Below are 461,373 nucleotides of genomic sequence, written 5' to 3' on the forward strand. Positions count from 1 at the left end.
GACTACGCTTTACTCGCTCTTTCTTTGAAGGTCCCATCATAAGTCTCCAATATGTAAACTTATTTCAGGACGCGACAGAGCTTAGAAAAAAGCCAAATTATTTCTTCTCTCCTTTTAATCGTCTCTATGATTCTTTAGAGAGAGAAGGCAAGATAATAGATCAGCCATGTAACTTTTCCCGATACACTAAAACTTCAGATAGCTCGGAAATAACGGCATCATTTTTTCTGATCAATTTGAATTCGAGTAACCACGTGATAGGGAATTGTTTTTATCAATTTCTTGTTGTGACACTGGGACTCCTTCGGGTTCGGGAAATTGATGTTGATAGTGGTGTTTATTTTCATGCTAAAGATTTGGAAGCTCTTAACGTGCTCTATGATAAACGATTGCCTATTGGTGCAAACCTAGATGAGGTGGAATTATTTCTTCAAGAGTTCTACGCGAATTGAACCAAAAAGATCTGAAAAATAGCTACAAATCCCGTCCCATAGAATAGAACTCATCGTTGGGGCGCATGGAGGTGAACTTGGCCATGCGGTTGCTTAGGCCGAAGAGAGCGGTTATGGCGGCGATGTTCCAGATATCTTCATCCGTGAAGCCATGGGCTTGGAGCTTTTCAAAATCCTCGTCGTTTGTTGCCAGGGCATTGCCATTTCCCTCATTGACAGTATATGGCGAGAGTACGTATTCAATTTCCCTGAGAAGCCCTGGAAATATTTTGTACGCCATTGCAAACTCATCATCGAAACTACATCTTAAAGTTAAGATTAATTGATCTAGCACTATCGGAGAGATGTGTTATGAGACTTAATGCAGCCGTGTGGGTATCGGGCCTCGTCACCATCGCCGTAATCGTATTCACTTACTTAATCATGACAGGGGAGAGAGGCCTTTCCAGGTCATCTGCACCAATGCGTGTTCTTGACATAACGCGTCTCAGTGATGAAAGAGTTCAACGTTTGGGCTGGTCTCCAGATAAGCTTACTACCGTCTTTGATCATGTCGCAACACTCAGTACCGATAGTTTCGTCATTGTTACGAACAATGAAGTCGTAGGTGCATTCGGTGATCTCTCAAAACCATATGCCACCCACTCAATGCGTAAGTCTTTCCTCAGCGCTCTTGTTAGTCAGCACCTTGGCAAGGAACAAGGGTATATTAACTTAGACGCTACACTGCAGGAGTTGGAGATTGATGATACCCCCTCGCCACTTACGCCCCTTCAGAAGAAAGCTACAGTATTAAATCTACTCAGAAGCGTTTCAGGCATCAATCACCCTGCGGCGGCCTCGGGTGGATTGCAAGCTGACATAAACAAACGATTGGGCCATTCAGAGAACAAACCTGGTACAGTATGGGCTTATAATAACTGGGATTATAATGCCTTAACGACGATTTTTGAAGATAGCACTGGCTTAGGAATAGCAACGGCTTTCAAAGAGGGTATTGCCAAACCTACAGGGATGAAGGACTTCGATGTTTCGGCAGTATCTTATGTCGTTGATACAGACATATCTATGCATAAGGCTGCAGCTTTCCGTATGTCGGCCCGGGACCTTGTTAAGTTTGGGCGGCTTTTCCTCAACAATGGTCGGGTGAATGATCGACAGATTTTACCAGCAAGCTGGGTAGATCGCGCAACAAAAGACTACACCGTCACTGGAATGAGCGGCCTGAGATGGGCGCATGGGTATTTATGGTGGGTTCCTGGTCCTGAAACAGACTTGCCAGAAGGATCGTTTTGGGCTTGGGGGCTTGGAAATCAGGCTCTTTTTGTTGTGCCTGCATGGGACACGGTAATCGTTCATCAATCAGATTCTACCGAATTTTTAAAACGCTTCCTGCCAATGATCGAGGCTGGTGGTCATGAAGGAGAAAAAGCTCTCGAGAAGCTCATTCTGTCATGCCGGGATAGCGACAACAGCAAGAGCGAATATTGCATCGAACATCGTTTTATCACTCGGCGTGAGTTTAACACGCTTATTTCTCTCATTGTACAGGCACATACTTAACCCTTTTTCATGATGGAGGAATATGCACAGGAGCCTGTATAAGATAAAGAGTTTCTAAACAATGTCTTGTTTTAGCTAATCTCCCTAGCTGTGAGCATCTTTCCGTACATTTAGCTCTAGAGCGGGAAAGCTATATATCCCGCCCCATAGCATAGAACTCGTCATTCGGGCGCATGGAGGCGAAATTGGCCATGCGGTTGCTCAGGCCGAAGAGGGCGGTTATGGCGGCGATATCCCAGATGTCTTCATCGGTGAAGCCGTGGGCTTGAAGCTTTTCAAAATCCTCGTCGTTGGTTGACTGGGCATTGTTGGAGACCTTGAGGGCAAAATTCAGCATTGCCATTTCTCTTGGGGAGATATCAGCTTTGCGATAGTTGGTGGCGATTTGGTCGGCAATCAGGGAGTTTTTCGCCCGAATACGTAGAACCGCGCCATGGGCGACAACACAGTATTGGCAGGCATTGTCGCTGGAGGTTGCGACGATGATCATCTCTCGATCTGCTTGGCTCAGGTTGCTCTCTTTATTCATCAAGGCATCATGATAGGCAAAGAAGGCGCGGAATTCTTCCGGTCGGTGGGCGAGCACCAGAAATACGTTGGGAATAAAGCCTGCTTTTTCCTGAACGGCCAAAATCTTCTCTTTGATATCATCAGGAAGCGCATTCAATTCTGGCACGGGATAGCGGCTAATCGGGTGAGAAGACATTGATCTGTTTCCTTATTGAAGTGTGCGTTCGAGCAGAGAAGAGAGGATTGAGAGTGAAGAAGTGCGTGCTGTTGGTATCAGCTAAAAAAGCCCGACATGAATGCCGGGCTTTCGTAACTTTAGCTAGGCCTCAGTCTTAATCTCTGAAGTTTTCGAATTGTAGGGGCTGTTCGATGTTCAGTTCCTTAAGCATGGCGATGGCACCCTGAAGGTCGTCGCGTTTTTTACCGGTTATGCGGACTTCATCGCCCTGAACGGCCGCTTGTACTTTGAGTTTGGACTGTTTAACGGCAGTGGTGATCTTTTTGGCCAGTTCGCGGTCAATGCCTTGTTTCAGCGTGATGTGCTGACGAACCATGTTACCGGATGCAGCTTCTTCTTTGCCAAAGTCCAGTGCCGCGGCGTCGATACCGCGGCGGGTAACATGACCTTTCAGCAGTTCTTGCATTTGGGTCAGTTTCAAATCGTCATCGGCCAGAATGGTGATGACCTCGCCTTCAATGGTGATTTCACAGCTAGAGCCTTTGAAATCGTAGCGTTGGGTGACTTCCCGACGCACACCATCAAGCGCGTTGTTGACTTCTGGCATATCGGTTTTGGAGACGATATCAAATGATGGCATCGTGAATTCTTCCTTATTTATTGCTGTCAGTATTTACTGATATTTGACGTTATAGTGTGTTTTAAAGCGCGAGCAGTGGGGCAAAACAAATCCCCGTACCGTCGGCATGCTATGTGTGATCACAAAGCAGAATAGCCGAACTGTACGGGGGTTAAAATATAAAAGTCTTCACTTTAACAGCTTGGATCGTTTGTTAGATAACGGCCCGGACGGATGAAAGGAAACTGTTTACCTCGGTGTTGAGAACCTCGCCCTGCTTTGCAAGCTCGGCAGAGGCGGTTAAGACGTCTTTTGATGCATGACCAGTTTCGACAGCACCTTGGGTTACCTTTTGGATATTGCTGGTGACTTCTGTCGTTCCGGCAGAGGCTTCGTCTACGTTGCGAGCGATTTCTCGTGTCGCGGCTCCCTGTTCTTCGATAGCGGCGGAAATGGCGGTGAAGCTTTCATTGATCTGCTCAATAACCGATTTGATTTTATCCACGGCAGCAACTGCATTGTTGGTGGCGTCCTGTACGCCTGAAATCTGTTGTGCGATTTCTTCGGTAGCTTTGGCCGACTGGTTAGCGAGGTTCTTTACCTCTGAAGCGACCACCGCAAAACCTTTCCCTGCCTCGCCGGCGCGTGCGGCTTCGATGGTTGCGTTGAGGGCAAGCAGGTTGGTTTGCTCGGCAATATCCTTGATCAGGTGCATCACTTCACCAATTTTTTGTGATGAATCTGACAGTGTTGAAATCATGGTCGCAGTTGCCTGTGCCTCTTTGACAGCCTCAATCGACACGCCAGAAGATTGAAGAACCTGCTGGTTGATTTCATTGATAGCACCGGACAGCTGATCCGCGGCCGAGGCAACGGTCTGGACGTTAACCGAAGCTTCTTCGGCTGCGGCGGCAACCACCGTGGCCTGTTCGCTTGTTTGGCTGGCTGTGCTGGTCATGGTCTCTGACGTGGCATTTAGCTCTGTCGAGGCTGAGGAGACAGTAGATACAATCGATCCCATCGAGGTTTGGAATTGATCGATAATATCAGAGAAAGTAGTGACCCTGGTCTCCATAGAATCCATAGCCTGATTGATGGTTCTACTGGCGACACCAAAGGATCCGACCATGCCCTTTTCGGCAATACGGCGATAGTATTTATTCTGACTGGCATATTCCAGCGAAGCCGTTGCTTCGCGCATAAAAGCATCTGTACGGTCAATCATCAGGTTGACTGCGTGCATGACTTCTGCGGTTTTACCTTTTGATTTTATGTTGGTAATTCTGGCTTCGAAATCACCGTTGGAAACGGCGGTGCATACATCCAGTATTTGCTGCAGCTCTTTGTCGGAACATTTTCCAAACATAACCTTACCCCGCTTTCCGCATGATTTTTGCAATAAATTCGTTATAGGCCAGCCCTTGATCCTGCAGGACACTGGCCAATTTGTTATAGGAATTTTCCAACCCGGTTTTTCTGTCCGATTTTTGTTCAATCGCCAGAAGTTCCCGGTATAGGGGGATAATTGTTTCATCCAGAATGGATCGATCCGGGACCCGCCGGTTGGAATGATATCCTGTAATTTTCCCTTGGGCATTCCTGCTGGGGGTAACATGGGCTATGACCCAGTAATGATCACCGTTTTTGGCACGGTTTTTTACGTAGGCGAATATCTCTTGCTGATTCTGCAAGGTATCCCACAAGAGCTTGAAAACTGATCGCGGCATATCAGGGTGACGAATTAGGCTGTGAGGCTGACCCAAGACGTCTTGTTCCTTGTAATCAGCGATGGCCAGGAAAGTTTGATTGGCATAGGTGATGCGGCCTTTCAGGTCGGTTTTGCTGACGATTATGTCATCATCGGCAAAAAAACGTTCCTTATTTGTAATGGGCAAATTCTTCATTTGGACCTCGGCAAAGGGGTGGCAAAAATAGTGTAAGATCCAGTCGTACTGCGAGCACTAAAGTGAACGATTCGTTACGTTCAGTTTTCCTGGTTTAACGCACTTAGGTTTTGGTACCGCACATGTTAAGATTTTATGAAAAAAAGTCATGATTTCACATATATTTTTATGTATAAAAAGGTATATGTGAAATATGGGTTTTCTGCGATTTTCGACCCTTCTTTTCCACGAAAAGAATAGCCTGTAATCCCTTAATAAATAACTACTTAAGGGAGAAATGTTATTGTTACAATCCCTTTTTAATTGTTTTTCGCGTTTTGCGGGTGCAGATTTTTACACAGAAATCTGATAGGGTTCTCAAAACTCGAAAAGGGGCTGATTTTGTTTAGGTGTTTTTTTCTCGTAAAGCGTTCTTTAAAACTGATTGCTTTTCTTGGTTCTCTTGTTCTGTTTTTTCCAGATGCGCCGTCTGCGGCCCCGAGCCTTTTGATTGAATCCGGTGATAATTATGTGGGGGATCTGGATGCGTTAGTTGAAAAGCGTACTATCCGTGTTCTGGTAAATTACAGCCCGACAAACTTCTTTATAGCTGACGGAAAACCACGCGGATTTGAATATGATTTGATGGAAGAGTTCCGTCAGTCGCTTCAAAAGCAAATCCCCAAAGATAAGTGGCCCATCGTTTTCATCTATAAACCTGTGGCTTTTGGCGATCTTCTTCCATTACTCGAAGCAGGTTACGGTGACATTGCTGTTGGAGGCCTGACCATTACCAAAGAGCGCAGGGAAAGTATCGACTTTACCAAGCCCTATTTGCAAAATGTTGCCGAAATTATTGTTGGAAGAGCTGATTTTCCTGCGATTGATAAGCTGGAAGATCTGTCCGGAAATGCCATTTTTATCAACCCGGAGAGTAGCTTTGCCGAGCATCTCGCGTTGATTAACCAAGATTTTGACAAGCGCGGTCTTTCACCTATCAAGATGATTCCTGCGAATACAAAATTAACCGATGAAGACATTTTACAGATGGTGAATTCGGGGATTGTTGATTTTACCATTGCCGACCTGCATGTTGCTCAAAATTGGGCGGAAATTCTGCCAAATTTGAGAGTTTATGAAGACATCACGATCCGAGACGACGGTAAACTTGCATGGGCCATTCGCAAAGATAGCCCACAATTGATGACGGCGATAAACAAATCAATGAAATCTGTGAAGAAGGGGAGCTTGCTCGGAAATATTTACTTCAAAAAATATTTTGAGCAAACAAAGTGGATCGAGAATCCTCTTCATAGCGGGGAGAGTAAAAAGCTGAAAACCAAGCGGAAGCTTTTTGAAAAATACGGTCTGGAGTACGGTATAGATTGGCTTGCACTTGCCGCACTCGGTTATCAGGAATCAAGGCTGGATCAATCCGTCAAAAGCGATGCCGGGGCGATTGGTATAATGCAGGTTTTGCCAACAACGGCAGCCGGGAACCCGATTAATATCACGAATGTTGATGATATTGACGGTAATATTCATGCTGGTGCAAAATATCTTGCTCATCTGCGTGATGTTTATTTTGATGATCCTGATATTGCTGACGATGACCGTCTGGACTTTATGCTCGCGGCTTATAATGCGGGGCCAAACAAGGTTCAGTCCATGCGGGAGCAGGCTGCAAAAGAAGGGTTAAACCCTAACAAGTGGTTTTCCAATGTCGAGCAAATTGCGCGTAAGATTATCGGGCGCGAAACCGTAGATTATGTGGCGAATATTACAAAATACTACAGCGCCTATCGGCTTGCCTTTGACTATCATGTCAGTGATCTGGCCAAAGATTAGACGTTTGTGCGCTATTAGAATTCTAGTCGTTTAAAACCGTGGGCCAGTTATTGTCGCCTTTTTGGATGTTGCCCGTAATATCTCGTTCCCATCGACTTTGAATATCAGCGCTATAGTTTAAATAGAGTTTATTATCGACAATTTTCCAGGCATGGGGATCTGTCGAGGCTGTATCTCCCTGTGCCACTGCCCAAGCGCAATAGCCGCCGTACTGTGGGGCAAAGGTCTCTGGCATTGCGATAAAGGTATCCAGATTTTCCTTGCTGGAGAAGTACCAGGTTGCCCCCATCCACTCAGTTTTGTGATCTTTGGATCCTTCTACCGGCTTGCCCGCTTTAAAATAGGCGACGGGATCATAGCCATTAATCGCAACAGAAGAGAGAAAGCTGGTGTAAACCGGGTCCTGCGCGGCATAGGACCTTGTCGGCACCGACATAAGAAAGGCCGCAGCAAACCCTGAACCTGTGACTTTCAGGAAATGGCGTCTGTTTATATCGTGGGAACGAGGCATTGTTTCTTCTCCTATTATCTTTGCTAACAAGATAAGTGGTGTCTGGATAAAGTACATATCACATTTCGTTGAGTAGCGGCTGTCGTGTGAGGATTTTTGGGACAAGATATTGTGTAGGGTATTCCCGATAATCTGTTCATGTACATCAATTTTTTTAATCCTGCTCTCTATACGGATCAGTCCGATTTGATTTAATGTCGGGGATCATAATTGGGCAGAAAGATTTAAGAATGACAAATCAGAGAAAACGGTTACGTGATCTAGGGATAACAGTTGGTGATTTGCCTGTTGGTTCCCTGAATGCAATCACCGATGTTCCTGGTCTTGAAGTCGGGCACTGTTCCGTTCTGAAAGATAGCCCATCAATCTTGCGCACGGGCGTAACGGCGATCTTGCCGCTGGGGAAAGAAAAGCTCTGGAGTCATGGTGTCTTTGCCGGATCAAGTGTCTTTAATGGTTATGGGGAAATGACGGGACGGGGTTGGTTGGAAGAAGCCGGACAACTGTCGTCTCCTATTCTTTTGACGTCTTATTACGGGGTCGGCGCGGTTCACCGGGGAATCAGTCAGCTTTGTGATGACAAGGACACGCATAGTGGTACGCACCCGATTGTAGCTGAGACCTGGGATGGGTGGTTGAGTGATCCCAACGCCTTTGCTTTGACCACCCAGCATGTTGCCCATGCCATGGATGATGCTCATTCTGGTTCTGTGGAAGAGGGGTGTGTCGGTGGTGGAACGGGTATGGTTTGTCATGATTTCAAGGCGGGGATAGGGACGTCTTCTCGAAAGGTGAACATCTTGGGCGAAACCTATACCGTTGGTGTGCTGGTACAGGCGAATTATGGCGACCGTAAAGATTTTCGTGTTAACGGTGTTCCGGTTGGCGAGCAAATACCGAGCTCGGAAGTTCCTGTGCCAGATCATAAAAGAGTTCCCCATGTCGAAGATGGGTCAATCATTATCGTTGTCGCAACCGATGCGCCACTTTCATCCAAACAGTGTGATCGTCTTGCCCGACGAGCTACATTGGGATTAGGGCGAACAGGCGGTTTTGGTCATAACGGCAGTGGCGATTATGCCATCGCTTTCTCTACGGGGAATATTTTAAAGTTGCGCGAAGAGGGGATGCACGAAGGTTTAAAGATTATTCCAGAGAAAGACACCAATGTGCTTTTCCACGGCGTGGTTGAGGCCACCGAGGAAGCTATCGTTAATTCTCTATGCAAGGCGACAACGACCATTGGCTATAAAGGGCGAGTTGTTCATGAGCTACCGCTAGAGCGACTTGCAGAGATTTTGAAATGATTTTTACGCTATAAGTATATGGTTAAAAAGATAATTTATAGAAATAGGGTCATTAAAAGTCAGTAAAACTGTCATCATCAGTTGATATCGATTCTCACCATGAAAAAGTAAATATTTTGATTACATTGTGAGAGTATTATGTTTACCGCTATAAAATCCCGAATTGATATCAAACTGATTATCGCTTTGATCACGGTGCTTGTGCCCTTGATGGCTGGACTGCTTTTCGGTTTTGAGCTTCTGATGAAAACCATCATGCAGAAAGAAGAGGCCCGTACCCAGCTTTTACGTGAAATGAATCAGACATTGCGGGCAGAAATTACAGACCTGCAAACAAGTTATCTTTCCATCGGGACCCATCTTGAAGTTAATGCCTCGAAAGAAATCGAAAACTGGGCTCTGTCTCAAGGGGCAAGCGTAACAATTCATGATGGACGTAATGGCATTAAGGCGCGTTATAAAAAAAGAAATCAGCGCAGAGATCTGTCCAAGAACGGTTTCTTTGTTATTGATGAAGGCGTAGGGAAACCTGCCGTGTCTCTGGGTGTTTTCGCCAGCAATAAATATCAGGACAAGGTAAAGGAATTTCGTTTTGACAGCCTTTCTGTTGCAGATATTGAGGGGGAAGTAGCGAGAATTTCTCAGGAAAATTCCGGTGACGATGCTTTGGGGCGCAAGGTTTTGTCCCTCAAGGGAATATTGGCGGATGCGACATTAGAAGCGGAACAGAAACGGATTGCTATTCTTGAGCATGTCGATGTTATTCGTGAAAAAGACGAAGAAGTAAAAGCTTTTGCTGATTTGGCATTTTTCATCTCAATTGGCCTCGGTAGTGTGGCGGTTATTTTGATTCTCGGTGTTATCTTTGGCGTAAATCGTAGTCTGGTAACCAAATCTCTGGTTCGCTTGCAAACAGCGGCTCGGGAAGTTGCTGATGGTGGAGATGTGAACTTACGCGAGACTGGCCGTGTTGATGAAATCGGCTCTCTTGCTCGCGGGATTGAACGTTTTCAACAGGCTAGAGAGGAAGCTGCTGTTCTGCGTGAAGAAAATGAGAGAGAGCGTTTACGTAATCAAAAGGCTGTTGAAGACAGACTTATCAATGTGGCATCACAACTTGAAAGTGGTATGAACTCCAGCGTGAAAAGCGTTACTTTGCATGCGGATGATCTTGCCGTTATGTCCGATCAGCTACAAAACTTTGCGACGAACACCAACCAACAAGCCGGTGAAACAATCGAACTGGCAGATATCAATGCCAAAATGGCTGGTGAAATCAGGGAGCTTTCCGAAGATCTCATATCCTGTAGCTCGGAAATGTCGGAAGCTGTTGATCAGCAGATCAAGCTGACATCTTTGGCAACGAGAGATACTAAAGAGGCACATTCCACCGTTGAAGATCTTTATGAAACGGCTAATCAGGTGGAAGAAATTATTGAGATGATTCAAAAGATTGCCGGACAAACACACTTGTTGGCTTTGAACGCAACCATTGAAGCCTCGCGCGCCGGGGTGGCGGGGGCGGGTTTTGCTGTAGTGGCTGAAGAAGTCAAAAAGTTGTCTGCAGAAACATCACAGGCCACAGATGCAATTGCTGTCAGGGTTAAATCTATTCGTGATGTATCCGAGCAAGCCGCACAGGGCATTACCACTATCGAAGGGCGTATCAATCAGGTGGATCAATCAATGCGTGGCCTGGTGCAACTGTTTGAAGCGCAGTCAAATGCATCGAACGGGATCGCCCGCTTTGTTAAGGACTCTGTGGAAAATGCCAACAAAGTATCCGGCAGTACGGCAGCCATGCGGGATGCTTCTCGAACCACTGGGGATGCAACTGATAAATTGATGAAGACTTCTGATATGATCAAGTCAGCCTTAGGTCATATGCAGAACGACCTAAGGCTTATTCTAAACGCGGCATCATCGCCTGTTTAGAGATTTTGTTTGCACTAAATTCAACTTAATGTGGAATAGGTTATTGGCGTCATATATCCTCTCTAAATAATCATAAAATTTAGGGAGCGATATCATGGACCTCAAACTTGGACCTATTTTGAATTTGAGAACAGCAGAGGACGACTTTTGGGATCTGTCGATATTGGTTGTTTCTAAGACATCGACCGCAGACTTGGTCTTCAATCTGGAAAAAGGGAAATGTGTATCTCGTTCTACATTGTATGAAACAAAAGGCTTTGTTGCATCGCGGTTTGATATTCGTGTGCTACGCGAAAATGATCCTATAGAGGTTAAGTATTTTATTGGGTTTGATTTTTGGATGTTCAGTGTTCCTGCCCGCGATACTGATCCTCAAATGACCTTTCTTTCCTGTAATGGTTTTTCTTCCCCGAGTGAAATCAAAAAAGTGGATGATAAAAATGCTATGTGGAAGACCCTGCTCTTTCAGCATCGGGTGACGCCTTATAATTTGATGATTATGGGCGGTGATCAGGTCTATGCCGATGAAATCTGGGAACGGTGTTCCGAGATTAAAAAGTGGGTTGAATTACCGAGGGGTGAACGCAGAAAACGTAAATTTACCGCTGTGATGCGGGATCAGGTCGATCGTTTCTATTTTGATCTCTATTGTCAGCGGTGGAAACAGCCTGTTGTGGCTGAGGCGCTCGCCTCTATCCCCACCATTATGATGTGGGACGATCATGATATCTTCGATGGTTGGGGGTCCTATGCTGTCGAAGATCAGGAGTGCGAGGTTTATCAGGGAATCTTTAGTATAGCGCGTAAGTATTTTGGCCTGTTCCAACAGCAACTATCAATATCAGAGAACGAAAAGCATCCCGCATCTTTGCCGACCAAAGGTTTTTCGACGATCCACCAGACTGGAAATTATCTGGTGCTTGCATTGGATGCTCGAACGGAAAGAACACAAAAGCAAGTTCTCTCTCGGGAAAGTTGGGATTTGATTTGGCAATATCTTGATGGCTTGAAGTCTGTTGGCGAGGGGGGACCAAGGCATTTGCTCTTTGTCTCTCCAGTGCCTGTCGTACACGCGGATTTTGGGTCTATTGAAAGTCTCATGGGGTGGTTGCCGGGTGAGCAAGAACTGGAAGATGATTTAAGAGATCACTGGCAAAGCCCTAATCATCGTGCAGAGCGTTTGCGGATGATTCATCGATTACTTGGACTCATGACTGATAAGTCTTGTCGTGTGACCATTCTTTCTGGCGATGTGCACGTTGCTTGTCTGGGCGTTATTGAAAGCGAGCGGGGAGAACCTGCCTCTGGGCGATCAAAGGTTATAAACCAGCTCACAGCCTCTGGAATTGTTCATCCTTCCCCACCAAAGCTGATGGGGTGGTTGTTAACGCAATTAAGCGATGAAGTTGAGCCGATTGAGCAAGGCATTACAGCACGGATGATGGAGTTACCAACACAGCGAAGAAAATATATGCTTGCCCGGAATTTCCTGAGCCTGGAACCGGATAAGGAAAATCGCTTGTGGGCGAACTGGTATGTCGAAGGCTTGGATACCCCTGTTACAAAAGTAATCCATGCTATTGAGTGATATGTATTTAACTGATTGGCCTACAGGTTTTAAACTGTGCGAGTGACGTACTCTTCGATCATGGGATGAGCTGGACGTTTTTGATAACCTTGCTCAGTAATGCCTCGAAGGATGAAATCAGCTGTTGTCCGGTTACAGGCAACAGGTGTCTCATAAAGGGTAGAAATTCTAATCAGGGCTTTGACATCAACATCGTGTGGCTGTGGAGTCATGGGGTCGACAAGAAAGAATAGCGCATCCAGTTCGTCGTTGGAAATGAGCGCACCAATTTGCAGATCGCCGCCAAGTGGCCCGCTTTTAAAGGCCGTTATGTCATGCTCAGGAAGGTTTTCTGCCAACAAGCGGCCTGTTGTTCCCGTTGCAACAATGCGAAACTCTTTAAGCTGTTCTTGGTTTTCGTCGGCCCATTCTAAAAGAATTGGTTTCATTCGGTCGTGGGCAACCATTGCAATTGTGCGTTTGGGACTGTTGGCGGAACTGCTGGACATTATTATCTCCTTGTTTGTTGGGGATAATATCGCGTTAATAGAGACCATTGTCCAAGGAATTTTGCGAAGAAGTCAACCAGTCTCGCACACGTTCCGCCTGTGGGCTTAGCGGTTTATGGTTCGGCCATAAAACCCAAAAGTCTCCACCAAAGTGAACTGGCTTATCATCCAGCTTTACCAACAGACCGTGTTCTACGAGATGGTCAACCAGATGCCACCAACCCAGGGCAATACCACCACCAGCCAGTGCTGCTTGGATAACTAGGGCGTAGTCATTCAGGCGTAAACCCTCGCCGTAATCTTTCCAGACCAACCCCTTTGCCTGAAACCATGTGTTCCAGTTTGGGCGGTCACGGTAAGGTTCTTCAAGATATATCAAGCGCCGTGCAGCTAACTCAACCGCGTCTTTCGGACGCCCGTTTTCAGAAAGATACCGAGGGCTGGCAACAGGGTATACTTCTTCACTGGCGATTTGAATGGCATCGTGACCGGGCCAATCGCCTGTGCCGCGTCGTATGCCCAGTGGAATCCCTTCGATTGCTGGGTCTATGTCCTTATCAGTGGTTTGTAATCGCAGATCAATTTCAGGGTTCTTGGCCCGGAGTGTGCCTAGTCTTGGCACGATCCAATAGTTGGCAAAGGCCGTTGAGCAAGAAAGCGTTATGCTGCCTTCACTATCCGAACGCGAGAGCTCTTCGGCAGAACGGTGAATATGGCCAAGACCCATGGTCACATCGTTGTGAAAGCGTTTACCCGCATTTGTCAGTTCAACCGAGCGATGCCCACGATAAAAAAGCTGCACATTCAATGCACTTTCAAGCTGTTTGATCGCGTAGCTTATCGCGGCTTGGCTGACATTGAGTTCTTCTGCAGCCCGGGCAAAGGATAAGTGCCTGCCTGCTGCTTCAAACGAGAAGAGGGACGCTGGAGATTGGATAAGTGATTTTAATTTTCGCATAAATTAAACTTAGCCTAAGAATAAGATTTTTAGTCAGTCACAACTATATTGCATAAGTATACCATATGCCTATTCCTATTATTCTCGGAAGAAAGTAAGGCAATGGAACAGTCGGTTGATCGTGTTGATAGTAATGAGCATCGCGTAGGAAGAGCTCGAAATCGCGGACGTGCTGCCAGACAAGCAAGTCGAATGGATGGGGCAGGGCAGAATTCGCATCTGCAGACTCCCTTCATAAGTCGTAACATTCCAACCTATGATCTGCTCAATGAAGAGAATCTGATAAAAATCGAGAAAGCCGCAGATACTATTCTGGCAGAGATAGGTATTGAGTTTCGAGAAGATCCCGAAACAGTAGAGCTATTTCGAAAAGCGGGCGGACAAGTCACAGATATTTCTGCGGACGCCTGGAATATCAAATTCGAACCCGGCATGATCCGCGAGCTTCTCAAAACGGCCCCCGAGCGTTTTACACAACATGCGAGAAATCCGGCGCAATCAGTGGAAATCGGTGGTGATGCAATGGTTTTTGCCCCGGCATATGGTTCACCTTTTGTGATGGATATGGATAAGGGGCGGCGTTATGGAACCCTTGATGATTTTGAAAATTTTGTGAAATTGGCACAATCCAGCCCATGGCTTCACCATTCCGGAGGAACGATCTGTGAGCCAACGGACATCCCCGTGAACAAACGGCATTTGGATATGGTTTATGCGCATATTCGCTATTCTGATCGACCGTTTCTGGGGTCGATCACGGCCCCTGAACGCGCTGAAGATAGCATTGAAATGTGCCGCATTCTGTTTGGCCCCGAGTTTGTTGATCAGAACTGTGTGATCATGGGGAACTTTAACTCTACATCGCCCTTGGTTTGGGATGGAATTTCAACCCAAGGCATTCGGGCTTACGCCGCCGCTGGCCAAGGCTCCATCCATTTGCCGTTTTTGCTTGGTGGGGCTGTCTGCCCGGTGACAATGCCAGGCGCGGTGGCGCAAGGCTTGGCTGAGTCCATGGTCGGATGCGCTTTGACACAACTTGTCAGACCCGGTGCCCCGGCCATTTTGGCTTCTTTCTTGTCGTCCATGTCTCTGAGATCCGGTAGCCCGACTTTTGGAACGCCAGAACCGGCGCTGGGGAGCCTGGTCATGGGACAGTTGGCGCGTCGATTGAAATTACCTTTGCGTTGTGCGGGTAATTTCGCGACGTCAAAACTACCCGATGGTCAGGCTATGGTACAGGCCATGATGTCGATGATGTCTGCGGTACAGGGCGGGGTGAATTACGTATTGCATTCTGCGGGATTCCTCGATGGTTTGCTTTCAATGTCCTATGAGAAGTTCATTATGGATACCGATCTTTGCGGGGCATTACACGCTTACCTCAAAGGCCTTGAAATCAATGATGACACCTTGGGGATCTCTTCTTTGCGTGAAGGGGGGCCGGGACAGCATATGTTTGGCACGGCGCATACGCTTTCTCATTATGAAACGGCATACTGGGATACAGAGCTCAACGATGATCAGCCATTCGAAAGCTGGAGCGAGCAGGGCGGGGATGATGCAATGGTCCGCGCCAATCGCAGATGGAAAAAGATATTGGCAGATTATCAGGCGCCGCATTTGGCCGAAGATACAGACAAAGCACTGCTTGATTTTATGAACCGACGGAAAACTGAAATGAAAGATGCCTGGTATTAGAGGTTACTTTGTCAAATTGGATGGAAGTTGGGGAATTGATAAGGCCTGGTCATGAAAATCACAGATATTAAAGTCACTCATGTAAATGTACCTTTTGATGCGCCTTTCTGGTGGACAGCGGGGCTTTATCCCGGGGCATCAAAATCGATCATCGAAGTTTTCACCGACGAAGGTGTTGTCGGGCTGGGCGAAGCACCGTGGTGGCATTTTGGTGAGATTATCAAGGAAGAGATTGCCCCAGCTCTTATCGGCGCTGATCCATTGGATATTGCCAATTGTGAAGCGCGTTGTGTGCCGCCGTGGCAGATAACGGCAAATACAGGCGAAAACGCAATCTCAATTGCTTTTGGTGCGTTGGAACTGGCACTTTGGGATATTCGCGGAAAAGTCATGAATATGCCGCTCTATAAATTATTAGGTGGGGCAATCCGGAAAGAAATTCCCTTCACCGAGTATTTTGCTTTTCGGCCAGAAAATAATAGTGCTGGAGGGGAAATGACCCCCGAGGCCATTGTTGATTACTGTCTGAAGATGAAGGAAGAACACGGTTCTAGTTATTTTGAGGGTAAGCTTATTCAGGGAGATCCCGAGCTTGAAATCAAGACTGTGCGTCTTTTGAGAGAAGCACTTGGGGCTGATGCCATGTTGCGTCTTGATTCGAATATGCAATGGTCGTTAACAACGGCACGTTGGGTCTTGAGAGAGCTTGAGCCCTATAACATCCGGAACTATGAAGACCCCGTTGCGACCTTTGAGGAAATGGCCGAATTGCGTCGTCATTCGATTATTCCGTTTTCGACTCACGTGCCGGATTTGCGGCGTGCAGTTGCTCTGGGCGCACCTGATTATTTTGTTTGTAATTTTGCTGCGCTTGGTGGCATTGGGAAAACAATGAAGTTCATTGCAGCCTGCGAAGCAATGGGCAAAGGCTTTTGGTGTTATTCAAATGATTTGGGTATTATGACTGCGGCCTATCTGCATGTTGTTGCCGCAACACCGTGGATCACAGAACCTTCTCAATCGCTGTTTCGCTGGCAAATTGGAGATGTTATTGAAAATGGCCCCTTCCGACAGACAAATAACACCATAGCAGTACCGGAAGGACTTGGCTTGGGCGTAGAGCTGGATCCAGAAGCGATGAAGCGCTGGCATGGGCACTTTGTTGAACATGGCCCCATGAGCCATTTTAACGATCCAGATAATCCCGGTCTGTTTCGTCAATTGCCGCTTAATTAACCAATTGAGCTGGGTAAAAAACGTCTGCCAAGCTTCAGCTTTGATATAACCTTAATGAAAACTCCGGACAGAAAAACAGGTAAAAGCCAGATAAAACTGAACCGGAACAAGAATAAACAGGAGAGAGAAATGGCCAGTAATGATCCTTTGTTGCAGCCCTACAAGCTGAAGCATTTGACAATCAAAAACCGGATCATGACCACAAGCCATGAACCAGCTTACCCCGAAGACGGAATGCCCAAGGACCGTTACCGTGCCTATCATGAAGAGCGGGCAAAAGCAGGAGTTGGTATGACCATGACTGCGGGGTCGGCCGCCGTATCCCGTGATAGTCCGCCTGTGTTCAATAATGTGTTGGCTTACAAGGACGAGGTTGTCCCCTGGATGAAAAAAGTTACGGATGCATGTCATGAACATGGATGTGCCGTGATGATCCAGCTGACGCATTTGGGACGTAGAACAGGATGGAACAAAGGGGATTGGTTACCAGCCGTTGCACCATCGCACCACCGTGAAGCTTCGCACCGAGCTTTCCCGAAACAGATGGAAGACTGGGATATCCTTCGAATTATTGAGGATTATGCAGATGCGGCAGAACGAATGAAAGCTGCCGGACTGGATGGCATTGAACTGGAAGCCTATGGTCATCTGATGGATCAGTTCTGGTCGCCGCGCACCAATACACTGGATGGTGAGTATGGCGGATCGCTGGAAAACAGAATGCGGTTTTCGCTCAATGTGCTTGAAGCTATTCGAAAGCGTGTAGGCGACAAGTTTATTGTTGGTATTCGTTATACCGCGGATGAAGCGGACAAGGATGGAATATCTGTTGTAGAAGGAATTGAAATTTCAAAGCGTTTACAGCGTTCTGGGATGGTCGATTTTCTCAACGTTATTCGCGGGCATATTGATACAGATCCCGGCCTAACAGATGTCATTCCCGTACAGGGAATGAAATCAGCACCTCATCTGGATTTTGCCGGGGAAGTTAAAAAAGCCACAGGCATGCCAACCTTTCATGCTGCCCGTATTCCCGATGTTGCGACAGCGCGTTATGCAGTTGCCGAAGGGCTTTTGGATATGGTTGGCATGACCCGTGCTCACATGGCTGATCCACATATTGTAAAAAAAATCATGGCGGGTCGCGAAGATGATATTCGCCCATGTGTTGGGGCGACCTATTGTCTGGATCGCATTTATCAAGGCGGAGATGCCTTGTGCATACACAACGCGGCGACGGGTCGGGAGCTGACAATGCCCCACGATATTCCGCCCGCTGATCAAAAACGTAAAGTTGTCATCGTCGGGGCAGGGCCTGCGGGGCTAGAGGCTGCGCGTGTTTCTGCTGAACGTGGGCATGACGTCGTTGTCTTTGAAGCTGCCCCGGAACCGGGAGGGCAAATTCGTTTGTCTGCGCAAAGTCAACGGCGGGCCGAGATGATTTCGATCATTGATTGGCGCATGGCGCAATGTGCTGCGCGGGATGTCGAGTTTCGATTTAACACTTGGGCAGAGGCTATAGATATTGAGGCGGAAAATCCGGACGTTGTCATTATTGCAACGGGTGGCTTACCCCATACAGAAGTTTTGAAAAGTGGTAATGAATTGGTGGTTTCCAGCTGGGATATCATTGCCGGTGATGTTAAGCCGGGACAGGATGTGTTGGTCTATGACGATGCTGGGGATCATGCTGGATTGCAGGCCGCGGAAGTCATTGCAAATACGGGTGCAAAAGTTGAAATTATGACACCGGACCGTAGTTTTGCACCTGATGTGATGGCAATGAATCTGGTCCCTTATATGCGGTCGATGCAAGAAAAGGACGTGACCTTTACCGTTACCTATCGCTTGAAGGATGTCGAGCGGAATGGCAACCGACTACGGGCCAAAATTGGTACTGATTATAGCGATCTAATCAAAGAAAAAAACTATGACCAGATTGTTGTCAATCATGGAACTATTCCGATGGATGAGATCTATTTTGATCTTAAACCTCGGTCAGTAAATCTTGGTGAGCTTGACCACAAAGCCTTTATTTATGGGCACCCACAAAGAATTGCCACCAATGCGGATGGCAAGTTTCAGCTGTTCAGAATTGGTGATGCGGTTGCCGCGCGAAATACCCATGCGGCGATCTACGATGCGCTCAGGCTCGCAAAAGATTTATAAGGAAAATTATACGCTTAGGGATCTACCGATTTATCCTGTTTGAGCTTCTCGTGGATAACATTTTGGGCTGATTCCAAGTGTTTTACGAGGAGCTCTTTTGCCTTGTCTCCATCGCGGTCGATACAAGCTGTAATCAGTTGTTGGTGTTCTGCATTGCTTCGGGTTTGAGATGATGGTTCTTTTAGGCTCAATCTCAAATAGCGTTCTGATGTTGTAAAGAGAATGGTTTGAAATTTATACCCGATGGTTTCTTTGGCGCCAGATAGAATGATTTCGTGAAACTGACGGTTAAGCTCGCCCAGTTCTTTCTGGTTTGTTGACTGAGCTTCGCGGGTAATCAGATTTTGCGCGCCACTTAAATCTTCATCCGTAAGGTTCGGGATTGATAGCTGTAACAAATGCGGCTCGATCACTTTTCTAAGTTCAAAGATTTCAATCATTTCCCGAATTGAACCGGGAAGAACCCGTGCGCCTCTGTTCCGCTCAAAGCTAATAAGGTTTTCACCTTCCAATGTTCGTAAAGCTTCTCTGACCGGGATTTTGCTGACGCCCATTGAATCGGCGGCTGTATCTTGCCGGACGAGGCTGTGCGGGGGCAGGGTGCCTGAGATAATCGCTTCACGTAGGACGTTGGCGACAAAAACAGGAGTCGATACCTGCTCATCAGTAAAACGAGAGACGATGCTTTTTAAGTCGCTGTGATCACTAGTCATAGAGTGTTTTTATCAAACCTTCTCGTTTGAAATGCTTTGGTAGCCTTATCGGACTATAATACACAAAATCTGAAGATTAATATCTCACGAAGATTGCGGAAGCCTTTTACGATAGATGCCCATCCCAATCAAACAGCCCGTGATAATGATGATCGCGCCGAGCGCAGTGTACCAGCTCAAGTGTTCGCCAAAGAGCAGAAAGCCTAACAGAGCAGAGAACAAGATCGAGCTATAGGTTAAAGGTGTCAGCAGAATCACATCTGCTTTTCTGAAGGCAAACAGATTAAGCGCTTGTCCGAGAATGGCAATTGGTCCCATAAGAAGAACGGGCCACCAGCTATCCAAACCTTGCCATTGTCCCCATATGAGGGACGGGGTCAACAACAAGAGACTTGCAAGGCCGTTTACGTACAACAGAGTTACGGGGATAGCTTCGCGTTCACTGACAAATTTTATAACGATTATCTCAACGGCCATACAACATGCGGCAAGTAATGCAATAAGAGCCGCAGAGCTAAAGAAGGAACTTTGCCCTCCTTCCGCGCTTTGAGAGGCAACAAGGCTTGCTCCGAAAATCGTGATGATGATCGACGCCCAATGGCGGGGAAGAACCCGTTCACCTAATATTATCCCTGCAAGAACAAGGACGATGGCCCCATTGGAGAAGCTGATAGTTATGACATCAGCAAGGGGGATTTGTGAGGCGGCAATGACGACACAGGCAACAGAGCCAATGCCTGCAATTGATCGTCCGATGTGTAAAAGGCCGAAACTACTTTTGAGACTGTTTCCTTTGTAGTGCCACCGCCATACCGTCGGCAGCAGAAAGATTAATCCCCCTGTATAGCGGATAAAAACGATCTGGAACCATTGCAGGTCTGTGGCGGCGCCTTTGGGAAGAGCAAACATGGCTGAGAAAAGAAAGGCAGCAAACAGCACGGCCAACATCGCCTGAAAGTTTGTTTTATTCTGGTTTGCGTGCGCGAACATTTGTCTTTCCTATAGTTCTTCGGCCTATAGTTCTTTGGCCTTAGCTCGTGTGATTTCTCGTATTTCTATAAATAGATCTATTCATATATGTATGATATAAAAATTATTGTAATTATGATGTTCATTATTGAATAGGTGTGTAATGCTTAAATCCCCTTATGATTGGGATGATATAAGGGTCTTTCTTTCTGTTTATGAAATGAGGTCCTTTTCTGCTGCGGCAAGAGAATTGGGCATTAGCCAACCTACTGTAGGGCGCAGAATAAAATCATTGGAAGATGGATTGAAGAATCGTCTGTTCGAGCGATTGTCCGAAGGTCTATCCCCTACCGAAGCCGGTGTGATGTTGGCGTCAAAAGCCTTTCCCATGGCTGAGGCCGCTGAAACATTAAATCGCCAAAGCACACTTTTGGCGGCTGATTCTGTTGGCACCGTCAGAGTTTCGATGAATGAACAGGCCGGGATGTTACTGTCGAAGCATGTCCATCACATTAGAAAAACACTGCCCGGGATCGAACTGGAACTAATCACGACGCACGTGGAGGCGAGTCTTTCAAGGCGCGAAGCGGATTTGCTCATTCGTTTTTGCAAACCCAAGCAAGGCAATCTCTATACGCAGAAGTTAACAGAGATGCCCTTTGCTGTCTTTGCCTCCAGGGCAAGTGACGTTGCTCCTCTGCCCCAAGAGGAAGATTTGGGGGCATGGCTTTGGCAAAAAGATTTACCATGGGTCGGATGGGATGAAGAACATGCCTATCAACCCGATGCAACATGGATGCGGTCAACGCTTAAAATGGTGACGCCTGTTATTCGGATTAATCATGCGATGATGATGCAAACAATGCTGAGGGAAAATCTAGGTGTTGGATTGTTACCTTCCGCGGCTGGTGATCATGACATTCAACTGAAAAGATTAACGCCAGATATTCCGGGGTTGGTTTCAAACCTTTACCTGATCGTGCATGGTGATTTGCGCTTTGTTCCCGCCATTAGATCGGTCATGAATGAGCTTCTGAAAATCTTTAAGACCGCACACGTTATAAACTAGTGGAATAAATCATTCTTGAAGTCGTTTGGTGACAGGAATTCATAAATAGGTCACATGCCTTTCATCCTGTTGATATTTTTCTGACGTATCTATCCCCGTGATATGAAACACGATCATATAGATCCAGAAATATAAAACCGGACACACAAATCCTATCATCCTTAAACAGATAGTTGTTCACAAAGGCTTTGAATAATGGCGCAAAAACCAGTTCATATACTTTTTCTAAGTACGGCTAATTCCGCTAGAAGTTTAATTGCAGAGACGCTTCTGAGGGATTTTGGGGGCGGGCGTGTTCGATCTTTTAGCGCGGGAACGCAGCCTGATGGACAAATGTTGCCAATGGTCGATCAGTTTCTTGAAGCCAAAGGATATGACACTGCAGGTCTTTTCTCAAAGACACATAAACTTTTTATGGAAGATGGGGCCCCGGATATTGATCTTGTTATTAGCATTAGCGCGCCGGATGAAAATCAACCTGTTCTAGGTCCGTTGGGTGCTTTGAGAGTACACTGGCAAATGCCGAGTATTCACGCGCTGAAAGCATCTTCGGATCAAAAAAACTTTATTAGAACTATTTATAAGCAGTTGGAAGATTCTATCTGTCAGGCATTACAGCCGTCATGGGATGGTTTGTCCGTACGCGATGTCCAACGCCTTTTTGAACAGGTTGGGCCGGTCACTCAGAATAGTGATAAGTCCTATGACGCGATTGTTCCTGAGCGCTACTTTGGGGATTTTGCGGGTACAGAATTGGCCTTGGCTTAATATTAGTTCCTATTAAATCATAACGGTCAGTCCTCTGTCAGAAAGCCCTTGTATAACCACGATATATTTTCGTTGTTTAATGAGGGACTCATGCTTAGGCACCGCTCTATATTTTTTTATATGTCTTCATCTGTAGCTAGAGGCACAGGTGTTAAGGCAATCAATGTTATTCAAACCAAGCTGACAAAGTTTGTACTGTTCACGTCTGTTGTGTTTTTGAGCCTTGCCTCGCCGACCAAAGCTGATGATCAAGCTGGAGCAGGTAGTACAAAACTAGATAACTTCGTGGATGCAGCACTAAGTGACTGGGATTTTACTATTGGTGCGGGGGCCGGGTTTGGACCTGATTATGAAGGTTCAGACGATTATGGTGTCGGGGCAATGCCCGTTCTTGAAGCATCCTGGCGAGACGACACGTTTTTTGTCTCGGTTGATCGTGGCATTGGTGCAACTTTACTGCGTTCAGAGCATTTTAGCGGTGGCGTTTCCTTGAATTACGATTGGGGCCGGGATGAAGGTGATAACTCTGCTCTTAGAGGGTTAGGAGATGTTGAAGCCGGGCTTGAGGGGACTGCGTTTGCTGAAATTGATCTGGGAACGTATGCGTTCGAGTTAGATATTACGCAGGATCTAAGCGGTGAAGACAAAGGTCTTTTGGCTAATTTTAGTGCCGAATATCGTCATAGCTTTTTTGATGAGCGTCTTTGGATCTCAGCGGGGCCATCTGTTAGCTGGGCATCAGAAGATTATATGCAATCCTATTTTGGCGTGAACAATAAGCAAGCTTCCAGAAGTAGATATAGCCAACACGATACCGATGCGGGCTTCAAGGATGTCGGATTAAATTTGGGTGCCATGTATAGCTTTGATGAGAACTGGGCCATGATCGGGTCCGTGGGCTATGCGCGTTTGTTGGGTGATGCAGCCGATAGTCCTTTCGTTGAAAGTGAGAACCAGTTCTCTGGTGGCCTTGCGATTACCTATAATTTCTAACGCACTTATTTTGGAACAGGATTTTCGATCCGCCAACTGTCCCGGAAGTTTTTTGATTAGAGCTTCCGGGAACTTTTTTGAAACAAAAGTTATGTCCTAAAATTCTTGTGCTATACTTTAAAGACAGCAGAACACAAGGAGGATGATAAATGCTATTTTCCGGTGATTTCAGGGGCGCAGTTTATCAAAGTGATAGCGGTTCTGGCTCAGGGCAAACAGGGGGATCTTCTGGGGGAACTTCCGGCGGGGCGGTTAAGGATATTCTAGCCGATAAAGGTGGCGAAATTCATACAATCACGACAGGTCACACTGTTCAGGAGGTCATCGACACCCTGAATTCTTTTAAAATTGGTGCTTTAGTCGTTGCGGATGATGATAAGCGTCCAATTGGTATTGTATCCGAGCGTGATGTTGTAGTTGGAATCGGGCAAAAAGGAAAAGAACTTTTTGCGGATAAGGTTGATACAATTATGACAGCCAATCCTGTGTGCTGTGCACCGGATGCGCGTGTACACGAGGTAATGCAAAAAATGACCGATGGCCGTTTTCGCCACATGCCTGTTGTCTCTGATGGCAAGTTATGCGGTATGATTTCTATCGGCGATGTGGTGCGTAAACGCCTTCTAGAGCTAGAGTATGAAAATGAACAGATGATGGCTTATATGTCGGGCTAAATCTGTTATGATAAACATCTGGTTGGGTTTTATAAATAAGCGGTGGACTCTATAGCTGAGCCCACCGCTTTGTTGCTTTATTGCCTGCTGTTTTTGCAAGGCTGATTTTCAGGATATGGTCCTTTAATCAGGTGTGTTTACTGTGGCATGTCTTGGGTATGAACCCAAATCAATCCACCTTCTTCGACCTGTGCTTCTGACCCATCCGGTGCTGGTAATGTTTTGCCGTTATCAACTAAAGCAGCAAAACCCCACCACCCTGCTTTTGGCATTGCGTAGTTAAAGACACCGTTTTTGTCGGCACGAACAACCTGGGTAATAAAAGGTGTCGCAGGAACATCAACCTTTCCTTCACCCCGATACTCGATTTCTATGAGCGCGTGGGGTTCCGGTTGTCCGTTATTGAGGACCTGACCGGAAAAAAGATTATTGGTCCACAGGCCATAGGGTCTGCTCAGGGGAATAATTTCAACAGGTAATCCGACAGGATCTTCCCATCCATTTTCCAGACCATGGGCATTCACAACAACTTTTGTGTAGTGGATAATCATCGCCTGTTCTTCAGGTTCCCAATAAGGTTTGGGAACGAGGTAAAAACTGTAATCTCCGGCACGTTTTATTTTGTGGTCTGCCTTATAGGACGTGGCATTCGCAGGATTGAGTTTTCCCTCTAATTTTGTGGCTTGAAGAGATTTGGTTAAGTCGTATTTTTTGCCAGCGATTTGAACGCCAAATAAATCAGGACGTTCCATCTCCATAAGTGGTGCTCCCTCCATAGGATGCGTAAAACGTATATCAAATGAAAAGTCATTTTCAGCACTCTTGGTTATCAGGGGAGAAGAGGGAATTAACTCGATGAAATGAGCGATGGCCTTCTGAGAGAAAAGTGTTGTTAAGGAAATAGTTAAGAGAAGAACTCGCGAGAGTCTTTTTTCTTTAGATCGTATAAACATGGTACGCGCCTTGTCTAAAAAAGTTATGACAATGACAGTGCACATTTAGGTACTGATTTTTAAATCAGCATAAACGCGCCTTGCCAGTATCGACAGGCACGTCACTCGACGGAAAACCGCCCCAATGAACACCCCGTTCATCAGACAGGTGACGTTAAATCGGCAGGTCTCCTGGCTTACAACATAAGAGCATTGTCCCTTCCCGATATGAACATCTAGAGATTTGAATGCCTCTAAAAAATACCAGTGGTTATAACAAGCTTTAAGCTGTTTACAGTTGCGGGGGCAGCCACGGTTCAAGATCCCCTGATGGGTAAATCTCTCCGTGTTCCCTATTATCTTCGGATCAAATTTTCATCCGAAGAACCGATTCCGGCGCAGTGTGTCTTTTTCGTACAGGCAGATCAATTTAATTGTGCCTCGATAGACAGGATTAAATTTTACCACCGGTCATTTTACTGTCTGCAAGAAGAGATCTTGTTTGGATAGAAGCCAGATCACGCGCCCAGCTATCCGGTGCATCGGGAAACAGGCTATAGAATCCGATGTAGCCTGTGTAATCGATGACAGCGTAATTACGGGCCGCGTCCTCAGACAGATCAGAAGCTTTTTGATACATATCGGCCAGAATGTTAATGCGCATTTCATCGACTTTAGAGACGACGTCTCTGACTTGATTATCGGCCTGTGCCCACGAACGTATAGCGAGATCTACGGCAAGATCTTTTTCAAAGGCGAGGTTGAAGAGCATTTCATATTTGGCCTCGGGATCTTCGACGCTATTAATTTCTTCAAAGATGTCTTTCGTGAAATCCTTTTCCCAAAAGGCAAGTAACTCTTGTTTGAAGGCCGCAAAATTTTTGAAGTGGTGATAAAAGCTGCCTTTGGTTAACTGAAGTTTCTGACATAACCGGGGAATATTAAGTGTCTGAAAGCCTTCTTTGGACAAAATTTCCATGGCGGCATTAAGCCAGCTTTGACCGCTGGGGATCGTTTTTGACATGGCTTGTGAAGAAGTCATTACTTGTACTCGCATCGAAGTCATTTAAAGGCATACTCATAAGTATGCCGATTGGGGGGAGATGCCAAGTGAATTACCAAGTTAAATTCTTTATTAAGCCCCAAATCGATGATTGGATTCTGCCTGATCTTTTGAAATCTTGGGCTTGCAGGATTTTCTTTCTCCGCATAAACTCGCTGCATGCATGGTTCCCCATGGATGAAGTCGTCCGGGGATTAAAAGGGAACACGGAGAGATTTACCCATCAGGGGATCTTGAACCGTGGCTGCCCCCGCAACTGTAAACGGTGAGTTCTTACCAATTATGACCACTGGTATGGCCGAAAAGGTTTGGTACCGGGAAGGTTTGGTGATTGAGCAACGATCCGTGAGCCAGGAGACCTGCCGGCATAATGTCACTAAACCAAAGGGCGGGGAGTACCATTGGTGACGGACATCCGTTTGTGGCGTGCCTTTGAGCCGAGCTGCTGGAATAAGTGTAATCAGTAATACCTGTTTATGCTTTGACGAGATGTCTTACGTATCTCTCGCAATCCAATCAGCTTAATTTAGGAACGTTGTCTTCAGTGTGTACATTGAAGATAGGGGATAGTTAGAACGTGATGAAAAAAGTTCTTTTTTGTGGGGTTGTTGCCGCTGGATTGGCAACATTTATTTCTGGGGCGCAGGCACATTTCCAGTTGATCTTTACGCCTGAAACAATGCTTGAAAAAGGTGGGGAATTAACGCTGAAGATGCCGTTCACACACCCGGCAGAATCTGGCCATGTGATGGAAATGGGTACACCAGAAGAGTTTTATGTTATTCGCAAGGGGAAAAAGAAAGATCTGATGGATAGCTTGAATGTTATCGAATGGACCAGCAGCGAAAATACAGGCAAGGCCTACGAAGCCTCTGTGAAATTACGCGGTCTTGGTGATAACGTTTTTGTTCTGAAGCCAACGCCATTTTATGAGGCAAGCGAAGATATTTTTATCCAGCAAATTACAAAGTCTTATGTAAATGTCGGTGATCTGCCAACTGATTGGGCAGAACCTCAGGGGTTAAAAACAGAAATTCGTCCTCTGACAAAGCCTTATAATGTTATTTCCGGGGGAACTTTTTCCGGGGTGGTGTTGTCCGAGGGAAAACCTGTTCCTTTTGCCGAGATCGAAATTGAATATCTCAACTATCCGGCGGATCCGGAAAACAATCGCTTTGAAAGCGAAGGCAAGATTTCTTCACCTGTTCATGCAATTTTAGCGGATGCATCCGGCACTTTCACCTTTGGTATTCCCGAAGAAGGGTTTTGGGGCTTTGCAGCTCTTGGTGTGGGGCCGGATAAAGAGCATGAAGGCAAAGAGCTTTCACAGGATGCAGTTATCTGGGTTCAGGCCAGAGATATTGATTAGGGATAAGTAACGATGCACATCGTTGATGGTGCCTTATCAAATCCAGTTCTCATCGGTGGCGGTGTTATTGCCGCTGCCGGTGTGGCCTATAGCCTGAAAAAGCTGGAACCGGAAGATTTACCCCGCGTTGGGGTCCTATCTGCTGTTTTTTTCGTGGTTTCCTTGATTCATGTGCCGCTTGGATTTTCTTCTGTTCATCTTATCTTAAACGGGCTGTTAGGTATTATTCTGGGATGGGCGGCTTTTCCTGCACTCGTCGTTGCCTTGCTGCTGCAGGCCGTTTTCTTTGGCTTTGGCGGATTGACCGTATTGGGCGTGAATGCTGTGAATATCGCTTTTCCCGCCGTAATGGTCTTCTTTATCTGTCGGTGGGGGATTACCGCTCAACAACAGAACCTAGCCAAGCTTGTGGCTGATGTGCTGTTTGCTATTTTCTTTATTCTGTCTATTTGGGCGGGTGTTTCTCTTTATGAAGCCTACCAAACCGAAGGGGCAACATGGCGTGTTTCTGTCAATAGTATCTCCTTGGCACTTTTTGCTCTGGTGATGATTTATGGTTATATCCTGTATCGCCGGAAAACCTTGTCTGTTGCCGGGTTTTGGGGGTTTTTGGGTGGATCTTTATCGATCTTCTTTACCGCTGTTATGGTTGCGATTTCGCTGGCTCTGTCCGGAGATGAATTTGCCAAGGCGGCGGAATTTGTCATTGTGGCGCACTTCCCGGTTATGGCGGTGGAAGGCATTTTGACAGCTGCGACTATTCAATTAATTACAAAAGTTAAACCGGAGCTGATCAATGCTGTGCGGTAAATTAAGATTTGCAGCATGTATGCTTGCATCATTTCTTTTGCTTGGCCTTTATTCCAATGCATGGGCACACAAAGTTATTTCTGCGGCTTATCCAGATGGAAATCTGATTGAAGGTGAAATCGGGTTCTCCAATGGGGATATGGCGAAAAACCTTCTTGTCGAAGTCTTTGACCCTGAAGATAACAAGCTGGGTGAAACGACAACGGATGAAGAAGGTTTCTTTGTCTTCACAGCTACAAAAAAGGTTGATCATATTTTTCGCGCAAATTTAAGTGCGGGGCATATTGCGACGCTCACAGTAACTGCAGACGAGCTGCCTGATAATCTCGAAGGTGGTGGTGTTGCTGAGACCTCATCGAGCCAAGAAGCTGTATCTTCTGAAGAAGATGCAGCCGTTCCGTCGAATTTATCTGATACAAATGCTCAACTCGTGGTGATTAATCAGGTTGCGTTAGAGCAGCTCGTTTCAAAAACCTCAAAAGAAGTTCGGTCTTTACGAAAAGAGCTGGCGCAATATAAAGAAGAACGTCGCATGCAGGATATCCTGGGGGGCATAGGCTATATCCTTGGGATCTTTGGTATAGCATCTTTCCTTCTCGGTCGCTTCAAGACAACTAAGGGCGCGTAACATGACACAGGTTTTGGGCGAAGTTTCGCAATCCTGGACTGTTAAGAATGATCAGAGCAGATCTGAAGCATTTTTGAAGAGTCTGGACCCACGCGTTCGCCTTGTTTCCTGTGTATCCTTTGCGTTTCTTATTTCAGCAATGCACGATTTGGGTGCCCTTACCCTTGCACTTGGTATCGGGTTGGGGCTTTCTCTATCATCACGCTTGCCGCTATGGACAACAATCCGCAAGGTTATTGTTGTCGACTCATTCATTGTTGTTTTGATGCTGACACTCCCCTTTACGATGCCAGGGGAAACCCTTTTCTCTGTCTGGGGATGGGATGCCAGCAAAGAAGGCCTCTATCGCGCAGCAGAGGTTGGGCTCAAAGCCAATGCGATCTTGTTTTCCCTGATGGGATTAGTTGGCATTATGGAACCATCTGTCCTGGGGCATGCACTCTATCGCCTTAAAGTGCCAGCAAAGCTGGTACATCTTTTCCTTTTTACGGTGCGTTACATCGATGTGTTCTACAAAGAATACAAAACGATGCGTATGGCGATGAAAGCCCGTGGCTTTGTTCCCCGGACGAATATCCATACACTCAGATCCATTGGATATTTGATCGGTATGATGTTGGTCCGAAGCCTTGAGAGATCGGATCGTATTATGGAAGCAATGAAATGTCGGGGCTTCGACGGACGGTTCCATATTCTTAATAATATGAAGATAGAAACACGCGACCGTATTTTTGCCGGTTGTGCGGCGGCGGTTATTTTGAGCCTGATGGCTGTGGAGTATTTTTGATGGCGTCGCTAATTTCGCTACGTGGTCTGCATTTTTCCTATGCAAGTGGATTGGATGTCCTCAAGGGAGTGGATTTTGAACTCAATGCAGGGGATCGTGTGGCCTTAACAGGTAGTAATGGCGCTGGTAAGAGCACCCTCCTTCGCTTGATAAATGGTTTGGAAACTCCCAATAGTGGTGAAATTCATGCTTTTGGTGCGGTAAGGCGACAAGAAAAAGATTTCCGTGATGTCCGGGTGCGTGCCGGACTGGTTTTCCAAGATCCCGATGATCAGCTTTTCTGCCCAACGGTTGCCGAAGATCTTGCCTTTGGTCCCTTGAATTTGGGGAAATCATCCGAAGAAGTCGGCGAGATCGTTGGGCGCACACTGGAACTTTTGAGGCTGGAACATCTGGCGGATAGAATTACGCACAAGCTGTCTGGTGGTCAAAAGCGTCTTGTTGCCCTAGCAACTGTTATGGCCTTGGAGCCTGAAGTTCTTTTGCTAGATGAGCCGACAAATGATTTGGATAGGGATACGAAACAGCATTTGATCTCGCTTCTGACAGAGCTTCCACAAGCCATGATCATTGTGTCGCACAACCATCATTTCCTGAACAGGGTTGCGACCCGGCAGGTTGAACTTTCAGATGGTGTTCTTATGGAACAGGCGGCCTGATTATCTCGGTTTACCAATTACTGCCATAATTATACCTACTCCTTGTCATTATTGATTGCTATCTTCTGGTAGGCAGTAAAAGTCGTGTGAAAAATAGTCTTATTTTAATGCGGCTTGATCTTATCAGTTGATATCTTGTAGTGCTGGATTTTTGGGTAATAAAAAAATCGTTAGTGACGCAAGGTTATAATTAACTTTTAACTAGTTATGTCGTAGGATAAGAAAAGCTTCCCAGCGACTAATCTGTTATAAGAGAAAGGCAGTCGGTTGTTTTCGACGTCCTCAGAGTACCGTTCCTTTTTAAAGAACTTTCAAAAATTCGTTTTTGTCGCTTTCACTTTATGTTTATCCATCTTCTCGAGTATAAGTTTTGCTCAAGATACACCTGTATTTCGAATAGGAACCGGGGCCACCATTGGAAATTATTTTCCATTGGGAGGTATTATTGCCAGTTCTATTAGCAAACCTGTTGGATCCCGAGCATGTGAAAAAGGCGGTAGCTGTGGTGTTGATGGCCTTTTGTCCGTCAGTGTCTCGACACAGGGATCTGTCTCTAATGTCATTGGTATCTCGAATGGCACGCTTGAAGGGGGTTTTGCACAAGCTGATGTCGTCTTCTGGGCACTTCGGGGCGAACATGTTTTTCGGACACGCGGGGCGATTGGCAACCTGCGAAGTGTTGCTAATCTTTACCCGGAAGCAATGCATCTTGTTGTTGGTATCAACAGTGGTATTCGTACGCTCGAAGATCTTGCTGAGAAAAAGATCTCTATCGGACCAGCTGGGTCCGGTACAAATGCTGCGGCTCAGTTGTTGCTGGAAACCCGGGGTGTCAGAGTTCCGAAGGACAATATGTTCACCTTGTCTGATAGCGAATCATACGAAGCAATAACAAGCGGTGAAATTGACGCTTTCTTTATTATTGCGGGTACACCAGCCCGGTTGGTGACGGTTCTGACTGAACGACACAAGGCAAGGCTTCTCTCCCTCAGTAAAACAGATGTAGAAATTTTGGAAGAAATCTATCCTTTCTTTTCCGGTGGGACGATTGGCGTGGGAACCTATAAGAATACATCTGATACTTTGGCATTGATGGTTCCGGCGCAGTTTTTGGTGCGTGAGGATTTGGATGCAGATTTGATTTATGGGATAACCAAAGCATTATGGCATGAATCAACCGCTGCAAACCTTGCTAAAGGCCATTCGCTGGGACGTTTCATTACCAAAGAAACTGCATTGGATGGATTGATCCTGCCTTTGCATCCGGGGGCAAAAAGATTTTATCAAGAAATAGGTATGATCCCGGAAGAGGAAGAAACCTTTGAAGATGAAATTTTAGATGAAGAGTCGGAGGGGGCTGTCGAAGATAATCAGGCAGTGGATATCAACGGTACATCAACAGGTAATGAGCTAGTCGATAATGAAGAGGCCGTTGACGAATAACTCATATCAGCAGCTTTTGTTTCTGAGCTAATCAAGAAACTCTGGACCCAAACAGTTCTAATTTGGTTACGTCGATTAAGCCTTCGGGATTTTTCAAGAATTTTGTCACAGATTTATAGCGTCTCGATTATCATGCCTTGAGGGGTAAAAAAAACTGTGCACTCACCCCATCTGACTGTAATATCTACGGCATTCTTTTCTATGTGAGCGTCATCTTGCTACTCACTATCCGGTAATTTATAGGTAAAATATGAGTTTTCAGCTGACTGATTCTGCATCAAAGCAGACTATTCCTTTAGTATTTTTGAATAAAAAGAAATTTGACGAACAACGCCAAGATGGTGTCGACGGAACATCGTGGATGGCGGCCAATGGATTTAAGGCAGATGAAGGGGCCGTTTGTTCTCTTCCAGATCAAAAGGGTGATATCAAAGCTGTTGTCGTCGGACTTGGGGATCGTGATGTTCCCGGCATCTGGACGGTCGCAGGTTTGAACCATAACCTGCCGGAAGGCAGCTATTGTCTTAAAGATGATCTTCCTGCCGATATTGCAACAGAGGTTGCGTTGGGCTGGGCGATCGGGACGTACCAATTCACGCGCTATAAAGAGAGCAATAAAATCCTGTCGACACTGGTTTGGCCAAAGGGGGCGGATCAGACGCAGGTTAATGCCCTTGCCAGTGGTGTCCATCTGACACGGGATCTTATCAACACACCGAGTAACGATATGGGGCCGGAAGAGCTTGCTACAGCAGCATCTCAACTGGCTGGTGAGTACGAAGCTGATTGTAATGTTATTGTTGGTGACAACCTCATAGAGGCAAATTACCCGGCGATTTACGAAGTCGGTAAAGCTTCTGTGCGGGCGCCTCGGTTGATTGATTTCAGATGGGGGGATACAGGACCCAAGGTGACATTGGTGGGTAAAGGCGTTTGCTTTGATACCGGTGGTCTGGATCTGAAATCGCCCGCTGGTATGCTGTTAATGAAAAAGGACATGGGCGGTGCCGCACATGTGTTGGGGATTGCCGCAGCTATCATGCAAAGTGATCTGCGGTGCCAGTTACGTGTTCTTATTCCTGCTGTTGAAAATGCTGTTGCGGGGAATGCTTTCAGACCATCTGACATCATTAAAACACGGAAAGGTCTAACTGTTGAGGTCGGGAACACCGATGCCGAGGGGCGTTTGGTTCTATGTGATGCTCTTGCTGAAGCAAGTCGTGCCAAGCCAGATCTGATTATTGATTTTGCCACCTTAACAGGTGCGGCGCGAGTGGCGCTGGGCACTGATCTACCCGCGATGTTCTGTAACGATGATGCGACCGCAGAAAAGCTACGCCAGCATTCTGTCGAGACTGGGGATGAAGTTTGGCGTATGCCGTTGCATCAACCTTACCGTAAAATGCTGGATAGCAAGATTGCTGATCTGAACAATGTTGCCACAGGTCCCTACGCAGGTGCGATTACGGCGGCTTTGTATCTGCAGGAATTTGTTGAGAAAGATATTCCGTGGGCACACTTTGATGTCATGGCCTATAACAATGCATCCTCACCCGGCAAGCCGGAAGGTGGAGAAGCTCTTGGTCTGAGAGCTGTTTATGCCATGATCAAAGAAATGGTTGGGAAATAAATCACGAATGGCACAGATACTTTTTTGCATCTCTTTTATGCACTTCTGGGTTGCTTATTGAGATTGGGAAAATTCTCTTATTTTGTGCTAATGTTCTTTTGAATTTGGTTTTAATAACTGTCTTACAGATGGAGTATGACAATGTTCAATAAAATCCTTTGTGCGGTTGATGGTTCCGAGCACAGCATGCGTGCTGTCTCAAAAGCTGCAGCCCTGGCCCTTAAGTTCGAAGGCGAGCTTGTTTTCCTAACAGTTGCAAAGGCTGTGAAAATGAATGAAGGGCTGCGTCGCTTTATGGAGGTTGAGCATGTGTCTGGTCAGGACGCGCAATATGTTCTTGATTCCTTTAGTCAGGAAGTCCTTAGCGAAGCAAAGGAAATTGCGAAAAAGGTTGGGGTGGAGAACATCAAGACCGAAGTCAAAGTTGGCCCGCCTGCCCGAACGATTGTTGAGTTTGCCGATAAGAATAAAATTGATGCGATTGTGATGGGAAGCCGTGGGCACGGAGATCTTGAATCTCTTCTTCTCGGATCTGTGTCTCATAAAGTTGCAAGTTTGAGTAAAGTGACCTGCGTTACTGTTCGGTAAGGTAGCTTTCATAGAAGCTTTTTGCAGGAATGTCTTGAGTTCGATCAGGATTGTGTTCTAGAATCATTGCGATTGCGGAACGTTTGGGAACGATCGTGGACATACCAGCGAAACAGGCTTTAGAATTATGGCGAGGCGTAATGGTCACAGCTCTGCAAAAGGGGCTACCGGACCTGACGTCTCGCCAATTTACTTTATTGCTCCATGTCTATCTCAAAGATCAGGCGCATACAGTCCGCGGCTTGGCCGAAGAGCTCAATATGTCAAAACCGGCCGTAACGCGCGCTTTGGATCGTTTGGGGAAATATGATTTTGTTCGCCGTAAAACAGATGAGAATGATCGGCGGTCAATTCTTGTTCAGCGGACGATCAAAGGATCTGTTTATCTACGCGAGTTTGGCGATATGGTCGAAGATTACGCAGAAGAAGTTTAAGTCTTACGAAGTTTGAGTTTGGGAAGTCTGGACTTAGAACATTTAAACAGAGATTTTCCGGTGACTCAAAACGATGTACTCGAAGATCGGGCATAACTAGATTTAATATCCTCGTTTCATATCCACAACGTTCAATAAATCTTCCCCGCTTTCAAAGCGCCGGATACCGTCAGCGACATTTCGTGCGCTAGAGCTTGGATGTGTCGTGCTGGCGGCATGGGGTGTGATGGTGATTTTAGGGTGTTCCCAAAAGGGGTGATTTTTATCCAGTGGTTCTGATTTGAACACATCGAGAGTTGCTTCTGACAGATGGTCTGAATCCAGTGCTTCTATCAAGTCTTCTTCCACTAGATGACCGCCTCTTGCTGCGTTTATAACGCTCGCTTCTTTGGGGAGCATGGCAAAAAGATCTTTATTGAGGATATCTTCTGTTTCGTCCGTAAGAGGCAACAAGCAAACCAATATTTCGGTTGTTTTTAGGAAGTCTTCAAGTTGTTCTGCCCCAGCATAGGTTTTTATCCCCGGCCGTTCACGGTGTGTCCTGCTCCATCCTGCGACGTCAAAGCCGAGATAACTGAGCTTTCCTGCTACATCTGATCCCAAGACGCCCATGCCCATAATGCCAACCCGTCTATCCCAGGTTACAGGTGGTTCATGTAACGTCCACTCTTTACGGTTTTGCTGTTCACGATACAGCCGCATGCTTTTGTGGTGATTGAGAACAGTCATGACGACGTACTCTGTCATGCCCGACGTCAAAGACGAATCAACCATCCGCACAACGGGGACGTTTACCGGTAAATCCGGATCCGAGGCGAGATGATCAATGCCGGCCCCCAGCGAGAAAATAACTTTCAGATTGGGAAGAGTTTTGAGCAGCCCTGCGGGGGGGCGCCAGACAAGGGCGTATTCAATATCTTCTTTATTTCCAATTTCTGACAACAGACGCATATCAAGATCTGGAATTTCAGCGAGTAGATACTTACGCCATAAGTCCAGCCTGTCTGTCTCGGAAATAAAAAGCAGTGCCATTAAAAGCCTCTAATAATCAGTCTGTTGAATAGACAGTGTAGGGGATGGGGGAAAGGGATGGCAATCCGGCAACAAAAGTTTTTTATTTCGCAGGGGGTTATCTCCAGAAAATATCTCTCTGGAGTCCTGTGAAACTTTATCGTGACGTAGAGTGTTTTCTAAGCACTTATCGCTTCTTGATTGACAACCTCCAGATCAAAAGCGGCTTTGATCAAGGCCTGAGTATAGGCGGTTTGTGGAGCTTCAAAAATTTCCTTTGCCGTACCGGTCTCGACTGCTTTGCCATCTTTCATGACGATGACATTATCTGCCAGTGTGCGGACCACCTTTAAATCGTGGCTTATGAAAAGATAGGTGAGGTTATGTTTGACTTGTAGGCTGCGCAGTAGGTCGACGATCTGTGCCTGAACAGACATATCAAGCGCCGAAGTGGGTTCGTCCAGCACTAGAAAACGAGGTTTCAGGACCATGGCACGAGCGATCGCAATTCTTTGGCGTTGCCCCCCTGAAAACTCATGAGGATAACGGTGGCGATTTTCCGGATTAAGACCAACTTCGTTTAAGGCCTCTACAATCAACGCTTCTCTTTCTTTGGCGTTGCCGCCCAGTCGGTGAACCTTCAGCCCTTCTTCTATAATTTGTCCTATAGAGAGACGAGGACTGAGTGATCCGTAAGGGTCCTGGAAAACAATTTGCATTTCCTGCCGAAGTGATCTGAGTTGTGATCCCTTGGTCTTGGCAATGGACTTTCCGTCAAAACGGATTGCGCCTTTACTTGATATCAAACGCAAGAGGGCAAGGCCTAAAGTTGTCTTTCCAGATCCTGATTCGCCGACAATGCCAATTGTATGCCCCTGTTGCAGGGTGAGGGATATGCCATCAACAGCCTTGATGTAACTGACGGTTCTTCGCAATATTCCTCGCTTAACCGGGAAGTGAACCTTGATATCTTCACAGGCCATTATTTCTGGAGCTTCAGAATTGGCTTCGACAGGTTTTCCCTGAGGTTCTGCCGCGAGTAATTCCTGGGTATAAGCATGTTCTGGCTGCGAGAAGATTTTTTCTGTCGGGCCTTGCTCGACAATTTGCCCCTCTGTCATGACGCAAACACGGTCAGCCATTTTTCTGACAATACCAAGGTCATGGGTAATCAACAGAATAGACATGCCCAGCTTGTCTTGGAGCTCTTTCAATAGTTCAAGAATTTGCGCCTGAATGGTGACGTCCAGCGCCGTTGTTGGTTCATCTGCAATCAAAAGATCCGGTTCATTGGCGAGTGCCATGGCGATCATGACACGTTGGCGCTGTCCTCCAGACAGCTCGTGTGGATAGGATTTGAGACGTCCGGCCGGGTTTTTGATGCCGACCAGTTTCAGAAGCTCGAGAGTACGTTTCCGTGCTTCTATCTTACTCATGCCCTTATGCACAAAAAGGACTTCGTTGATTTGCTTCTCGATTGTATGTAGCGGGTTCAACGATGTCATGGGTTCCTGAAAGATAATCGAAATCTTGTTCCCACGGATATCCCGCATGGTGGCATCATCAGCACCAATGATTTCCTTGCCCCTGTACTTTATAGAGCTTCCTTGTGGATGCTGGGCCTGAGGGTAAGGCAGTAATTGCAATATGGACAGTGCGCTGACGGATTTTCCTGATCCGGACTCTCCCACAAGAGCAACCGTTTGCCCTTCCATTAACTTGTAAGTAATGCCTGCGACAGCATCGACAGTTTCTTCTTCCCCGTGAAACTGTACCGAAAGGCTGGTGATGTCCAAGAGAGCTTGTTCTTCTTCGGTGGAATTATCAACGAGAACACTCATGAGCGATCTCCATTAAAAAGCTTTCTGGGGTCAAAGGCATCACGGACCGCTTCACCAATAAACACCAAGAGGCTGAGCATTATCGCGAGCGAGACAAAGGCGGTTAAGCCTAACCACGGTGCTTGAAGGTTTGCCTTCCCTTGAGCGAGGAGTTCGCCCAGAGATGCTGATCCTGCTGGAAGACCTAGCCCAAGAAAATCAAGAGAAGTTAGCCCCGTAATTGCTGCCGTTAACGTGAAGGGGAGAAAGGTAAGTGTCGCAACAATAGCATTGGGGAGAATATGGCGGTACATGATCATTCTATCGCTAACCCCCAGCGCTTTTGCCGACCTGATGTAGTCATAGTTTCGTACTTTGAGAAACTCGGCCCTGACGACACCAACAAAGCCGACCCAACTAAAGAGCATTAAGATACCCAGAAGCGTCCAGAAACTTGGCACGAGAACGGAGCTGACAATAATGAGAATATAGAGGGTTGGAAGACCGCTCCAAATTTCAATAAAACGCTGGGCAATGAGATCAAGAACACCCCCAAAGTAACCTTGGATAGCGCCAGCTGTTACACCGATAACGGCGCTGATTGCTGTTAATAACAGGCCAAATAAAATTGATATACGCATACCGTAGAGAAGACGAGCAACAACATCCCGAGCCTGATCGTCTGTCCCGAGCCAATGATCAAAATCAGGGGCAGAAGGCGCGGGCGTGGGGAGCTTGTAGGCCACAGTTTTGTAGTTGTATTGAATTAGCGGCCAGATCATCCATCCCTTAGCTGAAATCAGGTTTTGAACATAGGGATCGTGATAATCCGTTTCTGTTTTGAATTCTCCACCAAAATGAGTTTCAGGTAGAGCTTGCACAATCGGGAAATATGCTTGGTCGTCATAGAAAACGATAATCGGTTTATCATTGGCAATGATTTCTGCGAGCAGGCTCAATCCGAAAAGAACAATAAAAATCCAAAGAGACCAATATCCACGGCGATTTTTTTTGAAATTCTGCAACCGCCTTTGATTCATCGGGGCGAGTGTTATGCCAAATAATTTTTGTGAATCACCTCGCATCAATCATCCCTCTCTACTTTCAAAGTCAATTCTGGGATCGACAAGCATGTAAGCAAGATCACCAATGATATTCATAAGCAGCCCAACAAGGGTGAAGAAGTAAAGTGTGCCAAAAATAATAGGATAATCACGATTGAAAACCGCTTCAAAGCCTAGGCGACCTAGACCATCCAGAGAGAAGATAACTTCGATTAATACTGATCCCGTAAAGAGAACACCAATGAAGCTTGCGGGGAAGGCTGCAATGACGATGAGCATGGCATTTCGGAAGACATGACCGTAAAGAACGCGGCTTTCCGTCAGGCCTTTTGCCCGTGCCGTTGTGACGTATTGCTGACCAATCTGATCCAGAAACGAATTCTTGGTCAGCATTGTCAAACTGGCGAAACCACCGATCACCATAGCTGTGACAGGCAGAATGATGTGATGCAGATAGTCAAGTATCTTATTGGGTGTCGAAAGCTCATCCCAGTTATCTGATGTCAATCCACTAAGAGGGAAGATTGTAAGGTAACTGCCCCCGGCAAACACAACGAGTAGAAGAACTGCAAAGATAAATCCGGGAATGGCATAGCCAACGATAATGATGCCACTGGTCCAGATATCAAAAGAAGATCCATCGCGAATGGCCTTCTTTATGCCAAGAGGAATAGAGATCAGATATACAAGTAATGTGGTCCAGAGTCCCAGAGAAATAGAAACAGGCATTTTGTCGATAACAAGGTCAATAACTTGCCGATCCCGAAAGAAACTCTCGCCAAAATCGAAGGTTAAATAGTTACCCATCATGACGATAAACTGTTCATGTAAGGGCTTATCCAGGCCAAATTGTGCTTCGAGTTCTTTGATTAGTTCTGGGTCCAGCCCTTGTGCGCCTTTATACTTGCTGGTGTTCGCGGCTTCCGTATCACTGACCGGGGCCAGATCATCTTTGTTTTGAGTTATGCGTTCTGATATTTCTGCGCCTTGGCCTGACAGCTTGGCGAGAACCTGCTCTACTGGTCCACCTGGAGCAAGCTGAATGATGGCGAAATTCAAAATCATGATTCCCAGAAGTGTTGGGATCATCAGTAAAAGTCTGCGAACAATATAGGCCAGCATTAGATTTGCCCCCTGTTACGTCGACGTCTTCGAATAAGCCAGCGACCAATAATCAACAGGCTGATGCCGAGTGCATAGGGCCGCCAGTTATCTTTTTTGAAAAAAGCATTGGGATCGGCGAAGATCTGAAAGGTGAAAAGATCTTTCAGTGTTTTGGGGTTCAGGCCCAGTTTTTCGAAGTTATTCAAAAAGGTATCAACAATTAACGGATCAAAAAATGGCTCATTAGTTTCTGATGTTTCGGTAACGGGTGGTTCATTAGTTTTAGTCGCGTCAGCTTCTTGTGTAAGTTCGTTCTTTGCCATTGAGGTCATCAATGCAGCTTCTTTATCGCTATCAAACCACCAATAAGATGTACTGGTTCCACGCCAGGGCGTTACTTCAGGGTGTGAAAATTTATCCCAGTAAAGCACACGATCATCTTCGGTATGGAACTGTGGAATAACGTAATAACCCCAGAGTAAAACCCTGTCGAGGGCTCTAACGGTTGCGACCAATTCCTTACGATCATCAGCATTCGCGATGGCTTCTACCAGTTCATCGATAACAGGATCTTTGATGCCTGCAAAATTGCCGCTTCCCTTTTTATCTGCGGTTTCGCTTGTCCAAAATCCACGCTGCTCTGTGCCGGGGGTGATGCTGGCAGAAAGTTTAATAATAACGATATCGTAGTCAAAATCTCTGATACGGTTTATGTATTGGGATCGATCAACAAGCCGAATTCTGGCATCGATACCAAGCTTGCTTAAACTTGTTACGAAGGGAAGTATGGTTCTTTCCATGCCTTTGGATGAAACGAGCATTTCAAAGGCCATCTGCTCGCCGGTTTTATTATTTACCAGTTTCAGGTCCTTTACGACCCAACCTGCTTCGGCGAGAAGTTCGAAAGCTTTGCGATAGTTATGCCGGGGCCATCCATTTCCATCAGATGTGGGGACATGAAATGTTTCGGTAAAAAGGCTATCAGGTATTTTGCCGCGATACTGTTCGAGTATTTCCAACTCGCGACCCTTGGGAATTCCTGTTGAAGATAATTCTGAGTTTCCAAAATAATTTGTTGTGCGTGTTAACAGACCGAAAGATAAATTCTTATTGGACCATTCAAAGTCATAGACATATCCGATGGCTTCTCTGACTTTAGGATCTTTGAAAATGTCCCGACGCGTGTTGTAGAAAAAACCCTGAATTCCCTGAGGGCGTTTATGAGGGATTGATTCTTTTTTAAGCCAGCCCTTCGTTATAGCAGGGACATCATAATCTTGTGCCCAGGCGCTAGATGAACGTTCGTTCCGATAGTCTATTTCCCCTGATTTGATCGCAAGCTTGATGACATCATCATCATGATAGTAGGTGGACTTTATCTTATCGAAATTATCCTGCCCTTTGTTTACAGGTAGATCTTTTCCCCAGTAATCTTTTACGCGTTCTTGGACTACATATCGGCCAGCTTCAAAGTCGGTTATTTTATAGGGGCCACTTCCCAGAGGTGGTTCGAGCGTGCTTTTGGAAAAATCTCTGCTTTCCCAATAATGCTTGGCAAGGATTGGTAAAGATCCGGCACGAATGGGGAATTCTCTGTTCCCCGGTTCACCCGAAGTAAACTTAACCTGATTATCTCCGACCTTTTCGACATTCTTTAGGATGGCGTAATAGTTTTTTACGTAAGGTCCGGCGTCATTGCGTATCGTTTCCCATGAAAAGATAACATCGTCGACTGTTATGGGAACGCCGTCGTGCCATTTTGCTTCTGGGCGCAGGGTGAAGATGACCCAGGATCTGTCTTCCGGCCATTCAAGACTTTCAGCGATTAATCCATATGCGCTGGCTGCTTCATCAGCACTCGAGACTAAGAGGCTTTCTGGCGTAAAGCCTGGACCAGGGACCCCCTTAATAATGTAGGGGTTAAAGCTGTCAAAGGTGCCTTCGCTGGCAATACGAATCTCACCACCTTTTGGCGCATCAGGATTTACATAATTAAAATGGGTGAAGTCAGCGGGGTAACTTGGTTCCCCATGAATCGCGATGCCGTGGGATTTTGTCGTTTGTGCGGTAGCTGAAAACGGCAAGAAGACGCAGAGGACAAAGTTGACCAGAAAGAGTGCGCGCATCGTCTTGTCATAACCCCCGGAATATTTGTTTAGAGGGCGAAGGCCCCTAGGTGGACAGTCTGAGGTGTTTTGGTTTTATGATCAAGGACTTCGTTAACCATTTTTCGTACCTCAAACAAAGTTGAACGAGGATATTGGCAGGTGAGTAATGAAAAATGGTTAACAAAACTAAATTCAATTTTAGGGTGAGGTGACCATAAAGGCTGATAGAACCTCTATGATTAAGCTTCAGGTCGTTCTGCTGGAGTAGAGGAAAAAGGCAAAGACAGGACATAAATACTCAGTGCTGCGATAATGCCAGGAAAGCCTTCATACACAGTTGCATTCAACCCGGTTTCCCGCCATAGGAGGGCAACGCCCATCCCTACGGCCATCATAACCAATGTAGTGGCTTGAGAAGGACGTCCGCCAAGTGCCAAGACAATGACAACAGGCCCAATAGAGCAGGCAAGAGCAGACCAGGCAAAAATAACAAGGGTAAAAACATTAGCAGATGCGACAAGCCCCAAAACCAAGGCCAGGATAACGACTATGGCTGTTGCAATTCGACGGGCACCGATACCACGACCAACAATTTTGAAGTCTTCGCTCAAAACAGCGGAGCAGCTTAAAATTTGACTATCAGCTGTGGACATTGCAGCTGCGAAGACGCCACCAATGATGATCCCTACGGCAAATCCGGGTAACAGAACGTCAGCTAACATAGGTAAAACCAGCTCGGCATCCAAAGAGCCTGTATCTGGTATATATAACCTCGCAGCTAAACCTACTGTTATTGAAACCAATAGGAAGATACCGCTCCAGGTAAAATAAATTACACCGGTTTTGCGAATGTGGTCGGGGTTATCCAACGCCATAAATCGCACCATAACGTGGGGTTGCCCCACAACGCCAATCCCATTGAAAAGCCATCCAAAACCAAAAAGTGCCATTGCTTCTAAAGACCCGAAGCGCTCACTTCCCAAGTCCAAGAAAGAAGGCGACACATTATTAAGGGCCTCATGAAAAGGAACGAGACCTCCATTGGCGACAATGGCGGAAACCAAAAGCAAAGCCATTGCAAACATCATTAGAATGGATTGCCCCGCATCAGTCCAAATCGAAGCTCTTAATCCGCCTGTAAAGCAATAGGTAAGTATGACGCCGGCACCGACAATCGATCCGACATAATACTCCCATCCAAAGAGGACATGAAGAGCTTTACTACCAGCATTGAATTGTGCGGCTGCGTAGGTCAGAAGGAAGACGAGCGTGATAAGGGCTACAGTAACGCGAAGGATGCGATAATTTCCCCCAGGCCAAAGGGAGATAAGTTCTGCAAAGCTTAAAGCGCCTGTTCGGGCTGTGGCTTCACTGACCTTCTTGTGAACAAAAAAGAAGGCCAGAAGATCGCCAAAAAAGAAACCAAAGGCAATCCATATCGCAGAAAGACCGTGGGTATAAACATATCCCATCAGCCCAATAAATATATATCCGCTATATTTGGTCGCGGCAGCAGAAAGCGCTGTTAGAAGGGGAGAAACATCCCTTTCCGCCAGTAGATAATCTTGTTTTGTTGGAGAGGACCATCTTGAGGACCAAATGCCGATAATGGCAAACAAGCCAAGACAAAGCACAAAACTTATAATGTCCATCAAGAGATCCCCGTAAAAACTCAATCATCCAATGTGCGTAAATATGTACAATAAATGTTATTGTTGCAAAGAACTTGCACAGGACACAGAGGCTAGAGAATACATATCCAGATTATCTTGCTGCTATGCGTTGATCAGTTTGCAAACTTCTTGATGCACACGAACATCGCCAGCTGCGATGACTTTACCATCAGAATGCATGCCAAGGGCATTGCCTTCCCAATCCGTCATGATCCCCCCCGCACCAGTGAGGATAGGGACTTGCGCCAGAAAATCATAGACCCCCATACCAGCCTCAACCGTTAGATCAATCAAACCACTACTAACGAGGCCATAGTTATAACAATCTCCTCCGAAGAGAGACATTTTGGTATTTTTGCGAACCCTGTCGAACTTTGGAAACTCATCTTCTTTGAATAGATGGGGCGAGGTGGTTGCAATTGTGGCGTCAGATAGTTTGGCACAATCGCGTGTGGTTGCCTCAGTGATACCCCTGAAATCCTTAAAAAGGGTTTTGTGTCCTGTTGCACCGACCCAGCGTTCCCCCAGAACAGGCATTGCCAGAATACCCATGATAGGCTGGTTGTTACGCAAAAGAGCAACAAGGGTACCAAAAATAGCATGCCCGGAAATAAAACTCCGAGTGCCGTCTATTGGATCCAGTGCCCAGACAAATTCTGCATCCAGTTTTTCCGATCCATGTTCCTCGCCAACAATCCCATGATCTGGATAGGCAGTGTTGATGAGGTCACGCATGGCGCTTTCTGCATTTCTGTCTGCGATCGTAACCGGTGAGTCATCGCTTTTCCCCTCAATATCAAGTGGCTGCCTGAAATGTTTGAGGATAACGTCCTGCGCTGCGTCGCAAAGCTTTTCGCCAAGCTGTATAAATTCATTGGGACAAAGGAAATCGGAACTCATTGTATGGGGATCCTGTTTGAAATCTGATTTAGCTCGTCGTAATCAAATTTTTCTTTTAGTTGCGGGACATAAAAAAGGCGACCCGTTGGGCCGCCTTTTCGAAGACTTAAATTCTCAGCTTACTCAGGTAGAGCCGCCGGATTGTCACTTTGCTCACGCATGTAGGCGATCAGGTTCGCACGGGCATCAACTTTTTTGAGGCCTGCAAAACCCATCTTTGTTCCCGGTGCAAAAGCTTTTGGCTTGGTCAGGAATTCGTTGAGAGCTTCATAGTCCCATGTTTCAGTATTCATTGCAGTTAGGGCATCAGAGTAAGAATAACCATCTACCGCAGCACGTTGTGCGCCAACAATACCCCAAAGCGCAGGGCCAACTTTGTTTGCTCCCCCACTTTCAATCGTGTGGCAGGAAGCACATTTCTTAAATCCTTTTGCGCCTGCAGCAACATCAGCAGAAGCAAGAAGGGCGCTTACAGGTTCAATAACCGGGCCAGCAGGGGCTGTAGATGCTACTTCAGCACCGCTATCAGCGACTTCAACCTTATAGGCATTTTCTTCCAAATCTTTTGGTTGGTAGAGCATATTTGCTGCAAAACCAGATGCCATTAAGATGATGCCGGCAGTTAGTACTGAGGCAAAAGCCTTATTATTCTCTAAAGACATTCTTCCTGACCCTTTGGGCTTATATTTGAATTTCCGGCAGACAATAGCGTTCTGAAGCCAAGCATTCAATAGTTTCAATTGATTTTTGCCAAGCTTAAGCAGATTTTTTGAATAGTTATAGTGAAAAAAGCGCAAAGCACTTTGTTTCGAAGCTTTTTCTTAACTATGTTAGCGCGAAGAAAAGGATTCTCTCCGTAAACAAAGCAGAGATGAATCCACGCGTTAAATTCAATTGTTAAAGGCCTTTCATGTCCTGTCCGCAAAATCCTGTTGTTCTTATCCCTGCCCGTATGGCTTCTTCGCGCCTGCCAAATAAACCTTTGGCTGATATTGCTGGCTTGCCGATGATTGCCCAGTGTTATAACCGCGCGGTTGAAGCTGAACTCGGACCTGTTGTGGTTGCTTGCGCAGAACAGGAGATTGCGGACGCAATTGAAAAAATCGGCGGATATGCTGTTTTAACAGACCCTGATCATCCTTCTGGCTCAGATCGGATTCACGAGGCCCTGCAAAAGTTTGACCCGGAAAAAAAATACGATGCAATCATCAATGTGCAGGGGGATTTACCCACTGTTGAGCCGAGGTTGATCAGGCAAACGTTTGAGCTTTTGGCAACGAAGGGCGTCGATATCGGCACCTTGGCAGTTGAAATTTCTGAATTGGCTGAGCGAGATAACCCAAACGTTGTAAAGGCTGTCGCTGGCTTTGAAGAGGGGCAAACGGTCTCGCGCGCCCTTTATTTTACAAGAAGCAAGTCGCCTTGGGATGAGGGGAATGATGATCAACCTCTCTATCATCATATTGGTATGTATGCCTATCGCCGGGAAGCTTTGGAAAAGTTTGTTACCCTGCCTGCATCGCCTTTGGAAAAACGTGAAAGATTAGAACAGCTTCGAGCACTGGAATCCGGTATGCGTATTGATGTTGCTCTCGTTGACACTGTTCCTCTCGGGGTTGATACTCCTGCGGATCTTGAGAAGGCGAGGCAGATTCTCGCAGGATCTTGAGAGCTTTGAAGATCCAGGTGGTGGTATAACCAACGACCTGATTGAGCTGAGAAGCCAAAAACGATTAACAATATTATTAAGGCCTAAACCAATGACCGATGCTGATAATCTGATCGCCTTTCAAGGCGTTAAAGGTGCAAACTCTGACATAGCCTGTCGTGCGGTATTTCCAGATATGGAAACACTGCCGTGCTACTCGTTTGAGGACACCTTTGCAGCAGTTCGGAATGGGAAAGCCCGCCTTGCAATGATTCCGATTGAAAATTCCAGTGCGGGACGCGTGGCCGATAATCACCATTTGATGCCAGAATCGGGATTACACATTATCGGTGAACACTATCAGAAAATTGAACATCAATTGCTTGCCCCTAAAGGCGCGACCCTGGAAGGCTTACGTCAGGTTCACTCTCATGTTCAGGCTTTGGCGCAGTGTCGTGAGTTCCTGCGAGAACACGATATAGAGCCGATTGTTGCCGCTGATACAGCAGGGGCTGCCGAGCAGGTTTCGTTGTGGAACAACAAGGATGTTGGTGCTATCGCAACCTCTATGGCTGGCGAAATATACGGCCTCGAAACATTGGGCACGGATGTAAACGATAACGCAGATAACACCACCCGCTTTTTGATTATGGCGCGGGACCCGATTGATCCCGATCCTAAGGGCGGTATGGTTGTGACGACCTTCGTTTTTAAAGTACGATCAGTTCCTGCGGCGCTTTACAAAGCTTTGGGTGGCTTTGCAACGAATGGTGTCAATATTACCAAGCTTGAAAGCTATATTACGGATGGAAGCTTTTCTGTGGCGCAGTTTTATGCGGATGTGGAGGGGCACCCATCAGAACGTCTGGTACGATTGGCGCTGGAAGAACTGAGCTTTTTCTCGAAAGAAGTTAAAATACTGGGGGTTTACCCTGCCAATTCTTTCAGGACACCATCTTGATATTTAAAGCTTCACTGAGATTGAAGACAAAAGAAAAACTGGGTTTTAAAGCCCAGTTTTTTAATTTGAGTTGAAGTTATTTCTCTTTCAACCAGTCATCAACAAGAACGCGGGAAATAGAGTCCTTACGTGGAAGGTTGAAGGTTTCGTCTTCGGGAGAAGCAAGTAGTTCGTCGCGGTGAAACCATCTGGCTGCTTCAATTTCATTTGAATCCAGAACCAGGGGATCGTGCCGCGATCCTTCTGCAGTAAAGCCTACCATTAAAGAAGCGGGGAAAGGCCAAGGTTGGGACGAATGGTATTGAACATTCCTGACTGGGATGCCAACTTCTTCTTTTACTTCCCGAATAACGGTCTGTTCGAGGCTTTCGCCAATCTCAAGGAAGCCAGCTAAAACAGAGTGCCCTCCCGGACGCCACCCAGCATTGCGGGCAAGCAGGCACCAGTCGCCGTCGGTGACACGCATAATAACGGCAGGGTCGGTGCGCGGATAGTGGAGCTTGCCACAGTTGCTGCCCGTGCATTCCAGAACGTGTCCCCCTTCTGTCGATCGGGTTGGGTTGCCGCAATGGCCGCAAAAACGATGATGTTTGTGCCAATGGTTAAGGCCACGTGCATAGGCCATGATTGCGGCGTCTTCTTTGTTTAGAAGTGACCAATGGTCCCGTAAATCAAGAAAAGTGCCTTGCGAAAATTCCAGAGGCGAAAGCTTCGGGGGTGATTCACCGTGGGGCAACATGGCAGCCAGAACAGGCCTGTTGTCACGAAGACCCAGAAAAACGATCTCTTCCGCCTGATCAAAAATTTCCCCGGCATGACTGGCGGGAATAAAATAGGGCTCGATACTATCGCTGGAAGTAAATAGCCCCATATGACGCCAGACAATGGCCACGAGACTGTCAGGAGAGCTTCGATAGCTTTGTAGAGTGTCGGGATGAACGCGCAGATGAGCAGCACGGTCAAGCTCGGACGAAGAATAGATATGTAATTTTGTGGTCATGATCAGAGGGTGTACCAGAGACGCCGATCTGTAAACATTTAGAACCATCTAAAATTAATTTCCTGCAAAAGGGCTTGCGTTCGCGGCGGAGAAGTCCGATATAGGGGGCGAGAGGTTGGCTATGGGCGTAGCGCTCGCCAACCCGGTCAGGTCCGGAAGGAAGCAGCCGTAACGAGTTAGCCGCGGGTCGTGGTTCAGCCTCTCACCTTCTATGCTTATGATAAGTAGCTGTATTAACGAGCTTTTGGCTCGTTTTTTTATGTCCAGTTTCCTCTTTTTCAAGAACTTTGCTGTGGATGATTGCCTTGATGCTTCAATGGGGTAAAGTGGGGCTAATCGAGATAAATCTAGCAGTGGTATGAGCGATATTTCTACAGAATCAGGGGACTCGGAAAACGAATCCAACGCGGCTTATCAGGTCTTGGCGCGAAAGTATCGACCTGCCTCTTTCAGTGACCTCTACGGACAGGATGCCCTTGTTCAAACAATAACAAATGCGATTGTTACAGATCGTCTGGCCCATGCGTTCATTTTGACCGGTGTTCGTGGTGTTGGGAAGACGACATCAGCCCGTATCATCGCCAAAGCGCTCAACTGTATAGGTGCTGATGGACAAGGTGGCCCGACGGCTGATCCTTGCGGTGTGTGCGAGAGCTGTACATCTATTGCCCAAGATCGCCATGTCGATGTGATGGAAATGGATGCGGCGAGCCGTACAGGCGTGGGTGACATCCGTGAGTTGATTGAATCTGTTCGCTATCGCCCGGTTTCTGCCCGCAAGAAAGTATACATCATCGATGAGGTTCACATGCTTTCTAACAGTGCCTTTAACGCGCTGTTGAAAACACTGGAAGAACCACCAGAGCACGTTGTTTTTATTTTTGCGACGACAGAAATTCGTAAAGTACCTGTAACGGTTCTCTCACGCTGTCAGCGCTTTGATCTCAGACGTTTGGAACATGAGGAGCTCATCAAGCTTTTCATAATGATCCTTGGGAAAGAGAAAATCGGATTTGAGGAAGAAGCCATTGGCCTTCTTGCTCGTGCGGCTGATGGTTCTGCGCGTGATGGCTTGTCTCTTTTGGATCAAGCTATTGCCTTGGGTGGCGGTGAAAAAATAGAAAGCGAACCTATTCGCCATATGCTTGGTATGGCGGATCGAACCCGTATTTTCGATCTTTATGATGCTTTGATGCAGGGCGACTGCCCGGAATCCCTGAATATTTTGTCTGATCTCTACAACGGGGGGGCTGAACCTCTTGTTGTCATGAAAGATCTTTTGGAACTGAGCCATCTTTTGACGCGTGCCAAACTGGTTCCCCAAACTCTGGAGGCACCGGGTATACCCGAGGCCGAGCGCGTTCGAGGTGGCGAGATGTGTGCAAAACTCTCGATGCCGCTTTTGGCGCGAACCTGGCAAATGCTGTTGAAGGGATTGGGTGAAATTCAAATTGCGCCCCATCCTTTGCAGGCAACTGAGATGGTCATTATCCGTCTGGCTTATGCGAGTAATCTTCCTACGCCGGGGGACCTCATAAAAAAGCTCCAGGACGCTCCAGCGGGTAACGCCCCTGCTGGCGGCGTCCAAAACAGAGTTGGCGGTGAAGGCACAAGAATAACAACGGGCTCACAAATATCGGCCCGTGGAATGGTAAGTGGTGGTCAGGCTGTCGCGGTAGATCCCGGTGTTGCTGTTTCATCTGGAACTGTAACAAAACCAGAACTAGTGGTGGATAATACTTCTTCGAATGTGGAATTTGAAGAAGAGGTTTATGCCTCGCCGCAAACCTTCCGGGATGTCATTAATCTTGCACGGGATAGGGGCGAGAGAATTCTATCTGCCTATCTTGGGAATGATGTTCATCTAATTCGCTTTAACCCCGGCGAAATAGAATATAAACCTGCTGAGAATGCGCCTCGTGATTTATCCGCAAAAATTCAACGTCATCTGAGTGAGTGGACGGGCGATAAGTGGAAAGTTACTGAGACTGCGAAAGAGGGTGTTGATACCATTCGAGCGCAGGAAAAGCAGATCAATCAGGCGCTTGACGATAAGGCGATGCAAGATCCGCTTGTTTTATCTGTTCTCAAATTATTCCCAGGTACAAAATTAATCAGCCGAAAAGGCTTGATGCCTGACAACTATGTAGTAGAAGGCGTGGATGAAAAGTCCTTGATTGATCAGATCATGGACCCAGATATGGAAGATCCGGATCTTGATGATGCGGAGTTGCTACAGCGTCTTAATAATGGAGATGAAATCTGATGAAAAATTTGGCCGGCTTAATGAAGCAAGCTCAGCAAATGCAGAGCAAAATGGCAGAAATGCAAGAAGCGTTGGCTGACTTGGAAATCGAAGGTGCTGCTGGCGCAGGTATGGTCAAAGTGGTTATGAGCGGCAAATATAACCTGCGTTCTATCAAAATCGATCCATCGCTTGTTAATGCTGATGATGTTGAAGTTCTCGAAGACTTGATCCTGGCAGCAGTGAATGACGCAAGTTCAAAAGTTGAAGTGACCACACAGGAAAAAATGCAAGACGTGACCGGCGGTCTTAATCTTCCTGCAGGCATGAAACTACCTTTCTAGGTCTGCATGCATGGCTAAAACCGAGATTGATCGCCTGACACAACTTCTTTCGCGCTTACCCGGACTTGGACCTAGGTCAGCGCGAAGGGCAGTGCTTTTTTTAATGAAGAAGCGCGAAAGTCTGATGTTGCCTTTGGCCAAGGCAATGACTGATGCGGCTTCAAGCATTACAAACTGTCAGACATGCGGAAATCTCGATACTGAAAACCCCTGCGCCATTTGTCAAAGCCCCAAAAGAGACCACAGTAAGATCTGTGTCGTTGAAGAAGTTGGTGACCTCTGGGCTTTGGAGCGAAGTGGTGCTTTTAAGGGGATGTACCATGTCTTGGGGGGAACACTGTCCGCGCTTGATGGGCGTGGCCCAGCGCAACTTAATGTTAACCAGTTGTTGGATCGTGCTGGCGAAATACATGTGCAGGAAATCATTCTTGCCCTGAGTGCGACAGTAGATGGGCAAACAACAGGGCATTATCTCACAGAATGTCTGGCCGGATACGAAGTTGATGTTTCCAAACTTGCCCATGGTGTTCCCGTAGGGGGAAGTCTGGATTATCTTGATGACGGAACTCTCACTGCAGCATTAAAAGCACGGCGATCAACCGGCTAAGTTATTGATCAAGATATGTGCTGCTGAGTTATTCTTCAATTAGTAATTGCAAGTAGATATAATTCTCAATACGTAATAGATGCCGAAGCTTATCTATTGCATTATATTTGTGGGGAAATATGTCTAAGTTTGCGTTATCTGTATCAGCAGCTTCGTTGTTGATCTTAAGTGCTTGTCAAACAACAACTGGTGGCTGGACAGATTGGGAGGGAATTCCGAAAAATGAAGCTGTGCTTAGCTGGAATCAAACCAAAAATGCTTCTCTTTATGCTCGAAAAGTGACCCATAGTGGTACCTATCAGGAAGAATGGATTTGGGATGATGGTAGTATGTTGGTTACAAAAGCGGGGCATGCTCGCCATTATAGAATTAAGATAGATCAAAAAGAGTTTGGTAAACTGATGTCAGATTGGAATGATTTTGAGAAAAGCGCCCCAAAACTCAATCCCTCCGAAGTAAAAATCCTGACTAATCAGTATGGCAGGTTTTACTATGCTGAATTAGAAAATGATAAAAACGCAGAGTGTATTACTTTTATGCAGACAATAAAATCACCGACACCAGCGGGCTATAATCACACTCCTCACCCTACAGGTTTCTTTATGGGGTTTGACTGTGGCGATGGGCGTTTTACTGTTTCTGATGTCGCAAATTTTGCGAATACTCTGAGTTACAAAAAAGGTCATATCAAAACTTTAAATTAATTTTCTTCGGATTAAAGGCGATGTTTTGTATCTTATTGTTGACATGCTTTTGTCGTAATCAAACAGCATCTTGGCAATCAATCGAAATAACTTCAAAGCTGAGGAGCTAACATAATGACCCCCTCAAGATTATTTTCTGCTACCTGTTTTGCAGGTGCTTTATTGGGTGTTTTCTCTTTGAGCACTCTTGCCAGTGCTCAAGAGACTCCAATCGGTGCAGATACTAATCAATCTACGGAGTTGGTTTTCTACAGTAATAACCTTGGGCAAGTGAGTCAGACGCGTCGCAGTAAGCTGTCAGCAGGCGGCAGTACTTTGGCGCTGGAAGATGTTAGTCCTCACCTTTTACTTGATAGTCTTTTTATCGCGGGAGAGGGGCTTCGTGTTCGAGAACAGCGTCTCGATCAACAAATCCTCTCTCCGCAGCGGCTCTTGGAAGCTTCTTTAGGTAAAACCGTCACCTTGATTCGTACCAATCCGGAAACAGGTGAGGAACGTGAATTAAAAGCCGATGTTTTGGCTGTTCGTGAGGGCGTCGTTCTCAGAGTTGAAGATAAAATTGAAACCGGTGTTTCTGGACGCCTTGTATATGATTCAATTCCAGAAGGTTTAAGGTCAGGACCAACTCTTCTTGCTGTCGTCGAGAGTGCAGAAGCTGGCAACAAAGATCTCAAATTGACTTATTTGACCGGTGGTTTGGATTGGCGGGTAACCTATGTTGCTGATCTGGACCCCAGTGGTGAAAAATTATCATTGAAGGCAATGGCGACTTTAACAAATCAAACTGGTGTTGAGTTCGTAGATGCTGATGTCCGGCTGGTAGCAGGTAATGTAAAACGTGTTCAATCTGCACCTGCGCCGAGGATGGCCATGATGGGGGCGGAGAGCGATATGATGTACTCAGAGGCAAAAACAGCAATGCCTCAGCGTCAATCCGTAGCTGATCGGGATGTCTATCGACTGCCGGGTAAGATTGATATTGGTGGCATCGAAACGAAACAGGTGACGTTACTTGAAAATGATGCTGTTGAAATTGAAAAACGATATCGTTTTCAACAATTGATCCAGCCCTATCCAGGTGCTGATGAAACTGGTCGTCAGCAAGCAGACATCGTTTTAAAAACAGAAAACACGGAAGACAAAGGACTTGGACAACCTCTTCCCGGAGGCACAATCCGTGTTTATCAACAGGTTAAAGATGCAAATTTATCCATTTTTATGGGCGAAGAACATATGCGGGCAGTTCCCAAGGGCGAAGAAGTTGAACTGGTCATCGGCTCTGCCAATCAAGTGACTGGAAGCGGCAAGCAACTCTCCTATGAAAATCTCTCTCGTAATAGCTACCAGTTGACGCAGGAAATTACTCTGAGAAATAGCGGTGACAAAGCAGTGTCCGTTGACGTTGTAGGAAACATGCCACGAAACTGGAAGATTTTGAACGAAAGCGTCAAACACGAGAAAAAGTCAGCGAACAAGGTTATCTGGACGCTTGATATCCCGGCTGAAGGTAAAGTTTCTTTTGACTACAAACTAAGAGTTTCTAACGAGTAAGCTTTATTTAAGATTTTAGGTTATAGATCTATCGATCAGAAAGATCATCAGCAAGAAGTGTTGGTTCTTCTTGCTGAACGTCTTCTGTATCTTCGCTTTCCAGAAACTCTGTCAGGCTACCTGGCAGAGTTTTATTGGTTTTTGCGCCCATTTTTTGAAGTTGATCGACCTGCTTGACGATGTTGCCCCTACCATTGGACAGCTTTTTGAAGGCTTCATCGTGGCTATGCTGTGCTTTGGTCAGGAAGTCTCCAACCTTGTTCAAATCTTCTGCAAAGCCCACAAACTTGTCATAGAGTTTTCCTGCTCTTTCGGCAATTTTCTGGGCATTTTGATTTTGGTCTTCATAACGCCAGATATTTTCGACTGTTCTCAAGGCGAGCAAGAGCGTTGAGGGGGTTACAATGACAACATTCTTTTCCAAGGCTTGCCCTACGAGATCGGGCTGATGCTGGACAGCTGCACTGAAGGCGCCTTCAATGGGCATGAAGAGCAGAACGTAATCAAGCGAACGTATAGTTTCCAGATCGTGGTAGGATTTTTGTGACAGGTCTTTTACGTGATTTTGGATCGATGTGACATGTTCGGAAAGAGCGATGCTTTTTTGATCTTCTTCTTCAAAAGAATGAAAACGTTCATAAGCCGTTAGGGATACTTTTGAATCAATCACAATGTCTTTGCCATTGGGCAGATGAACAATGACGTCAGGGCGGTAGCGTTTTCCTTCTTCCGTATTCATTGATTGTTGAACGTCGTATTCCCGCCCTTTACTCAAGCCGGATTTCTCAAGAACCATTTCCAGGATCATTTCCCCCCAGGCTCCCTGGGTTTGACTTTGTCCTTTGAGTGCTTTTGTCAGGTTATTGGTATCTTCGCTGACCTGTTTGTTGAGATCCGCCAACCTTTGTACTTCTTTATGAAGAGAGAAGCGTTCTTTTGATTCCTTGTCATAGGTTTCTTCAACACGTTTTTGGAAACCCTGAATGTTTTCTTTCAAAGGATTCAAAAGTGTTTCCAGACCTTTTTTGTTTTGCTCGGTAAACTTCTGTGATTTTTCATCTAGAATACGGTTCGCGAGGTTCTCAAACTGTTCGGTAAGCTTTATCCGAGCTTCGTCCAGAATTTGTAACTTCTCCGTTTGCGCTTCACGTTCTTTGGCGAGTGTTGTTCGCATTTCAGCTTTTTCGGCTTCTAAGCGTGCCATGAGGTTTCGTAAACTCAGATTGTCCTGTTCAAGTGTTTTTATTTGGTTGGTCAATTCCGGAATACGTGATGCTTTTTGTTCTTCAGTGGCTGCGCGAGTTGTGGCATCGCTGTAGGCTTCATGCAGTTCTTCTCGCTCAGTGCGTAGTTTTATGTACTCTACCTGCTGCTTTTCAAGCTCCTGAGATAGCTCTTGTTTCCTGTCTGCAAGGCTTTGGTTTAGGGCGCCTAATTCGGAAACCTGCCCCCTTGTTTTGAGATTAAAAAGAAGGCCGATGATAAGAGCGATACCGAAACCAGCGGTGCCGCCAGTCAGGAGAACAGTGAGATCCATAGGTTATCCAGTTGAGTGTAAAAAGAGCATTTCGCGATTCGAAGGTAAGTCTAGCATGGGCTTGTGGGCTTCGTCAGTAAGGGCTTTTGATCAAGGCTTTGCTTGACCTGACGGCTATGAGGCAATACCTAAGAGAAAAGGGCTGAAGCTTCTCAATTTAGGGGCATCAGCATATCAACTTCAATATGTGAAAATAGCGAGTAATCATGGCTATTCTTGATATCGTCATTGCCCCGGATCCGGTTCTTAAGGTCGTTTGTGAACCAGTCAAAGAAGTGAACGATGAAATTAGTGAGCTGCTGACCAATATGCTTGAGACAATGTATAAAGCACCGGGGATCGGCCTCGCTGCCTGTCAGGTTGGTGTGACCAAGCGGGTTATTGTTGTCGATGTCAGCGATGATAAAGAAGAAAATCAGCCTTATTGTATGGTAAACCCTGAAATCACTTGGGAATCAGACGAGTATTCGGTTTATCAGGAAGGTTGTCTTTCTTTACCTGAACAGTATGCAGATGTGGAGCGTCCGGCTGCGATCAAGATGACTTATCTTGATGAGACAGGGAAGAAGGTCGAGCTTGAAGCTGATGGATTGTTGGCAACCTGTATCCAGCATGAAATTGATCATCTTGATGGTGTACTTTTTGTCGATCATATCTCAAAGCTAAAGCGCGGCATGATTATGAAGAAGCTGAAGAAAGTCGTCGCGGCAAAGGAAGCGGGATAATCGCTTGGTTTGCCTGCGGCTCGTAGCGCGGATTTAAGCAAACAACATGATAAAGAACGAAACAAGGAACATGGGATGAAACCGTTACGTATCGTTTTTATGGGAACCCCGGATTTTTCCGTTCCTTGTTTGCAGTCCCTGGCGGAAAAAGGGCACGAGATTGTCGCTGTCTATAGCCAGCCACCGCGCCCAGCTGGACGAGGGCAGAAAGAAAAGCTGTCCCCTGTTCACGCCTATGCCGCCGATCAGGGCTGGCCTGCCTTTACACCCAAGACATTCCGGAGTTCTGATGTTCAAGATGCTTTCAGAGAACACAATGCTGATGTGGCTGTGGTGGTTGCCTATGGCCTTATCTTGCCGACAGAAGCCTTATATGCACCGAAAATGGGATGCGTAAATGTGCATGCTTCACTGTTGCCCCGTTGGCGCGGGGCGGCACCTATCCAGCGGGCGATTGAAGCGGGTGATGCTGAAAGTGGTGTTTGCATTATGCAGATGGTTGAAGAGCTTGACGCGGGTGATGTCATTCTCGAAGGTCGCATCGATATTACAGCAACAACAACGGCATCTACGTTGCATGATGCACTTTCGGTGCTTGGTGGAAAGTTGATTGTTGAAGCTCTTGATGGTCTTGAGAACGGTGCTTTGCTGCCAACAGCACAACCCGAAGAAGGTGTGACCTACGCCAAAAAATTATCCCGTGATGAAAGCGAATTGGACTGGACGCAACCAGCCCAAAGCCTTGAACGGAAAGTACGTGCCTTGACCCCTTGGCCGGGAGTGCATTTCACCTATCAAGGGGATCGTTTTAAGGTTCAGCAAGTTTCTTTTGTTGAGAAGGCTCAAACCGCGGTGCCGGGAACCTTACTCGATGATGATCTATTGGTTGCTTGTGGAGAGAACGCACTTCGAATTGAGCGATTGCAGCGTCCCGGCAAAGGCGTGATGGATCGCAAAGCATTCCTGAACGGGTTTCCTCTCAAAAGGGGAACAGATTTGACGCAGGCGAATGAGGGTAAAGGCAGATAATGCCTCGTTATAAACTGACTATTGAATATGACGGAACAGATTTTTTTGGCTGGCAGCGCCAAAAGGAACAAATCTCTGTTCAGGAAGTTTTGGAAGAAGCTATTTTCAAGTTCAGTGGTGAGCGAATACAAGTTTTTGCCTCGGGACGGACGGATAGTGGGGTGCATGCCCTTGGGCAAGTTGCATCTATGGACCTGGAAAAGAATTTTCCTGCTCACAAAGTCAGAGAAGCCATTAATTTTCATATCCGCCCGGCTAAGGTAGCCGTGCTGAATGTGGAAATTGTCGATGGTGATTTTCATGCAAGGTTTTCCGCAACGGAACGAAGTTACCTCTATCGTATCATTAACCGTCGGGCACACCTTGTTCTTGATCATAATAAAGCGTGGTTTGTTCCCCAGAAATTGGACGTGAACGCGATGCATGAGGCGGCACAGGTTCTGGTTGGGGTTCACGATTTTACGTCTTTTCGCGCCAAGGATTGTCAGGCGAAGTCTCCGGTTAAATCCATTAACCAGATTTCAGTCACCCGGCATGGCGAAGAAATTCGTATCGAACTATCTGCTCGTTCATTCCTCTATCACCAAGTGCGAAACATCACGGGGTCTTTAAAGAAGGTCGGGATAGGAAAGTGGACAAAAGAAGATCTTAAACGGGTCTTGGAAGCAAAAGATCGCGGTCAGGCTGGGGAGATGGCTCCGGCTTGGGGGCTGTATTTTGTATCGGTTGGTTTTGATCCTCTATCTGAAGATGATGTTGCTCATGATCCGACTGTTGGGAAAAATTCTACGGTGCAGTGATTCAACTCCGACAAACTAAGTTCATACATATACTCTTTTTGAAATTTTACCTGTTGTTTCTTTCAACCACGCCAAAGCTTATTTTCTATCCGGTTTCATCTTTCTCGATGTGATCATATTCAACTCATTTGCTGATTATTTAAATATATGAATTTAGATGAATTTCTTCAGGATATTGTTTTATTTATATAAATCCAAAAGGCAGGATTAATGAAAGTTAGTTTTATCAAAGCTTTTATCATCTTTTTAAATATCATTTTTATTGAAGGGACTCATGCTCAGGATTCAAGGTCCTTCGAAATACCGCGCTCAGGAATTCATGAAATAAAGTCAGAGGTTTTAGGGCGAGCCTATGATGTCTTCATCCAGTTACCACGAGGATATCATGAAAATATCCAGCAATATTACCCTGTAATATATAGCAACGACGGGCCCTATCCTTTTCAAATCGCTGCTGGTGTTATGCGTCTGGCTGCGCCGGGTAAAGCAATTCTTGTTGGTGTTTCGTTTGCTAAAAATGAAGATGGCATGTCCAGTCGGGTAAGAGATTTGACACCTGTTCAAAATAAAAGTTGGGTTAAGTACCAAACAGGTGGGGCAAAAAAGTACTTCCAATTCTTAGAAGCTGAAGTGATTTCTTTTGTAGAAGAGAATTACAGAACGAATAGCACCCGAATATTTACAGGGCAATCTCTGGGAGGTTCCTTTGGCACGTGGGTTTTACTCACAAAACCAGAATTGTTTTCTCATTACATTCTGACAAGTCCTTCGCTCTGGTTTAAGGACAATATGATCTTTGACATAGAAAAAAGTTATGCAAAAGAAAACAAAGATCTGGCCGCCAAGGTATATTTTGCAGTTGGGGAGTTTGAGACCAGAGAAAAAGGGATGCGGAATGATATGGTTCAGGATTTGCACAACTTTACAGAGCGACAAATTTCGAGGAATTATGAAAGCTTCGAAATGAGGAGTGAGGTTATTAAAGGCACAACACATGAGACGACCTATCCTGTGGGTTTTATCAAAGGCCTGTTATGGTTTTTAGATGATCTTTAGCTCAAAATAATATTGAAAAATTAAATTCTGAGGTAGTATTACAAATACATCATGCCCTGATTAAGAGCGAGTATCGCCTGTGCCAGAACAATATTGAAAAAGACAAAGGCTGTGGCAGAAAACCAGCCTGTTTCGAGTGTTATTTTGGTCATATAGGCTTGTGCCGCCAGAATATATAACAGGCTCATCAAAGAGAGAAAGCTTGCTAAAGCATCAGGTAAAATATGGCTTTGTATGAGAATAACCAAGAGAAAGAAAATTAGAGATTGCCATACTTGAAGCCAATTATAATGGACTATAAAAATACCAAACTGTTTCTCTTTTTTGTGTAGAACTAACAGCAGATGCATCATGACTGGATAGGCAACCCAGCTAATGATGTAGAAAAGTGAATCGATAAGAAGCAGAGCAAAGAGATCTATTGTTGGCGGTGTTTCCAGTGGCTGAGCAATGCTTATATAAATTGTACTGGGTAAGCAGAGAACAGCGGCAAAAAAGGATTTCCAGAAGAGCCCTGGAGTGACAGTTTTTGGCGTTATTTGCGCGCTGTTGAAGCGCATATACTGCAGGGCGATGCCAAGATTGAGTTTTATTTCTGCGAGAGTTGGGATCACGCTTTGAAATATCCCTTCAGCATTGTTTCATAGATTCTGGATAAATCTTCCAGTTCCTGAACTGTACAGTGTTCATCCACTTTATGAGCAGTATCGTTTAAGAGGCCAAATTCAGCAACTGTCGCGTAATCTTTGATAAAACGCGCATCTGATGTACCACCGGATGTGCCTAATTCAGTTTCCACGCCGGTTACATCCAAAATTGAGCTGCTTATCAGATCGCTGAGGGGACCAGGGGGGCATAAAAATGACTCTCCCGACACGCGAATTTTCAGGTCGTAGTCAAAATCGGCCCGGTGCAGACGTTCTCGTACCCAATCTTCAACTTGTTGAGAAGTATAGAGATCATTAAAACGCACGTTGAAGTTGGCGGCAATCTCTGCCGGGATAACGTTTGTTGCCGGATTCCCCACATCAACACTTGTCAACTGAAGACTGGAAGGAGGGAAGTGTTCTGTACCGCTATCCAAAGGCTCCTGCAGCAAGTTGTGCAGCATGTTGATAGCGGGGTGTAATGGGTTGTTGGCCAATTGTGGATAGGCCGTATGTCCTTGAATGCCGCGGACGGTGAGCGCGAAATTCATTGATCCACGGCGGCCAATTTTGACCATATCGCCGAGAATAGTATTACTGGTTGGTTCGCCGACGAGACAAACGTCCATCTTCTCGCCTTTGTCAGTCATCCAGTCGAGAACTTTGCGGGTACCGTTCAGACCAAGACCTTCTTCATCCCCTGTTATAATCAGGTTCAGTGAACCATTCAGGTTTTGGCCTTCAGGCGAATTCAAGAAGCGGGTTAAAGCTGCAACGTAGGCTCCGATTGAGCCCTTCATATCTACGGTGCCGCGACCAATTAGTTTACCATTAACGACACTTCCACCAAAGGGATCAACGCTCCAGGCATTTGCATCGCCAACGGGAACCACATCGGTGTGCCCTCCATAGCCAAATACAGGTCCACTCTTTCCCAATCGGGCATAGAGATTATCGACGCCATATGTTTCTTCACAGCTAAAGGGAAGACGATGGCACTCAAACCCAAGGGGATTGAGAAGTGATTCCATGAGGTCGAGAGCCCCGCCTTCCTCTGGGGTGACAGAGGGGCATTGGATAAGTGCCCGGCTGACTTCTAAGGCAGAGGCAGGGTTCTCGACAGTCATTTATTTTGCTCCGGTCTTATTTAGTCGCGCAAGAGATCGTTGATTGATGTTTTCGAGCGCGTGCGCTCATCAACACGCTTTACAATAACAGCACAGTAAAGGTTTGGCCCGGGTGTTCCATCCGCAAGAGGTTTACCGGGCAGTGTCCCGGAAACAACCACGGAATAAGCGGGAACGCGACCCATGAAAATTTCACCAGTTTCACGATCAATAATTTTAGTGGATGCGCCGATATAAACCCCCATGGAGAGGACGGAACCCTCTTCGACAATAACGCCTTCAGCAACTTCAGCGCGGGCACCAATGAAGCAGTTATCTTCAATAATGACCGGGCCAGCCTGTAGAGGTTCCAAAACGCCCCCGATACCTGTTCCGCCGGACAGGTGAACGTTTTTACCAATTTGTGCGCAAGAACCAACGGTTGCCCAAGTATCAACCATGGTGCCGCTATCAACATAGGCACCCAGATTGACAAAGCTTGGCATCAGGACAGCACCAGGGGCAATATAGGCAGAACGGCGTACGATACTGCCGGGGACAGCACGGAAGCCCGCAGATGCAAACTGTTCGCCTGACCAGCCTTCAAATTTTGACGGTACTTTATCCCACCAGTTTGTTGCTTCACCAGGGCCGCCAGCAATAAGCGACATGTCGTTGAGACGGAATGACAAGAGGACGGCTTTTTTTAGCCATTGATTGACGATCCAACCGTCAGGACCTTTCTCTGCTACGCGACGCTGACCTGAATCCATAAGCATAAGAGCTTCGTCTACGGCTTCGCGAACTTCACCTGTTGTTGTGGCGTTTACCTGGTCTCTATTTTCCCAGGCACTTTCAATGGTATTCTGGATATCAGCGTTCATAATGATATGTCCCATCGTCGACTATTATTTGATTGAGCCCTCACGGCTTTGGGGGGACAATGCGGCAGAGGTTATTCCCTTGTCAAACGCTTACAGGCCTAGAAGCGGATGTTATACGATTCACCTCTTCTCAGGTGCGGTATTTAAGTCGTTTTTATGGATCGTTTGATGTCGTACAGTTTCAGAATTTATAAGGCATTTAGCCATTTAACCAGATCATCAGTATGATGATGGATGAAATCGGCAACCTCTCCTTCTTCATTTGTAGCACCAACCGATGCCCAATCTGTATCCGTTTTAATCCATACTGTCGTCATTCCCATCTCGGCGGCAGGCTTTAGATTTTTGGCAGAGTCTTCAAAAAACACTGATCGCTTTGGGTCTATCCCGTGTTTCTTTATGATGTCGTCATAAGGGAATTGCGCCGGCTTCGGAATGTAGTCTGCATCTGCAATATCGTAAATGCCTTCGAAATGGTGGCTAACGCCCAAGCGATCCATCACGTTAGAGGCATGAATGTTGGATGCATTGGTAAAGATAAGTTTTCTGCCCGGTAGATTGGTTAATGCTTTACTGAGAGCCTCGTTCGGAGAAATTACGCCAAAATCAATATCGTGTACATAGTTCAGATAGCGATCAGGTGTAAGATCATGATTGACCATGAGGCCTTTGAGTGTGGTGCCATATCGGTGGAAATAATCTTTTTGAACTTTTTTTGCTTCAACAGGATCCAGGCTAAGAAACTCCTGAATAAAACTTCCCATACGTTGTTCAATTTGTCCGAACAAATTGGACGAGGCAGGATAGAGCGTATTATCCAGATCAAATAACCAAACATCTCTGTCGTCTAAACTTGCCATTTTGTTACTTCCAACTGTCAAACGTTTCATTGCTTACTACAGAATCCCTAGTCAGATTTTTGCGATTAGCCAAGCGAGAATCGTCTTTGCAGATTTAAATATGCAAAATTAGAAGTTTAAGTCGGTGTTAACTGTGCTGATTTAGACTTGGGCAGGAATAACTTCTGCGAGCTGCTGTGAAAGCATCACCAGGAAAAGAATAACATGAACAAGAGTGGTAATTTGCCGAATAAAACCGATAAGGAACAGTGGGGTGTTACAATTCCTGGCGGGCCCTTTTCAGACTTTCCTGGGGCTGTACTTTTTGTTGAAAGAAATGGCACCGTTTCCAGCGCGAATGAGCAAGCTGATTTGCTTTGCACCTTTATCAAACGTGGTGGATCAGAAGAGTATCACGACGCCCTGCAATCAGCACTGAGCGGACGAGCGGCTCAAGTGAATCCTTTGCTGGTTCGTGCAGGACGTGATGAGGCAAGTAGGGTTCTGGGTGCCTTTGATCTTGCTCTGTTGCCTTGGTCCGATGGCGCATCAGCTCTTCTACTTGGCCGTAATATTTCTCTGGAACGAAACCTTCGTGCTGCACTTATTGAATCCAGACAACGCTACCGTGATCTTTTGGAAGCCGCCTGCGACTTTGCCTGGGAAACAGATAAAGAAGGGAAGATTAGCTTTATCACGCCCGAAGGGGGCGTGGGGTTCTCAGCTGCAGAGCTATCAGGATCAGATGCTGTAGGTCTTTTTGCTGACCCGTCATCAATTATCACTAATCCCTTTTCTTGCAGAGTCCCTTGCGAGGAAGAAGAGATATGGCTCAAAGACAGCTTTGGTGACGAACGTTGTTTACTCGTGACGTCGATGCCCCTTTGGGGAGATTATGAGACATGGCATGGGAACCGGGGCTTTTGTCGTGATATCACTAAGTTACGTCATGACGAACTATTACAGGCAAACGAAATTCATCGGGAGCGGGTGTATAATCGAATCCTGGAAATTGCCCGTAGCGAAATGGTGCCGATGCGTATGTTGGTATCTGTTGCATCTTGTTTGATCCCGGCACTACCGGTTGATGCCGTTATGATTAGCCATTTTGATGGGGAAATCTGGCAAAGCGTTGCGGAAGAAGGCGAAGCCCTGCAACTGGACGCGATTGCCCGGGTACAGGCTGCGTTGCAAATGGGCGAAACCGTTTATCAGGAAACCAGCTCTGACGGTGTTCTGGTTGCTGTAAGCACAAAATTCCGTGGTCAAGTAAACGGTTCTATATGTCTGTGGCGTAAAGGTGGGCGGGTGTCCTGGTCACCGGGTGAAGGTGAACTTCTTGAACGGATTCAGGTTCAGATTGGTATTTCTTTACAGCAATTTGGCCACCACAAAGAACTGCAGGCCCTTTCCAGTACAGATCCGTTAACGGGACTTTTGAATCGACGTCATTTTGAGCATCTGCTGAATGGCTTTGTCGAAGATAACCTAGGAGATGAAAGAACACATTTATTACTCTATCTTGATCTGGATAATTTCAAGTATGTAAATGATGCTTATGGGCATCAGGAGGGCGATAAGGTTCTCAAAGATTTTGCTGAGGTTTTAAAAGGCAAAACAAGGCGCAACGACTGGATTTCCCGTCTGGGTGGGGATGAATTTGTTTTGTTTTTACCTGCAGTTCCTGAAAATGAGGCAACAGGAAAGGCGCAGGACCTTCTTGAGGCATTGATCCCGGCCTTTTCAAGGGATGATGATCCCGAGTGGTCATTGAGTGCTTCAGTTGGAGGGTATCTGTTCACTGCACGGGAAGGGGTGGATTTAGCTGATTTGCTGCTTCATGCGGATGAAGCTATGTATCGTGTAAAGAGATCTGGTAAAAACGGCGTTTATGTCGTGAAAGAACAAAATGATGAGGTTGGAGCATGACGAAACCAACTGATTCATCAAAGGGTGGTAAGGGAATGCAAGTAGCACTGGCGTATGAAGACGCAAAGGAAATGGCTGAAAGCAAGGATAATGAGGTTAGATTATCCTTGGCTAGTCGTAAGGATATTCAGCCGGAAATTCTCTATTATCTGGCTGATGACGATGATGCGAATGTACGCCAGGCCATTGCGTCTAATGAATTAACGCCTAAACAGGCTGACTTGTTACTTGCCAAGGATAACGATAGCAAAGTACGGATGGAGCTTGCCGAAAAGATCGGCAAATTGGCACCTGATCTTGATCAGAAAACACAACGAAAGGCCCATGATTTTGTTGTTAAAACGCTCGAAATCTTAGTTGAAGATCAGCAAGATAAGGTGCGAGAAATCATTTCTGAATCAGTCAAAGAGTTAGACACAATACCCGTGTCTATTGTCCGTACACTGGCATCTGATGACGTGGATAGTGTGGCAACCCCGGTGTTGCAATCATCCCCGATCTTGACTGATGAAGATTTGTTGAAAATTATCTGGGATGGCGTGAGAGGATCACGCTTGAAGGCGATCTCCCGACGTTCCAATCTCGGTGAAAAAATTACAGATGCGATTGTTGAAACCAATGATCATGATGCAATTGCATCTATGCTGGATAATCAATCCGCACAAATCCGCGAAGAAACCCTGGACCAGTTGGTAGAACAAGCACCAGGAATTCAAGTTTGGCACGAACCACTCGTGAAGCGCCCAAAACTTTCACCCCTTTCGCTGAAACGATTGGCTGGTTTTGTTGCAGAAACTTTGCTGGAAAACCTCTTGGACAGGCCGGATATGGATCCGGAAGTTTCTACGGCCATAGGTTTGGAAGTTCGCAAGCGGATGGAAGTTGATAACGTTCTGGAAGAAAATGTCAGTTCCGAAGATGAAAAGGCGGTAGAGGCCGAAGTTGAGAAGCTGTATAAATCGGGAAAACTGACTGAAGACCGTATTACGACGCGGTTACATTGTGGCGACCGGGAATTTGCTATTCAGGCTCTTGCGAGGGTTGCCGATCTTCCTTCGCTTGTTGCGCGTCGAATGGTGCTCTCAAGAGCCGCTAAAACGGTCGTCGCGTTGGTTTGGAAGGCAGGATTTTCCATGGAGCTTGCGAATATTGTTCAGCTACGCCTTGCGGGAATTCCGCCACAACAGTCCATTAAAGCGGATGAAAATGGCGAGGTTCCGATTTCGGACAAGGAACTGGACTGGCAAGTTACTCTGTACATTGATGATGCAGAGTAACTCATCGATTCCGATTGTATCTAGCTAAATGTTTTATCTCAGGCTTGTTTGATCATTGTACCGATTCCGCAATCGGTAAAGATTTCGAGTAGCATGGAATGAGCAATGCGGCCATCCAGAATAACGGCTGCATCGACACCACCACGAACGCTTTCAAGGCAAGTTTCAAGCTTGGGAATCATCCCGCCGCTAATCGTACCATCCTGTGTCAGTTCTTCTGCTTTTGGAATGGTCAGTTCTGAGATCAGGGTTCCCTGTTTATCCAGAACGCCGGCAACATCCGTCATTAACAACAGGCGGGAAGCTCCAACAGCTGCGGCAATGGCGCCAGCGGCTGTGTCGGCATTAATGTTGTAGGTCTCTCCATTGGGGCCGTAGCCAATTGGCGCAATAACCGGAATCATGCCTGATTTGTCAAGCTCGAGCAGGAAGTCAGGATTAATTTCTTCCGGCTCGCCGACAAAGCCAAGATCAAGAACCTTTTCTATATTTGAATCCTGATCTTTAACTGTGCGTTGTAGTTTACGTGCCTTGATAAGGCTCCCGTCTTTTCCGGAAACGCCAACGGCGGTGCCACCAGCCTTGTTAATCGCAGCCGTAATACTTTTGTTGATCTTGCCTGAGAGAACCATCTCAACGATTTCAACAGTCTCGGCATCTGTCACGCGTAAGCCGTCAACAAACTCGCTGTTCACAGCAAGTCTTTTCAACATCTCACCAATTTGCGGGCCACCACCATGAACCACAATGGGGCTTATGCCAACTTGCTTTAACAGAACAATGTCGTGGGCAAACTTGTCTGCAAGATCTGCGTCGCCCATGGCATGGCCACCGTACTTGATGACAACTTTTCTGCCGGAATAACGTCGCATGAATGGCAAGGCCTCTGAAATTGTCTGAGCTGTTCTAAGCCACTTTCTGGGGTCCTTGGCATGTTTGCTTGTCATCTTGGTGACCTTTGAATTCGTTATCTTGGTTGTGGAATTAGGTACTTGGTAGGTATGCGATTGTTATCGTGTTAACAGCTTATAGCGAAATATTTCGCGAGTGAAAACACGGACGTTTATCCGTTTGGTTCTGTAAGGGCGGCGATGCTTGCCCTAAGCTCGGCGATGCCCAATGATTTTGCGGATGAGGTTTTCATGATCTGCGGATGTGCTGCGGGACGTTTGGCAAGCTCTGCAGCGAGCTTTTTCTCGACTTCAGCAAGCGGTGTTGGTTTGATTTTGTCGGTCTTTGTCATGACTACCTGATAGGAAACAGCTGAGGTATCGAGTTCGTCCATGATTTGACGGTCACTGTCTTTTGCGCCATGCCGTGAATCGATCAAAAGCAAAATTCGTTTTAGCTCTGCCCGGCCACGTAGATAGTTGCGAGTCAGATTTGTCCAATAGGCAATGTCAGATTTTGAGGCCTGCGCATAACCGTACCCTGGTAGGTCAACCAGAATCAGTTTTTGACCGAGGTCAAAGAAGTTCAATTGACGGGTGCGACCGGGCGTGTTTGATGTGCGCGCCAGTGTTTTTTGGCCTGTCAGCGCGTTTACCAGACTTGATTTTCCGACATTGGAACGTCCGGCAAAGGCGATCTCTGGTAGTCCGTAATTCCCGATATGTTCATCTTTTGTCGCGCCGAGAATAAAGTCACAGGACTTCGCAAAAAGCAATCGACCAGCTTCCAGCATCGCGGGATCGTCTTCGGGATTGTCGAAGCGAGTGCCAGAATCTTGAATATCGTCAGTCATTTTTCTCTCCTTTGACCCTGCATCTCAGTCCAGCATTTCAGTGTGGGCAATATACTATTACATTTGAGAGCGGGATGATGAATAGTCTTTGTTCCGGCTTTCAGCAAGGATTAACACAAAAGGCCCTGACATCAACGTCAGGGCCTTCTGAAAGTGTGGAGCAGAAACGTTTGATTAGCTTTTGGTTTCTGCAGCTGCTCGTCCCAAAGGAACGCCAGCTTTTTTCATAATCACAGCTTGCTGAATAATGGAAAGCAGGTTGTTCCATGTCCAGTAAATCACAAGTCCAGCCGGGAATGTTCCGAGAAGGAAAGTGAAGAACAGTGGCATGAACAAGAACACTTTTGCCTGTACAGGATCTGTCGGCTGTGGGTTCAACTGCTGCTGCAGGAACATGGAAATACCCATCAGCACAGGCCAGATACCAATGTTCAGGAAAGCAATCAGCGTGTCTGCTTCTGGAATTCCCCATGGGAAGAGACCAAAGCCGTTTACCAAAGATGTTGGGTCAGGAACAGATAGATCATGAATCCAGCCGTAGAATGGTGCCTGACGCATCTCCAAGGTCACAAAGAGAACTTTGTAGAGAGAGAAGAAGATCGGGATCTGGATAATGATAGGCAAACAACCAGCCATCGGGTTGACCTTCTCTTGCTTGTAGAGGGTCATCATTTCCTGATTGAGCTTCTGACGATCATCACCAAATTTTTCGCGTAAGGTGACCAACTTTGGTTGAAGCTTACGCATTTTGGCCATGGAAACATATGATTTGTTAGCCAAGGGAAAGAGGAAAAGTTTGATGATAACGGTCAGGGCCATGATTGACAGACCAACATTACCAACAATTCCTGTTAACCAGTGCAGGGCATAGAAGAATGGTTTGGTAATGTAATAGAACCAACCAAAATCCACAGCAAGATCAAGGTCCTGAATACCAAGGTTGTCAGTATACTGGTCGATCAGAGGAACTTCTTTTGCACCAGCAAAGAGGTTACTGCTGAATTCCAGCGTTCCACCAGCTGGAACAGCCTCTACATTGTAAAAGTAATCAGTTTGATACCGATCTGGACCATTTTTACCGCTATAGATGAAACGTGTGCTGACTTCTTTGCTTTGATCCGGGATCAATGCTGTGAGCCAGTACTTATCTGTGATGCCGAGCCATCCACCTGTGCTTGGAAGGGCAACGTTGCCATCTTCTTTCAGGTCAGAATAATCAACTTCGGTCAGACTGCCACCAAGAACACCGATTGGACCTTCGTGTAGAATGTAGTATCCAAGCGTGTCGGGCGTGTTGGTCCGAGAAACAAGACTGTAAGGAGCCAGATCGACGCGGTCGCTAGATGTATTCACAACGCGTTGCTTGATGCTGATCATATAGCCATCATCAATAGACAGTTCACGTTCGAATTCTAGGCCAGAACCATTATTCCATGTCAGAGTGACAGGGCTTTCTGGTGTGAGGTTTGTATCTGTTGTGTTCCAGATAGTCTTGTTATCAGGAACAGCCAGTTGTCTGTCAGAAGAGATCCAGCCAAAATCCGCATAATAAGGATTCTTGGTCTGTGCTGGCGATAGAAGAACAACGTTCGGGCTGCCTTCTTCAAGACTTGTTTGATAGTTCTTGAGAACCAGATCATCGATCCGACCACCTGTGAGGGAGATACTGCCTTCAACCGTTGGTGTGTCGATTGTTATCCGCTTTGCATCGGCCAGAGCTTCGTCTCTGGGGCGACCTTCGATGAGTTTCAGAAGGTTATTCGTCCCGCCCGGTACTTCCGGGATAGAACTATCAGAAGCAAGGTTTGCTTGTGACTGTTGCTGTTGTTGCGCAGCTTCTCTGGCAGCAATCTGTTCCGGACTTGGTGGGAAGAAGTATTCTTGCGCAAAGGTCCAGCCAAAAAGAATGACGGCGGACAAGACGACAGCAAGAAGAATATTACGTTGATCTTCGTTTTGCATCAGTGATCGGCTCAACGGTTGTTCGTGACATGGCAATCATGAGAATGATTGTCGTCAGATGGTTCTGGTACAGGGTCATATCCGTAACCACCCCAGGGGTGGCAACGAGAAAGACGTTTCAGGGCTAACCAACCACCCCGTAATGCACCATGCGTGACAATTGCCTCGCTTGCATATTCAGAGCATGTGGGATGGTAACGGCAGCTTGCGGGAGTATAGGGAGAGATTCCGTATTGGTACAGCTTTACGAACCCTAAAAGGAGTGCACGTAATATTTTCAATACTGTGTCCTCTCGTTAATCGGGTATCAGCTCTGTGGTCTTTTGGGACCTGATGCTTTCTTTCGATCTGTTTTAACCCGTTGCAGGGCTACTTTAAGATCGTTTTTAAGATCATCATATGGACGAAAAAGTGTTGTTTTTCGTCCTATCAGAACATAGTCGTGTTCGGCTTTCCCAAATTCGGAAAGTATTTCTGCTGCAGCAGCACGTAAACGGCGCTTCACCCGATTTCTAATCACAGCGTTACCAACTTTTTTGGTAACTGTGAAACCAATGCGAATAGCGCCAGACCTATAAAGCTCTTCTGAGTTAGAAGAGCTTTCAGGTTGACGCCGCATGGCTTGAAGAATCAAGCCGGGTGTGACCCATTTGTTATGCGTCGCTGCTACCCGAAGAAATTCGGATCGCCTTTTGAGCTTTCCGATTTCGAGCATCATAGTCTTAAGCGGATAGACGCTTACGACCTCTTGAGCGACGGTTAGCTAGGACGCGGCGACCGCCGACGGTAGCTTTACGGGCGCGAAAGCCATGGCGGCGTTTACGAACCAATACGCTCGGCTGAAAAGTGCGCTTCACTTTAATTCTCCGTTATCCGGAAGGTTGTCGAAAATAGTGGTCGGTGTATAAGCGGGCACTGAGCATCTGTCAACGCCTGTCAGCCAGATTCAATGGATTCCCTCGAAAAACAGAAGTTTTTTCCTGAATTTTCACTGGAAACATAATGAACGAAGACTGTTACTAACCACCGTTGGGCAGGTTCTATCAATGTTTTAAGGTAATTCACAGCACTTTTTACTGTTATAAAGATAAAAGTAGGAAGTTTCGTTCTAAACTCGGGGTTTAACCCCTCTCGTTTGATCACATCCCTGTGTGATTGGCTTGATAGACTTGTATTTTAAGTTATTACGTCAAAAATGTATTCTCATGATAGATACCGATACCAGTATGACTGAAACAAATAACGATAATAAACAACAGGCTTCCTTGCTGAAGCGTATGTTGCCCCTGCTTATATTAGTTGTAGGCTTGGTTATCGTATATTCATTGGGATGGCATCAATATCTTAGTTTTGATGCGCTGAGAGAGAACAGAGAAGCCCTGAACGGATTCGTGGAAGACCGTGCGTTTGTCGCAATCGTGTCTTTTGTTGTTCTTTATACAGTGGCGATTGCCTTCTCTATTCCAGGTGGATCTTTCTTGACCATCGCTGGCGGGTTTCTCTTTGGGACCTGGTTCGGCGGCACCTATGCGGTTATTGCGGCGACTATTGGTTCAACCTTGGTATTCTTGGCTGCTAAAACTGCATTCCGGGATATTCTGCGTGAGAAAGCACAGGGGTACCTGAAGAAAATGGAAGAGGGATTCCATGAGAATGAGTTGAGTTATCTTCTGGTTCTTAGATTGGTACCTTTGTTCCCGTTTTGGCTGGTCAATCTGGTTCCTGCATTTGTGGGCGTTTCACTGCGGAATTATATTGTTGCGACATTTATTGGTATTATTCCCGGAACCTTTGTCTATGCATCTGTCGGGAATGGTCTGGACGCTTTGTTCCGGAGTGGTGGCACGCCAGATTTGGGCATTATCCTAAAACCAGAGATACTTTTGCCAATTCTAGGGCTGGCGTTACTGTCTCTCATTCCTGTCCTTTACAAAAAATTCTACAAAAAGAAACAGACCTAAATTTCGACGCTAACGGGTCATTGAAGTTGCTTGGTAAATTTCAGGTAAGTTGTTTGGGGTGTTGCTGATCAACTTATTTGGGGTAGAGAGCGGCGTGTTGTGTATAGTTTGCAAAAAGACGCACATATGGGGAATAACATGATCAAAACAGATATCTGCGTTATCGGTGGCGGATCGGCAGGTTTATCTATAGCCGCTGGCGCTGTTCAAATGGGTGCTGATACGGTTCTTGTTGAAGCGGGCAAAATGGGTGGTGATTGCCTGAATTACGGCTGTGTTCCCTCTAAAGCTTTGCTCACAGCTGGAAAGGTTGCGCGGAGTTGGAAAAAATCACCTGAATTCGGCGTTAATTACGAAGCTCCAGCGGTGGATTTTCAGAAAGTCCATGATCATGTGAAAGCAGTAATTGCAGATATAGAGCCACATGATTCGGTGGAACGTTTTGAATCGCTGGGTGTCAAAGTTATCCAAGCGCCAGGACAGTTTGTCGATGCCAAAACTTTAAAGGCTGGCGATGCGACAATTCAAGCACGGCGCTTTGTTATCGCAACGGGCTCTCGTGCAATGGTGCCGCCAATTGAGGGAATTGAGAATGTCCCGTTCCTGACCAACGAATCAGTTTTTGATCTAACAGATCTGCCAAAAAAAATCATCGTTGTTGGTGGCGGTCCAATTGGGTGCGAATTGGGGCAAGCCTTTCGTAATCTGGGAAGCGATGTCTCTATTGTTGAGATGGCAAGCATCATGCCCAAGGATGATCCTGATCTGATCTCTGTTATTCGTGATCGTCTAGAGGGTGATGGTATCTCTCTCTTGGAGCAAACCAAGGTTCTTTCTGCAAGTAAGACCGTAGAGGGTGTCAGTCTTCGTGTCGAAACCAATGGCGAACAACGCGAAATCAACGGAACACATCTTCTGTTGGCTGCAGGGCGCATTCCAAATCTTGAAAAGCTTGGCCTTGAGGCTGCTGGGGTCAACTATGAGCGGCAGGGTATAACTGTTGATAAAGGCCTTCGAACGTCCAACAGGAAGATCTATGCCGCAGGAGATGTAACAGGTGGATATCAGTTTACGCATATGGCGGCCTATGATGCGGGTATTATTATCCGAAGCGCTTTGTTTCGATTGCCAGCAAAGGTTTCATACAACGCGGTACCGTGGGTAACTTATACAGATCCTGAACTGGCCCACGTTGGACTATCTGAAACGGATGCGAAAAAGCAGGGTGTTCAGTACAAGGTTCTTAACTGGTCTTTTGCGGATAATGACCGCGCCCGGGCAGAACGTCGAACTGAGGGCAAGATCAAAGTGATTACAAGTCAGAAAGGTAAAATTCTGGGGGCATCTATTGTAGGGCTTCAGGCTGGCGAATTGATATTGCCTTGGGGGCTTGCCTTGTCCAAAGGAATGAAAATTGGCGACATGGCAAATGTGATTGCTCCTTATCCAACCCTTTCTGAAGTGAGCAAGCGCGTGGCAGGAAGCTACTATACAGAATCGCTCTTTAGTGATCGTGTGAAGAAGGTTGTTCGTTTCCTTGCCAAATTTGGATAAGCTTCACTTAATCTTTAAATGAGATAGTGATCCCATGGCCGGAAAAATTCAACTGCCTCCCTTTATTACCAGTTTGTCGGCAAAGCTTCTGGTTTTGACAGCGATCTTTGTTCTATTGGCTGAAATCCTTATTTTTGCGCCATCCATTGCCCGGTTTCGCCTGGTTTATCTTCAAGAGCATCTGGCGGATGCGCACCTTGCCATTCTTGCATTGGACGCAACCGATGACATGATGGTGAGCGAAGATCTGGAAAAAGAACTTCTGAGTCACGTGAATGCCTTGGCGGTAGCTTTGCAGAGGCCAGGACAGGGAAAACTCAAACTGATGAGCAGCGCGGAAGTCGAAATTGATGCAACTTATGATCTAAGGGAAGAGAGTTTCTTTGGTTTGATCAAGGATGCTTTTGTTGCGCTGGGCCAGACGCGCCATAGAGTCTTGCGAATCGTAGGTCCTTCGCCAAAGAATGGTGATGTCCTTGTCGAAGTGGTGATGAGTGAAACACCCATGCGTTGGGATATGTATGAATATTCCTGGCGTATTTTGGCACTTTCTCTCGGCATTGCGTTGATGACTGCAGCGCTTGTTTTTATCAGCCTGCATTGGCTAATGGTGCAGCCTTTACGGCGAATTACCCGTAGTATGATCCGCTTTCGTGATGCGCCGGAAGATGCAACGCAAATTATCAGGCCTTCGACACGTACAGATGAAGTGGGGGTTGCCGAATCCGAATTGGCATCCATGCAGGTGTCTTTGCAGTCTTCTTTGGGGCAGAAAACCAGATTGGCGGCGATTGGGACGGCTGCGGCCAAGATAAATCACGATTTGAGAAATGGTTTGGCAACCGCTCGCCTTATTTCTGATCGCTTGAATAGGAGTGAAGATCCCGAGGTTCGTGAAGTCGCACCGGTTTTACTCGCGGCAATTGATCGGGCCGTGCATATTTGTGGGCAGATGCTGAATTTCTCCAAAGAGGGGTCGCCTCAGCTTGATATTGTGAATTTTGATCTTCATGAATTGGCTGGTGAGGTTGCTGATACACTCCAAGTTGCCGAATCCGTTGATATCAAAGTGCAAAATCATATTCCTCCGGGAACAAGTGTTTCCGGTGACTGGGAACAGCTTTATCGAGTTTTCGAGAATCTTGCCCGGAATGCAGAGCAAGCCGGGGCTAAAACCGCTGAAATTCGATTACAGACTGAGTTGGATTGCTTGATTGTCTCAATTGCGGATGATGGCCCCGGAATTCCGCCGGAAATTAGATCTAACCTTTTCAAACCTTTCAAAGGTTCTACGCGTAAAAATGGGTCCGGCTTAGGTCTTGCTATTACCCGTGATTTAATGCGCGCACACGGCGGGGATATCTGGCTCGATGTTTCCGAGTTGGGCGGAGCCTGCTTCTGTTTAGAGCTTCCCATCAAGTCCAGTGTCTCGAGCTCTAAGTCACAGATGTTCGGCTAATTTTTAACTATGAGAGTTCGATATTCATAAGAAACTGATTATCACCAAACGTTTCTATAATTTTCCAATTCATTGCTCGGTATATTTCGGGTGTAAGAGTGTATAGGAATAGTTGCTTCTCGCCTCGATCACGTGCGGTTTTTTCGGCAAATTTTACTAACTGTCGAGCAACGCCTTTGCGTCGATGGCAAGGATCAACATATACAGCAGCCAACCATGGACGGTGTCGTTTGTAATCTTCGTGATCGTTTTCAATCAAGAGGGCTGTCCCGACAGCCTTGTTCCCCGATAAAGCGGACAAAAGCTTGTTCAATATTATTGTCCTCGGTCATCGCGTGATAGCTTTTGAGAACGGTTTCCTTCGTCCAGCCGTAACTCTTTCCCCAGGTTATGTATTCCCAATCAGCACAGATCTCGACGCAATCTGGATGATTGCGAAGGAAATCTATGCTGACTGTCTCGGGGGGTGTCCCTGGAATTGTCCCTGGAATTGTCCCTGGAATTGTCATGAGGGTTAATCCAGTGTGTAGAGTTGAAGTTTTAGATATTCAGATTCGGGCAAAAAGGGATGCACGGGATGATCTGGTCCGGCACCCCTAGTGAAGAGCAGACGAGATTTTCTGTTTGCATCCAGAAGTCCTTTGCGTGTTTGATCCGCAAAGTTGTCGATATCCATGTGGTGAGAACATGACGCAACAACCAAATATCCACCAGACTTAACAAGCTTTGCAGCCAGTCTGGCAAGCTTTCTATAACCTTTCGACCCCTGCTGGATATCTTTTTTACTTTTCACAAAAGCCGGGGGATCGACAATAACAAGGTCAAAGCTTTCTCCATCATTTGCCAGTTTGGCAAGATGATTGAAGACTTCGGCTTTTACAAAGGTGCACTTATCAGCAACGCCGTTTTCGGCTGCTGCTTTGGCAGCCAAGTCCAGTGCCGTTTGGCTGCGATCGACTGTTGTGACTGATTTTGCGCCTGCCAATGCGGATTGGACTGTGAAGCCACCAGCAAAGGAATAACAATCGAGGACATCCGCGTCCTTGGCAAAGCGGGCGGCGAGCTTTCTGTTATCACGCTGATCAAAGAACCATCCGGTTTTCTGACCTTCCTGAAGCTCTGCAAAGAATGTGGCATCGTGCTCAATAACTTTGATCGGACCATTTAATTCGCCTTTGACCACTTTGTCATAGCACTCGAGTCCTTCCAGTAAGCGGGAAGGGGTATCGTTGCGAAGAACAACTGTTTTGGGCTCCAGTACACGATCAAGAGCAGTAAGCAATGCAGTGAGTAAATTTTCTATACCTGCTGTATTTACCTGTAAGACAAGTGTATCCCCATAACGGTCAATAATTGTTCCCGGAATGCCATCCGCTTCGGCGTGTATCAGGCGATAGTAAGGGACATTAAACAGGGTTTCGCGAAGCGAGAGCGCTTTTTGCAGAATTTCTGTGAAGAAGTCTTCATCGATAATCGTTTTAGCGCTAGGGCTAAGCAAGCGGGCAGAAATCAGTGGCTGACGATTATAGATTGCTGTGCCCAGTGGTTGCCCGTCATTGGCTTCAATTCTGACGATTGTGCCGGCCGGGATCTGTTTTGTTTCTGCACTGACCTCAATTTCGTTGGAAAAAACCCAGGGGTAACCATTCAACAGTCGCTTCTGTGCCTTTGGTCTCAGGCGAATGGTGGGACGTTGTTTGAGATCGAGAGCAGCGCTCATAATAATACTTTCTTTCGTGTGTGAATTTCACGGCAGTCTAGTCAAATCTGCCGTACCTGCAAGCTAAGGCTTATAAGTCAGTATAGCGGATGGTGGGGAATAGGTGGAATTGTTGCGGTGCAATAAGTGCTTTGTTAGGATTTACGGCAAAGCTGTTTGTGTCGCGATTGACGTTTGTTTATAAGGTCGCGCAAGTATTTCGTTTTAAGGTAATGCCCCCTTATCAGGGTTTAATGGGAAGAGTAATGCGTATTGTAAAGTCCAAACGGGATCTTCGCGCTCTGGTTTCTGGCTGGAAGACTGATAAACAGGAAATTGGCGTGGTGATGACCATGGGGGCACTGCATGAGGGGCACCTCTCTCTCGTTGATGCTGCAAAAACGGATAATGATCGCGTTATCGCTACGATTTTTATTAATCCAAGACAGTTTGATAATAAGGCGGATCTGGATACCTATCCTGTGGATACTGATGCTGATCTTAAAAAGCTTGAAGATGCGGGTGTAGACTTGGTCTACTTGCCGCAGGTTGATGAAATTTACCCCAAAGGTTACAGCACGACAGTTGCAGTTGGCAGCATGCAGGACTGCCTTTGTGGAGCAACGCGTCCCGGCCATATGGACGGGGTTACAACAGTTGTCTCAAAGCTGCTTATTCAGACATCGCCTGATCGGGCCTATTTTGGGCAAAAGGATTTTCAGCAGTATCTATTGATTCAACGTGTCGCCAGTGATCTCGACTTGAACGTTGATGTGATCGGTGTACCGACAGTGCGTGAAGACGATAATCTGGCCCTGTCTTCCCGGAATCGCAGATTATCAGAAGAACAGCGCATTATTGCACCAACCCTATATAAAGTAGAGAGCACCATAGCGGATTTGATTCGTCAGGGCGAAGCCGTTGACCATGTCCTGGAGTGGGGGCGAAAGGTTATTCTGGATAGCGGATTTGATCGAATCGATTATCTCGAGATCAGATCAGAAGAGGATCTTGAGCTTTTGGGTGATGTTACCGATAGGGATAATCTTTTGGGCGGACGTGTTTTTGTCGCTGCCTGGCTTGGCAATACCCGGCTGATTGATAACTATCCAATCAGCCGGTAGAGCCGAATATTTTACCACCCAGGAATCTACGCTGAAATTTAGTCGTATTTACCCTGAACCAGTGGTGGAACAGTCTGTAGGGCAAGGTCCCAAGGAAAGTAAATCCAGGTATCTTGGCTGACTTCTGTAATGAAGCTATCAACGATATCACGACCGGCAGGTTTGGCGTAGAGGGTCGCGAAGTGAGCATCTGGCATCATCTCCCGCACGGCGCGAGCCGTTTTCCCTGTGTCCACCAAGTCATCAACAATCAACCAGCCTTTGCTTTCTTTTGGCGAGTCTTTCAGAACTTTAAGCTCTCCCTGTTTGTTGTCGCTGGAATAGCTTACGATACAAACGGTGTCGATAAGACGAATATCCAGTTCGCGTGCGATAATAGCCGCAGGAACCAGCCCGCCACGGGTAACAGCAAGAATGCCTTCAAAAGGTCCTTCGTTCATCAGACGCCATGACAAGGCTTTGGCATCACGGTGTAATTGCTCCCAAGATACGGGAAAAGTTTTTGGTTGTTCGGACACGGTTTTCGACTCCAATTTCAAATGATGCCGGAATAAAGCAGAACTGGCGAAAAATCTCAACCTTTAGAAGGGCAAACCTCGTCTACCCAGGCTGCAATGCTAGAAAATTAGTGTAACAGAGGTGCTGCAATGGATGAAAGAGAGCTTATGGCAAGGATTGAAAAGGCAATTGTCCGCAGTTTTTCCGGGGAAAAAGCATGGCCCAGTTTGACGCCTAAATGAGAGCCCAGCGCGATCAAGGGAGAGAAAGCTAGGCCGTAAAACATAGGGGAAAAGACGCTGTCACCAAGCACGAAGTAGAGTAGGACTGCATTTATTGGGGCGGATGCGAGAAAGCTGGCAAAAAGAAAGCTTCTTATTTGTCCATTGGTCCATTTATGGGCCATGACCCATAAAACAATTGGAGGACCACCTACAGCAATGAGGCCTGCGGTATAGCCACTGGCGCCAAACGCAAGAAAGGTCCAAACAGGATGGAGCTTTTCTTTTGGAGTTGGCCTGACGAGGAGCTGAAGGCCTACAATTCCGAGAATCAGAATACCGACCAGCTGTTCTATCTGGGCTTTGTCGATAGTCGTCGTGATATAACCAAGAGAGAGAATACCCAATGGAAGGGTGATATACCTGATAATTGACCCTTTTATGAGAGGTTCGTACTGGATGTGATCATGCAACTTGTATACGCCAACAAGAAGCTGTGCGAGTCCGGCAGTTAAAAGCAGTGGTACAATTATTGTCAGTTCAATACCGAGCAAGGTCAGGAAAGTTAGGGCAATCAGCCCAAAAGCAAATCCCACAGCCCCTTGTATCAAACTGGATATAAACAGGATAAGGGCGACAAAGGGTAATAGATCTGGAGACAAGGTAGAATCCAAGCTGCTAAATGAATAATTAATCAGGGGTATATCGTGGGCATGCTCTGTCGTATTTTTTCAGGCTGGTCAATAGTCTTTAGAGGGAAGAGGCATTGCGGAAGTTTGTATCGTTCCGATAGTAGGCAAAAAGGAGGAGGCAGATTTCTCATAAACTTATGTTTTTTTTGGTGCCAGTAACTTTGGGATGCGAGTATCTAGCCACAAAAAAAAGCGGCATCAAATAATGATACCGCTTTTTTATAATTATTAGATTCTGTTACCGAAGGTAAACATGAACCTCTGGAACCTGGGCACCCGGGTTACTGGTTGATGAAAGCGATACGTGAGAAGCAGGCAAGCCAAGCTTCGTCAAAGAGCGCATAACATCTTCACCGTATTTGCGAGATTTGCTTGTTGCCAATGCAACTTGAGCTGAGTTCCCACGAGCCGGTGCAACCGTTACCAAGTCAAAAGCTGAACTTGGGCGACGGTCCAGTGCGCGGCTTACGGCAGTGAAAAGTGCCTGTTCATAATTTACATTTGGTTGATCAAAACGAATGATCGCCAAAGGTGGTTGGCGACCAACAAGGCCAGCTGATCCACCTGGTGGAGGAGGAACAGGAAGGCCAAATGTTCTGCTGCCAAGATTACCACCGATGAATTCACCGTTATCAACTGCGACTTGAAGAGCAGTCAGATTTGTACGTTCAGCAGAGAAGTAGTTCTGCGTACGTGCAATATCTTCGGTTAGCTCGTTCATAAGGCGATCGAGAATAACAACGGTTTGATTGGCTTCATCTTCCAGAACAGCAAGCTGTCTGTGATCTTCGTCCAAAGCGCCACGCAGTTCGTAGGTAGATTTCGCTGAATCCAGAACAAACGCTGCAAGCGCGGAAGTCGATCCGGCCTCGTTTGAAAGGCTGTTCAAGTTGGTGATACTTGCACCAACGGCTTCGAGTTCTTGCTGGGCTTTATTCCAGCCGTTCACCATCTGCGGGTTACCCGGCGTGGTGCCAACCTGAAGACGTGTATTCATTGCGGCAATAATGGAATGATAAGTTCCGGCACTGCTGCGCGCGTTGTTACGCTGTGTCTGCAAGTTATTATTATGATGTATCAAGCGAGCCTGAAGTCTCGAAAGATCACCGCGCAGCTCTTCAACCTTTTTACCAACATGCGTTCCTGTTGGTTGACCTGGAGTAACACCAGGAGATTCAAAAATGGTTGAGCCTAATAAGGGCAAGCCAGAGATGTTATCGGTTACAACTGTATCAGGAACGACAGGTGCCTCTGCAGCATTCGTCGTTGCTTCTTCCGCAGTTTCTTCCCCGACAATAGAAGGCCACAAGGCTTCTTCGGTGAAAGAACAACCATTTAATAACATCACCGCAGCCAAGGCTGTAACGGTATTACGCAAAACAGAGGATTTAATGGATCCCATTGACAAGTCCGCACTGTTGATTGTGATCAGCCAAATATATCTTCTCTCAAATCTAGTATTATTACTATAATTGATACGGGAAAAACGCCCGAAAAGATACACGAGTTGACCAACCCCCCAAAATACTTAGGCCAGATACTACTTGAAGGGAGTCTCAGGGACAAGAGTTTTCCCACCAAGTAATTGATAGTTAGGCATGAGATTAAAAAAAAATACGAATCTGCGATTTAGGGCTTGCGTCCTCACAGAAGCAGGAGTAAGTTCCGCCTCGTTTTCAGGGATCTACTCTGGAAACGCTTTGAAACGCACCCGTAGCTCAATTGGATAGAGCACTTGACTACGAATCAAGAGGTTTCAGGTTCGAGTCCTGACGGGTGCGCCATTCTGATGAAGCTCGGCCTAAAGCCGGGCTTTTTTCGTATCTGCTACTTGTGCTTTTTTCTCCTCGCTCATTGTAAATTGACTGTTGTATCTGATCAAAACGAAAATTTTTGTTTGCGATTCATATCGCGGCTTTTTTTTATGCCCAGCTTCGGGCTATAAGTCTTGCATCACACTATAAGGCAGATATTTCTGCTATAGTTTCGTAATAAGACAGTTTTGAAGAAGCTTGCGAGGTTAATTTGTCCGCTTACGACCTGTCGGGTTTGAATGTAATGGTTATCGATGACAGTGTGCATATGCTGCGCATTGTGAAGACGATTTTCAACGCGATGGGGATCTTTAATGTCCAATATATTCGTGATGTAGAGGCCGCCAGGGCAGAATTAAAATTTAAGAAACCGGATATTATAATCACGGACTGGGAAATGGAGCCTGTGAATGGCTTGGAATTTACCCGTGATCTTAGGAAAGAGGGCGGCTTTTTTAGTCGTGTACCTATTATCCTTTTAACAGGGCATACTGAATATGAACGCGTGATGGAGGCAATTCAATCTGGCGTTAGTGATGTTCTGGCGAAACCTGTCTCAATTGAAATCCTTCACCGACGGCTATGCCGGATTGTAGATATTTCGTCCATGTCTGTTGCTGATGATTCCGACGATGAAGAATTTTTAGAAATAGGGTAATAGCTTCAACCGCTTGTTCGTATAAGCTGATGGCGTGTTTTATTTTTTGTTCTTCTTGTTTCTCACAAATCCTATTTTACTTGAGGCCACTCAATGAGTGCAGAGCAGTATTGGAAAGATAAGCGGATTCTTGTGACCGGTGGTGCCGGATTCATAGGCGCAGAGATCGTTCGTCAGCTAAGTTATTTAAATGTCGAAAAAATTGTTGTTTTGGATAAGTTGACCTACGCAGCTGATCTCTGCAGGTTGGAAAGCTTTCAAGACTGTTTTTCTTTAAAGAAGGTTGCCCTTGAAAATAGCGAAGCCGTTAAGGATGCATACAATGAGGCTCAACCGGATATTGTGATTCACGCAGCTGCAGAAAGTCATGTGGATCGGTCAATTGATGGCCCGGGTGATTTTGTACAGAGCAATATCGTCGGAACATTCAACCTTTTACACACAGCGTTGAATTTTTGGCGTGAAAAAGAAAAGCCGAACCAGTTTCGCTTTCTCCATATTTCAACTGATGAAGTTTATGGATCGCTTGGCGAGAATGGCTTTTTTAGTGAAAAAAGCTCGTATGATCCTAGGTCACCTTATTCAGCATCTAAAGCGGCATCAGATCACTTGGCGAAAGCGTGGTGGCATACCTATGGATTGCCAACAATTACGACAAACTGTGGCAATAACTATGGGCCATGGCAATTTCCGGAGAAATTGATTCCCTTGATGGTTGCCAATGCGATCGATGGCAAAGCATTACCTCTTTATGGTGACGGGAGTCAGATTCGAGAGTGGATACATGTTGCCGATCATGTTGAAGCTTTGCTTCTGGCCTTGGAGAAAGGTGATGTTGGCGAAACATATTTAATCGGATCAGGAGAAGAGCAATCAAATCGGTCTGTGGTCGCGGGGATTTGCGATCGCATGGACCAGATTTATTCAGATCGTGCGCCCTTTTCCGGTTTGATTAAAAGTGTTGAAGATCGCCCCGGACACGATCAGCGTTATGCTCTTGATGCTTCTAAATTTAATGCAAAAACGGGTTGGCTTCCCAAGGTCGCTTTCGACCAGGGCTTGGTTGATACCGTTGATTGGTATGTTGAAAACCAATTCTGGTGGCGCCGGATTCAGACTGAAACATATAGTCAGGAAAGACTGGGCGTTATTCAAAAGTGAAGCCGGTAATGATCAGATAAATTTAAGATGAGATAAATATCTGTCATTACCGTTTTAGAAGCTGGTATATTTGATGTTTTAAGCTGCTTCGGGGTCCGATGACAGTGCTTGCTCTGACAAGACTCTGCACAGCATGCTTAAAGCGTCCTGATGTTTTTCATTCTTAATATTAGTGAAGTTCCGGGCCAGGTCCAGGCACATGCGCTGTCGTTCGCTAACAGCATCTTGATTGTTATCCAGTCCTTCGTAAAAAAAACTTACTTCAACACCAAGTACCTGAGAAATCTCGAACAGGCGTCCTGCAGAGACCCGGTTTATACCGCGTTCATATTTATGGGCCTGTTGATATGTAACCCCGATTAAATCTGCCAGCTGCTGCTGAGTCAGACCCAACATGGTTCTGCGTTCGCGTATTTTTTGCCCTACATGGTTTTCAATACGATGTGTGTTAGACGAATTTTTTTTTACACTAGTCACTAAACTTACTCACTTAAACCAATGCTTACATAGCAGGTGTTTACATTATTTTTAGTGTGAAATAGACCTTTTGAGAATAGATTTCAATAGATGCTGTATAAAATATTTAAAAAATAATATTTTATACTTATTTTGGGTGTGTATTAACTTATCGTTAACTAATATTAATGAGCTGATTTGTTTTTGATATTAAGTATGTTGGTTTTTATTGTCTTTACTTATTTTACGAACCGTTTAGCGTAATTTGTTTACTTGCTATGTATTATATTTGGTTTTCTAAGGGTTTGTTCCCAAAGAAAAAATAAGTTTCTTGCAACTCAGTTGCAAAAAGCCAATATACAAAAACAATAGTTTGTTTTTCTGCGATTAATTCTGAGTAAGATTCAGTATTCGTTAATGACTCAATCGCTATTATTTAATGAAATTTAACGTGAATATCAGTGTGTCGTACGGGTATTTATAGTTGTCAATCTTCAGGTAGGAGTAGACAGACCGTGCTCCGGTCCGCTCGTGATAATAATATAGATCTTTCTCTTCTGGATCAGATGACGACCGCATTGGAGTCATCTGGCGATGTCATGTACGAATGGGACTTGGCAACAGATAGCCTGTTGTGGTTGGGCAGAGCAGCGTCACTTTTTGGTCTGGAAGACAATTTGATTCCAGCTACCGGCGAGACCTACCATAACCGTATTAATCCAGAAGACCTTCCCGCAAGGATGCGGAACTTGACGGATCACTTTGCTGGTGAAGCCTATTACGATTGTGAATATCGCATCCGTGACGGGGCCGGTAATTTCCAATGGGTTCATGACCGTGGGGCTGTTGATGTTTCCACCACGGGAGCACCTACGCGACTTACAGGCGTGTTGCGTCCTGTAACGGTGAAGAAACAGGCAGAAGCACGGCTTGAATATCTGGCGAGTTATGATGAGCTTTCTGGACATTTTAATAAGCTGAGATTGCGGGAGTCTCTCGATTTCTCGTTGGAACAGGCTATTCGTTATAGCAATGTCGGGGCATTTTTGGCCGTTGGTGTTGATCACCTTGGGATGATTAATACAGCCTATGGCTTTGAAGCTGGTGATGCTGTCCTGGTTGAAGTTGGCGAACGACTGGATAAAAGCATCCGCGGTGCAGATATTGTTGGCCGTCTCGGCGGTGATCGATTCGGTGTGATTATGAGTGTTGCTTCTCATGAAGAAGCGGATGCTATTGCAGACCGGATCTTGCAAACGGTTCGTGAGACGCCTTTTGAAATCAATAACGAACGTATCTATGTGACTGTCTCGGTTGGCTTTGTCGACTTTCCGGAGCAAACGAAAACAAGCTTTGATGCTTTTGCCAAGGCAGAGAGTGCTTTGCTGGATGCAAAATCAAACGGACGAGACTGTGTTAAGCCCTACAAATTGACAACGGAACAATGCGAGAATTACCGAACCAGTATGATTATTGGTGAGGAAGTGAAGCTTGCTCTGAAAGAAGACCGTATTGCTTTGGCTTATCAACCGATTGTGGATTCTGAAAGCCACGAACTGGTTTTGGTCGAAGCTCTTTTACGTATGTTTGATCGCGATGGCAAAGTTGTACCAGCGGGCAGGTTCATTCCGGTTGTTGAACAACTGGGTATGATGCGGGTTATTGATCGCAGGGTGTTGGAACTCGCTTTGGAGGATCTTGCGCGTTATCCGAATATTACGATGTCTTTGAATATATCAGGCTTAACGGCATCAGATCGTAGCTGGTTAAGAGCCTTGTCTTCGCGTGTGAAGTCGCGGCCAGATATTGCCAAGCGCCTGATTGTAGAGATCACGGAAACAGCAGCGCTTCATGATTTGGAAGAATCGGCACGCTTTGTTTCTGCTGTTCGGCAGTTAGGATGCAAGGTCGCGATTGATGATTTTGGGGCGGGATATACGACATTCAGGCACCTGAAGACTCTAACGGTAGATATCATCAAAATTGATGGCTCTTTTATAGCCGGTATTCTGGATAATGAAGAGAACCAGATCTTTGTTCGAAATCTGCTTGGCTTGGCAAAAGCGCTGAACCATACAACAATTGCCGAGTTCGTTGAAACTGCGGAAGAAGCAGCATTTCTTTCCCGCGAGGGCATTGATTTGCTTCAGGGATTTTATTTCGGAAAACCGGAAATCAATCCTGGCTGGCTTGTTGAGAATACAGCTTCGAAGAAGCCAATCGTTTTTCCTGGTTAACGTCCGCGTGCTTAGCAAAAATAAAAGGGCTCCGATGATATTCGGAAGCCCTTTTTGATCTGGTTTATCGATCGTTCTTCTATCCGTTATTTCTTTTTGCTGAGGGCATCAAGTTGCTTTTGCAGCTGTTCAACCTGTGTTTTCAGATTGTCGAACCCGCCGTTATCAGCCTGAGGCGCGGCCTGTTTTTCAACCGGCTCTTCTGCGGTTTCTGTCGAAGACGGCTTGGCACCTTGGAAGGGTGTTAACATTTGCATGGCATTTTCAAAAAGGGCCATGTTTTGTTTGTTCATCTCATCCAGATTGCCAAAGGGAAAAATGCCGCCAAAGGTCTCTTGCATAGACTGGCGCATTTTATCCTGATTTTCTGAAAAGCCTTCCATCATGTGTTCCAGATATTTAGGAACAACCCACTGCATAGAATCGCCATAAAGGCTGATCAGCTGACGCAAGAAGGAAATGGGCAGTAGATTTTGCCCTTTGGCTTCTTCTTCTACAATGATCTGGGTTAAGACTGATCGTGTAATGTCATTTCCAGATTTTGCATCATAGACAACAAACTCGACATCGTCTTTGACCATCTGACACAAGTGATCAAGAGTGACGTAACTGCTTGTTGCTGTGTTGTACAGACGTCTGTTTGCATATTTTTTTATGACGATTGCGTCGTCGGTATTCCCTGATTTTGAGGTCGCCAAGATCCTCGCCTCCAATGCTTATTATATCCGCCAGTTTCTAGTGCTGGCTCATTGCTGTTTGTGCACTGCTTATTAAATATTGCTGCGCTGCGATGGTCTCTGTCAATGAATAGGGCGTAAAAGCCTTAAAAAAAGAGAATTTTTTGTCTATTTTTCTCATTGCTTGTGCGAATATAGCTTTTAGCCAACGCAATACGAATGCGTATATTATGTGAGAGAGGGCTTCTTGGACAGAGAAAAAGACATTGATCTGCTTGCTGATGAGTATTTGGATTTATGGATTACCCATCTTTCCAGGCTACAGCTTACGCCATGGCATTTGATGGAAAATTTGTCGGCCGATCTGGATCCGAGCATAATTGATCTGTACAGACAGTGGGAAGCTTTCTACCATAATACTTATCGTCCAGGTGCAACGGAGGGGACTAATCCTTTCCAAATGATGTTGAAACAAGGTCTGGGGCAAGAAAAAGGGACTGAAGCTGGTGGGAACCAATCGCAAGACAAGTCCGATTCCGTTGCCAATGCACACGATGTCTGCCCTGATGACATTGCAGAGCTCAAAACTCGGCTTAGGGATCTTACAAGACAAATTGCCGAGTTCGAAGCTGGTTCCAAAGATTCCGGAAACGATGAAGGCACAAATCGCGGATAAGATCGCAGGATCAGATCCGTTGGAATTTCCACAGGCGATAGATCGTGCCATTGCGCGCCGATTTTCTTTCTATCAAGAAGGCATCAAAAAATATCAGGATTCTGATTTTGTAAATACGCGAAATGAAATGCCTGTTGTTTGGTCGAAAGGTTCCGCTTCTCTTTTGGATTATTCGGAAGGAAAGGGAGGATACCCTCTCTTTATTATTCCTTCTCTGGTTAATCGCTATTACATTCTCGATTTAATGCGAGAGAACAGCTTTCTCAGATGGCTAACCAAGGAAGGATGGGCACCGTATGTTATGGACTGGGGGCAACCCGGTGTGGCAGAAAATGATTTCGGGCTTGAAGAGTATATTATTCAATACTTACAGCCTGCTTTAAAAAAGATTGCAGTACAATCAGATCAAAAACCAATAGTTGTTGGCTATTGTATGGGGGGGACCTTAGCGACGGCTCTGACTGTTTTAAGCCAGTCGATGATCCGCTCGTTGGTCTTGATTGCCAGTCCATGGGATTTTCACGAAGGTGAAGACGAAAGAGCTGTTCAGCAGGGGGCGTGGCTTCAATGTATTTTGCCCTCGGTTCAGGCTATCGGACATCTGCCGAGTGAAGTACTACAAGGTTTGTTTGCCTCGCTAGACCCTACATTGTCTTTGCGAAAGTTTTCGGGTTTCAGGTCGCTTGATGATAACACAGAGCAAGCCAGAACCTTTATATCTTTGGAAGATTGGCTGAACGATGGTGTGCCTCTTACACAGAAAGTTGCCAAAGATTGCCTTCAGGGATGGTATGGAGAAAATTTAACTGAAAAAGGTCTCTGGTCTATTGCAGGTGAGGCGATTACCCTAGACAGAGTACAATTGCCAACACTATCTGTTGTGTCTGATAATGATCGTATTGTCCCAAAAGCTTCGTCTCTTGCTGCGGCGGAATTAATCGCGAATAGCACCGTTCTTTCTACCTCTTTGGGGCACATTGGTATGATGGTTAGTCGCGGCGCACAATTAAAATCATGGATTCCAGTGTCTGGCTGGATGAAACAAATAATAGCATAAAAATGCAATATAATTTCAATATTTATGCATATAAATAAATTTTTATGTCATGTTAGTGTAATAATCTCTTGATTTTTCATAGCTAGCCTCGTTATGGTTTGTGTAATAATTTTGCAGTGCAGCATGCGCTGATGGGTGAATAGGGTAGTGCGAGCTAGGTGCTCTGACAAAACGAGCTTCTGGTTTTATTTGATCATAATGTTTGAGATACAGCTTTTCTGAAAGGTATCTGTAATGTCTGGTGTTGTTATTGTTGGGGCCGCAAGAACCCCGGTTGGCGCTTTCGGGGGCGGGCTTTCCACGGTTCCGGCTGCGGAACTTGGAACGGTAGCTATTCGCGAAGCTCTTGCACGTGCAGGTGTTTCGCCTGAAGACGTTGATGAAGTGATATTGGGGCAAATTTTGACTGCAGGCGACGGGCAAAACCCGGCCCGCCAAGCTGCTTTGGGCGCTGGTATTCCAAACGAAAAGACTGCCTATCTTATCAATCAGATTTGTGGGTCGGGTTTGCGGACTGTGGCTTTGGGGTATCAATCCATTGCTTTGGGTGATGCAGAGGTTGTTGTTGCTGGTGGTCAGGAGAATATGAGCTTGGCCCCGCATGTTTCCCATATGCGCACGGGGACCAAAATGGGTGATGTCAAACTTGTTGATACTATGATCAAGGACGGGTTGTGGTGTGCAATGAATGATTATCACATGGGAAAAACAGCGGAAAATATTGCCACGAAGTTTAATATATCCCGCGAAGATCAGGATGCTTTTGCTGCAGGGTCTCAGCAAAAAACCGCGATTGCTCAGGAAGCTGGATATTTCAAAGATGAGATTGTTCCCGTTACAGTGAAAACGCGTCGTAGCGAAGTTGTTGTTGCGGCTGACGAGCATCCAAAACCGGATACTACAGCCGAAGGCTTGGCCAAACTAAGAGCTGCTTTTGATCGTGAAGGTACGGTCACCGCAGGTAATGCATCTGGTATCAATGATGGTGCGGCGGCGGTTGTGATGATGTCTGAAAGCAAGGCACAAGCCGATGGTATCAAGCCATTGGCGAAAATTGTGTCCTGGGCGACGGCTGGTGTGGACCCCGCCATTATGGGGACTGGCCCTATTCCGGCCAGCCGCAAGGCATTAGAAAAAGCAGGATGGTCGATTGATGATGTAGAGTTGGTCGAAGCCAATGAAGCGTTTGCTGCACAAGCTATTGCCGTTAACCGGGAACTTGGTTGGAATGAAGATATTGTGAATGTAAACGGTGGCGCAATTGCCTTGGGGCATCCAATTGGGGCTTCTGGAGCACGTGTTCTGGTAACGTTGCTTCATGAAATGCAGCGACGTGATGTTAAAAAAGGGCTTGCAACCCTTTGTATCGGCGGCGGACAGGGAATTGCTCTCTGTGTCGAGCGCGATTAAGGAAATCAGGGAGACTGTCGATGAAGCAAAAACAAAAATATCATCGGCAGCAACTCTTTGTGGATGGGCTGCCTTTGTTTTTGGGGCGGCCTTTTTTTGTAGATGCCTCTCGATTTTATCAAAAAATCCTGGGTTAAGTTACAGAAAGTTAGGGCTATGCCCTGAGGCAGCAAATAACGAAGGGAAATAAAATGTCTCGTGTTGCTCTTGTGACCGGAGGTACCAGAGGAATTGGTGCGGCCATTTCGATTGCCTTGAAAGAGGCTGGGTACAGTGTTGCAGCCAGTTATGCTGGAAATGACGAAGCTGCGCAGAAGTTCCGGGATGAAAATAAAATTGCGGTTTTTAAATGGGATGTCGGCGATTTTGACGCCTGTCAGGAAGGCATTGCCCAAGTAGAGAAAGAATTGGGTGCAATAGACGTTCTCGTGAACAATGCGGGTATTACACGGGATACAACTTTGCATAAAATGGATCAGGCCAAGTGGCAGGCCGTGATAGATACCAATCTTACTTCGCTGTTCAATATGACGCGGGGCGTTATTGATGGCATGCGTGAGCGTAAATATGGACGCGTGATCAGTATTTCATCGATTAATGGGCAAAAGGGACAGTTTGGTCAGGCGAACTACGCTGCGGCAAAAGCTGGTGTCATTGGATTTACCAAGTCTGTGGCTCAAGAGAATGCGAGTAAGGGGATCACAGCAAATGTTGTGGCGCCGGGATATATCGGCACTGAAATGGTGCGTGCTGTTCCCGAGGAAATTCTCAATAGCAAGATTATTTCTCAGATACCTGTTGGACGTTTGGGAGAGCCGGAAGAGGTCGCGGATTGTGTCGTCTTTCTGGCCTCTGAAAAATCTGGGTTTGTGACTGGATCTACCCTTAGCGTGAATGGCGGCCAGTATATGGATTAATCGTGATCGAGCGCGATTGCCTAAAGAAACGAAGTGATAGATATACTTAGGCTATGATTAATGCCCCGTTGCCTCAGCCCTCTACTGAGATAACGGGGTTTTCTTTTATCTGTCTTGATTAAGCCATAAACCACAGGTAATTCTCTGGAATATCAGAACTTTATTGGAAGCGATAAGAGATCTATGGCGATTTTTCCCGAACTTATTATTTTCGATTGTGATGGTGTCCTGGTTGATAGCGAAGCACTCGCGGCCCGAATTGTGTCCCAGACGCTGGCGGATTACAACATTGTGTTAAACCCGCAAGAGGTCGCCAATCAATTTGCGGGATATACCGATGAGGCTATCAGGGATCATTTCAACAAGATTTCAGATGCAAAATTGCCAGAAGACTTTGCACAGATTGTTGAATGTGCCACGATTGATCAGATGGCAGGTGAGCTTGAAAGGCTTCCCTTTATCAAGGAAACACTTTCTACACTTGAATATCCCTTTTGCGTAGCTTCAAACAGCCGAACCGATCGGTTGGATAGTGCACTCGTTAAAACAGGCCTGGGGGACTTCTTTCCCAAAGAAAGACGGTTTAGTTCTTCTATGGTCAAACATCCCAAGCCTGCACCCGATTTACATCTGATGGCTTGTGAAATGATGAAGGTTAAGCCTGAGCAGGCTTTGATCATCGAAGATACTGTGGCTGGTGCTACTGGCGGCAAGAATGCGGGTATTGCTGTTCTTGGCTTTGTTGGTGCAGAGCATATTGTGGACAAAAAAGGTCAGGGGCAAAAGCTTATAGAAGCTGGCGCCTATGCCGTCTTTGACGATATGCGCCAGCTTTCAATGATGCTAAAGGACTATGTCGCTGCGTAAAAGTATGTGCTTGGATTAACTAGATCAGAGCTATTCCCCCGGTGTCCAATCGGGGGGAGCCAACTCAAACCCATCAAATTCAAAAGCTGGGGCGACGGTACAGCCGACAAGGACCCAACCCTGCTCTGCACTGGCTGCTTGCCAGTGATCTTGGGGGATGATGTGCTGTGGTGTTTGTCCTGCAATAACGTCAGGCCCTAAAGTAACCGTAATTTCAGCTTTCTCGTCATGTGACTTAAGGGTAAGCGGGCTACCTGCGTACCAATGCCACATTTCAACAGCATCAACTTTGTGCCAATGAGAACTTTGGCCCTTTTCCAATAAAAAGAAAATTGCAGTTTGATTACCTCGGCTGCCATCAGAAGGTTGGTGGCGATAGGTTTCTTTGTACCAACCACCTTCCGGATGAGGCTGAAGGTCAAGATGTTTGATTATCTCTTGTGCAGAATAGCTGTCCATATCTTCATGATCCCGCTGGCGGGGATGTTTTCACAAAGGAAGGACGTTCTGAAACATCTTTGAACCAGTTGGAAAGGTTTGGACGGTTTGCGCGCCAGTCTTCATCTGCATATCTAAAGTCAAGATAAGCCAGAGCACAGGCGAGGCTGATTTCTGCGAGGCCAAAATTTTCCCCGAGAGTTTTGTCTATAATGGCTTGTTCAAATACATCCAATGTTGTGTCGATTTTGAACTTCTGTGCTTCGTGTACAGAATCAAGCTGATGTTCACTTGGGCGTTGACGGCGCTCCATCGTCCTCAAGAGACTGGCATCCATAATGCCATCTGCAAGAGCATGAAAATTCAGGCTTTTCCAACGGGCATCACCCGATGCGGGAACGAGGGCAGGAGACTGGTTCAGGCTTTCCAGATATTCACAGATCAGAGGTGAATCGCATAGAACTGTTCCTTCACGTGTTTCAAGCGCGGGAACCTTGCCTAATGGGTTCTTCTGCCAGATCTCTGATTCTTTTGTGAAGGTTCCCATGGGAACGAGATCAAGCTCACTCTCCAATCCTTTTTCCATGGCAAGTATAAGCACTTTGCGGACGTAGGGAGAGGTGGGGGAAAAACATAAATACATAGATGGCTCCGATACTAGGATAGGGCTAAATGCCTGATTCGCTTTAAATGAGGGGCGTTAAAAGTTGTCTTTACGTTTACGGATTTCCTTGAACACATCTGCATCTGTCGCGGAAAGCATGTTCAACTTTTTTCTAATTCCGATATCGTTGGGTCTTAGGAAGGGGTTTGTTTTTAATTCTTCGCTCAACAAGCTTGGTACTGTCGGTTGGTTATTTTCCCGCAGTCTTTTGATCTTTTCAACTCTGTTTTTGAGATCTGAGTTATCAGGATCAATTGTAAGCGAGAATTCTGCATTTGAAAGTGTGTATTCATGCGCTGAATAGATAAGTGTCTTTTCGGGAAGAGAGAGGTATTGTTGTAGGGATTGCCACATCATTTCCGGTGTGCCTTCGAACAAACGACCACAACCCAACGAAAACAAGCTGTCACCGGGGAACAGGATATCCTCGTCCTCAAACCAATAGGCGATGTCTCCCAAGGTATGACCGGGCACGTAAAATACTTTTGCTGTTTTTGACCCAAACTCAATGCTATCTCCGCCGTCAACCACAGTATCCATACCATCTATACGATGTTGATCTCTTTTGGGGCCTGTTACCTTTGCGTTGGTTTTTTGTTTTATGTCAGTCAAACCATCAATGTGGTCATAATGATGGTGTGTCAGGATTATATCTGTGATCTGCCAGCCGAATTCATCTGCTTTTTCAAGAATTGGGTCTGAAACACCGGGGTCAATGACAGCGACCGCGTTGGTTTCTGTATCTTTGATCAGGTAGCTATAATTATCGCTGAGGATGGGGATTTGTCTGACATCAAGCATTATCTATTATTCCCAATTATGGCCTGTAGGGGGATACAGGCTAGACGTGTTTTTGGCTTTTCATTTGTTAAGGTGATCTTAGCGCCCTATGTTTTAAAGATCGACCATCGTTTTTATTTTTGGTTATGATCTCTATCGTCGGTTTTTGGCGACATAAAGTACCAAGTGGGAAGCAGGGAAAATAATGTGGACTGACGTTGTTGATCTTCAGGGATTCTACGGCACCCGATTGGGAGAAACTGCCGCGCACGTCATACGTGGGAATATTCGCGAGCATTGGAAAAACCTAAAAGGTAAGTCTGTTCTGGGGCTTGGTTACACCACGCCCTATCTCACACAATTTGAAGACGAAGCAGATCGAGTGTTGGCTTTTATGCCGGCATCGCAAGGTGTGTGTCATTGGCCCCGCGGTGGACCAGGAAAAACATCATTGGTGGATGAAACAAAACTTCCCTTGCCAGATTATTCAATTGATAGGGTCTTGTTAGTCCACGGGCTGGAAAGCAGTGAATATTTGCGGGATATGCTGAGAGAAATATGGCGTGTTCTGACGAGTGATGGTCGGCTATTAATCGTTGCGCCGAACAGACGGGGTATTTGGGCGCGAGTGGATAAAACACCGTTTGGGTGGGGGCATCCCTTTAGCCGATCCCAAATATCACAGCTTTTGAACGACACATTGTTTGTGCCGATGCGGACCAATCGCGCGCTTTATGTCCCGCCAAGCCAGCGTTTGACATTTCTACAATCCGCACCAGCCTGGGAGAGGATGGGGAAAAGATTTTTCCCGACCTTTGCGGGAGTTTTGACCGTTGAAGCTGGCAAGCAGTTATATGTTCCGGGGACACCAAAAAAGGTTCAGAGTATTCGCCGTCCGAGTCTGGTCAGCGCCCCTCAGGCTTTTCAAAATACGTCAAATTCTCAACGAGCACCAAAGCCACAAAAAAATTTGTGATCTCAAGTTTTATCTTTGACTTGGAACATCTGGTTCTGAACCCGATTTTGAACAAGCCACATCTTTGTTTCGTTTCTTTGTTGAGGATGTCTCAGGATAAGTTTGCGCATCAAAAAAATCTGACCCGTTGAAGCTTCTTGCGATCTTGCGAACGTTTGGTGATAATCAGATGTGAAACAGAGCTAAATACCTGAATCTTTCCTTTTACTTTTTAACCCCGCTATGTCTATCTCTTCTCTGGAACAGAGAATCACAGGCCTGATAAAAACTATGTCTGAACAAGATAAACTTTCTTCTTTGCGAAGCCAGATTGATGAAATTGATAATCAGCTTCATGACCTACTCATGAAGCGGGCAGAGGTTGTCCAGTCGATCGTTCAGGAAAAAGGAAAATCTTCTACAAGTCTTAATGCGGGAAGGGAAGCGGAGGTATTACGCTGCCTTGTCGAACGGCATGACGGTATTCTTCCTAAATCGGCGATTGTTCGTCTCTGGCGAGAGATCTTTGCAAGTACATTGCAGCTTGAAAGTAAATTTTCAGTCTCTGTGCATGTCCCCGAAGGAGATAACACCTATTACGATCTGTCTCGGGAACACTTTGGTATGGAAACGCCAATTTCCAATCGGCAGACAGTGATGAGTGTTCTGCGTGAAGTCACAGATGGTGCGGCAACTGCTGGTATCCTCCCCTTACCACAGGCTGGGGAAGGCAACCCCTGGTGGCTTTCTCTTGCGCAGGGTGAGGGGGCGACCAATGCCAGAATTATTGCGCGGTTACCGTTTTATCAAATGTCTAATACGGATGGACCCGAAGCCGTTATTGTTGGGTTAGGGGCACAGGAAAAAACAGGCCATGATCGCAGTTATATCGTAGTCGAATCTGCAGAGCCCCTGTCCCGTTCAACCCTGACCAGTTTGTTGGAAAAGTCCAGTTTGAAACCCGTTAATATCCAGATTCATACACCCGATCCGTCAGTTTGTTTACAACTGATCGAGGTGGATGATTATGTGGCCCCAGGCGATGAGCGCCTGGCCAAACTAGCCGAATTGTCTGATCAAAGGATTACGCATGCCTGGACAATCGGTGGTTATGCCGTTCCCTTAATGGACGCATAATTTCATCGGCACGTTGCCGATAACTATTCAGTAAAATAAGAGAGTTTTTACAATGGCTTTAAAACCGCAACCCGGAATTATGGATGTATCCCCTTATGTTGGTGGAGAATCTAAAGTTGAAGGTGTCGATCGGATTTGCCGCTTGGCTTCGAATGAAAACCCACTTGGTGCTTCAGACGCGGCTAAAAAAGCTTATCTAGCGATTGCAGAAGACCTTCATCGATATCCGGACGGTGGCTCTTATTTACTGAGAACAGGTATAGCGGAAGCAGAAAACCTGGATGCAGACAGAATTGTATGCGGGGCTGGTTCTGATGAATTATTGGGCCTTTTGATCAACGCTTACGTCGGCGCTGAAGATGAAGTCGTTTATAATGAACACGGCTTTTTAATGTACCCGATTGGGACCAAAATTGCTGGGGGAGTCCCCGTGAAGGCCCGGGAAAAAGATTTGCGTATTGATGTCGATACCATGTTGGCAGCCGTGACCGATAAAACACGCATTATGTTCCTGGCGAACCCGAACAATCCAACAGGAAGCTATGTAACAGAGACCGAACTGCGAAAGTTGCGCACTGAGTTACGGGATGATGTGCTTCTGGTTATTGATGCGGCCTATTGTGAATATGTAGATAACGCGGATTATATCAGTGGTGCTACCTTGGTCGAAGAGAATGATAACGTGGTTATGACCCGTACTTTTTCCAAGATACACGGTCTTGCGTCGCTTCGCTTGGGATGGGCTTATTGTTCAGCAGAGGTTGCTGATGTTCTTAATCGTGTTCGCGGCCCTTTTAATGTCAGTTTGGCTGCACAGTCTGCTGGCGTTGCGGCGATCAAGGATAAAGAACACATTACCCGGTCAAAAGAGCTTAATAATCGTCTGCTTAACTGGTTCCGCCAACAGGTGTCTGAACTGGGGCTAGGGACGCATGATTCTGTCGGTAACTTTGTGCTTGTGAACTTTGGTTCCGGCGAACGTGCTGCAGAAGCTCTGGCATTCCTGAAAAACAAAGGTGTTCTGGTGCGTGGCATGTCTGCCTATGGATTGGCTGAACATATTCGCATTTCAATCGGAACCGAAGATGAGATGAGGGTGGTGGTCGATAGTCTCACCGCATTTATCAATGACTGAAAAAAAAGATCCACTTTTTAATAAAATCGCTTTGGTCGGGATTGGGCTGATTGGCTCGTCTCTGGCCTTGGCAACTCGTAAGAATGGCTTGGCGAAAGAAATTACCGCCTGTGCCCGCAGCCAAAATACACGCGATACAGCGATGCGTTTAGGGTTGGTCGACGCTATCTATGAAACACCGGCTGAAGCAGTTGTTGATGCTGATCTGGTTATCCTTTGCACTCCGGTTAGCACTTATGATGATTTAGCGTGTGCAATGGCTCCGTCTTTGAAGGAAGGCGCTATTGTCACAGATGTTGGTTCGGTCAAAGAGTCTGTTATTCGCGATGTGGGACCACATCTGCCTGACGGGATCCACTTTGTCCCGGGGCACCCGATTGCAGGTACGGAGCATTCTGGACCAGAAGCAGGCTTTGCAGAGTTATTTGAAGGACGCTGGTGTATCTTGACGCCGGTTCCCGGAACCAATAGCAAAGCCCTTGATCGCATCACAGATTACTGGGCTGCCATGGGGAGCATGGTCGAGATCATGACGGCGCATCATCATGATAAAGTTTTAGCCATTACGTCTCATTTACCACACCTGATTGCTTACACAATTGTGGGAACGGCAACTGATCTGGAAGAAACTCAGCAGGCTGATGTTGTGAAATTCTCTGCGGGTGGTTTTCGTGATTTTACACGAATTGCCGCCTCTGATCCCATTATGTGGCGCGATGTGTTCTTGAATAATCGCGAGGCCGTTCTGGAAATGCTGCAAAGGTTTTCCGAAGACCTGTCCGTATTACAGAGGGCTGTGAGATGGGGCGAGGGCGATGTGCTGGAAGATCGCTTTCGAAAGACCCGTGATATTCGCCGCGGCATTGTTGATGCTCATCAGGCGGGTACTTTTGATGCTCGAGAGCCTGATAGTGTTCAGGACTGATAACTATAAAAAAGCTCACTTCAATAGAAGTGAGCTTTTTTGTTAGAGCTTTTATTGTGCGATTGGTGGAAGCCGAAGCAACGTGACAGGGCCAATTGATAGCCATCCATCTTTCATAATCAGTGGTACGTTTATTTCATGACGCCCGCGCTCATTTGTCTTTCCCAATGCTGCCAGTGATAGCTTTATGCCAAAGCTCTGGCCTTTGTTGATAAGGCCAGTTTTCTCCAGTTTTTTGACAACGGCACCTGCGCCTTCAATTCTGCTATCAAGGTTACCTGAAGGCCTTAGCAGATTGTCTACCGTTATTTTCCCTCTGGCATCCATCAGGAGAGGACCCCAGCGTAAACTCATGTCGTGTAGAGACAGAAAGCCACCTGTATCCCGCCATATATGGAGGGCTTTTTTCAGCTTGGTTTTTGGAACTGCGCCATAGAGTGTGCCATCCAGATTTAATTGAGTAATGGGGCCCTTTAAGGGAGTTTTATCCAACTCGGGATGATTTATATCCTGGGCTTTAATGAGGATATTGAACTCTTGAAGCGGGGTTGTGGCCGAGGCTGGCTTCAGAGGACCAAGTGTTGTGTCCAATGTTGTCACGGTAAGAGGGTGATGACTTTCACGAGTTACAACAAGTTTATCAGCTTGAAGGCGGGCGTTGAGCAACTCACCTTCAAGTGTCAGTTGCGCGGTGGATTTTGCCCGATCGCTTTCGATCGTTATCGCGGGATGATTATTAGGAAGACCATCGATGATGTGTTTTGCGCTCAGATCCACTTCCATGCTCAAGGGGGACCAAGGTGTTGCTTCTGCGCTTAGACGAGATGTTTGCCAATACCATCCTTCGGGGGATTTGATCCGTGGTTCTTCTAATTCAGCCCGTACCAAAAAGGGAAACCCGCTTATGGATAGAGGGCCATGAGATATTTCAAATCCTCGGGATCTTTGCTTTTCACTCCACCTATTCAGGCTTGTTTCCATCTGGTTTGCGGCCCAGAACCAAAAGGCAACAGAAAAGCAGATGAAGAGTACGCATAATACAAGACCGGATGAGATCAGTTTCTTTGCAATACTTGATGACTGACGGGAGTTTTTGTCAGTATCTACAGGCATTTTATGTCGACCCTTGGTTTCTGTGGAACTAAATTATTTTAATTGAGGGCGTCGCTTTTCGTTTTGCAAAGCAATCGTTACACTCACCTTTCCTTAGCCATAGACGATTCGGAGAACCAGAGCAATGTCGACCCCTGAATTAAGGGCCTTTTATGATTCGAAATTACCGCTCGAAGAGGGCCAGGATTTTTGGGTGTTTGGTTACGGCTCATTAATGTGGAATCCCGGCTTTCCACATATAGAAGTTCAACCTGCTGTGTTGGATGGCTTTCACCGGCATTTTTGTATCTATTCTTTCTTTTATCGTGGAACTCCAGAATGTCCGGGACTTGTTCTCGGGCTGGATGAAGGCGGTTCCTGTGTTGGAATGGCTTATAAAGTTCCTGCGGCAGAACGCGCTGTGGTGATGGATTATCTTTTTGAACGAGAGATGATTTCAGGTGTGTATCATCCCGGATGGTATGAGATCTCTCTAAAATCGGGCGAGAATGTAATTGCGGCAACTTTTGTCGCGGACACAAAACATGATCAATATGCAGGCCGCTTAAATAATCAAGAACTGATCGCGCACATTCTTCAGGGTGTCGGCAGTAGTGGTAAATGTATTGAGTATCTTGAAAATACCGTCTCCCATCTCAAAGCACTGAGTATTGATGATCCTGGCCTTGAAGACCTTTTGAATAACGTGGTTGAAGCACAAAAACACATTCCCTGATATCAGGGGAGACAGTGATCTAAAGAAAACTCCCGATACCCAAAACGACGGCTATAGATTTATTTCTGTTGCCTGTGCGTTTTGAATGTTTTGGGGGCGTCTTGTTTCATTTTCCCGGTTTTATTTATCGGGGATACTTTGCATTACGTATTGGATCAGTGCATCAAAATCAGTCAGAAGCCAGAAGAGACCAATAACAATAATGCCACCTACGGGCATTATGTACCAAGGGTGGTTAAAGGGAACATTCTCACCACAGGCATAACAGATGTCTTCGTCGATACCGATTTTGGTTGAACATTTTGGACATTTCCGTGGCTTTGCCATTTACGCCTCTTGTTTCTGTTCAGCTTCACTCATAAGACGATTGCTGGCGTCTTCGATGGTGTCCTGCATTGTTTTCATGAAGACTTTTTTATTGAGCCCTGCAGGAATGACAGGAAGGTATTCGAGCACAATGTTACCTGGTTTTTTAACAAAAGCGTCTTTGCCCCAGAAGAGGCCGGAGTTAACAGCAGCTGGGCAAACAGGAACATTCAATCCACTGTAGAGGGCAACAATGCCCGTCTGATAGTTTGGTTCCTGATGTGGAGTAGCACGTGTTCCTTCGGGAAAGATAATCACCGGGCGGCCATTGTCTAAAGGTTCTTTTGCTTCTTTAATCATCTGGCGGAGCGCCTTTAATCCGGCTTTTCTATCAATAGCAACAACACCACCTTTCCAAAGATACCAACCAAAAAATGGTATCATCAGAAGCTCTTTTTTGAGAATAAAACAAGGGTTATCGGAAAAAGCCATTAGGGCAATGGTTTCCCAAGCGGACTGATGCTTACTCACTAGCAGAAAGCCACCTTCTTTGGGGATATTTTCTTGCCCACGAATTTCATAAGTGGTGCCACATATGACTTTCAGAAGCCAGAAAATCACAAGCGCCCAGTAGTGCCCTGCTTGCAACATGAAACGTTGAGGAAAGATCATGAGTAAAAGGCATGGCGTGAAGAAAATGGCACACCAGATTAAATAGCAAATATTGAACGTTAGGGATCTTAAAAAAATCATCGAGTCTTTATCCAATCAATATTGCCTGTAAACCTTCAAGCCAGATTCTGACATGAGCCATCAGAAACTTAACATATTCTGATAAAATCAAGGTCATGCTACCGGGCCAGAGCCACCAGTCTTTTTGTTTCACATGTTGCGGAAAGACAGGGTGAGGCAGAATTTTAATGTTCGGCATCGCATTTCTGAATTCCAGAAGACTTCTTGGCATATGGTAGGCGGCTGTGACAAGCCGTAATGAGCTGTAACCTTCTTCTTCGATCCAGTTTTGGCTTTCAAGGGCATTTCCGCGTGTATCGTCGGCTTGATATCCCAATTTGACACAGCATTCCAAATTTTTCGGGGCGCGTTGCGATAATCTGAGCAGTTCTTGTACTTCTACACCTTTGTAAACACCTGATATAAAAAGTTTTTTGGCTGTACCAAGTTCCAGTAAATCAAGGCCCGTGTTTATGCGATCACTCCCGCCTGTCAGCACGACAATAACATCGGCAGCTTCGGCGTCGTTTGTCACTTCTTCCGGTAGATTGGTTGCAAACCAGAAAAAGCCAAGTGCCCATGATAACAGAGCTGCGACTGTTATGAAGGACCCGAGCTTTAAAAGAACATATCTTTTACGAATAGGCTTGTGGAACAACGATCAATTTTCCCAGTTCGTCATAACATCATTCGTCATGGCATGAGTGCCAAGCTTCTTAAGACGGTTAACCTTGCGGTCATCATCGCAATTAAAGAAGCAGATAATGGCATTAATAAGAGCAAACCCCATTCGCCAGCGGTAAATGTAAGTGTTGGAAGAATGGCACTGTTGGCCTGTCCTAACAGAGAGCTGAAGCTGGCAACGGTGATCCCTGCGAGAAGTAATCCAGAGAGCCCTCCAACAATACTGAGTTTGAGGGCGTGAAACTGAAAGCGTGAGGCGATGTATGAATCGTGTGCACCCATGTGATGAAAAAGCTCAACAACCTGCCGGTGGATCGCAAGACCCATACGTGTGACAAGGATGACCATCAAAGCAGCAGCTCCACCAACGAGAACGACGACGAGAAGAGCAATAATTTGTATGATTTTGGTCAGACCCAACAAGTTACCAAGCCAGCGTTGATGATCATCGACGCTGGCGCTGGGAATATCCTGAGACAGAAGCAGCTTTATTTCGTCGATTGTTTGGGCGCTGGAACTGTCGAGTTCAATCGAGATTAGGTAGGGAATAGGTAGGTCATGAAGCAATATGTCCTTACCCAACCAAGGTTCCATAAGTTTGTTTAGCTCAGTGTCGTTCAACAGCTCAACTTGGGAAACATTATCCAGACTTTCGATCTTTACAATAAAGGTCTTTAGCTGTTGTTCGAGGGTACTGCGTTTTTCCACTGAAGGTTCGGAAGGAACTTGTATGGTCAAACTGCTGGAAAGTCCTTGATCCCAGCGGTTGGCAAGTTTGTTCATCGTTAGTGCGATAACCAATGACATAGTTGCCAGATAAACCATCATGGCGATTAACCAGGGCAGAAATCTACTGGATGCATCTCTGTCGAGGGGGACATCGTTCCTGTTCCCAAACATTATACACTACCTGCTGTTGGTGCTGCAGGAGAACTCTGTTCGCTTCGTATCAACCTGACTTCACCATTTACGATTTTAAAAACCGGATGATTAAAGCGGTTCACAAGTCCTTCGTTATGGGAGGCGACGACAATCGTCGTGCCACGTTTGTTGAGTTCTTCAAACAAAAAGAGCAGCCGTTCTGCGATTTTATCGTCCAGATTTCCTGTTGGTTCATCCGCTAAAAGCAGACTGGGACGTGCGATGACTGCGCGTGCAATCGCAACGCGCTGCTGTTGCCCCCCGGAAAGTGTTGGTGGTTTTGCATCCAGATAATCAGCCAGACCAACCCAGGACAGCAGTTCACTTACATTCCGTCGGACTTTATCAAGCGACTGCCCGGTAATGGTGAGAGGTAGAGCAACATTTTCCAATGCAGTCAGATGGTCAAGTAATCGAAAATCCTGAAAAATAATGCCAATACGCCGTCTTAGCATTGTCAGTTCTTTACGGTCCTGTTGGGATACATCTCGTCCGAAAATACTGAGACGGCCAGATGATGGGCGGTGAGCCAAATACATCAGACGTAACAAGGATGATTTCCCTGCGCCACTTGGCCCAACCATAAAGTGGAACGACCCTGGTGCGAGAGTTAAATTTACCTGATGCAGGACATCGGGACCAGAGCCATAACGCAAATGAACATCTTGAAAGCGGACCAAAAGTTTGAAATCCATAGTGGTGAATGACGGGGAAACAATGACATATTTTGTCTGCTAGCGTAAAGCCTTGTCCCCTGATAAATCATTGGCGGGGGAACAAAAACTTCCGTTGTGTAAGGCCTTACTTGCCATCGTATTTTATGGACCGTATAAATTAAGGCCAATTTAGTTTCTTCGCTGGTGAAAAATCGTATGATTGTTTCTTGTCCTGAATGCAGTAGCAAATTCCGAATTGCCCCTGAAGCCTTGGGGGATTCTGGACGAAAAGTTCGATGCAGTAGCTGTCGGCATACATGGTTTCAAGAACCCGAGCTTGAATTTACTCCTACAGATGCGGATATCTCAGCAAATGAACCCGCTGATGAAAGTGGTGGTTCTTCAGATGTGGAGAATGTCGCAACACCTTCTGAAGAGGCTCCCTCAGCTATTCCACCAGAGCCTTCGCCGCTGGATGATGATTTTGTCGAGCCAGGAAACGTACGTTCCAAGCGCCCAAAAGGGTTTGCCCCAGACAAAAAGAAAGAGAAGAAAAAAGGCAAAGGCGGACTTATCGCCTGGCTAATACTTCTGATTTTGGGTGGTGGCGTGGGATATGCCGTTGCTGACCAGTCTGCACGCATTCAAATTGTGAACACTGTCCCTGAGGCGATGAAGGTTTATGATTTTCTTGATCTCCAAGTTTATCCTGTGGGTTATGGACTTGCGATTGAAAATCAACAGATTGAACGGGCTACCCGGGATGGTCAAAAACTTGTTGTCATAACAGGTGAAATTCAGAATACGACCGATAAGAAGGTTGTTGTACCCAAGTTGCTAGGGGCAATGAGAACCGAAAATGGTGAGGCTGTATCTCGTAAAACCATTTCTGCTGATGTGGCCTATCTTGAGCCGGAAGAGAAAATTACGTTTTTGATTGAACTGGCCAACAGCTCAAAAGCAAAACTGGTCAATGTGAATTTTATATCCGATGAGGATGCCTTGCAAAATCCGGACTTTTCTCCTGTTGAAGAATAAAACGGCTGGTCGTGAGTTTTTAAGGCTTTATTTTTCAAGCATGGCATCATTCGCAACTCCGTGATATCTTCGATATTAACGTAGTGTTAACTATAAGTTTAACGTGATAGCGGTGGGCCTGTATGTCGAAGATTTTGATAGCCGAAGATGATAATGCTGTTCGTAGCTTTGTCGCACGGGCTTTGACGCATAAAAATCACGAAGTGAGAGCCGTTGGTGACGGTATGCAGGCGTTAGAGGCTCTTGGTGAGGATAAATATGATTTATTGATCACTGATATCGTGATGCCGGGATTGGATGGTATCGGCCTTGCCCTGAAGGTCGCAAAAGATGCACCTGATATGCCTGTGTTGCTTATGACCGGGTACTCGGCAGAAAAACAACGGGCACATAATTTGGAAGAGTTAATTTTTAAGGTTGTAACAAAACCTTTCAGTTTGCAGGAAATTTGTGATGCTGCCGAAGAAGCTTTAGGTGTAGAAGCAAGTTAGACCTGAGCGGTTCATTTTTCTGAGAAGCGGCCTCTAAAAGCGCTCCAGCAGCTTCTGAATATAAGTTCTTTCTTCTTGAGATCGTTGACGATCATTGCGCCTGTTTCTTAGTTCTTCCAAGATAGATCTACTTCTCATCACATCGGTTTCATTTGGTAGGGGAACACCTTGCTTGGCGATGCTTCCTCCCTTGTTTCCTATATTTCGTCCAAATGGGTCTCGGCCAGATCCATCTTTGCCTCTGACCCAGCCACTTCCACGTTCGGGTGCCTGGCTGAGCATTTTTAAATATTTTTCAGCGGCTTGTTCAGTACCGTTTTGCAGTTTTCGCAAGCTTCTGGTTTGTGCGCGAACAGCTTGTTCATTCTCTTTTCCTTCACCGTCCTGACCTTGAAGAGCATCACGGGCAATTCCCATGGACTGTTCAGCCTGATCAAAATCTTCGGGTAAATTACCAAGAAGCTCCTGAATATTTTCCATCATTTGCTCAAGCTCTTGTCTTATACGTTCCTGGCTTTTGGCATCACGATAACGTTCGTCTTTTTGTTCTCTGGCTTGTTCACCCGGGCGACCATCGCCTGGCAAAGTTTGGGGAGAAGGTTTTGATCCATTTCCTTCTTGTTGCTTCTGCGCGTCTTGTTGTCGTTTATAGCTATTTTCAAGAAGTTCTTCTTGTCTTTTTGTTAGCTCTTGAAGCTTCTCGAAGGTTTCTCGTCCGACGTCATTGGCATTGTTACCAGGTTGTTGACCTTGCTGGAATGCAAGGTTTTCGAGCATATTTTGAAGCTGAGACAGCATCTCCATTGCTTCTTCCATTGATCCATTCTCAGCAAGCATACGAGCTTGCTCGATCATGTTTTGGAGATCTTTACCTTCAATTGTTTGAGCATTTTCTGAGGGCTGTGCGGGTGCTTTTTTGTCGGCGTTGTTCAAAAAGTCTTCCAGCATGTTTGTCAGCAGTTGATCCACAGCCTGTTGCAGCTGATCCATAAGGCGGGAAATTTCGTCTTGATCTGCATTTGAGCTGAGGGCATCGCGCAACTGTTGTTGAATGTTTCTAAGTTCTCTTTGCGCAGTACTGATCCGACCATCTTCAAGATGCAGAGCCGTCTTCCAAAGAATACTCTGGCTTTCTTTAACAGCCGGGGGCGTGCGGTCAAAAAGAAGGTGCTTCCCGGCGATACTCATTGTTAACGCCACAAGACTATCGTGATTGTAGGCTTCTGGCTCTTTTACCAATAATCCCAGCGTTGCGATAACATCCAGTTTGTTGCTGGGGGTGTTCAGGTCTTTACGAAGCTTCACAAGTTGTTGGGCCAAGGGGTGTGTAAAATCACGTTCAGGGAGTGTAATTTTTATCGCCTCAGTTTGACTTTGTTGCCCGATGACATCTTGAACAGAGAGTTGAAACCAGACTTCTTCTCCGGCCAGAATATTATCTGTGAGGTCCAGATAGTGTTGTCCTTTATATTCAGGGACTTTACTTGCGGGTAATGGCAGATTTATCAGTGTTCTTTCAGTGTTTTCCGCATTTTTCGTATTATTATCCGCATTTTTCGTATTATTAATAGGCCAAAGCCCTATGGTGAGCAGGTTGGTGCCGTAGTCGTCATGGGCTTCGTAACTGATCCTGAGTAGGCCCAGTTCGTTACCTTGGGGCTGTTCCGTCAGGAAGATTTTTGGTGGAGAATCTTCGATAAGGTTAATCTTGGTGCTGAGGAGTGACGTAAATGAACTCCCAATCTGCAATCTACCGCTTTGTTCGATTATAAATTCACTTTGATGGTTGAGTTTACCTGTCTGCTCAGTTGGGAAAGTGTACGCATCCAGTTGAATATCCGGGGCTGTTTCTTCGCCGTGGAACTGAGCAATGACTTTACTTCCCTTTGGAAGATTAATTTCTGCAGGTGGTGCAAAATTCTGATCATAAAAAAGCGGGGACATGCCAGTGTAATCAGGCGGAGTTAACCACAGACTAAACGTCGTGCTCTGTTGAGTTGCCAGAGATGTTAATTTTTTGAATTCAAAGGTAGCAGCTAGGCGGTCTGGCCATTGATGAAATGAAAAAGAGGCAACGAATAGCCCCATAACAATCAATGATCTTAACCCATAAGGATCCAGCTTGAATAGTTGAGGTTGGGGTGGTTTCAGCTTTAGTGAATTGAGTGAAGCAGCTAAACGCTTTTTGTTGTCGAGCCAAAGACCAAGACCTGTTTTTGAAGCTTTTACGGGGCGATCTTCCAAACTGCTCAGAGGGCGATGAGCTAACTGATTATCTCGTTCAAGGCGGCGCAAGGCTTGATGGCGAGTTGGTATCCTTGTGGATAAAAGAGCCTTAACTCCGCCGTAGGTGATTAGGATCCCTGATACCAAAAGGAAGACAATATGCCCCCAAACTGGGATTTGAGCAGGGAAATCAAGAAGAATGAGTGTAATGGCAGCACCAAGTGGTCCCCAAAAAATCCAGGATGCCTTCCAGAAATTTTCCCAAAAGAGGATGATTTTGGTCAGGGTGGTTTTAACTTGTATTTTCCACGGTAACCCAAGCTCAGGCCTTGTTTTCGGCCTTGTTGCCTGCTTCTTTAACTGAGGTCTTCTTCGGGCGGTACTATCCATCGGTCCATATGTTCCTTTGGTAGGCTCATTTGGACATACCGCCCCTTTAAAGAAAAGAGAAAAGGTCGCTTATATTATTCTGACAACCACTGAGGCAGAATGTCCTGTTTTATCAGTGTATCATAATCAATACGCTTACGTACAATTGCATATTGATCACATTTGACCAAAACTTCGGGAGCATTCAGTCGTGTGTTGTAGCTCGACGCCATAACAGCACCATAGGCACCCGCTGATTCCATTGCCAGTAAATCACCTGCTGCTATTTCAGGTAGAGGTCTTTGCGTCGCAAAGGTATCGCCTGATTCACAAATTGGCCCAACGATATCACATGGTGTGAGTGTTGCACCGTCAACAGGTTGTTTCAATGGGGTGATGTCGTGCCAGGCATCATAAAGTGAAGGTCGGATTAAATCGTTCATGGCTGCATCAATGATTAGAAAGCGGCGGTTTGTGCCGTCCTTAACGTAGATGGTTTCTGTTACCAGAACCCCTGCATTCCCAACCAGAAAACGACCGGGCTCAAAGATACATTCCGCGTCTAACCCCTGCATGGCTTCGCTCACAGCTTGTGCATATTCTGTTAGGTCAGGAGGCGTTTCATCATTGTATTGAATGCCGAGACCACCACCAAAATCGATACGTTTCAGTGGCAGACCAGCACTTTGCAGTTCGCTATAGAGACTTGCCAGTCGTGCAAAGGCATCTTTGAAGGGACTGGCGTCCGTTAGTTGTGACCCAATGTGGACAGCCAGACTTTCGACCGCAATATTCGGGAGTGCTTTGGCTTGCTCAACAAAGTTTCGGACGCTTGGAATATCAATCCCAAATTTGTTTTCAGCTTTTCCTGTTGAAATTTTTGCATGGGTTTTTGCATCGACATCAGGATTGATTCTGAAAGCAACCGGGGCAGTGACACCCATTTTCTGGGCCATAGTGGAAAGGGCTTCCAACTCTGGTAAGGATTCAACATTGAACTGTAGGATACCTGCTTTTAACCCAACAGCCATCTCTGACGGTTTTTTACCGACGCCGGCAAAGACAATTTTTTTAGGATCGACACCAGCTTCCAAAGCACGGCGCAATTCTCCTTCTGAAACTACGTCTGCTCCTGCCCCTGCTTTCGCAAGTGTTTGGATAACCGATTGGTTAGAGTTTGCCTTGAGTGCGTAACAGATTGTGCCTTTAACCCCTGCTTTTGCGAGAGCATCAGAAAAAGAGTTATATGCATTCACCATCGCTTGGGTGGAGTAACAAAAGAAAGGTGTTCCAACTTCCCGGGCGATTTCTTCCAGTGGCAGGTCTTCGACATGAAGCTGACCATGGCGGTATTCAAAGGCACTCATAATTTTTACTGTCCGTATGTCTTTGTCTTGACCTTCGAATTTTTACGTATTTGTAAACTCTCGGGTATAGCGTTTTGTTGATCCGTCGTCTGCGTGCCAGTTGTCGAGGAGTTTGGTGTTACAGCAGGTGGATAAGGGTACTGCTGTGGATATTCCCAATCTCCGCCAGGGCGATCAAGGCTGCCGACTTTACCGCACGCGGCAAGAAGCAAACCTGCGCCAATAAGAGTTGCCGTTGCAAGAGATCTTTTACTGAAAACTTGTTGTCCTAGTACAATCCAGGTTTGTTTCATGACAAAAATCTCTCTCTGGCAGCTTTCGCAGCGGCCTTAACATTTTCAGGTGCCGTGCCGCCAAAACTTGTTCTGCTTTGTGCAGACTGTTCAACAGTGAGAACTCTGAATATCTCCTGAGAAATGCGGGCTTCTACACTTTGCATTTCCTCTAAGCTCAAATCACTTATATCACAGCCTTTGTCTTCGGCCAGTTTAACAATTGTACCTGTGACGTGATGGGCATCCCGGAAAGGAAGATTGAGTTCCTTAACCAGCCAGTCAGCGAGGTCTGTTGCTGTAAGAAAACCATCCGCTGTTGCGGCATGAAGTTTGTCCCGGTTAGCAACCATATCGCTGACCATGCCAGTCATGGCTGTAACACTCAATATCAGCGTGTCGGCAGCATCAAACACAGGCTCTTTATCTTCTTGCATGTCCTTGCCATAGGTCAGTGGCAGACCCTTCATGACAACAAACAGGGTGTTCATTGAACCTATGACGCGCCCAACTTTACCGCGAATGAGCTCCGCCGCATCCGGATTTTTCTTTTGTGGCATGATAGAGCTGCCCGTAGTGAAGGCATCGGAAAGTGTGACAAAGCCGAAACCTTGAGAGCACCAGATCACGAGCTCTTCTGCAAAACGCGAAAGGTGAGTTGCCAGAATTGCGCCAGAGGACATAAATTCTAATGCGTGATCTCTATCAGATACTGAATCAAGCGAGTTTGCCGTTGGACGGTCAAAGCCAAGTGCTTCAGCTGTCATATGCCGATCGATGGGGAAAGATGTTCCGGCTAAAGCGGCAGCACCCAGAGGGCATTCATTCAATCGTTTACGGCAATCCTGTAGTCGGCTTCTGTCACGCCCGAACATTTCTACATAGGCGAGCATGTGGTGACCAAATGTCACAGGTTGAGCAGCCTGAAGGTGAGTATAACCCGGCATAATAACGTCGAAATTTTCTTCTGCCTGCTTGATCAAGGCTTCGATCAGAAGACCCGTTTGTTTATCCAATTCGTCAATCGCACTGCGAACCCAAAGCTTGAAATCCGTTGCTACCTGGTCGTTTCGCGAGCGTGCGGTGTGTAATCTGCCTGCGGCATCACCGATGAGTTCACGCAATCTGTTTTCAATATTCATGTGAATATCTTCCAGTGCCGCCGAGAAGGTAAAACTGCCGTTTTCAATTTCTCGCGAAATTGTGTCTAGACCCTGAAGTATTGCATTGCCATCTTCTGTGCTGATAATACCTTGTTTAACCAACATGCTACAGTGAGCTTTTGACCCCGCAATATCCTGTGCGGACATGCGTTTGTCGAAATCGATGGAAGCGTTGATCTTTTCCATAACTTCGGAAGGTCCAACGCTAAAGCGTCCGCCCCACATTGCATTCGCAGATGTCTCACTGGTTGTTTTTGGTTCTGACACGGTATTCTCTTTCGCCTTATTCGGTCTTACGACTTTATGGACTTGTACAAATGATCCAGATTAAAGCCCTTCGCCTGTCCGGTTTTCTTCACATGCTATTTGCAGCATCTGTAACGCTTTTGATGAGCGTGTCATTTGCTGGAGCAGTAGATAAACCTCCACTTGAAGGGCGACTCGAAGGGAACTTTACTCTGTTCGATCCACCTATTCCAGTGCCGATCGAAACCTTTCAGGATGAAGAGGGGAAACTCCGCTCATTCAAGGAAATGGAGGGGCAGGTTATTCTCTTGAATTTTTGGGCAACATGGTGCGCACCCTGTGTGAAGGAAATGCCGGATTTGGACAGATTGCAGGCTGAATTGGGCAGTGATCTCTTTCGGGTTGTCACGCTCTCAGAAGATAGAGCGGGACTTAAAAAAGTACTTCCCTTTTTTGCGGATAAAGATCTGAAAAATTTACCAGCCTACGTTGATCCCAAAGGCCGGGTTTCTCGAGCTTTTGGATTGCGGGGCCTACCATCAACTTATTTGATTAGCAAAGAGGGGATGATTGTCGGGGCGCTTATCGGGCCTTTTGAATGGGATGCGCCAGAAGTAAAGACACTGGTTGATTTTTATACGGCGAAATAGAAAACCTGTATTAAACCAAATCTCGGATTGGGCCGAATCTGACTGGTCTATGCGGTAGAAATAAAAAGAGCCATCTGTGAAAAACACAATGGCTCTTTTATATTGGTATTTAAATTCGTTTTAGCGTGTTGGAACGGGGGTGTCGCCGCCGTAATCATAGAAACCGCGGCCTGATTTTTTGCCAACCCAGCCTGCTTCTACATACTTTACCAGCAGAGGGCAGGGGCGGTATTTGGTATCCGCAAGACCGTCATAAAGGACGGACATAATAGCAAGGCAGGTATCGAGCCCGATAAAATCGGCCAATTCCAATGGTCCCATAGGATGGTTCGCACCCAGTTTCATGGCAGTATCAATCGAATCAACTGTGCCGACACCTTCATAGAGGGTGTAAACGGCTTCATTGATCATAGGCAGAAGGATACGGTTCACAATAAAGGCTGGAAAGTCTTCGGATGAAGCAGATGTTTTGCCCAGCTTGTGGGTCATATCCTTTATTGCTTGATATGTGTCTGCCTCTGTTGCAATACCGCGAATCAATTCCACAAGCTGCATGATTGGTACAGGATTCATGAAGTGCATGCCCATGAATTGACCCGGGCGACTTGTAACTGCAGCCAAGCGCGTGATGGAAATGGACGAGGTATTGGAGCAGAGAATGGCTTCCGGCTTCATCAAAGGACAAACTTTACGGAAGATATCCTTTTTTATTTCTTCGTTTTCAGTGGCGGCTTCAATAACGACATCACAGTCAGAAAGGCTTTCCAGTTCTTGTGAATTTTTAATTCGGCCTAAAGCTGTGGCAATGTCAGATTCGGATATCTTTCCCTTGGAAGCCTGGCGCTGCATGTTCTTTTTGATGGTGGCGAGTGCTGTATCAAGTTGATCTTGATTGACATCGACCATGTGAACATCAAAGCCAGCAATGGAGCTAACGTGTGCAATACCACTGCCCATTTGCCCTGCGCCAATAATGCCAACGGATTTAATATCCTGAATAGTCATACTCTTCACGAGCCTTTCCGCTACTCTATAATTTAAAACAAGACGCTACCATGTTTGATAGCGTCTTGTCGTAGGGTATCATTGCAGATCGATCTTTGAAATATCAAGTCTCAATAAGTGAGAGAGATAAAGCAAAAGATTTATCCAAGCTCGGTTTCAAGCTCGGGAACTGCATCGAAGAGATCCGCAACCAGGCCATAGTCAGCAACCTGGAAGATTGGAGCTTCTTCGTCTTTATTGATAGCAACGATGACCTTTGAGTCTTTCATTCCGGCAAGATGTTGAATAGCGCCGGAGATCCCTACTGCAATGTAGAGGTCTGGTGCTACGACCTTACCTGTCTGACCGACCTGGTAGTCATTTGGTACATACCCGGCATCCACAGCGGCACGTGATGCGCCAACAGCAGCACCAAGCTTATCAGCCACGCGTTCCAGCATTGCAAAGTTTTCACCGTTTTGCATGCCGCGACCACCAGAAATAACAACGCCAGCGGTTGTTAGTTCAGGGCGTTCGGATTTTGTCAGCTCTTGGCCTTCGAAAGTAGAAAGGCCCGCATCACCTGTTGCATCAACAGTTTCTACAGCGGCTGATCCGCCTTCTTCTGCTGCAGCATCAAAAGCAGTACCACGAATGGTAATAAGTTTGATGGCATCAGAAGACTGAACAGTTGCCAGTGCATTGCCAGCATAGATCGGACGGACAAAGGTATCTGCAGATTCAATTGCTGTGATCTCTGAGATCTGCTGAACATCCAACAGTGCAGAAGCACGTGGAAGGATATTCTTGCCATAGGTCGTTGCAGGTGCCAGCACGTGGCTGTAACCAGAAGCAAGATTAACGATCAATGGCGCAATGTTTTCTGCAATGTCCTGAGCATATTCAGGAGCATCAGAAACAAGAACCTTGGAAACACCCGCAATCTTTGCAGCAGCTTCACCTGCTGCGGCACAGCCAGAGCCCGCAACAAGAACGTGAACATCATCACCCAGCTGTGTCGCTGCGGTAACAGTGTTTAGGGTAGCAGGCTTGATGCTTGCATTGTCGTGTTCGGCGATAACAAGAATAGACATCGTTAGATCACCTTTGCTTCGTTCTTGAGTTTGTCGACCAGTTCAGCAACGGAACCAACGATAACACCGGCATCGCGTGCAGGAGGCTCTGTTACCTTCACCGTGCTGATGCGTGGAGTTACGTCAACGCCAAGATCAGCAGGTGATGTTGCGTCGATAGGTTTTTTCTTCGCTTTCATGATGTTTGGGAGCGACGCATAACGTGGCTCGTTCAAACGAAGATCAACAGTTAGAACAGCTGGCATTTTGAGGCTTGCGTTTTGCAGGCCGCCATCAACTTCACGAGTGATGTTCAGCTTGTCACCAGCCACTTCAACGGCAGAGATGAAAGTGCCTTGTGACCAACCAAGAAGGGCAGATAGCATCTGGCCGGTTTGGTTGTTGTCACCATCAATTGCCTGTTTCCCAAGGATTACGAGACCTGGCTCTTCATTGGCGACAACAGCTTTTAGCAGCTTGGCAATCGCCAATGGCTGTAGATCTTCATCGCTCTGAATGTGAATGCCACGATCTGCGCCCATAGCAAGGCCAGTACGGAGAGTTTCTTGAGCCTGGGCTGGTCCAGCTGAAACAACAATGATCTCACTGGCGATGCCAGCTTCTTTCATGCGTACAGCTTGCTCAACCGCAATCTCACAGAACGGGTTCATCGCCATTTTGACGTTTGTTAATTCAACGCCAGTCTGGTCAGATTTAACCCGAACCTGCACGTTCGCGTCTATAACGCGTTTGATTGGGACGAGTACTTTCATCTAGAAGTATCCTTAATATTCGCGCTTTACCTAAGCAAAATGACAAGAATCTATAAGTCCGTCACTTTACTCTCTAACAGCCAGTCGCCGGGAACCTTAGGCCCGCCGACATACACTGTCAATGATCCCTGAAGACTTTCTCCCGAAGATCATCGGTTTGCCCCGGGTACCCAGAGCACGTCCTTGGCACCCTTGTCATTGACATGGCGAGCCAGAACAAAAAACAAATCGGAAAGACGATTTATATATTTCAATCCTTCGGGGTTGATCTCTTCGGTTTGACTTAGGGCTGATATCAATCGTTCAGCTCTGCGTGAAACTGTTCTGGCTTGATGCAGGTAAGCTGCAATTTCACTCCCCCCGGGAAGAATAAACGATTTTAAAGGTGCTAAATCAGCATTCAAATCATCTATTTCCTGTTCAAGCCTCTCTACCTGTTCGGCAGTGATTCTTAAAGGAGGGTATTCCGGATCTTTTTCTTCCGGGCAACAGAGGTCTGCGCCAAGATCAAAAAGGTCGTTTTGAATACGTGCCAGAATGTCATCAACAAGATCTTTGCTGTGTAATCGTGCAATACCTACTATGGCGTTGGTTTCGTCAACGGTTCCATAAGCTTCAACACGGAGGTCGTGTTTATGGACGCGTTTACCTGAACCAAGCGACGTTTTACCTTTGTCGCCACCTCTTGTGTAAATGCGTGTCAATTGAACCATTACAGCAAGCTCTCTTTCTAAAGGGTTGAGTTTATCGTCCTTCCTTTTCCTTTAACTACGGGAAAGAATACCTTGGAAGGAGTTGAATGATATATCACCGATGCGACTGACTTTTGACGAATAAAGCTGAAATTTTTCTTATCGAGGAGTGTTCAGCGGTTTTAACCTGTTCCTATTGGTTCTTGGCCCAAAATGCGATCAGGAAAATAATAAGTGCAATTCCTTGTGCTAAAACACGATACCGCATGAATTTGTTGGCGTGTTGTTTGTTGTATTCACCGCCGCGGGCCATGCTGATAAGCCCTGCAAAAAGGATGACAACGACAGCAACAAGGGAAAGCACCATCAAGATATTTAAAAAACTGTCCATAAGTATGTTTCCGAATTATTTTCTTGGAATTATCTCTGTGTCTAGTATTCGTTTGTCTGGTTTTACGAATTATTACACAATGTCTTGGCGGTGCATGCCTTCGATCAGATCTGAATAGGTCTCGTGATCAGGGGTGAGATAACCTTCTCTGATCAGAAAATGTATCAAAACAAGGCTGACATTGTATTTGAAATCATCCGTAGTTGTGATGCGATCGATGACTTCTTCTATTGACCAAAGGTAAAATTCTTCGACTTCTCCGTCCATGTTTTGTGGAACAAAGCTCTCATCCAGATAAAGATCATATGTATAGAGATGGTCATTTTTTAAACCATCGGGCCGTTCACAACGATAGGTGACCATCCCTGTTGCTTTGGCGGTTGATGATATTGCGCGTGGTATATTGGCTTCTTCTTCAGCTTCTTTGATCAGATTTTCCAATATACTCAAGCCATAGGGTTGTCCCCCCGCGACGATATGATCCAGTTCTCCTGGTGCATTGGGTTTGGACAAGGAGCGTTTTCCAATCCAAACCTTCAATCCTTGTTCCGTTTGAACGAGGCCGTTGACATGAACGCCGTAGCTACGAATGCCAAAATGGCCAGAAGCCCCGCGATCCATTTTGAATAGAGGGGGGCGGTGCCAGCTATTGGTTACGGCGTATTCTTCATCCCGCCACCTTGGAATGGTGCCTTCTTTTACCAGCACTTTGATCACGTTCTCGACTTCGCTGGTGCGGCTTTCAAATGTTGTTAGTTTATCTGAGAGAGTGACGCTTTGTGATGACACATTAAAGGCAGAGCTGAAATCTTTTAACCTTGTCGCCAAATCATGCGTGATATGCCCATGGACTTCATTATTGATAATGAAGGTACGGTAATTTTCCGGTTGCCAGAAATGACAAGCTTTGACGCGCTCTAACAGAGACAAAGAGAACTCCTGAATTATTTGCTGCGGGGAGGCATTATTTCAGGAGTATATTGCGGTTTCCCCGATTTATTGGCAATGAGATTTATGTGTAAAACTTTAAAACAAAGCAGGTGGTCGGATTCAAGCCCGTTTTGAAAAGTTTATATTAACCGTGTTGAGTTGAGCTTGGTTTTTTTAGCTCCATTAACTCTTTGGGGGCTTCAAAGGAACTTTTTGATTCAAGAATAGCTGTGGGTTGAACGCTAGGTGCGTGAGATCGTCCAAGGAACATGACGCCAAAGACAAGGAGGGCAGCTGAAAAAGCGATGCGAAAAATAAGGTTCATTTTGATCTCTTTGCTCATTAATTGAGCTGAATAGTACTGACAAAACAAATGTCTAAGTACGAAAAATTGAATTTGATGATCTATGTATGGATGGCATCAACTATTACAAGGGCCATGCATAAACTTTCTTATGGTTAAATGGGAGCAGTCTTTTGTGATTAGAATTCACTTTTTAGTGAGCACGAATTACAACTCAAATTTATCTCCTTACCTTTTGAAGGAAAATCACTCGACTTAATTCTCTCTTAAAGCTGTTTTCCCGTCTAATGAAACGGATATAGGAAGTTACTCTGCAGCCGTTTTATAGGGCGCAGACAAAATGTTTGTTATGTCGCTCAGGATCGAACCGAGATCAAAATCCTTTGGTGTATAGACTGCGGATACACCCAATTTCAGCAGGTGTTCAGCATCTTCTTTTGGGATAATGCCTCCGACGACTACTGGGATGTCGGGAATTCCTGCCTTTTCCATTTTCAGGATGATTTCTTTTACCAAGGGAAGGTGAGATCCGGAAAGGATGGAGAGACCTATAATATGAACACCTTCTTCCAGCGCGGCGTTTACAATCTGTGCTGGTGTTAAACGAATGCCTTCGTAAACGACTTCATATCCAGCTTCTTTTGCGCGAACCGCAATTTGTTCTGCGCCGTTTGAATGACCATCAAGACCCGGTTTGCCAACAAGCATTTTGGGGCGACGGCCCAGTTTTTCCGTCAACTGATTCAGATCTGCGCGTATCTTTATGAGGCTGTCCCGATCATTTTCGTTTAGCGTGCTCTGGCCAACCCCGGTCGGCGCGCGAAACTCACCAAAAATTTCGCGAAGCGTTTGCGCCCATTCGCCTGTTGTGACCCCTGCATGCGCACAGGTAATCGAGCTTTCCATGATGTTCTTGTTTTCCATGGCCGCAGCTCTTAGCTGGGAAAGTGCCTGTTTGACATCATCAGCATTTCTGTTTTGACGCCAGAGCTTTAATTTTTCAACTTGTTGAGCTTCTGCGGCGTCATCAGTTTTTAGGAAGCCGCTATCCTCCCCTGTGGTGAGGGGAGAGGGTTCTGTTTCTGTATGCTTGTTGACCCCGATTACGGTGAGATCGCCGCTTTCTATATCTCTGAATCTCTGTGCGGCTGATTCAACCAATTTCCCCTTCATGTAAGAGCTTTCAACGGCGGCGACTGCGCCCCCCATTTCGTCTATGCGGGCAAGCTCTTCTTTTGTTTCGGCCATGAGCGCCTGAACTTTGTTCTCGATCTCTGTAGAGCCATTGAAAATATCGCCATATTCAAGAAGGTCGGATTCAAAGGCTACAATTTGTTGCAATCTCAGTGACCATTGTTGGTCCCAAGGCCGTGGAAGTCCCATAGCTTCATTCCAGGCTGGAAGTTGGACGGCACGGGCTCGGGCATCTTTGGAAAGGACAACGGCCAGCATTTCGAGCAGGATGCGATAGACGTTATTTTCAGGTTGTTGTTCCGTGAGGCCAAGAGAATTGACCTGAACGCCGTATCTGAAGCGTCGGTATTTTTCTTCGGTTACGCCGTACCGTTCCTGACAGATTTCATCCCAGAGTCGTGTGAAGGCTCGCATTTTGCAAAGCTCTGTTACAAAGCGTACTCCCGCATTTACAAAAAATGAAATTCTGCCAACTACTCTTGAAAAATCTTCATCCGGCACTTGTCCTGATGCCTTAACCGAATCAAGAACCGATATGGCTGTTGCCAAGGCATAGGCAAGTTCCTGAACGGGTGTCGCACCGGCTTCCTGAAGGTGGTAGGAGCAGACATTCATGGGATTCCATTTAGGAACTTCGTTATAGGTAAAGGAAATCACATCAGTGATAAGGCGCATTGATTGCTGCGGTGGGAAGATATAGGTACCGCGAGACAGATATTCCTTGATCAAATCGTTCTGTGTCGTTCCGGATAATTTGCTGCGGTCCACACCTTGTTTCTCTGCGCAGGCGATGTAGAGCGCCAATAGCCAAGGGGCAGTCGCATTGATGGTCATGGATGTATTCATTTGATCCAATGGGATCTCGTGAAACAGTGTTTCCATATCCCCCAGGTGAGAGATGGGAACACCTACTTTGCCCACTTCACCCTGAGCTAAAACATGATCCGAGTCGTAGCCTGTTTGCGTTGGAAGATCAAAGGCGACAGACAAGCCTGTTTGCCCCTTTTTCAGATTCGTTTTGTAGAGTTCGTTGGATGTCTTGGCCGTGGAATGCCCGGCATAGGTTCTGAATAACCAAGGGCGATCAATCGTTTTTGCTGCATGTGCGTTGTTGTTTGTTTTTTGTGAGCCCTCAGACATCCGAAATTTCCCTGAATTTTTCGTTATTGTCGTTATTTTGTTAAAATATAGACATAAAATTACTATATTATCTAGTGTTTAGTAAAAATATAATAATTGTGCGTTGCAAAAAAATCAACTCGAGCTAAACTGATTTTCAACAGTGAGAAAGTTTTTGCCATTCCGGGCGACATCAAAGACCACCAGAAAGGTGGCATGAATGGGGATAAGGCTAAGATGAGTGAAACAGCACAAGTCGTGGACATTACGGCACACCAGGAAAAAAAAGATCTCTATGAAGTTGGGGAAATTCCCCCGATGGGACATGTACCAAAGCAGATGTATGCCTGGACCATTCGCCGGGAGCGTCAGGGTAATCCTGAGCAGGCGATGCAGGTTGAAGTCGTAGATATCCCAAAGCTAGAAAACAATGAAGTTCTTGTTCTCGTGATGGCGGCAGGCGTTAATTATAACGGTGTCTGGGCTGGTCTTGGGAAGCCTATTTCAGTTTTTGATGTCCATAAGGAGCCCTATCACATTGCGGGATCTGATGCGTCCGGGATTGTCTGGGCTGTGGGGTCAAAAGTTACACGCTGGAAAGTTGGCGATGAAGTCATTGTTCATTGTAATCAGGATGACGGGGACGATGAAGAGTGCAATGGTGGTGATCCCATGTTTTCTACCTCCCAACGTATTTGGGGTTACGAAACACCTGATGGATCTTTTGCGCAGTTCACGCGGGTCCAGTCTCAACAGCTTATGCATCGTCCCCGTCACCTGACATGGGAAGAGTCCGCTTGTTATACCCTGACCCTGGCAACGGCCTATCGCATGTTGTTCGGGCATCGTCCTCATATCTTGAGGCCGGGTCATAATGTATTGGTTTGGGGGGCTTCTGGTGGTTTGGGCTCTATGGCTATCCAGTTAATTGCCACGGCCGGTGCAAATGCAATCGGTGTTATTTCTGATGAAACCAAACGTGATTTTGTGATGTCTCTTGGTGCCAAGGGGGTTTTGAACCGCCGGGATTTCGATTGTTGGGGGCGCTTGCCCGAGGTGAATGATGTCGAAGGCTATAAGGATTATATGAAAGAGGTTCGTAAATTTGGTAAGGCAATCTGGGATATTACCGGCAAGGGTAATGATGTTGATTTTGTCTTTGAACATCCGGGCGAACAAACCTTCCCGGTAAGCTGTAACATCGTTAAGCGTGGGGGCATGGTTGTTTTTTGTGCTGGTACAACGGGCTTCAATCTGACGTTTGATGCGCGATTTGTATGGATGCGTCAAAAGCGAATTCAGGGTAGTCACTTCGCCAATCTGAAACAGGCGTCCCAAGCAAATCAATTGGTTATTGAACAGCGTCTGGACCCTTGTATGTCAGAAGTCTTTTCATGGGATGATATCCCACGGGCACATACCAAGATGATGAACAATGAACACAAGCCTGGAAATATGGCTGTGTTAGTTCAGTCAACACGACCAGGGTTACGTACACTGGAAGATGTGATTGACGCTTAAAGTTTCCTGCTGCCGATAAGTGTGATGGTTATGCAAATACGGGTGCATATCTCTGTCGCTCTTTGTGATAGAGGCGTTGCGCTTATCGGCCTTTTTTTATTGTTAGATCTTGTTCCGATAGATTTCTGCTCAGCTATTTGATCTCTGATATTTGAGGGGCAGTTTCTTTGAGAATCTATGACTGGTTAATTCTATAAGAGGCAGAAAAATGTCTGAAAACCATGTGTTTTTTTCTTGTTGTGAAAAAGCGATTATCTCGGCCAAATCCTTGCAGGAGAAGGCGCGTGATTATTTGGTGAAGCAAACGACTGATGGTGATCGTATATCAGCAAGCTTAATCGAAGAGAACCAGTTTGCAGCCCATGGCTATGCCTGGATGGCGACGTATGTATCTGCATTGGAGAATATGCTGCTTTGGGCGCAGCGGTTGGATAATGAAGCTGAGTTTCGCGAACTCGAGCAGCTCATCCTCAAAATAGCCTTTGGCGAATATCTGTCTCAACTATCTGGTGGGATTGCAATTAGCCAGGTTGAAATCCTGCGTCCTCAGGATTTGGGACTAGAAGAAACTGATGTATTCAATTTTCATACAGACGATGTCCGCGCGTTGATTGCGGACGGGAATACAAAAGACAACAGAAAAGCCTTGGCCGACCTGTTGGTGAATAGCCTTGAGAGCAAAGATTTCGGAGCTTTGGGGCTTGGTGATGAGACGCTGGAAATGGTCCGGGATCAGTTTGGAAAAGTCGCCGATGATTACAGTGATGCCGCCCATGAATGGCATTTGAAAGATGAGCTCATCCCGATAGAGGTTGTTGAGCAACTGGCGGAGTTAGGTATTTTTGGGTTAACGGTTCCCGAAGAATATGGTGGCCTTGGCATGGGGAAAACGGCGATGTGTGTCGTGACCGAAGAGCTATCCCGTGGTTACATAGGCTTAGGATCTTTGGGAACACGGTCAGAAATCGCTGCTGAACTCATTCGCTTGGGCGGCACGGAAGAGCAAAAGCAAAAGTGGCTCCCTCAGATTTCGTTGGGTGAGGTTTTACCGACAGCTGTTTTTACTGAACCCAATACTGGATCAGATTTAGGATCCTTAAAAGCACGGGCAGTACTATCGGGAGATTGCTATAAAATAACAGGTAATAAGACCTGGATTACACATGCTTCGCGAAGTGACATCATGACCTTGCTGGCAAGAACCAATCCGGATGAGCCTGGTTATAAAGGTCTTTCCATGTTTATTGCGGAAAAGCCCCGGGGAAATGAGAACGAAGATTTTCCGGCTGAAGGCATGACCGGTGGCGAAATTAAGGTACTGGGTTATCGCGGCATGAAAGAATACGAACTTGGCTTTGATGGTTTTGAAGTCAAAAAAGAAAATTTGCTCGGGGCTGAGGAAGGGCAAGGGTTCAAGCAACTAATGGCAACTTTTGAATCAGCAAGAATTCAAACAGCTGCCAGAGCTGTTGGGGTTGCGCAGTGTGCTATGGAACTCGGGATGCAATATGCGCACGATCGTATCCAGTTTGGCAAATCACTGTACAATTTCCCCAGAGTTTACGGAAAACTGGTTTGGATGGCTGTCGAAACCATGATTGCGCGTCAATTGACCTATGCTTCAGCACGGGAGAAAGATTCGGATCGTCGCTGTGATATCGAAGCCGGCATGGCTAAGTTACTCGGGGCGCGGGTTGCATGGTCTAATGCAGATAACGCACTGCAGATTCACGGCGGCAATGGTTATGCGGAAGAATATAAAATCAGCCGTGTTCTGTGCGACGCACGGATTTTGAACATTTTTGAAGGTGCCGCAGAAATTCAGGCACAGGTTATTGCGCGTGGGCTTTTATCTAGTCGTAATTAAGTTGCCTTTTAATTTCGCGATCCTCATCCCTGATCGATTATCCCAACCATTCTTTTGATGTCTTCAGGACTTTGCCCCTGATCTCTGAGTTCTCTGATGGCGAGGGCATTGTGTCGTTTTGCGAGCCGATTTCCTTCTTCATCGTGGATCAGATCATGGTGGTGCCAGATTGGAACCGGTAACTTTAGCAGGGCCTGCAGAAGTCTGTGAATATGAGTGGCTTCGTAGAGATCTGTGCCTCGAGTGATACAGGAAATGTTTTGGAGCGCATCATCAACGGTAACAGATAGATGGTAGCTTGTGTGAATGTCTTTTCTGGCAAGGACAACATCGCCAAAAATTTCTGGTGTTGCCTTGATCTTTCCTCTTCTTACATCCTGCCAGTATAATTCACCTGCTAGGTTACAAGCCTGTGCCATGTCCAAACGTAGGGCGTAGCTGTCTCCCTGTGTTATACGCTTCTCTCTTTGTGCCAAGGATAGGTTTCTGCACGTTCCAGGATAAATTATCCCATCTGGCCCGTGCGGTGCACGGCCAGACTGCTGGACTTCGTTTTGAATTTCTTTGCGTGTACAAAAACAGGGATAGAGAAGATTCTGGCTATGTAATTTTGTGAGAGCCTTATGGTACTCATCCATATGTTCAGATTGAATACGCGGAGGCTCAGGCCATTTCAAGCCGAGCCATGAAAGATCTTTGTAAATCGCTTCCGTGAATTCCTTGCGGCATCGCGTGGTGTCTATATCTTCTATTCGCAGAATAAACCGAGCACCGTGTTCTCGCGCTTGCACCCAGCTAAAGAGGGCGGAATAAGCATGCCCTAGATGGAGATGCCCGCTGGGCGAAGGCGCAAAACGAAAGATCTGTTGGGGCAATGTTGTCACCAAAGGAGTAGTCATCAAATGGAATGTGCATTGAGAAGAGGGAAAAAGTCCAGTCGTGAGTGATAAAATAATACCGGATGAAGCTTTACGTGCTCCCTTGGAAGCGCTTTCCAAACAAGATCCTGATCTAGCCAAAGCATATCTTGAATGTGGTTTACCGCCAACACGATCGCAGGATGCCGGGTTTAATGGCTTGGTTGGGATGATTATTTCCCAACAGGTTTCTGTGCAATCGGCAAAGGCTATTCTGGGGAGGTTGCTGGGGCAGGTTGGCGAGATCACGCCGGAAAACATTTTGGCTTTGGATGATGATGATATGAAAGCGGCAGGTCTGAGCCGGCCAAAACAACGTTATACGCGAGGGCTGGCAGAAGATGTTTTGGCGGGACGCTTAAAGCTGGAACGTTTATCTGATATGTCGGATGATGATGTTGTTGATCACTTGATACAAGCCAAGGGTATCGGACGGTGGACATGCGAAGTGTATCTTCTGTTTGCTTTGAAGCGTCCGGACATTATGCCTGCTGCAGATCTGGCTTTGCAAGAAGCTATGAAGCATCTGAAAAACTTGAAAAGCCGCCCATCGCCTAAGGAAATGTATGAGCTTTCTGAAGGTTGGCGCCCCTATCGGAGTGCCGGTGCCCGGTTTTTATGGCACTATTATCGCCACGCTGGTATCGCCTGATTTTAGAGATTTTAACTTCTTTAGATGGCTCTATTGTTGAGAATTTGTTAACCATTTGGCTAAAATAGATGACCTGCAGAAAAAAATCGTGTAAAAGTAGGTAGTTATTCATGGGGGGCATGTAAATGTCAGAGGTAACATTAACTGGACCTCGTCACGAGCCGAGCTCGGGTGGGCCAGCAAAAGAACTAATAATCATGCTGCATGGTCTTGGTGCAGATGGGCAGGATTTAATTGGTCTTGCGCCTTATTTTGCGAATGCTCTGCCCGATGCTGCAATTGTTTCTCCTGATGCGCATCAACCTTGTGATATGGCCCCTATGGGACGTCAGTGGTTCAGTTTGATGAGCAGGGATCGCGATCTTATTCTCGATGGAATTCAAAAAGCCGCACCTATCGTGCAAGCTTTCATTGATGAAGAAATGGCGCGCTATAAATTGCCGCCGGAACGTGTGTTCCTTATGGGGTTTTCCCAAGGAGCCATGATGGCCTACCATCTCGGGTTCCGACAAAAATCGCCGCTTGCCGGCATGATGTGCTTTTCCGGTATGCTGGTTGCGCCGGATTTACTTAAGGACGAGCTATCAAGCAAATGTCCAGTACTGGCGATCCACGGTGATCAGGATGAAGTGGTGCCCCCAGAAGCTCTACCTGCGGCTGTTGAAGCTATGACAGAGCATGAGATTACTGTTTATCAAGAAATGATCTCCAAGCTTGGACATGGCATTGATGAAAACGGTATTCGAATGGGTGTCGGGTTTGTAACTGAAATTCTCGGCTATGCTGTTAAAGATGAGTAGGCTTCGAAAAACGCACTTTTTGCGGTGTTGAACAAGGGCTCTTTTTCGTGCTGAAAAAGAGCCTTTTTTGTATCCGATCGATTGCAGTTTTATGAATTGAATTATGACAGTTGAATCTGAATTTTGTGTTTCTTTTGTTACTCTGACACAAAATGTTGTATGTTGGTGAAAAGAGCATTACTTTTAAATAGATACTTCAGTATCGTTCGGTTTAGGTGCTTTGGTATCATTCGCCCTGGTGTTTTGAGATCCCACGGAGGAAAAACGTGGTTTCCTTTTCAGCTAATCCGGCGTTGGTCCTAAACGCGGACTTTCGTCCACTCAGTTACTTCCCCCTTTCTCTCTTGTCCTGGCAAGATGCCATCAAAGCTGTGTTTCTTGACCGGGTTCAGATTGTTTCTGAATATGAGAGCGAGGTTCATTCGCCGTCGTTCCAAATGCGTATTCCAAGTGTTGTGGCCCTTAGGAGTTACGTTGAAATGGATCGGCGTCCGGCATTTACGCGTTTTAATGTATTTTTACGAGATGCATTTACCTGCCAATATTGTGGCGTGCAGGAGGCTTCTGAATATCTGACCTTTGATCACGTCATTCCCCGGTGTCAGGGGGGCGGCACGTCATGGGAAAATATTATTACAGCCTGTCAGTCTTGCAATCTGTCCAAGGGGGGGCGGTCACCATCAGAAGCTCGGATGATGTTGAAATCCTGGCCTCGTTGCCCGACTGTGCATGAACTTAACCAGAATGGTCGTGGTTTCCCGCCAAATTACCTTCACGAAAGCTGGCACGATTTTCTATATTGGGATGCTGAACTTGAGCGGGATAACGGCTCTTTGTGTCTGGATTGATTAGTGGGTGCTGTGCTCGGGCATTGAAATGAAGCTGTTGTGCAACAGGCCTATTTGCTTGCCTTGATTGTCCATAAGCAGAAGAAGGCCAGAGACAGTGATATAATTATGTTGTACCCCGCCATTGATATGCCAAAGAGTTCCCAAGGCACAACATCACAACGCACAATTGGCTGGTCCATAAGCTGGCTTGTCAGGTCTTCTATAGATGCAGATAGATCAAGAGCATCGCCCTGACACTCACTGGTGCCTTCCCACCACTGTTTTTCTACACCAACGTGAAAGCCAGCAATGCCAGCGCCAGCAAGAAATGACAAACTGCTTGCGCCAAGTGTCAATCGGGCGAAGCTTGGATGCTTCCTTAGAATCCAGGCCAACAGGGCGAAACCTGTCGCGACAACATAGGCCCAGCGTTGATACATACAGAGAACACAGGGATAAAGGCCGCCAATATATTGGAATGCTAAGGCGGTCCCCAGAACGGCTGCACTGGATGCAATGGCAACCAGTGCCATTGATCCTGTTTTGATATCTTTAACAATCTCGATAAGTGCAGCCATTTTTGCTGACCTGTAGTTTTTAGAGAAGATACTTCAAGGCAACGAAGCCGCCGATCAGTAGTATGCAGAAGATTGTGGCAAGAATATTGAGGTATTTCTCAATAAATATTCTTATGGGTTGTCCGAAATACCATAAAAGTCCTGCGACAAAAAAGAACCGGAGCCCACGGGCACCAAGAGAAGATATACTGAAAACAGTAAAGTTAAGCTCAAAAAATCCAGAAGCAATCGTAATTACCTTGTAGGGGAAAGGTGTTACCCCTGCGATAAATACGATCCAGGCGCCCCAGTCGTTATATCGTGTTCTGAAATCCTCCAGATACTCTGTCTTTCCGTAGAACTCTATGATTGGTTGTCCAATAGATTCAAACAGGAAGGCACCAATTCCATAGCCAAACATCCCCCCCAAAACAGAAGCGATTGTGGCAACAAGGGCTATTTTCCAGGCTTGATCACGTGCCGCCAAGACCATTGGAATAATCAAAATGTCCGGTGGAATTGGAAAAACTGAACTTTCAATAAAGGCGATAAAGCCAAGAGCTAAAAGCGCATGCGGGTGCGCTGCGAGACCCATGGTCCAGTTATAAAGGCTACGAAACACGGTGAGCTTCCTTTTGTTAGTCAGGAAGCGAAGAAAACAGGACTAAAGCGTGAAGGTCAAGCAGAGATACGAGGTAAGAGGGTACGCCGTATCTCTAACTCTTAAGGAATGTGGTTCCTAAGTTGCTTTGATGCTGACCAAGATGAGCAGTATTCATTCAAGGAGCTGAACAATTGTTGCTAAGGGGCCTTTGTCGCCATCCTCGGTTTCCATCTTGATACGTTGATTCTGGGCGACGCGGTAAATGCCTGATCGCTCTAGAATTCGTGCAGAAATAAAAATATCCCTGCTGCCATCATCTGGTGAAACAAATCCATAGCCTTTGTCGGCATTGAAAAATTTCACAATACCTTCGATGGTTGGCTCGCCACTTTCACTGCCCGGGGGCGGTGGCGGTTCCGGCATGGATTCGACACTGTGAATGTGTTTGACCTGCAGTCCTTTATCACCGTTAGTCAGATCACAGATTAGTTCAGCCCCTTCGGGCAAAGATCGGTGTCCTGCTTTTTCTAAAACGGATATATGAAGGAATGCGTCGGGTAATTCTTCCCCGGCCTGGACAAATCCAAAGCCTTTAGTGGCATTAAACCACTTTACGCGTGCCTGTATGTCAGGCATCTCATTTTCTGTTTGATCTACTATTACACTGGTATCCAACATGGCGCACGGTTGCTCCAGACTAACCTAAATGTAGAACTCAAATATAACCCCTCCCGAGGGTGTAATTTGAGCTTTTGGGGGAAATTTTATGATTTATGGGCGGCCATTATTTATGAAATTCTTCCCCCCAAGAAAGAGGCCGTTTAAACTAATAGTAACCTTAATCAATGGTTAAGTTCTAGTCATAGTTTACTAAAATTCATCTGGAAAAGCAAAAACCCCGGATTTCTGTGTTATTTTTGTGCCTAATTTTAGATAAATTATAAAAATGAAATCGAGGCTTGCCAAAGGCGTAAGCATCAGTAATATGCGCATCCACAAGTGCCCCCGTGGCGGAATTGGTAGACGCGCGTGACTCAAAATCTCGTATCTTCGGATGTGCCTGTTCGACTCAGGCCGGGGGCACCATTTATTTCCGCAAATCGCCGTTGAATAGGCGTTTAGATTCGTTTCTTCGACAGCGGACTCACCCAGCAACATTATAAATTTAAATTTCAGTGGAATTGGGAAAGTATTCCCTTTGTTTCCTTGAGGTTGGGAGAGGTTTAAATGCTCGAGATTGATAATGTAAAAGCACACGTTCTGGCAGAATTGGCAAAAGAACAGGGCGAGCAGTTGAGATTTATGGCGAATCTGGACCTGCGTCTTGTTTTTGGATACCTGACAGCTCAATTTATTTTGGTTGGGTGGATTACGAATCAGGCTGAACTGGCTGTTCAGTTGGTCAGTGCGATTCTTCTGGTTAACGGACTTTTGTTTGGTGTTATCGTGATGCTTTTGATCCGTCATGGACGCCGTCGACATCAGGCGTCTCAAACTTCCCGAAATATCGATTCGGCATTACAACTTTATGATACGGGAATCTATTTCGAAGGCAGCATCAAGAATCCGGATCGGCAGCGAGAAAAGAATCCTCTCTTACTCTATTGGCATCCGATTTATATTTTTATCTGTGCTATCGCATTTGGCGGCGTAAGCCTTTTGATTGCTGTTACCTATCTGGTTTGAGGGGAATTAAGTAATTTTTCGAAATAGGAAATAGCGGTTTCTTTCGCTGTCGAAATTTTCCGCAGTAAAATTGTTTTTCTATAATAGCGTGTGTCTTTGATTGTTACCTTGTTGAGATCCAAGCCTTCAGGCCAAGGCCCTTGCCAATCAGGGATAAGGGCGAAGCCAAGATCAGAATTTACGAGGACAGTTATGGCTTCTAAAGCATCCAGCTCACAAAAATCATGAACTGATATTTTATGGTCACGTAAAAACTGGGTGACCAGTTTACCACCCCATGCCCGGTGATCGTAACGAATAAAAGGTTTTTGCCGAAGCTCAATGATTAGTTCAGGTGGAAGTTTGGTACCGGCTTTTTGCCATAGATGTTCAGGCAAAGATCCTTTTGCACTGATAAAACACAGTGGCTCTTGGGTTATAACCCCAACTTTAAATTCTTTCGGCAGAGAAAAAGGTGGTGCACTTATGATGATTGCATCCAGGTCGTCCGAAAGCAGACGATTGTAGAGTTGCTTTGATGTCCCTGGATGTAACTTTACATCTAGATCATGTGACTCATTTTGTAGAAGATTCAGCGCGCCGGGGATCATGCCTGTCATAGCTGTCGAGATGACGCCAAGCTCGAGCTGACCAGATATTCGATCTTGATTTAAACCATTGATCAGATTTTGTTCAGCCCTGATCAACTGCCTTGCGTGGGGTAGAATGCGTTGTCCTGCTTCTGTTAGTTGAACTGTTTTACCTGATCTTATGGTCAGGCAACATCCCACCTGCTCTTCAAGTGCTTTTATCCGTTGGCTTATGGCTGTAGGGGTCAGCCCCTGAGATTGTGCGGCCCGTACAATAGACCCTTCTTGGGATAAAGCGATTAGGCTTCGGAGAAAATTACTGTTCAAAACAAAGATATCCTGTTGTTTGAAGGAAGAATAATACAGTAATTCTTGTTTGTTGTTCGTGCTAGATAATATTCAAATAATAAATTTGGTTCCGGCTCATAGGAGAATTCACGATGCGAAGTCTTTTTCATCTCGCTTACAATGTCCAAAATCTGGAAGAAGCACGTTCCTTTTATAGTGGTGTTCTCGGTTGTGCAGAAGGGCGGTCATCTGACACTTGGGTGGATTATGATTTTTTTGGTCATGAGATCTCTTTACATCTTGGTATCCCTTTTGATGTGCGAGCCACGGGAAAAGTTGGGGAGCATCTGGTGCCGATGCCGCATTTAGGCGTGATCCTTGAATATAACGATTGGGTTGATGTTGCAGAAAAACTGAAACAGGCTGAAATTGATTTTCTATTGGAGCCGATGGTTCGCTTTGAGGGTGAGCCCGGAGAACAATGGACAATGTTTTTCTTTGATCCATCTGGTAACCCGATAGAGATTAAAGGTTTTAAGTCTATGGATAAGGTTTTTGCATCATGAGCATTCTTTTGCTGACATCAGTATCTTCGGAAGAAGAGGCTATGTGGTTAAACAAACTCAGATCTGCTTTGCCAGAGGAAGATGTCGTTCTTTGGGCTGAGTTGAGTGATAAAGCTGAGGTTGATATGGCGATTGTTGCCAATCCACCTCAAGGCGTGCTGCACACACTTTCCAATTTAAAATGGATTCAGAGCTTATGGGCGGGGGTTGATGCATTGTTGGTTGATCCGACATTGCCCGAGAGTGTTCCTCTTGTTCGTTTGATAGATCCGACCTTATCCGCCTCTATGGCCGAAGCAACGGCCACACATGTTCTGGCCTTGCACCGGGATTTGCCACGTTACGCTCGACAACAAGAACGTCAGGAATGGCGACAGCATGAATTGCGACGATCATCTGATCGTACGGTTGGTATTCTCGGCTTGGGGGAAATGGGTGTTGCTTCGGCCCAACAGTTACGGGCATTAGGCTTTAATGTTCGCGGATGGAGCCGATCCCAGAAAAACATTGAAGGTGTTGGATGCTTTGCAGGGCAAGATGATCTCAAAGCGTTTCTTAACGGGCTGGATATATTGGTAAATCTTTTACCCCTGACACCAGAGACAAAGGGGATTTTATCAGCAGATCTGTTCTCTCAGCTTCCCAAAGGGACTGGGTTGATTAACTTTGGTCGTGGCGGACATCAAGTGGAAGGTGATGTTATTGCAGCGTTGGACGAGGGGCAGCTATCCCATGCTGTACTTGATGTATTTTCACAAGAACCACTTCCGGCGAACAACCCTTTGTGGGGGCATTCACACATTACTCTTTTGCCACATGTTGCAGCCCCCACCAATCCCGGAACAGCTGTCGAGATTGTCGCTGATAATATTAGAAAATACAGAAAAACAGGACAGCTACCAAAGCAGGTCGAGAGGTCTGCCGGGTATTAAATATCAGTTGAGTATTAATAAGCTATCTAAACGGCGCGCCCAGCGGCATGTCCAGATGCCCACGCCCACTGGAAGTTAAACCCGCCGAGATGTCCGGTTACATCGACGACCTCGCCAATAAAGAAGAGCCCGGGTCGGGTTTTGCTTTCCATAGTATTGGATGAAAGGTCTTTTGTGTTCACCCCACCAAGTGTTACTTCTGCTTTGGCGTAACCCTCATCCCCTGATGGGGTGATTATCCATTTGTGGATAGCCTCGGCTGCAGCTCGCAGTTTTTTGCTTCCCATATCAGCGGGTGTTCTGTTTTCGCTAAACCTGTCTACCCACTCCTGTGCAAAGCGTTTGCTCATGAAAGGAGCAAGAGCATTAGTCAGCGTCTTTTTTTTGTTTGCGTCAGCTATGAGTTCTTCTTCGATGTTCTGGCCGGGTAACAAATCGATGGAAAGTGATTTTCCCGGTTCCAGGTAAGAAGAGATTTGTAGAATAGCGGGGCCACTTAGTCCGCGGTGAGTGAACAGCAAGTTTTCCCGAAACTCTTGTTTCTTGACCGAGGCAATACAATCCTGTGAAACGCCGCTAAGGGTTTTGCAGAAAGCTTTGTCATCGGCGTTTAGGGTCAAAGGAACGAGAGCAGGTCGGATTGGCGTTACGGGAATATCAAATTGTTTTGCAATCCTATGGCCAAAATCTGTGGCACCGATCTTTGGTATAGAAAGCCCTCCCGTTGCGATGACTAGGGACTGACATGTTACAGCACCATTGCTGGTTTCGAGGGAAAAATTGGGCGCATTGGACTTTTCTGGTAAAGGGCGAATACCATTAACTGATACAGGGTTTTGGATCTCGACACCTGCGTCACGGCACTCTGCGAGCAGCATGTCGATAATATCCTGCGCAGAGTTGTCGCAAAAAAGCTGTCCAAGTGTTTTCTCGTGATACTTGATTTCATGTTTGGCCATCAAATCAAGGAAGTCATAGGGGGTATAGCGTGCCAAGGCCGATTTGCAGAAGTGTTTGTTTCCGGAAATAAAGTCGTTGGCTGTGGTGTGAATATTGGTAAAGTTGCAACGCCCACCGCCAGAAATGCGAATTTTCTCACAGAGTTTTTTTGCATGGTCGATGACCAAGACACGTCGGCCTCTTTTCCCGGCTTCAATTGCACACATAAGGCCTGCTGCACCGGCACCGATGATGATAACGTCCCATTTTTCCGGTTCTTTATATGGGGAGGCGTTTTGCATGGATCTCTCTTTTGGCTTTATGCTGGTTCAGGTGCCACAATGATGTAGAAACGTTAAACGGGGTCATACCTGAATTCAGAAAAAACGCCAAGCTGTAACAATATTTTGAGATAGCTTTAAATTAGAAATCTGATATGGCAATCGATATGAACCTTTATTTTAAACAGGCGATGAGTGATGCCGTTGCTATGTTGGGTTTTATTATATTTAAGAAATAGAAGCTGATGCAGAGTGTTGGATAATGGGGAATGAAGTGGCGATTTATATGATTATTGGCGGGATTGTCCTCTTCTCATTATTGCATCTGGTAACGGCAGCGCGAGACCTGAGAACCGCTATCGTTGGGCGATTAGGTGAGTTGCAGTACAAGGGGCTTTTCTCCTTTGTGTCTTTAGTCGCCTTCGGCATGGCTGTTTATGGTTATACCAAAGGGTCTTATGTTGAATATTGGGCGGCGGGCAGTGTCCTTATTCTTCTGCAAAGCTTTGTTTTGATGCCTGTGGCAATCATTCTTCTTGTCAGTTCCTACGTTACTAAAGGGACGCAAAGGTTAACCCGACACCCTATGCTCATGGGGGTGACAATTGTCTGTTTCAGTCATGTACTTGTGAACGGCGATCTTATTTTTATCCTCTTTTTTGGCGGGCTAGGGATTTATGCTGTTTTTGCAATGATTTGGTCGGATCATCAGCGCCGTATATCAAAAGATCTGCAGGATAAGCTGTTTTTAGCGCAGACAGCCTACCTTCCTTCTTTAAAGCGATTACATCAAAACAATGAGGATGTGTTGCCCAGACTGGGGGCGCTGGGGCCTGTTATCGGTGCTGTGAGTTATGGGTTAGCAATAACATACCACGGGCAGCTTTTAGGGGTGTCGCCCCTCTCTTCGTTGTTGGCGTCGTAACGTTGTGAACTGTAAAGGTGGCCAGACGGTTAGCTGGATACAATTTTATGGGTAAATTTTTTTTGCAATGGTTATAAGGCCGGCGCGACGGTAACAACGCGCGAGAGGACAAAATGTCTGGCTTGGGAGCGGTCTATCCTTAAAGACCTTTATCCGAAAGATAGGGATCTTCAGCCTGTCTTAAATGTCTGTGATCGGTACCGATTTGGTAACAAAGATCCTTTCGTAAAATAGAAGAACTGCGAAATTTGGTTAGGTGCTATGTCTGGTGATATGACAACTTTACTTGCATTTCGTGACCAGAAGTTTACCTAGGTGTCAGAATTTATTTATGAACGGAAAGATTGATGATCAAACTCTATGGAATTAAGAACTGTGATACATGCAGAAAGGCACTCAAAACATTGTCTGCTGCAGGTCTTGATCATCAGTATCATGATTTCCGTGTGGATGGTTTGTCTGTAGAAGATCTTGATAAGTGGATTGCTGCGGCAGGGTGGGAAAAGCTTCTTAATAAAAGAGGCACGACCTGGCGGAACTTATCTGATGATATCAAAGAGTCCGTGAATGAAGCTGTTGCCCGTGATTTGATGCTAGAAAACCCTACGCTCATCAAGCGTCCGGTTTTTGATGCACCCCAAGGTGTTATTGTCGGGTTTACAAAAACCGAACAAGCCCTTTTAGGTCTTTAGGAGCGTATTGTGGCTGATCAATCTAATGATAAAAAATTTGCTGGTAGCAAGGCAAGTTCTGAGAAACAGCAGGCGCGTAAAGAAAGATTTTTAGCGCAAAAACACGAAAAAGATAGCGAGCAGTCACGCAATACCGACCATCAAAACAAGCGACAGCATAGCAGATCGCGCGATGATCGTGGAAGAGAACAAAATCAGTCAGGTGAGAGAAATTTCTATACAAAGCGATCAGATGTTGAGCCGGTAAAAAGTGGTGCAAGACTGGCGCGTGGTGCGGAGCGCGTTGACTTGCCTATGGGGCGTTTATTGTTTCACGTCCTGGCTGTTCTGGAAGAAGCCACGAACTCTGATAGCCCCATAGATCGAGCGCTTGCGGCGCATTTTTCGAATATAAAAGGTCGATTAACTCCGCGTGATCACGATCGTATCCGCGATATGGTATGGGGTGTGGTGCGCCGTTATCGGCGCTTGTTATGGTGGCTGGAGATCAATGGGCAAACGCCACAAGTACGTAAGCTCCTTCTTGCAGACCTTGTTCTTACCCATGGTAAGAATGTTCAGGACATTACGCATTTTTGCAAAGGTGGCGGCGGATATCTCAAGCGTTTGACGGATTCAGAAGCGCGTGCGTTGAGTGCAATGGATGGGAAGCGCCTTGCAGATGAAACCATGCCAGAGGCTGTTACTTTAGAATGTCCAGCCTGGGCAGAAAAGGGATTGCGCGAGGTCTTCGGAGATCGTTTTTCTGAAGAACTTGACGCTTTGCGAGAACCTGCTCCATTGGATATTCGGGTTAATCCTTTTAAGGGAAATCGCGACGATTTGATTCCAAGATTGGAAAAGGCGGGATGTACAGTCGAAAAACTCGATTGGCTTCCCCATGGACTAAGGATTACGGACGCTGGGCGGAAAGCACACTTACCTTTCTATGAACGTGGCGAGTTTGAGATTCAGGATGCCGGATCACAGGTTCTGGCGGCAATGGTTGCGGTTGAGCCTGGGCAGCGGGTTATTGATTTCTGTGCCGGAGCTGGTGGTAAAACCCTGGCATTGGCTGCAGAAATGGATAATCGCGGACAACTTATTGCTGCAGATGTTCATAACAAACGTTTGGCCCGTGCAGCACAACGCTTGAAGCGCGCCGGGGTTTTTAATGCTGAACGCAAAGTATTGGATAGCGAGCGGGATCCCTGGGTGAAAAAGAACAAGGGTAAATTTGATCGCGTTCTCGTTGACGCGCCTTGTAGTGGCACAGGTTCCTGGCGCCGTGCCCCTGATTCGAAATGGCGCAGAGATGAAAAGGATTTGGAAGAACTGGTAGCGTTACAGGAAAGTATTCTGACATCTGCAGCCCGTTTGGTTAAGCCCGGTGGACGTTTAGTCTACGCTACCTGTTCTCTCTTGCCTGTTGAAAATGAAGATCAGGTGGCAAAACTGCTCCGTTCCCGGCCTGATTTTAAGTTGGTACCTGTGAAAAATGTATGGGAAGTGAAAATGCCTTCACCCATGCCTGAGGCTATGGGGGATATGCTTCGTTTAAGTCCGGCCACAAATGATACAGATGGATTTTTTGCGGCTGTTCTTGAAAGAGATACAGATTAAGTTGTTGATTTACCCACTATAGGAATGGTGAACATCGCTATTCAGGTCGATTATTTGTACTCAAGACTTATGAGTTGTGTGACCACGAAGTAGAAGTGTTGGCGATTACGCGGGCAAACCTTTATTTTAATTTTGATCGGGGGCTAAAAGTTTTTGCCCCTGAATTTCTTTTAAGGCTTCTGCTTCGGGAATTTCCTTAATTGCGTGATAGCTGCGGATGACGGATGTCGTGCCATAAGCTTTAAAATAACGCGCTTCTCCGGGTTTTAAGAGTATCAAAATAGGGTTCTCTATATCAGATGATATTTTGATCTCATAATTGCCGGGTTGAGCATCACGGTAATGAACCTGATTGATTTTAGCTGTTCCGACAGACTTTCCGTTCACAAGGAATTCTGGCTCGATGGCTGCGAGAAAAGGGACCTGAGAGCGATAAAAATATATGCGAGAATTTTCTGGTGAAATTGCGGGTAGGCTGCCAGTTATTGGTTTTGCTTGCTTATTCGCTCCACAGGCAGCGAGGAGCATTAGAGTAGCGAAAATTACAAACGTTTTTGTGAATGAGGGCACAGGGTTAACCTTTATATGAAATTCGCTTCTATCCTAAATCACTTTTCAAAAAATGCCAAAGGTGGTTTGTCGTGCGCAATAGCATATGTTGCGCTGCAAAATAATGCTTGTTTGCAGGTGCGAAACAACGTAATTTTTGTGAAGTTATCCAAAGACTGATTTTTGAGAAAGAATAATACAAATCTCAAGGTTATATAAATAATAATAAACTGAAAAAATAGACCTGCGGCGAAGGGAAGAGCTTATGTTCGGGCAACAAGGGTATTATATCGAAGATCTGAATGAGGGAATGGAAGCATCATTCTCCAAGACAGTTACCGAAGCTGATATTGTTTTGTTTGCGGGTGTATCTGGCGATACCAATCCAGTTCATATTGATGAAGAGGCCGCAAAGCAGAGCGTTTTTGAAGGACGTATTGCTCATGGTATGCTCACGGCGTCTTATCTGTCGACTGTTTTGGGAACCAGATTACCGGGACCGGGGTGCATTTATCTCTCTCAATCTCTCAGATTTAAGGGGCCTGTTCGTATTGGTGATACTGTCACGGCTATTGTGCGGGTGAAAGAAATAATGGCGTCGAAAAAACGCGTGATTCTAGAGACACTTTGCCAGGTCAGAGGGAAAGATGTCCTGGATGGTGAAGCAATCGTAATGGTGTCTTCGCGGGATCAATAAGATCGTTGTTGCCAAATCTTTTGATAAAAAAGCTATAAGGCTGTTTTCAAGTAGCCTTTGACCTAGTATTCATAGGCCTTTCGGACACATTCGTGGTGCGGTTGTCCATACCTACAACCCATCAAGAGTCTTTTCCGTCTGCAGTATGGAATATTTCTGGAGCTTAAGGGCTGAAGGCCTAGGTTAATAAATGGCAGTTTTTCATAATTTTACCAATCTTTCGGATGACGCACGGGGAGCCGTCGTTGCTATTGGCAACTTTGATGGTGTTCACCTAGGGCATCAGGCCGTGATTCGTCAGGCAAGAGTGATTGCGGAAAAGTTGAATCGCCCTTTGGCTGTCTTAACCTTTGAACCTCATCCCCGATCACTGTTTAAACCTGACCAACCTTGTTTTCGATTGACGCCAATGATTGCGAAAGCCCATGCCTTGAAAAAGGTCGGTGTGGATCATGTTTATATTCAGGATTTCACTCTTGATTTTGCCAAGCAGTCAGCTGAATCGTTTGTTCTAGAGACCTTGGTACGAGACCTCGGTGCGAAGCATTTGGTTATGGGCGGTGATTTTTGTTTTGGTAAAGATCGTCAGGGCAATGCAACCCTGCTTGAAGCCATGGGGAGAGAACATGGTTTTGGTGTGACGGCTGCGACACTGGTTGAAGACCAAAACGATGTCGTGTTGTCATCATCGCGCATTCGGGAATATCTCAAAGTGGGCAAACCAGCGGATGCGGCAAGAATTCTTGGTCGCTATTGGGAAATTGACGGCACTGTATTACATGGATTTAAGCGCGGAAGAACAATTGGCTTTCCGACCGCGAATCTATCCATGGAAAATTATCTCATTCCCAGTCTTGGTGTTTATGCTGTACGTGTTGCCAAGGCCGGGGTTGAAGGTTTTGGATTAACCCATTGGTACAATGGTGTAGCAAATATTGGCGCCCGCCCGACAATGGATGGCGAGGGTGTAAACCTAGAAGTTTTTATCTTTGATTTTGACGAAGATATTTATGATATGGACCTTCGGGTGCAAATCGTGGAATATCTGCGCCCTGAAAAGAAATTTGATGGCCTGACGGCTTTGACTGAACAGATCAAAAAAGACAGTGACCAAGCACGTAAGCTGTTACTGGAATTATCTGATCACCCAATTGACCCCGTTGTTTCGACAACAGACCAACAACAAGTATAATTGTTAAATACGGAAGAGTGGCTCCATGAGCACGGACTATAAAGATACTGTTTTTCTCCCCAAGACTGATTTCCCTATGCGCGCTGGCTTGCCTAAAAAAGAGCCTGAGATTTTGCAGCGTTGGTCAGATATTGGGCTGTTTGAAAAACTGCGTGCGCAAAGCAAAGGTCGTGAAAAATTCACTCTTCACGATGGCCCTCCCTATGCCAACGGTCATCTTCATATGGGGCACGCCCTCAATAAAGTCTTGAAAGATGTAATTAATCGGTCCCAACAGATGTTGGGGAAAGATGCACACTATGTGCCGGGTTGGGATTGCCACGGCCTGCCAATTGAATGGAAAGTTGAAGAAGGCTATCGCGAACGCGGTCAGGATAAAGACGAAGTTCCTGTTGTTGAGTTCCGTAGGGAATGTCGCGAGTTTGCCGACAAGTGGATCAAGATTCAAATCGAAGAATTCAAACGTCTCGGTATCGAAGCCGATTGGGAGCAACCTTATAAAACCATGAACTACCAATCAGAATCTCTGATTGTTAAGGAAATGGGTAAGTTCTTGATGAACAAAGGTCTCTATATGGGGACGAAGGCTGTTCTGTGGTCTGTTGTTGAAAAAACTGCTCTGGCGGATGCTGAAGTCGAATATCACGAATTGAAGTCGCCAACCATTTGGGTGCGGTTCCCCATTGCCAGCAGTAATGACAAACTGCTTGAAGGGGCATCAATCATCATCTGGACAACGACACCATGGACAATTCCTGCAAATAGGGCTGTGGCCTGCGGTGACGAGTTTGAGTATGTCGTTTACGAGGTTACCGAACTGGGTGAAAACAGCATCGCCAAAGTTGGCGAGCGCTTGGTTCTGAATCGGGAACTGGCTGAGCAGGTTAAGATTGATGCCAAGATTGAAGCATGGACCGAAGTTGGCACCGTTTCTGACCTCTCAGATGTTAAGGTCAAGCATCCACTTAACGGTCTGGATGGTGCTGATGGCGGCTATGATTACGAAGTGCCTTTGCTGAACGCAGACTTTGTTACGAATGACGCTGGTACAGGATTTGTTCATATCGCGCCAAGTCATGGTGCGGACGATAATGAGCTTGGTCGACAACAGGGACTGGAAGTCCCGATGATGATTGACGAAGCTGGCGTTTATTATGATCACGTTCCATTCTTTGCCGGTGCCTGTGTTTATACACAGGAAGGCAAGGCTGGTGATGCTAATGGCCGTGTGATCAAAGCTTTGATCGAATCTGGTTCTTTGCTGGCCAAAGGATCAATGCGTCATAGCTATCCGCATTCCTGGCGTTCCAAAGCACCATTGGTCTTCCGTGCTACGCCTCAGTGGTTTATTTCAATGGAAACCAATGAGCTGAGAGATAAAGCACTTAAAGCTATTGATGATACGCGGTTTATTCCTGAAAAAGGATCTACTCGTCTTTACAAGATGATTGAAGGTCGCCCGGATTGGTGTGTGTCTCGTCAACGGGTCTGGGGTGTTCCACTACCAATCTTTATGGAAAAGAAAACAGGTGAACCCCTACGTGATCAAAAGGTTCTTGATCGTATCGTTGATGCTTTTGAAAAAGAAGGTGGTGATGCCTGGTTCAACAGTCCACCCGCACGCTTTCTTGGCAACGAATATAACCCGGATGATTACGAGCAAATCCAGGACGTCATCGAGGTTTGGTTTGATTCAGGATCAACTCATAGCTTTGTTCTGGAAGCACGTCCGGAGTTGAAATGGCCAGCTGATCTCTATCTGGAAGGATCAGATCAGCATCGTGGCTGGTTCCATACATCGCTGCTGGAGTCTGCCGGTACACGTGGCCGTGCACCCTATGATGCTGTCCTAACCCATGGCTTTGTGCTTGATAACAAAGGCCGTAAGATGTCCAAGTCTTTGGGCAACATTACGGCCCCAGCAGAAATCAATGCCAAATACGGTGCTGATATCTTGCGTCTTTGGGTGGTTGCTTCTGACTATTCTCAAGATCTGCGTGTTGGCGATGAAATCCTGAAGTATCAGGCAGATGCCTATCGTCGTTTAAGAAACACACTCCGTTTCCTACTGGGAAGTCTTGATGGCTTTAGCGATGCTGAGCGGTTGCCTGTTGAAGAAATGCCAGAGCTTGAGAAATGGGTTCTGCATCGTCTGACTGAGTTGGATACTATCGTTCGCAAGTCCTGTGACGATTATGATTATCACGCGATGTTCCAGGCTCTGCACAACTTCTGTGCGCTTGATCTTTCTGCGTTCTATCTCGATATCCGCAAAGATACACTCTATTGCGATGGTAAAGATACACTGGAACGCCGTGCATGCCGGACCGTTATTGATACGCTGTTTGATGCTTTGACGGCATGGTTGGCACCAATTTTGTGCTTTACGACAGAAGAAGCATGGTTGGCGCGCGGCAAAACAGATGAAGCTGAATCTGTGCATTTGCGTACTTTCCCTGAAATTCCTGCGGGCTGGAAAAATGATACTCTGGCTGAGCGTTGGGACAATGTGCGTGAAGTTCGTCGTGTAGTGACCGGGGCAATCGAAGTTTTGAGAGCCGAGAAGAAAATCGGTTCTAGCCTTCAGGCACGTCCGGCAGTTTATATCAATCGTCCAGAGCTACTTTCTGCTATCGGCGATCTTGATATGGCTGATATCTGTATTACCTCTCAGATTGAGTTGGTCGAAGCTGATGCGCCGCAGGAAGCTTATCGTCTGAATGATGTGGATGGCGTCGGCGTTGTTGTTGATGGTGCCGAAGGTGACAAGTGTGAACGTTGCTGGAAAGTATTACCTGACGTGGGAAGCCATCCGAATGCGGAAGGTACCTGTAGCCGGTGTGCCAGTGTTCTTGCTGAGAATGTTCTGGGTGCATCTTCATAAAGCAAAGGTGATTTGGTGATGATACTCCGGGCTTTGATGCTGGCACTGTTGATCGCTGGAATAGATCAAGCCAGTAAGTGGTATGTACTACTGGAAGTGATGAACCCACCCCAAGTTATCGAGGTCACAAGTTTTTTTGACCTCGTTCTGGCCTATAACACCGGGGTCAGCTTCGGTTTGTTTGGTAGCGATTCAGAGTGGCGGCCTTTCTTGTTGGCGGGGGTTGCTATTGCCATCGTGATTGCATTGTTTGTCTGGCTCTACAAGGAACCGGGTAAAATGATCGCTGTCTCTGTCGGGCTGATTAGTGGTGGTGCAATCGGCAACGTGATTGATCGATTTATCCATATTGGCGTGGTTGATTTTCTGAGTTTCAGTATCTCATTCTTGCCGTGGCGGATATTTAACCCCTGGCCTGCATTTAACCTCGCAGACAGCTTTATTTTTATCGGGGTGATGGTTTTACTCTATGACGGCTTGTTCTTGACGCAATCTAAGGGTAATAAGTAGGGACCTTGAAAAAGGATGCGGATCGAAAGCATGAAAAATATCAAGTTTTTTGGGTTGATTGTTCTCACCCTGGCCATCACAGGATGTAGTGATGGATTGAAAGAACAGATTGGACTAGGAAAGCGTGCCCCCGACGAATTTAAAGTCGTGTCCCGAGCACCTCTTAGTCTTCCTCCGGATTATAACCTTGCACCACCTCGCCCGGGTGCACTTCGTCCTCAAGAGGGCTCTGCCCAAGGGCAGGCAAAGCGTGCCGTCTTTAATCTTGATGGAACAGCTGGACCACAGAAGAGTACTTCTCTGGAACAAGCCGGACGTAGTGATGGTGAAATGGCTCTACTTGAATCTGCGGGTGCAGATGAAGCGCCTGATGATATTCGCTTACTTATTGATCGCGAGACCCGTCAGCTTAATTCTGAAAGCGAACGCGTTGTTGATACGTTGATTTTCTGGAAAGATCAGCCTAGACCTAACAGCGTTGTTGACCCAGTTAAAGAAGCCAAGCGTATTCAGGAAAATGCTGCTCTTGGTACGCGTGGTAAAGGCGAAACGGAAAGTATTATTATTGAACGTGAGGCACCACTTGAAGGGGTTTTTGATAACATATTCTAGTGTTGTTGCGACTTCAGTTGACAAGAAAAAGCTCCGATGAAATCGGAGCTTTTTTTGTTTCATTGAATACATTGTTATAAACTGGCTTTGTTGCCCTAGTTTTGCCAGATTAATAAGTCATCTATGCCATTAACTGATCGTATTCTCTATCACTTGTGATTATGTTCAATGCAATTTCCTAAAACGGCCTGACTGTTCAATCATATGCTTACCAGATTTCATTATATCGTTTCTTTCAAAATTATTGTTTGCAGCTTTACCCTGTTTTTCTCGTCTGCTCAGGGAGCTGTCTTTAATCCAGAAATTTTTAAGTTGGATAACGGACTTGAGGTTGTTGTCATTCCCAATCACAGGGCCCCAATTGTGACGCAGATGCTGTGGTATAAAGTTGGCGCGGCGGATGAAGATGTTGGTGAATCAGGTAATGCTCATTTCCTGGAACATCTTATGTTCAAAGGAACTGAACGTTTCAAGTCTGGTGAATTTTCAGCACTGGTGGCCAAGAATGGTGGACAGGAAAATGCTTTCACATCCTGGGATTATACAGCCTATCATCAGACAGTAGCCAAGGATCGTCTTGAGATGGTGATGGAACTGGAAGCTGATAGAATGACAGGACTTGTTCTTGATGATGAAAAAGTCTTGCCGGAACGCGAAGTTGTTCGAGAAGAAAGACGCAGCCGTGTGGGGAATAGTCCCGGGGCACAACTAGGCGAAGTCATGCGGGCAAGCCAGTTTCTTAATCATCCTTACCGTATTCCAATTATCGGTTGGGATCATGAAATTGAGGAATTGAATACGGAAACGGCACTTTCGTTTTATAGAAAGTGGTATGCGCCCAACAATGCGGTTCTGATTATTTCAGGTGATGTAACCACTGATGAAATAAAACCTCTTGCCGAAAAGTATTTTGGCGTTATTCCCAAACGGGATGTGCCTGAGCGAAAAAGGATCTCGGAGCCGCCGCAAAATGCAGCTCGACGCGTTATCAAAGAAAGTCATTTGGTTACAAATCCATCCGTTACGATCAGATATCTTGCGCCGAGTTATCGAACCGCTGAAAAAAATGATGCCTATGCTCTTCAGATCTTGGATGAGATTATTGGCTCCGGAGCAACCAGCAAGCTTTACAAGAAGTTGGTTATTGAAGAGAAACTAGCAGCATCTGTCGGCACTTCCTATAGTCCAAATGCGTATGATTTGAGTACCTTTACACTCTATATCTCTCCACGCCCGGGCGTGGAGATTGATGTAGCTGAAAAACGGTTACGTGAAGAGCTTTCCAATTTGGTAGAGCTGGGTGTGACAGAGGATGAGGTTAACAAGGCTAAAACTCGTATGGTGGACGCAGCTGTTTTTGCGCGCGATTCACTTTCGGCGGCACCTAATGTAATAGGGCGTACTTTGACAACAGGCGGAACTGTTGCAGACATTGAGGCTTGGCCTGAACGGATTTCTGCTGTTACACCTGAACATATTAATGGTTTGTTGAATGAAATTTTCATTGAAAACCAATCTGTTACCGGGATTTTGTTGCCTGCAGAGGAGTCAAAACAATGAGATCTTCTGTAAAACTTGGAATTGCTGCTGCTCTATCTATTTTGTTGAGCTTTTATAACCTCTCTTTGGCCTTTGCTGTTGATATCACAGAGGTTACAAGTCCTGGCGGTATCAAGGCTTGGCTTATCGAAGATCGTAGTAATCCGATTATCTCTATGAAATTCGCTTTCTCAGGGGGCTCATCTGTTGATCCCAACGGTAAAGAAGGTTTAGCCAATCTTGTGGCGGCAACAATCGATGAGGGAGCGGGAGACCTTGGTTCACAAGCTTTTCAAGCCAAACTGAATGATTTGTCGATTTCACTTGGCTTTGATGCAGGACGTGAATTTTTTAGCGGTGAGCTTGTTACACTGAAAAAAAATAAGGCGACAGCATTTAAATTACTTAACCTGTCTCTGACATCCCCAAGGTTTGATGAGGAGCCTGTTGAGCGTATTCGAACGCAAATCACGCTCGTTCTACAACAGCGACAGGATGACCCAGGATACAAGGCTCAAGCGACGTTACGTGACCTTTATTATCCTAGTCACGTTTACGGACGTCCAAATGACGGTACGCCAGAGAGCCTCAAAAAAATAGCAGTTCCAGATATGAAAAATTATCTGAGAGAGAATATCGCACGAGCTAACCTGACGGTAGCTGTTGTTGGTGATATTGATGCCGAGGAACTCGGGAGCCTTTTGGATCAGGCTTTTGACGGAATTGCTCAGAAGGTGAAGTTATTTAGCATTCCAGAGGCGAAGCCCGCGATTAAAGGTGGCACCATCATTTTGGATGAAGACATTCCACAGAGTGAAGTCTTAATGGCACAAGCTGGCATTGCTCGTGATGATCCGGATTATTACGCAGCTTTTATTGTGAATCATATTTTGGGGGGCGGTAGTTTTTCGTCACGTCTTTATCAGGAAGTTCGGGAGAAAAGAGGATTGGCCTATTCAGTAGGGAGTTATCTTTCTTTGTTGGATCAAGCGCCCCTACTTATGGCGTCGGTTGCCACGCAGAATGAGCGAGTGGCCGAAACGGTCCGTATCATGAAAGAACAATGGTCCTTAATGGCAGAAGAAGGGCCAGGTGAAGAAGAACTTAGAGATGCCAAAACCTATTTAACAGGTTCGTTCCCTCTTAGTTTTACCAGCACGGGACGGGTTGCAAATATTCTTTTGGCCATGCAGTTGAATGATCTCGGAATTGATTATCTTGATCGGCGAAATGAATATCTGGAATCCGTATCTCTGGCCGATGCAAAGCGCGCCGCAAAAAGGCTTTTCGATACAGATGCACTTACCGTCGTTATTGCTGGCCGTCCTGAAGGTATTGAGCAACAAACACCGTTAACAACAGCCCCGTAAAGGTTCTTTTTGGGGCAAAAGGTCAATAGTTACGTTTTCAAAAGATGAAAGCTTTCGTAGTCAGTTACAAATCGGTAATACTACAGGCTTATTTGTAGATAGATAAAAGAGACTATGTCTTATACGCATGATGCAGAATTTTGCCTTGCCAGAACACTTGGTGAGGGTGGCTTGGAACAGCAAATTTTTGAAGAGCAACTTCAAGGCTGCAAAGCCAGTCTGGCCCGTCTTAAAGATGATAAAGACAATGGGCGGTTGCCATTCCTGACGGTTCCTTACGAACGCGATGATCTCGTCGCCTGTCAAACGGTTGTCTCTTCCTATCGCGATAACTGCGATGATGTCATTGTGCTCGGGACTGGTGGTTCTTCGCTGGGTGGGCGGACACTTTATGGTCTGGCGACCAGCGCGTTTGGACCGATTAATGGCGGCCCTCACCTTCATTTCATTGATAATATCGATCCGCACAGTTTTGATGTTCTGCTGAAGCATCTGGATATTTCCCGTACCGGATTGATTGTTGTGTCTAAATCCGGATCAACTGCGGAAACAGTTTCCCAGTTCATGGCTTTATTGCCGATATTCCAGAAAGAGTATGGCCCGGATAAGCTATCAGAGCGAGTGACTGTTATCACTGAACCTCGTCCGAACCCGCTCAGAAAGCTTGCCAGAGATCTGGGACTGGAATGCCTTGATCAAAACCCGTTAATTGGCGGACGGTTTTGTATTCTAACCTTGGTCGGCTTACTTCCGGCAATGATTGCTGGGCTGGATGCTGCAGCTTTAAGAGATGGTGCCCGGAAAGTCGTGGATCAGGCTTTTTCTGATACTTATATGGAAGATATTCCGGCGGCTGTTGGAGCTGCGATTGCAACGGGGTTACAGCGTCAGCGGGGTATTCGCCAAACTGTTATCATGCCTTACGAGGACAGGCTTGCAGATCTTGGGCTCTGGTATAATCAGTTATGGGCCGAAAGCTTGGGCAAAGAGGGTAAGGGAACAACACCAATCCGCGCTCTTGGAACTGTGGATCAACATAGCCAGCTGCAACTATATTTGGATGGTCCTCAGGACAAGATGTTCACCATGATTTATCATGATGCCAAGGGAATGGGGCTACCTGTTGATTCTGTGCTGCCAAAAGGTGAAGATTCGCTGAGTTATCTCCGGGGGCGGACGCTTGGTGATTTGCTTACGGTGTCTGCTGAGGCAACCACGCAGACCTTGGCAAAAAATGGTCGCCCAGTGAGAAAGTTTTTGCTGGATAAAATTGATGAAGAAACCTTGGGTGCCTTGACCATGCACTTTATGTTGGAAACTGTTATCACAGCCGATCTTCTTGGAGTGAATCCTTATGATCAACCTGCTGTTGAACAAGGAAAAGTTCTTGCTCGCCGCATGCTAAAAGATCTTTAATCAGGAGCCTTTTCAGTGCTTATTCGCCGTTTACCTAACACCCTTGTTAATCAGATTGCTGCTGGTGAGGTTATCGAGCGTCCTGCCGCGGCAATTAAAGAGTTGGTTGAGAACGCACTGGATGCAGGATCACGCAACATTGATGTGGTGATGCGCGATGGTGGGCGAAGTTATATTTCGGTTACGGATGATGGCTGTGGGATGAGCTGTGAAGGGCTTGGCATTTGTATCGAGCGTCATGCAACCTCAAAGCTTCCCAGTGATGATCTTGTTCATATTAAAACGCTGGGGTTTCGGGGCGAGGCCCTTCCGTCAATCGGTGCGGTTGCTCGCCTGCAAATCACCAGTCGTGAAGCTGGTGCCGAGGATGCCTGGACAATTAAGGTCGAAGGCGGTGTTGTTATAGATCCGCAGCCTGCAGCGTGTAACGCCGGGACGCGGGTCGAAATCAGAGATCTGTTTTTTGCAACGCCTGCCCGGTTGAAGTTCCTAAAAGCAGCGCGAACAGAAGTCAGTCATGCCGAAGATGTCTTGAAACGTTTGGCAATGGCCAATCCGGAAGTGGGCTTTTCGCTGTCGGATGAAAAAAGAACCATTCTTCGATTACCAGCCAGTAGTGGTGATTTGTTCGAAGTCAGGTTGAAGCGTCTTTCATCCGTCATGGCGCGTGAATTCGAAGAAAACGCGCTGCCTATTGAAGCTGAACGTGAATATCTGAAACTCTCTGGTTATATCGGATTACCGACCCTTAATCGTGGGAATGCACAGCACCAATATCTATTTGTGAATGGTCGCCCGGTAAAGGATCGGCTGTTACAGGGTGCCGTTAGAGGCGCGTATCAGGACTTTTTGGCACGAGATCGTCACCCTCTTCTTGCTTTGTTTCTGGACCTGCCGCCTGAAATGGTCGATGTGAACGTACATCCGGCCAAGACGGAAGTTCGTTTCCGGGATGCTGCCTTGGTGCGCGGCCTGATTGTTGGCGCCTGTAAACACGCACTTGCCGAGGCAGGGCATCGGGCTTCAACATCTGTCGGGAATGCGGCTTTGGGAATGCTGGAAGCTGCGCGGGCAAGGGGTGAACAAGGTGGGGGATATGCGTCCCCACGCCCCAGCACCGACTATACGTGGCAATCCAAACCTTCAGTTAATTACCCCTCAGGACGGTTGTCTGATGCTGTTATGGATTACCATGCGCCACTGTCAGATGGGCAGACGGGGGCAACGCAATCTGCTTTACCAGGGGCAGAAGACTTTATTCCGCAAGCAAGACAGGAACATTTCCCGCCGGGGCTTTCTGAAGGACCAACGGCATGGAACGGGGAAATTGCGGTATCTCAAGGTTATACTACTGATGTTGATAATTTTGACCATGCATCTCACCCTCTGGGGGCTGCACGGGCACAATTTCACGAAAATTACATTATAACGCAGACTGCGGATGGAATTGTCGTTGTTGATCAGCATGCCGCCCATGAAAGGCTGGTTCTTGAGAAAATGAAAGCGCAGATGGCGGAGCAGGGGGTTAAAACCCAGATGTTGCTTTTGCCGGAAGTTGTCGAACTGGATGAAGATGCGGCTCACAGATTGGTCAAACGAGCCGATGAGTTATCAGAATTAGGACTGGTACTTGAAGGTTTCGGTGCCGGCGCTGTTGTCGTTCGAGAGGTTCCTGCAATCCTTGGAGAGCGCGCCAATGCAGCGGCATTAGTGACTGATCTTGCCGATGAACTTGCTGAGTTAGGGGAAACCCTTGCGCTGAAAGAGCAAATTGAACGGGTTTTGGGGACTATGGCATGCCATGGTTCCGTCCGGTCGGGGCGTCGCCTCAATGGGGAAGAGATGAATGCTCTACTGCGGCAGATGGAAGTTACTCCGCATTCCGGGCAATGTAATCATGGACGTCCGACCTATATTGAATTGAAGCTCGCTGATATAGAAAAACTCTTTTCCAGAAGGTAATCGTTCCTATTTATAAGCTGTACTCTTTTTACGTCTTAATCGTTTGAGTGTTGACTACTGGGAAGTATTCAAAGGCTTTTCAGGAACAAATTGCGTCAGGAGAATCTTTTGAGTTTTGACTTTTTAAGCCTGAAACCTGCCACCCGATTCTTCCATGCCTTTAGTGACGATTATTATCAGGAAGTTCCCGATGACTGGTGGGTAATTGTCACGGATGTTGTCAGTTCTACCAAAGCTATAGAAGCCGGGCGCTATAAAGATATCAATATGCTGGGGGCTGCCTGTATTACGGTAGTTTTTAATACAGTTGGTGGGGCGACAATTCCCTTCGTCTTTGGGGGCGATGGTGCATCCTTTCTGTGCTCGTCTAATGATCGTGAAGCGTTGATTGATGAATTGCTTGCGGTCAAAAGCTTTGGTCAGGACTTTTATGATCTTGAATTAAGAGTTGGGTGTGTGCCTGTTTCACAGATCAAAGAATGTGGCAAAAGTATTCAAGTTGCTCGATTAGAGCTATCACCCGGCAATAGCCTCGCATTATTCAATGGTGGTGGATTAGCCTTGGCCGATTCCATTATAAAGGCGGATAAAACTGGAGAGTTTTGCAAGCTGCATGCTGTCACACGGTTACCTAATCTGGAGGGGCTCTCCTGTCACTGGCAGCCTTTGAAATCGGTTAATGGGCAGATCATTACATTGTTGGTACATGCGATTCATGATCACGAATATCCACGTATCGTTGATAATATAGAACAAATTCTGAACAGGGAAAATTCAGATACAAATCCTGTGAAAATTCAACATATGAAACTTAGAGGGCTTTTTGAGAACTTTTTTTTGGAAAAATTTGCTGCAAGTAAGGGAAGAGGAACTCACATCTGGCCTTCTCTGAAGAGTCTCTTTCAAAAGATTTATTTGCGGGGGGCTCATTTTATGAATTTAAAGTCAGGCCCTTATCAACCGGAAACCTATCTCACAGAGTTACGCAATAATTCTGATTTCAGGAAGTTTGATGATATGGTGCGGATGGTTTTAGATTGCGATTTACAGGTTATCCAAGAACTCCATATGTACCTGGAGCGTGAACAGGCCGAAGGCAAAATAGCCTATGGCACACATGTTTCTGACGAAGCATTGATGACTTGCCTGTTGCTCGATTTACATTGTGCGCAACATATCCACTTTATTGACGGAGCCGATGGTGGTTACGCAATGGCTGCAAAAAGCCTGAAAGCTCAGATGGCGCAATAATTATAAATCCTCTAGAAGCTTTCGTGATGAATTGAAGCTAAAGCCCTTTTTTAACTATCCTTTTATGTGCCGCCGTCTAATTGATGAGCGGTCATTTTTTATGAAAGGATGAGTTGCTTGGTAGAAGTAAAAGAAAGTGATCGTGAAAGGCATGAGAGAATTCTCTATCCGCAAAAAACTGAACAGGAAGGGATGTTTGATCAAATCGGTCGTGGCCTGAAAACACACTTGAAAATTCTTTTTCCCATTTTAAATGAAAATCCAACAGAACATGAACAGCACGAGTTTGAGACTGAACTAGATGCGTCTTTGGATCATTGGGGAATTAATCCAGAGATCCCCGGGATAAAAGATCCGAATACAGGCCCTTTGGTTTTTATGTTCCTAAAGGAAATGGAAAAGTTTCCTCACATGTCTGCCCCAGAGAGAGATGAGTTTTTTGGCAGCTTAGATAAGTTTGGAAAGCTTCCCGGACAAGGCGCAATTGCTCAAACAATTCGGCTGAAAAGCCAAAGAATTGAGCGCAAGGGTGACGAAGCTATTAAATTTCCACGAACCATGACGGACACAGAACTTCTGGACGAAATAAAAAATAATTATGATCGGATCGATCAAACAAAACAGCTCATGGATTTATTGGAATTTAAACCAAAGAAATCTAAATCCAAAGCAAGTAAACCTAGAACACTTAAATCTAAGAGTATATATGGAGTTGGTAAAGAAATAGCCGAGAAAATGGCTGTTGTTAATTTGAATAGAGAAAATAAAGCAAATGAGCGTCTTTTTGAAGAGTTAAACAGGAGGCCGTCGCTGAATTTTGGTGATGAAGAGGCTCGAATCTTAAAGCAATCATCATTCCGATAATCAGATATGCCAAGTCAGTTATGTCTTTTCTACTCTCAAGAAAAAGAAAATTCTGGCTTTGCCGTATTTTCGGTTATCGACCTCTTCAAAATCTGGCGGGGCGGCGATGTTTTCTTTGGCATCACACTCGGCAACGATCAGGGCCGTTTTTGCAATCCAGCCCGCTTTGTCCAGTGCGGTGATTGCAGGTTCGGTCAGATCCTGATTGTAGGGGGCATCCATAAGAACAAGAGAACAGGCTTCTCGAGCCTTCGGAGGGATTAGGGCATCGCCTTGAAGAACCTGGGTGGTCTGTTGTTCTTTCAGGTTTTTTATATTGTCCCGGAGAGCTGCGAGGCTGTCCGGGGCTTTTTCCATAAAGGTAACTTTTTGTGCGCCTCTTGAGATAGCTTCAAGACCCAAGGCACCTGTGCCGGCAAACACGTCCAGAACATGGCAGCCAATAAGTAGTGACTTTGTCCCGGTAGGCAGCAGGCCATTACTGACATCGCCCTGCAAAAGGATGTTAAAGAGCGATTCGCGTGTTCGATCAAGCGTTGGGCGCGCTGTTTGCCCTGCTGGACAGGATAAAGATCGTCCTCTGTGTTTGCCTCCGACAATCCTCATGCCAATATCATTACCTGAATGTCATTATTTAAACGCGTTTGCCTCGTGAGCCTGACGCGGGTTTTCCACGGGAAGGGCCTGTCTTTTTACCTGTTGGCTTAGTAGATGCCTTATCCGCAGGTTTTCGGCCAGCTCTACCTTGTGGCTTCTTCCCTGATGGACCTTGTTTACTCGTTTTGTCTTTTGGTGCACTTGCTTTGCCCTCAAGACCAAACTGATCCTGGATAAGCTTGGCAGGTAGCTCGACAATATCGCCCGGCTCAATTTCACCAAGCTGGAAAGGACCATAGGAAACTCTGATCAATCTGTTTACGATCAGGCCAAGGTGTTCACAAACACGACGAATCTCACGGTTTTTTCCCTCTTTCAAAGACATTAACATCCAGGCATTGGTCTTGGCTTGATGAGAAATACTGGCTTCGATAGGGGCGTAGTGAACGCCATCGATTGTAATACCTTCTGCAAGGGTTTTGATATGCCTTTCATCGACTTGACCATGTACCCTGACACGGTAGCGACGAGTCCAGCCTGTGGCTGGTAATTCCATTTTACGCTTCAGGCCACCATCATTGGTAAAAAGCAGTAAACCTTCCGAGTTATAATCCAGCCGTCCAACGGGCTGAAGACGCGGAAGATCTTTGGGAAGATGGTCAAAAACAGTGTCCCGACCTTCGGGGTCGCGTGCAGCTGTTATTTGTCCCTTTGGTTTGTGGTATTTCCACAGGCGGGGACGTTCCGGCAAAGGAAGTGGTTCGCCATTGACTTCGATGGCATTGTCCGGACCTACAACAATCGCTGGTGTTTCCAGTACTTTACCATCAAGTTTGACACGACCCTCTGCAATCCAGCGTTCTGCATCGCGTCTGGAACAGAGCCCTGCACGTGCGATCACCTTTGCAATTCGTTCTTTCTTATCCGAAAGTTCGATTGTCTCAACAGCAGGTTTCGCCTCTTGCTGTGTACTTTTCCCAGAAGGCTTTCCTTTGTAGGGGCGATTAACTCCCTTACCCTTAAAAGCATTTCCTTTGGTACCAGGACCTTTGGAATCTGGGCGGGATTTCTGGCGATTTAGTCGTGTCGATTTTGAGTTTGTCATGGCCGGAATGTATGCTCGACTTTCGCTTCTGTCTACTGTGAATAAAACAAACGTCCTATGCAATTGTGATCTTTGGGGTAATCTCTCGCTCTTCTGCTTGACCAATCCATGATTTCACAAGAGAGTCCCTTGCTATGGACAAGAAAAAGAAATCTCAGGTTTGCAAAAAGCCGGGCGAAGCTATGGCGCTTGCTTTGACGGAAGCAAAAAAGGCGGCCGAGGCTGGTGAAGTGCCCGTTGGTGCTGTAATTGTGGATCGTGATAGCGGGCAGGTATTGGCCCAAGCACATAATCGTGTGGAACGGGATCATGACCCGACTGCGCACGCTGAAGTTTTGGCCATCAGGGCTGTTGGAGGGCAACAAAGCAGTGCCCGTCTTGAAAACTGTGATCTCTACGTTACGCTAGAACCATGCCCCATGTGCGCGACAGCGATTTCTTTTGCCCGTATCCAACGAGTTTACTACGGTGCTTATGACCCTAAAGGTGGCGGCGTGGATCATGGTCCCAGAGTTTATGAGCACTCAACCTGTCACCATGTACCCGAAGTATACGGGGGGATTGGTGAAAAAGAATGCGCAGAAATACTCAAGGCTTTTTTCCAGAAGCGCCGATAGATTATCAATCTTTATGTATTTTTTTGAGGTGTTAACTAGGCGTTACGCGCTAATTCTCGCCATCCAATATCGCGACGACAGAAACCCTGATCCCATGTGATTTTATCCACCGCCTGATAGGCTTTTTTCTGTGCTTCTTTAATGTCCGATCCCAAAGCGGTTACACCTAGAACACGTCCTCCGACAGCCCGCAGACTATTGTCTTCACCTCTGGCTGTGCCTGCATGGAATACTGTGACGGATGAGTCAGAACCTGCGTCGACAACACCCTCTATGACAGTGTTCTTTTCATAAGATGCGGGATAGCCTTTTGCGGCCATGACAACCAAAAGGGCAGTTTCGTCATACCATTCTAGCTTGATATCTTCTATGCCTCCCTGTGCTGAAGCTAATAATGCAGGCAGGATGTCAGACTTTAGGCGTAAGCAAAGGGCCTGACATTCCGGGTCGCCAAAACGGACATTATATTCAATCAACCTTGGCCCGGTTTCGGTCAGCATAAGGCCGGCAAAGAGAACTCCTTTGTAAATGTGTCCTTCAGATTTCATGCCTTCAATTGTTGGCTTGATGCACTGTTCGAGAACCTGTTGTTCAAGTTCTGGTGTCAGAATAGTCGCCGGAGAGTAAACGCCCATGCCGCCTGTATTCGGGCCGGTATCTCCTTCGCCAACACACTTGTGATCCTGTGCTGATGCGAGAGGGAGATAATTTTCGCCATCGGTCAAAACAAAGAAGCTGACCTCTTCTCCCTGCATGAATTCTTCAATGACGACTTCTGCACCTGCAGCCCCAAATGCGCGGCCAGAAAGCGCTTCTTCAACGGCGGTGTGTGCTTCTTCCAATGTCATCGCAACGGTAACGCCTTTACCTGCTGCAAGACCATCGGTCTTGATAACAATTGGTGCCCCTTGTTCGTCGAGGTACTTCTTAGCAGCGGCAAGATCTGTAAAGCGCTGATAACTGGCGGTGGGTACATTGTACTTTGCGCAGATATCTTTCATGAAGCCTTTCGAACCTTCCAGTTCGGCAGCGGCGGCTGACGGACCAAATGCAGGAACATTAATGGCATTCATACGATCGACGAGACCGTCCACAAGCTGAGCTTCCGGGCCAACAACAACAAATTCGATGTTATTCTTTTGTACAAAGGCAACCAGAGCATCCAGATCTTCTGCCTTGATAGACAAGCATTCTGCAACGTCGGAAATTCCAGCGTTCCCAGGGGCACAATAGAGTTTTTCGCACAGAGGGGATTTGGCAATAGACCAACACAGGGCGTGTTCACGGCCACCAGATCCAACGACGAGAATTTTCATTTTGTGCTCCCGAGTATTAGGGTCAATTAATCTGGCAAGCTTATGCCCTATTAACTCTCAAAATACCAGAACTTGTCGGGAAAAGTTTTATCGAAAGTACTGTTTGAGAAATTGATCTTTAGAAGTGAATTTATTTCTATATAAAGAGATAAGAAAATACGCACTATACAGTCATTGGTCTGTCGACTTTGCGGGGGCGGATGTTTAGGATAGCCGAATGAATGATTTGTTTTCGACATCCCAACCTAAACCAGCAGTTCCTAAAACGGCTGGTAAGACCAGTAATCCGGCAGATACACGTGGGAACAATGCACCTGCGTTAAGTGTTAGCGAGATTTCCAACTCCATCAAGCGAGAACTTGAAACCCGTTTTGACCGCGTTCGTGTGCGTGGCGAAATCTCGGGTCTTAAGCGTGCTGCATCAGGGCATATCTACATGTCCCTGAAAGATGAAAATGCCGTCCTGAGCGTGATTTGCTGGCGGGGGCAAGCCAGTAAACTGTCTGTCGATCCCCAAGATGGTCTGGAAGTCATCGTAACAGGTCGAATTACCAGCTATCCCGGGCGGTCCAACTATCAGATTGTTATTGATAGTATGGAAGTTGCAGGCGAAGGCGCTTTGCTCAAGCTATTGGAAGAGCGTAAAAAGAAGCTGGCTTCAGAAGGGCTATTTGCGGATGAACGCAAGCGAATTATCCCGTTCCTGCCAGAAGTCATCGGCGTTGTAACCTCGCCGACGGGGGCAGTTATACGTGATATTATGCATCGCCTGTCGGATCGGTTTCCACGACGTGTTCTAGTTTGGCCCGTGTTGGTTCAAGGGGAAGGTGCTGCTGAACAGGTTGCGAGAGCAATTGACGGGTTTAATGCATTGGACCCCGATGGAGATATTCCCCGGCCGGATACGCTGATCGTCGCACGTGGTGGTGGTAGTCTTGAAGATCTATGGGCCTTTAACGAAGAAGTGGTGGTTCGGGCGGCAGCAAACTCTAAAATTCCTCTGATTTCAGCGGTTGGCCATGAAACGGATACAACGTTGATTGATTTTGCATCTGACAAACGTGCGCCAACCCCGACAGCTGCGGCTGAAATGGCGGTGCCTGTTCGAGCCGAGTTAATCGGTGAGGTCCAAAATATCGGACGACGGATTTATGCTGGCGCAAATCGTTTGATGGGGGAGCGCCGGATGCAGGTCGAAGCCCTTGCCAGAGGCCTTCCAGATCCAAGGCGTTTGATTGAAGAAAAGACCCAAAGATTGGATGATCGTGTTGAACGCATGCGTAATGCCATGAAAGGTTTCTTGCGTCATCAAACATCGGAATTATCTGAACTTTCAGCTCGTTTGCCCCACCCCAAACAACAAATTTTGCTTGCATCGCATCAGCTGTCGGCACTCCGTGATCGGTTCGAAGGTACTGGCGAACAGATTGTTCCCATGCGTCAGTTTGAAATGGAAAAACTTGATTCTGGGCGGCGTATGGCATCTGCTACAGCCTTACGATTGGAACGAGCAAAAAATACACTAACGTCGCTGGATCGTGTTCTTGAGGGCGTTTCCTATAAAAACGTGTTGAAGCGTGGTTTCTCTGTTGTCCGGGGGAGCGATGGAAATGTTCTTACGACTACTGATATAAGTGATGGTACAAAGCTAAATATCGAATTTGCGGATAATGCTGTTATTGAGGCGGTAGCTGGTGGCGATGATATTAGTGGCGGTTCATCAAGTCCGCAGACACCGAAAACGCCACCCAAGTCAGGCTCACAGAAAACGCCGAAGAAAAAGAAATCTGAAACACCAGATACTGCCCAGGGAAGCTTACTATGAAGCTTGTTATCGTGAGACGTTTGTTTGCATTTCTCTCCATAATTTTGGCAATGGTTTCGACTGCATTTGCTGATGGAAGCTATTCTTTACGGGGAGAGTTTATTCAGGGCGGGATCATTATTGGCAAAGCGCCAAGCGGCACAAAGGTTTTTCTGAACAAGGAAGCGATAAAGGTTTCTGAACAAGGGAACTTTGTTCTTGGATTTGGGCGTGATGCAGAGGGACAAGTTGAAGTCAGCATTCATAAGCCGGATGGAGATATTCTGACCGAAAATTATGAAATCAAAAAACGCGACTATGCAATTCAGCGAATAGAAGGTGTTGCCCAAAAATATGTGTCGCCCCCCAAAGAGGTCGCAGACCGTATAAGTCGCGATGCAACAATTGTTGCCAAAGCAAGAACATCAAATTTTGATGAACCGATGTATGCATCTGGTTTTATCTGGCCAGCTCAGGGCCGGATATCCGGGGTTTATGGGAGCCAACGCGTTTTTAATGGCGTTCCTAAACGTCCACATTTTGGTGTGGACGTGGCGGCACCAGTGGGAACACCTATTGCTGCTCCTGCGCCCGGTATCGTGACGTTGGCAGAGCCAGATCTCTATTATTCCGGTGGGACCGTTATTCTTGATCATGGGCATGGTTTGTCATCTACATTTTTGCACATGGATAGTGTGACGGTTGAAGTCGGTGATTATCTGAACCAAGGAGAGAAACTGGGAACACTTGGGGCAACAGGGCGTGTGACTGGACCGCATCTGGATTGGCGAATGAATTGGTTCAAAGAACGAGTGGATCCTGAAACTCTTGTTGGACCAATGCCGCAATAAAACATCGGGATAAAAGGTTAAACCCGCTTTAATATGACCTTACATATTTTCTTTGAGTTTTTTGTATGCGTCTTTAGGCCAGCGACGGTGGAGCCATAGCCAGTCACCGGGCTTTTCTCTGATCCAGCTCTCTATAATATTGTTAAGCTCTGTCATTCCTTTGATCCCAGCTTGTTCACGACTGACATCATCTGGAAAGTCAATTGCAGAATGGCACACAAGATGAAAGCTGGCAGGGCCTGTTCTGATGCACTGGATCGGAAAGACAACCGCGTTTGGTTTACTGCCGAGTAAGGCAGGTGCAGCAGGTGTCATTGCCGGAATACCAAAAAACGGTGCTTCAATCCCGTCGTTCATTTTTTGATCGGCAAGAATTCCTACGGCAGATTTATTTCTAATGGCTTTTAAGGATGCCCGTGCACCTTCGACACCCTTTGCCGCGGAAATATTGCCCGTAGAGGTGCGAATGTTGTCGATAGCTGCAGCAACAAGCGGGTTATTCGGTTGGCGAACAATAATTGTTTGCGGATAACCACGTAGTGCGGCGGTCATAGGCAAAACTTCCCAGTTGCCTATATGGGCTCCAACAAAAATCAGGGCTTTATTTTTAACTTCCGGCGCTTCAAACTTCTCAATACCCTCGACGGTAATGTAGTCGCGATCCGTACGGACGATTTCTTTTAGATGCGGGTATTCGAAAATAACGCGGCCAAGGTTATCCCACATGTCATGGATAATCTGTTTGCGTTCTTTCTTTGATAGCTCGGGCATCGCGAGACGCAAGTTGAGATCTGCTTTGCGTGTTATACCGAGACGCGGACCGATTGTTCGCCCAAGAAACCCACCAAAATTTGAACAGGATTTTACAGGAAAGAGGCCGACCAGACCGAGCAGAAACCGAAACCCGAGAGCTTCAATTTTATGGCGAAAGGTGACATCTTTTGTCATGTGGTTCCTGTTAACTTACTCAATAGGGAATTTATAAATTGTGGATTATCCCAAACGGCATGAATGGGCAAGTAAGAGATTTTCCCTTTAAATGTTTCAGGAATTTTCACGAAGTCTTTTTCTGTCGTAAAAATGCCGTCTGCGCCTGCTTTTCTGGCAAGGGACAGGATTTTGTCCAGATCATTTTTACTATATTTGTGATGGTCAGGAAAATCAGTGGTTCCACAGATCTGTGCAGAGAGGGTTTCCAGCGTATTATAAAATTTTTGCGGATAGCCAATTCCGGCAAAGGCAAAGATTTTTTTGTTTTTCAGTTCTAGTTGGTTCGTTTCGTCAGCAGGTTTTATCGTGACACAGGAAACAGCTTTTATTGCGAAAATGGTTGCTAGCTCTGGATTGATAGTCTCGTTAGGCTGCTTGATGATAAAAACAGCGTCAGCGCGTTTTATGCCATTGGTTATGCTTTCTCGGAGAGGGCCAGAGGGGATCAGGCGTCCGTTTGAAAAACCAGTTTTGTTATCGACGACGATAATTGATAGATCTTTTTGAAGGGCAGGGTTCTGAAAACCGTCATCAAGAAGAATGACGTTAGCTCCCTCTTTTATTGCTGCTTTTGCGCCGTCGATCCTATTTTTGCTGACCCAAACCGGCGTTGTTTGTGAATGTGCAAGGGCCATCATTAATGGCTCATCCCCAACATCACGTGCAGAGTGTTGTGATGGTAATACACGCAAAGGACCTTCTTGTGTGCCCCCATATCCACGAGAAACGATGTGTGGATTTTTCCCCATTTGTTGAAGCGAGCTTGCTAAAGAAAGAGTAATGGGTGTTTTCCCGCTACCACCTGCGGTTAGATTACCAACGCAAATGACGGGAACATCAATTTTTGTCGAAGAAGTGAGCTTTTGGCGTAGGATACTGCCCAGATAATAAAAACCGGACAAGGGGAGCAGCAAACTACTGATAAGGCCGCGATGCTTCCAAAACTCAGGTGTTCGCATCTGATGTCTCTGGCGTGTGATTGAGATGTGTATTTGCACTTGAAACAGGTAGAGGATCAGGTTGGATTAGATTTTGCCCAAATGACTGATCAGCCATCTGTGTTAGGTTGTTCAGCTGATTTTCTAGCTCCAAGCGGTATGCTTCCTGTTGCTCTTTAGAAGCATCCCGTTCAACATAAATCGGCGTTCCCCAGATAATAACGCCCTTGGTAAAGGGGGCGGGCAGTACAAAACGATCCCATGAGTTAAAAACTTTTCGCTTTGCGACAGTTCCCGTGACAGGGAGTATGGGGCGTCCGGTCATCTGTGCGGCTTTGATGGCTCCGGTTTTGGCACGCATTCTTGGTCCTTTGGGGCCATCAGGTGTGATGCCTATGGCGTTACCCTTGTCGAGTGTACGCTTAAGGTTCACCAGCGCAGTGGCTCCGCCTCTACGACTGGACCCCTCCACAGTATTGAAACCGAGGTTTTCAATAGATTTCGCGATGACACGCCCATCTCTATGGGCTGAGATGAGCATATGAAATTTGCTGCGATCACTGTCTTTCCAGGCATTGAACATCATGATCATGCGTGCATGCCAGAAGCAGCCGATTATGCTGGAATCACCGTTCAAATGCTTCCGGGTCTCGTCGGGCACAATTTCCTGCCAACGTACAGTGCTACGGACAAGCGATATGTAGCTAGAAATCAATCTGGCGATCAGGTTTTGGAAGAAGGTTGAACGGAGTATCCGTTTTGACAGCTTCATAATATTCGTTAAGCACGCCTTTTCAGTGACCGTTTAAGCCGGCAAGGAAACATCATCGTTCGTTTGAGCTTCTTCTGCAAATTGTAGTGCATATAGCTTTGCATAGGTTCCGGATTTTTCCAGTAGCTGGCTGTGTGTGCCTTCCTCGATAATCTTACCCTTATCCATTACGTAGATCATATCTGCATCGATAACGGTTGAAAGACGGTGCGCAATCACAAAAGTGGTTCGGCCTTTCATCAGAGTATTGAGCGCTGTTTGAACGTGTCTTTCTGATTCTGTGTCCAGGGCTGAGGTTGCTTCGTCCAAAAGCAGTACAGGTGCATCCTTAACCATTGCGCGGGCGATGGCGACACGCTGGCGCTGACCGCCAGACAATCTGGAACCTCTTGGACCGACTTGAGTGTCATAGCCTTCTGGTAGCGAAAGAATAAAATCATGTGCATGCGCATTTTTGGCTGCTTCGATTATTTCTTCCTCGCTAGCCTCGGTTTTCCCATAGGCGATGTTGGCTCGAACTGTATCGTCAAAGAGCTGAATTTCCTGACTGACCAAAGCCGTAGCCTGTCGAAGGCTGCTTAAACTCACATCACGGATGTCTTGGCCGTCAAAGGTTATTTTTCCTTTGGTAACATCGTAAAATCTGGGAATGAGATTGAGGATTGATGTTTTTCCTGCCCCTGAAGCTCCTACCAGCGCAATGGTCTTGTTGGCTTTTGCCTTTAGATTTATGGCCTCGAGTGCTGATGTATTGTCATCGTAATTGAAGTAAACGTTTTCGAAGACCACATCGCCTTTTGTGATTTTCAGTTCTTTCGCCCCTGAAGCATCTTTGATGTCTGGTTCGCTATCGAGAATCGAATATACTCGGTGGGCAGCTGCCAAACCTGTTTGCATGTTTGCATTGAGCTTGGATAGCTTCTTAATCGGCTCGTAAGCAAGTAATAGTGCGGTGATAAAGGCAAAGAAAGACCCAGGATCTTTAGTGCCTTGGATAACTTCATTCCCGCCATAGAGGATAACAATGGCAATGGCTATGCCGCCGAGTGTTTCCATGATGGGGGAAAGGATAGAACTGGTTCTGGCCGCTTTCAGGTTCAGGCGTAAAACGGTCAGGATTGTTTCTGAAACGCGCTTGGTTTCATGGTCTTCCATGTTGTAGGCTTTTACGTGGCGAATACCCTGAAAAGCTTCGTCCAGCCGTGTGGTTAACAGCCCCATAGACTCTTGTGTATTTGTGGACACCTTGCGTATTCTGCGACCTGTTTTTGCGATTGGTAAAATCGCAGTGGGAAAGGCTGCGAAGGCAATCGAAGCCAAAAGCCAGTCCTGATAGAACATCATGCCGATCAGACCTGCGGCGGTTAGGGTATCCTTACCGATAGATGTTAAAGTGTTAGAGACGACACCTTTGAGCATATTGGCATCGTTCATAAATCTGGAAACCAGATTACCGGGGGATTCCTCGTGAAAATAGGCGAGGTCGGCACGCATCAACTTTTTGAAAAGTTGCTCTTGAATTGTTGCAATAATTTCCAAACCGACGTGTTGCATCAGCATTGACTGAGCGTATGTTGCAGCACCCTTTACAAAGAAAATACCAACGACCCCCAAGGCAATCGGTAGCAATAAATCTTCCTGACGCTTCAGGAAAATATCATTGATGATGGGTTCCATTTGTTTGGCGAGCATGACTGTCGAGCCAGCAACAAATGCCATGGCAATCATCGCGCAGGCTATTTTGACAAGCTGCCCGGATACATAATCTCTAAACAGGCGTTTGATTAGAAATTGTGTGGAGGCATCTCCTAATTTCATTTTGTTCGATTTTGTGCTCGACATTTTTGCCTGTATCAATCTGAGAAGAATATTCTTGTGGTTTGGCTAAGCTGTTAGTTGCCTGCGACGGTCATGCCATCAATACGAATGGTCGGGGCATTGCTACCATACCGGAAGACGAGATCACTTGCGGGGGTAAGGTTCAAGAACATATCTTTGAGGTTACCTGCAATTGTTGCCTCTGATACAGGATAGGCGATTTCTCCATTCTCGATCCAGTATCCACCCGCACCACGGCTATAATCACCTGTAAGACCGTTGACGCTAGACCCCATCATCTCGGTGACAAAGAAACCTTGTTTAATATCTTTGATTAACTCTTTCGGGGACAGCTCGCCTGCTTCCATGTACAGGTTGGTTGGGGAGGGAGATGGGTTTCCGGATGTTCCCCGTGATGCATGCCCGGTACTTTGCAGACCAAGCTGTCTGGCTGAAGAAAGACTGAGGAGCCAAGTTAACAGGACGCCATCTTCGATAATGTTTTGTTTTTTATTTCCCAAGCCCTCGCCATCAAAGGGCTTGGATCTTAAACCCCGGTGAAGGTGGGGATCGTCAACAATATTGATACCATCTGCAAAGATCTTTTTGTTCAGCGATTCTTTTAGGAAGCTGGTGCCTCTGGCAATCGCCGGGCCAGTGATTGCGCCCATCATATGTCCCATAATACTGGACGAAACGCGTGGGTCATAGACAACACTGATGCCGTTTAAAGTATCTGGTTTACGAGGATTTAGACGTTTAATAGCTTTATTGGCTGCATTTTGTCCGATATCTGCTGCGCTGGTTAGATCGCTGCCATACACGGCGCTTGAAAAATCATAATCCCTTTCCATCGTCTCTTTTTCACCTGCGAGTACAGAGACTGAGATGGAATGTCCGGATGAATTGTAAGAGCCGGAGAAACCGTTGGAAGCTGCCAACGCGATAGAGGCTTCTCCCCAAGAAGCTTCTGCGCCACCGGAATTGGTAATGCCTGCAACACTCAAAGCAGCTTCTTCGCATTCTTTTGCGCGATTAATGAGTTCGTCTGCGGAAGGTTCTACTGCATCATAAATGTCTAGCTGAGGAAAAGACTTTGCAATCTCGTCTTCACCTGCGATGCCGGCGTAGGGATCTTCTGGTACAACCCGTGCCATAGAAACAACACGCTCAACCAGTTCGTCTATCGCGGCTGGTGAAGCATCGCTGGAAGAGACGACAGCGTTTCGCTTGCCAATAAAAACACGCAAGCCGAGATCATTACTTTCTTCCCGTTCCAACTTTTCCATCTTCCCGAGACGCTGGGCATGGGAAACCGATACTGACCTGAACATCAGGGCATCAGCGGCGTCCGCACCGGCCGCTTTTGCTTTTTTAATCAGATCTTCTAGCAGGTTCTGTGAGTCACTGGACGAAGGCATAAATGTTCCTAGCTTTATAAAGTTACGGCTACATATATAGGCTACCAACTGGAAGTGATAAAGCCGCAGGACTTGGATTATTTCGATTTAATAATATAAAAATGCTGTCGTCTTCTTTATGAGCTATCTGATGACAGTCTATTTTTATGTGAATAACTAACTAAAAATGCAAACAGCGCCAGAAAATCTGACGCTGTTTGGTTGGATATATCAACTCTAAGGTTGAATTTAGTTTTCCAAGATCTGGTTCGTGGCAGAAACAATTGCCTTGATTGAGGCCACGGTTGTATTGGCATCAATGCCAACGCCCCAAACTGTTTCGCCTTCAGAGGTTTTCAATTCAAGATAAGCGACAGCCTTTGCATCTGATCCGTGGGTGAGAGAATGTTGATGATAGTCTTCCACGCTCAGGCGGACACCCAAATTCTCGGCAATGGCATCTGTGAACCCGGCAACAGGGCCGTTGCCTTTTCCTGTAATTTCTTTTGCTTCGCCAAAGTGATTAATCTTTGCCGTTAGATGACGAATCTCGGCTGCATGGGTATCCGGCACTGTTGTATGCGACAGAAATTCGACCGGGGATGTGGTGCGCAAATAGGCTTTTTCGAAGCTATCCCAAATGATTTGAGGTGTAATTTCCTTGCCGGTTGTCTCGGCAATATTCTGAATTTTCTTCGAAAAGTTTACTTGCAGATCACGTGGAAGATCCATGTGATAATCATTTTGCATGATATAGGCGACACCACCTTTACCCGACTGGCTGTTGATTCGGATAATCGCTTCGTAACTTCGGCCAATATCTTGGGGATCTATTGGCAAGTAAGGGACTTCCCATTGATCCGAGTTATTGGCTTTTAGAGCGACCATTCCTTTTTTAATGGCGTCCTGATGAGAGCCAGAAAAGGCTGTGTAAACCAACTCTCCAACCCAGGGATGTCTTTGGTGAACGGGAAGTTGGTTACAGTATTCTGCTGTTTCTTTTATTTTGTTGATATCAGAAATATCGAGCTTGGGATCCACACCCTGTGTCATCATGTTGACGGCAAGTGTGACCAAATCCACGTTACCTGTACGCTCCCCATTCCCGAAAAGAGTTCCCTCTACACGATCGGCACCAGCCAACAAACCTAATTCTGTTGCGGCGATACCTGTGCCGCGATCATTGTGTGGGTGAAGGGAGATAATGACTGAATCACGGTTTCTGACGTTGTTGCAAAACCACTCAATCTGATCTGCATGAACGTTTGGCGTGGACATTTCAACAGTTGCGGGCAGGTTCAGGATAACCTTGTTTTCTGGGCTGGCTTCCCATACGTCCATGACAGCTTCGCAGATATCGCGGGCGAACGGCATTTCGGTGCCGGTAAAACTTTCTGGTGAGTATTGGTGCACAATCTTCGTTTCGGGAACTGTCGGGATCAATTCCTTGATCAACTTGGCGCCGGCGACCGCAATATCGATGATGCCTTGTTTGTCTTGTCTGAAAACAACGCGGCGCTGCAGTTCTGATGTGGAATTGTATAAATGCACAATAACATTTTTGGCACCGCGAATACTTTCAAAGGTTCTGCGAATCAAGTGCTCTCTTGATTGTGTCAAAACCTGAATACTGACATCATCCGGGATCATGTCTTCTTCGATAAGGGTTCTTAAGAAATCATAATCTGTTTGTGATGCAGAGGGGAACCCAACTTCGATTTCCTTGAACCCCATATCCAAAAGCATGTTGTACATCTTTAATTTACGGGTCGTATCCATTGGCTCGATAAGAGCTTGGTTGCCGTCGCGCAAATCGACAGAGCACCAGATAGGTGCTTTCTCTATGGTTTTTCCGGGCCAAGTGCGATTGTCCAATTTGACAGTTTCAAATGGCTGATAACGTTCAAATGGCATCTTGTTCATTGCTTTGTTCTTTCTCTGTTTCGGGGCGCTCTCAAAGATGGGCGCAACATCCGAGTATTAAATTCTATAGTAATTTTTTATGGTTTTAGCGGCAATAAATACGATCACCGGGGGCCGCTTAATGGCCTCGATGATCGTCAATAAGTCGTAGAGTGTTGAGGAGTAAGCTGCAGAAATCGCGCTCGAACTGCTTCAGTTGAGACTGTATTGCTGTAAAATCTTTGGCGGTCACGTTAGGGCAACCTGTTATGTCGTGTGATGAAGTAAACATCTTGCGGTTCCAGTTAATTCCGAGCTGCGAATAGCATAAACCCCGGCTCTCTCAATCAGGAGGCCGGGTTAATAAGTCGCTCTAGTAGGCTCAGAGTTTTTCCGCTTTTTGTCATAGGTATTAAGATGCGTTGCATTTTATCCAGGGTCAAGTGAAGAATTCGAAATAAGCTGGTCAGTGTAACTTGCTGTGGTCTTTCAGAAAATCAACACCAATGAAAAGCATATTGACGTTTTTGCCATCTGCAGACAGGGGAAGAATAATATCTTCGATGAATTTAAATTCTTTATACTGCCCAAGATAAGGTGGGTTGGCGATAACGGGGTGTTTGTTGGTGACAGCATCTTCCAGAAAGCCCCAAAGTTTGCTGGGCTTCTTTTGATGCGGTATTTGTGACATCCAGGTTCCCGTGGGGTTCTGGCTTATATGACGTACGATTTCTGAGCCAACCAATCTGTATCTAAAGTCCAAAGGTTCTGCCTGAACCTCATGAATTAAGATGTTTGGTAGCAGATGGCTGAGGTCTGCTGGATCAAGGTCAGCGCGTGCAGGCATTAACTTGTCGCCCTTTTGCTGATTCCAGTACTGATAGATTTCGAAATTTTTAACAGATTTCAGTTTCTGCGGATCAAACACTTAATTTACTTTCAGTACGTTATTTTTTCCAGATGGCTTTGCCGGAACCGGGAAGCCCTAGATCAGCCCAGATATCATCGACCTTATCTATCACTTCTTGGTCCATTCTGATCTCTTCCCCCCACTCACGCTTGGTTTCTGGTTCCCATTTGTCCGTTGCATCCAGACCAATTTTGGATCCCAAACCGCTTTCAGGTGAGGCAAAGTCGAGATAGTCGATTGGCGTTCCTTCGATCACGGTAATGTCTCGAGCGGGGTCCATCTTAGTTGATACGGCCCACATTACATCTTTCCAATCGCGCGCATTAATGTCGTCATCTACGACAATAACCCATTTTGTATACATGAACTGGCGCAAGTATGACCATACGCCCAGCATGACACGCTTTGCATGTCCGGGGTATGCCTTCTTCATGGATACAACTGCAATCCGATAGCTACATCCTTCGGGCGGAAGCCAGAAATCAGTGATTTCTGGAAACTGTTGTTGAATGAGCGGGATGAAAACTTCGTTCAAGGCTTCGCCTAAAACAGATGGCTCATCCGGTGGACGCCCCGTAAAGGTCGAGAGATAAATTGGATTTTTCCGCATGGTGATGGCGGTCACGGTGAAGATAGGAAATGGCTCTACAGAATTGTAGTACCCGGTGTGATCACCGTATGGGCCTTCATCACCATATTCATCGAGGCTGACAAAACCCTCGAGAATGATTTCTGCATTTGCAGGAACCTTTAGAGGAACCGTTTTACAATCAACAAGCTCAACTTTTTTTCCACGTAAGAGGCCCGCGAATTGATACTCTGAAAGTGTATCTGGTACGGGCGTTACTGCAGCAATGATTGTTCCGGGATCAGAGCCAAGAACGACAGCGGCTGGCAAGGGATCAGGTTTTTGGTTTTTCCAACGGGCGTAGTGTTGTGCTCCACCCCTATGTTTGAGCCAGCGCATGAGCGTTTTGTCTTTGCCCAGAACCTGCATTCTGTAGATGCCCAGATTATAGACGTCTGTTTTCTCGTCTCCGGGGCCTTTGGTTACGACAAGTGGCCAGGTAATGAGCGGGGCGGGTTCTCCGGGCCAACAGGTTTGAATCGGTAGCTTTGCGAGATCTATGTCATCGCCAGTCAAGACAACTTCCTGACAAGGGGCGGAGGAAACGTTTTTGGGTTTCATTGCCATCACTGTTTTGAGGAGTGGCAAATTGCTCCAAGCCTCTTTCAGACTTGCAGGTGGTTCCGGTTGGCGAAGAAAAGCAAGAGTTTCGCCGACTTCTCTTAACTGTTCCGGGGTTCGTTCCATGCCAAGAGCGACACGTTCAACGGTCCCGAAAAGATTGACCAGGACGGGAATACCATAGGGCGTTCCGTCCTGGTGCACGACATTTTCAAAAAGGACAGCGGGTCCTTCTTCTGCCAACAACCTTGTTTGTATCTCGGTCATTTCCAGTTCAGGAGATACCGGATGTGAGACTCTGACTAAGCGACCTTGGTTTTCAAGGTGAGAGATAAAATCCCGTAACGAGGCGTATGGCATTATATGAAATCATGCTTCTTCTGGTTCAACGATTAAGGCTGTGCCTTCAACGCTGGTTATACTCACCTTCGTGCCCTCAGGTAAATCCCTACCTTTGATTTTCCAAAGAACGCCATTGACGGTTTCCCGGCCCATACCGTTTTTCAGATCAGCAGTGAGCGTGAAGCTATACCCAATCAGGTCTGAACCGCGTTTGTTCAGGTTGGGATTATCGGACGCAGGCGGGTTCTTGCGGGCATAGATACGCCAGACAGCCACGGAGACAACGGAAAGAACGGCAAAGATAATAATCTGCTTTTCCCAGAGTAAATCGGGAAAGATGTAGAGTAATCCGCCAACAATTCCGGCGGAAATTCCCATCCACAAGGCAATTGCGCCGGGAGCAAAAACTTCGACCGCTAACAGGAACAGGGCAAAAACCCACCAGTACCAAAATTCGACGCCAGATAGATCTACCATCTGATTTAAGCTCCGTCTTTATTATCAGTTGCCCAAGGCGATTTGGATGATGTTGTACTATCATCCCCAAGAGCGGTTTTGGCCAATTCAGCAACGCCTGCGATAGATCCAAGAATGCCAGTGGCTTCCATTGGCAGGATCATGGTTTTCTGGTTTGGTGAATCTGCGAATTTGCCAAATGCTTCGACATATTTTTGGGCAACAAAGTAATTGATGGCCTGAATGTCACCTTCGGAGATAGCTTTGGATACGGATTCAGCAGCTTTTGCTTCGGCTTCTGCTTCACGCTCACGGGCTTCAGCATCACGGAAGGCAGATTCTTTACGTCCTTCAGCTTCTAGGATCGCAGATTGTTTAAGACCTTCTGCGCGAAGGATTTGCGCCTGACGGACACCTTCTGCTTCGAGAATGTTCGCACGTTTGTCACGTTCGGCCTTCATCTGTCGCGCCATGGATTCAACCAAGTCAGCCGGTGGGGTGATATCCTTGATATCAATACGTGTGACTTTGACTCCCCAGGGCGCTGTTGCTTCATCCACCACGGTAATCAGTTCTGCGTTGATTTTATCGCGTTGGGATAATAGTGAATCCAAGTCCATGGAACCCATGACAGTACGGATGTTTGTCATGGTTAAGTTCAAAATAGCACGTTCCAAGTTTCTAACTTCGTAGGCGGCCATGGCAGCGTCAAGGATTTGATAGAAAACAACGCCATCAACCTGAACCGAGGCGTTATCTTTGGTGATCACTTCCTGAGATGGAACATCCATGACTGTTTCCATCATGTTAAGTTCAGCGCCCACACGATCAACGATGGGAACGATTAAGTTCAATCCCGGGCTAAGGGTTTTTGTATATCTACCAAATCGTTCAATTGTATATTCGGTTCCTTGGGGTACGGACTTTACCCCCATAAGAACAAGTATGACCGCGAGCACGACGACCGCGATGGCAAAAATGGAAAAAGCCGAAAGCATGTTAACCCCTTGAATGAATTTTTTTAATTTATGCAACCTGTGCGACGAGTATACCCAAGCTACGCAAAATTAAAATTCTTAAAAAAAACTGGATGGAAACTGTATCTACCCCATAGCATTACCCCCATATTTCCTAGGGATTTTCGCCTTTGATCTTCTATTACGATGAGATCATTTGTTTTTTTATAGAATTTTCTGAATTTTTTTCTATTACTCTTTTGTTAAGGGGCCTATAGTACCCAGAAGTGCGTATGTACCGAGACAATTTCGGCGATTAGTATAGAGTAACAGTGATGGCACAACAGTTTTTTGTGGTAGGCGGCGAATATGCAGATACTTCTTTCTGCGAAGCCGTTGGGGGGGACGAAGAGTGGATCGGCCCGTTTGCAGATTATGAATCCGCAAAAAAAGAGTGGTCGCGCAGAGCGTGGCTGACGGTCGATGAGTGCACAACGCGTTTCCGGATCGAGAGAGTCGATAAAGACGCTCCGCCGCCCTGTACTGACTAGATAACGTATCTTATGCCCTGGGAACTTCCGCGTGACCAGAGTGATAGGCTTCGCTTGGCAAAAGGATATCCCTTTATTGCCCCTGAAACGTCGTATCTATTTATAGATGGACGAAGCGAGGACTTTTCCAAAGTTGCTGAATACGGTATTGCCCTTTCTGATCGAAAGGCTGTTATTGCGCATGGTTCTAATCGTGCGCCAGAACAGCTGGCCAGAAAGTTTGTCGGGCATTCTTCCGGGCAAGATCCGATTCCCCTAACGGCAATTTGGCTGCATGACCATGATGTGGTTTATTCCGCACATGTCGCACGCTACGGGTCGGTTGCAGCCGAGTTGGTGTCCTGTCCGGGAACCAGTGTCCAGGTTTTCCTGTCTTGGTTAACGGGGGAACAGTTAGACCGTATGCACGATACCGAGCTGCCGGGCGGTAACTATTCTTATGGACATGTTCAGTGCCAATGGGAATCGTTAGAAGGTTTTGATTTGCCGACTGATCCTGATAACCTTGCTGTTTATCGAAGCTCGTTTGGAGCCCTGAACTTTCAGGGGGAGCCGCTTGCCTTAGAAGCGTTACCCGCAAAGAATCGTTCCTATCAATCTCTTGGGCAGGAAGAAGTTCTCAGGCTGGTTCACCAAGGGCACGAGCATGAGGCAGATCTGGATACAGCGATCTTGAAATCTATCGAATCATCACAATATCGAAAGCGAGTTGTGGAAGCTGTCAGAAAACAATCATTGGATGTTTTCCATCCTTCCTATAGTATATCCGGTTAATACACGCATTCATTGCAAGTGAGTTTTTTCCTTGCATTTGAAAACTAGGTTCTTTAAGACCGCGCAACATCGTGGCTTTACAGGGGTTTTTTGCATTCGGCATTAGATCGCGATTGAGCCAAAGTCATCTACTGGTTGGGGAGGACGCTAAGTGTCTACTGCACACGCCCTCTTCCAATTGGGGATGGACTTGAATCAAGGTTCAAGCACCACCCAAACGGAAGAAAACGGATCCGCTTGTCGGACTGGTATTGAAACTAAAAATGTCGAAGCTTCGAATGTCGTTGGCTTGGATGAAGAGCAAAAGGATTTCTTCATTGAGCGTGATGGCGAGAGGTTTGCCGGTACCCATTTGATTATTGATCTCAAAGGGGCTAGCCGGTTAGATGATTTAAAGTTTGTCGAAAATACCCTTATCGAATGTGTAGAAAGGTCCAAAGCGACACTTCTGCACATACATTTACATCACTTTACCCCTAACGGCGGCGTTTCTGGTGTCGCGGTTTTGGCTGAATCACATATTTCCATCCATACCTGGCCTGAAAAGGGCTATGCGGCATTGGATGTGTTCATGTGTGGTGATTCAGAGCCTCATAATTCAATTGATGTTCTGAGAGAAGCTTTTGGGCCTGATGAAGTTCTGGTCGATGAAATTCGGCGCGGAAAAGAAATCGCGGTAAACGAAATCGAGGATGTAGAATGAAGGACTGGGTGACAGAAGAACTGCACGCAGACATTCATTCGAGTTTTCGTGTTAAAAAAGTTCTTTTCGATAATAAAACAGAACATCAGAATCTCGTTATTTATGAGAACGAGATCTATGGCCGGGTTATGGCCTTGGATGGTGTGACCCAAATTACGGAACGGGATGAATTCATATATCATGAAATGCTTGCCCACCTTCCAATCTTCGCCCACGGAGCCGTTAAGAAGGTTTTGATCGTGGGTGGTGGTGACGGAGGCATGCTGGAAGAGGTGCTAAAACATCAAACTGTTGAGAAGGTAACGATGGTCGAGCTTGACCGAACTGTTATCGAGCTTAGCAAAAAGCACCTTCCGATGATTTGTGGTAATGCGTTTGAAGATCCGCGATTGGATCTTGTGATCAAAGATGGTTGCCTCTTTATGAAGGAATGTTCGGAACAATACGATCTTATCATCGTTGATTCGACAGACCCGATTGGTCCTGGTGAAGTTCTTTTTACCGACAACTTCTACACAGATTGCAAATCATGCCTTGAAGAGGGCGGTATCCTCGTCACTCAAAACGGGGTTCCTTTTTTACAGGCTGATGAGCTGAAATCCACATTGACGTTCTTTAAGCCAATCTTTGCCGAGGCGACATGCTATCTGGCCACAGTGCCAACCTATGTTGGTGGTCCTATGGCTTTTGGTTGGGGGACTGATCAAAAGGGTTTGAAGGATATTTCTCTGGATCAACTAGAAGCACGGTATAAAACGGCTGCTATTGAGACGAAGTACTATACGCCTGAGATCCATCGAGCTGCCTTTGCTCTTCCTGGATATGTTCAGAAACTGGTTGCATAATCTAACGGATTAGCCTGTTTCAAGGCGTTCGGTTTATATACGAAGGGAGCTTTCATGCTCCCTTTTCTATTCTCTACGAAATGCGCTGAGCGGGCATTAGATTGCGAACCGAATTTCCAAAGAAAACGGTATCTGCTGCTTCAAGATCATCAAGTGTTAGAACTTTTTCTGCGATGTCTTTGTAACCTGTTTTGAGCAGGTGCGTTCTGAATGTACCGTTTAATACGCCACTGGAAATAGGCGGTGTGAACAGCTTGCCATCAATTTCGATAAAGACATTGGTGCGTGCGCCTTCTGTAATCTCACCATGTTCGTTGGTGAATAAGACTTCTGTGCAACCTGTTAGCTGATTTTGCCTGACAAGCTCGTCTTCGTAAAACTCTCGACGGGTTGTTTTATGGTAAAAGAATATATCACTGCTATCGACAGTCTTTTTTGAAACGACATAGCCTATAGGCTTTTGAGGATCGGGTTGCTCCATTGGTGTGGCTGTGACTGTTGTCGAGCCATCTTTATGCAGTAAAAGTCTGACACGCTGTGTCCCTTTGAGTTCTAGGCTTTTCAAAGCCAAACATACATTTTCTTTCTGAAAAGGATAAGCGAAGAAACCCGCCGAATTTTCAAGACGTTCAAGATGTTCTTCGAGAAGGAAATACCCCGTTTCTTCTTCCCAGCGTAGTGTTTCTATCAGATCAAAAAGGGGTTTTGCGTATCCCGCCAGATTGCCTGACAGGAACTGTCCTTTGAGAAGGCATTCTTGGTATTCAGCTTCAGGACTGGAATCGTACACAATGCCACTGCCAATACCCATTTCACCTTTACCCATTTTGTCCATCATCAGGGTACGAATGGCGACATTAAATCTGGTGTCTCCATTGGGGGCAATGTGCCCTATGCTTCCTGTGTAAACACCGCGAGGCTGTTCTTCCAATTCGGAAATAATTTCCATCGTGCGTACTTTAGGTGCACCCGTAATTGAGCCACAGGGGAATAGCTGCCTGATCAGATCAGCGGGGCTTATCTCTGGTCGAAGTTTCCCGATTATATTCGACGTCATTTGATGGAGAGATCGATAAGTTTCTACCGTAAATAGCTCTGTGACCTCTATGGAGCCAACTTCACATACGCGTCCCATGTCGTTTCTCAAAAGATCAACAATCATCAAGTTTTCTGCGCGTGATTTTTCGTCCTTTGTTAGCCAGACCTTATTATCGGTGTCTTCTTTCGGGGTCTTACCACGCTGCACAGTCCCCTTCATTGGTCGTGTTCGGGCCTTGGGCCCTTGCGTTGATAGAAATATTTCAGGCGAGAGCGAGAGAATGGTGTGATGCCCTGTTTCAATATAGGCGCCATTACTTACATTTTGCCGCTGCCTTAGTTCCTGAAACAAGGCTATCGAATCACCGGATATATCAAAATGGTGCTTGAAAGTGTAGTTGACCTGATAAGTGTCACCGGCAGCAATATAATCCTGAACTTTGTGAATGGCCGTGCAATAGCTTTGCTCATCCATCGAAGGTTTCAAGTTTGTAAGGCTGTAATCACCTGAACGCTGTTTCGCGAGGAATTTATGAGCTTCGGCGGGACTAAGCGTGATGGCTTTCTCAAAGGATCCAAACCATAGCAGAGGAACATTACTGTTTGTATCGCACGGTAGTAAATTTGCCAGTTTATCTTCAAGAAGATAGCCGAGTTCATAAGATAAGAAGCCAGCCAGATGTCTCCCGGCTTGTCTTTCCCTGTCCATCAAAGAGAAGGCCGCATCCAGTTCTTCTGGGGTCGTGCAGCTAATGATCTTGCCGGGATTAATGAACAAGATTGACCCTTTGCCAGAGAGAGTGTCATCCAGCAGTACAAATGGTTTTTTTTGTTTTTGTAGGTACTCGTTCATCGGGCCAACAGTTGGTTCAATTTAGCAAGAGAGCTTTAACGCGCTCGTACATCAAGGTCCAGTTTTAAGCGTACTTGTCAGAAGTTATCGTCAAAAAAACAAGATGTAATCCTAATCTGAATTCATCAGCAGTCAGATTGCGTCTTATTATGATGCGAAACCGTAGTAAGGAAAAGTTTAACGTATTTTATGATGCCTGTTTATTCTGATGGAATTCCCAAACACAGGCATTTCTAACATCAGTATCTTCCAGGGCAGATGAGGTTTGTACACCATAGGCTATTAATTTCTTTAAACCCGATTTAGGCAGATAGGTTCTGCCCGGATCTCCCATAAGAACGATTGTGCTTGCGGTGGAAAGTTGCCATAGCCAGGATGTGATTTCTTTGGCCATCGGTCCTTCATAACAAACGTCACCAGCCAGAATGACATCCCAACCCAGGTTGTCTTTTCCCACCAGATTTTCTGTCGTTGTTGCGAGTGTTATTTTATTGAGCTCAGCATTCAGTTCCGTAGCGGCGATGGCAAAGGGATCTATATCAGCTGCAAGGACGTTTTTTGCTCCGGACATCTTTGCTGCAATGGCCTCTATGCCGCATCCACAGGCAAAATCGAGTACGCGTTTGCCACGAACAATGTCTGGATTGTCCAGAATGTATTGTGCAAGTGCCTGTCCACCGGCCCAGGCAAAAGCCCAAAAAGGTGTGGGAAGTTGCAGGTTATCCAATTCTTCTTCACCCAGTTGCCATAGCGGAAGATCCTGGTAGGCAAGATAAAGTTCAATCTTATCCCCAAGAAGCGGTGTGCCCGCTGGTCTGGTGTTTTGGGTGATAAAATTTTTAGGGTCGGATATCGGCGTCATTTAATACGAAATTTATTTGATCGTGGCTGCGAGATAAATCCCGGCAAGAAAGATCCAGCCGATGTTCCTGTTCGATTTGAATTTGTTTAGGCAGTCCATCGGGTCATCAATGCGAACAGTGGTTATTTGCCAGAAAAAATGAAAAATCATGCCCGCGATACCAAGCCAAAAGGGCCATTGTAAGCCCATGATCCATCCTGCGGCGGCAAAGCAAAGAGTGCAAATACCATAAAAGAAAAACAGCCAATGCTTTGTTTTATCGCCCAGCTTTAATGCTGTGGATTTTACCCCAACCAAGGCATCATCTTCTTTATCCTGATGAGCATAGATCGTGTCATATCCAAGTGTCCAGGCAATCCCGCCGATATAGATAAGAAAAGGCGGAAGACTGAGGTCGCCGCGTATTGCGGCCCACCCAACCAGAGCGCCCCAGTTGAACGTAAGGCCCAACCATGCCTGGGGCCAATAGGTGATCCGCTTCATAAAGGGGTAACAGATCACCAGAAGTATGGCAGATGAAGCCAGAATAATAGTGTAGTTGTTGAATTGTGAGACGACTGCCAAACCAATAGCAAGTTGAAGAGCCAGGAAGACAGTCGCCTGTTTCATGGATACTTCGCCGCTTGCCAAGGGGCGTGTGGCTGTTCGGGCTACTTTTTTATCGTACTCTCTATCTGCCATATCGTTGATCGTGCAACCAGCCCCTCTCATGGCGAGGGCCCCAATTGCAAAGAGAATCAGAAAATAGAGAGGAGCGAAAGGGCTGCCAATTTGATAGCCGGGCGCACTGGTTGCCAATAACATTGACCACCAACAGGGGAAGAGTAACAGCCAAGTTCCAATAGGGCGATCCAGCCTTGCCAGACGCAGATATGGGCGTATCCATGCAGGGGATATTCTGATGATTAAATGGTCATTCGCGATGTCACTGGCATCGTCGCGGGCATTATTGGTCATATCGACGTTGTATTATCTCTTTAGGGGGTGTTATCTACTTGTTTAAATATGAGTGATACACCTGAAGTACTGCTTTGTGAAGGTAGGTTCGAGAGATGGAACGTGTCGTAACCAGACTCCATGTTAAAGATAGCTTGAGCCAAGGGGCTACTGTTGGCCTTGATGCCGCTGGCGCGCATTACTTGCGGTCTGTCTTACGACTTAACGCGGGCGCCCGAATCGGTCTTTTTAATGAAAGAGACGGTGAATGGCTTGGGGTGATCGAAGGTTTGGGTAAAGGATGGTGTTCGCTAGAGATCCAAGAACAGCGTCGGCAACCTGCACCGGAACCTGATATCTGGCTCGTTTTTGCCCCGATCAAACGTTCGAGGATTGATTTTCTCGCTGAAAAGGCAGGTGAGCTTGGTTGTTCCCGTATCTTGCCTGTCTTTACCCGTTATACAGATGTTAAGCGAATTAATCGCGATCGGCTTGCGGCGCATGCAAAAGAATCTGCTGAACAATGTGAACGCTTGTCGGTTACGGAGGTTGATGATGCTGTGACGTTGGACAAGCTTATTGATAAATGGCCTGATGACAGGCGTTTAATTGTTTGTGCAGAATTTGGCGATGCAAAGCCAATTGCAGAGACTTTAACAGAAATACTGGTTAAGGAGCCAGATGCCGGTCAACGCCCTTGGGCAGTTTTAATCGGTCCGGAAGGCGGTTTTGCTAAAGAAGAACTTGAAGCTCTTCGTCGTCTTCCTTATGTGACACCAATAGGTCTTGGTCCAAGGGTTCTACGGGCTGATACTGCTGCTGTTGCAGCCCTGTCTTGCTGGCAGGCGATATTAGGAGATGGGGGTATGCGCCCACCAAAAGGTACAACACCGGTCACTGTTGCATGAAGCCAAGCTATCTGAGCCCAGATAACTTGAGTTTATGATTTTAAACTTATGACCGAAATTATGGCCGGATTTCATGGCCCAATATATGGAATGTAAAACATGTCCGACGCTTCTTCCTCATCAACCGTAATTACGGATAAAGCTCAACTGATTTCCTATCTGGAAAGTGGTAACAAACCAAAAGACCAATGGCGTATTGGGACAGAGCATGAAAAGTTCGCTTTTTGTGATGAAAGTTTTAAATCGCTTAAATATGACGGTGAAAAATCAATCAAGATGATTCTCGAAGGCCTCGCCAATCGGTTTGGCTGGACACCAGGGTACGAGGGCGACAATATTATCGCGCTGACGGACAGCGGGGCGTCAGTTACATTGGAGCCTGGAGGACAGTTGGAACTTTCTGGTGCACCTTTGGAAACTGTGCATGATACCTGTCGTGAAGTGCATGCTCATTTGCATCAGGTAAAAGAAATCACCGAGCCTCTCGGTATCCATATGCTGGGTATGGGCTTTAACCCCAAATGGGGACAAGAGGGTGTCAACTGGATGCCAAAGGGCCGATACAAGATCATGCGCGAATATATGCCAAAGCGCGGTAATCTTGGTCTGGATATGATGACATTGAGCTGTACTGTGCAGGTTAATCTGGACTTTTCCAGTGAACAGGACATGATTCACAAGTTCCGTACCAGCTTGGCATTACAGCCTATTGCGACGGCTCTTTTTGCGAATTCACCTTTTAGCAACGGTAAACCCAACGGGTTCTTGAGCTATCGTAGTCATCTTTGGACTGATACTGACCCTGATCGTTGTGGTATGCTTTCCTTCGTTTTTGAAGATGGGATGAGCTTCGAACGCTATGTTGATTATGTTCTCGATGTGCCGATGTATTTTGTTTATCGCGACGGTAAATATTTGGATGCCAGCGGTGAATCCTTCCGTGATTTCATGCAGGGAAAATTGAAAATTCTCCCCGGTGAATTGCCGACATTAAAAGACTGGGACGATCATATCACCACGGCGTTCCCCGAAGTTCGGATGAAAAAGTTCCTGGAAATGCGTGGTGCTGATGGCGGTCCGTGGAAGTCCTTGTGCGCTCTACCTGCTTTGTGGGTTGGCCTGCTTTATGATCAGTCTGCGCTGGATGCGGCATGGGATCTTGTGAAAGACTGGACGGATGAAGAGCGCCAACTATTGAGAGCCGAAGTTCCTGAAAAAGGATTGTCTGCTGTTATCAGGGGGCAAAAACTTCAAGAGGTTGCCAAGCAAGTTGTTGAAATCGCTGCAAGTGGTTTGGAAAACAGAGGGCGTACAGATGCCCAAGGGCGGGATGAAGTACACTTCCTGAACACCTTGATGGAAACAGCTGAAAGCGGTGTGACGCCTGCTGAAGAAAAGCTTAAAGCCTATCATGAGCGCTGGAATGAATCTGTTGATCCTGCCTTTGTTGAGTATGCTTATTAAGTAAAATTACTCCCAAGTCTTGTGGGATTTATATTTTAGAAGCTGATCGTTCACATAAAGAACGATCAGCTTTTTTATTGGAAAATGCTCAAAAAAAACCCCGGTAAAAACCGGGGCGTAAAGATATCGATACAAGGGTCGATAGGAGGTTGTACACAAAATACTACTTCAGATTGCATTAAGGAAGTGTTAATTTGCAACCGAGTAACTTTTTTTAGTTTAAGCTGTCCCGCCAACAGTAATGCCATCGATCAATAGGGTGGGCTGCCCAACGCCAACGGGAACGCCTTGGCCGTTTTTACCACAGGTTCCAACGCCCTCATCCATTTCCATGTCATTGCCAACCATCGAGATTTTTTGCATGGCATCGGGGCCATTACCAATCAAGGTGGCACCCTTAACTGCTTCACCAATGATGCCGTCTTTCACTTTATAGGCTTCTGTGCAGGCAAAAACGAATTTGCCGGATGTTATATCAACCTGACCACCGCCAAAGTTCACGGCGTATATGCCGTCCTTCACAGATTTAAGCATTTCCTTGGGGTTGTGTTCGCCGTTTAACATGACTGTATTTGTCATCCGCGGCATGGGAATATGGGCGTAACTTTGCCTGCGGCCATTACCTGTTGAGTTTTCTCCCATCAGTCGGGCGTTCTGGCGATCTTGCATGTAACCAACAAGAATACCGTCTTCGATCAAGGTTGTGCATTGTGATGGTGTGCCTTCATCGTCAACCGAAATGGATCCTCTACGATCTGCGATGGTGCCGTCATCAACAACAGTAACACCCTTTGAGGCAACGCGTTCACCTACACGATCACTAAAGGTCGAGGTTTTCTTACGGTTGAAATCGCCTTCCAGGCCATGACCAACAGCTTCATGAAGAAGAATACCGGGCCAACCAGGGCCGAGGATAACCTGCATTTCGCCGGCGGGTGCCGGGACAGCATCCAAATTGACCAGGGCACGTCGGATAGCTTCGTCAGTTCCTTTTTGCCAGTAAGCTGGATCAAGCAGGCTGTCATAGACAAAGCGACCACCACCGCCATATGACCCGCTTTCCATTTTATCACCCTGAGCAACGGTAACAGAAATATTCAGCCGGACCAGCGGACGGATATCTGCGACTTTGTGGGCATCTGCGCGGATAATCTGTACAGCCTGCCATTCGCCAGAAATAGAGGCACTGACCTGGACCACCCTTGAATCTTTTGCGCGGGCATAGGCGTCGATGTCGCTAAGCAATTTTATTTTTGTTTCAAAAGCACAGGCGGATAGTGGGTTGTCTTCTGTATAGAGCGCTGAATTTGTTCCTTGTGGAGAGCCTGCCATTGTCCCTGAATGTCCGCTGTGAACGGCTTGAACTGTATTAACCGCACGTTTAATGGCTTCTTCACTCAGATCGCTTGCATGGGCATAACCTGCACTCTCGCCAGCGATTGCACGAAGTCCAAATCCTTGAGATGTGTCAAAGCTGGCGTTTTTCAGGCGTCCGTCATCAAAAACCATACCTTCTGATTGGCGGTATTCAAGATAGAGCTCGCCATCGTCGGCACCTGTTAGTGCATTATTGACAATGTTCTCCAACCGCTTTTGGTCCAGATCGGTGCGGTTGAAAAAAAGATCGTCGGTTGTGGCAATGTAGCTCATAAATGGATTCCTTCAATATACCTTTGAAGACAATATAGGTGTTCAAAGTGAGAAGGCCAATGATCTTGGCTTCCAAATTAAAGAGAATCTTGCCACACTCCATTTCGTCAAAAGACAAAAAACGCTTCAAAGCAAGAAAGCGGACAAAACGAACTCTGTAAAAATACAGAAATCAGGTCGATATAAGGAACAAAAATGTTGCGCGATCATCCCTTGCGGGTTGAGCTCTGTAACGAGTTACATGCAAGGCCATTTACCCAGCTTACTGGCCCGGAAACTATCACACACATAGGAATGTTATCAGGAGAGAACAAAGCCGAAGAAGAAAGAGCCCACGTTGGATTATTGTGCCAGCGGTTTAATGTGGCAGCACCAGCACCGGGAACGAAACACTTTATGGCAGACCTTGGCCACTTTTACGTGGTTTGGGAACGTCATACCGAATTTTCCACCTACACTTTTTTTCGCAACAGAAAAGACCCGGATCGAAAGCAATACGATACGGCACCCACTGTTTCACAGGTAAAACAGAAATATCACGAACCTTTCTCGAAGACGGCAATTGAATTGGTTCCCGTGGATTGGCTCAATGCCGTGCCGGGGCAAAGGTTGGTTGGTGTTCACCTTGAGCTTGAAGGGCATGATGCCCCTGAGCGTACAATGCAAGAACAGGTAGCTTTCTTCCCCACCGGGAATCTGTCTGCCTGTACGCTACGGGGTGGGCTTGCAGCTGTCTGGATGGATTTCAGCATTAATGAGGATGGTTATGGCAGGATACTCATCAAGGATTACGGCCTTAAGCCTCGGCAAATAGGACGTGCCGTTCAGCGTTTGCTTGAAATTGATACCTATCGAATGATGGCTCTTCTCTCTCTTCCTTTGGCGCAACAATATGGTGATCGCTTGGCGAAAGCTGGGCGTGTGCTCAAAGATATTACAACGCGCATGACTGACCGCCGCGATGTGGATAACGAAAAGGAACTGTTGGGTGAGTTGACCGAACTGTCGGCGGAAATTGAGCAGGCTGCGGCGGCAACTAACTATCGATTTTCTGCTTCAAAGGCTTACCACGAGTTGGTTAAACAGCGAATTTTGAAGCTGAAAGAAGGGAATATGGATGGTTTCCAGCGGATGGAGAGTTTTCTCGATCGACGACTGACACCGGCAATGCGAACTTGTGAGGCCATGGCATTGCGTTTGGATACTCTTTCAAAAAGGGTCGCCCGCGCAGGGCAGTTATTGAGGACGCGGGTTGATATTCAACTGGAAGAACAGAACTCTGCACTTTTAAAATCTATGGACAAAAGAGCAAGCCTACAGCTTCGATTGCAAGAGACTGTAGAGGGGCTCTCCGTCGCTGCTATCAGCTACTATGTTGTTAGTTTGATTTACTATTTGGCAAAGGGCGTCAAGACAACCGGAGTCGATATAAATGCATCTATTGTCGCGGCTATATCTATCCCGTTTGTGGTCTCTGCCTTGTGGCTTGGTGTTCGTCGTGTTCGTAAAATAGTTGAGCAAGAAAGTCGGAATTAAAGCTGCGGATTTAATGTGAAAAGCGCAGATTTACGCGACAAAAAGTGTTGTGCGTCATAAGGTCGCAACCCCAGGACGGGCCTCACAGAGAAGGCTATTGTTTGCTTAACGTTTATCTTTTGGTAGCTTAAAGCACCTAATATGCGCAATTCTTCTGTATCTGGGGCTTGTCCTCTCGGGTTTCAATAGGGTAGGTTGCGCCAGAATAACTTTGGAGTCCGGCTAATGGCAGAATTATCCATTCTGCATATTAGTCCTGGAATCGGGAAAGATGCTTTGATCCTGATCAATTCAGGAACAAAAGTTGAAATAAAAAAACAGGATGTTGAGTACATGACGTTTCTGAAACGGATTGCCTATCTAATTAGTGCTGTTGCACTGTTCGGCGGTTTGGCTGCCTCTGGTCACGCCTCACAGCCAATTGAGTGGGGTCTTGGTCTGCAAGATGCCGCTTCTCCGACAGCTGTTGCATTGGAAGAATTCCACGAACTATTGCTTTATATCATCGTTGCAGTTTGTGTCGTTGTTTTGGTTCTGATGCTTTATGTGATGTTCCGTTTCTCTGAGAAACGTAACCCTGTGCCATCAAAAACAAGTCATAACACGCTTCTGGAAATCATCTGGACGGCTGTGCCGGTTATCATTTTGGTGATTATCGCTATCCCATCGTTCAAGATTCTTTATGCGGCGGACAGTAATCCTAATACCGAGATGACGATCAAAGCGATCGGGAAACAATGGTATTGGTCTTATGAGTATCCAGATCAGGGTGATTTTACATTCGACGCTTATATGAAAGCTGAAGATGAACTTGAGCCTGGTGAGCCACGTTTGTTGGCGACTGATAATGCGATTGTGGTTCCTGTTAATACCAAAGTTCGTCTTTTGGTGACCGCAGATGATGTTATTCATTCATTCGCAATGCCATCCATGGGGCTAAAGCTCGATGGTGTGCCTGGTCGTATTAATGAGACATGGTTCGAAGTGAATGCTGAAGGTACATACTACGGTCAGTGCTCTGAGATCTGTGGTACAGGCCATTCCTATATGCCGATCATGATCAAAGCTGTTTCCAAGGAAGAGTTCGACAAATGGGTCGACTTTGCCAAGGACGAATTTGCTGCGATTGAAGATGATCGTTCCGTACAGGTTGCTCAGCTTAACTGAGAAGCTTCAATAGATTTCGCCGTTCAATCGGTTATAGCGCCAAGAGAAGCGCTTAAAGAAACGAAATGAGGATATGAGATATGGGTACTGCTGCTGAAGCCCATCACGACCATGATCACATGCCGGGATTCTTTACCCGTTGGTTCTGTTCGACCAACCATAAAGACATCGGTATTTTGTATCTGGTCTTTTCAGTAATTGCTGCTTTGATTGGCGGCGCATTTTCCGTTTACATGCGTTTGGAACTTCAAGAACCAGGCGTACAGTACTTTTTGACTGATGGTGAGCCAAACGGTCAGTGGTGGAACGTTGTTGTTACAGCACACGGTTTCATCATGGTTTTCTTTGTGGTGATGCCTGCGGTGATCGGTGGTTTCGGGAACTACTTTGTTCCTTTGATGATCGGTGCGCCGGATATGGCTTTCCCGCGTATGAACAACATTTCCTTCTGGCTGATTGTTCCTGCGTTCCTTCTGCTTCTTGGCTCTGCGCTGGTTGGTGAAGGTGCCGGTACAGGGTGGACGGTTTATCCGCCGCTCTCGTCCTTTGGGCAATCGGGGCCGTCGGTTGATATGGCGATCTTTGCGCTTCACTTGGCGGGTGCTTCATCCATCCTCGGAGCCGTGAACTTCATCACAACAATTTTCAACATGCGTGCGCCGGGCATGACCTTGCACAAAATGCCTCTTTTTGTGTGGTCCATGCTTGTGACGGCTTTCTTGTTGCTATTGGCTGTGCCAGTTCTTGGTGGCGCGATCACTATGTTGCTGACAGATCGTAACTTCGGAACATCTTTCTTTGATCCGGCCAAAGGTGGCGATCCGATCCTGTATCAGCACCTGTTCTGGTTCTTTGGGCACCCCGAAGTGTACATCATGATCCTGCCTGGATTTGGTATCATTTCACACATTATCTCTACCTTTAGCCGTAAGCCTGTGTTTGGTTATCTCGGCATGGCTTATGCGATGTGTGCGATTGGCTTCGTTGGCTTCGTTGTTTGGGCACACCACATGTACACTGTCGGCCTCGACGTGAACACTCGTGCTTACTTTACAACAGCTACCTTGGTGATTGCTGTTCCAACGGGGATTAAGATCTTTTCTTGGATTGCGACAATGTGGGGTGGTTCACTCCGTTTCTCTGTACCAATGGTTTGGGCGCTTGGCTTTATCTTCCTCTTCACTGTTGGTGGTGTGACAGGTGTGGTTCTTGCGAACTCTGGTATGGATCTGGCAATGCACGATACCTATTATGTTGTTGCGCACTTCCACTACGTCCTCAGCCTTGGTGCTGTCTTTGCGATTATCGCTGGCATGTACTACTGGATGGGTAAAATGTCTGGACGTGATTACCCTGCGTGGGCTGGTCACCTTCACTTCTGGCTGACCTTTGTGGGCGTGAACATGATCTTCTTCCCACAACACTTCCTCGGTCTGCAGGGTATGCCACGTCGTTACGTTGATTACCCAGATGCCTATGCTGGTTTCAACGCGATTTCTTCTTATGGCGCCTATCTTACCTTTGGTGCGACAATCTTCTTTGTTCTTCTTACAATCTGGACAATGAAATTTGGTCGTCGTGTCGGTGATAATCCATGGGGCGAAAGTGCAACGACGCTAGAGTGGACAGTATCTTCTCCACCACCGTTCCACTGCTTTAACGAGCTGCCAAAAATCAAATAACGGTAGTTAAGTATAGATCCGGCCATTTCATCGTACTATCCGATGCTAATGGCCGGATTTAATCAGGAGTAAATTTGTGACCGATACATCTATGGAAAATACAACAACAACGGATACTGCTTCTTTGAGTGGTGTTGCGCCGGTTGCTGATTTCTGGGCTTTAATGAAGCCAGGGGTTATGTACCTTGTTGTGTTCACAGGGTTCTCCGGTTTGATGGTTGCTCCGGGTACTATTCATCCCTTCCTCGGGATTATTGCCCTGTTCTGTATCGCGATTGCATCCGGTGGCGCCGGGGCAATTAACATGTGGTATGACCGCGACATCGACGCGATCATGACACGGACTAAGAAACGCCCGATCCCGGCTGGTCGTATGGCACCGGACGTTGCCTTGAGCTTTGGAGTTATTCTGAGCCTGTTTTCAGTGATGATTATGGGGTTGGCTGTGAACTGGACCGCAGCAGCACTTCTGGCTTTAGCCAACGGATTTTATGTTTTTGTTTATACAATGTTCCTAAAACGCCGCACGCCACAGAACATTGTCATTGGTGGGGCCGCGGGTGCTTTCCCTCCGATGATTGGATGGGCGGCTGTAACTGGAACCGTATCTATTGAATCTATTGTACTGTTTCTGATTATCTTTATGTGGACGCCCCCTCATTTTTGGGCTTTGGCGCTTTATAAAGATGGTGATTACGCCGCTGCCAAGGTTCCCATGCTGCCAGTGGTTTCCGGTCGCGAGAACACAAAGTGGCAAATGTTGGTTTATACCATTGCCCTTTTCCCGGTTGTACTAGCGCCAGTATATTTCAATGTTGCAGGTCTGTTGTATGGGGCTGTGGCATTGATCGCGAGCGCTTATTTTCTATGGCTGAACATCAAGGTGCTTCGTTCTGAAGAAGATCGTCATGCCCGCAAGATGTTCTTCTTTTCGATTTTATATCTCTTTGTTCTCTTTGCCGTGCTGATCATTGATCGGACACCGGGCATCCTGAGTTTGATTGGTGGTTGATATGTCCATAAACGAGTCTGAGAACAAAACACAGAAATATCAAACTGTGGAAAACTCCGAAGAAATTCACAAACAGAGAAAGCGTCGTAACTGGGCTATTCTGGGTGTTTTGATTGGGTTTATCCTGTTGGTTTACACTATTACGATCGTCAAGATGGGGCTGAAATAGAATGTCTGTCGCTGGTGGTAAAAATGCACGCGTTGCAATCATCCTGGGCGGTGTCGTCTGTGGAATGGTGGCGTTGGCCTTTGCGTCTGTACCACTTTATCGGTTGTTTTGTCAGGTGACTGGTTATGGCGGGACAACTCAGGTTTCTGATGTTGGCGCGACAGACGATTTGGTCGCAACTGATCGCGACGTGACTATTCGGTTTGATTCCTCAGTAAACGGGGACCTCCCTTGGTACTTTAAGCCTGCGCAGCGCGCGGTTGATATTAAAGTCGGGGAAGAAGGAATTGCGTTTTATCGCGCAAAAAATACGTCTGATGATAAGGTCAAGGGTGTTGCCACATTCAATGTGACGCCGCTTAAAGCCGGTCAGTATTTCGTAAAAGTAGATTGTTTCTGTTTTTCAGAGCAGACTCTGTTACCGGGACAGGAAGTTGACATGCCTGTTACTTTCTATGTTGACCCGGAAATAGAGAATGATCCGAATCTCAGTGACGTAAAAACAATCACTCTGTCCTATACTTTCTTCCGGGATACAGAAGAAGAGGATAGTATGGATGTGGGTGATTTGGGTAATGACACCGGAAATAAACCGGTTGTAGAGATCAATTAACAATACGCAACAGCGTCTGGTTAAGAGGGATATCATGAGTGCAGGGCACGACGAAGTAAAACATCCGTATCATTTGGTTGATCCAAGCCCTTGGCCTTTGCTGACAGCTTTTGCTGCCGGCTTAATGGCAACAGGTCTTGTGATGATGATGCATGACTATACAAACTTGGTTCTCTATGCGGGTATCGCATCGGTCCTTATTTGTGCGTATGCCTGGTGGCGTGACGTGGTGAACGAAGCATATGTTCGTCACCTTCATACCCCAGTGGTTCGTATTGGTCTGAGATACGGCATGGTGCTGTTCATCGCTTCTGAAGTAATGTTCTTTGTGGCATTTTTCTGGGCGTATTTCACAGCTGCCTTCTATCCTAGTGAAGTTATTGGGGGCGTTTGGCCGCCAGCTGGGGTTGAAACGTTTGATGCATTTGATCTACCGTTCTTGAACACATTGATCCTGTTGCTATCTGGTTGTTCTGTGACATGGGCGCATCATGCGATCCTGAACAGCCAACAGAAACAAGCTGTTCATGCCTTGATGATTACTGTCGGTCTTGGCGTTATCTTTACGGCACTTCAGGCTTTCGAGTACAGCCATGCTGCATTCGGTTTCACAGACGACATCTATTCTTCTACCTTTTACATGGCGACCGGTTTCCACGGCTTCCACGTTATTGTTGGTACCATCTTCCTTTTTGTATGCTTGATCCGTACGAAAAAAGGTCACTTTACGCCTGAAGCGCATGTTGGCTTTGAGGCTGCGGCCTGGTACTGGCACTTTGTGGACGTTGTTTGGTTGTTCCTGTTTGCTGCTGTTTACTGGTGGGGTGGCTAAGCCTTTCCAATCGGGGAAACCTGAAACAGTTTCGGTTTAAAAAAAAGGCCGTGCCTTAGACGAAAATGAAATTTACATTTCATCCGTTAAGGCGCGGCCTTTTTTGTATGTTCTTGGGTATGCGGCTGGCCTTTGTATCTTGCATATGTTGAAGGGATTTTTTCTTGCCAGATTGGCTCAATCGCTTTGCTCTGTTCTTGCAAAGGCCTTATGGTGGCGCTCGAATACTATTAAAAGCCAGCGACACAGGATTTGTCGATTATGACTAAAGGCACAGCACGCCGTTTTCAGCCAACTTTTTGGCCCACGATGTTTACCATTCCAGTTGTTTTGATTGCTCTTGCCCTTGGCACGTGGCAGCTATCACGTATGGAGTGGAAAAAAGATCAAATTGCCTTACGCACAGATCGCGCTTCTGCTGCGGCTATTTCTTTTTCAGAAACCTATCCCGGCGAAGTTGCGGAACCCGAAACAGACGAGTTTATCAATGTTTGGGTAGAGGGTGAGTTTCTACACAATAAAGAGCTCATCATGGGCGCACGATCATTGGATCGACAGTTGGGTATTCAGGTCATTACGCCTTTTGCAATGACGGATGGACGGCAAATCTTGATCAACCGAGGTTTTGTGCCTTCTGATTTTAAAGACCCTGCCTTACGAGCAGAAGGCCAAGTTGAGGGAACTGTCAAAATAGAAGGCCTTCTTCGTGTTGGAGGATGGAAGGGCTATGAATTTGTACGTCCGGTCAATGATCCTGAAGATAACTTTTGGTTCTATACAGATATCCAGGAAATGAGCCAGCAGACCGGTTTGTCTAATCCAGTTATGAGTGTTTATCTTGATGCAGGTCCCACAGCTAATCCGGGGGGATATCCACTTGGTGGGCAAACGCGTATCGCTTTAGTGAATAATCATCTGGAGTATGTCATTACATGGTATGCGATGGCTTTGATCCTTGCCGTGATTTATTTCATCTATCATTATCGCCCTGTTGAAAAATTGGAAGACGACTAAACTGTAATCGTTCGTCGTGTGAATGGTTAGTTGCCTGATTGGGAATGTGAAATGTCAGCTTATCTTGCTCTTGAAAAAAAATTCCGTCGTATGAACGCCATCGGTGAAGCCAGTGGTGTTCTCGGTTGGGACATGTCGACGGTAATGCCAGCCGGCGGTGCCGAAGCCAGAATGGAACAGCTTGCAGCCCTAAGCGGTGTTCAGCACGAAATTTTGACCAGTAGCGAAATGGAAGATCTGTTTGCTCATGCGATAGAGAGCAAAGGTGATCTGGGTAGCTGGCAGTTGGCTAATTTACGCGAGATGCAGCGAATTTGGCGACATGCTACAGCACTTGATGGTGATTTTGTCGAGGCGCAGACAAAAGCTGGTAAACGTTGTGAGATGATTTGGCGCGAAGCACGTCCAAATAATGACTTTGCTTCGATCCTGCCAGCAATGAAGGAAGTACTTAACCTTACGCAGCAAGAAGCGAAGATCAAAGCCGAGCTGTTTGAATGTGACACCTATGATGCCTTGCTGGATCATTTCGAACCCGGCGGAAAGTCAATGCGCATTGACGCAATTTTTGATGATCTAGCTGTGTTCCTGCCAGATTTTACACAGGCCGTGTTGGAGAAACAGGCATCAGAAACTGCGGCAGAGATGCCTGATGGGCCGTTTTCTGTCAAAGCGCAAGAAGCACTTGGGCGTGAAATGATCAAGGCTGTGGGCTTTGACTTTAATCACGGCCGCCTTGATGTGAGCTTGCACCCTTTTTGCGGTGGTGTGCCGGATGATATCCGAATAACAACACGGTATGACGAGACTGATTTTATGACGTCGCTAATGGGCGTTCTTCATGAAACCGGGCACGCGATGTATGAGCGTAACCTACCGAAGGATTGGCGCCTCCAGCCTGTAGGCTCTGCGCGCGGTATGACTATGCATGAAAGCCAATCGCTTATTATTGAAATGCAAGCGAGCCGAAGCGAAGAGTTTGTTTCATTTGTTGCTGAGAAAGCAAAGGTGGCTTTTGCTGGCAAAGGGGCAGCATGGGCACCGGATAACATGCAGCGCATTTATAACAAAGTTAAGCCAGACTTCATTCGGGTCGATGCGGACGAAGTAACGTATCCTGCACACGTGATTTTGCGATATCGTCTGGAAAAGGAATTGATCAAGGGATCTATGGGTCTTGAAGATTTGCCTCAGGCATGGAATGACGGCTTAGAGGGTTTGCTGGGTATTCGTCCACCAAATGATACTCTTGGCTGTCTGCAGGATATTCACTGGTATGACGGTGCTTGGGGATACTTCCCGACCTATACTTTGGGCGCTATGGCTGCGGCACAGTTGTTTGCTGCCGCGAAAGCGGCTGTGCCTGGAATTCCATCCGCACTGGCCCAAGGGAATTTTGGCCCGCTTATGGGTTGGTTAAATGAAAATGTTCACGCTTGGGGATCATTCCTTTCAACAGATGAATTGTTGACGACAGTGACTGGACACCCGCTTGACCCTCAGGTGTTTAAAGCGCATCTGAAGGCCCGTTATCTTGACGTTTAATCTTGATGCTTGATCTTGTCAGAAGAAAACCATAGTAAAATTGATCTTACTTGCTGCTATGGTAAAGGCGCAGTAAGGTTTTTGGCTTTAGCCCGATGGGCTTATTACGTTGCAAAAGTGACGGTCTAGGAAATCATGAAATACATCAGCACGCGTGGGCAGGCAGAAGCCCTTAACTTCGATGACGTACTCCTTGCCGGATTGGCTCGGGACGGCGGACTTTACCTTCCCGAAAGCTGGCCTCAGTTTTCGGCAGAAGAAATCCGTGACATGGCCGGGCAACCCTATACGGAAATTGTCTTTCGTGTTGTAAAACCATTTGTTGCTGGTGTTATACCTGATCCAGACTTAAAGGCGATTGTCGAAGACAGTTATGCTGATTTCAGACATTCGGCTGTCGCACCTCTGAAGCAAATAAACGGGCGTATCTGGGTCATGGAGCTTTTCCATGGGCCGACGCTTGCGTTTAAAGATTTTGCCTTGCAAATGCTCGGGCGTCTTTTTGACTACGTTCTCAAAAAACGTGGTGAGCGAATCACGATTGTTGGGGCAACATCAGGTGATACCGGATCCGCGGCGATTGAAGCATGTCGAGATAGGGATCAGATAGACATCTTCATTCTGCATCCTCATGGTCGTGTTTCCGAAGTGCAGCGACGCCAGATGACAACGGTAACGTCGCACAACGTTATCAATGTTGCTCTTGAGGGAACATTTGATGATTGCCAGGATCACGTTAAGGCGATGTTCAATGATCAAAATTTCCGTGATTCGGTAAATCTGTCTGCAGTAAATTCTATTAACTGGGCACGAATTATGTCCCAGATTGCCTATTATTTTGCCGCAGGGGTTGCCCTTGGTGCGCCGGATCGTCCGGTAGGCTTTTCTGTGCCAACGGGTAATTTTGGTAATGTTTTTGCGGCCTATGCAGCGGGTAGAATGGGACTTCCGGTTTCCCAGTTAATTGTTGGCTCTAACCGCAATGATATTCTCACTCGTTTCTTTGAAACAGGTTCAATGACAATGAACCCGGTTGAACCAAGCCTGTCTCCGTCGATGGATATTCAGGTTTCAAGCAATTTTGAACGCTTGTTGTTTGATCTGCTCGATCAGGATGGTCAAGCTGTTGAGGCAGCGTTGACCTCGTTCCGGGAGAATGGAAACTTTGATCTGGAACCTGCGCGCCATCAACGTGCACTCAGGTTGTTTGATGCCTATCGTCTGGACGACGATCAAACGCTGGCAGAAATTAAAAAGTACTATGAGCAAACGGGTGAATTGTTTGATCCTCATTCTGTGATTGCGGTTGCCGCAGCTGTCGCCAAAGTACGTGATGATGTCCCTGCGATGGCGTGTATGGCAACGGCACACCCAGCTAAATTCCCTGATGCGGTTCATAAGGCTTCCGGTGTAACGCCTGAGTTGCCGGAACACATGGCAGATCTTTTTGATCGGGAAGAACAATACAAAGTTATGGAAAATGATTTGAGTAAATTAAAAGATATGGTTCTGGCTCGTCGGAGAAACAGCTAATAATGACGATTGAAATCTCTACGCTGTCCAACGGACTACGTGTTGCGACTGATCGACAGGATGCAGTCGAATCTGTTTCCCTGGGGGCATGGATCGGTGTTGGTGCACGGAATGAAAGCGCTGATGTCAACGGAGTTGCCCACTTGCTTGAACACATGGTGTTCAAGGGTACGGAAAAACGTACGTCTTTTGATATTGCTGAAGAGATAGAGGCTGTTGGTGGACAATTGAATGCCTATACGTCTCGGGAAAATACAGCCTTTTATGCGAAGGTACTCAAAAACGATGTTCCGCTTGCACTGGATACAGTTGCGGATATTTTACAGAAGCCTCTTTTTGACGAAGAGGAGCTCAAAAAAGAACGTCATGTGGTCCTGCAAGAAATTGGTCAGGCAAATGATACTCCTGATGATATTGTTTTTGATCACTTTCAGGAAACGGCTTTTGCATCTCAAGCTCTCGGGCGTCCGGTACTTGGGCGTGGAGAAATTGTTAACCGCCTGAGTGCTGATGATCTTCGCAGCTATCTTACTGGTAATTATGGTAGCGATACCATGGTGGTTTGTGCTTCTGGCAATGTTGACCACCAGACCTTTGTAAAACTCGCAGAAGAGCAGTTCAGTAATCTTGGGAAAGCTAATCTTGGTCCCTTGCCTCAGTCTGAATATACCGGGGGTGAGTTCAGAGAAGACAGAGATCTGGAGCAGGTCCATTTTCTTCTTGGTTTCAAAGGTGCTGAGTTCGCTGGGCAGGATTATTATGCAGCCAATGTTCTCTCTACTTTGTTTGGTGGGGGAATGTCTTCGCGACTATTCCAGGAAATCCGCGAAAAGCGTGGACTCGTTTATACGATTTATTCTTTTGCCTCCAGTTTTATGGATAATGGTCTTTTTGGCATCTATGCAGGTACCGGAGAGAAGGAAGTTAGCGAACTTGTTCCTGTGGTCTCGGATATGTTGATGGAGCTTTCTTCAACCGTTACGGAGGAAGAAATTGTCAGAGCTAGAACACAACTGAAAGCATCGATTCTGATGGGACGGGAAAGCACGGGTGTTCGTTGTGAACAGCTCGCCCAGCAGCTCTTGATATTTGATCGCGCCATTCCGGTTGAGGAAACAGTTGCGAAAATTGATGCTGTTGATGTGGATATGGTTCAGGGTTTTGCTCAGCAGCTTCTGAAAAGCCCTATGACGCTTGCTGCTATGGGACCTCTTGGCAATCTGGAAAGCAAAGAACAGCTGCAAAAGAGGTTTGTTGCTTAATGTTTCTAAGTGGGATGAGCCATTGGGATATGCGGAAATTACGCTTGATGAACGAGCGGATTTACCTGCGTGCCCCCCAGTCTGGTGACTGGAAAGAATGGGCCAACCTGCGACGGGAAAGTCGCGATTTTCTTGCCCCGTGGGAGCCGACTTGGGCAAGTGATAATCTGACCAAATCGTCTTTCCGGGATAAGCTTCGGGCATATAAATTGGATTGGCGTAGTGATGTCGGTTACACCTTTTATGCCTTTTCGCGTGACGATAATACGATGCTTGGCGGTATTACCCTTGGGAATATTCGCCGGGGAGCTGCCTATATGGGGACGATCGGTTACTGGATGGGCGAAGCCCATGCAGGTAAGGGCTATATGACTGAAATCCTGTCAGCTCTGATTGACTATGCTTTCGATGACTTAGGGCTTCATCGTTTGGAAGCGGCCTGTCTGGAACATAATGGCCCAAGCCAGACAGTGCTGAAAAAGGTTGGTTTTCAGGAAGAGGGCAGGGCCCGAGGTTATTTGAAAATCAATGCAATCTGGCAAGATCATATAACCTTTGCTCTTTTGCAAAATGATCCTCGTTTGTCACGCCGTGGCTGGATTAATGTCCCTCCTGTGACCCAGGTTAAGGCCTAAAGTTGGGTTCTTATCCGTTTTAGGCGTGCCCTGCTTCGCCGGATAATAGGGCGGGGTCGATGCCGATTTTGGACATAGCGAGATTCCATTTGTCCATCATGTTTGATCCAAAAAGTATTTCATCATCCTGATCGGCAACTAGCCACCCATTTTGGTGTAATTCGTCATTAAGTTGCCCGGGTCCCCAGCCCGCATATCCAAGTGCCAATAAGCTCTTTTCTGGGCCTTTGTTATTGGCGATATCGTTCAGGATATCAATTGTCGCTGTCATTGAGATTGTCTCGGCCACGATCATGGTACCGTCTTGTTGATAATCATTGCTATGCAAAACAAAACCACGACCAGATTCAACAGGACCACCAAAGTGTACCTTGATCTGTGAAGAAGACGCTGTGGGTGTTATTTCCAGTTGTTCGAGAAGCTCGACGAAAGAAAAGCTTTCAATAAGTTGATTAACAACGAGACCCATCGCGCCATCTTCATTGTGGGCGCAGATATATATGACCGATTTTACAAAGCGTGAATCTGTCATCTGTGGCATGGCTATCAGTAACTTACCGGTCAAATAACCGTTACTCTGAAAGCTTGTCATTGATATTTCATCCCTCCTGAGCAGATATTGAGATGTTGATGGTTATGTTGCCTCAAGGTCTTGTTGCGATTATAAGCCGAGGCATTCCGCCACATCGTCATAATTATTATATACTATATAGATTTACATCTTAATATTTATACAAGAGCAAATCTAAAAGAGAAAACACAGCATCGGTTTTATAATGTTGGTTCAAGTTAGAAATTAGGGACACATGCATTTTTTACGAGAAAAGATAAACAACAATCTGTGCAGGGTTCTGCAGGGAACATTTTTTGTTTTTTTTGCATTGTTTTCGGTGCCCTTCACAGCTCAAGGATCTTCTTCACCTTGGATTGAAGAAGAATTTTCTCGTGTCCGTTTGGTCACAGGGCAGGAAACGCTTGGTGATGCTGGGAAGGTGATGCTTGGCCTCCAATTTGAGCTAAAAGAAGGCTGGAAGACCTACTGGCGGTCACCGGGTGATGCCGGGTTTCCCGTTTCTCTTGATCTAGCCGGAAGTGAGAATCTGAAATCCTGGCAGTTTTATTGGCCGGTTCCTCATCGTTTTACGCTCTTTGGTTTGCAGACATTTGGCTACAGTAAAGAAGTTGTTTTTCCATTCGAAATTCAGGCAAATGATCCACAGCAGGATGTTACTTTACGGGGCACGGCGAGCTATTTGCTCTGCAAAGAAATATGTATTCCTTTTGATGCCGAAGTGACTATACGTCTTCCGGCCGGAGAAGCATTCCCTTCTCTGGAAGCGGGTATTGTCGATGCATATGTTCGCCAAGTGCCGGGGCTTGGTGCCGAAGCCGGTTTAGATATTACGGACAGTTTCCTTGACGGCGAAGGTGAAGATCTGGTTCTCAAAGTTTATAGTTCAACTAAGGAGCAAGGCTTCCAAAAACCGGATGTTATTGTTGAGGGGCCACCGGGCTTTTCTTTCTCTGCACCTGAAGTTGTTATCCTTGAAGATGGTTCCAAGGCAGAATTCACCATTCCGGTTTCAACCTACAAGGAAACCAAAGGAGTTCTGGAAGGCAAGCAAATTACGCTATCTCTTGTTGATGGGACAAAGGGCGTAGAATTTAAAACTGTCTCCAGATACAAAGATATTCCAGTCGGAACAAGTCTCGGAGTTTTGGCATTTTTACCAATTCTTGGTTTAGCTCTTTTAGGGGGCTTTATTCTGAACCTAATGCCGTGCGTTTTACCGGTCTTGTCCTTGAAGTTGATGTCGGTGATCAGGCATGAAGACGGCGATGATCAAGGCGTTCGCAGAAGCTTTATCGCAACAAGTCTTGGCATTTTAACTTCCTTCTGGATTTTGGCTGCGGCAGCATCTCTTTTGAAAGTGGCAGGTTTCTCTGTGGGCTGGGGCATACAGTTTCAACAACCCCTGTTTCTTATCGCTATGAGCGGGATTGTTTCATTGTTTGCAGCAAACCTTTTTGGCTGGTTTGAGTTCGTCGCACCGGGTGGGATGATGAACCGTGCCGTGAGCGCAAGTGAAAAGCAGGGGAGCGGAGGAGATTTTCTCAAGGGAATGTTTGCCACGCTTTTGGCGACCCCTTGTTCCGCGCCATTTTTGGGAACAGCAGTAGGCTTTGCTTTAGCGCGAGGGACGTGGGAAATCTTTGCGATTTTTACCTTCCTGGGTATTGGTATGTCGCTACCTTATTTGGCCGTAGCAGCGAAACCAAAGCTTGCGATGTTTCTCCCTAAACCGGGAATCTGGATGATTTGGCTGAAAAGTTCCCTTGGGTTGCTTTTGTTAGGGACTGTCGCTTGGCTTTTGTCCGTCCTTTTTGTTCAGATGGGCTGGCTGGCAACAACCCTTGTCGCCGGCCTTTTAGCTTTGGGTATGGCTATTTTGGCCATTAAATCCCTAACAATTGGAAAGCGGGCTTTAGCTGTTGTTTTCTTGGCGATCCTTTCTCTGGCGGTTCCTTATAAATTTTCTGTCTCTTCAGAAAATGTATCTCTTTCGGATTATTGGATACCGTTTGCTCAGCAGCAGATAGCAGGAGAAGTAGGTAGCGGTAGAATTGTTTTTGTCGACGTTACTGCTGACTGGTGTATTACTTGCCAGGTAAATAAAAAACTTGTGTTGGAACAGGATGAAATACAGTCCCTGTTACAACAGGAAAATGTTGTGCCAATGCAGGCTGACTGGACACTGCCAAGCGATACAATTACGGCGTATCTGGAAAGCTACAATCGTTATGGAATTCCCTTTAATATTATCTATGGTCCCGGCGCACCTGACGGGATAGTGTTATCAGAACTTTTGACCATTGATGAAGTTTTAAGTGCTTTTGAACAGGCATCCGGAAAACAGTGATCTGGAAAATAAACTTAACCTATTGATTGGAAATAACATGACGATTTCAGTTGGGGATAAAGTTCCTTCGGCGTCCGTATGGAATAAGAATGCGGATGGTATCGACAAGATTGATTTTGCAGAGTTCTGTGCGGGTAAAACAGTTGCTTTTTTTGCGGTTCCAGGTGCTTTCACACCAACCTGCCAAGAACAACATTTCCCAAGCTATAAAGAGAACGCGCAAAAATTACGTGACCAAGGTGTCGATGTTATTGCCTGTATGTCCGTCAATGATCCCTTTGTTATGAAAGCCTGGGGGGATTTGCTTGACCCAGAGGGGGACATCATGATGTTGGCTGATGGATTGGGTGAACTCGCAAATGGTGTCGGGTTAACCATTGATGCGTCTGGTGTCGGTCTTGGGCAGCGTGCCGCCAGATTTTCCATGCTGATTAAGGATGGTGTTGTCGCGTCGCTTCACGTTGAAGAAGCTGGTGCTTATGAAGCATCTGCAGCAGAGGTTATGTTAAAAGATCTCTAAAAAGTATTTTGGACAATGGGCAGGGGCGCTATTTCTCGGACGAGTTTTTTCTGGATAGCATATTCGTATGCTTCGTAGGAATTTGCTTTTATGACAAAGCTTCCCTGTCCGCCGATCACAGCATTTCGAAAGTAGTGGTGCAGGGTCGGGGTTTCGTTGATGATTGCGAGACCATTGACCGTTACACCTTTTTTTATGGCGACATCCCGCAGGAAGTGGGCGGGTACACCATCATTATTTCGCCCATCCCCAGATATATCCAAGACCTTTCTGTAAGAACGATAGGGGGAGTTGCTGAACATATGGAGTGATTTGGCAATAACTGCTGAGATCGACGTTGGCCCAAGAGCCACATGCCTAGGCAGTCGGCGAATTCGTTCAGAAAGATTGGTAACGGAGCTGGGGGAGCCTATCGCAGTCCAGGGAATTGAGACAATCTGGTTATTGGTTCCTGACCATTGAATTAAAGCAATTGATATTTTCTTATAATGCCCAGCCTGTATTGCTACATTTACGGCGGGTGAGCGCAGGGCACGTGCCAGACCGTTCATCTGCAGTTGGTATTCTGCATCACTGACACTGTAGGAGCAGTCCACAGCCAGTATAAGCTCCATATCTACGGCCAGACCTTCAGCATGGGTGGCACTCATATTGCCTGTCGTTACCATGAAAGTCATGAGTAACATTTTTTTTAAATAGAGGAATTTTGTCCGAGCTTTTCTCAAGTTTATATGGACCTCTTATGAGAGCGTTTTTACATCTTAGCTCAAAACAAAGTTTCATGTCTCTTTTTGTTTTCGTGTGCATGAAGTTTGGTTTTCGACTCTAAAGAGACAGAATTTTTATCCAAAGTAACTCTGATCACGTTCGTTTTTACGAATCCTCCAAGTCACTGAAAAATAATTTATTTTATAGGCAATGTACAAATTAGCTAAAATTTTATTAAAATGTAAGGTGGTTTGAATACGTAAATTATTGATTTTTTTCGCTAATAGGCTCAAAATAACGGGAATAGTATTGGTGCACTGCGCAGGTATGCGCGTAACACTCTCTAAGTATTGGAGACGGTCAAATGCCTACCGTTAATGGCGCGTCGATTAATGCGGCGTCACTGCAAAATTCACGTTTGCAGGAAAATAGTATCAACAAACTTGCTAGTGGGTCGAATATTCCAAGAGCTTCCGATGCGGCGGCTTCATTGGCGATTTCGACTGTTTTGCAATCAGACACTGTTGTTCTCAATCAAAATGCAGCAACAGCAGCGCAAGGGGCCAGTATTGGTCAAATCGCTGATGGCGGACTTGCCAGAATTTCTGATGGTTTAATGAGGATGAAAGAGCTTGCCGCGCAAGCTTTAGGTGGGACGCAAGATCCTGCCAGTCTTCAAGCGATAAATGCAGAATTCGTTCAGATTAGAGATGAAGTTTCTGAGATTGCAAACCAGACCACGTTCAATGGTCGAGGACTCTTGGATAATACCGATAGTTCTGATTTTCTTGTTGGAACAGATGTCGGCGACACAATTTCTCTTGATGGTGTCGATGTCACGGGTACAGCTTTGGGAATATCTGGGTTAACTGTAGATAGTGCCGCTAATGCGACGACAGCCATTGGTGCTATCGATAGCGCGATCAATCAGGTGAGTAATGCCAGAGCAGAAGTTGGGGCAACAGTCTCACGTTTTGAAGTTGCGGGTGAAAATATTGCGAGCCAAATTGAGAACGTGTCTGCTGCGAATTCAGCCTTGGCTGATGCGGATATTGCTGCACAGGTTACTAGCTTAGTCACCTCAAAGGTGCTGAACGAAGCCGAGCTGGCAATGCAAGCGCAAGCCAATAAAAATCCTCAGGCTTTGCTGAAGATTTTAGAAAACTAGAATCGGTTTTCTTACTGCATTTCCATAAAGGCATGGTCTTACTTGTATTCGGCCATGCCTTTTCGTGCGAGTTCATCTGCGCGTTCGTTTTCTGGGTGTCCAGCATGACCTTTAACCCATCGCCACTCCACGTCATGAGGTTTCAGGGCTGCAACTAAATCCTGCCAAAGCTCTGCGTTTTTAACGGGCTTCTTATTCGCTGTTTTCCAACCGTTCTTTTGCCAGTTAAAAATCCACTTTGTAATACCGTCTTTCACATAGACGCTGTCGGTTGTCAGAATGATGTAAGATGGTTTTTTTAGGGCGTTTAGTGCGGATATTGCTCCTTGAAGCTCCATGCGATTGTTCGTGGTTTCTGCTTCGCCACCGCAAAGTTCTTTTTCATTATCCTTGTATCTTAGTAACGCTCCCCACCCCCCGGGGCCGGGGTTACCTGAACAGGCGCCATCTGTAAAAATTTCAACAGGAGTTCTTTGATTCATAAAGTTATTCCATAATCAGCAATGCTTTTAACGGATTGGTGAAATTTCAATTTGTTCAGGTATTCGATCGGATCTTTTGGTTTCACAAAAGCACCTTCGGGATGGTTTACCCAGTCATAGAGTCTTGTTAGCAAAAAGCGCAGAGATGCGCCGCGAGCAAGAAGGGGAAGCGCCTCTAGTTCATCTTGTGTTAGCGGACGCACTTCCTGATAGGCCCGAAGCATAAGTTGGGCTTTTGTAATATTAAAAGAGTTATCCAGCTCAAAACACCAGGCATTCAGACAGATGGCGAGCTCATAAGCCAGTAGATCGTTACAGGCGAAGTAAAAGTCAATCACTCCCGAGAGTTTTTCATGGATGAAGAAGACATTATCCTGGAACATATCTGCATGGATAACGCCTTGAGGTAGATCTTTGGGCCAGTGTTTTTTCAGATACTGGTATTCTTCGTTCAATGTATCTGTCAGGCCTGGTTTCACCTGCTCACCTTTGCCTTCGCAAGCGTCCAGTACCTCTTTCCACCCCTTGACGGATAATGCATTGGGCCTGGTCAGAGAAAAATCCTGTCCTGCAAGGTGCATTTCAGCCATGGTTTTTCCCAAGGCACGACAATGGAATGGTTGAATTCGTCTTGGCCACATTCCGTCCAGAAAGGCGGTGATTGCCGCGGGACGTCCGCAGAGTTCTCTCAGATTGTTTCCGTCTTTGCCCGCAATGGGGACTGGGCAGGAAATGCCTTTGGCGGCCAAGTGCTGCATATAACCAAGAAAGAAAGGGAGATCAGCCTTCTCAACACGTTTTTCATAGAGTGTAAGAATATAGTGTCCCTCGGTTGTATTGAGAATATAGTTCGAGTTCTCGACACCTTCTGCGATACCTTTAAGGGAAAGCACATCACCAATGTCATATTCGGTGAGGAAGCTTTCAACTTCATCATCAGGGACTTCTGTGTAAACGGCCATTGTTATCTCAGTGAAAAGTAATGTTTTGGTAAAGCAATCTGATGGATGCTTTAGCGAATATCTTTTGTTGCAGGTGTATCAAGCAGTGTCTTGGGAACTTTAAAAACAACGTTTTCGTCACGGATATTAATTTCTTCGATTGATACGTTGTAATGTTCTTTGAAGGCATCAATAACTTCTTCAACGAGGATTTCCGGAGCAGATGCACCTGCTGTAATCCCCAGGGTTTTTACCCCATTTAAAGCATCCCATTTAATATCGGTAGCTCGCTGTACCAATGCAGCTTTTTCACACCCCTGTTTATAGGCAACTTCTACAAGGCGTTTTGAATTTGAAGAGTTGGGTGCGCCGATTACCAGCAACGCATCGCATCTTGTCGCGATTGCTTTGACGGCTTCTTGTCTATTGGTCGTCGCGTAACAGATATCCTCTTTTTTGGGTTCAAGCATATTCGGAAATCTGCGCATCAATGTTTTTACGATAGAAGCTGTATCATCCACCGATAAAGTTGTCTGGGTGACAAACGCGAGATTGTCAGGATCTTCAACGACCAGATTTTCAGCATCTTCTTCCGTTTCCACAAGGACAATGGACCCATCATTTAGTTGACCCATTGTGCCTATTACTTCGGGGTGTCCAGCATGTCCAATAAGTATGACCTGACGCCCGTCTTTTTCGTGACGTTCTGCTTCTCTATGGACCTTGCTCACCAAAGGGCAGGTTGCATCAAAGTATAAGAGTTCACGTGCTTGTGCGGCTGCTGGTACAGATTTAGGTACACCATGGGCTGAGAAAATGACTGGAAGTCCTTCGGGGACTTGATCGAGTTCTTTTACAAAAACAGCGCCCTTTTGCTCCAGAGATTCAACAACGTATCTGTTATGAACAATTTCGTGACGAACGTAAACGGGAGCTCCATGTTTTACGAGGGCCCGTTCTACAATTTCAATGGCACGATCTACTCCAGCACAAAACCCTCTTGGACTGGCAAGTAATATTGTAAGATCGCTTTTAGTCATTATTTTCGTCCGTGTAGCTGTTGATGAGAATAGCCCATCTGTTGTTATCGCGAAACTAATACAGTGCAGAAGCTGAGAAAAGAGCTAATCAGCATGATCTTAAACATCGTACGGCTTGCTTCTATCTTGGTATATTTGTATTTAGGAGTAACTGTATGAAAGATATTCATCAATAGCCAAGCTATGATCTCATTGTTTGGTTAGTTAAATCATTTTAATCCTTGTCAGATTAAGGGATAAAACATTTTATGGGTCGCCTGTTCTCTAGAGTCTTGTCGCGCGTTTCTTTCCAGTCAGGCGCTGTTGTGTTTGCATCCCTAATTCTTTCCGGTTGCGGTTTGATTGAACCTGAAGAAGCTCCACCCGCTTGCCCCGAGATTATTGTTCTTAAAGAAGCCGAAGAAATGACACGGTTTCAGGGGCAGGGGCGTGATTTAACGGATGTGGCATTTGAAGCGTCTATCAATAATTTTGCGAATGTTTGTGTTCTGGATGAAGAAACAAACAATTTGAATAATCAGGTTGTCGTCCGCTTCGAACTTACTCAAGGACCAGCAAGTGATGGTGGTGCTAAGTTCAATTACTTTGTTGCTGTCGCCACACATGATCGCAAAATCTTGAGCCGGGAATCTTTTGATCTTGTCGCGCCGTTTGAAGGTAACAGAACCTCGATTGCTTTGGTGGACAATATTTTTCCGACGATACCACTACGCAATGGCAAGACCGGAGCCGACTATATTATTTTCATCGGGTTTGAACTAACACGTAGCGAGCTTTATTATAACCGCACTAAAATATAACCTGTTTCAATATCAGCCTCCTTAAATTTGTCGCTTAAGAGTGTGACTTTTTGAACAAGGCTGAGAATTTAGTGCTGCTACGATAATAAAGCACCTATGTTTCTTATCGTGGACACGCAAGAATCTATGGTATGAAAATTTCCTATCGGAAATAAGTAATTGTATTTGCTTGCAATTTGTCGTGTTCACTAGAATTTGTGTCGTCTGTGGTTGACTTTTTTTCAGAACAGCGTAAATCTCTAGCCAAGTTAGGTTGTTATGATACAATCTAGCTATTGCTGAAATACCTCTCGCGGGAGAGATTGTTGTAAAGTTTCTTAACAGAAACAGTACGAGCAGCGCCGAAGGAGCAACCGCCCCGGAAACTCTCAGGCACATGGACCGCAAGAGGCAGGCAACTCTGGAAAGTTTTGCGTACCGCGAGACACCGACGGAGTAAGCAAAGGGTGCTAAACATCTTTTGTGAATCTCTCAGGTTCGAAGACAGAGGGGGATGCAATGGTTAAGTCACCGTTGTGTTTTACCTTTTGTGCTCTGGAGCTTGGTTATGTCGGAAGACCTTAAAAAAACACCTCTTTATGATCTGCATGTGGAACTTGGTGCCAAAATGGTTCCTTTCGCTGGTTATTCCATGCCTGTTCAATATCCGGCTGGTATTATGACAGAGCACAAACATACACGTGCGTCAGCAGCGATTTTTGATGTCTCGCACATGGGTATTGTTCGTTTGATGGGGGAAAATGCGATCTCTGCATTGGAAAGCCTTCTTCCCGCTGATTTGGAAAGTTTGGCGGAAAACTCTATCCGTTACAGCTTCTTCACAAATGATGATGGTGGCATTCTTGATGACCTGATGATCACAAAGGTGCCGGGCGGATTGAGCCTAGTGATCAACGCTGCTTGTAAAGATGCTGATATCGCGCACATCAAATCCAAAATTGGTGATCAGGTTGAAGTCGAAGTCGAATATGACAACGCTTTGATTGCACTGCAGGGGCCGAAATCTGTTGATGTACTGGCACGTTTTGATGCCCGGTGTGCTGATATGAAATTTATGACCTTCATGACCCTGGAAATCGATGGTGTGAGTTGCCAGGTTAGCCGTTCTGGCTATACGGGTGAAGATGGTTATGAAATTGCAATTCCTGCTGATAAGGCAGCTACGATTGTTCGCCGTCTTCTTGATGAAGCCGAAGTTGAAGTCGCTGGATTGGGCGCGCGTGATTCGCTGCGCATGGAAGCGGGCCTTTGCCTGTACGGAAACGATATTGATACAACAACCACACCTATCGAAGCTGGCTTGTTGTGGGCTATTCAAAAGCGTCGCCGTGTAGAAGGTGGTTTCCCTGGTGATGATATCATCTTGAAACAAATTGCCGACGGTGCCCCAAGACGTTTGGTTGGTATCCTTCCCGAAGGACGCGCCCCATTGCGCCCGGGCGTTGAAATTGCCAATGCTGAAGGCGAAGTTGTTGGTAAGGTCACTAGCGGTGGGTTTGGCCCTTCCGTTGGTGGGCCAATTGCGATTGCCTATGTGGCATCCGATTACAAGGCTCCGGACACAGCATTGAACGCACTGGTACGTGGCAAAGAGATGCCGTGTAAAGTTGTGAAAATGCCATTTGAACAGAAGAGTTATTTCCGAGGATAGTTCCGAAAAACGGAACGTTTGAGAAATATTTATAGTGGGAAAACCCACGATACCGCAGAGCAACGTCCCAATTACGCAGCTCTGAAATAAAAACAATTTGTTAGAGGATCAGGATTATGAGCGAAGTTAAATTCAGTGAAGACCATGAATGGATTGTTGTTGACGGTGACATCGGTACCGTTGGGATCACAGAATTTGCTCAGGAACAGCTGGGTGATGTTGTTTTCGTTGAAGTACCAGAAGAAGGCAAAGATCTTGAGCAGGGCGATGAAGCTGCTGTTGTTGAATCAGTAAAAGCCGCCAGTGAAGTTCTTGCTATCTGTGACGGTGAAGTGATTGAAGGCAACGAAGCTCTTGTTGATGAGCCAAGCCTTGTTAATTCTGCACCTATGGGTGAAGGCTGGTTCTACAAAGTGAAAATAACAGATGCTTCTCAGCTTGAAGAGTTGATGGATGAAGCTGGCTATAAAGCTTTCATCGCCGCCCAAGGTTAGGTGGCAGGGGTAATACCTGCGTCAAAGAAAATAAGATCTAAGTAAGTTTGATCCGCGCCAGCTTATTAGAGCTGGTCGCAGATCTGATGATTAAGGAATTCGCCATGTCTGATACTAATGTGTCTTTAAAAGACCTCGAACAAAAAACAGATTTTGTTCGCCGCCATATTGGACCAACTGAGGCAGAGCAAACCGAAATGCTTGCACTGCTGGGGCTTGGTTCTCTGCAAGAGCTTTCTGATAAAACAGTCCCGGAAGCTATTCGAGAGACCTCTCCACTTGATATGGCGGAGAGTCAGACTGAAGTTGACGTTTTGGCTCATGCCAAGTCCCTTGCGACCAAAAACAAGGTTTTCAAATCTTTCATTGGTATGGGGTACTACGGCACACATGTTCCTAAAGTTATCCTGAGAAACGTTCTGGAAAATCCTGGCTGGTATACATCTTATACACCTTATCAGGCTGAAATTTCCCAGGGTCGCTTGGAAGCGATTCTTAACTATCAGACAATGATCAGTGATCTCTCGGGCATGGAATTGGCGAATTCCTCTATGCTTGACGAAGGGACTGCCGCTGCTGAAGCAATGACTTTCTGTCGCCGTGTTGCCAAAAGCAAAGCAGAAGCTTTCTTTGTTGATCAGGATCTTTTGCCGCAGAGCATCGCCGTTATTAAAACGCGTGCAGAAGCTCTGGGGTATGAAGTTGTTATTGGTGATCCACGTAAGGATTTGGATCCGGCAGCTGTTTATGGTGCGTTGTTCCAGTATCCTGGTACTTCCGGTCGTATTGAAGATTACAGTGATCTAATCGCGGCTGTTCAGGATAACAAAGGTCTTGCCGGGATTGCTGCAGATATTCTTGCGCTGACACTTATCAAAAGCCCGGGTGAGCTTGGTGCTGACTTTGCAATAGGTTCTGCACAGCGCTTCGGTGTGCCAATGGGCTTTGGTGGACCGCATGCTGGTTACTTTGCAACACATGACAAGTACAAGCGTTCTATTCCTGCACGTCTTGTTGGTATGTCAGTTGATACGCATGGCGAACCAGCTCTTCGTATGGCGCTTCAGACCCGCGAGCAGCATATTCGTCGTGAAAAAGCGACCAGCAACATCTGTACGGCACAGGCACTGTTGGCAAACATGGCTGGTTTCTATGCGACCTACCACGGTCCGGAAGGTCTGAAGACAATTGCACGCAGAATATCACGACTTGCATCTATTCTTGCCGCGGGCTTGAAAGCTGGCGGCGTAAACGTTGTTCACGATGCTTTCTTTGATACGCTGACCCTTAATGTGAAGGGAAAAGCAGAGGCGATTGCAGCCAAAGCACGTGAAAACAAAATGAACCTTCGTGTTGTTGACGCTGATACACTGGGCGTTTCACTGGACGAAACAACGACACGTGATGATATCTCAACTCTTTGGGGTGTCTTTGGTGTTGATGGTCAAAGTGTAGATAGCCTCGATAAATCAGCTCCGAATAATCTTCCAGAAGCTCTTGCCCGTAGCACTGATTTTCTGACGCACCCGACGTTCAACAGCTATCATTCTGAAACAGAAATGATGCGCTATCTGCGTAAGCTTTGTGACAAGGACATTGGTCTTGATCGTGCAATGATTCCTTTGGGTTCTTGTACGATGAAGCTGAACGCTGCGACAGAAATGATTCCTGTCACATGGCCAGAGTTTGGTGAAATTCACCCGTTCGTACCCCTTGATCAGGCTGAAGGGTATCTTGAGCTGATAAAAGATCTGGAAGATATGCTCGTTGAAGTGACCGGCTATGATGCGGTTTCTTTACAGCCTAATTCTGGATCTCAGGGCGAGTATGCCGGTCTTCTGGCTATTCGTAAGTATCATGAGAGCCGTGGGGATACGCAGCGTGATATCTGTTTGATCCCGGCATCTGCACACGGAACGAACCCTGCTTCTGCTGCTTTGGCTGGTATGAAGGTTGTTGTCGTTAATTGTGATGACGAAGGTTACGTCGATAACGACGACCTCTATGCCAAAGCTGAAAAGCATCAGGAAAACCTTGCTGCTATTATGATCACTTATCCTTCGACACACGGTGTGTTTGAGGAAGAAGTTCGTAAAACATGTGGCATCGTTCATGACTTCGGCGGACAGGTTTACGTTGATGGGGCCAACATGAATGCGATGGTTGGTTTGGCTAAGCCCGGTAAGTTCGGTGGTGATGTTTCGCACCTTAACCTGCACAAAACATTCTGTATCCCACACGGTGGTGGGGGACCAGGTGTTGGGCCAATCGGTGTAGGTAAACACCTGGCACCTTTCTTGCCAAATCACTCCCTCGTTGCTGAGGCTGGACCAGAGACAGGACAGGGGGCTGTAACATCTGCACCTTGGGGATCTGCGAGTATTCTTCCTATTACCTGGACTTACCTGAAGCTGATGGGCGCGTCGGGTCTGAAAAAAGCGACACAGATGGCGATTTTGAATGCAAACTATCTGGCGAAGCGTCTTTCCGACCACTATCCGGTTCTTTACACATCAAAGAACGGTATGGTTGCACATGAATGTATCATTGATGTTCGTCCACTTAAGGATGATATCGGCATTACGGTCGATGATATCGCCAAGCGTTTGATCGACTATGGTTTCCATGCGCCAACGATGTCTTTCCCGGTACCGGGAACCTTGATGATTGAGCCGACTGAATCAGAATCCAAATACGAGATTGATCGTCTTGCGGATGCCATGATTTCAATTCGTAAAGAAATCGGTCGGGTTGCTTCTGGTGAATTACCTCTTGAAGACAACATGCTTTGTAATGCTCCGCATACAGCGGCATCAATGCTGTCTGAAAGCTGGGATCATCCCTATACCCGCGAAGAAGCAGCTTACCCTGTTGAAAGCCTTCGTGACGGTAAATATTGGGCGCCTGTTGGACGTGTAGATAACGTTTATGGCGATCGTAACTTGATTTGCTCTTGCCCTTCAATCGAGAGCTACCGAGACGCGGCTGAATAGGCCGCTGAAGCGGAGAGACCAGATGGGACCATTGCTGGGTGTCTCATTTATCTGATCTCTCCGTCCTCATAGGGCGTGTATGTTAGGCAAGGGACGGCTTAACATACTTGGGATAGGGCCGCACCCTGTTCCCGCCCATTGCTGGGACTGGAGTTCGTGTGCAAACACGGACTCCTTTTTTTATTTTATAAAATGCAGGATGTCTATTGCTGATACGTTGAATGAGAGTAACATACCGTTCATCTTTTGATGTATCTGGTTTACTTGATATAGATATCAAAAGGTTTGTTTTCACAGAACCTACAATTTGGAGCGATTTTATGTGCCGCTGGCTCGCCTATTCCGGGCAAGAGATTTTCTTGGAAGAGTTACTGTTCAAACCACAACATTCCCTTGTTGAGCAATCTCAACACGCAACTGAAGCAAAAGTTGCGACAAACGGGGATGGCTTTGGTGTTGGATGGTACGGTCAAAAGGAAGAGCCGGGTTTATACAGAGAGACCATGCCGGCGTGGAATGACTGTAATTTGCAACATCTTGCGTCTCAAATCAGGTCTGCTCATTTTTTTGCCCACGTAAGGGCCTCTACAGGGACAGCAACTTCACGCGCAAACTGTCACCCCTTTTCTTATAAGAACTGGATGGGGATGCATAATGGCCAGGTCGGTGGCTATGAACAGTTCAGGCGCCCGCTAGAGGCGTTCATCACTGACGAACACTATACAAAACGTATGGGAACAACGGACAGTGAGGCGCTATTCTATATGCTGTTTAATTTTGGGTTGGAATCTGATCCTGTTAACGCAATTCGAAGAATGGTCGAGACAGTTGAAACATTGCAGGCAGAACGAAATATCAAGGAACCATTTCGCTGTACGATGGCAATAACAGATGGAAACAAGCTTTATTGCCTCAGGCATTCAAATGACCGTTTTGCGCCTTCATTGTACTGGAGATACAAAGACGGTGATCTGGTGGTCGTTTCTGAGCCGTTAACAGACGATCAGGAGGGGTGGAACAAGGTTCCTGAATCTCATGTGCTTGTGGCAGAGAAATCCGATGTTAAAGAGATTGTCTCTCTTAAAATCTAATGCTTATTATGATCTGAGTTATCTGTAAGTCAGAAAATCATCGACACAAAGACACAAAAAAACCGGCTCAGATGAGCCGGTTTTTTTCATTTGCTTGATCTAAGAGAGATCAATGAAACTTTTCGCCAAGTGAGCCGATGGAATCATCCATCAACGCTTTGGCTTTTGCCTTGGTCATACTACCGGCCAGAATGTTTCTGGTTGCTGTGATTGCAACATCAACGGCCTGATCACGAACTTCGTTCAGTGCGGCTGTCTCTGCCTGAGCAATTTTGTCCATGGCTTGTTGTTCGCGACGCTTCAATGATTCTTCCAAATCAGCAGCAGCTTCTTCTTGAACACGCTTTGCTTCTTGCTTTGCGTGTTCAATGATTTCTTCAGCTTCTTTTAGAGCATCACGTTGTTTGCGCTTGTATTCAGCCAGTGTTTTTTGCGCTTCTTCCCGAAGATTTTGAGCTTCTTCAAGTGTCTTGCGAATGGCTTCACCGCGTGCGTCCAGTCCTGCAACAATGCCTTTCCCGCCTTTAGTAACGACAAGAAGTACAAAGATTGCAAAAGCAACGCCAACCCAAAATGTAGGATTTTGAAGTAATTCCATGATTAGTTCTGCTCCCCTAGTGCTTCGTCAACAGCTTTGCTGAGTTTAGCGTCGGTTACATCAGTACCAAGCAATTTACTTGTCGCGGCAGCGGCAACGTCTTTGGCAACATCCTTAATGTGTCCCATAGCTTCGCTACGGGCAGCATTAATTTTGTCTTCGGCAATCTGAACCTTTTCCGAAAGCTGGGTATCAAACTCAGCCTGGCGCTTGGCGCTAGTGGCTGCGATTTCATCCGCAGATTCTTTCAGAGCGGCAACAGCAGAAGCGCGTGCATCAGCAATAGCTTTCTGATAATCCGCGAGGACTTCTTCAGCTTCTTGCTTCAAGCGTTCTGCTTTTTCCAGATCACCAGAAACTCTATTTTCGCGCTCTTCCAAAATCGAGGCCAGACGTGGCAAAGCAACCTTGGCCATCAGGAAGTAGAGCACACCGAAGGTAACGATAAGCCAAAAGATTTGGCCTACGAACGTATCGATTTGTTCAAATTGTGGCATCGTGCTACACGCCTTGTTCAGTTATCAAAATCGGATCAGATAAAAGTCTGATAGGCCGACATATCATCAAACACCCATAGGGTATCAGAGAATATCGGCCTAACAATCTGTTCCAATTAAGCTACGAACAGAAGGATCAGAGCAACTAGTAGAGAGAACAGTGCGATCGCTTCTGTAACAGCAAAGCCAATCCAGATGTTCGCACCAATTTCGTCTTTAGACGCTGGGTTGCGAGCGATGGACTGGAAGTAGCTAGCCCATACGTTACCAACACCAACACCTGCACCAATCATACCTAGAGTAGCAAGACCAGCACCAATGAGTTTTGCAGCTTCTGCTTCCATAATTCTCGAGCTCCTTATAACGCTTGTGCGTTAGATAGATAAAAAAGTTACGATTTCCAAAAAGATCTTAGTGCAGATGGATCGCATCATGCAGGTAGATACAAGTCAGAATGGTGAAGACATACGCTTGTAAAGCCGCCACCAGGAATTCCAGCGCTGTAATGCCAACAAGCACGCCGAGCGGGATAAACCCAAACACACCGAGCATGATGACAAAGCCAGCGATGACCTTCAAAAGAACGTGGCCAACAACCATGTTCGCAAACAAACGAACAGAAAGGCTGATGGGTCGTGAAAGGTAAGAAACCAGTTCGATCGGGATAAGGATCACAGCCGTCCACAATGGCGCACCATGTGGGAAGAAGAGGCGAAGGAAGCCTGCTCCGTGGCGGGCGAACCCGATGACAGTCACAGCCAGAAAAATAATTATTGCCATAGCAAAAGTTACGACGATGTGGCTGGTGAATGTAAAGGTACCCGGTACGAGACCGATTACGTTTCCAAAGAGGATGAACATGAACAGTGTAAAGACAAACGGGAAGTACTGACGTCCGGCTGAGCCGACGTTATCCCGGAGAAGGTTCGCAACCATCTCATAGCTCATCTCTGCCATGCTTTGCCAACGACCGGGAACGAGTGCACGTCCACGTGTTGATCCTACAAGGAAAATTGTTACGAGTAGAACGCTCAGCGACATAAACAGTGCTGAGTTGGTAAAGGAGATATCGTAATTACCTAGTTGGATTGGTAAAAGAGTTGTTACCTCAAACTGGTGCATTGGGTCGATTGAACCACCTGATGCCACGAGCTTTCCCCTCTAATTTTACTCTGCGCGATCTTCGCGATTATCGCGAAAACGCTTTTTGTTTTCTAACTGTTTAGCAACCCTGACCACATTGGCAAAGGCTGCCCCGATACCTAGGAAGAAGAAAATGATCATCAACCAAGGTTTTGTCCCCAATAATTGATCGAGATAGTAACCTATCCCGAACCCCATTATCAGGGCTGCAACTATTTCTACCGATATGCGGAAACCTACCGCCATACCGCTTGCTGCATCAGCTCGGTTACTGGATTCAGGCTTGTTTACCTGATTTTGACGCTCGCGAGCCGCGCGCAGTCTTTTATCCAGGTCCGTCAAAGACGAACGATCTTCAGGTTCCGGCATTTGATTAAGCCTTCCTGATGGCTACCATTTGAGCTGAAGTAGCACCTGTTAAACGCGGGCGCAACATACGTGGAGCATCATAGTTATGTCAAGAAAGAATCAGCCTTGATTTTGACCTAATTCCTATGGGGTCTTCTTCATATCCCCTCAGAGCTAAATGGATCAAGGTTTTTGTTACCTTTCTGTCCGCTATAAGGTTTTGAAAGAGAAGTGCTTTATTGTGCAACGCGAAAGAGCACAGTAGAGAAAACAGCGGAGGTATCAGTATTAACTTTGTTGCTTCTTTTCCATCAAGTCATCTGCGGCTTCAAGGTTGACGGAAACGAGTTGGCTAACGCCTCGCTCACTCATCGTGACACCAAACAGGCGCCGTACCCGCGCCATGGTCATACGGTGGTGCGAAATGATCAAGAAGCGGGTTGATGTACTGTGAACAAGCTCTTCAACCAATTTGCAAAAACGGTCGACGTTAGCATCATCAAGCGGCGCATCAACCTCATCCAGAACGCAAATGGGGGCAGGATTGGTGAGGAAAACAGCAAACAGAAGGGATAAAGCTGTCAGAGCTTGTTCGCCACCGGACAACAGTGACATGACTTGCAAACGCTTTCCGGGAGGACTGGCCATAATTTCCAGACCTGCCTGCAAAGGATCTTCTGCTTCGGTCAGCGTAAGGTGCGCGCGACCGCCCCCAAAAAGCCTGACAAATAGATCAGAGAAATGCGCGTTCACTAGGTCAAAGGCCTTGAGAAGTCGTTCGCGCCCTTCTTTGTTTAGATTGGCGATACCCTGTCTTAACTTTCCTATCGCAAGCAAAAGGTCTTCTTTGTCGTTCAGCATACCTTTGATTTGTTGGTCCAGTTCTTCTGCTTCCTGCTCAGCGCGAAGATTAACAGGGCCCATGTTATTGCGTTCATTCGTGAGGCGGTCATGTTTGCGGGTGACATCATCCCGAGGCGGAAGATCTTCACCGATTTGAATATCAGCGATGGAGAGGGCCTTCTCCAATGAACATCCCAAACGCTCTCTAACGCGATCGATTAAAATCGCCATGGCCTGTTTGTTTTGTTCAACTGTAGATTCTGCACGTATCATTGCTTCTCGAGCCTGAGCAAGAAGCTGTTCCGATTCTCTCAATTGTCTGTCTGCTTCGGCTTGTTCAAGCTCAGCAGATCGTAAGTTTTCAGATGCTTTATTTCTTTCTGCTTCTGATTGGGTAATTACAGTGGCCAGTGCTTCTTTCTGTCTTTTGATTTCTTCAGGTTTGGTTTTCCAAACTTCTATTTCTGCCTCTGTACGTTTTATCCGGACATCAATTTCACTCAGATATTGTTTGGCTTCTTTTGTCCGGCGGGACCAAGAGCTCAATTCATTATCTATACTGACAAGTCGCTCACGTCGGGTTGTAATGTCACGTTTGATCTGTTCCAGCTTTCCGCGCTGGGATCCAAGGAGATTTCTTTCTGTCGAGAGCTTTCTTTGCAATTCGGCAAGTTGTTCTTTTTCCTGTTTTTGATCTGGTAGCGCTTCAATTTCAGCGATAATTGCTTTCTGCTGTTCATTAGTTTCCAGATTCTCACGAATTAGACGCTGTAAGTTTTCCTCTACGGCGGACAGTTGGGATGCGAGCTTTGCGTGCTTTTGAGCCAATGTTGTATGATGGTTATTGGCTGTCGACACTTTGTTATGAGCATTGTTCAGGGCTTGTCGGGCAAGCTTTTCATCCTCTAGACTTTTATCAAGTGCTTGCTTTGCAGCGATGAAATGCTCTTTCGCTTTTATACTGTGTGCTTCAATTCTGGTCTTTTCTTTCTCGAGCCCTTTCAGACGGTTTTTATATTCCAGTCTTACAGCTGCAGTTGAGGGGGCATCATCTCTGACGGTTAGTCCATCCCATCGCCAGAGGGTCCCTTCTTTTGATACCAGCCTTTGACCCGGAGCCAATTGGCTATAGAGGTCTTCATCAATACTGTGTGTTTCAACAATGCCTATCTGTGACAGCCGGGCATGAAGTCGATCTGGCGACTGCACAAAATTGAGAAGAGGCACGATCTCTTTTGGTAGTGATGGAAGGTTTGTTCGCATAGGGATGTCGTGCCAGTGGGCAACAGCTTCTTCTTCTGATCCTGCGTTCAAGTCTTCGCCCAGGGCTGCACCTAAAGCTTTTTCATAGCCGGGTTTGACCGAGAGTTCGTCCAGAATTGGGTGTGAAGCGGAAGATGACGTGCCTCGTAACAATTCATTCAGAGCACGAATTTCGGCAGAGATTTGATTGAGTTCGCTTTGGCTGTCCTGATTTGCATCACGAGCTTGTTCTTCCGCCTGACGTTTGTCTTGAACATCCTTTTCATGTTTATCCGATGTTTCTTTGGCTTGATTAAGCTTCTGTTCGGCAGTTTCCAGATCACGTTCTGCTTCGATAAGATTTGCGCGACTTTCTTGCTGTGAGACGAGATGCTTGTGTTGGGATTCTTGCTGGCGCAGTTGTGACGATTGACGGTTTATCTGGTCTTTCAGTTCGTTTTGACGTCTTTTCAGGGCCGTCGATTGTGCTTCATTGGCTGCGATTTGACTGTTGATTTTAGAAATGGAGCGATCAATTTCTGAAATAGTTTGTGCATGTCTCTTGCATTCACTTTCCAAATCTTGTTGATCTGTATGTACTGACTTGTTTTTCTCTTCAATATCAGCTTTTTCTTGTTTTAGCCGCTCTTCAGCCTCTAACGCATCGGCGTTGATGTTTGTTGCCCGTTCTCTGTCTTTCTTGAGTTGCGACAGGAGTTCTGTCGATTTGTTGAGGGCATCAATTGCTTGCTCTTCTTCTCTTTCAAGCGTTTCCTGATTAATCAGTAATCTTTGATGTCTTGAAGACTGTGATGTTTCTGCTTCTCGCAAGGCGGGTAAACTGGCGGCGATATCGACTTGGATACGAGATTTTTGTGCCGTGATTGTTGTTTTTTCAGAAACGTCTTTCTGGGCTGCTTTTAAGGTATCAAGGGCATCGCCTTGCGCTTTTTTTGCATCGACTGATTCGTAATGCAGAAGAATTGCTTCGTGTTGCCGAATAAGTTGGGCAAGATTTCTGTAGCGATTTGCTTGTCGGGCCTGTTTTTTTAAGCCCTGTAGCTGTGTATCCAGTGTTGTGATGACATCTTCGAGGCGTTCTAGGTTTGTTTCGGCTGCTCTCAATCGCAGCTCTGCCTCGTGTCGGCGAGAATGTAGCCCGGTTATGCCAGCTGCTTCCTCCAGTAGACCACGTCTACTTGTGGGCTTGGCGTTGATGATTTCGCCAATTCGGCCTTGGCTGACCAAAGCTGTTGATTGTGATCCGCTTGCCGCGTCAGCAAACAAAAGTTGAACATCACGGGCGCGGACATCCTTGCCATTTACCTTGTAATTGGAACCGCTCCCCCGGGATATTCGGCGAACCACTTCGATATCATCGTATTCGTTAAAAGCGGCTGGGGCTGTTCTGTCTCGATTGTCCAGTAATAGTGATACTTCAGCGATATTTCTTGCGGGGCGCGTGGCAGATCCGGCGAAGATAACATCATCCATTTCGCTGCCGCGCATGCGTTTGGCTGATGTTTCACCCATAACCCAGCGCAGGGCTTCGACGAGGTTTGACTTTCCGCACCCGTTGGGGCCAACAATCCCGGTCATGCCGGACGAGATCAGTAGCTCTGTCTGATCAACAAAGGACTTAAAGCCGCTGAGTCGTAGTTTGTTAAACTGAACCAACGATTGCGAATCCCTGATATGGTTTATTGCCCCCCCACAAGGTCAGTTTTATCATTGAGGCAGATATTCTGAAGCCTTGAGTAAGCACCGTTTTTTCGGTTGTCATGCTGAAAACTGTAACGCTATCAACAATCTTCTGCAACAGTCTCGGATTAGGGGTGCAAAAAAGGCCCCATGATGAACATGAGGCCTTTGCGTGTTTGAAATGGGATTTCTGTTTATTAGGAAGCGTCTTCCAGAAGGTCATTCATAGCATCGTAATCGCGTCCGCCAGCAAAGACTTCACCGTTGATGACAAAGCTTGGCGTTGAGTTAATACCAAAAGATGTTTTGCCTTCTTGTGCCTGTGTCACAATGCGGCGCAACGTTGCTTCGTCATTAAAACATTCTTCGAAACGCTCTTTGCTCATGCCTGCAAGAAGAGCCATTTTTTGGAGACCTTCTTTTGCAGCGCCGTCGAAGGCCCAAGTCTGTTGTTGCTGAAACAGTAAATCGAGGAAAGAGAAGTATCGATCACCTTCTAGGCATTCGGCAACGGCTGCCCCGCGCAAGGCGACACCATCCAACGGCATGTGACGATAAACCAGTCGCGCTTTTCCTGTATCTATCCAGTTCTTTTTGATGTCGGGCATCGTTTCGGTATGGAAAGTAGCGCAGTGCGGGCAAGTCAGTGACGCATATTCAATCAGTGTAACGGGCGCATTCTTATCGCCGAGAATACGGTCATTTTCTGTCACTTCGCCAGCGGCTTGGGCTGATGAAATATTGGTGAGGGAAGCGGCCAGCGGAAAGCTGAATGCAAAGGCCGCTGCGTTGCGGATAAAAAGCCGTCTGTTCATTGTCTGTAATGTTCCTGAACTGCGAAGTCTGAGTAGAAATCTATATAAATTTGTTCTTACCCTAGTCTAGAGACAACTATGGCGGCAATAGGGCAATGTGCCTCGTTCACTATTTGTTGATCTTGTTTTTGGCGCGGGTTGTCGCCGCCAATCGTTCCAGGGATGTTCGCAAGGCTTCATTTTCTACATTAGAGAACTCGCTTTTTATATCCTGTTGTTCTTTGGTGGTGAGCTTGGGGAGTTCTGGTGCTTGTTTTTTTTCAGGTTTATACAAAGGTCCCTGTTGAAGGGATATGCGCGCAATTGCGCGGTAGCCAAAGTGACTGTTGACGCGTTCGATGACCTGGGGTGTTTGCTGTTGGATTGCAAGTGCAAAAGCTGGGTCAGCCTTAATGAGAAGAGTGCCATCGTTTCTGATGCCTTGACTGGGGTAACGTAATTTTACGGGCAGGCATTGGTCCGCCAGCTCTTTGCCGACAATCATGGCCCAGTCTTCAATGAGGCCAGCTTCTGCAAAACCACGCTTGCCGGTAATTCTTTTTGTAAGCTTGGGTAGCGTTGCTGCGATCGGCTGCATGGATTTACGCCGACGGCTTGAAACCTCTGGAATCTTGGTTTCTTTTTTTTGCGCGCTTTTTGCTTTTTTAGGCTTGGTTGTTTTTACCATTGATGGTCAGAGTGCCTTGATCACCGAGTTTGTCGTGTTTTCTATTATTATTACGCTCTTCTTTAGTTGATCTAATCGTGGTTGGGAAGGAGTATAGCGCAGAGATCGGGTAAAAACAGAACCGATTCGTGAATTTAAGGCGTAAAAGCGGTTTGGGGCATATTTCCTAGGCTGAGATAAGTGAATACAGGTTACTTTTTTGGTTCAAATGATCGCAGAAGAACTCTTGCCTTGGTACGATAGGCATGCCCGTGAGCTACCATGGCGTCTGTCACCACGACAGAAACGTGACAATCCTGAAATACTTTTTGCAGATCCTTATCGTGTGTGGCTGAGTGAAATAATGCTCCAGCAGACAACGGTTGCGACTGTTAAGGGCTATTATGAAAAGTTTCTGACTTCCTGGCCGACGGTTCAGGATTTGGCCAGAGAAGAGTTGGACAATGTGCTTAGCGCCTGGGCTGGCCTTGGGTATTACGCAAGAGCGCGTAATTTGCACAAGTGCGCCAAGGTTGTTGCAGAGGAATTGGATGGCGTTTTCCCCAATACAGAAGTGGAATTATTAAAACTCCCTGGTGTTGGCCCTTATACTGCGGCTGCAATTGCGGCGATTGCCTTTGATCGCCCGGCTGCAGTTGTTGATGGTAATGTTGAGCGTGTGATTGCCCGATACTATGCGCTTGAAGATCCTTTGCCGGCTGTTAAGCCCGAGATGAAAAAATGTGCTCAGCAGCAGACGCCGAATAAGCGAGCTGGAGACTATGCGCAGGCAATGATGGATTTGGGGGCAACTATATGTACGCCGAGATCGCCGGGATGTGTGATTTGCCCAATTCAAGCTGCTTGTCTGGCGAGAAAGTCCGGAATTGCAGAAGCTTTACCCAAGAAAGCGCCCAAAAAAGAAAAGCCTACCCGTCGTGCCTATGCCTATCTTTTGTTATCAGAAGAGAAGGGGGCCCTATTAAGGCGGAGACCTGAAAAGGGGTTGCTGGGCGGAATGACAGAAGTACCAACAGGGGACTGGATAGAGCGGGGGGACGCAGAGCGAAATCCTGAGTTCGATCAATTGGCACAATGGACGGAGCTAGATGGTATTGTGAAGCATACCTTCACACATTTTCATTTCGAGATCACTGTTCTGACCGCAAAGCGATCTCAAAACTTAGATGAGGTGGCTGAGGCTGTGCAGGGAAAATGGGCACATAAATCAGATTTTGCTGCACTAGCCCTGCCGACGGTGATGAAAAAAATCCTTCGTCATGCTGATTATATGTAGAGGAATTAATGATTAATAATGGTGATGGGATGGATATTCTAAAGATTATCTTTCTCTGGATTTGCGTAATCTTGTAATTATAGAAGGTAGATTATGGCTATTCCGCAATGCAAGGAAGAGCTGATCGTAGCGATTCATAATAACCATGCAAAGTTAGATAAGGCTCTGTCACAGATTCCTCTGGATCTTGTCTATGAAAAAACACTCGATGGTCATCGAAAAAATACGAAGATGAGTGTGGCTAATCTTGTGTCGTATCTTGTGGGGTGGAATGAACTTATTTTGAAATGGTTATCACGATTTGATGCTGGGCAAGAAATTGATTTCCCGGAAACCGGATATAAGTGGAATGAGCTGGGCAAGTTGGCCGAAAAATTTTATATCGACTATGAAGACCTGACATACCCGTTGCTTTTAGAAGAACTTGGCAAGGTAAAAGAGCAAATCGTTAACAGTGTTCAAGGAAGGGCTGATGAAGAATTGTACGGCTGTCCCTGGTACGAAAAATGGACAATGGGGCGTATGATACAATTGAACACGTCTTCACCCTATAATAATGCCAGGCTGCGAGTACAAAGGTGGCGCAAAGAAAATATGCCTGCACCCAAATGATCCCTGTGATCATATTAATGCAGGCATACCATTGACACTGTCTAAAGAAATAAGAGCTTTAGTTTGTCATTTCGGCGCGTACTTGTTGGCGGAGGACGTCAATGCAAACCTCTCGACCTTCTGCGTCCATGTGCCAGTAGGTCCAGCCGTTACACGCTGATGCGCCCTGTACCATAGCGCCCACTTTATGGATCGAGCCTTGGAATTCATTTGATATCAGGCTGCCGTCGGCGCGTACTTTTGCGGAGTATTTCTTCTTGGGGCCGTAAAGCGTCGTGCCTGGCTCAAGTAAGCCACGCTCAATAAGCGTTCCAAAAGGAATGCGGGGCTGTTCGCGTTTTTGTTCTATCGAGACAAGGTTGATGTCGTCCAGTTGTTTAACCTGCGAAATGCGTTTCTTGGCGATTTTGACGTATTCCGGGTCTTGTTCGATCCCCAAGAAGTGTCTGCCGAGTTTCTTTGCAACAGCCCCCGTTGTGCCTGTGCCAAAAAAGGGGTCGAGGATTACATCACCGGGTTTTGTCGAGGACAAGATAACGCGATGTAGTAGGGATTCCGGCTTCTGAGTAGGGTGTGCTTTATCACCGTCGCTATTTTTTAAGCGTTCACCGCCATTACAGATTGGCAATAGCCAGTCGCTGCGCATTTGAATGTCATCGTTCAATGCCTTCATGGATTCATAATTGAAGGTGTATTTTGAACTTTTGTTCTTGGCGACCCAGATCATTGTTTCGTGCGCGTTGGTAAAACGTCTGCCACGAAAGTTCGGCATTGGGTTCGACTTACGCCAAATCACATCGTTTAGCATCCAGTAATCGAGATTCTGGAGGAGAGCGCCAACACGGTATATATTGTGGTAACTGCCAATAACCCACAGCGTTCCGTTTTCTTTTAGAACACGACGCGCAGCTTTGAGCCAATTCCAGGTGAACTCGTCATAGGCGCGGAAGCTATCGAACTTGTCCCAGTCATTGTTGACGGCATCAACTTTGGAGTTGTCCGGACGCGTAAGTTCACCCGCTAATTGCAGGTTATACGGTGGATCCGCAAAGATCACATCAACAGACTTTTCAGGTAAGCTGTTCATGATCTCGACGCACTCACCGAGATGGACAACATTCTTCTTCACTAAAGCAGACTCCTCTTGACTCGAGTCCCCTATCTTGAGTCACTGTGGAGTCGCGGTCAAGTATTTTTTACGCGAAGAGTCAAGTAAAGAGTCATTGGAGTCAGTCGTTTAGCTCGAGTCGTTCTCTTATTGGACGAAATGTGCGGCGGTGTGCCGGGGTAACCCCAAGATCTAGTAGTGCGGCCCTGTGTTGGGCGGTTCCGTAGCCCTGATTTTTTTCCCAACCGTAACCCGGGAATTGAATCGATAGTTCAAACATCTGATGATCCCGATTCACTTTTGCAATGATAGAGGCTGCTGCGATAGACAGGCTGATGCTATCCCCTTTTATCACTGCTTTTGCCGGGTAAGGGAGCTTGGGGATCTTGTTGCCATCAATCAAAATGGCCTGAGGAGTGATAGATAGGTTAGAGACTGCACGTTGCATAGCCAGCATGGATGCCTGAAGAATATTCAGTTCGTCGATCTCTTCACAGCTGGCTTCGCCTAGGGCGAGATTAATAACGCCTTGTTGATGCAAATCATAAAGCTCATCGTTTATATCTTCTCGTTTTTTGATTGAAAGCTTTTTGGAATCATCGAGCTTTGTGATCAGGTTTTGTGGTAATTTCTCGCGATCAAGCCATGCTGCCCCGGCAACGACGGGCCCGGCCCATGGACCGCGCCCGACTTCGTCAACGCCGACAACTACGGCGTTGTTAATCCCGAGGTCATGATCAAGCTCTTGTTCTCTTGAAAAGTCAGGCATTTGTTTGTGTATCAGCTTTTGGTTTCTGTCGGTTTCTCGTCGTTATCTACTTCAGTTTCACTTTTGATGGAGGTTGAAGTACTTTCCGAATCTTGGGCTGGATCTGGGGTATCAATATCAGCTTTGGCTTGTGGGCGAAGTAAGCGTTCCTGAAGTTTAGGAGACCATTTTAACAAGACGCTTTGTCCTGCTCTTGCCAGGATTTTTTCCACAAGACTGGATGTACGCATAATAGCGCCGACTTCCGGGCCGTAGGTCAGGCGCATAGTTTCGGCACCAGAAGTGATTCCAAGCTGAGCAATCTGGTGCAATCTTCTGGCGGTAAAAAGCCAAAAAGGACTGGTAAAGAGCGATATTACGGTAACGGATACAACAAGCCGATAATTTTCATCATCCAGGACACCTGCGCCAACACCAAGTGCAGCAAGAATGAATGAGAACTCTCCAAGTTGCGCAAGAATAGAACCTGACAGGAAAGCACGCGGCCAGGTCTCGCCGAGGAACCTGATCAGAGTAATGTTGAGCGCGGTTTTAAAGAGCGCAACAAAAAGGACCAAGAAGAACACAAGTCCGAGATTGTCCCATATGTACTGGGCGTCCAGAAGCATGCCGATGGACAGGAAAAACACCATTAACAAGATACTTTGAATCGGTGCCACCTGTCGGGACATAACTTTTTGACTGGCGGAATTTCCCAGTATAAGTCCGGCTAAAAATGCACCGTATGCCGCAGATAGCCCAATCAAACCAGAAAAGGCAGACGCGCCAAAGCAGAATGCCATTCCAGCCAGTGGGGTGAGGTCTTCGTTGTCGCCAATGGATCGGGCAAAGGGGATTTGCAACCCACGTTTTTTGCTTAAGAAGATAAACAGGAGAATGAGAATACCTATAGAAATGCCTACTTTTATAAAGGCTGATGTGCCAATGCCGCCTTCTGAACCAAAGGAGCTCACAAAAAGCATCATGGGAACCACGGCAAGGTCCTGTGCAATGAGAATGCCGATGGTTACCTGTCCAATGCGGGTTCCGTATTCATTGATTTCCTGCAGCATCTTGACGGCGACGGCTGTACTTGAGAGGGCAAAAACAAATCCGAAGAAAAGGATTAGCTCAAAACTCCAGCCCATAAATTGACCCAGCAGCCACATGCCGCCTACACCAACACCAATTTGTGCCGCAGTGGTGATTACAGCGACTTGCCATACTTCTTTTATACCGCGCAGGGACAGGTTCATGCCGATGACAAAGAGCAACATCAACACACCGAGTTCCGCCAAGGTGGAAATGTTGTCTCTGTCTTCAACAAGGGCGAGACCTGAGGGGCCTAAGAATACACCAGCCAGAATATAACCGAGTACAGGTGGTTGTTTGAATTTTCGCATGGCAATGCCGCAAGCTAGCGCTGCAACAACGACGATCGCGAGGCCTGTTAAACTACCGCTGTGATGTTCCATTATGCTTTGATGTACTCTTTTGTTTCGGGCGGTTGAGGGGTGACCCTAACTTAGCACACGATTTTGATTAATTGGATTTAATGCTGATTAGCTGTTTGAGGGCAAGTGCTCTTGCAGGCGAGGCATCAATTCAACCAAGTTACAGGGGCGGTGACGGTTATCCAGTTGGGAGCGCAGGATTTCTCCCCAGCCGTCTTTGCAGGCTGAAGGTGATCCGGGTAGGGCAAAAAGGTATGTGCCTTTTGCTACGCCACCAATAGCTCTACTTTGCATTGTCGAGGTGCCGATTTTGCTATAGCTGATCCAGCGGAACAGTTCGCCAAAGCCTTCAATTTCTTTTTCCATGACTTCTTTGAAGGCTTCCGGGGTCGTATCTCTACCCGTTACACCTGTGCCGCCTGTTGTGATGACAACATCTATTTCTGGATTATTAATGTGATTTTGAAGCTGTGATGTAATGGCAGCGATATCATCTTTGATGATGGACCGCGCAGAAACATTATGTCCGTCTTCCTTAATCATCTTTTCCAGAATATCGCCTGATCTGTCATCAGCTTCTGTCCGGGAATCTGAGATGGTTATTACTGCAATGTTAACGGGCAGAAACGGGCGGGTTTCATCTAGCTTTGGCATTCTCTGCTACATCCGATTCAGAGTTTTTGTTGTACGGGTCCTGTGCTTCATATCTGGGCCATTGACCTGCGGCAAGGGTGTCCAGTGAAGGAGAATATTGATCCAGTCTTGCGCGATAAATCCAGAGATTCGTCAAGACGCGTTCTATAAACAGTCGAGTTTCGTGTGAAGGAAGGCTTTCGATAAAAAGCAAGGGGTCATCGTTATAGGTGATCTTCCGTTCCCATTTACCCAGGTTTCCTGGGCCTCCGTTATAGGCTGTGGCTAATTTAAAGAGATCACCCTCAACATAGTTGTGGTTAAGTAGATAGCCTAAATACTTTTGACCCAAGGCCAGATTTAGAGAAGGATCGAACAGTTGGTTCCGTGTTTTACCACGGAAGCTTTGCCCTTGGGATATGTAGCTTGCTGTTTGAGGCATTAACTGCAACAGACCGCGGGCACCATCAGGGCTTTTTGCGTTGGGATTAAACGATGATTCCTGGCGCATGAAGGCAAAAACAAGGGCGCGGTCTATTTCAAACCCACCTTCTGGTTCCCATTTCGGGATTGGATACAGGGCTGCATCTATAACGCCCCTGTTTTCGGCGGGATTTTGTTTTTCCTGTTTTTCCTCGGCTGCCAATCTGGCGCCAAGACGAAACGCAAGCTCAGGCATGCCGGTATGTTCGGTGAGCTGCAGGAAAGCGGGTATTTCATTACCTTCGATACTGCCGATCAGGCGGCTTAATTCTGACTTAGCCTCTTTTGTTTGTCCCAGTTGAATTAGAGCTAGTGCCCTTTTGCTTGGTGCATGGCTCTGTAATGTTTTGGCTGTAATTTCGTTAAGCTGGTGTGATTGGTAATCAAACGCGAGCTCTAAACCAAGTGCTCTGCGTGCAAGGATACCGTAAAATGTTCGTGGGTATTCTGCGGCCTGATAGAGATATTTACTGACATCTTGTGGCTGTTTTAGTTTTAGGTTAGCACGGGCGGCCCAATAGGCTCCCGATGAACGCATCCAGCTATTACTGCGTGATGCTTTGGCGAGATGGGCGAAATGATCTCGGGCTTCTTTGGTCTTGTCTAGACGCCATGCAGCGAGACCTGCAATCCAATCTGCTGAAGGGACATATTTTCTAGATTGGGTCGCCTTCTTGGCCAGTTGATAAGCTTTTTTATCTTTCCCATAATAATACCAAGCGGCAGCCAGTTGTGCATAGGTTTCATTGATTTCTATGGGGTCAAGGAGCCGTTTTGCTTTCGCTGATTTGAGAGCATCCTCGGTAATTGACAGGCGTGTATTCAGAACATTACGGCGAAGCTGTCTTTTTAAACGGTTGGCTTGGGTTTTATCTGCTTTGGATAGTTTTTTACTTGAACGATAGTTGTAGTTTTTCCCGTAAGCGCGATATGGCGCGCTTTTAAAGCGGACAGGTTTCTGGGGGTAATTGTAATTTTTAGGACGTCTCTGCAGGGCTAGCTTGTAGATGATATCAGCTTGAGGATGGTCAGCGTATTGTGCGAGCCACGTTTTGAGTTCTTTGTATTTTGATCGGTAGGCCGTGGGGTGTAGATATCTTTGTGCCTGAACATGACCCAGTAATATTTTATTGTCGAGCTTGGGGATGAGCTTGTCAGCATCTTTCCAGCGACCTTGTTCTTGTCGGGCAAATATTCTGGTGTAGAGTTTTATATCCTCGTCACTGAGAATTTCTGGAATGATAAAATTTTGTGCTGCCTGGGTTTGAGGGCCAGTGACTTTATCGTCAACTTTGGTGGAGGCAAGGGCTGTGGCTGGAAGTAATAACAACAAACAGCAAAGCTTTGCTGCTTGGGTACGATGGTTAGCTGTTTCGAAAAGTGCGCGCATAAATGTCGTCATAACGAAATGAAATTCCCCCAGTAAAACCCCAAGAAGACCAGCGAACCCTGATAAGTAAGGTAACTAAGTCTGCAAAGCTACTTTTTACGTCTTTGTAATATCCCCGTTAACTATAATCGAAAATAGTTAATTGTAGCTTCCGGGGCAATAGCTCTTAAATGCGTCAAAAATTTGTCTAGAATTTTAATTACACCTGTTCTTCTTACGAAATCGTGAAGAAGCTGTGCTTAATTTCTCTCTGTATAGAAGGAGTTAAGGTGATTTATACAAGCTTGGATTTGATTTCACGTAAATCCTGCCATGCCAGAGCTTTTTGCCGAGGTGTGTTGAGCAGCATGTGGGGGGCAAAGGTCGCAATGGTTGGAATGGCATTACCTGTTGATGTACTGTACTCAAGCCACTTTCCTCTTTGACGGAGCAAACTGGCATCGGGATCAATGAAGCCTCTCAAGGTACTCTCTCCCATAAGGACGAGTGCTTTGGGGGCAATAAGATCAATCTGGCGATCAATAAAAGGTTTGCAACAGGCAAGGTCATTCGTCGTTGGCTTTTTGTCACCTGGTGGACGCCAAAAAACGCAAGAACTTAAATAAACATCCTCTATATTCAGCCCGATCGATTTGAGCATATTAATCATAAGTTTGCGGTTGGATCCGGCAACTGTTTTGCCTTCGCGATCTTCGTCGGCGCGGGGCGCGCCCATTATGATCATTAGATCTGCTTTGGATGGCGTTTGGTCAAAGACTGTATTTATTGCTGTTTTTTTCAACGAGCAGCCATCAAAAGAAGCAAGTGCAGTTGACAGACCGGCGAGGCTTTCGGCGCTACTCGCGAGCTTCAGGGCTTCGTTTAATGTTTTTTGGAGCGATTGCAGGACACGTTTATTTGCTACTGCTTTTGGTGGGGCAGGTGGCGCGGCTTGGGCACCGGGCTTTGTGGTGTGAGAAGAAGAGCTAGATGTTGGGGGGGGCTTCGCTGCCTTAATTTGTCCCTGACTGAGTTCATAGCTATCAATAGCTATATCACCAATAGCTTCATCGACCCCGGCATCGAGTTGCCAGGTTAGTGCAGCTAATAGTTCGTCACGGGTCCAGTCTTCGGCAGTCATGTTTCTCTGCTAAGTGTCCTAATTTTATCTTCGGCCTGTTGCATTACAAATAACGCATGCAGATTGGTTTTTATTTCCAAACTGATTTTTATTTAAAGCAAAGATCATGATTGATCCATTGATGTTTGCAAAATGGGTAACTTTTCTTATGACGACAGGCTGGCTGTTTAGGGCGTCGCAGCGAGCATTAATGAGAATGACTTTTGGAGGGCCTATGGATTTTTGCAAATCCTTTTCGTGGTTTTTGATTGTTCTGTGTCGTTATTGTTAAATTGCTGCAGCGCGATAATATCTATAAATTGATGTTGAAAACTATGTGCGAGTGATAGCTTCATCGCTAAATAATAAAAAATGTGGTCATTTGTGGTATTTTGTTGAATCATGTGGCCTGTTGTAAATTGAGGGGAAGCGGCAAGATAAGCCGCAAAGCTCACGGCTCGAATTGGAGAGAGGGCTATGGAACGCGAATTTATGGAATACGACGTTGTTATTGTCGGGGCAGGACCTGCTGGTTTGTCCGCTGCAATTAAACTGCGTCAGTTGTCTGCTGAACAGGGAAAAGAAGTCTCGGTCTGTGTTTTGGAAAAGGGCTCGGAAGTTGGGGCGCATATTTTCTCTGGCGCTGTGTTTGAGCCCCGGGCTTTGGATGAGCTTATTCCCGATTGGAAAGATAAGGGCGCGCCGCTTAATGCTCCTGTGTCTGACGAGAAGTTTATGCTTCTCAGTGAAAAAGGGTCAGTAAATCTTCCCGTTGCCCTGCTGCCCAGCCAAATGCATAACGATGGTAACTATGTTATCTCCCTAGGCAATCTTTGTCGCTGGCTTGGTGAGCGCGCAGAAGAGCTCGGCGTAGAAATTTACCCCGGCTTTGCTGCTGCAGAAGTGGTTTATCATGAAGATGGCCGCGTCAAAGGCGTTGCGACCGGCGATATGGGCATCAGCAAGGATGGCGAACAAAAAGATTCTTACATGCCGGGTATGGAACTGCATGGTAAGTATACCTTCTTTGCGGAAGGATGCCGAGGTTCCCTCAGCAAAGGTTTGATGGAAAAGTTTGATCTGAGAGAAAATTGCGATCCTCAGACTTACGGCATTGGTATGAAAGAACTTTGGGAGCTTGATCCGGCAAAGCATAAACCCGGAACGGTTGTTCATACCGCCGGGTGGCCAATGAAAAGTGATACTTGGGGTGGTTCGTTCATTTATCACCTCGAAAATGGTCAAGCCTATGTTGGTTATGTCGTCGGTTTGGATTACGAGAATCCCCATTTGTTCCCGTTTGGTGAGTTTCAGCGTTTCAAAATGCACCCGGCTATTGCCGAGATGCTTGAGGGTGGGAAGCGAATCTCATATGGCGCGCGCGCTTTGAATGAAGGTGGTCTGCAATCTGTGCCGGATCTTGCTTTCCCGGGTGGTGCTTTGATCGGGTGTTCGGCTGGTTTCCTGAATGTTGCTAAAATCAAAGGAAGTCATAATGCAATGAAGACAGGTATGCTTGCTGCTGAAGCTGCTTTTGATGCAGTGACAGCTGGTGAGGAAACACCGCCTGTTCTTTCTGCCTATCCGGACGCATACAAAAAGTCTTGGGTGTACGAAGAGCTTTATGCATCCCGAAATTTCCGACCTGCTTTCAGCAAGTTTGGTTTGTGGGGATCGATGCTCTATTCAGGTATTGATCTCAAGGTCTTTGGCGGCAAGCTACCCTGGACATTCAATCATAAACATTATGACCATGAATGCCTGAAGCCTGCGGCTGATATGCCACAAATTGACTATCCAAAACCAGACGGAAAGCTTTCGTTTGATCGTCTTTCTTCTGTCTTTATATCTGGGACAAACCACGAGGAAGATCAGCCTGTCCATCTAACGTTAAAAGATGCTTCTGTGCCGATTTCGCACAACTTGGCAATTTATGATGCACCGGAACAAAGATTTTGCCCGGCGGGTGTGTATGAAATTGTTCGGGATGATGATGGCAATAATCCACAGCTGCAGATAAATGCGCAAAATTGTGTGCATTGTAAAACCTGTGATATCAAAGACCCGACCCAGAATATTAACTGGGTAACGCCAGAAGGTGCTGGTGGACCGAACTATCCAAATATGTAAGACCAAAATACGTAATGTATCGGATTCTTTCCGGTATAATGGCGCATTAAATTAAGAGAAACTGACCACTTTTATAGACAAGGTGGTCAGTTTTTTTATGTAGTCACTTTATATTGTGCAGCAGATGCTTGGCGTTAAGCAGTTAGAGGGGTAGACTGCTGTCATTTCTTGTCTGGCGAAGAGGAGGACGATTTGCCTCGCCATGGCTCTATGTTCGTAAAACAATATTTACAACGCTTTATTTTCTCTGCGGGAACGGCGCTTATTCTTGGCGCGTGTACATCTGCCCAGAGTGATTCCGACGGCAAGCAAGGTTATGCTGATCTTGGTGCAGAGCACCCGGTTGTGCGGGCCAACAGCTCTGCGTCGGGAACCTATCTGGCAGGGATCGTTGCTGGTCATAACCGTGATTATGAGATTGCCACCGAGCTTATGCTTCATGCATTAGAAGCATCACCAGAAGATCCGCGGCTTCTTGCCCGTTCCTTTTTGCTTACAGCAAGTACCGGACGTGATGATCAAGCTCTGGATCTGGCAAAACGTCTGCTTGATGTGTCGCCAGAACAATCTCTCGCACATTTGGTTCTTGTGATCGATGCCGTCGAACGTGAGGACTGGGAAGCCGCAAGAGAAAGAATTGAGGCGACGCCCAATGTGGGGGTCAATACGATTCTAGAGCCAATGTTCTCGGCTTGGACAGATCTTGCACAAGATGATTTGGACAAAGCATTGGAGAATCTGGAGCCGCTTTCAAAGAAAGAAGGTTTCCAGTCTCTGTATGGAATACAAATCGCGCTTTTGAAGGATTTGGGCGGGCGTCCTGATGATGCGCGTAAAGATTATCTGGCCTTGTTAGGGGCATCAGAGCAGCCAACATTACGGCAGGTTAACATTGTTGCCGATTTCCTAAGTCGGCAGGGTGATAAAGAAGCTGCACGTGGATTGATTGAAACCTATCTGGAGCAAGATCCGGAAAATGCGATTGCCAACCATGCATTGACTCGCCTGGATTCTGACGAGGAACTCCAGAGAATTATTTCTAAACCTGGCGATGCCTTTGCTGAAATTCTCTTTGGGTTTGCCAGCTTGCATGCGCAGGAGAAGGCTTATGATACCGGTCTTGTTTATGCCAATCAGGCTTTAAAACTACGCCCGGACTATGAAGAAGCAAAGATTCTTGTGGGCGAGATCATGCAAACACAAGGGCGTAGCCGTGCTGCGATTGATCTTTATAAAACGATCCCGCTGGATTCTCCTTATGCCTGGACAATAGGACTAAGGATTGCGGATGAGCTGGATGCTTTGGGACTGGAAGAAGAAACTCTGGTTGCATTGGCACAGCTAGAAGATCTTCGCCCGGAACGCTTTGAGCCACATCTTCGAAAAGGTAATATGTTACGGGCATCAGAAAGGTATGCAGAAGCTGCTGATGCCTATGGCGAAGCCATTAACCGAATTGATGAAAACAACAGCCGCTATTGGTCTCTGTTCTATTTCCGTGGCATTGCGTATGAGCGCATTAAAAAATGGCCAAAAGCAGAAGCTGATTTTCTTAAGGCATTGGATCTGTCGCCGGATCAACCGCATGTCTTGAATTATCTGGCTTATTCCTGGGTTGAATTGGAAAAGAACCTGGAAGAAGCAGAGCAAATGCTGATCAAAGCGGTAGAGCTTCGCCCTGACGATGGATATGTGGTCGATAGTCTGGGGTGGGTATATTACCGTCTTGGCAAGTTTGATGAAGCCGTTAAGTACTTGGAAAAAGCCATTGAGCTAAAAGCAGAAGATCCTGTGATTAATGATCATCTAGGGGATGCCTATTGGCAGGTTGGGCGCAAACATGAAGCGCGCTTCCAGTGGCGGCGTGCCCTTAGCTTCGAGCCGGAAGAAGAGCAGGTCGAATTGATTCGAACAAAGATCGATAAAGGCATTGTGGCTGATCGTTCTGAGAGTTAATGGGATAGATCAGTTTCGATGAAACAGATTATCGAATTTGCCCCTGCAAAGATAAATCTATCTTTGCAGGTAACGGGGCAACGAGATGATGGCTATCATCTATTGAAAAGCCTGGTGGTTTTCGCAAATGCTGGCGATCGGGTTTTTATAGAACCTTCTTCTGATTTCTCTTTAGAGGTTACAGGACCTTTTGGTGATTGTTTGTCTGGTTGTTTCCCTCGTTGTTTCCCGGGAAAAAGTGACTATAAGGGCAATAATCATAAGGCCAGCAATCCTGAAGATAATCTGGTTATCAAAGCAGGGCGTAAGTTACAGAAGCTCCTTGGTGTTGATAAAGGCGCAGCTATAACGTTAGAAAAGAATCTTCCTGTCTCCTCTGGGATTGGTGGCGGCTCGGCAGATGCGGCGGCAGTTGTCAGGGGGCTTCTGGGGCTATGGGACATTGATCCTAAAAGACTTGTTGATAGTTTGAATGACCTGGCGCTGGAGATAGGTGCGGATGTTCCTGTATGCTTAAGAGGTAAGTGTTCGTGGATGGAAGGCGTGGGCGAGATCTTAAAGCCCGGTCCTCAATTGCCGGGCTTTTTCTGTGTGCTTGTTAATCCGGGATGTCCTGTATCTACACCGCAAATCTTTAAGGAGTTGAATGGCCAATTTTCACAGGCTGTGATTGAACCAGAAGAGGTCTGTAGTTTACCAGACTTACTTCATTATTTGAATGCTGCGGGTAATGATTTGGCCAATCCGGCCAAACGATTAGAGCCGCTAATTGCTGATAGTCTCAAAGCTTTAGAGGATCAGCAGGATTGCCTGTTTGCGGGGATGTCCGGCAGTGGTGCAACTTGCTACGGTCTCTATAAAGATATTGTTGCTGCGAAGATGGCGGCTGCAGCGATTAAACAAAACAATAAAAACTGGTGGGTCCAGCCAGCAGAATTGAATTCATTATAAACAAGGTGCTCTTTTTAGCGATAAGATAACCTTGTCATGTTTTCGGGTATATCTTTCGGTTAGTTACTGAGCATTTCATCTACGGCCTTTAGTTCGGCTAGTAAGTCTGGCGTCGGTTTCCCATCGACTTCAAGTCCAGAGATTTCTTGAAACAGACTTATCGCAGCAACAGCTTCGTGATCAATCTCACCGTCGATCCGTCCAGGATCAAAGTTCAGGCTCGCAAGCAACCCTTCAATTTCTTTCAACTGTTCAACCCGCATGCCGTAAGGCGAGCTAGCATTGGGGTTTGGCTCATCTTTTGCCTGTGCAACGGGGGGCGGAGTCTCTTCAGGGTTTTCAGTGAAAATCGAATCATTACCGACAAAGAAAACAGCCAATACTCCGAGGAACAGTACAGCTGCGACAGTAACCATCTTGGCGAGTGAATAGCCCTTCTTGGGTCGTGCGACCGCATCTTTGGGATCTGCGGTTGGAGATTTGATAGGCCCTTTAGCCTTACTTGTACTTTTATCAGACTGGGATGGTGTTACTTTTTTATTGGTTACTTTGTCTTCCGTTTCCTTTGTCGAACCAGATGCGGGGCCAACAGTTATTTTTGTTGCACCCTTTGAGGTTCCGTTTGCAGGTTCAGATTTACTCTTTTCCACAACTCTTTTTGCTTTTGCGGTAACTGTTTTAGCAACAGGTCCTGTCTTTTTTGTATCACCTGTCGTTTTTTCTTTCTCTGCAGGTGTTGCAGAAGCGGTTGTTTTCTTGGGTCCGGCTGCTTTCTTTGCGGCAGGCTTCTTTGTCGAAGCTGGCGTGCTTTTTTCTTGAGGCTTTGCCTTGGCAGAAGATTTCTTCGCAGTGGTTTTGCGTGTCGTCTGCTGGCGCGATTTGCGGCTGGTTGGCTTTTCGTCTTCAGACTTAAGCTTATCGTCGCTCATCAATTGCAGTTCCCTGTGTTCTAGATTCGGCGTTTTAAGAGCAAGAATTGCTCCGGGTGGGTGCCTTTAATTGGCATGTTTTATTTGATCGCCCCTCGTTATTTCAAACAAGGATAATCAATATCAGGGTAAGGGGTAAAGCATTCAGGTTTAAAAGAGGTAAATATCCGTAAAGAAAGGTGAAAAAAATAATTAAAAAAATGTGGTAAAAAATGTCTTTCTCCCATTGACTTCCTCGGAAGTAACGCTATTTTCTCTCCCACATCTGATGGGACGTCGCCAAGTGGTAAGGCACCGCTTTTTGGTAGCGGCATTCGCAGGTTCGAATCCTGCCGTCCCAGCCAACGAAAAAGATCCCTAATTTTTAGGGATCTTTTTCTTTATTAGCGCTATGACAACGTCGATGTGTTTTGTTATTGGCTATTAAGTATTTATTTTCGTTTGCTTTATCACCTGCACTAAGCTCGGTTTTATCCTGTTCAGGTTGTATCTGTTCATTTTCCCTAACTATGTTAGTCTTTTAAAAATATCTTTTTGAGGAAATGATCCAAAAAAATTTTCTGACTGTTATGAGGTAGTTCAAACTATCTCTATCATTTCAATGATAAAAAACGGGGATGAGCCATCATGTCTGCAGAGTTTCGAGTCGTACCGTTCGCTGGATTACCTGACTATTCAGAAGAGAGAAGGTTGCAATGTTCTCGTGAGTTTCTTTTGTTGATGCAGGGGCGCAGAACGATCCGTGATTTTTCATCAAGATCCGTTGACCGGAATATTATTGAGAATGCTGTGCAAACAGCAGGTTTAGCTCCTTCAGGGGCAAATAAACAACCTTGGCATTTTGCGATTGTCAGTAATCCCGAGATGAAAAGAAAAATCCGCGAAGCCGCGGAGATTGAAGAAGAAGAGTTCTACGCTGGGAAAGCCGGGGAGGTCTGGTTAAAGGATCTGGCACCGCTTGGAACCGATCCAAATAAACCCTTTTTGGAAATTGCCCCCTATCTGATTGTTGTTTTTCAACAAAATTATGACATTGATTCGAATACAGGCGACAAAATCAAACACTACTATATACAGGAATCAGTGGGCTTGGCCTGTGGGTTTCTTATTACAGCGCTGCACAATGCTGGTTTGGCAACCTTGACGCACACACCAAGCCCGATGGGATTTTTGAGGGATCTATTGGGGCGACCCAAACATGAAAAACCAGTTATGATTATCGTTGCGGGACACCCGTCTGACGCAGCAACTGTTCCCGAAGAAGCTCTGAATAAAAAAAGCCTGGATATCATTACGAGTTGGTTTGATTAAACCGTTTAATTTCTCGTTTATGCAGCCTGTTCTTGGCGTAATCATTGGCAAAATCAGTCAAGCTGGTGACCTGCTGACCGTCAGGTTTGAAATTATCTTTTGCTAGCCAGCGGGCGAAGGCCTGCTCCATGATCGGCCATTCTGAATCAAGGATAGAGAACCAGGCTGTATCTCTACTTCTCGCCTTAACCACGCCTGCTTGCCGAAAAGTACCTTCGTAAGTGAAGCCCAAACGTTTTGCTGCGGCTTTTGATCCCTCGTTCAGGGCATTGCACTTCCATTCATAACGCCGATAGCCAAGTTCAACAAAAACATGGCGCATCATTAGATACATTGCTTCTGTCGCAATTGCGGTTTTTTGTAACGTAGGCGAAAAGTTAATATGACCAACCTCTATTGAACCTGCTGCTGGTGTAATGCGAAGGTAGCTTGCTACACCGAGGGCTTTGCTCGTTCTTTTATCAATGATTGTGTAAAAAAGTGGATCGTTCTTTGCTGCCATATCAATGACCCACTCTCGATAATTTTCGAATTTTTCAAAAGGGCCATAGGGAAGATAGGTCCATATTTGATGATCTTTGCTAAGAGTGTTTGCTCCAAAGAGATCCTCTGTGTGGCGAAGAGGGTCCAGCTTCTCAAGTTTACAGTAAAGTCCATCAATCGCAGTGAACGTTGGGCGTTGCGGTTCTATCCAGTTCTGTACAATCGGGCCAATTGGTTGCCCGAGAGAGTTTTTACACATTCTTTGTTATCCGTATGGTGAGAATGCCCATAGCTAGCCATCAAATGGCTCTGGGGTGTAGAGCCATTTATTTATTAATAATAGAGCCGCTTTTCGTCAGGGTAATTAATATTACCCGACACATTCTCTATGATTGTGTAGTGGGGCGTGCTTTACTATACCTCGTTGATATTTTGAATGGGGGCAGATCATTGGCAGATAAAATCGATTTTAGTACATGGTGGCACGAAGATCCGGGAGCAATTGGCTTTACGCATGCCATGAAGATGGAGCTTTTGCACAGTGAGCAAAGCCCGTTTCAAAAAATTGAAATCTATGACCATAAGGATTTTGGGCGTGTTCTGGTCCTGGATGATTTAATTCAGGCGTCGGAAGCTGATGAGTTTATCTATCATGAGATGGCTGTTCATGTGCCTGTTCTTGGGCGCAAGCGAGAAAACTTGCGTGCGTTGATTGTTGGCGGCGGGGATGGGGGACTTCTGCGGGAACTCTTGGTTCATGACAATATTGAAAAAGTTGTCATGGCAGAGATTGATCGTCGGGTTATTGAACTCAGCAACGAATATCTGGCGATTAACGGCGATTACAATGATCCTCGGGTTGAATTGATTTGCGATGATGCTGCCCGCTATGTAATTGACGCACTGGGAAGAAAAGAACAGTTTGACCTTATCTTTATGGATATTACCGAGCCTGTAGGGCCGTCAGCCAGTCTCTTTACCGAGGAGTTTTTGGATAATCTGGTTGCTATTCTTAAAGACGATGGGGTCTGCATCGATTCTGATAGTATCTTTATTGGGAAAGATCGCATCAGGTTTTTACAGGAAGCTTCCAGTGAAGAAGAACACAGCCTGCTTGAGATTATGCGCAGTGGTCGTTTCTTCCCTCATTTGGATGTCTATCGTTCGATTGTCCCAATGTATCCCGGGGCAGAATTCGGCTTTTTCTTGTATAGTAAAGACGGATATAATTATTCGAACCCCTATGTTGAACATGATGGTAAGCATTATAACGCAGCAGTTCATAAAGGGGCTTTTGCTCTTCCCAACTGGTGGAAGAACGAACTGGGGTTCGGCAAAAAAGGCTAATCATCTTGCGTATTGAGTAATATGGTTGCCTTCAATGCAACGCTATAAAGAAAGTTCAGTATTAGGTGTTTAGGCGGAGACCATGGTGGAAATTTATGTAGACGGCGATGCCTGTCCGGTAAAGGATGAGGTTGTTAAGGTTGCCGAACGGCATAATCTCAAGGTTCATATGGTTAGTAATACCTGGCTCAGATATGGTCGACATCCTCTCGTCACGTCTGTGGTTGTTCCCGAGGAACCTGACGCCGCAGATATCTGGATTGCGGAAAATATCAAACAGGGGGATATTGCTATAACGGCTGATATCCCGCTTGCATCCCGTTGTGTAGCAGAGGGGGCAAAGGTACTGGACCCCAAAGGGAAAATCTTTACGGAAGATGCTATCGGGATGACACTCGCTGTCAGGGATTTGATGACAAATCTACGCGAAAGCGGAGAAGTGAAAAGTTATTCACCTGCTTTTACAAAACAGGATCGATCGCGCTTCCTGTCGTCCCTTGACCAGCTTATTCACAAGAAAAACTAACACGGTAATGATGCAGGATCATCGAACAGAGACTTGCCCGAAATGATATGTCTTTAATCCCCAGAAAAATTTCATGGAAAGTATTTTCGCTCTGGCTTGGGGGGCTTGGCTTCGGGATAGCCGTTGTTTATGGAGCTGGTTATTGGGTTGGACTTATTGCTGCGCGCGACTTGTCGACGATCGGGCAAGAAAGATTATCATTATATGAGGGTACGTTACGTTCTGCGCTGGAAAAACATCGCTACCTTCCTTTTGTTCTTTCGCGAGATGAAGGGATTAAAAACTTACTGAGCGAAAATGAGGGTCGAGAAGGTGTTGCGATAGCTGTAAATCGGTCATTGAGTGCAACCAATCAAAAAGCTGAATCAGACGTTCTTTATGTTTTGAATAGTAAGGGGACCACTCTTGCCGCTTCGAATTGGCTAGAAGACAGATCTTTTGTTGGGCACAACTATGCCTTTCGTCCTTATTACAAAGACGCCATCGCGGGGCGTGAATCTGGTTTCTTCGCTGTTGGAGCCACGACAGGTGTGCCAGGTTATTTTATGTCTCATGCCGTTCAGGATAATACCGGGGTCAGAGGTGTTATTGTTGCAAAGGTTGATATGAGGCCATTGCAGAAGCAGTGGCACGATGGGGGGGAGCATGTTTTTGTGGCAGATGAAAACGGAGTTATTTTTCTTTCCAGTCGGGATGATTGGCGCTATCGAACTATTTCCTCTGTTGATGATGTTGCGTTAGCTCGTATCAGGAGTAATCGCCAATTTGGTGGCGCGGAATTATTGCCGCTTAATTTGCGCTTTCATCAAACCCTTAATCGGAAAATTTTTGAAATTGATGGGCAAAAGTACCTAGTGTTGACGCGCAAAACCGGGAAGCCTGGGTGGGTAATGCACTTTTTAACTCCCTTGGCTCTTGTCGAAGAAAAGCAACGAACAGCTTGGATTAGTGGTACTGTTTTATTGATGCTGATTTTTATGGGGAGCCTTTTCCTGCGAGAGCGCCGACAAAAATTAAGGTCAGCTCAACGGGCGCGACAGGCTGATCGTTTTCAGGTTATCAATAAAAAATTACAACTGGAAATCGATGAGAGAAAGCGAACGGAAACACAACTTCTTAAAACACAGGAAGATTTAGTTCAGACAGGTAAACTCGCTGCCTTGGGGCAAATGTCGACCGCAATCGCCCATGAGATTAACCAGCCAATGGCCGCTATACGGACTTTCGCTGCCAGTGCCCGTTTACTTCTTGCCAAGGGGAAAAAAGACAGTGTGAAAGAGTCTTTGGTAGAGATCTCGTCATTGACGGAGCGAATGAGTAACATCACCGGGGAATTGAAAAGCTTCGCGCAAAAAGCCCCTGTTGAATATCATAAAGTTGACCTGAGAGAGGCTTTAACAAACGCGATTAATTTGATGGAAACGGTTTGGGAACCGGGTGAGATTAATCTGCATTTTCAGGATCTTGAAGCATCCGTTTTTGTCAAAGGCGATCTTATTCGCTTAGAGCAGGTTTTTGTAAATCTGTTGCGTAATGCCGCGGATGCTTTGGTAGAGCAAAAAGAAAAGAAAATTTCTGTTTATCTCCGGCATATTAATCAGGTTGCTATCGTTATTGTTGAGGATAATGGAACAGGTATCGATCCTAAGAATCTGGATCAAATTTTCGATCCTTTCTTTACGACAAAAGAGGTTGGTGAAGGCGTTGGTTTAGGTCTGTCGATCAGCTATGGCATTGTTAAAGATTTTGGCGGCAGCATCCGGGTTGAAAATACGGAAAAGTCTGGGGCCAGATTTATTGTTGAGTTTGCGTCTGTTGTTCCTTTATCCGCACTTGCTTTATAAAAGTTTGTAATATTTAGATTGGGGCAATTTTCTTATTGAAATAGAAGTTTAGGTTTTCGCAAAATTCCACATAATTAACTAAACCTATTCTTTGTAGACTATATTCAGCTCAATTGTGTTCAACATTGCGTAAATTACACTTGCGAAGCCATATTTTTGACTAATTAAATCTCCGTAAGGCTTTACTCTCCCTCTACATGAATCATCCGCAGATCCCAATCATAAAAATAATTATGGATTTGTATTTGAGCTGGGAGAGAAGGGCGAGGCAGATAACTTAGGGAAATAGTTACATGCTTTTCCAAAGTTATATTTAGTTCCTGATTATTTTACAGCGTCAGATTTGATTCTTTTGATTCAATTCGCCCCGATTTTGGGTGTTGCGAGTTGGAGTTTATCAAAAACAAGCACCTTAACTCTATGGGCCAAATTTGAGGAACGAAAATGAAAATATTATTAGCAGGGCTGCTTTCAACAGTAATTAGTTTTGGGGCAAGCGCAGAAACATGGAAATTTGCTTCAGAAGAAGATCGAAATGATGTTCAGGACATCTTTGCGCAAACTTTTGCGGATACGCTCAAAAAAGAATCTAACGGGGATATTCGTGTCAAAATTTACTATTACGGGCAACTGGGCACTGAAAACGATATTGTTGAATTAACAGCAAATGGCACTGTGCAATTTGTATCTGTTGGTACGGGGCACTTGGGTTCTTATATCCCTGAAGTACAGGCTTTAAGTGTACCGTACGTTTTGGGAACTGATACAGACACGGTTCGAAAAGTATTGACGGGTAGTAAAACGATTTATAATGATCTGGCGGATCGTTTTGAAGCGGCAAATCTGAAGCTACTGACAATGATTTCCGAAGGTGAAATGGCGTGGGGTGCGAACAAAGCAATACGCAGCCCAGAGGATTTCGCGGGTCAAAAAATTCGGACTTTTACCTCTACCATTCCAGTAAAAACCTATGAGACATTTGGGGCGACACCAACACCGTTATCGTGGGGCGAAGTTTATGGTGCGCTTCAACTCAAAGCAATAGATGGCATGGTGAACCCGATTTACTTCATCTATAACGCAAAGTGGCATGAAGTTCAGGATTTCCTTATGTTTCCCGGGCAGCAACCCTATGTTGGTACAGTTTCTACTAATAGTAAATGGTTCAACGACTTGCCCAAGGATAAGCAGGAAATGGTCCTTAAAGCTATTAATGTTGCTGAACAAGCTGCACATGATTACCAGCTGAAAATCAATAAAGAAAACATGGATAAGATAATTGCAGAACGCCCAAACATGACGGTCGTAACGCTCAATGCTGAAGAGCGTGCCCGTTTTAAGGAATTAAGTAAGGATTTACACGCCACTTACTATGACATTGTTGAGAACGCTTATAGTGGTGCTGAAAAGGCAACTGCACGCGACAATGCAAAGAAAATTCTGGAGAATTTGATCAAGGAAGTAAAAGAGGCTTCGTGATGCTGAAGCAATAATACTAAAAGCGTGAAGCTATTTTGTATCATTTGGTTTCACGCTTTTACCTTCAAATTTAAACGCCTGGATAGTTTCGGGTGATCAGAACCCAGGGGTAAAAGCTTGTGAAATACTTATTTGAAAAAATTAATAAGCTTACTGAAACGCTAGAAAAGTTAGTGGTTTTTTCTGCGATATTGTTGATGATGATTAATTCAACAGCGAATGCCATTGGGCGATATGCCTTTCACAAAAGTTTGTACTTTTCCGAGGAGCTCAATCAATTTTTAATTGTTACTATTACCTTCATTGGTTTTGCGTATGCGGTTCGTATGGGACGTAACATTAGAATGACGGCCCTCTATGATACCTTTGGGCCTGTAGCGAAAAAGGTGGTATCCACCCTGATTTCACTCACGACAGCTATGCTGATGTTCTATTTGGCCTACAAAGCGGTGTTTTATGTGGTTGAACTCCATGAAATCAACCGGTTAAGTCCTGCCTTACAGCTACCTGTATATACTGTTTACGCCATTATTCCACTGGGTTTGGGTGTTGCTGGGCTGCAATACCTAATCGCATTTTTGATGAACGTTACTCACAAAGAGATCTACCTCTCCTACGACGTGACAGATAGTTAAACGATAGATTTACGGTGGGTTACTATGAGTTTTGTGATGGATTTTCTTTCAGATATTATTACTGGCGAATTAGACATTTATGTCATCACTTTTACTATCGTGTTGGCGATGATTGTCTTGTTGTTTATGAGCTTTCCAATGATTGTTCCTTTGGTTGTTGGAACCCTTATTGGGCTGGTACATTTTTCCGGTGTAGATACAGGCGTTATTATCCAGCAAATGGTGACGGGTATTTCGCCAAGCGCTTTGATTGCCGTACCGATGTTTATTTTGGCCGCTGATATTATGACAAGGGGACATACAGCGCATAATCTCTTGGGATTGATTCAGGCATTTGTTGGGCATATGCGAGGTGGGTTGCCGATTACAGCTTGTATCAGTTGTACATTGTTTGGATCGGTCTCTGGCTCTACACAGGCAACTGTTGTCTCGGTTGGACACATTATGCGGCCTAAGCTAATACAAGCTGGTTATAAAGACAGCTTTGTCATGGCGCTTATTATAAATGCGAGTGATATTGCTTTCCTTATTCCACCGAGTATCGGTCTTATTCTTTATGGAACTCTCGCCAATACCTCTGTCGGAGAGCTTTTTATAGCGGGCATTGGTCCGGGACTTGTTCTAACCTTTCTGTTTTCTGTTTATTGTTATATTTATAGTGTGTATCAGGGGAACAGCATTACGCTCGTTGAGAAAACCTCTTTTGCAGAAAAGCTTCAGTCGATCAAAAAAGCGTTGTTACCTCTGGGATTTCCTGCCCTGATTGTCGGTGGGATCTATTCCGGGGCCGTAACGCCAACCGAAGCTGCTTCCTTTTCCGTGCTCTATGCGATCATTGTTGAGTGTCTGATTTACCGCGAGCTTGGGTATAAAGATATTGTCGACGCGGCTCTGAGCACAGGTTTGATTACGGCGGTTGTCTTTATCCTTGTTGGCACTGGGCAGGCTTTTTCATGGTACATTTCTTTTGAACAGATACCGCAAGAGCTTTTGGCGCCACTTGATCTTGAAGCTGCTTCAAAGGAATACATTCTTTTCATTATCGCATTGAGCTTCTTCGTCGGCTGTATGTTTGTTGATTCCTTAGTCGTTTTGGTGATTTTGACCCCAATTTTTGTTCCGATAGTTGCAACTGCCGGGCTGGATCCTGTGTTGGCCGGGGTGATGATCACGCTTCAGATGGCGATAGGCTCGGCAACGCCACCGTTTGGTTGTGATATCTTTACAGCGATTGCGATCTTCCAAAGGCCCTACATGGAAGTGATTAGGGGAACCTTGCCCTTTATCCTCATTTTGGGGGGAATGTCAGCCTTATTAATTTTTGTTCCAGATATATCATTACTTCTTCGCGACCTGGCATTTAAAGGGTGAGCTTTTCTTGGTTGGGAAAGCATACATTGTTAGAATAAGGAATGGTTTTGAACGCCACTTGTTTACTCGCGTAGTTCAGAGCTATTTCGTTTATGAGTACGAAAAGTACTTCTGTGGGCGGAAAGCTGCCGATCATTTATTTCCCGTTCGGCAGTTCTTCGCTCAGAGTTCTCTGTATTGATTAAAAACTCTTTTTGTTTCAGCAGCTTGAGAAAAGACAAATGTGGCATGCTCCTTGCCATATTAAACTTGAATTTATTTGTGATTCACTGTGCAATAAGAAAAACGTTGGTTTGGTTAACGCTGATCAAGCTATCGTAGATTCAAATAAGTGCAGTCATATTAATAATAAAATGTCTTAGGGAGGCTCTAATGAAAATGATGAAAGCAATTAAGGGTGTTGCTGCTGTTGCAACAATTTGCGGAACTTTGTCTGCTGGCGCTGTGGCTCAAGCTGCTGAAGCGCGTGACTATCTTTTGGCAACTGCGAGTACTGGGGGAACGTATTATCCGGTTGGTGTTGCTATTTCTACTCTCGTAAAAGTCAAATTGCAGCCAAAACAGAAAATTGGTCTGTCAGCAATCAACTCTGCTGGATCAGGTGAAAACGTAAAGTTGCTTCGTGAAGACGAAGCACAGTTCGCAATTCTTCAGGGACTTTATGGTTATTATGCCTGGAACGGCAAAGGTCCTGTTGAAAAAGACGGTCCACAAACAAAAATGCGCTCTGTTTCTATGCTGTGGCAGAATGTTGAGCAGTTTACCGTTCTTGCTGAACATGCAAAGACAGGTACTGTTGCTGACCTTGCCGGCATGAAGGGCGAAAGCATGGCGCTGGGTAAAAAGAACTCAGGTACCATTGGTTCAAACACTGTTTTGCTGAAAAACCTGGGCATTGACGCAAATGCGGATTACAGCCTTGTCCATGTTGGATATGGCCCATCAGCTGATGCGCTTCAAAATGGTCAGGTTGCTGGTATGGGAACACCTTCTGGACCTCCAACAGGTGCTGTAACCAAAGCAATGGCTGCAATGGGTGACAAGATTACCCTTCTGGGCTTTACTGCTGAGCAGGCGAAACAGGCTGATGGTGGTCTTGGTCTATGGACACCTTTCACCATTGCTGCAGGTACATACCCTGGTCAGGAAAAAGATATCACGACTATTGCTCAGCCAAACTTCCTTGCTGTACGTGATGACGTAGATGAAGATGCTGTGTATCAAATCACAAAAACGATCTACGAAAATCTCCCTTTCCTTAATGCAATTCACAAAGCGACCAAAGCAATGAGTACTGATGCCGCTTTGGCTGGTCTGCCTGTGCCATTGCACCCGGGTGCGGCTAAGTATTACAAAGAAATCGGTATTGATATTCCCGCAAATCTAATTGCGAAATAATCAACTGAAATTGTAATATTTCAATGCTTTATCGGGCGCTCGAGATTTCGAGCGCCCGTCTTATAAGTACGCTTTTCTTTCGGGGAAATCATGTCACAAGAAACAAACGCACCAGAAGTCGAGTTGGGCGAACACGAAGCTATTGTTCGCGGTGAAGAGGGATGGATAGGGAAAGCCGTTTTTGGGCTAGGGGTGCTTATTTCCCTTATGCATATCTATTTTAACGTCTTTGCTGTGATACCGGGGCTTTGGCAGAACGCGCTACACTTTGCGGGGTTCGTTCTGATGGGGGCTTTAATCTATCCCATGATCGGAAAGGGTAAAAGCAAGGGACTTCTTGTTTTTGACCTGACTTTGGGATTGCTAGGCGCTTTTGCTGCGCTTTATATGATCTCAATGGAAGATGCCATTTATGAGCGGGGTGTCCGCCTGGAAGCACCGGAGTGGATACTTGGTACTATATTGATCCTTGTGGCTATTGAATTTACCCGCCGTACCACAGGATGGATTATTCCTATCTTGATTGTTCTGGCCCTGACCTATATCGGGTGGTGGGGTGCCTTGATTGATGGCGTATTCAAATTCAAAGGTCTAAGTACGGAGACCATTCTTTTCCGAAGTGTTTATGGCGATGATGGGGTGTTCGGAAATATTGCCCGTATTTCATCCACCTTTGTCTTTATGTTTATCCTCTTCGGGGCTTTTCTTGTGCGCTCTGGCGCAGGTGAATTTATTATTGACCTTGCCCGCGTTGTTGCAGGGAAGACGGTTGGTGGACCTGGGCTGGTTGCTGTTTTTGCATCCGGTCTTACGGGGACAATCTCTGGCTCTGCTGTGGCAAATACAGCGTCTACAGGTGTGATAACAATTCCCTTGATGAAAAAGGCAGGGTTCCCAGCCCGTTTCGCCGGTGGTGTTGAGGCTGCGGCGTCAACGGGTGGACAGTTGATGCCGCCTATCATGGGGGCAGGCGCCTTTGTAATGGCGAGCTATACGCAGATTCCTTATACAACGATTATTGCTGTCTCCTTCCTGCCAGCCATTCTTTATTTCGCAACGGTTGCATTTTTTGTGCGTATGGAAGCCAAGCGCAGCAATGTGCACGTGGTCGAAGTTGAAACGGAAAGCGCCTTTGAAGTTCTTAAAAGAGGTGGATTACCGTTTCTAGTGCCAATAACAGTCCTAATTGGTCTGTTGATCTATGGCTTTACCCCAACCTATGCCGCTGGATTTTCTATCATCGGGGTCGTTGTTGCCTCGTGGCTGACGCCGAATAAAATGGGTTTGCGCGCAATTCTTGATGCCCTGGCTCTTGGGGCGCGGAACATGGTTATGACGGGGATTTTGCTGTGCGCCGTTGGTTTGATTGTTAACGTTATTGCGACGGCTGGGATTGGGAATACCTTTTCTTTGATGATTACCAACTGGGCAGGAGATAGCTTGATTATTGCAATGGTACTTATCGGGCTTGCTTCGTTGGTATTGGGCATGGGATTACCTGTTACGGCGTCTTACATTGTCTTGGGAACACTTTCTGCCCCGGCTCTTTATTCACTTATTGCGGATGGTTTGTTAGTCGAGGCCATCGCAGCTGGAAATTTAGCGGACGATGCTAAGGCGATCTTTATGTTGGCAGCACCCGAACGCCTTGCGGAAATTGGTTTGCCAATGTCCACTGAGGCTGCAAAAGATATTCTGGCGTTGGTTCCCCCCGATATGTCAGATACCTTGCGACAGATGGTGTTGGATAAAGATACTCAAATCTATGCGCTGTTATCAGCTCACATGATTATTTTCTGGCTATCTCAGGACAGTAACGTGACGCCGCCCGTCTGTTTGACCGCCTTCACTGCGGCAGCAATTGCGAAAACGCCGCCGATGGCAACCGGGTTGCAGTCCTGGAAGGTGGCCAAAGGTCTTTACATTGTTCCATTGCTTTTTGCCTACACGCCGTTCTTGGGCGGTGAGTGGCACGAAGTCCTCATGATCTTTGGTTTCTCTTTGGTTGGTCTTTATGCCTTCACCGGGGCGCTACAAGGATATCTGGAAGAGAAGCTGAGTTGGCTTGAACGAGCTGTGGTGTTTGTTCTTGGTGCCGGGTTGTTGTGGCCTCTTGGATGGGAAATTCACCTTGCTGTATTGGCTGTTTTTGTTCTCTTCTTCTTGTGGAACAAAAAAAGCGGTGGCGTTGTTCGGGTATAGTTCGAAGATAATTTCGGGTTATGCAGATATGAGAAAGGCCGGTATTGATACCGGCCTTTCTTACGAAGGGTAATTTTTGAAAGTGTTATTTTTACTTCTGAGCACTTTTCATAATGATATCCATTTGCTCGGTGGCAACTGCGAGGCCACCTTCATGGTGATACCAAACGATGCGCCCGTCTTTATCCAGATCTTGTCCCACAAAGATTGCTTTTGTTAGTTCCTGGAGTTCCTGTACCTGCGGTGCAGCGGCTTCTGCGGTTTGGCTTGCGAGTATCTTCTTTGACAGTTCAAGAGCTGCTTCCGCACGGCGTGTTGTATTCCGTCCAACTGACGCAACCATGATACCGGAAACGCGTATAATATCACTGGCGTCCTCTGAATCTGAAGCCAATTCTGCATGTGTCGCGACGCCTTGTGATGCCTTTATCAAGCCATAGCCAAGTCCGGGGCCTTTTGTTTCTTGTGCAGGATCAAGTGCGTGCAGAACATGGCGCGTATGTAGCTGCATGGAATTGAGGTCAGTTAAATCTGATGCGGCGAAGCCAGCGTGCGTTCTGACGACGTCTGCTTCTGCAGTGGCAACTGGTAATAACCCCTGTTCTTGAGGTGTGTCCGCCCAGTGGGTCATAACGTGACCAACATGCTTTAAGGCCTCATTTGCGGTCGCGGACAGGCTTATCGTTCCCGTAAGAAAAAGAGTGGTCATAAACATAGTTGAACGTAATTGATTGGCTTTAAACATCATTGTCTTCCAGATATTTACCTATTCAAGTCTGCATAACAGCTTACAGAGCTGGGTTGAAATGACGAGCAAACAATACTCAACTTGTTGTGAGTTGGTAATAGTTATCCCTACTGACACAATGCTGTCAGTAGGGATGCTTTAAAAGAAAAGTAGAAAAGAAATTTCCACATCAGACAGGATCATTATGGAGCCGTTTAAAGAAGTTTTTAATCTCAAATCTATTTCTAAAATGGCTGAGCACTTGGGAGCACGACAATGTGGCTTTGACCAAGAGGGGTTTGTTACCTTTGCCACTGAAGGTCTAAGCGAACTTGAATTAAAGCAACGATCAGAACGAATTACAGAGGCATTATATGAATTCTTACCGGATGACTTTTGCCATGCAGCAGAAATTTTGTTGGCGATTTTACACCCGGACGAAAATATTTCCATTAGTGATCAGGGGACATCTGATAAAGGCGTATCAGGGTGGTTGGTTATGCCAATGTGTCACTATGTTGCGCTTCATGGCACCGAGCATTTTCATCTGTCTATGGAGTTGCTCAAGGAGATGACAAAGCGATCAAGTTCTGAATTTGCCATTCGGTACTTTTTACTTTCCGCACCTGAGGAAACGATGGCTGAGATCCTGACTTGGGCTGATAATGAGAATTATCATGTCCGCCGATTGGCCTCAGAAGGATCACGCCCCCGGTTGCCTTGGGCCATGCAGCTACCAGATTTCATCAAAGACCCGGCGCCTCTGCTTCCTCTGTTGGAAAAGCTCAGGGATGATCCTGAAGAGTATGTTCGGCGCTCTGTTGCTAACAATCTAAATGATATTGCAAAAGATCATCCTGATCTCGTCGCTGACATTGCGAGGAAGTGGATGAAAGGTGCGTCCAAAGAGCGCCAAAAACTTGTACGGCATGCATGTCGTACTCTCATTAAGTCAGGACATAAGAAATGCCTGGAAGCTTTGGGATATAAGGATGCTCAAGTTGAACTCGTTGATTTTAATGTGCTGACGCCATCTGTAGCCTTTGGCAAGGAATTGGAATTCGAGGTGACAATGGCCTCTGAATGTGATGAGGATCAGGCGCTGATTCTTGACTTTGTTGTTCACCATAGAAAAGCCAACGGCGACACATCTCCCAAGGTTTTTAAATGGAAAACATTTAACCTTGCAGCAGGGGAAAGACACAATGCCAGCAAACGTCACAGCATCAAGCCGATAACCACCCGCAAGTACTATCCGGGACTTCACCAGGTGGAGATTATTGCAAATGGGAAATCTCTTGGGGTCAGAGACTTTGAATTGGTGATGGAGCAAGTCTGCGCTTGAAGCAGTAGTTTATAGGTAAAGAAAAAGCCGAGCTTTGAAGGCTCGGCTTTTGGGGAACTAAACTTGGTATGGTTTAGTGACTGCTGTGATCTTCCATTTTCATGGCGCCACCTTTTGCAACGTGGACCATCACATCAACGTTGCCAGCTTTTTCAAAAGTCAGAGTCAGTGGGAACATTTCACCTTCTTTCAATGGTGCTGTAAGGCCCATTAACATGATGTGAAGCCCACCGGGTTTTAGCTCTACCATTGATCCGGCTGCAACAGGAATACCGCCTTCCACTTCACGCATCTTCATAACACCGTCAACCATGGTGTGAGAATGCAGTTCAATACGCTTGGCAGCAGTACCTGTCGCAGCGACAAGTTTATCATCTTCAGCACCCATATTGTGCAGCGTCAGGAATGATGCGCCATTCTTGACCTGGCCAAGAGTTGCGCGTGCCCAAGGTTGTTTAACCATGACATCGCCGGCTTTGTAATCTTTAGCAGCAGCCAAGCCAGAGAAGGTAAGCGCAAGGAGGGCTGTGAGAGTAACGAGAAATTTTTTCATGATGACCTCATGTTGTTATTCGGGCTTAAAGAGCCAGAAAATAAAAAGAAAATGTATATGGAAGTAAGTGTCGTTGTTGCGCCGTTTAAGCGCTGGGCGGTGCTCTTGAGGAGTGTCTGTGCCCGTCAAAAAGCAATTTCGCCTGTTGTGCACCAATGATTTGCCAGGATAAAGAGCTTTGGGTCAGAGAGTGCACAGCTGTAATATGTGTGCCTCGTTGAACTGTGACAAACGCACCTGTCAGGCAAAAGTCACAGTGGTCAGCACCTGTTGAACCCGTTTTATCGTCCTGATCTAAAAGAATGCCGCCGGGCGTGCAAATAAAGCTCAGGGATTGTTCCAAGCTGTTTTGTGCATTGTGCGAAGTGTTTGGGACTGAGGCGGTTGCCTGATAGGAAATAAAAAAACTTGCGACAATCGGCAATACAATTTTGAGACAAAGCGCAAAGATAGAAAGCATCGCAATGCTTTGCTTATCCTGTCGTACGATCTGTCTGTTATGCCGGGACATACGATGCTCAAGTATATTTCAAATATGCCCTTGTATCGGAAGGGCTTTCATCCTTGATCCTTACCTTCTGGGAAGTGTCTTGGCAAGATCTTCGCCTGCAAGAACCTCCTTAGAAGAGATTTTCGCGCTTATTTGTCGCAGAGATTGTGTGCCGTATGTGTTTCCTTGAACAGAAGCGACTTTGTACCAAGCATAGGCTTGCACAAAATCAATTTGCACGCCACGCCCTCTCTCGTAAAAACGTCCTAAGTTCCTTTGGGCTATTGGGTGCCCTTGCATCGCAGCTTTTTTATACCAGAATGCGGCTTTTTCATAATTTACTTCTCGCCCAAGCCCGTTCTTGAAAATAGCTGCCAAGCTATTTTGGGCCGCAGGATCATTTGAATTGGCAGCTTTCTTTAACCAGTGAACAGCCAGATCGAAATCCTGATTAACACCAATGCCATCTGTATAGTATAGGCCAATAAAACTTTGTGCTTCTACGTTACCCTGTTTTGCCGCCTCTAAATACCAATAAGCGGATTGCTTGTAGCTTAACTCTCCGTTTATGCCTTCGCGATAAATATGTCCCATATAGAGTTGTGCTGTCGTATCGTCTTGCTTTGCGGGTTGGCGAAATTCAGACAGAGCAGTTTCTAAATCGCCATTATTGTAGGCCTCTAGTCCAAGAGACGTATCAGCAAGAGATTGAAGTGGGGCTAAAAATAACAAGGCAGAAATATAAAGGCGCAGCATAATATCTTCATTTGTTGGTAAACTGGATAATACCACTATAGGCGTATTTATGAGCTTACTTACAGAGAAAATTAAAATCCCTGATTAGCGGTACCTATGAAGATTAAATGGTAAGTTTTTATACGTCGGGCGCAATAATCAGGATATGATCATTGTCGTGATAAAGGGTCATTCCGTTTGCAAACTGACTATATGTTAGTCCGCCAACATCGGTACCTGAAGCTGTAATGTGTGAATCTTCGACAACACCTGTTTCAATCAAAGGTGTATCGGCTTCAATTTTGAGCGGTTCATCGCGGGCAAACAAAACCACTTCCCCTGCGTCATCAGGAAGAAGGTCGCCTAGTTGCAAGACAAGTTCATCGTCATTTTCAAAAAAATCGCTCATTCCTTAGTTTTATTCCTTTATGAATCCTGATGCAACGATTTTTTCTAGTGATTCCAGTGGCTTTTCTGTGACTGCCGGTGAATTTCTATGTGGCAGAAGTTAAATTAACCATAATAATCAGGGAATTGAAGATTATTATTCAAAGGACTTTTTCTTTTGATGGATAAATCATGGCCTAATTATTTGAAAAAAATAAGATATGTCGATTTTGATTATGAGTTGATCGAAGAATTCTCTTTGCCAGTTTTGTAACTTTCTCTTATAAGCACAGAAAATTAAAACTGGTCACATAAAAGCCTCCAGCACGACAGACCCGAAAAATCGGGAAATAAACATATAAAAGTGACCATGAGCTAAAGGTATGAAAGACATATTTGCGTCTGGGATACCTGCAATTATGTCGTGAATGGGAAGGTCAAAATTAATGGCAAAATCTAAAGCCTCTAAAGGGCTCGCTTTGGACGCGTTGTTTTCTCAGGTTAAAGGTGAGAAGCGTTTTACGGAAGCTTGTGCACTGCGCGATGAATTGGAATCTCGTCTGATTACCATGCGGCAGCAGACAACCAGCCATCCGCTGGGAAATCCGGTTCTGGAGCTTGCACACGATCTTTCCGAACGCTTGGCGGCGGGCAATCTGTCTGTCGATCTGCTTTCTCAGTTAGTACAATATTTATCTGTCGAAGCCTTTGGAGACAGAGCCAAGCGTGTTTCAGATTATGTTGGTGTAGAAAGCATCGCAGACAATAAATTCCGACTGTCAGAGCTTTTCAAAGCTTTGGCCTTTGATGATGCGAATACGCAGCTTTCGTTTGAAGCTTTTAAAGACAATCTGGAACGTGAAGCATTCGGAATTGTTATCACTGCCCATCCGACCTTTGGTTTATCTAAAGAACTTTATCAAGCTCTGGCTCAGTTTACGGCGAATGAAAGCTCTGAGGGACAGGCGCTTGATTCCAAGGCGATTGACGCACTTAACCAGCTTGTCATTGGTCGCTCTCATGAACCGGATCAGGCCATTGATTTACTGGCCGAACATGGGCAGGCGATGGAAGCAATTGCTTCGATACAACAGGCCTTGAGGGAAGTATATGACGTTGCTTTGGCCGTAGCAGAAGAGCTGTATCCTGAAAAATGGACCGAGCTTTCTCCTCGTGTTTTGTCGGTTGCAAGTTGGGTTGGATATGATCTGGATGGCCGTACGGACATTACCTGGGCGAATACCCTTCATACCCGCATGAAAGTTCAGGTTGTTCAGCTTGGGTACTATATTTCCAAACTGAACGAGATTATCGCGACACATAAAGGCGAGAAGGATGAGTTGGAAACCACACTTGCCTTGATCAAGAGCCGGGTGACGCTTGCTTTACACGTTGCCGAAAAAGAAACTGAATTTTTCAGTAACAACAACGCATCGGAAGAAGCGTTAAAAGAGGTCTCCCGCTCTATTGTAGCTGATGATGGCGCACGTCTTGTGCATACCGCGGAATTGATTGAAGCCATTAACCGCGCTTTGAGTTTAACAGATAAGGCTGATCTAAAACGGTCACTCATTATTCTGAGATCTGAAATTGCAAACTATGGTTTGGCCACATCCCATATGCACGTCAGACTTAATTCTGCACAGCTTCATAATGCCATTCGCAAGAATATTGCCATGGAAGGCGAACCGGATGATCCCGGACGTCGTAGAGGTAATTTCCGCGCGCTTTCCGGGTTGTTGGATGAGGTGCAGCCAATTCGCATAAACTTTGGCTCGTTATCTGCTGAACATACCACGGCAAAACGTATGTTTATGTTGATTGCCCAGATGATCAAGTATGTTGATGCATCACGTCCAATCCGCTTTTTGATTGCAGAGTGCGACACTCCTTTTACGATTTTGACGGCCCTTTATTACGCGAAGCTATTCGGGGTTGATGATCTCCTCGATATCTCTCCGCTCTTTGAAACGGGGACAGCGCTGGAACGCGGAAGTGAAGTCATTGCCGAACTTCTGGAGAACGAACACTACCGCGCCTATGTCGAAAAACGCGGTCGTTTGTGTATTCAAACCGGTTTCTCTGATGCCGGACGTTATTTAGGGCAGGTTTCAGCGTCGCTTGCGATTGAACGGCTGCATATGAAACTGGCACGGTTGCTGGCTGATTATAATGTCAAAGGTGTCGAGGTTGTTATTTTTGATACCCACGGCGAATCAATGGGGCGCGGGGCGCATCCATTAAGTTTTAATGATCGCCTTAAATATGTGTCTTCCCCGATGACACGTTCATTGTTTGCAGCAAATAATATTCCTTTAAAACAGGAAGTCAGCTTTCAGGGGGGGGACGGATATCTTTATTTCGGAACTCCCAAGCTTGCGCTGACCACCGTAACTCGTTTGCTGGAACATGCGCTGGGTAAGCCAACTGTGGATGACAAGGATGCTTTTTATACAAACACAGACTATTCACTGGATTTCTTTTTAACCCTAAAAGATTTTCACGAGAATACGCTGGAGAACAAAGACTACGCAGCGCTTCTAGGGTCTTTTAGTACCAATCTGCTGTACCAGACAGGATCCCGAAAAAGCAAACGTCAGCACGATAAACACCATGGGATTGACCGGGGACATCCGTCACAAATCAGAGCAATTCCGCATAATGCCATCCTTCAGCAACTGGGTTATCTGGCCAACACAGCGGGCGGTTTCGGTACGGCCATATCCAGAGATCTGGACGCTTTTGTGAAATTACACGGAGAATCAGACCGGGTTCAACGCTTTATGGATATGGTGTCCTATGCAAAAGGTCTAAGTAGTTTGAATACACCGGAAGCATACGCTGCACTTTTTAACCCCAGATATTGGTTAGCAAAGGCCTATGCGGTGAAACATACTGAACGTGCCCGCGATCAACTTCGTCTTTCTAATCTGGTTGGCGATACCCAGCGTTATGATGGCATGAACAGGATGCTACAGATTTTCCGTCAGGATGCGATCCATCTCCACAGTGGATTGGATGCGCTGACTGCTGATGGGCAAGAAAAGGTCTTCCCTTTTGATACGCGTCGACGAATAAACCTGATCATTCTGCATATTGTTCGCTTGTGCCTTATTCAGGAAATCTTCCTGTTGGCGATGCGTATTCCTGCCTTTGCCAACCGTGATGATTTAACACTTGAGGATTTGATTCAGGATATTATCGCGATGGAGATCCCGGCAGCATTAGAGGAGTTGAAAGCAACTTTCCCTGTTCACGAGGGGAAAACGGTTTTCACCGCTAAAGAGTATGGTGAACCAAGCGATTATAGCGATGCTGAAACCCGTGATTATTCCGATGAGCATGCAAATATCTTTGAGCCGATTGAAGAGTTGTATGATCTTTGCCGCAGGATCTCTGTCGGTATTTCAAATAGTATTGGTGCGCACGGGTAACGCATTGGTATAAATGGGTTCAGAATCTGCGATTTCTCATTTAGGGAGTACATTACAGATTCTGAATTTTAATGCGGAATGCTGGTTTCTTGAGGGGATATACTGTGATTGATGATGTTTTGGATTTTTGGTTAGCTGACGGTATGGATCGGAAGTGGTTCTTTAAAGATCCGGAATTCGATCGCGAAGTTGCCGAAAAACTCGGTCCCCTCTATGAAAAGGCAAGTGCAGGTGAGCTTGATCACTGGGCCGAGACAGCCAAGGGCTGTTTGGCACTTTGTATTTTGCTAGATCAAGCCCCGCGTAATTTGTTCCGAAATGATCCCAAGACCTTTGCCAAGGATAAAAAGGCATTAGAGATTGCTCAAAAAGTTATCAATAAAGGATGGCATAATGAACTTCCGCAACGAGAGCGAAATTTTATCCTTTTACCCTTTGAGCATAGTGAAGACCTTGCCATGCAGGAAAAATCTTTAGAGCTTTATCAGGATATGGATGAAAATCCTGATTGGCTGAGTTACGCGCAAAAGCACGAAGTTATCATTCGTCGCTTTGGCCGTTTTCCGCATCGTAATGAAGTACTGGGCCGGGAAAGCACACCAGAGGAAATTGAATTCCTCAAACAACCGGGATCTTCTTTCTAGTCTTGTTTCGAAACAGGCTATCTAGATTTTGACTTTTTGTGCCCGCCTTCGAAGGTCAATTTTTCAATAGAAGTTACTGATAATATCGGATAAAAGCTTTTTGTCCTTTGTGAAGAGGATGTGTTCTCGGGGCGGGGTGAAAGTCCCTACCGGCGGTAATTGTTTTTTGCATTAGCCCGCGAGCGCTTCTCAACCCATTTGTTGGGAAGGTCAGCAGATTTGGTGAAATTCCAAAGCCGACGGTTAAAGTCCGGATGGTAGAGAGCAGAATGACAAAATATCTATGCTTAATAGATGTCCGGTTGTTGTGTGCGCCCTGATTCTCGCTTTAAATTCGAACGGAAAAACGATGAATCAGATAAAAAATCAAACCATTGAAGGCAGTATGTCTTTTGCTTTGATCCAGGCAAAATGGCATGGGGATATTGTTGGTAATTGTACAAAGGCATTTATTGACGAAATTGAAAAACAGACAAATGGGGTGTCCAGTGTTGACGTTTTTGATGTCCCTGGAGCTTTGGAAATCCCTCTTCTTGCCAAGAAGTTAGCCGAAACAGGTAAGTATTTTGCTGTTGTTGGTACAGCACTTGTTGTCGATGGAGGTATCTATCGACATGATTTCGTTTCGCAAGCTGTTATTGACGGTGTAATGCAAGTACAGCTAGACACAGGTATTCCTGTTTTGAGTGCTATTTTAACACCGCATCATTTCCATAATTCAGACGAACATCATGGCTTTTTTCTTGAGCATTTTAAGGTTAAGGGGCGCGAAGCCGCTGATGCGTGTATAGCGATTACAGAACTCCATCGAGAACTGGCTTCCCAATAAGTTTTGATTATTAAAGAGGAAGCTTGCGGTTTCTCGTTTCAAGCTTCCTCTTATAGTGTTATTGCCAACTATGTTCTGTGTTGCTCATCTATTATGTGGCTGGTTAAAATCGATATCAGGTCCAACAGGGATGACACCGGTTGGGTTAATTGTTCCGTGACTACCGTAATAATGGGCCTTGATATGAGGAATGTTAACAGTTTCTGCGACGCCTTCGTATTGGTAAAGCTCGCGTGTTAGTGCCCATAGATTGGGGTAGTCCACAAGCCGCTTCTTGTTACATTTGAAGTGTCCAAAATAGACGGGGTCAAAACGTAACAAGGTGGTGAAAAGGCGCCAGTCAGCTTCCGTCAAGCGGTCTCCGGCCAGGTACTTCTGTGAATTCAGCCGTTCTTCCAGGTCGTCCATCACTTTGAAAAGCGCATGGTAAGCTTCTTCATAGGCTTGCTGGGTTGTTGCAAAGCCGCTTTTGTAAACGCCATTGTTGATATTGTGATAGACCAATTCGTTCACACTATCGATGGTTTCTCGTATGTCTTCCGGATAAAGATCAGGAACATCCTTCGTTGCAAAGGCATCAAAGGAGCTATTGAACATCCTGACGATTTCGGAAGACTCGTTTGAGATAATGGTTTGTTCCTTTTTATCCCATAGCACAGGAACGGTAACGCGACCCGTATAGTTTGGGTCAGCTTTTGTGTAGATTTGATAGAGATACTCAGACCCGTAAAGATGATCTTCGGTAGAGCCAAGATCCTCAGGTTTGAATTCCCAGCCATTTTCTTTCATTTCCCAGTGGACCACAGAGACTGAGATAACCTCTTCCAACCCTTTAAGGCTTCTGAAAATCAGGGCTCGGTGTGCCCAGGGGCAGGCAAGATTTACATAGAGATGATAGCGTCCGCTTTCGGCAGGATAGCCTTTTTCTCCATTGGGGCCTTTGGAACCATCCGCCGTCACCCAGTTTCTGAACTGCGCGTCTTTTCGTTGAAACTTGCCATTGCTGCTTTTGGTGTCATACCAGACATCATGCCATTGGCCATCGACGAGTTTTCCCATTTATCTGTTCCTTTTTTTTGGCTGCTGTCTTATTGAACCGTATCTGGCAGGTCTGCAAAAATTAACTCTGCGTTCCCGAGGGCTTTGATGTTTAAGTTGTCTTCGTTCGCGATCATCGCGCCATCTCGCTCATTCAGTTGCTGACCATTGAGTTCGATCGAACCTTTTGAAACCACAAGGTAGCCTAGTCGGTCTTTCTCTATGGGTTGGCTTATCTCTTCATTTTCTTTCAGGTGCGTCCCGTAAAGAGTTGCATTTTGATTTATGGGCAACGCATCGGGATGTTTTTTCTCTCCGGATGCCAGTGGTAGAAAGGCGCCCGCGTAATCAACTTGGGAAAAAGTCTTCTGGTTCCAGTGAGGTTTGAGGTAGGTTTCTGATGGGTGAATCCAGATTTGATAAAGGCCTGTTATCTCTGTTTCATGGTTATATTCACTATGAAGGATACCTTTGCCAGCCGTCATGACCTGTATATCACCCGCAGGAGTTTTTCCTTTGTTGGAAAGATGATCTTCATGAGAAATTGCGCCGTATCGTACATAGGTTATGATTTCCATGTTCCGGTGCCCATGCATTGGAAAGCCGCCACCGGGTTGGATTTCATCATCATTCCAAACCAACAAAGGACCGATGCCTGTGCGATCTGGGTTCATATAGTTTGCAAAGCTGAAATGATAACGGGCATTCAACCACTCATTTTGAAATCTGCCCAAACTATTAAAGGGTCTGATATCGATCATCAGGATCTCCTGTATTCTTAAAAATGACTATTCAGCTAAAGATAGTTATGTCACTTTAAGATTATAATATGTGAAATTAGAACAAGATTGTTTCTCATAGGAAACAATCTGCGTGAGTGAAACAGATGAACTTGAATGAAATGGCTGTTTTTGCCTCTGTGGTTGAGCATGAGAGTTTTACGGCTGCGGCCAAGGCATTGGGCATAAGTAAATCCGCTGTGTCAAAACAGGTGAGCCGCCTTGAAGATCGTTTGAGAATACGTTTATTGAACAGGACGACACGCCGCCTTTCTTTGACTGAGGCGGGAAACTTGTTCTTTGAAAAATGCCAAGCGGTTATGGATGTTGCAGAGCAGGCAGAGTATGCGGTTTCACGCCTGTCTTCGACACCTAGAGGATTGTTGAAAATCAATGCGCCGATGTCTTTTGGGATTAAATGTATGGCCCCAATGCTTGCGGACTTTAGAACGAAATTCCCTGAAATCGAGATAGATTTGGTTCTTAATGATCAAATGGTTGATCTGATTGAGGATGGTTTTGATGTTGGCATTCGCATTGGGCGCTTGATGGATTCCCGTCTTATAGCGAAGAAAATATCTGATTGTGGGATGAGTATTATTGCTGCACCGTCCTATTTTGCAAAAGGGCATACATCTGTAATCCCGGCAGAACTATCCGGGTATAATTTTTTGCACTATTCAAACTTGAACAGAGTATCCGGATTGAAGCTGATCGGAGAGAACGGAACAGTCACTGTTCCTTTAACCAGTGATCTCTCAGCCAATAATGGTGACTTTATTCTTTCTGCGGTTCAAGAAGGAATAGGCTTTGCCTGCATGCCCGACTTTATCTGTCATGACGCAATTAAAGAAAATCGTGTGGTTAAAATATTGCCAGATTGGAATGTAGATACAGACAATGCCATATACGTGGTGTATCCGATCAATCGTAACCTTCCGCCAAAGGCACGGGTATTTATTGATTTTATTGCAGATTACTATGGGGAATAGTTTTGATCTGTCATCTTCATTCGGCGGTGAAGTCTTCTTAAAAAAATGGTTCTGATATTTTCTTGCTTTGACAGTTAGAAAAATCGTGATATCGAAGATAGATAAATCGTATTCATGTTATTTAAGGTTTGGTCATTTAAATGCCCAACTGTTGTGAACATCTCCGACGACGACGCACCTGCCCTCGAACTTCTGTTCGCTGGGCTGTTAGTCTGTGTGTCGTGATGGATTGTTCAGCGACCTGAATATCAGGTCAACCTGCACTACCCAAAGACAGCAGTTAGCAACAATGTCTTTGAGAAATAAAAGTACAGGCTCTTTGAGCTGGCACTAATGCAGGAACTACGATGTGTGACTATACGATTACCTTCCAGAACGCTACAGATGAAACGCAGATTGAAGCTTTATTAGATCTAACGTTTGGTCTGGAACGTAAATCTCGTCCCTCGTACACTTTTCGGGCAGATGTATCTGCCGTGCCAGGGTTAAGTTTTTCTGTGCGATCCCCTTCTTCTGACAAGCTACTTGGTACACTCCGTTTTTGGCCTGTACTTGTCGGGGATGAAACGGCTCTGCTTTTGGGGCCTTTGGCTGTACAGCCAGATTTACAAGGCAAGGGTATTGGAAAGGCCTTGGTAACGCATGGGCTGAATGCGGCAAAAAAAATGGGATACCGTTTGTGTTTTGTTGTCGGTGAGCAGCCTTATTATGCCCCATATGGTTTTAAGCTCGCCAAACCTCTGGGTTTTGATATGCCGGTTCCCGTTAGCGTAGAGAAGTTTCAAGCTTTATCGTTACAAGGGGATGTTTTTCCAGATCTTCCGAAAGGTCTTATATCTCCTTGGGGAAATGTTTGTGAAACTCAGGCCGTACAGAAAGTTTAGCGACCTTCACGATACCATGCGCCAAATGCTGTTAACAGCAACAAGGACAGGAAAATCCAAGGGGGGAATAGCGGGCTTCGCGTCGACCCAACGAGCCTTTCGGCTTTTTGTGCAAGCAACCCGGCCCATTCTTTTCCAGCTAAAGAGCCTTTACCGCGAACCAACCTAAGTCTTGGCTTAAGTTCATTAAGGGCGTAGATGCCACCATTACTGGCTTCTATGACCGGTGTTAAAAGAGAGGGATCTGCGCGTACTCTTTCATGCTCGGGGCCACTGAGAGCCTGTTGAGCGACAACAGTATGGAAGCCATCATTAATCGTATAGAGCCCGGGCTCTGTGGCCTCTATTCTGGTCAATGCGTAGCCATGGGTGTCTGCCTGAAGTGATGTTTCGGTTATTTTTCCGGATGGACTTGTTATCGTCAAAGGAATTTCATCCTCTGACATGGTTTGCCGGGTGATCGCGAGCTGTTGATCTCTGAGTTGGGCTTTTAAAGTTTCTTCTTCCAACTCGGGTTCTTTCATAAGCCAGTGAACGAGACGTCGTATTAACTCTGTTTGTGGGCCGCCCCCTTCGATGTTGCGTCCCCACAGCCAAATATGGTCACTGGTGATTTGGGCTACCCGTCCTTCTTCGTAATGATCCAGAATAAGTAGGGGTAGTTGACTATTGCCGGTCATGAGAGTTGAGCCACCAAGCGTATCTGTTTCGACCTGCCTGAACCAACGTCCCCATCGAGGCTTTTCATCCTGTGAAAGGTTTGCTTTCGGTAAGCGTGCGGTGACAGGATGGCGCAAGCCCAATTGAGTGATCAGGGGCTGGAAAGCTTGTTCGGATACTTTACCTAAAGGTTCAGCCGGAAGAATGCTGCCCAAAGCTGTATTATAAAGCGAAGCCGGAGAGGCATAGCCGGGACCGCCAACCTCCAACAAGGCACCGCCCTGTTTAACATATCGAACAATATTCGTCAGATAGTGGCTGGGGAGAAACCCTTGGCGCTGGTATTGATCAAAAATGATCAGATCGAAGTCGGCCAGTTTAACCTCAAAGAGTTCATGAATAGGGAAGGCAATCAGGGAAAGTTCTCTGATCGGCGTACCATCTTGTTTGGTTGGATGGCGCAGGATGGTGAAATGGATGAGGTCAACGGACGGGTCTTCTTTCAAAATATTTCGCCACGCGCGTTCTCCTGGGTGGGGTTCCCCCGATATCAAAAGAACTTTCAGTCTGTCTCTGACACCGTTTGCACTAAAAACAGTTTGGTTGTTAATCGGTGTTATTTCTTCGTTCAAAACTTCGGCTGTTATATCGAAGATTGCTTCACCTCTATTCTCAAGAGTTAGCTCGTGGGTAATGGTCTGATTAATAGGAGCCTGAAACTCTGCAATGGTTTCTCCGTTTTTCCTGAGCGTGATGGCGGCAGGTACGCCGATCTCATTAATGTTTTCGTCAATGATTTTAAAGGTTAGTTCGGTTTTCTGATCAATAATCCCAAAGGCAGGGGCCTGTTCAACGACGATACGGCGATCCCCTTTACTGGGATCTCCGGCCAAAAATAGATGGAGAGGGATGTCTTGTGGAAACTGTGTATCTTCTAGTGCTGTCGGAATGTCGTGTATCTGCCCGTCCGAGATAATAATGATACCGGCCAGACGTTCTTTTTCTTCTGCTGTCAGGTAAACGTCATCGAATAGTTTGGTGCCGTTTTCGGCATCACCATTAATCTGAATGGTTTTAAGGATCAGGTCCGAACGTTGATTTACCTGTTCATGTAAAGAGGTCAGCGCATTTGCAGCTTGGCTTTTTCGCCCGCCATAGTCCATAGAAGGACTGTTGTCGACAATGGCGAGAACAAGTTCAGGTAACGCTTCACTGATTTCTTTGTGGAGACTGGGGTTCGCCAGAAAAACAGCAACGATTGCAAGGAAAATTGCTCTGAACTCTCCGCCTTTACTCCTAAGGAAAAAGAGCGATAACAGCGAAATTAATGCAAAACTGATGATCATATAGATCATCCACATGGGGACCAGAGGTTGCCATTCAATACCGTAGCTAGAGATCATTGGCCCAACCTCTCTAGGATATGAGGAATGTGAACCTGATCTTCTTTGTAGTTCCCGGTCAGGGCATACATTACGAGATTGATGCCAAAGCGATAAGCGAGTTCGCGTTGACGTTCGCCGCCGCGTACCATGGCATAAAGGGGACGCCCTTGCTCATTGATGGCCCAGGCACGGGACCAATCGTTTGAGCCAATTAATATTCTTGCCACTCCGTCATTTCGGTAGGGATCAGTGCTCTCTGTCCAAAAATCGCGGTTGTTATTGCGACCGGGAAAGCTTTCTAGAAGATAAAAGGAACGCGTTATGACATGGCCTGCCGGAACGGGTTCCATCTGCGGGATATTAATTTCGTCTGTCAGTATTTGCAGGTACTGTGCATTACCCTGTGAACCCAAGGCCGAGTTCAAGGTATTTGACGCTTCTCGGAGATCAAATAAAATCAGGCCACCGTTGCTGATGTATTCATTAAGTCGACGCTTTCCACGTGCGGTCAAAGGTTCCTGGATTGCAGTGATCGGCCAATAGAGAAAGGGATAGGGCGATATTTGATCCCTGTCCAAATCAACGCCGGTTACTCTCACGTTCTCTACGGCCGTGCGTCTGTGCAATTGAAGTGAGAGACCGGCCAGACCAGAATGGCTGTCGGAATCGACTTTATTATCCCCTGTGATGATATAGGCAAGATAGGTATTGAGGGTTGCTTCAATACCTTTGCTATCTAATGGCTCTTCGAGATCTTGAGCTGTAACTTTATGGGGAGATATCAAAGTGAAGGGAAGAAAGAGAACCAGAATAACGGTAACAGGTTTTCCAATGGCAATATTTGAAAACAGTCCCCTCAGCCACAGTGTCAGAGCTTGATCAAAAAAGAACAAAATAAGGGCGATGAAAAGTAACGGAAGCTGAAGCGGGCTTTCTTTTTTTGCGTTATAGATTTGGTGACTGTCGGCTTGAAAATTATTCTTCTGAATGTTTGCTAAATTTCCTGCCAGATTTATGGCCTTTTGCCTTTTATCTCTCCCGTAATATCCAGGAGGTGTTTGCGGACCAATATCCTGAACTGTTGTTCCCTTGTCGCGAGAGAGATCCAATGTAATGGCTGCATCTTCCATGGGGATAAGGTTGCCATAGGCATCGAGAATATCATGAATTGGTATTTTATTATCTGATGCGTTTGTGCCGCCCACGCCTTGTCCAAACTGTAAGATGCGCCTTAGGATATCGACAAAAGATCCTGATAGAGCCAGGTTTGACCAGCGCGTGTTTGATGAGGTGTGCACAAGAACGATCATACCATCGCCCTGATCATTAGCTGTGACTAGGGGGGTGCCATCCTGAAGTCTTGCCCAGGTATGACTGTCCAGCTCAGGCGTTGGTTGCGCAAGGAGTTGCCCCGATACCGTAATCTCCGGGTTTTGAGGGAGACCGAAAAAGGGACTGTCTTTCTCGAATGCTTCAAGGGTAAGTGGTTGTTCCCAGGTTAAGTTTCCTTCTAGGTTCCGATAACCACTGCGAAGAGGGACCGAGATAAAGTTGTCTCTTGTTTCTGCCAGATTGGGTCCGGAAAACCGTAGAAGTAATCCGCCCTGATTAATCCATTTATTAAGCGTTTCTCTATCCGCCGGCGGAATGCTTTCTTTATCTGTTACGACAACCGCAGAAAGCTCGCGAGACAAGAGCTCTTTAACAGATCCGTATCGGACATCTGTGAAAAGACTTAAAGCTCGTTGAAGGTAATAGTGTTCGCCAAGGAGAGATTTATTATCTTCCTGTCCGGCTGCTGTCAGAATGCCGACCGGGAAACGATAGTTACTTTGGTCGAGTAAGTAGGTTGTTGCAGCGGTATTTTTGCCAACGACAATTACTTTTTGCGCTTTGTTATAGAGCTCATTTGGCATGTTCAAAGTTGCTGAGACGGCCATCTCTCCTTGCCCGAAAACGATCTTTTCAGTGGCGAGAACTTCATTTTGTTCCGAAAGGGCAGCTATTCTCTCTTCGTTTTCCGGACCTTTGTAACCGCGCGCAATTGATACTTTTAATCCACTGCTCTCGGGCTTTACACCTGTTATCCATAACGGGAGTTCACTGCTAGATGGAAGGTAAATTTCTGACGTTGCAAAAACATCAAAGATGTCAGTGGACACATCCGGAGTTGGCGTTGAAAGTAGCCCATTGGAAAGCCACAAAATTTTTAGAGGATGATAACGCTCCAGTTCTTGTTCTATGGATTTTAAAGCATCCTTTGGATCTGACTGCCAGCTTTGGATTGAGGATAATTGCTCTATGTCGATCAAAAGATTTTCAGGCCTTTTAAAACCAGAGAAATTATAATGTCCGGTTGTGCCTTGTGCCGTGGTGAGAAAAGCAATCTGTTTGCTGCTGCCTTTATTCTGTTCGAGTACAGATTGTAAGGTTGCTAGTTGCTTGGTCCAGCTACCTGCAGAGGCCCAATCGTTATCTAAAAGAACCAATGTGTTATAAGCTGTATCTGTTCTTTTTACCGGCGCATAGATCGGTTCGGCCAAAGCCAGAATAAGTATGAGCAAAATCATTATTCTAAGAAGAATAAGCCACCAGGATGTTTTTTCCGGCTTGGATGTTGCCCCCTGTAATCCGAAGAGAAGTCGTAAGGCGGGGAAGGTAATTTTTTTCGGCGAGGGAGGCGTGATACGCAGGATAAGCCAGACTACAGGAAGAGTTAAAAGGCCTAACAAGAGCCATGGATTTAAAAAACCTATGACCCCTAAATTAAGCATCTCCTTTCCTCATATCCATTCCACTCAGTTTGTCTTCTCGAGTATGAACAAAGGTGTTCTGGCGTTCAGAGATACTTCGGTAGAGTGTTAGAAGTGTTGATTCCGGCGATTTATCGGTTGTATGAAGAATATGATTCCACCCCCATTTCTTGACGAGGCGTGAGAGATCTTTGTTATGGCCTCTGATGCGATCAATATAGAGATCACGTATGGATTCAACATCAGAATGTAGAAGTTCTCTGTCGCTGTTTGGTTGTTGAAACTTCACTCTTCCGACATAGGGTAAATTCATTTCTGCAGGATCCAGGACCTGAACCAGCCAGACCCGAAGGTTTCTGTGGGCAAGATTTGCAAAGATTTGTTTTTGTTCGGAAAGGGGGGCGAGAAAGTCTGAAAAACAAACGAGTGCAGAATGTTGAGAAAAGCGATGCCCATGCGGTAGTTCACAGTCCGCAGGTTGGACTTCCTGGTCATTGTCTTCTGTTATTTGACCTTCCTGCTGCTGGTTTTCCAATTGTCGGGCAATGGTGTAGAGGTTTTTTCGAGAGTTCGAAGGAGAGCTCCCTGATCCGGCTAGCGCTACTTTTTCGCCGCCACGAACCAAGAGCTGGGCCAGTGCGAGACTTAAGACGGATGCCCGATGTTTTTTGGTGACAAGGTTTTTGTCGGATGCCCAATTCATCCCGGGGCCATTGCTATTCCAGAGCCACAGGCTTTGGGCCGACTCCCATTCTTTTTGGCGAATGAATATACCAGAATTTTCAGAATTGGGGTCAGATTTAGCCGAACGCCGCCAATCAATTTTTCGCGGAGAATCCCCCGGGCTATAGTGTCGATACTGCCAGAATTCGTCGCCTTGACCGACATGCCGTCTTCCATGAGCTCCCTGAAAAACGGTTGCTGCAACACGCTCTGCTTCAATGAGAAGGGGAGGAAGTGTTGCCGAAAGCTTCTCTGAAGAAGTTTCCAAGTCAGAAGTTTTCAGGCCAGAAACTTTCAGGCCAGAAGTTTTGATAAATGATGTCCGTTTATTCATCTTAACCCTCTAGTTCAAGGGGGTGACGAGGCGTTTAATAATCTTTGGTATGGTGATGCCTTCGGCTCTTGCCGTGAAGTCCAGATGAATTCTGTGCCGTAATACCGGGGCGGCCAAGGCAACCACATCGTCCAGTGAAGGGCTTAATCTACCCTGGAGCAGACACCGTGCTTTACTTGCCATCAACAAGGCTTGACTGGCACGGGGGCCGGGGCCCCAGGCAACAAATTGCTTTACGAATTCATCGTCAGTTTCTTCAGGGCGACCACTTCGAACCAGTGAGAGTATGCCCTCTAGTACATCTTCACCGACTGGAATTTCTCTGACCAGCTTTTGTGCCGCCAGAAGTTCCCGTGCGGTTAAAATTCCCTCAGCTTCGGGTTCGTTTGTTCCGGTTGTGGCGAGAAGCATTTGTTTTTCAGCTTCTCTGTCGGGATATCCGACATAAATCTCTAAAAGAAATCTATCAAGCTGAGCCTCTGGGAGCGGGTAGGTGCCTTCTTGTTCAAGAGGATTCTGCGTTGCTAAAACGTGAAAGGGTTCTGGTAGTTTGTGGCTCTGCCCCGCAACGGTGACAGTATGTTCCTGCATTGCCTGCAACAGAGCAGACTGTGTTCTGGGGCTTGCACGATTGATTTCATCGGCCATCAAAAGTTGAGAAAAAACAGGCCCTTGAATAAAGCGGAAAGATCGTCGACCATCGTCGTCTTCTTCCAAAACCTCTGCACCGATAATATCTGATGGCATCAAGTCCGGGGTACATTGGATACGTTTTTCCTGTAGGCCAAACACAATGCCCAGATTTTCCACCAGGCGGGTTTTTGCCAAACCGGGGGCACCAACCAAGAGGCCGTGCCCACCAGCCAGTAGTGTGATTAGGACCTGTTCAATCACGTCTTCTTGTCCGAAGACGACTTTTCCCAGATTGTTGTTAAGTTGTGCAAGGCGGGTGCAGAGTTGATCTGCCTGTAAGGTTAGGTCTTCGGATAATGTAGTACTCGGATTTCTATCCGTAGTGTCCATTTTGCTTCCTCTTTTTGACGTAACTTTTAATGTTTCTGTCTAAGTAGTTGGCTTATGTCTTTGACCGTTTTTATCGTACGTAACTGTTTTCTTTTGCCTGTAACGGGGTCCTGTAACATGACCTCTAACTGGGGCCGTTGTTTAGATATATCCTGTGGTAGTATACATCAGTTCTTTGACATGTTGGTTAACACATTGGTTATAATGAACATAAAACGTGCGTTTGCATAGCGATATCCGATCAATCAACAGTGATCACATGCTAATAGGGCCATAAAAAGATGACAGATTGTCAGGACACATCAAAAAAAGATGATTTAGCAGAAGCGGCTCGTAAACTGCCGATAACGAGCGATGTTGATATGCGCATTGATCGTCATGGTACCTGGTATCACGAGGGGCGTGAAATTGAACGAAAAGCGCTGGCACGATTGTTTTCAACAGTGCTTCAACGTGACGATGCTGGCGATTATTGGTTGGTCACGCCTGTAGAAAGGGCACAAATTGTTGTCGAGGACGTTCCTTTTACAGTTGTGGAGTTAAAAAACACGGGGCAGGGGCAAGAACAGGTTCTTTCCTTTCGCAATAATATGGATCAATGGACTGATCTTGATAAGGATCATCCGATTCGAATTGATTTTAAAGATGAAAGTGATGAACCCTTACCCTATATATTGGTGAGGCAAGGTCTTGAGGCTCGTATTGTGCGGTCTGTTTATTATCAACTGATGGATTTGGCCGAAGTAAAAGATGACAAGGCCGGGGTATGGAGTTCCGGAATTTTTCATGTGTTGGGTGATCTTGAGTAATCGGGTGCAAACTAAGCGAAATTTATAGGAAAAGGGGTGTTATAAAAGCGTGGGGTTTAATTGGACATCTCAAAGGTTAACGCAGGTTTTTGCGCAACAAAAAACGGAACTATCTGAGCAAGATACTCTGCGCGGTGATCACGATTTGAATCCGGGTTTTTTTGATCCGACACGTAATAAAACGCCTGCGGCTGTTGTTGTTCCCCTTGTTGAGCGAGAGCATGGCTTCACAGTTCTTTTAACCAAGCGAACAGATCATCTTCATGATCATGCGGGCCAGGTTAGTTTCCCCGGTGGGCGTGTTGACCCAACGGACAGAAATCATTGTGATACTGCCTTACGAGAATTGGAAGAAGAAGTTGGTCTTCCCCGAAAACATGTCAGCATTATTGGCGAACTGGATACCTATGTAACTCGCACAGGATTTGTGATTACGCCTGTTGTTGGGCTAATAAAACCACCTTTTCCTGTCGAACCTGACAGCTTTGAAGTCGCCGAAGTTTTCGAAGTCCCTTTGAACTTCTTTTTAAAACCGGGCAGTCGTCAGCGACACTTTCGGGAGTTTGAAGGGTATCGACGATATTATTATGCCTTTCCTTTTAATGATTATTTTATCTGGGGTGCAACAGCGGGCATGCTGGTTAATCTGTGCGAAGTTTTAAGCCTGAACCGAGATAATAATATCTCTGATAACGATGTAACTTGTAATGGGGAATAACAACGGATGCTGACCAGATTACTTCTAATTCTTCTGCCAATTTTGTTGCCGTTTGCTCTCTATTTTGCCTATTACCTTGTTACCCGAAGATCTCGTTCTGAAGCCGATGGGGAAATGCGCGAAGAAGATTTACCCTGGGTCGAACGAGGACCTTGGGCTTGGTTGTTTTTAAGTGGCGTTGTCATGGCCGGAATTGCGATGGGAGTCTATTTTTCAAACTCTGGTCCTGCGCCGGGGGATAGTCTTGTGTCCCCGAGTTACCAACCAAAAGTTCTGGAAAATACTGACACTGATTCATGACGACGACTTATCGGTTAGAAAGCCAGCCATGGATGTTGGCAGAGGAAACTCAGCGTGTAATTGAGGCCCTGTCGCCTCAAGGGCAAGATGTTCGGTTTGTCGGTGGATGTGTGCGCGATGCAATGCTTGGGCGTGAAATCAAGGATATTGATATCGCGACGCCGGATCACCCCGAAACTGTTATTAAGTTGCTAGAAGCCGGTAAGATCAAAGCTATACCAACCGGGTTGGATCATGGAACGATAACAGCCGTATGCAATCATCAGGTTTTTGAAATCACAACATTGCGGTTGGACGTGGAAACCGATGGTCGCCATGCAACGGTGACCTATACAGATAATTGGGAAGAAGATGCTGCCCGACGGGATTTGACGATGAATGCGCTGTCCTGTCGTCTTGATGGGACTGTGTTTGACCCCTTTGGCGGCGTTGAGGATCTCAGGGAACATCGCGTCCGCTTTGTTGGCGATGCGGAAACACGTATCGAAGAGGATGCTCTTCGACTATTACGGTTCTTCCGGTTTCAGGCTTGGTATGGCACTGACGTTTTTGATCAGGAGGGAGTATCCGCAGCCAAAGCAAAAACCCATATGTTGAAAGGCTTGTCTGCAGAACGTATTCATAGCGAATTGATGAAACTTCTGTCGGCCCCGAACCCGTTGCCCGTCTTGAGGACTATGCAGGAAAATCAGATTTTTTCTTCCTTCCTGCCCGAAGTTCGTTCAGTTGACTGTTTGGCCGCGTTTATATCGCTGGAAGGACGAAGGGATCCTCTTGTCCGTTTGATTGCTTTGCTTGAGGGTGGGAAAGCCAACGAAAAAGTCACCATTCCTGATCGGTTACGCTTTTCAACGGCCGAAAAACAGCATTTTCTCTCTTTGATAAAGCCAGAGTATGAAATTGATTCTTCAACGGAAGAAATGCTGTTTAAAGAAGCGCTCTATCGTATTGGCGCTGGTTTGGTTTCCGATCTCCTTCGGCTACAAATGGCAAGGGATGGAGTTAATTTTAGTGATGAAAATGCCTGCTCACGTGCAAAGACTATAGAAGAGTGGCGTCCTGTGTTCTTCCCGCTCCAAGGACGGGACCTTATTCAATCCGGTGTCGAGCCAGGACCTAAAATGGGACGGCTTCTCAAGGCAACAGAAAACTGGTGGATTGAGCAGTCGTTTAAACCTGATCAGGAACAATGCTTGGATTATGCCTTGAAGATTTAGGCGCTGTTATTTGCTGGTCTTTCTGGAAACATAATACTTCGTTTCGGGGAGATCTTCAGACACCTTGATCATTTTTTCAAACACGAGGCCAATTTTCTCAAGAAGTTTGGCGGACCCAACATTATCGGGATTCACGATACCGACGATTTTATTGAGTCCGAGCTGATTGTGGCCGTATTTGAGAACGGCGTCTGCGGCCTCGGCAGCGTATCCTTTTGAACAATATTCTGGCAGTAAGGCGTACCCAATATCGGGATCGTCCAGCCCGTCGCGCTTAACCAGTCCACACATGCCAATCGAAGCTTTGCCTTCTTTCACTATAACAGCGTATAGGCCAAAACCGTTTTTACGATAGCTGCTGACAGGGCCAGAGTTAATATATTCACAGGCCTGATCAAGTGTTCTGACTTCTTTGTCGACGATGTTTTTAATGAAGGCAGGATCATTCAAAAGACGTAAAATAAACGGGGCGTCGGCCTCGCCAAGTTCCCTGATGATCAGGCGATCCGTTTCCAATATAATCTTTTGCTGTGCCGCGGGCATAATACAGGTCCTTGGATGGTTTTATCTATCTATCGGATTGTCTTTCTGTCGTCCATCTGGCGGGGTTAGGGCCAGGCTGCTTCCGGCGGCATGGACATAAGGATTGCTTCGACATTTCCCCCAGTCTTGAGGCCGAACATAGTGCCGCGATCATAGAGCAGGTTGAATTCTGCATAGCGTCCGCGGCGGAAAAGCTGATGTTTCCGTTGCTCGTCGTTCCAGTCTTTGTGCATGTGGCGGCGCACGATCTGGGGGTAGATATCCAAAAACGCTCTGCCGACATCCTGAGTGAAGGCGAAATCGGCGTTCCAGTTACCAGTATTCAGGTAATCATAAAAAATACCGCCGACACCGCGGGCTTCGTTGCGGTGGGGAATATAGAAATATTCATCACACCATTCCTTGAAGACTGGGAAGAAGCCCGGATTGTGTTTGTCACAGGCATCTTTGTAGGCCCGATGGAAATCATGGGTGTCCTGGTCAACAGGATACATGGGATTCAAATCGCCACCGCCGCCAAACCAACTGGTTGTCGTAACAATATGGCGCGTATTCATGTGCACTGCGGGTACAAGTGGGGAATGCATGTGGGCAACGAGGGATATACCGCTGGCCCAGAAACGAGGATCTTTGTCTGCGCCGGGAATGCGTTTGGAGAACTCTTCACTGAATTCGCCCATGACGGTGGATATATTAACGCCTACCTTTTCGAATACACGCCCTCGCATGATGGACATTTCACCACCACCTCCGCCGTCACGATCCCACTGTTTTCGCTCAAAGCGACCTGCAGCAGGTTCGCTTAGTTTTGCCAGTACAGTACCGGAAAGTTCATCTTCCAGCCGCTCAAATTCGGCACATATGCTGTCCCGGAGTTGTCTGAACCAGCGTTGTGCCTGTTCTTTATGGTCGTCTGGGGCGCCGTGATTTGGAAAAGGGCTTGTCGGATCTTGCCGCTGGTACATCTGTTACTCGTGAGGTTACGGTGTTCTAGGGTGGGGTAATATACAACGTTATACGGTGCTTGGGACAGGAAATCCACCTGTCTGTCGCAGTGCCTCGCCAAGAACCATAGCGGCAGATACCGCAATGTTCAGCGAACGAACACCAGTTGCCATTGGGATAAGTACGGAATGATCGACAGCCTGATGAACATCGTGGGGGACACCGGCTGATTCTCTGCCAACCATAAGTATGTCGTTGGGTTCAAAGCTAAAATCTATATAGGTTTCGGTGGCTTTGGTTGAAAGCAGAATTAGGCGTTTTGGTCGAGCGCTTTCCAGCCGATTGTTGTTAAAAGTATCCCATGACGTGTGGCGAACAAGCTCTGTTTGATCCAGATAATCCATGCCTGATCGTTTCATGCGTTTGTCGTTAAGAACAAAACCACAGGGTTCAATAATGTCGACTGCAACATCAAGACAGGCAGCCATTCGAAGTATTGTTCCTGTGTTTTGCGGTATATCCGGTTGGTAAAGAGCAAGACGCATGCTGTTCATCTCTAAAATGAGGTAATAATTTAGCCACCAATGTGGCTCATAAATACGGAAGTGACGGAAAAAACGTTATTTTCCTGTCCGACTCACACTTAGAGTCTTTGCCTTTCTATGACAAATCCTTTATATCCCTGTCACTAAATATAGGACTAGTCCTAAGTGCGACAGGATGTCACATCCGTTCTTGCATCCAGCGATGCTTAGATGGGGACGCAATTAGGGTTAGGCAAGGGCAATGGCCCAAAAATCCTGTATCGTATCGCAGCTCTTTGTTCTAGAGTTGTACGCTTGAGAGATGAAAATAGGGATTACACAAATGGCAGACGGCGCGAATCCTGAAAATTCCGCCCAAGGGTCCGGTGAGACCCGGCGTGAATTTCTGTACCTGACGGCCGGGGCTATGACCGTTGTCGGGGCTGCTGGTGCAATATGGCCGATGATCGATTCTATGAATCCTTCGGCTGATGTTCTGGCTCTATCTTCTACCGAGGTAGATTTGTCACCGATCGAAGAAGGTCAGTCCGTGACTATTACTTGGCGCGGTAAACCTGTGTTTATCAGACGTCGTGGAGCTGAAGAGATCGCTATTGCAGAGGAAACTCCGCTGGCTGATCTTCCTGATCCTCAAACTGATGATGATCGTGTTGAAAAACCTGAGTGGCTCATCCTTGTTGGTGTTTGTACACACCTTGGATGTGTTCCATTGGGTCAGAAGACTGGTGAATCACGGGGTGATTATGGCGGATGGTTCTGTCCTTGCCATGGTTCGCACTATGATACATCCGGACGTATTCGTAAGGGACCGGCTCCGAAAAACCTGGAAGTGCCACCTTATGTCTTCTTGACTGACAACTCTATCAAGATCGGCTAGGGGGAACAGGTCATGAGTTTTAAAACGAATAATAAAGTCGTCCAGTGGGTTGAGGATCGTCTGCCTCTAATCTCTATGGGACACCACACCCTTTACGAATATCCAATGCCAAAGAACCTGAACTATCTTTGGAACTTTGGATCGCTTGCCGGATTTGCTCTGGTAACAATGATCGTAACGGGCATCATTCTTGCGATGCAATATACGCCACATGTTGATATGGCTTTCAATTCAGTTGAACGTATCATGCGTGATGTGAATAACGGATGGTTGATCCGTTATATCCACATGAACATGGCATCATTCTTCTTCATTGCTGTTTACATCCACATTATGCGTGGGCTGTACTACGGATCTTACAAAGCACCACGTGAGCTTCTTTGGCAGCTGGGTGTTGTTATCTTCCTGTTGATGATGGCAACTGCGTTTATGGGATACGTTCTTCCATGGGGCCAAATGAGCTTCTGGGGTGCAACGGTTATTACGAACCTTTTCTCAGCCATTCCGGTGGTTGGTGAGAGCATTGTTACCTGGCTTTGGGGTGGTTTCTCTGTTGATAACCCAACACTGAATCGTTTCTTTGCGCTGCACTATCTACTGCCATTCATTATCGTTGCTGTTGTTGTTCTTCACATTGTGGCTCTCCACACTGTGACATCGAACAACCCGCTTGGTATCGATATGAAAGGTCCTCAGGACAGCCTGACATTCCAGCCTTATTACACCATTAAGGATCTGTTTGGTCTTGGTGTTTTCTTGATACTGTTTGCCGGGTTCTTATTCTGGGCACCAAACTATATGGGGCACCCAGATAACTACATTCCTGCGAACCCGCTATCGACACCTGCACATATTGTTCCTGAATGGTACTTCCTGCCTTTCTATGCAATTTTGCGTGCGGTTCCAGACAAGCTTGGTGGCGTTCTTGCCATGTTCGGGGCTATTGCCGTTCTGTTTGTTCTGCCGTGGCTGGATCGTTCAAAAATTCGCAGCTGTAAGTTCCGTCCTGTTGCTCGGGTCTTCTTCTGGATCTTCCTTCTTAACGGCCTTTTCCTTGGGTATCTTGGCGGTAAGCCAGCCGAAGGTTGGTACGTTGTTGCAAGTCAGATCGCGACTGCATACTACTTCTTCCACTTCTTGATATTGCTTCCTGTTATTCTGCCGATGATTGAACGTCCGCGTGAATTACCAAGCTCTATCCATGAAGCTGTATTGAAATCTTGAGAGAGGAACGACTAATGAAGAAAATTCTGTCTGGCCTCTTTGCTGCGGCCCTTGGCTTTGCAACAGTACCTGCTAATGCGGCAGGCGATGCTGTTCCTTTACCAGACTATGAATGGAGTTTTGACGGTGTTTTTGGCACCTATGACAAAGCTTCGCTGCAACGCGGATTTCAAGTTTACAAAGAAGTTTGCTCTGGATGTCACTCACTTGATCTGATTGCTTTTCGTAACTTGGCTGATCTCGGATATAATGTTGATGAGATCAAAGCTATTGCGTCTGAGTATACAGTTGAAGACGGCCCGAATGATGAAGGTGAAATGTTTGAGCGCAATGCTATTGCGTCCGATTATTTCCCATCGCCATTCCCCAACGAAAAAGCTGCGGCTGCTTCAAATGGCGGTAAAGCGCCACCTGATCTTTCGCTAATGGCGAAAGCGCGTGTTGGTGGTCCAAGCTTTGTTCGTGCTCTGTTGACTGGCTACGAAGATGCGCCAGAAGGTTTTGAGACTGGTGATCTGAGCTACAACAAATATTTCCCAGGACATCTGATTGCAATGGCGCCGCCACTTTCAGAAGATTCTGTTGAATATGGTGATGGCACTGCCGCAACTGTTGATCAAATGGCTGCTGATGTTAGCCACTTCATGATGTGGGCCGCAGAACCGAAGCTTGAAGCGCGTAAAAATACAGGCGTGAAAGTTATGATCTTCCTGATCATCTTTACACTGGTTATGTATGCTGCAAAGCGTAAGGTATTTGCTAAAGTTCACTAAGATACTTTCTTGGTTACTGAAAAAGGCTGCTCAAACTGAGCAGCCTTTTTTTATGTCATTTCCGAGGAAGTTATTGTGTTGATTATATCTGGTGGAGATGAGGGATTACCATATCCTTCTGGATAAGGTAGTCTGTAACTGCCGAATATTATCAAAGGAAAATTGAATGCTTTTCAATTCGTCTCTCAAGGGGATTGATCATCTTTTGATTGGTGTGCAGCAACTGGAAGAAGCGCGCCATCACTATCTTCGCCTTGGGTTTCGCTTAACACCCCGAGGACGTCATATTGGTTGGGGGACAGCGAACTACTGCATTATGTTCCCTAATGACTACCTGGAGCTAATAGGTATCGTGGACAAAAGTCAGGATACCAATGGACTGGATGTTTTCCTTGAAACCGGACAGGGCGGACTTGGACTTGCGTTCAGGAGTGAGGATATCGGTCAGACAGCGGCTTGCCTGCAAGAGATGAGTGTTCCCATTGATGGTCCAAAAGATTTGAAGCGCATTCTTGAGCTTGAGCATGGTGATGTGATGCCCGCTTTTGAGCTTTTGCGATATGATCGTCAGGTAAGTCCCAAGATCTCTTCTTTTGTCTGCGATCATAAAACACCGGACGTCGTGTGGCAAAAGCAGTGGCTTGACCATGCCAATGGTGCCTGTGGGATCAGGCGCGTGGTTTATGTTACGGAAAACCCAAGTGACGTTATTACCAAATATTCGGAATTCTTTGGTGAAGACGCTGTTATCGTCGCTGATGGATGTATTGATGTTCTGGTCAGTGATAGAAAACAGGTTTTACGCTTTATTGCCCCTGAAGATGCCAACCGTTTCTATCCGGGAATTGAAGTTAAAGATTCTGGCATTGATAGCTATATGATTGCCTTTCATCTATGGGCGAAGGATTTAAACGCCACACAGGCCTATTTTGATCAATACCGCGTTAGCTACCAAAGAGAAGGTGATTCACGCATCAGGGTGCAGGAAAACGATGCCTGCGGTGTGATTGTGACTTTTGATGCCCAGAAAGATTGATGCCCAGAAAGATGATTGAAGTTAAAATCATATATGCTGTTGGGGATGTTACTGGGGATACTGCTGGGCGATCCAATTCATAAAGCTGATGATAAGATCGTAATATAAAAATAGAACGATCAGTATATTTATCTTATGTCATCTAATGTCTGCAAACTGGATACAAGTATTGGGACTATAGGATGAAAAATTATCTCACGAAGTATTTGGGAAAAGGAACTGCTGTTCCTGCTGTTCCCAGTGCAAGTCATATCTGGTGGAGTTGGTTAGGTGCTTTAGTGGCGATTGGGGCTATTGCCTGGTTATCTGATCAAGCTGGTGCGCCTTTCTTCATGGCACCTTTCGGGGCGAGCTGTGTACTGGTTTTCGGTGTACCTAACAGTCCTTTGGCGCAACCACGTAGTCTTGTCCTTGGTCATCTGATTGCAGCATTGGTTGGTTTACTGGCCTTGGAGACCCTTGGCGTAAACTGGTTTGCATTGGGAGTGGCCGTTGCAACGACAATTGCTTTGATGCAGTTAACGCGAACGCTTCATGCACCGGCTGGGGCAACACCGCTTGTGATTATGCTCGAAGGGGCGGATTGGACTTTTATCTTTACGCCTGTTTTCAGTGGGGCGCTTGTTATCTTGTGTGTGGGGTTGATAACGAACAACTTGTCCAGAAATCGCTCTTACCCAGAGTACTGGTAGCTGTTTGAAAGTCATTCTTCTGAAGCAAGGTTGACTCGGCTAGCAGGCACAAAAAAGGCGGTATCTTGTACCGCCTTTTATTAATTCGTTTCTATACGTTGAAGCGGAAGTGGAAAATATCCCCGTCTTTTGCGATGTATTCTTTTCCTTCTGCACGCATTTTTCCCGCATCTTTCGCGCCCTGTTCCCCATTGCATTCGATGTAATCATCGTAGGCAATGGTTTCGGCACGAATAAAACCACGTTCAAAATCCGTGTGAATGGCGCCCGCTGCATTAGGTGCTGTTGATCCTTCGACCACAGTCCAAGCCCGTGCTTCTTTGGGGCCAACAGTAAAGAAGGTGAGTAGCCCCAGAAGGCCGTAACCTGCCGCGATAATTCTTTTCAGCCCCGTTTCTTCCAATCCCAGGTCTGCAAGAAATTCGGATTTTTCCTCTGGATCAGAAAGGGAAGCAACTTCTGCTTCGATTGCTGCAGAAATAATAACGCTCACACCGCCAGAGGCAGTGGCCATTTCTTCTACTTTCTTGGAATAATCATTTCCGGTTGCTGCATTTTCTTCTTCAACGTTTGCTACATAGAGGACTGGTTTTGCTGTCAGCAACTGAAGTTGATTGTATGTGTCGCGCTGATCGGAAGAGATATCTGCGGTTCTTGCTGGTTTTCCTTCTTGAAGGACTTCGACAACAATGTTCAAAACTTCAAGCTTGGCTTTGGCTTCTTTGTCGCCGCCTTTTGCTCGTTTTGCATTCGAAGTGATCTGTTTTTCAACAGATTCTAGATCTGCGATAAGAAGCTCTGTCTCGACTGTTTCGGCATCCCGTACTGGATCAACTGATCCGTCAACGTGGGTTACTTCGCCGTCAAAGCAGCGTAGGACGTGGACAATGGCATCAACGGAACGAATGTTACCAAGAAACTCGTTCCCCATGCCTTCGCCTTTGGATGCACCACGAACCAACCCAGCAATATCAACAAACTCAAGCTGTGTTGGAATGATCTTTTGGGAACTTGCAATGGCTGCAATCTTATCCAGACGGGGGTCCGGTACTGCAACCCGACCGACGTTTGGTTCGATAGTGCAGAAAGGATAGTTGGCCGCTTCTGCTGCTGCTGTTTCAGTCAGCGCATTGAAAAGAGTGGATTTGCCTACGTTCGGCAAGCCGACGATGCCGCAGTTGAAACCCATAGGTATTCCCTTTCACTGTGGTTCTCATGAAAGCATGGTGTGCGATGCCGAGAACAGTTGGTTATTTAATCAGCCAATGACTAAAAGTATCATTAATCTTGGGGGGTTTTACTATTACTGAACCAGTTCGCCAAGGTCGATTGCCATCCGTCTTTGCTATTTTTGACGTTGGCTTCAGCTTTGGTTGCTTCTGGCTTTGCTACTTTAGAAGTATTTTTGTCACTTTTGGACACTTCTGGGGATACTTTTTGTACCGGGGATTTCTTTTGCTTCGGTGGTGCAACGTCCTGAGCAACTTTAGACATAAAGCCTGGAGTATCGTTCTTTACAAGAAGATCTATGTGTCGGGAAATAGCATCGATTTCTTTTCCGAGCCAATCCTGATCAGTCTTTGAGAAGTCACCGAGTACATGACCAGTCACGCGTTCTTTGTGTCCGGGATGACCAATGCCCATACGCAAGCGCCAGTAGTCTTTACCGATATGAGCATCAATGGATTTGATGCCATTATGACCACCGGACCCGCCAGCTTTTTTGATGCGGAGCTTACCGGGAGCAAGATCAAGTTCGTCATAAAAGACAAAAATATCTTCGGGGTCAATTTTGAAAAAGCGAATTGCTTCACCAACGGCCCGACCAGATTCGTTCATATACGTTTCTGGTTTGAGGACCAAGATTTTTTCAGAACCGATCCTGCCTTCAGAAGTCTTGCCTTGAAAACGAGAACGCCAGGGCGAAAAATTATGGCGGTGGACAATATCGTCCACCGCCATAAAACCGATGTTGTGTCGGTTATTCTCGTACTTTTGACCTGGATTACCGAGACCTACAAACAATAGCATGTCAGTTTACCTCTAGGTTCAGATCAAAAGAGAGATATACTTACTCTTCAGTAGATTCAGCTGCTGCTTCTTCTTCACCAGCAACGTCTTCTTCGTCGCCTTCTTCATCAGCTTTCGCAGATTTAACAGAGCTTGGTACAGCAATAGTAGCGATCGTGAAGTCACGATCGGAGATTACTGGCTCTGTTCCGTCTGGAAGTGTAACGGAAGAAATGTGAACGCTGTCGCCCAGTTCGATGCCAGCCATATCAACTTCGATATTTTCTGGAATGTGATCTGCGCGGCAAGAAAGTTCGATGTCGTAACGCACAACGTTAAGAACACCACCCTGCTTAAGGCCTGGGCAGTCGTCTTCGTTGATGAAGTTGACAGGGATCATAACGTTAACAGATGTCTTCGCAGAAACGCGAAGGAAGTCAACGTGCTCAACCATGTCTGTTACAGGGTGCAATTGAATGTCACGTGGAAGTGTACGTTCTTTTTTGCCATTAACTTCGATTTCCCAAAGGCGGGTACCAAAGTGACCAGAGTTGTACTCTTTCGTAATTGGACGCGGGTCCAGGTTAATCATGACAGGGTCTTTTTTTGCACCGTAGATGACGGCAGGAACAAGACCTGCACGACGAGCGGCACGAGCGGGCCCCTTGCCGGCTCTATCGCGAGCTTCAGCGCTCACTTTTGTGATATCACTCATTTTAGTCTCCAATAGTAAAATGACAGCGGCAGAGCATTTGCTCCGCCGATGCAGTAACTGGCCAGCCTCCAGGGGTGCTGAGCCAGAGAATTCGCCCGTCTTGTATACGGACGAAAGCTATTCGTCAAATCAATCCGCAGTAATTAGGGGCAATCAGCCGTAATCAGTCAAACAGACAGGACACGGATTGTTCGTCACTAATGCGGCGCATTGCTTCACCCATCAGTGGAGCAACAGAAATCTGACGCATGTTGTGGGCTACACGAACGGCTTCAGTCGCTTGGATTGAGTCCGTTGTTACGAGCTCTTCAAGCGGAGAAGCGGTAACACGTGCAACCGCGCCACCTGATAAAACACCGTGAGAGATGTAAGCGGAAACAGCTGTTGCGCCAGCATCTTTAAGAGCACCCGCCGCATTACAAAGTGTGCCAGCCGAATCCACGATGTCATCAATAAGAATACAACGTTGACCCTTGACGTCACCAATGATGTTCATAACCTCTGAAACACCTGCTTTTTCACGACGTTTGTCAATGATTGCCAGATCGGCATCAAGACGTTTCGCGATAGCACGTGCACGGACAACACCACCAACGTCGGGTGATACAATTGTCAGAGGTCCTTTGGACATGCGTTCCTGAATGTCTTTTATAAACACAGGTGCCGCAAACAGGTTGTCTGTTGGAATATCAAAGAAGCCTTGGATTTGTCCCGCATGCAGGTCCATGGTCAGAACGCGATCCGCCCCGGCAGTTTGAATTAGATTTGCAACCAGTTTCGCCGAAATCGGTGTACGGGGGCTGGATTTACGATCCTGCCTCGCGTAGCCATAGTACGGCATTACGGCTGTTATGCGGCTCGCAGAGCTGCGTTTCAATGCATCTATTGTTACCAAGAGTTCCATAAGGTTGTCATTGGTAGGATAGGATGTTGGTTGAATAATAAATACGTCTTCACCGCGCACGTTTTCGTGGATTTCCACAAAAACTTCTTCATCGGAGAACCGTCGCACTGATGCTTTGGTCAGTGGTAGATTCAAATATGCAGAAATGGCCTCGGCCAATGGTCGGTTGCTGTTACCCGTTAAGATCTTCACGCCAAAATCCCCGGCTAGGCTGGACAAGCCATAACAGATGACTTGTCGGCAGTTTTCATATTGGACGGGCGGAACTTAGCAATCTCTGTCTTTTCTGTAAACGCCCATAAAGATTCATTTCTTTGTTATTTCAGAACAGTTTGATTTTGAAGACTCTTTTGTTGCAGTAGGTCCTTGATTCCCATGGCTGTTCCCTCTGCTATTGCTTCTGAAGCCGGAATCAGTATCCGGGAAAGGGGTAGGTTGGGAATTGGGTTTGTTTGGCTGATTTGCCCTACTTCTTCGCCGTTTGCACTATCTTCAAGACTCCACAGCAGCGAGAGAAAGCCTTGTTCGTTTTGTTTAGATAGATCAATTTCTAACCTGAGCTTGTAAAAAAAGGATTCAGTTGTTTGGCGCGTCAAATAAAGGCTTCTGATTTGAAATGAGGCTCTTAGTTCGTTTTCCAATATCGCCTTGGTTCTGTCGTCAATCTGGTCTGGCAGGGAAGCTAGTTGGATAGATATGTAATCTATTGATTGGGGCTCTGGAGCTATTTTTTGATCCAGTTGCGCAATCTTAAGGCTAACATTCTGTGATACTCTTTTGATCAGTTCAGCCAAAACAGGCTTCGAATTTTTTTCCAAGTGTATTGCGGGTATCTTTGTTTTTTCCTCTAATTCTATCAGAAAACGATCAGGCACTGCTGTTTCCGTAATCCTGATTTTGAGGCTTAGTAAAATCTGATTACCCGCAACACGTTCTGTTTCAAAGCTGCTGTACAGATGCAAACTATTTGAAGCAAAAGCATAGTTTGCTGCGGGTAGATCCTGATCGCGTAGTGCTTGGCTTAGATTATCTTGCGCCCAAAGTGTGAGGTCCGTGGTCTCGACACCTGTATTTAGTTGGAAAACGGGTGGTTCAACCGCAAGCGGGCGTGTGTTCTCTAACTGCAGGAGTGGATTACTATCAGGTTCCTGTGCCATGAAGGGGCGAGGCAAAGGTCCACAGGCAGTTATAAGCAAGATGAAGAGGAGGGGGAGAAACTTTATCATACGATTGAGCGATGGAATGGAAACATAGATATCTGAGCCAAATCAGTAATCACATGAAACTGCAGGTCGCGAGAATTCCGAGAATACACATTAGAAAGAAGAGAATTAGGTGAGGCATTAGCTTGTTCTCTCAAGTGATATAATGGATATGCCTCTGCCGTAATCAGCTTCTTTTCTGTGGCATGAGCGGCGGTAGCTGAAAAAGTGGTTCTCTTCAGCATAGGTATCATTCTTTGAAATGGACACCTGTTTTACACCTGATTTCTTCAATCGGTCTCCCACATATTGGCGAAGATCAAAAAGAAATTTTCCTTCTCTGGGGGAGGGGATGAAGTAAGTCATGTTATCATCAGTTTCTTCAAAGAAACGATGTGCAAATTCGGCACCTACTTCATAAGAGGCTTGCGCAATACAGGGACCTATTGCGGTGTAGATATTTGATCTGGTTGCACCAAGGCTTTCCATCGCATCAATCGTGCTGTCGGTCACACCTTTCAAGGCTCCTTGCCAGCCTGCGTGTGCTGCGCCAATCACCCGTGCATCAGGATCAGCAAAAAGCACAGGTGCACAATCTGCGGTCATAATGCCCAATGCGATCTCTGGTTGGTTGGTGACCAAGGCATCGACCTGTGGCGCATCTTCGGGGCAACTCCACGGCGTTTTGACAATCTCTACATTTGCGGAATGAATTTGATAGCCTGTGACAAGCTTTGCCTGATGACAGCCCATGCGCTCAAGCGCAATCGTTCTGTTTCGGGTTACATTTTCAATTGCTTCATCTGCCCCGTACCCACAGTTGAGCGATGAATATAGGCCTTGGCTGACGCCATCTTGCCGGGTGAGAAAGCCGTGTTTAATACCATTGTGTTGGTCCAGCGCAGGGCTTTTAATCATAGGGCTTCCTTTTGTTCTGGAAATGCAGCTGGTGTTGGCTGATCTGGTCTCGTAAGCGCCATCACTTTAAAGAGATCCCCCATCTGGCTGGGATCAGTTAAACGATGTTCCGCTGCGGTGATATCAATGGCCTGCTTTTGATCTGCATTTAGACGTAACATCTCGGCGCGCTGTTCAATCCCAAGGTTTCGTAAAAAATCTCCTTGGGTGACTGTACCATGAACAGAGACGCCATTTGCTTCGGCTGACTTTTGCAGCGTGGGAAAATCAACAAAGGCGGATAGATCGGCTGTACCCGGTTCCAGCAAGACATCGTGCTTTTTGTGATTGTGGATAGCTTGTAAACTTGGCTTTGCCGTTGGCGTTCCCCAGCCATAATCTACGAAAAGGGCAGCCCCGCCATATTGGGTAATATGGCTTGAAATCTGGGCTGAAACATTAGCGGCTATGGATGAAAGCTCGACGACCGCTCCCTCATGACTATCAACTAACTCTTTGGGGATAATCGTTTCAATTGCTTTTGAGGGAGGTGAAAGCGTAAAGACGAGACCTGTTTCATCTTCGTCCAAGGTGATTAATCGCTCGCACCAACCCGTGGGAGAACGTTCGAATTGTCTAATAGGCAAGGCATCAAAAAATTCATTGGCAATAAAGATGCAGGGTCCAGCAGGGAGGTCTGTTAAATCATCATACCAACTGACATTGTATCCGTTCAGGGCTTCTTTTTGTTTTTTTCTCAGCTTTGGGCTTACTTCTATCAGGTGTATTTTCACAGCCTGGTGAAAACCGGGGACCATCGCAGCGGCCCGCATAAGGTCGCTCATGAGTGTGCCGCGGCCCGGACCCATCTCAATCAAATGGATTTCAGTCGGGCCACCCATGTTGTACCATGTATCTGCGCACCAAAAGCCGATGAGTTCCCCGAACATCTGGCTTATTTCTGGGGCCGTAATAAAATCTCCGGACACACCAAAAGGTTCATTCGACATATAATAACCATGTGACGGTGCGATAAGAACATCAGCCATATAGTCGGCGACAGATATTGCACCTTCGAGTTTTATACGTCGGCGGAAGCTTTCAAAAAGAGATCCTTTTTTTGGTACTGTACTCATTTTTTATTCGATGGAGCTTTCTTTTTTGCTGCTTTATCCGCTTCTTTGGGAGAGATGTCTTCTGGTTTGAACTCTGGTCCGGTCGGCTGAAGTGGTTGTCGGAAAGCAAGAACAACAAGGCCGATACCAACCAGTATCATGGGCGATGACAGAAGCTGACCAATTGTTATTTCAGCAAAGAGGAAACCAATGTGGGCATCTGGTTCTCTGAAGAATTCGACAACTGTACGGGATAGACCGTATCCAACCAAGAACAACCCAGCTGTCAGGCCTCTACGAGGAAGTCCACCGGTGCGGGCAACGAGATAGAGAATAAGAAGTAAGGTAAGCCCTTCAAGACCTGCTTCATAAAGCTGGCTTGGATGGCGAGGCAGAGGTCCTCCGTTTGGGAACACCATGCCAATTTCTGCGGTTGTTACGCGTCCAAATAGCTCGCCATTGATAAAATTCGCCAGCCGACCAAAGAACAGGCCTATTGGGGTTGCACAGGCAATGATGTCGGCAAGTGCCAGAAAGTGTACTTTTTCTTTGCGGGCAAAGAGCACCATGGCTGTGATAACGCCCAGAAGGCCACCATGAAAGCTCATCCCACCTTGCCAGACAGCAAAGATTTCAAGCGGATTATAGAGGAAGTACGTAAAGTTATAAAACAGAACGTAGCCCAGTCTACCCCCGAGAATTATACCGAGCGTAGCCCAGACAATAAAATCATCCATGGCAATAGGCCGTAACTGTCTTGGGGCCTGAAAGCAGAGCCAGCGGCAATAGCGCCAACCAAGAATGATACCGAATATATAAGCAAGCGAATACCAACGTATCGCGATAGGACCCAAGCTAATTGCGATGGGATCAATTTCCGGATAGGTGAGAGCCGCGAAGACCAGTTCTTGTGTCATTTGTATGAGTCTTCCTGTGCAAGAAATTCTGTCACGTAACGCTGAACGCCTTCTTCCAGAGATGCGAAGGGATGATCATATCCAGCTTCTTTTAGCTTACTCATACGCGCTTCGGTGAAGTATTGGTATTTATCGCGAATATTTTCAGGTGTTGGAACGTATTTGATATTCTCATTACGGTTCATTGACGCGAAAACGGCCCGAGCCAAATCCACGAAAGATCTTGCTTGCCCTGTTCCAACATTAAATAAACCACTAACTCTTGGATTATCCTTTAGCCACATCATAACGCGAGCACAGTCTTCAACCGCAATGAAATCACGGAGCTGCCCGCCATCAGAATAGTCAGGGTGGTGAGACTGGAACAGTTTTGCCGCTTCGCCAGACATAACCTGATTGAAGAGGTGGAAAGCAACGCTTGCCTGACCACCTTTGTGATATTCGTTTGGTCCGTAAACATTAAAGAATTTGAGGCCTGCCCATTGTGGCGGCTGAGGCTCTTTGTTTTCTATCCGGCGGGCAACCCAGCGATCAAAGAGCTGCTTGCTCCAACCATAGCCGTTCAGAGGCTGGAGTTTGGTCAGATGATCGATATCTTCTTCGTCATCAAAACCATGTTCTCCACCGCCATAAGTCGCTGCGGAAGAAGCATAGATATAGGGGACACTATGTTTTGCACAGACATGCCAAAGATCTTTACTGAGTTTAAAGTTGTTTTCCATAAGGGCATCGCCGTCGGTTTCGGTCGTCGCCGAAATGGCCCCCATATGAAAAACACCTTCGAGCTTATCTGCATTTTCAGCTAGAAACGCAGGAAGTGCTTCGGGCTTTATAATGTCTTCAAGTTCATGTTTTGCCAGATTACGCCATTTGTCGCCATGGCCAAGCCAATCGCTGACGACCACGGATTTGCCTTGCTCAACAAGGGACGCAACGAGGTTTGAGCCAATAAAACCAGCGCCGCCAGTAACGAGAAACATGCTTGAAGCCTTTCTGATATATCTTCTGCTCCCCTATATATGCTTTTGAGAAGCTATAGAGAAGCTTTTGCATCGATATTTAAGGATATTTTTGTTTAAACGATAACGAACAAGGTTGAAGCCGGGGGATCAAAGGGCCATATTAGGCTCAAATAAAGTCAAAAATGTGAGTCAAAGTCGGATGGTTCTGGCCTGACTTACAATATGAAAGGCAAAGACATGCAAACTCAAAATCGTATCCTTGATGATCTGGCTAAAGTTGCCAGCAGCGCGATGGGTGCTGCCGCAGGTATGAGAGGGGAAGTCGAAGCTCGGATTCGTGAGCAGTTTGAACGCATTATCTCTCAGATGGATGTTGTTCCACGTGAAGAATTCGATGTGATGAAGGCTGTTGCAGTCAAGGCCCGTGAAGAAAGCGAAGACCTTGCCGAAAAAGTCGCTGCACTTGAAGCAAGGCTGTCCAAGCTTGAAGGCGCTAAAAAAGCAACTTCTCGGACAACACCGGCTAAAAAAGCAGCACCTAAAAAAGTTGACTGATTTTTTGGATTAGCAGATATGGCAGATTACGGATGAATCCCGGTTCTGAATAGTTTGTAATCTCTATGCGCATTTAAATAAAAGCCCGGATAATGTCCGGGCTTTTATTTTACGTTTTTTCTTGATCCCAAGATTCGTTCTGTGCCACACTATATTTGGTAGTATTCTGTCACATTAGTTCAATATATGGACTGTGACAGTAGCTATTGTATCTTGCTCAACTATACTTAGTGAGGGGTTAGTGCAATGAACTCAGAAACTACGAATGAGCGACTACCTTTCAATCCGATTGATGCTATCGAAGAGTGGATCCTGGACTATAACTGGGATTTTGAGCGCGAAAGTGATTTCGAGCTGTTAGCCGTGATTGAAGGACATTGGGGGCCACTTCATCTTCATTTCCAATGGCAAGGCGAATTACAAGCAATGTTTTTTGCCTGTCATGGTGAAGTTGTTGTTCCTCAACTGGCCAAAAGCCGTATTTGCGAACTGTTAGTTTCCGTGAACAATCAGCTTTGGCTTGGGCATTTTGATCTTGTTCCTGAAACCGGGGGGCCTGCTTATCGGCATACTGTGCCATTAAGAGGACAAGATGGTTTCAGTCAGGATCAAACCGAAGATCTGGTCGCGACCGCAGTTGCAGAGTGGGATCGTCTTATCCCTGCGATCCAATTGGTATCCTCTGGGGGGGATTCCGAATTAAATGCTGTTGATCTTGCCTTGATGGATACGGCGGGAGAAGCGTAGAGTTCTGTTCCCTGACTTTTACGGAATAGGACATTGAATATGCTTAACAATGGTACCTTGCTGCTTGTTGGTTGTGGCAAGATGGGCGGCGCAATGCTGCAAGGATGGTTGGATCGCGGTTTGAAAGGATCACAGGTTGCTATTGTTGATCCCTCTGCTCAAGCTGACTATATGCAGTCCTTTGTCAAACAGGGTGTTCGCGCTGTAGAGAGCTTGGCTGATTTGGGGAATTCATTTCACCCTGATTATGTTCTCTTTGCTGTCAAGCCACAGATGATTGACGCGACAATCGCCGATTACCAAGGCTATGCAGAGCAAGGGGCGGTTTTTCTATCCGTTATTGCCGGAAAACAAATCTCATTTTTTGAAGAGCATTTAGGGGCAGATGCTGCGATCGTGCGAACAATGCCGAACACACCTGCTGCCGTGTCGCGTGGTATGACCGTTTTGTATGCAAATCAAAATGTCAGTAAAGAGCAAGCCGATGCATGTGAAGGTCTCATGGCAGCTGTTGGTGAAACGGCTTGGCTTGATAACGAAGAGCAGATTGATGCGGTTACAGGTGTTTCAGGTAGCGGCCCGGCCTATATCTTTTATCTGGCAGAATGTCTTGCACAAGCCGGAGTTGATGCGGGGTTGCCGAAAGAATTGGCACGGAAACTCGCCGATACAACAGTCTTTGGTGCAGGTGAACTTCTCAGGCTTTCAGACGATAGCCCCAGCCAACTTCGTATTAACGTGACCAGTCCCAACGGAACAACGCAAGCAGCGTTAGAAGTCCTTATGGCTGATGATGGTTTGCAACCGGTTATGACCCAGGCTGTTGTTGCGGCGACAAAAAGAAGTAAAGAGTTGTCTTAGCCTGTGAAGCAACCCTTTTGCGTTGGGGAGTATTGGAATTACCAAGCTGTCTTTTAATCTCTACTTTTTATCCTATATAATAGAGATATCTTCATTGTGGGGAGAGTAGTGATGAAAAAGTCGGAAATACCCCAACATATTGTTTCGACGGCGATGTCGTTGGCTGTCGAAAAGGGGTGGGCAACTCTGTCTCTTGCTGAAATTGCCGTCACATCAAAAGTGTCGTTATCTGATCTGCATCAGATTTTTCCTTCCAAGAATTCTCTTTTGCGCTTTATATCTGAACAAGCAGATCAAGGCGTTTTGGAAGAGCATGATAACGATTATCTTCAACAGCCAGCGAAAGACAGGTTGTTTGAAATTTGTATGAACAGGTTTGATGCACTTGAGGCCTACAAAGAAGGCATTCGTGCTATTGTTAAAGATAGCCGTAAAGACCCTGTTTCTACGTTGTTACTCCTTTGTAACTTGAAACGATCAATGCCTTTGATGCTAGAATCAGCCGGTCTCTCAACATCGGGGCTTCAGGGAGTGTTGAGAGTGAAAGCTTTCTCAGTTGCTTATCTTGCGGCACTTCAAACCTGGCTAAATGATGATAGTGATGATTTGGGGAAAACGATGGCCAAGCTGGATAAAGTCTTGGGGCGACTGGATACAATGGCGAGGTGTTGTTCAAGGGCACGTACGGTGCCAACTAAATCAAAAGCTGCATAGGGTACCTTGCCTTTCAATGCGTTACGTATAATTATTTTGCTCTATCTTTTGAGGGAATAAGTTTTATGAGTAACGAATTGGCGTTTGAGGATTTTCTTAAAGTTGATATCAGAGCTGGAACCGTTGTTGATGCGCAGCCCTATCCTGAAGCCCGTCGTCCGGCAATCAAGCTTTGGGTGGATTTTGGGGGCGAGATAGGCGTTCGTAAGTCATCTGCTCAAATTACCGATCACTATTCGCCCGAGACTCTTATTGGAAAGCAGGTCATGGCTGTTGTGAACTTTCCGCCACGCCAGGTTGGTAAGTTTATGTCAGAGATTTTAGTTCTTGGTGCTTCAGATGACCAGGGAAGAATCGTTTTGCTCGCCCCTGATCATGATGTTCCTAATGGAAGCAGAATGCATTAAAGTTAAATAAGGGGATGGACAAGCCTAAAAGGGCAGAGAAATTCTTGCACGTAACCCACCACCGGGTGCATCTTCTAAAGCGAGATCGCCGCCATGATTACTGATGATGTCGTTGGCGATGGAGAGACCCAATCCAACGCCACCTGTTGCCTGATTACGGGATTGTTCCAAACGGAAAAAAGGTTTGAGCACATCTTTTCTGTGTTCTTCGGGAATACCGGGCCCATCATCATCGATAGTGATTTCAAGAATCTCATCTGTGGTGCCGATTGATTTTTTTCTGACGCAGACCATGACATGACTGCCATAACGTTGTGCGTTTGTGACCAGATTGCTAATAGCGCGCTTAAAATTTTCCTGCCGAAGCTGAATATCAATTTCTTGTTCAATGTGCAGGTCAATGGGATTGTTGTTGAAGCTTAATTGCTGCATCAGTCCTTTTAGTAAAGCAGACACATTGCAGGCTGCAGTTTGTTCTCGCCCTTCTCCTCGGGCAAAGGCAAGGTAGCCGTCAATCATCTTTTCCATTTCGGAAACATCAGTCTGAAGGTTTTTGGTATCTTCGGACTGTCCAGACATGGCCAACTGAAGTTTCATTCTGGTGAGAGGCGTTCTTAAATCATGGCTTACACCTGCTAGCATCGCCATGCGGTGTTCCACCTGCCGTTTTATTCGTGATCTCATACGGATAAATGCGCCGGATGCCTGCCTGACTTCCGTGGCACCCTCGGGCTTAAAGCCTTTCACATCTCGCCCTTTACCAAAACTTTCTGCGGCTCTGGCCAAGCGTTGAATGGGACGCACTTGATTGCGCATGAAGATAACTGCAACGCCAAAGGTAATGACAGATGACCCAACCATCCAAAGTATGACAAGGTAAGTTGTTGAAGTGAAAAGTCGTTTACTGGGCACCAGCACGAGTAATACAGCATTTTCCAATTCAATCTGAATCTTTACCTGATCGACCAAACTGGTGGTGTCAATTTCATATTGATAATTTGCGTTAAGGTTTTTTATGAGTTGATCATTAATGGCTTGATCAAGCCGGCGCTCAAGAACGGACCACCCCGGTTGCCAGTGAACGGGTGGCAACTCAATTCCGTGATGGAGTGTTAGGGACAAGTCAGCGGTTTTTTGCATGAGCTGGAAAACATTGGCTTTTTCATAAGGTGTTTCTGCATCATCAAGAAGCAAAATAGCCGTCGCAATATCGCCAGCAATGCCCTGAGCCAAACGCTTGGTGACCGTTTCATAGTGTCGGTCATAAAAAACCCACACAGAGATGGCCTGTACCAATAAAAGGGGCGTGATAATAATAATAAGGGAGCGTCCGAGAAGGGACTTGGGGAGAAAGCGTTTTAGAAAGAAAGGACGTTTTCTTTTTTGCGGCAGCGACTCTTCTTCATCAAGAATGGTTTCTTTTAAAGGGGCACTGGTCATTTAATCAGTTTTCAGTATATATCCGACACCGCGGATTGTTTGAAGGAACCGTGGATATTTAGGGTCTTGTTCAATTTTACGGCGTAGGCGGGTTACCTGAACATCTACACTTCGTGTATTAGAAAGCTCTGACCCGTCCTCAATCAAATCGTCGCGCCCAACGGCGGTCCCGGCTTGCTCAGCCAAGGTTTTTAAAAGAGCTGCTTCTACATCGGTCAGATGAATAAACTCATCATTATTCCAAAGCTGGGATTTACGAACATCAAACCTGAAAGATCCAAACACAACATTTTCTGCAGAAAGTTCGGTTGCGGGAGCTGTCGCTTGTATGCGCTTTAAAATCGCATTTATACGTAAAACGAGTTCTCTCGGCTCAAAGGGTTTTGAAAGATAATCATCTGCCCCCACTTCCAACCCGCTAATGCGGTCGTTTGTTTCACCCATGGCTGTCAAAAGGAGGATGGGGACATCATCTTTTTCTCTGAGGGATTTTGTCAGTTCCAGCCCGCTTTCGCCTGGCATCATAATATCGAGAATCAATAGATCGAATGATAAAGATGCTAATTTTGATCTGGCTTCTTCTGCGCTTGAGGCAGCAGTAACCATAAACCCTTGATCGGTCAGGAATTTTTGCAGGAGTTCTCGAAGACGAGTGTCATCATCTACGACCAGTAAGTGCGGGCAAATATCATTCATGTCTTACAGTATAACGTGTCGTTTTGGTATTCACAGATGTTAATTTTGAAGCCTAACGTATTGGAATTCAAGTTCGAACGATCTTTAACGTCTCGGTGAAGGAGGATGAGTTTTTTTTGCGAAGCGAGGGCGATCACTTTCTTCCATCATGTTGATCAGGACGGATCTGAAGCCTGCAACAGCTTCTGCGCCAGATTCTTTATAGGCTTTGACGATCCTTTGACGCTGGACGTTAAATAGCTTTTCATCCAGTTCCAGCCCTTTTTCAGTTAATTCAAGCAGTCGTTGTCGACGATCAATTTCGCCGGGTGTCTGTTTGATAAAGCCTTCTGCAACGAGTTGGGAGAGAACTCGGGATAAGGATTGCTTTGTAATCTGTAGAATCGACAATAGCTCGCTAACTGTCATGCCTGGGTGGCGTCCCACAAAGTGTATAACCCTATGATGAGCGCGTCCAAAGCCATACTGTGCCAGTAATTCGTCGGGTTCTCCTGTGAAATCCCGGTATGCAAAAAACAGCAATTCAATTGCCTGCATGATTTCATCTGTACGAAGGAAAAGGGGGTTCGGGCCGGATTTTATGTCAGTCATGTTGACTTATCTATCGAATTGGTATTATCTATGTTTTGTGATTAATTGATTAAAAGTACCAATTAATCAGTATTTTTGTAACAAACTTGCGTTGCAGCCGTTTAATACTCAATTGATGTTGAGTGTTAACCTTTGGAAACAACGCAAGAATAAACTCTATACCACCTTTAACATGAAAGCTATGGCTATGCTTCCATTTGACGATCGCGACGGTTTTATCTGGTACAACGGCGAAATTATTCCCTGGCGGGATGCCAAGATTCATATTCTCAGCCACGGTCTCCATTATGGGAGCAGTGTCTTTGAAGGAGAGCGTTCTTATAATGGGCGTATTTTCAAAATGCAGGAGCATCATGAACGGCTAATCAAGTCTGGAAAACTTCTCGGATTTGATATCCCCTATTCGGTTGAAGACCTGCATCAAGCATCACAAAAAGTCCTGAATGCCAATAATATCGTTGATGGCTATTTACGCCCGGTTGCATGGCGGGGGAGCGAGATGATGGCTGTTTCAGCACAAAAATCCCGAATTCATGTTGCTATTGCGGCTTGGGATTGGCCGTCGTATTTCTCTCCTGAAGATCGTTTGAAAGGTATTCGTCTGGATTTTGCAGAGTGGCGCCGTCCTGATCCGGCCACGGCACCTGTTCATTCCAAGGCTGCGGGATTGTATATGATTGCGACGCTGTCTAAACATGCTGCTGAAGCAAAAGGTTACAATGACGCCTTAATGCTCGATTATCGGGGGCAAATCGCCGAGGCAACAGGGGCTAATGTTTTTCTGGTACAGGATGGGGAAATTCATACGCCAGTTCCGGATTGTTTTCTTGACGGTATTACGCGACGCACAGTGATCGATTTGGCAAGACAAAAAGGTTATGACGTAGTTGAGAGAGCGATCATGCCAGAAGAGCTCGCAAAAACGCAGGAAGTTTTCTTGACGGGGACTGCGGTTGAAGTAACCCCAGTTTCCGAAATTGGTGACTATAAATTTACGCCGGGGAATGTAACAAAAGATCTTTTACTGGCGTATGACCAACTGGTTCGCGAACCTGCGGCATAAATCTACCTGATTGATATTAAAGAAATAGCACTGTGTTTCATTGGCGCGGTGCTATTTTTCTTTCCGAGGTTGAGAACTTACGTCTCTAACCATCTTGATGCTGCGGTGTCATCACTGTCTCGTGCATCAACCCATTTCCCTCCTTCGGATGTTTCTTCTAGTTTCCAGAAGGGAGCCTTTGTCTTTAAATAATCCATTAGGAACTCACAGCTTTCGAAAGCTGCTTTACGATGTTTGCTACAGGTGATGACCAAAACGATCTGTTCGCCTGGATCCATGCGCCCATAACGGTGAATAATCAGGCTGGCATCCAGGTCCCAACGACGGTTTGCTTCGGTCTCTATTTCCGCGAGCATTTTCTCGGTCATGCCGGGATAGTGCTCGAGCGTCATGGCTGAGATTTCTTCATCACTTGCAATATCTCTGACGAGGCCTAGAAAAGAGGCAACGCCGCCGATGGCATGATTCCCTTGGGTAAGCTTTTTGATCTCTTGTCCGACATCAAAGTCGCTTTCTTGAACACGTATCATCTCTAGCCTCCTGTTACTGGTGGGAAGAGGGCTATTTCATCGCCTTGCTCTATTTTCTGATCAAGATCGGCGTATTCCTGATTAATCGCGATACGTAAGAGATCTCTTTTTTCCTGGATGATAGAATAGTCTTCACCAAGGGAAGGTAGCCAATCAAGAAGCTCTTTCACTGTTTTAACTGTCTCGGGAGGTGTAATTTCCTCGAGAGGTTTGCCAATTGTTGTTCTTAACCAGGCAAAGTAGAGAATTTTCATAGCGCAACCTCGTTAAATGGCAAATAGGAAATTAAATCTCCAGGCTGGATAGATAAGAGTTCTTCGCTTAGGACTGCAAAGCCATCGGAATGACAAACTGATGAGAGAATGCCCGCGCCTTCTTTTGGATATTTATGTGCTTCCCAGTGTCCTTCAAGGTTTTCTTTCAAATGGACTCGCACCCACTCCTTGCGATCCTTTTTTTTCTTATGAGAAAAGGCGGCAACAACAGGGAAGGTTTTTGGTGTCGTATTTTCTGCCCCTGACAGCAGGTTGATCAAGGGGCGTACAAAGTTTGAGAAGGTGACAATGACAGCTACCGGATTTCCGGGGAGCCCGACAAAAGCTGTTGATCCAATTTGTCCCAGAGCAATAGGCCTGCCCGGTTTGATTGCCAACCTCCAAGCATGGAGTGACCCCAATGATTCGACAACCTGTTTAACATGGTCTTCTTCTCCAACAGATACGCCGCCCGATGTCAGAACAAGATCATATTGATCAATAGTTCTTTCCAGGGCTTTGTGAATGAGATCGGGAGTATCCGGAAGAATACCAAGGTCCGTTACATGGCATCCTAGATTGTTTAATAAACCATTTATTGTATAGCGGTTGGAATCGTAGACCTGCCCGCTTTCTAATGGCGTTCCTGGGTTTCTAAGTTCATCGCCTGTAGAGAAAAAAGCAACACGAAGAGGTTTGCGAACCTTGATGGTTGAAATGCCGACTGCGGAAATCAGGCCCATGTCTTGCGGTCGTACTGTACGCCCTGCATGAAGAATGACAGCGCCTTTTTCGACATCTTCACCTGCAAAACGTCTGTTTGATCCTGACTTAATGCCAACGGGAATAGATACTTCATCTGTTCCTTTAAGCTTACAGTCTTCCTGCATTAATACAGTATCTGCCCCGAATGGCATGGGCGCGCCCGTAAAGATCCGTGCTGCGGTGCCTTTGCGAAGTTTTTCCCGAACGTGACTTCCGGCGGTTATCCGGTCACTGATTTGCAGGATGGTTTCAGATGTTGTGCCTAAATCATCAAAATACACTGCATAGCCATCAACGGCCGAGTTGTCGTGTGGTGGTACATTGCAAGGCGAGATAATGTCTTCGGCCAATACCCTACTCAAAGTTTCAACAACGGAAATCGTTTCAGTTTCTGTAATACACTGAAGCTTTTCTTCCAGCAGGGCGAGAGCTTCGGCTGTTGTCATTAACTTGCCGCCGTGAGCAAAACAATCATCCGAAAGTTGAGCCATTAGTCCGCAGCCTTTCTGATTTTGTCATGAAGGTCACAAGACAGACAGATAAAATCAGCAATCGCTTCAATATCATTGAGATTAATTATTGGCAGTGAAGTATCTATTTCTTCGTCATCTGTAGCTATACCGATAATGTTAGGGTCATCTTTGTGAAGCATTCGCTTGCCAAGGGCAGGGCGAAACACTTCCAGCTTTTTATGGCTTTCTCTTTTGAAGCCCTCTATTAAAAGAATGTCCACGGGCGTCATATGAGGGACTAGTTCTTCAAGTGTTGGTTCTTTTTCATCCCGTAGTTCGTGCATTAAAGCCCAGCGATTTCCCGATGAAATCATCACTTCGCTGGCCCCTGCCTCGCGATGTTCGTAAGAGTCTTTACCTGGCTTATCGACGTCAAACTTGTGATGTGCATGTTTTAATGTCGAGACTTTCAAACCACGCTTGACCAAAGCCGGGATCACCTGCTTAAGAAGAGTTGTCTTGCCACTACCACTCCAACCTGCAAGGCCAAAAACCTTCATAAATAAATCCTCTGACGTATTGGTAAGTTATTACAAGCTGTATAACGCCCGGATAAGGCTATTGCTATGTTATAGATCAAATAAGGTGATGGCGACTATGGAATAGAAAGTAGCGAAATAGAGAACTGGGGAACAGAATATTTATTCGGTGTTGAAGTGGTCATAAATTGACTGTGCAACCACGCGACTGATTCCATCAACTGTAGCCAAGTCTTCCACACCGGCGCGCGCAACTGCATCGGCAGATCCAAAACGGAACAAAAGTGCTTTTTTGCGTTTGGCCCCAATACCGGGAACACCGTCGAGGGCAGATTTTAAACGGGCATTGGTTCGCCCCTTACGATGGGTTTCTATCGCATAGCGGTGGGCTTCATCGCGTAAACGTTGGATGAAATATAACACAGGGTCTTTTGGATCGACGAGGAACGAGGGGCGATTGGGAAGAAAAATTCTCTCTCGTCCAGCATTACGATCTTGTCCTTTTGCTATGGCGACAATTGGAATATCTGTCAGCCCTAATTCTTCGAGGACTTCAATGCCGACGGTTAGCTGCCCTTGTCCCCCGTCGAGGACCAACAGGTCTGGCCATTGGTCTGTCTGCCGATCAGGATCTTCCTTTAGGCTTCTTGAGAGTCTGCGAGTCAAGACTTCGCGCATCATTGCGTAGTCATCGCCTGCCTGATAGGTCGCGGGAGTTTTGTCGCCTTCATCTTCTTGGGGCTTGTCACCGCGAATTTTAAACTTTCGATAGGCTTTTTTCATAAAGCCTTCGGGGCCAGCAACAATCATTCCACCGTAAGCTTCGGATCCTTGTGTATGCGAGTTATCGTAAACCTCGACCCGCTCGGGTGTTGCTTCCAGAAACAGCATATCGGACAAGCCTTCGAGTAAGCGTCGTTGGCTCGCACTTTCTGCCATGCGTCGTGCAAGGGCTTCTCGGGCGTTGACTGTTGCATTTTCAACAAGCTTCTTTTTGGGGCCTCGTGATGGCTGGGTGACGTCAACACGGCGTCCGGCTTTTGTGGTAAGGGCCTCTGCAAGGATCGCGGCCTCGGGGAGCTTATGGCTCACCATTACCAACTTGGGAACAGGTTTGTTGGCATAGAACTGGGCGATAAAAGATGTGAGAACAGTTTCAGCTTCAATGGTTTTATCGTGTTTGGGGAAGTAGGAACGGTTTCCATAGTTTCGGCCCGCCCGAAAGAAAAACACTTGAATACAGGATTGTCCCGCCTTCTCAAAAAGTGCGAAAACATCCGCATCATCCAGTTCAGCTATATTGATTTCTTGCTTCGATTGAATAGCTGTAAGGGCGCGAATGCGATCTCTGTATACAGCTGCTTGCTCGTAATCTTGCTCTTCTGCTGCAGCTTGCATCTTCTCGGCCATCTTCTTTTGAAATTCGGATGATGAACCGCTCAGGTAACTTTCAGCCTCACGTACATGAGATGCGTAATTGGACAAGGAGACACGACCAACACAGGGGGCGGAGCACCGTTTAATTTGATACATCAGGCACGGTCGTGTGCGATTTGTATAAACTCCGTCACTGCAAGAACGAAGCAAAAAAGCTTTTTCCAGTGCTGTTATGGTCTGGTTTACGGACCTTGCATCAGCAAAGGGGCCATAATATTGGCCATCTCTTTTTTGGGCGCCGCGATGTTTTGTGATCTGTGGTGCTTCGTGGTCTCCTGTAATCAGGATATAGGGAAATGATTTATCATCTCTCAGTAAGACGTTGTAACGCGGGGCAAGCCGCTTTATCAGGTTGCTTTCCAGCAAAAGGGCTTCGGCTTCGGTATTGGTCTGCACGATTTCCATCGACCGGGTTTCCGAAACCATACGCTTTATTCGATAGGGAAGTTGATCAACACGAGTGTAAGACACGACTCGTTTTTTGAGGTTCTTTGCTTTCCCGACATAGAGAGGATTTCCCTCACTATCCATCATTCTGTACACACCCGGTGATCCTGGGAGCGTTTTGACAATCCCTTGGATTACGCCAGTACCAACTTCTATATTGCTGGTGCCTTCTGGTTGTTCGGCGTCTGATTGTGACCCTGCTTCCCAACTGATAGTGTCTTCAGACAAACCGGACACAGTATCAAGAGGGGTACTGGAAGCTGTCTGATCCAAATCTTCATGCGCAGCCATCGCTGAGCGTTTACCACCTTGTGAGGGATCTTTTTTTCTTGCTTTGCGCGAAGGTATTTTTGTCATGGCCGATTTAACTGATGAACTGATCTGACTCTCTTGGGTTCAATGTAACAGTATATAGATAACCTAAGAAGAGAATGAGTAAGTAATGACATCTTAGATGGCGTTTTATGTGGAACAGGTCAAGAACACTTTATTAACGTTTAAGAGGGACTCTTTAGAACTTATAGGATTCGTCTCATCTGTTGTTTTTCCTCTGTGAATCCACTGTAAATTATATCCACTGATCCTGTGGATAACTTTGTGGCTATCTTGTGAGCCTAAGCTTATACCCCTTGAAAACACTAGCGTTACAATAAACTGCTCAAAAAATAGGCATGTTTTGTAAGGTATTGATTTAATTGTTGAATTCAAAGTCAACGCTCCAAACTATAAAAAAAATTCTTTTTTATGGCTTGACGGTTACAGAAAGATTTCTCCTGTGCACAAGTCAGGGATTCTTGGAATTAAATCTCTTTGATTTCTATAGGTTTTATTCATGGCCTTCGTTATCGAAGATTGAATCTGTGTAAAAAATTACTGTTTGACGAGTCGTTGCCAAACATTAAAGTTGTGAATACTTCCAGATATGAAAAAGGCCAGAATTTCTTCTGGCCTTTTGAACTGGAAAGCTCTCTTATCAGGATCTGTGTCGGGTGATTTCGATGCCAACCCCGGCAACATCTGGATAGCGATCAAGCTTCTCGATGCGCATGTGAACTGTTTTAATTCGATCATCAAAGAAACAGGTTTCGGATATATCGTTAGCAAGCGTTTCCAAAAGTTTCACTTTGGTTTGCAAACATACATTTCTGACCTTCTTTACCAGAGTGCCATAGTTGATGGTTTCATCAATTTCATCGTTCAGGACTGGTAATGGATTTAAAGTGAGTTCGAGATTAACTTTCAATCTCTGTGGGCGAAGTCTCTCTTCTTCTGTTAACCCAATGTTGCAGCTGAGGGTGAGGTCTCGCACAGTTAATTTTTGTTCTGTTAGCTGGCTTCCGGAAATCGCTGATTTTTCGGATGTCATCCCGACATTCCTTTTCATTTAAACTGTCTATTCAAGCCCGGGTGACGGGCCATTTCTCGGGCGTCAATCTACGCCTTGTACTTCTGTTGGTCAAAAGCAATTCTTGAGTGGCAAAAGCTCCCTTTGCTAAGCCAGAAAGAGCTTGTCTTTGAACTGATAGAGAATGTAGGCAGCATACAGGGCGATAAAGACAACGCCTTTGGAGCGGCAGATTTTACCAGCGTGAAGCATTGTTGGTACGATCAACAGGCTGACGCCAGCCATTACCCACATATCAAATTCTATTACCGCCTGGGAAACACTAAAGGGTGAGACTATTGCCAGAACACCCAGGATCAATAATAGGTTAAATATATTTGAACCAAGTGCATTGCCAAGCGCAACATCTGTATGCTTGCGAAGACCCGCAACAATGGCTGTTGCCAGCTCTGGAAGAGATGTCCCCAGAGCAACGAGGGTAACGCCGATAACAGTTTCGGAAATCCCGGCGGCACGGGCGATTGTTTCTGCGCCATCAACAAGAAGATCAGAGCCAATGATAAGGCCTGCGACACCAACAATCAGAAGAAAAATTGATACGGGCACTGACCCCGGTGCTGCCTCTAGTTCTTCAGCGAGTTCCGGATCGGCTTCTTCTTTGGGATTGCATTTTTTCTCGCGGTAATAGCTACGCCAAATATAAAATGTAAGAGCGGCAAGCATAAAGACGCCATGCCAAACAGTGAAGGTGCCTAAAAAGGCGAAAGCCATAAAAATCGCCGTTGCAATCAACATTGCGATTGTATCGCGCATGACATCACAAGGTTTGGTCGCCAGTGGCGATATCAGCGCTCCAACCCCCAGAATTAAAAGGATATTCGCAATATTTGATCCGATAACATTACCAACCCCGATGTCAGTTGCACCATCAAGTCCGGCGACGAGTGTAACCATAAGCTCGGGCATTGAGGTTGCACAGGCCACAATAGTCAGGCCAATCAACATTGGAGATATGCCAAGCTTCCGAGCAATTCCCAGTGCGCCACGGAGGAGGACTTCACCGCCTACTGCTAATAGGACGAGGCCACCGCCTGCTGCCAGAAATGCTGTTGCTGTCATATGTATTTCACTCTTTAATGTACACGCCGGATCTCTCTCGGCCTATAGAGCGAGAGAATACAGGCCATTAAATGCCCCTCATTGAGGTGTATTTCAATAGCCTATCTAAAGGATTGTCAAATTTCGGCCTTATTTATCGGATTTTGGGTCAGCTTTCAGGTCTAGAGAGGCTGAATTGACACAGTATCTCAACCCGGTGGGTTCTGGCCCGTCAGGGAAAACGTGACCAAGGTGGGCGTCGCATTTTGCACAAAGAATTTCTACCCGATGCATTCTGTGCGAATGATCTTCTCTGGCACTGACATAGCCGTCACCAACGGGCGCATAAAATGAGGGCCAGCCACTTCCAGAATCATATTTAGCACTTGAATGAAATAAGGGTTCTGAACAACAGATGCAGTGGTAGGTTCCTGATGTTTTACAGTCATGATATTTATTGGCAAAAGCCTGTTCCGTTCCGCCTTTTCGTGCGACCCGGTATGTTTCTTCGTCCAGTTTGTTTAGCCAGATATCATTATCGTCCGACTGTTGGGGATCAGCTTTTTTCATCATGGAAAACATCCTCCTCTTTGTGTCCCTTCTATGTGAGATGAGGAAAGCAAAAATCAACTACTTGTTTGGTATAAACAAAGATAAATTCTCACGCTGATTTAAATGAAGAGGACTATTAAGCTTCTTTTAGACGGTTGTTGGGAATTAAGACCTTCACGGTTGTTCCTTGATTTATTTTACTGGCGATGGTGAGTGTTCCGTCATGAGCATCTATCAAACGTGATGCAATATACAAACCGAGGCCAACGCCTTTACCTGCTGCCCAGGAAGATGAAGCAGCTTGTGTAAAGGCTTTGCAGATATCAGGAAGGCGTGTTTCTTCGATGCCAATGCCGGTATCTTTGATCTCGAAAAGAAGATTATTGTCTGTGTCATAATCTATCTGTAACGAGACAGAGCCGCCTTCGGGAGTATATTTAAAGGCATTGCCAAGTAGATTGATCAATATTTGCCGAAAACGTCTGGAATCCCCTTTGATCAGTATGTCTCTGACATTGTTTTCTACAATGAGATTTTGATCTTTCTTCATTGCTTCTAGTTCAAAAGTGGCATGGCAATAATCAACAATATCATCGTGTTGAAAGAACTCTTCAAACAACTTTAATTCACCGCTATCAATAGTCGAGGCATCAAGGAGTTCGTTTATCAATTCCAGTAGGTGCTGGGCGCTGGAATGTATGTCATTCAGGGCGGCTGTTTGTTTGGCGTTTACGGGGCCATAAATCTGATGTTCGAGCATGTCCGAGAAGCCTATAATTGCATTCAATGGCGTTCGGAGTTCATGGCTCATTGTTGCCAGGAAATTACCTTTGGATCTATTGGCGTTTTCGGCTTCCTGTCTGGCAAGGGTCAGTTTATGGGTACGTTCAGCAACGCGTTGTTCCAGATTTAGATTAAGTCGTCTCAGTTCTTCCTGGGCTTGAACTCGTTCCGTTATGTCTTCTTCTGTTGCAACAATAACCTGCCTTGCTGAAACCGGATCAATGCCAATTTCAGCGGTTAGAGTATGCCATCGTTCTCCGAAAGCTGTGTGTACTTTGATGTCTCTTCTAAAGCGTTTGGGCGTATCATGACGATCCAGTATACGTTTACGTATTTCTGGGTCATTATAGCGTTCTTCAATGGTGGTCGATTTTTCCTGAATATTATAAGCATTCGCTGCCGCAGGATTTTGTGCCAGTAAGCTGCCATCACCATCAAACGTCGTAATCATCAGAGGCGTATGCCTAACGGCTTCTAAAATCCTCTTTGTTCTATGATCCAGTTCATCTTTTATTTGTGGTGTTGCTTCAATAAGAAGAGCTTTTTTACGGCTCTCAATCAAGATTGGTGTGAAGGTCAATATAGCCATTTGTGGTTGGCCATTTGGATAGAGAGTCCAGTTTTCTTCAACCCGATCACCTTGGGCAGACGTTTCAAACATTTCATGTAAGCGTCTTCTTACTGAACTGGAATCAGTTGAAAAATCTCTTTGCACCAGATCATCAAGAGTATCTGCGTCCCAGAATTTGAGAGCGGACTCATTGCCCCACCAGATATTATGATCTTCTATATCGAAGATCCAGATGGCCGTACTTAGCCTGTTAAAGGCTGATAAATCCTGCCAAAATTGAAACTCTGGCAGGTTTTCAGTCAGTGACGAAGTCATATATTCTACCCAGAAGTTAAGCGCAGGATATCATTGCGCGAAGAAGTTTGGAAGTTTAACTCGCATATCGGACTGCGAATGCTTTAAGTCCAAGCTATAATCTTACGCTTTTTTTCCTTTGCGATACTTCTTGCTTTTGGATTTTGCTTCGGCCATGGCCATACGATCAGACAAGCTCCCACCAGAAGTGTTCGAGAGACCAAGTTCATCATCTTGTAGCTTTTTGATTTCATCCCTGATTCTGGCGGCTTCTTCAAACTCCAGATCTGCGGCTGCTTCGTGCATACGCTTGGTCAGATCATCTATATAGGACTTGAGGTTGTGCCCAACGCGATGGCTGTCACTCGTATCGTTAAGATCAACGGTAACGTGATCGCTTTCGTAGACAGAGCCGAGTATATCGCCGATTTGTTTGCGGACAGACTCAGGTGTGATGTTATGTTCTTCGTTATAGGCCTGTTGCTTTTCCCTGCGACGATTGGTTTCATCGAGAGCCTTGGTTAGCGAACGTGTCATCTTGTCAGCGTATAGGATGACCTTTCCATCGACATTACGCGCAGCACGCCCGATGGTTTGAACCAGAGCTGTGGTTGAGCGTAAAAAGCCTTCTTTGTCTGCATCAAGGATACAGACAAGACCGCATTCGGGAATATCAAGCCCTTCACGTAACAGGTTGATCCCCACAAGGACATCGAACACGCCTTTGCGAAGGTCGCGAATGATTTCCATTCTTTCCAATGTATCGATATCCGAGTGGATGTATCGGACCTTAAGATGAGCTTCATGCAGATATTCCGTCAGATCTTCTGCCATGCGTTTTGTCAGTGTGGTAACAAGAACCCGCATGTTACGACTGACGACATTTTGGCATTCCTTGATCAGATCGTCGACTTGGGTTTCCGTTGGTCTGATTTCACAGACGGGATCAAGTAGCCCTGTTGGGCGAATAATCTGTTCAGCAAAAACGCCGCCCGTCTCGTTGAGCTCCCATGGGCCTGGTGTCGCCGATACAAAAATACTTTGCGGACGCATCGCCTCCCATTCTTGGAACTTAAGCGGTCGGTTGTCGATACAAGAGGGGAGTCGGAACCCGTATTCTGAAAGATTGGATTTACGGGCAAAGTCACCATTGTACATGCCGTTAAGTTGCCCGATAGTCACGTGGCTTTCGTCGACAAAGAGTAATGCATTATCTGGCAAGTATTCAAAGAGTGTGGGCGGTGGCTCACCCGGTGCGCGTCCGGTCAGATATCGGGAATAGTTTTCAATACCTGCGCAGGCACCGGTTGCCTCTATCATTTCCAGATCGAACATTGTGCGTTGTTCCAGGCGCTGGGCTTCAAGAAGTTTGTTTTCCTGATTAAATTTTTCCAGCTGAACCTTTAGATCCGCTTTGATGCCTTTAGCTGCCTGTAAGAGTGTGGGACGGGGGGTCACATAGTGACTGTTGGCGTATATTCTGACACCTTCTAGATCTGCGGTTTTTTCGCCAGTTAATGGATCAAACTCCTGTACGGTCTCAATTTCATCACCAAAAAAGGATATCCGCCAGGCGCGATCTTCATAGTGTGCTGGGAAAACCTCTAAGGTGTCGCCGCGTACTCGGAAAGTACCTCGGCCAAAAGCGATATCGTTGCGGGTATACTGAAGCTCTACAAGAGATTTCAGGATGTCGCGCATATCGACTTCCTGTCCTGTCTTAAGGCTAAGGGTCATCTGAGCATAGGTTTCTGGTGAACCAATACCGTAGATACATGAGACAGAGGCAACAATGATGACATCATCCCGTTCGAAAAGTGCACGGGTCGCAGAGTGTCGCATGCGGTCAATCTGTTCGTTGATTGAGCTATCTTTTTCTATGTAGGTATCTGTCCGTGCGACATAAGCTTCGGGTTGATAATAATCATAATAGGAGACGAAGTATTCGACCGCATTATCGGGGAAAAAGCTTTTCATCTCTGAATAAAGCTGAGCGGCAAGGGTTTTGTTGTGCGCAAGAACAAGGGCAGGTCGCTGTAATCGTTGTATGGTCTGCGCCATGGTAAAGGTTTTACCAGACCCTGTTACTCCCAATAGAACCTGACTTCGTTCTCCTTGGTTCAAGCCATCGCAAAGCTCTTGAATCGCATGGGGCTGATCCCCGGATGGAGAGAACTCTGAATCAAGGCGAAAAGGCTTTGAATCATCTTTAAAGAAGCTGTCTGAGATGCGTTCAATTAATGGAGACGTCATTCGTATTCTCTGGTCCGGGAATTGAGAAAGTTATGTAGGATCACTTTGACTGATCTTCAACTACCAGTTCTTGGTACAAAGATTGGTCCATAATACCCTCGCTGTTCATAAGAAGAATACGTGAATCAGGCGATAAGCCAAGTACTTCGCGTGTATCTTCATGGGTTGCCGTCATAATCAAAGCGGCAAGTCCGGCAATACTTGATTCACCGGCTTCCAATACAGGATCACCAAAAGGCGAGCTTGCGATTAACTTCATTGTTGGACCTGTTATCGTGTCTGATATGGTCATGAAGAAATCGGCTCCATGAGATAATATCTCCCATGCGATGGGGGAGGCTTCACCACAATCCAGCCCAGCCATAAGGGTGTGAACTTTCCCGGTTTCTTTGTCCCCAGTTGCTTTGGTTAAAGTGCCTTCTGCTGCAGAAGCGTATAAGCAGGCTGCTGTTTCTGGCTCAACAATGATAATTTTGGGCCGCCGTTCACCAAGATGAGCCCAGAAATACCCCGCCATCGCAGCAGCCATTCCACCAACACCTGCCTGTAAAAAAATATGTGACGGCGGAATAGCCTGTCGAAAGGGGCGCGTGAAATATTCTTTCAGGGCTTCTTCTGCAATGATGCTATAGCCTTGCATGATCTGGGCTGGAATGTCCTGATAATCATCCCATGACGTGTCCGAGATGATTTGGGCATTTTGTTTTTCTGCCTCTTTGGCACAAAGCGCCACTGTTTCGTCATAACTCAGAGATGTTTGGATCACTGTTGCCCCAAACTCTTCAATAGCAGTAATCCTGGATACGCTGCAGCTCGCAGGGACATAGATGGTGGCTTTGCATCCAAAAATTTGGGCCCCCCAAGCGACGGAACGCCCATGATTGCCATCAGTCGCAGTTGTGACTGTTAATTCAGTTGTAATATCACGGTACGTCGCGTTTCTTAAATCGTCTGACTCTATTTTTATTGCAAGTTTTTGTTCGATAGTGGACTTCAAAAAACGGTAAACTGCATAGGCTCCGCCAAGAGCTTTGAAAGAGCCGAGATTAAATCTTTTGCTTTCGTCCTTGAAACTGATGTCAACGAGATTAAGTTCTCTGGCAAGGCCAGGCCATGAGACAAGTGGACTAATCTTATATTCTGGCCAACGGGTTATCTCATTCAGTGCTTCTTTGCAGGTTTCCTTTGAGAGAATGTGATTGAGATTTTCCCCATAGGTCAAAGATCTGGACGCGTCAGGGTTAGGGAGAAGGTTGAATTGTGATCTTTTCCAGATTGATAAATAACGGTCCATTTGTGCTTAATCTTAAGTCTTTTAAGGTGTTTGGTTGCGCCTAGTTAAGCTTTTTTCCAAAGAGAGGGAAAGAGGGGAAAGATACAAAGTTAGTTGTTAATTAGAATTATTCTAAAAAAATCTTGACTTCGTGAATTTCTAGAGATTAAGTAGGCGCATGAAAATACCCTCTGCGCAGGGTCTTGCGCAATTAGATTTTGCATTAATACCGGCGCTCACAAAGTGGGCATAATTATGAGGACGTGTAAGCATGCTTACGATTGGTGATAAGTTTCCAGAATACGCTTTGACAGCTGTTGTTTCTAATAACCCAACGGATGGTTTTGTTGAAATCACTGACAAAAGCTATGAAGGAAAGTGGAAAGTTGTTTTCTTCTGGCCAAAAGATTTCACATTCATCTGCCCAACTGAAATTGCTGCTTTTGGTGCAATGAACGAAGAATTCGAAGATCGCGATGCGCAAATTCTTGGCGTTTCCACTGATAGTGATTTCGTACACATGGCATGGCGCAAAGATCACGAAGATCTTAACGACCTTCCTTTCCCAATGGTTTCTGACATCAAGCGTGAGCTTTGCGAAGGTCTTGGTATTCTCGACGCGGAAGCTGGTGTTGCTCTTCGTGCAACTTTCGTTGTCGATCCAGACGGTATCATCCAGCATGTTGGTGTAAATGGTTTGAACGTTGGTCGTAACCCACAAGAAACTCTTCGTATTCTTGATGCGCTACAGACTGATGAGCTTTGCCCATGTAACTGGAACAAAGGCGACGACGTTCTTAAAGTTGCTTAAGAACCAAAAGCTTTGGAAAGGGCGGGTCCGGGTAGCCGAGCCCGCCCTTTTTCGGTTGAGGCTTATTTAGGCCAAAGTTATTACATCACGCGATAAAGGGAGATATCAATCGTGTCTATTAGTGATTTGAAATCAGCAGTTCCTGATTATGCCAAGGACCTCAAGCTGAACATTACCAATGTCCTGACATCGACATCTCTGAATGACCAGCAGATTTGGGGAACGGCCCTTGCGTCTGCTCTTTCAAGCCGAAATGCATTTGTCATCAAAGCAATTAATGCCGAGGCAAAAGAAAAATTATCTGCCGAGGCTTATTCTGCGGCAAAGTCGGCTGCCTCTATTATGGGGATGAACAATATCTATTACCGTTTTGCACATCTAAGCGGGAATGAAGACTATTTGAAGCTCCCTGCCAGATTGCGCATGAACATCATTGGTCGTCCAGGCGTTGATAAAGTGGATTTTGAGCTTTGGTCCTTGGCTGTGTCTGCTATTAATGGCTGTGGTATGTGTATTGAATCTCACGAAAAGCAGGTTGCAGCTGGTGGCATTTCCAAAGAAGGTATTCAGGATGCTATTCGTATTGCATCTGTGATGCATGCTCTTGCGGCGACGTTTGATGGCGAAGATGCTTTAGCTGAATAGGAAAGCTAGCGTTTGTAACTTATGGCAGATTAAAAAAAGAGGCTATTGAGTCTCTTTTTTTATTTCGTCTCGCTTTTGGTCGGTCATTCTTTCTGCGAGGAAACTTTCCGGGGACAGGATTGCGGCTAAAGAAACGGATACGGTAGAAAGAGATATCAACAGCACCAAAAGGGCTGTCAGACCAACAAGGCCTGTTTTTCGGTCATTACTTTTGTATGAATCGCGGACATATCCTGTTCGATGCATCCCGCATACTCCCTGTGGTAGATAGACACAGCCTATTCCGACTAAAATTTCAGTCTTAAGGTTTGTGTGTTGTTTATAAAATCTCTGCTGACTACCTTTTTTAGAGATCAAGTGTGACAGCTATTTAGAGGAAATGCGGCAATTTGGTGTTTTCTGCTTTTGGGCATAGAAAATTTCGATGTCTTGATTGCTTCACGAGCCTTCTCTTTTTGTCATGTCCTGTTGACAGGTAGGTCGTATAAAATGGTTTATTCTGAGATTCACTGTTGCGATGTCTGTGTCGGTTATATTACGGTGCCGCTGTGCAACACCCCGTCTTGAAACTCGTAAGTCCGATCAGACCTATCTTGTCTAGATTCGGCGAAACAACAGGAGCATAAGGTCATGCCGCAACTTGCGGATCGCCTCTCGCGAATCAAACCCTCTCCGACTATTGCTGTAACTACGAAAGCCCGTGAGCTAAAAGCTGCTGGGCGTGACGTCATTGGCCTTGGCGCTGGTGAGCCGGATTTTGACACGCCGGATAACATCAAAGCAGCCGCTATTACCGCCATTAATGGTGGGGACACACGCTACACAGCCGTTGATGGAACACCAGAACTCAAAGCGGCTATCTGCGAAAAGTTTAAACGAGACAACGGTCTCGACTATAAGTCAGAGCAGATCACTGTCGGTACTGGCGGCAAGCAGATTCTTTACAATGCTTTCATGGCAACACTGAACCCTGGTGATGAAGTGATCATTCCGGCACCTTTCTGGGTGTCTTATCCTGATATGGTTCTTTTGGCTGACGGTGAGCCCGTTGCTGTGCCTTGTATGCAAAGCAACGGTTTTAAGCTACAGGCCGAAGATCTGGAAGAAGCAATCACTGATAAAACAAAGTGGGTATTGCTGAACAGCCCTTCAAACCCAACAGGAGCTGCCTATTCTTATGACGAAATGAAAGCACTGACAGATGTGCTTAAACGTCATGAGCATGTCATGATCCTGACCGATGATATGTACGAAAAGCTGGTTTATGATGACTTTGAATTTGTAACACCTGCACAGGTTGAGCCATCTCTTTATGATCGTACGCTGACCATGAACGGTGTTTCCAAAGCCTATTGCATGACTGGTTGGCGGATCGGTTTTGCCGGTGGTCCTGTGCCACTGATCAAAGCCATGGCCAAAATTCAGTCTCAGAGCACATCGAACCCTTGTTCTGTCAGTCAGGCCGCAGCTGTTGAAGCTCTTCGTGGGGATCAAAGCTTTATTCCAAAGCACAACGAGGTCTTTAAAGCGCGTCGCGATATGGTCGTCGATTTGCTGAATGATTGCCCGGGCATTAACTGTTCCAAGCCTGAAGGTGCTTTCTATGTGTATCCGTCTTGCGAGGGTACCATTGGCAAGACAACCCCGGATGGAAAACAGATTTCATCTGACGGTGATTTTGTGACCTACCTTCTCGAAGGTTTTGATGTTGCTGCAGTACAGGGCGAGGCTTTTGGTCTGTCACCCTATTTCCGTATTTCCTATGCGACATCGACAGAAGCACTGAAAGAAGCTTGTGAGCGTATCAAGCGCGCTTGTGAAGCCCTGAGCTAAACAAGGGCTAATACACGGCCAGTTCCTCGCTAGAGATCTGTGCGAGAAGATCTGGTCCAGGATTAAGAAAGGGTACATCATTGGATGTGCCCTTTTTTGTTTGGTATACTCGCCTTAAGCCCCTGTTACACGAGGTGTTAACGCAGCAGTGATTTGTTTGTGAGAAGGACAAAGAGTATCTCTGTAGGTGGAACATGACAGAGGATTTATAATGTTATTGAAATTTCGCAAACCCTGGGAACTGAAAGAAAGTCAGCTGACCGAGGAAAGTGTATATTTGAATCGCCGCCATTTTATGAAGCAGGCTGCTTTGGGATCGGCCGTATTGTCAGCAGGTCTTGTGACGGGGTGTGATGAACCCGCTGCGGAAGCAACCGCACCATCAAAAAAAACAACGACGAAATCCAGTCTTGATCCAAGTGCCAAATACTATCCAGCCAAAAGAAACGATTACTACAAACTGGATCGGGATTTGAGTTTTGAAGAGTTGGCGACGACCTATAACAATTTCTATGAATTTGGATCTTCAAAGAATATTCACGAAAAAGCTCAGGCCTTGCCCTTGCGTCCCTGGTCAGTTGCCATTGATGGGATGGTTGAAAAGGAGATGCAATTGGATGTGGATGATCTTTTCGCAAAGATTGAGTTTGAAGAGCGCCTTTATCGGCACCGCTGTGTCGAAGCCTGGTCGATGGCTGTTCCTTGGACAGGGTTTCCGCTAGAGAAACTGGTTGCACTGGCGCGCCCGCTATCCAGTGCCAAATATATTCGTATGGAAACGTTCAATTTGCCCGACATTGCCAGCGGGCAAAAAGCACATTGGTATCCTTGGCCTTATATTGAAGGCTTGACGATTGAAGAGGCATCCCATGATCTTGCCTTTATTGCGACGGGTATTTATGGCAAGCCGATGCCAAAGCAAAACGGTGCGCCGCTTCGGTTGGTAACACCGTGGAAATACGGGTTTAAATCGACGAAATCGATTGTGAAATTTACTTTCACTGATAAAAGGCCGGTCTCTTTCTGGGAGGAGATCCAAGGGTCAGAATATGGGTTCTGGGCCAATGTTAATCCTGAAGTTGCCCATGCACGATGGAGCCAGGCCACAGAACAACCTCTAGGAAAAAGCGAACGAGTACCAACGCTATTATTTAATGGCTATGCTGATGAAGTTGCCGATCTTTATAAGGATATCAAGGGCGAACGATTGTATACCTAAGAGCTAAATCATTGAGCTGGATTTATGAGGCAGGGCAAAAAAAATCGCCCTGCCTTTTTTGTTCTGTAGTCACTAATCTTGGATCAATAATTTTTAAATCAAATTCAATTTTACTGTAATGAACTTAAATAATTTAAATTTGACTGAATATTTGTGCGAAAGTTAAAGTAATATTTGTGTAACGTTACCAGAAAAAATGAAGTACTCTGATGTCAGCTATCTGTTTGAACTCTGTGAAATCGTACTTGGACTTTCTGCAAAGACATAAATAGATAATAAAAATACCTCGGTGTACTCGACTGCACCCGTTTTTGCCAAAAAATTGTTTTGAGTAATCAGAGTTTATATAGCTGTTACACGAAAAACGATAATAAAGATCTAAACGGGGAAACATAATGTCAATCAAACCACCATTCACTGATCTTGAGATCAAGACGGCCACAGGGGGCTTTTATGAGGGACACAGCATCCCCATTGCCTTGATCAGCAAAGTCAGTATGACTTTGCTGGTATTATGGGCGTTGATCTGGCCGGGTAATGCCAATAGCGTCCTGTCTGCTCTTAATTCCAATGTTCTGAACAGCTTCAACACCTTCTATATCATCGCTGTTGGTGGTTTTGCTTTCTTCTTGTTTATCATTGCCTTGATACCGGCAACAGGTAAGAAGAAACTCGGGGCGGAAGGTGTTGAACCCGAATTTTCCAACTTCTCATGGTTTTCTATGATGTTCGGTGCTGGCCTGGGTGTTGGGCTGATGGTCTTTGCGACCGCAGAACCCCTTGGTCTCTGGGGCTCAAACCCGGTTATCATTGATGGTACCGTGGTTCCAAATACCGAAGAAGCCGTTCAATCTGGTTATCGCTATACCTTCTTGCACTATGGTTTCCATGCCTGGGCTATTTATGTGACCACAGGACTGTCCTTGGCTTACTACGCCTATACCCGCGAAATGCCTTTGACGATCCGTTCAGCACTTACGCCGCTTTTTGGCAAGATGATCAATGGACCTTTTGGTCACATCGTTGATGTTCTCGGCGTTGTTGCGACCATTCTTGGCGTGTCTGTGACCATTGGTTTTGGTGTTAGCCAGTTTGTTGACGGGGTTTACGCCGTTACTGATATGGGGTGGCTTATGAACGGTGATGCCGAAGCGCCTAAGCCAAGTGTTGTTGGTTTGTTGGCTGCTCTGTTCATCATTATGGGGCTTTCAATACTGTCTGCGGTATCGGGTGTTGGTCGAGGGATCAAGTATCTTTCAAACCTCAATCTGGTACTTTCAATCATTTTACTTTTGACCTTTGTTTTCTTTGGCTCTTTTGCCTTTGCGATGACGACCTTTGGCTCAAGTCTGGTTGATTACATCCTTCACTTTGCTCAATTGTCATTCGGGGCATACGGTCCGCTGTCTGCTGACGAATTTGCAATGGCGCTTCCTGACGTTGCCAAAGGTTTACCAGCCGAAGATATCGCTTCTATCTTTAGCGGTGCGACCAATGCATGGGGATCTCTAGATGGTTTCAAAGAGACTTTACCTGCATCTGTAACTGTACTTGAAAATTCAGATGACGTTGCTGCCGCGCTCTATGCTGCGGGTACCGAAGGGCGTCAGTTTGGATGGCAAGCTGGTTGGACAACTTTCTACTGGGCATGGTGGATTGCTTTCTCTCCATTTGTTGGTCTCTTCCTTGCGCGTATTTCAAAAGGTCGCTCCGTTCGTGAATTCATCCTTGGGTGCGTTATTGCGCCGGCCATAGTTTGTTTCCTGTGGATGACCATCCTTGGCGGAACTGCGATTGATCTTGAATTGACCGGTACTGCTGATGGATCGATTATTGGCGCAAGTAATACAGCGAAGCTGTTTGTGACCCTTGGTCAGATGCTTTCTGGTGGTGCACTCTCAGGTCTGACGATCATGTGTGTTGTGCTCATTATGACCTTCCTGGTGACATCTGCTGACTCCGGTATTCTGGTGATGAATACAATCATGTCTGGCGGTGACCAGGATACAGGCATTAAACACCGTATTATCTGGGGTATTATTCTAACCAGTGTGATCGGTGCTTTGATTGTTGCTGGTAACAGCGGTGCAGAAGCCAACCCGTTTGGGGCACTTCAGAATGCGATGATCATCGGGGCATTACCCTTTACTATGGTTATGGTTCTGATGGTGATCTCTCTTGCGAAAGCTCTCTACAGAGATAATCACAGAGAGAAGATTGCAGAGACGCAAGCAGCTGAATAAATAATTTCTGCCTAAACCTAAAAAGCCACGCAGTAATGCGTGGCTTTTTCTATTGAGCAGCAAAATAGGCGGCAGGTGGTTTGCCCAGGGTGCGTTTAAACATGGCGATGAAGGCACTGGGGCTGTCATAGCCGAGATCAATGGCGACAGAGGTCACGGCCTCACCAAGGGCCAAACGTTCCATGGATGCCATCAGGCGACATTGGCTGCGCCATTGACGAAAGGTCATACCCAGTTCTTTGGAAAACAATCTTGCAAGTGTACGGCTGCTGGCCCCTACATCGCTGGCGAGATCTTCCAATCCCCGTGGATCAGAGGGGGTATGGATCAAGCACTCGGTTACACGGCGCAATCTGAGGTCCTGAGGAAGAGGTAAATGAAGGGGGACGGTTCTGGCAGCCCGGATTTGGTCCATAAGCACCTGCATCAGTCGCCCGTCTGGACCCTGTTCATCATATTCCACCGGTAGAGTAGCGGCATGGATCAGCATTTCCCTCAACAGCTTAGAAACCGAAATGACGCAACAGTTATCAGGCATACCCTGAGAGAATTCTTTGTCCAGATGCAGCGCCCGCCATTTTGAACCATGAGGTGAATAGACCTCGTGGTCTGTTTCATGCGGAATCCAGACGGCTCGTTGCGGGGGCACAACCCAACTGCCCTGATCTGTGTAGATGGCGAGAACGCCCTCGGCAGCATAGGCCAGCTGACACCAGGTATGACTGTGCGGCAAGACGCGTCTGCCGGGGCGCATATTGGCGGCACGAACCATGACTGGGCGGACCAGCTCTTTTGGTACATCATTTGGTTTAGACACCAGTGGCTGATTGGGAGGTGGTTCAATTCTCATGAAGTTTTAGTTGTTATTGTCCGTTTGTCGATATCATATGGCATGATAGCGCAAGACAGTCTTGCTCGCTATGCCTATTGTAGCGACAACAAAAAAGTCTTGATGGAAAATAACATATGAAACCCCTCGGTCATTATCTTAAACCGGAAGTCTGGCGCACGCCCGAAGGCTGTCTGATCATTCTCTCTGCCGCAATGCCGTTGGCTTTTGCGACATGGATGAGCCTTCTAAATAACTTTGTTGTGGAAAAGGCCGACTTTGGTCTGGCCGAAATTGGCATTTTGCAGTCCGTGCGTGAAATCCCCGGACTCCTGGTGGTGAGTGCTCTTTTATTCCTTCTCTTTATCAAAGAGCGCACTTTTGGTCTGATGGCTTTGATCTTGTTGGGCGTGGGTGTTGCCGTCACAGGCTTTTATCCCAGTGCATTTGGTCTCTATGTGACCACGGTGATTATGTCATTCGGGTTTCACTATTACGAAACGGTGCAGATGTCGCTAACCCTGCAGTGGGTTGATAAGGAAAGAGCGCCTCTGTCGATGGGACGGCAGCTTTCTGCGCGGTCCATCGCATCGATTATTGCTTACGGTATGATTTGGGTAATCTTTACTTTCTTTGGTCTTGATTACAAATGGGTCTATTTGGCGGGCGGCACGATGACCATCCTGATGGTTCTGTTTGTTGTGCTTGCCTTCCCGTCCTATACGCCAAAGGAAGTGCAGCATAAAAAGATGATCTTGCGCAAACGCTATTGGCTCTTTTATGCCCTGACCTTTATGGGCGGTGCGCGTCGTCAGATTTTTGTCGCTTTTGCAAGCTTTATGATGGTGGTGAAGTTCGACTTTTCCGTTGCTGAAATCACCATGCTCTATTTGGTGAACCAAGCTATTAACTTCTGGTTGGCACCAAAAATCGGGAAATTCATCTCTCGTTGGGGCGAACGTCGCGCCCTGATCTGTGAATACATCGGGCTTATTTTGGTGTTTTCCGGTTATGCCCTCGTCGGAGAGGCTTGGGTTGCTGCTGTTCTATATATACTCGATCATCTGTTCTTTTCCTTTGCCATCGCGCAGAAAAGCTATCTGCAGAAGATTGCTGACTACAAGGACATTGCCGCTACCTCTGGCGTCAGCTTCTCCATCAACCATATTCCAGCTGTCTTTATTCCGGTGCTCTTCGGACATGCCTTCCCTGACGAAGCCATGTGGATGGTCTTCGCCGCCGGCGCGGGTATGGCGGTGGTATCCCTAATCCTCGCCTTCAACGTGCCAAGAGATCCAAGACCCGGTAATGAGGTTGTCATAGGGGGAACAAAACCTTTGCCACAGGCGGCTGAGTAGGTTTTCTCTCTAAGATTAGGATTTAAGAGCGCTGGTATTTACTATCAGCGCTTTTTTTATTTGAGTAGAGCTCTCATGCCTCTTGGTTAGTGGATTCAAGCCTCAGCAAAATAAGTCCCTGAGCGATATTTTCCGAAGTGTAAGCGAAAAAAAACCTCCAAGCACGAAGCTTGGAGGCAAGTTGAACAGGGAGGCTTCACGTCTGGGAGACGTGGGGTCCGAAGACCCCCAGGCCGAAGCCTGGAAACAGACCAACCGGAGCAAGCTCAACAGTTAGTCAAAGTAGATATTGCAAAGCAACATCTGATGGAAATGAATGTAGCATTTTTTTTTAGGATGTCGATTTACATTATTACAGTGCCGATATGCATTGTGTGCATACCTACTAAGGCTTTGTAATAAAATCGTAATCTCAGATGTTTTGCCCTAGAATTTTGATTCTGCGACCTTGCGTAAGAGGAAATCCCGGAAAATGGCAATTCGCTTGGAAGATCTCATTTCCTCGGCATAGGCAAAATAGGCATCGAACTGAGGACCTTCAACCTCGGGTAAGACCTGTACCAGATCACTTGATTCCTGTGTCATGAAGTCAGGAAGCGCGCCCAGACCTGCGCCGGAGCGCACGGCCTTCATGATGGCGTAGATGTTATTGATCGCCATGGATGCGCGCCGCAGGCCAGTTCCTTCGGTGCCGACATGCAAGAGCCAGTTAATATCTGGAAGAGGTGGTTTTGTATCGTCCCCATAGACAACAAGCCTGTGATCCGAGATTTCATTTACAGTGCGCGGCATACCATATTTTTTAATGTAGCTGGCGGATGCGTAGATATGCATCTGGGCTGTAAGCAGGTGTCGTTGTATCAGATCTGCCTGTCTTGGTGGATGCAAGCGCACGGCGACATCGGCTTCGCGCATGGAAAGATCCAGCTCTTTATCCGACAGGATAAGCTGTACTTCTACATCGGGATAAAGATCGATAAATTCATGTAGTCGCGGGGAAAGCCATGTTGAGCCAAAGGCAACGGTTGTTGTGATTTTAAGCGGACCTTTGGGGCGATCTTTACTCTCGGTTAGCTGTGCTTCTGTCATGGCGAGTTTGCCAAAGACATCATGAGCGGTTCTATAGAGAAGCTCGCCTTGTTCTGTCAGAATCAATCCGCGTGCATGACGATGGAAAAGCGAAACCTTGAGACTGTCTTCCAACGCAGAGATTTGACGGCTGACTGCGGATTGGCTGAGGTTGAGTTGTTCCCCTGCATGAGTAAAGCTTCCGGCTTCGGCAACGGCGTGAAAAATACGCAGTTTATCCCAATCCATGATGGAGGCTTTCAGACCGCTCCGGCGTTTTGTGCCTTCTGACAAACCACTTCTCCCTTAGTCTGCGCGTTGAATTCGCGACAGCGATTCGTAAATTATCAATATCTTACTGTAATTACAGCTTCTTAACAAATTGTGCCTAAGCGTATATTTTTTTGGAAGACTCAAATCAAATGAAATCTCCTGATCAAATACCGACTTAAGTATGATTTGGACAAATAAAAAGCGAAGCTCTTGCAAGCTCCGCTTTTTACCTAGGTTATGTGACCGTTCTAGTCATTCATTTCAGTCAGGTAGCGTTCGGCTTCCAGTGCGGCCATGCAGCCCATACCTGCTGCTGTTACCGCCTGCCTGTAGATTTTGTCAACGCAGTCACCAGCTGCAAAAATGCCGGGAACATTGGTTGTTGCTGTGCCGGGTGTTGCCAGAATGTAATTTTCATCATCCAGATCCAGCTTATCCTTGAAGATTGCTGTCGCGGGATCGTGACCGATGGCCACAAACATACCGTTGACATCAAGTTCAGAGAACGAATCATTCTGAGTATCTTTCAGCTTCAGGCCGGTTACGCCATCTGTCGGTGTGCCCAAGACATCATCTACAACTTTGTTCCACTGAATATCGATCTTCTCGTTTTTCAATAGACGATCTTCGAGGATTTTTTCACAGCGCAGTGCGTCTCTTCTGTGGACCAAGGTTACTTTGGAACAGATGTTTGCGAGATAAAGAGCTTCTTCAACAGCGGTGTTCCCGCCACCGATAACCGCAACTTCTTTGCCACGATAGAAAAAACCGTCACAGGTCGCACAGGCAGAAACACCACGTCCGTTGTATGTCTCTTCCCCTTGCAAGCCCAACCAGCGTGCTTGGGCTCCTGTGGCAATGATCACAGTGTCCGCAACATAGCTGTTGCCGCTGTCGCCTGTGCAGACAAAGGGGCGCTCGTCAAAATTGACTTCGTTGATGATATCAAAGTGCATTTTGGTGCCGACGTGTTCTGCCTGCTTTTGCATCTGTTCCATCAGCCATGGCCCTTGGATAACGTCTGCAAACCCGGGGTAGTTTTCGACCTCTGTGGTGATGGTCAACTGGCCACCGGGTTGGAGGCCCTGCACCAGAATCGGTTCAAGGTTCGCGCGCGCTGCATAGATGGCGGCGGTGTAGCCTGCGGGGCCAGAACCGATAATCAGTACTTTGGTACGGTGGGTTTCGGACATGCTCTTTGTATCTTTCTCGTTTGTATCTTTATCGGACCAACATTATTCCGAGACACCATAATGACACCAGAGTTGATCAATATTGACCTCAATGGTGAGAAACGAGGTGGAAATCCCTTCAGTAATCTTGGGGAAATCTCGGCGAAAATCACGATAGAATCGTCTTGTGCTTGAGTGAAAAATAGAGTGCCTTGGCGCTCTCTACAAGGGGCAGATCAATATCTTTTTAGCTTTATCTGCCAGCGTTTATTTTTCCGCTATGGACGTTTGGAATTATTCAGTTTTTTCAATATGATTTTGGCTATTCGCTGTGATTCGCAAAGCGGCGGGTAGTGCCATGTTTCCAGTGTTCCGGTAAAGGGCCGGATAATACCGTCGTCTCTGAGTTTCCTGTGGAAGCGATCAAATTTTTTATTGCCCCCTTCGAGATCTACGGTGAATACAGGGCGACCTGTGCTTGCAGCCTCGGTCACCATATTTACTGAATCACTGGTCACCACAATGGCATCGGCTGATCCCAAAAGGCCAAAGTAGGGGTTGGGGGACTGCCCATCCCATATGAAAGCCGGGAGATCTTTTAGGTAGCTTGATAAAAGAGCCTCGTTTTTCTGCCCCGTTCGCCGTGATGTTGTTACCAGAAAACCGCATCCGGTTTGTTGGTGCAGTTTTTGAAGCTTCTTCCCTAACTGGTGAATGATGTCAGCCGTGAGGTCGTAGGCTTTACTTTTCCCGCCAATCAAGACGGCAACTAATGGTCTGGGTAAATCTGTAATGCGCGGGGCGAGTTCTTTTTTGCCGACCTCAAGCAGATCTGGTGTGATTTTGTTCAAGGCCCCGCAAGTGGTCAGGACATTGGGGCCTCTTAATTTGTCATGCTCAGGCGTTACAACCAGATCATACAGCTTGGGCGATACCTTGGGGTCTTGAATCTGGATGGCAAAGGTTTTGCCCTTACTGAGTTTGCGAACTAATGCCGTAAAAAGAACAGCCTGACGCCCGCATCCTATAATAATGTCCGGCCAGTTGTCTTTTAGCTGTCCTTTGGCTTTTAGTGCATCCTTTGGCGAAAACGCAGAAGCTTCATAGATGTGGGTACTTAAGGGAATCAGGGCAGGGGGAAGCCACTTCCAAGGGAATTTCATGCGCACGTGGTGAATGACAGGGGATAATCCCATAGCCGTTGCAAGGCCCAGACAATTGGCTTCTATACCGGCGCGTCCATCGCTAACAGCCCAGCAAACAAGGTTTTTCTTAATCTCTGTCATTGTTCAGGGAATATCGCGCGACAAAAGGATCTAGGCAAGGAAAAGACCATTATTGAGACAGTAACCTAATAGAATTTGTTTGTTGGATCTTGAAAAGATGGAGGTCACGAGTAATATTGTTACTCAAAATCACTCGATTCGCTCTAATTGTTTATCATGTGACTGCATGAAAGCTTAGGGTGTTACCGGAAACACTGTACAGGACGTTTGCATGCGCCGCGTAAAGTTAGATCGCATAGATCTTCGTATACTTCAGGATCTTCAGGAAGATGGACGTGTTACGAACGTCGAACTCGCCCGCCGGGCTGGTATTTCTGCACCACCTTGTCTTCGACGGGTACGGGCTTTGGAAGAAGCCGGTTTTATTAAGGGATATCACGCAGAGTTAGAGGCAGAAGCCTTGGGCTATGAAGTGGCCTTTTATGCTTTGGTTGGCCTTACAGGTCAGTCCGAACAGGTTTTGACTGAATTTGAGAACTATATGAATGAGTGGCCGGAAGTGCGCGAATGCAGCATGACCCGCGGCTCAAACGACTTTGTTTTAAAGTTGGTTGCCCGCAATACCAGTCATGAAAACGAATTAACTGAAAAACTGACGGCTGCGCCTCATGTGGCGACCGTGCAGACTATTCAGGTCATCAGAAATTCGAAAAATACCCCGGGGGTTCCGATTGATGACAACGATGCGCTTCTTCTGGGGGGGCAAGAATAAACCCTGTATCGCACTGTTGTATTAGATGAATAGTAAAAGAAGCTCAGAATTTCTTTTGGAATCTGAGCTTCTTTTATGTCTGGTGAGCATATCTAGTATTCACATTTCGATAACGCAGTTTCGTCCTTTGTCTTTTGCTTTGTAGAGGGCGCGATCTGCTTTCTTCATCACGTCCATTGGATCTTCGTGCTTTTCAGTCCGTTCAGACACACCAATAGATACGGTGACTTTGACCTTTTTATTTCCAGTGTTTTTTTGTGGCTTTTTCTTTGATTTTGTTGGCTTCTTCGTGGGGCGATCTGATCCTCTGATAACAAAGACAGTTCCTTGAATACGTTCGCGGACTTCTTCCAGATAGTCGAAAGCCTCATCAACTGATTTCCCGGGGAAAAGTAAGGTAAACTCTTCACCGCCATACCGATAGGCGCGGCATCCGCCACCAGTCTGATTGAGACGGGAAGAGACCATTCTAAGGACCTGATCACCGACATCATGCCCGTAGGTATCATTGAATTTTTTAAAGAAGTCGATGTCTACCATTGCCAGCGTATAACGACGCCCCAGTTTTTTCATGTCGGCAAGAAGTGCCCTGCGTGCTGGAATACGGGTCAACTCGTCCAGAAAGGCCATGCGGTGGGATTCCTGGAAAAGGCTAAGAATGAGCAGAAGAGTCGCGAGCGTTATGAATATGGGGGTGGCGGGTAAATCCCCGTACCTCAGGGCGGCCCCAAAAAGAGCGATGAGCCCGCCGAGGTATCCGGCGTCCATTGGTCTGTGTTTGATGATCAGACGAACGGTTAAAATAAGTGCTGCAAGACTGAATGCGCCAAAGGAGAGGGCAGGCAAAGGCATCCAGTCCCCCCAGCTGGGACGCCATTGCATCGCATAGTTTAAATCAATCCAGAGATTGGAGAAAATGCCCAGATCGTTAGCGGGATAGCCAAGGGTGGCGATCATGCCGCTCGCGACGACCAATAAGAGCCCCTTGGTAAAGCCCGAAGGTGTTAAGAGGCCGCGTTCTTCACTGATTGCCAGCCCCATCCACGCTAATGGGATGAAAATAAATGCAGCAGAGGATTGAGTTTCTGACATATCACTACTGAAATAGGCAAGGGCAACAGCAATAGCGAAACAAAAGACGGGGTTGGACTTTCTGAACCAAAGACAAAGCCCTGCACCTAAAACCGACAGGGTCGTTGGCGCAATGCCGAGTAACAGACCAATCGGTGCCGGATAGCTCTGTGGATAAGCCACGAGATAAATGGCCCCTGTGACAAGCAGAATTGGTGGCAGATATAGTTTTAAATAGTCCGAAATCACGGGCAAGGATGCTTTTCGAAAAAGAAAGACGTACGAACAGGCATTAACGCAAGGCGGTACTCTAGGAAAATAAAAATGACTTTTTGTGTGAATTTTCCTTTCTTATTCGCCCTGTGAAAGCGCTTGTTTTGAGATGCGTTCCATTATGTCTTCAATTTCAGGACTGCTTGGTTTTTCTTCTTCATCAGCGTTTTCATCAAGGAAACTGTCAATATCTGTGTCTTCACTCAAGGGAATTTCATCAGCACTAATTACTTCTTCTTCGGTTATTCCAGCTTCTTCCATTGTCCCTGATTCTTCGGGCATTTTTGTTTCTGCTGACATTTCATCTTCGACATTTTCTTCTGATGAAGCCTCTTCTACAGTCTCATTCTGAGGTGCATCCTGAGACAAAATTTGATCTTCGAGAGGATCTTCCAATCCTTCTAAGGGACTATCGATATCTTCTGCCGAAGTTGCCTCGGGCATAGCTTCTTCAGGGTCATTTTCTTCTGTGTCATTTTCTTCTGTGTCATTTTCCTCTGTGGGCAACACTTCTTCGAGATTATCTGCGATTTCGGCGATAATGTCGTCTTCAGAAGCATCAGCAATTTCTGTTTCGATGTCATCCTCTGATACTGCTTCCGAAGCTTCTTCTGCGATTTCGGTTTCTGAAGTATTTTCAGGGGAAACATCCTGAGAGATTTCTTCTGGTGCGGATTCTAATGATTCCGATTCCAGAGAATCGGGGTCGCTTTCAGATTCGGTGCTAGGCTCCATTGAAATGTCGGCAACTTCATCGTCAAGGTCGTCGCTCGAATCGTCCATAGAAGGGTCATCTTCATCCACTGCTATCGTATTGTCGCTGTCAGCAGATTCCAGATCCGTCACGAGTTCTTCAATCTCGTCGATATCGCTGCCTTGTTCGTTTTCTGGGGCTTCAGAACTGTCGAGCTCTGGTGTGACTTCTTCGGGGATAGAGGTTTCTTCTTCTTCAGCAATCTCGTCTTCAGGTGCTGGAAGGGATAGGTCTGCGTCTGCGGATTTGTTTTCTATTTCAACAGGTTCACTTGTCATTGCTGAGATGCGTGCATCCATATCCTGTAGTGTATTTGTCGTATCGCCCTTTTCTATAGACTGCAAAAGAGAGAACAGCATCGTGCGAAGTTGTTCGTTTTCGTATTCCAGTTTTCCGATGGTCTGATCCTTCTGCTCGGTAATGTTGAGCAGGGCAATCAAGCGTTGGCTGTAGCCTTTTTGTTGATCAGCGATGAGACCAAAATGTTCTTCAGCTGCTTCTACCCGGGTACGAAGTTCTTCTAAATCAGACATGCCTGAATCCTATTTCAAAAGTATTTGAATAAAGTATTTGATGAAAAAGGTTTTAAAATCCCTAATTCTCAATATTAATAAGCGCCATTAACCAATTGCTGGGCACAAATGGAGATCGGAATGGAACAAAATTACGCTGGTGATGTCTCGGCAGAGCAAGCTTGGGAAGTCTTGGAACAAGATCCCGATGCCGTTTTGCTTGATGTACGGACTATCCCAGAGTTCCAATTCGTAGGTGTGCCTGATTTGTCTGCTTTGGGAAAAGATACGCAACTCTTGCCTTGGCAGGTTTATCCGCAGATGCAGGTTAATCCTGACTTTGTGGCCACTATAAAGCAGTTGGGTCTTAGGGAAGATCAATCCCTTTATATTTTATGTCGCTCAGGTGTGCGTTCTGTTTCAGCCGCAATTGCCTTAACAGCGCAGGGATATAATAAGTGCTTTAATATTTTGCATGGTTTCGAAGGACCAGCAGATGAACGCGGACATCGGGGAAAAATTGCTGGCTGGAAAGCTGCTGGTATCCCTTGGAAGCAAAACTAACCTGGAATCAACATGTAATGCCCTAGGGGATGGTTTCCACAGGGCCTGAATAGAGTAAATGGAATAGAAAGATGACGGACAGCAATTCAAATGCTTCAGCACGTAAGCTTCGCCCCCAGACTGAACTGGTGCGCGGTGGGCTCATGCGCAGTGGTTTTGATGAGACAAGTGAAGCGCTGTATCTGAATTCTGGCTATGTCTACAGTTCTGCGGAAGAAGCAGAAGAAGCCTTTAATGGTGATCGTGAGCGCTACGTCTATTCCCGCTACGCAAATCCGACTCTTTCCATGTTTGAAGAGCGGATGCGGTTGTTGGAAGGCGCTGAAGTTTGCCGTGGAACGGCAAGCGGGATGGCGGCAGTTAACGCGGCGCTTCTTTCACAGGTTAAAGCTGGAGATCGTGTTGTCGGTGCCAAAGCTCTTTTCGGCTCTTGCCTGTTTATTCTGAACGAACTTCTGCCACGCTATGGTGTTGAGACAGAAGTTGTTGACGGAACGGACTTGAAAGCTTGGGAAGCAGCCCTCGCCAAAGGGGCTAAAGCTGTTTTGTTGGAAACACCTTCAAATCCCGCCTTGGATATCATTGATCTCAAAGCCGTTTGTGATATGGCCCATGCAGCGGGCGCATTGGTCATTGTTGATAATGTTTTTGCGACGCCTATGCTGCAAAAGCCGCTGGAATTTGGTGCGGACATTGTTGTCTATTCAACAACAAAACATATTGACGGACAGGGACGTTGTATGGGCGGTGCCATTCTTTGTTCCCAGGAATTTGATGCTGATCATCTCAAGGATTTTCTGCGTCATACCGGCCCGTCTATGAGCCCTTTTAACGCCTGGACAATGGTCAAGGGGCTTGAAACACTTGCCCTTCGCGTTGATCGGATGAGTGATAATGCTTTGGCGCTGGCAAGCCATATTGAAGAGTTGCCGGGTCTTAAGAAGGTGATTTATCCCGGATTGAAATCGCATCCGCAATACGATCTTGCCATGGCACAGATGTCTGGCAAGGGAAGTACGCTGATCGGTCTGGAGCTAGAGGGAGGCAAAGAAGCTGCTTTTAAAGTTCTGAACCGCCTTCGTGTAGCGGATATTTCAAACAATCTAGGGGATTCCAAGACCTTGATTACCCACCCTTCCTCGACAACGCATCAGCGTTTGAGTGAAGAAGAACGTCTGGCAGTTGGCATTACACAGGGCTTTCTACGAATTTCGGTCGGTCTTGAAGATGCCGATGATCTGAAAGAAGATCTGGAACAGGCAATTCGCGGATAATGTAAGAGTTGTTCCTGAGAATAAGTCATAAAAGGTCACCTGTTCAGGTGGCTTTTTACTTTTCAAAATGTGTTTTCAAAAGTGTCGATGTTGTTATTTGAGCGACTTCGGGGTAACCGGATATTTCTTCTCTGATTTCATTTGCTCGCTGCAGGCTATCTGTTGATAGCTCAATAATCATGTCGATATCTCCGCCGAGAGAATGGCAAGCTGTAATCTCGTAAATTTCTTCCAGCCGCGGTGCAATGACTTCACATGAGGGTTGATGGGTCTTAACAAGTAGGAAGAACGTCAAAGGCGTTTTTCTTTGCACCTTCTTTAAGGTGTAACCCTCGATGTCACCATCCCTTTCCAAACGCTTGATGCGTTCTATCAATGCGGTACGGGATAGTTCGACACCTGCAGCCAGCTCTTTGATTGACGCACGCGCATTGTTGCGTAGCAGGGCTAAGAGTTTTAGGTCTTTGTGATCAAGAGATCGGGTCATATTTCTAAAAATGGTATAGTTAAAATAACAGGCTTAACTGTACATCATGCCTATATCATCGCTTTGGACAAGCCCTTACCATCAAAGGAGAATTAACTATTGAGTGATGAGGTGCAAAGTGAAGTTTATAGAAACAGCCAAGTTTATCGGGAATGCAGCTTGGGATGCAATGGACATTGCACAGATCGAAGGGGCAACCGTCCGACTGCATTGGACTGACAAGCCTTATAAGTGGCATCAGAACGACGGAGATGAGGTTTTTGTTGTTTTGGATGGCAAGGTCAGAATGTTTTACAAAGAAGCAGGGCAAGAACTGGAACAGTTGATCGAAGCCGGAAATATATTCTATGCCGGAGACGGGGACGAACACGTTGCTCATCCCGTTGGTGCTGCAAGAGTTCTGGTGATCGAAAAGAAAGGATCAGTCTAAGCTGAGTTTCATACCTTCGTGGCTCGCCTCGAAACCGAGTTTTCCGTAAAATTTGAGGGCATCAGGGCGGGCTTTGTCTGTTGTTAACTGGACAAGTTCACAACCACGGTTACGGCACTCTGCAATGGCCCATTCAAACATTTGGCTGCCAAGGCCAGAGCCACGATGACTGGAGGCTATACGAACACTTTCAATCTGTCCCCGCCACATACCAAGGCGAGAGAGGCCGGGAATGAAAGTCAGCTGAAGACATCCGATAATCTCTTCTGCCTGTTCAACAACGGCAAGGTACTGGTTCGGGTCTTTATCAATAGCTTCGAATGCCGTCCTGTATTTTTGATTTACAGGCAATGAAGCATCTTCGCGCTTCGCACCGAGATCATCATCTGCCAGCATGGAAATGATTGTGGGGAGATCTGATGCTTGTGCGTGTCTGAAAGTAATATCTGTCATGACCACAGGATAGGAGTGATCACATTTCTCTGCAATGCGTTAATCCTAAAGTGCTAATAATCTAGCAAGAATAGGGGAGGTTACTGATATCCTAGCGTCGTCTCAACTTCTCTCAGACAGGCATCAATGATGTCCATGGCGTTTTCCATCTCTTGATGATTAGTGATCAAAGAAGGGGTGAAGGTCAGAACATTGCCCATGGTGGTCTTGAAACTCAGTCCCTTGTCCAGAGCTTGGTATAGGACCATATCGGCGGCATCATTGGCTGGTTCTCGCGTATTTTTGTCTGTAACCAGTTCTGCGCCGAATAAGCACCCCCGTCCTCTAACATCGCCGATTAGGGGATGGCGTTTTTGCATTTCCTGCAGACGTTCAAGTGCATAAGCGCCGACCTTTGCGGCGTTTTCGACCAAGCCTTCATCTTCGATAATTTGTAATGTTGTGAGCGCAGCCCGGGTCGTTACGGGATTCTTTTCATGCGTGTAGTGGCCATAGGCATAGCGATCCGCGATATCCAGTTCTGGGCGGCAGATAGTTGCCGCGATGGGAAGAATGCCACCGCCAAGGCTTTTTCCGACAACCAGAATATCAGGAATAACATCATCGTATTCGCAGGAGAACATTTTACCGGTTTTACCCAATCCTGTTGGGATTTCATCAAAAATCAGAAGAGCACCAAAGTCATTACAGGCTTTGCGAACTTTTTTCCAAAATCCGGGTGGGGCTATATAGGGTACTGCACGGGTTGGTTCAGCAATGACAGCGGCAACATCGCCTTCCTTTTCCAGGACATAGCGAATGGTATTGGCGCAGAGTTCGGCGGAGCCTTCTTTGACCCCCCAAGCGTTACGATAATCACCGAACGGGGGGACGTGCTCTGTTCCGGGTAACAGAGGGCCGATGGGGCCAGAACGAAACATTTCTTCGCCGCCAATTGAACGTGCACCAAAACCAGCCCCGTGGAATGAATCCCAGAAAGAAATTGTTTTGAAGCGTCCTGTTTTGGCCCGGGCATAGGCAAGGGCAATTTCAATGGCATCTGATCCCCCGGTTGCGAATAGAACTTTGTTTAAGTCACCGGGTGCAAGGCTTGTTAGTTTTTCAGCAAGTTCGACTGCGGGATCACAGGTAAAGCGTCGCGGTGCAAAGGGAAGATCATCCAGTTGTTGTTTAATCGCTTTTTTCAAACGGGGGTGCCCATAACCAATGTGGTGCACATTGTTACCGTGAAAATCCATAAATCGATGTCCACGATTGTCTTCGATCCAGATACCTTCAGCTTTTTTGATGACAGAAAGGCAAGGGGTGGAAACGGATTGATGAAGAAAAACCTCCTCATCTCTGCGAAGTAATTCCTTTGCGTCTTTATCGATATTTTTGTCATGCCACACTTTACGCCGTGGGGAATGATTAACGTCACCTTCTGCCCCTTGGGGTGTTTTCGTAGGGGATGGGATATGACTGTTCATAGGACTAAGGCCTTCGCAGGTTTTATTGATTAGTTCTGAACTATGAAATATATAAAGATATAAATCTAATTGGATATTTTTATTATAGATATAATAAAAATTTATGGATATGCGATGAATTTATCTCAGTTAAGAGCCTTTAACGTTGTTGCGCGTGAAGGAAGTTTGACGAGAGCGGCGGAATATCTGTCCATAAGTCAGCCAGCTGTAACCGCACATGTCAGAGCATTGGAGGAGAGATACGAACTTAGTCTTTTCCGACGAAACAGCCGTGGTGTTACCTTGACCGAAGTTGGTGAGGAGCTCTTAAAAATTTCGGTTCAAATCTTTGCACTTGAAAATGAGGCAGCAGAGCTTTTGAGTGCGACAAAGGAATTGCGAAGCGGAACGTGTCGAATAGCTGCGGGAAGTCCGTATTTCATTGTTCCTATTATTGCTGCCTTTCAAGAGAAGTATCCGAAAATACACATCGGCTTGAATATCGGAAATTCGCAAAAAGTAACCGCGGATCTCTTGGCAGAGAAAGTTGATATTGCCTTACAAACCGAATGGGAAGAAAACCCACTGGTTGAAGCAATTCCTTTCTATAGGCATCGCGTGGTTGTCTTCTGTTGTCATACACATCCTTGGGCGCAATCGAACAAGAAACACATCAGGCTTTCCGAGTTAAGTGCGGAAAAAATGATTTGGCGCGAGCCTCAATCAATAACACGTCAGGTTTTTGAAAAAGCCTGTCAGGAAAAGTCGCTCGATATTAAGCCGATTATGGAAATTGCAAGCCGCGAAAGCCTGTTTGAAGCAGTTGCCGCCGGTTTAGGTGTAGGGATTGTATCTTCACACGAACTGCCACGAGATCAGCGTGTTCACACGTTAAATATCACAGGTGCTGATCTGAAAACCACAGAGTATCTTTTAACACTCAAGCGTAGGAGAGAGCTCAGAATTGTGAAAGCTTTTCATGGTGTTGCTGAGCAATTTCAGAGTGTTTTGTGAATAGTTAAAAGATAATTCTTAGGTACGTAGATTTATCTCCATGTGAAGCTATAGGACTGATGGTGCAAAGGAGATGACTTTCAGTGATGTTGTTATTCCGTGTGTTAGCGTATATAGGAATATCTTTGTCGCCTACTAATTGAATTTAGGCTTTGTTCTGTAGAGAAAATTTCTATGAAGTTTTATATTTTAATTGTCTTCACACTTATTATGTCTTCGGGTCAGATGCTTTTTAAAAAAGCATCTCTGGATATTGACTGGGATCAAGGTATCTACGGTTTGATAAACCCATGGTTAATAACTGCGATTATTCTTTATGGAGCGGCAACACTACTCTGGGTATGGATTTTGCGGAGCGTCCCATTAAGTTTTGCATATTCTTTTTCTGCCTTAGCTTTTGTCATAGTCCCTATTGCAGCTTCTTTTCTCTTCAAGGAAAATATTGGCTGGCAAAACATTGTTGGCACAATTTTTATTGTTATGGGAATTTCTATTATTTCTCTGAAAGAGATCTAGGGCTGCAATATTATGACAGAAGCTTCAAATAAAAGTTCTATTGCTGTTGTCATCCCCTGTTATCAGGTTAGAGATCATATAGAAGGGGTCCTCGACGCAATTCCTAATTATGTCGATGGTATTTTTTGCATTGATGATGCATGTCCAGACAAATCAGGGGATTTCATAGAGAAAACTTCTATAGATAATAGAGTAACTGTTCTCAGACATAGTTGTAATAAGGGAGTTGGAGGGGCAATGATTACCGGGTTCGATGCTGCATCGAAGGCGGGATATGATATTGCGGTGAAGATAGATGGCGATGGACAGATGGACCCGGACCTCATTTGTAAGTTTGTTGCCCCCATCGTTTCAGGTGATGCGGACTATACAAAAGGAAATCGTTTTTGGGATAGCCGAAGTGTCGCTGAAATGCCTAAGGTTCGTTTGTTTGGTAATGCTGTTCTTGGGTTTATGAGTAAATTTTCATCGGGCTATTGGCGAGTTATGGATCCTACGAATGGGTTTTTAGCCATTCACCTATCTGTTTTTGACCTCTTGGATACTTCCAAAATTGCTTCTAATTACTTTTTTGAAAGTGATATGCTTTTTCGATTGAATCTTGTGCGTGCTGTTGTTCTAGATATTCCTATGCAGGCCAAGTATGGGGATGAAGTTTCTAATTTGAAGATCCATAAAATTTTGTTCCCGTTTCTGTTGGGACATGGGAAGAATTCTTTTAAACGATTTATCTATAACTATTTTTTACGCGATTTTAGTCTTGCGTCCTTGGAGTTTGTTCTCGGGCCAATATTGATTACTTTTGGTTCTGTCTTTGGGGCTTGGCATTGGTATTTGTCTGTCGTTGAAGAGCTGGCAGCAACATCAGGACAGGTCATGCTTGCGGCATTGCCAATGATTGTCGGTTTACAATTAATTCTGTCAGCACTTAATTTTGATATTAATAACGAGCCAAGAGTTCCAGTTCATCGTTTTATTAAGTGAAGTGCTAAAGGCCTTAACCCTTACATCTAATTAATTATGGTAAAGTTTTTAATGTTTTCCTTGTCTCAGAAAACCAATCTATATCTCCTTCCTTTGTGCTTTTGTATATTGACACTTTTTATTCAAGCATGGCTCGTTGGTTATCAAGAGCCTGTTTTTGATGCTTTGAGTTATGCAGATCGCGCAACAAGCTTTTCTTTTGTTCCTGCAAACGAAACTCAAGGATCTGGAATTATTTTTGCCCCACTTTATCCTTGGTTTCTTAACTTCATGATGTCAATTGACTCTGGTGTTGAACTAGCAATGCTTTGTTATGTCGAGCGCAAGGGAGGGTGTGACGTCACCGGGTTAACTTCTGTCTATGCTGTACAGACGATATTGATCGCTCTGGTCGTATATTTTTGCTACTTAGCCTGTTATTTTTTCACAAAACGTTTCTGGTTGTCTTTGTCAGCGATGATGTTGGTTCTTTTTGCAGGGCGCATGTCAGAGTACACAACCTGGTTAATTACTGAAGCGTGGGCTTTTTTTGGGTTTGTAAGTTTTGCCGTATGTTTGGCCTATGCCCTTAAAGTAAAAGATAATCTAAGTGTTTTTTTGTTGATGGGAATCGGGCTTTCCATTGCTGTTTTGACCCGCCCGTCATACTTGTATCTGTTGTATTTTCTTATTCTGGGCATTCCTCTCTATTGGCTGGTCATTAAGAAAGAAGGGCTAAAAGAGGCTTTGTTTAAAACAAGTGCTTTTTTGTTGCCTTTTATCTTGTTTGTGATCCCCTGGATGTTCCGTAACTACTCCTATCACGGTGTGTTTGGGGTTAGCGCAGGCTATGGTCCTTATATTCTTTCAGAGAGGGTGGCATACAACATGATGAGTTGGACAGAATATGCTGTCAGCTTTATATACTGGTTGCCAGATTTTGGGGATTCACTGAGTAAGATTTTATTCCCCGTAGAACTTTATCAGAAACTGGATTTTGGGCACCCCGAAGGCTATTACAGGTATGGCAACTCGATTATGAGAGCTGTGATTTATGAGCAAGCTACGACCGAGAAAGAACGTATCAGCCTTTTGCTTAACGGCTATATTTTACCGGATATTGTGAAACATATCATGGTGACTTTGTCATTGTCTTTACGCGGGATGTGGGTAGCAAAGTATTTCGGGTTGATCGGCGTGCTTGCATTGATCCCCGGGTTTATACAGTTGAGAAAAATGGTTGGAACTGCGCCTGTCTTGTTCTTTGCATTCCCGTTTTTCTTTATGGTCGGATTTAACGCATTCGTTTCAGTCAGTATACCTCGGTATAATGTTCCATTAGTGATGATCTATGCTATTGCGATTGTTTTGACTGCGTGCTCAATCTGGAAGCTAGTGCAGCCTTTGCTAGCTCGCCAGGGATCTAACAAAAGCTAAGGTCTGTAGTTAGCAAAGTTCTTCAAAGCGTTTCAAAAAACTCTCTTTCGCTTCTTGCGGAGATATGCCTGTTATGCGGATATTTGGCATTGCCCGAGGTTTACCAAATATTTTACTGGCTTCCTTGTCGTTAAACCCGGCCAGTTGCGTAGCTTCGAGGTAGGCTGCCATGCGATCTGCACGTTTGATAAGTTTGTTGACTGTGTCGGGTAAATTGGCAGGTAGGCCAAAGCGAACATGTATAGCCTGCATTAATCTGTTTTCCAGGTCTTTGTAGCCAGTTCCAATAGCGTATTTAAAGGGGGTAATCAGGTCACCGATGACATATTCCGGGGCATCGTGGAGCAAGGCGGCTAAGCGAACCTCGAGTTTTGTATCTGGTTTCAGTAGGCCAACAATTTCTTCCACCAGCAGTGAATGTTCTGCAATGGTGTAACCCCATTCGCCAGTAGTTTGCCCATTCCAACGTACTTCGCGTGAAAGGCCGAGCGCGATATCTTCGATTTCGATGTCCAGGGGGGAGGGATCAAGAAGATCCAGTCTTCGACCGCTTAGCATGCGTTGCCATGCGCGAGGGGCGAGTGCAGGTTTCTCTTGTTGGGGCGTGTTCATAAATCAGGTCTGTTTCTCGTTGTGAGCCACAGACCTGATTGTGCAAATCGTCTGCAGCGGGTTAGCGTCTGCGGGCCATTGTTGGGATGACGAGGCGTTCAATCCAGTTCTTAACCTCGGCTTGGCGAATGTCGGCGTTCATGATGTCATGATCAATGCCAAGCAACCACCACAGATCTTTTCTGCTTGGATCTTGATGAAGTGTTTCTAGCATGTCCACAAATTTCTGAGCATCTTCAAGATTTGTAAAGAAGCCTTTGTCGACAAGTTTTTGTTTGCGGCAATAACAGAGTCTTGCCATTTCATGGAGATCATATTCCGGGTGATATTGTACGGACCAGAATACGCCGCCCTTGTGGGTTACAGAAACGGCCTGAACAGATGTCCAGTCGTTAGAAGCCAGCACTTGACCATTGGGCGGGAGATGGGTGATCTCATCGTCGTGACTGATAAAGGCATCAAAGACTGATTTTTTACCTTCGAAGAGAGGATGTGCCCGCCCTTCGGGTGTTAGAGAAATTTTGCGCGCAAAACCCATTTCTCTGTCTTTGGGGTTAACTGCGCAGGCACCACCGGCAGCAACCACAGAAATTTGTGCAGCCCAACAGCTCCCAAAACTTGGCACCTGTGCCTCATAGGCAGCTTTAGCAAACTCAATTTGTGGAATAACTTTGGGGTCATCAGAGTGAACAGTCAGGCTTGATCCTGTCCAGGCGATGCCGTCGTATTGTTCCAGATTAGTACCACTGGGAAGACTAGCCCCAGGGTCAGCCGGATAGACAATATCGCACTTGGCTTCGGGGCTTTGTGTTTGCAGCATTCTGACGTAAAGATCACCTGCTGTAGAAGCGCCACCTTCTTTCAGGCCGTCACGTCCTTCTTTGGCATAGCCATCAACAACGAGAAAACGTGGGTTTTGAGACATATCGTCTTTCTCCGGTTTGGATATCGGTGTTATTTACTGGTATCTGCGAGAGCATCAATTGCCGAAGGCAAATCTGCGTAACTGTTGACAATAGCATCCGCGGTTGTGTGATCTTTGTCAGCATCGCGGGTTGCTGTGAAAAGTATGGCTTTCATACCTAATGCATGCGGGCCTTTGATGTCATTGTGATCCCGATCCCCAATATGCAACATCTCTTCAACTTGAACGTTAAGCTGTTCTGCGGCTGCATCAAACATGCTGCGGTGAGGTTTTGAATGACCTACTTCATCAGAAAAGGCAAAGCCGCTGAAATACTGTTTCAAATCATAATCTTCAAGAATTTGGCGAAGGCCTGTACCTGGTGTCACAATGGCATCTGAAACAATGCAAAGTTTATAGCGGCTCGAAAGATCTGCGAGGGCTGCTTTGACGCCTTCGATTGCGTTAGGTGGGATATTAACTTCCATGTCGCCAGTCTCTTTGACAACGCGATCGAAAAGGTGTTTTGGAAGGCTGCGATCCAGACCGTTAAGGATGGCACGAATGCGCTGCTCAACAGTCCAATTTATGAAGAGTTCTTTCCAGACAATATTAAAAGAGGCATCGGCAACATCATAGGCCAGTGTAACTGTTTCCATATCAATGGGAGCAACTTCGTTCAGTGCAGTCCATACGATATGACGACGTTCTTCCTTTTTGCTTCTCAGGCCTTGGGCAGCACGTTTGGGTTCGTCTGAATCGTCATCGACAATTGTGTCCCATAGGTCAAAGGTGATGGCCTTGATCATTGTGGGCTTCCTCTTTCAATTTAAGTGCGTGGTTGAGAACGCGTCGTTAGTAAGGTGTTTGTGTCATTTGTGACTTATGAGACAGATCATAAAAGGGAATATTATTTTGAACAAGTTAAAAGTGGGATTATATTGGGTATTTGTATTTTTGTGTGGTTTATTATGTGTTTTGTGGGCAAATTTAAGGAATTGGACTGTGTAAAAAATGAAATTTGTGGTGCTTAGTGGTCTGGTTTTGTCGATTAAGGGATGCTTTGATGCACATATTACCTGAATTGCTTGAATGTTGAGATATGTAGCATCCCTGCCTTCTTTTGAGTGTGGGGGGGATATCTACCGTTTGATGTTTGTGCGATAACTGTTAAAAGGCCGATACTTTAAAGACTTTGGTTTGTGGTTGTTGCTCTGTGCGTTGAGGCTGGTCATGTCATGTCTCTTGGTTGCGGATAAATATTAGGTAGTTGATGGAAAAGAAGGCGATGGACAGAAAAGTTTGCGTTGCGCCTATGCTGGATTGGACGGATCGGCACGAGCGCTCTTTTTTGCGGATGATTTCACAACATACAGTGCTTTATACAGAGATGGTGACGACCGGTGCTTTGCTACATGGAAAAGATCCTGAACGGTTTTTGACGTTTGATCAAAAAGAGCATCCAATTGCATTGCAACTCGGCGGAAGCGACCCTGAGGCGATCAAGGTTTGTGCTGCTAAAGCTGCCGATTTTGGATACGATGAAGTTAATCTTAATGTCGGATGCCCGAGTGACCGCGTCCAGAAAGGACGGTTTGGGGCATGTTTGATGGCTGAACCTGATTTGGTTGCAGAATGTGTTGCTGCAATGGCTCAATCTGGATTGCCAGCGACAGTCAAGACACGTATCGGAATTGATGAGCAAGACTCATACGAGTTTTTGCATGAGCTTGTGACAAAGGTGAAAAACGCAGGGTGCCAAACGCTGATTGTTCATGCCCGTAAAGCCTGGCTAGAGGGGCTAAGCCCGAAGCAAAACAGAGAAATTCCTCCTTTGAAATATGATGTGGTGTACCGGGTCAAAGAGGATTTTCCCGGCTTGGAAATTATACTTAATGGTGGTGTGCAAACGCTTGAGCAGGTTGAAGACCACCTCACTAAAGTAGATGGGGTGATGATTGGCCGGGAAGCATACCAAAACCCGTATATCTTGGCAGAGGTTGATCAGAGGTTTTATGGTGAAGCCAAGATCAAAGATCGTAGTGAAATTGTTGATCAGCTTTGTGAGTATGCTGCTGAAAAAGTTGCTGAGGGCGTACCTGTAAAATCAATAACGCGTCATGTTCTTGGGCTTTTTAACGGATTGCCCGGTGCGCGTGCCTGGCGAAGAAGTCTGAGCCAAAATGCGTTTAAGCCCGGCTCTGATGAAAGTGTTATCCGGCGGGCATACGAAGATTTTTTGGTTGCAGGACAAACCCGTGACGTTGCTTAAGGTAGTTTTCAGGCGACTACTAGGCTAGAGTAATGTTCTGAAAACACATTTAAAGGGGGTTTTTCCATGGTTAAGTATTTTGTTTTGGGATGTTTGGTATTGGGGATGAATATCTCTACAGCGATGTCCAGTCCGGTTGATTGCTCTGGTCCTGTTGAGCAAAGTCCTCTTGTTAAAAAAGTCATTTATTTCGAGGTTGGACAATCCAGTCTTTCGAAAAAAGCACAAAAGAAAATCGATGACCTGTTTGATGTTGTTGATGGTCACCCTTCGCTTAAAATCTGTGCCATTGGTCAGGCTGATAAACAGGGGGACCCCGAGGCAAATAAAAAGCTCTCTCTAAAACGGGCTCAAAGTGCCAAGGATTATCTTATTAAAAAAGGCATTGCCAAAAAGAGAATTGAGACCGTTTTCCGGGGCGAAGCCTATGGAAGCTTTTCTCTTTGGGGAACGGGAGAGAAGGCAGATGAAGACCGTCGGGTAGAAGTCATTGCCTATAAAGAATAAGGCGCCAGCTTTTGTTTGAATGGCTAGTCTTTTGGAAGTGGCTGTATTCGAGAAGAGATTTTAGTAGGAAAATAATTGTCGGTTAAATATCAGGGTGGGCACATCCTATTATATCATGGTGTTTTCGAGCACATTCCAACGGGCTTGGAAAGCCGTTTGCATAACGTGAATCCTGTTGAATTTAGGCAACAGATAGCGTGGTTGCGGGATCAATTTGATATAGTTTCTTTGGATGACTTTATTACGGCAAAGAGTAGACGTGGCCTTGCTGCAATTACTTTTGATGATGCTTATGCAGATCTGTTCATCAATACGATACCCTGGCTGATCGAAGAAAAATTGCCATCAACGATATTTCTCAACAGTAATCTGATTGAGGGAGATGTTTTCTGGCGGGATAAAGTCCGGCTTATTCTGTCGAAAGGGCTTGAAGAGGCTTTCTTGAAATATTTTGCGCAAGAAGAATGGGTGCACGAAATAAGGCCAGAGCGCTTTTACAAAGATAGCAAAAAGGTTGATTTGAATAGCAGGGTGGTTGATTTGGCTCTGGATGCTTTCCTTACTCAGAACAATCTGGATTATGCGGTAAGTCAGCTTTCCAAAGTGATCGCAACCGAAGATAATCTGATTGATAACCCTTTAGTAAATTACGGGAATCATAGCGCATCTCATTACGTTTTGGCTTCTTTAGCACCAGATCAACAACGCGAAGAGATTATGTCCTGTCAAGGCTGGCTCAATAAGCTAAAAAATCGAAGCACATCTGCCTTTGCTGCTCCCTTCGGAGGAACAAAAGACATAGATATGAACACGTTTATGTTTGCTAAAGAAGCAGGATGCTCTGCTGTTTTAATGAGTAGACAGGCTGTGAATAGGGCACAGCGAAAAGGTCCTGAGGCAGAGCTACCTGTTTTTGAAAGGTATATGGCACCGCCGACACAGGAAGAATTGATGATGTTGTCCCGGGAATTGGATAGACTTGCTTAAGCCAGTTATCTAAATAGTGATCTATTCGTTGGGCGGAAGCTTTTGTAGTATTTCGTTGGCCACGTCATTAATTTCTTGCCCGCGATCTTTTACATAACGGGCTGCTTTTTGTGCCAGTTTTTGTTGGCGGGACTTGTTGAGTAAGAGTGCTTCCAGTTGTGCTATAATATCCTCCGTCTGTGAGAGTTTTATTATGGCATGCTTGTCGACCATTTCATTGCAGATCTCTTCAAAGTTTTGCATTTCAGGGCCGCAGATGATGGCACAGTTCTGTCTTGCTGGTTCTAAAAGATTTTGCCCGCCTTTCCGTAACAGTGATCCTCCGATAATGACCACAGGCGAGAGGGCGTAAAAAAGCCCCAACTCGCCCAGAGTGTCAGCAAGATAGATGGAGGTGTCTTCTGTTATACGGTTGCCTTCACTTCTCAGGCTAAGGGGGAGGTTTTTCCCCTGAAACTCATTGAGAATTTCAGAGCCACGTTCTGGGTGTCTAGGGGCAATGATGCAAAGAAGATCGGGAATCTTCTCTCTCAGCTTTTCATGCACTTCTGCCAGAAAAACCTCTTCTCCTCTGTGGGTGGAACTGGCAAACCAAACTGGCCGTGTTCCGATCTGTGCTGAAAGCTCTTCGAAATCACCCTGTTTATAGCTTAGAGGAGCAGCAGCAAACTTAAGATTGCTTTGTTTCTTAACGTGCGGCGCGCCAAGCTCATTAAAGCGACGTGCATCTGTCGAGGATTGGGCGAGGATCAAGTCGAACTGATTGAGTAAATCTCCAATAAAAAACGATGCTCTTGCCCAGGATTTTGCAGATTTTTGTGACATGCGCCCGTTGAGAAGTATAAGGGGGATGCCGTGGGCTTTAATTCGAAAAATCATATTTGGCCATAACTCTGATTCAATAATCAAAGCAATATCTGGGCGCCAGTTTCTAAGGAAATTACCTATGGCCAATGGCAAATCAACAGGTACAAATTGGTGAATGGCGTAAGGTGGCAGCCGTTCTTCCATTAACCGTGCCGAGGTTGCGGTTCCTGTTGTTACAAGAAATGTTAAATCAGGTCTCAGGCTATGAAAAGTCTCGAGTAAAGGGAGTATCGAGAGAGATTCTCCAACAGATGCTCCGTGTATCCATACTAATTTGTCTTTGGGTTTTGCTTGGGAAGCATAGCCGAGCTTTTCAGTATAACGAACAGGATGTTCCTTGCCGCGTGTTATACGTTTCTTCAGATGATATTTAACAAGTGGCGTCATGAGGGTCGCAACGGAAGCGTATAAACCCATGGCAATTTTTGTGCGTAATGTTGTCATGCACTTTGCCTTAGTTCAGGTTTAGAAGCTTGAGTTGGGTTTTGATTATCTTCTGCTCATCATAAAGAGCCAAAGCGCGTTCTCTGCTTGCTGTGCCCATAGTTTCGCGTAGCTTAGGGCTATTTACGAGTTTGCAAAGCGCATCAGACAACTTTTCAGGCTCATTTACGGGAACAAGAATACCAGTTTTCCCGTCATCCACCTCTTCTCTAGATCCCCTGATATTTGTTGCAACGACAGGGAGGCCAGTCATCATGGCTTCGATAATTGATCGTGGCATCCCTTCGCGGTGAGAAGGAAGTGTGAAGATATCGGCTGCACGCATGATCTGGTTCACATCATCACGATAACCTAAAAACCGTATGCGCTTTTTTAATTTCTCATCGGTTTTAGCTTGTATCATAGCATCGTCAATGTCAGTAGCGTGATCACTTTCGAGGCGATCCCCCACAATCCACAATGTTGCATTGACCTTCTTCATGGCTTCAATCAGCTCAACATAACCTTTTTCCCGGACCAGACGCCCAACCATTAAAATAACAGTTTCGTCATCCTTTGCCCCCAGTTCTGTTCGGAGTGCTTTTCTGTAGGATTTAGGTGACGCGGGGTAAAATTTATTAACGTCGATACCATTACCAATGGCAACAATTGTTCCATTCTTACAAAGCTTGTGCTTTTTTGCCGTTTCAGCGTCTTCTTCGGCTTGAGTGAACAGGGTGTCTGTAAAACGTCCTGCAAGCCATTCGAGACTGACAAATATGTTTTTCTTCACCGCGGGCATATTTTCATGAAAATAAAAACCATGCGCTGTATAGGCTATGTGGGGCACGCTCGCCGCGCGGGCAGCAAAGCGGGCAATCAAGGATGCTACAGGTGTATGTGTGTGAACCAGGTCAAATTTTTCATCTTTGAAAAAACGGGTCAGATTGCTAAAGGACTTGGTGTGCGAGAAAATATTGAGAGATCTTTCAATCTCGATGGTTTCAACTCTGAAGCCTTCAGCACGAATTTTTTCGACCAACGGGCCGTCGCTGCATACGCCAACAACTTCATGTCCTGCATCCCGCATTCCCTTCATAAGAGGAAGAAGCATGTGGTAAAGCGAGAAATCGACAGCGCAAATTTGGCAGATTTTCATTCGGTTCCTGCTGATTAATTCTGAGAAAACATACCCGGACAGGGGCATCATATAGTTGTCGAGCTTATACGGAAATGCATTAGTAAAATTATTTCCAAAATAGACTGACTGACATACCGACTTATTTGGAGTGGTGCAATGATTGAAAGCGTTAATTCTATGTACTTCTCGTTGTCTCCTTTGCTCAAATAATTGCTATTTGATTTGGCGCTTCCTTTAAAATGACATTTTTAAGGCCTATAAAGAAACTTTAGCGTAATTGCCTTTCCGTGGTCATCAATGATTCTATCGTTTATGATGCCAATCGTTTGTGATTAAAGAGGGGCTCTTGTTATCCTCTTGTAATCTGATGAAATCCTTGCCGAGGTTTCTGAGGGGAGGTTATTCTTTACGTACTGTTATCAGGCAGCTTTTATTGCTTATCCGTTGTTTATTTTAACATCGATTAAGTCTTGACCACAAAATGAACACAAGCCTTGGAAGGTTTGTGTCGATAAGGGATAGTCAGCGTTCGCGCTACGAGACAATTATGCTGGGATGTCATCTAGGAATGAACAGGATCGGGGGATCGCTTCGTTATCCATTTTTCTTTGTAACGATGCTTCTTTTAGCTGGATGTAGTAATTTTCCAGGTAAAGGTGGCTTTTTTACAAGCAAAGATACTGCGAGTGATGCACAGAAGCCTGCTGAACCTCAGATTGCCGCACGCGGTAATGCTGCGCACGAACCGCAGATAGCTTCCGAGCTTGAGGTGCCAAAGCCAAACTGGAAACCGGATGATATACCGGATAGGCCAGAAACAGCAGAAGAGCTGCTGGCTCTGCAATCCGATCAGGATATTTCAGAAAAATCACTGTTGGTTACGCCTGAAATTAGCGAGCTGCTTGGTATGTCGTTTCTTCAGGTTCGGGAGAAATTGGGACAGCCTGTGTGGATCAGGGATGTTTATCCTGCCCGTGTTTGGGGCTATGATATTGAGGCTTGCAGCTTACAGATTTTCTTCTATCCGAAACTTGATCAGGCTGGGGATTATAGGGTGCTGGCTTATGAAAGTGGCCTGAATGGGGATACTGTTTCAAAAGTTACATCGCTTAAGGCCGATGATGAAAAGCTGACGGAAAGTACGTCTCCGTTAAAGCCTGGCGCAATCAGTGATGAGGATCATGCTGTCGTTCAAGCTTGTTTTCAAAAAATAATGGAAGATCCAAAATCTTCAAAAAAGGACGTTCCTGACAGTTTGTTGCCTGATTCATGAGGCAAATTGAGTTGAGCAGGAAATTCTTCAAAGAATTTATGATGTGTGTGACCACTCGAAAGTAATGAATGTGAATGCAGGAGATAGAAAATGATGGCAGCGACGACAGTAGTTGAGACAACAAGTCCGCGCGTTATTTTGGTTGATGATGACGATCTTTTCCGGGAATCTCTTGGACTGAACCTTTCCGAAGAAGGGTTTAACGTTATTGATTTTGATAATGGCTCTGACGTTTTGAGTTATTTACTGAACGAACCCTCTCTTGATCCAATTCTTCTGGATTGGCGTATGCCTGGGCTCGATGGTTTGGCTGTTCTTCGTCGTTTACGTGAAGCGCGTATGAACAACCCCGTTATTTTTCTGACGATGTTGAGTGATGAGATTTACGAAGAAGCTGCCCTTCGCTGGGGAGCTGTTGATTTCATAGATAAATCCAGACGCTTGCCGATTATTTTACAACGATTGCGGCTGATTGCCGAAGGCACAAAAGGCAGTTCTTCTGCTCAATCCGACGAAAAGGATTCCGGCAACCCCTTGTCTTCGCGTATTGGTGATCTTGAGATCCGTGAAGACATTATGCGCGCTTACTGGAAAGGGGAGCAGCTTGACCTGACGCTCACAGAGTTTGCAATTGTCTGCTTCCTTGCCACGGGTATAGGGAATGATGTTAGCTATCGCCAGATATATGATCTTGTCCATGGTAAGGATTTTGTCGCTGGTTACGGCACGGATGGTTACAAAGCCAATGTTCGATCGTTTATAAAGCGCATCCGTAAAAAATTCCGGGAAATTGATGATGGCTTCGAGCACATTGAAAACTATCCCGGATTTGGCTATCGCTGGCGGAATGATGGTCCGTCAGGCACGGCTTAACTTTACCCAAAGGTTAGATCGTGAAGCACCAGAGCGTGATAATAAACGGCAGTGAACAAAAAGTGCGACGGTCGCGGTTGAGCCGGGCCGTACATTCGCTGTTTGCTAAATTTGTTATTATGCTTTTGGTGTTCTTTGCTGTTCCGGCTCTTTTGTATCAAGAGTTTCGTCAGGCTGATCTGGATCGCCAAAATATCGTTTTGACTGCTGTGCGTGAACAGGGACGCCTTATGGCCGAAAGTTTACGGCCAATGCTAGAGAGTGCAGATCCATCTATTCTGCTCGATCTACCCGAAGAGATTGAGCGTATCGCGACCAAGGGCAACGGTATTAAAGTTCTATTTCGTCCTGCTGGCGAAGAAGGTGTGCAGGGCGTATTCTTTGTTGCTTCTGAACCGCGACTTTCTGCGGATGAATTGCGTAAAGAGCGCGAGACACTGGTTGCTCAAGGGGTTTTTGACAACTTGACAGCCAGCTGTTTGATTGAGCGACCTATGGCGATAAGACACCTTAGGCCCAGCGGAATTGAAGAACTTTTGACTTCGATGACGGCAATCAGAACGGATGCAGGATGTTGGGCGGTTATCGCAACGCAATCGGCAGAAGTTTTTCTTGGATCGTCCATTGGGCAGCCTTATTGGAAAACGCTCGAGGTTCAGATTGCAGCTGCAATTTACCTTGGTATGGCGCTTATTCTTACCATTCTTGTTTTTACAGTTTGGCGTGATTTGATGCGTTTTCGGGATCTTGCTCGGGGGATCCGCGAAGGAAGCGTTGATAAAAGTAGTTTTATGATGAGTAACAAAGTTCCGGAACTGGAACCTGTTGCTCATGAATTTGATCGGATGACCCATACCTTAAGGGAATCATCTGATTCAATTCGTCGGGCTGCAGAAGATAATGCGCACGCCTTTAAAACGCCGCTGGCAATTATCAGGCAAGCACTTGAACCATTGAACAAGACGGTAGAAACCGAGAATAAAAGAGGGCGTCGTGCCTTGCAGGTTGTTGAAGAGGCTCTTGATCGTCTGGAAAATCTGGTTTCGACGGCTCGCCATCTTGAACATACTTCTGCCGAACTCCTAAATCCTCCCAGAGAAAATATTGATCTTTCTGCGCTCTTGTTGAGGATGCTCGAGGCTTATAATGTGAGTTTCTCTCAGCAGGGGGTAATTCTACAAAGTTCGATAGATCATGAAATTTCTGTCCTTGCTGGTGAGGATATGCTGGAAACAATTCTTGAGAATATCATTGATAATGCGCTTGAGGTTTCCCCCCGTGGCACGACGGTTACCGTTGATCTAATCAATGGCAAGAAGACAGCCGAGCTGGCTGTTCGTGACCGCGGACCGGGTGTGCCAGAAAGCGAATTAGAACGTATTTTCGAGCGCTACGTTTCTTATCGGCCTAAAAAAGTAGGGCAGGATACTGAGGAAAGTGTCAAACAAAGTGCAGGCGTTGGAGCTTCTAATCACATGGGGATTGGTCTTTGGATTGTTCGCAGGAATGTAGAAGCAATTGGGGGATATGTCCGGGCTGAAAACCGTCAGGATGGTGGACTTTCTATTATTGTTTCTCTTCCGCAAAATGGCGAGTGATTGTCGTTAGGTAACAAATATCTACCCAAACGCTGATTTTATATAAGATTAGATTTCAACGGATTTTATTTCAGTTTTTCTATGACCAATTGATGCCGCAAGGGCAGGATAGTATCTTAGAAGCGTTATGCCGCGTGCGGCCATATAGATCGTCATCGCAAGCCATAGCCCGTGATTTCCCCATATTGGAACAAGAAGCCATGTACTGATTAGAAAAATAATCAGTGACTGTATCATGGCATTTCGCAAATCTGCTGTACGGGTCGTGCCGATGAAAATGCCATCAAACTGAAAGCTTGCAATGCTAATCAGGGGCATAATAATAGGCCAGTAAATATAGCTGGTTGCGGTTGATTTAACACCTGGAATGTCTGTGAATAGATTAACTATAAGTTGTCCGAAAAGATAGAAAAGTGCGACAAACAGGATTGCTGTCAAGAAAGCCATGGCACTACTGGCCTTTACGGCTTCTCTGAATTCTTTGTTGTCGTTTCGTCCCTTTGCGTGCCCTGTGGTTATTTCTGCTGCGTGGGCAAAACCATCCAATCCGTAAGCTGAGAAATAGAGAAAATGCATTAAAACAGCATTGGCGGCGAGAATTTCATCTCCCATACCTGCGCCTAATCGTGTGAAATAGGCAAAAGCAAATATGAGACACAGGGTACGGATAAAGATGTCTCGGTTCACTGTGAACAGGGCAAGAATATGAGTACGCAACCAAACATTCTGCCAATCAATTGTGTTAGTGAAAAAATCAGATTTTTTTAGAATAATCCACAAGCCCACAGCAAAACCAACACCTTCTGCAATTACTGTTGCCAGGGAAACGCCCTCTACACCCCATTCAAATTCTATGACGAAAACCAGATCTAGAAGGATATTCACAGAATTTATTATGATCTGCAAAATGAAGGTGAGTTTAGGTTCGCCCTTGCCGATAAGCCAACCAATGATGACGTAGTTGGACAGGGCAATAGGGGCACTCCATATACGTATGGTACTGTATTGAAATGCGAGCTTCTGTACTTCTGTGCTGCCGTCAATCAATGTTATGCATAGCTGTAACAGGGGGGATTGCAATAGGATGAGTAACAATCCAAACAGCAGTGCGAGTAACATAGGACGCAGGAATGCGGCCTGTTGTTCTGGTATATTTTTTGCGCCAAAAGCTTGGGAGGTGAAACCGACCGTTCCCATTTTCAAAAATCCGAAGCCCCAAAAGAGGAAGCTGAAGATTGTCCCACCCACGGCAACGCCACCAATATAGGCAGGATCTGGTAAATGCCCCACCACAGCAGTATCAACAGCCCCCAGGAGTGGGACTGTTAAGTTGGATAGTATCAGTGGGGTGGCTAAGGCCAGGATATGTTTGTAATGCGCAGGCAGTTTAATCAATAGTTCAGTACTTTGAGCTTAAGGGGATGGAAGATCTAAACTGACTTATATCCCAAGCCCCATGCTTCTCGTACCTTTATTTTTATCCTGTGTAATTTACGAAGCTAAATGCCTTGAAAGGCTTGCGACCAGGACTTGCTGATATTCTGACTTCATACCGCCAAACCAGCGTTGAGAAGATCTGGTCAGTTTGCATAGTATCAAGAGTGTAATCTACGCCTGTATCTGGACCCCCGGCGGGATGTCGCCGCCAGCCGTGATCTTGGAAATTCAGCGGTTTGTTTAAGAAACATTATCGTCTTTAAAGTACTTTTATTTGTCTGATCTACGATGTTTTCATAGTGTGACAATAGCTGTGTTGCAGCCAGTGCAGGGTCGAGTTCATTCGGAAGGCTCAAAACCCAAGCGAGGATAATATCTTCTGGTGGCGTGTTCGTTTCTTCATCCATCATAAGCATTTGATGAATAATGGACTTGGGATCATTTATTGAGTTTGAAGAAACAATCGCAGAAGCGAAAGATAGAGTAGAGGCGTGACTCGTCATAGCATTTTCTCCTCCGGTGCACCCCGCCCGGGTTAATGGTTGATAAATGCGATGGCAGGTCTCCTGGCTCGTGGATCATAAATATCTATCCTTCCTTCCCAGCCCATTATCTGGCCAGTGGGTCACAAGATGATATCTCATCACTTACAGTTGCGGGGGCAGCTTTGGAGTTAGTCATATGGAAATACGCCACAAGACTTCACCAAATTCCCTTTTCATCCCACAGGGGGAACCTCGCGATTTAAACTCAAGCTACTTTAGAAAAAGGGGATGTGTCAATTGTTTCAATTCGATGTTTCTATCAGGCTTGTTTTCAGCAGAATTCTAGGGCCGGATTCTAGGACTGTACGTCAAATTTCTCAAAAAGAATCCTTGTGGCAATCGAACGCCCAGTTGCCCGAGGAGAGGTAACCTGTACTTTTGATGAGCTTGGCGTAATTGTTTTCTGTGTGACCTCAGAAGGTACGTCTGTTGCGGGGGAAGCTTTTTTCCGTGAGCTAGACTTTGGAAGGTTTACACCTAAAGCAGATGTTGTGCTTGTTGTTTTAAGGTGAGAAACCGCAACGCCCCCTGGATTTCTTGCTTGCTTTTGGGTTTTAGCCTGCTGTTTTGCGATCTTATCTTTTGCTCTTTTCTCTAGGGCCGCGAGACGAAGCTCTTTGTTGATGCGGTGTTTTTCATCACGCCAAGCGGTCAAGACTTTACGACGATAAGGGGTGCTGTATTTTTGATTGTAGGAATGGTACCTGCCGACTGCTGACGTCCAGGAGGGGGACTTGCCACGTAACTCAACAAGGAACTTGGCGGCATAAGCAACATTTTTATGGGGATCAAAAGCGTCGTTTAATGATTTGAATGCTTTGGAATGATGATACAAATTAACCTGCATGCAGCCGACGTCGATGTTTTTCACGCCTTTTGCCTTGAGGTTCTTTACTTCGGCAATTGCAGCATGTTTCGTCGGCAAATATCGTCCTTTTCCTTCTGCCATGACTGTCCATGGCCACGCCACTCTGCTTCCCTTTTCCTTATCCCATTTGCCTGATTCAACTAGTGAGATTGCTCTTAGAAGATGAAGGGGAATTTTTTTCTGGATTTCCGTTTCCGTAATAATATCTGCACAGATATCACTATTGCTTTTTGCACTAAGGGATTGAGCAAAAGCATTAACTGATGTCAGAACACCAACAGCGAGCACAAGCGATTTTAACAGATTGCGTGGCATGATCTTTTACTCCTTTCCCTGGTGCATCTGAAGGATTTGATGAATAACCTACGTTGTAGGGTTCTTCATCGGTTTAACTTCCTAGTCAGTTTGAATTGGCAACATGCGCGGTAAAATCTCCCAACGTTCATCTGGAAATTTGCGTGTTACACGGTTGATAAATTTCCCAACATTTTCTTCTTTCATCGCCAAGATTTTAACTGGCTCTTGATTTTTGCGAATTAGAAAATCCTGACGTCTTTCATGATCGAACATTTTCTCCTCCAGTTTCCATTACTCTTGAAATTATAATAAGCAATTTTAAGGCCAGTTTTTGCAGGGAATAGAGGTAGAGCTATATTTCAAGTTTTTCTAAAGAGAGTGCAGATATAGTAATTTATGTGATGTGCGCTTGAGGCGGGTGATGTTTTATTTATTTATCAATGTATTAAGGGGAGACGTACAAAGATAAAGTGCTATGGATGAAGACATGCCCTCTGAGTACATTTATTTACGTGGCGGCTTTAGATTTTTTTGTGCGGGAATGTGATGACGCCTGCCCAGAAGGTCAAACGGCAAAAAATACCCAACTTGAGTACTTTGGAATAGGGGGAGATTTTTACCGTAATGTCGTCACAGGAAGCAATGTGGTTTTCAGTAATCAAGTGCCGTTGCTTCGATGGAGCCGACGGCAAAAATGATATCATCCATTAATGAGGCAATATCATCAAAATCTGGACGGCGTTCAATTTTATCTTCATCCATATAAAGGGTGCGGGATATTTCAATCTGAAGGCAATTTATTCCCAAGGCTGGTTCGCCATAATGCTGAGTTATAAAGCCGCCGGGATAAGGATTGTTATTGAGAACGCGGTATGAATTCTGTTCCAGAATATCTTCGACTGTTTTTGTGACAGCTCTTGAACAGGCCTTGCCAAAGCGATCCCCAAGAACAAAATGGACTGATGAAGATCTTGAGCTTATGTCGTTAGCTTGTGTCGTAAGTTTGGGCATCGAATGACAATCAATCATAATGCAATAACCAAACTTGCGTTTCGTGGTGTCGACAAGCTGACGAAGCACTTGATGGTAAGGCCAATAAAATCGCTCTATACGGTCTTTTGCTTCGGCAAAAGTCAGCTTGTCTTTGTAAATCTGTGTTTCGCTTGTAACATTACGGGCAATAGTTCCCAAGCCTACGGCAACACGGGGGGAATTTGTATTCACATAGCTGGGGAGCTCATCTTCAAACATGTGGGGATCAAGTTCAAAGGGTTCTCTGTTGGCATCAACGAAAGCACGCGGAAAGAGGGCACAGAGTAAGGGGGCCCCTAATTTTGGCGCATTTTGAAAAAGCTCATCAACAAAAGAATCTTCTGACCTACGTAAATTGTGGCTGTCTAACTTTGAGCCTTTGATAAATGATTCAGGATAGTTGTTACCACTGTGGGGTGAAGACAGGACGACGGGTAATGTGTGCTGCTCGGGTAAGTGCAATCTGTAAGATTCTGTCTCCCTGACAGCACCTTGCTTGAAGTCTGTAGATGCATTTTGGTGCGTTGTTGAAATATGTTCAGCCATCTCATTAAGATCGTAAGTCATGATGTGATCGTCAATAGCCCAATAAATGAAATGGATTCTGATTTGTTTATATGTGGTGTGGCTATCATATCGCTCTTTTGATTACGGGCAGTGATTTGTTGTATAAGCTTAAATCTATTCTTGATGCTATGGTAACGGAGTGTCGAGAGTTTTTTTGAACTTTGTTTGGTTGATGTACCGTTTTTGATGGCTGACATTCTTCTTGCAGAAGATGATGATAATCTACGCTATTACTTGTGCCGTGCGCTGGAACGGGCCGGACACAATGTGATCTCTGCTGCGAATGGCCTAGAGGCTGAAGAAACACTGTCTTTTCATCGGTTTGATTTGGTGCTTACTGATGTGGTCATGCCGGAAAAAGGCGGTGTTGAGTTGGCTAAGATTGCCCGTTTTCACCAGCCGGATATCAAAGTGATGTTCATTACCGGTTTTTCAGGAATCCTGATGGAGGAGACCGATCCTTCTTTTAAAGGCGAGAAGGTTTTGTCAAAACCATTTCATCTAAGGGATTTAATTACTGAGGTTAATAAAGTACTTTTGTAGCAGAAAACTTTTGTGAAAGGGCTTGTCAAACATATGGCAGTTTGATACTTCCCTGTCTCACCAAGAAACGCACGTTAAAGTGCGCTTTTTCGGATATAGGGCGTATAGCTCAGCGGGAGAGCACTTCGTTGACATCGAAGGGGTCACTGGTTCAATCCCAGTTACGCCCACCATGAAAACCTCAAGGGAAACCTTGGGGTTTTGTGCTTTCAAGGACTAACCATTCCTATTTAAAAAACAAGGTTATTGCAGAGAAGATAAGAATAATAGACAGGCCCTGCCTGTATTTGTCGCTTTCAATTCCATGGATAAGTTTCTTGCCGATTAAGGCCGAAGCTATTGAGATAACTATTAAGGCTACGCCAATTGGATAATGCTCAGGCCGAAGTATGTTATTACCTGAGTAGCTGATTAATTTGGTAATGTTAACGCCTAGTGCAGTTGCTGCCATCACACCGATAAAAGATTGCTTTTCAAACCCCATACGATCCAGCGCTAGTGCCTTGATGGGATTTCCGCTACTGAGGAGACCGGATACATATCCGTATAAAGCGGCAGTGCCGAGAGCGATAGAAGTTCTTTTTGGCAGGGATAGCTTTATTCCAAGGCTGTTAATGATAACACTGAGGATAATAAATCCTGCTAATAGGGGGCGAAGTGGTTCCGGATCTATTGAGGCTAGTGTCTCAGCACCTAACTAGGAAAAAGGGATACTTCCCAAGGCGATGATGGCTGAAAGTCGCCAGTTTATATACTGATGATATAGAATCGTTTTCGTGAAAGTTGATGCCATAAACAGGATCGTTGTCAGTGCGATACAATCTTTTATGGGAATAAAAAGCGACCCAAGAGAAAGAACAATAAATCCGCTACCAAGACCAAAGATGGCAGATATCAGGGAGCCTACAAAGGCGATGGTGATAAAAATGTAGGGCTCCATTTTGCACCTTGAGCGTTTTTTATGCACCTAATTGAGGAGGAAGAACGATCGAATTGGGTTTGCTCATTTTGAAACGAAAATATCTTGGGCTCAAGTTTATTCTTTTGAGGGAGGGAATTCTGTGAGGTATCGGGTTGTTATTGTTAGGTTTATTTTCGTTTGAAAATAAATCTCAAATTTTACCTAAATTATCGTTTTGTTTTAATAGGTTAGCGTTAATCTTTTTTTAATTGCTCGCTTGGTAAAAGTGCATGGTGAGCTAGTTATGTATGTGTGAATCAAGCCACAGCATCAAACGTGATGCATTGAATAGCGATTGGTGCTCAAATTAGTAGGGCGAGCTAGTGATAAAACCTTTTTCAGTGATAGCAACAAGATTTGTTGATCTTAAGACCTGCATCGATCAGGCGGTGCGGTCGTTTTGCGCTTGTGATAGAGGGTCCATTTTTATCAATTTTGGCATGGTTGTTATTCCTCTTATTGGCATGGTTGGTTTGGGTGTTGATATTGGTCGAGGATACGTTGTTAAGGCAAGATTGAGTCAAGCCTTGGACGCTTCAGCTTTGGCTGCTGCACCTTATGCGGATGATGTGGTTAAATTACAGGCTGAATTTACCAAATATTTTGATGCTAATTTCCCAAGTGACTTTATGGGTGTTGATATCAGTCTGGAGACGCCTGTTGTTGGTAATAATGGAACTACGGTTACTGTTTCAGCATCGGCAATTCTTGATACTACATTGATGAGTGTTCTTGGGCGAGAGACTATGTCTGTTGCTGCTAGTGCTGAAGTTACGAGACTTATTACACCCCTTGATGTGGTTGTTTCAATTGATACAACAGGCTCTATGGGGGCATCGGACGGGACAGGAACTCGTCTTAGCTCTGCCAAAGAGGCATCTACAATCCTAGTTAATAAGTTATTTGGGAATGAAACTGAGAGTGAAAATTTACAGGTAGGATTAGTGCCTTGGTCTGCGGCTGTGAACGTCGCTGAGCGTGGAGTGGTTTATGATTCTGATTTAAACTCTTTTGTTGATGGTTATTGGTATACGAATAATTCGCCAGTACCTTTTACGACTGAGCCTGACAGTGATTGGGTTGGCTGCGCTTATGCGCGTTATACTGATAATAGTACTGATGATGACGCAGATCATCTTTTGTATGATGCTGATGTGGGAGGTACTGTCTGGGAATCTTGGGAGCCAATGCCTCGCAGGGTTGTTAACCCAAGTAATGGATCTCTTTATACCGTACGGTGCCCTGAATGGGGAATTACAAAACTTTCTGGCACAAAAAACCATGCAACTGATGCAATTAACGAGCTTTCGAATCCTACAGGTACAACTACAATTGCCCAAGGGTTAGTTTGGGCTTGGCGCGCCTTAATGCCAGGGGAGCCTTACAATCAAGCTAGTGATAAAAGTAATCTCCGTCGAGCGATTGTTATTATGACAGACGGTTTGAATACGAGTTCCTATCGTGATGCATATAAAGGAGATTTGAATGTTTCTGAAATGAATGCTCGTTTATCGGCGGTTGCGACGCAAATCAAGGCAACAGGAGTTGATATCTATGTGGTTGAGTATCATGTCGAGACTGATTTGATGAAGAGTGTCGCGAGTGCTACAACTGCGCCGTTCTATTTCAAAGCTAGCAGCGCAGAAGAGTTGGAAAAAGCATTCGAAAAAATTGGCACTGAACTGTCTGAGTTGAGGGTTTCTAAGTAATGTTTTTGTCTGCCTTAATCAAGAAAATCAGAAATCGAAAGCTTGCTAAATGTGAGCGTGGTGTGGTGGCCTTGGAATATGCTATGGGATTGCCGATTTTTTTGACGATGGTTTTGGGGATTTTTGATTTAGGTGGTGTGTATTTTGCGTCGATTTTATTAGAAGGCGGCTTACGAGAAGCCGCGCGCTATGGTGTTACTGGGGATTTAGAGCCAGGTGTGACCAAAGAAGAAAAAATATTAGAAACCATCAACACTCATGGGGCTGGTTTTGTACAGGTGAAAGCGAGTGAATTATCAACACTTGTATATAAAGATTTTGACTCGATTGGTGACCCGGAACCTTATGTCGATGCGGACGGAAATAATTCTTACGATGCGGGTGAAGCCTTCACTGACTTGAATTGTAATGGTGCTTGGGATTCAGACTCTGGTTTTAACGGTGCCGGCAATGGGTCAGAAGTTGTCCTTTATACGGTTGAGCATGATACTCAATTGATTACAGGGTATATTGCCCATTTAGTGGGAAGTGACGGCAAGGTGAAATTACGCGCAAGTGTTGCTGTTAGGAATGAGCCGTATGGTGGCGGGGCTTCATGTTAATGGCGTTCTTTTTTGTGAAAATGTGTCATGCTTCAAAGCGTTTTATAAGAAAATTTTCCTCATGTGATCAAGGCGTTGCCCTAGTTGAACTCGCTTTGATAATGCCAATTCTTCTCATTATACTTGCGGGTGCCATTGAGATGAGTAGGTATATCTGGATACATCATAAAATACTTCGTTTAACAGCAGAAATTAGTGATCTCGTAACTCAGTCCAGAAGTATGTCTGCAACTGAGATGGATGTCCTTTTTAATGCTGCAGATTATATAATTCATCCTTTTGATATGGATGCGAATGGAATTATTATTGTTTCTTCTGTTAGTGGTACAGGCGAAGACCCTCCCGTTGTTAATTGGAAACAATGCGGAGCTGGAAATCTAGCTGTCACTGGAACAGTCGGTTTAACGGGTGCAGTTGCGACTGTTCCGAATGGGTTGGACGTGGACCCATTGGATAATATTATTATCGCAGAAGTGTACTATGATTATAAGCCTTTGCTATTTGACAGTATTGTCGATAGTGGGCAGATTTCGCGCGCGGCGATCCACAGTCCGCGGATATCAGCCTTGATATCAATTCAACGTGATCCGGGACAAACGGATGGTTGCCCCTGATAGCGAAATGTTGTTATTAATATTTCTATAAATATTCGATGTAATAATGTTATTATAACAAAAGTTATTATATTTTAAGTGAATGAAGCTATAAATGCCTGGGGGGGCACCACTATATCAGTGGTTAGTGTAGGAGATGAGTTTGTTCGCGTTTGTGGTTTGCATATCGGTACGGTAGCCTTCTGGGCATGAGGAGCACTGCTTAGATGGCCAAATCAGCCAATACACAAGTACTAAAGGGCCAGATATCGATATTGGATCGGTTGAAGGCTTGGTGGTTCGGCTATGAATTACGCATAGTACCAAAAGCCCCACCCATGCCTGCCGTGAAAGAGCATGACGTTCGGGCCGATAGTCATGAGTGGGAAAATCTTCGAATACAACTTATTCAGGATGTTTGGGGGGAAGGAAACGCCAGTCCTGGTGATGAAGAATATATTGAAGAGTTGATTAAGCCTTTTGGCTTGGACCCTTCGAAAAATGTATTGGATATCGGTGCTGGCCTTGGGGGCGTGGGCCGGACGATGTCAGATAAGTTTGGTGTTTGGGTGACCTGTATGGAACGCGAGCACGAAATGGTTGAGGCCGGGATGGAAATCTCGACCATGGCAGGGATGGCCAAAAAAGCACCTGTTCTGGCTTTTGATCCAGAAAAATTTGAATTCAAGCCAAAATCATTTGATTGTATCTTCTCGAAAGAATCTCTCTACACAATTCAGAACAAGGAGCAGTTTTTCAAAGATACCTGCCGTGCTTTGAAAGATGGTGGGCAATTTCTTTTTACTGATTTCATTGTCGATGATGAACCTGATGAAGAAATTTTGAAATCCTGGAAAGAAAGTGAAGGCGGCGATCTTCAAATCTGGACAAAGCTTCAATATGAAAAAGGTTTCACAGCCGGCAATGTTCAAAGTCGAATTTTTGAAGATATGACTGATCGTTATCTCGAGATGGTCAAAAGAGGCTGGGCCGATTATCTGAGCCAAATGAAAGAAAATGGTGCTGACAGGAAGATGGAAGAGGTTCTCGTCAGTGAGATGGAATTATGGGCGCGTCGCACGCATGCCCTTGAATCCGGCACGATCAGGCTCTATCGATTCCTTGCTATCAGACAATCTCAGACCCAAATGCTGTCTGATTGGTAAAGAATCCGAAAAAAGAGTCTCTTTTCTCTTTTGTTTATCTGAAAAGTTGCGTATAGAAGCGCTCAGTTTTCACACTGCTTGATCAGGCGGTTGACATCTAAGAGGTCCTTACATATTGTCCGGGCTTCTCGACAGCCCGATCAGCGGGCACATTTTTTGCCAAAGGTAGGACCATGAAAGTTGTAAACTCTCTGAAGACTGCCAAGCTGCGCGATAAGAACTGCCGTGTTGTTCGTCGTCGCGGCCGGGTTTATGTCATCAACAAGAAGAACCCTCGCTTTAAAGCGCGTCAGGGCTAATCTTGTTCAGTCTGGCCGCTTGTGGTCAGAATGAAGTTTAGAAAAAAACCGCCTCTCGTTAGAGAGAGCGGTTTTTTCTTTTTTTGGTCGATAAATCTTAAATATGCCTATCTGTCTCAAATACTATGACAGAAACTCTTTATCTCCAGACTTGTTCTTCTCGCGAAGTTAGGCGAGGCTATGGGCAGAATAAGAAATCTGGGAGAAACCTGATGAAGATGCCTGATCCTGATCAGTCGATTATGGCTAGAAGAGATGAGATTGCGGAAGCCTTAAGGAGTATTGTTCCTGGCGAAGGCGTGATTTTAAGCGATCGGGAATTGCAGGTATACGAATCAGATGGCCTTACGGCGTATCGACAACCTCCGCTCATGGCTATTTTACCACAGACCGTAGAACAGGTGAGCCAAGTTTTAACTTACTGCCATGCCGAAGGAATTAAAGTTGTACCGCGGGGATCGGGAACATCTTTATCTGGTGGGGCTTTACCCTTGGCGGATGCGATCTTGTTGTGCATGGGCAAGTTTAATCAGATTGTCGATGTGGATTATGATAACCGTTGTGCTGTTGTTCAGCCCGGCGTCACAAACCTCGGTATTACAAAAGCCGTAGAGGGAAGAGGGTTTTATTATGCCCCGGACCCTTCCAGCCAGATTGCCTGTTCTATCGGGGGCAATGTCGCTGAAAATGCAGGTGGCGTTCATTGCCTCAAATACGGCCTGACCACCAACAATCTTCTGGGGATTGAAATGGTTCTGATTGACGGGACTGTTTTAAGGTTTGGTGGTAAGCACCTTGATAGTCCCGGTTATGATTTGTTGGGGCTAATGACCGGCTCGGAAGGGCTTCTCGGGGTTGTAACAGAAGTAACAGTTCGTATTTTGCCGCAGCCAGAAACAGCAAGAGCACTCTTGCTGGGGTTCTCAAGTTCTGAGAGTGCGGGTGACTGTGTTGCTGCTATCATATCCGATGGTATTATTCCCGGCGGTATGGAGATGATGGATAAGCCTGCTATTGAAGCTGCGGAAGCTTTTGTGAAAGCAGGTTACCCCTTGGATGTAGAGGCGCTTCTGATTGTTGAATTGGACGGTCCCCAAGCCGAAGTAGATTATCTTATTGATCAGGTGTCAGAGATTTCCAAGAAATGCGGAGCTATTACCAGTCGTATTAGTCAGGATGAAGAAGAGCGACAGCTTTTTTGGGCGGGTCGTAAAGCTGCTTTTCCGGCAGTCGGTCGTCTGACACCGGATTATTACTGTATGGATGGCACAATCCCGCGTAACAAACTTCCCCTCGTTCTCAAACGCATGCGAGAGATGAGCGAGCATTATGATCTGAGAGTGGCCAATGTCTTCCATGCAGGGGATGGTAATCTACATCCCTTGATCATGTACGACGCTAATAATCCGGGAGAGTTGGAAAAGGCTGAGGATTTTGGGTCTGATATCTTGAAGCTCTGTGTTGAGGTCGGGGGTGTTCTGACCGGGGAGCACGGCGTAGGTGTTGAAAAGCGTGATCTTATGCCTGAAATGTTTAATGAGATCGATTTGAACCAGCAGCTTCGGGTAAAGTGTGCTTTTGATAGTAAGGCGCTTTTAAATCCGGGGAAGGTTTTTCCAGAGCTGCATCGATGTGCCGAGTTGGGGCGCATGCATATCCATAAAGGGAAGTTACCTTTTCCTGATATCCCCCGCTTCTAGAGTAGTTTTGGAACTATCTGCTCAAAAGTAAAAATTAAGAAGATTAAAAAAGAATAATAAAAAATGTCACGAGAATTTTTTATGAGTCATATCAAACCCGAGAACGCAGGTCAGTTGGAAGAAGCGATTAAGTGGGCTTTATCCGAAGAAGAGAGCATGGAAATAATTGGCTCTGGGAGTAAGCAGAGGCTTGGACGTCCAGTGAAGGCCAGTCATAAACTAGATCTGTCCGCTTTGACCGGTATCACATTATATGAACCTGAAGAGCTTGTGTTGTCGGCGCGGGCAGGGACATCACTCAATGAGATTCAGGATGAGCTTGCCAAACACAACCAGTATATGGCTTTTGAGCCTATGGACTATGGTGCTCTTTTCAAGGGAGAAGCAGATGCAGGAACCCTTGGTGGGATGATTGCGTGTAATCTATCGGGGCCGCGTCGGTTAAAGGCTGGTGCTGCCAGAGATCATTTTCTTGGTTTTTCTGGAGTTTCTGGTCGGGGGGAAACATTCAAGTCTGGCGGGCGAGTGGTCAAAAATGTGACGGGCTATGATCTTATGAAGCTCATGGCGGGATCTTATGGGACCCTTGCTGTGATGAGTGATATTACCATCAAGGTATTGCCTGCCCCGCCGGAAGAAAAAAGTTATATCCTCTATGGGCTTTCAGATGGAGAGGCAAACAGGGCAATGTCAGTTGCCTTGAATTCTTCATGTGAAGTTTCTTCGGCGGCACATATACCGCAAATAGTTTCCGATAAGCTTACTCAGGAAGCTGAAGAGAGAGCCATGACCGTGTTAAGACTAGAAGGTCATGGTCCGTCAATCGCTTATAGAGCAGACAAGCTGGCATCGCTTTTGGCAGATTTTGGCACGGGAAGTTTGATTGCGGGTCAGCAAAGCCGTTCTTTGTGGCAAAAAGTTTGTGATGCAGAAATTTTGTCAGTATCTGGGGAAAGATCTATTTGGCGGGTCTCGCTACCGCCTGCGCAAGGAAGTACTTTTGTTGATAGTCTGAAGTTAGAGGGGCAGGCTCAGCATTACTATGACTGGGCAGGAGGACTTCTCTGGTTGTCTCTGATCGGAGATCATAATGCTTCTGTGCTTAGGGATAAACTAAAGAGTATAGGCGGTCATGCGACTTTAGTGAGATCGGCTAAAGATGTTGAAGACGCTAAAAGCCCACAACATCCTCTTGAGTCAGGAGAACACGCCCTGATGAAGCGCATAAAGGATAACTTTGACCCCAAAGCTATTCTGAACCCCGGCCGCTTATACGCAGATCTGTAGGAGAGACAAATGCAAACCAACTTTTCTCTCGCACAGTTGGCGGACCCTAATATCGAAGAAGCAGAGAGCATATTGCGCAAATGTGTGCACTGCGGGTTTTGCACGGCAACCTGCCCCACTTATGTCTTGTTGGGCGATGAGTTGGATAGTCCGCGCGGGCGGATTTATTTGATCAAAGGTATGCTGGAAGACGGGGTAGCGGCAACAGCAGAGGTAACAAAACATCTGGACCGCTGTTTATCCTGCCTATCCTGTATGACGACCTGTCCGTCAGGGGTGAATTATATGCATCTGGTGGATCATGCCCGAAATCATGTTGAACACACCTATAAGCGCCCTTTGTTTGAAAGATTACTCCGTAACCTTCTGACTTATCTTATTCCTCGGCCCTTCTGGTTTCGGGGCGCACTGAACATTGCCTCTTTGACAAAGCCGCTTGTGAAGAATTTTGTCTCGGGGCGCATAAAGGCACTGATTAACCTCGCCCCCAAAGACTTACCTGCGGCAAGTGTTGTCGATCAGCCTCAGACATTCAAAGCTGTTGGGGAGAGAAAAGGGCGTGTGGCGTTGCTATCCGGTTGTGCACAGACTGTTCTTGCCCCTTCGATAAACGAAGCAACGGTCAGACTTTTAACTCGACATGGTATCGAAGTTGTTGTTGCCAAGGGCGTGGGTTGTTGCGGGTCTCTTGTTCACCATATGGGCAAAGAGACAATGGCGGAGCAGCAGATGAAAGCTGCTATTCGAGGCTGGGTGACTGAAATCGAAGGTGAAGGACTGGATGCCATTATTACTAACGCGTCCGGGTGCGGGACGACTATCAAAGACTATGGCTTTATGCTCCGAAATGATTCTGATTGGGCGGAACGTGCGGCAAAGATCTCTGAGCTTGCAAAAGATATCACAGAATACCTTGCAGAACTTGAACCTTTGGCGCTGGTAGAGGAAGAGGACGATCAACCGGCAAAGATAGTTGCCTACCACGCCCCCTGTTCTATCCAGCATGGTCAGAAAATTACCAAGCAACCAAAAGAGCTCTTAACCGGCGCGGGTTTTGTCGTGCGCGATGTACCCGAAGGACACCTGTGCTGCGGTTCAGCCGGAACCTATAACATTATGCAGCCGGAACTGGCCGAGAAACTCCGGGATCGCAAGGTTAAAAACATTGAAACACTCACACCGGATATCATTGCGACAGGAAACATCGGGTGCCAGTGCCAGATATCTTCAGGAACAGATATTCCCGTTGTTCATAACGTTGAACTTCTCGATTGGGCCACAGGCGGCCCCAAGCCGGAGGTTTTATTGGTTAAGGGTTTCTAGATGGTTACAGGCTTTTGTATCCCCACCTTTACATGCTTGTTTGAAGAGTATTGCTGCTTTTTTGTAATTTTTCTCAACACCAGTACCTTTATGATACATGAGACCTAAATTGGTACAACCTAGAGCAAGGCCCTTCTCGCATGATGTTTTGAATAATGTAGATGCTTTTTGATGATCTTTTTTCATACCTATGCCCTTTAGATACAAAACCCCTAGGCTTGAGCAGCCGTCAATCACTCCTGCTTTACAAGCTTGTTTATATAGCTTTATTGCTTTTGCTGTATCTTTCTTTACTCCCTCACTATTAAGATACATAGGAGCAAGGTTGTAACAGCTTTGAGCAAAGCCGTTTCGACAAGAATGATCGTATAAAACAGCAGCTTTTATTAGGCTTTGTGGTAAACTTGTACCTTCGTGATAAATAGTAGCTATGTTAAAGCAGCTCAACATTATTCCTTTGTCACATGCCTTAGCATAATACGTAAGTGCTTTTTTTATATCATGATTGAGGGTATTAGTTGCTTCATAGATGGTGCCAAGATTATTACACGCTTTGAGAAGATTCCCTTCACAAGCCTGTGTGTAAAACTTGATAGCTTTTGTGAAGTCTTGTTCTGTTCCTATGCCTTTCTCATACATATATCCAAGGGTACCACAGCCCTCAATATACCCATCGGCACACCCTTGTTTGTGACGTAAAAAAGTTTCTTCATCTTTTTTCTTTGTAGCTTGGGCTACTCCTGTAAAGCTTAGAACAACAAACAAAGCTAAAAAGACACTTTTTAATGAAATTTTCTCCATGACAACTCCTGTTTATCTATGCATTGTCAGTCATATCGATGATTTATAATGCATCAAACAATGAACACAACTAAAACGATATCACTTCCACAATTTTGTTTCTCTGTAGTGTAGTGAAAATCACCGAGATAAATCGCGAACTGGGGAGACGTGATCTTCGAAGGGGACATGCCGCCGTCGAAAGCTTGTATCTTGCAGGTATTTCGGCTTGCTGATGCGGTCCATTCTAAAATGACGAAAAGCGTCGCGCTCGGGATCCCAGGCCACCAAATACCATAGTGGTGGTAATATCAACATAGCTTGTGGCTCAACAATTCGGGTTGTTCCGACCCCTTTAGCGTCGTGGTATCGGAAACTCAGATGCCTCTGTTGAAGAAAGGCCGTTTCGAATGCTGGCAACAGCGTAGGCTCGATAGCTTTCATATCTGAGATATCGACCTGCGGTGACAGCTTTCCGACGTACAGACAATCCAAAAATCGGCGCAAGTCACGTACTTTGTCTGATGGCAGGGCCTTTTCTATTTTAGCAAGCCCGGCATTAGCCAGAGCGGAGAAGGGTAAGTTTCCGGCGGCACGCATTGAGGCAACGCTGATAAGAAGTGCAAAGATCTCGGCAACTGAGAGCCTCGTTGTGGTTTGAACCGATTGTGGGTCAAGTTGCAAGCCACCCCCGCGACCAGGTTCGGAATGAATGACAAATCCTTCGTCGCGCAGTGCGTTAATGTCACGCAAGATCGTACGTCTTGAGGCACCAACTTCTTCTGCTAACTCGGCGATTGTTGATGTGCCATTGCGGCGAAGACTTCGGACGATGGTGTCATGTCGAAGGCGTATATTCATTTCGTGAAGTTACCAATAAATAGTGCCAGTATTTGTCACCATTTTCTTTTAGTCAATGGCAGTACATGTCAACAAAGGGATTTTGAGAGTGCAATTCATCTCCCTAAGTCTCTGAGGTAAAAGCTAAAAGGAAATACTATGTCTATCCCTACCGATTTTCCAAAGCCCACCTTTGTTACCGTTAATGGTGTGGAGTTGGAAGTTTTTGAAGCTGGTCAAGAGAATGCCGGAAACCCAATTGTCTTTTGTCATGGTTGGCCAGAACACGCCTTTTCCTGGCGTTATCAGATGCCCGCGCTTGCCGCAGCTGGTTACCATGTCATCGTCCCAAACCAGCGTGGTTATGGCAATTCATCCTGCCCAAGCGAAGTAACAGACTATGACATTGAACATCTGTCCGGTGACCTCGTTGCACTCCTTGATCATTATGGGTATGAAGACGCCACCTTTGTCGGTCATGACTGGGGTGCCATGGTCGTTTGGGGACTGACTTTGTTGTATCCAGACCGGGTGAAAAAAATCATAAACCTGTCTTTGCCTTATCAGGAGCGTGGAGAGAAACCCTGGATCGAATTCATGGAAGAGATCTTTGGCGATGATTTCTATTTTGTTCACTTTAACCGACAGCCGGGCGTTGCGGACACCGAGTTGGATAAAAACACATTCCAGTTTCTTCGTAATATATTTCGCAAAAATGTACCTCCAGCCCCACCTCAACCGGGTATGATGATGATCAACTTGGCTAAAGCTAAAGCGCCCCTTGGTGAGCCAGTTATGAGTGACAGCGATCTTGCTGTTTTTGTCTCTGCCTTTGAGACATCAGGGTTTACGGGGAGTCTCAACTGGTACAGGAACCTGGACCGCAACTGGCACTTATTGGCGAAGGCGAACCCTGTCATTCAGCAACCTGCACTCATGATATATGGTGATCGGGATATGATCGCGAAGTCTGAAAAGCTATCAGATTTCGTGCCAAATGTTGACGTGATCAATCTGGATTGCGGACATTGGATCCAGCAGGAAAAGCCGGAAGAAACCAATCGGGCAATTCTAAAATGGTTGAAACAGCAGGAGGCCAGCTAGCACCGTATGGCATAGCTCACCTTCTGCAAAAGGACTCACGAAGTTCAAAGTGCCTGCTTAAGTTCTGATCTCGCTTTAGCTTTGAAAAGTGAGTGAATGAAGCCAAGGGCTAGGCCAAAAAAGATGAACTGGATGGCACTAACAGACAGCTCGACGGCGACCCATTCCCAGATTGAGGGGACGTCATATTTTGCGGGCGAAGCAAAGCTTATATAGGACGAGAGGAATAGGCCAAAACCGAGGGAAACAATCAGTCCCAATCTGATCGTTGCACCCTCGGGGGCCAAAAGGTGGAGACACCCGGTCATGATCGTCCCTTGGATAAGCATGGCAATAAAACCCAGCAGAAAAATAGGTTCAGGCCGCAGGAAACCCAAAGCTTCATAGTGATCGATGTTGATCAGCATATGTGATGTGCCTTGAGTTGCGAAGGTGATGATCACAAAGGCAAGCAGGGATAGAAAGTGTTTCATCTTAAAATCCTTAGAGACAGTATGAGAGTGAAAGCTGCCAACACTTGTGTTCGCAGCTTTGTTAATGAGGTGATGTAATGCGGCCTATTTCTGCATGCTTTCGTAAGTGATCATAGCAATACGGGCACCATGGGGATCATTGATTATCGCAATACGACCAACGCCGGGCACATCAGTTGGTTCACTGAGGATTTTTGCCCCGGCAGCGCGAGCTTTATTCGTGGCACCATCAACGTCTTTTACAGTGATGTAAATTGTCCATACTCCTTCATCGGCAGGTTCTGGTGAAAAGCCGCCAATCAGTTCATCTTCTACAAGAATACCGGGAACACTTGATCCGTCTTTCATGGGCAGATCAGTTAAGGTCCATTCCATAACATCGCGGTAAAACTTTACAGCTTCATCTTTGTTGGGGCCTGAATAGCCAATCCATCCGGCTGCACCGGGTGTTGTCATTGTTGTTTGTGACATAGTTTCATCCTTTGATTTATGCTTTCTGCCTGATGCAGATAAATCAAGGACGAGTGACAGAGGTGAATACCGACAAAGCGAGTAATTATTTTTCACATTCGAGAATTTTTTCCCGAAGAATTGCCTGTTCCGGTTCTGTTGGTGTTAATGTCAAAGCCCTTTGATAAGCTGTTTTAGCCTTGTCCCTTTGTCCGGTTTCGAACAGAAAAGCAGCACGAGTTGAATGAAACCAGCGATAACTTTGCAGTTCTCCCTCTATACCGTCGAGTATTTTGAGCGCTTCTATTGAGCCTTTGGTTTTGGCAATGGCGACAGCATGATTTAGCTTAACGATTGGAGTGGGCTCAAACTGATAGAGTAGGGCATAAAGACGTTCGATTTCTTCCCAGTCTGTCGCCTCATAGGCTTTTGCGGTTGAATGGACACCTGCGATTGCCGCTTGAATTTGGAATGGACCTGGAGTGCCGTGCCTCAGTGCTTTTTCTAACAGGACGTGGGCTTCAGAAATCGTGGACCTGTTCCAAAGGTCCCTGTTCTGGTGCTCAAGAAGGATTAGTTTGTTGCTATCGGTGCGAGCGGGGTATCGGGCGTGTTGAAACAACATCAAAGCCAGCAAGCCCATTGTCTCGGTTTGAGAGGGGAAGAGGCTCAAAAGGAGTCTGGTGAGGTAAATTGCTTCTTCACACAGAAGAACCTTTATTTGTACTTCGCCAGAGCTTGCGGACCAACCTTCGTTAAAAAGCAGGTAAAGCATCAGGGATACAGTTTTAAGGCGTTCTGCACGTTCGATCAAATCCGGACTTTGAAAAGGAATGTTATCGTTTGCGATTGTTTTTTTTGCCCGGGTAATCCGTTGTTCCATCGTTTTGGGTTTTACAAGAAATGCACAGGCAATTTCTTCGACGGATAAGCCGATGACAATTTTCAAGGCGAGTGCTGATTGATCTTGAATAGACAGCTTTGGGTGGCAACAAATAAAAAGCAGGCGTAGGACATCGTCGCGGAATTCATTTTCTTGGGGAGCATCGTGGAAGGCATTGTGGCTTGTGTTTTCTTGAGCTTGGAGCGCTTTGTGATTGTCACGGGTATTATTCTTGCGAATGATATCCCGCCCGGCATTGCGACCTACGGTTAAAATCCAGGCAAAGGGATCATCGGGTAACCCTTGCTTTTGCCATACATCCAGCGCTTTAACACAGGCGAGAGAAAAACTTTCTTCGGCAAGATCAATATCCCGAAAATAACTGACCAGTGCAGCGATGGCCTTGGGGCGGATATCTGCAAATCTGGCCTGAAGCCAGGGATGTTGAGGCATGTTAGATTATTCCGTCGGATCGATCACGTGACTAGTCATCTTTCAGGTTGGATAGCATTCCGCCCGACCATGAAACCGGCCTGACTTCTATGCTGTGATAGGGGGTAGAGATCATATCCGCCATATTGATGGCTTCATCGAGATTTGAAAACTCTGCGACGTAGAAACCAACGAATTGCTCTTTGGTATCTGCAAAGGGGCCATCTGTTACCAGCGTTTTTTGGTCCTGATCTACTTTGGATTTCAGGGTGACTGCATTGCTGACGGGCATAAGTCTCGCTGATGCAAAATTTCCTCTTTTATCTAGTTCCTCTTGCAGTAGGCGATGCCGTTTGAAAGCGAGTTTTTGCTCTTCAGGGGACAGGCGGCCATGAATGCCTTCGGCAGAATAAATCAAAAAAGAATAGAGCATTATCTTTCCTCGTAATTGAATGTGATCAAGCAAAGGACGTTTGAGAAAGAGTAGAACCTACAAGATGTTATAAATAAGAGTAAAATAACCAGAGCCTGTGTCCAGTGCTATAAGTGTGGGTATGATCGATCAATAACGAAGCACTTGAGAATATTGGTGATTTTTTTATAGCATATTTTATAAAATAAATGACTTGGCGATATAATCTGTCTGGCAAAGTTAACTTACCCAGAGTAGTCTGAACGTCTCTGGTAAGGATTTCCAAAATGACACGTGACACTATTCAGGGCGTTTTTCTCGCCCTGACCGCATTTTTATGGTGGGGGCTGACGCCGCTTTATTTCAAGTTGGTCGAGGCGGCTGGGCCTATGGAAGTCTTGAGTCATCGTGTGATTTGGTCTTTGGTTCTTTTGACGATCCTGCTGTTAGCAAGAAAAAGATGGTCAGAGATTAAAGAGACTTTCAGTTCGCCCAAGATCTGGGGTTGGCTGCTAGTGAGTGCCCTACTTGTTGCGGTGAATTGGCTGGTATTCATCTGGTCGATTTCTAATGGACATTTGGTCGAGGCAAGCCTGGGTTACTATATCAATCCTTTGGTCAACGTGCTTCTTGGCGTTGTTATACTTGGGGAGCGTTTGAAGCTGCTACAGGGAATTGCGGTGGGCTTAGCCGCCGTAGCCGTGGGATATTTGACCTATATCGGGGGAGAATTCCCCTGGATTTCACTGGTTTTGGCAATGTCGTTCGGGTTTTACGGACTGATCCGAAAAAGACTGCCTGTGGGCGCGCAGGTTGGGCTTTTTGCGGAAACAGCAATGGTTACGCCCATCGCTCTAGGATATCTGATCTGGATTGGGGCTCAGAACGAGGTCGTTTATATTACTGGTGGTTTTGAGATCAGCCTGATGTTGATGTTGGCAGGTGTTGTTACAACTGTGCCGCTGGTTTGTTTTGCTGCGGCTGCCAGACGCTTGAACTATTCAACAATTGGCATGATTCAATACGTAGGGCCTACGGTTAATCTGTTGCTGGCAACGTTGCTTTTTGGAGAAGCCTTTACAGATGTGCATGCCATATCTTTTGGGTTGATCTGGTTCGCAGTCTTCTTGTTTAGTGCACAGTCGTTCGTTGATATGAAGCGCGCAAAAAAACAGGTTGCGCTTTAGGCAACCTGTTTCATGTAACAATAACGCTGCGAAGTAATGATTAGCCCTTTGGCATAACGACGATGGCCCGGAAATCGTTGACGTTTGTCCGTGTCGGTCCGGTAATGATGAGGTCGTCAAGAGCTTCAAAAAAGCTATAACCGTCATTATTGGCAAGATGTTCTTTGGCACTGATACCAAGTTTTTCTGCACGTTCAAGCGTGTCAGGGCTCAAGATCGCACCGGCATTGTCTTCACTGCCGTCGATGCCATCGGTATCACAGGCGAGAGCATAGATATCAGCGACACCATCCAATTCAACAGCAAGAGCGAGCAGGAACTCTGCATTTCTGCCACCACGGCCATTTCCTTTGACCGTCACGGTTGTCTCGCCACCGGATAATAGAACACAAGGCGCCTGTGCGGGTTGGTTGTGGTTGGTGACCTGTCTTGCAATGGCGGCCATAACCTTGGCGACTTCACGTGCTTCCCCTTCGATTGAATCACCGAGGACTACCGGCATAAAGCCATGCTTTTCAGCAACAAGCTTGGCCGCGTCAAGAGAATCCTGCGGGCGGGAAATCATGTGCATCGAACAGTTGGCAAAAACCGGATCGTTTGGTTTAGGTGTTTCGTTTGCTGCTTTTTCCAGATGGGTAGCGACTGAGGCTGACGGCGTGATATCGTACTTGGCCAGAATAGCACGGGTATCTGCAAAAGTGCTGGGGTCTGGAACAGTTGGGCCGGATGCGATGACATCGGGATCATCACCGGGCACGTCAGAAATCAAAAGACTGACCATCTGTGCGGGAGCCGCAGCGGCGGCAAGTTGTCCGCCTTTTATGGCTGACAAGTGTTTACGCACCGTGTTCATTTCGATGATGTTTGCACCAGATTTCAACAAAGCTTTGTTGATCGTCTGTTTGTCTTCAAGGGACAGGCCATCAGCAGGCAGAGCCAACAAAGATGAACCACCGCCGGAAATAAGGCAAAGAACAAGGTCATCAGTACTGAGGCCCTGAACCATTTCATAGATCCGCTTTGCGGCTTCACGCCCCGCGGCATCCGGTACGGGGTGTGCGGCTTCGACAACTTCGATGCGGGTACATTTTTCGCCCTGGGGCATATCATGGTCATAACGCGTGACGACAAGGCCTTCGATCGGACCTTCCCAATTTTCTTCGACAGCTTTGGCCATGGCAGCTGCGGCCTTTCCGGCACCAATTACCACGGTTCTTCCCTTGGGTGGGGTTGGCAAATAATCAGGAACAGCCAATCGGGGATCTGCGGCATCCAGACCAGCCTGGAAGAGATCACGTAGGAACTTTTGAGGGGATATCGCGTTCATCTACAGGGCCTTCGCTTATCAAGTGTCATAACCAGAGATGCCTTTATGGAAATGAACAGGGGCATTCGTCAAGAGAAGCCTTAGGAATAACTGTTATTCCTGCCTTTCTTTGACGTTGTGATGAAAAATCTGGTCGGTTTTTGTCTTTGATGGTAGATAGCTTGTCGGGCGTTACATGAAATGACTTTTAGTCGTCATGGCAAAAGCTCCTCTGGAAATCACACCAAGCCAATACAATATTGAGAGAGGCCCGAAGTCTTGCGCTCTAATGTAGTGGTCAATAAATACTGTGCAAAGTTAAAGCCCCGAGCTGAGGCCTCATGCTCAAGGCTGTGTTAAGGTAAAAGTAATAGGAAGATAATGGATATCCAAATTCTGGCTTCGGATGAACCAAGCCCGGTGAACGTCATTAATGAAGATGCTGACACCCCTTTTGTTTTTTTGTGCGATCACGCGACATCCTTTATTCCTAAATCCCGCAAAAACCTTGGCGTTGAAGATCACCATTTAACCCGGCACGTGGCCTATGACATTGGTATCAAAGGCGTGACCGAAGGTGTCGCCAATCATTTTAAATCTCGTGCAATCTTTAGCAATTTTTCGCGCCTACTGGTCGATCCGAACCGTAAGCTGGATAACGATGCCCTGATGCCTGTGGTGAGCGATGGATGCCATGTCCCTGCAAATAAGGATATGCCCGAAGCAGAACGAGAAGCCCGCCTTAACGCCTTTTATTGGCCTTATCACAATACGATTCAAGCGACACTGGATAGGATGATTGAACGGGGGCAGGTGCCGATTGTCGTTTCCATGCACAGTATGACCCATGAAATGGCTGGCGTTGAACGTCCATGGCCTGTTTGTGTACTATGGAATCAGGACCCTCGTATTCCGACGCCACTGATTGAAACTTTCACACGACAAGGTTTCAATTGTGGAGATAATGTCCCCTACACTGGGCGGGATGGTCATGGCTATACAATGGAAATGCATGCAGATCGACGGGGACTGCCGAATGTCTTAATCGAAATTCGTCAGGATTTAATTTCTGATCAGGCGGGAATCGATCAATGGATCACACATATGATCAATGCCTTTGAAGAGGTATTGCATTGCCCCTCGCTTAAAGAAATAAAATGCTACCTGTAAGAGCCAAGAAATAAACAAGATGGAAAAAAATTAAGCGCCTTAGTTATCAGTGTTTGACAAAGTACAGTTACGCCGCCCTGATCTCCTGAAGAAACGCATCAACTTCTTTAGTAAGATGCGAAGATTCTTCTGCAAGTACAGATGCTGAATCTCGAACGGTGTGCGAGGCTTGTCCTGTTTCAAGTGAAGCCTGCTTCACAGTAATCGTATTCTGCATGACGGCCTCTGTCCCCTGGGCAGCTTCTTTCACGTTTCTGGATATTTCGTTGGTGGCAGCCTCTTGTTCATTAGTTGCGGATGCGATTGACGTGACTACTGCTTCTATTTCACCAATCCCATTTGTCACCGTATTAATTGTTTCGACCGCTTCGTTTACTGAGGATTGAATATTATCAACTTGGGAAAGTATCTCTTCGGTTGCCGAGGCTGTTTGCGATGCTAAACCCTTCACCTCGTTGGCGACAACAGCAAAACCTTTTCCGGCTTCCCCGGCTCGGGCTGCTTCTATTGTTGCATTGAGTGCAAGAAGATTTGTCTGTTCGGCTATATCAGAAATAATGTTGACGATTCTATTCACTTTAATCGTCGCTGAATTAAGACTGTTCACTACCTCTGTACTGGTCTCTGCCTGATCGGAAACCTTATGGGACATTTCTACGGCATAAGTTGTTTGCCGTGTAATATCGGCTATAGATGCTAATAGCTGGTCGGTTGCAGTTGCTACCATTTGAACATTAGCCGATGTTTGTTGTGAGGCAGCGGAAGCCGAGGATGATTGGCGAGAAGCTTCTTCTGCTGTTGACATTAATTGTTCTGATGTTGAAAACAGACTCGTGGATGACGACGATACTGATGTCACAATGCCTTTCACGCGGCCTTCAAAATCGTTTGCAAGGTCTTTCATTACCTGCTTTTTTTGCAACTCAATATTTTTCTTCGTTTCTTCTTGTTTTTTGCGAAGTTTCTCCATTTCAATGGCATTGTTTTTAAACACAAGAACTGATTGAGCCATTTCACCAATCTCGTCTTTTTTGTCACTATAAGGGATTTTGTCAGACAAATTTCCGTCGGCGAGGGTTTTCATTCTGTGTGCCATTTTTTGCAAGGAAACAGACAAGCGCCGGGCATAAAAAACGCCAATGGCTGCTCCTATGCCGAGAACCATAAGTACGGTAATCAAAGCTGTCATCAACATGTTGTTTATCGGAATATAGGCTTCTGCAACATCGACCTCGCCGAGTATTGCCCATGTGGTTCCCATAAACTTTAACGGTGTATAGGCAGAGATTACTTCCACGCCCCTATAGTCAACAATTGTCTCTACACCGCTTTCACCTTTTAGGGCTTTGGTAACGTTATTTCCTGTTACTTTGGTTTTGAGAAGCGTTGATTCTTGGCTAAATCGTGAATCGCTGCGCATAAAAAAGTCTGGTCCAACAAGATAAGTTTCTCCGCTTTGGCCCATACCTGCAGAGATTTGCATCTGGTCGTTGATCTTACCGATTGGCATTTGAAATGCTAGCACACCTGTAAGCGTTCCGCTTTTATCCAATATGGGGGCTGATATAAAACTAGCCGCTGCTCCATTACTTGGTGCATAGGGCTTAAAATCATAGAAAGATTGAAAACCTGAACGAGGGTTTTTCTTTGCCGAAATAAATGCCCGACCCAGGTCTGTTTCTTTCCATGGCCCTGTTATAATGTTTGTTGCAAAGTCATTTTCTTTAAAAACAGAATAAATGAGATCACCTTCGGGAGAGAAAAGAAAAATATCGTAATAGCCCCTGGCCTTGAGGAAATTTTTGAAAACGGGGTGGTATTGTGCATGGGCATGGCTATAGCTAGACCCATCATTCGTAATGTCTAGTTTTTCTTTTTCCCCGGTAGGGAAGGGATTATCGAGAATATACAGCTTTTTCAGCTTTTGTTGTTGATTACCTTCTATGTCGTACCAGCCTTTATTAAAGGCATTGAGTGCTTCCAGAGTTGTTGGGTGGTCCACTTGAATTTGGATGTCCGATTGTATTGTCTCAAGATAAGTTTGTAGCGTTGTTTTGCGAGACTGGGTAAGGGCTGTGAGCTTTGCTTCAGCGGCTTCTTTCAAGCTGGATTGTGCTAGATTTGTAAGTATTAGACCAACCGTAATCGCGGCCATTACGACAAGGGTAACAATTACCAAGGGCAGTTTATAGGCGATTGGCGCATCGAAGACTCGCATAGGTTTTACCTAATCTATTTCATTCAGCTTGAATGCCTTTGTAATCAGGTTTAATTACAGAATAAGGTATAAATTTTGTTAGTTCTGTATCGGGGCTCGATTTGTAGATTAAGGTAACAGAATGAATATAGAACTGAGGGCAGTAATAGCATGAACGAACAAACCAAACTGGAACTGGAAGCCGCTGCGTTTAGACGTCTTGTTTCGCATTTGCAAGAGCGCACGGACGTTCAGAATATTGATATGATGAACCTTACCGGATTTTGCCGGAACTGTTTGTCTAAATGGTATTTGGCCGCCGCTGAAGAAAAAGGTGAAGTCATGGATTATGGTCAGGCGCGCGAGATTGTCTATGGTATGCCTTATGACGAGTGGAAAGCGAAGCACCAGCTGGAAGCAACGGCAGAACAAAAAGCGGCCTTTGAAGAAAGCAAACCCGCGCACGATTAGCCTGTCTGTCAATTAAGCCAGCGATTAAGCAGACTGTGGTAAGCGAGAGACATCTTGCTAAAAAAGTTTCGCTACCTAATGCAGGGCATTGCCAAAGCAGAAGCAGGGCGTTAATTTCCGCACAGACAATTTATGAGACAACTCATTACACGTGATTTTACAAAAGGGCCCCGGGCATGAGCGATTTCGAATCAGGCTACGAAGAAAATACTTCTGACGAAAGCCAGACAGATGATATGGCAACAGAAACAACTAGTTCCTCTAACGCAGCGCCCGTGCCAGGTGAAATCGCTGGCGTAACGGCGGACCGTCTCCGTGGTTTTATCGAGCGCGTTGAGCGCCTGGAAGAAGAGAAAAAAGGCATCGCCGACGACATCAAGGAAGTCTATGCCGAATCTAAAGCGCTTGGCTTCGATACCAAAATCATGCGCAAGATCGTCTCTCTCCGCAAATTGGAACAGCAAGAACGCATGGAGCAGGAAGAGCTTATTGACGTCTATAAGCATGCTCTTGGCATGGTGTAGTTCCTCAGCATATCCATGAAGAAAAAGCCCGCCAATTTGGCGGGCTTTTTCTTCATGGACTGTTGGGATTTTCTAAACCTCTTCAGGTGCCAGCTCCTTTTGAAGTGTCTGATAGTCGGTTTTGCCTGTGCCGAGGACGGGGATTTTATCCATAATTTCGATTTCGCGGGGGATCATCAGTTCGCTGATACCTTGGTCCTGAGCTTCTTTTAACAGGATGGCGCGGGTGGCGTCGGGGCATTCTGTGGCGAGGATGAGCTGTTCGCCTTTTTTGAGGTCGGGGCGCGCGATGACGGCGTGCATAAAACCGGGCCAGATTTTACTGGCGAGATCTTCAGCCGCTGTCAGAGAGACCATCTCGCCCGCGATCTTGGCGAAGCGTTTAGCGCGGCCCTGAATGGAGATAAAACCATCAATATCCATAACAACAATGTCCCCGGTGTCGTACCAGCCGTCCTCTGGTGGTTGAAGTTGCCCGGGGGCCTCGGCACGTAGGTATCCTTTCATGACATTGGGACCTTTGACAAACAAACGTCCGCCTGTGGGGATACCGGGGACAGGTTCCAACCTGCTTTCAATACCGGGCAAGAAGCGCCCGACGGTGCCTGCTTTGTACTGCAATGGTGTGTTGGTGGACAGAACCGGTGAAGTCTCTGTGGCGCCGTAGCCTTCCAGAATGCGCAGGCCAAACTTCTCTGACCATGTTTTTCGGGTGCTGTCCTTGACCTTTTCCGCCCCGGCAAAGATGTGTCGTACCGAATAGAAGTCGTAAGGGTGAGCGACGCGGGCATAGCCTGTCAGGAAGGTATCCGTGCCAAAGACGATGGTCGCATTGGTGTCATATACAAGGGCGGGAACGATGCGGTAATGGAGCGGCGACGGATAGAGGAAAGTTTTAATACCAGAGAGAATGGGCAGCAGAAGACCACCTGTTAAGCCGAATGAGTGGAAAATGGGCAAGGCATTGAAAACGGTGTCTGTCGAGTTGAAATCCACCACGGCGGCAAGCTGACTTCTGTTGGACAGCAGGTTGTTATGACTGAGCATGACACCCTTTGGCACACCTTCTGATCCTGATGTGAACAGTACGACAGCTGCATCGTTACTCTCTGGAGCTGATTTGTTGTGGAATGCTCTGGCAAACTGGCTTTTCACCCAACCACAAAGCTTGTTCCCGAGAGAGATTTCTTCTTTGAGATCTTCGAGATAGATAATTTTGTGTTCACGACCTAGCGCATCAGCCAATTCGTCCAGACGTCCGAGTTCGATGAACTTACGGGATGTGATGATGGTTTTGATCTCTGCGGTTTTACAACAAGACAACAGGTTCTTTTCGCCCATGGTAAAGTTGAGCATGGCCCCCACGCGCCCGATGGCCTGTATGGCAAAGAATGACACCGCTGCTGCCGAAGAGTTGGGGAGTAAGAGGCCGACAATTTCTTGCGGTTTTGTAAAGCTGGCAAACTTGTCGCCGAGAACAAAACTGGATGTTATGAGCTTGTCGTAAGAAAGCGGCGCACGTTGAATGTCTTCGACAACTGCGGCGTCCCCGCCGTGAATATCACGGGCATCCAGCAGATTTTTGAACAGGCCACCTTCTGGCGGGCATGAGCTAAAAGCGGTTTCACTCATCAAATCATGGAGACCGACACTTATGGCTGAACGACGTTCTCTGCCCCTGATATCTTCACTGAGTCGAAGTTTTTTTGGCGGATGAATGGTGATAATAACCTTGGGGAACCAGCGCTGACGTATTTTACCTTTGAGACGCGAGAAGGGGGTGTATTGCGCGCCTTCGATATTAACGGGCAGCAAAGGAGCATCTGCGTGATCCGCAATCATGCCGGGGCCTTCGAATATCTTCATCATGCCCCCGGTGACGGTAATCCGTCCCTCGGGGAAGATTACGCAACGTTTTCCGGATTTGACCACATTGATCATGGTTTTGGTTGCCATGGGATTGGTCGGGTCGATGGGGTAGGAATCAACGACGGAAAGGAAAGGTTTTACCCACCAACGCTGGGCAACATAGGTGTCTATCGCAAAGGTGGGGCGACCGGGCAGGAAGGCGGCGAGCAGAATACCATCAAGGAAAGAAACATGATTGATGACGATAACGGCCTTGGGGCCAAGATCGTCCAGATTTTCTTCACCTCTGACTTCCACGCGAAAGCAGATTTTCAGTAATAGTCTGAAGAATAGCTTTGTCGGAACTTCGGGCAAAAGTTTGCAGACATACAAAGCCACTACCAGATTGAGTACAGCAATGGTCAGGAAAACTTCAGGAATGGTAAAGCCAAGCTTGAACAGACCCATTGCCCCAATGGCAGAGACAACCATGAACAGGGCATTGACTATGTTGTTGCTGGCAACATTCCTTGCCCGGTGACTGTCGCTACTTTCATGTTGCAGGATGGCATAAAGTGGCACGATATAGAGGCCACCGCTAATGGAGATAAGCAGCAGGTCAATCAAAACACGAATAAGCTCAGGGCGCTGGAAATATTCTGCTAAGCCAATCAAGGAGGATGATACGGGTGTTATGGTGTCAGACGCGAGATACAGATCAAAGGTGAAAAGTGACAGCCCCAAAGCACCAAAGGGAACGTAACGCGCTGTAATCTCGCCTTTGAGCAGCTTGTTACATATTAGCGAACCGATGGCGATACCAACAGAAAACATGGTGAGAAAGAGAACGTTCACCCATTCGTTTCCGCCAATGACATTTTTTGCGAATGGGGCGAACTGGGCAATAAATGTCGCACCAAAAAGCCAGAACCAGGAAATGCCGAGGATAGAGAGAAATACAGGTCGATTACCCGCGCTGTGTTTGACCAGATTATAAGTTTCCGCCAGAAAGTTCGGGTTGATCTTTATCGTAGGATCAGACGCTTCGGCTCTGGGGATAAAATAACTCGTGGCAAGACCGATAAGGGACAGAGCTATGATGAGGAGAGAGATACTCATCAAGCCATTATCAGTGAGGATAATAATGCCGCCGACGATTGTACCGATAAGGATGGACAGGAAAGTTCCTGCTTCAACAAGCCCGTTTGCACCGATAAGCTCTTCATCTCGCATGTGATCGGGAAGAATGCTGTATTTAAGGGGGCCAAAGAAGGCTGATTGTGTTCCCATCAAGAACAATACGACCATCAGGTAGGTTGGGGAGTTCGTAAGGAAACCGTAGCTGGCAAGCCCCATAATGATGATTTCAAGATATTTCGTCAGGCGGATCAAACGGGACTTTTCAAACTTATCCGCGATTTGACCTGCGATAGCGGAGAAAAGGAAAAAGGGGAGAATAAAGATACCCGCAGCCTGTGTAACCATTGCCTTGGCTTCATCCGGGGATAGATGAATCATTTTAAAGACGATCAAAGCGACAAGGGCATTTTTAAAGACATTGTCGTTTAAAGCCCCCAGTGCCTGAGTGAGGAAAAGAGGTAGAAAGCGTTTGCTCTGTAACAGGTGCAAAAGGTTTTCGCCACCAGCTTGTTTCTCAGGATCTTGGTTTCCCAACGTTTTGTCTTCCCTGATCTGATCTTCTGATGACATCCTTGATACTCCGCATCGTTGTCGTCTTTTGCCGTATAGTGCCGAATTGTTGTGTTGATATAAACTAACTTTGTAATTTTATTAATTTATATAATAAGTGAGTGATCACTTACACAATATGTTCAATAACAACAAAGTCAAGACAGCTATCCAAAATAAGAGATGTGATGAGGAATAAATTACAAATTTAGATAAAAATAGTCGTTAATAGAAATGTCATAAATAAACTGTTTATCAATGGCCTGAAATTTGCCAGTACTGTCCTCTGGTTCGCTTTTCCTTTTGTTTTTATTGATGTTTTTTTGTTGAGACGATGCGCGTCGGAGACAGGCAAGTTCATGGTTACATGAGTTTGCCGGTATTTTTGTTCCCAAATCTTCCAAGAAAAGGTCGTTTATAACCATGAAAAGGATTTATGCATTCCCATTATATCCACGGCCCAATTCGGGTTCATTCAGGGAGGATTAAATATGAGAGCAAAATCAGGCTTTCTGAAAGGCTTGAATCCGACCATGGCAATATGGTCGAAGTTTCTTGTCTTCGCTTTGGTAATTATGGCGTTTGTCGCCACCGAAGGCGTCGGTGATTTTTTTACAGGAATTAATAATTTTCTGGTTGGAACCATGAAATGGTACTACTTGGGAATTGTTGCATCGTTCTTGTTTTTTGTTATTTGGTTACTGTTTAGTCGATACGGTAATCTTCGTTTAGGTAAAGACAGCGACAGACCGGAATTCAGTTATTTTTCATGGTTCGCAATGCTGTTTGGTGCAGGTATGGGGATCGGTCTGGTCTTCTGGTCCATTGCGGAACCAATTTACCATTTTCAGTCTAACCCCTTTATTTCAGAAGATGCGTCGCAAACAGCAGAAGCGGCACAAGTCGCCATGCGCATCACACTGTTTCACTGGGGATTACATCCTTGGGCAATCTACGTAATTGTCGCTCTGGCGCTGGCTTATTTCGCCTATCGTAAAGATCTGCCCTTGACCATTCGTTCATCGCTCTATCCGCTTATTGGTGACCGGATTTATGGTCCGATTGGACATCTTGCAGATCTATTGGCTGTGTATGGTACAGTCTTTGGTGTTGCAACGTCTTTGGGGCTTGGTGTGCAGCAGATGGCGACGGGCTTGTATGAAATTACAGGTTGGGGGTTCTGGGTAACTGAAACGATCACTGATGGTGTCACAAAAACAGAACCTGCATTGGCCGCGATGATGGTTTTGATTGCGATCATTTCAGGTCTGGCAACAATCTCTGTTGTTTCAGGAATTGGCAAAGGGGTTAAGATCCTTTCCGAAGTGAACCTTTGGTTATCCATTGCTATTCTGGCGTTCTTTATTGCCTTTGGCCCTACACGCTACCTATTGGGGTCATTCCTGCAGAACATAGGCGATTATATGGGGCAAGTTGTTCCCCTGAGCTTGTGGACCAATGCAAATGACGAAGCCAGTAAATGGCAAGGTTGGTGGACAGCCTTCTATTGGGGCTGGTGGATGTCTTGGGCGCCTTTTGTAGGGATGTTTATTGCGCGTATTTCACGAGGCCGAACAATCCGTGAATTCATTCTGGGTGTTCTGCTCGTACCGACATTGCTTGGTGCGGTCTGGTTGACTGCTTTTGGCGGAACGGCGTTACATATCGAACTCTTTGGCGATGGTGGTATCGTTGAAGCTGTTCAGGCAGATTTGACATCTGCTCTTTATGTGACGATTGCAAAAATGAATGCAGGTTTCGTGGGGTCAATTGCAGCGATTGTTGCGACAATTCTGATTGCAACCTACTTCATTACCTCATCTGACTCCGGGACTTTGGTGGTGAATACGCTTCTGTCTATGGGCGATGAAAACCCGCCGACTGTTCATCGCGTAATCTGGGGCCTTGGTGAAGGTCTCGTTGCTGCTGCGCTCTTAATGGCGGGGGGGCTGAAAGCACTCCAGGCCGCGGCGATTGCGGCGGCTTTACCTTTCTCAATTATCATGATCTTTATGATGATTGGTCTGGTAAAATCTCTACGCCAGGAAGATCTCGGAATTGCCTATGCGCAAAGCGGAGATAAGGTGACTGGTGGCTTAAACGATTAACCGTTTAAGTTGACATGCTATAGAATGAAACGGCCCCGACTAAATGTCGGGGCCGTTTTTTTGGGAACTACCTATTTGGATATTTTGGGATAAAGAGCTTCTATTTCGTCCTTATACACTTCTAAGACTTTGTGTCGTCTTACTTTGAGTGTTGGTGTCATCATCTCGTTATCAATTGTAAATGGCTCTTTGGCAATTACGAATTTACGCACTTTTTCAAGTGGTGAGAGCTGTTTGTTGATTTGATCAATAGCTTTGGCTATGGAGATTTTTAAAGAGGCATTGTTGTGTACCGACGCGAGAACAGCGGCAATCCCGTTCGCTTCGCCCCAATGGTCAAGGAATTCATCGTCCGGTACGATAACAGCCGTTAAGTGAGGTCTTTTGTTCCCATATACCATGGCCTGATGAATTGAGGGGTGCAGAGATAATTGACCTTCAACCCGGGCGGGGGAAACATTATCGCCTCCGGAAAGGACGATAATATCTTTTTTCCGGTCGGTTATTTTCAAGCGCCCGCGATGATCAATTTCGCCAATATCCCCTGTATGAAGCCATCCGTTTTTGATGGTTTCATCTGTGTATTTCTGATCGTTCCAGTACCCGGACATTAAAAGCTCACCGGATGCCAGAATTTCGCCGTCATCAGCAATCTTGATTTCAACGCCCCTGAGTTGAGGGCCTACAGTCGACATATCTATTCTGTCGTGTCGGTTTACGGCGATAACTGGGGCAGCTTCGGTCTGTCCATAGCCTTGCAAAATCGGTAGGCCAAGAGCATGAAAGAAAAGTCCGATGTCTTCATTAAGAGCAGCGCCGCCGGAAACCATGGCTTTTAAACGTCCGCCGAAGCGTTGACGAAGTTTGTTGCGTACCAGTTTTTCCAAGACACGATCCTGCAGCTTCTCGATCAGCCCAAGGTTATCGGATTGATAATATCGTTTTCGCCCGAGGGCTTCGGCTTTGTAGAACAGGTTACGTTTGAGTGCCTTTTCCTTTTCCAAGCCGCGGGTAATCCGACTGTGCATGGATTCAAACAGTCTGGGAACTGCGGTCATAATGGTCGGGCGGGCTTCGGCCATGTTACGCAAAAGATGCTCAGCCCCTTCGCCGTAATAGATTTGTGCCCCCAGCAACAAAGGAAAACACTGCCCTGCTGTATGCTCATAAGCGTGGGAGAGGGGAAGAAAGGAAAGGAACACTTCGTCCCCCAACCCAAGGTGATAGAGCACGTCCCAAGCGCCTTCACAGTTACAGAGAATGGCACCGTGACTTAGCATTACTCCTTTGGGAAGGCCACCAGTTCCCGATGTATAGATGAGACACGCAACATCTTTTCTGGTGAGCTTTTCTGCCTCGGCCTCGATATCACCGGAGAGGTTATCTCCTTCAGCGATCAGATGTTCCCAATCATGTATTGCTATTTCTCTATCGCTGTCACCAAGATCAAAGATGTCGATGTCGTCTTTGTCGACAGTTTCCATTGTAATGGCCCACTGACAGGCCGATGCTTGCTGTGCCGCAGGCAGAGACTTTTTACAAAGTGTAGCGGTAGAAACAATAATTCCTTTGGCACCGGAATGGTCAAGAACATGCCTATGGTTGACATGGGTGTTCGTTGTGTAAGCGGGAACAGATATCCCTCCTGCAGCCATGATCGCAAGATCGGCAATGAACCATTCGGGTCTGTTTTCCGCAACAAGAACAATCCGGTCACCCTTTTCAAGACCCAGCTTTTTCAAGCTACGCGCCAGTGCGGTTATGCGCCGGGATGTTTCCTCCCAGCTGATGGGCCAGTATTGCTTGTTTTCTTTAAACCAAAGAAAAGGCTGTTCTTTCTTCTCTTTTGCATGCGTGTAAAAGAGACTGACAAGGTTCTTGTAATGCGGGGGAGAAATAGTTTGTTCCATGTTCCTTGTTAGGCCTTTACCTGTTCTTGTGATTTCTTATCATTATGTAGTGTAATATTTGGCGATTCACGCCTTGTTTTCAATTTCTAGATCCTAACTTATAGAGACAACGTTCGTATTTGAAGACCGTGTTTGCGGAATGAGAGGAATTTTTATGACCGAAGCTGCTCACCCCAAAGAAGTTATTGATGAAAAGCTTGGTACTTTACCCGCCTGGGACTTAACTGATCTTTATCCTGCACCAGATTCTACCGAATTGGAAAATGATTTGGTTGCTGTTGAGAAATCAGCGATTGCTTTTAATGATAAATATGCAGGGAAATTATCTGACCTCAACGGGGATGCTCTTTGCGCGGCAATTCAATCTTTTGAAAGCATGCAAGAGACCATGGGCAAGGTGATGAGCTATGCCTATCTGGTTTACGCCGGCAATATGAGCGATCCGGAAGTTGGAAAGTTTTTCCAGTCCATGCAAGAACGTAGCACGGGTATTTCATCTCATGTGCTGTTCTTTACTTTGGAGCTGAACCAGCTGGACGATGGTGATCTCCAATCGAAGATTGCCGGTAGTTCCCTTGCCAAATATGCGCCGTGGTTGAGAGATCTACGAGCACAGAAAGACTATCAGCTTTCTGATGATGTCGAGAAAATCCTTCATGAGAAACGAGTTTCCGGTCGCTCTGCCTGGGTGCGGTTGTTTGATGAAACGATGGCGAGCCTTCGCTTCCCTTATATGGGCGAAGAGTTCAGTTCTGCGCAGATCCTGAATAAACTTAGCGATCGCGATCCAAAAGCGCGCAAGGAAGCGGCCCAATCATTGGGTAAGGTGTTGGGTGAGAATCAGCGCCTTTTTGCTCATATCACCAATACTCTAGCCAAAGATAAAGAAGTTGAAGATCAATGGCGTGGATTTTCGCGCCCTGTTTCTTCCCGGAACCTGGCGAATGTCGTCGAAGATGAAGTTGTCGATGCATTGGTGAGTTCAGTTGCTGATTCTTATGAGGATCTGGCTCATCGCTATTACAAACTGAAGGCAAAGTGGTTTGGGGTAGAGCAGCTTCCCTACTGGGATCGTAATGCACCGCTGCCGGATGACGACGATGATGTTATCAGTTGGACCGATGCGACAGAGATAGTTTTGACTGCCTATGCAGGATTTTCGCCAAAGCTTGCCGAAGTTGGACAAAAGTTTTTTGATAATCCCTGGATTGATGCCCCTGTGCGTCCGGGGAAAGCACCGGGTGCTTTTGCGCACCCAACGGTCCCCTGTGCCCACCCTTATTTGCTGGTCAATTATCAGGGCCGAACAAGGGATGTGATGACCTTGGCGCACGAGTTGGGGCACGGTGTGCATCAGGTCTTGGCAGGTGTTCAAGGCCCGCTTATGGCCGATACGCCGTTAACGCTTGCGGAGACGGCCTCTGTTTTTGGTGAAATGCTGACCTTCCAGTCTGTCTTGAAAAAGAAAGAGGATGCCAAGGCGCGCAGAATCATGCTGGCTTCCAAGGTTGAAGACATGCTGAATACCGTCGTTCGACAGGTCGCGATGCACCAGTTTGAAACACGAGTTCATGACGAGCGTCGCAAGGGTGAACTATTGCCCGAACAACTCGGCGAAATCTGGATGGACACCCAAAGAGCTAGTCTAGGACCTGCCATTCGTTTTGAAGATGAGTACGCAGCCTATTGGTCTTATGTGCCGCACTTTATCCATGCGCCGTTTTACGTTTATGCCTACGCATTCGGCGACTGCCTCGTCAATTCTCTCTATGCCGTTTACCAGCAAAGCGAAGAGGGATTTGCCGAGAAGTATCTGGATATGCTTTCTGCTGGTGGCTCGAAGCGCCACAAAGAGTTACTCGCGCCTTTTGGATTGGATGCAGGTGACCCGGACTTCTGGAAACAGGGGCTTAAAGTTGTGTCTGGTTTTATTGATCAGTTGGAAGAAATGGAATAATCGCGCCAGCAGTTGATATGTAAGTGATTACCAGAGTTGTGAAACCCTTCCTCATCGAGGAAGGGTTTTTTTATGGCATCATGTTTAATAATAGATAGCCATTGAAACAGCACAGGTAATGAAGTGTTAGCCAATAAAATTTCATTTGATTATTTGGCTTAAATAGATGGAACAAGTGCTTTCTTTTGTATTAACCCATAGGTTGTTGTTTTGTGTTAATGTTCACGACATGCTGACAGAATCATTGGGTGTTTTTCTCACTTAAGAGCAACTGTTTTCAATCGTTTCTTGAAAGTTTAGCCATGCCATCTACACCTAAAATCAATACTTCTAGCTCAACACTGGATATTATTGCGGTAAAGTTCTGGAACGAGGTTGTCGAAGCAACAGAGTTACTGGATTACGCTATTGCTTCTGGATACGAAGCTGAAGATGGTCGTAAGGTATCTCCCGACATGATATCAAGTATCAAGGAGATACATCAGCATTTAGAAACCTGTGAAGGTACTAAGCTTCCACCAACTGATGAGATGGCAAAGTTTGAAAAAGCTTATTATGATTTATCTAATCTAATGTCCCCGATAACAGCGATGACTTTGAGGGATACATCTGATGATCCTCGGTATTTTGAGGAATCGCTGTTTGCATATAGTGGTGCATCAGTTGCAAAAATTTGGAATCGCAAAATGATGGCTTGGACGCTTTTCTTTATTTTTATCGCGATTCTACAAAACACTCTTGAAATCGCCTGGGGCAAGGCTTCTACGCCGGCCGATAAATTAGACTGGAGCTATTTTCAAATTGTTCTCGGTATTTTTCTTCCCTTTGCATATGGGGGAATTGGTGCCTGTACATATCTGCTGAAATCGCTGCATTATTTTATTTATAATCGAACCTTCGATCGCATGAGGAAATCAGAATATTATAATCGAATTCTTTTGGGGGTGGTTAGCGGAGGCACAATTACTTTACTTGTCAGCCAAGCGGAAACAGATGGTGGCAAAGTAATTACCTTGAGTGCGAGTGCTCTTGGGTTTTTGGCGGGATATAATACTGATTTCCTATTTTCTGCGATTGAACGCATTACGGGTGCTTTACTGCCAAAGGTTAGTGTTGAGTCAATCAAAAAACGAAAGCCCGCTGTGTCTAAAAGCCATTTAGCGCTGAATGATATCTCTGTTAACGATCTTCTCCAAAAGTATGCTTCAGCATCCACGGATGAAGAGAAAACAATGATTGCGACTCTTCTCGAGCGATTGGGAAAGCGGATCTAAACCACAAACTGATTTACCCGTACAAAAAATGAGGAACAGGTTATGTCTACTTCTACTGCTCAGTTGGAAGAGGTGGCATAATAACTTTAAAACTTAGATCAACCTATTAGGTCCTCTCTTTTTAGAGGATCTTTTTTTGTACGATAATATTATCTGTTGATCTGCCTCAATGCTCTGACCTTGAAGCAGGAATAATAGTTCTCCATGAAGTTAAGTATTTGAATCCACGACGAGATATTGCGTGTCTCGGTTTGTGGAAATGGAGTCATTTGCCATGCGTAAAATTTTAAAATCTCTTGTAATTTTGGCCGTTAGTGCGGGGTCAATATTCTCTTATGTTCCTACTTATGCCAGCGAAGCGGGTGACATCCTTATTCGACTGCGTGGTATTGGTGTTATCCCTGATGATGGCGGGAAGACCACGATTGGTGGCAAGCCTGATTTAAGTAATTCCTACGTCCCTGAATTGGATATCAGTTATTTCTTTACCAAAAATATTGCCGCTGAATTGATTCTTGCAACAACAAAACATAATGCGAAAGTCGAAAATATTAACGGAGGAGGAACAGCCGATCTCGGAGATGTTATGTTGCTGCCGCCGACGTTAACTCTTCAATACCACTTTACAAATTTTGGTAAATTTAAGCCCTACATTGGTGCCGGGGTTAACTATACTGTCTTCTATAATGCTGACGGAGCAAATGGTCTTGATGTCGATTATGATAACAACTTTGGTGCAGCAGCACAGGTCGGCGTTGATTACGAGCTTAATGAAGCTTGGTCACTCAACCTCGATGTAAAACGTCTTTGGTTGAACACGGATGCCACAATTAATGGAGGGGCAATCAAGGGCGACGTTGATGTCGACCCCTGGATTGTCGGTGTAGGTCTTGGGTACAGATTCTAATCTGTTAGAGACAGTGAACCCGTTTCAAGGAACGATTCAAGCCGTTTGATATAAGGCGCAGTATCAATGTTATGTCGATCAAGCCATTCCTGATTATAATAAGTGTCGAGGTAGCGATCCCCGGAATCGCAGATCAATGTAACGATACTGCCCTTTTCTTTACGAGCTTTCATTTCGGACATAAGAAGGAAGGCGCCATAAAGGTTTGTCCCTGTGGAAGCCCCGCATTTCCGACCAAGTAATTTTTCCAGAACGTTGATTGCAGCAATTGAAGCTGCATCAGGAATTTGGATCATGCGATCAACCAGACTGGGGACAAAAGAAAGCTCTACTCTAGGGCGGCCGATGCCTTCAATCCGTGATCCCGAACTGGTCAGATTTTTGTCACCTGTTTTATAAAAATCGTAGAAGACTGAATTTTCAGGATCAACCACACATAGTTTTGTCTCGTGGGTACAGGATTGGTCATAACGTATAAAGCGACCCAATGTCGCCGATGTACCGCCAGTACCTGCGCTGGCTACAATCCATTCCGGACAAGGATGGGGTTCTCGTGACATTTGCGAGAACAGGGATTGGGCTATGTTGTTGTTGCCGCGCCAATCGGTTGCACGCTCTGCATAGGTAAACTGATCCATATAATGTCCATTTAGTTCGCGTGCCAAACGTTCAGATTCAGTGTAAATATCTTTGGCCTCAACCAGATGGCACTCGCCGCCATAAAATTCTATTTGCGCAAGTTTTCTTCTAGCTGTGGTTTTAGGTACAACGGCTATAAACCTGAGATTTAGTAGCCTGGAAAAGTATGCTTCGGATATTGCTGTGCTACCGGATGAGGCTTCAATAATAGTTGTATCCGGCCCAATCCATCCGTTACAGAGACCATAAAGGAAAAGCGATCTTGCCAGACGGTGTTTTAAACTCCCTGTCGGATGCGTGCTTTCATCTTTAAAATATAAATCCACGCCAAGGCAGCTTGGTAAATCCAGCTTGATGAGATGGGTGTCTGAAGATCGGTTATAGTCCGCTTCAATTTTGTTAAGAGCTTGCTGAACCCAAAGTCTTTTATTCATTATATGATCCCGAAAAAATCTTTGTTCTTAAAAAATGACAGGATAGCATAAACTTTGATCCTGCTGATATCTTTGCGGGCGAAGATATATGAGCAAGGATGTTATTTTTTCTCAAATATGAGCTTAATTTTAATTCTTATTGGGATAATTTCTCAAATTTGATTGTTTATGTGGTGAGGGGAGTTTGAGTTGGCACTTTTGGTGTTCGGACACCATATAAAAGTCTGGATCAAAGTTTAGTTTTTTCAGATTAGACGACATTTCAGAGATGGCATGAAAGATCAACAGAATGCAGGATGACGAAGATCTCCAAGATATAAGCGATTCAGGATCACGTTTGTCTGGGCGCTTAAAGCGTTATGCAAAGGTTGGGAGCTCTGTTGGAGGGCTAGCAGCGCAGGTTGTCGGAAACCGTGTTTTGGGGACAGGCCTTAACTCTGCGAAACATTCTGCTGAGTTAAAAAAAGCTTTGGGAGGGTTGAAAGGTCCCTTGATGAAAGCTGCGCAAATTCTGGCAACTATTCCGGATGCATTACCCAAGGAATATGCAGAAGAGCTTCGCCAGCTCCAATCAAATGCACCGTCTATGGGATGGTTGTTTGTAAAACGTCGGATGAAGACTGAACTTGGGGTGGGGTGGCAGAAGAAGTTTCAATCTTTTGAGCAAGAGGCAGCGGCGGCTGCATCACTTGGGCAAGTCCACCGAGCAATTGACTTGGATGGGCAAGAGCTTGCCTGCAAACTACAATATCCTGACATGATTTCAGCCGTTGAGGCAGATCTGAAGCAGCTTGCTTTACTGTTTAGTATCTATCGGCGGTATGACAAGGCGATTGATCCATCAAATATCTTACAGGAGCTAACAGACCGTTTGCGTGAAGAGCTGGATTATCAACGTGAAGCGCAGAACATGGGGCTTTACGGGGTGATGCTTGCTGATGAAAAGCATGTGTGTGTGCCGAGCGCTGTGCCTGAGTTGACGACCAATCGTTTGATTACAATGAACTGGCTGGATGGTGTTCCGCTTTTGGATCACATCAGATCACATGGAAACAATCTGGAAATGCGTAATCAGGTTGCAATGAATATGTTTCGGGCTTGGTATGTTCCCTTCTATAAATATGGGGTTATTCATGGCGATCCTCATCTCGGCAACTATTCCATACGTGAAAATGGCGATGTCAATTTGTTGGATTTTGGCTGCATCCGTGTTTTCGATGCGTCTTTTGTTAAAGGTGTCATTGATCTCTATTTCGGGCTAGAGCGAGACGACGAAGATCTTGCTGTTCAGGCATATGAAAGCTGGGGCTTTCAAATTCAAAGCCGGGAAATGTTAGATACCTTGAACATCTGGGCACATTTCCTTTATGGTCCACTGCTTCAGGATCGAAAGAGAACAATTGTTGATGATTATAAAGGTGGCGCTTATGGAGCTGAAGTCGCCAATAAGGTTCATCAGGAATTGCGTCGACTAGGTGGCGTTAAACCGCCGAGAGAATTTGTTTTGATGGACCGTGCCGCTGTTGGCCTGGGATCAGTTTTCATGCATTTGAAAGCCGAGATTAACTGGCATCAATTGTTCCATGAGCTGATTTCGGATTTTGATCATTTGACTTTACATGAAAGACAAACATCGGCTCTGAATAAGTTTGATGTTTCAATTCCGACGACTGTTTAAAGGAATTCAATTAAAGCGTCTTTAGGCACCTGTCTATACAGACGAATCGACCTTTTATCTATATTACAGCAATATTTTGTAATTTTTGGTTGGTATTATTTCCCAGTTGGCACAGGTGTTTTCCTCTTTTTATGGCGGTTTTAGGACATTTTTGTGCAGCGCACACTTGCAGCTTTGATTTTAATCCCGCTTTAATAACAGCCATAATTTGTTGGACATTCTGATCCAACGACAATTCTTGTGGGGAGATAATATGAAAATTGCTATTCCCAAGGAGCGTCGCCCGAATGAAACACGGGTCGCTGCTTCTCCAGAGACAGTGAAGAAACTTGTTGCTTTGGGGTGTGATGTCTTTGTTGAAAAAGGGGCAGGTGTAGCTGCCAGTTTTACGGATACTGCTTTTAAAGATGCTGGAGCGACCATTGGGAAAGATGCGGCGACGACCTACAAGGATGCTAAAGCTGTTTTAAAGGTACAAAAGCCCATCGCGGGTGGCAAAGATGATGAGCTAAAGGTTTTGTCTCAAGGCACAGTGGTCATCGGAATTACAGATCCTTATCGCTCGGAAAAAGAACTGGATGCTTATTCCAAGGCCGGATTAACAGCTTTTGCGATGGACTTCGTGCCACGCATTACCCGCGCACAATCGATGGATGTTCTGTCCAGTCAATCTAACTTGGCGGGATATAAATCTGTTCTGGATGGTGCGGGAGTATTCAACCGGGCTTTCCCAATGATGATGACTGCCGCTGGAACTGTTGCTCCAGCCAAGGTTTTTGTTATGGGGGCCGGTGTTGCTGGGTTGCAAGCTATCGCAACGGCACGGCGTCTTGGTGCTGTGGTGTCCGCTACGGATGTCCGTCCGGCTTCTAAAGAACAGGTTGAATCTCTAGGCGCAAAGTTTGTTGCCGTTGAAGATGATGAGTTCAAGCAAGCAGAGACTGCTGGCGGTTATGCAAAAGAGATGTCAGATGCCTATAAGGCAAAACAAGCTGCCTTGATTGCAGAGACGATTGCCAAGGTTGATATGGTTATTACCACTGCCTTGATACCGGGGCGTCCTGCGCCAGTTCTGGTGACGGCAGAAATGGTCAAATCAATGAAGCCGGGATCGGTGATTGTTGATCTTGCAGTTGAAACCGGTGGTAACTGTGAACTGTCTGTTGCCGGGAAAGTCGTTGAAAAAGACGGCATATCTATTGTTGGTTATAGCAATGTTCCCGGACGTTTGGCGACGGATGCATCTTCGCTTTATGCGAAGAACGTATATAATTTCTTCGAACTTATGTTCGATAAAGAAGCCAAGGATTTAAAAATCGACTGGAATGACGAAATTATCAAAGGGACTTGCGTGACACACGAAGGTTCAATCGTACATCCTGCATTGGCTCATTCTGAAAAGAAGCCGGTTTCAAAAACTGAGCCAAAGGTGTCCGCTGAGAGCGAGGCTGCTCCAGTGAAAACCACAGCGGCGAAAACGGCTACCGCGAAAAGAGCGCCTGCGAAGCGTGCCCCGGCAAAGAAAGTACCGGTCAAAACGGCTGCGGCGAACAAAGCTACTCCAAAGAAAACAACAACGAAATCAACGGCAAGTAAATCCGGGACTAAAGCGGAAGCTAAAGATGGGGGGAATGCCTGATGTCGAGTGAGGAATTTATCAACAAGGCAACTGATGTCGCTAACTCAGCCCGTGCCTTATCTGACGAAGTTGCATCCCTTGCATCTGAAGCCAGTCGTCTTGCTGTTGATACGGCAGGGCAGAGCGCGGGGTCCCCGTTCATTATGGGGCTTACTGTGTTGGTTTTGGCCGTGTTTGTCGGCTACTACGTGGTTTGGAATGTAACGCCTGCGTTGCACTCGCCCTTGATGGCGGTAACCAATGCCATTTCATCGGTGATTATTGTCGGTGCACTGATTGCTGCGGGACCTGCTGATGTTGGTTTTAGTGAAATCATGGGTTTCATCGCCATTGTTTTGGCCGCCGTGAATATCTTTGGTGGCTTTATCGTCGCGCAGCGTATGCTGCAAATGTTCAAGAAAAAGCAATAGGGGGAGCTTACTATGTCATCAGATCTTTCTGCTCTGTTATATCTGGCTGCTTCAGTCTGCTTTATTATGGCGCTTCGTGGGCTTTCTCACCCGACAACAAGTCGACAGGGGAATGTTTTTGGTATTGTAGGGATGGTTCTGGCGATTGGAACAACCCTTATGGCACCTGGCGTGATGAGCTTTGGAACCATTCTTTTGGGGCTTCTCGTCGGCGGTGCGATCGGTACCGTTATCGCCTTACGTATTCAAATGACAGCCTTGCCGCAACTTGTTGCTGCTTTCCATAGTCTTGTCGGTCTTGCTGCTGTTTGTGTTGCCTTGGCAACATTCTATAAGCCCGAAGCCTATGGCATCGGACGGGTTGGCGATATTCAGATTTCGAGCCTGATTGAATTGGCAATCGGTACTGCAGTTGGTGCCATTACCTTTACAGGGTCCGTGGTTGCGTTCGCCAAACTGCAGGGACTGGTTTCAGGCGCACCGCTGGTTTTCAAAATGCAGCACATGCTTAATGCTGCGCTTGGGGCATTGGTGGTTGTTCTGCTTGTCCTTCTCTGCACAACGCAGGAGCCTGTTTATCTCTGGATCTTAATCGCAGTTACTTTGCTGCTTGGTTTCCTGTTGATTTTACCAATTGGCGGTGCCGATATGCCTGTTGTGGTGTCTATGCTGAATTCCTATTCGGGTTGGGCTGCGTGTGGCATCGGGTTTACCCTGCAAAACAACCTGTTGATTATTACCGGGGCTCTTGTTGGTTCTTCAGGTGCAATCCTAAGTTACATCATGTGTAAAGCCATGAACCGCTCGTTCATTAGCGTTATTCTTGGTGGTTTTGGTGCTGAGGGTGAAGATGGCCCAGCAGGAAGTGGTGGCGATGATGATCGGGTGGTGAAATCCGGGTCTGGTGATGATGCCGCCTTCCTTATGAAGAATGCAGGATCTGTCGTTATTGTGCCGGGATACGGCATGGCCGTTGCGCAGGCTCAGCATACTTTGCGGGAAATGGTTGATCTGCTCAAAGCAGATGGTGTTAATGTCCGCTATGCTATTCACCCTGTTGCAGGCCGTATGCCTGGGCATATGAATGTGTTGTTGGCTGAGGCATCTGTGCCCTATGACGAAGTGCTAGAGATGGATGAAATCAATCGTGATTTCAAATCGACGGACGTTGTTTTTGTTATTGGGGCGAACGATATCACAAATCCAGCAGCCAAGACTGATCCAAAGTCCCCAATTTACGGGATGCCTATTTTGGAAGTTGATCAGGCTCAGACTGTTCTTTTCGTTAAACGTGGTATGTCTGCGGGGTATGCAGGGGTACAGAACGAGCTTTTCTTCCGTGATAACACCATGATGCTTTTTGGTGATGCTAAACAGATGTGCGAAAAGATTGTTAAATCTTTGGAGCAGCTCTAAGAGCTTCTATTCCTTTATCTATTAGAAAAGGGCGCCCTTGTGGTGCCCTTTTTGTTTGTGAAAGGTGGAAGAACTCAGCAGAGATTAAGTAATAGCCCGCAGGATTTTTACAAATTATTGCTTGATAGTTGGCTTGAAAGGGATCATGTATCGCGTCCCCTTTTTCCAACTTATATATATATACGAGGATGAAGTCATGAGCGATATCTCAATTGGTGTTGATTTCGGTACGACGAATACTGTGATTGCTTTGGCTGATCCAAAGGGAACTGTGACGTCCGTTAAATTCAAGCACGATGATATTCTGCATGATGTTTATCGTAGCCTGCTTTGTTACGAGAAGCATAGTCCGGCTAAAAATTCGAGAGTAGATGTGGCTGGCGGACCTTGGGCATTGGAGCAATATCTAACGGCACGCGGTGAAGTACGTTTCTTGCAGTCTTTCAAAAGCCATATCGCAAGCAAGCTGTTTCAAGAAACACAGATTTTTTCTAAACGCTTCACCTTGCAAGATATTATGGCTGATTTTTTTAAACAGTTTGTCTCTGATGCTGGAGATCAGATCCCGGAAGATAAAACCACGGTTATTGCCGGACGTCCAATTATCTATGCCGGGCATTCTCCAGATGAAGACTTGGCCCGAGAGCGATACGATGCAGCCTATAAAAGCGTTGGTTTTTCCAATGTAAGTTATGTCTATGAGCCTGTAGGCGCAGCGTATTACTACGCAAAAAATATTGAGAAAGAGGCAACTATTCTTGTTGCTGACTTTGGTGGGGGGACAAGCGATTTCTCTCTCATCAAGTTTGAACGTTCCGGCTCAAACTTGCGATCAACGCCTTTGGGTTATGCGGGGGTTGGTATTGCGGGTGATACCTTTGATAGCAGATTGATTGATCATGTGGTTTCACCGTCCCTTGGAAAGGGGAGTGGGTACTATTCTTTGGATAGAAAAATTCTGGATATGCCCAATAGCTTCTATAATCGGTTTTCCAAGTGGCACGAGCTCGGGGTTTTGAAAAGCCCGACAACCTTACGCGAACTACGTGAACTAAAGTCCGTGGCAGTTCATCCGGAAATGATCGAAACTTTTATCGATGTTGTCGATAATGACTGGAGCATGGATATCTATGACGCTATTTCCAAAGCTAAAATGGCTTTAACTCACAGTAATGAGGCCGAATTTTCAGTTCATTTCAGTGACAAAAAAATTGAAAAAACGATTTGTCGACAAGATTTTGAAAGCTGGATTGCCAAGGATCTATCAGTGATCGAAAAGAAGGTCGATAGCTTGTTGCAGGAAAGTAAAATTCCTCTATCCCAAATCGATAAGGTCTTTATGACGGGTGGAACATCATATGTTCCCGCTGTACAGACGCTTTTTGCCAAATTGTTTGGTCAGGATAAATTGGCGAGTGGGAAACAGCTTGAATCCGTTGCCTATGGCCTTGCGCTGGTTGGGCAGGACCCTGATGCGCAAAGCTGGGCTGTGTAGTTGAAGAGATGTTCTGAGTGATGATCGGTTAGGTTTATTCTAGACGCAAAACGGGCCGCCGTCTGAGTTAGAGGGCAGCCCGTTCTTCTTCCTAGAGGAAGATATCTCGCCTTAAGCGACGTTCACAGAACGCCGATCAGACTTTAATAGCCTTCACGTTCCATACGCTTACGAAGAAGTTTGCGATAGCGACGAACTGCTTCGGCACCCTCGCGCTTTCTGCGCTCACATGGTTTTTCGAAGTGACGACGCAACTTCATTTCACGGAAGACACCTTCGCGTTGCAGCTTTTTCTTAAGCGCGCGAAGAGCCTGATCAACATTATTATCACGAACGTGTACTTGCACGGGCGATCAGCTCCTTTCTAACGTCAGTCCATGATTGGTCTGACAGAGTTTTCTCGGTTACCCGAGTTGAACACATAAAGAACATCCGCTGAGCCAATGGCACAGCAGGTTCATGGCAGTACCTATCACAGGCTTTTGTAAATGTGAAGGGAAGAATACTGACTACGGGAGATTCTTTTCTCCAGTATTCCTGAGCTTTAGCATGTTAATATGATAACTTTTGCCAAAGCGTAATGTTTTATTTTGACCCTGTGTAAACAGAGTTCCATAGTATAAACATGACCTTACTAAAGATATCAAAAATGGGACACCCTGTTTTACGACAGGTAGCAGCGCTTGTTCCAGATCCGACGATGCCAGAAATTCGCGAGCTTGTGGAAAACATGGTTGAGACCATGACTGAGGCTGGTGGCACAGGTATAGCAGCCCCGCAGGTTTTCGAGTCGAAACGTATTTTTACCTTCTTTGTTTCCGAAGAACGCGCCAAGGCGGAAGCTGAAAGATTGAGAATTTCGCCCGAAGACGAGAGTGGGGTGCCTTTGACTGTTCTTGTGAACCCGGAAATTGATTTTATTGGTGATCAAGTGGATGAAGGTTGGGAAGGGTGTTTGTCTATTCCCGGATTAATGGGAATAGTTCCTCGTCACCGATCAATTCGCTATCGTGGCTTCGGGCTTGATGGTAAGCTGATAGAGCGTGAAGCCTCGGGATTTCATGCACGTGTCGTTCAGCATGAATATGACCACTTGGATGGTGTTCTCTATACTGAAAGAATGACAGACATTAAGTCACTTATTTTCTCGTCAGAAGTCGGTTATCAAAAGCCTGATGAATGAGGCTTTGACGTAGGACGAATGTGTCCGCTGAATATTCTTGGCAGAGTGAATTGGGCCAAAGTGAATTTGGATGTGAACTAGGAAGTTTAAAGGATCGTGATATGAGCGAAGCAAAAAAAGCCCAACTGTTAAGAGCGCTGTTATCCATTGTTCCTTTTGAGGGGTGGAGTGAGGCTGCTCTGGCGGAAGCTGGAAGCAATTGTGATCCTTCATCTCAAGATATTTCCATTCTATTTCCAAGAGGCATAACAGACGTATTGCGGTTTTATAATCAGCAGCTTGACCATCAGGTTATGGAAACACTGGAAAAGAATGACTTGGCCGGCATGAAAGTACGTGACCGGATTACCTTGGCGGTGCGAACCAAGCTGGAACTCATGACAGCGGATCGTGAAGCTATTCGAAAAGGTGTGAGTTTCTTCACAATGCCACTTAAAGCAACCGAGGGGATGCATAACGTATATGATACTGTTGATGCCATGTGGCTAGCTGCTGGAGATACATCTACGGATTATAACTTTTATAGCAAGCGGTTGTTGCTTGCTGGTGTCTATAGTTCGACCCTTTTATTCTGGCTGGATGATAGCTCTGAAGATTTTGAAAAAACCTGGGCTTTCCTCGATCGCCGTATTGCTGAAGTTCTCAAAATCGGGGGCACATTAGGAAAAACAATTGGCAAGATAGGCGCGTTGGCGGATAAATTCCAGGCCTGCTCGCCTTTTACCAAAAGAAATCTTTAGAGCCGATCATTAGCTCTCAGCTATTTTACCCAGAAATTTGATCGTGAAATAGTTTCTTGAGCCAACGGTTGGCTGCTTGGTTGCGGCCCTGCGCATTGATGACGAATTCTTGTCCTTTAGGGGCTGATTTTACCTGCCATCCCTCAGGTGTTGGAGCCCATTTGTCAGTGTTTAAATGGTAAGATAGTGCAGGTGTTGGATGCGCAAACCATTTGGGCAAATTCCAGATGGACCGTGTGGCGCCCTCTGCAGTTAAAACTCTGTTCTGATTGATCTGCGGGAAAATACCTGCCCCAGGAATATTGAGCTCTTGCCTTCCGACTTTTAGCCTGTCTTTCGCAATATAAAGGGTGTTGTTTGTACCGAAAGAATGGGTGAGATGAGGATGCTCGGCATAGGCAGGAAACTGTTTAGCGACCAGATGTATATCAGTCCCGATATTGATTATTTTTTGAACCTGTAACCAGCCGTAGATAACATGTAAATCTGGCTGTTTGGGCAAAGGACGAAGATTTTCATCTACGCGCCTGAACCAGCCAAAAAAGAGAAAAAGATCTCCGACCGTGACGCCTTGATTGGCAAGATGTTGCTGAGCCGCACTATATTGTCCAAAACAACATCTCCAATCGGGGTGACGAGGAAGGCTGTCGGGATAAAGGTCTGGATCCAGATGGGCTCTGTCTTGAGGGGAAGCTGCTTTGGGCTTTAGCTGCTCAATGACAGTTCCTAGACACCCAATTGGCGAAGCAATATCCTGATAAGTCTTTGGACCCATCGGGTGAGGGATGGGGAGAGAAAACATCTCCCCGTTTGGGAGGATCGGGCTCGGACCACCGCCATATTGGGCGTCAAAACCTTTTCGGCTCAGGATAATGCGCATCTGGTAATCATTGTATAGATTAATTATTTAAGACTGTCGTTGGTGCTGGTAGGTGGGAACAGTAGTCGCCTGGGGCCAATTGATCAATTGGCACTATTTTAGCACGATAATTTGCAAGTCTTGCGGCCCACCTTGGGCTACGCTGGAGCTTGTTTATCAGTTTGATCAGGCCTTTGTCATTTACTCCGGTAAGCATAACTTTACGGTCAAAACTATTATGCTCGGCCAGATTTATTTTCTCAAAGAGGTGATGTTTCTTTATTAAATTACAAGCATTTATTTCCAACATGATGGCAACATCAATTCTTCCCGAGAGAAGCATTTGTGTTAACTGCCAGTCGTTATCTGCGTCAGTTCTTCTGGCTTGGTTTTTTGTCAGAAGAACCTCGATATTATTGTATTTGTAATTTTTTATGCCACCAAAAGAGGCGCCGATAAGATCATTGGGGCTTTTATAACTTTTTGTGTTTGTTGCTTCCCATACATAAACGCTGGTATCCAACATAATTCGATCTGACCAGAAAGTTTGAGATGGCATAATCTCTTTAAACCATCTGGGGTTGGCCCAAAGAACGATTATGTTTTCTGTTTTAATCAGTTCATTAAGGCGTTTTCGCGGAACAACTTGTATATTGAAGCTGTGTTGTCCTTTACTTAAGCTTTCGAGTTCTTGGACAAGTTCATATGTTAAGCCCTGATTTTCGCCAGTAATAAAAGGGGGGACAGGGTGGTAGCTATAAAGAGTATAGGTTTCTGCTTTGGCACTACTTATAAAGCTAATCAAGATGATACCAAATACGATACCCAAATAATTAGAGGATGATGTGTTGCGTAATTTGTTTGCGCTACTTTTCCACAAAACACGCGCTCCAAGAGGTAACTGTAGCAGAAATACAGACTACCATGCTTCTTTTGCGAAAAAGTTAATGAGTGCGATTGTATGCAGGTGGCGACGCTTTTAATTTCGCGGAATGATCCGGGTGAAGTGCCCCATTTTTCGTCCAGGTTTGGCTTGGTCCTTACCATAGAGATGAAGTTTACTCGCAGGGTCAGAAAGTATTTCTTCCCACTTTTCAACATCGTCCCCCAGAAGGTTTGTCATAACGGCATCTGAATGACGGAATACGGAACCTAGGTTCAGTCCTGCAATGGAGCGTATAAATTGCTCAAATTGGGATGTCACACAGGCATCCATGGACCAATGGCCGGAATTGTGCGGACGGGGAGCCATTTCGTTGATCAGAATTTCATCATCTGTAGTGACAAACATCTCTACGGCCATCATGCCGACAAGTTCCATTTCTTCAGCCATATGCCGTGCCAGAGCTTCAGCTCGGTCACTGATTTTCTGTGAGATGCGCGCAGGTACGATCGTTTGATCCAGAATATGGTTTTTGTGGCGGTTTTCTACAGGAATGTAAGCCTGACAGTCACCTTGAATACTACGGGCGACAATCACTGAAATTTCCATACGGAAATCCACAAGAGCCTCAACAACAAGTTCTGCTTGATCCAGATTTGGCGCGACTGCATTCCATGCATCGGTTAAATTCGTTTCCGCAGAAATAAAAGTTTGCCCTTTGCCATCGTATCCCATTTCTGTGGTTTTCAGAATGCAGGGGCGTCCCATATCCCTGACAACACGATCAAGTGATTCCGGATTTGTGACTTCCATATAGCGTGTTGTCGGCACATTGATGGAGTTACAAAAGTCCTTTTCACGTAACCGATTTTGGCAAATATGCAGAACGTTAGGGCCGGGATTAACCGGGACCCGATCAATCAGAAAGGCGGCTGTTTTGGCAGGAACATTTTCAAATTCGTAGGTGACAACATCTACGTGCTCAGCAAAGGCAGCAAGGGCTTTTTCATCATCATAAGCTGCTGTTGTTGAGTATTTTGAAACTTCACTGGCTGGGCTATCTGCTTCAGGACAGTAGATATGGCAATGAAAGCCCAACTCTGCAGCGGCTGAGGCAGCCATTCTTCCAAGTTGCCCACCTCCAAGAATGCCAATAATGGAACCTGGGGCGAGTGGGGCTGAAAGCGATTTGCTCATAATCGTTGTCTCCACGGATGTCCGTAAAACGTTACCTGAATATTACGTGTCTTAACTATGGGGTATCAACTGGTTCAATGGCGACTGCATCCGTTTGCTTCTGTCGCCATTTGTCCAAGGCTTTGGCAATCTCTTCGTTCTGCAGGGCAAGTACAGAGCCAGACAGGAGGGCGGCATTAATCGCCCCGGCCTTGCCAATTGCGAGTGTCCCGACAGGTACACCACCTGGCATCTGAACAATAGAGAGCAGACTGTCTTGCCCTTTCAAGCTTTTGCTTTCGATCGGAATACCAAACACAGGCAATGGTGTCATGGCTGCTGCCATCCCCGGTAAATGCGCAGCACCACCAGCACCTGCAATAATAATGCTTAGACCTCTGTCTCGCGCAGTCGTGGCATATTCCACCAGACGCTGCGGTGTTCTATGTGCAGATACGATACGCTTTTCGTAAGATATACCAAGAGCTTCGAGGGTTTCGGCCGCATGCTTCATCGTGGGCCAGTCGGATTGGCTACCCATGATTATACCAACTTGCGGAGACTTCTCGGACATTGCTGAATCCTGATTTAGCTGTGTATTGGAGCGCATTATTAAGACGTGCGGGAAAAGAAGGCAAGTAAAGAGAACACTAAGTTTTGACCGTGAATTACTGTAAATTACAGTTTTTTTAGTAACCTTATGTAAAATGATTCTATATAAAGTGCATAAAGTATTTATTTTTATGCCGTCTCGTTTATTGGGATTGCTCTAAATAACAGATGTTCTGGCAGGAAGCCGGAGTGAAAATAAAGCAAAGGGATTGCTTGTGGAATGAAGGTCCAAAGACCAACTGGTGGAACTGGCTCTGTTAGCAGTGTCGGGCGTGTTTCAGCCGCACCTAGTGTAAAGCCTGCAAAAAAAGTTGAGGGAGTGTCCGATGCGACAGCTCCTGTGGATGTTGCCTCAATTGGCGGTATCCCCGAAGCCGAGTTCACACCAAAAGTTCGTGCCGCGATCGAGAAGCTGATGAAGGAGGTTCAAGACGTTCGTCAGGAGCTGGATCAGGCAAAAAAAAGGGTTGATTATCTCGAAAAACTTGCGGATCAGGATGTTTTGACGCCGGTTTTAAATCGTCGTGCCTTTGTACGTGAACTTGATCGAATGATGGCCTATAGCGAGCGCTATGAAGTTCCCGGCAGTGTCATTTATATTGATGTGAATGGCATGAAAGAAATTAACGACGGATTAGGGCATGAAGCGGGGGATGAAGCGATTAAACATGTCGCGTCCACTTTGCTGAGGAATGTGCGTTCGTCAGATATTGTTGGACGATTGGGCGGGGATGAGTTTGGAGTTATTTTATTACAAGCTCCACCGGATATTGCCGCCGAAAAGGCACAATTTTTATCTACTGAAGTCGCCAAGACTGCTTTTGATTACGAAGGGAACTCGGTGAATGTTCATGTATCCCATGGCGTTCATAGCTTCCAAGGGGGAGATGCGGACGCAGCTCTCAAAGCGGCGGATATGGCAATGTACGAGCAGAAAAAGGCCAAGCAAGAAGCTTCAGAAGAAACAGACGCTTCTTAACATCGAATAAAGCTAGCTAATGTTTTGAGATTTGTTGAGAGCGTAATGCTTTAGGCAATAATATCCGGGAGCAACTGACTTTCAATTCTGTTCATGCTGTCTTTGAGGTTAAGCTTTTTCTTTTTCAATCTTACGAGCTGTAATTGATCAAAAGGCGCGTGTTCTTGCAGGCGGGCAATAACATCATCCATGTCTCGATGCTCTTGTTTGAGCCTTTCAAGTTCTTCGATTAGCTCTTTTCGACTGCTACCTGTTGTATTTGCCACGTGTTAGGGTCTCTTAAACTCACATTAACTGAAGGAGTTACTTATACTCTGACTTTAAAAATAAACATAGTTTTTGTGTAAGTTTTATTTCTAGAATGTCGAATTTTCAAGGAAGACACCAATATTGCCACCAATATTGTACTGTCAAAAGCGGAGCATTTGCTGTTTTGGGACCGTGATCTTGAATACAAATAGAAGCGATTCGATAGTTTGTTCTTTATTCACAGTGCGCTATAAGCTGGTGGGACGATGTTTGATCAAAGCCAGTTACCTATAAACCCTTTTTGGAATTTTTCGCTTGATGTCTATGGACAACAAGGGGTTGCACCTGCCTGTTTGGTTTTGCAGGAAAAATATGATCTGGACGTAAATTTGCTGCTCTTTTGTTGTTGGGCTGGCTTTTGCGGTAAGCAACTAAATTCAAAAGAACTGTCTGGTTTGATTTCCGGTATAGAAAAGTGGCGGGATCATGTCATTCAGCCTTTACGTGATATTCGAACCTGGATGAAGTCGGAAACGATTAACGGTTTTCGTCATACAGAAGGTTTGCGTGATCTGGTTAAAAATTCCGAATTATGGGCCGAAGCACTACAACAAAACTTTATGCACCTTCATATGACCCTTAGGCCAGCTCTTTTGCCTTCTTCAGAAATGGCGGCAAAGAATATGGTTTTGTACCTGGAGCTCTGCGAGGTTGATGGGATTGGTACGGTGGATTGTGCCGACTTGGCCGCAATCGTTCGGGGCGGGTTCCCGGAGTTACCCCCCTTGGAAGCGGTTTGGCTTTTCCAGTAGGTAATTTGGGTAAATTTAGCCTTAGTTTTTTTGTATATTTTGTGGGTGTATATGTTGTGGGGCGAGGATCAGTTCTGCGGCACTTATTTTATTAAAAAGCGCATCAGGAATGATGGTGCTTGAAAAATTAAGACGCCGGGCGTTTCTTACTGTTTTCATCCCATCTGTTCATGCCCGGAAGTTCAATATCAAATAGATCAAGAATCCTGCCCAGGCTATAGTCCACCATCTCATCTAGGTTTTCTGGTCGGGCGTAAAACGCGGGAACGGGGGGCGCGATGATTGCCCCTAGCTCGGAAAGGCTGGTCATGGTGCGAAGATGTCCAGTATGGAGCGGTGTTTCTCGCACCATGAGAACAAGTTTTCTGTGCTCTTTTAAAATAACATCAGCTGAACGTGTTAAGAGACTCGAGGTTACACCGCTTGATATTTCAGACATGGTTCTGACAGAGCAAGGGGCGATAACCATCCCAAGGGTCCGGTAGGATCCACTGGAAAGACAGGCGGCAATGTCTTTAACGTTATGAGCAACGTCCGCAAGATTTTTGACATCCGCTACTTTGAGATCACTTTCGTAAGCTAATGTAATTTCTGCAGAATTACTCATGATTAAGTGAGTTTCAATGTCGGTTGGTTGTAAGAGCTTAAGGAGCCGGATGCCATAGATAACACCGCTTGCACCGCTTATTCCGACAATGATTCTCTTCTTGGTCATGAGTAACTATCTTTCACATTTGTGATGAAAAAATGAAATATATGTTGGCTGACCCTTGGCAAGTTCACCCGACAGGTCTACCATATACACACGCTGTCTTCTCAACAATGTTGTGGGTTTGGGTTGGTACGAAATATACAAGATAACTGCGGTTGGGACGCTTTGGAAATATCCCATACACCAAAGCCGAATAAACGGCCAGCAGTCTTGGTTACGCCATCTCAAACATCATCAGTACTTCCCAAAAATTTTCTTAGGTATTGTAATGGAGATTTTTCATTAAAATTTCTGGTGCAGTAACGATTCCTGAGAAAGCTAGTTGAAGTCAATGTTCGCGACATTAAGTGTGATTGGTAGCAATTGAAACTTTGGTATTAGAGGGAGACGAATATGGCCACTGCTGAACGCATCGAGTCCTTGCGTACAAAACATGTTACATTAGAGAGCGCTATTGATCAGGAGAGTACGCGCCCGCATCCCGATGAATCCCTATTGATGTCACTTAAAAAGCAAAAGCTTCGCGTTAAAGACGAAATGCAAATGCTGAGTGAGCCGCATTAATAAATGCTGAGGTACTTTAGGTGCCCAATGCTTGCATTCGAATAAAACAAAGCACCCGTCTGGATGATAACTGGGCGGGTGTTTTTGTTATCTTAGCTGTAAAAAATTTGTAAAATAATTATCTAATAGAGCTTTCTGTCTGTAGGGGAAATTGATCCTCTATCCAATATGCAGCAAGCTATTCGAACCGGTCGGGGAGGCTGGAGATAAAAATTATATAATCATGTTGGGACACATCATGGGTTCATTTGACGACGTGCAAGCACGTTCTTTGGCCAAACCAGAATCTTTCTGGGCCGAAGCCGCATCAGAAATTGACTGGTATAAGCCGTATACCAAGGTGCTGGACGATACAGACGCACCTTTTTATCGATGGTTTAGCGGGGGAGAGTTAAATACTTGTTATAACGCGCTAGATCGACACGTAGAGCAGGGGCGCGGTGGACAAACCGCATTGATTTATGATAGCCCGGTTACTGATACAAAAGAAAATATCACCTATTCTGATCTCCTGAAGCGTGTTTCAAAGTTTGCGGGTTCTCTTGCTGGACTTGGTGTTTCAAAAGGTGATCGCGTTATCATCTATATGCCAATGATACCAGAAGCCGCAGTCGCAATGTTGGCTTGTGCACGGCTTGGTGCTGTTCATTCCGTTGTCTTCGGTGGCTTTGCTGCCAACGAATTAGCGACACGAATTGATGATTGTAGCCCGAAAGTTATTATCTCTGCTTCTTGTGGCATAGAGGTTAGCAAGGTCATTCCCTATAAGCCTTTGCTTGATGAGGCGGTTGACCTCTCAATTCACAAACCTGATCACTGTGTTATCTGGCATCGTCCGCAGGCTGAGGCTTCAATGACGGTGGGCAGAGATATTGATTGGGCGGATGCAGAAGCAAAGGCATCCGGTGTTGATTGTGTTCCTGTTGCAGCAACAGACCCGCTTTATATTCTCTACACGTCTGGAACCACGGGACAGCCTAAAGGAATTGTTCGGGATAATGGCGGACATGCTGTTGCTCTGCATTGGTCCATGAAAAATATATATAATGTGGAGCCGGGAGAAGTCTTCTGGGGCGCATCTGATGTGGGATGGGTTGTGGGACATTCCTACATTGTCTATGGACCTTTGATCTATGGTGCGACCTCTGTCATGTACGAAGGAAAACCTGTTGGAACACCTGATCCCGGTGCTTTCTGGCGCGTTATAGCAGAACACAATGTTTCTGTTCTCTTTACAGCACCCACAGCTTTTCGTGCGATCCGCCAACAAGATCCCGAAGCCGCTTATCTGGATAAGTATGATTTATCTCATTTCAGGACGTTATTTTTGGCAGGTGAGCGATGTGATCCCGATACGCTGAACTGGGCGTTGGAAAAATTAGAGGTTCCTGTTATCGATCACTGGTGGCAAACAGAGACTGGATGGCCGATTGCTTCTAACTGTCTGGGGATCGAAGAGCTACCTATTGTAGCAGGATCTCCTGCGCGATCTGTTCCGGGGTGGGATGTTCGTATTCTTGATGCTGAAGATCATAGTGAAATGCCCGCGGGTGATATCGGCGCAATTGTTTGCAAACTTCCTCTGCCGCCAGGGACGTTTTCTACCCTTTGGAATGCTAAAGAGCGCCATCGCGAAGCATACTTAACCGGATTTCCCGGGTTTTATGAGACTGGGGATGCGGGGTATAAAGATGAAAATGGCTATATCTATGTCATGTCCCGAACAGATGATATTATCAATGTTGCAGGTCATCGTTTGTCCACAGGTGCTATGGAAGAAGTTCTTGCAGCTCACGAAGATGTTGCGGAGTGTGCAGTCATTGGTGTGTCAGACAAACTTAAAGGGCAATTGCCACTGGGCTTTATGGTTCTAAAAGCCGGGGCGCAAAAATCACATAGTGATGTTGTTGCTGAAGTTGTGCAGAAAGTCAGGCATGACATTGGTCCTGTTGCTGCTTTCAAGCTTGCGGTAGTTGTTGGGCGCTTACCAAAGACGAGATCTGGGAAAATCCTTCGGGCGACTATGCGCAAAATTGCGGACAACGAAGATTATAAAGTTCCCGCAACTATTGATGATCCAGCCATTCTGGATGAGATTAGAACGGCTCTTCAAAGTATTGGATATGGAGTGAACTCATAGTGTTGCTGTAAGAGTAGATGCTTTAGCTCATAAAAAAGGCCTCTTCTTCAAGAGGCCTTTTTTATGTCTAGCTATAAACAGATATTAATCTGTCTTTTTGAAAGCACGTGTAAAAGCTTCGTACGGATCTTCCGGCATTTCTTCTTTTACCGGCGCCGCTTCAACAACTTCTTCTTCCATTGGCTCTGGCTTTGGAATGATACGGCCAGCTTTTTCAGCTTCTTTGATTGCTTTGTCGATTGTTGCATTCAAATCAACTTGTTTGCAGAGGCCAAGCAATACAGGATCGCGAGGGCGAATATTGCTGATGTTCCAGTGCGATCTGTCTCTAATCGCCTGAATGGTTTTCTTTGTTGTTCCAATCAGCTTTGAAACATGATTATCAGTAAGCTCGGGATGGTGACGAACCAACCATGCAATTCCGTCTGGTTTATCCTGACGTTTTGCAATTGGTGTGTACCGTGGACCTTTTGTCCGTTTGGATGGTTGCGGCAAATCATCCTGCTGATAAAAACGCAGAGATTTTGATGAATCCTTTTCGCAGCGTTCTAATTCCGCGCGAGTGATCTGAGAATTCGCAATGGGGTCCATACCCCGAATACCTACAGCGACTTCACCATCGGCAATACCTTGCACTTCTAGCGTGTGAAGTTGACAGAATTCAGCAATCTGCTCAAAGGTGAGCGATGTGTTCTCGACCAACCAAACGGCGGTCGCTTTTGGCATTAGTGGTTGAGACATTGGTTCTCCTAATCGTGCCGTCGGCTAATGGTCCTTCGGCTACGGTAATACGTATCCAACGGGTGGCTTACCCCGAATATACCGCGAGGCCAAGCAGTAAATAAAGGATCGAGGTGTTTTTTTTGTTAATTAGCTGGCTTTGGGGTTATTTTTCAAGTTTTAAAACAATTTTACCAATGTGTTTGGATGATTCCATTAATTTATGAGCTTCGGCAGCCTCCTGTAGTGACAGGGTCTTGTAGATTAACGGCCCAAGCTTCCCGTCTTCAATTAACGGCCAGACTTTTTCTATCAAATTTTTACCTATCTGGGCTTTAAACTCTCTGGAGCGTGCACGGAGAGTTGAACCGGTGATCTTTAAGCGTTTCAACATTACGGGCATGAAATTGACATCCGCCTGAGATCCGGAAAGGAAGGCAATAAAACACAGACGCCCGTCCGTTCCCAGGCAGGAAATATCGCGTTGTATATAGTCGCCTCCGACCATATCAAGAACGACATCAACGCCCTTTTTCTTTGTGAATTTTTTAGATTCTTCGACAAAGTCTTGTGTTTTATAATTAATAGCCAGATCCGCACCGAGATCACGGCAAGCCTGACATTTTTCATCACTGCCTGCCGTGGTAATAACGTTGGCCCCAAAAGCCTTTGCCAGTTGAATTGCTGTCGTGCCAATACCAGAGGTGCCGCCGTGGATCAGAATTGTCTCTCCGGATTTAAGTTCGCAACGATCAAAAATATTACTCCAAACTGTGAAGTAGGTTTCGGGTAAGGCAGCTGCTTGTTCAAGGGAAAGGCTTTTGGGAACGGGTAAACACTGGCCTACCGGTGCTGTGCAATACTCTGCGTAGCCTCCGCCGCCTACCAGCGCGAGAACCTGATCTCCAAGTGCATATTGTGTAACTTGTGCACCCAATTTTACAATTGTTCCCGAAACTTCAAGGCCGGGAATATCGGATTCCCCCGGAGGTGGGGGGTAAAGACCTTTTCGCTGAATCACATCTGGTCGATTTACACCGGCGTAACTGACTTTAATAAGGACTTCATCGCCAACTGGAGTCGGAACCGCACGATGTGCTGGTGCGAGTTGATCTGCATCTCCGTACTCTTTTATTTCTATCGCTGTCATTTGATCGGGAATTGGCCCGAGGTTATTTTGTGTCACGTGCTTGCCCTGCCAATTATTAATCTACTGTTTTTCTTCTTGATATTCAGTTTAGTATGCTGGGAAGACTTACGCCACTGGCAACAGTAGAATTATCCGAAATTAAAACGGGTAGGTCGTCACAGGCAATGAACTTACAAGGGGTAATGATATGGATCTTGATGACCTTGAGCCCAAAAAAGGCAAACCTAAGTTAAAAAATCTGGAACCTATGGGGCTGGAAGAGTTACGGGAATATATTTCAACATTGGAAAGTGAGATCGCTCGAACTCGCGTTGAAATAGATCGAAAAGAGAAACATCGCCAAGGGTTGGATGGTCTGTTTAAAAGCTGAACTCAGCCATGAGAGTATTTGAGATGAGTAAAGTACTTGATAGAGGGGGTAAGGGACTTATTTGTTTGTCAGTCTAGAAATCGTTATACCTGTGTTTCTCGTAATTTTATCCGGATATGTTACTGGTAAAAGACATTGGGTTTCTTCCTCTGCTTTGAAGGGGCTGTCTTTCTTTGTTTATTACCTGGCTATTCCTGCGCTTTTATTTCGCACAATGGCCCAGGGTAATTTATCATCCGATATTGATTTCTCTCTGATTATTGCCTTTTATAGCGTTTCCTTGACCATCTTCATCTGTAGCGCCTTTCTGGGGTGTTTCCTGTATGGTCATGGGCTTAAAGAAGCGGCCGTCATGGCGATGGGGGCGACCTATGGAAATCTGTTATTGCTTGGCTTTCCTTTGGTCTATTCAGCTTTTGGCGACGAAGGAATGGTTCCCTTAACCATGTTGATCGCTTTTCAGGCACCAATCCTCATGGCCTTAACCTCTATGCTTACGGAATATGATCTTTTACGGGAAGGGGATGGTGGCCAAGGCGTCAAAGCAATTATGCTTTCCTTGGCAAAGGCTATCTGGAGCAACCCGATTATTCTCGGATTGATTGCAGGGGGGATCTTTCAACTCTCAAGTTTTGAATTTATTGCAATCCTGGATCGTTTTACCTCAATATTAAGTGGGGCTGTTGTTCCCTGTGCTCTTTTTTCATTGGGGGTCTCCTTAACTGAATTCAAATTGGCTGGCGATTTAAAGCAAAGCTTTTTAATCGTGATAGTAAAAACCATTATTTACCCAAGCATTGTGGCTTTCCTCGTTTTTAACGTCATTGAGGTTCCACCCTTGTGGGCTGCCGTTGCCGTTATTCTGGCCGCGCAACCGACAGGGATGAACGTTTTTATCCTGGCGCAACAATATGGTGTTTTTACTGCGAGAGCAGCATCTGTCGTCTTATCTTCCACGATTCTATCGGTTGTCACGGTAACCCTGTTGATCGCATACTATGTAAACGTCTTACCTAAGTGATATTCCTCAACTATTGTTTTACAGGAGAAGTAAATGCCCGGCCTCAAAGGGAAAGTGGCGGTTATTACAGGATCGACCAGCGGTATCGGTAAGGGGATTGCTGAACGCTTGGCCGCGGAAGGTGCCGATATCATGTTGAACGGTTTCGGGGATCGCTCAGAAATAGCTGAACTTGAGAAAAAAATCGCCGATGATTACGGCGTAAAGGTTGCTTATTCAAATGCTGATATGAGCAAACCCGATGAAATCAAGGGCATGATCGCTGAGGCTCAAAAAAATCTTGGCGGGGTTGATATCCTTGTAAATAACGCGGGCATTCAAAATGTTGCACCTGTTGATGAATTTCCTGAAGACCGTTGGGATGCCGTTATTGCCATTAACCTCTCATCTGCCTTTCATACGATAAAGGCGGCATTGCCTGGCATGAAAGAAAAAGGGTGGGGGCGAATTATCAACGTTGCTTCTGCACATGGCTTAACGGCTTCCCCAAATAAATCAGCTTATGTTGCCGCAAAACATGGTGTTGTGGGCTTGACCAAGGCTGTTGCCTTGGAAGTTGCAACACAGGGCATTACGGTAAATTCTATCTGCCCCGGCTGGGTTTTAACTGATTTGGTTCGTGCACAAATTGAGGCAAGAGCAAAAGAGAGCGGCAGAACTTTTGAAGACGAAAAACGGGCCCTGGTTTCTGAAAAGACGCCTACTCAGGATTTTTCGACACCAGAGCAAATCGGAAAATTAGCGGCTTTCTTGTGTAGTGACGCTGCGGATCAAATGACAGGGGCTCCTTATTCAATTGATGGTGGTTGGATGGCGCAATAGTTCTACAAGCTATTATTATTGTTATTTATTTCAGTCCGAATAAATAAATATAAACAGGGGAGGCTTTTTATTATGCTTCCCTTTGTTTTTGCCTCTTGAAAACCAGAAATCACACCTTAAATCTTTAAGTGTAGAAGCAAGGATTATGCTGTTAACTCTTTTTTAGTTGATTTGTTATAATCTTGTAATGTCAAAAAGGGTTTTTTAGTTTCTTTATTACTATTTATCTTTTTTTTGATGCCTCCCTGTTGACTTGCCGCCGGTTTTTTACCGGCGGATTTTTTTTGCTTAATACTTTGATCTTATTTGGTTCTAGCCAAATTTAAACAAAGAAAAGTGCCTGAAAAAAGGCAAAATCTGTCGTAAAAATGTCAAAAAACAAAACAAGGCCTTGACGAGAGGCTCGAGTCTTCATAACCTCTTGCGTAACAAAGGCAAGTTGACAGGGTGGACAAACAGACCAAACGACATAGATCGTAATGTCTGTTAGATATATTGCCAAAAATAATAAAGGCCGAGCTTATGTAAATAAGCTCGGCCTTTGGCGTTTCTAACTAATAGAGGTTATTGTTGATCTATTAGGTCAGGCTCATTTGAGGCCCCATTTGAAATGGGGATATTGCGCGGTTTCTTTGATTCAGGAATCTCACGCGTGAGCTCAATGATAAGAAGTCCGTTTTCAAGGTTAGCGCCGGTTACCTTAATGTGGTCTGCGAGATCGAAACTTCTTTCAAAAGATCTGTTTGCAATACCTCTGTGGAGATAAGTGACCTTATCTTCTTTTTCGCGCTCTTTTTTACCAGCAACGTGAAGAGAGTTTTCCTTGATTGTGATCTCAAGCTCTTCCTGGGTAAATCCCGCAACAGCCATTGTTATACGATAGTCGTGTTCGGCTGTTTTTTCTATATTGTAGGGGGGGTAGCTGGATGACGCAGTATCTGGACGAGCCGATGCATCAAGCATGTTCATCATGCGGTCAAAGCCGACAGTTGCGCGTAGTAATGGTGTTAAGTCACGATGGTGCATTGCGTGTTCTCCTTTGAGCAACAAGCTTAACAATTAGCCTACCGTCATGGTCAGGCCAGTGAATACATAGAAGCCCGAATGGCACTTCTTGTACTGATTGAGTTAAGAAAGGCTCTATTTGTTTTCAAGGCATCGCCTGCAAAAAAAAATAATTTATTGGACGTGATGATCAATAGGAAGTGAATAATCCGGAGCTTTGTTTTCTTGACCAAGAATTTGTTAAGGCCCTTATGATAGATTGGAGAAAACTTTGCACAATGCTGTGTTCCAAGTGCAAAGAGCGAAGATTATCAGGCGGCTTATGGTTACGTATCTGGATTCGACTTATCAGGAAGCTTTGTCTCTGACAAAAGAGGCAAGAGACTATCTGGCGGATAGAACCCGTAACCGTCACCCATGGTTAAAACCCGAGGATCGCCTGCAAATTTGTTGTGAAAGTATGCGCCTGACAACGCGACTGACACAGGTTATGGCCTGGTTATTGGTACAAAGAGCTGTTCTTGATGGAGAGATCAGCATGGATGACGCCAGAAACCCGGATAATAGAATATCTGGCCGGAATGTTTGTGAGCCACCGGATGAACTGCCGGATGGTGCTGATCCCAGGATGGCTGATCTAATGGGGCGCAGCCATCAACTCTATATGCGAGTTACCCGTTTGGATTCTCAGTTGGATCGGGTGGATCGGGCAAAAAAAAAGGCTCCGTAAAACGGAACCTTTTTTAACATTTAAACAGTTTGGCTTAGTTCTTGATACCAAAAGCTGCAAAACGCTTGTTGAACTTGGCAACCTGACCACCGGTATCAACCAAGCGGTGCTCGCCAGTCCAAGCTGGATGACTCTTAGGGTCAATATCAAGACGCATAGTATCGCCTTCTTTGCCCCATGTAGAGCGTGTTTCGAATTCACTGCCATCAGTCATTACAACTTTGATGGTGTGGTATTCAGGATGAATATCTTTTTTCATAGTCCGTATCCCCTTAGGAAGCGGTGGCTATTTAACCGAACCTGCGCCAAGAGGCAAGTTAATTCCACGAATCGTAGAAATTTACCTGTCAGAGGCATAGGGTCGCATTGAAGCCGTTAATAAATTGTGGTTTCTCACACTGGAGTGGAAAGGTCAATTCCGTTATTAGGTAAGTAATTATTTTTTATGGGACCCAGAAATGGAGTCCTCACCAGGAAAGACAGGTATGAGCCGCAACAGTGAAAAGAATTTAGCTGTAGCATCAAAAGAAGATGCACCTAAAAGCAAAGAGTTAAAACACCTGTTGCTGCTATGGCAATTTGTACGCCCTTACAAGCTTCAGATCTGTGGGGCTATGATTGCGCTTGTCATTGCGGCATGCACAGTTCTTGGTCTCGGAAGAGGGCTTAGAGCTTTGATTGATCAGGGATTTTCAAGTGGTAATAGTGCGCTTCTTGATCAAGCTGTCTTTGTTTTGTTCGGTGTAACAGTGCTTTTGGCCTTGGCGAGCTACTCGCGCTATTTCCTTGTTTCGTGGATTGGTGAGCGTGTTGTCGCTGATATCCGCTCAGCGGTATTCGGACATATTATTAAAATGTCTCCTGCCTTTTTTGAAGTCACCAGAAGTGGTGAGGTTCTTTCAAGACTGACAACGGACACAACGCTTTTACAGGTTGTTGTTGGTTCTTCTTTTTCGATTGCTCTGCGCAATTTGTTGATGTTTTTCGGGGGCTTAGTTCTTCTTATTATTACATCACCTAAGTTAACGGGCTTTGTTGCGCTTGTTATACCTTTCGTTTTGATACCGATTCTCTTTTTTGGACGCAAAGTTCGGACGCTGAGTAAAGACAGTCAGGACCGGATTGCGGATGTTGGCGTCTATGCAGATGAAACAATAGGTGCGATTCGTACGGTACAGGCCTTTAGTCATGAGGACCTGGATCGTCAGTATTTTTCTGGTCGAGTCGAAGATGCCTTTACAACTGCTGTAACACGAATCCGGTTTCGCGCGCTTTTGACTGCGATTGTTATCGTTCTGGTTTTTGGCTCTATCAGTGCAATTCTTTGGGTTGGTGGTCGTGACGTTCTCGAGGGGCGTATAACAGCGGGTGAGCTTTCTTCCTTTGTCTTTTATGCCATTGTTGTTGCGGGCTCTCTCGGGGCCTTTAGCGAGGTTATAGGCGATTTACAACGTGCTGCAGGGGCAACAGAACGACTGTTAAGCCTTTTGGCTCTTAAAACTGATATTGCGGCACCAGAAACACCAACGCCGTTGCCTGCAAAAATCAAAGGCGCAGTCTCTTTTTCCAATGTGAGCTTCAATTATCCATCCAGACCAACTCAGTCGGCAATGACTGGTTTCTCTGCGGATATCAAAGCGGGGGAGAAGGTCGCAATTGTTGGCCCGTCCGGGGCGGGTAAGACTACTGTTTTCCAGCTATTACTTCGGTACTATGATGTGCAACAGGGTGTTGTGAAGATTGACGGTGTTGATATCCCGGACTTTGATCCTGTTGAAATGCGCAAGCATATCGGTTTGGTTTCTCAAGAGCCTGTCGTTTTCTCGGCCACTGCCTACGAAAACATTCGCTATGGCCGCCCAGATGCAAGCCGCGAAGAGATCATAAATGCAGCCAAAGCGGCTTCTGCGCATGAGTTCTTGGAGAAGCTTCCTGATGGATACGATACTTACCTTGGTGAGAAGGGCGTACGTCTTTCTGGGGGACAGAGGCAGCGTCTTGCCATTGCCCGGGCGATTTTGAGAGATCCGGAAATCTTACTGCTTGATGAAGCGACTTCTGCTTTGGATTCTCAAAGTGAAATGGCGGTCCAGAAAGCCTTGGACAATCTTCTGGATGGTCGAACAACATTGATGATTGCCCACCGCTTGGCGACAGTCCTGAAGGCGGATCGTATTCTGGTTATGGACGAGGGACGTATTGTGGCAAGTGGGACCCATGCTGAGCTTGTTAAGCAAGATGGCCTCTATGCACGTCTGGCAGAGCTACAGTTTGGTCCGGATCTGGACGCAGAGTTATCCGTTCAGGCTGCAAGTTAGACTGCTTTTCTGATCGGTTTTGAGACAGCCCTTCGTGGTTTTATGAGTTTTCGAGCGTGAACCTAAAAGGCTATTGAGAAGATTATCTGTCTCGATAGCCTTTTATCGTTGTGTCAGTTTTAGCTCAATACGGCGGTTACGTCTGAAGGCTATTTCATCACGGCTGCTATCCAGAGGTTGGAACTGGCCAAATCCGGTTGCTGCCAGTCTGGATGCAGGTATGCCTTGAGTGATCAGGTATTTAACAACCGAGATAGCTCTTGCTGTTGAAAGCTCCCAGTTGGAGGGGAATTCAGCTGTAGAGATCGGTTGCACATCAGTATGCCCATCAACACGTAAAATCCAGTCGATGTCATCGGGGATGTTTGCTGAAAGCTCTCTGAGTGTTTTGGCTAGTTGCCCCAACTGTTCCTGTCCACCAGCTTCCAATGTTGCTGAGCCACTTGAAAAAAGAACTTCGGACTGAAAGACAAAACGATCCCCAACAATGCGGATGTCTTGTCGATTGCCAAGAACCTCACGAAGTTTACCAAAGAATTCTGATCTGTATTTTGCCAGCTGCTGAACTTTGGTGGCGAGAGCAACATTGAGACGCTTTCCGAGGTCAAGAATTTGGGTTTCCTGTGCCGCATTGATAGCTTCGGTAATTTCGAGCGTAGCCGAGATATCCGAAAGCTGTTTGCGAAGCGCAGCAATTTGCTGGTTTAACAGCACCACTTCTGTCTGGGCTTCTTCTGTGAGGGCTTTTTGACCGGAGATATCAGTCTCTGCTGTTGCGAGCTTTTCTGTCAGATTGTCTCGGAGTTCTTTGAGTAAGGCTATTTCTGCAAGCTGGGTTTCTACCTTTTCCTTGTCGGCTTCAATAACCTTGTACGCATCTTCCAGTTCAGCATCTACCTTTGCTGATTCTGCGGATAATTTGGCAGCAGCTAGTTCCAGTGCGGAGAGTTGATCTTCAATACTTTTTTTATCATCCAGAAGCTTTTGTTTCTCGACTTCAAGCTGGTCATTGTTGTCCTGTAATAACGCCTGCGCACTGACAAGATCTTTTAGCTCTTTACTGACTGCCAGTAATTCACCTTCCAGATCTTCTTTGTCTTCTGAAAGCGAAGCTAATTGGTTTGCAAGACTGTCACGAGAGGATATCGAACTTTGCAACTCTGTCGTAAGTTGGGTAACGCTGGAGCGTAATCTGGTATTTGCAGATTTCTCTAGCGAGAGTAATTCAGCGAGTTCACTTATTTCCCTGTTCAGGTTTGATAGTGCTTTGTCTTTACCGCTTAGTGCATTGCTAAGGGTAAATTGAGCTACCATAAAGACCATGAGCACAAAAATGATCACAAGTAACAGCGTTGCCAGGGCGTCGACGAAACCAGGCCAGATGTTGATTGATCTTTTGCTGCTTCTGCGACTTGCCGAAAACATGCGGGGTTATTCCCCTTCTGCCATGGCTGCCAATGTACGTGTTAACAGACGGATTTCGCTTCTTATTTCCTGAACAGAGCTTTCCCTGCCATTGGCAATTTCCCCTGATAGCTGCTCCAGTCGGAGATCCATGTTTCTCAGATGGCCTTTGGAGGCTTCGTCGATACCTGTGTTTACAGGCGCAGTTTGTTTTTGCGCCAACTGGCTCAGTATAGGTTTTAGCTGTGCCTGTGTTTCGGCAATGCTGAGCATAACGCTTTGTTCCGCACGCATATGATCGGTCAGCGTGGACATACGTTCTGTTAACGTGATTAAAGACTGGTTTGCACGGACCCGCTCTTCTTCGTCCCGCGCCATGGTTCTTTCCAGCTTCTCAAGACTCTCGGCTGTTTGTTCCAGTAATGCTGATATATAGGCGGGAACAGATTGATCTCCCTCAGCACCGGGACCGCCGCTGGAAAGTTTGGTGATGCCAGATAACCATTCTTCCAGATGATTAAGGAAGCGATTGTGGGCTTGTCCGGCTTGAAGCTCTAGAAAGCCGAGAACCAAAGAGCCGGCTAATCCAAATAACGAAGAACTAAAGGCTGTGCCCATGCCGGATAATGGTGTCGCCAAGCCAGATTTTAACTCATCAAACATAGACGAAGGATCATCGGCTGTTGTGCTTAGGCCAGCGATGGTATCCCCTACAGCATTCACAGTTTCCAGCAGCCCCCAAAATGTTCCCAGAAGTCCCAGGAAAATAAGCAAGCCAATCAAGTATCTTGAAATGTCATGGCTTTCTTCTATACGGCTTTGGATACCATCAAGAAGTGTCCGCATGGAAAGAGTAGACAGGCTCAGTTTGCCTTTTTTCTCTCCGATCATCGTTGCCATAGGACCAAGAAGTCTTGGTTCTCTGATCTCATTCATAGAGCCAGCGAAGACCAAGCCACCTTCTGTTTCTCTTTTTAGATGCTCTAGCCAGGCAAGTTCCGGGTTAAGAGATAAGACCTGACGGAATATATAAATAATTCCCAGGAACAGAACGCCCAAAATCATGCCATTCATAACGGCATTGGCTACGAATGCTTCATGAAGACTTGGTGCAAGTGCTGCAACAGCGAGACTAACTATTCCTAAGAAAATCCCCATTCGGATTAGGTAGCGTGTTGGCCGTTTCATGCGTTAAGCGCCCTCTGGTATTTAGAAACTCTCATGCAGGCTACAGCTTTTATTAGGCAAAACTAAGACAGCTATTTCCCGTGACAGAGAGCAGGTCGAAGAATTAGTTCTGTACTGGAATAATCTCTACCCGATCCGGGTTGCCTTTTTTAGCTTTGTTCCCCAATGCACGGACATGCATTCTTGTGCTTGGAATTCCACGTTCCATTAAAACACCGCGAACGGCGAGTGCTCTGGAAAGGGATATGCGGCGCGCTTGGGCATTACTTTCACTATCACCAGCGTAGGCGAGGAGTTGAATAATTTTACTTTCATCTGCCAAAAGCTGATCAGCGAGCGTACTTAGTTGTGCTTTTGCTTCTGAACTCAAATCCGCTTCACTTGGTTCAAAGAGTAACTGAATCGGCCCAAGTTCACCCGGCGGTGTAATTGCAGCTGTTTCTTCTGTTGCGGGTAGAGCTTCTACAGGAGTTGCCTCAACTAGCGGCGCTTCCACTGGTGGAGGCGGTGGGGGGGCAAGCTCTTCAGTACTCTCTGTTAGCGCTGAATCAGCAATTGTTGGCGCTGTCGGGATGTCAGTGCCTGCTGTAGGTGTTGTGGGTTCTGGCACGGGTGGTGGGCTTAATACTGGCTCGGCAGTAACAGTTTCAATTGCGGGAGCAGGCGCTGTTACTGACGGTGGTGTTACCACTGGATCTGGTGCCGAGAATGTTGTTCCCTCAGTCGCTGTCGTCGTTGTTTCTTTAACAGTCTCTTCCACCGTTGGCGTTTTTGGCGCAACAGTTTGTGGTGTTGCAACTGGTTCAACCTTGGTTGGTTGGGTTTCTTCTACAACCGGTGCCGGGGGAATAATAGAGCTTGGAGCTTGCGCTTGGCTAACTGGCTCAGCTTTTTTGGGTGTAACCTTAGGCGCAGCAGGCGGTGTTATAGAAGCTGTCTGTGTGACCGGTGCTTGTGTCGCCGGGGTCGATCTCTTTATAACTGGTGCATTTTGTACAACACGGTTTCCGCCATTGGGGGGAGGAACCAGTAACTGTGATTGAGGGGAAAAGGCAGGAACTTGAGATGGATATTGGGGTTGCTGCCCTGTACTTGCGACATGTGTACTGGATACTTGCGATAAGGGGACAAGTGGTTGTCCGTATGGATTATAGAGGCTTGAACCCGCCGTTTGCTGCGGATAACCGCCTTGTGCATAGGGATTTTGACCGTAGCGCTGTTGCCAGGAATTATAAGCCTGTGGATTATTCTGTGCTGTATAGGCTGTTGTTTGATTGTAGCCAGAGCCTTGAAAGTCAGCGAAGTTGTTTATCGTAACCTGACTATGAGGGAAGCTGGAAGGTGGAAAGAGCAAGTTGCCGGGTCTGCTGAGGTATTGGTTGTTTCCAGCTCCGGGATAGCCCGAGGGAACGCCTTGGGCTCCATAAGAATATCCGTTGGAATAGGCTGGAACTGAACCAATGAGTTGCTCATTAACGTAAACACCAGAACTACCCGATCCGCCAATGATCGTTGTATTCTGTGCAACGACGGCTGATGTGCTGCATAGAAGTGCTAGCGTGGCACAGCTTGCCTGTAGCATTGTTGAGCGATTTTGGTGTCTATTTTTATGCATATAGCTCATAGGCTTGAACAATTTCCATCCCCCAGGATGATTCCCATATGTGAATCTTTGTCCGTAGCTTAATGCTCATAGAGGGATACGACAATAGGGAAGGCTAAAAGAAACAAAGGCTCATCGATGATGAGCCTTTGTAAAATGGTCTAAATTAAGATTTTGAGAGTGCTGAAAGCTAGTATTTACCAGACTCTTTGAACAATTTTACCATCTTAGGATGCAGATCAATATTTGCGCAAAGAATGCTCTGGCTTTTAAGCTTGAATGCCCGTCCGTCAACTTCTGTGACAGAACCACCAGCTTCTTTCACAAGAAGTAAGCCTGCCGCCACATCCCATGGTGATAGATCTCTTTCCCAGAAAGCATCATAGCGTCCAGCTGCGACATAAGCCAGATCCAGAGCAGCTGCGCCCCATCTGCGAACACCTGCCGTCTGCGCCATTACAGCGTTAATTTCACGCAGGAACGGTCCTCTGTCTCCACGGCCAAGGAATGGTGTTCCTGTTGCAATGATAGTGCTGTCCAGGCTGACACGACCAGAAACCCGTAAACGACGATCATTCAGATATGCGCCATTGCCTTTTTCTGCAGTGTACATTTCATCCTTGATCGGATCATATACAAGTGCAGCAACGATTTCACCGCGTACTTCCAGTGCAATAGAAATAGCGAAATGCGGCAAGCCATGTAGAAAGTTTGTTGTGCCATCAAGGGGATCAATGATCCATCTCTCGTCGTTGCTTTCGCCTTTTTCGACCCCGGCTTCTTCGGTTAAAAATCCAAATTCAGGGCGGGCTTTTTTTAGCTCTTCCTTGAGGATCTTCTCAGCTTTAAGATCTGCCGTGGAAACGAAGTCAGCAGGTCCTTTTTTTGAAACCTGCAGGTTTTCTACCTCACCAAAATCGCGTTTCAGGCTACGGGCGGCTTTTTCAGCGGCGCGGATCATAACCGTAATACGGGGGGAGCGATATACCATCGAAATTACTTTCCGTGTTCAGGAGGCCTTGTTTTCAGGGCCGAGTTGAGAGAGGGGCATCATAAAAACCCCTCTAGCATAAACGAGTTAGTCTTTAGCGCGTTCCACATAACTGCCGTCAGCAGTGTTAACAACAATGCGTGTACCGGCAGCGATATGAGGTGGAACCAGAATACGAGCACCGTTGTCCAGTACCCCAGGCTTGTAGGAAGATGAAGCTGTTTGTCCTTTGACAACGGCATCTGCTTCGACAACTTCACAGATTACAGTGTCAGGCAGAACGACAGAGATTGGCTCTTCTTCATAAAGTTCAATAGAAACGGTCATGCCGTCCTGAAGAAACATAACAGGTTCGCCAACCATGTCTTCGTGCAGAGAAATTTGTTCGTAAGTTTCATTGTTCATGAAGGTAAGCATGTCGTCTTCACGGAACAGGAACTGATATTCGATTTGATCAAGGCGGACACGATCAACATCTTCACTGGCGCGAAAGCGCTCATTCATCTTTGTACCATCGCGGATATCTTTGAGTTCTACCTGCAGGTACGCTCCACCTTTGCCCGGTTGCGTGTGTTGAGTTTTCATGGCGCGCATCAGGCGGCCTTTATGCTCAATAATATTGCCAGGGCGAATGGCATTACCGTTAATTTTCATGATCTGTGCCCGTCTTCAGTTGTCAAATAACATCAATTAGTGTGTGTACTTTTATTTCGCTGGGGAAACTATCAGGTCCTAAGCGTTCAGGCAATCGCCTCGTTTACTTCTGTGATTGCTGTTGTCGGATTATCTGTATGGTTCCATATGGCGGTTTGTATCGCTATGAAATCAGCCCCGGCATCCGCATGTGATTTTATGGCTTCAATCGGGATATCATCCATGGATACACAAGGGGGCGTCATCATTGTCTGCCACCAGGTTAGGAGTTCCAAGCCTTTTGGTCCTCCTTCTTCAAACTCACGAACGTCAGGATCTTCAATTTCCGGTAAAGGGCGCCTGTTGTTAAATGCAACGTAGTCAGCCCCGGCTTCACCAACTAGAATCGCGTCATGTCTGGATATACCGCAGTCAACGCCAACTATATAATCTGTTCCAAGATGCTCGCGTGCATCTTTATAGTTACCAGCATCGTTCAGGTGCACACCGTCACACCCGAAGGCTTTAGCGTTTTGATAATCATCTTCTATGAGAAAGGCTATATCACGCTCTTGGGTTATGGGTTGAAGAATTTCAACAGCTTTCTTCAATACTTCTGTGTTATCAGCTGTCCCGCTAAGCAAAACACAGGAGATCCCGCCTCCATCCAAAGCCTGAATATATGAGGCTTTGAATTGCTCGACGTTCTTATCAGCAGACAACAGGTCCGAAGGGGTAAGAAGATAGATTTCTGAATTCATGTCTTTTCATACCTAAGCAGGTGATTGCTGGCAATGGATAGAAAAGAATAGCTCATATCACAAAAGCGAATAGGTCGTGTCAGAAAAAGGGGAAATATAAGAAGGTAAAAAGAAAATGGGGTTCAGAAGAACCCCATTCAAATCAAAAAAGGATCTGTTTTTACAGATGCTTTCCCATTGCAACAGCTGTGTCCAGCATACGGAGGCTGAAACCCCATTCATTGTCATACCAAGCCAGAACGCGAACAAAGTTGCCGCCGATGATCTGGGTTTGTGTGGTATCGAAAACAGACGATGATGGGTTGTGATTGAAATCACAGGAAACCAGTGGTAGCGCATTAATGCCAAGAACACCTTTCAGGTATCCTTTAGAAGCATCAATCATAGCGTTGTTGATTTCTTCGACTGTCGTATCCCGTTCAGCCGTGAAGGTCAGGTCAATACAGCTGACATTGGCGGTTGGAACACGGATCGCGTTTCCTTCCAGCTTGCCTTCCAGTTCAGGAAGAACTTCACCGATTGCCCGGGCTGCACCTGTTGATGTCGGGATCATTGAAACGGCAGCTGCGCGTGCTCGACGCAGGTCTTTATGTTTTGAATCAACCGTTGTCTGGTCACCTGTGTAGGCGTGGGTGGTTGTCATGAAGCCGTTCTTGATACCGATTTGGTTCTGCAGAACGTCGACAACCGGGGCCAGACAGTTTGTTGTGCAAGACGCGTTAGACACAATCTTGTGGTCTGCTTTAAGTTGCTTGTGATTGACACCGTACACTACTGTCAGATCACAGCCTTTTTTGGCAGGGGCCGAAATCAAAACTTTCTTTGCACCACCAACCATATGCAGTGAAGAGCCTTCTACATTGTTAAAGGCACCGGTACATTCCAGTACGATATCAACACCATAATCGCTCCACGGCAATTTAGCCGGGTCACGATCATGTAGCATTCTGATTTTTTTGCCGTTGATAATGATGTTTTCTTCATCCGCATCGACCTCGGCATTGAGGGTACCGTGAACGGAATCAAACTTAAGCATATGGGCGTGGATAGAGGGATCGCCAGATGCGTTAATGGCAACGATTTCGATGTCGTCACGATTGGTTTCAATTGCTCCACGAAGTGTGAGGCGACCAATGCGACCAAAACCATTGATTCCAACTTTGACTGTCATGATTTGGAACCTATTTTCTTTATTTAGTTACACGTGTTCGAGGCTTTTGCCTCTTAGTACAACACCCCAACCTTTCGGATGGGGTGTTTATTGGGATGAGGATTAATCGAGGGTGCCTGTCGACGCCCTGCTGTTATCCTCGGCTCTTTTCAAAAATGCCTGTTGCATTGCATCGGCATTTTCTTTTTTACCAGCCCAAGCTTTGAGGGGGGCTGCTTGTAGGGCACGACCATAAGAGAAGCTGAGCTTCCATGGCAGATTACTACTGATTTTGTTCATGGCATTGAGATGATTTGTTGCCAGCTCATCACTTTGTCCACCAGAAAGGAAGACAATGCCCGGAACAGCTGCTGGTACACAACGCAAGAGGGTTGCGACAGTGCGTTCAGCTACTTCTTCAACAGAATTCTGTTCGGGGCAATCCTGCCCGGCAATCACCATGTTGGGTTTTAGAAGGATGCCTTCCAGCTCGACTTCCTGATTCGCCAATTCTGCAAAAACGGAACGTAGAACTTCTTCGCTAATGGCCTGACAAACATTAATGTCGTGATCACCGTCCATGAGGATTTCAGGTTCAACGATTGGAACCAAGCCTGCTTCCTGTGCGAGCGCTGCATAACGTGCCAAAGCATGAGCATTGGCGCTAATGGCTGCAAAGCTGGGCGTTTCTTCCGTGATTTTATAAACACCACGCCACTTGGTGAATTTAGCTCCAAGCTTTGCATATTCTTTCAAACGATCCCGTAGACCATCAAGGCCTTCGGTAATCGTTTCAATGTCATGTCCTGCGAGTGGCTTGGCACCAAGATCAACTTTAATACCAGAAATGATCCCCTGATCTTGAAGTACTTTGCTTAATGGCGTGCCATCAGCTGCATTCTGACGAAGGGTTTCATCATACAGAATGACGCCGCTGATAAAGTCATTCCCGCCTTTTGCTCTGAACAAAAGTTCGCGGTAATCGCGCCGGGAGTCTTCGGTTGATTCAACACTTATAGAATCAAACCGTTTTTTTATGGTGCCTGTGCTCTCATCAGCGGCAAGAATACCCTTGCCGCTGGTTACAAGAGCCTGTGCAATATCTGCAAGTGATTCAGTCATATCTAAAATCCTTTAACAGATCCCAAGCTTTATAGACGCGCTTTAACCGCGTCTACGATGGCTTCAGGTGTGATTTTAAACTTCTTGTAGAGTTGATCAATTGGGGCCGAAGCTCCGAAATCGGTCATCCCGACAAATGCACCTTGTGATCCAATCCACTCGTGCCATCCAAATGGAAGGGCAGCTTCAACGGCAACGGTCAGTGTACCGGGGGAGAGGACTTCATCACGGTAATGCTGTGGCTGTTGCTTGAACAGTTCCCAGCATGGCATGGAAACCACGGCTGTACCAATGCCCATTTCTTCAAGAAGCTTCTGACCTGCAATTGCAATCTCTACTTCTGATCCGGTTGCCAACAGTGTGACCTGGCGATCAAGTACAGAAGGATTAAGGATATAAGCACCGTAACTGGAATAGTTAACAGATATATCCTTACGCTGTGCGGGAAGTCCCTGGCGGGTCAAAGCGATCACAGAAGGTGTGCCTTCGCTTTCCAGCGCTAGCTCCCAGCACTCGGCAGTCTCAATAGCGTCCGCGGGACGGAAGACATTGAGGTTCGGGATAGCGCGAAGCGAGGCGACGTGCTCTACAGGTTGGTGCGTAGGGCCATCTTCGCCCAAGCCAATAGAATCGTGCGTCATAACATAGACAACGCGTTGTTTCATAAGGGCAGAAAGACGAATAGATGGGCGGCAGTAATCTGTGAAAACAAGGAATGTTCCGCCGTAAGGAACGAAGCCACCGTGAAGGGCAAGTCCGTTCATCGCAGCTGCCATACCATGTTCACGTACACCGTAATATATGTAGCTACCACCGTAGTTATCTGCACTTACAGGGCCTTGAACACCGGATTTGGTGTTGTTGGAACCTGTGAGATCTGCAGAGCCACCAATCATTTGCGGGATGAGCGCTGTGAGCTCTTCAAGCGCGTTTTGGGAAGACTGACGGGTTGCCAGTTTTGGTGCTTCTTCGCTGACTTTGGTTTTGTAGGCCCGGAAAGTCTCTTTCCAACCATCTGGTAGTTTACCTGCCATCTGGTCTTCGAAAAGCTTGCGTTTGTCAGCTGGGATTTTAGCAAGTTCAGCATCCCAAGCAGCAGAGAATTCTGCGCCGCGTTCACCCGCTGATCTCCATGCCTTGAGAATGTTCTCAGGAATTTCGAACGGGGCGTGTGGCCAGCCGATTTTTTCTCTTGTACCAGCAATTTCTTCGTCACCGAGAGGGGCGCCGTGGGTTTTTGATGTTCCCGCTTTGGTTGGGGCACCAAAACCGATTACTGTTTTACAAGCAATCAAAGATGGTTTGTTACTGTTGCGCGCAGCTTCGATTGCTGTTGCAATTGCTTCGGGATCGTGACCATCGATTGCGACTGCATCCCAGCCACAAGCTTCAAAGCGTTTGATCTGGTTATCAGAAACGGACATATCCGTTGAACCATCAATGGTGATACCATTGTCATCAAAAAGGACAATCAGTTTACTGAGCTTTAGATGACCAGCCATTGAAATTGCTTCGTGGCTGATACCTTCCATAAGGCACCCATCACCCGCAATTGCATAGGTGTAGTGATCAACAATTTCGTCGCCATAACGGGCGTTCATCATGCGCTCGCCCAAGGCCATGCCGACGGCTGTCGCAACGCCCTGACCAAGAGGGCCAGTGGTTGTTTCAATACCGGGCGCATGACCAAATTCAGGGTGACCAGCAGTGATGCTGTCCAACTGACGGAAGTTTTTGATCTGATCCATTGTCATGTCTGGATAGCCAGTCAGATGAAGCAAGGAATAGATCAGCATTGATCCATGACCAGCAGACAAAACAAAACGGTCGCGGTCTGCCCAGTCAGGGCGTAATGGATCAAATTTAAGAAAACGGCTGTAAAGTACGGTAGCTACATCAGCCATGCCCATTGGCATTCCTGGATGTCCAGAGTTCGCGCGTTGAACGGCATCCATGGAAAGAGCACGAATGGCATTTGCCATATCAGTGTGGTTGCTACCTGGCGCGGCGTCCGCAGCAGATACGGGAAGGCGCAGTGCAGTCATATTCAAGGTCCCCAGTTGGGTTCAGATTATCCTGTCTGTAGTGTTAAAGACAGGGGTCCATTAACGGCGGCAAAATGCCCCTTTGCACCGCCAAGGTCAACAGTGATCTGAGGAATGCCTGTTATGTTCAGAGAAATGACCCTATAAAGGACACAATGAAAAGACTTGTAAGACAGGCGGTTGACCTATGTAAGATGCGCATCTTATTCTGTTGAATATTGATATTACCCTGTAATTGAGCTGGGTTACTGATCTGGGGATGAAATTTCAGCAAATGGCTGTTTCTTGATATGACGAGATTACTGAAAGCTGTGGAGCGTCTTGCTCTTGCAGTGGATACAATTGAGAAAAACATTGCGGCAACTTCAAGCGAATCCGATGAAGCGCTTCAAGAGGTGCAAAAATCTCTCGATCAGAGCTTGAAAGAGAATGCTGAACTTAAAACGACAAAACAAGAAGTTGGTGATCGCCTTGATAAGGTGATCGGTCAACTTTCGGCCTCACTGGAGAATTAAGAGTATGGCGCAGGTAACACTGAACGTGAACGGACGCCGCTATTCAGTTGGTTGTCAGGATGGGCAGGAAGATCATCTTTTGGGCTTAGCCAAGTATATCAATCAAAAGATTGATGAGCTTAAAGGATCAATGGGGCAAGTTAGTGAAGCACATTTAATGCTTATGGCAAGTTTGCTTCTTGCGGATGAGTTACACGAAGCCTATATCCAAATCGATGATGGTAAATCAGGAAACGGCAAAAAAGATACCGCTGCTGACGAAGTTGAAGCAGAGAAAGTCGCAAGCGCGCTGGAAAGTTGTGCGGATCGCCTGGAATCTATTGCCGCCCGATTGGAAAATCAGTAAAAGATCTCACTGGTGCTGCGGGGCGCGTTAGGCTGGTAAAATCCCTGGGGCCAATAATCTTCTTTAGGGAGCTGTCCCTGTCGGGATCGTGGTCTCGGCATATGGCGCCCACCTGCTTATGCAGGCCGCAAGAGGACTTTGAGCCGACGGTTGCCGCGGCACCACGTTTTCCTCTCTGGTTTATTAGGCCTTGGTCAGGGTGACCTGATCTGGGTAAATAGATATGGATTTGGAGGGGATGATGACAACATCGAATATTGATGAGATCGATCAGCGCAAAAAAATGCTTCGTAAAGAAGCCAAGAAGAATCGTGCAGAAGCCTACAAGCACAACCCGGATGCTGCTGAACGGTTATGCAAACGTTTGTTTGATACGATTTCCCTTCCTGAACAGGCCGTCGTTTCTGCCTATTGGCCCTTGGGTGATGAACTTGACCCGATGCCTCTATTGCAAACTTTACATCATAAAAATTTCAAGCCCGTACTTCCTGTTATGTTGGGGGCTGGTAAGCCTTTGATCTTCAGAGGCTGGACACCTGGCGATACACTTGATGATGCCGGCTTTGGAACAAAAGAGCCTGGTGCCGATAAGGAAGAGCTGGAGCCTGACGTTCTTTTTGTGCCGCTCCTCGCTTTTGATCGCGCTGGATATCGTCTTGGTTATGGCGGCGGATTTTATGATCGAACACTGGATAAGTTAAGGGCTAAAAAATCTGTTACGGCTATTGGTATTGCTTATGCCGGGCAGGAAATGCCGGCCGTTATTCGTGGGCCTTATGATCAACCGTTGGACTATATTGTGACGGAACAGGAAGTCATTAAACTTTCTTGATGCTTTTCTCGTTAACTTCAATCCATCTTTTAATAAGCCATCTTTTAATCTGGATCAGATCCTTAGAGGTTGGTGTTTTCAAACCGATATCTTTGATATGTTATCGGGATCAAGGCTATTTCAGGTAAACCCTTTGCCAAGCCGCTCAGCAAAGGGTAGTACGACACTGTATTGAAAGAGGGTTACCTTCCTCAGTAATTCGTAAATGAAGAGACTGTTATGAGATTATTGTTCTGTGGTGATGTTGTCGGGCGTTCCGGTCGTGATGCAATTGTTGCTCACTTGCCAGGACTTCGCCGGGATCTGAAACTGGATTTCGTTATTGTGAACGGCGAAAACGCGGCATCAGGTTTTGGGATCACAGAAAAAATCTGTAAGCAGTTTTTTGATCACGGCGCAGATGTGGTTTCCGGTGGTAATCATAGCTGGGATCAACGGGATTGCATGGTTTATATTAACAATGAAAATCGTTTGTTGCGTCCCTTGAACTATCCCGAAGGTGCGCCGGGGCGCGGGGCTGCGCTCTATGAGGTTCCGGGCGGGCGCAAGATTATGGTGATGAACGCCATGGGGCGGGTCTTTATGGATCCATTGGATGACCCTTTTGCCGCGATCTCCAAAATACTGGATCGCTATAAAATGGGACAACAGGGACTTTCCGCTGTTGTGGTTGATTTCCATGGGGAAGCAACCAGTGAGAAAATGGCTATGGGACATTTTCTGGATGGCAAGGTTAGCCTTGTCGTTGGAACTCATACTCACGTGCCAACTGCTGACCACACGGTGCTACCTAATGGGACAGCCTATCAAAGTGACGTTGGTATGACCGGAGATTATGATTCGGTTATTGGCATGAAAAAAGAAGTTCCTGTGGCCCGCTTCACAAAAAAGCTGCCAACAGAACGTATGAGCCCAGCGGTTGGTGAGGCGACTTTGTGTGCGTTGTATATCGAAACAGATGATGCCACAGGTTTAGCTACTCGCGTTGAACCCGTTCGTGTTGGTGGACGGTTGTCTCAAACGATTCCGCAGATTGACTAAACTGTATTGAGTTATGAGTGTTTAGCGATTTTTTCGGATAAAGATTTAAATCGCTGAACCTCGTCAATCATCATACCTGTTTGTTGAAGCGTATCTTTGGCGATAGAGGATGCCCTGGATGTCGTCTGTGAGGCCGCCTCTGATGTTTTGTCTGAAGAAGGGCTTGCGGTTTCAATAAGCGTGCTCAAGGCATCCAGATTTGAATAAAACGCGTAATCCTCTGTCAGATCAGCAGCTTGTTCTGCAAGTTTTGAGAACTCTTTTTCATTGAGTTGACTGTCCTCAGGGAAATCGAGGATATGAAACTTCTCTGCCATGATGTGTACCCGATCCAGATATCACGTTCTTCGGTTAACGATGGCCTATTCTAGGCATTTTAGCTTAAACTTTAGTTAATGATTTTGGCTAGGTTTCTCAAATTTCAAGGCCATAATAGGCGATGATCATTTGGTGGGGGCGTGGTCGAAAAAAGAAAACAATTCTATTAGGGCTTCTTCTGGCCGCGAAATCCTGCTAGAAGGCAATTAAAAATACTGTTTAATAATACGAGAGCTAGGAATTCTGCTCATGGCAGGCCATTCACAATTTAAGAACATTATGCACCGCAAGGGTGCTCAAGATAAAAAACGTGCGAAAATCTTTGCACGCCATACACGCGAAATTATGGTTGCAGCCCGTTCTGGATTACCGGATCCAGAGCAAAACTCGACCTTGCGTAATGCCATCATGGCTGCACGTGCTGCGAACATGCCGAAAGACAACATTGATCGCGCTGTTAAACGTGTTGCTGGCGGGGAAGACGTCGCAAACTACGAAGACGTCCGTTACGAAGGGTATGGTCCGGCTGGCGTAGCTGTGATTGTTGATGCATCAACCGATAATCGCAATCGGACAGCATCGGAAGTTCGGACTGCTTTTTCCAAGCTTGGTGGTAATTTGGGGGAAACAGGAAGCGTTTCTTTCATGTTTGATCGTGTTGGTTCTTTGACCTATCCCGCGGCTGTTGCGGATGCTGATGCAATGTTCGAAGCCGCGGTTGAAGCGGGTGCAGATAACGTCGAGAGCACGGATGATGATCACGAAATTATTTGTGATCCCGGCGATTTTGCAGATGTTCGTGATGCCTTGATTGAGAAATTTGGTCCTCCGACAGAGCTTGGTCTGCAATGGAAACCACAAAATACCATTAGCTTGAACGAAGATCAGGCCTCAACAATGTTGAAGTTGATTGATACACTCGATGATAACGACGATGTTCAAAATGTTAGTGCTAATTTTGAAATCGACGATGAAATTATGGCCAAGCTTACAGCTGGCTAAGTCATAGAGGAGGCCGGGTCCAGAGATAATGCGGATCATTGGAATCGATCCCGGCCTTCGTTTTACCGGGTGGGGAATTATCGAATCAGAAGGCAGCAGTCTGCATCATATTGCCAATGGTGTTGTAAAAACGCTGTCAACGAACGAATTGCCCCGACGACTTGTGGAAATCCACGACGGTATTCAGGCGGTCCTTGCTGATTATCAACCCGACGAAGCGGCTGTCGAAATTACACTAGCCAACAAGAACCCAAGTTCAACGCTCAAACTTGGCATGGCGCGTGGTATTGCCCTTATCACCCCGGCATTAGCTGGCCTGCCTGTTGGTGAATACTTGCCAATGATTGTCAAGAAATCAGTCGTTGGAACAGGTCATGCAACCAAGGATCAGGTTCAGATGATGGTTGAACGTCTGTTACCGGGATGTAAAATTACTTCCTCTGATGCTGCGGATGCCTTGGCTATTGCCATTTGTCATGCCCATAATGCTTCGACAGGCAGAAAATGGGCTGAGGGAACGGAAGATCCAATCAGTGCCGCTTTGAAAAAGGCAGGAATTGAAGACCCAAGAGCTGTGAAGAAAACAGGCAAAACGCGGGGGAAGAAATTTAGATGATCGGAAAGCTGACCGGAAAGGTTGATTCCACTGGGGATGACTGGGTTATGCTCGATGTTGGTGGCGTTGGATATATTGTTTTTTGTTCCAGTCGTACGCTCTCTGTTCTTCCTGGCGAAGGCGAAGTGACAAGTCTGTTAATCGAAACCCATGTCAGAGAAGATCACATCCATCTGTTCGGGTTTGCAACGGCGGCTGAAAAAGAATGGTATCTCTTGCTTGGCACGGTTCAGGGGGTAGGGGCAAAGGTTGGTCTTGCGATTCTGTCTGCTATCTCCCCGGATGAGTTGTCTGTAGCCATTGCTGCTCAGGATAAAACCACGTTAACCCGGGCAAACGGTGTCGGACCCAAGCTGGCTATTCGCATCATGAACGAACTTAAAGACAAAATTGCCAAGCTTTCACTGGGAACGTCAGGCGAAATTGTTGATAGTTCTGCGGCAGAAGGAAAGCCTGCGGCAACGCCGATGGCGATTTCAGAAGATGCAATATCTGCATTAGTCAACCTGGGTTATCGACGGTCCGAAGCTTATAGCGCTGTTGCCAAAATATCCAGCGAGCAAGGGGCTGATACGCCGCTTGAAGAACTTATTCGCGGTGGTCTTGCGGAGTTAATGCGGTGAGCGACGACAGATTAGTATCCAATGAATTTTCCGAAGGAGACGGCGCAGAGAAATCGCTCCGTCCCTTAAGTCTTGGGGAATTTATCGGGCAGCGCCAATTACGTGAAAATCTGCATATTTTTATCGAAGCTGCGAAACAGCGTGGTGACGCACTTGACCATGTGTTGTTCTTTGGTCCACCGGGTCTAGGGAAAACGACGCTGGCTCAGGTTGTCGCCCGCGAACTCGGCGTTGGCTTTCGGGCAACATCAGGTCCCGTTATTGCCAAAGCTGGCGACTTGGCAGCGATCTTAACAAATCTGCAGCCACATGATGTTCTTTTTATTGATGAAATTCATCGCTTGTCCCCTGTGGTCGAAGAAATTCTCTATCCAGCGATGGAAGATTTTAAGTTGGATTTGATTATTGGTGAAGGACCAGCCGCAAGATCTGTGCAAATCGATCTGCCGCCCTTTACCTTAATCGGAGCAACGACACGGTCTGGATTGATTTCGACACCATTGCGCGAAAGGTTTGGAATTCCGCTAAGGCTTCAGTTCTATGAGCCAGAGGAATTACAGCAAATTGTTGCTCGTGGAGCCAAAATTCTTGAAGCGCCTATGAGTGATGATGGGGCTTTTGAAATTGCGCGTCGGGCAAGAGGAACGCCCAGGGTCTCTGGTCGATTGTTACGACGGGTGAGAGATTTTGCGGCTGTCGCTGGTGTTGAGTTGATTGAAGCTGCTGATGCGGATGTGGCTTTGCGTCGCCTGGACGTTGACGAAAAGGGACTTGATGCCATGGACCGTAGATATCTGAAGGTTATTGCAGAAAACTATGGTGGCGGTCCTGTCGGTGCAGAAACCCTTGCGGCTGCTTTGTCCGAACAACGGGATGTCATCGAAGATGTCATTGAGCCCTATTTGATCCAACAGGGATTTTTACAGCGAACACCACGTGGTCGTTTGCTTAGTTCAACGGGATATAAATATCTGGGTTTGAACGAACCTGTTGAGATTAAGGCCCGGAGATCATCGCAAATGGATCTTCTTTCTGGTGCCAGGGCATCAGACGATAGCCCCGGCGATAACAATGAAATCGGGTGATTGGGGCATAGGTGACTGAAACTGGCATGAAACAAATTTGTGATCTTCCCCTTACCGGAGTGTTCGAAAAGGGCAGTCATTACTATCCCGTACGTGTTTATTACGAAGACACGGATAATGCTAAAATTGTCTATCACGCCAATTACTTGAAGTTTGCAGAGCGAGCCCGGACAGAGATTTTAAGGCTCCTTGATTTTGAACAGACAGATCTAAGTAAGCGTTTTGGCCTTTTTTTTGCCGTAAAAGATTGCTTTCTTAAGTTCGCGCAGCCAGCGTATCTTGATGATTTACTGGTTGTTAAGTCCAGAATTACTCAAATGAAAGGCGCAAGCTTTGCGTTTGAACAGATTATTTATCGGGACGATGTTCCACTAGTTCACTGCGATATTCGTATTGCTTGTGTGGATGAAAAGGGGGGACCCGCAAGGATCCCATCAGAAATAAGTCAGACTTTGGGTAAGTTCGGGGTGTAATCCTGGGCCGTAAGTTTGGGGAATGAGTTTAGGGTGCTAAAAGGAGCTGTCAAAGCCGATGGCAAATGAAGTTGTAGAAACAGTCGAGACAGTTGGTCTTGGTGGCGAAGTTGTTGATTCTGTTGCGTTGGGTGGGGCAGCAGCTGTTCATGATCTCAGTGTATGGGGATTATTTCTTCAAGCCGATCTGATTGTAAAAATCGTTATCTTTATCCTCATTATTGCCTCTATCTGGTCTTGGGCAATCATGATTGATAAAATCGTGAAATTGCGTAGCTTGCGTCGCCGAGCTGATCAGTTTGATGAAGCCTTCTGGTCTGGTGGCTCTTTGGATGATCTTTATGATCGTATTGAAAAGCGCCCCTCTGACCCGGTTTCCAGTATCTTTATTTCTGCGATGCGTGAATGGCGTCGGGCAAGTAGTCGTGGCAATGGTAGCCGCAGCGATCATGCCCGTGTCAGTTTGCAACAGCGTATTGACCGCGTAATGGACATTAGCCTGAACCGCGAGATGGACATTCTGGAAAGAGGTATGGTCTTCCTTGCCTCTGTTGGATCCTCTGCGCCTTTCATCGGTCTTTTCGGGACAGTATGGGGCATTATGAATGCCTTCACCTCAATTGCGGCCTCTAAGAACACTAGCCTTGCTGTTGTTGCGCCAGGGATTGCAGAAGCTCTTTTTGCAACGGCTCTTGGTCTTGTTGCAGCTATTCCAGCAGTGCTTGCCTATAACAAACTGTCCAGTGATATCGGGCGTTATGGCGCGCGACTGGAAGTTTTTGCAGGTGAGTTCAGTGCGATTCTCTCTCGTCAGCTAGAGGAGCACTAGAATGGCAGCGCCGACACTTGGTGGTGGTTCATCCAAAGGAAGCGGTCGTTGGAAACGTTCTAGCCGCAAACCGATGAGTGATATCAACGTAACGCCCTTTGTGGATGTTATGCTTGTGCTCCTGATTGTCTTTATGGTGACGGCACCCTTGTTGACCGTCGGGGTGCCTGTCGATTTGCCCAAAGCGCAAGCTAAAACACTGAATGCATCGGAAGAACCGCTGGTTATTTCTGTAAACGCCACGGGTGAGCTTTTTCTGCAAGAAACCAAGGTTACAGAAGAGCAGCTGGTTCCTCGTCTGAATGCAATTACAGAGAATAAACCGGATACGCGTGTTTACGTGCGTGGTGATAAAGCTATCGATTACGGACGGGTCATGCAGGTGATGAGCCTTGTTAACAGTGCGGGTTATGACAGGGTCGCTTTGATTGCTGAATTACCCAAAGAAAAGAAGTAGTCGCTAAGAATATGCGTACAGGCATTGCTGTTTCTTTATTAATGCACATGGCGTTGTTGGCGTTTGTAATTTTTGGATTACCACGCTTTAACAAGCCTTTTCTTGCTGAGCAGGTTGTCCCTGTTGAGTTTGTGGTACTTGCGGAGCTTGATTTAGAAAAGCCACCAGCACCAGAACAGGATATTCCTGAACCCGAGCCAGAAGAGCTTCCTGAGCCAGAACCCAAACCGGAACCAGAACCTCAGCCAAAACCAACACCAGAGCCTCAACCAGAACCCGAACCAGAGCCACAGCCAGAACCTGCTCCAGAACCTGAACCAACTCCGGAACCAATCCCAGATCCTATTCCTGAGCCTGAGCCCGCTCCAGAACCGGAACCTTTGAAAGTTGAAGCGCCAGAGCCGGAGCTTATTGAAAATATTGAACCAGAGCCTGAAGAAGTGAAGAAGGCTTTGCCGCCAAAACCAAAGGCGCGTCCGAAGCCACCTAAACGCCCAGAACCTAAACCGGAAGTCGTGAAGAAAGAGGAAGAGCCTAAGCCGAAAGTCGATGCACTAACTTCTATCTTGAAAAATGTGGATAAGCTGAAATCTGCACCAAAGAAAACCACGACTAAAGGTAAGGCACCAACTACGCCGACACGACAACGTGCTTCCGCTGCACAGATCAATGATATTCAACGATCACTTCAACAACAGATGAAACGTTGCTGGCGGGTAGATGCTGGTGCATTACAAGCTGATGAAATGATCGTAGAGATCTCTATGCAAATGCGCCAGGACGGCAGTATTAATAGTGTAAAGATTGTTGATCAAAATAGGTTTAATAAAGATGCTTATTTCAGGACTGCGGCTGAAAATGCTCGGCGTGCTGTGATTAGCTGTGCACCTTATAAACTTCCAACTGACCTATATAGTGATTGGCAAACAGTAAACTTGAAATTTGATCCGTCTAAGATGTTTGGGCAATGATTTCAAAGCTTCATTGTAAGCTTACTTTGGTGTGGTTGTTTTGCGGGTTTTGTTTGTGTTCGTAAAGTTTTTCGATTGCCGAGCCGATTACGCCTTTGGAAATAATTGGCGAATGCTGGAAAACAAATTTTAGCCCCAATTCTTCGTTAGATACTATTGTTGAGTTATCAATGAAGTTGTCTCTTGATGGTAATGTTGAAGAGGTTATCGTTGTTGATCGTGAGAGATTCGATCATGATGATGTCTTTAACCTAGCGTCTAGTGAACTTAGTAAAGCACTCGTGGAGTGCGGACCTTAATAAATTACCAGCCGATCTGTATGACGGTTGGAAAGTGATTAATATTCGATTTGATCCGTCAAAAATGTTCGGGCAAAGAACGGGAGAAGAACAGTGATGTTAATAAAGGCAACGCGCGGGTTGCTGATTGCCGCGGTCAGTGTGTTGGGAATGGCGATAGGTAGTTTTTCTGCCCAAGCTGAAATCAATGTAAATATTACTGAAGGTTTTGTTGAGCCTCTACCCGTTGCTGTTGCGGATTTTAACGGCGGACAGCCGGAAGAACAGCTAATCGGGCGCGATATTGCCGAGGTGATTTCTGCTAATCTTGAGCGTACAGGACTGTTTAAGCCAATTGATGACAAAGCGTTTATTCAGGATCAGAACTCTCTTCAGGTCGGCGTTCGTTTTGGGGATTGGCGCTTAATTAATGCGCAGGCATTGGTGACAGGATCTGCACGGGTTCAAGGCGATGGTAAAGTCCGTGTCGAATTCCGTTTATGGGATGTTTATGCGGAAAACATGATGACCGGTTTTTCCTATACATCAACCAGAACCAACTGGAGACGTATTGCTCATCGTATTTCTGATGCGATCTACAAGCGTCTGACCGGGGAACAAGGATATTTTGATACCCGGGTTGTGTATGTATCCGAAACGGGACCTCAGAATCGACGCCAAAGACGTTTGGCCATTATGGATCAGGATGGATTCAATCATAAATTCCTGACGAATGGCAGGTTTGATGTCTTTACTCCGCGTTTTTCACCAACGTCACAAGAGATCACATATTTGTCATTCGAGGGGAATGTTCCAAAGGTAAAGCTTCTTGATCTGCAAACTGGTCGCGAAGAAACTCTAGGGAACTTCAAGGGAATGAGCTTTGCGCCACGATTCTCACCCGATGGAAACTCTGTTGTGATGAGTTTGGCGGACCGCGGAAATACTGAAATTTATACTATGGATCTTCGGACCAGAAAGTTTTCCCGTCTGACAAATCACCCGGCTATTGATACGTCACCGTCCTATTCTCCTGATGGATCTAAGGTTGTATTCAACTCTGACCGAGGTGGTAGCCAGCAGCTTTATGTGATGGATGTTAACGGTGGCAACGTGAAAAGAATCTCTTTTAATAAAGGGCGTTACGCGACACCTGTGTGGTCTCCTCGTGGTGATTTGATCGCTTTCACACGTCTTTCCGGTAGAAAGTTCTATATCGGTGTGATGAAGCCGGATGGATCAGGTGAACGCATGCTGGCCGAAGGCTATCATGCTGAAGGTCCAACCTGGTCTCCGAATGGTCGTGTCCTGTCCTATTACAAACAGGGCAAGTCCGATAGTCGTGGTAAGGTGAAAAGCAAAGTTTATACGGTTGATCTGTCAGGATATAACGAAAGAGAGGTGGTTACGCCTCTTGATGGAGTTGATCCGGCTTGGTCTCCACTATTGCAATAAGCTGTATGCTTGATAAATAACAGTTATATCGTTATAGTCGGGGACGTTTCCCGATTTAATCGGTGTAACTGGGGGTTTATTGAGTTTCTTCGTTGATCTGTTGTTTCAGACAGATCACCTAACAATTTTAGTATTCGGGTATTACTCGAGAGGGCGAAAAAATTATGCGCTTTAAGTTGCTCACCATGTTTGCAGCCGCACTGTTCCTAAGTGCTTGTGCCAGCAATTCTGATAACAATGCAGACGGATCAAACGACGGTTCATCTGCAACAACTGGTACAACTGACCAGTCCTCGTCTGTAAGTTCTTCTTCTATTCAGGGACCACAGCCTGGTACTCTGGAGCACCTCGTTGTAAACGTTGGTGACCGTGTTTTCTTTGGTTATGACCAAAGTGATCTTCAGGCTGAAGGTCAGAAAACAACTGAAGCTCTTGCAGTTTGGATGAACAGCTACCCAGCTGTAACATTGACTGTTGAAGGTCATGCTGATGAGCGTGGAACACGTGAATACAACTTGGCTCTTGGTGAGCGTCGTGCAAATTCTGTACGCGATTACCTTGTTGCTCTTGGTGTAAATCCAAACCGCGTTCAGGTCGTAAGCTACGGTAAAGAGCGTCCAGCAGTTCTCGGTTCTACCGAAGAAGCATGGGCTCAGAACCGTCGTGCAGTCTTCGTTGTAAACTAAGCGCATAGACTGATCTTATAAAAATCCCGTTTGGTTACACAACCAAACGGGATTTTTTTGTTAAATTATTGCTTCTGTGAGCTGGTTTTTGGTGTGCCACAATCTCACCAATATAAGGCTATATAAGTTCAGGACCTACTACCGTTTAAGGGTGCAAGAAAAAATGTCATTGATGGCTGTAAGTTTGAAAACGTTTCGTTTAGGGGCCGGGGCTGCGTTTGTTGTGATGGCAATGCAAGCAAGCGCTTGGGCGCAAAACTCACAAGTACAGGGGTTAGTTAATAAAATTGATCGCCTTCAACGTGAATTGGTGACGCTACAACAACATGTTTATCAGGGCAAAACGCCATCTGCCGAAGAACTCGCCGCTGTTGGAACCAACACAGGTGGTGCCAATGCGGGACGGCTGGAACTTCGTCTTTCCCAAGTTGAAAGTCAGATGCGGAGTTTGACCGGGCAGTTTGAAGAGGTAAATTTCCGTCTCGATCAGCTTGGCAGAAGGCTGGACAAGCTTGTTGCTGATACCGATCTGCGTTTGCAGAATTTGGAAAATGGCTCACAAGTTGGCGCCCAATCTGGAACTGGACAGCAGGGCACGAATCTTGCTGCGAATACTGCTTCACAAGCTCAGCAAGCAACGGGGCAACCGCCAGCATCCGGGCAACCCGGTGTTTTGGGAACGATACCCGCGGAAGACCTGAATAATTTCAACACACAACAACAGGCAGCAACGGCACCAAATACGGCTGTTGACAGTGCATCGCCACAGAGTTTGATCCAGGGCGGATTACGGTCTGACGAAGTTGCAAGCTATACTCTTCCGGGCGATACGCCTAAAGAACAGTATGACTATGCTTTTGGGTTGCTTCGGCAAGCTCGCTACGATGAAGCTGAGCAGGCTTTCTCTACCTTTGTCGAAAGCCACCCTGAAGATTCACTGGCAGGTAATGCGACCTACTGGTTGGGCGAGACCTATTACGTGCGTGGTGATTATCAACAAGCTGCGATCACCTTTGCAGATTCTTTCCAACGCTACCCCAATTCCTCTAAAGCACCGGACAACCTTTTGAAGCTTGGTCTATCCCTGTCTTCTCTTGGTAACACATCCGATGCCTGTGGTACGTTTGGTGAGTTGATCAATCGTTATCCAAATGCAAGTGCTATTGTTAAGCAGCGTGCAGGGCAGGAATCTCAACGTTTGAACTGCCCATAAATTCCATAAGCAAAGAGTTTCCTGTGAGTGATAAGCCGCCTGAAAAGGTGCTTCAACCAAAGCCAGCTAACAAGTTATGGCCTATTGAAGAGGAAGAGTTTGCACAGTTGATGTCTGTGATAGCTCTTCCTCGCAATCCTTTTCGGATTGGGGTTGCTGTATCCGGTGGTGCCGACAGTATGGCGCTATGTCTGTTACTCAGGAATTGGGTGAAGACAAAAGGTGGTGAGCTCTTTGCTGTGACTGTAGACCATGGCCTACGTCCAGAATCAGGTATTGAAGCTCAATGGGTGCATGCACGGCTTGTAGCAGAAGGAATTCAGCACGACGTTCTCACCCGATCTCTGTCTGATGAAGAGCAAGAAAAAGGCAGTTCGCAAGTTCGGGCGCGAAAGGCACGACGTGATCTGGTTGCTGGGTGGTGTAAAGAGAAAGAGATTTTTTTTCTAGCCCTTGGGCATCATCTTGATGATCAAATTGAAACCTTTCTGATGCGGCTTGTCCGTCAGAGTAAATCTGATGGTTTGGCTGGTATTTCCATGCAGCGGCAAGACGGAGCCATGACACTCATCCGCCCCTTACTCAGCTTTCCGAAAGAACGCTTGATCGAAACGCTCAAGTATTGCGGTTGGGGGTGGATCGAAGAGCCGAGTAATCAGCGGGCAGATTATCTAAGAAACCGGATCAGACATCAGCTTCCATCACTGGAGCGACAAGGGCTAAGAAAAAGCAGTTTAGAACGCATTACGCATAGTTTAGGGCGAATTCGCCGTTCACTGCAAAAGAAGACCGATGCTTTTATTGATCAAAGAGTACGATTGAATCCGGTTGGGTACGTTGAAATTGATTTCCGCGAATCGGAAAAATTCCAGATGGAAATATTTCAACGGGTTTTACAGCGGACACTTCTGACAGTTGGTGGAGGAAATTATTCTCCTAAAACCAATAAGCTGGATCGTTTGGTTCAATCACTGATGGGCACTGAACCCGTTAAGGCGACCCTTGCGGGATGTGAAATAATAAAAAAAGATGATGTTCTCTTTGTTGTTCGAGAAAACAGATTGGTGCCAAAGCTGTCGTTAACCCCGGGACAGGAATACCTGTGGGATAACAGGTTCTTTGTGCAGGTTAATGACGAAATGGAAAGTGATAGTCTAATACTGCAAACATTAGGTGAAAGAGGGTGGCAGGATCTGTGCGCTTTACATCCGGCAGTTAAAAATGTCGGGGTTTCCCGCTTTGTCCGATATAGTCTGCCTGCTGTTTATCTTGGGGATAAAATCATAACCGTTCCCCATTTGGAGTACCTGAATCCGGACTGGATCGATAAAATTCGGATGAAAATGCGATTCGAACCAAAAAATATGCTGATTCAGTTGCCCTTTACGGTTGCTTAGGAGCGTAAGCGCATTATCTTCTAGGAAGAAGTGATTCATTTTGCTGCGCCTGTTTGGGTGCAGCCTAGATTTTTTGGAAGGTCGTTACCTTGAATTTCAGCCGTAATGCAGCCCTATGGATTGTAGTGGCCCTGCTTTTGTTTGCTTTGTTTAATTTGTTTCAGGGACCATCGTCTCAGAGCGGGCAACAACAGGTAGCTTATTCTGAGTTTCTAACCCAGGTCGAATCTGGACAAGTTTCTTCTGTCACTATTCAGGGACGCGAGATCAAAGGTGTTTCTAGTGATGGGCGTCAGTTCTCCAGCTATGCGCCTGATGATCCCAAACTGGTTGAAACGCTGCGTGATGCCGGTGTGACTGTGAAAGCCGTTCCATTGGAAGAAGGGTCAACTCTGATACAGATCCTGATCTCATGGTTCCCAATGATCCTTTTGATTGGTGTCTGGATTTTCCTTTTCCGTCAAATGCAGGGTAATAGCGGTAAAGCAATGGGCTTTGGTAAGTCCAAGGCTAAATTGCTGACTGAAAAACAAGGGCGTGTGACCTTTGATGATGTTGCCGGTATTGATGAAGCCAAGGAAGAGCTTCAGGAAATTGTCGAGTTTCTGAAAGATCCTCAGAAATTCCAGCGCTTGGGCGGTAAAATTCCAAAAGGGTGTTTGCTTGTTGGACCTCCGGGTACGGGTAAAACCTTGCTGGCACGGGCTATCGCTGGTGAAGCCAACGTTCCCTTCTTTACTATTTCTGGTTCTGATTTTGTTGAAATGTTTGTGGGGGTTGGTGCCAGCCGTGTCCGTGATATGTTTGAACAAGGTAAGAAGAATGCGCCATGTATTCTCTTTATTGACGAGATTGATGCTGTCGGTCGTCACCGTGGTGCCGGCATGGGCGGTGGTAATGATGAGCGCGAACAGACCCTCAACCAGCTGCTGGTTGAGATGGATGGCTTTGAATCAAACGAAGGCGTGATCATTATTGCGGCGACTAACCGTCCTGATGTTCTTGATGCGGCTCTTCTACGTCCTGGACGTTTTGATCGACAGGTTACAGTATCAAACCCGGATATTCTCGGACGTGAAAAAATCCTTAAGGTTCACTTACGAAAAGTACCTCTGGCTCCTGATGTTGATGCGCGTGTTGTTGCGCGGGGAACACCAGGGTTTTCCGGTGCGGCCTTAGCTAATCTGGTTAACGAAGCTGCTCTACTTGCGGCAAGATCCGGTAAGCGCGTGGTCACCATGTCTGATTTTGAAGATGCAAAAGACAAAGTCATGATGGGGTCCGAGCGTCGTTCCATGGTCATGACAGATGAAGAAAGAGAAATGACCGCCTATCATGAAGCTGGGCATGCTCTTGTTGGCATCCACGTCAAAGGTAATGATCCGCTTCATAAAGTGACAATTATTCCTCGTGGTCAATCGCTGGGCGTAACAATGAACCTGCCAGAGCGTGATCGTCTTGGTTACAAGGTTATGGAAATGAAGGCTCGTCTTGCGATGATGTTTGGTGGTCGTGAAGCAGAACAGCTAATTTACGGCGCTGATAATGTTACGACGGGTGCTGGAAATGATATTCAGCAGGCGACAAACATGGCTCGTTCCATGGTGATGGTATACGGCATGAGTGAGAAGCTAGGACGTTTGCGCTATGTATCTCGACAGGATGATCCATTTAGCTACGGTGGTGGTGGCGATAATGGCCTGAGTGTTTCCAGTGAAACCCAGAAAATGATCGATGATGAAGTTCGCAGTATTATTGAAGCCGCTGAACAGCAAGCTCGGGACGTTTTGACAAATCACCGTGATCAATTGGAGCTTATTACCAAAGCACTGTTGGAATACGAGTCTCTTTCTGGGGAAGATGTTGATCAGCTTCTTAAGACAGGCAAAATAGACCGCAGTGATGATAGTAATTCTGGACATGGTTCAGAAGTACCTCGTGCATCTGTGCCCAAGAGCGGTAAAGCTCATCGTGATGACGAAAAAGATGATAAGGGTGGCGCAACGCCGGAACCACAGCCAGAGAGCTGATCGGTTTCTTTCTATTCTTATTAATTAATCAACCAAGGCCTCGCATTCTGTGAGGCCTTGGTGGTTTCACAGATATCCGCAGGTATCTCATGTCCGATAAACTCTATATTCGTCCGGTTGGGGTATCACCCAGCCATAGTTCTGTTGGTAAGGCATTACCCTTTATGGGTAATGGTAACAGCTTTGGTGCTGCCGAAGTTACGATTCGATCGTTGTCTGGTGACATCAGGGAGCGGCACGTTCTTCCAACAACAGAAATTCTTCCGTGGTTAACGGACAATAAGCATACGGACCTAACTTCTGCTGCATCTGATCTTTTGGCAACTTTAGGACAGCCAAGGTCTTCTTTTGCCGGGCTGGATATGTCTCGCCCACATGTAATGGCGGTCATTAACGTAACGCCGGACTCCTTCTCTGATGGAGGGGATCGTTATTCTGCCAGTACAGCGGTTGATGATGGTTTGCGTATGATCGACAAGGGAGCAACCATTCTTGATATTGGTGGTGAATCGACCCGTCCAGGTGCTGATCCAGTTTCGTTAGATGAAGAACTGAGGCGTGTTATTCCAGTTGTCGAGAAACTTACCCGGGCAGGTGCACTGGTTTCCATTGATACCAGACATGCAAAGGTAATGGCGGAGGCGGTTCAGGCGGGTGCAGCGATCATCAATGATGTTACTGCTTTGGAAGGTGATGCGGAAAGCCTTGAAGCTGCGGCAAAAGCCAAAGTCCCTGTTATCCTGATGCATATGCAGGGTACACCCGAAACCATGCAGGCTAATCCGCAATATCAAGATGCAGCATTGGATATATATGACTATTTGCAATCGCGCGTTCAGGCTTGCCTGGATGCAGGTATTCCAAAAGATATGATTGCCGTTGATCCGGGTATTGGCTTTGGGAAAACTGTGGATCATAATCTCAGATTATTGGATAGCTTGTCCCTTTTACATGGCATCGGATGTCCGGTCTTGCTTGGGGTGAGCCGAAAGAGTTTTATTGGAAAGCTGTCACAAGGCGAAGAACCAAAAGATCGTGTTGCAGGATCACTTGCCTGTGCGTTAGTGGGGTTTGATCGTGGGGTACAGATGTTCAGGGTTCACGATGTGGCTGAAACAAGCCAGGCCTTTGCAATTGGGCGGGCTATAAAGCAAGCTGTGTAGCAAAAATATAATTAAAATATTATCGCTGGTGTTGGAGTTATAGAATTAAATGAGCCGTAAATACTTTGGAACAGATGGCATCCGAGGCAAAGCCAATGAAGAGCCGGTTACTGCAGAGATTGCATTAGCTGTCGCAAAGGCAGCGGGGGCACATTTCCTGCGGGGGAACCACCGTCATACTGTTGTTATTGGTAAAGATACGCGCTTGTCTGGTTATCTTCTGGAGCCCGCCTTGACCGCTGGTTTTATCTCGGTTGGTATGGATGTAGTTCTTTTGGGGCCGGTACCAACGCCGGCTGTCGGTATGTTAACGCGTTCCATGCGGGCAGATATGGGGGTGATGATTTCCGCATCACATAACCCTTTTGAAGATAACGGAATTAAATTGTTTGGTCCTGATGGTTTTAAACTGTCAGATGATGTTGAAGCGAAAATTGAAGCACGCCTCCAGGACAACAGGTCAATTCCTCTTGCTTCCAGTACAAAGCTCGGGCGTGCTCGGCGATTGGATGATGCATCTGGTCGGTATATCGAGTTTGTAAAAAATACCTTCCCTAAAGATTTACGACTGGATGGAATGAAGGTTGTTATCGATTGTGCAAATGGGGCTGCGTACAAAGTTGCGCCGACGGTTCTTTATGAGTTGGGTGCCGAGGTCATTCCTGTGGCGGTAACGCCGGATGGATTTAATATCAACCGGGATTGTGGTGCGACGGCGACTAGTTTGATGCAGGAAGCGGTTGTTGCGCATGGTGCGGATATAGGTATTGCACTTGATGGAGACGCAGATCGCCTGATTTTGGCAGATGAACACGGTCAAATCGTCGATGGTGATCAGGTAATGGCGATTATTGCCAAAACGCTTCACGCCCGCGAACTTCTGAAGGGGGGCGGCGTTGTTGCAACTGTCATGTCGAATATGGGGCTTGAGACCTATTTGAAGGATCTTGGGTTAGAGCTTATTCGTACACCTGTCGGAGACCGCTATGTGGTTCAGACCATGCGTGAACAGGGGTACAATCTTGGCGGTGAACAATCCGGTCATATGGTTATCAGTGATCATACCACAACCGGGGATGGGTTGATTGCGGCACTACAGGTATTGGCTGCCGTTATTAGAGCAGATCGTCCGGCTAGCGAAGTTGTGCGCGGGTTTACACCATTACCTCAGTTGTTAAAGAATGTTCGGATAACAAGCGGCGTGCCGTTGGATGATGTTTTGGGCATGGGCAAGGTGCAGGATGCGATAAAGGCAGGGGAAGCACAGCTGGATGGAACCGGACGTGTACTGATCAGAAAATCAGGTACTGAACCCTTGATCCGCGTCATGGCCGAAGGTGAAGACTCTGATCTTGTCAACACAGTTGTGTCCGAGATTTCGGATACAATCTCTAACGTAACGTAATCATTTTCTGATTTTTGTAACGCCAGTCTTTTAGGTAAGTAGCTTGTGCCCTTTACCTAAAAGACTGAAGTACCCACGTCAGGGCCTTTTTTTAATATATCGACGAGAATTTCGAGACCTCTGATCAGTTTCTCTTCTGAATCTGGTTGTCCCAAGCAGATTCTGACGGCATGGGGTGGTGCTTTCCTGCCAACAATAAATGCTTCCGAGGCTGAAATCGTAACGCCTGCTCTGTTTGCAGCATGTGTGAACTGGCTGGATCTCCACGGGGCAGGCAGGTAGAGCCAGACATAGATGCCCAGTGTTTCACTTTCCATTTCATAGTCGGTGAAGATCTCTCTGGCGATTTGTACGCGACGACGTGCGCTCTTTTTTCTGCCGTCCAGAATTTTATCGGCTGAGCCGCCCATAATCCATCGTGTGGCAATTTCTGCAGTGATGGGCGAGGCCATCCAGCAGGTGGCACGTACGGCAGCGATCAAACTGGCAATACTGTGTTGAGGACCAGTAAGATAACCGACACGTAATCCAGGTGCGATGGTTTTTGCTAGAGAGCTGATATAGTAGCATCTTTCCGGTGCCAGATTGGTGATCGGTGGCAGTGCGTTCTCAGCCACAAGCCCAAATACATCATCTTCTATAATTGACACTCTGTGACGCCGCGCAATATCGGCAATGGCTTGGCGTCGTTCCATAGGAAGCAGGCGCGTAGTAGGGTTCTGAAAGTTAGGTACACAGTACAAAAATTTAACATCCCCGGCTTTGCACGCTTCTTCAAAAGCCTGAGGCACAATACCGTGTGCATCCATTTCTAGACCATCGAGACGCAGGCCAAGCATTCTACACACGGATTGTATGCCGGGATAGGTCATTTCTTCGCAAAGTACGCGGTCCCCGGGGCGTGCCAGTGCTGCCATGGTTACGGCTATGGCGTGATGCGCTCCTGCAGTAAGAATAACGTTGTCGGGATCAACGGTAAGGCCGTTCATATCAAACCATTTAGCACCGGCTTCACGATGATGAGGCAGGCCGGAATGGGGTTGATAACTCAGAAGATTGGTTACTTCCGGATCTGTGGAAATGCTTTGAAGGGTCGAGGCCATTTCTTTTTCTTCGACGCCCCCCGGTGGTGGGTAGGCAAAGTCCATGAGGATCAGGTTCTGATCTTTAAACCTGGTTTGGCTCAGCATATGGCGTTCTGCAGCGGAGGGGCCGTGAACAAAAGTACCACGTCCGACTTCGCCAAATGTCAGCCCTCTACGTTCAGCTTCTGCATAGGCACGACTGACCGTGCCAACGGTGACGCCGAGATGCCAGGATAGATCACGGTGCGTTGGAAGACGGTCACCCTGTTGCAGAAAGCCGTTTCGAATATCTTCAGAAAGGGCATCAGCAATTGCCATATAACGGGGGCCTGCCCCGAATTTTACTTTTGGAAGCCAATTTGTCATGGTGACAATGTAATCATTGACCCCCAAATAAATCAAGTTTTAACTGTGACAATAATGATGTTTCAGGGAATTGTTTCCCTGATCCAGAGTGTAATTGTTTTATTTCAAGTGCTCGGTTGCTAGCAAGTTGGCACGTTCCGGGAAAAGGGTAAGGACAATGACTAGTGAATTGTTGCGCAATGCTTACGAGAGAAGTGAACGATATCTTTCCGAGATTGATAGCCAAAGAGTTTTTCCAGCAACTTCTGATCTTACGGCTCTCACTGGGTTTGAAGAACCGTTTCCTGAAACAGGGCATACGCCTGAGGATATCTTGAGGCAGTTGGATGAATTGGGGGCTTCTGCGACGGTAGCATCCGCAGGAAGCAGATATTTCGGCTTTGTTGTGGGGGGCAGCTTGCCTGTTGCTGTTGGGGCAAACTGGATGGCCACGGCTTGGGATCAGGTTGCCTCTTCGTCAGTAACGTCACCTGTGGCCGATAAGATTGAAAAGGTAACATCACAATGGCTTCTGGACGTGTTGGACTTGCCACGTCAATCAGCTATTGGCTTTGTGACCGGGGCGACAATGGCTACCTTTACGGCCCTGGCAGCTGCACGTCACAAGATCCTGAAAAAACAAGGTTGGAACGTTGAAGAAGATGGGCTTTTCGGTGCACCCGAAATCAAAGTCATCGTGAGTGATGAGGTGCATGTAACTGTCTTGAAAGCGCTATCCATGCTTGGCTTTGGGAAAAGCAGAGTGATCAAAATTCCAACAGATACAAATGGAGCTATGGATATCAGTGCGTTGCCTGTACTGGATAGTCGAACCATTGTCTGCACACAGGCCGGGAATGTGAATAGTGGCGCTTTCGATCCTATCGATGAGATCTGTGATCACGCGCAGGTTGCTGATGCCTGGGTACATGTGGATGGGGCGTTTGGTCTTTGGGCGCGATCATCATCGTCTAAAGCCTATTTAGCCTGTGGAATTGAGAAGGCGGATTCCTGGGCCGCTGATGGACATAAATGGTTGAATACGCCCTATGATGGTGGGGTGGTTGTTTGTCGTGACGATGAAGCCCTTCATGGTGCAATGTCTGTATCTGCTGCTTATCTAAAGGATCGGGATAGAGCATCACAAAGTTATATTCCGGAATTTTCCAAACGTGCCCGTGGTATCGATATATGGGCCGCTCTTAAGTTTCTTGGTCGTGATGGTGTCGATGATCTTATTTCTGGCTGTTGCGATTTGGCTCAGTACTTTGCCAAAGGTCTGGAAGCTCTGGGATTGAATATTTTGAACGATGTTGTTCTTAATCAAATCGTGGTTTCCTGGGATAGCGCCGAGAAAACAGAAGCATTGATTCATACTGTTCAACAAGATGGTACTTGCTGGTTTGGTCCAACGGTCTGGAAAGGGCACAATGCTTTTAGGCTGTCGGTTTCATCCTGGAAGATAACACGCCAGGATATTGATCTATCTTTGAAAGCGATCGAAGATAGCATGCAAAAAATCGAGACATCAAAGTAAAGAAGAAGTCCAGATTATGATGGAAATACCCTTGTACCAGATTGATGCCTTTGCTGATCAGGTTTTTAGTGGAAACCCGGCGGCTGTGTGTCCTTTGACCGAATGGTTGCCGGATAACTTGCTGTACAAAATCGCGGCAGAGAACAACCTTTCTGAAACGGCCTTTTTTGTGCCGACAGACAAGGGGTACCATCTACGTTGGTTTACACCAACGACAGAGGTTGATCTTTGTGGTCATGCGACTTTGGCAACAGCACACGTGATTGCGACTGAATTGGATAAAGCAACCAAAGAGATTTTATTTCAATCCAAAAGTGGGGTGTTAAAGGTTACTTGTAGGGATGGACGATATACGCTTGATTTTCCGACCCGACTGCCGTCACCTTTTGATGGCGTGTCTATGGTGGAGGAGGCTATCGGAGTACGTCCACAGGCAACTTATAAATCAACTAAGTTGATGGCAGTGCTTGATGATGAAACAAGTGTGCTTGCCGTTGAACCCGACTTTGACAAGGTTGCGGCATTGCCGGGGGATGGCTTGATTATTACATCAACCAGCCGCGATTATGATTATGTTGCCAGATATTTTGGTCCTCATTGTGGAATTCCAGAAGACCCCGTGACAGGTTCAGCTCATGTTGTTTGTGCGCCCTATTGGAAAGAGCAGTTGGGCAAGACTAAGATGATTGCCAAACAAATCTCGAAACGCGGCGGTGTGCTTGAAATAGAGGATTGTGGGGATCGAATTCTTTTAACTGGAACGGCAGTGCTTTATCTTAAGGGCACAATTTATCTATAGTACCTTCTAAATACATTCAGCAGGTTCAAAGAGAGATCAGACGCATGAACATTGAAACAGTGACTTCTCCTGAGGATTTTTCTTCTGCTGTAAAGCTTTTCAAAAACTATGAAGTGTGGGCACAAGCATGCCCTTGTTTTGAAGGCTTTGAGAAAGAGCTCGACGAGATTGATCAGCGTTACTCGCTACCCAATGGGCGTTTATGGCTTGTGAAATCTTCCGAGGGTGAAGCCGTTGGAGTGGTCGGGGTTCAGTTTAAAGGAGACGCTGGTTGTGAGCTAAAACGCTTGTGGATTGAGCCGCAAGGGCGAGGCCATAATACAGGGCAAGCTCTTATCAAAACTGTGCTTGATTTTGCCAAAGGGCAAAAGGCGCGTTCAATTTTGCTCGAAACCGTTCGCGGTCAGATGGATCATGCAATTACACTCTACGAAAATTTAGGTTTCCACCAGACCGAATTTGATGAAGACAGCCAAGTTCTGAAAATGGCCTATACTTTTTAAAGGGGCCATATCCAGAGAATAAGTGGTACTGAAACCACGAGGATAATGAGATCCAGTGGCAGTCCCATACGCCAGTAATCACCAAACTTATACCCACCAGGTCCCATTACAAGCAAATTGGATTGATGTCCGATGGGCGTTAGATAAGTTGATGAACTGCCGATGGCAATTGCGATCAGGAAGGTATCGATATTCACGCCGAGACTATTTGCGATAGAGATACCAATCGGGGCCATGAGAACGGCTGTCGCGGCGTTATTCATGACGTCAGACAGGACCATGGTAATGAGAATCAAGAGCGCCAATATAGCCCAGACAGGAATATGTTCGCTGAGGGAGACAAGTGGATAGGCGATCATTGCCGTCCCGCCCGTTGTTTCCAGTGCCATCCCGACTGGGATCATCGCCGCCAAAAGCACAATAATCGACCAGTCCACAGATTCGTAAAGTTCCTTGAGGTTAAGTTCCCCAAGTAAAACCATTGTGCCAACGGCACCAAGGAAGGAAATTTGTGGTGGCAGAATACCGAAAACAACCAGAAAAATTGCGAGGGCAAAGAGAAGAGGGGCAACAATTGACCCGCGTTTCGGGGTTAAAGAAAGCTCTCTCTCTGCAAGTGGCAAAAGTCCAAGAGATGCAAGCGTTTCTGGCATTTCTTCTCTTATACCTTGGATGAGAAGGACATCCCCCGGCATAAAACGAACCCGTCCGATCCGTTCGTTGACGGGTTGGCCCTGTCTGGCAACACCAAGGGTATTAATGCCGTGATGGGTATGTAATTGCATGTTATGTGCAGTCCGGCCTTCCAGCCTGGATCCTGGGGTAACTACAGCCTCTAATATACCCACTCGATCAGACTGAAGATCTTCAGAACTGTCATCTGCAGAGCCAACAAGCTCGAGATTGGCTTCATCAACAACCCGTTGGAGTGTATCTGTATCAGATTCGAGGGTAAGAATGTCCTCTGCTTTGAGACGCATATAACCCGATGGGGCGAGCATACGATCTTCGCGTCGAACCAAGGCTACAACAGCGACGTTACCCTGAGCCAGTGTTTCCAAATCAACAAGACGGTGTCCCACATAAGGTGAATTTTCCGGAATTCGGACTTCGGCGATATAGTCTTCAATTTGGAAAAGGCTTTCATTTTCACTGTTGTTTACAGCCCTTTTGGGCAACAGGCGCCAACCCACGACAGAGATAAAAAGAATGCCTGTTAAGGCCACACCAAGCCCAACGGGTAAAAAATCGAACATGGCAAAGCCTTGTCCTGTTTCAGCCTGTCGAAAACTTGAGATAATGATGTTAGGCGGCGTACCAATGAGCGTGGTGAGGCCGCCAAGCAATGAACCAAAGCTGAGGGGCATTAAGACTTCGCTTGTGGGTCTTTTGCTGTTGTAGGCGCTGCCAATCGCTATTGGTAACATAAGGGCGAGGGCGCCGACGTTGTTCATGAAAGCAGAGCAAACGGCAACGACAGCAGTAAGGGCCAGAATATGAAGCGTGGGGTGACCCGCGGCTGGTTCCAAGAAACGAGTCGCCAGTTCAACAATGCCCGAATTTCGCAATGCTTGCGAGATGATCAAAACGGCGGCAACGGTTATAACCGCGGGATGTCCGAATCCCTCAAAAGCAGTGTCAGCAGGGACAACACCAAGGATCACAGATCCAATAAGCGCCATCATTGCGACAACATCGTATCTTATACGGCCCCATATAAACAAAATTAATGCGAGACCTATAACGGCAAAAACGATAAATTGATCGGTATTCATTCCCACCCTGCTTTGGCTTACCTAACTTTGCGGCTCACCTAACTTTGCGAAGTCAATTCCTCTAACTATATAGAAATTATTCTGGAATAGCACTGACTAGAATGCTGTGCTTACGCAAAAATTTCATTTCTGTGAAAATCAGGCAAATTAAAGGGAGCATTTTGCGGTGCAATATGTTTATGATGCATCCGCGACCTGAAAAAGTCGGTTTGCGACCCTGGATTCAGGGTGGTTTGTGTCGGGCAGTTTAAGAACATAACTGCCATACTGGAGTAAAATGTCCAATGAAAGAAAAACCTAGTGAACGTCCCTTAAATCCAAGATTCTCATCCGGGCCTTGTTCGAAGCGCCCTGGCTGGTCTCTGGATTCACTAGGCTCTTGCTGGCATGGTCGATCTCATCGCGCAAAAGGCGGAAAAGCTAAACTCGCGGAAGTGATTGAACTGTCTCGCAAAATCCTTGGTATCCCCGAAGATTATCGTGTCGGAATTGTCCCAGCTTCTGACACTGGTGCTGTAGAAATGGCGCTGTGGTCTCTTCTTGGACCGCGGGGTGTTGATATGCTGTCATGGGAAAGTTTTGGTAAAGGTTGGGTCACAGATGTGATCAAGCAACTGAAACTCGATGACGTACGTACTTTTGAAGCGGATTACGGGAAATTACCTGATTTGTCTCAGGTTTCCTGGGATCGTGATGTGGTCTTTACCTGGAACGGTACGACCTCTGGTGTTCGTGTGCCTAATGGAGAGTGGATCAGTTCTGATCGTGCGGGACTTTCTATTTGCGATGCAACATCAGCGGCTTTTGCGATGCCGTTACCTTGGGATAAGCTGGATGTAACAACGTGGTCCTGGCAAAAGGTACTGGGGGGCGAAGGTGCCCACGGTATGATTGCCCTTAGTCCACGTGCCGTTGAGCGTTTGGAGAGCCACGAACCTGCTTGGCCAATGCCGAAAATTTTCCGCTTAACCAAAGGCGGAAAGCTTAACGAATCGATCTTTACCGGTGCCACCATTAATACGCCTTCGATGCTCTGTGTCGAAGATGCGCTGGATTCTCTTAAATGGGCTGAAAGTGTCGGTGGTCTGGAAGGGCTAGTGGGGCGTTGTAATGCCAACTTCGCTGCAATTGCAGATTGGGTCGCTAAAAGCGATTGGGCTGCTTTCCTTGCAGAAGATGCATCGACGAGTTCAACAACATCCGTTTGTTTGAAAGTAACAGCAGACTGGTTCGCAGCTCTTTCCGATGATGCTCAGGCTAAAGCAGCAAAAAGACTTGCTGCGTTGTTGGAAGACGAAAACGCGGCGCTTGATATTGGCGCTTATCGGGATGCTCCTGCGGGATTACGCATCTGGGGTGGGGCCACAGTTGAAACGTCAGACATAGAGCTTCTTTTGCCTTGGTTGGACTGGGCAATTGAACAAGTGCGTACAGAATTCGAATAGAGTGTTGGAAAAATGGTTAAAGTACTCATAAGTGATAAGTTAAGTCCGAAAGCAGCGGACATATTTCGTGATCGTGGTGTCGAGGTTGATACCAAAGTTGGTCTTTCCGAAGAAGAATTAATCGCCATTATTGGTGACTATGATGGTCTGGCTATCCGGTCTGCAACAAAAGTGACGCCGCAGGTATTGGAAGCTGCGACTAATCTGAAAGTTGTCGGGCGTGCAGGTATTGGCGTCGATAACGTAAATATTGATGCGGCATCTGCCAAAGGTGTTGTTGTTATGAACACGCCACATGGTAATTCTATTACAACTGCAGAGCACGCAATTGCGATGATGTTTGCTGCGGCACGGCAAATTCCGGAAGCAAACGAATCAACGCAGGCCGGAAAGTGGGAAAAATCTCGCTTTATGGGGTCTGAGCTTACAGCCAAAACCTTAGGCGTTATTGGTTGCGGTAACATCGGGTCTATTGTTGTGGATCGTGCGCAGGGACTGAAGATGAAGGTAATTTCCTTTGATCCTTTCCTGTCTCCTGAACGGGCTAAAGACTTGGGTATTGAAAAAGTCGAGCTGGACGAACTATTGGCTCGGGCAGACTTTATTACGCTTCATGTTCCCCTGACTGATCAGACCAAGGGGATTATTGATGCCAAGGCCTTGGCTAAAACTAAAAAAGGTGTTCGCATTATCAACTGTGCCCGTGGTGGATTGGTTGTTGAAGCAGACCTTAAAGACGCTTTGGAAAGTGGTCATGTTGCCGGGGCAGCAAGTGACGTATTCGAAGTTGAGCCTGCAAAAGACTCTGTTTTGTTCGGTGCTCCAAACTTTGTCGCAACACCTCATTTGGGGGCGTCCACAGCTGAAGCGCAGGAAAATGTGGCCTTGCAGGTTGCCGAGCAACTTTCAGATTATCTTCTGACAGGTGCTGTTACCAATGCGTTGAACATGCCATCACTGACGGCTGAAGAGTTCAATAAGCTTGAACCTTATATGGCACTGTCGCAACAGTTGGGTAGCTTTGCTGGCCAGCTTACACGCACTGGCCTGAAAGCAATCAAGATTGATTACGAAGGCTCTGTTGCTGCCCTTAATTGTCGTCCGTTGACGCAGACGATTGTTGCCAGCCTTTTGGCCCCAATTATGGATTCTGTGAACGTGGTAAGCGCACCTGTAATCGCACGGGAACGTAATATTGATGTGAGCGAAGCCAAGCATGAACGTGATTGTGACTTCCAGACATTGATTCGTCTGACGGTTACAACAGAAAAAGGCGAACGCTCTGTGGCTGGAACACTTTTTGGTGGCAAACGTCCGCGTTTGGTTAACATCAAAGGTATCGAAATCGAGGCGGAGCTTGGTAAACATATGCTTTATCTGACCAATGAAGATTCTCCGGGATATATCGGGGCTCTTGGTATGCAGTTGGGTGAAGCTGGTGTGAATATCGCGACTTTCCATCTGGGCAGAACGGCACCGGGACAGGATGCGATTGCTCTTATTGAGCTGGATAGTCCTTTGGATGCTACACAGTTGGAGAAAGTCAAAAATCTTCCGCAAACAAAACAGGTCGTACAGCTTGATTTCTAGCGGTCGCTTTTTTTGTGAATACTTTTGAAGACTAATATATCTTCATCAAGTTTAATCACCAGAAGGCTGTGAGTATTTCTCGCAGCCTTCTTTTTGAATTCACTACATATTTTAGCTCTTCTGTCAGAAAAGAGTAACTTTTCGGTCCTGAATCAGGGAATCATGTTGCTCTTGCAGGGTAAAACCTGTAGTCAATCACCGAAAGAGCCCAAGGTTAGACCTTTTCCGGTCACGGCAGGTTTTTTCGCATCGTATGAGCTTAAAAACGACCCGGAACGCAGACCATGAAAAAAAATGGGAACCAGGCTTTATTGCCAGCTGGCTTACAGGATTTGTTAATGCCTGCAGCCGCGCATGAAGCCGAAGTAGTGCGCCGTCTTATAGATAGTTTTTCATCAGAAGGTTATGATCGCATCAAACCGCCATTGTTGGAGTTTGAAAATGCGTTGCTTTCAGGTGCTGGCGAAACTTTATCCGATCAAATTTTCCGTCTTATGGACCCATCCAGCCATCGTATGATGGGGGTCCGCGCAGATATCACTCCACAAATCGCACGGATTGCAGCCTCGCGTCTTCAAAATGCCCCGCGACCTCTACGACTTTGTTATGGTGGTGATGTTCTACAGGTGACGGGCAGTCAACTTCGCCCGGAAAGACAATTTACCCAGGTAGGTGGAGAACTGATCGGTATTACCGAAAATGCTGCGGATGCCGAGGTTATCTTGGCTGCAGTTACGGCGCTTGAAGCGGTCGGTGTCAAAGATCTGAGTGTTGATATTAACCTTCCAACGCTTGTTCCGGCGATTGCAAAAGAGTTTGGCTATGATGCTGAACAGGCCTTGGACCTTCGCGTTGCTTTGGACCGTAAGGACGCAGCCGAAGTTGAAAAGATTGCCGGGCAACACGCAACTTTCTTCTTGAAGCTTCTCAATGCTGCGGGTTCAGCTCAACATGTTATTGATTATGCGAAGGATCTGGAATTTTCAGGCGTTGCAGCTGAAGAGTTTGCCAAGCTTATTGATGTTGTGGAACTGGTCGCTAAGGCTGCTCCGAAATTAACAGTAACGTTGGATCTGGTCGAACATCGCGGTTTTGAATATCACACGGGAACAAGTTTTATCTTTTTCTCCAAGGGTGTCCGAGGGGAACTTGGGCGTGGCGGGCGATATGATTCAGTAAGTGTAGATAATGTTACTGAGCCAGCCACTGGTTTTACCCTCTTTATGGATACTGTTTTACGAGCCCTTCCAAAACCGAAGGTCGCACGTCGTATTTTCCTTCCGCATGGAACACGACGTGACGAGGGTGCTGCATTGCGCGCACAGGGGTGGATAACAATTTCAGGTCTTGAACCTGTTGAGAATGATCGCGCGGAAGCGCTGCGTTTGTCCTGTAGTCATCTCTTAGAGAATGACCACATACATGAGTTAGGAAATAACTGACATGTCTAATGTTGCTGTTGTTGGCTCCCAGTGGGGAGACGAAGGTAAAGGTAAAATCGTTGATTGGCTGTCTGAGCGAGCAGACGTGGTTGTCCGCTTCCAAGGTGGTCATAATGCCGGTCATACACTGGTTATCGATGGTGAAGTTTATAAACTTTCTCTTTTGCCTTCCGGTATTGTCCGCAAAGGTAAAATGTCCATTATCGGTAATGGTGTTGTTGTTGATCCCTGGGCTTTGTTGTCTGAAATGGATCGCTTGCGTGAACAAGGTGTAGAGCTTACCCCCGAGAACCTGAAAATTTCTGAGAATGCTGCTCTTATTTTGCCGCTGCATGGTGAAGTTGATCGCGCGCGTGAAGCTGCTGCGAAAGGTGATGCCAAGATTGGGACGACGGGCCGTGGTATTGGCCCTGCCTACGAGGACAAAGTTGGGCGTCGCGCTATTCGCATTTGTGATCTGGAAGATGCTGATTTTCTAAAAGAACGTGTTGATGCATTGCTGCTTCACCATAACGCTTTGCTCAGAGGTCTGAACCAGCCTGAGATTGATGGTGCTGGTGTTGTTGAAAAGCTTCTGGAAGTAGCTCCAAAGATCCTTCCCTTTGTTGATGTCGTCTGGCAACGCCTTGAAGAGTGCCGTAAAACCGACAAACGCGTTCTGTTCGAAGGTGCTCAGGGCGCGATGCTGGATGTTGACCACGGTACATATCCTTTTGTGACATCATCCAATACGATTTCTGGCCAAGCTTCTGCTGGATCTGGTGTTGGTCCTAGTTCTGTTGGCTATGTATTGGGCATTACAAAAGCCTACACAACACGTGTAGGTTCTGGACCTTTCCCGACAGAATTGTTTGATGATGTTGGGCAACGTCTTGGCGAGCGTGGACACGAGTTTGGTACTGTAACAGGTCGTCAACGTCGCTGTGGTTGGTTTGATGCTGTGATGGTACGCCAGGCATGTAAGGTCGGTGGAATCACCGGTATCGCTTTGACCAAGCTTGATGTTCTTGATGGTTTTAAAGAGCTTAAGGTTTGTGTTGGCTACCGTATTGACGGTGAAGAGTTCGATCACCTGCCATCGCTACCAAGTAAACAGGCCAAAGTTGAGCCTATCTACGAAACACTCGAAGGTTGGGATGATAGCACATATGGTGCACGCTCTTGGGCAGATCTTCCGGCGACGGCAATTAAGTACATCCGTCGTATCGAAGAACTTATTGATGTTCCGGTTGCATTGCTGTCAACCAGCCCGGAACGCGATGATACAATCCTTGTTCAGGATCCATTTCATCCGAAGTCATAAGATCTGCTGATTTCGACGATTATTGTTAATAAAAAAGCGCTTTCGTATAAGAAAGCGCTTTTTTTATATCTTCTGAAGAATTGTGTGTTTGAAGCCTACTAATATTCAGCGTTGTTAAGGACATGTTCGCCTTAACGTATCATGGTTATTTTATCCCAATCAGCATAATCAGGACTCCCTTCTGCACGTATTTCTCCTTGGTACCCATATTCGACCATGTGAACCATCGTATGATTTTTTTCGGCAAATATGACTGCGTAGGATTCTGACAAATCAGCTGATGTCAGTAAGTTGGTTGCAGAAAAGTTTGGCCATCCAGCGTGATTAGTGCCGCGCGGAGCACTAAAGGGAATACCATGAAGTGAACCAGATAGAGGCAAATGGCAGTGTCCGTGAAAAATATGCGCTATTTTGTCTTTATGTGGTCTGATTGTCTCTGCAAAACGATCTGCATCCAGCAACATAATTTTATCCATAGGCATAATGTTTAGAGGGACCGGATTGTGGTGCATGAAAACCCAGATGGGCCCTTCCAGTTTTGTTAGTTGCTCGGTTAACCATTTACTGCGTGCTTCACAAAAGTGGCCCGCATGGGTTTCTTCCCCCCATGTGTCGAGTTTAATTGCATGCCCCAGTGATAATGGGACCACACTGTGTACAAAGCCTCCTTCGCCTTCAAGGTCAGGAAACTCTCCGATAAGGGTGTTTCGATCATCATGATTGCCAATGCATAAATGAATTGGAATGGGGAGTGAACCAATCATTGATTTTAGGCGCTGGTAATCTTTTGCGTCGCCCCAGTCGGATAAATCACCGGTTATGAATATTGCTTCTGCATCAGAGTGATATTGCAGTGCATGATTTAATGCTTTGTGAAAATTTGCATTAGGGTCTCGACCTGCAATCGTTTGCCCGGGCGTTGTTAGGTGAATGTCCGTAAATTGAAGAATTTTCATTTGGCTACCAAATTGTCTGAAATATAAAAAAGAGCACTCACGTGATTGGTGAGTGCTCTTATTGCATAAACTTATGAGCCTGCGGCTGTTGGCAGCAGATCCTGAACTTCTTCAGACAGTTCTTTCTGAAGTTCTTGCATATCTTCGTATTCGCCAGTGACAATACCTTCTATCGCATCATAGATAACCTGGGTAGCCGCTAGGCCGTTATCTCCGGGATAGGCTTGCCATTCGCGCAGCAGTGGTAGCTGACGCACAGCAGTCGCTTTAGTTGGGTTTTTACTATAAAAATCTTTCAGGATGATATCGTTAGCAGCCTGATTTGGTGGCATGTAGCCTGTTGTTCTGGCAACTTCAGCCGCACCTTCACCAGATGTAATGAATTTTAACCATTTCCATGACGCATCCAAAACGGCAGGATCTGTTGAGGTTGATGTCAACATTGCCGAGTTACCACCAGCAGGTAAGCCAAGCGGGCCACCGGCAACGATACCTGGATACTCATGGGTCACGAGTGTAAAGTCACCCATTGAGCGTTCAACGGCACCGACAGCAGATGTTGACCAGTACATCATCCCAATTTCACCGGCTGAGAATGATGCCAAGGCTGCTTTCCATTCAATGTTTTGCATGTCACAACCACGGAATAGCGACTTCATTGTATTAAGAGCAGTCAGACCCTCGGCTTCATCCAGCGTGAAATCAACTCCATTTACTGTTGGTTTGTCCTGACTCCACATCAATGACTGCAAGAACCAGTTACCAGTGATATTCCATCCCCAGAACATTGGGTTCTTGACACCTGCGTCACGAAGCTTGCCGCATGTTGCAATGACTTCATCCCAGGTCTTTGGCAACTGGTCTTTGTCTGTAATACCGGCTTTTGCCATCACTTCCATGTTGTAATAGCCAACAGGTAGTGAAATTGAGAATGGCAGCCCATAGACTTCGTTATTGAAAGTACCGAGGTCCAGCATTGCTTGATGGTAGCCATCTTTAGCAAAGTTAGCTTCTTTGGCGATGAATGGCTCTAGCGATTGGGCTATTCCTTTATCAACCAGAATAGCCTGACGGTTGAGACCTTGCATTGTTACATCGGGAAGCTCATTAGCGACGGCTTCACGTAGTACTGTATTTGATGCGTCCTCGTAACTTTCATAAGTTGCCCGGAATTTTACGTCGATGTTTGGATGGGCTTTGTTGAATTGTGGGAGTATTTTTTCATATGTCACATCAAACAGATGCGAATAGGGATATGCGAATTCAATCGTGACTTTGTCATCCGCAACTGCTGATGTTGCAATAAACGTACATGCTATTGCAGTTAGAAGTTTTTTCATTATCTTATCTCCAGTTACCCTTGATCTGGATCCGATTTTGCTGATCTTCCAGATCTTGTTGATCCCGGTTGGGATTTTGTGATGAGGAGGAGTATTTGTTTCTCCTCATTTCATTCCAGAAAGTGTGATTCCATCGATAAATCGTTTTTGTGCCAAGGCGAATGCAACCAGCAACGGAGTCACTATCACGACTGCGGTTGCCATCATGGGGCCAAAGTTATCGCCGTCGGCATCGCCTTTGAATTCACGTAATCCCAAGGGCGGTGTGAAAAGATCTCTATTGCCTGTAATAACAATTCGCGGCCAGAAATAATCATTCCAATGGGCCACGACACTAAATATGGCAAAGGCCATAAGTGCCGGGATTGCAGAAGGAAGCATGACGTTCCAAATAATCGAATATTCGCTCATGCCATCCATGCGTGCGGCATCAATCAGATCATCGGGAATGGTCATGAAAAATTGCCGCATCAGGAAAATACCAAAAACAGAGATTGTCCAGGGAATGACAAGCGCGGCATAGCTGTTTGTCAGACCCAACTTTGCCAACATGATATAAAGTGGTAGGGCGATGGCATGGACAGGGATTAACAAACAAAATAGAACCAGTGCAAAAACTGTTTCTCTGCCCCAAAAACGTAGCTTAGCCAAAGCGTAAGCACAGGGAAGAGCAATAACAACCTGTATGAAAAAAATGGAAAAAGTGACAAGTATACCGTTTAGCAAATAACGAAGGAGCGGTGCTTTTTCGAAGGCTGTCTGATAATTGTAAATCCATGGTGTCACCATGCAATCAGCGACGGCATTCCCAAGTTTTATGCAATAATCATCGCGAAAGGGTTCTTGTGTTCCAAAAAAACCGCCCGTGTTTTGCATGATTTCAGCTGGCGCTTTGAGCGAATAACTGAGCATGACATAGAAAGGCAACAGCACGATCAAGGCACCGAAAATAAGAATCACATGCTTGATGGCTTCCGAAGAAGAAAAACGAAATATTCTCTGAGAGGTATCAAAATTAGACATAATGGGTTCTCTTATCTACCAGCCATCGCTGAACGATGGTTAGAAGCATGACGAAGACTAAAAAGACGACAGTTATGGCTGCCCCGATGCCCATGAGATTTTGCTGGATGCCTTTTTCGTAAAGAGCAAACATCATGACATAGACAGATTTTGATGGGCCGCCACCTTGCGGGTAAAAAGCTTCCACCATATCGAATACCTGGAAACTGCGGATAAAACTGATCGTCACAACAAAGACGGTGGTTGGGCCAAGCATAGGCCAGGTTACAAGTCTAAAACGCTCCCATGACGATTTGGCACCATCCATTTCCGCAGCACTATAAAGTTCTTTGGGGATAGAAGTCAGTCCGGCGAGATAAAGCACCATATTGAAGCCAAATCCTTGCCATATACCGATAAAAGCTACAGTCCAGATCGCATAATTCCGATCTGTCAACCATAGGGGGAAAGTTCGTTCACAGCCGTTTGCATACCAACCCCAGTTTTCGAGAACTGTTCCGCATCCTTGTTCCAGAGTTGAATTTATGATCCCAATCGTCGGGTGAAAGGCAAACTCCCAGACAATTGCCATGGCGATCAGAGCAGCCATGACCGGGAGGAAATATATGGTTTTATAAAGATCACCAAAACGAGTAAGGGATTTAATCAACAGAGCCGCGCCTAACCCCAATCCAACGGTAATCGGGACAACTACAAAGACATAACGGATCGTTGCGCCGAACATTTTTTGGTAAGTTGTTCGTGTGAAAATCTGTTCGTAATTCTGTAAACCGACAAAATTTGCTCCAGAATTTCCAAGGGAATAGTTGGTGAAGCTCAATCCCAATGCTGCAAAGATTGGAATGATGAGTATTAGCAGCATCAAAAGCAGTGCTGGGGCCATCAGCCACAAGTGTACTCGTGATTGGCTCATCACGCGACCTCTGCCAGCTTCTGTGATTTGACCGTTAATCGATTACCACTCTCACCAAAAATCAGGAGTTTGTTCTTTTGTGCTTTGAAATAAGTCAAACTACCGAGAGGAAGTCTTTTGCCTTCACTCTGAGAAGATCGGACAACAATTCTTTGCGACATGCCTTCCGTTTCGAGGTGATAAAATAGGTCTGAGCCCAAGTTTTCTATATGTCTAATAATGCCAGGAAAGCTGTTCCCATTATTTTCTGAGAGGGAGAGGTGTTCTGGTCTTAGCCCTATGTGTAATGTGGAGTGTGGGTATGAAACATGGGTTTCTAATGATTTACCAAATAGGCTGACACAACCGGTTTCATCCGTAGATCCGGGAATGATGTTAATGGCAGGTGAACCAATAAAACGCGCCACATCAATGGTCTGTGGGTTGTGATAAACTTCATCAGGGGGACCATACTGTAATATTTTCCCTTTCATCATGACGGCCATCTTGTCTGACATGGTGAGGGCTTCGGATTGATCGTGTGTGACGTAAACAAAAGTGGCCCTCAGGCGTTGATGCAGTTGTGTTAACTCTGATCGCATGTGCACGCGTAGGGCGGCATCAAGGTTGGAAAGAGGCTCATCCATCAGAAATGCTAATGGATCTCGCACCATTGCACGACCTAGAGCAGCACGTTGACGTTGCCCCCCAGAAAGTTGTCCAGGTTTTCTGTCGAGCAGGTTTTCAATTTTGAGTATTTGCGCGGTATTTTTTATTTGTTGATAAAGTGTTTTGTATTCTGTTTTCGCCAATAGAGGGCCGATCAACGGAAGTCGTTGAGGGAAACTCAAATCTCTTAATTTGAGTGGTGTCAGCATATTCTGTGCAACACTAAGGTGCGGATAGAGAGCATAAGACTGGAAAACCATTGAAAGATTACGATCAGCGGGACGGATACGAGTAACATCCGTATCATCAATAGAAACGGTGCCAGTATCGGCACTTTCAAGGCCCGCGAGAATTCGTAAAAGGGTCGACTTACCACAACCAGAAGGGCCGACGAGGGTTACAAATTCTCTGTCATTAATATCAAGGTCGATTCCGTTGAGAACATCTGTGTTCCCAAATCGTTTTGAGATATTGCTGAGGCGAATATTGGCCATAATGGTCTCCGTTAGTTTCGCCAGCAATTTAATAAGTCTCGGAGACGTTTGTATGACGTCATATAAGTGACGCTAATGTCTGTTAGAGTTTTTTACTCAATTAAACGGATATGTTGATTTATGCGGCCTAATTCTCACCAAATCATTGCATTTGCGCATGCTGTCCGCGAAGGAAGTTTTTCGGCTGCTGCTGTAAAGCTTCAAGTATCTCAATCCGCTGTGAGCCAGCATATTTCCAAGCTGGAAAATATAATTGGCTCTAAATTATTTTTACGTGACAGAGAAGGGTTTACCCTGACCAAAACAGGGAGTGAATTTTTTGATCTGGCAGACCGATATTTAACGCTAGATCGTTTGTTGGAAGAAAAGCTAACTAGGTATTCTCAACTGGGGGAAGGGCATCTAACCATCATTGGGAATGCCCCTTTGCCAGCATTGGGATACATTTCACGCTTTAATCGAGCTCATCCAAATGTAGAAATTAATTTCACGCTATATGATTGGACAACGTCAGCAGCGTTATTGCGCAATAGAAAGGTTGATATCGCTTTCATTACAGAGCCCCCGATTTCGGATGAATGGGTATACCAGAAAGTCGCGACCTGTCGTTATGTCCTCTATGTGCCTCAAACTCATAGGTTTGCAAAATATAAAAGTATTTCTTTGCATGAGCTAAAAGCTGAAGCGCTCTTGTTGCCAGAGAAAGGGTCTCTGACTGAAAAAGAGGTTCGCGCGGTTTTGAAACGTGAAAATATTCAAATTAAAAGAATAATAAAAACAACAACCTTTCCCGTTATGAAAGAAGCCATATTGCACGATGTTGGCCTTGGAATTTTTCTGGATAACAGCACAACAAGCGATGATACATTGAGTGTAATTCCAATCAGAGAAATGACGAAGGATTACGATATTTCGATTGTTATTCCAAAAGACAAATATGATTTGAGGTTAATTCAGAGCTTTGTTTTTGATGCTATGCCGAGTTAAGCAGGGCCGAACTAAACAGATTCGTATGTTTGGCGAGGATTAAATGCAGGGCTAAATCTGCGAAAAGAAAAACTTTGTTAACTATCTTTTTTACCTTTCTCTGTTATAGCTCTAGAACTGTGTTTATCTTTCGTATTGTGAAGGCCGGGGGGCCTGTTCTCGGGTTGAGGAAGTAATGCCTGCTCATATCAAGGAAATTGCCAATGAATTGGCACACCTACAACAACCTGTAGAGTTCGAGGACAAGTTTCGACTTTTGCCTGCGGAACGCTTGCCTGAGTTACAATCGCCGGGGACTTTGGCAATTGCTGCGGCAAGTCTTAAGGGGAATAATTCTCTTTTTGCTCTGATCTGCCAAAAAGAAGCAGCGCCGCGCTTTTCTATGATCAGATTAATGAGCCGTGTTTCCTGTCCCGTGATGATGACACCTGTTGGATCAGGAACAGTTATTTTTCCGGATGATAATATTCGCCGTTTTGTTCTTGTATATGAGCGCCCTTCGGGAAAGCGCCTGATCCCCGAAGTCGGTCATCCGGTTCCTAAATTGGATGAAGATACGATTATTAACGGGGTTATACACAATCTTTTGCCCGCCCTAAGTGAGCTTTCGTCCAGGACATTGATGCATCGGGCTATTCGTCCCGAAAATATATTTATGTCTTCAGATGGCAGGGCGATGCTTGGGGAATGCCTTTCAACGCCTGCTGCTTATGCGCAACCAGTATTATACGAACCTATTGATTCGGGTATGGCGGATCCATCCGGACGGGGGGATGGTGGTGTCCTAGATGATTTTTACTCTTTTGGTGTTCTCTTAGCTGAACTTGCCATGGGGAAAACCCTTCTGAAGGGAAAATCTGATGAACAGATTATCGAAGCTAAAATAAAGCTTGGATCTTATGGTGCGTTGGTAGGGCAGACACGGGTGCCACTTAAATTGATGGAACCCTTGCGTGGATTATTGAGTGATGATCCTCATGAACGCTGGGCTATGCCTGATATTGAGATGTGGGCGAATGGGCGCCACCTGAGCCCAAAACAAGTTCCTCTGCCTCCAAAAGCAGTCAGGTCCATCTCTTTTGCAGGGAAGGACTATCTAACGGCACCAATGCTTGCGAATGCCATGAGGTTGAACTGGTCTGAAAGCAAAGGACTTATTCAATCAGATCATCTCGATTCCTGGGTCAGACGAGCACTTTCAAATGATGATATGGGCGATCTTATTGTCCTGGCTGAACGGACGTCTCATGCATTAGCAACAACAGGGAGCGGAGATGATAGAGCTGTATCAGCATCGATCATGGCCTTAGATCCTTCTGCACCGATCATATACAAAGATGTTGCTGTTCGCGTTGATGCTATTGCACAAGCGACGGCCCTTGAATTTTTTGAACCGGGCAAGGTTGAGCAGTTTCTGGATATTATTCGAATGAAATTGTCTCAGGCCTGGGTGACATCGCAAACAAGAACCAAGCCTGAATTTGTTGCTATTATTAAACAGATTGAGCATCTGGCGCAGAATGTGAAAAGCATGGTGCCTGGGTATGGGATGGAACGCGCTGTCTATGCAGGCAATGAAGGTTGGCCCTGTATGTCCCCGTTAGTGGGAGATAACTATGTGGATGATGTTAGAAACCTGTTACCCGCTTTGGAAAGCATGGTTGCCGCTGGGCGTATAGAGGGCGCGCCTGTGGATCGGCATATTCTTGCTTTTGCGATGAACCACATGCGCGGAAATTTTGATGCTCTGTTAAAGCGCTTTGAAGACCCATTTAATCGCGATGTTTATAATGGGGCTTCATTGAGAATTTTATCAGATATGCAGAAACAGTTTGGGCCACCAAACTTGCCTGCCCTATCTGCGCATATGGCTAATTTACTTATCGATTCAGTCGAAAATTTCCATAATACGGCGTTCAGAAAACAACTCCGTGAAGCTGTGGAGAATGCGACTACGGAAGGCAAGTTAACAACCCTACAGTCGATTTTGGATAACTCTCAAATTAAGGATCAGGATCAAGTTGGATTTGATCAGGCTCAGGTTATTTTCTCTAACTTGGAAGCTCAAGCCACATGGCTAGAGCAAGGAGGGCTGGTGTCTAATGAGAACGTTAGACATGTCAGTGAGAAAACATCTGCTGTTATTTCCGGCGTGTGTTCCAGCTTGGCATTGGTCCTTATGACGATAGCCTGGGTTTTTTAGAGGATATTATGGGACGTTTACCTCTTCTTTTAGTCATTCTTGTTCTGGCTGCCGTTTTAATGCCGTCAGCTATTCTTTTAGCTGTTTTGATGGTGCCCAGCCTGGTTGTTTATGTCATTGACCGTAATCCACATCGATATTTTACGGTTACAATAAGCTTACCAAATTTTTGTGGTGTGCTGTCCCCATTAACAGAGTTATGGGAACGCGGTCAAACTTTTGACGGTGCTTTTAGTGCCATCGCTGATCCCTGGAATATGATGATAGCATATGGCGCTGCTGGATTAGGGTGGGTACTTTACCTAGGAACACCAATTTTTGTTTCCAGCTATCTGAGTATCTCAACAGAGGGGAAAATTAAATCCATCCGGCGTTATCAGGATGATCTGATTGATGCTTGGGGAGAAGGCGTAAAGCAGTCTGCCAATATTGCGCCAGCTGACGAGATGGAACCGGAAGAGCAAGAAGTCAGTTAAGCTTTTTCACTCTTTTTAAAATGATAATCAGGTAATAGAGAACAAACAGAGCAAAAAACAACTCCTGAACTTCACTGGCTCTTTGAAATACGCGAAAAGGAACATCCAGAGCTGCAAGTAAGCGCTCTGTCATCCGGGTTGTTTCTGCAATGATTGCTGTTGGCAATAGAACGAGTGTAGGAACAATAATCGCATAGGGATGGTTTTTTATATGTGGTTTTCTTCGGAAAACAAGTGGCAAGATAATCCCGCCTAGAATAATACCAATCTCTAATATCGTACGCGGTTTTTGATCAAGCCAAGAGCTTGTATTATGAAAATTGGTCTCTCCCTGATCGTTAATCTTTGACCACTCAGTCGATGTATCCCATTGGAACCAGTGTTGTCCCCAACTGGCTTCTTCACCAGACATATAAAAACTACCCAAGGCAGCAAGTAATATCCAAAACCACAGAAAGGAAAAGTTAGGGACTTTGGGATGAAGAATGATGCGTATAGCTAGCACAAAAGATATTGCTGGAATAATCGCATGAGAAGTCTCGAGTATACCTGTTCGCTCATTTCCGATCCAACGACTATAGGTCTCCTCTGGTAGAAGGAGGCCCGTCAGAAGTAATATAGATGCCAGAGCAATAGGCAACCATAACCATAACCACTTTGGAAGGTTGTCTTCGAACGTATTATCTGAAGATGTCATGGCTTACCTAATTATAGCTTTTAGAATTTTGTTTTAGGAAACTAACTTTTCAGTAAGCTGTTTTCCAGAAAATTTTAATGTTCTTGTTTAATGTAAGCGCCGCAACAAAAAAGCCAGCTAGAAAAGATCTAGCTGGCTTTTAATTTGATCAATTTAATTCACTATGAAATTGCGAGCTTTTGTTCAATAGCAGCATTTTTAATTGCTTTTTGAAGCTTTTCAAAAGCACGGACTTCGATCTGTCTGACACGCTCTCGACTAATGTCATAGATGTGAGAAAGGTCTTCCAGTGTTGTTGGGTTATCTTTTAAACGACGTTCTTGAAGAATATGTCTTTCACGCTCGTTTAAAGTGAGTAACGCGTCTTCTAAAAGAGCACGACGTTTTGTTAATTCTTCTGTTTCAGCAAACTGAACTTCCTGACTTTCGGTTTCATCAACCAGCCAGTCCTGCCATTCACCATCGCCATCAATGCGCAAGGGGGCATTTAGCGAATTATCCGGTCCTGCTAAACGGCGGTTCATCTGAACAACGTCGTTTTCTGAAACTTTAAGCGTATCAGCAATATGTGTGACCTGTTCAGGTGAAAGGTCACCTTCGTCGATTGCTGACATCTGTCCTTTGAGTTTACGCAGGTTGAAAAAGAGTTTTTTCTGTGCAGCAGTTGTTCCCATTTTAACGAGGGACCACGAATGCAGAATGTATTCTTGGATAGAAGCACGGATCCACCACATGGCATATGTTGCCAAGCGGAAACCTTTTTCAGGATCAAAACGCTTCACCGCCTGCATCATGCCAACGTTACCTTCGGAAATCAGTTCCGAGACGGGCAACCCGTAACCGCGATAGCCCATGGCGATTTTTGCCACGAGACGCAGGTGGCTGGTGACGAGTGTATGTGCGGCATCAGTATCGTCATGTTCGCGCCAGCGCTTGGCGAGCATATATTCTTGGTTTTGTTCTAGCATCGGAAACTTGCGAATATCCTGAAGATATCGCGACAGGTTTCCCTCTGGTGTCAGGGCTGGGATTTTTGATGATACCATTTTACGTTCCCCTTTTGATAGCTAGTTATGATGCAATGCTCACAACGGCAAATTCTCTGCGTGATGCTACATATGGTGTGTCATGCCGCGGTGCACAAGAGGTAACTTATTTCTAAATGCGATTTTTAATTATTATAAACTAATAATCAAATCTTTCAAATCTCTTGATAGTTCACTTGAAAAGGACAGAGCTTCTTTGGTTACAGGATGAACAAAACCAAGCGTTTTTGCGTGAAGAGCCTGTCTTTGGAAGTTTTTCATAAGACCTTGAGCTTCTTCGGTAAGGTTTTTGAGCCTGCCCTGGCTTTGACTACCATAGAGCGGATCACCCAAAAGCGGGTGACCTAAATGGGTCATATGAACGCGAATCTGATGGGTCCGTCCGGTTTCCAAGCGACATTCTATTAGGCTTGCCGCACCATTCGAGAAGATTTCAAGAGTCTTGTAATGGGTAATTGCTTTTTTGCCCCCCGTCGGAACAACAGCCATCTTTTTCCTGTTTTTTGGACTACGGCCGATATTACCTTTAATTTCACCTGCTGCAGGTTTTGGAAAGCTCCATACAATTGCATTGTAGCTTCGCTCTATATCGTGAGTAGCAAATAGCTGTACCAATCCCTGATGACATTCATCTGTTTTGGCAACAACCATTAAACCACTGGTGTCCTTATCTATACGGTGGACGATACCAGGGCGCTTTACTCCTCCGATACCTTTGAAGTCATCTCCACAATGATAGAGTAGTGCATTAACCAGGGTTCCATCACTATTCCCCGGGGCGGGGTGGACAACCATGCCAGATGGTTTGTTCACAATCAGGAGATATGGGTCTTCATAAACGATATCGAGCGGGATGTTCTGAGCAACGGGTTCAGGGTCGGCTGCAGAGGGAACGGTTAAGCAAATGTCTTGTCCGGGTTTTAAGCGATAGTTAGGCGTTTCGATTATCATCTCGTCAATTGTAAGGCATTTCTCTGTAATAAGGGCCTGTAAACGACTTCTGGATAGGTCAGGAAGATGTTGAACAAGAAAGCGGTCAAGGCGTTGCTTCTTTTCTGCTTCAGAAACGATCAAATTGTATATCTGTGCATCATTCGTATGATTGCCGTTATCTGGCATGTTTCCCTCGTATCGGCTTTTCTTTTAGGCTGCTCTGGTCTTTTAGGTTGCTCTGGCTTGCCGAACAGATCCTGCTCGCTTATTACATGACTTCCTTTTACTCGCGGGTTGAATAAGATGAAAGCTATTAAGATAGCCGTCGCCATAATGACCATTCTACTGGTTGTCGGTTTTGCCGTCGTTATCTACACGATTTCGACAAGGTTAAGCGATGGGACTCTTTCAAAGAAAGTCGAAGAAGTTGAAATGCTGTCCCAAAAGGAAGTGCTCGGAGCGCCAGTTATTGGATCGGGACATTTATTGGGGGAACCCTTTGATATGGTATCCATCAAAATCCCAGCTGGCTGTCGCTTGGCGGATACGCAGTTACTTGAAGGCCGTATTCTTTTTAGATTTGATGGCGAGCTGACACGTGACTGTCAACGTGTGGAACTATACGACAGTATTAAAGGAAATAAAATCGGCGGTTGGCAGATTGATATTTCCACAGATTGATGGTTGCCAAGTAACTTTAAAGCAATGACAAAAGACCTATGGGACGAACTCTATGACTAATTTTGCCTCTGATAATGTAACAGGTGTGTCGCCAGAGATCATGGATGCATTGGTGTGTGCAAATAACCATCATGCAGCAATGAGTTATGGTGCAGACCAATGGACGAATAGCTTATCGGGCAAAGTGTCAGAGATTTTTGAAACGGATGTCACAGTCTTTCCTGTCATAAGTGGTACAGCTGCCAATGTTTTGCCGATTGCTTCACTAACGCCTGGCTATGGCACGGTATATTGCCATAAAGAGGCACACATTAATGTAGATGAATGTGGCGCGTCTGAATTTTATACGGGGGGAGCAAAGCTTGTTCCGTTAGCTGGTGAGCATGGTAAGTTTTCTGACAGTACGTTGGAAAATGCAATTTTTGGTCGCGGCGTTCCTCGTCATACTCAACCTGCTTTGGTTAGTTTGACGCAAACGACAGAAGCGGGAACGCTATACCAACCTGATGAAATTGCGGCGATAACCAGCGTTGCCAGAAAGAATGATCTCAAAGTTCATATGGATGGTGCTCGGTTTGCCAATGCTGTTGTCGGGACAGGATGTTCACCTGCGGACCTTACTTGGCGTTCGGGGGTTGATGTTCTTTCATTCGGGGCGACAAAAAATGGGGCAATGGGTGCCGAGTTGGTTGTTTTTTTTGGACAAGAAAATGTAAAGGAATTGGAAAACAGGCGTGTCCGCGGGGGGCATTTTATCTCAAAGATGCGTTTTCTGTCTGCGCAATTAACCGCTTATCTGGATAATGATTTGTGGCGAAAAAATGCACAGCAAGCGAACGACATGGCGCAGCGTATGGCGAGACTTCTATCTGATCACTCTGCGATTGAATTTATTCACCCTGTGGAAGCCAATATTCTTTTCCTGACGATGCCCAAAGTAATGGTGATCTCTTTAAAGAATGCTGGATTTGAGTTTTATGAAATGGTGCCCGGCGAAGAAAGATCAGTGGTTCGCTTGGTCATGTCTTTTAATTCAACTCAATCTGATGTGGACCGTTTTGCGGCTGTAGTAAAAGAATCCAACGCATAAATCGTACTTCTAATCTTGGGAAGCAGCCCCGGTTTTACCTCGCGGTTTAACCGGGGCTTTTTTCATGGATACTACTTTTTATAAAATAAAAATAAAAATAGTTAATCCAGCTTCTTGGATGAAGCGTAAAAAATATAAGAGCAGTATCAAGCGATTAGGGTTTTGTGAATTATCTTGCACGCTTTTTGCTATCAATTTTGATGGATTTTAGTCTCAGCCTTCTAAAGTTCCATTGTTTTATGCAAATGACACGGGCTGTTTTTATGAAGGAATGCATCACAGGTTAAGCCAATATATACAGAGGAGGTCATGATGCCCAAGACCGATATTTTCGACGCTTATTCCGAGCTATATGATAGCCGGCAAGAAAGCGAAATGTCGTTGAGGGATTACTTGTCGGGATGCCGAGAAGACAAGAATATGTTCGCCTCAACTGCCGAGCGAATGCTCGATGCTATTGGCACACCGGAACTTTTCGATACCAGTCAGGACGAGCGTATGGGCCGGATCTTTATGAACCGGACGATCAAACGCTATCCGAGTTTTAGTGAATTCTATGGGATGGAAGAAACCGTAGAACGCATTGTTGGTTTCTTTAAACATGCTTCTCAAGGCCTCGAAGAAAAGAAACAAATCCTTTATCTACTGGGACCGGTTGGGGGCGGGAAATCGTCGATTGCCGAACGATTGAAGATATTGATGGAAAACTGTCCGGTTTATGTCTTGAAAGCCGGGGATCATATCAGTCCTATCTTTGAATCGCCGCTTGGTCTGTTTAATCCCGAAACAATGGGGGATCTGTTAGAGGACAAATATCATATCCCGAAACACCGCCTGACGGGCTTGATATCTCCTTGGGCTCTCAAACGTTTGGAAGAGTTTGAAGGCGATATTTCCAAGTTCACTGTGGTGAAGATGTATCCCTCAAAGCTGCGTCAAATCTGTATTTCCAAAACTGAACCAGGAGATGAAAACAATCAGGATATTTCGACGCTGGTCGGAAAGGTTGATATTCGAAAACTGGAATACTATAGCCAAAACGATTCTGATGCCTATTCTTATAGCGGTGGCCTGAACATGGCGACTCAGGGCCTTCTTGAATTTGTCGAGATGTTCAAGGCGCCAATTAAAATGTTGCACCCGTTGTTGACTGCCACGCAAGAAGGTAATTATGTGGGCACAGAAAATCTTGGGGCTATTCCTTTCCAGGGCATTATTCTGGCGCATTCAAATGAATCCGAATGGCAAAATTTTAAAAACAACAAAAATAATGAGGCCTTTATTGATCGTGTTTGTGTGATCAAGGTTCCTTATAGCTTACGGGCAAATGAAGAAGCTGATATCTATCACAAACTGCTGAGAGACAGTGACTTGAGCGAGACACACTGTGCCCCGGCAACTCTGGAGATGATGTCACAGTTCAGTGTCATGACGCGCTTAAAAGAGCATGAAAATTCCAACATTTTCTCAAAAATGCGGGTTTATAATGGTGATAATCTTAAAGATGTCGATCCAAATGCAAAACCAATTCAGGAATACCGGGAAGCTGCAGGACAGAATGAAGGCATGAACGGTGTTTCTACCCGATTTGCCTTTAAGGTTCTGGCGGAAACATTCAACTATGATCCGAAAGAGGTCTCGGCTGATCCAGTCCATCTGATGTATGTATTGGAACAGGCAATTCAGAGGGAACAATTCCCCGATGAAATAGAAAAACGATACCTTGAATTTATCAAGGGATATCTATCTGTCCGCTACGCCGAATTTATCGGCAATGAAATTCAAAAAGCTTATTTGGAATCCTACTCTGACTTCGGACAAAATCTGTTTGATCGTTACATTTCCTATGCGGATGCGTGGATCGAAGGGCATGATTTCAAAGATCCGGATACCGGGCAACTGTTGGATCCACGTATCTTGGATCAAGAATTGTCCAAGATTGAAAAACCGGCAGGAATTTCAAATCCCAAAGATTTTAGAAATGAAGTCGTGAAATTTACCTTGCGTGCCCGGGCAAATAACAAAGGGCATAATCCACGTTGGACATCCTATGAGAAATTACGAGAAGTAATTGAAAAGCGGATGTTTAGCCAAGTGGAAGATTTGTTGCCCGTGATTTCATTTGGTTCCAAAAAAGATAAGAAAACTGAATCCAAACATAATGAGTTTGTCGATCGGATGGTTGATCGTGGGTATAGCAAGCGACAGGTTCACCGTTTGGTGGACTGGTACATGCGTGTAAACAAAGCAGGTTGATCAGGTAATTTTGGGAGGCAATGGATAGGTGGATTAAACAGCATGATGCATTTTATTGACAGGCGATTAAATCCAAAGGGCAAGAGTTTACCCAATCGACAGAGGTTTATTCGTCGTGCTCAAAACCAGATCCGCAAAGCTGTGAAAGAGGCTGTGAATGGCGGTAAGGTGACCGATATTGGGCATAACGGTCGCATAACCATTCCCTCTAAGGGCTTAAACGAGCCGCGCTTCAAATATGACTATACGAAAGGCAAACACGACCGTGTTCTTCCGGGAAACAAAGAATTTTCCACAGGCGATCAGATAAAACGGCCACCAAAGGGCGGTGAAGGGCAGGGTGGTAAAAAAGCCAGTGAAGACGGCGAGGGGGAAGATAGCTTTCAGTTCTCTCTTTCCAGAGAAGAGTTTCTGGACGTTTTCTTTGAAGATCTGGAACTGCCCGACCTTGTAAAGACGTCATTGAAAGAAGAAGTTGAATTTGAGAAACAGCGTGCTGGTTATGTACGTGTTGGATCGCCAAGCAATATGGATTTGAAGCGAACAATGCGTCATAGCCTTGCTCGTAGAATTTCAATGAAACGGCCAGGTAATGAAGAGCTCAATAATCTTCGTGAAGAGATACTGGATCTTGAAGCCAGAGGGCGTAAAACCAAGAAACTAAAAGAACTACACGAGAAACTTGAGCAGTTGGAACATCGTCGCAGATTTGTGCCCTATATAGATCCCTTGGATGTTCGATATAAATCCTACACAAAGATCCCAAAACCGAATACACGCGCAGTTATGTTTTGTTTGATGGATGTTTCGGGGTCCATGAGCGAAAGCATGAAAGATCTGGCAAAAAGATTTTTCATGCTGTTACATCTATTTCTTACTACTCAATACGAACGGGTTGAATTGGTCTTCATTCGTCATACACACATGGCCAAAGAGGTTGATGAAGAGACCTTTTTCTATTCAAGAGAAACGGGCGGAACTATCGTTTCCTCTGCTTTGGAGGAAATGCAAAAAGTTCTGGAAGATCGCTATCCGCTTGGTGACTGGAACGTCTATGCAGCGCAAGCATCTGATGGCGATAATTTTGCCAGTGATAGGGAAAAATGTTTGGCCATTATGGGGGATGTGATCCTGCCTGCTTGCCAGTATTTTGCCTATATTGAAGTGATGGACGAACAGGAACTGGAAATATTTAAAGACGAACAAAATATGACGGATCTCTGGCGAATCTATGCACAGCTTACGGCTGGGTTTGAACAGTTTGCGATGCGAAGAGTCGTTAAGCCAAATGATATTTTTCCTGTTTTTCAAGATTTGTTTTCGAAGGAAAATGCTGGGGATAGCTAGCTATATAGTAGCAAATTTTTGAAGTCCCAGAAGCTATTCATTAGCAAAGCTATAGAAAGGAGTTCCTATGGCAAAGGCACAAAAGGTACCAAAGCCCCAAAAACATTTGTATGAAGGTGCAGAATGGAGCTTTGAGAAGCTTGATCGTGTCTACGATGCCATAGAAGAAATTGCAAATACCGAACTGGGCCTGAATGTTTATCCAAATCAAATAGAGGTTATAACTTCCGAGCAGATGCTGGATGCCTATTCAGGTATCGGAATGCCGCTGATGTATAACCATTGGTCATTTGGTAAAAGCTTTGTTCAGGATGAATTCTATTATCGCAAAGGCATGCGCGGGCTTGCTTATGAGATCGTTATAAATTCCAGCCCTTGTATTAGTTATATCATGGAAGAAAACACCATGACGATGCAGGCGTTGGTCGTTGCCCATGCCGCCTTTGGTCATAATCATTTTTTCAAAAATAATCACCTTTTCAAGCAATGGACTGATGCGGAAGCCATTCTTGATTACATGCACTTTGCTCGGGAATACATCAATAAATGTGAAGAGCGGCATGGTGTTGAAGCTGTGGAGGAATTGTTGGATGCGGCGCATGCCCTTCGTGAAAATGCTGTCGATCACTACTCAAGACCTGTCCCTATGTCCCGTGAAATGGCGCAACAGCGTATCGACGATCGCGAAGAACATAAGCGCACTGATTACAGGGATATTTGGCGTACTTTGCCTCACAAGGAAGCTGATGTTGAAGATGAAGAGGTAAAGAGCAAACGGCAGGAAGCCAATATGGCCAAGTTTGGATTACCGGAAGCCAACCTTCTTTATTTTTTTGAAAAACACAGTCCTGTATTGGAAGACTGGCAGCGAGAGATTTTGCGTATTGTTCGAAATATTGCCCAATATTTTTATCCGCAAAAGCAAACCAAAGTAATGAACGAAGGCTGTGCCTGCTTTTGTCACTATTATATCATGAACAGGCTTTTTGATAAGGGCCTGATTACCGAGGGCGCAATGCTGGAATTCATTGATTATCACAGTCGTGTGGTGGCCCAACCAGACTTTGATGACCAAAGGTGGAGCGGTATTAATCCTTATGCGCTAGGTTTTGCCATGATGCAGGATATCTATCGTATCTGTCATGAGCCTACGGACGAAGATAAACTTTGGTTTCCGGATATAGCGGGATCCAACAATGGTATTGAAGTTTTAAAGGATGCCTGGGCAAATTATCGGGATGAGAGCTTTATTTTACAGTTCCTAAGCCCGAAACTTATTCGAGACTTCAGACTGTTCCAAATCCACGATAACGCGTCACTTCCCCATTTAAAGGTTGATGCTATTCACGATAGCCGAGGCTACAAAAAAGTGCGTAGTGCCCTCGCAAAATCTTATACTGTCTCAGCCATGACATTGGATATACAGGTTGCCGATGTCGAGTTTGAAGGTGATAGAGCGATTACTCTGCGTCATATGGTCCATGATGATGTACCAATTGATGGTAAAGAAGCAGAGCAAGTGATGCGCAGAATTGCTCAATTGTGGGGGTATGATGTCAGCCTCTATTGTGAAGATGCCCTCTCTGGGAAAATTCTTGCAACTTACGATGTAACGGCTTCTTGATAAGTGCTGATTGGTGTTAGCTGAGATATGTATAATCCCTAACTTTTATAGTGAGTAAATATTCAATAACTGTTATTATGCAAGAGTCGTTGCTGTCTAAAACAGATCTTTGCTTCAGTTGCCATAATATGTGAGCAAGTTTCATTTTGGATAGGTGTTCAGGAAGTTAAATAACAGGATTAGATAATCCTGGAATGTCGGTATTGCCGTACCGATTTCAGAGGGGAGCACATGACAATTAGCTCGTTTAGTGACATAGACACTCAAGACTTAGATAAAACCTATCCTGTTCGGGATGAGTTGGTTATTCAGGCTTTGTCAAATGAAGTCGGGGAAGAGACTATTCCTTTTCTGGTGGAACAGTTTCGCGCAGATCTGAAGACGCATCTCGCTGGCGTTATAGATGCTGCTCGAATGCATAACGGCGAAGAGTTGCAGAGGGAAAGTCATACCTTAAAAAGTGTGAGCGGGACCTTTGGAGCTCTGCGGTTACAGGAACAGATGCGTCTTATAAACGAATCCTGTCGACGTGGAGATCACCAAGAAGCTATAGAACTTGCTGCAAATGCAGATGTGATTGGTGCGTTAACGATGGATGCTTATCAAGTCAGATAGTTTTCAGGATGTATCAAGAAGTGTTCTTTGTCTTGTACTGCTTGGCAAGGCACGTATTCCCTCGTATCATCAATAAAAGGCTTGTTTAGTTCAGTATTCTATCCTGATTTTGGTAATATAATTGATGGCAGAGACTCCCTCCATTTTACTGGTTGAAGACACGGCGTCCTTGGCTGCTGTGTATACGAGTTATTTGCAGCGCTCCGGCTATGAATCGACCCAAGTAACATCAGGAAAAGAGGCGCTTCATGAATTGGACGAGGGCGGGTATAGGGTTATTCTCCTGGACCTCCAGTTGCCGGATATGGATGGTATTGAAATCCTGCGAATGGTGCAGGAACAGAAATTGCCTGTTGCCGTTGTGATTATCACATCTAATGCGTCGGTGAATGTTGCTGTCGAATCAATGCGTTTGGGCGCGTATGACTTTCTCGAAAAACCCTTCTCCGCTGACCGGTTAATTGTCACAGTACGGAATGCCTTAAAGCATATGCAGTTATCCGAGATGGTTGAGGCCATTAAGGAACGAACGCATTTTTATGGTTTCATTGGCTCTTCCTTTGCGATGCAGTCAATCTATCGAACGATTGATTCTGCAGCTGCATCCAAGGCAACTGTCTTTGTTACCGGAGAGAGTGGCACAGGTAAGGAAGTTTGTGCAGAAGCAATTCATAAATGCAGCCCTCGTGCTGAAAAGCCTTTTGTGCCGCTTAATTGTGGAGCCATCCCCAAAGATTTAATGGAATCTGAGATATTCGGTCACGTGAAGGGGGCTTTTACCGGGGCAATTGGTAATCGAGACGGGGCAGCTACACAAGCCGATGGTGGAACGTTGTTTCTGGATGAGATCTGTGAAATGGATCTCGACTTACAAACCAAGTTGCTACGTTTTATACAAAGCGGCACTTTTAACAAAGTTGGAAGCACGCGTCTTGAAAAGGTAAATATTCGTATTGTTTGCGCCACCAATCGCAGCCCCTTGAAAGAAGTTCAGGCCGGCAGATTTCGAGAAGACCTTTATTATCGACTTCATGTTATTCCTATTCATCTGCCGCCTTTGAGAGACCGGGATGAAGATATTCTGGAAATTGCGAAATCTTTTCTGGTTGATTATGCCAAGGAAGAGGGAAAAGAGTTTGCAAGTTTCTCTGCTGAAGCAATTGACGCCATTAATAATTACAGTTGGCCGGGTAATATTCGCCAACTTCAAAACGTTATCAGAAATTCCATCGTGTTGAATGAGGGACAGGTTTTAACCGCTGATATGTTACCTTCATTAGGGGGGCAGAATAACAGTTTTGCAGAATATAAAGGCAATGTTCCCGGTCGGAATCGTGGAGACGATTCAAGCGATAACAAGCTTGAGACTGTTGAGTTACTATCCTCGGTAAATCGTTATACAGGCATATCGCAATCAACTGAGATTACACCGCTCTGGATTGTTGAAAAAGAAGCGATTGAATCTGCGATTAAAACTTGTGATGGGAATATTGTAAAAGCCGCAAGTCTTTTGGACATAAATCCTTCGACCATATATCGCAAAAAAGCGCAGTGGAAAGAACAGGAAAAGAAAACGAGCTAATTATAGTTCGTCTTCCTAATCTTTGTTTTTGTCAGCGACGCAATCATAAGAACGACAAAAAGTATTGTCAGAGCGAGAGATACATACATTAATGCTTCCTCTTGGAATGCTTGTGTCGCCTGTCCACCGATGAGTGGCATTAACCCCCCAATACCCCATAAGAAACCAAATGATGCATTTGCCGCAATTAAATCGGCGCCTTTGTATTCGTGCCCGACGGCGGTGAGAACAGTGTTGTAGATAGACGTTAGAATTCCACCCCAGCAAAATAACAGGAATTTAAATAATAGAATGATATGCGAAAACTGGAATGTCAGGATGATACAGAGGATGCAGACCAAGCCCAAAAGAAGAAGCAATTTGGGAATGTTCATATGATCGGCGAGCCACCCAATAGGGTATTGAAATATAAGTCCGCCAAGGAAGAATAGTGTTAACATGACATGCATATCAGGTTGCGCATATCCTATTCTGGAACCGTAGTAATGAAAGAAAGTGCCCATTAGAGTCTCTGTGCCTGATGCCAGAACGACAGCC

Annotated in this window: 439 protein-coding genes, 4 tRNA genes, 2 other RNA genes, 1 pseudogene and 6 riboswitches (1 of these 452 only partly in view); of the genes and pseudogenes, 238 read left to right on the top strand and 208 right to left on the bottom strand. The window is 46.0% G+C overall.

Going from position 1 to position 461,373, the window contains the following annotated elements; genetic code table 11:
* Positions 1 to 452 (top strand): hypothetical protein (locus BKB51_RS20970; protein WP_218044003.1); only part of this gene is annotated, 452 nt, incomplete at its 5' end.
* 22 nt (positions 453 to 474) lie between these two features.
* On the opposite strand, the gene BKB51_RS20885 is transcribed toward BKB51_RS20970, so the two are convergent.
* Positions 475 to 732 (bottom strand): carboxymuconolactone decarboxylase family protein, encoded by a 258-nt coding sequence (locus BKB51_RS20885; protein ID WP_198946697.1) that lies wholly within the window; start codon positions 730 to 732, stop codon positions 475 to 477.
* 71 nt (positions 733 to 803) lie between these two features.
* On the opposite strand from BKB51_RS20885, the gene BKB51_RS09525 reads away from it, so the two are divergent.
* Complete coding sequence (locus BKB51_RS09525; protein ID WP_085900879.1) at positions 804 to 2,015, top strand: serine hydrolase domain-containing protein; 1,212 nt, start codon at positions 804 to 806, stop codon at positions 2,013 to 2,015.
* 130 nt (positions 2,016 to 2,145) lie between these two features.
* Here the strand turns inward: BKB51_RS09525 and BKB51_RS09530 are convergent, their stop codons facing one another.
* The 4 genes from BKB51_RS09530 to BKB51_RS09545 form a co-directional block, all read right to left on the bottom strand.
* On the bottom strand, positions 2,146 to 2,721 hold the full coding sequence (locus BKB51_RS09530) for a peroxidase-related enzyme (RefSeq protein ID WP_085900880.1): 576 nt from the start codon (positions 2,719 to 2,721) through the stop codon (positions 2,146 to 2,148).
* A 136-nt stretch (positions 2,722 to 2,857) separates the two neighbouring features.
* Entirely contained in the window at positions 2,858 to 3,343 is a 486-nt protein-coding gene (locus BKB51_RS09535) for a YajQ family cyclic di-GMP-binding protein (RefSeq protein WP_085900881.1), read from the bottom strand.
* A gap of 193 nt (positions 3,344 to 3,536) precedes the next feature.
* Complete coding sequence (locus BKB51_RS09540) at positions 3,537 to 4,688, bottom strand: methyl-accepting chemotaxis protein (RefSeq protein WP_085900882.1); 1,152 nt, start codon at positions 4,686 to 4,688, stop codon at positions 3,537 to 3,539.
* Positions 4,689 to 4,692: 4 nt separating this feature from the next.
* Positions 4,693 to 5,226 carry a PAS domain-containing protein gene (locus tag BKB51_RS09545; protein ID WP_085900883.1) on the bottom strand — a complete coding sequence of 178 codons (534 nt, stop codon included), beginning with the start codon at positions 5,224 to 5,226 and terminating at the stop codon, positions 4,693 to 4,695.
* 381 nt (positions 5,227 to 5,607) lie between these two features.
* On the opposite strand from BKB51_RS09545, the gene BKB51_RS09550 reads away from it, so the two are divergent.
* Complete coding sequence (locus tag BKB51_RS09550; protein ID WP_158090190.1) at positions 5,608 to 7,053, top strand: MltF family protein; 1,446 nt, start codon at positions 5,608 to 5,610, stop codon at positions 7,051 to 7,053.
* A gap of 22 nt (positions 7,054 to 7,075) precedes the next feature.
* On the opposite strand, the gene BKB51_RS09555 is transcribed toward BKB51_RS09550, so the two are convergent.
* Positions 7,076 to 7,564, bottom strand: coding sequence for a YHS domain-containing (seleno)protein (locus BKB51_RS09555; protein ID WP_085900885.1), 489 nt, complete (start codon positions 7,562 to 7,564; stop codon positions 7,076 to 7,078).
* Positions 7,565 to 7,794: 230 nt separating this feature from the next.
* Here BKB51_RS09555 and BKB51_RS09560 point away from each other — a divergent pair, with 230 nt between their 5' ends.
* The 3 genes from BKB51_RS09560 to BKB51_RS09570 all read left to right on the top strand — a co-directional run bounded on the left by BKB51_RS09560 (position 7,795) and on the right by BKB51_RS09570 (position 12,394).
* Positions 7,795 to 8,871: a DmpA family aminopeptidase gene (locus BKB51_RS09560; protein ID WP_085900886.1), complete on the top strand. Its 1,077-nt coding sequence runs from the start codon at positions 7,795 to 7,797 to the stop codon at positions 8,869 to 8,871.
* Positions 8,872 to 9,009: 138 nt separating this feature from the next.
* On the top strand, positions 9,010 to 10,806 hold the full coding sequence (locus tag BKB51_RS09565; protein WP_085900887.1) for a methyl-accepting chemotaxis protein: 1,797 nt from the start codon (positions 9,010 to 9,012) through the stop codon (positions 10,804 to 10,806).
* Positions 10,807 to 10,900: 94 nt separating this feature from the next.
* Positions 10,901 to 12,394: an alkaline phosphatase D family protein gene (locus BKB51_RS09570; RefSeq protein WP_085900888.1), complete on the top strand. Its 1,494-nt coding sequence runs from the start codon at positions 10,901 to 10,903 to the stop codon at positions 12,392 to 12,394.
* A 29-nt stretch (positions 12,395 to 12,423) separates the two neighbouring features.
* Here BKB51_RS09570 and BKB51_RS09575 read toward each other — a convergent pair whose 3' ends face one another.
* Both BKB51_RS09575 and BKB51_RS09580 read right to left on the bottom strand, forming a co-directional pair.
* The gene (locus BKB51_RS09575) at positions 12,424 to 12,882 is read right to left on the bottom strand and encodes a methylglyoxal synthase (RefSeq protein WP_085900889.1); all 459 of its coding nucleotides are present in this window, start codon (positions 12,880 to 12,882) and stop codon (positions 12,424 to 12,426) included.
* A 34-nt stretch (positions 12,883 to 12,916) separates the two neighbouring features.
* A complete protein-coding gene (locus BKB51_RS09580; RefSeq protein WP_085900890.1) occupies positions 12,917 to 13,840 on the bottom strand; it encodes a LysR substrate-binding domain-containing protein in 924 nt (307 codons plus the stop codon).
* 102 nt (positions 13,841 to 13,942) lie between these two features.
* On the opposite strand from BKB51_RS09580, the gene BKB51_RS09585 reads away from it, so the two are divergent.
* The 3 genes from BKB51_RS09585 to BKB51_RS09595 all read left to right on the top strand — a co-directional run bounded on the left by BKB51_RS09585 (position 13,943) and on the right by BKB51_RS09595 (position 18,943).
* Positions 13,943 to 15,538 (top strand): trimethylamine methyltransferase family protein, encoded by a 1,596-nt coding sequence (locus tag BKB51_RS09585; RefSeq protein ID WP_085900891.1) that lies wholly within the window; start codon positions 13,943 to 13,945, stop codon positions 15,536 to 15,538.
* 51 nt (positions 15,539 to 15,589) lie between these two features.
* Positions 15,590 to 16,774 (top strand): mandelate racemase/muconate lactonizing enzyme family protein, encoded by a 1,185-nt coding sequence (locus BKB51_RS09590; protein ID WP_085900892.1) that lies wholly within the window; start codon positions 15,590 to 15,592, stop codon positions 16,772 to 16,774.
* Between the two features lie 129 nt (positions 16,775 to 16,903).
* A complete protein-coding gene (locus BKB51_RS09595) occupies positions 16,904 to 18,943 on the top strand; it encodes an NADH:flavin oxidoreductase (protein WP_085900893.1) in 2,040 nt (679 codons plus the stop codon).
* Between the two features lie 14 nt (positions 18,944 to 18,957).
* Here BKB51_RS09595 and BKB51_RS09600 read toward each other — a convergent pair whose 3' ends face one another.
* Entirely contained in the window at positions 18,958 to 19,656 is a 699-nt protein-coding gene (locus BKB51_RS09600) for a GntR family transcriptional regulator (protein WP_085900894.1), read from the bottom strand.
* 84 nt (positions 19,657 to 19,740) lie between these two features.
* Complete coding sequence (locus BKB51_RS09605; RefSeq protein WP_085900895.1) at positions 19,741 to 20,646, bottom strand: DMT family transporter; 906 nt, start codon at positions 20,644 to 20,646, stop codon at positions 19,741 to 19,743.
* 142 nt (positions 20,647 to 20,788) lie between these two features.
* Between BKB51_RS09605 and BKB51_RS09610 the strand changes: the two genes are divergently transcribed.
* The 4 genes from BKB51_RS09610 (at position 20,789) to BKB51_RS09625 (ending at position 24,129) form a co-directional block, all read left to right on the top strand.
* Positions 20,789 to 21,694 carry a LysR family transcriptional regulator gene (locus tag BKB51_RS09610; protein WP_085900896.1) on the top strand — a complete coding sequence of 302 codons (906 nt, stop codon included), beginning with the start codon at positions 20,789 to 20,791 and terminating at the stop codon, positions 21,692 to 21,694.
* 195 nt (positions 21,695 to 21,889) lie between these two features.
* Positions 21,890 to 22,462 carry an arsenate reductase/protein-tyrosine-phosphatase family protein gene (locus tag BKB51_RS09615; RefSeq protein WP_085900897.1) on the top strand — a complete coding sequence of 191 codons (573 nt, stop codon included), beginning with the start codon at positions 21,890 to 21,892 and terminating at the stop codon, positions 22,460 to 22,462.
* A gap of 90 nt (positions 22,463 to 22,552) precedes the next feature.
* Complete coding sequence (locus tag BKB51_RS09620; protein WP_085900898.1) at positions 22,553 to 23,455, top strand: MipA/OmpV family protein; 903 nt, start codon at positions 22,553 to 22,555, stop codon at positions 23,453 to 23,455.
* Positions 23,456 to 23,604: 149 nt separating this feature from the next.
* The gene (locus BKB51_RS09625; protein WP_085900899.1) at positions 23,605 to 24,129 is read left to right on the top strand and encodes a CBS domain-containing protein; all 525 of its coding nucleotides are present in this window, start codon (positions 23,605 to 23,607) and stop codon (positions 24,127 to 24,129) included.
* A gap of 137 nt (positions 24,130 to 24,266) precedes the next feature.
* Here the strand turns inward: BKB51_RS09625 and BKB51_RS09630 are convergent, their stop codons facing one another.
* Both BKB51_RS09630 and BKB51_RS09635 read right to left on the bottom strand, forming a co-directional pair.
* Entirely contained in the window at positions 24,267 to 25,082 is an 816-nt protein-coding gene (locus tag BKB51_RS09630) for a DUF4198 domain-containing protein (RefSeq protein WP_085900900.1), read from the bottom strand.
* A 144-nt stretch (positions 25,083 to 25,226) separates the two neighbouring features.
* Positions 25,227 to 25,468: riboswitch (cobalamin riboswitch) on the bottom strand.
* 47 nt (positions 25,469 to 25,515) lie between these two features.
* Complete coding sequence (locus BKB51_RS09635; RefSeq protein ID WP_158090192.1) at positions 25,516 to 26,103, bottom strand: TetR/AcrR family transcriptional regulator; 588 nt, start codon at positions 26,101 to 26,103, stop codon at positions 25,516 to 25,518.
* A gap of 167 nt (positions 26,104 to 26,270) precedes the next feature.
* A riboswitch (cobalamin riboswitch) is annotated at positions 26,271 to 26,505 on the top strand.
* 199 nt (positions 26,506 to 26,704) lie between these two features.
* On the opposite strand from BKB51_RS09635, the gene BKB51_RS09640 reads away from it, so the two are divergent.
* The 9 genes from BKB51_RS09640 (at position 26,705) to BKB51_RS09680 (ending at position 34,472) form a co-directional block, all read left to right on the top strand.
* A complete protein-coding gene (locus tag BKB51_RS09640; protein WP_085900902.1) occupies positions 26,705 to 27,493 on the top strand; it encodes a DUF4198 domain-containing protein in 789 nt (262 codons plus the stop codon).
* 12 nt (positions 27,494 to 27,505) lie between these two features.
* Positions 27,506 to 28,303: a cobalt transporter CbiM gene (cbiM, locus tag BKB51_RS09645; RefSeq protein ID WP_085900903.1), complete on the top strand. Its 798-nt coding sequence runs from the start codon at positions 27,506 to 27,508 to the stop codon at positions 28,301 to 28,303.
* Between the two features lie 19 nt (positions 28,304 to 28,322).
* Positions 28,323 to 28,931, top strand: coding sequence for a transthyretin-like family protein (locus BKB51_RS09650; RefSeq protein ID WP_085901456.1), 609 nt, complete (start codon positions 28,323 to 28,325; stop codon positions 28,929 to 28,931).
* Position 28,932: 1 nt separating this feature from the next.
* Positions 28,933 to 29,718: a cobalt ECF transporter T component CbiQ gene (cbiQ, locus tag BKB51_RS09655; protein WP_085900904.1), complete on the top strand. Its 786-nt coding sequence runs from the start codon at positions 28,933 to 28,935 to the stop codon at positions 29,716 to 29,718.
* A complete protein-coding gene (locus tag BKB51_RS09660) occupies positions 29,718 to 30,377 on the top strand; it encodes an energy-coupling factor ABC transporter ATP-binding protein (protein WP_179187826.1) in 660 nt (219 codons plus the stop codon). The genes cbiQ and BKB51_RS09660 overlap by 1 nt, the downstream gene beginning before the upstream one ends.
* 267 nt (positions 30,378 to 30,644) lie before the next feature.
* Positions 30,645 to 31,820, top strand: coding sequence for a TAXI family TRAP transporter solute-binding subunit (locus BKB51_RS09665; protein WP_085900906.1), 1,176 nt, complete (start codon positions 30,645 to 30,647; stop codon positions 31,818 to 31,820).
* 250 nt (positions 31,821 to 32,070) lie between these two features.
* Positions 32,071 to 33,450: a leucyl aminopeptidase family protein gene (locus tag BKB51_RS09670; RefSeq protein WP_085900907.1), complete on the top strand. Its 1,380-nt coding sequence runs from the start codon at positions 32,071 to 32,073 to the stop codon at positions 33,448 to 33,450.
* A gap of 141 nt (positions 33,451 to 33,591) precedes the next feature.
* Positions 33,592 to 34,038 carry a universal stress protein gene (locus BKB51_RS09675; protein WP_158090193.1) on the top strand — a complete coding sequence of 149 codons (447 nt, stop codon included), beginning with the start codon at positions 33,592 to 33,594 and terminating at the stop codon, positions 34,036 to 34,038.
* Between the two features lie 95 nt (positions 34,039 to 34,133).
* Positions 34,134 to 34,472 carry a MarR family winged helix-turn-helix transcriptional regulator gene (locus tag BKB51_RS09680; RefSeq protein WP_085901457.1) on the top strand — a complete coding sequence of 113 codons (339 nt, stop codon included), beginning with the start codon at positions 34,134 to 34,136 and terminating at the stop codon, positions 34,470 to 34,472.
* 102 nt (positions 34,473 to 34,574) lie between these two features.
* Here the strand turns inward: BKB51_RS09680 and BKB51_RS09685 are convergent, their stop codons facing one another.
* The 8 genes from BKB51_RS09685 to BKB51_RS09720 all read right to left on the bottom strand — a co-directional run bounded on the left by BKB51_RS09685 (position 34,575) and on the right by BKB51_RS09720 (position 44,814).
* Positions 34,575 to 35,504, bottom strand: a complete 930-nt coding sequence (locus BKB51_RS09685) for a 2-hydroxyacid dehydrogenase (protein ID WP_085900909.1) — start codon at positions 35,502 to 35,504, stop codon at positions 34,575 to 34,577.
* 158 nt (positions 35,505 to 35,662) lie between these two features.
* On the bottom strand, positions 35,663 to 37,324 hold the full coding sequence (locus tag BKB51_RS09690) for an ABC transporter ATP-binding protein (protein WP_085900910.1): 1,662 nt from the start codon (positions 37,322 to 37,324) through the stop codon (positions 35,663 to 35,665).
* Positions 37,321 to 38,388 carry an ABC transporter permease gene (locus BKB51_RS09695; RefSeq protein ID WP_085900911.1) on the bottom strand — a complete coding sequence of 356 codons (1,068 nt, stop codon included), beginning with the start codon at positions 38,386 to 38,388 and terminating at the stop codon, positions 37,321 to 37,323. Before BKB51_RS09695 ends, BKB51_RS09690 begins: the two co-directional genes overlap by 4 nt.
* A 3-nt stretch (positions 38,389 to 38,391) precedes the next feature.
* Positions 38,392 to 39,489 carry a microcin C ABC transporter permease YejB gene (locus BKB51_RS09700; protein ID WP_085900912.1) on the bottom strand — a complete coding sequence of 366 codons (1,098 nt, stop codon included), beginning with the start codon at positions 39,487 to 39,489 and terminating at the stop codon, positions 38,392 to 38,394.
* Positions 39,489 to 41,597 (bottom strand): extracellular solute-binding protein, encoded by a 2,109-nt coding sequence (locus BKB51_RS09705; RefSeq protein WP_085900913.1) that lies wholly within the window; start codon positions 41,595 to 41,597, stop codon positions 39,489 to 39,491. The genes BKB51_RS09700 and BKB51_RS09705 overlap by 1 nt, the downstream gene beginning before the upstream one ends.
* A gap of 221 nt (positions 41,598 to 41,818) precedes the next feature.
* A complete protein-coding gene (locus BKB51_RS09710; RefSeq protein WP_085900914.1) occupies positions 41,819 to 43,231 on the bottom strand; it encodes a sodium/proline symporter in 1,413 nt (470 codons plus the stop codon).
* A 123-nt stretch (positions 43,232 to 43,354) separates the two neighbouring features.
* On the bottom strand, positions 43,355 to 44,152 hold the full coding sequence (gene hisN, locus BKB51_RS09715) for a histidinol-phosphatase (RefSeq protein ID WP_085900915.1): 798 nt from the start codon (positions 44,150 to 44,152) through the stop codon (positions 43,355 to 43,357).
* 119 nt (positions 44,153 to 44,271) lie between these two features.
* Positions 44,272 to 44,814 (bottom strand): c-type cytochrome, encoded by a 543-nt coding sequence (locus BKB51_RS09720; RefSeq protein WP_085901458.1) that lies wholly within the window; start codon positions 44,812 to 44,814, stop codon positions 44,272 to 44,274.
* Between the two features lie 248 nt (positions 44,815 to 45,062).
* Here BKB51_RS09720 and BKB51_RS09725 point away from each other — a divergent pair, with 248 nt between their 5' ends.
* On the top strand, positions 45,063 to 45,821 hold the full coding sequence (locus BKB51_RS09725; RefSeq protein WP_085900916.1) for a 3-deoxy-manno-octulosonate cytidylyltransferase: 759 nt from the start codon (positions 45,063 to 45,065) through the stop codon (positions 45,819 to 45,821).
* Between the two features lie 91 nt (positions 45,822 to 45,912).
* Positions 45,913 to 46,761, top strand: coding sequence for a prephenate dehydratase (locus tag BKB51_RS09730; protein ID WP_085900917.1), 849 nt, complete (start codon positions 45,913 to 45,915; stop codon positions 46,759 to 46,761).
* A 76-nt stretch (positions 46,762 to 46,837) separates the two neighbouring features.
* Here the strand turns inward: BKB51_RS09730 and nudC are convergent, their stop codons facing one another.
* On the bottom strand, positions 46,838 to 47,809 hold the full coding sequence (gene nudC, locus BKB51_RS09735; protein WP_085900918.1) for an NAD(+) diphosphatase: 972 nt from the start codon (positions 47,807 to 47,809) through the stop codon (positions 46,838 to 46,840).
* A gap of 61 nt (positions 47,810 to 47,870) precedes the next feature.
* Between nudC and ffs the strand changes: the two genes are divergently transcribed.
* The 6 genes from ffs to BKB51_RS09765 all read left to right on the top strand — a co-directional run bounded on the left by ffs (position 47,871) and on the right by BKB51_RS09765 (position 53,212).
* Positions 47,871 to 47,968, top strand: an RNA gene (gene ffs / locus BKB51_RS09740) — signal recognition particle sRNA small type.
* A 151-nt stretch (positions 47,969 to 48,119) separates the two neighbouring features.
* The gene (locus BKB51_RS09745) at positions 48,120 to 50,027 is read left to right on the top strand and encodes a DNA polymerase III subunit gamma/tau (protein WP_085900919.1); all 1,908 of its coding nucleotides are present in this window, start codon (positions 48,120 to 48,122) and stop codon (positions 50,025 to 50,027) included.
* A complete protein-coding gene (locus BKB51_RS09750; protein WP_085900920.1) occupies positions 50,027 to 50,350 on the top strand; it encodes a YbaB/EbfC family nucleoid-associated protein in 324 nt (107 codons plus the stop codon). Before BKB51_RS09745 ends, BKB51_RS09750 begins: the two co-directional genes overlap by 1 nt.
* Before the next feature lie 10 nt (positions 50,351 to 50,360).
* Complete coding sequence (recR, locus tag BKB51_RS09755) at positions 50,361 to 50,957, top strand: recombination mediator RecR (protein ID WP_085900921.1); 597 nt, start codon at positions 50,361 to 50,363, stop codon at positions 50,955 to 50,957.
* A gap of 119 nt (positions 50,958 to 51,076) precedes the next feature.
* Positions 51,077 to 51,661, top strand: a complete 585-nt coding sequence (locus BKB51_RS09760) for a hypothetical protein (RefSeq protein WP_085900922.1) — start codon at positions 51,077 to 51,079, stop codon at positions 51,659 to 51,661.
* A 114-nt stretch (positions 51,662 to 51,775) separates the two neighbouring features.
* Positions 51,776 to 53,212 (top strand): DUF4139 domain-containing protein, encoded by a 1,437-nt coding sequence (locus BKB51_RS09765; protein WP_085900923.1) that lies wholly within the window; start codon positions 51,776 to 51,778, stop codon positions 53,210 to 53,212.
* Between the two features lie 28 nt (positions 53,213 to 53,240).
* Here the strand turns inward: BKB51_RS09765 and BKB51_RS09770 are convergent, their stop codons facing one another.
* The gene (locus tag BKB51_RS09770) at positions 53,241 to 54,749 is read right to left on the bottom strand and encodes a DNA recombination protein RmuC (RefSeq protein WP_085900924.1); all 1,509 of its coding nucleotides are present in this window, start codon (positions 54,747 to 54,749) and stop codon (positions 53,241 to 53,243) included.
* A gap of 206 nt (positions 54,750 to 54,955) precedes the next feature.
* Here BKB51_RS09770 and def point away from each other — a divergent pair, with 206 nt between their 5' ends.
* The 4 genes from def to BKB51_RS09790 all read left to right on the top strand — a co-directional run bounded on the left by def (position 54,956) and on the right by BKB51_RS09790 (position 58,359).
* Positions 54,956 to 55,474: a peptide deformylase gene (gene def / locus BKB51_RS09775; RefSeq protein WP_085900925.1), complete on the top strand. Its 519-nt coding sequence runs from the start codon at positions 54,956 to 54,958 to the stop codon at positions 55,472 to 55,474.
* Positions 55,475 to 55,549: 75 nt separating this feature from the next.
* Positions 55,550 to 56,503: a methionyl-tRNA formyltransferase gene (gene fmt, locus BKB51_RS09780; protein WP_085900926.1), complete on the top strand. Its 954-nt coding sequence runs from the start codon at positions 55,550 to 55,552 to the stop codon at positions 56,501 to 56,503.
* A complete protein-coding gene (truA, locus tag BKB51_RS09785; RefSeq protein ID WP_085900927.1) occupies positions 56,503 to 57,303 on the top strand; it encodes a tRNA pseudouridine(38-40) synthase TruA in 801 nt (266 codons plus the stop codon). Before fmt ends, truA begins: the two co-directional genes overlap by 1 nt.
* Positions 57,304 to 57,513: 210 nt before the next feature.
* Entirely contained in the window at positions 57,514 to 58,359 is an 846-nt protein-coding gene (locus BKB51_RS09790; protein WP_085900928.1) for an alpha/beta hydrolase, read from the top strand.
* 38 nt (positions 58,360 to 58,397) lie between these two features.
* Here BKB51_RS09790 and BKB51_RS09795 read toward each other — a convergent pair whose 3' ends face one another.
* The 4 genes from BKB51_RS09795 to BKB51_RS09810 form a co-directional block, all read right to left on the bottom strand.
* Positions 58,398 to 58,973: a hypothetical protein gene (locus BKB51_RS09795; RefSeq protein WP_085900929.1), complete on the bottom strand. Its 576-nt coding sequence runs from the start codon at positions 58,971 to 58,973 to the stop codon at positions 58,398 to 58,400.
* Positions 58,970 to 60,133, bottom strand: coding sequence for a succinyl-diaminopimelate desuccinylase (gene dapE, locus BKB51_RS09800; RefSeq protein ID WP_085900930.1), 1,164 nt, complete (start codon positions 60,131 to 60,133; stop codon positions 58,970 to 58,972). Before dapE ends, BKB51_RS09795 begins: the two co-directional genes overlap by 4 nt.
* A 20-nt stretch (positions 60,134 to 60,153) precedes the next feature.
* On the bottom strand, positions 60,154 to 60,996 hold the full coding sequence (dapD, locus tag BKB51_RS09805; protein WP_198946698.1) for a 2,3,4,5-tetrahydropyridine-2,6-dicarboxylate N-succinyltransferase: 843 nt from the start codon (positions 60,994 to 60,996) through the stop codon (positions 60,154 to 60,156).
* Between the two features lie 188 nt (positions 60,997 to 61,184).
* Positions 61,185 to 61,886 (bottom strand): pyrimidine 5'-nucleotidase, encoded by a 702-nt coding sequence (locus BKB51_RS09810; protein ID WP_218044004.1) that lies wholly within the window; start codon positions 61,884 to 61,886, stop codon positions 61,185 to 61,187.
* 174 nt (positions 61,887 to 62,060) lie between these two features.
* Between BKB51_RS09810 and BKB51_RS09815 the strand changes: the two genes are divergently transcribed.
* Positions 62,061 to 63,764 (top strand): diguanylate cyclase, encoded by a 1,704-nt coding sequence (locus BKB51_RS09815; RefSeq protein WP_085900931.1) that lies wholly within the window; start codon positions 62,061 to 62,063, stop codon positions 63,762 to 63,764.
* Complete coding sequence (locus BKB51_RS09820) at positions 63,761 to 65,041, top strand: DUF2336 domain-containing protein (protein ID WP_085900932.1); 1,281 nt, start codon at positions 63,761 to 63,763, stop codon at positions 65,039 to 65,041. The genes BKB51_RS09815 and BKB51_RS09820 overlap by 4 nt, the downstream gene beginning before the upstream one ends.
* Before the next feature lie 38 nt (positions 65,042 to 65,079).
* Here the strand turns inward: BKB51_RS09820 and argB are convergent, their stop codons facing one another.
* The 6 genes from argB to rpmH form a co-directional block, all read right to left on the bottom strand.
* Positions 65,080 to 65,988 (bottom strand): acetylglutamate kinase, encoded by a 909-nt coding sequence (gene argB, locus BKB51_RS09825; protein ID WP_085900933.1) that lies wholly within the window; start codon positions 65,986 to 65,988, stop codon positions 65,080 to 65,082.
* Positions 65,989 to 66,104: 116 nt separating this feature from the next.
* A complete protein-coding gene (gene yihA / locus BKB51_RS09830; protein ID WP_085900934.1) occupies positions 66,105 to 66,785 on the bottom strand; it encodes a ribosome biogenesis GTP-binding protein YihA/YsxC in 681 nt (226 codons plus the stop codon).
* A gap of 174 nt (positions 66,786 to 66,959) precedes the next feature.
* Positions 66,960 to 68,747 carry a membrane protein insertase YidC gene (gene yidC / locus BKB51_RS09835; protein WP_085900935.1) on the bottom strand — a complete coding sequence of 596 codons (1,788 nt, stop codon included), beginning with the start codon at positions 68,745 to 68,747 and terminating at the stop codon, positions 66,960 to 66,962.
* A gap of 11 nt (positions 68,748 to 68,758) precedes the next feature.
* Positions 68,759 to 69,028: a membrane protein insertion efficiency factor YidD gene (gene yidD / locus BKB51_RS09840; protein WP_245813257.1), complete on the bottom strand. Its 270-nt coding sequence runs from the start codon at positions 69,026 to 69,028 to the stop codon at positions 68,759 to 68,761.
* Between the two features lie 26 nt (positions 69,029 to 69,054).
* The gene (rnpA, locus tag BKB51_RS09845; protein ID WP_085900936.1) at positions 69,055 to 69,465 is read right to left on the bottom strand and encodes a ribonuclease P protein component; all 411 of its coding nucleotides are present in this window, start codon (positions 69,463 to 69,465) and stop codon (positions 69,055 to 69,057) included.
* A gap of 4 nt (positions 69,466 to 69,469) precedes the next feature.
* A complete protein-coding gene (gene rpmH, locus BKB51_RS09850; protein WP_082113995.1) occupies positions 69,470 to 69,604 on the bottom strand; it encodes a 50S ribosomal protein L34 in 135 nt (44 codons plus the stop codon).
* A 369-nt stretch (positions 69,605 to 69,973) separates the two neighbouring features.
* Here rpmH and BKB51_RS09855 point away from each other — a divergent pair, with 369 nt between their 5' ends.
* The 3 genes from BKB51_RS09855 (at position 69,974) to BKB51_RS09865 (ending at position 73,721) form a co-directional block, all read left to right on the top strand.
* The gene (locus tag BKB51_RS09855; protein ID WP_245813258.1) at positions 69,974 to 70,708 is read left to right on the top strand and encodes a TVP38/TMEM64 family protein; all 735 of its coding nucleotides are present in this window, start codon (positions 69,974 to 69,976) and stop codon (positions 70,706 to 70,708) included.
* 138 nt (positions 70,709 to 70,846) lie between these two features.
* Positions 70,847 to 72,262, top strand: coding sequence for a dihydrolipoyl dehydrogenase family protein (locus tag BKB51_RS09860; RefSeq protein ID WP_085900938.1), 1,416 nt, complete (start codon positions 70,847 to 70,849; stop codon positions 72,260 to 72,262).
* Positions 72,263 to 72,296: 34 nt separating this feature from the next.
* Positions 72,297 to 73,721 (top strand): two-component system sensor histidine kinase NtrB, encoded by a 1,425-nt coding sequence (locus tag BKB51_RS09865; RefSeq protein ID WP_085900939.1) that lies wholly within the window; start codon positions 72,297 to 72,299, stop codon positions 73,719 to 73,721.
* Positions 73,722 to 73,728: 7 nt separating this feature from the next.
* On the opposite strand, the gene BKB51_RS09870 is transcribed toward BKB51_RS09865, so the two are convergent.
* From BKB51_RS09870 to BKB51_RS09875, 3 genes are read right to left on the bottom strand one after another with little or no spacing between them, the layout of a single operon-like run.
* Positions 73,729 to 73,980: a GNAT family N-acetyltransferase gene (locus BKB51_RS09870; protein WP_245813259.1), complete on the bottom strand. Its 252-nt coding sequence runs from the start codon at positions 73,978 to 73,980 to the stop codon at positions 73,729 to 73,731.
* The gene (locus tag BKB51_RS20635) at positions 73,973 to 74,230 is read right to left on the bottom strand and encodes a hypothetical protein (RefSeq protein WP_125911816.1); all 258 of its coding nucleotides are present in this window, start codon (positions 74,228 to 74,230) and stop codon (positions 73,973 to 73,975) included. The genes BKB51_RS09870 and BKB51_RS20635 overlap by 8 nt, the downstream gene beginning before the upstream one ends.
* A gap of 5 nt (positions 74,231 to 74,235) precedes the next feature.
* On the bottom strand, positions 74,236 to 75,441 hold the full coding sequence (locus BKB51_RS09875; protein WP_085900941.1) for a class I SAM-dependent rRNA methyltransferase: 1,206 nt from the start codon (positions 75,439 to 75,441) through the stop codon (positions 74,236 to 74,238).
* 245 nt (positions 75,442 to 75,686) lie between these two features.
* On the opposite strand from BKB51_RS09875, the gene panC reads away from it, so the two are divergent.
* Entirely contained in the window at positions 75,687 to 76,544 is an 858-nt protein-coding gene (panC, locus tag BKB51_RS09880; protein WP_085900942.1) for a pantoate--beta-alanine ligase, read from the top strand.
* A gap of 38 nt (positions 76,545 to 76,582) precedes the next feature.
* On the opposite strand, the gene gpt is transcribed toward panC, so the two are convergent.
* The 3 genes from gpt to BKB51_RS09895 form a co-directional block, all read right to left on the bottom strand.
* Positions 76,583 to 77,062: a xanthine phosphoribosyltransferase gene (gene gpt / locus BKB51_RS09885; protein ID WP_085900943.1), complete on the bottom strand. Its 480-nt coding sequence runs from the start codon at positions 77,060 to 77,062 to the stop codon at positions 76,583 to 76,585.
* A 107-nt stretch (positions 77,063 to 77,169) separates the two neighbouring features.
* Positions 77,170 to 77,925: a TSUP family transporter gene (locus BKB51_RS09890; RefSeq protein ID WP_158090195.1), complete on the bottom strand. Its 756-nt coding sequence runs from the start codon at positions 77,923 to 77,925 to the stop codon at positions 77,170 to 77,172.
* A gap of 268 nt (positions 77,926 to 78,193) precedes the next feature.
* The gene (locus BKB51_RS09895) at positions 78,194 to 79,357 is read right to left on the bottom strand and encodes a hypothetical protein (RefSeq protein ID WP_085900945.1); all 1,164 of its coding nucleotides are present in this window, start codon (positions 79,355 to 79,357) and stop codon (positions 78,194 to 78,196) included.
* 305 nt (positions 79,358 to 79,662) lie between these two features.
* On the opposite strand from BKB51_RS09895, the gene BKB51_RS09900 reads away from it, so the two are divergent.
* The 3 genes from BKB51_RS09900 (at position 79,663) to rfbB (ending at position 81,588) form a co-directional block, all read left to right on the top strand.
* Positions 79,663 to 79,739, top strand: a tRNA-Arg gene (locus tag BKB51_RS09900).
* A gap of 274 nt (positions 79,740 to 80,013) precedes the next feature.
* On the top strand, positions 80,014 to 80,427 hold the full coding sequence (locus BKB51_RS09905; RefSeq protein WP_085900946.1) for a response regulator: 414 nt from the start codon (positions 80,014 to 80,016) through the stop codon (positions 80,425 to 80,427).
* A 93-nt stretch (positions 80,428 to 80,520) separates the two neighbouring features.
* The gene (gene rfbB / locus BKB51_RS09910; protein ID WP_085900947.1) at positions 80,521 to 81,588 is read left to right on the top strand and encodes a dTDP-glucose 4,6-dehydratase; all 1,068 of its coding nucleotides are present in this window, start codon (positions 80,521 to 80,523) and stop codon (positions 81,586 to 81,588) included.
* Between the two features lie 78 nt (positions 81,589 to 81,666).
* Here rfbB and BKB51_RS09915 read toward each other — a convergent pair whose 3' ends face one another.
* Positions 81,667 to 82,065: a helix-turn-helix domain-containing protein gene (locus BKB51_RS09915; protein WP_085900948.1), complete on the bottom strand. Its 399-nt coding sequence runs from the start codon at positions 82,063 to 82,065 to the stop codon at positions 81,667 to 81,669.
* Positions 82,066 to 82,559: 494 nt separating this feature from the next.
* Between BKB51_RS09915 and BKB51_RS09920 the strand changes: the two genes are divergently transcribed.
* The gene (locus BKB51_RS09920; protein WP_085900949.1) at positions 82,560 to 84,281 is read left to right on the top strand and encodes a putative bifunctional diguanylate cyclase/phosphodiesterase; all 1,722 of its coding nucleotides are present in this window, start codon (positions 82,560 to 82,562) and stop codon (positions 84,279 to 84,281) included.
* A gap of 86 nt (positions 84,282 to 84,367) precedes the next feature.
* Here BKB51_RS09920 and phaR read toward each other — a convergent pair whose 3' ends face one another.
* Positions 84,368 to 84,979 (bottom strand): polyhydroxyalkanoate synthesis repressor PhaR, encoded by a 612-nt coding sequence (gene phaR, locus BKB51_RS09925; RefSeq protein WP_085900950.1) that lies wholly within the window; start codon positions 84,977 to 84,979, stop codon positions 84,368 to 84,370.
* Positions 84,980 to 85,205: 226 nt separating this feature from the next.
* Between phaR and BKB51_RS20745 the strand changes: the two genes are divergently transcribed.
* From BKB51_RS20745 to BKB51_RS09945, 5 genes are all read left to right on the top strand, one after another.
* Positions 85,206 to 85,634 (top strand): hypothetical protein, encoded by a 429-nt coding sequence (locus BKB51_RS20745; protein ID WP_158090196.1) that lies wholly within the window; start codon positions 85,206 to 85,208, stop codon positions 85,632 to 85,634.
* The gene (locus tag BKB51_RS09930) at positions 85,612 to 86,691 is read left to right on the top strand and encodes an alpha/beta fold hydrolase (RefSeq protein ID WP_158090197.1); all 1,080 of its coding nucleotides are present in this window, start codon (positions 85,612 to 85,614) and stop codon (positions 86,689 to 86,691) included. The genes BKB51_RS20745 and BKB51_RS09930 overlap by 23 nt, the downstream gene beginning before the upstream one ends.
* A gap of 234 nt (positions 86,692 to 86,925) precedes the next feature.
* Positions 86,926 to 88,101 (top strand): acetyl-CoA C-acetyltransferase, encoded by a 1,176-nt coding sequence (locus BKB51_RS09935; RefSeq protein ID WP_085900952.1) that lies wholly within the window; start codon positions 86,926 to 86,928, stop codon positions 88,099 to 88,101.
* 191 nt (positions 88,102 to 88,292) lie between these two features.
* The gene (gene phbB / locus BKB51_RS09940) at positions 88,293 to 89,018 is read left to right on the top strand and encodes an acetoacetyl-CoA reductase (protein WP_085900953.1); all 726 of its coding nucleotides are present in this window, start codon (positions 88,293 to 88,295) and stop codon (positions 89,016 to 89,018) included.
* Between the two features lie 183 nt (positions 89,019 to 89,201).
* A complete protein-coding gene (locus BKB51_RS09945; RefSeq protein WP_085900954.1) occupies positions 89,202 to 89,885 on the top strand; it encodes an HAD family hydrolase in 684 nt (227 codons plus the stop codon).
* Positions 89,886 to 89,915: 30 nt separating this feature from the next.
* Here BKB51_RS09945 and BKB51_RS09950 read toward each other — a convergent pair whose 3' ends face one another.
* From BKB51_RS09950 to gloB, 3 genes are read right to left on the bottom strand one after another with little or no spacing between them, the layout of a single operon-like run.
* Positions 89,916 to 90,344 (bottom strand): cupin domain-containing protein, encoded by a 429-nt coding sequence (locus BKB51_RS09950; RefSeq protein ID WP_085900955.1) that lies wholly within the window; start codon positions 90,342 to 90,344, stop codon positions 89,916 to 89,918.
* Between the two features lie 4 nt (positions 90,345 to 90,348).
* A complete protein-coding gene (locus BKB51_RS09955; protein WP_085900956.1) occupies positions 90,349 to 90,966 on the bottom strand; it encodes a glutathione S-transferase N-terminal domain-containing protein in 618 nt (205 codons plus the stop codon).
* Positions 90,967 to 91,023: 57 nt separating this feature from the next.
* Positions 91,024 to 91,788, bottom strand: coding sequence for a hydroxyacylglutathione hydrolase (gene gloB, locus BKB51_RS09960; protein ID WP_218044005.1), 765 nt, complete (start codon positions 91,786 to 91,788; stop codon positions 91,024 to 91,026).
* A 184-nt stretch (positions 91,789 to 91,972) separates the two neighbouring features.
* On the opposite strand from gloB, the gene BKB51_RS09965 reads away from it, so the two are divergent.
* The 4 genes from BKB51_RS09965 to BKB51_RS09980 all read left to right on the top strand — a co-directional run bounded on the left by BKB51_RS09965 (position 91,973) and on the right by BKB51_RS09980 (position 95,919).
* A complete protein-coding gene (locus BKB51_RS09965) occupies positions 91,973 to 92,743 on the top strand; it encodes a class I SAM-dependent methyltransferase (RefSeq protein WP_085900958.1) in 771 nt (256 codons plus the stop codon).
* Between the two features lie 270 nt (positions 92,744 to 93,013).
* Positions 93,014 to 93,859, top strand: a complete 846-nt coding sequence (locus BKB51_RS09970) for a chorismate mutase (protein WP_158090198.1) — start codon at positions 93,014 to 93,016, stop codon at positions 93,857 to 93,859.
* A 52-nt stretch (positions 93,860 to 93,911) separates the two neighbouring features.
* The gene (gene hisC, locus BKB51_RS09975; RefSeq protein ID WP_085900960.1) at positions 93,912 to 94,994 is read left to right on the top strand and encodes a histidinol-phosphate transaminase; all 1,083 of its coding nucleotides are present in this window, start codon (positions 93,912 to 93,914) and stop codon (positions 94,992 to 94,994) included.
* Entirely contained in the window at positions 94,987 to 95,919 is a 933-nt protein-coding gene (locus tag BKB51_RS09980; protein ID WP_085900961.1) for a prephenate/arogenate dehydrogenase family protein, read from the top strand. The genes hisC and BKB51_RS09980 overlap by 8 nt, the downstream gene beginning before the upstream one ends.
* 51 nt (positions 95,920 to 95,970) lie before the next feature.
* Here BKB51_RS09980 and BKB51_RS09985 read toward each other — a convergent pair whose 3' ends face one another.
* On the bottom strand, positions 95,971 to 97,032 hold the full coding sequence (locus BKB51_RS09985; RefSeq protein ID WP_085900962.1) for a DUF2125 domain-containing protein: 1,062 nt from the start codon (positions 97,030 to 97,032) through the stop codon (positions 95,971 to 95,973).
* A 124-nt stretch (positions 97,033 to 97,156) separates the two neighbouring features.
* On the opposite strand from BKB51_RS09985, the gene BKB51_RS09990 reads away from it, so the two are divergent.
* A complete protein-coding gene (locus BKB51_RS09990; protein WP_085900963.1) occupies positions 97,157 to 97,747 on the top strand; it encodes a gamma-glutamylcyclotransferase in 591 nt (196 codons plus the stop codon).
* Positions 97,748 to 97,867: 120 nt separating this feature from the next.
* Here the strand turns inward: BKB51_RS09990 and BKB51_RS09995 are convergent, their stop codons facing one another.
* From BKB51_RS09995 to ftsE, 5 genes are all read right to left on the bottom strand, one after another.
* Entirely contained in the window at positions 97,868 to 98,074 is a 207-nt protein-coding gene (locus BKB51_RS09995) for a hypothetical protein (RefSeq protein WP_085900964.1), read from the bottom strand.
* Positions 98,075 to 98,725 (bottom strand): lysophospholipid acyltransferase family protein, encoded by a 651-nt coding sequence (locus BKB51_RS10000; RefSeq protein WP_158090199.1) that lies wholly within the window; start codon positions 98,723 to 98,725, stop codon positions 98,075 to 98,077.
* An 88-nt stretch (positions 98,726 to 98,813) separates the two neighbouring features.
* Positions 98,814 to 99,443, bottom strand: coding sequence for a YdcF family protein (locus BKB51_RS10005; RefSeq protein WP_085900966.1), 630 nt, complete (start codon positions 99,441 to 99,443; stop codon positions 98,814 to 98,816).
* A 35-nt stretch (positions 99,444 to 99,478) separates the two neighbouring features.
* On the bottom strand, positions 99,479 to 100,369 hold the full coding sequence (locus BKB51_RS10010) for a cell division protein FtsX (protein ID WP_085900967.1): 891 nt from the start codon (positions 100,367 to 100,369) through the stop codon (positions 99,479 to 99,481).
* Entirely contained in the window at positions 100,369 to 101,085 is a 717-nt protein-coding gene (gene ftsE, locus BKB51_RS10015; RefSeq protein WP_085900968.1) for a cell division ATP-binding protein FtsE, read from the bottom strand. Before ftsE ends, BKB51_RS10010 begins: the two co-directional genes overlap by 1 nt.
* A 177-nt stretch (positions 101,086 to 101,262) precedes the next feature.
* Between ftsE and BKB51_RS10020 the strand changes: the two genes are divergently transcribed.
* Positions 101,263 to 102,084 (top strand): zinc-ribbon domain-containing protein, encoded by an 822-nt coding sequence (locus BKB51_RS10020; RefSeq protein WP_085900969.1) that lies wholly within the window; start codon positions 101,263 to 101,265, stop codon positions 102,082 to 102,084.
* A gap of 122 nt (positions 102,085 to 102,206) precedes the next feature.
* Positions 102,207 to 102,575 carry a response regulator gene (locus tag BKB51_RS10025; protein WP_085900970.1) on the top strand — a complete coding sequence of 123 codons (369 nt, stop codon included), beginning with the start codon at positions 102,207 to 102,209 and terminating at the stop codon, positions 102,573 to 102,575.
* Positions 102,576 to 102,608: 33 nt separating this feature from the next.
* On the opposite strand, the gene BKB51_RS10030 is transcribed toward BKB51_RS10025, so the two are convergent.
* From BKB51_RS10030 to argH, 4 genes are all read right to left on the bottom strand, one after another.
* A complete protein-coding gene (locus BKB51_RS10030) occupies positions 102,609 to 105,191 on the bottom strand; it encodes a DUF4175 domain-containing protein (protein ID WP_085900971.1) in 2,583 nt (860 codons plus the stop codon).
* Positions 105,192 to 105,265: 74 nt separating this feature from the next.
* A complete protein-coding gene (gene lysA / locus BKB51_RS10035; protein WP_085900972.1) occupies positions 105,266 to 106,537 on the bottom strand; it encodes a diaminopimelate decarboxylase in 1,272 nt (423 codons plus the stop codon).
* A 5-nt stretch (positions 106,538 to 106,542) separates the two neighbouring features.
* Positions 106,543 to 106,830, bottom strand: a complete 288-nt coding sequence (locus BKB51_RS10040; protein ID WP_085900973.1) for a hypothetical protein — start codon at positions 106,828 to 106,830, stop codon at positions 106,543 to 106,545.
* Positions 106,827 to 108,197 (bottom strand): argininosuccinate lyase, encoded by a 1,371-nt coding sequence (argH, locus tag BKB51_RS10045; RefSeq protein ID WP_218044018.1) that lies wholly within the window; start codon positions 108,195 to 108,197, stop codon positions 106,827 to 106,829. Before argH ends, BKB51_RS10040 begins: the two co-directional genes overlap by 4 nt.
* A 92-nt stretch (positions 108,198 to 108,289) precedes the next feature.
* On the opposite strand from argH, the gene BKB51_RS10050 reads away from it, so the two are divergent.
* Positions 108,290 to 108,868, top strand: coding sequence for a TlpA disulfide reductase family protein (locus BKB51_RS10050; protein ID WP_158090200.1), 579 nt, complete (start codon positions 108,290 to 108,292; stop codon positions 108,866 to 108,868).
* 120 nt (positions 108,869 to 108,988) lie between these two features.
* Here BKB51_RS10050 and BKB51_RS10055 read toward each other — a convergent pair whose 3' ends face one another.
* From BKB51_RS10055 to BKB51_RS10090, 8 genes are all read right to left on the bottom strand, one after another.
* Positions 108,989 to 109,873, bottom strand: coding sequence for a 3-hydroxybutyryl-CoA dehydrogenase (locus tag BKB51_RS10055; RefSeq protein ID WP_179187994.1), 885 nt, complete (start codon positions 109,871 to 109,873; stop codon positions 108,989 to 108,991).
* A gap of 140 nt (positions 109,874 to 110,013) precedes the next feature.
* The gene (locus BKB51_RS10060) at positions 110,014 to 110,946 is read right to left on the bottom strand and encodes an FAD-binding protein (RefSeq protein ID WP_085900975.1); all 933 of its coding nucleotides are present in this window, start codon (positions 110,944 to 110,946) and stop codon (positions 110,014 to 110,016) included.
* A 2-nt stretch (positions 110,947 to 110,948) separates the two neighbouring features.
* The gene (locus BKB51_RS10065) at positions 110,949 to 111,698 is read right to left on the bottom strand and encodes an electron transfer flavoprotein subunit beta/FixA family protein (RefSeq protein ID WP_085900976.1); all 750 of its coding nucleotides are present in this window, start codon (positions 111,696 to 111,698) and stop codon (positions 110,949 to 110,951) included.
* Between the two features lie 149 nt (positions 111,699 to 111,847).
* On the bottom strand, positions 111,848 to 112,411 hold the full coding sequence (locus BKB51_RS10070; protein WP_085900977.1) for a cob(I)yrinic acid a,c-diamide adenosyltransferase: 564 nt from the start codon (positions 112,409 to 112,411) through the stop codon (positions 111,848 to 111,850).
* A gap of 172 nt (positions 112,412 to 112,583) precedes the next feature.
* Complete coding sequence (locus BKB51_RS10075; RefSeq protein WP_085900978.1) at positions 112,584 to 112,781, bottom strand: twin transmembrane helix small protein; 198 nt, start codon at positions 112,779 to 112,781, stop codon at positions 112,584 to 112,586.
* A 72-nt stretch (positions 112,782 to 112,853) separates the two neighbouring features.
* Entirely contained in the window at positions 112,854 to 113,711 is an 858-nt protein-coding gene (locus BKB51_RS10080; protein ID WP_085900979.1) for a DUF4743 domain-containing protein, read from the bottom strand.
* Positions 113,712 to 113,856: 145 nt separating this feature from the next.
* On the bottom strand, positions 113,857 to 114,036 hold the full coding sequence (locus BKB51_RS10085) for a hypothetical protein (protein ID WP_085900980.1): 180 nt from the start codon (positions 114,034 to 114,036) through the stop codon (positions 113,857 to 113,859).
* 285 nt (positions 114,037 to 114,321) lie between these two features.
* A complete protein-coding gene (locus tag BKB51_RS10090) occupies positions 114,322 to 116,376 on the bottom strand; it encodes a methylmalonyl-CoA mutase family protein (RefSeq protein WP_245813275.1) in 2,055 nt (684 codons plus the stop codon).
* 189 nt (positions 116,377 to 116,565) lie between these two features.
* Here BKB51_RS10090 and ccrA point away from each other — a divergent pair, with 189 nt between their 5' ends.
* Both ccrA and BKB51_RS10100 read left to right on the top strand, forming a co-directional pair.
* The gene (ccrA, locus tag BKB51_RS10095; protein ID WP_085901464.1) at positions 116,566 to 117,849 is read left to right on the top strand and encodes a crotonyl-CoA carboxylase/reductase; all 1,284 of its coding nucleotides are present in this window, start codon (positions 116,566 to 116,568) and stop codon (positions 117,847 to 117,849) included.
* Positions 117,850 to 118,057: 208 nt separating this feature from the next.
* A complete protein-coding gene (locus BKB51_RS10100) occupies positions 118,058 to 119,716 on the top strand; it encodes an acyl-CoA dehydrogenase family protein (protein ID WP_085900981.1) in 1,659 nt (552 codons plus the stop codon).
* A gap of 23 nt (positions 119,717 to 119,739) precedes the next feature.
* Here BKB51_RS10100 and gluQRS read toward each other — a convergent pair whose 3' ends face one another.
* The gene (gene gluQRS / locus BKB51_RS10105; RefSeq protein WP_085900982.1) at positions 119,740 to 120,615 is read right to left on the bottom strand and encodes a tRNA glutamyl-Q(34) synthetase GluQRS; all 876 of its coding nucleotides are present in this window, start codon (positions 120,613 to 120,615) and stop codon (positions 119,740 to 119,742) included.
* 40 nt (positions 120,616 to 120,655) lie between these two features.
* On the opposite strand from gluQRS, the gene BKB51_RS10110 reads away from it, so the two are divergent.
* The 3 genes from BKB51_RS10110 to BKB51_RS10120 all read left to right on the top strand — a co-directional run bounded on the left by BKB51_RS10110 (position 120,656) and on the right by BKB51_RS10120 (position 122,933).
* Positions 120,656 to 121,285 (top strand): DNA-3-methyladenine glycosylase family protein, encoded by a 630-nt coding sequence (locus tag BKB51_RS10110; RefSeq protein ID WP_085900983.1) that lies wholly within the window; start codon positions 120,656 to 120,658, stop codon positions 121,283 to 121,285.
* A gap of 125 nt (positions 121,286 to 121,410) precedes the next feature.
* On the top strand, positions 121,411 to 122,085 hold the full coding sequence (locus BKB51_RS10115; protein ID WP_085900984.1) for an alpha/beta hydrolase: 675 nt from the start codon (positions 121,411 to 121,413) through the stop codon (positions 122,083 to 122,085).
* Between the two features lie 266 nt (positions 122,086 to 122,351).
* Entirely contained in the window at positions 122,352 to 122,933 is a 582-nt protein-coding gene (locus BKB51_RS10120) for an HNH endonuclease (protein ID WP_085900985.1), read from the top strand.
* A 50-nt stretch (positions 122,934 to 122,983) separates the two neighbouring features.
* Here the strand turns inward: BKB51_RS10120 and BKB51_RS10125 are convergent, their stop codons facing one another.
* The 3 genes from BKB51_RS10125 to BKB51_RS20975 form a co-directional block, all read right to left on the bottom strand.
* Entirely contained in the window at positions 122,984 to 123,493 is a 510-nt protein-coding gene (locus BKB51_RS10125; protein WP_085900986.1) for a disulfide bond formation protein B, read from the bottom strand.
* Between the two features lie 19 nt (positions 123,494 to 123,512).
* Entirely contained in the window at positions 123,513 to 124,094 is a 582-nt protein-coding gene (locus BKB51_RS10130; protein ID WP_085900987.1) for a YqaA family protein, read from the bottom strand.
* Positions 124,095 to 124,247: 153 nt separating this feature from the next.
* Complete coding sequence (locus tag BKB51_RS20975) at positions 124,248 to 124,754, bottom strand: cold-shock protein (protein WP_245813260.1); 507 nt, start codon at positions 124,752 to 124,754, stop codon at positions 124,248 to 124,250.
* Between the two features lie 323 nt (positions 124,755 to 125,077).
* On the opposite strand from BKB51_RS20975, the gene BKB51_RS10140 reads away from it, so the two are divergent.
* Together BKB51_RS10140 and BKB51_RS10145 are read left to right on the top strand one after the other, a co-directional pair.
* Positions 125,078 to 125,162 (top strand) — tRNA-Leu (locus BKB51_RS10140).
* A gap of 141 nt (positions 125,163 to 125,303) precedes the next feature.
* Positions 125,304 to 125,762: a hypothetical protein gene (locus BKB51_RS10145; RefSeq protein ID WP_085900988.1), complete on the top strand. Its 459-nt coding sequence runs from the start codon at positions 125,304 to 125,306 to the stop codon at positions 125,760 to 125,762.
* Here the strand turns inward: BKB51_RS10145 and BKB51_RS10150 are convergent.
* Complete coding sequence (locus tag BKB51_RS10150) at positions 125,750 to 126,658, bottom strand: LysR family transcriptional regulator (RefSeq protein WP_085900989.1); 909 nt, start codon at positions 126,656 to 126,658, stop codon at positions 125,750 to 125,752. The two genes, BKB51_RS10145 and BKB51_RS10150, sit on opposite strands and share 13 nt — an antisense overlap.
* A gap of 113 nt (positions 126,659 to 126,771) precedes the next feature.
* On the opposite strand from BKB51_RS10150, the gene BKB51_RS10155 reads away from it, so the two are divergent.
* On the top strand, positions 126,772 to 127,185 hold the full coding sequence (locus BKB51_RS10155; protein WP_085900990.1) for a VOC family protein: 414 nt from the start codon (positions 126,772 to 126,774) through the stop codon (positions 127,183 to 127,185).
* Positions 127,182 to 128,117, top strand: a complete 936-nt coding sequence (locus BKB51_RS10160) for a 2-hydroxyacid dehydrogenase (RefSeq protein ID WP_085900991.1) — start codon at positions 127,182 to 127,184, stop codon at positions 128,115 to 128,117. Before BKB51_RS10155 ends, BKB51_RS10160 begins: the two co-directional genes overlap by 4 nt.
* Positions 128,118 to 128,143: 26 nt before the next feature.
* Here the strand turns inward: BKB51_RS10160 and BKB51_RS10165 are convergent, their stop codons facing one another.
* The gene (locus BKB51_RS10165) at positions 128,144 to 129,358 is read right to left on the bottom strand and encodes a BaiN/RdsA family NAD(P)/FAD-dependent oxidoreductase (protein ID WP_085900992.1); all 1,215 of its coding nucleotides are present in this window, start codon (positions 129,356 to 129,358) and stop codon (positions 128,144 to 128,146) included.
* A gap of 253 nt (positions 129,359 to 129,611) precedes the next feature.
* Between BKB51_RS10165 and BKB51_RS10170 the strand changes: the two genes are divergently transcribed.
* The 3 genes from BKB51_RS10170 to BKB51_RS10180 all read left to right on the top strand — a co-directional run bounded on the left by BKB51_RS10170 (position 129,612) and on the right by BKB51_RS10180 (position 132,556).
* Complete coding sequence (locus BKB51_RS10170) at positions 129,612 to 130,262, top strand: NnrU family protein (RefSeq protein WP_158090201.1); 651 nt, start codon at positions 129,612 to 129,614, stop codon at positions 130,260 to 130,262.
* A 347-nt stretch (positions 130,263 to 130,609) separates the two neighbouring features.
* Positions 130,610 to 130,954: an ArsC family reductase gene (locus BKB51_RS10175; protein WP_085900994.1), complete on the top strand. Its 345-nt coding sequence runs from the start codon at positions 130,610 to 130,612 to the stop codon at positions 130,952 to 130,954.
* A gap of 9 nt (positions 130,955 to 130,963) precedes the next feature.
* Positions 130,964 to 132,556 (top strand): RsmB/NOP family class I SAM-dependent RNA methyltransferase, encoded by a 1,593-nt coding sequence (locus tag BKB51_RS10180; RefSeq protein WP_085900995.1) that lies wholly within the window; start codon positions 130,964 to 130,966, stop codon positions 132,554 to 132,556.
* 126 nt (positions 132,557 to 132,682) lie between these two features.
* Here BKB51_RS10180 and BKB51_RS10185 read toward each other — a convergent pair whose 3' ends face one another.
* Positions 132,683 to 133,126: a DUF2846 domain-containing protein gene (locus tag BKB51_RS10185; protein ID WP_125911819.1), complete on the bottom strand. Its 444-nt coding sequence runs from the start codon at positions 133,124 to 133,126 to the stop codon at positions 132,683 to 132,685.
* 244 nt (positions 133,127 to 133,370) lie between these two features.
* Between BKB51_RS10185 and BKB51_RS10190 the strand changes: the two genes are divergently transcribed.
* From BKB51_RS10190 to BKB51_RS10240, 11 genes are all read left to right on the top strand, one after another.
* Positions 133,371 to 133,802: a MaoC family dehydratase gene (locus BKB51_RS10190; RefSeq protein ID WP_085900997.1), complete on the top strand. Its 432-nt coding sequence runs from the start codon at positions 133,371 to 133,373 to the stop codon at positions 133,800 to 133,802.
* Positions 133,803 to 133,992: 190 nt separating this feature from the next.
* Positions 133,993 to 134,994: a bifunctional riboflavin kinase/FAD synthetase gene (locus BKB51_RS10195; RefSeq protein WP_085900998.1), complete on the top strand. Its 1,002-nt coding sequence runs from the start codon at positions 133,993 to 133,995 to the stop codon at positions 134,992 to 134,994.
* Between the two features lie 25 nt (positions 134,995 to 135,019).
* Complete coding sequence (gene ileS, locus BKB51_RS10200; RefSeq protein ID WP_085900999.1) at positions 135,020 to 137,878, top strand: isoleucine--tRNA ligase; 2,859 nt, start codon at positions 135,020 to 135,022, stop codon at positions 137,876 to 137,878.
* 18 nt (positions 137,879 to 137,896) lie between these two features.
* Positions 137,897 to 138,388, top strand: a complete 492-nt coding sequence (gene lspA, locus BKB51_RS10205; RefSeq protein ID WP_085901000.1) for a signal peptidase II — start codon at positions 137,897 to 137,899, stop codon at positions 138,386 to 138,388.
* 30 nt (positions 138,389 to 138,418) lie between these two features.
* Entirely contained in the window at positions 138,419 to 139,000 is a 582-nt protein-coding gene (locus tag BKB51_RS10210; RefSeq protein WP_158090202.1) for a DUF3035 domain-containing protein, read from the top strand.
* Positions 139,001 to 139,204: 204 nt separating this feature from the next.
* A complete protein-coding gene (locus BKB51_RS10215) occupies positions 139,205 to 140,560 on the top strand; it encodes a M16 family metallopeptidase (RefSeq protein ID WP_085901002.1) in 1,356 nt (451 codons plus the stop codon).
* Positions 140,557 to 141,909, top strand: a complete 1,353-nt coding sequence (locus BKB51_RS10220) for a M16 family metallopeptidase (RefSeq protein ID WP_085901003.1) — start codon at positions 140,557 to 140,559, stop codon at positions 141,907 to 141,909. Before BKB51_RS10215 ends, BKB51_RS10220 begins: the two co-directional genes overlap by 4 nt.
* Positions 141,910 to 142,023: 114 nt before the next feature.
* The gene (locus tag BKB51_RS10225) at positions 142,024 to 143,325 is read left to right on the top strand and encodes a hypothetical protein (protein WP_085901004.1); all 1,302 of its coding nucleotides are present in this window, start codon (positions 142,024 to 142,026) and stop codon (positions 143,323 to 143,325) included.
* 15 nt (positions 143,326 to 143,340) lie between these two features.
* Positions 143,341 to 145,287 (top strand): DNA mismatch repair endonuclease MutL, encoded by a 1,947-nt coding sequence (mutL, locus tag BKB51_RS10230; RefSeq protein ID WP_085901005.1) that lies wholly within the window; start codon positions 143,341 to 143,343, stop codon positions 145,285 to 145,287.
* A gap of 108 nt (positions 145,288 to 145,395) precedes the next feature.
* Positions 145,396 to 146,538: a DUF3095 domain-containing protein gene (locus BKB51_RS10235; protein WP_158090203.1), complete on the top strand. Its 1,143-nt coding sequence runs from the start codon at positions 145,396 to 145,398 to the stop codon at positions 146,536 to 146,538.
* Between the two features lie 117 nt (positions 146,539 to 146,655).
* A complete protein-coding gene (locus BKB51_RS10240; protein WP_085901007.1) occupies positions 146,656 to 147,402 on the top strand; it encodes a hypothetical protein in 747 nt (248 codons plus the stop codon).
* A gap of 18 nt (positions 147,403 to 147,420) precedes the next feature.
* On the opposite strand, the gene rsmD is transcribed toward BKB51_RS10240, so the two are convergent.
* Positions 147,421 to 148,008 (bottom strand): 16S rRNA (guanine(966)-N(2))-methyltransferase RsmD, encoded by a 588-nt coding sequence (rsmD, locus tag BKB51_RS10245; RefSeq protein ID WP_085901008.1) that lies wholly within the window; start codon positions 148,006 to 148,008, stop codon positions 147,421 to 147,423.
* A 28-nt stretch (positions 148,009 to 148,036) separates the two neighbouring features.
* Positions 148,037 to 149,104, bottom strand: coding sequence for a pseudouridine synthase (locus BKB51_RS10250; protein WP_085901009.1), 1,068 nt, complete (start codon positions 149,102 to 149,104; stop codon positions 148,037 to 148,039).
* 134 nt (positions 149,105 to 149,238) lie between these two features.
* Between BKB51_RS10250 and BKB51_RS10255 the strand changes: the two genes are divergently transcribed.
* On the top strand, positions 149,239 to 149,721 hold the full coding sequence (locus BKB51_RS10255) for a nucleoside deaminase (protein WP_198946700.1): 483 nt from the start codon (positions 149,239 to 149,241) through the stop codon (positions 149,719 to 149,721).
* A 35-nt stretch (positions 149,722 to 149,756) separates the two neighbouring features.
* Here the strand turns inward: BKB51_RS10255 and purD are convergent, their stop codons facing one another.
* On the bottom strand, positions 149,757 to 151,037 hold the full coding sequence (gene purD / locus BKB51_RS10260) for a phosphoribosylamine--glycine ligase (RefSeq protein ID WP_085901010.1): 1,281 nt from the start codon (positions 151,035 to 151,037) through the stop codon (positions 149,757 to 149,759).
* Positions 151,038 to 151,254: 217 nt separating this feature from the next.
* Here purD and xseA point away from each other — a divergent pair, with 217 nt between their 5' ends.
* On the top strand, positions 151,255 to 152,862 hold the full coding sequence (xseA, locus tag BKB51_RS10265; protein ID WP_085901011.1) for an exodeoxyribonuclease VII large subunit: 1,608 nt from the start codon (positions 151,255 to 151,257) through the stop codon (positions 152,860 to 152,862).
* On the top strand, positions 152,859 to 153,692 hold the full coding sequence (locus tag BKB51_RS10270) for a M23 family metallopeptidase (RefSeq protein ID WP_085901012.1): 834 nt from the start codon (positions 152,859 to 152,861) through the stop codon (positions 153,690 to 153,692). The genes xseA and BKB51_RS10270 overlap by 4 nt, the downstream gene beginning before the upstream one ends.
* Before the next feature lie 39 nt (positions 153,693 to 153,731).
* Here BKB51_RS10270 and BKB51_RS10275 read toward each other — a convergent pair whose 3' ends face one another.
* From BKB51_RS10275 to BKB51_RS10320, 10 genes are all read right to left on the bottom strand, one after another.
* Positions 153,732 to 154,640: a lysophospholipid acyltransferase family protein gene (locus BKB51_RS10275; RefSeq protein WP_085901013.1), complete on the bottom strand. Its 909-nt coding sequence runs from the start codon at positions 154,638 to 154,640 to the stop codon at positions 153,732 to 153,734.
* Positions 154,637 to 155,641, bottom strand: a complete 1,005-nt coding sequence (lpxK, locus tag BKB51_RS10280) for a tetraacyldisaccharide 4'-kinase (RefSeq protein ID WP_085901014.1) — start codon at positions 155,639 to 155,641, stop codon at positions 154,637 to 154,639. Before lpxK ends, BKB51_RS10275 begins: the two co-directional genes overlap by 4 nt.
* Positions 155,628 to 156,392 (bottom strand): lysophospholipid acyltransferase family protein, encoded by a 765-nt coding sequence (locus BKB51_RS10285; RefSeq protein WP_085901015.1) that lies wholly within the window; start codon positions 156,390 to 156,392, stop codon positions 155,628 to 155,630. The genes lpxK and BKB51_RS10285 overlap by 14 nt, the downstream gene beginning before the upstream one ends.
* A 33-nt stretch (positions 156,393 to 156,425) precedes the next feature.
* Positions 156,426 to 158,234 carry a lipid A export permease/ATP-binding protein MsbA gene (gene msbA, locus BKB51_RS10290; RefSeq protein ID WP_085901016.1) on the bottom strand — a complete coding sequence of 603 codons (1,809 nt, stop codon included), beginning with the start codon at positions 158,232 to 158,234 and terminating at the stop codon, positions 156,426 to 156,428.
* A gap of 50 nt (positions 158,235 to 158,284) precedes the next feature.
* Entirely contained in the window at positions 158,285 to 159,631 is a 1,347-nt protein-coding gene (locus BKB51_RS10295; RefSeq protein ID WP_085901017.1) for a TldD/PmbA family protein, read from the bottom strand.
* A gap of 228 nt (positions 159,632 to 159,859) precedes the next feature.
* The gene (leuA, locus tag BKB51_RS10300) at positions 159,860 to 161,533 is read right to left on the bottom strand and encodes a 2-isopropylmalate synthase (RefSeq protein ID WP_085901018.1); all 1,674 of its coding nucleotides are present in this window, start codon (positions 161,531 to 161,533) and stop codon (positions 159,860 to 159,862) included.
* Between the two features lie 445 nt (positions 161,534 to 161,978).
* Positions 161,979 to 162,440, bottom strand: a complete 462-nt coding sequence (locus BKB51_RS10305) for a PAS domain-containing protein (protein ID WP_085901019.1) — start codon at positions 162,438 to 162,440, stop codon at positions 161,979 to 161,981.
* Positions 162,441 to 162,459: 19 nt separating this feature from the next.
* The gene (locus BKB51_RS10310) at positions 162,460 to 163,971 is read right to left on the bottom strand and encodes a UbiD family decarboxylase (RefSeq protein WP_085901020.1); all 1,512 of its coding nucleotides are present in this window, start codon (positions 163,969 to 163,971) and stop codon (positions 162,460 to 162,462) included.
* Between the two features lie 9 nt (positions 163,972 to 163,980).
* Positions 163,981 to 164,430 carry an NfeD family protein gene (locus BKB51_RS10315; RefSeq protein WP_085901021.1) on the bottom strand — a complete coding sequence of 150 codons (450 nt, stop codon included), beginning with the start codon at positions 164,428 to 164,430 and terminating at the stop codon, positions 163,981 to 163,983.
* Positions 164,431 to 164,435: 5 nt separating this feature from the next.
* Positions 164,436 to 165,407, bottom strand: a complete 972-nt coding sequence (locus BKB51_RS10320) for an SPFH domain-containing protein (RefSeq protein ID WP_085901022.1) — start codon at positions 165,405 to 165,407, stop codon at positions 164,436 to 164,438.
* 293 nt (positions 165,408 to 165,700) lie between these two features.
* Here BKB51_RS10320 and BKB51_RS21305 point away from each other — a divergent pair, with 293 nt between their 5' ends.
* From BKB51_RS21305 to speE, 4 genes are all read left to right on the top strand, one after another.
* Entirely contained in the window at positions 165,701 to 165,916 is a 216-nt protein-coding gene (locus tag BKB51_RS21305; RefSeq protein WP_046503793.1) for a DUF4170 domain-containing protein, read from the top strand.
* 12 nt (positions 165,917 to 165,928) lie between these two features.
* The gene (locus BKB51_RS10330) at positions 165,929 to 166,690 is read left to right on the top strand and encodes a hypothetical protein (protein ID WP_085901023.1); all 762 of its coding nucleotides are present in this window, start codon (positions 165,929 to 165,931) and stop codon (positions 166,688 to 166,690) included.
* A 151-nt stretch (positions 166,691 to 166,841) separates the two neighbouring features.
* Positions 166,842 to 167,393 (top strand): adenosylmethionine decarboxylase, encoded by a 552-nt coding sequence (gene speD, locus BKB51_RS10335; protein ID WP_245813262.1) that lies wholly within the window; start codon positions 166,842 to 166,844, stop codon positions 167,391 to 167,393.
* A complete protein-coding gene (gene speE / locus BKB51_RS10340) occupies positions 167,390 to 168,238 on the top strand; it encodes a polyamine aminopropyltransferase (protein ID WP_085901025.1) in 849 nt (282 codons plus the stop codon). Before speD ends, speE begins: the two co-directional genes overlap by 4 nt.
* A gap of 73 nt (positions 168,239 to 168,311) precedes the next feature.
* Here speE and pabB read toward each other — a convergent pair whose 3' ends face one another.
* The 3 genes from pabB to ubiA all read right to left on the bottom strand — a co-directional run bounded on the left by pabB (position 168,312) and on the right by ubiA (position 171,948).
* On the bottom strand, positions 168,312 to 170,054 hold the full coding sequence (pabB, locus tag BKB51_RS10345; RefSeq protein ID WP_158090204.1) for an aminodeoxychorismate synthase component I: 1,743 nt from the start codon (positions 170,052 to 170,054) through the stop codon (positions 168,312 to 168,314).
* 262 nt (positions 170,055 to 170,316) lie between these two features.
* Positions 170,317 to 170,991, bottom strand: coding sequence for a class I SAM-dependent methyltransferase (locus BKB51_RS10350; RefSeq protein WP_085901027.1), 675 nt, complete (start codon positions 170,989 to 170,991; stop codon positions 170,317 to 170,319).
* A 12-nt stretch (positions 170,992 to 171,003) separates the two neighbouring features.
* Positions 171,004 to 171,948, bottom strand: coding sequence for a 4-hydroxybenzoate octaprenyltransferase (gene ubiA / locus BKB51_RS10355; RefSeq protein ID WP_085901028.1), 945 nt, complete (start codon positions 171,946 to 171,948; stop codon positions 171,004 to 171,006).
* Positions 171,949 to 172,043: 95 nt separating this feature from the next.
* On the opposite strand from ubiA, the gene BKB51_RS10360 reads away from it, so the two are divergent.
* Complete coding sequence (locus BKB51_RS10360; protein WP_085901029.1) at positions 172,044 to 172,835, top strand: 16S rRNA (uracil(1498)-N(3))-methyltransferase; 792 nt, start codon at positions 172,044 to 172,046, stop codon at positions 172,833 to 172,835.
* Between the two features lie 99 nt (positions 172,836 to 172,934).
* A complete protein-coding gene (locus tag BKB51_RS10365; protein ID WP_085901030.1) occupies positions 172,935 to 174,299 on the top strand; it encodes a glutamate--cysteine ligase in 1,365 nt (454 codons plus the stop codon).
* 219 nt (positions 174,300 to 174,518) lie between these two features.
* On the opposite strand, the gene tldD is transcribed toward BKB51_RS10365, so the two are convergent.
* Complete coding sequence (tldD, locus tag BKB51_RS10370) at positions 174,519 to 175,949, bottom strand: metalloprotease TldD (protein ID WP_085901031.1); 1,431 nt, start codon at positions 175,947 to 175,949, stop codon at positions 174,519 to 174,521.
* 195 nt (positions 175,950 to 176,144) lie between these two features.
* Here tldD and BKB51_RS10375 point away from each other — a divergent pair, with 195 nt between their 5' ends.
* The 12 genes from BKB51_RS10375 (at position 176,145) to BKB51_RS10425 (ending at position 188,949) form a co-directional block, all read left to right on the top strand.
* On the top strand, positions 176,145 to 177,485 hold the full coding sequence (locus BKB51_RS10375) for a DUF3422 family protein (protein ID WP_085901032.1): 1,341 nt from the start codon (positions 176,145 to 176,147) through the stop codon (positions 177,483 to 177,485).
* A gap of 225 nt (positions 177,486 to 177,710) precedes the next feature.
* Positions 177,711 to 178,652, top strand: a complete 942-nt coding sequence (gene coxB / locus BKB51_RS10380) for a cytochrome c oxidase subunit II (RefSeq protein WP_245813263.1) — start codon at positions 177,711 to 177,713, stop codon at positions 178,650 to 178,652.
* 80 nt (positions 178,653 to 178,732) lie between these two features.
* The gene (gene ctaD / locus BKB51_RS10385; protein ID WP_085901033.1) at positions 178,733 to 180,334 is read left to right on the top strand and encodes a cytochrome c oxidase subunit I; all 1,602 of its coding nucleotides are present in this window, start codon (positions 178,733 to 178,735) and stop codon (positions 180,332 to 180,334) included.
* A gap of 91 nt (positions 180,335 to 180,425) precedes the next feature.
* Positions 180,426 to 181,346: a heme o synthase gene (gene cyoE, locus BKB51_RS10390; RefSeq protein WP_085901468.1), complete on the top strand. Its 921-nt coding sequence runs from the start codon at positions 180,426 to 180,428 to the stop codon at positions 181,344 to 181,346.
* Between the two features lies 1 nt (position 181,347).
* Positions 181,348 to 181,515, top strand: coding sequence for a hypothetical protein (locus BKB51_RS20900; RefSeq protein WP_179187846.1), 168 nt, complete (start codon positions 181,348 to 181,350; stop codon positions 181,513 to 181,515).
* A gap of 1 nt (position 181,516) precedes the next feature.
* Positions 181,517 to 182,128, top strand: a complete 612-nt coding sequence (locus BKB51_RS10395; protein WP_085901034.1) for a cytochrome c oxidase assembly protein — start codon at positions 181,517 to 181,519, stop codon at positions 182,126 to 182,128.
* Between the two features lie 34 nt (positions 182,129 to 182,162).
* Complete coding sequence (locus tag BKB51_RS10400; RefSeq protein WP_085901035.1) at positions 182,163 to 182,960, top strand: cytochrome c oxidase subunit 3; 798 nt, start codon at positions 182,163 to 182,165, stop codon at positions 182,958 to 182,960.
* Positions 182,961 to 183,221: 261 nt separating this feature from the next.
* Positions 183,222 to 183,974, top strand: a complete 753-nt coding sequence (locus BKB51_RS10405; protein ID WP_085901036.1) for an SURF1 family protein — start codon at positions 183,222 to 183,224, stop codon at positions 183,972 to 183,974.
* A 51-nt stretch (positions 183,975 to 184,025) separates the two neighbouring features.
* Positions 184,026 to 185,519, top strand: coding sequence for a carboxypeptidase M32 (locus BKB51_RS10410; RefSeq protein ID WP_085901037.1), 1,494 nt, complete (start codon positions 184,026 to 184,028; stop codon positions 185,517 to 185,519).
* 135 nt (positions 185,520 to 185,654) lie between these two features.
* Entirely contained in the window at positions 185,655 to 187,052 is a 1,398-nt protein-coding gene (gene thrC / locus BKB51_RS10415; RefSeq protein WP_085901038.1) for a threonine synthase, read from the top strand.
* A 2-nt stretch (positions 187,053 to 187,054) separates the two neighbouring features.
* Positions 187,055 to 188,314, top strand: coding sequence for a M16 family metallopeptidase (locus tag BKB51_RS10420; RefSeq protein ID WP_085901039.1), 1,260 nt, complete (start codon positions 187,055 to 187,057; stop codon positions 188,312 to 188,314).
* The gene (locus BKB51_RS10425; protein WP_085901040.1) at positions 188,314 to 188,949 is read left to right on the top strand and encodes a GNAT family N-acetyltransferase; all 636 of its coding nucleotides are present in this window, start codon (positions 188,314 to 188,316) and stop codon (positions 188,947 to 188,949) included. The genes BKB51_RS10420 and BKB51_RS10425 overlap by 1 nt, the downstream gene beginning before the upstream one ends.
* A 19-nt stretch (positions 188,950 to 188,968) precedes the next feature.
* On the opposite strand, the gene BKB51_RS10430 is transcribed toward BKB51_RS10425, so the two are convergent.
* Complete coding sequence (locus BKB51_RS10430; protein ID WP_085901041.1) at positions 188,969 to 189,541, bottom strand: YqgE/AlgH family protein; 573 nt, start codon at positions 189,539 to 189,541, stop codon at positions 188,969 to 188,971.
* Between the two features lie 298 nt (positions 189,542 to 189,839).
* Here BKB51_RS10430 and BKB51_RS10435 point away from each other — a divergent pair, with 298 nt between their 5' ends.
* Positions 189,840 to 191,870, top strand: a complete 2,031-nt coding sequence (locus tag BKB51_RS10435) for a protein-disulfide reductase DsbD family protein (RefSeq protein ID WP_158090205.1) — start codon at positions 189,840 to 189,842, stop codon at positions 191,868 to 191,870.
* Between the two features lie 37 nt (positions 191,871 to 191,907).
* Complete coding sequence (locus BKB51_RS10440) at positions 191,908 to 192,390, top strand: peroxiredoxin (protein WP_085901469.1); 483 nt, start codon at positions 191,908 to 191,910, stop codon at positions 192,388 to 192,390.
* On the opposite strand, the gene BKB51_RS10445 is transcribed toward BKB51_RS10440, so the two are convergent.
* The gene (locus BKB51_RS10445; protein ID WP_158090206.1) at positions 192,387 to 193,067 is read right to left on the bottom strand and encodes a DUF1194 domain-containing protein; all 681 of its coding nucleotides are present in this window, start codon (positions 193,065 to 193,067) and stop codon (positions 192,387 to 192,389) included. The genes BKB51_RS10440 and BKB51_RS10445 overlap by 4 nt on opposite strands.
* 395 nt (positions 193,068 to 193,462) lie before the next feature.
* Here BKB51_RS10445 and BKB51_RS10450 point away from each other — a divergent pair, with 395 nt between their 5' ends.
* A complete protein-coding gene (locus BKB51_RS10450; protein ID WP_085901044.1) occupies positions 193,463 to 194,266 on the top strand; it encodes a flagellin N-terminal helical domain-containing protein in 804 nt (267 codons plus the stop codon).
* A 38-nt stretch (positions 194,267 to 194,304) separates the two neighbouring features.
* On the opposite strand, the gene rnhA is transcribed toward BKB51_RS10450, so the two are convergent.
* Genes rnhA through ispH form a run of 3 tightly spaced genes read right to left on the bottom strand, consistent with a single transcriptional unit; the run spans position 194,305 to position 196,729 of the window.
* Entirely contained in the window at positions 194,305 to 194,748 is a 444-nt protein-coding gene (gene rnhA / locus BKB51_RS10455) for a ribonuclease HI (protein ID WP_085901045.1), read from the bottom strand.
* Positions 194,745 to 195,710, bottom strand: a complete 966-nt coding sequence (locus BKB51_RS10460) for a homoserine kinase (RefSeq protein WP_085901046.1) — start codon at positions 195,708 to 195,710, stop codon at positions 194,745 to 194,747. Before BKB51_RS10460 ends, rnhA begins: the two co-directional genes overlap by 4 nt.
* A 50-nt stretch (positions 195,711 to 195,760) precedes the next feature.
* Entirely contained in the window at positions 195,761 to 196,729 is a 969-nt protein-coding gene (ispH, locus tag BKB51_RS10465) for a 4-hydroxy-3-methylbut-2-enyl diphosphate reductase (protein ID WP_085901047.1), read from the bottom strand.
* 248 nt (positions 196,730 to 196,977) lie between these two features.
* Between ispH and BKB51_RS10470 the strand changes: the two genes are divergently transcribed.
* From BKB51_RS10470 to BKB51_RS10490, 5 genes are all read left to right on the top strand, one after another.
* The gene (locus BKB51_RS10470) at positions 196,978 to 197,529 is read left to right on the top strand and encodes a hypothetical protein (RefSeq protein WP_085901048.1); all 552 of its coding nucleotides are present in this window, start codon (positions 196,978 to 196,980) and stop codon (positions 197,527 to 197,529) included.
* 283 nt (positions 197,530 to 197,812) lie between these two features.
* Positions 197,813 to 197,923, top strand: a riboswitch (glycine riboswitch).
* Position 197,924: 1 nt separating this feature from the next.
* Positions 197,925 to 198,025: riboswitch (glycine riboswitch) on the top strand.
* Positions 198,026 to 198,076: 51 nt separating this feature from the next.
* Entirely contained in the window at positions 198,077 to 199,180 is a 1,104-nt protein-coding gene (gene gcvT, locus BKB51_RS10475; protein WP_085901049.1) for a glycine cleavage system aminomethyltransferase GcvT, read from the top strand.
* A gap of 116 nt (positions 199,181 to 199,296) precedes the next feature.
* Complete coding sequence (gcvH, locus tag BKB51_RS10480; RefSeq protein WP_085901050.1) at positions 199,297 to 199,674, top strand: glycine cleavage system protein GcvH; 378 nt, start codon at positions 199,297 to 199,299, stop codon at positions 199,672 to 199,674.
* A gap of 104 nt (positions 199,675 to 199,778) precedes the next feature.
* Entirely contained in the window at positions 199,779 to 202,667 is a 2,889-nt protein-coding gene (gene gcvP / locus BKB51_RS10485; RefSeq protein ID WP_085901051.1) for an aminomethyl-transferring glycine dehydrogenase, read from the top strand.
* Positions 202,668 to 202,987: 320 nt separating this feature from the next.
* Entirely contained in the window at positions 202,988 to 203,758 is a 771-nt protein-coding gene (locus BKB51_RS10490; protein WP_085901470.1) for a class II glutamine amidotransferase, read from the top strand.
* Positions 203,759 to 203,867: 109 nt separating this feature from the next.
* On the opposite strand, the gene BKB51_RS10495 is transcribed toward BKB51_RS10490, so the two are convergent.
* The 8 genes from BKB51_RS10495 to BKB51_RS10530 all read right to left on the bottom strand — a co-directional run bounded on the left by BKB51_RS10495 (position 203,868) and on the right by BKB51_RS10530 (position 211,612).
* Complete coding sequence (locus tag BKB51_RS10495; RefSeq protein WP_085901052.1) at positions 203,868 to 204,356, bottom strand: F0F1 ATP synthase subunit B family protein; 489 nt, start codon at positions 204,354 to 204,356, stop codon at positions 203,868 to 203,870.
* A 2-nt stretch (positions 204,357 to 204,358) separates the two neighbouring features.
* Positions 204,359 to 204,853: a F0F1 ATP synthase subunit B family protein gene (locus tag BKB51_RS10500; RefSeq protein ID WP_085901053.1), complete on the bottom strand. Its 495-nt coding sequence runs from the start codon at positions 204,851 to 204,853 to the stop codon at positions 204,359 to 204,361.
* Between the two features lie 116 nt (positions 204,854 to 204,969).
* The gene (locus BKB51_RS10505) at positions 204,970 to 205,197 is read right to left on the bottom strand and encodes a F0F1 ATP synthase subunit C (protein WP_046503712.1); all 228 of its coding nucleotides are present in this window, start codon (positions 205,195 to 205,197) and stop codon (positions 204,970 to 204,972) included.
* Positions 205,198 to 205,264: 67 nt separating this feature from the next.
* Entirely contained in the window at positions 205,265 to 205,975 is a 711-nt protein-coding gene (locus tag BKB51_RS10510; RefSeq protein WP_085901471.1) for a F0F1 ATP synthase subunit A, read from the bottom strand.
* Positions 205,976 to 206,020: 45 nt separating this feature from the next.
* Positions 206,021 to 206,365, bottom strand: a complete 345-nt coding sequence (locus BKB51_RS10515) for an AtpZ/AtpI family protein (RefSeq protein WP_085901054.1) — start codon at positions 206,363 to 206,365, stop codon at positions 206,021 to 206,023.
* A gap of 267 nt (positions 206,366 to 206,632) precedes the next feature.
* Positions 206,633 to 210,106 (bottom strand): chromosome segregation protein SMC, encoded by a 3,474-nt coding sequence (gene smc / locus BKB51_RS10520; protein ID WP_158090207.1) that lies wholly within the window; start codon positions 210,104 to 210,106, stop codon positions 206,633 to 206,635.
* Between the two features lie 221 nt (positions 210,107 to 210,327).
* Complete coding sequence (locus BKB51_RS10525) at positions 210,328 to 210,945, bottom strand: DsbA family protein (protein ID WP_085901056.1); 618 nt, start codon at positions 210,943 to 210,945, stop codon at positions 210,328 to 210,330.
* A 109-nt stretch (positions 210,946 to 211,054) separates the two neighbouring features.
* Positions 211,055 to 211,612 carry a DUF721 domain-containing protein gene (locus BKB51_RS10530; RefSeq protein WP_085901057.1) on the bottom strand — a complete coding sequence of 186 codons (558 nt, stop codon included), beginning with the start codon at positions 211,610 to 211,612 and terminating at the stop codon, positions 211,055 to 211,057.
* Between the two features lie 208 nt (positions 211,613 to 211,820).
* Between BKB51_RS10530 and mutY the strand changes: the two genes are divergently transcribed.
* Positions 211,821 to 212,888 (top strand): A/G-specific adenine glycosylase, encoded by a 1,068-nt coding sequence (gene mutY, locus BKB51_RS10535; protein ID WP_085901058.1) that lies wholly within the window; start codon positions 211,821 to 211,823, stop codon positions 212,886 to 212,888.
* 93 nt (positions 212,889 to 212,981) lie between these two features.
* Positions 212,982 to 213,500 (top strand): ClbS/DfsB family four-helix bundle protein, encoded by a 519-nt coding sequence (locus BKB51_RS10540; protein WP_085901059.1) that lies wholly within the window; start codon positions 212,982 to 212,984, stop codon positions 213,498 to 213,500.
* A gap of 58 nt (positions 213,501 to 213,558) precedes the next feature.
* Here BKB51_RS10540 and BKB51_RS10545 read toward each other — a convergent pair whose 3' ends face one another.
* From BKB51_RS10545 to BKB51_RS10570, 6 genes are all read right to left on the bottom strand, one after another.
* Complete coding sequence (locus BKB51_RS10545) at positions 213,559 to 214,587, bottom strand: site-specific DNA-methyltransferase (protein WP_085901472.1); 1,029 nt, start codon at positions 214,585 to 214,587, stop codon at positions 213,559 to 213,561.
* 142 nt (positions 214,588 to 214,729) lie between these two features.
* Positions 214,730 to 215,377, bottom strand: a complete 648-nt coding sequence (locus BKB51_RS10550; RefSeq protein WP_085901060.1) for a ribonuclease HII — start codon at positions 215,375 to 215,377, stop codon at positions 214,730 to 214,732.
* 11 nt (positions 215,378 to 215,388) lie between these two features.
* The gene (locus tag BKB51_RS10555; RefSeq protein WP_218044006.1) at positions 215,389 to 216,831 is read right to left on the bottom strand and encodes a cation:proton antiporter; all 1,443 of its coding nucleotides are present in this window, start codon (positions 216,829 to 216,831) and stop codon (positions 215,389 to 215,391) included.
* 87 nt (positions 216,832 to 216,918) lie between these two features.
* Positions 216,919 to 217,464: a molybdenum cofactor biosynthesis protein B gene (gene moaB / locus BKB51_RS10560; protein WP_085901061.1), complete on the bottom strand. Its 546-nt coding sequence runs from the start codon at positions 217,462 to 217,464 to the stop codon at positions 216,919 to 216,921.
* Positions 217,448 to 219,328 carry a lytic transglycosylase domain-containing protein gene (locus BKB51_RS10565; protein ID WP_085901062.1) on the bottom strand — a complete coding sequence of 627 codons (1,881 nt, stop codon included), beginning with the start codon at positions 219,326 to 219,328 and terminating at the stop codon, positions 217,448 to 217,450. Before BKB51_RS10565 ends, moaB begins: the two co-directional genes overlap by 17 nt.
* Positions 219,329 to 219,590: 262 nt before the next feature.
* Entirely contained in the window at positions 219,591 to 220,436 is an 846-nt protein-coding gene (locus BKB51_RS10570; RefSeq protein ID WP_085901063.1) for a uracil-DNA glycosylase, read from the bottom strand.
* A gap of 456 nt (positions 220,437 to 220,892) precedes the next feature.
* On the opposite strand from BKB51_RS10570, the gene BKB51_RS10575 reads away from it, so the two are divergent.
* From BKB51_RS10575 to BKB51_RS10585, 3 genes are all read left to right on the top strand, one after another.
* Positions 220,893 to 222,545: an electron transfer flavoprotein-ubiquinone oxidoreductase gene (locus tag BKB51_RS10575; protein ID WP_085901064.1), complete on the top strand. Its 1,653-nt coding sequence runs from the start codon at positions 220,893 to 220,895 to the stop codon at positions 222,543 to 222,545.
* 192 nt (positions 222,546 to 222,737) lie between these two features.
* The gene (locus BKB51_RS10580) at positions 222,738 to 224,501 is read left to right on the top strand and encodes a tetratricopeptide repeat protein (RefSeq protein WP_125911821.1); all 1,764 of its coding nucleotides are present in this window, start codon (positions 222,738 to 222,740) and stop codon (positions 224,499 to 224,501) included.
* A gap of 18 nt (positions 224,502 to 224,519) precedes the next feature.
* On the top strand, positions 224,520 to 225,452 hold the full coding sequence (locus tag BKB51_RS10585; RefSeq protein WP_085901066.1) for a 4-(cytidine 5'-diphospho)-2-C-methyl-D-erythritol kinase: 933 nt from the start codon (positions 224,520 to 224,522) through the stop codon (positions 225,450 to 225,452).
* Between the two features lie 59 nt (positions 225,453 to 225,511).
* Here BKB51_RS10585 and BKB51_RS10590 read toward each other — a convergent pair whose 3' ends face one another.
* Positions 225,512 to 226,381 (bottom strand): peptidoglycan-binding domain-containing protein, encoded by an 870-nt coding sequence (locus BKB51_RS10590; protein WP_085901067.1) that lies wholly within the window; start codon positions 226,379 to 226,381, stop codon positions 225,512 to 225,514.
* A 269-nt stretch (positions 226,382 to 226,650) separates the two neighbouring features.
* Between BKB51_RS10590 and BKB51_RS10595 the strand changes: the two genes are divergently transcribed.
* A tRNA-Gln gene (locus BKB51_RS10595) sits at positions 226,651 to 226,725 on the top strand.
* Between the two features lie 283 nt (positions 226,726 to 227,008).
* A complete protein-coding gene (locus tag BKB51_RS10600; protein WP_085901068.1) occupies positions 227,009 to 227,692 on the top strand; it encodes a nitroreductase family protein in 684 nt (227 codons plus the stop codon).
* On the opposite strand, the gene BKB51_RS10605 is transcribed toward BKB51_RS10600, so the two are convergent.
* A complete protein-coding gene (locus BKB51_RS10605; RefSeq protein WP_085901069.1) occupies positions 227,673 to 228,434 on the bottom strand; it encodes a GNAT family N-acetyltransferase in 762 nt (253 codons plus the stop codon). The genes BKB51_RS10600 and BKB51_RS10605 overlap by 20 nt on opposite strands.
* 191 nt (positions 228,435 to 228,625) lie before the next feature.
* Between BKB51_RS10605 and BKB51_RS10610 the strand changes: the two genes are divergently transcribed.
* The 8 genes from BKB51_RS10610 (at position 228,626) to BKB51_RS10645 (ending at position 238,977) form a co-directional block, all read left to right on the top strand.
* Entirely contained in the window at positions 228,626 to 229,522 is an 897-nt protein-coding gene (locus BKB51_RS10610; protein ID WP_158090208.1) for a fused MFS/spermidine synthase, read from the top strand.
* Between the two features lie 85 nt (positions 229,523 to 229,607).
* Complete coding sequence (locus BKB51_RS10615) at positions 229,608 to 230,048, top strand: YaiI/YqxD family protein (RefSeq protein ID WP_198946725.1); 441 nt, start codon at positions 229,608 to 229,610, stop codon at positions 230,046 to 230,048.
* 47 nt (positions 230,049 to 230,095) lie between these two features.
* Positions 230,096 to 231,892, top strand: coding sequence for a sensor histidine kinase (locus tag BKB51_RS10620; RefSeq protein ID WP_085901072.1), 1,797 nt, complete (start codon positions 230,096 to 230,098; stop codon positions 231,890 to 231,892).
* A gap of 444 nt (positions 231,893 to 232,336) precedes the next feature.
* Positions 232,337 to 233,371, top strand: a complete 1,035-nt coding sequence (gene dctP, locus BKB51_RS10625) for a TRAP transporter substrate-binding protein DctP (RefSeq protein ID WP_085901073.1) — start codon at positions 232,337 to 232,339, stop codon at positions 233,369 to 233,371.
* A 119-nt stretch (positions 233,372 to 233,490) separates the two neighbouring features.
* Entirely contained in the window at positions 233,491 to 234,006 is a 516-nt protein-coding gene (locus BKB51_RS10630) for a TRAP transporter small permease (RefSeq protein ID WP_085901074.1), read from the top strand.
* 36 nt (positions 234,007 to 234,042) lie between these two features.
* Positions 234,043 to 235,377, top strand: coding sequence for a TRAP transporter large permease (locus BKB51_RS10635; RefSeq protein WP_198946701.1), 1,335 nt, complete (start codon positions 234,043 to 234,045; stop codon positions 235,375 to 235,377).
* Positions 235,378 to 235,749: 372 nt separating this feature from the next.
* Positions 235,750 to 236,775: a TAXI family TRAP transporter solute-binding subunit gene (locus BKB51_RS10640; protein ID WP_085901076.1), complete on the top strand. Its 1,026-nt coding sequence runs from the start codon at positions 235,750 to 235,752 to the stop codon at positions 236,773 to 236,775.
* 90 nt (positions 236,776 to 236,865) lie between these two features.
* Entirely contained in the window at positions 236,866 to 238,977 is a 2,112-nt protein-coding gene (locus BKB51_RS10645; RefSeq protein ID WP_085901077.1) for a TRAP transporter permease, read from the top strand.
* A gap of 91 nt (positions 238,978 to 239,068) precedes the next feature.
* Here the strand turns inward: BKB51_RS10645 and BKB51_RS10650 are convergent, their stop codons facing one another.
* Positions 239,069 to 239,686, bottom strand: coding sequence for a hypothetical protein (locus tag BKB51_RS10650; protein WP_125911822.1), 618 nt, complete (start codon positions 239,684 to 239,686; stop codon positions 239,069 to 239,071).
* A gap of 223 nt (positions 239,687 to 239,909) precedes the next feature.
* On the opposite strand from BKB51_RS10650, the gene BKB51_RS10655 reads away from it, so the two are divergent.
* A complete protein-coding gene (locus BKB51_RS10655; protein WP_198946702.1) occupies positions 239,910 to 241,049 on the top strand; it encodes a DNA alkylation repair protein in 1,140 nt (379 codons plus the stop codon).
* A 73-nt stretch (positions 241,050 to 241,122) separates the two neighbouring features.
* Here the strand turns inward: BKB51_RS10655 and BKB51_RS10660 are convergent, their stop codons facing one another.
* The 4 genes from BKB51_RS10660 to BKB51_RS10675 all read right to left on the bottom strand — a co-directional run bounded on the left by BKB51_RS10660 (position 241,123) and on the right by BKB51_RS10675 (position 243,236).
* The gene (locus tag BKB51_RS10660) at positions 241,123 to 241,602 is read right to left on the bottom strand and encodes a copper chaperone PCu(A)C (protein WP_085901080.1); all 480 of its coding nucleotides are present in this window, start codon (positions 241,600 to 241,602) and stop codon (positions 241,123 to 241,125) included.
* An 85-nt stretch (positions 241,603 to 241,687) separates the two neighbouring features.
* The gene (locus BKB51_RS10665) at positions 241,688 to 242,113 is read right to left on the bottom strand and encodes a hypothetical protein (protein ID WP_125911823.1); all 426 of its coding nucleotides are present in this window, start codon (positions 242,111 to 242,113) and stop codon (positions 241,688 to 241,690) included.
* Positions 242,114 to 242,173: 60 nt separating this feature from the next.
* Positions 242,174 to 242,848: a tetratricopeptide repeat protein gene (locus BKB51_RS10670; protein ID WP_085901082.1), complete on the bottom strand. Its 675-nt coding sequence runs from the start codon at positions 242,846 to 242,848 to the stop codon at positions 242,174 to 242,176.
* 118 nt (positions 242,849 to 242,966) lie between these two features.
* Entirely contained in the window at positions 242,967 to 243,236 is a 270-nt protein-coding gene (locus BKB51_RS10675) for a hypothetical protein (protein ID WP_046503653.1), read from the bottom strand.
* Positions 243,237 to 243,660: 424 nt separating this feature from the next.
* Between BKB51_RS10675 and BKB51_RS10680 the strand changes: the two genes are divergently transcribed.
* From BKB51_RS10680 to BKB51_RS10690, 3 genes are all read left to right on the top strand, one after another.
* Entirely contained in the window at positions 243,661 to 246,648 is a 2,988-nt protein-coding gene (locus BKB51_RS10680) for a phosphoenolpyruvate carboxylase (protein ID WP_158090209.1), read from the top strand.
* A gap of 104 nt (positions 246,649 to 246,752) precedes the next feature.
* On the top strand, positions 246,753 to 247,292 hold the full coding sequence (locus BKB51_RS10685; protein ID WP_245813264.1) for a DUF924 family protein: 540 nt from the start codon (positions 246,753 to 246,755) through the stop codon (positions 247,290 to 247,292).
* 118 nt (positions 247,293 to 247,410) lie between these two features.
* Positions 247,411 to 247,562: riboswitch (FMN riboswitch) on the top strand.
* 79 nt (positions 247,563 to 247,641) lie between these two features.
* Positions 247,642 to 248,121: a 6,7-dimethyl-8-ribityllumazine synthase gene (locus tag BKB51_RS10690; RefSeq protein ID WP_085901085.1), complete on the top strand. Its 480-nt coding sequence runs from the start codon at positions 247,642 to 247,644 to the stop codon at positions 248,119 to 248,121.
* 84 nt (positions 248,122 to 248,205) lie between these two features.
* On the opposite strand, the gene BKB51_RS10695 is transcribed toward BKB51_RS10690, so the two are convergent.
* Positions 248,206 to 249,180 carry a glutathione S-transferase family protein gene (locus BKB51_RS10695; RefSeq protein ID WP_085901086.1) on the bottom strand — a complete coding sequence of 325 codons (975 nt, stop codon included), beginning with the start codon at positions 249,178 to 249,180 and terminating at the stop codon, positions 248,206 to 248,208.
* 29 nt (positions 249,181 to 249,209) lie between these two features.
* On the bottom strand, positions 249,210 to 249,920 hold the full coding sequence (locus BKB51_RS10700) for a pirin family protein (protein WP_085901087.1): 711 nt from the start codon (positions 249,918 to 249,920) through the stop codon (positions 249,210 to 249,212).
* A gap of 125 nt (positions 249,921 to 250,045) precedes the next feature.
* Between BKB51_RS10700 and BKB51_RS10705 the strand changes: the two genes are divergently transcribed.
* Together BKB51_RS10705 and BKB51_RS10710 are read left to right on the top strand one after the other, a co-directional pair.
* Complete coding sequence (locus BKB51_RS10705) at positions 250,046 to 250,930, top strand: LysR family transcriptional regulator (RefSeq protein WP_085901088.1); 885 nt, start codon at positions 250,046 to 250,048, stop codon at positions 250,928 to 250,930.
* Between the two features lie 347 nt (positions 250,931 to 251,277).
* A complete protein-coding gene (locus tag BKB51_RS10710; RefSeq protein WP_085901089.1) occupies positions 251,278 to 251,814 on the top strand; it encodes a GNAT family N-acetyltransferase in 537 nt (178 codons plus the stop codon).
* On the opposite strand, the gene BKB51_RS10715 is transcribed toward BKB51_RS10710, so the two are convergent.
* Genes BKB51_RS10715 through BKB51_RS10730 form a run of 4 tightly spaced genes read right to left on the bottom strand, consistent with a single transcriptional unit; the run spans position 251,811 to position 258,692 of the window.
* Positions 251,811 to 253,877 carry a hypothetical protein gene (locus BKB51_RS10715; RefSeq protein WP_085901090.1) on the bottom strand — a complete coding sequence of 689 codons (2,067 nt, stop codon included), beginning with the start codon at positions 253,875 to 253,877 and terminating at the stop codon, positions 251,811 to 251,813. The two genes, BKB51_RS10710 and BKB51_RS10715, sit on opposite strands and share 4 nt — an antisense overlap.
* A complete protein-coding gene (locus BKB51_RS10720) occupies positions 253,874 to 256,633 on the bottom strand; it encodes a DUF4159 domain-containing protein (RefSeq protein WP_085901091.1) in 2,760 nt (919 codons plus the stop codon). Before BKB51_RS10720 ends, BKB51_RS10715 begins: the two co-directional genes overlap by 4 nt.
* Positions 256,626 to 257,669: a DUF58 domain-containing protein gene (locus BKB51_RS10725; RefSeq protein WP_085901092.1), complete on the bottom strand. Its 1,044-nt coding sequence runs from the start codon at positions 257,667 to 257,669 to the stop codon at positions 256,626 to 256,628. The genes BKB51_RS10720 and BKB51_RS10725 overlap by 8 nt, the downstream gene beginning before the upstream one ends.
* Positions 257,670 to 257,678: 9 nt before the next feature.
* The gene (locus BKB51_RS10730) at positions 257,679 to 258,692 is read right to left on the bottom strand and encodes an AAA family ATPase (RefSeq protein WP_085901093.1); all 1,014 of its coding nucleotides are present in this window, start codon (positions 258,690 to 258,692) and stop codon (positions 257,679 to 257,681) included.
* A 281-nt stretch (positions 258,693 to 258,973) separates the two neighbouring features.
* Between BKB51_RS10730 and BKB51_RS10735 the strand changes: the two genes are divergently transcribed.
* Genes BKB51_RS10735 through BKB51_RS10750 form a run of 4 tightly spaced genes read left to right on the top strand, consistent with a single transcriptional unit; the run spans position 258,974 to position 261,736 of the window.
* The gene (locus BKB51_RS10735) at positions 258,974 to 259,501 is read left to right on the top strand and encodes a DUF1285 domain-containing protein (protein WP_085901094.1); all 528 of its coding nucleotides are present in this window, start codon (positions 258,974 to 258,976) and stop codon (positions 259,499 to 259,501) included.
* A gap of 49 nt (positions 259,502 to 259,550) precedes the next feature.
* Entirely contained in the window at positions 259,551 to 260,219 is a 669-nt protein-coding gene (locus tag BKB51_RS10740; RefSeq protein ID WP_085901095.1) for a CoA pyrophosphatase, read from the top strand.
* 6 nt (positions 260,220 to 260,225) lie between these two features.
* Positions 260,226 to 260,519 carry a hypothetical protein gene (locus tag BKB51_RS10745; RefSeq protein WP_085901096.1) on the top strand — a complete coding sequence of 98 codons (294 nt, stop codon included), beginning with the start codon at positions 260,226 to 260,228 and terminating at the stop codon, positions 260,517 to 260,519.
* The gene (locus BKB51_RS10750) at positions 260,516 to 261,736 is read left to right on the top strand and encodes a CCA tRNA nucleotidyltransferase (protein WP_085901097.1); all 1,221 of its coding nucleotides are present in this window, start codon (positions 260,516 to 260,518) and stop codon (positions 261,734 to 261,736) included. The genes BKB51_RS10745 and BKB51_RS10750 overlap by 4 nt, the downstream gene beginning before the upstream one ends.
* 6 nt (positions 261,737 to 261,742) lie before the next feature.
* Here the strand turns inward: BKB51_RS10750 and BKB51_RS10755 are convergent, their stop codons facing one another.
* The 3 genes from BKB51_RS10755 to BKB51_RS10765 all read right to left on the bottom strand — a co-directional run bounded on the left by BKB51_RS10755 (position 261,743) and on the right by BKB51_RS10765 (position 263,769).
* Positions 261,743 to 262,279, bottom strand: coding sequence for a GNAT family N-acetyltransferase (locus tag BKB51_RS10755; RefSeq protein WP_085901098.1), 537 nt, complete (start codon positions 262,277 to 262,279; stop codon positions 261,743 to 261,745).
* A 65-nt stretch (positions 262,280 to 262,344) separates the two neighbouring features.
* Complete coding sequence (gene hemF, locus BKB51_RS10760; RefSeq protein WP_085901099.1) at positions 262,345 to 263,244, bottom strand: oxygen-dependent coproporphyrinogen oxidase; 900 nt, start codon at positions 263,242 to 263,244, stop codon at positions 262,345 to 262,347.
* 48 nt (positions 263,245 to 263,292) lie between these two features.
* Complete coding sequence (locus BKB51_RS10765) at positions 263,293 to 263,769, bottom strand: tRNA (cytidine(34)-2'-O)-methyltransferase (protein ID WP_198946703.1); 477 nt, start codon at positions 263,767 to 263,769, stop codon at positions 263,293 to 263,295.
* Between the two features lie 322 nt (positions 263,770 to 264,091).
* On the opposite strand from BKB51_RS10765, the gene petA reads away from it, so the two are divergent.
* The 5 genes from petA (at position 264,092) to BKB51_RS10790 (ending at position 268,371) form a co-directional block, all read left to right on the top strand.
* The gene (petA, locus tag BKB51_RS10770; RefSeq protein ID WP_085901101.1) at positions 264,092 to 264,646 is read left to right on the top strand and encodes a ubiquinol-cytochrome c reductase iron-sulfur subunit; all 555 of its coding nucleotides are present in this window, start codon (positions 264,092 to 264,094) and stop codon (positions 264,644 to 264,646) included.
* Between the two features lie 12 nt (positions 264,647 to 264,658).
* Positions 264,659 to 265,870: a cytochrome b gene (locus BKB51_RS10775; RefSeq protein WP_047762376.1), complete on the top strand. Its 1,212-nt coding sequence runs from the start codon at positions 264,659 to 264,661 to the stop codon at positions 265,868 to 265,870.
* 14 nt (positions 265,871 to 265,884) lie between these two features.
* Positions 265,885 to 266,643 (top strand): cytochrome c1, encoded by a 759-nt coding sequence (locus tag BKB51_RS10780; RefSeq protein ID WP_085901102.1) that lies wholly within the window; start codon positions 265,885 to 265,887, stop codon positions 266,641 to 266,643.
* Positions 266,644 to 266,809: 166 nt separating this feature from the next.
* Positions 266,810 to 267,679, top strand: coding sequence for a VOC family protein (locus BKB51_RS10785; RefSeq protein ID WP_085901103.1), 870 nt, complete (start codon positions 266,810 to 266,812; stop codon positions 267,677 to 267,679).
* A 182-nt stretch (positions 267,680 to 267,861) separates the two neighbouring features.
* Positions 267,862 to 268,371, top strand: coding sequence for an HPP family protein (locus tag BKB51_RS10790; RefSeq protein WP_085901104.1), 510 nt, complete (start codon positions 267,862 to 267,864; stop codon positions 268,369 to 268,371).
* A gap of 91 nt (positions 268,372 to 268,462) precedes the next feature.
* Here BKB51_RS10790 and ychF read toward each other — a convergent pair whose 3' ends face one another.
* The 9 genes from ychF to rfaD form a co-directional block, all read right to left on the bottom strand.
* Positions 268,463 to 269,560 (bottom strand): redox-regulated ATPase YchF, encoded by a 1,098-nt coding sequence (gene ychF, locus BKB51_RS10795; RefSeq protein ID WP_085901105.1) that lies wholly within the window; start codon positions 269,558 to 269,560, stop codon positions 268,463 to 268,465.
* Between the two features lie 92 nt (positions 269,561 to 269,652).
* On the bottom strand, positions 269,653 to 270,402 hold the full coding sequence (pth, locus tag BKB51_RS10800; protein ID WP_085901106.1) for an aminoacyl-tRNA hydrolase: 750 nt from the start codon (positions 270,400 to 270,402) through the stop codon (positions 269,653 to 269,655).
* A gap of 40 nt (positions 270,403 to 270,442) precedes the next feature.
* Positions 270,443 to 271,096: a 50S ribosomal protein L25/general stress protein Ctc gene (locus BKB51_RS10805; protein ID WP_085901107.1), complete on the bottom strand. Its 654-nt coding sequence runs from the start codon at positions 271,094 to 271,096 to the stop codon at positions 270,443 to 270,445.
* A 163-nt stretch (positions 271,097 to 271,259) separates the two neighbouring features.
* A complete protein-coding gene (locus BKB51_RS10810; RefSeq protein ID WP_047762369.1) occupies positions 271,260 to 272,192 on the bottom strand; it encodes a ribose-phosphate pyrophosphokinase in 933 nt (310 codons plus the stop codon).
* A gap of 125 nt (positions 272,193 to 272,317) precedes the next feature.
* The gene (locus tag BKB51_RS10815) at positions 272,318 to 273,226 is read right to left on the bottom strand and encodes a hypothetical protein (protein ID WP_085901108.1); all 909 of its coding nucleotides are present in this window, start codon (positions 273,224 to 273,226) and stop codon (positions 272,318 to 272,320) included.
* Between the two features lie 117 nt (positions 273,227 to 273,343).
* Complete coding sequence (gene pgeF / locus BKB51_RS10820; protein ID WP_085901109.1) at positions 273,344 to 274,120, bottom strand: peptidoglycan editing factor PgeF; 777 nt, start codon at positions 274,118 to 274,120, stop codon at positions 273,344 to 273,346.
* Entirely contained in the window at positions 274,117 to 275,235 is a 1,119-nt protein-coding gene (locus BKB51_RS10825; protein WP_085901110.1) for a class I SAM-dependent methyltransferase, read from the bottom strand. The genes pgeF and BKB51_RS10825 overlap by 4 nt, the downstream gene beginning before the upstream one ends.
* Complete coding sequence (lgt, locus tag BKB51_RS10830; RefSeq protein WP_085901111.1) at positions 275,232 to 276,131, bottom strand: prolipoprotein diacylglyceryl transferase; 900 nt, start codon at positions 276,129 to 276,131, stop codon at positions 275,232 to 275,234. Before lgt ends, BKB51_RS10825 begins: the two co-directional genes overlap by 4 nt.
* On the bottom strand, positions 276,128 to 277,111 hold the full coding sequence (gene rfaD, locus BKB51_RS10835; protein WP_085901112.1) for an ADP-glyceromanno-heptose 6-epimerase: 984 nt from the start codon (positions 277,109 to 277,111) through the stop codon (positions 276,128 to 276,130). The genes lgt and rfaD overlap by 4 nt, the downstream gene beginning before the upstream one ends.
* 219 nt (positions 277,112 to 277,330) lie before the next feature.
* Here rfaD and BKB51_RS10840 point away from each other — a divergent pair, with 219 nt between their 5' ends.
* The 5 genes from BKB51_RS10840 (at position 277,331) to BKB51_RS10860 (ending at position 280,377) form a co-directional block, all read left to right on the top strand.
* On the top strand, positions 277,331 to 277,648 hold the full coding sequence (locus tag BKB51_RS10840; protein WP_085901473.1) for an accessory factor UbiK family protein: 318 nt from the start codon (positions 277,331 to 277,333) through the stop codon (positions 277,646 to 277,648).
* 246 nt (positions 277,649 to 277,894) lie between these two features.
* On the top strand, positions 277,895 to 278,395 hold the full coding sequence (locus BKB51_RS10845; protein WP_085901113.1) for a type III secretion system chaperone family protein: 501 nt from the start codon (positions 277,895 to 277,897) through the stop codon (positions 278,393 to 278,395).
* Positions 278,396 to 278,434: 39 nt separating this feature from the next.
* Positions 278,435 to 279,256: a pyrroline-5-carboxylate reductase gene (gene proC, locus BKB51_RS10850; protein WP_085901114.1), complete on the top strand. Its 822-nt coding sequence runs from the start codon at positions 278,435 to 278,437 to the stop codon at positions 279,254 to 279,256.
* Positions 279,257 to 279,367: 111 nt separating this feature from the next.
* The gene (locus BKB51_RS10855; RefSeq protein WP_085901115.1) at positions 279,368 to 279,970 is read left to right on the top strand and encodes a TetR family transcriptional regulator; all 603 of its coding nucleotides are present in this window, start codon (positions 279,368 to 279,370) and stop codon (positions 279,968 to 279,970) included.
* Positions 279,971 to 280,035: 65 nt separating this feature from the next.
* Entirely contained in the window at positions 280,036 to 280,377 is a 342-nt protein-coding gene (locus BKB51_RS10860; RefSeq protein WP_085901116.1) for a tRNA-binding protein, read from the top strand.
* Positions 280,378 to 280,401: 24 nt separating this feature from the next.
* Here BKB51_RS10860 and BKB51_RS10865 read toward each other — a convergent pair whose 3' ends face one another.
* From BKB51_RS10865 to BKB51_RS10875, 3 genes are all read right to left on the bottom strand, one after another.
* On the bottom strand, positions 280,402 to 281,817 hold the full coding sequence (locus BKB51_RS10865; RefSeq protein ID WP_085901117.1) for an ATP-binding protein: 1,416 nt from the start codon (positions 281,815 to 281,817) through the stop codon (positions 280,402 to 280,404).
* Positions 281,818 to 282,513 carry a response regulator gene (locus BKB51_RS10870; protein ID WP_085901118.1) on the bottom strand — a complete coding sequence of 232 codons (696 nt, stop codon included), beginning with the start codon at positions 282,511 to 282,513 and terminating at the stop codon, positions 281,818 to 281,820. It abuts the gene before it with no gap.
* An 84-nt stretch (positions 282,514 to 282,597) separates the two neighbouring features.
* Complete coding sequence (locus BKB51_RS10875; protein ID WP_085901119.1) at positions 282,598 to 283,104, bottom strand: MarR family winged helix-turn-helix transcriptional regulator; 507 nt, start codon at positions 283,102 to 283,104, stop codon at positions 282,598 to 282,600.
* Positions 283,105 to 283,285: 181 nt separating this feature from the next.
* Here BKB51_RS10875 and BKB51_RS10880 point away from each other — a divergent pair, with 181 nt between their 5' ends.
* Entirely contained in the window at positions 283,286 to 284,167 is an 882-nt protein-coding gene (locus BKB51_RS10880) for a branched-chain amino acid aminotransferase (RefSeq protein ID WP_085901474.1), read from the top strand.
* Positions 284,168 to 284,244: 77 nt separating this feature from the next.
* On the opposite strand, the gene BKB51_RS10885 is transcribed toward BKB51_RS10880, so the two are convergent.
* The 11 genes from BKB51_RS10885 to BKB51_RS10935 form a co-directional block, all read right to left on the bottom strand.
* The gene (locus BKB51_RS10885) at positions 284,245 to 284,697 is read right to left on the bottom strand and encodes a molybdenum cofactor biosynthesis protein MoaE (protein ID WP_085901120.1); all 453 of its coding nucleotides are present in this window, start codon (positions 284,695 to 284,697) and stop codon (positions 284,245 to 284,247) included.
* A 2-nt stretch (positions 284,698 to 284,699) separates the two neighbouring features.
* Complete coding sequence (gene moaD, locus BKB51_RS10890) at positions 284,700 to 284,951, bottom strand: molybdopterin converting factor subunit 1 (protein WP_085901121.1); 252 nt, start codon at positions 284,949 to 284,951, stop codon at positions 284,700 to 284,702.
* Positions 284,948 to 286,207, bottom strand: coding sequence for a molybdopterin molybdotransferase MoeA (gene moeA / locus BKB51_RS10895; protein WP_085901122.1), 1,260 nt, complete (start codon positions 286,205 to 286,207; stop codon positions 284,948 to 284,950). Before moeA ends, moaD begins: the two co-directional genes overlap by 4 nt.
* Positions 286,207 to 286,728, bottom strand: a complete 522-nt coding sequence (gene mobB, locus BKB51_RS10900) for a molybdopterin-guanine dinucleotide biosynthesis protein B (RefSeq protein WP_085901123.1) — start codon at positions 286,726 to 286,728, stop codon at positions 286,207 to 286,209. The genes moeA and mobB overlap by 1 nt, the downstream gene beginning before the upstream one ends.
* Positions 286,729 to 286,869: 141 nt before the next feature.
* On the bottom strand, positions 286,870 to 288,882 hold the full coding sequence (uvrC, locus tag BKB51_RS10905) for an excinuclease ABC subunit UvrC (protein WP_085901475.1): 2,013 nt from the start codon (positions 288,880 to 288,882) through the stop codon (positions 286,870 to 286,872).
* A 682-nt stretch (positions 288,883 to 289,564) separates the two neighbouring features.
* Positions 289,565 to 289,957, bottom strand: a complete 393-nt coding sequence (locus BKB51_RS10910; RefSeq protein WP_158090210.1) for a dihydroneopterin aldolase — start codon at positions 289,955 to 289,957, stop codon at positions 289,565 to 289,567.
* A gap of 126 nt (positions 289,958 to 290,083) precedes the next feature.
* Positions 290,084 to 291,055, bottom strand: coding sequence for a calcium/sodium antiporter (locus BKB51_RS10915; RefSeq protein ID WP_085901125.1), 972 nt, complete (start codon positions 291,053 to 291,055; stop codon positions 290,084 to 290,086).
* Between the two features lie 129 nt (positions 291,056 to 291,184).
* Positions 291,185 to 291,607, bottom strand: a complete 423-nt coding sequence (msrB, locus tag BKB51_RS10920; protein ID WP_245813265.1) for a peptide-methionine (R)-S-oxide reductase MsrB — start codon at positions 291,605 to 291,607, stop codon at positions 291,185 to 291,187.
* A 115-nt stretch (positions 291,608 to 291,722) separates the two neighbouring features.
* Positions 291,723 to 293,255 (bottom strand): PAS domain-containing sensor histidine kinase, encoded by a 1,533-nt coding sequence (locus BKB51_RS10925; protein ID WP_085901126.1) that lies wholly within the window; start codon positions 293,253 to 293,255, stop codon positions 291,723 to 291,725.
* Between the two features lie 102 nt (positions 293,256 to 293,357).
* A complete protein-coding gene (uvrB, locus tag BKB51_RS10930; protein ID WP_085901127.1) occupies positions 293,358 to 295,487 on the bottom strand; it encodes an excinuclease ABC subunit UvrB in 2,130 nt (709 codons plus the stop codon).
* Between the two features lie 40 nt (positions 295,488 to 295,527).
* Positions 295,528 to 296,781, bottom strand: coding sequence for a diaminopropionate ammonia-lyase (locus BKB51_RS10935; RefSeq protein ID WP_085901128.1), 1,254 nt, complete (start codon positions 296,779 to 296,781; stop codon positions 295,528 to 295,530).
* Between the two features lie 250 nt (positions 296,782 to 297,031).
* Between BKB51_RS10935 and BKB51_RS10940 the strand changes: the two genes are divergently transcribed.
* Both BKB51_RS10940 and ahpD read left to right on the top strand, forming a co-directional pair.
* Positions 297,032 to 297,571, top strand: coding sequence for a peroxiredoxin (locus BKB51_RS10940; protein WP_085901129.1), 540 nt, complete (start codon positions 297,032 to 297,034; stop codon positions 297,569 to 297,571).
* A gap of 111 nt (positions 297,572 to 297,682) precedes the next feature.
* Positions 297,683 to 298,216 carry an alkylhydroperoxidase, AhpD family gene (ahpD, locus tag BKB51_RS10945; RefSeq protein ID WP_085901130.1) on the top strand — a complete coding sequence of 178 codons (534 nt, stop codon included), beginning with the start codon at positions 297,683 to 297,685 and terminating at the stop codon, positions 298,214 to 298,216.
* Positions 298,217 to 298,258: 42 nt separating this feature from the next.
* Here the strand turns inward: ahpD and BKB51_RS10950 are convergent, their stop codons facing one another.
* Positions 298,259 to 298,462 carry a hypothetical protein gene (locus BKB51_RS10950; protein ID WP_085901131.1) on the bottom strand — a complete coding sequence of 68 codons (204 nt, stop codon included), beginning with the start codon at positions 298,460 to 298,462 and terminating at the stop codon, positions 298,259 to 298,261.
* Positions 298,463 to 298,846: 384 nt separating this feature from the next.
* Between BKB51_RS10950 and BKB51_RS10955 the strand changes: the two genes are divergently transcribed.
* The 3 genes from BKB51_RS10955 (at position 298,847) to BKB51_RS10965 (ending at position 303,511) form a co-directional block, all read left to right on the top strand.
* Positions 298,847 to 300,049: a pyridoxal phosphate-dependent aminotransferase gene (locus BKB51_RS10955; protein WP_085901132.1), complete on the top strand. Its 1,203-nt coding sequence runs from the start codon at positions 298,847 to 298,849 to the stop codon at positions 300,047 to 300,049.
* A 211-nt stretch (positions 300,050 to 300,260) separates the two neighbouring features.
* Entirely contained in the window at positions 300,261 to 301,268 is a 1,008-nt protein-coding gene (gene msrP, locus BKB51_RS10960) for a protein-methionine-sulfoxide reductase catalytic subunit MsrP (RefSeq protein ID WP_085901133.1), read from the top strand.
* 395 nt (positions 301,269 to 301,663) lie between these two features.
* Positions 301,664 to 303,511 (top strand): BCCT family transporter, encoded by a 1,848-nt coding sequence (locus BKB51_RS10965; protein WP_085901134.1) that lies wholly within the window; start codon positions 301,664 to 301,666, stop codon positions 303,509 to 303,511.
* A gap of 49 nt (positions 303,512 to 303,560) precedes the next feature.
* Here BKB51_RS10965 and BKB51_RS10970 read toward each other — a convergent pair whose 3' ends face one another.
* Positions 303,561 to 304,328, bottom strand: a complete 768-nt coding sequence (locus tag BKB51_RS10970; RefSeq protein ID WP_198946706.1) for an AraC family transcriptional regulator — start codon at positions 304,326 to 304,328, stop codon at positions 303,561 to 303,563.
* A gap of 149 nt (positions 304,329 to 304,477) precedes the next feature.
* On the opposite strand from BKB51_RS10970, the gene BKB51_RS10975 reads away from it, so the two are divergent.
* Entirely contained in the window at positions 304,478 to 305,698 is a 1,221-nt protein-coding gene (locus BKB51_RS10975) for an MFS transporter (RefSeq protein ID WP_085901135.1), read from the top strand.
* A 426-nt stretch (positions 305,699 to 306,124) separates the two neighbouring features.
* Here BKB51_RS10975 and BKB51_RS10980 read toward each other — a convergent pair whose 3' ends face one another.
* The 3 genes from BKB51_RS10980 to BKB51_RS10990 all read right to left on the bottom strand — a co-directional run bounded on the left by BKB51_RS10980 (position 306,125) and on the right by BKB51_RS10990 (position 309,497).
* Complete coding sequence (locus BKB51_RS10980) at positions 306,125 to 307,015, bottom strand: LysR family transcriptional regulator (protein WP_047762775.1); 891 nt, start codon at positions 307,013 to 307,015, stop codon at positions 306,125 to 306,127.
* A gap of 272 nt (positions 307,016 to 307,287) precedes the next feature.
* On the bottom strand, positions 307,288 to 308,232 hold the full coding sequence (gene trxB / locus BKB51_RS10985) for a thioredoxin-disulfide reductase (protein ID WP_085901136.1): 945 nt from the start codon (positions 308,230 to 308,232) through the stop codon (positions 307,288 to 307,290).
* Positions 308,233 to 308,489: 257 nt separating this feature from the next.
* Positions 308,490 to 309,497, bottom strand: a complete 1,008-nt coding sequence (locus BKB51_RS10990) for a mitochondrial fission ELM1 family protein (RefSeq protein ID WP_085901137.1) — start codon at positions 309,495 to 309,497, stop codon at positions 308,490 to 308,492.
* 211 nt (positions 309,498 to 309,708) lie between these two features.
* On the opposite strand from BKB51_RS10990, the gene BKB51_RS10995 reads away from it, so the two are divergent.
* Entirely contained in the window at positions 309,709 to 310,209 is a 501-nt protein-coding gene (locus BKB51_RS10995; protein ID WP_085901138.1) for an Lrp/AsnC family transcriptional regulator, read from the top strand.
* A gap of 99 nt (positions 310,210 to 310,308) precedes the next feature.
* Here the strand turns inward: BKB51_RS10995 and BKB51_RS11000 are convergent, their stop codons facing one another.
* Positions 310,309 to 311,463 (bottom strand): GGDEF domain-containing protein, encoded by a 1,155-nt coding sequence (locus tag BKB51_RS11000; protein ID WP_085901139.1) that lies wholly within the window; start codon positions 311,461 to 311,463, stop codon positions 310,309 to 310,311.
* A gap of 168 nt (positions 311,464 to 311,631) precedes the next feature.
* Complete coding sequence (locus tag BKB51_RS11005; RefSeq protein WP_085901140.1) at positions 311,632 to 312,840, bottom strand: hypothetical protein; 1,209 nt, start codon at positions 312,838 to 312,840, stop codon at positions 311,632 to 311,634.
* Positions 312,841 to 312,960: 120 nt separating this feature from the next.
* Here BKB51_RS11005 and BKB51_RS11010 point away from each other — a divergent pair, with 120 nt between their 5' ends.
* Together BKB51_RS11010 and metZ are read left to right on the top strand one after the other, a co-directional pair.
* Positions 312,961 to 313,383 (top strand): rhodanese-like domain-containing protein, encoded by a 423-nt coding sequence (locus BKB51_RS11010; RefSeq protein WP_085901141.1) that lies wholly within the window; start codon positions 312,961 to 312,963, stop codon positions 313,381 to 313,383.
* 71 nt (positions 313,384 to 313,454) lie between these two features.
* Complete coding sequence (metZ, locus tag BKB51_RS11015) at positions 313,455 to 314,657, top strand: O-succinylhomoserine sulfhydrylase (RefSeq protein ID WP_085901142.1); 1,203 nt, start codon at positions 313,455 to 313,457, stop codon at positions 314,655 to 314,657.
* Positions 314,658 to 314,712: 55 nt separating this feature from the next.
* Here metZ and BKB51_RS11020 read toward each other — a convergent pair whose 3' ends face one another.
* Positions 314,713 to 315,144: an Lrp/AsnC family transcriptional regulator gene (locus tag BKB51_RS11020; RefSeq protein ID WP_085901143.1), complete on the bottom strand. Its 432-nt coding sequence runs from the start codon at positions 315,142 to 315,144 to the stop codon at positions 314,713 to 314,715.
* A gap of 118 nt (positions 315,145 to 315,262) precedes the next feature.
* Between BKB51_RS11020 and BKB51_RS11025 the strand changes: the two genes are divergently transcribed.
* The gene (locus BKB51_RS11025; protein WP_198946707.1) at positions 315,263 to 315,574 is read left to right on the top strand and encodes a hypothetical protein; all 312 of its coding nucleotides are present in this window, start codon (positions 315,263 to 315,265) and stop codon (positions 315,572 to 315,574) included.
* Here BKB51_RS11025 and BKB51_RS11030 read toward each other — a convergent pair.
* Together BKB51_RS11030 and pbfA are read right to left on the bottom strand one after the other, a co-directional pair.
* The gene (locus BKB51_RS11030; RefSeq protein ID WP_085901145.1) at positions 315,566 to 316,027 is read right to left on the bottom strand and encodes a GNAT family N-acetyltransferase; all 462 of its coding nucleotides are present in this window, start codon (positions 316,025 to 316,027) and stop codon (positions 315,566 to 315,568) included. The genes BKB51_RS11025 and BKB51_RS11030 overlap by 9 nt on opposite strands.
* Positions 316,028 to 316,107: 80 nt before the next feature.
* Positions 316,108 to 317,496: a (R)-1-hydroxy-2-aminoethylphosphonate ammonia-lyase gene (gene pbfA, locus BKB51_RS11035; protein WP_085901146.1), complete on the bottom strand. Its 1,389-nt coding sequence runs from the start codon at positions 317,494 to 317,496 to the stop codon at positions 316,108 to 316,110.
* A gap of 114 nt (positions 317,497 to 317,610) precedes the next feature.
* Between pbfA and BKB51_RS11040 the strand changes: the two genes are divergently transcribed.
* The 4 genes from BKB51_RS11040 to BKB51_RS11055 all read left to right on the top strand — a co-directional run bounded on the left by BKB51_RS11040 (position 317,611) and on the right by BKB51_RS11055 (position 321,405).
* Positions 317,611 to 318,489, top strand: coding sequence for a LysR substrate-binding domain-containing protein (locus BKB51_RS11040; protein ID WP_085901147.1), 879 nt, complete (start codon positions 317,611 to 317,613; stop codon positions 318,487 to 318,489).
* 138 nt (positions 318,490 to 318,627) lie between these two features.
* On the top strand, positions 318,628 to 319,005 hold the full coding sequence (locus tag BKB51_RS11045) for an EamA family transporter (RefSeq protein ID WP_276327920.1): 378 nt from the start codon (positions 318,628 to 318,630) through the stop codon (positions 319,003 to 319,005).
* Between the two features lie 12 nt (positions 319,006 to 319,017).
* Entirely contained in the window at positions 319,018 to 319,989 is a 972-nt protein-coding gene (locus BKB51_RS11050) for a glycosyltransferase family 2 protein (RefSeq protein WP_085901149.1), read from the top strand.
* Positions 319,990 to 320,097: 108 nt separating this feature from the next.
* Entirely contained in the window at positions 320,098 to 321,405 is a 1,308-nt protein-coding gene (locus BKB51_RS11055; RefSeq protein WP_125911824.1) for a hypothetical protein, read from the top strand.
* 9 nt (positions 321,406 to 321,414) lie between these two features.
* On the opposite strand, the gene BKB51_RS11060 is transcribed toward BKB51_RS11055, so the two are convergent.
* From BKB51_RS11060 to BKB51_RS11070, 3 genes are all read right to left on the bottom strand, one after another.
* Positions 321,415 to 322,017 (bottom strand): YfbR-like 5'-deoxynucleotidase, encoded by a 603-nt coding sequence (locus BKB51_RS11060; RefSeq protein WP_085901151.1) that lies wholly within the window; start codon positions 322,015 to 322,017, stop codon positions 321,415 to 321,417.
* A gap of 61 nt (positions 322,018 to 322,078) precedes the next feature.
* A complete protein-coding gene (locus tag BKB51_RS11065) occupies positions 322,079 to 322,942 on the bottom strand; it encodes a type 1 glutamine amidotransferase (protein WP_085901152.1) in 864 nt (287 codons plus the stop codon).
* A 29-nt stretch (positions 322,943 to 322,971) separates the two neighbouring features.
* Entirely contained in the window at positions 322,972 to 323,730 is a 759-nt protein-coding gene (locus tag BKB51_RS11070; protein ID WP_085901153.1) for an HAD family hydrolase, read from the bottom strand.
* 479 nt (positions 323,731 to 324,209) lie between these two features.
* Here BKB51_RS11070 and dusA point away from each other — a divergent pair, with 479 nt between their 5' ends.
* The 3 genes from dusA (at position 324,210) to BKB51_RS11085 (ending at position 326,687) form a co-directional block, all read left to right on the top strand.
* Complete coding sequence (dusA, locus tag BKB51_RS11075; RefSeq protein WP_198946708.1) at positions 324,210 to 325,193, top strand: tRNA dihydrouridine(20/20a) synthase DusA; 984 nt, start codon at positions 324,210 to 324,212, stop codon at positions 325,191 to 325,193.
* A 66-nt stretch (positions 325,194 to 325,259) separates the two neighbouring features.
* Positions 325,260 to 325,700 (top strand): OmpA family protein, encoded by a 441-nt coding sequence (locus tag BKB51_RS11080; RefSeq protein WP_085901155.1) that lies wholly within the window; start codon positions 325,260 to 325,262, stop codon positions 325,698 to 325,700.
* A 75-nt stretch (positions 325,701 to 325,775) separates the two neighbouring features.
* Entirely contained in the window at positions 325,776 to 326,687 is a 912-nt protein-coding gene (locus tag BKB51_RS11085) for a polysaccharide deacetylase family protein (protein WP_085901156.1), read from the top strand.
* 21 nt (positions 326,688 to 326,708) lie between these two features.
* Here the strand turns inward: BKB51_RS11085 and BKB51_RS11090 are convergent, their stop codons facing one another.
* Both BKB51_RS11090 and BKB51_RS11095 read right to left on the bottom strand, forming a co-directional pair.
* The gene (locus BKB51_RS11090; protein WP_085901157.1) at positions 326,709 to 327,998 is read right to left on the bottom strand and encodes a 3-deoxy-D-manno-octulosonic acid transferase; all 1,290 of its coding nucleotides are present in this window, start codon (positions 327,996 to 327,998) and stop codon (positions 326,709 to 326,711) included.
* A 10-nt stretch (positions 327,999 to 328,008) separates the two neighbouring features.
* The gene (locus BKB51_RS11095; RefSeq protein WP_085901158.1) at positions 328,009 to 329,136 is read right to left on the bottom strand and encodes a glycosyltransferase family 4 protein; all 1,128 of its coding nucleotides are present in this window, start codon (positions 329,134 to 329,136) and stop codon (positions 328,009 to 328,011) included.
* A 550-nt stretch (positions 329,137 to 329,686) separates the two neighbouring features.
* Between BKB51_RS11095 and BKB51_RS11100 the strand changes: the two genes are divergently transcribed.
* From BKB51_RS11100 to BKB51_RS11110, 3 genes are all read left to right on the top strand, one after another.
* A complete protein-coding gene (locus BKB51_RS11100) occupies positions 329,687 to 330,391 on the top strand; it encodes a hypothetical protein (RefSeq protein WP_085901159.1) in 705 nt (234 codons plus the stop codon).
* A 90-nt stretch (positions 330,392 to 330,481) separates the two neighbouring features.
* Positions 330,482 to 331,264, top strand: a complete 783-nt coding sequence (locus BKB51_RS11105) for a response regulator transcription factor (protein WP_245813266.1) — start codon at positions 330,482 to 330,484, stop codon at positions 331,262 to 331,264.
* A 20-nt stretch (positions 331,265 to 331,284) separates the two neighbouring features.
* A complete protein-coding gene (locus BKB51_RS11110) occupies positions 331,285 to 332,862 on the top strand; it encodes a sensor histidine kinase (RefSeq protein ID WP_125911826.1) in 1,578 nt (525 codons plus the stop codon).
* Between the two features lie 48 nt (positions 332,863 to 332,910).
* Here the strand turns inward: BKB51_RS11110 and BKB51_RS11115 are convergent, their stop codons facing one another.
* The 5 genes from BKB51_RS11115 to BKB51_RS11130 all read right to left on the bottom strand — a co-directional run bounded on the left by BKB51_RS11115 (position 332,911) and on the right by BKB51_RS11130 (position 337,608).
* Complete coding sequence (locus tag BKB51_RS11115) at positions 332,911 to 334,257, bottom strand: MATE family efflux transporter (RefSeq protein WP_245813267.1); 1,347 nt, start codon at positions 334,255 to 334,257, stop codon at positions 332,911 to 332,913.
* A 200-nt stretch (positions 334,258 to 334,457) separates the two neighbouring features.
* Entirely contained in the window at positions 334,458 to 334,802 is a 345-nt protein-coding gene (locus BKB51_RS11120; protein ID WP_085901161.1) for a hypothetical protein, read from the bottom strand.
* 36 nt (positions 334,803 to 334,838) lie between these two features.
* A riboswitch (cobalamin riboswitch) is annotated at positions 334,839 to 335,053 on the bottom strand.
* Positions 335,054 to 335,139: 86 nt separating this feature from the next.
* On the bottom strand, positions 335,140 to 336,027 hold the full coding sequence (locus tag BKB51_RS11125; protein ID WP_085901162.1) for a transglycosylase SLT domain-containing protein: 888 nt from the start codon (positions 336,025 to 336,027) through the stop codon (positions 335,140 to 335,142).
* Between the two features lie 81 nt (positions 336,028 to 336,108).
* Positions 336,109 to 336,282, bottom strand: coding sequence for a hypothetical protein (locus BKB51_RS20750; RefSeq protein WP_158090211.1), 174 nt, complete (start codon positions 336,280 to 336,282; stop codon positions 336,109 to 336,111).
* A 378-nt stretch (positions 336,283 to 336,660) separates the two neighbouring features.
* Complete coding sequence (locus BKB51_RS11130; RefSeq protein WP_085901163.1) at positions 336,661 to 337,608, bottom strand: N-formylglutamate amidohydrolase; 948 nt, start codon at positions 337,606 to 337,608, stop codon at positions 336,661 to 336,663.
* A 186-nt stretch (positions 337,609 to 337,794) separates the two neighbouring features.
* Here BKB51_RS11130 and BKB51_RS11135 point away from each other — a divergent pair, with 186 nt between their 5' ends.
* Complete coding sequence (locus BKB51_RS11135) at positions 337,795 to 338,151, top strand: response regulator (protein ID WP_085901480.1); 357 nt, start codon at positions 337,795 to 337,797, stop codon at positions 338,149 to 338,151.
* Between the two features lie 98 nt (positions 338,152 to 338,249).
* Positions 338,250 to 338,324, top strand: a tRNA-Val gene (locus BKB51_RS11140).
* A gap of 53 nt (positions 338,325 to 338,377) precedes the next feature.
* Here the strand turns inward: BKB51_RS11140 and BKB51_RS21100 are convergent.
* Positions 338,378 to 339,091 (bottom strand): annotated as a pseudogene (locus BKB51_RS21100) (sulfite exporter TauE/SafE family protein).
* 344 nt (positions 339,092 to 339,435) lie between these two features.
* Between BKB51_RS21100 and BKB51_RS11155 the strand changes: the two are divergent.
* From BKB51_RS11155 to glcF, 8 genes are all read left to right on the top strand, one after another.
* Positions 339,436 to 340,821 carry a vWA domain-containing protein gene (locus tag BKB51_RS11155; protein ID WP_085901166.1) on the top strand — a complete coding sequence of 462 codons (1,386 nt, stop codon included), beginning with the start codon at positions 339,436 to 339,438 and terminating at the stop codon, positions 340,819 to 340,821.
* The gene (locus BKB51_RS11160) at positions 340,821 to 341,423 is read left to right on the top strand and encodes a TadE/TadG family type IV pilus assembly protein (protein WP_085901167.1); all 603 of its coding nucleotides are present in this window, start codon (positions 340,821 to 340,823) and stop codon (positions 341,421 to 341,423) included. The genes BKB51_RS11155 and BKB51_RS11160 overlap by 1 nt, the downstream gene beginning before the upstream one ends.
* 20 nt (positions 341,424 to 341,443) lie before the next feature.
* Entirely contained in the window at positions 341,444 to 342,037 is a 594-nt protein-coding gene (locus BKB51_RS11165) for a TadE/TadG family type IV pilus assembly protein (protein WP_276327921.1), read from the top strand.
* Positions 342,038 to 342,243: 206 nt separating this feature from the next.
* Entirely contained in the window at positions 342,244 to 343,182 is a 939-nt protein-coding gene (locus BKB51_RS11170; protein ID WP_085901169.1) for a class I SAM-dependent methyltransferase, read from the top strand.
* 173 nt (positions 343,183 to 343,355) lie between these two features.
* Entirely contained in the window at positions 343,356 to 343,481 is a 126-nt protein-coding gene (gene ykgO / locus BKB51_RS11175) for a type B 50S ribosomal protein L36 (RefSeq protein ID WP_046503444.1), read from the top strand.
* Between the two features lie 212 nt (positions 343,482 to 343,693).
* Positions 343,694 to 345,181, top strand: coding sequence for an FAD-linked oxidase C-terminal domain-containing protein (locus tag BKB51_RS11180; RefSeq protein ID WP_085901170.1), 1,488 nt, complete (start codon positions 343,694 to 343,696; stop codon positions 345,179 to 345,181).
* Between the two features lie 81 nt (positions 345,182 to 345,262).
* The gene (glcE, locus tag BKB51_RS11185) at positions 345,263 to 346,468 is read left to right on the top strand and encodes a glycolate oxidase subunit GlcE (protein WP_085901481.1); all 1,206 of its coding nucleotides are present in this window, start codon (positions 345,263 to 345,265) and stop codon (positions 346,466 to 346,468) included.
* A 9-nt stretch (positions 346,469 to 346,477) separates the two neighbouring features.
* Complete coding sequence (glcF, locus tag BKB51_RS11190; RefSeq protein ID WP_085901171.1) at positions 346,478 to 347,791, top strand: glycolate oxidase subunit GlcF; 1,314 nt, start codon at positions 346,478 to 346,480, stop codon at positions 347,789 to 347,791.
* Here the strand turns inward: glcF and BKB51_RS11195 are convergent.
* Together BKB51_RS11195 and BKB51_RS11200 are read right to left on the bottom strand one after the other, a co-directional pair.
* Positions 347,771 to 348,592, bottom strand: a complete 822-nt coding sequence (locus BKB51_RS11195; protein WP_085901172.1) for a tetratricopeptide repeat protein — start codon at positions 348,590 to 348,592, stop codon at positions 347,771 to 347,773. The two genes, glcF and BKB51_RS11195, sit on opposite strands and share 21 nt — an antisense overlap.
* Before the next feature lie 120 nt (positions 348,593 to 348,712).
* Complete coding sequence (locus tag BKB51_RS11200; RefSeq protein ID WP_085901173.1) at positions 348,713 to 349,432, bottom strand: helix-turn-helix transcriptional regulator; 720 nt, start codon at positions 349,430 to 349,432, stop codon at positions 348,713 to 348,715.
* A 138-nt stretch (positions 349,433 to 349,570) separates the two neighbouring features.
* On the opposite strand from BKB51_RS11200, the gene BKB51_RS11205 reads away from it, so the two are divergent.
* Complete coding sequence (locus tag BKB51_RS11205; protein WP_085901174.1) at positions 349,571 to 350,515, top strand: alpha/beta fold hydrolase; 945 nt, start codon at positions 349,571 to 349,573, stop codon at positions 350,513 to 350,515.
* A 44-nt stretch (positions 350,516 to 350,559) separates the two neighbouring features.
* Here BKB51_RS11205 and BKB51_RS11210 read toward each other — a convergent pair whose 3' ends face one another.
* The 4 genes from BKB51_RS11210 to BKB51_RS11225 form a co-directional block, all read right to left on the bottom strand.
* Complete coding sequence (locus BKB51_RS11210; protein ID WP_085901175.1) at positions 350,560 to 350,988, bottom strand: hypothetical protein; 429 nt, start codon at positions 350,986 to 350,988, stop codon at positions 350,560 to 350,562.
* 84 nt (positions 350,989 to 351,072) lie between these two features.
* On the bottom strand, positions 351,073 to 351,459 hold the full coding sequence (locus BKB51_RS11215; RefSeq protein WP_085901176.1) for a VOC family protein: 387 nt from the start codon (positions 351,457 to 351,459) through the stop codon (positions 351,073 to 351,075).
* An 85-nt stretch (positions 351,460 to 351,544) separates the two neighbouring features.
* Positions 351,545 to 352,774, bottom strand: coding sequence for an RNA polymerase sigma factor (locus tag BKB51_RS11220; protein ID WP_085901177.1), 1,230 nt, complete (start codon positions 352,772 to 352,774; stop codon positions 351,545 to 351,547).
* 31 nt (positions 352,775 to 352,805) lie between these two features.
* Positions 352,806 to 353,186, bottom strand: a complete 381-nt coding sequence (locus BKB51_RS11225) for a YciI family protein (protein ID WP_085901178.1) — start codon at positions 353,184 to 353,186, stop codon at positions 352,806 to 352,808.
* 266 nt (positions 353,187 to 353,452) lie between these two features.
* Between BKB51_RS11225 and rarD the strand changes: the two genes are divergently transcribed.
* Positions 353,453 to 354,352, top strand: a complete 900-nt coding sequence (gene rarD, locus BKB51_RS11230; RefSeq protein WP_085901179.1) for an EamA family transporter RarD — start codon at positions 353,453 to 353,455, stop codon at positions 354,350 to 354,352.
* A 40-nt stretch (positions 354,353 to 354,392) separates the two neighbouring features.
* Here rarD and BKB51_RS11235 read toward each other — a convergent pair whose 3' ends face one another.
* Positions 354,393 to 355,679 carry a glycerate kinase type-2 family protein gene (locus BKB51_RS11235; protein WP_085901180.1) on the bottom strand — a complete coding sequence of 429 codons (1,287 nt, stop codon included), beginning with the start codon at positions 355,677 to 355,679 and terminating at the stop codon, positions 354,393 to 354,395.
* A 360-nt stretch (positions 355,680 to 356,039) separates the two neighbouring features.
* On the opposite strand from BKB51_RS11235, the gene BKB51_RS11240 reads away from it, so the two are divergent.
* Complete coding sequence (locus tag BKB51_RS11240; RefSeq protein WP_085901181.1) at positions 356,040 to 356,828, top strand: N-formylglutamate amidohydrolase; 789 nt, start codon at positions 356,040 to 356,042, stop codon at positions 356,826 to 356,828.
* A 67-nt stretch (positions 356,829 to 356,895) separates the two neighbouring features.
* Here BKB51_RS11240 and BKB51_RS11245 read toward each other — a convergent pair whose 3' ends face one another.
* Entirely contained in the window at positions 356,896 to 359,046 is a 2,151-nt protein-coding gene (locus BKB51_RS11245; RefSeq protein WP_085901182.1) for a methyl-accepting chemotaxis protein, read from the bottom strand.
* A 150-nt stretch (positions 359,047 to 359,196) separates the two neighbouring features.
* Here BKB51_RS11245 and BKB51_RS11250 point away from each other — a divergent pair, with 150 nt between their 5' ends.
* Together BKB51_RS11250 and BKB51_RS11255 are read left to right on the top strand one after the other, a co-directional pair.
* Positions 359,197 to 359,496 carry a DUF1244 domain-containing protein gene (locus BKB51_RS11250; RefSeq protein ID WP_085901183.1) on the top strand — a complete coding sequence of 100 codons (300 nt, stop codon included), beginning with the start codon at positions 359,197 to 359,199 and terminating at the stop codon, positions 359,494 to 359,496.
* Positions 359,497 to 359,672: 176 nt separating this feature from the next.
* A complete protein-coding gene (locus BKB51_RS11255; protein ID WP_179187857.1) occupies positions 359,673 to 360,020 on the top strand; it encodes a GapR family DNA-binding domain-containing protein in 348 nt (115 codons plus the stop codon).
* A gap of 72 nt (positions 360,021 to 360,092) precedes the next feature.
* Here the strand turns inward: BKB51_RS11255 and BKB51_RS11260 are convergent, their stop codons facing one another.
* Entirely contained in the window at positions 360,093 to 363,578 is a 3,486-nt protein-coding gene (locus BKB51_RS11260; RefSeq protein WP_198946709.1) for an acyl-[ACP]--phospholipid O-acyltransferase, read from the bottom strand.
* Positions 363,579 to 364,048: 470 nt separating this feature from the next.
* Between BKB51_RS11260 and BKB51_RS11270 the strand changes: the two genes are divergently transcribed.
* Positions 364,049 to 365,665, top strand: coding sequence for a BCCT family transporter (locus BKB51_RS11270; protein WP_179187861.1), 1,617 nt, complete (start codon positions 364,049 to 364,051; stop codon positions 365,663 to 365,665).
* A 71-nt stretch (positions 365,666 to 365,736) separates the two neighbouring features.
* Here BKB51_RS11270 and BKB51_RS11275 read toward each other — a convergent pair whose 3' ends face one another.
* Entirely contained in the window at positions 365,737 to 367,575 is a 1,839-nt protein-coding gene (locus BKB51_RS11275) for an AMP-dependent synthetase/ligase (RefSeq protein ID WP_085901185.1), read from the bottom strand.
* Positions 367,576 to 367,729: 154 nt separating this feature from the next.
* On the opposite strand from BKB51_RS11275, the gene BKB51_RS11280 reads away from it, so the two are divergent.
* The 3 genes from BKB51_RS11280 to BKB51_RS11290 all read left to right on the top strand — a co-directional run bounded on the left by BKB51_RS11280 (position 367,730) and on the right by BKB51_RS11290 (position 371,713).
* Positions 367,730 to 369,532, top strand: a complete 1,803-nt coding sequence (locus BKB51_RS11280; RefSeq protein ID WP_085901186.1) for a M3 family oligoendopeptidase — start codon at positions 367,730 to 367,732, stop codon at positions 369,530 to 369,532.
* A gap of 248 nt (positions 369,533 to 369,780) precedes the next feature.
* A complete protein-coding gene (locus BKB51_RS11285) occupies positions 369,781 to 370,806 on the top strand; it encodes a hypothetical protein (protein ID WP_125911827.1) in 1,026 nt (341 codons plus the stop codon).
* A 274-nt stretch (positions 370,807 to 371,080) separates the two neighbouring features.
* Positions 371,081 to 371,713: an OmpW/AlkL family protein gene (locus BKB51_RS11290; protein ID WP_085901188.1), complete on the top strand. Its 633-nt coding sequence runs from the start codon at positions 371,081 to 371,083 to the stop codon at positions 371,711 to 371,713.
* On the opposite strand, the gene BKB51_RS11295 is transcribed toward BKB51_RS11290, so the two are convergent.
* Positions 371,710 to 372,786, bottom strand: coding sequence for a PLP-dependent cysteine synthase family protein (locus BKB51_RS11295; RefSeq protein WP_085901189.1), 1,077 nt, complete (start codon positions 372,784 to 372,786; stop codon positions 371,710 to 371,712). The genes BKB51_RS11290 and BKB51_RS11295 overlap by 4 nt on opposite strands.
* Positions 372,787 to 373,075: 289 nt before the next feature.
* Here BKB51_RS11295 and BKB51_RS11300 point away from each other — a divergent pair, with 289 nt between their 5' ends.
* Entirely contained in the window at positions 373,076 to 374,464 is a 1,389-nt protein-coding gene (locus BKB51_RS11300; protein WP_085901190.1) for an ABC1 kinase family protein, read from the top strand.
* A 58-nt stretch (positions 374,465 to 374,522) separates the two neighbouring features.
* Here BKB51_RS11300 and BKB51_RS20980 read toward each other — a convergent pair whose 3' ends face one another.
* The gene (locus BKB51_RS20980; RefSeq protein ID WP_218044008.1) at positions 374,523 to 374,693 is read right to left on the bottom strand and encodes a hypothetical protein; all 171 of its coding nucleotides are present in this window, start codon (positions 374,691 to 374,693) and stop codon (positions 374,523 to 374,525) included.
* 24 nt (positions 374,694 to 374,717) lie between these two features.
* Between BKB51_RS20980 and BKB51_RS11305 the strand changes: the two genes are divergently transcribed.
* The 4 genes from BKB51_RS11305 (at position 374,718) to BKB51_RS11320 (ending at position 379,424) form a co-directional block, all read left to right on the top strand.
* Entirely contained in the window at positions 374,718 to 376,103 is a 1,386-nt protein-coding gene (locus tag BKB51_RS11305; protein ID WP_085901191.1) for a Re/Si-specific NAD(P)(+) transhydrogenase subunit alpha, read from the top strand.
* Positions 376,103 to 376,513, top strand: coding sequence for an NAD(P) transhydrogenase subunit alpha part 2 (locus tag BKB51_RS11310; protein ID WP_047762271.1), 411 nt, complete (start codon positions 376,103 to 376,105; stop codon positions 376,511 to 376,513). The genes BKB51_RS11305 and BKB51_RS11310 overlap by 1 nt, the downstream gene beginning before the upstream one ends.
* Positions 376,514 to 376,525: 12 nt before the next feature.
* Positions 376,526 to 377,929: an NAD(P)(+) transhydrogenase (Re/Si-specific) subunit beta gene (locus BKB51_RS11315; protein ID WP_085901192.1), complete on the top strand. Its 1,404-nt coding sequence runs from the start codon at positions 376,526 to 376,528 to the stop codon at positions 377,927 to 377,929.
* A 196-nt stretch (positions 377,930 to 378,125) separates the two neighbouring features.
* Positions 378,126 to 379,424: an Hsp70 family protein gene (locus BKB51_RS11320; RefSeq protein WP_158090213.1), complete on the top strand. Its 1,299-nt coding sequence runs from the start codon at positions 378,126 to 378,128 to the stop codon at positions 379,422 to 379,424.
* Positions 379,425 to 379,567: 143 nt separating this feature from the next.
* Here the strand turns inward: BKB51_RS11320 and rpsU are convergent, their stop codons facing one another.
* The gene (rpsU, locus tag BKB51_RS11325) at positions 379,568 to 379,771 is read right to left on the bottom strand and encodes a 30S ribosomal protein S21 (RefSeq protein WP_046508209.1); all 204 of its coding nucleotides are present in this window, start codon (positions 379,769 to 379,771) and stop codon (positions 379,568 to 379,570) included.
* 278 nt (positions 379,772 to 380,049) lie between these two features.
* Between rpsU and BKB51_RS11330 the strand changes: the two genes are divergently transcribed.
* A complete protein-coding gene (locus BKB51_RS11330; protein ID WP_085901194.1) occupies positions 380,050 to 380,607 on the top strand; it encodes a peptide deformylase in 558 nt (185 codons plus the stop codon).
* Between the two features lie 101 nt (positions 380,608 to 380,708).
* Positions 380,709 to 381,347: a COQ9 family protein gene (locus BKB51_RS11335; protein WP_085901195.1), complete on the top strand. Its 639-nt coding sequence runs from the start codon at positions 380,709 to 380,711 to the stop codon at positions 381,345 to 381,347.
* Positions 381,348 to 381,372: 25 nt separating this feature from the next.
* Here the strand turns inward: BKB51_RS11335 and BKB51_RS11340 are convergent, their stop codons facing one another.
* From BKB51_RS11340 to purE, 4 genes are all read right to left on the bottom strand, one after another.
* Positions 381,373 to 382,227, bottom strand: a complete 855-nt coding sequence (locus BKB51_RS11340; RefSeq protein ID WP_085901196.1) for an Nmad3 family putative nucleotide modification protein — start codon at positions 382,225 to 382,227, stop codon at positions 381,373 to 381,375.
* A gap of 19 nt (positions 382,228 to 382,246) precedes the next feature.
* Positions 382,247 to 383,086, bottom strand: a complete 840-nt coding sequence (locus tag BKB51_RS11345) for a type 2 periplasmic-binding domain-containing protein (RefSeq protein ID WP_085901197.1) — start codon at positions 383,084 to 383,086, stop codon at positions 382,247 to 382,249.
* Positions 383,087 to 383,185: 99 nt separating this feature from the next.
* Positions 383,186 to 384,286 carry a 5-(carboxyamino)imidazole ribonucleotide synthase gene (locus BKB51_RS11350; RefSeq protein ID WP_085901198.1) on the bottom strand — a complete coding sequence of 367 codons (1,101 nt, stop codon included), beginning with the start codon at positions 384,284 to 384,286 and terminating at the stop codon, positions 383,186 to 383,188.
* A 55-nt stretch (positions 384,287 to 384,341) separates the two neighbouring features.
* Complete coding sequence (gene purE / locus BKB51_RS11355; RefSeq protein ID WP_085901199.1) at positions 384,342 to 384,839, bottom strand: 5-(carboxyamino)imidazole ribonucleotide mutase; 498 nt, start codon at positions 384,837 to 384,839, stop codon at positions 384,342 to 384,344.
* Positions 384,840 to 385,097: 258 nt separating this feature from the next.
* On the opposite strand from purE, the gene BKB51_RS11360 reads away from it, so the two are divergent.
* Positions 385,098 to 385,856, top strand: a complete 759-nt coding sequence (locus tag BKB51_RS11360; RefSeq protein ID WP_085901200.1) for a GGDEF domain-containing protein — start codon at positions 385,098 to 385,100, stop codon at positions 385,854 to 385,856.
* 50 nt (positions 385,857 to 385,906) lie between these two features.
* Here BKB51_RS11360 and BKB51_RS11365 read toward each other — a convergent pair whose 3' ends face one another.
* Positions 385,907 to 386,122, bottom strand: coding sequence for a YdcH family protein (locus tag BKB51_RS11365; protein ID WP_245813270.1), 216 nt, complete (start codon positions 386,120 to 386,122; stop codon positions 385,907 to 385,909).
* Between the two features lie 249 nt (positions 386,123 to 386,371).
* Between BKB51_RS11365 and BKB51_RS11370 the strand changes: the two genes are divergently transcribed.
* Positions 386,372 to 386,917 (top strand): TIGR02444 family protein, encoded by a 546-nt coding sequence (locus BKB51_RS11370; protein ID WP_085901201.1) that lies wholly within the window; start codon positions 386,372 to 386,374, stop codon positions 386,915 to 386,917.
* 127 nt (positions 386,918 to 387,044) lie between these two features.
* Here BKB51_RS11370 and BKB51_RS11375 read toward each other — a convergent pair whose 3' ends face one another.
* Positions 387,045 to 387,632, bottom strand: coding sequence for a UbiX family flavin prenyltransferase (locus BKB51_RS11375; RefSeq protein WP_085901202.1), 588 nt, complete (start codon positions 387,630 to 387,632; stop codon positions 387,045 to 387,047).
* A gap of 390 nt (positions 387,633 to 388,022) precedes the next feature.
* Here BKB51_RS11375 and BKB51_RS11380 point away from each other — a divergent pair, with 390 nt between their 5' ends.
* Both BKB51_RS11380 and BKB51_RS11385 read left to right on the top strand, forming a co-directional pair.
* Entirely contained in the window at positions 388,023 to 388,193 is a 171-nt protein-coding gene (locus BKB51_RS11380; RefSeq protein WP_085901203.1) for a YdcH family protein, read from the top strand.
* A gap of 238 nt (positions 388,194 to 388,431) precedes the next feature.
* Positions 388,432 to 390,333, top strand: coding sequence for a propionyl-CoA synthetase (locus tag BKB51_RS11385; protein ID WP_085901204.1), 1,902 nt, complete (start codon positions 388,432 to 388,434; stop codon positions 390,331 to 390,333).
* A gap of 84 nt (positions 390,334 to 390,417) precedes the next feature.
* Here BKB51_RS11385 and BKB51_RS11390 read toward each other — a convergent pair whose 3' ends face one another.
* A complete protein-coding gene (locus tag BKB51_RS11390; RefSeq protein WP_085901205.1) occupies positions 390,418 to 391,074 on the bottom strand; it encodes a DUF1013 domain-containing protein in 657 nt (218 codons plus the stop codon).
* A 145-nt stretch (positions 391,075 to 391,219) separates the two neighbouring features.
* Positions 391,220 to 392,203 carry an NAD(P)H-quinone oxidoreductase gene (locus tag BKB51_RS11395; protein WP_085901485.1) on the bottom strand — a complete coding sequence of 328 codons (984 nt, stop codon included), beginning with the start codon at positions 392,201 to 392,203 and terminating at the stop codon, positions 391,220 to 391,222.
* 187 nt (positions 392,204 to 392,390) lie between these two features.
* Between BKB51_RS11395 and BKB51_RS11400 the strand changes: the two genes are divergently transcribed.
* The 3 genes from BKB51_RS11400 to BKB51_RS11410 all read left to right on the top strand — a co-directional run bounded on the left by BKB51_RS11400 (position 392,391) and on the right by BKB51_RS11410 (position 394,416).
* Positions 392,391 to 392,573, top strand: coding sequence for a DUF1192 domain-containing protein (locus tag BKB51_RS11400; protein ID WP_085901206.1), 183 nt, complete (start codon positions 392,391 to 392,393; stop codon positions 392,571 to 392,573).
* A gap of 61 nt (positions 392,574 to 392,634) precedes the next feature.
* Positions 392,635 to 393,594: an AEC family transporter gene (locus BKB51_RS11405; protein ID WP_085901207.1), complete on the top strand. Its 960-nt coding sequence runs from the start codon at positions 392,635 to 392,637 to the stop codon at positions 393,592 to 393,594.
* A 33-nt stretch (positions 393,595 to 393,627) separates the two neighbouring features.
* The gene (locus BKB51_RS11410) at positions 393,628 to 394,416 is read left to right on the top strand and encodes a 3-hydroxybutyrate dehydrogenase (protein ID WP_085901208.1); all 789 of its coding nucleotides are present in this window, start codon (positions 393,628 to 393,630) and stop codon (positions 394,414 to 394,416) included.
* Positions 394,417 to 394,980: 564 nt separating this feature from the next.
* Here the strand turns inward: BKB51_RS11410 and BKB51_RS11420 are convergent.
* Positions 394,981 to 395,442 (bottom strand): Hsp20 family protein, encoded by a 462-nt coding sequence (locus tag BKB51_RS11420; protein ID WP_085901210.1) that lies wholly within the window; start codon positions 395,440 to 395,442, stop codon positions 394,981 to 394,983.
* Between the two features lie 301 nt (positions 395,443 to 395,743).
* Between BKB51_RS11420 and BKB51_RS11425 the strand changes: the two genes are divergently transcribed.
* Positions 395,744 to 396,151 carry a DUF1465 family protein gene (locus BKB51_RS11425; protein WP_085901211.1) on the top strand — a complete coding sequence of 136 codons (408 nt, stop codon included), beginning with the start codon at positions 395,744 to 395,746 and terminating at the stop codon, positions 396,149 to 396,151.
* 34 nt (positions 396,152 to 396,185) lie between these two features.
* Here BKB51_RS11425 and rpmE read toward each other — a convergent pair whose 3' ends face one another.
* A complete protein-coding gene (rpmE, locus tag BKB51_RS11430; protein WP_085901212.1) occupies positions 396,186 to 396,410 on the bottom strand; it encodes a 50S ribosomal protein L31 in 225 nt (74 codons plus the stop codon).
* A gap of 226 nt (positions 396,411 to 396,636) precedes the next feature.
* Between rpmE and BKB51_RS11435 the strand changes: the two genes are divergently transcribed.
* Positions 396,637 to 398,469 carry an ABC transporter transmembrane domain-containing protein gene (locus BKB51_RS11435; RefSeq protein WP_085901213.1) on the top strand — a complete coding sequence of 611 codons (1,833 nt, stop codon included), beginning with the start codon at positions 396,637 to 396,639 and terminating at the stop codon, positions 398,467 to 398,469.
* Between the two features lie 102 nt (positions 398,470 to 398,571).
* On the opposite strand, the gene BKB51_RS11440 is transcribed toward BKB51_RS11435, so the two are convergent.
* The 9 genes from BKB51_RS11440 to tkt all read right to left on the bottom strand — a co-directional run bounded on the left by BKB51_RS11440 (position 398,572) and on the right by tkt (position 409,366).
* Entirely contained in the window at positions 398,572 to 399,894 is a 1,323-nt protein-coding gene (locus tag BKB51_RS11440; protein ID WP_085901214.1) for a peptidoglycan -binding protein, read from the bottom strand.
* Positions 399,895 to 399,900: 6 nt separating this feature from the next.
* The gene (locus BKB51_RS11445; protein ID WP_085901215.1) at positions 399,901 to 401,061 is read right to left on the bottom strand and encodes a flagellar motor protein MotA; all 1,161 of its coding nucleotides are present in this window, start codon (positions 401,059 to 401,061) and stop codon (positions 399,901 to 399,903) included.
* Between the two features lie 103 nt (positions 401,062 to 401,164).
* Positions 401,165 to 402,676 (bottom strand): OmpA family protein, encoded by a 1,512-nt coding sequence (locus BKB51_RS11450; RefSeq protein ID WP_158090215.1) that lies wholly within the window; start codon positions 402,674 to 402,676, stop codon positions 401,165 to 401,167.
* A 178-nt stretch (positions 402,677 to 402,854) separates the two neighbouring features.
* On the bottom strand, positions 402,855 to 403,655 hold the full coding sequence (locus BKB51_RS11455) for an inositol monophosphatase family protein (RefSeq protein WP_085901217.1): 801 nt from the start codon (positions 403,653 to 403,655) through the stop codon (positions 402,855 to 402,857).
* 87 nt (positions 403,656 to 403,742) lie between these two features.
* On the bottom strand, positions 403,743 to 404,309 hold the full coding sequence (efp, locus tag BKB51_RS11460; RefSeq protein ID WP_085901218.1) for an elongation factor P: 567 nt from the start codon (positions 404,307 to 404,309) through the stop codon (positions 403,743 to 403,745).
* Between the two features lie 86 nt (positions 404,310 to 404,395).
* Entirely contained in the window at positions 404,396 to 405,049 is a 654-nt protein-coding gene (locus BKB51_RS11465; protein ID WP_085901219.1) for a thiamine phosphate synthase, read from the bottom strand.
* Positions 405,050 to 405,209: 160 nt separating this feature from the next.
* Complete coding sequence (gene gap, locus BKB51_RS11470; protein WP_085901220.1) at positions 405,210 to 406,220, bottom strand: type I glyceraldehyde-3-phosphate dehydrogenase; 1,011 nt, start codon at positions 406,218 to 406,220, stop codon at positions 405,210 to 405,212.
* A 102-nt stretch (positions 406,221 to 406,322) separates the two neighbouring features.
* A complete protein-coding gene (locus BKB51_RS11475) occupies positions 406,323 to 407,321 on the bottom strand; it encodes a class I fructose-bisphosphate aldolase (protein ID WP_085901221.1) in 999 nt (332 codons plus the stop codon).
* A 29-nt stretch (positions 407,322 to 407,350) separates the two neighbouring features.
* Complete coding sequence (tkt, locus tag BKB51_RS11480) at positions 407,351 to 409,366, bottom strand: transketolase (protein ID WP_085901222.1); 2,016 nt, start codon at positions 409,364 to 409,366, stop codon at positions 407,351 to 407,353.
* A gap of 290 nt (positions 409,367 to 409,656) precedes the next feature.
* Between tkt and BKB51_RS11485 the strand changes: the two genes are divergently transcribed.
* The 5 genes from BKB51_RS11485 to BKB51_RS11505 all read left to right on the top strand — a co-directional run bounded on the left by BKB51_RS11485 (position 409,657) and on the right by BKB51_RS11505 (position 412,100).
* Positions 409,657 to 409,881: a hypothetical protein gene (locus BKB51_RS11485; RefSeq protein WP_085901223.1), complete on the top strand. Its 225-nt coding sequence runs from the start codon at positions 409,657 to 409,659 to the stop codon at positions 409,879 to 409,881.
* A 4-nt stretch (positions 409,882 to 409,885) separates the two neighbouring features.
* Entirely contained in the window at positions 409,886 to 410,227 is a 342-nt protein-coding gene (locus BKB51_RS11490; protein WP_046508248.1) for a cell division protein ZapA, read from the top strand.
* A gap of 9 nt (positions 410,228 to 410,236) precedes the next feature.
* Positions 410,237 to 410,393, top strand: a non-coding RNA gene (ssrS, locus tag BKB51_RS11495) — 6S RNA.
* Between the two features lie 57 nt (positions 410,394 to 410,450).
* The gene (locus BKB51_RS11500) at positions 410,451 to 411,059 is read left to right on the top strand and encodes a 5-formyltetrahydrofolate cyclo-ligase (protein WP_198946711.1); all 609 of its coding nucleotides are present in this window, start codon (positions 410,451 to 410,453) and stop codon (positions 411,057 to 411,059) included.
* A gap of 219 nt (positions 411,060 to 411,278) precedes the next feature.
* Positions 411,279 to 412,100 carry a TIGR00282 family metallophosphoesterase gene (locus BKB51_RS11505; protein WP_085901224.1) on the top strand — a complete coding sequence of 274 codons (822 nt, stop codon included), beginning with the start codon at positions 411,279 to 411,281 and terminating at the stop codon, positions 412,098 to 412,100.
* Between the two features lie 11 nt (positions 412,101 to 412,111).
* Here BKB51_RS11505 and BKB51_RS11510 read toward each other — a convergent pair whose 3' ends face one another.
* Positions 412,112 to 412,417 (bottom strand): hypothetical protein, encoded by a 306-nt coding sequence (locus tag BKB51_RS11510; RefSeq protein WP_085901225.1) that lies wholly within the window; start codon positions 412,415 to 412,417, stop codon positions 412,112 to 412,114.
* 250 nt (positions 412,418 to 412,667) lie between these two features.
* Between BKB51_RS11510 and BKB51_RS11515 the strand changes: the two genes are divergently transcribed.
* The 16 genes from BKB51_RS11515 to glmM all read left to right on the top strand — a co-directional run bounded on the left by BKB51_RS11515 (position 412,668) and on the right by glmM (position 428,101).
* Complete coding sequence (locus BKB51_RS11515; RefSeq protein WP_085901226.1) at positions 412,668 to 413,420, top strand: YebC/PmpR family DNA-binding transcriptional regulator; 753 nt, start codon at positions 412,668 to 412,670, stop codon at positions 413,418 to 413,420.
* Positions 413,421 to 413,448: 28 nt separating this feature from the next.
* Positions 413,449 to 414,036, top strand: a complete 588-nt coding sequence (ruvC, locus tag BKB51_RS11520; protein ID WP_218044009.1) for a crossover junction endodeoxyribonuclease RuvC — start codon at positions 413,449 to 413,451, stop codon at positions 414,034 to 414,036.
* On the top strand, positions 414,033 to 414,659 hold the full coding sequence (ruvA, locus tag BKB51_RS11525) for a Holliday junction branch migration protein RuvA (RefSeq protein ID WP_085901227.1): 627 nt from the start codon (positions 414,033 to 414,035) through the stop codon (positions 414,657 to 414,659). Before ruvC ends, ruvA begins: the two co-directional genes overlap by 4 nt.
* A complete protein-coding gene (gene ruvB, locus BKB51_RS11530; protein WP_085901228.1) occupies positions 414,656 to 415,744 on the top strand; it encodes a Holliday junction branch migration DNA helicase RuvB in 1,089 nt (362 codons plus the stop codon). The genes ruvA and ruvB overlap by 4 nt, the downstream gene beginning before the upstream one ends.
* Before the next feature lie 11 nt (positions 415,745 to 415,755).
* Positions 415,756 to 416,217, top strand: a complete 462-nt coding sequence (ybgC, locus tag BKB51_RS11535) for a tol-pal system-associated acyl-CoA thioesterase (RefSeq protein ID WP_276327918.1) — start codon at positions 415,756 to 415,758, stop codon at positions 416,215 to 416,217.
* 58 nt (positions 416,218 to 416,275) lie between these two features.
* A complete protein-coding gene (gene tolQ, locus BKB51_RS11540; RefSeq protein WP_085901230.1) occupies positions 416,276 to 417,046 on the top strand; it encodes a protein TolQ in 771 nt (256 codons plus the stop codon).
* A gap of 1 nt (position 417,047) precedes the next feature.
* Positions 417,048 to 417,503: a protein TolR gene (gene tolR, locus BKB51_RS11545; RefSeq protein ID WP_046508266.1), complete on the top strand. Its 456-nt coding sequence runs from the start codon at positions 417,048 to 417,050 to the stop codon at positions 417,501 to 417,503.
* A gap of 11 nt (positions 417,504 to 417,514) precedes the next feature.
* The gene (locus BKB51_RS20755; protein WP_158090216.1) at positions 417,515 to 418,474 is read left to right on the top strand and encodes a hypothetical protein; all 960 of its coding nucleotides are present in this window, start codon (positions 417,515 to 417,517) and stop codon (positions 418,472 to 418,474) included.
* 170 nt (positions 418,475 to 418,644) lie between these two features.
* Positions 418,645 to 418,773: a hypothetical protein gene (locus BKB51_RS21255; RefSeq protein WP_255312248.1), complete on the top strand. Its 129-nt coding sequence runs from the start codon at positions 418,645 to 418,647 to the stop codon at positions 418,771 to 418,773.
* A gap of 96 nt (positions 418,774 to 418,869) precedes the next feature.
* Positions 418,870 to 420,207 carry a Tol-Pal system beta propeller repeat protein TolB gene (gene tolB / locus BKB51_RS11565; protein WP_085901233.1) on the top strand — a complete coding sequence of 446 codons (1,338 nt, stop codon included), beginning with the start codon at positions 418,870 to 418,872 and terminating at the stop codon, positions 420,205 to 420,207.
* Between the two features lie 164 nt (positions 420,208 to 420,371).
* Positions 420,372 to 420,893 (top strand): peptidoglycan-associated lipoprotein Pal, encoded by a 522-nt coding sequence (gene pal, locus BKB51_RS11570; protein ID WP_085901234.1) that lies wholly within the window; start codon positions 420,372 to 420,374, stop codon positions 420,891 to 420,893.
* A 163-nt stretch (positions 420,894 to 421,056) separates the two neighbouring features.
* Positions 421,057 to 422,106: a tol-pal system protein YbgF gene (gene ybgF / locus BKB51_RS11575; RefSeq protein WP_085901235.1), complete on the top strand. Its 1,050-nt coding sequence runs from the start codon at positions 421,057 to 421,059 to the stop codon at positions 422,104 to 422,106.
* Positions 422,107 to 422,129: 23 nt separating this feature from the next.
* A complete protein-coding gene (gene tilS / locus BKB51_RS11580) occupies positions 422,130 to 423,503 on the top strand; it encodes a tRNA lysidine(34) synthetase TilS (RefSeq protein WP_085901236.1) in 1,374 nt (457 codons plus the stop codon).
* 89 nt (positions 423,504 to 423,592) lie between these two features.
* On the top strand, positions 423,593 to 425,533 hold the full coding sequence (ftsH, locus tag BKB51_RS11585) for an ATP-dependent zinc metalloprotease FtsH (protein WP_085901237.1): 1,941 nt from the start codon (positions 423,593 to 423,595) through the stop codon (positions 425,531 to 425,533).
* Between the two features lie 89 nt (positions 425,534 to 425,622).
* On the top strand, positions 425,623 to 426,696 hold the full coding sequence (gene folP / locus BKB51_RS11590; RefSeq protein ID WP_085901238.1) for a dihydropteroate synthase: 1,074 nt from the start codon (positions 425,623 to 425,625) through the stop codon (positions 426,694 to 426,696).
* Positions 426,697 to 426,745: 49 nt separating this feature from the next.
* Positions 426,746 to 428,101 (top strand): phosphoglucosamine mutase, encoded by a 1,356-nt coding sequence (gene glmM / locus BKB51_RS11595; RefSeq protein ID WP_085901239.1) that lies wholly within the window; start codon positions 426,746 to 426,748, stop codon positions 428,099 to 428,101.
* A gap of 56 nt (positions 428,102 to 428,157) precedes the next feature.
* Here glmM and ehuR read toward each other — a convergent pair whose 3' ends face one another.
* The gene (gene ehuR, locus BKB51_RS11600) at positions 428,158 to 429,552 is read right to left on the bottom strand and encodes a MocR-like ectoine utilization transcription factor EhuR (protein ID WP_085901240.1); all 1,395 of its coding nucleotides are present in this window, start codon (positions 429,550 to 429,552) and stop codon (positions 428,158 to 428,160) included.
* Between the two features lie 157 nt (positions 429,553 to 429,709).
* Between ehuR and BKB51_RS11605 the strand changes: the two genes are divergently transcribed.
* From BKB51_RS11605 to BKB51_RS11615, 3 genes are read left to right on the top strand one after another with little or no spacing between them, the layout of a single operon-like run.
* A complete protein-coding gene (locus tag BKB51_RS11605; RefSeq protein WP_085901241.1) occupies positions 429,710 to 431,068 on the top strand; it encodes a pyridoxal phosphate-dependent decarboxylase family protein in 1,359 nt (452 codons plus the stop codon).
* 16 nt (positions 431,069 to 431,084) lie between these two features.
* Positions 431,085 to 431,867, top strand: a complete 783-nt coding sequence (locus BKB51_RS11610; protein ID WP_245813271.1) for a PhzF family phenazine biosynthesis protein — start codon at positions 431,085 to 431,087, stop codon at positions 431,865 to 431,867.
* 44 nt (positions 431,868 to 431,911) lie between these two features.
* A complete protein-coding gene (locus BKB51_RS11615; protein WP_085901242.1) occupies positions 431,912 to 432,370 on the top strand; it encodes a GNAT family N-acetyltransferase in 459 nt (152 codons plus the stop codon).
* Here BKB51_RS11615 and BKB51_RS11620 read toward each other — a convergent pair.
* Complete coding sequence (locus tag BKB51_RS11620; RefSeq protein ID WP_085901243.1) at positions 432,367 to 434,145, bottom strand: SLC13 family permease; 1,779 nt, start codon at positions 434,143 to 434,145, stop codon at positions 432,367 to 432,369. The genes BKB51_RS11615 and BKB51_RS11620 overlap by 4 nt on opposite strands.
* Positions 434,146 to 434,429: 284 nt before the next feature.
* On the opposite strand from BKB51_RS11620, the gene BKB51_RS11625 reads away from it, so the two are divergent.
* From BKB51_RS11625 to BKB51_RS11640, 4 genes are all read left to right on the top strand, one after another.
* Entirely contained in the window at positions 434,430 to 435,590 is a 1,161-nt protein-coding gene (locus tag BKB51_RS11625; RefSeq protein ID WP_085901244.1) for a phosphoserine transaminase, read from the top strand.
* 12 nt (positions 435,591 to 435,602) lie between these two features.
* Positions 435,603 to 437,180: a phosphoglycerate dehydrogenase gene (gene serA / locus BKB51_RS11630; protein ID WP_085901245.1), complete on the top strand. Its 1,578-nt coding sequence runs from the start codon at positions 435,603 to 435,605 to the stop codon at positions 437,178 to 437,180.
* Between the two features lie 284 nt (positions 437,181 to 437,464).
* Positions 437,465 to 438,622, top strand: a complete 1,158-nt coding sequence (locus BKB51_RS11635; RefSeq protein WP_085901246.1) for an ATP phosphoribosyltransferase regulatory subunit — start codon at positions 437,465 to 437,467, stop codon at positions 438,620 to 438,622.
* Between the two features lies 1 nt (position 438,623).
* Positions 438,624 to 439,925, top strand: coding sequence for an adenylosuccinate synthase (locus BKB51_RS11640; RefSeq protein ID WP_085901247.1), 1,302 nt, complete (start codon positions 438,624 to 438,626; stop codon positions 439,923 to 439,925).
* Between the two features lie 131 nt (positions 439,926 to 440,056).
* Here the strand turns inward: BKB51_RS11640 and BKB51_RS11645 are convergent, their stop codons facing one another.
* From BKB51_RS11645 to BKB51_RS11665, 5 genes are all read right to left on the bottom strand, one after another.
* A complete protein-coding gene (locus BKB51_RS11645) occupies positions 440,057 to 440,881 on the bottom strand; it encodes a metallophosphoesterase (protein WP_085901248.1) in 825 nt (274 codons plus the stop codon).
* Positions 440,882 to 440,952: 71 nt separating this feature from the next.
* Positions 440,953 to 442,221: an extracellular solute-binding protein gene (locus BKB51_RS11650; protein ID WP_085901249.1), complete on the bottom strand. Its 1,269-nt coding sequence runs from the start codon at positions 442,219 to 442,221 to the stop codon at positions 440,953 to 440,955.
* A 105-nt stretch (positions 442,222 to 442,326) separates the two neighbouring features.
* Positions 442,327 to 443,244, bottom strand: coding sequence for a carbohydrate ABC transporter permease (locus BKB51_RS11655; protein WP_085901250.1), 918 nt, complete (start codon positions 443,242 to 443,244; stop codon positions 442,327 to 442,329).
* Positions 443,237 to 444,157, bottom strand: coding sequence for a carbohydrate ABC transporter permease (locus BKB51_RS11660; protein ID WP_085901251.1), 921 nt, complete (start codon positions 444,155 to 444,157; stop codon positions 443,237 to 443,239). The genes BKB51_RS11655 and BKB51_RS11660 overlap by 8 nt, the downstream gene beginning before the upstream one ends.
* Positions 444,157 to 445,299 carry an ABC transporter ATP-binding protein gene (locus tag BKB51_RS11665; RefSeq protein WP_085901252.1) on the bottom strand — a complete coding sequence of 381 codons (1,143 nt, stop codon included), beginning with the start codon at positions 445,297 to 445,299 and terminating at the stop codon, positions 444,157 to 444,159. Before BKB51_RS11665 ends, BKB51_RS11660 begins: the two co-directional genes overlap by 1 nt.
* A 120-nt stretch (positions 445,300 to 445,419) precedes the next feature.
* Between BKB51_RS11665 and BKB51_RS11670 the strand changes: the two genes are divergently transcribed.
* The 3 genes from BKB51_RS11670 to BKB51_RS11680 all read left to right on the top strand — a co-directional run bounded on the left by BKB51_RS11670 (position 445,420) and on the right by BKB51_RS11680 (position 448,965).
* Positions 445,420 to 446,286, top strand: coding sequence for a LysR family transcriptional regulator (locus BKB51_RS11670; RefSeq protein ID WP_085901253.1), 867 nt, complete (start codon positions 445,420 to 445,422; stop codon positions 446,284 to 446,286).
* Between the two features lie 175 nt (positions 446,287 to 446,461).
* Positions 446,462 to 448,489 carry a serine/threonine-protein kinase gene (locus tag BKB51_RS11675; protein ID WP_085901254.1) on the top strand — a complete coding sequence of 676 codons (2,028 nt, stop codon included), beginning with the start codon at positions 446,462 to 446,464 and terminating at the stop codon, positions 448,487 to 448,489.
* Positions 448,490 to 448,497: 8 nt separating this feature from the next.
* On the top strand, positions 448,498 to 448,965 hold the full coding sequence (locus BKB51_RS11680) for a hypothetical protein (protein ID WP_085901255.1): 468 nt from the start codon (positions 448,498 to 448,500) through the stop codon (positions 448,963 to 448,965).
* On the opposite strand, the gene BKB51_RS11685 is transcribed toward BKB51_RS11680, so the two are convergent.
* From BKB51_RS11685 to BKB51_RS11695, 3 genes are all read right to left on the bottom strand, one after another.
* Entirely contained in the window at positions 448,958 to 449,662 is a 705-nt protein-coding gene (locus BKB51_RS11685; RefSeq protein ID WP_085901256.1) for a hypothetical protein, read from the bottom strand. The two genes, BKB51_RS11680 and BKB51_RS11685, sit on opposite strands and share 8 nt — an antisense overlap.
* Positions 449,663 to 449,823: 161 nt before the next feature.
* Positions 449,824 to 450,708, bottom strand: a complete 885-nt coding sequence (gene rpoH / locus BKB51_RS11690) for an RNA polymerase sigma factor RpoH (protein WP_047762210.1) — start codon at positions 450,706 to 450,708, stop codon at positions 449,824 to 449,826.
* A gap of 132 nt (positions 450,709 to 450,840) precedes the next feature.
* A complete protein-coding gene (locus BKB51_RS11695; protein WP_085901257.1) occupies positions 450,841 to 451,827 on the bottom strand; it encodes an RluA family pseudouridine synthase in 987 nt (328 codons plus the stop codon).
* 117 nt (positions 451,828 to 451,944) lie between these two features.
* Between BKB51_RS11695 and BKB51_RS11700 the strand changes: the two genes are divergently transcribed.
* From BKB51_RS11700 to BKB51_RS11730, 7 genes are all read left to right on the top strand, one after another.
* Positions 451,945 to 452,322: a hypothetical protein gene (locus tag BKB51_RS11700; protein WP_085901258.1), complete on the top strand. Its 378-nt coding sequence runs from the start codon at positions 451,945 to 451,947 to the stop codon at positions 452,320 to 452,322.
* Between the two features lie 52 nt (positions 452,323 to 452,374).
* On the top strand, positions 452,375 to 453,412 hold the full coding sequence (locus BKB51_RS11705) for a threonine aldolase family protein (protein ID WP_085901259.1): 1,038 nt from the start codon (positions 452,375 to 452,377) through the stop codon (positions 453,410 to 453,412).
* Between the two features lie 309 nt (positions 453,413 to 453,721).
* On the top strand, positions 453,722 to 455,668 hold the full coding sequence (locus BKB51_RS11710; RefSeq protein WP_085901260.1) for a PrkA family serine protein kinase: 1,947 nt from the start codon (positions 453,722 to 453,724) through the stop codon (positions 455,666 to 455,668).
* 42 nt (positions 455,669 to 455,710) lie between these two features.
* Complete coding sequence (locus tag BKB51_RS11715) at positions 455,711 to 457,015, top strand: YeaH/YhbH family protein (protein ID WP_085901261.1); 1,305 nt, start codon at positions 455,711 to 455,713, stop codon at positions 457,013 to 457,015.
* Between the two features lie 67 nt (positions 457,016 to 457,082).
* Entirely contained in the window at positions 457,083 to 458,639 is a 1,557-nt protein-coding gene (locus BKB51_RS11720) for a SpoVR family protein (protein ID WP_085901262.1), read from the top strand.
* 231 nt (positions 458,640 to 458,870) lie between these two features.
* Positions 458,871 to 459,254 (top strand): Hpt domain-containing protein, encoded by a 384-nt coding sequence (locus tag BKB51_RS11725; protein ID WP_085901263.1) that lies wholly within the window; start codon positions 458,871 to 458,873, stop codon positions 459,252 to 459,254.
* A 124-nt stretch (positions 459,255 to 459,378) separates the two neighbouring features.
* Positions 459,379 to 460,836, top strand: a complete 1,458-nt coding sequence (locus BKB51_RS11730) for a sigma-54-dependent transcriptional regulator (protein WP_085901264.1) — start codon at positions 459,379 to 459,381, stop codon at positions 460,834 to 460,836.
* On the opposite strand, the gene BKB51_RS11735 is transcribed toward BKB51_RS11730, so the two are convergent.
* A protein-coding gene (locus BKB51_RS11735; protein WP_085901265.1) for an MFS transporter crosses the window boundary here: on the bottom strand, positions 460,833 to 461,373 show its 3' end. Its footprint extends 653 nt past the window's final position; 541 of the gene's 1,194 nt are visible here — the last part of the coding sequence; its start codon lies off the right edge, out of view — the gene reads right to left on this strand; the stop codon is at positions 460,833 to 460,835. The two genes, BKB51_RS11730 and BKB51_RS11735, sit on opposite strands and share 4 nt — an antisense overlap.

The sequence above is a fragment of the Kiloniella majae genome (assembly GCF_002118315.1).
Classification (GTDB): Bacteria; Pseudomonadota; Alphaproteobacteria; order Kiloniellales; family Kiloniellaceae; genus Kiloniella; species Kiloniella majae.

Bases quoted from the DNA above. Each gene is read 5' to 3' on its own strand.
- BKB51_RS20885 (WP_198946697.1), bottom strand. From the start codon at position 732: ATGGCGTACAAAATATTTCCAGGGCTTCTCAGGGAAATTGAATACGTA.
- BKB51_RS09525 (WP_085900879.1), top strand. From the start codon at position 804: ATGAGACTTAATGCAGCCGTGTGGGTATCGGGCCTCGTCACCATCGCC.
- BKB51_RS09530 (WP_085900880.1), bottom strand. From the start codon at position 2,721: ATGTCTTCTCACCCGATTAGCCGCTATCCCGTGCCAGAATTGAATGCG.
- BKB51_RS09535 (WP_085900881.1), bottom strand. From the start codon at position 3,343: ATGCCATCATTTGATATCGTCTCCAAAACCGATATGCCAGAAGTCAAC.
- BKB51_RS09540 (WP_085900882.1), bottom strand. From the start codon at position 4,688: ATGTTTGGAAAATGTTCCGACAAAGAGCTGCAGCAAATACTGGATGTA.
- BKB51_RS09545 (WP_085900883.1), bottom strand. From the start codon at position 5,226: ATGAAGAATTTGCCCATTACAAATAAGGAACGTTTTTTTGCCGATGAT.
- BKB51_RS09555 (WP_085900885.1), bottom strand. From the start codon at position 7,564: ATGCCTCGTTCCCACGATATAAACAGACGCCATTTCCTGAAAGTCACA.
- BKB51_RS09560 (WP_085900886.1), top strand. From the start codon at position 7,795: ATGACAAATCAGAGAAAACGGTTACGTGATCTAGGGATAACAGTTGGT.
- BKB51_RS09565 (WP_085900887.1), top strand. From the start codon at position 9,010: ATGTTTACCGCTATAAAATCCCGAATTGATATCAAACTGATTATCGCT.
- BKB51_RS09570 (WP_085900888.1), top strand. From the start codon at position 10,901: ATGGACCTCAAACTTGGACCTATTTTGAATTTGAGAACAGCAGAGGAC.
- BKB51_RS09575 (WP_085900889.1), bottom strand. From the start codon at position 12,882: ATGTCCAGCAGTTCCGCCAACAGTCCCAAACGCACAATTGCAATGGTT.
- BKB51_RS09580 (WP_085900890.1), bottom strand. From the start codon at position 13,840: ATGCGAAAATTAAAATCACTTATCCAATCTCCAGCGTCCCTCTTCTCG.
- BKB51_RS09585 (WP_085900891.1), top strand. From the start codon at position 13,943: ATGGAACAGTCGGTTGATCGTGTTGATAGTAATGAGCATCGCGTAGGA.
- BKB51_RS09590 (WP_085900892.1), top strand. From the start codon at position 15,590: ATGAAAATCACAGATATTAAAGTCACTCATGTAAATGTACCTTTTGAT.
- BKB51_RS09595 (WP_085900893.1), top strand. From the start codon at position 16,904: ATGGCCAGTAATGATCCTTTGTTGCAGCCCTACAAGCTGAAGCATTTG.
- BKB51_RS09600 (WP_085900894.1), bottom strand. From the start codon at position 19,656: ATGACTAGTGATCACAGCGACTTAAAAAGCATCGTCTCTCGTTTTACT.
- BKB51_RS09605 (WP_085900895.1), bottom strand. From the start codon at position 20,646: ATGTTCGCGCACGCAAACCAGAATAAAACAAACTTTCAGGCGATGTTG.
- BKB51_RS09610 (WP_085900896.1), top strand. From the start codon at position 20,789: ATGCTTAAATCCCCTTATGATTGGGATGATATAAGGGTCTTTCTTTCT.
- BKB51_RS09615 (WP_085900897.1), top strand. From the start codon at position 21,890: ATGGCGCAAAAACCAGTTCATATACTTTTTCTAAGTACGGCTAATTCC.
- BKB51_RS09620 (WP_085900898.1), top strand. From the start codon at position 22,553: ATGCTTAGGCACCGCTCTATATTTTTTTATATGTCTTCATCTGTAGCT.
- BKB51_RS09625 (WP_085900899.1), top strand. From the start codon at position 23,605: ATGCTATTTTCCGGTGATTTCAGGGGCGCAGTTTATCAAAGTGATAGC.
- BKB51_RS09630 (WP_085900900.1), bottom strand. From the start codon at position 25,082: ATGTTTATACGATCTAAAGAAAAAAGACTCTCGCGAGTTCTTCTCTTA.
- BKB51_RS09635 (WP_158090192.1), bottom strand. From the start codon at position 26,103: ATGACTTCTTCACAAGCCATGTCAAAAACGATCCCCAGCGGTCAAAGC.
- BKB51_RS09640 (WP_085900902.1), top strand. From the start codon at position 26,705: ATGAAAAAAGTTCTTTTTTGTGGGGTTGTTGCCGCTGGATTGGCAACA.
- cbiM (WP_085900903.1), top strand. From the start codon at position 27,506: ATGCACATCGTTGATGGTGCCTTATCAAATCCAGTTCTCATCGGTGGC.
- BKB51_RS09650 (WP_085901456.1), top strand. From the start codon at position 28,323: ATGCTTGCATCATTTCTTTTGCTTGGCCTTTATTCCAATGCATGGGCA.
- cbiQ (WP_085900904.1), top strand. From the start codon at position 28,933: ATGACACAGGTTTTGGGCGAAGTTTCGCAATCCTGGACTGTTAAGAAT.
- BKB51_RS09660 (WP_179187826.1), top strand. From the start codon at position 29,718: ATGGCGTCGCTAATTTCGCTACGTGGTCTGCATTTTTCCTATGCAAGT.
- BKB51_RS09670 (WP_085900907.1), top strand. From the start codon at position 32,071: ATGAGTTTTCAGCTGACTGATTCTGCATCAAAGCAGACTATTCCTTTA.
- BKB51_RS09675 (WP_158090193.1), top strand. From the start codon at position 33,592: ATGTTCAATAAAATCCTTTGTGCGGTTGATGGTTCCGAGCACAGCATG.
- BKB51_RS09685 (WP_085900909.1), bottom strand. From the start codon at position 35,504: ATGGCACTGCTTTTTATTTCCGAGACAGACAGGCTGGACTTATGGCGT.
- BKB51_RS09690 (WP_085900910.1), bottom strand. From the start codon at position 37,324: ATGAGTGTTCTCGTTGATAATTCCACCGAAGAAGAACAAGCTCTCTTG.
- BKB51_RS09695 (WP_085900911.1), bottom strand. From the start codon at position 38,388: ATGCGAGGTGATTCACAAAAATTATTTGGCATAACACTCGCCCCGATG.
- BKB51_RS09700 (WP_085900912.1), bottom strand. From the start codon at position 39,489: ATGCTGGCCTATATTGTTCGCAGACTTTTACTGATGATCCCAACACTT.
- BKB51_RS09705 (WP_085900913.1), bottom strand. From the start codon at position 41,597: ATGCGCGCACTCTTTCTGGTCAACTTTGTCCTCTGCGTCTTCTTGCCG.
- BKB51_RS09710 (WP_085900914.1), bottom strand. From the start codon at position 43,231: ATGGACATTATAAGTTTTGTGCTTTGTCTTGGCTTGTTTGCCATTATC.
- hisN (WP_085900915.1), bottom strand. From the start codon at position 44,152: ATGAGTTCCGATTTCCTTTGTCCCAATGAATTTATACAGCTTGGCGAA.
- BKB51_RS09720 (WP_085901458.1), bottom strand. From the start codon at position 44,814: ATGTCTTTAGAGAATAATAAGGCTTTTGCCTCAGTACTAACTGCCGGC.
- BKB51_RS09725 (WP_085900916.1), top strand. From the start codon at position 45,063: ATGTCCTGTCCGCAAAATCCTGTTGTTCTTATCCCTGCCCGTATGGCT.
- BKB51_RS09730 (WP_085900917.1), top strand. From the start codon at position 45,913: ATGACCGATGCTGATAATCTGATCGCCTTTCAAGGCGTTAAAGGTGCA.
- nudC (WP_085900918.1), bottom strand. From the start codon at position 47,809: ATGGTTCTAAATGTTTACAGATCGGCGTCTCTGGTACACCCTCTGATC.
- BKB51_RS09745 (WP_085900919.1), top strand. From the start codon at position 48,120: ATGAGCGATATTTCTACAGAATCAGGGGACTCGGAAAACGAATCCAAC.
- BKB51_RS09750 (WP_085900920.1), top strand. From the start codon at position 50,027: ATGAAAAATTTGGCCGGCTTAATGAAGCAAGCTCAGCAAATGCAGAGC.
- recR (WP_085900921.1), top strand. From the start codon at position 50,361: ATGGCTAAAACCGAGATTGATCGCCTGACACAACTTCTTTCGCGCTTA.
- BKB51_RS09760 (WP_085900922.1), top strand. From the start codon at position 51,077: ATGTCTAAGTTTGCGTTATCTGTATCAGCAGCTTCGTTGTTGATCTTA.
- BKB51_RS09765 (WP_085900923.1), top strand. From the start codon at position 51,776: ATGACCCCCTCAAGATTATTTTCTGCTACCTGTTTTGCAGGTGCTTTA.
- BKB51_RS09770 (WP_085900924.1), bottom strand. From the start codon at position 54,749: ATGGATCTCACTGTTCTCCTGACTGGCGGCACCGCTGGTTTCGGTATC.
- def (WP_085900925.1), top strand. From the start codon at position 54,956: ATGGCTATTCTTGATATCGTCATTGCCCCGGATCCGGTTCTTAAGGTC.
- fmt (WP_085900926.1), top strand. From the start codon at position 55,550: ATGAAACCGTTACGTATCGTTTTTATGGGAACCCCGGATTTTTCCGTT.
- truA (WP_085900927.1), top strand. From the start codon at position 56,503: ATGCCTCGTTATAAACTGACTATTGAATATGACGGAACAGATTTTTTT.
- BKB51_RS09790 (WP_085900928.1), top strand. From the start codon at position 57,514: ATGAAAGTTAGTTTTATCAAAGCTTTTATCATCTTTTTAAATATCATT.
- dapE (WP_085900930.1), bottom strand. From the start codon at position 60,133: ATGACTGTCGAGAACCCTGCCTCTGCCTTAGAAGTCAGCCGGGCACTT.
- dapD (WP_198946698.1), bottom strand. From the start codon at position 60,996: ATGAACGCTGATATCCAGAATACCATTGAAAGTGCCTGGGAAAATAGA.
- BKB51_RS09810 (WP_218044004.1), bottom strand. From the start codon at position 61,886: ATGAAACGTTTGACAGTTGGAAGTAACAAAATGGCAAGTTTAGACGAC.
- BKB51_RS09815 (WP_085900931.1), top strand. From the start codon at position 62,061: ATGAACAAGAGTGGTAATTTGCCGAATAAAACCGATAAGGAACAGTGG.
- BKB51_RS09820 (WP_085900932.1), top strand. From the start codon at position 63,761: ATGACGAAACCAACTGATTCATCAAAGGGTGGTAAGGGAATGCAAGTA.
- argB (WP_085900933.1), bottom strand. From the start codon at position 65,988: ATGACAAGCAAACATGCCAAGGACCCCAGAAAGTGGCTTAGAACAGCT.
- yihA (WP_085900934.1), bottom strand. From the start codon at position 66,785: ATGACTGACGATATTCAAGATTCTGGCACTCGCTTCGACAATCCCGAA.
- yidC (WP_085900935.1), bottom strand. From the start codon at position 68,747: ATGCAAAACGAAGATCAACGTAATATTCTTCTTGCTGTCGTCTTGTCC.
- rnpA (WP_085900936.1), bottom strand. From the start codon at position 69,465: ATGATGCTCGAAATCGGAAAGCTCAAAAGGCGATCCGAATTTCTTCGG.
- BKB51_RS09855 (WP_245813258.1), top strand. From the start codon at position 69,974: ATGACTGAAACAAATAACGATAATAAACAACAGGCTTCCTTGCTGAAG.
- BKB51_RS09860 (WP_085900938.1), top strand. From the start codon at position 70,847: ATGATCAAAACAGATATCTGCGTTATCGGTGGCGGATCGGCAGGTTTA.
- BKB51_RS09865 (WP_085900939.1), top strand. From the start codon at position 72,297: ATGGCCGGAAAAATTCAACTGCCTCCCTTTATTACCAGTTTGTCGGCA.
- BKB51_RS20635 (WP_125911816.1), bottom strand. From the start codon at position 74,230: ATGACAATTCCAGGGACAATTCCAGGGACAATTCCAGGGACACCCCCC.
- BKB51_RS09875 (WP_085900941.1), bottom strand. From the start codon at position 75,441: ATGAGCGCTGCTCTCGATCTCAAACAACGTCCCACCATTCGCCTGAGA.
- panC (WP_085900942.1), top strand. From the start codon at position 75,687: ATGCGTATTGTAAAGTCCAAACGGGATCTTCGCGCTCTGGTTTCTGGC.
- BKB51_RS09895 (WP_085900945.1), bottom strand. From the start codon at position 79,357: ATGGGATCCATTAAATCCTCTGTTTTGCGTAATACCGTTACAGCCTTG.
- BKB51_RS09905 (WP_085900946.1), top strand. From the start codon at position 80,014: ATGGTTATCGATGACAGTGTGCATATGCTGCGCATTGTGAAGACGATT.
- rfbB (WP_085900947.1), top strand. From the start codon at position 80,521: ATGAGTGCAGAGCAGTATTGGAAAGATAAGCGGATTCTTGTGACCGGT.
- BKB51_RS09930 (WP_158090197.1), top strand. From the start codon at position 85,612: ATGAAGGCACAAATCGCGGATAAGATCGCAGGATCAGATCCGTTGGAA.
- BKB51_RS09935 (WP_085900952.1), top strand. From the start codon at position 86,926: ATGTCTGGTGTTGTTATTGTTGGGGCCGCAAGAACCCCGGTTGGCGCT.
- phbB (WP_085900953.1), top strand. From the start codon at position 88,293: ATGTCTCGTGTTGCTCTTGTGACCGGAGGTACCAGAGGAATTGGTGCG.
- BKB51_RS09945 (WP_085900954.1), top strand. From the start codon at position 89,202: ATGGCGATTTTTCCCGAACTTATTATTTTCGATTGTGATGGTGTCCTG.
- BKB51_RS09950 (WP_085900955.1), bottom strand. From the start codon at position 90,344: ATGGACAGCTATTCTGCACAAGAGATAATCAAACATCTTGACCTTCAG.
- BKB51_RS09955 (WP_085900956.1), bottom strand. From the start codon at position 90,966: ATGTATTTATGTTTTTCCCCCACCTCTCCCTACGTCCGCAAAGTGCTT.
- gloB (WP_218044005.1), bottom strand. From the start codon at position 91,788: ATGCTTGATGTCAGACAAATCCCCATCCTCAGCGATAATTATAGCTAC.
- BKB51_RS09965 (WP_085900958.1), top strand. From the start codon at position 91,973: ATGTGGACTGACGTTGTTGATCTTCAGGGATTCTACGGCACCCGATTG.
- BKB51_RS09970 (WP_158090198.1), top strand. From the start codon at position 93,014: ATGTCTGAACAAGATAAACTTTCTTCTTTGCGAAGCCAGATTGATGAA.
- hisC (WP_085900960.1), top strand. From the start codon at position 93,912: ATGGCTTTAAAACCGCAACCCGGAATTATGGATGTATCCCCTTATGTT.
- BKB51_RS09980 (WP_085900961.1), top strand. From the start codon at position 94,987: ATGACTGAAAAAAAAGATCCACTTTTTAATAAAATCGCTTTGGTCGGG.
- BKB51_RS09985 (WP_085900962.1), bottom strand. From the start codon at position 97,032: ATGCCTGTAGATACTGACAAAAACTCCCGTCAGTCATCAAGTATTGCA.
- BKB51_RS09990 (WP_085900963.1), top strand. From the start codon at position 97,157: ATGTCGACCCCTGAATTAAGGGCCTTTTATGATTCGAAATTACCGCTC.
- BKB51_RS09995 (WP_085900964.1), bottom strand. From the start codon at position 98,074: ATGGCAAAGCCACGGAAATGTCCAAAATGTTCAACCAAAATCGGTATC.
- BKB51_RS10000 (WP_158090199.1), bottom strand. From the start codon at position 98,725: ATGATCTTTCCTCAACGTTTCATGTTGCAAGCAGGGCACTACTGGGCG.
- BKB51_RS10010 (WP_085900967.1), bottom strand. From the start codon at position 100,369: ATGTTTGGGAACAGGAACGATGTCCCCCTCGACAGAGATGCATCCAGT.
- ftsE (WP_085900968.1), bottom strand. From the start codon at position 101,085: ATGGATTTCAAACTTTTGGTCCGCTTTCAAGATGTTCATTTGCGTTAT.
- BKB51_RS10020 (WP_085900969.1), top strand. From the start codon at position 101,263: ATGATTGTTTCTTGTCCTGAATGCAGTAGCAAATTCCGAATTGCCCCT.
- BKB51_RS10025 (WP_085900970.1), top strand. From the start codon at position 102,207: ATGTCGAAGATTTTGATAGCCGAAGATGATAATGCTGTTCGTAGCTTT.
- BKB51_RS10030 (WP_085900971.1), bottom strand. From the start codon at position 105,191: ATGGATAGTACCGCCCGAAGAAGACCTCAGTTAAAGAAGCAGGCAACA.
- lysA (WP_085900972.1), bottom strand. From the start codon at position 106,537: ATGAGTGCCTTTGAATACCGCCATGGTCAGCTTCATGTCGAAGACCTG.
- BKB51_RS10040 (WP_085900973.1), bottom strand. From the start codon at position 106,830: ATGAAACAAACCTGGATTGTACTAGGACAACAAGTTTTCAGTAAAAGA.
- argH (WP_218044018.1), bottom strand. From the start codon at position 108,197: ATGTGGGGCGGACGCTTTAGCGTTGGACCTTCCGAAGTTATGGAAAAG.
- BKB51_RS10050 (WP_158090200.1), top strand. From the start codon at position 108,290: ATGATCCAGATTAAAGCCCTTCGCCTGTCCGGTTTTCTTCACATGCTA.
- BKB51_RS10055 (WP_179187994.1), bottom strand. From the start codon at position 109,873: ATGACTATTCAGGATATTAAATCCGTTGGCATTATTGGCGCAGGGCAA.
- BKB51_RS10060 (WP_085900975.1), bottom strand. From the start codon at position 110,946: ATGTCTATTCTTGTTATCGCCGAACACGACAATGCAAGCATCAAGCCT.
- BKB51_RS10065 (WP_085900976.1), bottom strand. From the start codon at position 111,698: ATGAAAGTACTCGTCCCAATCAAACGCGTTATAGACGCGAACGTGCAG.
- BKB51_RS10070 (WP_085900977.1), bottom strand. From the start codon at position 112,411: ATGGTTCAATTGACACGCATTTACACAAGAGGTGGCGACAAAGGTAAA.
- BKB51_RS10075 (WP_085900978.1), bottom strand. From the start codon at position 112,781: ATGGACAGTTTTTTAAATATCTTGATGGTGCTTTCCCTTGTTGCTGTC.
- BKB51_RS10085 (WP_085900980.1), bottom strand. From the start codon at position 114,036: ATGAACCTTATTTTTCGCATCGCTTTTTCAGCTGCCCTCCTTGTCTTT.
- ccrA (WP_085901464.1), top strand. From the start codon at position 116,566: ATGAGTGAAACAGCACAAGTCGTGGACATTACGGCACACCAGGAAAAA.
- BKB51_RS10100 (WP_085900981.1), top strand. From the start codon at position 118,058: ATGTCTGAAAACCATGTGTTTTTTTCTTGTTGTGAAAAAGCGATTATC.
- gluQRS (WP_085900982.1), bottom strand. From the start codon at position 120,615: ATGACTACTCCTTTGGTGACAACATTGCCCCAACAGATCTTTCGTTTT.
- BKB51_RS10115 (WP_085900984.1), top strand. From the start codon at position 121,411: ATGTCAGAGGTAACATTAACTGGACCTCGTCACGAGCCGAGCTCGGGT.
- BKB51_RS10125 (WP_085900986.1), bottom strand. From the start codon at position 123,493: ATGGCTGCACTTATCGAGATTGTTAAAGATATCAAAACAGGATCAATG.
- BKB51_RS20975 (WP_245813260.1), bottom strand. From the start codon at position 124,754: ATGTTGGATACCAGTGTAATAGTAGATCAAACAGAAAATGAGATGCCT.
- BKB51_RS10145 (WP_085900988.1), top strand. From the start codon at position 125,304: ATGCTCGAGATTGATAATGTAAAAGCACACGTTCTGGCAGAATTGGCA.
- BKB51_RS10155 (WP_085900990.1), top strand. From the start codon at position 126,772: ATGCGAAGTCTTTTTCATCTCGCTTACAATGTCCAAAATCTGGAAGAA.
- BKB51_RS10160 (WP_085900991.1), top strand. From the start codon at position 127,182: ATGAGCATTCTTTTGCTGACATCAGTATCTTCGGAAGAAGAGGCTATG.
- BKB51_RS10165 (WP_085900992.1), bottom strand. From the start codon at position 129,358: ATGCAAAACGCCTCCCCATATAAAGAACCGGAAAAATGGGACGTTATC.
- BKB51_RS10175 (WP_085900994.1), top strand. From the start codon at position 130,610: ATGATCAAACTCTATGGAATTAAGAACTGTGATACATGCAGAAAGGCA.
- BKB51_RS10190 (WP_085900997.1), top strand. From the start codon at position 133,371: ATGTTCGGGCAACAAGGGTATTATATCGAAGATCTGAATGAGGGAATG.
- BKB51_RS10195 (WP_085900998.1), top strand. From the start codon at position 133,993: ATGGCAGTTTTTCATAATTTTACCAATCTTTCGGATGACGCACGGGGA.
- ileS (WP_085900999.1), top strand. From the start codon at position 135,020: ATGAGCACGGACTATAAAGATACTGTTTTTCTCCCCAAGACTGATTTC.
- lspA (WP_085901000.1), top strand. From the start codon at position 137,897: ATGATACTCCGGGCTTTGATGCTGGCACTGTTGATCGCTGGAATAGAT.
- BKB51_RS10210 (WP_158090202.1), top strand. From the start codon at position 138,419: ATGAAAAATATCAAGTTTTTTGGGTTGATTGTTCTCACCCTGGCCATC.
- BKB51_RS10215 (WP_085901002.1), top strand. From the start codon at position 139,205: ATGCTTACCAGATTTCATTATATCGTTTCTTTCAAAATTATTGTTTGC.
- BKB51_RS10220 (WP_085901003.1), top strand. From the start codon at position 140,557: ATGAGATCTTCTGTAAAACTTGGAATTGCTGCTGCTCTATCTATTTTG.
- BKB51_RS10225 (WP_085901004.1), top strand. From the start codon at position 142,024: ATGTCTTATACGCATGATGCAGAATTTTGCCTTGCCAGAACACTTGGT.
- rsmD (WP_085901008.1), bottom strand. From the start codon at position 148,008: ATGAGGATTGTCGGAGGCAAACACAGAGGACGATCTTTATCCTGTCCA.
- BKB51_RS10250 (WP_085901009.1), bottom strand. From the start codon at position 149,104: ATGACAAACTCAAAATCGACACGACTAAATCGCCAGAAATCCCGCCCA.
- BKB51_RS10255 (WP_198946700.1), top strand. From the start codon at position 149,239: ATGGACAAGAAAAAGAAATCTCAGGTTTGCAAAAAGCCGGGCGAAGCT.
- purD (WP_085901010.1), bottom strand. From the start codon at position 151,037: ATGAAAATTCTCGTCGTTGGATCTGGTGGCCGTGAACACGCCCTGTGT.
- xseA (WP_085901011.1), top strand. From the start codon at position 151,255: ATGAATGATTTGTTTTCGACATCCCAACCTAAACCAGCAGTTCCTAAA.
- BKB51_RS10270 (WP_085901012.1), top strand. From the start codon at position 152,859: ATGAAGCTTGTTATCGTGAGACGTTTGTTTGCATTTCTCTCCATAATT.
- BKB51_RS10275 (WP_085901013.1), bottom strand. From the start codon at position 154,640: ATGACAAAAGATGTCACCTTTCGCCATAAAATTGAAGCTCTCGGGTTT.
- lpxK (WP_085901014.1), bottom strand. From the start codon at position 155,641: ATGCGAACACCTGAGTTTTGGAAGCATCGCGGCCTTATCAGTAGTTTG.
- BKB51_RS10285 (WP_085901015.1), bottom strand. From the start codon at position 156,392: ATGAAGCTGTCAAAACGGATACTCCGTTCAACCTTCTTCCAAAACCTG.
- msbA (WP_085901016.1), bottom strand. From the start codon at position 158,234: ATGTCGAGCACAAAATCGAACAAAATGAAATTAGGAGATGCCTCCACA.
- BKB51_RS10295 (WP_085901017.1), bottom strand. From the start codon at position 159,631: ATGCCTTCGTCCAGTGACTCACAGAACCTGCTAGAAGATCTGATTAAA.
- leuA (WP_085901018.1), bottom strand. From the start codon at position 161,533: ATGAACAAGATGCCATTTGAACGTTATCAGCCATTTGAAACTGTCAAA.
- BKB51_RS10310 (WP_085901020.1), bottom strand. From the start codon at position 163,971: ATGCCATACGCCTCGTTACGGGATTTTATCTCTCACCTTGAAAACCAA.
- BKB51_RS10315 (WP_085901021.1), bottom strand. From the start codon at position 164,430: ATGGTAGATCTATCTGGCGTCGAATTTTGGTACTGGTGGGTTTTTGCC.
- BKB51_RS10320 (WP_085901022.1), bottom strand. From the start codon at position 165,407: ATGCTTTCGGCTTTTTCCATTTTTGCCATCGCGGTCGTCGTGCTCGCG.
- BKB51_RS21305 (WP_046503793.1), top strand. From the start codon at position 165,701: ATGGCACAACAGTTTTTTGTGGTAGGCGGCGAATATGCAGATACTTCT.
- BKB51_RS10330 (WP_085901023.1), top strand. From the start codon at position 165,929: ATGCCCTGGGAACTTCCGCGTGACCAGAGTGATAGGCTTCGCTTGGCA.
- speE (WP_085901025.1), top strand. From the start codon at position 167,390: ATGAAGGACTGGGTGACAGAAGAACTGCACGCAGACATTCATTCGAGT.
- BKB51_RS10350 (WP_085901027.1), bottom strand. From the start codon at position 170,991: ATGACGCCGATATCCGACCCTAAAAATTTTATCACCCAAAACACCAGA.
- ubiA (WP_085901028.1), bottom strand. From the start codon at position 171,948: ATGACCAATAATGCCCGCGACGATGCCAGTGACATCGCGAATGACCAT.
- BKB51_RS10360 (WP_085901029.1), top strand. From the start codon at position 172,044: ATGGAACGTGTCGTAACCAGACTCCATGTTAAAGATAGCTTGAGCCAA.
- BKB51_RS10365 (WP_085901030.1), top strand. From the start codon at position 172,935: ATGTCCGACGCTTCTTCCTCATCAACCGTAATTACGGATAAAGCTCAA.
- tldD (WP_085901031.1), bottom strand. From the start codon at position 175,949: ATGAGCTACATTGCCACAACCGACGATCTTTTTTTCAACCGCACCGAT.
- BKB51_RS10375 (WP_085901032.1), top strand. From the start codon at position 176,145: ATGTTGCGCGATCATCCCTTGCGGGTTGAGCTCTGTAACGAGTTACAT.
- coxB (WP_245813263.1), top strand. From the start codon at position 177,711: ATGGCAGAATTATCCATTCTGCATATTAGTCCTGGAATCGGGAAAGAT.
- ctaD (WP_085901033.1), top strand. From the start codon at position 178,733: ATGGGTACTGCTGCTGAAGCCCATCACGACCATGATCACATGCCGGGA.
- cyoE (WP_085901468.1), top strand. From the start codon at position 180,426: ATGGAAAATACAACAACAACGGATACTGCTTCTTTGAGTGGTGTTGCG.
- BKB51_RS20900 (WP_179187846.1), top strand. From the start codon at position 181,348: ATGTCCATAAACGAGTCTGAGAACAAAACACAGAAATATCAAACTGTG.
- BKB51_RS10395 (WP_085901034.1), top strand. From the start codon at position 181,517: ATGTCTGTCGCTGGTGGTAAAAATGCACGCGTTGCAATCATCCTGGGC.
- BKB51_RS10400 (WP_085901035.1), top strand. From the start codon at position 182,163: ATGAGTGCAGGGCACGACGAAGTAAAACATCCGTATCATTTGGTTGAT.
- BKB51_RS10405 (WP_085901036.1), top strand. From the start codon at position 183,222: ATGACTAAAGGCACAGCACGCCGTTTTCAGCCAACTTTTTGGCCCACG.
- BKB51_RS10410 (WP_085901037.1), top strand. From the start codon at position 184,026: ATGTCAGCTTATCTTGCTCTTGAAAAAAAATTCCGTCGTATGAACGCC.
- thrC (WP_085901038.1), top strand. From the start codon at position 185,655: ATGAAATACATCAGCACGCGTGGGCAGGCAGAAGCCCTTAACTTCGAT.
- BKB51_RS10420 (WP_085901039.1), top strand. From the start codon at position 187,055: ATGACGATTGAAATCTCTACGCTGTCCAACGGACTACGTGTTGCGACT.
- BKB51_RS10425 (WP_085901040.1), top strand. From the start codon at position 188,314: ATGTTTCTAAGTGGGATGAGCCATTGGGATATGCGGAAATTACGCTTG.
- BKB51_RS10430 (WP_085901041.1), bottom strand. From the start codon at position 189,541: ATGACAAGCTTTCAGAGTAACGGTTATTTGACCGGTAAGTTACTGATA.
- BKB51_RS10440 (WP_085901469.1), top strand. From the start codon at position 191,908: ATGACGATTTCAGTTGGGGATAAAGTTCCTTCGGCGTCCGTATGGAAT.
- BKB51_RS10445 (WP_158090206.1), bottom strand. From the start codon at position 193,067: ATGACTTTCATGGTAACGACAGGCAATATGAGTGCCACCCATGCTGAA.
- BKB51_RS10450 (WP_085901044.1), top strand. From the start codon at position 193,463: ATGCCTACCGTTAATGGCGCGTCGATTAATGCGGCGTCACTGCAAAAT.
- rnhA (WP_085901045.1), bottom strand. From the start codon at position 194,748: ATGAATCAAAGAACTCCTGTTGAAATTTTTACAGATGGCGCCTGTTCA.
- BKB51_RS10460 (WP_085901046.1), bottom strand. From the start codon at position 195,710: ATGGCCGTTTACACAGAAGTCCCTGATGATGAAGTTGAAAGCTTCCTC.
- ispH (WP_085901047.1), bottom strand. From the start codon at position 196,729: ATGACTAAAAGCGATCTTACAATATTACTTGCCAGTCCAAGAGGGTTT.
- BKB51_RS10470 (WP_085901048.1), top strand. From the start codon at position 196,978: ATGGGTCGCCTGTTCTCTAGAGTCTTGTCGCGCGTTTCTTTCCAGTCA.
- gcvT (WP_085901049.1), top strand. From the start codon at position 198,077: ATGTCGGAAGACCTTAAAAAAACACCTCTTTATGATCTGCATGTGGAA.
- gcvH (WP_085901050.1), top strand. From the start codon at position 199,297: ATGAGCGAAGTTAAATTCAGTGAAGACCATGAATGGATTGTTGTTGAC.
- gcvP (WP_085901051.1), top strand. From the start codon at position 199,779: ATGTCTGATACTAATGTGTCTTTAAAAGACCTCGAACAAAAAACAGAT.
- BKB51_RS10490 (WP_085901470.1), top strand. From the start codon at position 202,988: ATGTGCCGCTGGCTCGCCTATTCCGGGCAAGAGATTTTCTTGGAAGAG.
- BKB51_RS10495 (WP_085901052.1), bottom strand. From the start codon at position 204,356: ATGGAATTACTTCAAAATCCTACATTTTGGGTTGGCGTTGCTTTTGCA.
- BKB51_RS10500 (WP_085901053.1), bottom strand. From the start codon at position 204,853: ATGCCACAATTTGAACAAATCGATACGTTCGTAGGCCAAATCTTTTGG.
- BKB51_RS10505 (WP_046503712.1), bottom strand. From the start codon at position 205,197: ATGGAAGCAGAAGCTGCAAAACTCATTGGTGCTGGTCTTGCTACTCTA.
- BKB51_RS10510 (WP_085901471.1), bottom strand. From the start codon at position 205,975: ATGCACCAGTTTGAGGTAACAACTCTTTTACCAATCCAACTAGGTAAT.
- BKB51_RS10515 (WP_085901054.1), bottom strand. From the start codon at position 206,365: ATGCCGGAACCTGAAGATCGTTCGTCTTTGACGGACCTGGATAAAAGA.
- BKB51_RS10525 (WP_085901056.1), bottom strand. From the start codon at position 210,945: ATGAACAGACGGCTTTTTATCCGCAACGCAGCGGCCTTTGCATTCAGC.
- BKB51_RS10530 (WP_085901057.1), bottom strand. From the start codon at position 211,612: ATGGTAAAAACAACCAAGCCTAAAAAAGCAAAAAGCGCGCAAAAAAAA.
- mutY (WP_085901058.1), top strand. From the start codon at position 211,821: ATGATCGCAGAAGAACTCTTGCCTTGGTACGATAGGCATGCCCGTGAG.
- BKB51_RS10540 (WP_085901059.1), top strand. From the start codon at position 212,982: ATGGCTATTCCGCAATGCAAGGAAGAGCTGATCGTAGCGATTCATAAT.
- BKB51_RS10545 (WP_085901472.1), bottom strand. From the start codon at position 214,587: ATGAACAGCTTACCTGAAAAGTCTGTTGATGTGATCTTTGCGGATCCA.
- BKB51_RS10550 (WP_085901060.1), bottom strand. From the start codon at position 215,377: ATGCCTGACTTTTCAAGAGAACAAGAGCTTGATCATGACCTCGGGATT.
- BKB51_RS10555 (WP_218044006.1), bottom strand. From the start codon at position 216,831: ATGGAACATCACAGCGGTAGTTTAACAGGCCTCGCGATCGTCGTTGTT.
- moaB (WP_085901061.1), bottom strand. From the start codon at position 217,464: ATGCCAAAGCTAGATGAAACCCGCCCGTTTCTGCCCGTTAACATTGCA.
- BKB51_RS10565 (WP_085901062.1), bottom strand. From the start codon at position 219,328: ATGACGACATTTATGCGCGCACTTTTCGAAACAGCTAACCATCGTACC.
- BKB51_RS10570 (WP_085901063.1), bottom strand. From the start codon at position 220,436: ATGACTGCCGAAGACTGGACCCGTGACGAACTATTAGCTGCACTAACC.
- BKB51_RS10575 (WP_085901064.1), top strand. From the start codon at position 220,893: ATGGAACGCGAATTTATGGAATACGACGTTGTTATTGTCGGGGCAGGA.
- BKB51_RS10585 (WP_085901066.1), top strand. From the start codon at position 224,520: ATGAAACAGATTATCGAATTTGCCCCTGCAAAGATAAATCTATCTTTG.
- BKB51_RS10590 (WP_085901067.1), bottom strand. From the start codon at position 226,381: ATGAGCGACGATAAGCTTAAGTCTGAAGACGAAAAGCCAACCAGCCGC.
- BKB51_RS10600 (WP_085901068.1), top strand. From the start codon at position 227,009: ATGTCTGCAGAGTTTCGAGTCGTACCGTTCGCTGGATTACCTGACTAT.
- BKB51_RS10605 (WP_085901069.1), bottom strand. From the start codon at position 228,434: ATGTGTAAAAACTCTCTCGGGCAACCAATTGGCCCGATTGTACAGAAC.
- BKB51_RS10620 (WP_085901072.1), top strand. From the start codon at position 230,096: ATGTCTTTAATCCCCAGAAAAATTTCATGGAAAGTATTTTCGCTCTGG.
- dctP (WP_085901073.1), top strand. From the start codon at position 232,337: ATGAAAATATTATTAGCAGGGCTGCTTTCAACAGTAATTAGTTTTGGG.
- BKB51_RS10635 (WP_198946701.1), top strand. From the start codon at position 234,043: ATGGATTTTCTTTCAGATATTATTACTGGCGAATTAGACATTTATGTC.
- BKB51_RS10640 (WP_085901076.1), top strand. From the start codon at position 235,750: ATGAAAATGATGAAAGCAATTAAGGGTGTTGCTGCTGTTGCAACAATT.
- BKB51_RS10645 (WP_085901077.1), top strand. From the start codon at position 236,866: ATGTCACAAGAAACAAACGCACCAGAAGTCGAGTTGGGCGAACACGAA.
- BKB51_RS10650 (WP_125911822.1), bottom strand. From the start codon at position 239,686: ATGACCACTCTTTTTCTTACGGGAACGATAAGCCTGTCCGCGACCGCA.
- BKB51_RS10655 (WP_198946702.1), top strand. From the start codon at position 239,910: ATGGAGCCGTTTAAAGAAGTTTTTAATCTCAAATCTATTTCTAAAATG.
- BKB51_RS10660 (WP_085901080.1), bottom strand. From the start codon at position 241,602: ATGAAAAAATTTCTCGTTACTCTCACAGCCCTCCTTGCGCTTACCTTC.
- BKB51_RS10665 (WP_125911823.1), bottom strand. From the start codon at position 242,113: ATGTCCCGGCATAACAGACAGATCGTACGACAGGATAAGCAAAGCATT.
- BKB51_RS10670 (WP_085901082.1), bottom strand. From the start codon at position 242,848: ATGCTGCGCCTTTATATTTCTGCCTTGTTATTTTTAGCCCCACTTCAA.
- BKB51_RS10675 (WP_046503653.1), bottom strand. From the start codon at position 243,236: ATGAGCGATTTTTTTGAAAATGACGATGAACTTGTCTTGCAACTAGGC.
- BKB51_RS10680 (WP_158090209.1), top strand. From the start codon at position 243,661: ATGGCAAAATCTAAAGCCTCTAAAGGGCTCGCTTTGGACGCGTTGTTT.
- BKB51_RS10690 (WP_085901085.1), top strand. From the start codon at position 247,642: ATGAATCAGATAAAAAATCAAACCATTGAAGGCAGTATGTCTTTTGCT.
- BKB51_RS10695 (WP_085901086.1), bottom strand. From the start codon at position 249,180: ATGGGAAAACTCGTCGATGGCCAATGGCATGATGTCTGGTATGACACC.
- BKB51_RS10700 (WP_085901087.1), bottom strand. From the start codon at position 249,920: ATGATCGATATCAGACCCTTTAATAGTTTGGGCAGATTTCAAAATGAG.
- BKB51_RS10705 (WP_085901088.1), top strand. From the start codon at position 250,046: ATGAACTTGAATGAAATGGCTGTTTTTGCCTCTGTGGTTGAGCATGAG.
- BKB51_RS10710 (WP_085901089.1), top strand. From the start codon at position 251,278: ATGTGTGACTATACGATTACCTTCCAGAACGCTACAGATGAAACGCAG.
- BKB51_RS10715 (WP_085901090.1), bottom strand. From the start codon at position 253,877: ATGATCTCTAGCTACGGTATTGAATGGCAACCTCTGGTCCCCATGTGG.
- BKB51_RS10720 (WP_085901091.1), bottom strand. From the start codon at position 256,633: ATGCTTAATTTAGGGGTCATAGGTTTTTTAAATCCATGGCTCTTGTTA.
- BKB51_RS10725 (WP_085901092.1), bottom strand. From the start codon at position 257,669: ATGAATAAACGGACATCATTTATCAAAACTTCTGGCCTGAAAGTTTCT.
- BKB51_RS10730 (WP_085901093.1), bottom strand. From the start codon at position 258,692: ATGGACACTACGGATAGAAATCCGAGTACTACATTATCCGAAGACCTA.
- BKB51_RS10735 (WP_085901094.1), top strand. From the start codon at position 258,974: ATGACAGATTGTCAGGACACATCAAAAAAAGATGATTTAGCAGAAGCG.
- BKB51_RS10745 (WP_085901096.1), top strand. From the start codon at position 260,226: ATGCTGACCAGATTACTTCTAATTCTTCTGCCAATTTTGTTGCCGTTT.
- BKB51_RS10750 (WP_085901097.1), top strand. From the start codon at position 260,516: ATGACGACGACTTATCGGTTAGAAAGCCAGCCATGGATGTTGGCAGAG.
- BKB51_RS10755 (WP_085901098.1), bottom strand. From the start codon at position 262,279: ATGCCCGCGGCACAGCAAAAGATTATATTGGAAACGGATCGCCTGATC.
- hemF (WP_085901099.1), bottom strand. From the start codon at position 263,244: ATGTACCAGCGGCAAGATCCGACAAGCCCTTTTCCAAATCACGGCGCC.
- BKB51_RS10765 (WP_198946703.1), bottom strand. From the start codon at position 263,769: ATGCGTCTTGCTCTTTACCAACCGGATATACCGCAAAACACAGGAACA.
- petA (WP_085901101.1), top strand. From the start codon at position 264,092: ATGGCAGACGGCGCGAATCCTGAAAATTCCGCCCAAGGGTCCGGTGAG.
- BKB51_RS10775 (WP_047762376.1), top strand. From the start codon at position 264,659: ATGAGTTTTAAAACGAATAATAAAGTCGTCCAGTGGGTTGAGGATCGT.
- BKB51_RS10780 (WP_085901102.1), top strand. From the start codon at position 265,885: ATGAAGAAAATTCTGTCTGGCCTCTTTGCTGCGGCCCTTGGCTTTGCA.
- BKB51_RS10785 (WP_085901103.1), top strand. From the start codon at position 266,810: ATGCTTTTCAATTCGTCTCTCAAGGGGATTGATCATCTTTTGATTGGT.
- BKB51_RS10790 (WP_085901104.1), top strand. From the start codon at position 267,862: ATGAAAAATTATCTCACGAAGTATTTGGGAAAAGGAACTGCTGTTCCT.
- ychF (WP_085901105.1), bottom strand. From the start codon at position 269,560: ATGGGTTTCAACTGCGGCATCGTCGGCTTGCCGAACGTAGGCAAATCC.
- pth (WP_085901106.1), bottom strand. From the start codon at position 270,402: ATGCTATTGTTTGTAGGTCTCGGTAATCCAGGTCAAAAGTACGAGAAT.
- BKB51_RS10805 (WP_085901107.1), bottom strand. From the start codon at position 271,096: ATGAGTGATATCACAAAAGTGAGCGCTGAAGCTCGCGATAGAGCCGGC.
- BKB51_RS10815 (WP_085901108.1), bottom strand. From the start codon at position 273,226: ATGATAAAGTTTCTCCCCCTCCTCTTCATCTTGCTTATAACTGCCTGT.
- pgeF (WP_085901109.1), bottom strand. From the start codon at position 274,120: ATGATTAAAAGCCCTGCGCTGGACCAACACAATGGTATTAAACACGGC.
- BKB51_RS10825 (WP_085901110.1), bottom strand. From the start codon at position 275,235: ATGAGTACAGTACCAAAAAAAGGATCTCTTTTTGAAAGCTTCCGCCGA.
- lgt (WP_085901111.1), bottom strand. From the start codon at position 276,131: ATGACACAAGAACTGGTCTTCGCGGCTCTCACCTATCCGGAAATTGAT.
- rfaD (WP_085901112.1), bottom strand. From the start codon at position 277,111: ATGTTTCTCGTTACTGGCGGCGCTGGTTTTATTGGCTCAAACCTCGTT.
- BKB51_RS10840 (WP_085901473.1), top strand. From the start codon at position 277,331: ATGCAAACTCAAAATCGTATCCTTGATGATCTGGCTAAAGTTGCCAGC.
- BKB51_RS10845 (WP_085901113.1), top strand. From the start codon at position 277,895: ATGAACTCAGAAACTACGAATGAGCGACTACCTTTCAATCCGATTGAT.
- proC (WP_085901114.1), top strand. From the start codon at position 278,435: ATGCTTAACAATGGTACCTTGCTGCTTGTTGGTTGTGGCAAGATGGGC.
- BKB51_RS10855 (WP_085901115.1), top strand. From the start codon at position 279,368: ATGAAAAAGTCGGAAATACCCCAACATATTGTTTCGACGGCGATGTCG.
- BKB51_RS10860 (WP_085901116.1), top strand. From the start codon at position 280,036: ATGAGTAACGAATTGGCGTTTGAGGATTTTCTTAAAGTTGATATCAGA.
- BKB51_RS10865 (WP_085901117.1), bottom strand. From the start codon at position 281,817: ATGACCAGTGCCCCTTTAAAAGAAACCATTCTTGATGAAGAAGAGTCG.
- BKB51_RS10870 (WP_085901118.1), bottom strand. From the start codon at position 282,513: ATGAATGATATTTGCCCGCACTTACTGGTCGTAGATGATGACACTCGT.
- BKB51_RS10875 (WP_085901119.1), bottom strand. From the start codon at position 283,104: ATGACTGACATAAAATCCGGCCCGAACCCCCTTTTCCTTCGTACAGAT.
- BKB51_RS10880 (WP_085901474.1), top strand. From the start codon at position 283,286: ATGGCTATGCTTCCATTTGACGATCGCGACGGTTTTATCTGGTACAAC.
- BKB51_RS10885 (WP_085901120.1), bottom strand. From the start codon at position 284,697: ATGATACGTGTTCAAGAAAGCGACTTTGATGTCGGACAAGAGATCAAA.
- moaD (WP_085901121.1), bottom strand. From the start codon at position 284,951: ATGAAAATTCTCTACTTTGCCTGGTTAAGAACAACAATTGGCAAACCT.
- moeA (WP_085901122.1), bottom strand. From the start codon at position 286,207: ATGGCTCAACTTTCGGATGATTGTTTTGCTCACGGCGGCAAGTTAATG.
- mobB (WP_085901123.1), bottom strand. From the start codon at position 286,728: ATGAAGGTTTTTGGCCTTGCAGGTTGGAGTGGTAGTGGCAAGACAACT.
- uvrC (WP_085901475.1), bottom strand. From the start codon at position 288,882: ATGGCTGCGCATGAAGATTTGGATCAGACAGCTTCCAGTACCCCTCTT.
- BKB51_RS10910 (WP_158090210.1), bottom strand. From the start codon at position 289,957: ATGACATCCGAAAAATCAGCGATTTCCGGAAGCCAGCTAACAGAACAA.
- BKB51_RS10915 (WP_085901125.1), bottom strand. From the start codon at position 291,055: ATGACAGCAACAGCATTTCTGGCAGCAGGCGGTGGCCTCGTCCTATTA.
- msrB (WP_245813265.1), bottom strand. From the start codon at position 291,607: ATGATGAAAAAAGCTGATCCCCAACAGTCGGACGATAATGATATCTGG.
- BKB51_RS10925 (WP_085901126.1), bottom strand. From the start codon at position 293,255: ATGACTTCGTCACTGACTGAAAACCTGCCAGAGTTTCAATTTTGGCAG.
- uvrB (WP_085901127.1), bottom strand. From the start codon at position 295,487: ATGACGTCTCCATTAATTGAACGCATCTCAGACAGCTTCTTTAAAGAT.
- BKB51_RS10935 (WP_085901128.1), bottom strand. From the start codon at position 296,781: ATGGACCGTTATTTATCAATCTGGAAAAGATCACAATTCAACCTTCTC.
- BKB51_RS10940 (WP_085901129.1), top strand. From the start codon at position 297,032: ATGCTTACGATTGGTGATAAGTTTCCAGAATACGCTTTGACAGCTGTT.
- BKB51_RS10950 (WP_085901131.1), bottom strand. From the start codon at position 298,462: ATGCATCGAACAGGATATGTCCGCGATTCATACAAAAGTAATGACCGA.
- BKB51_RS10955 (WP_085901132.1), top strand. From the start codon at position 298,847: ATGCCGCAACTTGCGGATCGCCTCTCGCGAATCAAACCCTCTCCGACT.
- msrP (WP_085901133.1), top strand. From the start codon at position 300,261: ATGTTATTGAAATTTCGCAAACCCTGGGAACTGAAAGAAAGTCAGCTG.
- BKB51_RS10965 (WP_085901134.1), top strand. From the start codon at position 301,664: ATGTCAATCAAACCACCATTCACTGATCTTGAGATCAAGACGGCCACA.
- BKB51_RS10975 (WP_085901135.1), top strand. From the start codon at position 304,478: ATGAAACCCCTCGGTCATTATCTTAAACCGGAAGTCTGGCGCACGCCC.
- BKB51_RS10980 (WP_047762775.1), bottom strand. From the start codon at position 307,015: ATGGATTGGGATAAACTGCGTATTTTTCACGCCGTTGCCGAAGCCGGA.
- trxB (WP_085901136.1), bottom strand. From the start codon at position 308,232: ATGTCCGAAACCCACCGTACCAAAGTACTGATTATCGGTTCTGGCCCC.
- BKB51_RS10990 (WP_085901137.1), bottom strand. From the start codon at position 309,497: ATGACAGAGATTAAGAAAAACCTTGTTTGCTGGGCTGTTAGCGATGGA.
- BKB51_RS10995 (WP_085901138.1), top strand. From the start codon at position 309,709: ATGCGCCGCGTAAAGTTAGATCGCATAGATCTTCGTATACTTCAGGAT.
- BKB51_RS11005 (WP_085901140.1), bottom strand. From the start codon at position 312,840: ATGTCTGATTTAGAAGAACTTCGTACCCGGGTAGAAGCAGCTGAAGAA.
- BKB51_RS11010 (WP_085901141.1), top strand. From the start codon at position 312,961: ATGGAACAAAATTACGCTGGTGATGTCTCGGCAGAGCAAGCTTGGGAA.
- metZ (WP_085901142.1), top strand. From the start codon at position 313,455: ATGACGGACAGCAATTCAAATGCTTCAGCACGTAAGCTTCGCCCCCAG.
- BKB51_RS11020 (WP_085901143.1), bottom strand. From the start codon at position 315,144: ATGACCCGATCTCTTGATCACAAAGACCTAAAACTCTTAGCCCTGCTA.
- BKB51_RS11030 (WP_085901145.1), bottom strand. From the start codon at position 316,027: ATGACAGATATTACTTTCAGACACGCACAAGCATCAGATCTCCCCACA.
- pbfA (WP_085901146.1), bottom strand. From the start codon at position 317,496: ATGAACAGTCATATCCCATCCCCTACGAAAACACCCCAAGGGGCAGAA.
- BKB51_RS11040 (WP_085901147.1), top strand. From the start codon at position 317,611: ATGAATTTATCTCAGTTAAGAGCCTTTAACGTTGTTGCGCGTGAAGGA.
- BKB51_RS11050 (WP_085901149.1), top strand. From the start codon at position 319,018: ATGACAGAAGCTTCAAATAAAAGTTCTATTGCTGTTGTCATCCCCTGT.
- BKB51_RS11060 (WP_085901151.1), bottom strand. From the start codon at position 322,017: ATGAACACGCCCCAACAAGAGAAACCTGCACTCGCCCCTCGCGCATGG.
- BKB51_RS11065 (WP_085901152.1), bottom strand. From the start codon at position 322,942: ATGTCTCAAAACCCACGTTTTCTCGTTGTTGATGGCTATGCCAAAGAA.
- BKB51_RS11070 (WP_085901153.1), bottom strand. From the start codon at position 323,730: ATGATCAAGGCCATCACCTTTGACCTATGGGACACAATTGTCGATGAC.
- dusA (WP_198946708.1), top strand. From the start codon at position 324,210: ATGGACAGAAAAGTTTGCGTTGCGCCTATGCTGGATTGGACGGATCGG.
- BKB51_RS11080 (WP_085901155.1), top strand. From the start codon at position 325,260: ATGGTTAAGTATTTTGTTTTGGGATGTTTGGTATTGGGGATGAATATC.
- BKB51_RS11090 (WP_085901157.1), bottom strand. From the start codon at position 327,998: ATGACAACATTACGCACAAAAATTGCCATGGGTTTATACGCTTCCGTT.
- BKB51_RS11095 (WP_085901158.1), bottom strand. From the start codon at position 329,136: ATGAAAATCTGCCAAATTTGCGCTGTCGATTTCTCGCTTTACCACATG.
- BKB51_RS11100 (WP_085901159.1), top strand. From the start codon at position 329,687: ATGAACAGGATCGGGGGATCGCTTCGTTATCCATTTTTCTTTGTAACG.
- BKB51_RS11105 (WP_245813266.1), top strand. From the start codon at position 330,482: ATGATGGCAGCGACGACAGTAGTTGAGACAACAAGTCCGCGCGTTATT.
- BKB51_RS11120 (WP_085901161.1), bottom strand. From the start codon at position 334,802: ATGACGAGTCACGCCTCTACTCTATCTTTCGCTTCTGCGATTGTTTCT.
- BKB51_RS11125 (WP_085901162.1), bottom strand. From the start codon at position 336,027: ATGCCACGCAATCTGTTAAAATCGCTTGTGCTCGCTGTTGGTGTTCTG.
- BKB51_RS20750 (WP_158090211.1), bottom strand. From the start codon at position 336,282: ATGTTCGATCATGAAAGACGTCAGGATTTTCTAATTCGCAAAAATCAA.
- BKB51_RS11130 (WP_085901163.1), bottom strand. From the start codon at position 337,608: ATGACTTACGATCTTAATGAGATGGCTGAACATATTTCAACAACGCAC.
- BKB51_RS11135 (WP_085901480.1), top strand. From the start codon at position 337,795: ATGGCTGACATTCTTCTTGCAGAAGATGATGATAATCTACGCTATTAC.
- BKB51_RS11160 (WP_085901167.1), top strand. From the start codon at position 340,821: ATGTTTTTGTCTGCCTTAATCAAGAAAATCAGAAATCGAAAGCTTGCT.
- BKB51_RS11165 (WP_276327921.1), top strand. From the start codon at position 341,444: ATGTGTCATGCTTCAAAGCGTTTTATAAGAAAATTTTCCTCATGTGAT.
- BKB51_RS11170 (WP_085901169.1), top strand. From the start codon at position 342,244: ATGGCCAAATCAGCCAATACACAAGTACTAAAGGGCCAGATATCGATA.
- ykgO (WP_046503444.1), top strand. From the start codon at position 343,356: ATGAAAGTTGTAAACTCTCTGAAGACTGCCAAGCTGCGCGATAAGAAC.
- BKB51_RS11180 (WP_085901170.1), top strand. From the start codon at position 343,694: ATGAAGATGCCTGATCCTGATCAGTCGATTATGGCTAGAAGAGATGAG.
- glcE (WP_085901481.1), top strand. From the start codon at position 345,263: ATGAGTCATATCAAACCCGAGAACGCAGGTCAGTTGGAAGAAGCGATT.
- glcF (WP_085901171.1), top strand. From the start codon at position 346,478: ATGCAAACCAACTTTTCTCTCGCACAGTTGGCGGACCCTAATATCGAA.
- BKB51_RS11195 (WP_085901172.1), bottom strand. From the start codon at position 348,592: ATGGAGAAAATTTCATTAAAAAGTGTCTTTTTAGCTTTGTTTGTTGTT.
- BKB51_RS11200 (WP_085901173.1), bottom strand. From the start codon at position 349,432: ATGAATATACGCCTTCGACATGACACCATCGTCCGAAGTCTTCGCCGC.
- BKB51_RS11205 (WP_085901174.1), top strand. From the start codon at position 349,571: ATGTCTATCCCTACCGATTTTCCAAAGCCCACCTTTGTTACCGTTAAT.
- BKB51_RS11210 (WP_085901175.1), bottom strand. From the start codon at position 350,988: ATGAAACACTTTCTATCCCTGCTTGCCTTTGTGATCATCACCTTCGCA.
- BKB51_RS11215 (WP_085901176.1), bottom strand. From the start codon at position 351,459: ATGTCACAAACAACAATGACAACACCCGGTGCAGCCGGATGGATTGGC.
- BKB51_RS11220 (WP_085901177.1), bottom strand. From the start codon at position 352,774: ATGCCTCAACATCCCTGGCTTCAGGCCAGATTTGCAGATATCCGCCCC.
- BKB51_RS11225 (WP_085901178.1), bottom strand. From the start codon at position 353,186: ATGCTCTATTCTTTTTTGATTTATTCTGCCGAAGGCATTCATGGCCGC.
- rarD (WP_085901179.1), top strand. From the start codon at position 353,453: ATGACACGTGACACTATTCAGGGCGTTTTTCTCGCCCTGACCGCATTT.
- BKB51_RS11235 (WP_085901180.1), bottom strand. From the start codon at position 355,679: ATGAACGCGATATCCCCTCAAAAGTTCCTACGTGATCTCTTCCAGGCT.
- BKB51_RS11240 (WP_085901181.1), top strand. From the start codon at position 356,040: ATGGATATCCAAATTCTGGCTTCGGATGAACCAAGCCCGGTGAACGTC.
- BKB51_RS11245 (WP_085901182.1), bottom strand. From the start codon at position 359,046: ATGCGAGTCTTCGATGCGCCAATCGCCTATAAACTGCCCTTGGTAATT.
- BKB51_RS11250 (WP_085901183.1), top strand. From the start codon at position 359,197: ATGAACGAACAAACCAAACTGGAACTGGAAGCCGCTGCGTTTAGACGT.
- BKB51_RS11255 (WP_179187857.1), top strand. From the start codon at position 359,673: ATGAGCGATTTCGAATCAGGCTACGAAGAAAATACTTCTGACGAAAGC.
- BKB51_RS11260 (WP_198946709.1), bottom strand. From the start codon at position 363,578: ATGTCATCAGAAGATCAGATCAGGGAAGACAAAACGTTGGGAAACCAA.
- BKB51_RS11270 (WP_179187861.1), top strand. From the start codon at position 364,049: ATGAGAGCAAAATCAGGCTTTCTGAAAGGCTTGAATCCGACCATGGCA.
- BKB51_RS11275 (WP_085901185.1), bottom strand. From the start codon at position 367,575: ATGGAACAAACTATTTCTCCCCCGCATTACAAGAACCTTGTCAGTCTC.
- BKB51_RS11280 (WP_085901186.1), top strand. From the start codon at position 367,730: ATGACCGAAGCTGCTCACCCCAAAGAAGTTATTGATGAAAAGCTTGGT.
- BKB51_RS11290 (WP_085901188.1), top strand. From the start codon at position 371,081: ATGCGTAAAATTTTAAAATCTCTTGTAATTTTGGCCGTTAGTGCGGGG.
- BKB51_RS11295 (WP_085901189.1), bottom strand. From the start codon at position 372,786: ATGAATAAAAGACTTTGGGTTCAGCAAGCTCTTAACAAAATTGAAGCG.
- BKB51_RS11300 (WP_085901190.1), top strand. From the start codon at position 373,076: ATGCAGGATGACGAAGATCTCCAAGATATAAGCGATTCAGGATCACGT.
- BKB51_RS11305 (WP_085901191.1), top strand. From the start codon at position 374,718: ATGAAAATTGCTATTCCCAAGGAGCGTCGCCCGAATGAAACACGGGTC.
- BKB51_RS11310 (WP_047762271.1), top strand. From the start codon at position 376,103: ATGTCGAGTGAGGAATTTATCAACAAGGCAACTGATGTCGCTAACTCA.
- BKB51_RS11315 (WP_085901192.1), top strand. From the start codon at position 376,526: ATGTCATCAGATCTTTCTGCTCTGTTATATCTGGCTGCTTCAGTCTGC.
- BKB51_RS11320 (WP_158090213.1), top strand. From the start codon at position 378,126: ATGAGCGATATCTCAATTGGTGTTGATTTCGGTACGACGAATACTGTG.
- BKB51_RS11330 (WP_085901194.1), top strand. From the start codon at position 380,050: ATGACCTTACTAAAGATATCAAAAATGGGACACCCTGTTTTACGACAG.
- BKB51_RS11335 (WP_085901195.1), top strand. From the start codon at position 380,709: ATGAGCGAAGCAAAAAAAGCCCAACTGTTAAGAGCGCTGTTATCCATT.
- BKB51_RS11340 (WP_085901196.1), bottom strand. From the start codon at position 382,227: ATGCGCATTATCCTGAGCCGAAAAGGTTTTGACGCCCAATATGGCGGT.
- BKB51_RS11350 (WP_085901198.1), bottom strand. From the start codon at position 384,286: ATGAGCAAATCGCTTTCAGCCCCACTCGCCCCAGGTTCCATTATTGGC.
- purE (WP_085901199.1), bottom strand. From the start codon at position 384,839: ATGTCCGAGAAGTCTCCGCAAGTTGGTATAATCATGGGTAGCCAATCC.
- BKB51_RS11360 (WP_085901200.1), top strand. From the start codon at position 385,098: ATGAAGGTCCAAAGACCAACTGGTGGAACTGGCTCTGTTAGCAGTGTC.
- BKB51_RS11370 (WP_085901201.1), top strand. From the start codon at position 386,372: ATGTTTGATCAAAGCCAGTTACCTATAAACCCTTTTTGGAATTTTTCG.
- BKB51_RS11375 (WP_085901202.1), bottom strand. From the start codon at position 387,632: ATGACCAAGAAGAGAATCATTGTCGGAATAAGCGGTGCAAGCGGTGTT.
- BKB51_RS11380 (WP_085901203.1), top strand. From the start codon at position 388,023: ATGGCCACTGCTGAACGCATCGAGTCCTTGCGTACAAAACATGTTACA.
- BKB51_RS11385 (WP_085901204.1), top strand. From the start codon at position 388,432: ATGGGTTCATTTGACGACGTGCAAGCACGTTCTTTGGCCAAACCAGAA.
- BKB51_RS11390 (WP_085901205.1), bottom strand. From the start codon at position 391,074: ATGTCTCAACCACTAATGCCAAAAGCGACCGCCGTTTGGTTGGTCGAG.
- BKB51_RS11395 (WP_085901485.1), bottom strand. From the start codon at position 392,203: ATGACAGCGATAGAAATAAAAGAGTACGGAGATGCAGATCAACTCGCA.
- BKB51_RS11400 (WP_085901206.1), top strand. From the start codon at position 392,391: ATGGATCTTGATGACCTTGAGCCCAAAAAAGGCAAACCTAAGTTAAAA.
- BKB51_RS11410 (WP_085901208.1), top strand. From the start codon at position 393,628: ATGCCCGGCCTCAAAGGGAAAGTGGCGGTTATTACAGGATCGACCAGC.
- BKB51_RS11420 (WP_085901210.1), bottom strand. From the start codon at position 395,442: ATGCACCATCGTGACTTAACACCATTACTACGCGCAACTGTCGGCTTT.
- BKB51_RS11425 (WP_085901211.1), top strand. From the start codon at position 395,744: ATGGTTACGTATCTGGATTCGACTTATCAGGAAGCTTTGTCTCTGACA.
- rpmE (WP_085901212.1), bottom strand. From the start codon at position 396,410: ATGAAAAAAGATATTCATCCTGAATACCACACCATCAAAGTTGTAATG.
- BKB51_RS11435 (WP_085901213.1), top strand. From the start codon at position 396,637: ATGAGCCGCAACAGTGAAAAGAATTTAGCTGTAGCATCAAAAGAAGAT.
- BKB51_RS11440 (WP_085901214.1), bottom strand. From the start codon at position 399,894: ATGTTTTCGGCAAGTCGCAGAAGCAGCAAAAGATCAATCAACATCTGG.
- BKB51_RS11445 (WP_085901215.1), bottom strand. From the start codon at position 401,061: ATGAAACGGCCAACACGCTACCTAATCCGAATGGGGATTTTCTTAGGA.
- BKB51_RS11450 (WP_158090215.1), bottom strand. From the start codon at position 402,676: ATGCATAAAAATAGACACCAAAATCGCTCAACAATGCTACAGGCAAGC.
- BKB51_RS11455 (WP_085901217.1), bottom strand. From the start codon at position 403,655: ATGGTATATCGCTCCCCCCGTATTACGGTTATGATCCGCGCCGCTGAA.
- efp (WP_085901218.1), bottom strand. From the start codon at position 404,309: ATGAAAATTAACGGTAATGCCATTCGCCCTGGCAATATTATTGAGCAT.
- BKB51_RS11465 (WP_085901219.1), bottom strand. From the start codon at position 405,049: ATGAATTCAGAAATCTATCTTCTTACCCCTTCGGACCTGTTGTCTGCT.
- gap (WP_085901220.1), bottom strand. From the start codon at position 406,220: ATGACAGTCAAAGTTGGAATCAATGGTTTTGGTCGCATTGGTCGCCTC.
- BKB51_RS11475 (WP_085901221.1), bottom strand. From the start codon at position 407,321: ATGACTGAATCACTTGCAGATATTGCACAGGCTCTTGTAACCAGCGGC.
- tkt (WP_085901222.1), bottom strand. From the start codon at position 409,366: ATGACTGCACTGCGCCTTCCCGTATCTGCTGCGGACGCCGCGCCAGGT.
- BKB51_RS11485 (WP_085901223.1), top strand. From the start codon at position 409,657: ATGACGAGATTACTGAAAGCTGTGGAGCGTCTTGCTCTTGCAGTGGAT.
- BKB51_RS11490 (WP_046508248.1), top strand. From the start codon at position 409,886: ATGGCGCAGGTAACACTGAACGTGAACGGACGCCGCTATTCAGTTGGT.
- BKB51_RS11500 (WP_198946711.1), top strand. From the start codon at position 410,451: ATGGATTTGGAGGGGATGATGACAACATCGAATATTGATGAGATCGAT.
- BKB51_RS11505 (WP_085901224.1), top strand. From the start codon at position 411,279: ATGAGATTATTGTTCTGTGGTGATGTTGTCGGGCGTTCCGGTCGTGAT.
- BKB51_RS11510 (WP_085901225.1), bottom strand. From the start codon at position 412,417: ATGGCAGAGAAGTTTCATATCCTCGATTTCCCTGAGGACAGTCAACTC.
- BKB51_RS11515 (WP_085901226.1), top strand. From the start codon at position 412,668: ATGGCAGGCCATTCACAATTTAAGAACATTATGCACCGCAAGGGTGCT.
- ruvC (WP_218044009.1), top strand. From the start codon at position 413,449: ATGCGGATCATTGGAATCGATCCCGGCCTTCGTTTTACCGGGTGGGGA.
- ruvA (WP_085901227.1), top strand. From the start codon at position 414,033: ATGATCGGAAAGCTGACCGGAAAGGTTGATTCCACTGGGGATGACTGG.
- tolQ (WP_085901230.1), top strand. From the start codon at position 416,276: ATGGCAAATGAAGTTGTAGAAACAGTCGAGACAGTTGGTCTTGGTGGC.
- tolR (WP_046508266.1), top strand. From the start codon at position 417,048: ATGGCAGCGCCGACACTTGGTGGTGGTTCATCCAAAGGAAGCGGTCGT.
- BKB51_RS20755 (WP_158090216.1), top strand. From the start codon at position 417,515: ATGCGTACAGGCATTGCTGTTTCTTTATTAATGCACATGGCGTTGTTG.
- BKB51_RS21255 (WP_255312248.1), top strand. From the start codon at position 418,645: ATGAAGTTGTCTCTTGATGGTAATGTTGAAGAGGTTATCGTTGTTGAT.
- tolB (WP_085901233.1), top strand. From the start codon at position 418,870: ATGTTAATAAAGGCAACGCGCGGGTTGCTGATTGCCGCGGTCAGTGTG.
- pal (WP_085901234.1), top strand. From the start codon at position 420,372: ATGCGCTTTAAGTTGCTCACCATGTTTGCAGCCGCACTGTTCCTAAGT.
- ybgF (WP_085901235.1), top strand. From the start codon at position 421,057: ATGTCATTGATGGCTGTAAGTTTGAAAACGTTTCGTTTAGGGGCCGGG.
- folP (WP_085901238.1), top strand. From the start codon at position 425,623: ATGTCCGATAAACTCTATATTCGTCCGGTTGGGGTATCACCCAGCCAT.
- glmM (WP_085901239.1), top strand. From the start codon at position 426,746: ATGAGCCGTAAATACTTTGGAACAGATGGCATCCGAGGCAAAGCCAAT.
- ehuR (WP_085901240.1), bottom strand. From the start codon at position 429,552: ATGACAAATTGGCTTCCAAAAGTAAAATTCGGGGCAGGCCCCCGTTAT.
- BKB51_RS11605 (WP_085901241.1), top strand. From the start codon at position 429,710: ATGACTAGTGAATTGTTGCGCAATGCTTACGAGAGAAGTGAACGATAT.
- BKB51_RS11610 (WP_245813271.1), top strand. From the start codon at position 431,085: ATGATGGAAATACCCTTGTACCAGATTGATGCCTTTGCTGATCAGGTT.
- BKB51_RS11615 (WP_085901242.1), top strand. From the start codon at position 431,912: ATGAACATTGAAACAGTGACTTCTCCTGAGGATTTTTCTTCTGCTGTA.
- BKB51_RS11620 (WP_085901243.1), bottom strand. From the start codon at position 434,145: ATGAATACCGATCAATTTATCGTTTTTGCCGTTATAGGTCTCGCATTA.
- BKB51_RS11625 (WP_085901244.1), top strand. From the start codon at position 434,430: ATGAAAGAAAAACCTAGTGAACGTCCCTTAAATCCAAGATTCTCATCC.
- serA (WP_085901245.1), top strand. From the start codon at position 435,603: ATGGTTAAAGTACTCATAAGTGATAAGTTAAGTCCGAAAGCAGCGGAC.
- BKB51_RS11635 (WP_085901246.1), top strand. From the start codon at position 437,465: ATGAAAAAAAATGGGAACCAGGCTTTATTGCCAGCTGGCTTACAGGAT.
- BKB51_RS11640 (WP_085901247.1), top strand. From the start codon at position 438,624: ATGTCTAATGTTGCTGTTGTTGGCTCCCAGTGGGGAGACGAAGGTAAA.
- BKB51_RS11645 (WP_085901248.1), bottom strand. From the start codon at position 440,881: ATGAAAATTCTTCAATTTACGGACATTCACCTAACAACGCCCGGGCAA.
- BKB51_RS11650 (WP_085901249.1), bottom strand. From the start codon at position 442,221: ATGAAAAAACTTCTAACTGCAATAGCATGTACGTTTATTGCAACATCA.
- BKB51_RS11655 (WP_085901250.1), bottom strand. From the start codon at position 443,244: ATGTCTAATTTTGATACCTCTCAGAGAATATTTCGTTTTTCTTCTTCG.
- BKB51_RS11660 (WP_085901251.1), bottom strand. From the start codon at position 444,157: ATGAGCCAATCACGAGTACACTTGTGGCTGATGGCCCCAGCACTGCTT.
- BKB51_RS11665 (WP_085901252.1), bottom strand. From the start codon at position 445,299: ATGGCCAATATTCGCCTCAGCAATATCTCAAAACGATTTGGGAACACA.
- BKB51_RS11670 (WP_085901253.1), top strand. From the start codon at position 445,420: ATGCGGCCTAATTCTCACCAAATCATTGCATTTGCGCATGCTGTCCGC.
- BKB51_RS11675 (WP_085901254.1), top strand. From the start codon at position 446,462: ATGCCTGCTCATATCAAGGAAATTGCCAATGAATTGGCACACCTACAA.
- BKB51_RS11680 (WP_085901255.1), top strand. From the start codon at position 448,498: ATGGGACGTTTACCTCTTCTTTTAGTCATTCTTGTTCTGGCTGCCGTT.
- BKB51_RS11685 (WP_085901256.1), bottom strand. From the start codon at position 449,662: ATGACATCTTCAGATAATACGTTCGAAGACAACCTTCCAAAGTGGTTA.
- rpoH (WP_047762210.1), bottom strand. From the start codon at position 450,708: ATGGTATCATCAAAAATCCCAGCCCTGACACCAGAGGGAAACCTGTCG.
- BKB51_RS11695 (WP_085901257.1), bottom strand. From the start codon at position 451,827: ATGCCAGATAACGGCAATCATACGAATGATGCACAGATATACAATTTG.
- BKB51_RS11700 (WP_085901258.1), top strand. From the start codon at position 451,945: ATGAAAGCTATTAAGATAGCCGTCGCCATAATGACCATTCTACTGGTT.
- BKB51_RS11705 (WP_085901259.1), top strand. From the start codon at position 452,375: ATGACTAATTTTGCCTCTGATAATGTAACAGGTGTGTCGCCAGAGATC.
- BKB51_RS11710 (WP_085901260.1), top strand. From the start codon at position 453,722: ATGATGCCCAAGACCGATATTTTCGACGCTTATTCCGAGCTATATGAT.
- BKB51_RS11715 (WP_085901261.1), top strand. From the start codon at position 455,711: ATGATGCATTTTATTGACAGGCGATTAAATCCAAAGGGCAAGAGTTTA.
- BKB51_RS11720 (WP_085901262.1), top strand. From the start codon at position 457,083: ATGGCAAAGGCACAAAAGGTACCAAAGCCCCAAAAACATTTGTATGAA.
- BKB51_RS11725 (WP_085901263.1), top strand. From the start codon at position 458,871: ATGACAATTAGCTCGTTTAGTGACATAGACACTCAAGACTTAGATAAA.
- BKB51_RS11730 (WP_085901264.1), top strand. From the start codon at position 459,379: ATGGCAGAGACTCCCTCCATTTTACTGGTTGAAGACACGGCGTCCTTG.